General features: G+C 73.1%; 409 protein-coding genes, 1 tRNA gene and 8 pseudogenes (2 of these 418 running past the window's edge). 258 read left to right on the top strand and 160 right to left on the bottom strand.

The window, feature by feature from the left end; genetic code table 11:
* The 5 genes from MODMU_RS15165 to MODMU_RS15145 form a co-directional block, all read left to right on the top strand.
* Window positions 1-710, top strand: partial view of a hypothetical protein gene (locus MODMU_RS15165; RefSeq protein ID WP_014741186.1) — the 3' portion only. It extends 1,687 nt beyond the left edge of the window; 710 of the gene's 2,397 nt are visible here — the last part of the coding sequence; the start codon falls outside the window, past its left edge; the stop codon is at window positions 708-710.
* Window positions 685-2,406 (top strand): CTP synthase, encoded by a 1,722-nt coding sequence (pyrG, locus tag MODMU_RS15160; protein ID WP_269454026.1) that lies wholly within the window; start codon window positions 685-687, stop codon window positions 2,404-2,406. Before MODMU_RS15165 ends, pyrG begins: the two co-directional genes overlap by 26 nt.
* The gene (locus MODMU_RS15155) at window positions 2,406-2,990 is read left to right on the top strand and encodes an NUDIX domain-containing protein (RefSeq protein ID WP_014741184.1); all 585 of its coding nucleotides are present in this window, start codon (window positions 2,406-2,408) and stop codon (window positions 2,988-2,990) included. Before pyrG ends, MODMU_RS15155 begins: the two co-directional genes overlap by 1 nt.
* Before the next feature lie 128 nt (window positions 2,991-3,118).
* Window positions 3,119-4,924, top strand: coding sequence for a protein kinase domain-containing protein (locus tag MODMU_RS15150; RefSeq protein WP_014741183.1), 1,806 nt, complete (start codon window positions 3,119-3,121; stop codon window positions 4,922-4,924).
* A 44-nt stretch (window positions 4,925-4,968) separates the two neighbouring features.
* Complete coding sequence (locus tag MODMU_RS15145) at window positions 4,969-5,382, top strand: GlcG/HbpS family heme-binding protein (RefSeq protein ID WP_041796844.1); 414 nt, start codon at window positions 4,969-4,971, stop codon at window positions 5,380-5,382.
* On the opposite strand, the gene MODMU_RS15140 is transcribed toward MODMU_RS15145, so the two are convergent.
* On the bottom strand, window positions 5,375-6,013 hold the full coding sequence (locus MODMU_RS15140) for a hypothetical protein (protein ID WP_014741181.1): 639 nt from the start codon (window positions 6,011-6,013) through the stop codon (window positions 5,375-5,377). The two genes, MODMU_RS15145 and MODMU_RS15140, sit on opposite strands and share 8 nt — an antisense overlap.
* A 122-nt stretch (window positions 6,014-6,135) precedes the next feature.
* On the opposite strand from MODMU_RS15140, the gene MODMU_RS15135 reads away from it, so the two are divergent.
* The 4 genes from MODMU_RS15135 (at window position 6,136) to xerD (ending at window position 9,850) form a co-directional block, all read left to right on the top strand.
* Complete coding sequence (locus MODMU_RS15135) at window positions 6,136-7,074, top strand: helix-turn-helix domain-containing protein (protein ID WP_014741180.1); 939 nt, start codon at window positions 6,136-6,138, stop codon at window positions 7,072-7,074.
* Window positions 7,071-7,610, top strand: coding sequence for a dihydrofolate reductase family protein (locus tag MODMU_RS15130; protein ID WP_014741179.1), 540 nt, complete (start codon window positions 7,071-7,073; stop codon window positions 7,608-7,610). The genes MODMU_RS15135 and MODMU_RS15130 overlap by 4 nt, the downstream gene beginning before the upstream one ends.
* 156 nt (window positions 7,611-7,766) lie before the next feature.
* Complete coding sequence (gene ald / locus MODMU_RS15125) at window positions 7,767-8,882, top strand: alanine dehydrogenase (protein WP_014741178.1); 1,116 nt, start codon at window positions 7,767-7,769, stop codon at window positions 8,880-8,882.
* Complete coding sequence (gene xerD / locus MODMU_RS15120) at window positions 8,861-9,850, top strand: site-specific tyrosine recombinase XerD (protein ID WP_166503508.1); 990 nt, start codon at window positions 8,861-8,863, stop codon at window positions 9,848-9,850. The genes ald and xerD overlap by 22 nt, the downstream gene beginning before the upstream one ends.
* Before the next feature lie 2 nt (window positions 9,851-9,852).
* Here xerD and MODMU_RS15115 read toward each other — a convergent pair whose 3' ends face one another.
* Window positions 9,853-10,587, bottom strand: coding sequence for an arginase family protein (locus MODMU_RS15115; RefSeq protein ID WP_014741176.1), 735 nt, complete (start codon window positions 10,585-10,587; stop codon window positions 9,853-9,855).
* A 222-nt stretch (window positions 10,588-10,809) separates the two neighbouring features.
* On the opposite strand from MODMU_RS15115, the gene MODMU_RS15110 reads away from it, so the two are divergent.
* The 6 genes from MODMU_RS15110 (at window position 10,810) to MODMU_RS15085 (ending at window position 15,435) form a co-directional block, all read left to right on the top strand.
* Window positions 10,810-11,673, top strand: coding sequence for a ParA family protein (locus tag MODMU_RS15110; protein WP_014741175.1), 864 nt, complete (start codon window positions 10,810-10,812; stop codon window positions 11,671-11,673).
* A gap of 73 nt (window positions 11,674-11,746) precedes the next feature.
* The gene (locus tag MODMU_RS15105; protein WP_014741174.1) at window positions 11,747-12,262 is read left to right on the top strand and encodes a hypothetical protein; all 516 of its coding nucleotides are present in this window, start codon (window positions 11,747-11,749) and stop codon (window positions 12,260-12,262) included.
* 104 nt (window positions 12,263-12,366) lie between these two features.
* Window positions 12,367-12,720 (top strand): hypothetical protein, encoded by a 354-nt coding sequence (locus MODMU_RS15100; protein WP_014741173.1) that lies wholly within the window; start codon window positions 12,367-12,369, stop codon window positions 12,718-12,720.
* Window positions 12,717-13,547: a segregation and condensation protein A gene (locus MODMU_RS15095; RefSeq protein WP_014741172.1), complete on the top strand. Its 831-nt coding sequence runs from the start codon at window positions 12,717-12,719 to the stop codon at window positions 13,545-13,547. Before MODMU_RS15100 ends, MODMU_RS15095 begins: the two co-directional genes overlap by 4 nt.
* Window positions 13,544-14,440, top strand: coding sequence for an SMC-Scp complex subunit ScpB (gene scpB / locus MODMU_RS15090; protein ID WP_014741171.1), 897 nt, complete (start codon window positions 13,544-13,546; stop codon window positions 14,438-14,440). Before MODMU_RS15095 ends, scpB begins: the two co-directional genes overlap by 4 nt.
* 152 nt (window positions 14,441-14,592) lie before the next feature.
* The gene (locus MODMU_RS15085; RefSeq protein WP_014741170.1) at window positions 14,593-15,435 is read left to right on the top strand and encodes a pseudouridine synthase; all 843 of its coding nucleotides are present in this window, start codon (window positions 14,593-14,595) and stop codon (window positions 15,433-15,435) included.
* A 74-nt stretch (window positions 15,436-15,509) separates the two neighbouring features.
* Here the strand turns inward: MODMU_RS15085 and MODMU_RS15080 are convergent, their stop codons facing one another.
* Both MODMU_RS15080 and MODMU_RS15075 read right to left on the bottom strand, forming a co-directional pair.
* Window positions 15,510-17,867, bottom strand: coding sequence for a beta-xylosidase/alpha-l-arabinosidase (locus MODMU_RS15080; RefSeq protein ID WP_014741169.1), 2,358 nt, complete (start codon window positions 17,865-17,867; stop codon window positions 15,510-15,512).
* Window positions 17,868-17,955: 88 nt separating this feature from the next.
* Window positions 17,956-18,954 (bottom strand): LacI family DNA-binding transcriptional regulator, encoded by a 999-nt coding sequence (locus tag MODMU_RS15075; protein WP_014741168.1) that lies wholly within the window; start codon window positions 18,952-18,954, stop codon window positions 17,956-17,958.
* Window positions 18,955-19,277: 323 nt separating this feature from the next.
* Between MODMU_RS15075 and MODMU_RS15070 the strand changes: the two genes are divergently transcribed.
* The 3 genes from MODMU_RS15070 to MODMU_RS15060 are packed head-to-tail and all read left to right on the top strand — an operon-like array spanning window position 19,278 to window position 22,388.
* Window positions 19,278-20,564: an extracellular solute-binding protein gene (locus tag MODMU_RS15070; RefSeq protein WP_014741167.1), complete on the top strand. Its 1,287-nt coding sequence runs from the start codon at window positions 19,278-19,280 to the stop codon at window positions 20,562-20,564.
* Window positions 20,565-20,595: 31 nt separating this feature from the next.
* Window positions 20,596-21,474 carry a carbohydrate ABC transporter permease gene (locus MODMU_RS15065; protein WP_014741166.1) on the top strand — a complete coding sequence of 293 codons (879 nt, stop codon included), beginning with the start codon at window positions 20,596-20,598 and terminating at the stop codon, window positions 21,472-21,474.
* Window positions 21,471-22,388 carry a carbohydrate ABC transporter permease gene (locus MODMU_RS15060; protein WP_014741165.1) on the top strand — a complete coding sequence of 306 codons (918 nt, stop codon included), beginning with the start codon at window positions 21,471-21,473 and terminating at the stop codon, window positions 22,386-22,388. Before MODMU_RS15065 ends, MODMU_RS15060 begins: the two co-directional genes overlap by 4 nt.
* Window positions 22,389-22,396: 8 nt before the next feature.
* Here MODMU_RS15060 and MODMU_RS15055 read toward each other — a convergent pair whose 3' ends face one another.
* The gene (locus MODMU_RS15055) at window positions 22,397-23,599 is read right to left on the bottom strand and encodes an ROK family transcriptional regulator (protein ID WP_014741164.1); all 1,203 of its coding nucleotides are present in this window, start codon (window positions 23,597-23,599) and stop codon (window positions 22,397-22,399) included.
* Window positions 23,600-23,712: 113 nt separating this feature from the next.
* Between MODMU_RS15055 and xylA the strand changes: the two genes are divergently transcribed.
* From xylA to MODMU_RS15015, 8 genes are all read left to right on the top strand, one after another.
* Window positions 23,713-24,900 carry a xylose isomerase gene (gene xylA / locus MODMU_RS15050; protein WP_014741163.1) on the top strand — a complete coding sequence of 396 codons (1,188 nt, stop codon included), beginning with the start codon at window positions 23,713-23,715 and terminating at the stop codon, window positions 24,898-24,900.
* A 1-nt stretch (window position 24,901) separates the two neighbouring features.
* Window positions 24,902-26,302 (top strand): xylulokinase, encoded by a 1,401-nt coding sequence (gene xylB / locus MODMU_RS15045; RefSeq protein ID WP_014741162.1) that lies wholly within the window; start codon window positions 24,902-24,904, stop codon window positions 26,300-26,302.
* A gap of 59 nt (window positions 26,303-26,361) precedes the next feature.
* Complete coding sequence (locus MODMU_RS15040; protein WP_014741161.1) at window positions 26,362-27,435, top strand: ABC transporter ATP-binding protein; 1,074 nt, start codon at window positions 26,362-26,364, stop codon at window positions 27,433-27,435.
* On the top strand, window positions 27,432-28,349 hold the full coding sequence (locus MODMU_RS15035; RefSeq protein WP_014741160.1) for an aldose 1-epimerase family protein: 918 nt from the start codon (window positions 27,432-27,434) through the stop codon (window positions 28,347-28,349). Before MODMU_RS15040 ends, MODMU_RS15035 begins: the two co-directional genes overlap by 4 nt.
* A 96-nt stretch (window positions 28,350-28,445) precedes the next feature.
* Entirely contained in the window at window positions 28,446-28,814 is a 369-nt protein-coding gene (gene aroH / locus MODMU_RS29135) for a chorismate mutase (protein ID WP_331437082.1), read from the top strand.
* A complete protein-coding gene (cmk, locus tag MODMU_RS15025; RefSeq protein WP_014741158.1) occupies window positions 28,811-29,497 on the top strand; it encodes a (d)CMP kinase in 687 nt (228 codons plus the stop codon). Before aroH ends, cmk begins: the two co-directional genes overlap by 4 nt.
* On the top strand, window positions 29,494-30,861 hold the full coding sequence (gene der, locus MODMU_RS15020) for a ribosome biogenesis GTPase Der (protein WP_014741157.1): 1,368 nt from the start codon (window positions 29,494-29,496) through the stop codon (window positions 30,859-30,861). Before cmk ends, der begins: the two co-directional genes overlap by 4 nt.
* 75 nt (window positions 30,862-30,936) lie before the next feature.
* Window positions 30,937-31,010 (top strand) — tRNA-Pro (locus MODMU_RS15015).
* Between the two features lie 393 nt (window positions 31,011-31,403).
* On the opposite strand, the gene MODMU_RS15010 is transcribed toward MODMU_RS15015, so the two are convergent.
* From MODMU_RS15010 to MODMU_RS15000, 3 genes are all read right to left on the bottom strand, one after another.
* Complete coding sequence (locus tag MODMU_RS15010) at window positions 31,404-32,633, bottom strand: tyrosine-type recombinase/integrase (RefSeq protein WP_014741155.1); 1,230 nt, start codon at window positions 32,631-32,633, stop codon at window positions 31,404-31,406.
* Window positions 32,634-32,760: 127 nt separating this feature from the next.
* A complete protein-coding gene (locus tag MODMU_RS15005; protein ID WP_014741154.1) occupies window positions 32,761-33,054 on the bottom strand; it encodes a helix-turn-helix domain-containing protein in 294 nt (97 codons plus the stop codon).
* 202 nt (window positions 33,055-33,256) lie between these two features.
* A complete protein-coding gene (locus tag MODMU_RS15000) occupies window positions 33,257-33,895 on the bottom strand; it encodes an A24 family peptidase (protein WP_014741153.1) in 639 nt (212 codons plus the stop codon).
* 256 nt (window positions 33,896-34,151) lie between these two features.
* Between MODMU_RS15000 and MODMU_RS14995 the strand changes: the two genes are divergently transcribed.
* The 14 genes from MODMU_RS14995 (at window position 34,152) to MODMU_RS14930 (ending at window position 46,465) form a co-directional block, all read left to right on the top strand.
* A complete protein-coding gene (locus tag MODMU_RS14995; protein WP_085984751.1) occupies window positions 34,152-34,757 on the top strand; it encodes a hypothetical protein in 606 nt (201 codons plus the stop codon).
* Window positions 34,754-35,701 (top strand): hypothetical protein, encoded by a 948-nt coding sequence (locus tag MODMU_RS14990; RefSeq protein WP_014741150.1) that lies wholly within the window; start codon window positions 34,754-34,756, stop codon window positions 35,699-35,701. The genes MODMU_RS14995 and MODMU_RS14990 overlap by 4 nt, the downstream gene beginning before the upstream one ends.
* Window positions 35,702-35,841: 140 nt before the next feature.
* On the top strand, window positions 35,842-36,417 hold the full coding sequence (locus MODMU_RS29580) for an SAF domain-containing protein (RefSeq protein WP_269454024.1): 576 nt from the start codon (window positions 35,842-35,844) through the stop codon (window positions 36,415-36,417).
* Window positions 36,418-36,421: 4 nt separating this feature from the next.
* Complete coding sequence (locus MODMU_RS14980; RefSeq protein ID WP_014741148.1) at window positions 36,422-37,204, top strand: CpaE/TadZ family protein; 783 nt, start codon at window positions 36,422-36,424, stop codon at window positions 37,202-37,204.
* A 71-nt stretch (window positions 37,205-37,275) separates the two neighbouring features.
* Window positions 37,276-38,673 (top strand): TadA family conjugal transfer-associated ATPase, encoded by a 1,398-nt coding sequence (locus MODMU_RS14975; protein ID WP_231851643.1) that lies wholly within the window; start codon window positions 37,276-37,278, stop codon window positions 38,671-38,673.
* Complete coding sequence (locus MODMU_RS14970; protein WP_041795317.1) at window positions 38,670-38,906, top strand: hypothetical protein; 237 nt, start codon at window positions 38,670-38,672, stop codon at window positions 38,904-38,906. The genes MODMU_RS14975 and MODMU_RS14970 overlap by 4 nt, the downstream gene beginning before the upstream one ends.
* 63 nt (window positions 38,907-38,969) lie before the next feature.
* The gene (locus tag MODMU_RS14965) at window positions 38,970-39,968 is read left to right on the top strand and encodes an IS481 family transposase (RefSeq protein WP_014741146.1); all 999 of its coding nucleotides are present in this window, start codon (window positions 38,970-38,972) and stop codon (window positions 39,966-39,968) included.
* A gap of 53 nt (window positions 39,969-40,021) precedes the next feature.
* Window positions 40,022-40,654: a type II secretion system F family protein gene (locus MODMU_RS14960; RefSeq protein WP_231851642.1), complete on the top strand. Its 633-nt coding sequence runs from the start codon at window positions 40,022-40,024 to the stop codon at window positions 40,652-40,654.
* Window positions 40,651-41,562 (top strand): type II secretion system F family protein, encoded by a 912-nt coding sequence (locus MODMU_RS14955; protein ID WP_014741145.1) that lies wholly within the window; start codon window positions 40,651-40,653, stop codon window positions 41,560-41,562. The genes MODMU_RS14960 and MODMU_RS14955 overlap by 4 nt, the downstream gene beginning before the upstream one ends.
* Before the next feature lie 23 nt (window positions 41,563-41,585).
* Window positions 41,586-41,822, top strand: coding sequence for a hypothetical protein (locus tag MODMU_RS14950; RefSeq protein ID WP_014741144.1), 237 nt, complete (start codon window positions 41,586-41,588; stop codon window positions 41,820-41,822).
* Window positions 41,823-41,839: 17 nt separating this feature from the next.
* On the top strand, window positions 41,840-42,304 hold the full coding sequence (locus MODMU_RS14945) for a TadE family protein (RefSeq protein WP_083869785.1): 465 nt from the start codon (window positions 41,840-41,842) through the stop codon (window positions 42,302-42,304).
* Between the two features lie 65 nt (window positions 42,305-42,369).
* The gene (locus MODMU_RS14940) at window positions 42,370-42,762 is read left to right on the top strand and encodes a pilus assembly protein TadE (protein WP_231851640.1); all 393 of its coding nucleotides are present in this window, start codon (window positions 42,370-42,372) and stop codon (window positions 42,760-42,762) included.
* On the top strand, window positions 42,759-43,187 hold the full coding sequence (locus MODMU_RS14935) for a hypothetical protein (RefSeq protein ID WP_014741141.1): 429 nt from the start codon (window positions 42,759-42,761) through the stop codon (window positions 43,185-43,187). The genes MODMU_RS14940 and MODMU_RS14935 overlap by 4 nt, the downstream gene beginning before the upstream one ends.
* Window positions 43,184-46,465 carry a LysM peptidoglycan-binding domain-containing protein gene (locus MODMU_RS14930; protein ID WP_014741140.1) on the top strand — a complete coding sequence of 1,094 codons (3,282 nt, stop codon included), beginning with the start codon at window positions 43,184-43,186 and terminating at the stop codon, window positions 46,463-46,465. The genes MODMU_RS14935 and MODMU_RS14930 overlap by 4 nt, the downstream gene beginning before the upstream one ends.
* Window positions 46,466-46,735: 270 nt before the next feature.
* On the opposite strand, the gene MODMU_RS27130 is transcribed toward MODMU_RS14930, so the two are convergent.
* From MODMU_RS27130 to MODMU_RS29570, 4 genes and pseudogenes are all read right to left on the bottom strand, one after another.
* The gene (locus MODMU_RS27130; RefSeq protein WP_014741139.1) at window positions 46,736-47,227 is read right to left on the bottom strand and encodes an ATP-binding protein; all 492 of its coding nucleotides are present in this window, start codon (window positions 47,225-47,227) and stop codon (window positions 46,736-46,738) included.
* A 228-nt stretch (window positions 47,228-47,455) separates the two neighbouring features.
* Window positions 47,456-50,014 (bottom strand): SpoIIE family protein phosphatase, encoded by a 2,559-nt coding sequence (locus MODMU_RS14920; RefSeq protein ID WP_197537337.1) that lies wholly within the window; start codon window positions 50,012-50,014, stop codon window positions 47,456-47,458.
* A gap of 155 nt (window positions 50,015-50,169) precedes the next feature.
* On the bottom strand, window positions 50,170-50,571 hold the full coding sequence (locus MODMU_RS29575; RefSeq protein ID WP_231851883.1) for an MmyB family transcriptional regulator: 402 nt from the start codon (window positions 50,569-50,571) through the stop codon (window positions 50,170-50,172).
* Window positions 50,572-50,771: 200 nt separating this feature from the next.
* Window positions 50,772-50,969 (bottom strand): annotated as a pseudogene (locus MODMU_RS29570) (helix-turn-helix domain-containing protein); the annotation flags it as partial.
* Window positions 50,970-51,130: 161 nt separating this feature from the next.
* Here MODMU_RS29570 and MODMU_RS14910 point away from each other — a divergent pair.
* The 20 genes and pseudogenes from MODMU_RS14910 to MODMU_RS14815 all read left to right on the top strand — a co-directional run bounded on the left by MODMU_RS14910 (window position 51,131) and on the right by MODMU_RS14815 (window position 70,663).
* A complete protein-coding gene (locus tag MODMU_RS14910) occupies window positions 51,131-52,009 on the top strand; it encodes an aldo/keto reductase (protein WP_014741135.1) in 879 nt (292 codons plus the stop codon).
* Window positions 52,010-52,014: 5 nt separating this feature from the next.
* On the top strand, window positions 52,015-52,746 hold the full coding sequence (locus MODMU_RS14905) for an SDR family oxidoreductase (RefSeq protein WP_014741134.1): 732 nt from the start codon (window positions 52,015-52,017) through the stop codon (window positions 52,744-52,746).
* Between the two features lie 164 nt (window positions 52,747-52,910).
* Window positions 52,911-53,444 (top strand): flavodoxin, encoded by a 534-nt coding sequence (locus MODMU_RS14900; protein WP_197537336.1) that lies wholly within the window; start codon window positions 52,911-52,913, stop codon window positions 53,442-53,444.
* 212 nt (window positions 53,445-53,656) lie between these two features.
* Complete coding sequence (locus MODMU_RS14895) at window positions 53,657-54,919, top strand: MFS transporter (RefSeq protein WP_197537482.1); 1,263 nt, start codon at window positions 53,657-53,659, stop codon at window positions 54,917-54,919.
* A 98-nt stretch (window positions 54,920-55,017) separates the two neighbouring features.
* A pseudogene (locus MODMU_RS30355) lies at window positions 55,018-55,792 on the top strand (NAD(P)H-binding protein).
* Between the two features lie 73 nt (window positions 55,793-55,865).
* Window positions 55,866-56,759: an aldo/keto reductase gene (locus MODMU_RS14885; RefSeq protein ID WP_014741128.1), complete on the top strand. Its 894-nt coding sequence runs from the start codon at window positions 55,866-55,868 to the stop codon at window positions 56,757-56,759.
* 313 nt (window positions 56,760-57,072) lie between these two features.
* Complete coding sequence (locus MODMU_RS14880; protein WP_014741126.1) at window positions 57,073-57,846, top strand: hypothetical protein; 774 nt, start codon at window positions 57,073-57,075, stop codon at window positions 57,844-57,846.
* Window positions 57,843-58,793 carry a hypothetical protein gene (locus MODMU_RS27125; RefSeq protein ID WP_014741125.1) on the top strand — a complete coding sequence of 317 codons (951 nt, stop codon included), beginning with the start codon at window positions 57,843-57,845 and terminating at the stop codon, window positions 58,791-58,793. Before MODMU_RS14880 ends, MODMU_RS27125 begins: the two co-directional genes overlap by 4 nt.
* A complete protein-coding gene (locus tag MODMU_RS14870; RefSeq protein ID WP_014741124.1) occupies window positions 58,790-59,080 on the top strand; it encodes a hypothetical protein in 291 nt (96 codons plus the stop codon). The genes MODMU_RS27125 and MODMU_RS14870 overlap by 4 nt, the downstream gene beginning before the upstream one ends.
* A gap of 56 nt (window positions 59,081-59,136) precedes the next feature.
* Window positions 59,137-59,913: a hypothetical protein gene (locus MODMU_RS14865; RefSeq protein WP_231851639.1), complete on the top strand. Its 777-nt coding sequence runs from the start codon at window positions 59,137-59,139 to the stop codon at window positions 59,911-59,913.
* Window positions 59,906-61,354 (top strand): type IV secretion system protein, encoded by a 1,449-nt coding sequence (locus MODMU_RS14860; RefSeq protein WP_014741122.1) that lies wholly within the window; start codon window positions 59,906-59,908, stop codon window positions 61,352-61,354. The genes MODMU_RS14865 and MODMU_RS14860 overlap by 8 nt, the downstream gene beginning before the upstream one ends.
* The gene (locus MODMU_RS14855; RefSeq protein WP_014741121.1) at window positions 61,351-62,880 is read left to right on the top strand and encodes an SCO6880 family protein; all 1,530 of its coding nucleotides are present in this window, start codon (window positions 61,351-61,353) and stop codon (window positions 62,878-62,880) included. The genes MODMU_RS14860 and MODMU_RS14855 overlap by 4 nt, the downstream gene beginning before the upstream one ends.
* 64 nt (window positions 62,881-62,944) lie before the next feature.
* On the top strand, window positions 62,945-64,447 hold the full coding sequence (locus MODMU_RS14850; RefSeq protein WP_014741120.1) for an ATP-binding protein: 1,503 nt from the start codon (window positions 62,945-62,947) through the stop codon (window positions 64,445-64,447).
* A 2-nt stretch (window positions 64,448-64,449) separates the two neighbouring features.
* A complete protein-coding gene (locus tag MODMU_RS14845) occupies window positions 64,450-65,574 on the top strand; it encodes a C40 family peptidase (RefSeq protein ID WP_014741119.1) in 1,125 nt (374 codons plus the stop codon).
* Between the two features lie 22 nt (window positions 65,575-65,596).
* Entirely contained in the window at window positions 65,597-66,097 is a 501-nt protein-coding gene (locus MODMU_RS14840) for a hypothetical protein (protein WP_014741118.1), read from the top strand.
* A gap of 136 nt (window positions 66,098-66,233) precedes the next feature.
* The gene (locus MODMU_RS14835) at window positions 66,234-66,545 is read left to right on the top strand and encodes a hypothetical protein (RefSeq protein ID WP_014741117.1); all 312 of its coding nucleotides are present in this window, start codon (window positions 66,234-66,236) and stop codon (window positions 66,543-66,545) included.
* The gene (locus MODMU_RS14830; RefSeq protein ID WP_014741116.1) at window positions 66,545-67,834 is read left to right on the top strand and encodes a hypothetical protein; all 1,290 of its coding nucleotides are present in this window, start codon (window positions 66,545-66,547) and stop codon (window positions 67,832-67,834) included. Before MODMU_RS14835 ends, MODMU_RS14830 begins: the two co-directional genes overlap by 1 nt.
* A gap of 16 nt (window positions 67,835-67,850) precedes the next feature.
* Window positions 67,851-69,362 carry a type IV secretory system conjugative DNA transfer family protein gene (locus MODMU_RS14825; RefSeq protein WP_014741115.1) on the top strand — a complete coding sequence of 504 codons (1,512 nt, stop codon included), beginning with the start codon at window positions 67,851-67,853 and terminating at the stop codon, window positions 69,360-69,362.
* A complete protein-coding gene (locus MODMU_RS14820; protein WP_231851638.1) occupies window positions 69,350-69,841 on the top strand; it encodes a hypothetical protein in 492 nt (163 codons plus the stop codon). The genes MODMU_RS14825 and MODMU_RS14820 overlap by 13 nt, the downstream gene beginning before the upstream one ends.
* Before the next feature lie 117 nt (window positions 69,842-69,958).
* Window positions 69,959-70,663 (top strand): hypothetical protein, encoded by a 705-nt coding sequence (locus tag MODMU_RS14815; protein WP_051144192.1) that lies wholly within the window; start codon window positions 69,959-69,961, stop codon window positions 70,661-70,663.
* Between the two features lie 128 nt (window positions 70,664-70,791).
* On the opposite strand, the gene MODMU_RS14810 is transcribed toward MODMU_RS14815, so the two are convergent.
* Entirely contained in the window at window positions 70,792-71,121 is a 330-nt protein-coding gene (locus MODMU_RS14810; protein WP_014741112.1) for an STAS domain-containing protein, read from the bottom strand.
* A 229-nt stretch (window positions 71,122-71,350) separates the two neighbouring features.
* The gene (gene mobF, locus MODMU_RS14805; protein ID WP_166503791.1) at window positions 71,351-76,882 is read right to left on the bottom strand and encodes a MobF family relaxase; all 5,532 of its coding nucleotides are present in this window, start codon (window positions 76,880-76,882) and stop codon (window positions 71,351-71,353) included.
* 268 nt (window positions 76,883-77,150) lie between these two features.
* Between mobF and MODMU_RS14800 the strand changes: the two genes are divergently transcribed.
* The 3 genes from MODMU_RS14800 to MODMU_RS14790 all read left to right on the top strand — a co-directional run bounded on the left by MODMU_RS14800 (window position 77,151) and on the right by MODMU_RS14790 (window position 81,926).
* A complete protein-coding gene (locus MODMU_RS14800) occupies window positions 77,151-78,983 on the top strand; it encodes an SIR2 family protein (RefSeq protein WP_014741110.1) in 1,833 nt (610 codons plus the stop codon).
* Window positions 78,980-80,434: an argonaute/piwi family protein gene (locus MODMU_RS14795; protein ID WP_014741109.1), complete on the top strand. Its 1,455-nt coding sequence runs from the start codon at window positions 78,980-78,982 to the stop codon at window positions 80,432-80,434. The genes MODMU_RS14800 and MODMU_RS14795 overlap by 4 nt, the downstream gene beginning before the upstream one ends.
* A 109-nt stretch (window positions 80,435-80,543) precedes the next feature.
* Window positions 80,544-81,926, top strand: a complete 1,383-nt coding sequence (locus MODMU_RS14790; RefSeq protein WP_014741108.1) for a hypothetical protein — start codon at window positions 80,544-80,546, stop codon at window positions 81,924-81,926.
* A 399-nt stretch (window positions 81,927-82,325) separates the two neighbouring features.
* Here the strand turns inward: MODMU_RS14790 and MODMU_RS27120 are convergent, their stop codons facing one another.
* Entirely contained in the window at window positions 82,326-84,443 is a 2,118-nt protein-coding gene (locus MODMU_RS27120) for a family 16 glycosylhydrolase (protein ID WP_014741107.1), read from the bottom strand.
* Between the two features lie 45 nt (window positions 84,444-84,488).
* Window positions 84,489-85,244: a glycosyltransferase family 32 protein gene (locus MODMU_RS27115; RefSeq protein WP_269454076.1), complete on the bottom strand. Its 756-nt coding sequence runs from the start codon at window positions 85,242-85,244 to the stop codon at window positions 84,489-84,491.
* A 361-nt stretch (window positions 85,245-85,605) separates the two neighbouring features.
* Here MODMU_RS27115 and MODMU_RS28565 point away from each other — a divergent pair, with 361 nt between their 5' ends.
* Window positions 85,606-85,809 (top strand): hypothetical protein, encoded by a 204-nt coding sequence (locus MODMU_RS28565; protein ID WP_166503505.1) that lies wholly within the window; start codon window positions 85,606-85,608, stop codon window positions 85,807-85,809.
* Window positions 85,810-86,097: 288 nt separating this feature from the next.
* Here the strand turns inward: MODMU_RS28565 and MODMU_RS27110 are convergent, their stop codons facing one another.
* From MODMU_RS27110 to MODMU_RS14765, 3 genes are all read right to left on the bottom strand, one after another.
* On the bottom strand, window positions 86,098-86,874 hold the full coding sequence (locus tag MODMU_RS27110; RefSeq protein WP_014741104.1) for a TIGR02391 family protein: 777 nt from the start codon (window positions 86,872-86,874) through the stop codon (window positions 86,098-86,100).
* A 594-nt stretch (window positions 86,875-87,468) separates the two neighbouring features.
* Window positions 87,469-88,122 (bottom strand): hypothetical protein, encoded by a 654-nt coding sequence (locus MODMU_RS29560; protein ID WP_231851637.1) that lies wholly within the window; start codon window positions 88,120-88,122, stop codon window positions 87,469-87,471.
* A gap of 392 nt (window positions 88,123-88,514) precedes the next feature.
* Window positions 88,515-88,808 (bottom strand): hypothetical protein, encoded by a 294-nt coding sequence (locus MODMU_RS14765; RefSeq protein ID WP_166503504.1) that lies wholly within the window; start codon window positions 88,806-88,808, stop codon window positions 88,515-88,517.
* A 218-nt stretch (window positions 88,809-89,026) separates the two neighbouring features.
* Between MODMU_RS14765 and MODMU_RS30350 the strand changes: the two genes are divergently transcribed.
* The gene (locus MODMU_RS30350) at window positions 89,027-90,130 is read left to right on the top strand and encodes a M48 family metalloprotease (RefSeq protein WP_083869778.1); all 1,104 of its coding nucleotides are present in this window, start codon (window positions 89,027-89,029) and stop codon (window positions 90,128-90,130) included.
* A 209-nt stretch (window positions 90,131-90,339) separates the two neighbouring features.
* On the opposite strand, the pseudogene MODMU_RS30345 reads toward MODMU_RS30350, so the two are convergent.
* Window positions 90,340-90,810: pseudogene (locus tag MODMU_RS30345) on the bottom strand (PP2C family protein-serine/threonine phosphatase); the annotation flags it as partial.
* A gap of 449 nt (window positions 90,811-91,259) precedes the next feature.
* Window positions 91,260-92,012 carry a PAS domain-containing protein gene (locus MODMU_RS29130; protein WP_014741098.1) on the bottom strand — a complete coding sequence of 251 codons (753 nt, stop codon included), beginning with the start codon at window positions 92,010-92,012 and terminating at the stop codon, window positions 91,260-91,262.
* Between the two features lie 285 nt (window positions 92,013-92,297).
* Here MODMU_RS29130 and MODMU_RS14750 point away from each other — a divergent pair, with 285 nt between their 5' ends.
* A complete protein-coding gene (locus MODMU_RS14750) occupies window positions 92,298-92,861 on the top strand; it encodes a GAF domain-containing protein (protein WP_014741097.1) in 564 nt (187 codons plus the stop codon).
* Between the two features lie 70 nt (window positions 92,862-92,931).
* Here MODMU_RS14750 and pabB (MODMU_RS14745) read toward each other — a convergent pair whose 3' ends face one another.
* The 11 genes and pseudogenes from pabB (MODMU_RS14745) to glyA form a co-directional block, all read right to left on the bottom strand.
* The gene (gene pabB, locus MODMU_RS14745) at window positions 92,932-93,987 is read right to left on the bottom strand and encodes an aminodeoxychorismate synthase component I (RefSeq protein ID WP_269454023.1); all 1,056 of its coding nucleotides are present in this window, start codon (window positions 93,985-93,987) and stop codon (window positions 92,932-92,934) included.
* A 95-nt stretch (window positions 93,988-94,082) separates the two neighbouring features.
* A complete protein-coding gene (locus MODMU_RS14740; RefSeq protein ID WP_269454022.1) occupies window positions 94,083-94,700 on the bottom strand; it encodes a dihydropteroate synthase in 618 nt (205 codons plus the stop codon).
* 112 nt (window positions 94,701-94,812) lie between these two features.
* Window positions 94,813-94,914 (bottom strand): annotated as a pseudogene (locus MODMU_RS30060) (dihydropteroate synthase); the annotation flags it as partial.
* Window positions 94,915-94,973: 59 nt separating this feature from the next.
* Window positions 94,974-95,657: a biotin/lipoyl-containing protein gene (locus tag MODMU_RS30055; RefSeq protein ID WP_269454075.1), complete on the bottom strand. Its 684-nt coding sequence runs from the start codon at window positions 95,655-95,657 to the stop codon at window positions 94,974-94,976.
* A gap of 97 nt (window positions 95,658-95,754) precedes the next feature.
* Window positions 95,755-98,364, bottom strand: a pseudogene (locus tag MODMU_RS14735) (pyruvate carboxylase); the annotation flags it as partial.
* Between the two features lie 118 nt (window positions 98,365-98,482).
* The gene (locus MODMU_RS14730) at window positions 98,483-99,853 is read right to left on the bottom strand and encodes an L-serine ammonia-lyase (protein WP_014741092.1); all 1,371 of its coding nucleotides are present in this window, start codon (window positions 99,851-99,853) and stop codon (window positions 98,483-98,485) included.
* On the bottom strand, window positions 99,853-100,455 hold the full coding sequence (locus tag MODMU_RS14725) for a sarcosine oxidase subunit gamma (protein WP_014741091.1): 603 nt from the start codon (window positions 100,453-100,455) through the stop codon (window positions 99,853-99,855). Before MODMU_RS14725 ends, MODMU_RS14730 begins: the two co-directional genes overlap by 1 nt.
* Window positions 100,448-103,330, bottom strand: a complete 2,883-nt coding sequence (locus MODMU_RS14720) for a sarcosine oxidase subunit alpha family protein (RefSeq protein ID WP_014741090.1) — start codon at window positions 103,328-103,330, stop codon at window positions 100,448-100,450. The genes MODMU_RS14725 and MODMU_RS14720 overlap by 8 nt, the downstream gene beginning before the upstream one ends.
* Window positions 103,327-103,635, bottom strand: coding sequence for a sarcosine oxidase subunit delta (locus tag MODMU_RS14715; RefSeq protein ID WP_014741089.1), 309 nt, complete (start codon window positions 103,633-103,635; stop codon window positions 103,327-103,329). The genes MODMU_RS14720 and MODMU_RS14715 overlap by 4 nt, the downstream gene beginning before the upstream one ends.
* Before the next feature lie 25 nt (window positions 103,636-103,660).
* Window positions 103,661-104,881: a sarcosine oxidase subunit beta family protein gene (locus MODMU_RS14710; RefSeq protein ID WP_014741088.1), complete on the bottom strand. Its 1,221-nt coding sequence runs from the start codon at window positions 104,879-104,881 to the stop codon at window positions 103,661-103,663.
* On the bottom strand, window positions 104,878-106,164 hold the full coding sequence (gene glyA / locus MODMU_RS14705; protein ID WP_014741087.1) for a serine hydroxymethyltransferase: 1,287 nt from the start codon (window positions 106,162-106,164) through the stop codon (window positions 104,878-104,880). Before glyA ends, MODMU_RS14710 begins: the two co-directional genes overlap by 4 nt.
* A gap of 334 nt (window positions 106,165-106,498) precedes the next feature.
* On the opposite strand from glyA, the gene MODMU_RS14700 reads away from it, so the two are divergent.
* On the top strand, window positions 106,499-107,728 hold the full coding sequence (locus MODMU_RS14700) for a M24 family metallopeptidase (protein ID WP_014741086.1): 1,230 nt from the start codon (window positions 106,499-106,501) through the stop codon (window positions 107,726-107,728).
* Window positions 107,729-107,813: 85 nt separating this feature from the next.
* On the top strand, window positions 107,814-108,620 hold the full coding sequence (locus MODMU_RS14695; protein WP_014741085.1) for an IclR family transcriptional regulator: 807 nt from the start codon (window positions 107,814-107,816) through the stop codon (window positions 108,618-108,620).
* Between the two features lie 12 nt (window positions 108,621-108,632).
* On the opposite strand, the gene MODMU_RS14690 is transcribed toward MODMU_RS14695, so the two are convergent.
* Complete coding sequence (locus MODMU_RS14690) at window positions 108,633-110,159, bottom strand: PucR family transcriptional regulator (RefSeq protein WP_014741084.1); 1,527 nt, start codon at window positions 110,157-110,159, stop codon at window positions 108,633-108,635.
* 114 nt (window positions 110,160-110,273) lie between these two features.
* Here MODMU_RS14690 and MODMU_RS14685 point away from each other — a divergent pair, with 114 nt between their 5' ends.
* Genes MODMU_RS14685 through MODMU_RS14675 form a run of 3 tightly spaced genes read left to right on the top strand, consistent with a single transcriptional unit; the run spans window position 110,274 to window position 113,325 of the window.
* A complete protein-coding gene (locus tag MODMU_RS14685) occupies window positions 110,274-111,788 on the top strand; it encodes a purine-cytosine permease family protein (protein ID WP_014741083.1) in 1,515 nt (504 codons plus the stop codon).
* Window positions 111,785-112,681, top strand: a complete 897-nt coding sequence (locus MODMU_RS14680) for a polysaccharide deacetylase family protein (RefSeq protein WP_014741082.1) — start codon at window positions 111,785-111,787, stop codon at window positions 112,679-112,681. The genes MODMU_RS14685 and MODMU_RS14680 overlap by 4 nt, the downstream gene beginning before the upstream one ends.
* Window positions 112,627-113,325 (top strand): peptidase dimerization domain-containing protein, encoded by a 699-nt coding sequence (locus tag MODMU_RS14675; protein ID WP_269454021.1) that lies wholly within the window; start codon window positions 112,627-112,629, stop codon window positions 113,323-113,325. Before MODMU_RS14680 ends, MODMU_RS14675 begins: the two co-directional genes overlap by 55 nt.
* On the opposite strand, the gene MODMU_RS14670 is transcribed toward MODMU_RS14675, so the two are convergent.
* The 4 genes from MODMU_RS14670 to MODMU_RS14660 all read right to left on the bottom strand — a co-directional run bounded on the left by MODMU_RS14670 (window position 113,237) and on the right by MODMU_RS14660 (window position 116,507).
* Window positions 113,237-113,647, bottom strand: coding sequence for a trimeric intracellular cation channel family protein (locus tag MODMU_RS14670; RefSeq protein ID WP_014741080.1), 411 nt, complete (start codon window positions 113,645-113,647; stop codon window positions 113,237-113,239). The genes MODMU_RS14675 and MODMU_RS14670 overlap by 89 nt on opposite strands.
* Window positions 113,648-113,702: 55 nt before the next feature.
* Complete coding sequence (locus MODMU_RS29125; protein ID WP_014741079.1) at window positions 113,703-113,951, bottom strand: hypothetical protein; 249 nt, start codon at window positions 113,949-113,951, stop codon at window positions 113,703-113,705.
* A 246-nt stretch (window positions 113,952-114,197) separates the two neighbouring features.
* Window positions 114,198-115,811 carry a metallophosphoesterase family protein gene (locus MODMU_RS14665; protein ID WP_014741077.1) on the bottom strand — a complete coding sequence of 538 codons (1,614 nt, stop codon included), beginning with the start codon at window positions 115,809-115,811 and terminating at the stop codon, window positions 114,198-114,200.
* 189 nt (window positions 115,812-116,000) lie between these two features.
* On the bottom strand, window positions 116,001-116,507 hold the full coding sequence (locus MODMU_RS14660; protein ID WP_014741076.1) for a DUF1269 domain-containing protein: 507 nt from the start codon (window positions 116,505-116,507) through the stop codon (window positions 116,001-116,003).
* A gap of 361 nt (window positions 116,508-116,868) precedes the next feature.
* Between MODMU_RS14660 and MODMU_RS14655 the strand changes: the two genes are divergently transcribed.
* Window positions 116,869-118,569, top strand: coding sequence for a phospholipase D family protein (locus MODMU_RS14655; protein ID WP_231851636.1), 1,701 nt, complete (start codon window positions 116,869-116,871; stop codon window positions 118,567-118,569).
* 85 nt (window positions 118,570-118,654) lie between these two features.
* Here MODMU_RS14655 and MODMU_RS14650 read toward each other — a convergent pair whose 3' ends face one another.
* Entirely contained in the window at window positions 118,655-119,899 is a 1,245-nt protein-coding gene (locus MODMU_RS14650; RefSeq protein WP_166503503.1) for an AI-2E family transporter, read from the bottom strand.
* Window positions 119,900-120,042: 143 nt separating this feature from the next.
* Here MODMU_RS14650 and MODMU_RS14645 point away from each other — a divergent pair, with 143 nt between their 5' ends.
* The 4 genes from MODMU_RS14645 (at window position 120,043) to MODMU_RS14635 (ending at window position 122,251) form a co-directional block, all read left to right on the top strand.
* Window positions 120,043-120,516, top strand: a complete 474-nt coding sequence (locus MODMU_RS14645; protein ID WP_051143995.1) for a YflT domain-containing protein — start codon at window positions 120,043-120,045, stop codon at window positions 120,514-120,516.
* A gap of 105 nt (window positions 120,517-120,621) precedes the next feature.
* Window positions 120,622-120,771 (top strand): hypothetical protein, encoded by a 150-nt coding sequence (locus MODMU_RS28555; protein WP_166503502.1) that lies wholly within the window; start codon window positions 120,622-120,624, stop codon window positions 120,769-120,771.
* Between the two features lie 380 nt (window positions 120,772-121,151).
* Entirely contained in the window at window positions 121,152-121,715 is a 564-nt protein-coding gene (locus tag MODMU_RS14640; protein ID WP_014741072.1) for a DUF308 domain-containing protein, read from the top strand.
* Entirely contained in the window at window positions 121,712-122,251 is a 540-nt protein-coding gene (locus MODMU_RS14635) for a copper chaperone PCu(A)C domain-containing protein (RefSeq protein ID WP_014741071.1), read from the top strand. Before MODMU_RS14640 ends, MODMU_RS14635 begins: the two co-directional genes overlap by 4 nt.
* Window positions 122,252-122,261: 10 nt before the next feature.
* On the opposite strand, the gene MODMU_RS14630 is transcribed toward MODMU_RS14635, so the two are convergent.
* Window positions 122,262-123,797: a gluconokinase gene (locus tag MODMU_RS14630; RefSeq protein WP_197537333.1), complete on the bottom strand. Its 1,536-nt coding sequence runs from the start codon at window positions 123,795-123,797 to the stop codon at window positions 122,262-122,264.
* Entirely contained in the window at window positions 123,761-124,114 is a 354-nt protein-coding gene (locus MODMU_RS14625) for a glycoside hydrolase family 2 TIM barrel-domain containing protein (RefSeq protein WP_014741069.1), read from the bottom strand. The genes MODMU_RS14630 and MODMU_RS14625 overlap by 37 nt, the downstream gene beginning before the upstream one ends.
* A 70-nt stretch (window positions 124,115-124,184) precedes the next feature.
* On the opposite strand from MODMU_RS14625, the gene MODMU_RS28550 reads away from it, so the two are divergent.
* On the top strand, window positions 124,185-124,322 hold the full coding sequence (locus tag MODMU_RS28550) for a hypothetical protein (protein WP_166503501.1): 138 nt from the start codon (window positions 124,185-124,187) through the stop codon (window positions 124,320-124,322).
* Window positions 124,323-124,798: 476 nt separating this feature from the next.
* On the opposite strand, the gene MODMU_RS14620 is transcribed toward MODMU_RS28550, so the two are convergent.
* The gene (locus tag MODMU_RS14620) at window positions 124,799-125,692 is read right to left on the bottom strand and encodes an SDR family NAD(P)-dependent oxidoreductase (RefSeq protein WP_014741068.1); all 894 of its coding nucleotides are present in this window, start codon (window positions 125,690-125,692) and stop codon (window positions 124,799-124,801) included.
* 212 nt (window positions 125,693-125,904) lie between these two features.
* Between MODMU_RS14620 and MODMU_RS14615 the strand changes: the two genes are divergently transcribed.
* A complete protein-coding gene (locus tag MODMU_RS14615; protein WP_014741067.1) occupies window positions 125,905-127,272 on the top strand; it encodes a lactate racemase domain-containing protein in 1,368 nt (455 codons plus the stop codon).
* Between the two features lie 279 nt (window positions 127,273-127,551).
* On the opposite strand, the gene MODMU_RS14610 is transcribed toward MODMU_RS14615, so the two are convergent.
* Window positions 127,552-129,630: a cytidylate kinase family protein gene (locus MODMU_RS14610; protein ID WP_014741066.1), complete on the bottom strand. Its 2,079-nt coding sequence runs from the start codon at window positions 129,628-129,630 to the stop codon at window positions 127,552-127,554.
* A 429-nt stretch (window positions 129,631-130,059) separates the two neighbouring features.
* On the opposite strand from MODMU_RS14610, the gene MODMU_RS28120 reads away from it, so the two are divergent.
* Window positions 130,060-130,377, top strand: a complete 318-nt coding sequence (locus tag MODMU_RS28120; RefSeq protein ID WP_014741064.1) for a hypothetical protein — start codon at window positions 130,060-130,062, stop codon at window positions 130,375-130,377.
* A gap of 97 nt (window positions 130,378-130,474) precedes the next feature.
* Here the strand turns inward: MODMU_RS28120 and MODMU_RS14600 are convergent, their stop codons facing one another.
* Together MODMU_RS14600 and uxaC are read right to left on the bottom strand one after the other, a co-directional pair.
* Window positions 130,475-131,863, bottom strand: coding sequence for a mannitol dehydrogenase family protein (locus MODMU_RS14600; protein ID WP_041795308.1), 1,389 nt, complete (start codon window positions 131,861-131,863; stop codon window positions 130,475-130,477).
* A complete protein-coding gene (uxaC, locus tag MODMU_RS14595; protein WP_014741062.1) occupies window positions 131,860-133,287 on the bottom strand; it encodes a glucuronate isomerase in 1,428 nt (475 codons plus the stop codon). The genes MODMU_RS14600 and uxaC overlap by 4 nt, the downstream gene beginning before the upstream one ends.
* Window positions 133,288-133,416: 129 nt before the next feature.
* Here uxaC and MODMU_RS28545 point away from each other — a divergent pair, with 129 nt between their 5' ends.
* On the top strand, window positions 133,417-133,569 hold the full coding sequence (locus MODMU_RS28545; protein ID WP_014741061.1) for a hypothetical protein: 153 nt from the start codon (window positions 133,417-133,419) through the stop codon (window positions 133,567-133,569).
* 419 nt (window positions 133,570-133,988) lie between these two features.
* Entirely contained in the window at window positions 133,989-136,145 is a 2,157-nt protein-coding gene (locus tag MODMU_RS14590) for a beta-glucosidase (RefSeq protein WP_014741060.1), read from the top strand.
* Between the two features lie 171 nt (window positions 136,146-136,316).
* On the opposite strand, the gene MODMU_RS14585 is transcribed toward MODMU_RS14590, so the two are convergent.
* The 7 genes from MODMU_RS14585 to MODMU_RS14550 all read right to left on the bottom strand — a co-directional run bounded on the left by MODMU_RS14585 (window position 136,317) and on the right by MODMU_RS14550 (window position 143,281).
* The gene (locus MODMU_RS14585) at window positions 136,317-136,877 is read right to left on the bottom strand and encodes a DUF421 domain-containing protein (RefSeq protein ID WP_014741059.1); all 561 of its coding nucleotides are present in this window, start codon (window positions 136,875-136,877) and stop codon (window positions 136,317-136,319) included.
* Between the two features lie 684 nt (window positions 136,878-137,561).
* Window positions 137,562-138,278, bottom strand: a complete 717-nt coding sequence (locus MODMU_RS14580; RefSeq protein ID WP_014741058.1) for an STAS domain-containing protein — start codon at window positions 138,276-138,278, stop codon at window positions 137,562-137,564.
* A 554-nt stretch (window positions 138,279-138,832) separates the two neighbouring features.
* Window positions 138,833-139,498 (bottom strand): hypothetical protein, encoded by a 666-nt coding sequence (locus tag MODMU_RS14570; RefSeq protein WP_014741057.1) that lies wholly within the window; start codon window positions 139,496-139,498, stop codon window positions 138,833-138,835.
* Window positions 139,499-139,645: 147 nt separating this feature from the next.
* A complete protein-coding gene (gene ureG / locus MODMU_RS30200; protein ID WP_331437081.1) occupies window positions 139,646-140,815 on the bottom strand; it encodes an urease accessory protein UreG in 1,170 nt (389 codons plus the stop codon).
* Window positions 140,816-140,863: 48 nt separating this feature from the next.
* On the bottom strand, window positions 140,864-141,547 hold the full coding sequence (locus MODMU_RS14560) for a polysaccharide deacetylase family protein (RefSeq protein WP_051143994.1): 684 nt from the start codon (window positions 141,545-141,547) through the stop codon (window positions 140,864-140,866).
* A gap of 268 nt (window positions 141,548-141,815) precedes the next feature.
* Window positions 141,816-142,694, bottom strand: coding sequence for a 4,5-DOPA-extradiol-dioxygenase (ygiD, locus tag MODMU_RS14555; protein WP_014741054.1), 879 nt, complete (start codon window positions 142,692-142,694; stop codon window positions 141,816-141,818).
* Window positions 142,695-142,861: 167 nt separating this feature from the next.
* Window positions 142,862-143,281, bottom strand: coding sequence for a hypothetical protein (locus tag MODMU_RS14550; protein ID WP_014741053.1), 420 nt, complete (start codon window positions 143,279-143,281; stop codon window positions 142,862-142,864).
* A 301-nt stretch (window positions 143,282-143,582) separates the two neighbouring features.
* Here MODMU_RS14550 and MODMU_RS14545 point away from each other — a divergent pair, with 301 nt between their 5' ends.
* Window positions 143,583-145,019: a glucose-6-phosphate dehydrogenase gene (locus MODMU_RS14545; protein WP_014741052.1), complete on the top strand. Its 1,437-nt coding sequence runs from the start codon at window positions 143,583-143,585 to the stop codon at window positions 145,017-145,019.
* Window positions 145,020-145,207: 188 nt separating this feature from the next.
* The gene (locus MODMU_RS14540; RefSeq protein ID WP_083869773.1) at window positions 145,208-146,068 is read left to right on the top strand and encodes a mechanosensitive ion channel family protein; all 861 of its coding nucleotides are present in this window, start codon (window positions 145,208-145,210) and stop codon (window positions 146,066-146,068) included.
* Window positions 146,069-146,970: 902 nt separating this feature from the next.
* On the opposite strand, the gene MODMU_RS14535 is transcribed toward MODMU_RS14540, so the two are convergent.
* Complete coding sequence (locus MODMU_RS14535; protein WP_014741049.1) at window positions 146,971-147,369, bottom strand: DUF6325 family protein; 399 nt, start codon at window positions 147,367-147,369, stop codon at window positions 146,971-146,973.
* 419 nt (window positions 147,370-147,788) lie between these two features.
* On the opposite strand from MODMU_RS14535, the gene MODMU_RS14525 reads away from it, so the two are divergent.
* Complete coding sequence (locus MODMU_RS14525; RefSeq protein ID WP_166503499.1) at window positions 147,789-149,039, top strand: FUSC family protein; 1,251 nt, start codon at window positions 147,789-147,791, stop codon at window positions 149,037-149,039.
* A 502-nt stretch (window positions 149,040-149,541) separates the two neighbouring features.
* On the opposite strand, the gene MODMU_RS29115 is transcribed toward MODMU_RS14525, so the two are convergent.
* The 5 genes from MODMU_RS29115 to MODMU_RS14500 form a co-directional block, all read right to left on the bottom strand.
* Entirely contained in the window at window positions 149,542-149,853 is a 312-nt protein-coding gene (locus MODMU_RS29115) for an FAD-dependent oxidoreductase (RefSeq protein ID WP_231851879.1), read from the bottom strand.
* Window positions 149,854-150,089: 236 nt separating this feature from the next.
* Complete coding sequence (locus tag MODMU_RS14515) at window positions 150,090-150,671, bottom strand: NADPH-dependent FMN reductase (RefSeq protein ID WP_014741034.1); 582 nt, start codon at window positions 150,669-150,671, stop codon at window positions 150,090-150,092.
* Window positions 150,672-150,854: 183 nt separating this feature from the next.
* Window positions 150,855-151,796, bottom strand: coding sequence for a pirin family protein (locus tag MODMU_RS14510; RefSeq protein ID WP_014741046.1), 942 nt, complete (start codon window positions 151,794-151,796; stop codon window positions 150,855-150,857).
* Between the two features lie 55 nt (window positions 151,797-151,851).
* Window positions 151,852-152,445, bottom strand: coding sequence for a DUF421 domain-containing protein (locus tag MODMU_RS14505; protein ID WP_231851635.1), 594 nt, complete (start codon window positions 152,443-152,445; stop codon window positions 151,852-151,854).
* A gap of 192 nt (window positions 152,446-152,637) precedes the next feature.
* On the bottom strand, window positions 152,638-153,459 hold the full coding sequence (locus tag MODMU_RS14500) for an SDR family oxidoreductase (RefSeq protein WP_166503498.1): 822 nt from the start codon (window positions 153,457-153,459) through the stop codon (window positions 152,638-152,640).
* A gap of 132 nt (window positions 153,460-153,591) precedes the next feature.
* Here MODMU_RS14500 and MODMU_RS14495 point away from each other — a divergent pair, with 132 nt between their 5' ends.
* From MODMU_RS14495 to MODMU_RS14485, 3 genes are all read left to right on the top strand, one after another.
* The gene (locus tag MODMU_RS14495) at window positions 153,592-154,161 is read left to right on the top strand and encodes an HdeD family acid-resistance protein (protein ID WP_014741043.1); all 570 of its coding nucleotides are present in this window, start codon (window positions 153,592-153,594) and stop codon (window positions 154,159-154,161) included.
* Window positions 154,158-154,685, top strand: coding sequence for a copper chaperone PCu(A)C domain-containing protein (locus MODMU_RS14490; protein WP_014741042.1), 528 nt, complete (start codon window positions 154,158-154,160; stop codon window positions 154,683-154,685). Before MODMU_RS14495 ends, MODMU_RS14490 begins: the two co-directional genes overlap by 4 nt.
* A 137-nt stretch (window positions 154,686-154,822) precedes the next feature.
* A complete protein-coding gene (locus tag MODMU_RS14485; protein ID WP_041796785.1) occupies window positions 154,823-156,085 on the top strand; it encodes an amidohydrolase in 1,263 nt (420 codons plus the stop codon).
* An 18-nt stretch (window positions 156,086-156,103) separates the two neighbouring features.
* On the opposite strand, the gene MODMU_RS14480 is transcribed toward MODMU_RS14485, so the two are convergent.
* The 4 genes from MODMU_RS14480 to uidA form a co-directional block, all read right to left on the bottom strand.
* Window positions 156,104-156,736 carry a trimeric intracellular cation channel family protein gene (locus MODMU_RS14480; protein WP_231851634.1) on the bottom strand — a complete coding sequence of 211 codons (633 nt, stop codon included), beginning with the start codon at window positions 156,734-156,736 and terminating at the stop codon, window positions 156,104-156,106.
* 73 nt (window positions 156,737-156,809) lie between these two features.
* The gene (locus MODMU_RS14475; protein WP_083869763.1) at window positions 156,810-157,985 is read right to left on the bottom strand and encodes an AI-2E family transporter; all 1,176 of its coding nucleotides are present in this window, start codon (window positions 157,983-157,985) and stop codon (window positions 156,810-156,812) included.
* 128 nt (window positions 157,986-158,113) lie between these two features.
* Complete coding sequence (locus MODMU_RS14470; protein WP_014741038.1) at window positions 158,114-158,956, bottom strand: SMP-30/gluconolactonase/LRE family protein; 843 nt, start codon at window positions 158,954-158,956, stop codon at window positions 158,114-158,116.
* 31 nt (window positions 158,957-158,987) lie between these two features.
* Window positions 158,988-160,778, bottom strand: coding sequence for a beta-glucuronidase (gene uidA / locus MODMU_RS14465; RefSeq protein WP_041796782.1), 1,791 nt, complete (start codon window positions 160,776-160,778; stop codon window positions 158,988-158,990).
* 407 nt (window positions 160,779-161,185) lie between these two features.
* On the opposite strand from uidA, the gene MODMU_RS14460 reads away from it, so the two are divergent.
* The 3 genes from MODMU_RS14460 (at window position 161,186) to MODMU_RS14450 (ending at window position 164,547) form a co-directional block, all read left to right on the top strand.
* The gene (locus MODMU_RS14460) at window positions 161,186-162,517 is read left to right on the top strand and encodes a PTS transporter subunit EIIC (protein WP_014741035.1); all 1,332 of its coding nucleotides are present in this window, start codon (window positions 161,186-161,188) and stop codon (window positions 162,515-162,517) included.
* A 449-nt stretch (window positions 162,518-162,966) separates the two neighbouring features.
* Window positions 162,967-163,548, top strand: coding sequence for an NADPH-dependent FMN reductase (locus MODMU_RS14455; protein ID WP_014741034.1), 582 nt, complete (start codon window positions 162,967-162,969; stop codon window positions 163,546-163,548).
* Between the two features lie 30 nt (window positions 163,549-163,578).
* Window positions 163,579-164,547: a formylglycine-generating enzyme family protein gene (locus tag MODMU_RS14450; protein ID WP_041795292.1), complete on the top strand. Its 969-nt coding sequence runs from the start codon at window positions 163,579-163,581 to the stop codon at window positions 164,545-164,547.
* On the opposite strand, the gene MODMU_RS14445 is transcribed toward MODMU_RS14450, so the two are convergent.
* The 3 genes from MODMU_RS14445 to MODMU_RS14435 form a co-directional block, all read right to left on the bottom strand.
* Window positions 164,531-166,240 carry a SulP family inorganic anion transporter gene (locus MODMU_RS14445; protein WP_197537331.1) on the bottom strand — a complete coding sequence of 570 codons (1,710 nt, stop codon included), beginning with the start codon at window positions 166,238-166,240 and terminating at the stop codon, window positions 164,531-164,533. The genes MODMU_RS14450 and MODMU_RS14445 overlap by 17 nt on opposite strands.
* A 95-nt stretch (window positions 166,241-166,335) precedes the next feature.
* The gene (locus tag MODMU_RS14440) at window positions 166,336-168,069 is read right to left on the bottom strand and encodes a sulfatase-like hydrolase/transferase (RefSeq protein WP_014741031.1); all 1,734 of its coding nucleotides are present in this window, start codon (window positions 168,067-168,069) and stop codon (window positions 166,336-166,338) included.
* Window positions 168,066-168,971: a bile acid:sodium symporter family protein gene (locus tag MODMU_RS14435; RefSeq protein WP_014741030.1), complete on the bottom strand. Its 906-nt coding sequence runs from the start codon at window positions 168,969-168,971 to the stop codon at window positions 168,066-168,068. Before MODMU_RS14435 ends, MODMU_RS14440 begins: the two co-directional genes overlap by 4 nt.
* A gap of 171 nt (window positions 168,972-169,142) precedes the next feature.
* Here MODMU_RS14435 and MODMU_RS14430 point away from each other — a divergent pair, with 171 nt between their 5' ends.
* Window positions 169,143-170,840 (top strand): SulP family inorganic anion transporter, encoded by a 1,698-nt coding sequence (locus MODMU_RS14430; RefSeq protein WP_014741029.1) that lies wholly within the window; start codon window positions 169,143-169,145, stop codon window positions 170,838-170,840.
* Between the two features lie 598 nt (window positions 170,841-171,438).
* Window positions 171,439-172,488, top strand: coding sequence for a universal stress protein (locus MODMU_RS27090; protein WP_083869760.1), 1,050 nt, complete (start codon window positions 171,439-171,441; stop codon window positions 172,486-172,488).
* A gap of 70 nt (window positions 172,489-172,558) precedes the next feature.
* On the opposite strand, the gene MODMU_RS30340 is transcribed toward MODMU_RS27090, so the two are convergent.
* The 11 genes from MODMU_RS30340 to MODMU_RS14370 form a co-directional block, all read right to left on the bottom strand.
* Window positions 172,559-172,927: a universal stress protein gene (locus tag MODMU_RS30340; protein WP_430699193.1), complete on the bottom strand. Its 369-nt coding sequence runs from the start codon at window positions 172,925-172,927 to the stop codon at window positions 172,559-172,561.
* A 380-nt stretch (window positions 172,928-173,307) separates the two neighbouring features.
* The gene (locus tag MODMU_RS14415) at window positions 173,308-173,631 is read right to left on the bottom strand and encodes a cation:proton antiporter (protein ID WP_014741025.1); all 324 of its coding nucleotides are present in this window, start codon (window positions 173,629-173,631) and stop codon (window positions 173,308-173,310) included.
* Complete coding sequence (locus MODMU_RS14410) at window positions 173,628-173,897, bottom strand: MrpF/PhaF family protein (protein ID WP_014741024.1); 270 nt, start codon at window positions 173,895-173,897, stop codon at window positions 173,628-173,630. The genes MODMU_RS14415 and MODMU_RS14410 overlap by 4 nt, the downstream gene beginning before the upstream one ends.
* Complete coding sequence (locus MODMU_RS14405; protein WP_014741023.1) at window positions 173,894-174,394, bottom strand: Na+/H+ antiporter subunit E; 501 nt, start codon at window positions 174,392-174,394, stop codon at window positions 173,894-173,896. Before MODMU_RS14405 ends, MODMU_RS14410 begins: the two co-directional genes overlap by 4 nt.
* Window positions 174,391-175,773 carry a complex I subunit 5 family protein gene (locus MODMU_RS14400; RefSeq protein WP_014741022.1) on the bottom strand — a complete coding sequence of 461 codons (1,383 nt, stop codon included), beginning with the start codon at window positions 175,771-175,773 and terminating at the stop codon, window positions 174,391-174,393. Before MODMU_RS14400 ends, MODMU_RS14405 begins: the two co-directional genes overlap by 4 nt.
* Window positions 175,770-176,156, bottom strand: a complete 387-nt coding sequence (locus tag MODMU_RS14395) for a sodium:proton antiporter (protein ID WP_014741021.1) — start codon at window positions 176,154-176,156, stop codon at window positions 175,770-175,772. Before MODMU_RS14395 ends, MODMU_RS14400 begins: the two co-directional genes overlap by 4 nt.
* Window positions 176,153-176,650: an MnhB domain-containing protein gene (locus MODMU_RS14390; RefSeq protein ID WP_166503496.1), complete on the bottom strand. Its 498-nt coding sequence runs from the start codon at window positions 176,648-176,650 to the stop codon at window positions 176,153-176,155. Before MODMU_RS14390 ends, MODMU_RS14395 begins: the two co-directional genes overlap by 4 nt.
* Window positions 176,644-179,019 carry a hydrogen gas-evolving membrane-bound hydrogenase subunit E gene (gene mbhE, locus MODMU_RS14385; protein WP_430699153.1) on the bottom strand — a complete coding sequence of 792 codons (2,376 nt, stop codon included), beginning with the start codon at window positions 179,017-179,019 and terminating at the stop codon, window positions 176,644-176,646. The genes MODMU_RS14390 and mbhE overlap by 7 nt, the downstream gene beginning before the upstream one ends.
* On the bottom strand, window positions 179,010-179,243 hold the full coding sequence (locus tag MODMU_RS14380; protein WP_041795289.1) for a hypothetical protein: 234 nt from the start codon (window positions 179,241-179,243) through the stop codon (window positions 179,010-179,012). Before MODMU_RS14380 ends, mbhE begins: the two co-directional genes overlap by 10 nt.
* Before the next feature lie 764 nt (window positions 179,244-180,007).
* Entirely contained in the window at window positions 180,008-181,600 is a 1,593-nt protein-coding gene (locus MODMU_RS14375) for an MFS transporter (RefSeq protein WP_014741017.1), read from the bottom strand.
* Between the two features lie 50 nt (window positions 181,601-181,650).
* Entirely contained in the window at window positions 181,651-182,133 is a 483-nt protein-coding gene (locus MODMU_RS14370; protein ID WP_014741016.1) for a MarR family winged helix-turn-helix transcriptional regulator, read from the bottom strand.
* 215 nt (window positions 182,134-182,348) lie between these two features.
* On the opposite strand from MODMU_RS14370, the gene MODMU_RS14365 reads away from it, so the two are divergent.
* Window positions 182,349-183,977 carry a methyl-accepting chemotaxis protein gene (locus MODMU_RS14365; protein WP_014741015.1) on the top strand — a complete coding sequence of 543 codons (1,629 nt, stop codon included), beginning with the start codon at window positions 182,349-182,351 and terminating at the stop codon, window positions 183,975-183,977.
* Between the two features lie 104 nt (window positions 183,978-184,081).
* On the opposite strand, the gene MODMU_RS14360 is transcribed toward MODMU_RS14365, so the two are convergent.
* The 10 genes from MODMU_RS14360 to MODMU_RS14315 form a co-directional block, all read right to left on the bottom strand.
* Window positions 184,082-185,812: a CocE/NonD family hydrolase gene (locus MODMU_RS14360; RefSeq protein WP_014741014.1), complete on the bottom strand. Its 1,731-nt coding sequence runs from the start codon at window positions 185,810-185,812 to the stop codon at window positions 184,082-184,084.
* On the bottom strand, window positions 185,809-186,744 hold the full coding sequence (locus MODMU_RS14355) for an MBL fold metallo-hydrolase (protein ID WP_014741013.1): 936 nt from the start codon (window positions 186,742-186,744) through the stop codon (window positions 185,809-185,811). Before MODMU_RS14355 ends, MODMU_RS14360 begins: the two co-directional genes overlap by 4 nt.
* A complete protein-coding gene (locus MODMU_RS14350) occupies window positions 186,741-187,676 on the bottom strand; it encodes an alpha/beta hydrolase (protein WP_014741012.1) in 936 nt (311 codons plus the stop codon). The genes MODMU_RS14355 and MODMU_RS14350 overlap by 4 nt, the downstream gene beginning before the upstream one ends.
* Window positions 187,673-188,800, bottom strand: coding sequence for an FAD-dependent oxidoreductase (locus MODMU_RS14345; RefSeq protein WP_014741011.1), 1,128 nt, complete (start codon window positions 188,798-188,800; stop codon window positions 187,673-187,675). Before MODMU_RS14345 ends, MODMU_RS14350 begins: the two co-directional genes overlap by 4 nt.
* 17 nt (window positions 188,801-188,817) lie before the next feature.
* On the bottom strand, window positions 188,818-189,783 hold the full coding sequence (locus MODMU_RS14340) for a phosphotriesterase family protein (RefSeq protein ID WP_014741010.1): 966 nt from the start codon (window positions 189,781-189,783) through the stop codon (window positions 188,818-188,820).
* A 38-nt stretch (window positions 189,784-189,821) separates the two neighbouring features.
* Entirely contained in the window at window positions 189,822-190,778 is a 957-nt protein-coding gene (locus MODMU_RS14335; protein ID WP_014741009.1) for a phosphotriesterase family protein, read from the bottom strand.
* A gap of 59 nt (window positions 190,779-190,837) precedes the next feature.
* Complete coding sequence (locus MODMU_RS14330) at window positions 190,838-191,992, bottom strand: NAD(P)/FAD-dependent oxidoreductase (protein ID WP_014741008.1); 1,155 nt, start codon at window positions 191,990-191,992, stop codon at window positions 190,838-190,840.
* Window positions 191,989-192,180: a ferredoxin gene (locus MODMU_RS14325; RefSeq protein WP_014741007.1), complete on the bottom strand. Its 192-nt coding sequence runs from the start codon at window positions 192,178-192,180 to the stop codon at window positions 191,989-191,991. Before MODMU_RS14325 ends, MODMU_RS14330 begins: the two co-directional genes overlap by 4 nt.
* A complete protein-coding gene (locus MODMU_RS14320; protein WP_041795285.1) occupies window positions 192,177-193,346 on the bottom strand; it encodes a cytochrome P450 in 1,170 nt (389 codons plus the stop codon). Before MODMU_RS14320 ends, MODMU_RS14325 begins: the two co-directional genes overlap by 4 nt.
* A gap of 80 nt (window positions 193,347-193,426) precedes the next feature.
* Entirely contained in the window at window positions 193,427-195,070 is a 1,644-nt protein-coding gene (locus tag MODMU_RS14315) for an MFS transporter (protein ID WP_014741005.1), read from the bottom strand.
* A 240-nt stretch (window positions 195,071-195,310) separates the two neighbouring features.
* On the opposite strand from MODMU_RS14315, the gene MODMU_RS14310 reads away from it, so the two are divergent.
* Both MODMU_RS14310 and MODMU_RS14305 read left to right on the top strand, forming a co-directional pair.
* Entirely contained in the window at window positions 195,311-195,895 is a 585-nt protein-coding gene (locus tag MODMU_RS14310; protein ID WP_197537329.1) for a TetR/AcrR family transcriptional regulator, read from the top strand.
* Between the two features lie 110 nt (window positions 195,896-196,005).
* Window positions 196,006-196,278 (top strand): hypothetical protein, encoded by a 273-nt coding sequence (locus MODMU_RS14305; RefSeq protein ID WP_014741002.1) that lies wholly within the window; start codon window positions 196,006-196,008, stop codon window positions 196,276-196,278.
* A 233-nt stretch (window positions 196,279-196,511) separates the two neighbouring features.
* On the opposite strand, the gene MODMU_RS28540 is transcribed toward MODMU_RS14305, so the two are convergent.
* The gene (locus tag MODMU_RS28540; RefSeq protein ID WP_014741000.1) at window positions 196,512-196,679 is read right to left on the bottom strand and encodes a hypothetical protein; all 168 of its coding nucleotides are present in this window, start codon (window positions 196,677-196,679) and stop codon (window positions 196,512-196,514) included.
* Between the two features lie 109 nt (window positions 196,680-196,788).
* Between MODMU_RS28540 and MODMU_RS14300 the strand changes: the two genes are divergently transcribed.
* A complete protein-coding gene (locus tag MODMU_RS14300) occupies window positions 196,789-197,973 on the top strand; it encodes an MBL fold metallo-hydrolase (protein ID WP_014740999.1) in 1,185 nt (394 codons plus the stop codon).
* Window positions 197,974-198,118: 145 nt separating this feature from the next.
* Here MODMU_RS14300 and MODMU_RS14295 read toward each other — a convergent pair whose 3' ends face one another.
* The gene (locus tag MODMU_RS14295) at window positions 198,119-200,047 is read right to left on the bottom strand and encodes an FAD-binding monooxygenase (RefSeq protein ID WP_014740998.1); all 1,929 of its coding nucleotides are present in this window, start codon (window positions 200,045-200,047) and stop codon (window positions 198,119-198,121) included.
* Between the two features lie 83 nt (window positions 200,048-200,130).
* Between MODMU_RS14295 and MODMU_RS14290 the strand changes: the two genes are divergently transcribed.
* Window positions 200,131-200,886 carry an IclR family transcriptional regulator gene (locus MODMU_RS14290; protein WP_014740997.1) on the top strand — a complete coding sequence of 252 codons (756 nt, stop codon included), beginning with the start codon at window positions 200,131-200,133 and terminating at the stop codon, window positions 200,884-200,886.
* 467 nt (window positions 200,887-201,353) lie between these two features.
* Here the strand turns inward: MODMU_RS14290 and MODMU_RS14285 are convergent, their stop codons facing one another.
* The 11 genes from MODMU_RS14285 to MODMU_RS14235 form a co-directional block, all read right to left on the bottom strand.
* A complete protein-coding gene (locus MODMU_RS14285; RefSeq protein WP_014740996.1) occupies window positions 201,354-202,124 on the bottom strand; it encodes an SDR family NAD(P)-dependent oxidoreductase in 771 nt (256 codons plus the stop codon).
* Window positions 202,121-203,152, bottom strand: a complete 1,032-nt coding sequence (locus MODMU_RS14280) for a nucleoside hydrolase (RefSeq protein ID WP_231851633.1) — start codon at window positions 203,150-203,152, stop codon at window positions 202,121-202,123. The genes MODMU_RS14285 and MODMU_RS14280 overlap by 4 nt, the downstream gene beginning before the upstream one ends.
* Window positions 203,153-203,199: 47 nt before the next feature.
* Window positions 203,200-205,815 (bottom strand): alpha-L-rhamnosidase, encoded by a 2,616-nt coding sequence (locus MODMU_RS14275; RefSeq protein ID WP_014740994.1) that lies wholly within the window; start codon window positions 205,813-205,815, stop codon window positions 203,200-203,202.
* Window positions 205,812-207,656 (bottom strand): glycoside hydrolase family 3 protein, encoded by a 1,845-nt coding sequence (locus MODMU_RS14270; protein ID WP_014740993.1) that lies wholly within the window; start codon window positions 207,654-207,656, stop codon window positions 205,812-205,814. The genes MODMU_RS14275 and MODMU_RS14270 overlap by 4 nt, the downstream gene beginning before the upstream one ends.
* Window positions 207,653-210,070: a glycoside hydrolase family 2 TIM barrel-domain containing protein gene (locus MODMU_RS14265; RefSeq protein WP_014740992.1), complete on the bottom strand. Its 2,418-nt coding sequence runs from the start codon at window positions 210,068-210,070 to the stop codon at window positions 207,653-207,655. Before MODMU_RS14265 ends, MODMU_RS14270 begins: the two co-directional genes overlap by 4 nt.
* A 47-nt stretch (window positions 210,071-210,117) precedes the next feature.
* A complete protein-coding gene (locus MODMU_RS14260; RefSeq protein ID WP_014740991.1) occupies window positions 210,118-211,653 on the bottom strand; it encodes a glycoside hydrolase family 43 protein in 1,536 nt (511 codons plus the stop codon).
* Entirely contained in the window at window positions 211,650-214,103 is a 2,454-nt protein-coding gene (locus MODMU_RS14255) for a glycoside hydrolase family 3 protein (RefSeq protein ID WP_083869749.1), read from the bottom strand. Before MODMU_RS14255 ends, MODMU_RS14260 begins: the two co-directional genes overlap by 4 nt.
* 29 nt (window positions 214,104-214,132) lie before the next feature.
* Complete coding sequence (locus tag MODMU_RS14250) at window positions 214,133-214,960, bottom strand: ATP-binding cassette domain-containing protein (protein WP_014740989.1); 828 nt, start codon at window positions 214,958-214,960, stop codon at window positions 214,133-214,135.
* A complete protein-coding gene (locus MODMU_RS14245) occupies window positions 214,957-216,774 on the bottom strand; it encodes a dipeptide/oligopeptide/nickel ABC transporter permease/ATP-binding protein (protein WP_014740988.1) in 1,818 nt (605 codons plus the stop codon). The genes MODMU_RS14250 and MODMU_RS14245 overlap by 4 nt, the downstream gene beginning before the upstream one ends.
* Entirely contained in the window at window positions 216,771-217,712 is a 942-nt protein-coding gene (locus tag MODMU_RS14240) for an ABC transporter permease (protein WP_014740987.1), read from the bottom strand. Before MODMU_RS14240 ends, MODMU_RS14245 begins: the two co-directional genes overlap by 4 nt.
* A 79-nt stretch (window positions 217,713-217,791) precedes the next feature.
* A complete protein-coding gene (locus tag MODMU_RS14235) occupies window positions 217,792-219,336 on the bottom strand; it encodes an ABC transporter substrate-binding protein (protein WP_041795281.1) in 1,545 nt (514 codons plus the stop codon).
* Between the two features lie 118 nt (window positions 219,337-219,454).
* Between MODMU_RS14235 and MODMU_RS14230 the strand changes: the two genes are divergently transcribed.
* The 6 genes from MODMU_RS14230 (at window position 219,455) to MODMU_RS14205 (ending at window position 225,686) form a co-directional block, all read left to right on the top strand.
* Window positions 219,455-220,063 (top strand): TetR/AcrR family transcriptional regulator, encoded by a 609-nt coding sequence (locus MODMU_RS14230; RefSeq protein ID WP_014740985.1) that lies wholly within the window; start codon window positions 219,455-219,457, stop codon window positions 220,061-220,063.
* 3 nt (window positions 220,064-220,066) lie between these two features.
* On the top strand, window positions 220,067-221,002 hold the full coding sequence (locus tag MODMU_RS14225; protein WP_014740984.1) for a nucleoside hydrolase: 936 nt from the start codon (window positions 220,067-220,069) through the stop codon (window positions 221,000-221,002).
* A 99-nt stretch (window positions 221,003-221,101) separates the two neighbouring features.
* On the top strand, window positions 221,102-222,097 hold the full coding sequence (locus tag MODMU_RS14220; RefSeq protein WP_014740983.1) for a Gfo/Idh/MocA family protein: 996 nt from the start codon (window positions 221,102-221,104) through the stop codon (window positions 222,095-222,097).
* A 29-nt stretch (window positions 222,098-222,126) separates the two neighbouring features.
* The gene (locus tag MODMU_RS28900) at window positions 222,127-222,666 is read left to right on the top strand and encodes a carboxylesterase family protein (RefSeq protein ID WP_014740982.1); all 540 of its coding nucleotides are present in this window, start codon (window positions 222,127-222,129) and stop codon (window positions 222,664-222,666) included.
* Between the two features lie 156 nt (window positions 222,667-222,822).
* The gene (locus MODMU_RS14210; protein WP_014740981.1) at window positions 222,823-223,830 is read left to right on the top strand and encodes a ScyD/ScyE family protein; all 1,008 of its coding nucleotides are present in this window, start codon (window positions 222,823-222,825) and stop codon (window positions 223,828-223,830) included.
* 353 nt (window positions 223,831-224,183) lie between these two features.
* On the top strand, window positions 224,184-225,686 hold the full coding sequence (locus MODMU_RS14205) for a CYTH and CHAD domain-containing protein (RefSeq protein WP_014740979.1): 1,503 nt from the start codon (window positions 224,184-224,186) through the stop codon (window positions 225,684-225,686).
* Window positions 225,687-225,890: 204 nt separating this feature from the next.
* On the opposite strand, the gene MODMU_RS14200 is transcribed toward MODMU_RS14205, so the two are convergent.
* The 3 genes from MODMU_RS14200 to MODMU_RS14190 all read right to left on the bottom strand — a co-directional run bounded on the left by MODMU_RS14200 (window position 225,891) and on the right by MODMU_RS14190 (window position 232,806).
* Window positions 225,891-228,242, bottom strand: coding sequence for an arylsulfatase (locus MODMU_RS14200; protein ID WP_014740978.1), 2,352 nt, complete (start codon window positions 228,240-228,242; stop codon window positions 225,891-225,893).
* Between the two features lie 575 nt (window positions 228,243-228,817).
* The gene (locus tag MODMU_RS14195) at window positions 228,818-230,746 is read right to left on the bottom strand and encodes an FAD-binding monooxygenase (protein WP_014740976.1); all 1,929 of its coding nucleotides are present in this window, start codon (window positions 230,744-230,746) and stop codon (window positions 228,818-228,820) included.
* A gap of 470 nt (window positions 230,747-231,216) precedes the next feature.
* Window positions 231,217-232,806 (bottom strand): FAD-binding oxidoreductase, encoded by a 1,590-nt coding sequence (locus MODMU_RS14190; protein ID WP_014740975.1) that lies wholly within the window; start codon window positions 232,804-232,806, stop codon window positions 231,217-231,219.
* Between the two features lie 256 nt (window positions 232,807-233,062).
* Between MODMU_RS14190 and MODMU_RS14185 the strand changes: the two genes are divergently transcribed.
* Window positions 233,063-234,031: an AraC family transcriptional regulator gene (locus tag MODMU_RS14185; protein ID WP_014740974.1), complete on the top strand. Its 969-nt coding sequence runs from the start codon at window positions 233,063-233,065 to the stop codon at window positions 234,029-234,031.
* Between the two features lie 37 nt (window positions 234,032-234,068).
* On the opposite strand, the gene MODMU_RS14180 is transcribed toward MODMU_RS14185, so the two are convergent.
* Both MODMU_RS14180 and MODMU_RS14175 read right to left on the bottom strand, forming a co-directional pair.
* A complete protein-coding gene (locus MODMU_RS14180) occupies window positions 234,069-234,602 on the bottom strand; it encodes a PaaI family thioesterase (protein WP_014740973.1) in 534 nt (177 codons plus the stop codon).
* Entirely contained in the window at window positions 234,599-235,987 is a 1,389-nt protein-coding gene (locus MODMU_RS14175; protein ID WP_051143989.1) for an MFS transporter, read from the bottom strand. The genes MODMU_RS14180 and MODMU_RS14175 overlap by 4 nt, the downstream gene beginning before the upstream one ends.
* Before the next feature lie 175 nt (window positions 235,988-236,162).
* Here MODMU_RS14175 and MODMU_RS14170 point away from each other — a divergent pair, with 175 nt between their 5' ends.
* Entirely contained in the window at window positions 236,163-236,606 is a 444-nt protein-coding gene (locus tag MODMU_RS14170) for a winged helix-turn-helix transcriptional regulator (protein ID WP_014740971.1), read from the top strand.
* 83 nt (window positions 236,607-236,689) lie between these two features.
* Complete coding sequence (locus MODMU_RS14165) at window positions 236,690-237,685, top strand: NADP-dependent oxidoreductase (protein WP_014740970.1); 996 nt, start codon at window positions 236,690-236,692, stop codon at window positions 237,683-237,685.
* Here MODMU_RS14165 and MODMU_RS14160 read toward each other — a convergent pair.
* From MODMU_RS14160 to MODMU_RS14150, 3 genes are all read right to left on the bottom strand, one after another.
* Window positions 237,672-239,123 carry a carboxylesterase family protein gene (locus MODMU_RS14160; RefSeq protein ID WP_014740969.1) on the bottom strand — a complete coding sequence of 484 codons (1,452 nt, stop codon included), beginning with the start codon at window positions 239,121-239,123 and terminating at the stop codon, window positions 237,672-237,674. The genes MODMU_RS14165 and MODMU_RS14160 overlap by 14 nt on opposite strands.
* Window positions 239,124-239,189: 66 nt before the next feature.
* On the bottom strand, window positions 239,190-240,542 hold the full coding sequence (locus MODMU_RS14155) for an MFS transporter (RefSeq protein WP_014740968.1): 1,353 nt from the start codon (window positions 240,540-240,542) through the stop codon (window positions 239,190-239,192).
* 291 nt (window positions 240,543-240,833) lie between these two features.
* Window positions 240,834-241,517, bottom strand: coding sequence for a TetR family transcriptional regulator (locus MODMU_RS14150; protein ID WP_014740967.1), 684 nt, complete (start codon window positions 241,515-241,517; stop codon window positions 240,834-240,836).
* Window positions 241,518-241,617: 100 nt separating this feature from the next.
* On the opposite strand from MODMU_RS14150, the gene MODMU_RS14145 reads away from it, so the two are divergent.
* The 7 genes from MODMU_RS14145 to MODMU_RS14115 all read left to right on the top strand — a co-directional run bounded on the left by MODMU_RS14145 (window position 241,618) and on the right by MODMU_RS14115 (window position 249,012).
* The gene (locus MODMU_RS14145; protein WP_014740966.1) at window positions 241,618-242,406 is read left to right on the top strand and encodes a hypothetical protein; all 789 of its coding nucleotides are present in this window, start codon (window positions 241,618-241,620) and stop codon (window positions 242,404-242,406) included.
* A 103-nt stretch (window positions 242,407-242,509) separates the two neighbouring features.
* Window positions 242,510-243,400, top strand: a complete 891-nt coding sequence (locus MODMU_RS14140) for a shikimate dehydrogenase (protein WP_041795279.1) — start codon at window positions 242,510-242,512, stop codon at window positions 243,398-243,400.
* 4 nt (window positions 243,401-243,404) lie between these two features.
* Complete coding sequence (locus MODMU_RS14135) at window positions 243,405-245,231, top strand: sugar phosphate isomerase/epimerase and 4-hydroxyphenylpyruvate domain-containing protein (RefSeq protein ID WP_014740964.1); 1,827 nt, start codon at window positions 243,405-243,407, stop codon at window positions 245,229-245,231.
* A gap of 34 nt (window positions 245,232-245,265) precedes the next feature.
* Complete coding sequence (gene aroQ / locus MODMU_RS14130; protein ID WP_014740963.1) at window positions 245,266-245,724, top strand: type II 3-dehydroquinate dehydratase; 459 nt, start codon at window positions 245,266-245,268, stop codon at window positions 245,722-245,724.
* A 182-nt stretch (window positions 245,725-245,906) separates the two neighbouring features.
* Window positions 245,907-246,887 (top strand): thioredoxin-disulfide reductase, encoded by a 981-nt coding sequence (trxB, locus tag MODMU_RS14125; protein ID WP_014740962.1) that lies wholly within the window; start codon window positions 245,907-245,909, stop codon window positions 246,885-246,887.
* Between the two features lie 16 nt (window positions 246,888-246,903).
* Complete coding sequence (locus MODMU_RS14120) at window positions 246,904-248,520, top strand: AMP-binding protein (RefSeq protein ID WP_014740961.1); 1,617 nt, start codon at window positions 246,904-246,906, stop codon at window positions 248,518-248,520.
* Between the two features lie 27 nt (window positions 248,521-248,547).
* Complete coding sequence (locus MODMU_RS14115; protein ID WP_014740960.1) at window positions 248,548-249,012, top strand: MaoC family dehydratase; 465 nt, start codon at window positions 248,548-248,550, stop codon at window positions 249,010-249,012.
* 36 nt (window positions 249,013-249,048) lie between these two features.
* Here the strand turns inward: MODMU_RS14115 and MODMU_RS14110 are convergent, their stop codons facing one another.
* Entirely contained in the window at window positions 249,049-249,927 is an 879-nt protein-coding gene (locus MODMU_RS14110; protein ID WP_014740959.1) for an IclR family transcriptional regulator, read from the bottom strand.
* A 296-nt stretch (window positions 249,928-250,223) separates the two neighbouring features.
* Here MODMU_RS14110 and MODMU_RS14105 point away from each other — a divergent pair, with 296 nt between their 5' ends.
* The 10 genes from MODMU_RS14105 (at window position 250,224) to MODMU_RS14060 (ending at window position 258,843) form a co-directional block, all read left to right on the top strand.
* On the top strand, window positions 250,224-251,357 hold the full coding sequence (locus MODMU_RS14105) for an NDMA-dependent alcohol dehydrogenase (RefSeq protein WP_014740958.1): 1,134 nt from the start codon (window positions 250,224-250,226) through the stop codon (window positions 251,355-251,357).
* Window positions 251,357-251,917, top strand: a complete 561-nt coding sequence (locus MODMU_RS14100; RefSeq protein ID WP_014740957.1) for a UGSC family (seleno)protein — start codon at window positions 251,357-251,359, stop codon at window positions 251,915-251,917. Before MODMU_RS14105 ends, MODMU_RS14100 begins: the two co-directional genes overlap by 1 nt.
* On the top strand, window positions 251,914-253,023 hold the full coding sequence (locus MODMU_RS14095) for a hypothetical protein (RefSeq protein ID WP_014740956.1): 1,110 nt from the start codon (window positions 251,914-251,916) through the stop codon (window positions 253,021-253,023). Before MODMU_RS14100 ends, MODMU_RS14095 begins: the two co-directional genes overlap by 4 nt.
* Window positions 253,020-253,907: an SDR family NAD(P)-dependent oxidoreductase gene (locus MODMU_RS14090; RefSeq protein ID WP_014740955.1), complete on the top strand. Its 888-nt coding sequence runs from the start codon at window positions 253,020-253,022 to the stop codon at window positions 253,905-253,907. The genes MODMU_RS14095 and MODMU_RS14090 overlap by 4 nt, the downstream gene beginning before the upstream one ends.
* The gene (locus MODMU_RS14085) at window positions 253,904-254,797 is read left to right on the top strand and encodes an SDR family NAD(P)-dependent oxidoreductase (RefSeq protein WP_014740954.1); all 894 of its coding nucleotides are present in this window, start codon (window positions 253,904-253,906) and stop codon (window positions 254,795-254,797) included. The genes MODMU_RS14090 and MODMU_RS14085 overlap by 4 nt, the downstream gene beginning before the upstream one ends.
* A complete protein-coding gene (locus tag MODMU_RS14080) occupies window positions 254,797-255,888 on the top strand; it encodes a zinc-dependent alcohol dehydrogenase (protein WP_014740953.1) in 1,092 nt (363 codons plus the stop codon). Before MODMU_RS14085 ends, MODMU_RS14080 begins: the two co-directional genes overlap by 1 nt.
* 126 nt (window positions 255,889-256,014) lie before the next feature.
* Window positions 256,015-256,569: a UGSC family (seleno)protein gene (locus MODMU_RS14075; protein WP_014740952.1), complete on the top strand. Its 555-nt coding sequence runs from the start codon at window positions 256,015-256,017 to the stop codon at window positions 256,567-256,569.
* The gene (locus MODMU_RS14070) at window positions 256,566-257,660 is read left to right on the top strand and encodes a hypothetical protein (RefSeq protein WP_014740951.1); all 1,095 of its coding nucleotides are present in this window, start codon (window positions 256,566-256,568) and stop codon (window positions 257,658-257,660) included. The genes MODMU_RS14075 and MODMU_RS14070 overlap by 4 nt, the downstream gene beginning before the upstream one ends.
* Window positions 257,657-257,908 (top strand): hypothetical protein, encoded by a 252-nt coding sequence (locus MODMU_RS14065; RefSeq protein ID WP_014740950.1) that lies wholly within the window; start codon window positions 257,657-257,659, stop codon window positions 257,906-257,908. The genes MODMU_RS14070 and MODMU_RS14065 overlap by 4 nt, the downstream gene beginning before the upstream one ends.
* 2 nt (window positions 257,909-257,910) lie before the next feature.
* A complete protein-coding gene (locus MODMU_RS14060) occupies window positions 257,911-258,843 on the top strand; it encodes an SDR family NAD(P)-dependent oxidoreductase (protein WP_014740949.1) in 933 nt (310 codons plus the stop codon).
* A 46-nt stretch (window positions 258,844-258,889) separates the two neighbouring features.
* Here MODMU_RS14060 and MODMU_RS14055 read toward each other — a convergent pair whose 3' ends face one another.
* The 4 genes from MODMU_RS14055 to MODMU_RS14040 are packed head-to-tail and all read right to left on the bottom strand — an operon-like array spanning window position 258,890 to window position 262,114.
* Window positions 258,890-259,804, bottom strand: a complete 915-nt coding sequence (locus MODMU_RS14055) for an SDR family NAD(P)-dependent oxidoreductase (RefSeq protein WP_014740948.1) — start codon at window positions 259,802-259,804, stop codon at window positions 258,890-258,892.
* Window positions 259,804-260,706, bottom strand: a complete 903-nt coding sequence (locus MODMU_RS14050; RefSeq protein WP_014740947.1) for a 4-hydroxyphenyl-beta-ketoacyl-CoA hydrolase — start codon at window positions 260,704-260,706, stop codon at window positions 259,804-259,806. The genes MODMU_RS14055 and MODMU_RS14050 overlap by 1 nt, the downstream gene beginning before the upstream one ends.
* Window positions 260,703-261,368, bottom strand: a complete 666-nt coding sequence (locus MODMU_RS14045) for a 3-oxoacid CoA-transferase subunit B (RefSeq protein ID WP_014740946.1) — start codon at window positions 261,366-261,368, stop codon at window positions 260,703-260,705. The genes MODMU_RS14050 and MODMU_RS14045 overlap by 4 nt, the downstream gene beginning before the upstream one ends.
* On the bottom strand, window positions 261,365-262,114 hold the full coding sequence (locus MODMU_RS14040; RefSeq protein ID WP_014740945.1) for a CoA transferase subunit A: 750 nt from the start codon (window positions 262,112-262,114) through the stop codon (window positions 261,365-261,367). The genes MODMU_RS14045 and MODMU_RS14040 overlap by 4 nt, the downstream gene beginning before the upstream one ends.
* Before the next feature lie 324 nt (window positions 262,115-262,438).
* Here MODMU_RS14040 and MODMU_RS14035 point away from each other — a divergent pair, with 324 nt between their 5' ends.
* The 12 genes and pseudogenes from MODMU_RS14035 (at window position 262,439) to MODMU_RS27085 (ending at window position 275,186) form a co-directional block, all read left to right on the top strand.
* Window positions 262,439-263,542 carry an NDMA-dependent alcohol dehydrogenase gene (locus MODMU_RS14035; RefSeq protein WP_197537328.1) on the top strand — a complete coding sequence of 368 codons (1,104 nt, stop codon included), beginning with the start codon at window positions 262,439-262,441 and terminating at the stop codon, window positions 263,540-263,542.
* 12 nt (window positions 263,543-263,554) lie between these two features.
* The gene (locus MODMU_RS14030; protein ID WP_014740943.1) at window positions 263,555-265,033 is read left to right on the top strand and encodes an aldehyde dehydrogenase family protein; all 1,479 of its coding nucleotides are present in this window, start codon (window positions 263,555-263,557) and stop codon (window positions 265,031-265,033) included.
* Window positions 265,034-265,181: 148 nt separating this feature from the next.
* Window positions 265,182-266,300, top strand: a complete 1,119-nt coding sequence (locus MODMU_RS14025; protein ID WP_014740942.1) for an NDMA-dependent alcohol dehydrogenase — start codon at window positions 265,182-265,184, stop codon at window positions 266,298-266,300.
* A gap of 7 nt (window positions 266,301-266,307) precedes the next feature.
* Window positions 266,308-266,478 (top strand): annotated as a pseudogene (locus MODMU_RS30335) (zinc-dependent alcohol dehydrogenase); the annotation flags it as partial.
* 106 nt (window positions 266,479-266,584) lie between these two features.
* On the top strand, window positions 266,585-267,412 hold the full coding sequence (locus MODMU_RS14020) for a zinc-dependent alcohol dehydrogenase (RefSeq protein ID WP_430699192.1): 828 nt from the start codon (window positions 266,585-266,587) through the stop codon (window positions 267,410-267,412).
* A gap of 26 nt (window positions 267,413-267,438) precedes the next feature.
* Entirely contained in the window at window positions 267,439-268,443 is a 1,005-nt protein-coding gene (locus MODMU_RS14015; protein ID WP_014740940.1) for an amidohydrolase family protein, read from the top strand.
* A gap of 307 nt (window positions 268,444-268,750) precedes the next feature.
* The gene (locus MODMU_RS14010) at window positions 268,751-270,367 is read left to right on the top strand and encodes an ABC transporter substrate-binding protein (RefSeq protein ID WP_197537326.1); all 1,617 of its coding nucleotides are present in this window, start codon (window positions 268,751-268,753) and stop codon (window positions 270,365-270,367) included.
* Window positions 270,364-271,398: an ABC transporter permease gene (locus tag MODMU_RS14005; protein WP_014740937.1), complete on the top strand. Its 1,035-nt coding sequence runs from the start codon at window positions 270,364-270,366 to the stop codon at window positions 271,396-271,398. The genes MODMU_RS14010 and MODMU_RS14005 overlap by 4 nt, the downstream gene beginning before the upstream one ends.
* Window positions 271,385-272,272 carry an ABC transporter permease gene (locus tag MODMU_RS14000; protein WP_014740936.1) on the top strand — a complete coding sequence of 296 codons (888 nt, stop codon included), beginning with the start codon at window positions 271,385-271,387 and terminating at the stop codon, window positions 272,270-272,272. Before MODMU_RS14005 ends, MODMU_RS14000 begins: the two co-directional genes overlap by 14 nt.
* Window positions 272,269-273,432, top strand: coding sequence for an ABC transporter ATP-binding protein (locus MODMU_RS13995; protein WP_014740935.1), 1,164 nt, complete (start codon window positions 272,269-272,271; stop codon window positions 273,430-273,432). The genes MODMU_RS14000 and MODMU_RS13995 overlap by 4 nt, the downstream gene beginning before the upstream one ends.
* Window positions 273,429-274,523 carry an ABC transporter ATP-binding protein gene (locus MODMU_RS13990; protein ID WP_014740934.1) on the top strand — a complete coding sequence of 365 codons (1,095 nt, stop codon included), beginning with the start codon at window positions 273,429-273,431 and terminating at the stop codon, window positions 274,521-274,523. The genes MODMU_RS13995 and MODMU_RS13990 overlap by 4 nt, the downstream gene beginning before the upstream one ends.
* Window positions 274,524-274,655: 132 nt before the next feature.
* Window positions 274,656-275,186 carry a YceI family protein gene (locus MODMU_RS27085; protein WP_014740933.1) on the top strand — a complete coding sequence of 177 codons (531 nt, stop codon included), beginning with the start codon at window positions 274,656-274,658 and terminating at the stop codon, window positions 275,184-275,186.
* 41 nt (window positions 275,187-275,227) lie between these two features.
* On the opposite strand, the gene MODMU_RS28530 is transcribed toward MODMU_RS27085, so the two are convergent.
* The 3 genes from MODMU_RS28530 to MODMU_RS13975 form a co-directional block, all read right to left on the bottom strand.
* Window positions 275,228-275,404, bottom strand: a complete 177-nt coding sequence (locus MODMU_RS28530) for a hypothetical protein (RefSeq protein WP_014740932.1) — start codon at window positions 275,402-275,404, stop codon at window positions 275,228-275,230.
* Between the two features lie 67 nt (window positions 275,405-275,471).
* Complete coding sequence (locus MODMU_RS13980; protein WP_041795276.1) at window positions 275,472-277,316, bottom strand: phosphoenolpyruvate carboxykinase (GTP); 1,845 nt, start codon at window positions 277,314-277,316, stop codon at window positions 275,472-275,474.
* 148 nt (window positions 277,317-277,464) lie between these two features.
* Window positions 277,465-277,992 carry a MarR family winged helix-turn-helix transcriptional regulator gene (locus tag MODMU_RS13975; RefSeq protein ID WP_166503494.1) on the bottom strand — a complete coding sequence of 176 codons (528 nt, stop codon included), beginning with the start codon at window positions 277,990-277,992 and terminating at the stop codon, window positions 277,465-277,467.
* A gap of 406 nt (window positions 277,993-278,398) precedes the next feature.
* On the opposite strand from MODMU_RS13975, the gene MODMU_RS13970 reads away from it, so the two are divergent.
* The 12 genes from MODMU_RS13970 to MODMU_RS13915 all read left to right on the top strand — a co-directional run bounded on the left by MODMU_RS13970 (window position 278,399) and on the right by MODMU_RS13915 (window position 289,588).
* Window positions 278,399-279,235: a transketolase gene (locus MODMU_RS13970; RefSeq protein WP_166503493.1), complete on the top strand. Its 837-nt coding sequence runs from the start codon at window positions 278,399-278,401 to the stop codon at window positions 279,233-279,235.
* Window positions 279,235-280,215, top strand: coding sequence for a transketolase family protein (locus MODMU_RS13965; protein ID WP_014740928.1), 981 nt, complete (start codon window positions 279,235-279,237; stop codon window positions 280,213-280,215). Before MODMU_RS13970 ends, MODMU_RS13965 begins: the two co-directional genes overlap by 1 nt.
* Before the next feature lie 22 nt (window positions 280,216-280,237).
* The gene (locus MODMU_RS13960) at window positions 280,238-281,305 is read left to right on the top strand and encodes a zinc-dependent alcohol dehydrogenase (RefSeq protein WP_014740927.1); all 1,068 of its coding nucleotides are present in this window, start codon (window positions 280,238-280,240) and stop codon (window positions 281,303-281,305) included.
* Window positions 281,302-282,822 carry a sugar ABC transporter ATP-binding protein gene (locus MODMU_RS13955; protein WP_014740926.1) on the top strand — a complete coding sequence of 507 codons (1,521 nt, stop codon included), beginning with the start codon at window positions 281,302-281,304 and terminating at the stop codon, window positions 282,820-282,822. Before MODMU_RS13960 ends, MODMU_RS13955 begins: the two co-directional genes overlap by 4 nt.
* Window positions 282,819-283,808: an ABC transporter permease gene (locus tag MODMU_RS13950; RefSeq protein WP_014740925.1), complete on the top strand. Its 990-nt coding sequence runs from the start codon at window positions 282,819-282,821 to the stop codon at window positions 283,806-283,808. The genes MODMU_RS13955 and MODMU_RS13950 overlap by 4 nt, the downstream gene beginning before the upstream one ends.
* A gap of 102 nt (window positions 283,809-283,910) precedes the next feature.
* A complete protein-coding gene (locus MODMU_RS13945) occupies window positions 283,911-284,909 on the top strand; it encodes a sugar ABC transporter substrate-binding protein (protein ID WP_014740924.1) in 999 nt (332 codons plus the stop codon).
* Between the two features lie 84 nt (window positions 284,910-284,993).
* Complete coding sequence (locus MODMU_RS13940; RefSeq protein ID WP_014740923.1) at window positions 284,994-285,776, top strand: SDR family NAD(P)-dependent oxidoreductase; 783 nt, start codon at window positions 284,994-284,996, stop codon at window positions 285,774-285,776.
* A 9-nt stretch (window positions 285,777-285,785) separates the two neighbouring features.
* The gene (locus MODMU_RS13935) at window positions 285,786-286,667 is read left to right on the top strand and encodes a sugar phosphate isomerase/epimerase family protein (protein ID WP_014740922.1); all 882 of its coding nucleotides are present in this window, start codon (window positions 285,786-285,788) and stop codon (window positions 286,665-286,667) included.
* Between the two features lie 45 nt (window positions 286,668-286,712).
* Entirely contained in the window at window positions 286,713-287,567 is an 855-nt protein-coding gene (locus tag MODMU_RS13930) for a helix-turn-helix domain-containing protein (RefSeq protein WP_014740921.1), read from the top strand.
* A gap of 67 nt (window positions 287,568-287,634) precedes the next feature.
* On the top strand, window positions 287,635-288,582 hold the full coding sequence (locus MODMU_RS13925; RefSeq protein WP_014740920.1) for an NADP-dependent oxidoreductase: 948 nt from the start codon (window positions 287,635-287,637) through the stop codon (window positions 288,580-288,582).
* Entirely contained in the window at window positions 288,579-289,040 is a 462-nt protein-coding gene (locus MODMU_RS13920) for a cupin domain-containing protein (protein ID WP_014740919.1), read from the top strand. Before MODMU_RS13925 ends, MODMU_RS13920 begins: the two co-directional genes overlap by 4 nt.
* A gap of 146 nt (window positions 289,041-289,186) precedes the next feature.
* Window positions 289,187-289,588: a VOC family protein gene (locus MODMU_RS13915; RefSeq protein ID WP_014740918.1), complete on the top strand. Its 402-nt coding sequence runs from the start codon at window positions 289,187-289,189 to the stop codon at window positions 289,586-289,588.
* Between the two features lie 47 nt (window positions 289,589-289,635).
* Here the strand turns inward: MODMU_RS13915 and MODMU_RS13910 are convergent, their stop codons facing one another.
* Window positions 289,636-291,072 (bottom strand): chloride channel protein, encoded by a 1,437-nt coding sequence (locus MODMU_RS13910; protein ID WP_014740917.1) that lies wholly within the window; start codon window positions 291,070-291,072, stop codon window positions 289,636-289,638.
* A gap of 412 nt (window positions 291,073-291,484) precedes the next feature.
* Between MODMU_RS13910 and MODMU_RS13905 the strand changes: the two genes are divergently transcribed.
* Window positions 291,485-293,335, top strand: coding sequence for a BCCT family transporter (locus MODMU_RS13905; RefSeq protein ID WP_041795273.1), 1,851 nt, complete (start codon window positions 291,485-291,487; stop codon window positions 293,333-293,335).
* 228 nt (window positions 293,336-293,563) lie between these two features.
* On the opposite strand, the gene MODMU_RS13900 is transcribed toward MODMU_RS13905, so the two are convergent.
* Window positions 293,564-294,736, bottom strand: coding sequence for an NAD(P)/FAD-dependent oxidoreductase (locus MODMU_RS13900; protein ID WP_014740915.1), 1,173 nt, complete (start codon window positions 294,734-294,736; stop codon window positions 293,564-293,566).
* A complete protein-coding gene (locus tag MODMU_RS13895; protein ID WP_014740914.1) occupies window positions 294,733-295,053 on the bottom strand; it encodes a bifunctional 3-phenylpropionate/cinnamic acid dioxygenase ferredoxin subunit in 321 nt (106 codons plus the stop codon). The genes MODMU_RS13900 and MODMU_RS13895 overlap by 4 nt, the downstream gene beginning before the upstream one ends.
* 128 nt (window positions 295,054-295,181) lie before the next feature.
* On the opposite strand from MODMU_RS13895, the gene MODMU_RS13890 reads away from it, so the two are divergent.
* The 11 genes from MODMU_RS13890 to MODMU_RS13845 all read left to right on the top strand — a co-directional run bounded on the left by MODMU_RS13890 (window position 295,182) and on the right by MODMU_RS13845 (window position 308,760).
* Window positions 295,182-295,973: an IclR family transcriptional regulator gene (locus MODMU_RS13890; RefSeq protein ID WP_014740913.1), complete on the top strand. Its 792-nt coding sequence runs from the start codon at window positions 295,182-295,184 to the stop codon at window positions 295,971-295,973.
* Between the two features lie 242 nt (window positions 295,974-296,215).
* On the top strand, window positions 296,216-297,337 hold the full coding sequence (locus tag MODMU_RS13885; protein WP_014740912.1) for an aromatic ring-hydroxylating oxygenase subunit alpha: 1,122 nt from the start codon (window positions 296,216-296,218) through the stop codon (window positions 297,335-297,337).
* Window positions 297,338-297,419: 82 nt separating this feature from the next.
* Window positions 297,420-297,548 (top strand): hypothetical protein, encoded by a 129-nt coding sequence (locus MODMU_RS30050; protein ID WP_014740911.1) that lies wholly within the window; start codon window positions 297,420-297,422, stop codon window positions 297,546-297,548.
* Window positions 297,545-298,777 carry a sarcosine oxidase subunit beta family protein gene (locus MODMU_RS13880; RefSeq protein WP_014740910.1) on the top strand — a complete coding sequence of 411 codons (1,233 nt, stop codon included), beginning with the start codon at window positions 297,545-297,547 and terminating at the stop codon, window positions 298,775-298,777. Before MODMU_RS30050 ends, MODMU_RS13880 begins: the two co-directional genes overlap by 4 nt.
* A gap of 13 nt (window positions 298,778-298,790) precedes the next feature.
* Complete coding sequence (locus tag MODMU_RS13875) at window positions 298,791-299,069, top strand: sarcosine oxidase subunit delta (protein WP_014740909.1); 279 nt, start codon at window positions 298,791-298,793, stop codon at window positions 299,067-299,069.
* Entirely contained in the window at window positions 299,066-301,936 is a 2,871-nt protein-coding gene (locus MODMU_RS13870) for a 2Fe-2S iron-sulfur cluster-binding protein (RefSeq protein ID WP_014740908.1), read from the top strand. The genes MODMU_RS13875 and MODMU_RS13870 overlap by 4 nt, the downstream gene beginning before the upstream one ends.
* The gene (locus tag MODMU_RS13865; protein WP_014740907.1) at window positions 301,929-302,510 is read left to right on the top strand and encodes a sarcosine oxidase subunit gamma; all 582 of its coding nucleotides are present in this window, start codon (window positions 301,929-301,931) and stop codon (window positions 302,508-302,510) included. The genes MODMU_RS13870 and MODMU_RS13865 overlap by 8 nt, the downstream gene beginning before the upstream one ends.
* Window positions 302,511-302,551: 41 nt before the next feature.
* The gene (locus tag MODMU_RS13860; RefSeq protein ID WP_014740906.1) at window positions 302,552-305,014 is read left to right on the top strand and encodes a GcvT family protein; all 2,463 of its coding nucleotides are present in this window, start codon (window positions 302,552-302,554) and stop codon (window positions 305,012-305,014) included.
* Window positions 305,015-305,027: 13 nt separating this feature from the next.
* Complete coding sequence (locus MODMU_RS13855) at window positions 305,028-306,401, top strand: L-serine ammonia-lyase (protein WP_014740905.1); 1,374 nt, start codon at window positions 305,028-305,030, stop codon at window positions 306,399-306,401.
* A 10-nt stretch (window positions 306,402-306,411) separates the two neighbouring features.
* On the top strand, window positions 306,412-307,260 hold the full coding sequence (purU, locus tag MODMU_RS13850; protein ID WP_014740904.1) for a formyltetrahydrofolate deformylase: 849 nt from the start codon (window positions 306,412-306,414) through the stop codon (window positions 307,258-307,260).
* Window positions 307,261-307,353: 93 nt separating this feature from the next.
* Entirely contained in the window at window positions 307,354-308,760 is a 1,407-nt protein-coding gene (locus tag MODMU_RS13845; protein ID WP_231851632.1) for a threonine/serine exporter family protein, read from the top strand.
* Between the two features lie 144 nt (window positions 308,761-308,904).
* On the opposite strand, the gene MODMU_RS27080 is transcribed toward MODMU_RS13845, so the two are convergent.
* On the bottom strand, window positions 308,905-310,782 hold the full coding sequence (locus tag MODMU_RS27080; RefSeq protein ID WP_014740902.1) for a SpoIIE family protein phosphatase: 1,878 nt from the start codon (window positions 310,780-310,782) through the stop codon (window positions 308,905-308,907).
* A gap of 328 nt (window positions 310,783-311,110) precedes the next feature.
* On the opposite strand from MODMU_RS27080, the gene MODMU_RS13835 reads away from it, so the two are divergent.
* The 5 genes from MODMU_RS13835 to MODMU_RS13815 all read left to right on the top strand — a co-directional run bounded on the left by MODMU_RS13835 (window position 311,111) and on the right by MODMU_RS13815 (window position 315,320).
* A complete protein-coding gene (locus tag MODMU_RS13835; protein WP_041796723.1) occupies window positions 311,111-311,755 on the top strand; it encodes an ANTAR domain-containing protein in 645 nt (214 codons plus the stop codon).
* 123 nt (window positions 311,756-311,878) lie between these two features.
* Entirely contained in the window at window positions 311,879-312,823 is a 945-nt protein-coding gene (locus tag MODMU_RS13830; protein WP_014740900.1) for a sensor histidine kinase, read from the top strand.
* A 181-nt stretch (window positions 312,824-313,004) separates the two neighbouring features.
* Window positions 313,005-313,784 carry a LuxR C-terminal-related transcriptional regulator gene (locus tag MODMU_RS13825; protein WP_166503492.1) on the top strand — a complete coding sequence of 260 codons (780 nt, stop codon included), beginning with the start codon at window positions 313,005-313,007 and terminating at the stop codon, window positions 313,782-313,784.
* 125 nt (window positions 313,785-313,909) lie between these two features.
* The gene (locus MODMU_RS30045) at window positions 313,910-314,830 is read left to right on the top strand and encodes a diguanylate cyclase domain-containing protein (RefSeq protein ID WP_014740898.1); all 921 of its coding nucleotides are present in this window, start codon (window positions 313,910-313,912) and stop codon (window positions 314,828-314,830) included.
* Between the two features lie 70 nt (window positions 314,831-314,900).
* Complete coding sequence (locus MODMU_RS13815; RefSeq protein WP_014740897.1) at window positions 314,901-315,320, top strand: cupin domain-containing protein; 420 nt, start codon at window positions 314,901-314,903, stop codon at window positions 315,318-315,320.
* 16 nt (window positions 315,321-315,336) lie between these two features.
* Here the strand turns inward: MODMU_RS13815 and MODMU_RS13810 are convergent, their stop codons facing one another.
* Complete coding sequence (locus tag MODMU_RS13810) at window positions 315,337-315,774, bottom strand: MarR family winged helix-turn-helix transcriptional regulator (RefSeq protein ID WP_014740896.1); 438 nt, start codon at window positions 315,772-315,774, stop codon at window positions 315,337-315,339.
* A gap of 62 nt (window positions 315,775-315,836) precedes the next feature.
* Here MODMU_RS13810 and MODMU_RS13805 point away from each other — a divergent pair, with 62 nt between their 5' ends.
* Window positions 315,837-316,208: a VOC family protein gene (locus MODMU_RS13805; protein WP_014740895.1), complete on the top strand. Its 372-nt coding sequence runs from the start codon at window positions 315,837-315,839 to the stop codon at window positions 316,206-316,208.
* An 18-nt stretch (window positions 316,209-316,226) separates the two neighbouring features.
* On the opposite strand, the gene MODMU_RS13800 is transcribed toward MODMU_RS13805, so the two are convergent.
* Complete coding sequence (locus MODMU_RS13800) at window positions 316,227-316,673, bottom strand: ATP-binding protein (protein WP_014740894.1); 447 nt, start codon at window positions 316,671-316,673, stop codon at window positions 316,227-316,229.
* Between the two features lie 200 nt (window positions 316,674-316,873).
* On the opposite strand from MODMU_RS13800, the gene MODMU_RS13795 reads away from it, so the two are divergent.
* Window positions 316,874-318,334 (top strand): MFS transporter, encoded by a 1,461-nt coding sequence (locus tag MODMU_RS13795; protein WP_014740893.1) that lies wholly within the window; start codon window positions 316,874-316,876, stop codon window positions 318,332-318,334.
* Here the strand turns inward: MODMU_RS13795 and MODMU_RS13790 are convergent.
* Window positions 318,322-319,161 carry a CmcJ/NvfI family oxidoreductase gene (locus MODMU_RS13790; protein ID WP_014740892.1) on the bottom strand — a complete coding sequence of 280 codons (840 nt, stop codon included), beginning with the start codon at window positions 319,159-319,161 and terminating at the stop codon, window positions 318,322-318,324. The two genes, MODMU_RS13795 and MODMU_RS13790, sit on opposite strands and share 13 nt — an antisense overlap.
* 79 nt (window positions 319,162-319,240) lie before the next feature.
* Entirely contained in the window at window positions 319,241-320,038 is a 798-nt protein-coding gene (locus tag MODMU_RS13785) for an IclR family transcriptional regulator (RefSeq protein WP_014740891.1), read from the bottom strand.
* Between the two features lie 70 nt (window positions 320,039-320,108).
* Here MODMU_RS13785 and MODMU_RS13780 point away from each other — a divergent pair, with 70 nt between their 5' ends.
* Entirely contained in the window at window positions 320,109-320,984 is an 876-nt protein-coding gene (locus MODMU_RS13780; protein WP_014740890.1) for a hypothetical protein, read from the top strand.
* A 113-nt stretch (window positions 320,985-321,097) separates the two neighbouring features.
* Here MODMU_RS13780 and MODMU_RS13775 read toward each other — a convergent pair whose 3' ends face one another.
* On the bottom strand, window positions 321,098-321,511 hold the full coding sequence (locus tag MODMU_RS13775) for a VOC family protein (RefSeq protein WP_014740889.1): 414 nt from the start codon (window positions 321,509-321,511) through the stop codon (window positions 321,098-321,100).
* A gap of 59 nt (window positions 321,512-321,570) precedes the next feature.
* Here MODMU_RS13775 and MODMU_RS13770 point away from each other — a divergent pair, with 59 nt between their 5' ends.
* From MODMU_RS13770 to MODMU_RS30195, 4 genes and pseudogenes are all read left to right on the top strand, one after another.
* Entirely contained in the window at window positions 321,571-322,584 is a 1,014-nt protein-coding gene (locus MODMU_RS13770; RefSeq protein ID WP_014740888.1) for a helix-turn-helix transcriptional regulator, read from the top strand.
* A gap of 173 nt (window positions 322,585-322,757) precedes the next feature.
* Window positions 322,758-324,152, top strand: coding sequence for an aspartate aminotransferase family protein (locus tag MODMU_RS13765; protein WP_014740887.1), 1,395 nt, complete (start codon window positions 322,758-322,760; stop codon window positions 324,150-324,152).
* A 29-nt stretch (window positions 324,153-324,181) separates the two neighbouring features.
* Complete coding sequence (locus MODMU_RS27735; protein ID WP_014740886.1) at window positions 324,182-324,457, top strand: cytosine deaminase; 276 nt, start codon at window positions 324,182-324,184, stop codon at window positions 324,455-324,457.
* Window positions 324,458-324,504: 47 nt separating this feature from the next.
* Window positions 324,505-325,401: pseudogene (locus MODMU_RS30195) on the top strand (amidohydrolase family protein); the annotation flags it as partial.
* Window positions 325,402-325,790: 389 nt separating this feature from the next.
* On the opposite strand, the gene MODMU_RS13755 reads toward MODMU_RS30195, so the two are convergent.
* Both MODMU_RS13755 and aceA read right to left on the bottom strand, forming a co-directional pair.
* Window positions 325,791-327,437: a malate synthase gene (locus tag MODMU_RS13755; protein ID WP_014740885.1), complete on the bottom strand. Its 1,647-nt coding sequence runs from the start codon at window positions 327,435-327,437 to the stop codon at window positions 325,791-325,793.
* Window positions 327,438-327,471: 34 nt separating this feature from the next.
* Entirely contained in the window at window positions 327,472-328,779 is a 1,308-nt protein-coding gene (gene aceA / locus MODMU_RS13750; RefSeq protein ID WP_014740884.1) for an isocitrate lyase, read from the bottom strand.
* 121 nt (window positions 328,780-328,900) lie between these two features.
* Here aceA and MODMU_RS13745 point away from each other — a divergent pair, with 121 nt between their 5' ends.
* Window positions 328,901-330,388: a helix-turn-helix domain-containing protein gene (locus tag MODMU_RS13745; RefSeq protein WP_014740883.1), complete on the top strand. Its 1,488-nt coding sequence runs from the start codon at window positions 328,901-328,903 to the stop codon at window positions 330,386-330,388.
* Window positions 330,389-330,398: 10 nt separating this feature from the next.
* Here the strand turns inward: MODMU_RS13745 and menC are convergent, their stop codons facing one another.
* From menC to MODMU_RS13730, 3 genes are read right to left on the bottom strand one after another with little or no spacing between them, the layout of a single operon-like run.
* Window positions 330,399-331,505, bottom strand: coding sequence for an o-succinylbenzoate synthase (menC, locus tag MODMU_RS13740; RefSeq protein WP_014740882.1), 1,107 nt, complete (start codon window positions 331,503-331,505; stop codon window positions 330,399-330,401).
* Window positions 331,502-332,455 carry a GNAT family N-acetyltransferase gene (locus tag MODMU_RS13735; RefSeq protein WP_166503777.1) on the bottom strand — a complete coding sequence of 318 codons (954 nt, stop codon included), beginning with the start codon at window positions 332,453-332,455 and terminating at the stop codon, window positions 331,502-331,504. The genes menC and MODMU_RS13735 overlap by 4 nt, the downstream gene beginning before the upstream one ends.
* A 39-nt stretch (window positions 332,456-332,494) precedes the next feature.
* Complete coding sequence (locus tag MODMU_RS13730; protein ID WP_014740880.1) at window positions 332,495-333,709, bottom strand: M20/M25/M40 family metallo-hydrolase; 1,215 nt, start codon at window positions 333,707-333,709, stop codon at window positions 332,495-332,497.
* Between the two features lie 126 nt (window positions 333,710-333,835).
* Here MODMU_RS13730 and MODMU_RS29105 point away from each other — a divergent pair, with 126 nt between their 5' ends.
* The 6 genes from MODMU_RS29105 (at window position 333,836) to purU (MODMU_RS13705) (ending at window position 340,811) form a co-directional block, all read left to right on the top strand.
* Complete coding sequence (locus tag MODMU_RS29105; RefSeq protein ID WP_014740879.1) at window positions 333,836-334,636, top strand: aminomethyltransferase family protein; 801 nt, start codon at window positions 333,836-333,838, stop codon at window positions 334,634-334,636.
* A gap of 60 nt (window positions 334,637-334,696) precedes the next feature.
* The gene (locus tag MODMU_RS29100; protein ID WP_014740878.1) at window positions 334,697-335,119 is read left to right on the top strand and encodes a glycine cleavage T protein (Aminomethyl transferase); all 423 of its coding nucleotides are present in this window, start codon (window positions 334,697-334,699) and stop codon (window positions 335,117-335,119) included.
* An 85-nt stretch (window positions 335,120-335,204) separates the two neighbouring features.
* Window positions 335,205-336,341, top strand: a complete 1,137-nt coding sequence (locus MODMU_RS13720; protein WP_014740877.1) for an NAD(P)-dependent alcohol dehydrogenase — start codon at window positions 335,205-335,207, stop codon at window positions 336,339-336,341.
* A 140-nt stretch (window positions 336,342-336,481) separates the two neighbouring features.
* Entirely contained in the window at window positions 336,482-337,987 is a 1,506-nt protein-coding gene (locus MODMU_RS13715; protein ID WP_014740876.1) for an aldehyde dehydrogenase family protein, read from the top strand.
* 106 nt (window positions 337,988-338,093) lie between these two features.
* Window positions 338,094-339,764 (top strand): CocE/NonD family hydrolase, encoded by a 1,671-nt coding sequence (locus tag MODMU_RS13710; protein ID WP_014740875.1) that lies wholly within the window; start codon window positions 338,094-338,096, stop codon window positions 339,762-339,764.
* A gap of 174 nt (window positions 339,765-339,938) precedes the next feature.
* Window positions 339,939-340,811, top strand: coding sequence for a formyltetrahydrofolate deformylase (gene purU / locus MODMU_RS13705; protein ID WP_014740874.1), 873 nt, complete (start codon window positions 339,939-339,941; stop codon window positions 340,809-340,811).
* Between the two features lie 17 nt (window positions 340,812-340,828).
* Here purU (MODMU_RS13705) and pabB (MODMU_RS13700) read toward each other — a convergent pair whose 3' ends face one another.
* Genes pabB (MODMU_RS13700) through MODMU_RS13690 form a run of 3 tightly spaced genes read right to left on the bottom strand, consistent with a single transcriptional unit; the run spans window position 340,829 to window position 344,416 of the window.
* A complete protein-coding gene (gene pabB / locus MODMU_RS13700) occupies window positions 340,829-342,649 on the bottom strand; it encodes an aminodeoxychorismate synthase component I (RefSeq protein ID WP_014740873.1) in 1,821 nt (606 codons plus the stop codon).
* Window positions 342,649-343,509: a bifunctional methylenetetrahydrofolate dehydrogenase/methenyltetrahydrofolate cyclohydrolase FolD gene (gene folD / locus MODMU_RS13695; RefSeq protein WP_014740872.1), complete on the bottom strand. Its 861-nt coding sequence runs from the start codon at window positions 343,507-343,509 to the stop codon at window positions 342,649-342,651. Before folD ends, pabB (MODMU_RS13700) begins: the two co-directional genes overlap by 1 nt.
* A 43-nt stretch (window positions 343,510-343,552) precedes the next feature.
* Window positions 343,553-344,416 carry a methylenetetrahydrofolate reductase gene (locus MODMU_RS13690; RefSeq protein WP_051143988.1) on the bottom strand — a complete coding sequence of 288 codons (864 nt, stop codon included), beginning with the start codon at window positions 344,414-344,416 and terminating at the stop codon, window positions 343,553-343,555.
* A 325-nt stretch (window positions 344,417-344,741) separates the two neighbouring features.
* On the opposite strand from MODMU_RS13690, the gene MODMU_RS13685 reads away from it, so the two are divergent.
* The 6 genes from MODMU_RS13685 to MODMU_RS13660 all read left to right on the top strand — a co-directional run bounded on the left by MODMU_RS13685 (window position 344,742) and on the right by MODMU_RS13660 (window position 349,437).
* Window positions 344,742-346,343 carry a sensor histidine kinase gene (locus MODMU_RS13685; protein WP_014740869.1) on the top strand — a complete coding sequence of 534 codons (1,602 nt, stop codon included), beginning with the start codon at window positions 344,742-344,744 and terminating at the stop codon, window positions 346,341-346,343.
* Window positions 346,340-347,002: a response regulator gene (locus MODMU_RS13680; protein ID WP_014740868.1), complete on the top strand. Its 663-nt coding sequence runs from the start codon at window positions 346,340-346,342 to the stop codon at window positions 347,000-347,002. The genes MODMU_RS13685 and MODMU_RS13680 overlap by 4 nt, the downstream gene beginning before the upstream one ends.
* Window positions 347,003-347,162: 160 nt before the next feature.
* On the top strand, window positions 347,163-347,900 hold the full coding sequence (locus tag MODMU_RS13675) for an alpha/beta hydrolase (protein WP_014740867.1): 738 nt from the start codon (window positions 347,163-347,165) through the stop codon (window positions 347,898-347,900).
* Between the two features lies 1 nt (window position 347,901).
* A complete protein-coding gene (locus tag MODMU_RS13670) occupies window positions 347,902-348,180 on the top strand; it encodes a muconolactone Delta-isomerase family protein (protein WP_014740866.1) in 279 nt (92 codons plus the stop codon).
* Window positions 348,181-348,221: 41 nt separating this feature from the next.
* Window positions 348,222-348,587 carry a protocatechuate 4,5-dioxygenase subunit alpha gene (ligA, locus tag MODMU_RS13665; RefSeq protein ID WP_014740865.1) on the top strand — a complete coding sequence of 122 codons (366 nt, stop codon included), beginning with the start codon at window positions 348,222-348,224 and terminating at the stop codon, window positions 348,585-348,587.
* The gene (locus tag MODMU_RS13660) at window positions 348,580-349,437 is read left to right on the top strand and encodes a class III extradiol dioxygenase family protein (RefSeq protein ID WP_014740864.1); all 858 of its coding nucleotides are present in this window, start codon (window positions 348,580-348,582) and stop codon (window positions 349,435-349,437) included. Before ligA ends, MODMU_RS13660 begins: the two co-directional genes overlap by 8 nt.
* A gap of 58 nt (window positions 349,438-349,495) precedes the next feature.
* Here MODMU_RS13660 and MODMU_RS13655 read toward each other — a convergent pair whose 3' ends face one another.
* Window positions 349,496-350,857 (bottom strand): aminomethyltransferase family protein, encoded by a 1,362-nt coding sequence (locus MODMU_RS13655; RefSeq protein WP_014740863.1) that lies wholly within the window; start codon window positions 350,855-350,857, stop codon window positions 349,496-349,498.
* 137 nt (window positions 350,858-350,994) lie between these two features.
* Window positions 350,995-352,395, bottom strand: coding sequence for a vanillate/3-O-methylgallate O-demethylase (gene ligM / locus MODMU_RS13650; protein ID WP_041795270.1), 1,401 nt, complete (start codon window positions 352,393-352,395; stop codon window positions 350,995-350,997).
* A 525-nt stretch (window positions 352,396-352,920) separates the two neighbouring features.
* Between ligM and MODMU_RS13645 the strand changes: the two genes are divergently transcribed.
* From MODMU_RS13645 to MODMU_RS13610, 8 genes and pseudogenes are all read left to right on the top strand, one after another.
* Window positions 352,921-353,733 (top strand): ABC transporter ATP-binding protein, encoded by an 813-nt coding sequence (locus tag MODMU_RS13645; protein WP_014740860.1) that lies wholly within the window; start codon window positions 352,921-352,923, stop codon window positions 353,731-353,733.
* Complete coding sequence (locus tag MODMU_RS13640; protein ID WP_014740859.1) at window positions 353,720-354,430, top strand: ABC transporter ATP-binding protein; 711 nt, start codon at window positions 353,720-353,722, stop codon at window positions 354,428-354,430. Before MODMU_RS13645 ends, MODMU_RS13640 begins: the two co-directional genes overlap by 14 nt.
* Entirely contained in the window at window positions 354,431-355,312 is an 882-nt protein-coding gene (locus MODMU_RS13635) for a branched-chain amino acid ABC transporter permease (protein WP_014740858.1), read from the top strand.
* Complete coding sequence (locus MODMU_RS13630) at window positions 355,312-356,403, top strand: branched-chain amino acid ABC transporter permease (protein WP_014740857.1); 1,092 nt, start codon at window positions 355,312-355,314, stop codon at window positions 356,401-356,403. The genes MODMU_RS13635 and MODMU_RS13630 overlap by 1 nt, the downstream gene beginning before the upstream one ends.
* Window positions 356,404-356,423: 20 nt before the next feature.
* Window positions 356,424-357,686 carry an ABC transporter substrate-binding protein gene (locus tag MODMU_RS13625; RefSeq protein WP_014740856.1) on the top strand — a complete coding sequence of 421 codons (1,263 nt, stop codon included), beginning with the start codon at window positions 356,424-356,426 and terminating at the stop codon, window positions 357,684-357,686.
* A 77-nt stretch (window positions 357,687-357,763) separates the two neighbouring features.
* Window positions 357,764-358,201 (top strand): annotated as a pseudogene (locus tag MODMU_RS30330) (LLM class flavin-dependent oxidoreductase); the annotation flags it as partial.
* Between the two features lie 32 nt (window positions 358,202-358,233).
* Entirely contained in the window at window positions 358,234-358,866 is a 633-nt protein-coding gene (locus tag MODMU_RS29525; protein ID WP_014740854.1) for an LLM class flavin-dependent oxidoreductase, read from the top strand.
* A gap of 1 nt (window position 358,867) precedes the next feature.
* Entirely contained in the window at window positions 358,868-359,704 is an 837-nt protein-coding gene (locus tag MODMU_RS13610) for an alpha/beta hydrolase (protein ID WP_014740853.1), read from the top strand.
* Here MODMU_RS13610 and MODMU_RS13605 read toward each other — a convergent pair.
* Window positions 359,697-360,452 carry an SDR family NAD(P)-dependent oxidoreductase gene (locus tag MODMU_RS13605; RefSeq protein WP_197537324.1) on the bottom strand — a complete coding sequence of 252 codons (756 nt, stop codon included), beginning with the start codon at window positions 360,450-360,452 and terminating at the stop codon, window positions 359,697-359,699. The genes MODMU_RS13610 and MODMU_RS13605 overlap by 8 nt on opposite strands.
* 159 nt (window positions 360,453-360,611) lie before the next feature.
* Here MODMU_RS13605 and MODMU_RS13600 point away from each other — a divergent pair, with 159 nt between their 5' ends.
* The 6 genes from MODMU_RS13600 (at window position 360,612) to MODMU_RS13575 (ending at window position 365,933) form a co-directional block, all read left to right on the top strand.
* Window positions 360,612-361,265, top strand: a complete 654-nt coding sequence (locus tag MODMU_RS13600) for a GntR family transcriptional regulator (protein WP_014740851.1) — start codon at window positions 360,612-360,614, stop codon at window positions 361,263-361,265.
* Window positions 361,262-361,963: a 4-carboxy-4-hydroxy-2-oxoadipate aldolase/oxaloacetate decarboxylase gene (locus MODMU_RS13595; RefSeq protein ID WP_014740850.1), complete on the top strand. Its 702-nt coding sequence runs from the start codon at window positions 361,262-361,264 to the stop codon at window positions 361,961-361,963. The genes MODMU_RS13600 and MODMU_RS13595 overlap by 4 nt, the downstream gene beginning before the upstream one ends.
* Window positions 361,960-363,036 (top strand): 4-oxalomesaconate tautomerase, encoded by a 1,077-nt coding sequence (locus MODMU_RS13590; protein WP_014740849.1) that lies wholly within the window; start codon window positions 361,960-361,962, stop codon window positions 363,034-363,036. Before MODMU_RS13595 ends, MODMU_RS13590 begins: the two co-directional genes overlap by 4 nt.
* A gap of 100 nt (window positions 363,037-363,136) precedes the next feature.
* Window positions 363,137-364,141 carry a VOC family protein gene (locus MODMU_RS13585; RefSeq protein WP_014740848.1) on the top strand — a complete coding sequence of 335 codons (1,005 nt, stop codon included), beginning with the start codon at window positions 363,137-363,139 and terminating at the stop codon, window positions 364,139-364,141.
* Window positions 364,138-364,917: an NAD(P)-dependent oxidoreductase gene (locus tag MODMU_RS13580; protein ID WP_014740847.1), complete on the top strand. Its 780-nt coding sequence runs from the start codon at window positions 364,138-364,140 to the stop codon at window positions 364,915-364,917. Before MODMU_RS13585 ends, MODMU_RS13580 begins: the two co-directional genes overlap by 4 nt.
* The gene (locus tag MODMU_RS13575; protein WP_014740846.1) at window positions 364,914-365,933 is read left to right on the top strand and encodes an amidohydrolase family protein; all 1,020 of its coding nucleotides are present in this window, start codon (window positions 364,914-364,916) and stop codon (window positions 365,931-365,933) included. Before MODMU_RS13580 ends, MODMU_RS13575 begins: the two co-directional genes overlap by 4 nt.
* Here the strand turns inward: MODMU_RS13575 and MODMU_RS13570 are convergent.
* Window positions 365,891-366,793, bottom strand: coding sequence for an alpha/beta fold hydrolase (locus MODMU_RS13570; protein WP_014740845.1), 903 nt, complete (start codon window positions 366,791-366,793; stop codon window positions 365,891-365,893). The genes MODMU_RS13575 and MODMU_RS13570 overlap by 43 nt on opposite strands.
* 41 nt (window positions 366,794-366,834) lie before the next feature.
* On the opposite strand from MODMU_RS13570, the gene MODMU_RS13565 reads away from it, so the two are divergent.
* The 3 genes from MODMU_RS13565 to MODMU_RS13555 all read left to right on the top strand — a co-directional run bounded on the left by MODMU_RS13565 (window position 366,835) and on the right by MODMU_RS13555 (window position 369,665).
* On the top strand, window positions 366,835-367,428 hold the full coding sequence (locus tag MODMU_RS13565) for a 5-formyltetrahydrofolate cyclo-ligase (protein ID WP_014740844.1): 594 nt from the start codon (window positions 366,835-366,837) through the stop codon (window positions 367,426-367,428).
* A gap of 154 nt (window positions 367,429-367,582) precedes the next feature.
* Window positions 367,583-369,049, top strand: a complete 1,467-nt coding sequence (locus tag MODMU_RS13560; RefSeq protein ID WP_014740843.1) for an alkaline phosphatase — start codon at window positions 367,583-367,585, stop codon at window positions 369,047-369,049.
* A 76-nt stretch (window positions 369,050-369,125) separates the two neighbouring features.
* Window positions 369,126-369,665 carry a hypothetical protein gene (locus MODMU_RS13555; protein ID WP_014740842.1) on the top strand — a complete coding sequence of 180 codons (540 nt, stop codon included), beginning with the start codon at window positions 369,126-369,128 and terminating at the stop codon, window positions 369,663-369,665.
* 37 nt (window positions 369,666-369,702) lie between these two features.
* Here the strand turns inward: MODMU_RS13555 and MODMU_RS13550 are convergent, their stop codons facing one another.
* Window positions 369,703-370,323: a hypothetical protein gene (locus MODMU_RS13550; RefSeq protein ID WP_014740841.1), complete on the bottom strand. Its 621-nt coding sequence runs from the start codon at window positions 370,321-370,323 to the stop codon at window positions 369,703-369,705.
* 162 nt (window positions 370,324-370,485) lie between these two features.
* On the opposite strand from MODMU_RS13550, the gene MODMU_RS13545 reads away from it, so the two are divergent.
* Entirely contained in the window at window positions 370,486-370,731 is a 246-nt protein-coding gene (locus MODMU_RS13545) for a hypothetical protein (RefSeq protein ID WP_014740840.1), read from the top strand.
* A 38-nt stretch (window positions 370,732-370,769) separates the two neighbouring features.
* Here the strand turns inward: MODMU_RS13545 and MODMU_RS13540 are convergent, their stop codons facing one another.
* Window positions 370,770-370,976 (bottom strand): hypothetical protein, encoded by a 207-nt coding sequence (locus tag MODMU_RS13540; protein WP_014740839.1) that lies wholly within the window; start codon window positions 370,974-370,976, stop codon window positions 370,770-370,772.
* 219 nt (window positions 370,977-371,195) lie between these two features.
* Between MODMU_RS13540 and MODMU_RS13535 the strand changes: the two genes are divergently transcribed.
* The 4 genes from MODMU_RS13535 to MODMU_RS13520 all read left to right on the top strand — a co-directional run bounded on the left by MODMU_RS13535 (window position 371,196) and on the right by MODMU_RS13520 (window position 374,863).
* Window positions 371,196-372,401, top strand: a complete 1,206-nt coding sequence (locus MODMU_RS13535; protein WP_014740838.1) for an AI-2E family transporter — start codon at window positions 371,196-371,198, stop codon at window positions 372,399-372,401.
* 108 nt (window positions 372,402-372,509) lie between these two features.
* On the top strand, window positions 372,510-373,091 hold the full coding sequence (locus tag MODMU_RS13530) for an HdeD family acid-resistance protein (protein WP_014740837.1): 582 nt from the start codon (window positions 372,510-372,512) through the stop codon (window positions 373,089-373,091).
* A gap of 99 nt (window positions 373,092-373,190) precedes the next feature.
* The gene (locus MODMU_RS13525; RefSeq protein WP_014740836.1) at window positions 373,191-374,522 is read left to right on the top strand and encodes a hypothetical protein; all 1,332 of its coding nucleotides are present in this window, start codon (window positions 373,191-373,193) and stop codon (window positions 374,520-374,522) included.
* A 47-nt stretch (window positions 374,523-374,569) separates the two neighbouring features.
* Window positions 374,570-374,863 (top strand): lipopolysaccharide assembly protein LapA domain-containing protein, encoded by a 294-nt coding sequence (locus MODMU_RS13520; RefSeq protein ID WP_051143987.1) that lies wholly within the window; start codon window positions 374,570-374,572, stop codon window positions 374,861-374,863.
* Between the two features lie 39 nt (window positions 374,864-374,902).
* Here the strand turns inward: MODMU_RS13520 and MODMU_RS13515 are convergent, their stop codons facing one another.
* Window positions 374,903-375,835: a formylglycine-generating enzyme family protein gene (locus MODMU_RS13515; RefSeq protein WP_014740834.1), complete on the bottom strand. Its 933-nt coding sequence runs from the start codon at window positions 375,833-375,835 to the stop codon at window positions 374,903-374,905.
* A gap of 54 nt (window positions 375,836-375,889) precedes the next feature.
* Window positions 375,890-376,186, bottom strand: a complete 297-nt coding sequence (locus tag MODMU_RS13510; protein ID WP_166503490.1) for an STAS domain-containing protein — start codon at window positions 376,184-376,186, stop codon at window positions 375,890-375,892.
* Between the two features lie 401 nt (window positions 376,187-376,587).
* Here MODMU_RS13510 and MODMU_RS13505 point away from each other — a divergent pair, with 401 nt between their 5' ends.
* Window positions 376,588-378,414 (top strand): SulP family inorganic anion transporter, encoded by a 1,827-nt coding sequence (locus MODMU_RS13505; protein ID WP_014740832.1) that lies wholly within the window; start codon window positions 376,588-376,590, stop codon window positions 378,412-378,414.
* Here the strand turns inward: MODMU_RS13505 and MODMU_RS13500 are convergent.
* From MODMU_RS13500 to MODMU_RS13490, 3 genes are all read right to left on the bottom strand, one after another.
* Window positions 378,341-379,915, bottom strand: coding sequence for a diacylglycerol/lipid kinase family protein (locus MODMU_RS13500; protein WP_014740830.1), 1,575 nt, complete (start codon window positions 379,913-379,915; stop codon window positions 378,341-378,343). The two genes, MODMU_RS13505 and MODMU_RS13500, sit on opposite strands and share 74 nt — an antisense overlap.
* A 114-nt stretch (window positions 379,916-380,029) precedes the next feature.
* The gene (locus tag MODMU_RS13495; RefSeq protein WP_014740829.1) at window positions 380,030-380,563 is read right to left on the bottom strand and encodes a hypothetical protein; all 534 of its coding nucleotides are present in this window, start codon (window positions 380,561-380,563) and stop codon (window positions 380,030-380,032) included.
* A 107-nt stretch (window positions 380,564-380,670) separates the two neighbouring features.
* Window positions 380,671-381,231, bottom strand: coding sequence for a DUF6328 family protein (locus tag MODMU_RS13490; RefSeq protein WP_014740828.1), 561 nt, complete (start codon window positions 381,229-381,231; stop codon window positions 380,671-380,673).
* Window positions 381,232-381,445: 214 nt separating this feature from the next.
* On the opposite strand from MODMU_RS13490, the gene MODMU_RS13485 reads away from it, so the two are divergent.
* On the top strand, window positions 381,446-382,366 hold the full coding sequence (locus MODMU_RS13485) for a YhjD/YihY/BrkB family envelope integrity protein (RefSeq protein ID WP_014740827.1): 921 nt from the start codon (window positions 381,446-381,448) through the stop codon (window positions 382,364-382,366).
* Window positions 382,367-382,483: 117 nt separating this feature from the next.
* Window positions 382,484-383,023 (top strand): NUDIX hydrolase, encoded by a 540-nt coding sequence (locus MODMU_RS13480; protein WP_166503489.1) that lies wholly within the window; start codon window positions 382,484-382,486, stop codon window positions 383,021-383,023.
* A 10-nt stretch (window positions 383,024-383,033) separates the two neighbouring features.
* Here MODMU_RS13480 and MODMU_RS13475 read toward each other — a convergent pair whose 3' ends face one another.
* Both MODMU_RS13475 and MODMU_RS30040 read right to left on the bottom strand, forming a co-directional pair.
* Window positions 383,034-385,778 (bottom strand): winged helix-turn-helix domain-containing protein, encoded by a 2,745-nt coding sequence (locus MODMU_RS13475; RefSeq protein WP_166503488.1) that lies wholly within the window; start codon window positions 385,776-385,778, stop codon window positions 383,034-383,036.
* Window positions 385,775-388,366, bottom strand: coding sequence for a winged helix-turn-helix domain-containing protein (locus MODMU_RS30040; protein WP_014740824.1), 2,592 nt, complete (start codon window positions 388,364-388,366; stop codon window positions 385,775-385,777). Before MODMU_RS30040 ends, MODMU_RS13475 begins: the two co-directional genes overlap by 4 nt.
* Before the next feature lie 339 nt (window positions 388,367-388,705).
* Between MODMU_RS30040 and MODMU_RS13465 the strand changes: the two genes are divergently transcribed.
* Window positions 388,706-389,593 (top strand): MIP/aquaporin family protein, encoded by an 888-nt coding sequence (locus MODMU_RS13465; protein ID WP_014740823.1) that lies wholly within the window; start codon window positions 388,706-388,708, stop codon window positions 389,591-389,593.
* A 17-nt stretch (window positions 389,594-389,610) separates the two neighbouring features.
* Window positions 389,611-390,003, top strand: a complete 393-nt coding sequence (locus MODMU_RS13460; RefSeq protein WP_166503487.1) for a three-helix bundle dimerization domain-containing protein — start codon at window positions 389,611-389,613, stop codon at window positions 390,001-390,003.
* Window positions 390,004-390,112: 109 nt separating this feature from the next.
* Here the strand turns inward: MODMU_RS13460 and MODMU_RS13455 are convergent, their stop codons facing one another.
* Complete coding sequence (locus MODMU_RS13455; protein WP_014740821.1) at window positions 390,113-390,568, bottom strand: DUF7144 family membrane protein; 456 nt, start codon at window positions 390,566-390,568, stop codon at window positions 390,113-390,115.
* 277 nt (window positions 390,569-390,845) lie between these two features.
* On the opposite strand from MODMU_RS13455, the gene MODMU_RS13450 reads away from it, so the two are divergent.
* Both MODMU_RS13450 and MODMU_RS13445 read left to right on the top strand, forming a co-directional pair.
* Entirely contained in the window at window positions 390,846-391,337 is a 492-nt protein-coding gene (locus MODMU_RS13450; protein WP_014740820.1) for a DUF1269 domain-containing protein, read from the top strand.
* A 233-nt stretch (window positions 391,338-391,570) separates the two neighbouring features.
* Entirely contained in the window at window positions 391,571-393,928 is a 2,358-nt protein-coding gene (locus tag MODMU_RS13445; RefSeq protein WP_014740819.1) for an arylsulfatase, read from the top strand.
* 57 nt (window positions 393,929-393,985) lie between these two features.
* Here MODMU_RS13445 and MODMU_RS13440 read toward each other — a convergent pair whose 3' ends face one another.
* On the bottom strand, window positions 393,986-394,948 hold the full coding sequence (locus MODMU_RS13440; RefSeq protein ID WP_014740818.1) for an HAD family hydrolase: 963 nt from the start codon (window positions 394,946-394,948) through the stop codon (window positions 393,986-393,988).
* A 212-nt stretch (window positions 394,949-395,160) separates the two neighbouring features.
* On the opposite strand from MODMU_RS13440, the gene MODMU_RS13435 reads away from it, so the two are divergent.
* The 3 genes from MODMU_RS13435 (at window position 395,161) to MODMU_RS13425 (ending at window position 398,074) form a co-directional block, all read left to right on the top strand.
* Window positions 395,161-395,658, top strand: coding sequence for an NUDIX hydrolase (locus tag MODMU_RS13435; protein WP_014740817.1), 498 nt, complete (start codon window positions 395,161-395,163; stop codon window positions 395,656-395,658).
* A gap of 65 nt (window positions 395,659-395,723) precedes the next feature.
* Window positions 395,724-396,341 (top strand): hypothetical protein, encoded by a 618-nt coding sequence (locus MODMU_RS13430; RefSeq protein WP_197537412.1) that lies wholly within the window; start codon window positions 395,724-395,726, stop codon window positions 396,339-396,341.
* A gap of 152 nt (window positions 396,342-396,493) precedes the next feature.
* Entirely contained in the window at window positions 396,494-398,074 is a 1,581-nt protein-coding gene (locus MODMU_RS13425) for a DUF2252 domain-containing protein (protein WP_014740814.1), read from the top strand.
* 28 nt (window positions 398,075-398,102) lie between these two features.
* Here MODMU_RS13425 and MODMU_RS13420 read toward each other — a convergent pair whose 3' ends face one another.
* The 6 genes from MODMU_RS13420 to MODMU_RS29095 form a co-directional block, all read right to left on the bottom strand.
* Window positions 398,103-398,633, bottom strand: a complete 531-nt coding sequence (locus MODMU_RS13420) for an RDD family protein (RefSeq protein ID WP_083869730.1) — start codon at window positions 398,631-398,633, stop codon at window positions 398,103-398,105.
* Entirely contained in the window at window positions 398,620-399,612 is a 993-nt protein-coding gene (locus MODMU_RS27075; protein WP_166503486.1) for a hypothetical protein, read from the bottom strand. Before MODMU_RS27075 ends, MODMU_RS13420 begins: the two co-directional genes overlap by 14 nt.
* A gap of 122 nt (window positions 399,613-399,734) precedes the next feature.
* Window positions 399,735-400,142 (bottom strand): PLDc N-terminal domain-containing protein, encoded by a 408-nt coding sequence (locus tag MODMU_RS13410; protein ID WP_041795263.1) that lies wholly within the window; start codon window positions 400,140-400,142, stop codon window positions 399,735-399,737.
* Window positions 400,143-400,231: 89 nt separating this feature from the next.
* Entirely contained in the window at window positions 400,232-402,106 is a 1,875-nt protein-coding gene (locus MODMU_RS13405) for a glycoside hydrolase family 15 protein (protein WP_014740810.1), read from the bottom strand.
* Window positions 402,107-402,268: 162 nt separating this feature from the next.
* A complete protein-coding gene (locus tag MODMU_RS13400) occupies window positions 402,269-402,862 on the bottom strand; it encodes a potassium channel family protein (RefSeq protein ID WP_014740809.1) in 594 nt (197 codons plus the stop codon).
* Complete coding sequence (locus tag MODMU_RS29095; RefSeq protein ID WP_197537411.1) at window positions 402,856-403,008, bottom strand: hypothetical protein; 153 nt, start codon at window positions 403,006-403,008, stop codon at window positions 402,856-402,858. The genes MODMU_RS13400 and MODMU_RS29095 overlap by 7 nt, the downstream gene beginning before the upstream one ends.
* Before the next feature lie 185 nt (window positions 403,009-403,193).
* Between MODMU_RS29095 and MODMU_RS27070 the strand changes: the two genes are divergently transcribed.
* On the top strand, window positions 403,194-403,553 hold the full coding sequence (locus tag MODMU_RS27070; RefSeq protein WP_014740808.1) for a hypothetical protein: 360 nt from the start codon (window positions 403,194-403,196) through the stop codon (window positions 403,551-403,553).
* A 200-nt stretch (window positions 403,554-403,753) separates the two neighbouring features.
* Here the strand turns inward: MODMU_RS27070 and MODMU_RS13390 are convergent, their stop codons facing one another.
* Entirely contained in the window at window positions 403,754-404,287 is a 534-nt protein-coding gene (locus MODMU_RS13390) for a hypothetical protein (RefSeq protein WP_014740807.1), read from the bottom strand.
* Between the two features lie 277 nt (window positions 404,288-404,564).
* Between MODMU_RS13390 and MODMU_RS28110 the strand changes: the two genes are divergently transcribed.
* The 3 genes from MODMU_RS28110 to MODMU_RS13375 all read left to right on the top strand — a co-directional run bounded on the left by MODMU_RS28110 (window position 404,565) and on the right by MODMU_RS13375 (window position 405,882).
* Window positions 404,565-404,846, top strand: a complete 282-nt coding sequence (locus tag MODMU_RS28110; RefSeq protein WP_014740806.1) for an SHOCT domain-containing protein — start codon at window positions 404,565-404,567, stop codon at window positions 404,844-404,846.
* A gap of 45 nt (window positions 404,847-404,891) precedes the next feature.
* Window positions 404,892-405,305: a GNAT family N-acetyltransferase gene (locus tag MODMU_RS27065; RefSeq protein ID WP_051143986.1), complete on the top strand. Its 414-nt coding sequence runs from the start codon at window positions 404,892-404,894 to the stop codon at window positions 405,303-405,305.
* Between the two features lie 133 nt (window positions 405,306-405,438).
* A complete protein-coding gene (locus tag MODMU_RS13375) occupies window positions 405,439-405,882 on the top strand; it encodes a DUF7144 family membrane protein (RefSeq protein ID WP_014740804.1) in 444 nt (147 codons plus the stop codon).
* 76 nt (window positions 405,883-405,958) lie between these two features.
* Here the strand turns inward: MODMU_RS13375 and MODMU_RS13370 are convergent, their stop codons facing one another.
* The 3 genes from MODMU_RS13370 to MODMU_RS13360 form a co-directional block, all read right to left on the bottom strand.
* Complete coding sequence (locus MODMU_RS13370) at window positions 405,959-407,383, bottom strand: MFS transporter (RefSeq protein ID WP_014740803.1); 1,425 nt, start codon at window positions 407,381-407,383, stop codon at window positions 405,959-405,961.
* Window positions 407,384-407,428: 45 nt separating this feature from the next.
* Window positions 407,429-407,794 carry a carboxymuconolactone decarboxylase family protein gene (locus tag MODMU_RS13365; RefSeq protein WP_014740802.1) on the bottom strand — a complete coding sequence of 122 codons (366 nt, stop codon included), beginning with the start codon at window positions 407,792-407,794 and terminating at the stop codon, window positions 407,429-407,431.
* A 121-nt stretch (window positions 407,795-407,915) separates the two neighbouring features.
* A complete protein-coding gene (locus MODMU_RS13360) occupies window positions 407,916-409,877 on the bottom strand; it encodes an alpha/beta-hydrolase family protein (protein WP_014740801.1) in 1,962 nt (653 codons plus the stop codon).
* Between the two features lie 106 nt (window positions 409,878-409,983).
* Here MODMU_RS13360 and MODMU_RS13355 point away from each other — a divergent pair, with 106 nt between their 5' ends.
* The 5 genes from MODMU_RS13355 (at window position 409,984) to MODMU_RS13335 (ending at window position 415,726) form a co-directional block, all read left to right on the top strand.
* Window positions 409,984-411,705 carry an alpha/beta hydrolase gene (locus MODMU_RS13355; RefSeq protein WP_014740800.1) on the top strand — a complete coding sequence of 574 codons (1,722 nt, stop codon included), beginning with the start codon at window positions 409,984-409,986 and terminating at the stop codon, window positions 411,703-411,705.
* A 33-nt stretch (window positions 411,706-411,738) separates the two neighbouring features.
* Entirely contained in the window at window positions 411,739-412,455 is a 717-nt protein-coding gene (locus MODMU_RS13350; protein ID WP_014740799.1) for a CPBP family intramembrane glutamic endopeptidase, read from the top strand.
* Window positions 412,456-412,530: 75 nt separating this feature from the next.
* Complete coding sequence (locus MODMU_RS13345) at window positions 412,531-413,415, top strand: DUF1028 domain-containing protein (protein WP_014740798.1); 885 nt, start codon at window positions 412,531-412,533, stop codon at window positions 413,413-413,415.
* A 108-nt stretch (window positions 413,416-413,523) separates the two neighbouring features.
* A complete protein-coding gene (locus MODMU_RS13340) occupies window positions 413,524-414,345 on the top strand; it encodes a class II glutamine amidotransferase (protein ID WP_014740797.1) in 822 nt (273 codons plus the stop codon).
* 13 nt (window positions 414,346-414,358) lie between these two features.
* Entirely contained in the window at window positions 414,359-415,726 is a 1,368-nt protein-coding gene (locus MODMU_RS13335; protein WP_231851842.1) for a dipeptidase, read from the top strand.
* A gap of 3 nt (window positions 415,727-415,729) precedes the next feature.
* Here the strand turns inward: MODMU_RS13335 and MODMU_RS27060 are convergent, their stop codons facing one another.
* The gene (locus tag MODMU_RS27060; protein ID WP_014740795.1) at window positions 415,730-416,257 is read right to left on the bottom strand and encodes an Rv1733c family protein; all 528 of its coding nucleotides are present in this window, start codon (window positions 416,255-416,257) and stop codon (window positions 415,730-415,732) included.
* A 339-nt stretch (window positions 416,258-416,596) separates the two neighbouring features.
* Here MODMU_RS27060 and MODMU_RS28520 point away from each other — a divergent pair, with 339 nt between their 5' ends.
* The 3 genes from MODMU_RS28520 (at window position 416,597) to MODMU_RS13320 (ending at window position 418,690) form a co-directional block, all read left to right on the top strand.
* A complete protein-coding gene (locus tag MODMU_RS28520; protein ID WP_014740794.1) occupies window positions 416,597-416,758 on the top strand; it encodes a hypothetical protein in 162 nt (53 codons plus the stop codon).
* Between the two features lie 302 nt (window positions 416,759-417,060).
* On the top strand, window positions 417,061-417,405 hold the full coding sequence (locus MODMU_RS13325; protein WP_014740793.1) for a YciI family protein: 345 nt from the start codon (window positions 417,061-417,063) through the stop codon (window positions 417,403-417,405).
* Window positions 417,406-417,424: 19 nt separating this feature from the next.
* Window positions 417,425-418,690, top strand: coding sequence for an RNA polymerase sigma factor (locus tag MODMU_RS13320; RefSeq protein ID WP_014740792.1), 1,266 nt, complete (start codon window positions 417,425-417,427; stop codon window positions 418,688-418,690).
* Window positions 418,691-418,720: 30 nt separating this feature from the next.
* Here MODMU_RS13320 and MODMU_RS13315 read toward each other — a convergent pair whose 3' ends face one another.
* Window positions 418,721-419,758, bottom strand: a complete 1,038-nt coding sequence (locus MODMU_RS13315; RefSeq protein WP_014740791.1) for an S-adenosylmethionine:tRNA ribosyltransferase-isomerase — start codon at window positions 419,756-419,758, stop codon at window positions 418,721-418,723.
* A complete protein-coding gene (locus tag MODMU_RS13310; protein ID WP_014740790.1) occupies window positions 419,755-420,456 on the bottom strand; it encodes an SDR family NAD(P)-dependent oxidoreductase in 702 nt (233 codons plus the stop codon). The genes MODMU_RS13315 and MODMU_RS13310 overlap by 4 nt, the downstream gene beginning before the upstream one ends.
* A 48-nt stretch (window positions 420,457-420,504) precedes the next feature.
* Between MODMU_RS13310 and soxR the strand changes: the two genes are divergently transcribed.
* Window positions 420,505-420,969 (top strand): redox-sensitive transcriptional activator SoxR, encoded by a 465-nt coding sequence (gene soxR, locus MODMU_RS13305; RefSeq protein ID WP_014740789.1) that lies wholly within the window; start codon window positions 420,505-420,507, stop codon window positions 420,967-420,969.
* A 42-nt stretch (window positions 420,970-421,011) separates the two neighbouring features.
* On the opposite strand, the gene MODMU_RS13300 is transcribed toward soxR, so the two are convergent.
* Window positions 421,012-422,868: a glycoside hydrolase family 3 protein gene (locus MODMU_RS13300; protein ID WP_014740788.1), complete on the bottom strand. Its 1,857-nt coding sequence runs from the start codon at window positions 422,866-422,868 to the stop codon at window positions 421,012-421,014.
* Window positions 422,869-423,051: 183 nt separating this feature from the next.
* Between MODMU_RS13300 and MODMU_RS13295 the strand changes: the two genes are divergently transcribed.
* The 29 genes from MODMU_RS13295 to MODMU_RS13155 all read left to right on the top strand — a co-directional run.
* Window positions 423,052-424,314, top strand: a complete 1,263-nt coding sequence (locus MODMU_RS13295; RefSeq protein ID WP_014740787.1) for an ROK family protein — start codon at window positions 423,052-423,054, stop codon at window positions 424,312-424,314.
* Between the two features lie 161 nt (window positions 424,315-424,475).
* Complete coding sequence (locus MODMU_RS13290; RefSeq protein WP_014740786.1) at window positions 424,476-426,011, top strand: ABC transporter substrate-binding protein; 1,536 nt, start codon at window positions 424,476-424,478, stop codon at window positions 426,009-426,011.
* A gap of 72 nt (window positions 426,012-426,083) precedes the next feature.
* On the top strand, window positions 426,084-427,025 hold the full coding sequence (locus tag MODMU_RS13285) for an ABC transporter permease (protein WP_014740785.1): 942 nt from the start codon (window positions 426,084-426,086) through the stop codon (window positions 427,023-427,025).
* Window positions 427,022-428,890, top strand: a complete 1,869-nt coding sequence (locus MODMU_RS13280) for a dipeptide/oligopeptide/nickel ABC transporter permease/ATP-binding protein (RefSeq protein ID WP_014740784.1) — start codon at window positions 427,022-427,024, stop codon at window positions 428,888-428,890. The genes MODMU_RS13285 and MODMU_RS13280 overlap by 4 nt, the downstream gene beginning before the upstream one ends.
* On the top strand, window positions 428,887-429,771 hold the full coding sequence (locus MODMU_RS13275; RefSeq protein ID WP_014740783.1) for an ATP-binding cassette domain-containing protein: 885 nt from the start codon (window positions 428,887-428,889) through the stop codon (window positions 429,769-429,771). The genes MODMU_RS13280 and MODMU_RS13275 overlap by 4 nt, the downstream gene beginning before the upstream one ends.
* An 89-nt stretch (window positions 429,772-429,860) precedes the next feature.
* Window positions 429,861-430,937, top strand: a complete 1,077-nt coding sequence (locus MODMU_RS13270; RefSeq protein WP_014740782.1) for a Gfo/Idh/MocA family protein — start codon at window positions 429,861-429,863, stop codon at window positions 430,935-430,937.
* A gap of 29 nt (window positions 430,938-430,966) precedes the next feature.
* The gene (locus tag MODMU_RS13265; RefSeq protein ID WP_041795258.1) at window positions 430,967-432,511 is read left to right on the top strand and encodes a GMC oxidoreductase; all 1,545 of its coding nucleotides are present in this window, start codon (window positions 430,967-430,969) and stop codon (window positions 432,509-432,511) included.
* 2 nt (window positions 432,512-432,513) lie between these two features.
* A complete protein-coding gene (locus tag MODMU_RS13260) occupies window positions 432,514-433,809 on the top strand; it encodes a C-glycoside deglycosidase beta subunit domain-containing protein (protein WP_041796664.1) in 1,296 nt (431 codons plus the stop codon).
* A gap of 8 nt (window positions 433,810-433,817) precedes the next feature.
* Window positions 433,818-435,452 (top strand): GH35 family beta-galactosidase, encoded by a 1,635-nt coding sequence (locus MODMU_RS13255; protein ID WP_197537410.1) that lies wholly within the window; start codon window positions 433,818-433,820, stop codon window positions 435,450-435,452.
* A complete protein-coding gene (locus MODMU_RS13250) occupies window positions 435,449-436,948 on the top strand; it encodes a glycoside hydrolase family 43 protein (protein WP_014740778.1) in 1,500 nt (499 codons plus the stop codon). Before MODMU_RS13255 ends, MODMU_RS13250 begins: the two co-directional genes overlap by 4 nt.
* 19 nt (window positions 436,949-436,967) lie before the next feature.
* Window positions 436,968-437,852, top strand: coding sequence for a Gfo/Idh/MocA family protein (locus tag MODMU_RS13245; RefSeq protein WP_014740777.1), 885 nt, complete (start codon window positions 436,968-436,970; stop codon window positions 437,850-437,852).
* A complete protein-coding gene (locus tag MODMU_RS13240) occupies window positions 437,849-438,766 on the top strand; it encodes an alpha/beta hydrolase (RefSeq protein WP_014740776.1) in 918 nt (305 codons plus the stop codon). Before MODMU_RS13245 ends, MODMU_RS13240 begins: the two co-directional genes overlap by 4 nt.
* Entirely contained in the window at window positions 438,763-440,196 is a 1,434-nt protein-coding gene (locus MODMU_RS13235; RefSeq protein WP_014740775.1) for an MFS transporter, read from the top strand. Before MODMU_RS13240 ends, MODMU_RS13235 begins: the two co-directional genes overlap by 4 nt.
* Window positions 440,193-441,044, top strand: coding sequence for a nucleoside hydrolase (locus tag MODMU_RS13230; RefSeq protein WP_014740774.1), 852 nt, complete (start codon window positions 440,193-440,195; stop codon window positions 441,042-441,044). The genes MODMU_RS13235 and MODMU_RS13230 overlap by 4 nt, the downstream gene beginning before the upstream one ends.
* Window positions 441,041-444,193, top strand: coding sequence for a glycosyl hydrolase (locus MODMU_RS13225; RefSeq protein ID WP_014740773.1), 3,153 nt, complete (start codon window positions 441,041-441,043; stop codon window positions 444,191-444,193). Before MODMU_RS13230 ends, MODMU_RS13225 begins: the two co-directional genes overlap by 4 nt.
* Window positions 444,190-445,302 carry an FAD-dependent monooxygenase gene (locus MODMU_RS13220; protein WP_014740772.1) on the top strand — a complete coding sequence of 371 codons (1,113 nt, stop codon included), beginning with the start codon at window positions 444,190-444,192 and terminating at the stop codon, window positions 445,300-445,302. The genes MODMU_RS13225 and MODMU_RS13220 overlap by 4 nt, the downstream gene beginning before the upstream one ends.
* Before the next feature lie 216 nt (window positions 445,303-445,518).
* Window positions 445,519-446,673, top strand: coding sequence for a flavin reductase (locus MODMU_RS29515; protein WP_014740771.1), 1,155 nt, complete (start codon window positions 445,519-445,521; stop codon window positions 446,671-446,673).
* 45 nt (window positions 446,674-446,718) lie between these two features.
* Window positions 446,719-447,819, top strand: coding sequence for an LLM class flavin-dependent oxidoreductase (locus MODMU_RS13210; protein ID WP_014740770.1), 1,101 nt, complete (start codon window positions 446,719-446,721; stop codon window positions 447,817-447,819).
* A complete protein-coding gene (locus tag MODMU_RS13205; RefSeq protein WP_014740769.1) occupies window positions 447,816-450,272 on the top strand; it encodes a beta-glucosidase in 2,457 nt (818 codons plus the stop codon). The genes MODMU_RS13210 and MODMU_RS13205 overlap by 4 nt, the downstream gene beginning before the upstream one ends.
* 91 nt (window positions 450,273-450,363) lie before the next feature.
* The gene (locus tag MODMU_RS13200) at window positions 450,364-451,011 is read left to right on the top strand and encodes a TetR/AcrR family transcriptional regulator (protein WP_014740768.1); all 648 of its coding nucleotides are present in this window, start codon (window positions 450,364-450,366) and stop codon (window positions 451,009-451,011) included.
* Window positions 451,012-451,325: 314 nt separating this feature from the next.
* Entirely contained in the window at window positions 451,326-452,885 is a 1,560-nt protein-coding gene (locus MODMU_RS13195; RefSeq protein WP_014740767.1) for an ABC transporter substrate-binding protein, read from the top strand.
* A 73-nt stretch (window positions 452,886-452,958) separates the two neighbouring features.
* Window positions 452,959-453,903 carry an ABC transporter permease gene (locus MODMU_RS13190; RefSeq protein WP_014740766.1) on the top strand — a complete coding sequence of 315 codons (945 nt, stop codon included), beginning with the start codon at window positions 452,959-452,961 and terminating at the stop codon, window positions 453,901-453,903.
* Window positions 453,900-455,924 carry a dipeptide/oligopeptide/nickel ABC transporter permease/ATP-binding protein gene (locus tag MODMU_RS13185; RefSeq protein ID WP_014740765.1) on the top strand — a complete coding sequence of 675 codons (2,025 nt, stop codon included), beginning with the start codon at window positions 453,900-453,902 and terminating at the stop codon, window positions 455,922-455,924. Before MODMU_RS13190 ends, MODMU_RS13185 begins: the two co-directional genes overlap by 4 nt.
* Complete coding sequence (locus tag MODMU_RS13180; RefSeq protein ID WP_014740764.1) at window positions 455,921-457,012, top strand: oligopeptide/dipeptide ABC transporter ATP-binding protein; 1,092 nt, start codon at window positions 455,921-455,923, stop codon at window positions 457,010-457,012. Before MODMU_RS13185 ends, MODMU_RS13180 begins: the two co-directional genes overlap by 4 nt.
* A gap of 83 nt (window positions 457,013-457,095) precedes the next feature.
* On the top strand, window positions 457,096-458,169 hold the full coding sequence (locus MODMU_RS13175) for a sugar phosphate isomerase/epimerase family protein (RefSeq protein WP_014740763.1): 1,074 nt from the start codon (window positions 457,096-457,098) through the stop codon (window positions 458,167-458,169).
* Window positions 458,169-458,555, top strand: coding sequence for a C-glycoside deglycosidase beta subunit domain-containing protein (locus MODMU_RS13170; RefSeq protein ID WP_014740762.1), 387 nt, complete (start codon window positions 458,169-458,171; stop codon window positions 458,553-458,555). The genes MODMU_RS13175 and MODMU_RS13170 overlap by 1 nt, the downstream gene beginning before the upstream one ends.
* Before the next feature lie 3 nt (window positions 458,556-458,558).
* Window positions 458,559-458,927, top strand: coding sequence for a nuclear transport factor 2 family protein (locus MODMU_RS13165; RefSeq protein WP_014740761.1), 369 nt, complete (start codon window positions 458,559-458,561; stop codon window positions 458,925-458,927).
* A gap of 25 nt (window positions 458,928-458,952) precedes the next feature.
* On the top strand, window positions 458,953-459,948 hold the full coding sequence (locus tag MODMU_RS13160; protein ID WP_014740760.1) for an alpha/beta hydrolase: 996 nt from the start codon (window positions 458,953-458,955) through the stop codon (window positions 459,946-459,948).
* 11 nt (window positions 459,949-459,959) lie between these two features.
* Window positions 459,960-461,373, top strand: the 5' portion of a protein-coding gene (locus MODMU_RS13155) for a GMC oxidoreductase (RefSeq protein WP_041795256.1). It continues 161 nt past the right edge of the window; the window shows 1,414 of its 1,575 coding nt (coding positions 1-1,414); its start codon is at window positions 459,960-459,962; the stop codon falls past the right edge of the window.

Raw genomic sequence — 461,373 nt, 5'->3', positions numbered from 1 at the left:
CGCCGACCCGCCGCACCTGGCTGCTGCCGGTGCTGCTCGCCGGGGTGGTCTGCACCGTGCTGATCGGCGCCCCGTCGCTGGGCCGGGACTTCGGGGGCGTGCTGGCCGCCGTCCCCGGGTTCGCCGTGCTGGGCATGCTGCTGGCCCGGATCCGGGTCACCGCCACCCGGCTGGTCGCCGTGCTGGCCACCGCCGTGCTGGTCGTCGGTGTCGTCGCCGTCCTGGACTGGCTGCGCCCGGCCGACCAGCGCAGCCACCTGGGCCGGTTCGTCGGGCAGGTGCTCGACGGCCAGGCGTGGACGGTGGTCAGCCGCAAGGCGGCGGCCACCCTGGCGATCCTGCTCGGCAGTCCGCTGGCGTGGATGCTGCTGGTCGCGCTGCTGGCGGCCGGCTGGCTGCTGCGGCCCGGCGGCCTGCTGCGCAGCCGCCCTGGCCGGGCCGCGGCCGGACTGCATGCCGAGGACGTGCGCGTGCTGCGGGCCGCGCTGACCGCCCTCGCGCTCAGCCTCACCGTCGGCGCGCTGGTCAACGACAGCGGCGTCGCGCTGCCGGCCACCGCCGCCACCCTGCTGGTGCCGCTGCTGGTGCACCTGGTGGCCGGCGCCCCGGTCGGCCCCGCCGAGGTCGCCGGCGCCCCCGGTCCGGCGGCCAAGGCCGCGGACCCCCGTGTTAACGTGGGCGTCCGTGGGTCGACTGGCAGAACCTCGTGACCGCGGACCTCTTCTCCCCAACTCCCAGCCGACGAAGTTCGTCTTCGTCACCGGCGGCGTCGTGTCGTCACTGGGCAAGGGCCTGACCGCAAGTTCCCTGGGGGCCCTGCTGTCCAGCAGGGGCCTCCGGGTCACCATGCAGAAGCTGGACCCCTACCTCAACGTGGACCCGGGGACGATGAACCCCTTCCAGCACGGCGAGGTGTTCGTCACCGAGGACGGCGCCGAGACCGACCTGGACATCGGGCACTACGAGCGCTTCCTGGACACCGACCTCACCGGCCGGGCCAACGTGACCACCGGCCAGGTGTACTCCGACGTGATCGCCAAGGAGCGGCGCGGGGAGTACCTGGGTGACACCGTGCAGGTCATCCCGCACATCACCAACGAGATCAAGGCGCGGATCCTGGCCGGGGCCGAGACCGCCGAGCGGGTCGACGTCGTGATCACCGAGATCGGCGGCACCGTCGGCGACATCGAGTCGCTGCCCTTCCTCGAGGCCGCCCGCCAGGTCCGGCACGAGATCGGCCGGGACAACTGCTTCTTCCTGCACATCTCGCTGATCCCCTACATCGCCCCCTCCGGTGAGCTGAAGACCAAGCCCACCCAGCACTCGGTGGCCGCGCTGCGCAGCATCGGCATCCAGCCCGACGCGCTGGTCTGCCGGTCGGACCGGGCGATCAACGAGGGCCTCAAGCGCAAGATCAGCCTGATGTGCGACACCGAGGCCGAGGGCGTCATCTCCTGCCCCGACGCCCCCTCGATCTACGACATCCCGCGGGTGCTGCACCGCGAGGGCCTGGACGCCTTCGTCGTCCGCCGGCTGGGGCTGCCGTTCCGGGACGTCGACTGGACGGTGTGGGGCGACCTGCTCGACCGGGTGCACGACCCGAAGCAGACCGTCACCGTGGCGCTGGTCGGCAAGTACATCGACCTGCCCGACGCCTACCTGTCGGTGACCGAGGCGCTGCGGGCCGGTGGCTTCGCGCACCGCTCCCGGGTGGAGATCCGCTGGGTCCCCTCCGACGAGTGCCAGACGCCCGAGGGCGCCGCGGCCGCGCTGGCCGGCGTCGACGGGGTCTGCATCCCCGGCGGCTTCGGGGTGCGCGGCATCGAGGGCAAGCTCGGCGCCATCCGGCACGCCCGGGTCAACGGCATCCCGACGCTGGGGCTGTGCCTGGGCCTGCAGTGCATGGTCATCGAGGTGGCGCGCGACCTGGCCGGCATCGCCGACGCCAACTCCACCGAGTTCGACCCGGACACCAGCCACCCGGTGATCGCCACCATGGCCACCCAGCTCGACGTGGTCGCCGGCACCCGGGACATGGGCGGCACGATGCGGCTGGGCAGCTACCCGGCGCAGCTGCAGAAGGGGTCGGTGGCCGCGGCCGCCTACGGCGAGACCGAGATCACCGAGCGGCACCGGCACCGCTACGAGGTCGCCAACGCCTACCGCGAGCAGCTCGAGGAGGCCGGCCTGGTCTTCTCCGGCACCTCGCCGGACGGCACCCTGGTCGAGTTCGCCGAGCTGCCGGCCGAGGTCCACCCGTTCTTCGTCGGCACCCAGGCGCACCCGGAGCTGAAGAGCCGGCCGACCCGGCCGCACCCGCTGTTCGCCGCCTTCGTGCAGGCCGCGGTCGGCTACCAGGACGCCGCCCGGCTGCCGGTGCCCGAGTCCGAGCCGATCGGCATCTGATGAGTCACGACTACGAGGTGGTGGCGTCGGAGGACATCTACACCGGCCGGATCATCTCGCTGCGCAAGGACACCGTGGCGATGCCCGGCGGCGGGACCAGCGACCGGGAGGTCGTGCACCACCCCGGCGCGGTCGGCGTCGTCGCCCTCGACGACCAGGACCGGGTCGTGATGGTGCGCCAGTACCGGCACGCGATCGGCGAGCACCTGTGGGAGCTGCCCGCCGGGCTGCGGGACGTCGACGGCGAGCCGCCGGTCGACAGCGCCCGCCGGGAGCTCGCCGAGGAGACCCAGCTCGCCGCGGAGAAGTGGTCGCTGCTGGTCAGCCAGCACCCCTCGCCCGGCTTCTGCGACGAGCTGATCCAGCTCTACCTGGCCGAGGGGCTCTCCGAGGTCGCCCGGCCCGACGGGTTCGTGGTGGAGCACGAGGAGCTGGACATGACCGTCGAGCGGGTGCCGCTCGCGGAGGCCGTGCAGTGGGTGTTCGACGGCAAGGTGCGCAACGCCCTGGCCGTCATCGGCCTGCTGGCCGCCGCGCAGGTGCGGGCGACCTCGCCGCGGCTGCGCCCGCTCGACGCCGGCTGAGCCGCGCGGCACCGGAGGTGTAGCGGGGGGTCCGAGTGGGGACCCACGGAGGACGGCGGACGCAGCCGACCGGGTCACGCACCCGGTCGGCTGCGGCGTGCCGGAGGGGGAACGGGGGGACGAGCAGCGTGGACGAGCCGGGCAGGCGGGTGCTGGGCGACCGCTACGAGCTGGACTCGTTGATCGCCTCCGGCGGGATGGGCGAGGTCTGGCGTGGCCGCGACACCCTGCTCGGCCGGCCGGTCGCGGTCAAGCTGCTGCGCAGCGAGTACACCGGCGACCCGAGCTTCCTCGCCCGGTTCCGCGCCGAGGCCACCCACGCCGCGGCGCTCAGCCACCCCAACATCGCCGCCGTCTACGACTACGGCGAGCTGACGCCGGAGGACGGCGGCGAGCACCTGGCCTACCTGGTGATGGAGCTGGTCGAGGGCGCGCCGCTGTCCACGCTGCTGCGCGAGGAGGGGCCGCTCAGCCCCGAGGCGACGATGTCGGTGCTCCGGCAGACCGCCGCCGCCCTGGCCGAGGCCCACCACGTCGGGATGGTCCACCGCGACGTCAAGCCCGGCAACATCCTGGTCGGGCCGGACGAGCGGGTGAAGATCACCGACTTCGGGATCGCCTGGTCGGCGGGCAGCGTGCCGCTCACCGAGGCCGGGAAGGTGCTGGGCACGCCGCAGTACCTGTCCCCGGAGATCGCGGTGGGCCACCAGCCCTCCCCGGCCAGCGACGTGTACTCCCTCGGCCTGGTCGGCTACGAGTGCCTGACCGGCGAGCCGGCCTTCGCCGGGGACAACCCGGTGACGGTCGCGCTCAAGCAGGTCAACGAGGAGCCCGAGCCGCTGCCCGACGACCTCCCGGCCGGGCTCCGCGCGCTCGTCGACGAGGCCGTGGCCAAGGACCCTGGCGAGCGGCCCCCGGACGGCGACGCCTTCGTGGCCGCCCTCGACCGGGTCCGCGTCGGCGATCCGGCCAGGGACGGGGCCGGCACCCGGGCGGTCCCGCTGACCGAGCGCCCGGCGCTCGCGCGGCGCCGCCCGCCGGCCGGGCCGGCACGGTCCCGGCGGCGGCTGCGGACGGTGCTGCCGGTGGTCTGCGCGCTGTTCGCCGGCGTCGCCGCCGTCCTCGGGCTGGGCGTGCTCCGCGACGACGACCGGACGCCGCCGGACGCCACGGCGACCGAGCAGCCGCAGCAGCCGACCATCGAGCTCGACGGCCAGGACTACGTCGGCCGGCCGGTCGACGCCGTCGCCCTCCAGCTGACCGCGCTCGGGCTCGCCGTGGACCGGCAGCCGCAGAGCGCACCCGACGTCGCCCCGGGGCGCGTCACGCAGCTCGACCCGGTCGGCCGGGCCCTGGTCGCCGGGGACGCCGTGACCGTCTTCTTCGCCGACGGCGCGCCGGCCGACAGCGCCCCGGTCGGGGACGCCCCGGCTGCCGGGGTCACCGGGGCCGCCGCACCGCCGACCCAGGCACCGACGCAGGCCGCCACGCAGGCACCGGTGACCGACGCCGGGCCGGCGCCGGTCACCCCGGCGACGCCCGCCGCCCCCGGGACGACAGCGACGCAGAGCGACCCGGCGGCCGGCAGCCCGACCGGCACCGGGTCGACCAGCACCGGTCCCACCGACGGCACCCCGACCGGGAGCGCGCCCACCGAGAGCGCGCCCACGGACGCCACGCCGACGGACGCCACGCCGACGGACGCCGCACCGTCGGAGAGCGCCGGCGAGAGCGCCGCCCCGTCCTCCGACTCGGTCCCGGGCTCGACAGCACCGACCTCGTCTCCCGCGCCGTCCTCCTCGGAGACCGCACCGACGTCCTCGGCCGCCGCGTCGTCCGCCGCCGGGAGCTCCTCGGCCGCGCCGCCGGAGGACGGGCAGAGCTCGGCCCCGGCGGCCGGCTGGACCGGCCGCGGCGGCCGGCCCGGCGGCTGACCCCCGGGTTGCCGTCGGCGGGAGGAGCAGTGGAGGGTGGCCGGGTGCTCACACATGACCAGGCCCTGTCCCTGCTGCAGGCCGCCCGCGAGGAGTCCACCAAGCTCGGCGTGCCGATGTCCTTCGCCGTCATGGACCCCGCCGGCCACCTCCTGGCGCTGATCCGGATGGACGGCGCCCCGTGGATCTCGACCGACGTGGCCCAGGGCAAGGCGTGGACGGCGGCGGCCTACGGGGCGCCCAGCGCGGCCCAGAAGGCGAAGATGGAGCCGATGCCGAACTTCGCCACGGCGGTGACGACGATGACCCACGGCCGGTTCACCCCGCAGACCGGCGCGGTGCCGGTGTACTCCGACGGCCGGCTGGTCGGCGCGCTGGGCGGCAGCGGCGGCACCGGCCAGCAGGACGAGGACGTCTGCGCCGCCGCCGTCACCGCCAGCGGGTACACCCTCAGCTGACGCCGGCGCCGTCCGCCTCGGGCACCCGCAGGCCCAGCCGGCGGAGCTCCAGCCCGGCCAGCGCACGGAGCGCGGCCGGGTCGCCCGCCCGCCAGCCGGCCCCGGTGCCGGCCGGCAGGCGGGCCAGCTGCGGCAGCGGGGCGGTCGCCATCGCCCGGGCCGCCAGCAGCTCGAGGTCGGGCAGGCCGTCCGCCCCGTGCGCCAGCAGCCGGTCGGCGGCGGTGGCCTCCCGCAGCCAGGCCAGGCGCCAGCGCAGCCAGCGGACCAGCAGCCAGCCCACCGGGAGCACCACCAGCACGACCGCCAGCACCGCCGCCAGGGTGTGCACGGCGTCCGAGGCGCTGGTGCCCGCGCCGGTGACCGAGCCGCCCGCGTCGCTCAGCGCCCCGAACGGCGCGGACAGCTCGTCGCCGACCAGCGGGACGCCGTCGGCCGCGCCGGCTGCCGAGTCCATCGAGTCCGAGATCGACCGGCCCAGGTCGGCGACGGCCCGGCCGGGTTCGGCCAGCACCAGCACCGCCCCGTGCACCACCCGGGCGACCAGCACCCACAGCACCGCCCAGGCCAGCAGGCCCGCGTCGGCGGCCAGCTGACGGGTGCGGTGGTCGGGTCGGTCGGCGTACAGGCGCATCGGGCAGCTCCCTCGGGGGCGGTCGGGTCGTGAGGATCGTCCGGCACCGCGGCGCGGCGGGCGATCCGGACCGAGCAAGAACGGTCGGGTGCGGAGCGGGCCCGAGCCGCGAGACTCCTCCCATGACCGAGGACGTGCCCACCGGGCGGGACCGGCTGCGCGAGCTGCTCGACGCGGTCCTGGCCGAGGACAACCGGACGCTCACCGAGATGGCGGGGGACGCCTTCGCCTCGCCGTGGCACTTCAGCCGGCAGGTGACCAGGGGTGCGGGGGAGTCGCCGGTGGCGTTGCGCCGGCGGGTGGAGCTGGAGCGCGCGGCCTGGCTGCTGCAGGCCGGTCGCAGCGTCACCGAGGTGGCGTTCGCCGCCGGGTACGAGTCGGTGGAGGGCTTCAGCCGGGCGTTCGCCCGGGCCTACGGCCGCTCGCCCGGGCACCGGTCCGCCGCGCCGGGGCCGACCACCCGGGACGGGCACTGGCTGCCGGCGCCCAACGGCGTCCACTTCCACCCGCCCACCTCGCTGTGGGTGACCGGGGAGCAGGGCGCCCGCGGGGGCGACGAGGTCACCGCGCTGCTGGTGTACCACGCGCTGGAGGACACCCGGGCGCTGCTCGACCTGGCCAAGGGCGTGCCCGAGGACGAGTACCGGAGGTCCCGCGCGCCGGGCTGGGAGGTGCTCGGCTGGGACGGCCCCGAGGAGTCGCTGGCCGCCGTGCTGGAGCACCTGGTCCGGACGACGGAGGTCTGGCTGGCCTGCATCGAGGGCGCCGACCACCCGGCGCGCGGCGCGGACGACCCGGCCGCCCTGCTCGCCCGGCACGACGAGGCCGCGCCCCGCTGGCTGGCCGTCGTCCGGGACGTGTCCCGGCGCGGTGCCTGGGGCGACCGGCTGGTCGACGCGCTGTGCGACCCGCCGGAGACGTTCGTGCTGGGCAGCGTGGTCGCGCACGTGCTGACCTTCGGCGCGCACCGCCGGCAGCTGGCCCGGCACTGGCTCCGGGACGCCGGGGTGCCGGTGGACGCCGGCGACCCCATCGACTGGTCGAGGAGGAGGACCTCGTGACCCGCACCGTCTACTACACCGCCACGTCGCTGGACGGCTTCATCGCCACTCCCGACAACTCCCTGGACTGGCTGCTCAGCCGGAAGACCGACGCCGACGGGCCGATGGGCTACGACGGCTTCATCGCCGGCGTGGGCGCCCTGGCGATGGGCGCGACGACCTACCTGTGGGTCTGCGAGCACGAGCCGGGGTGGACGCCGGAGCGGCCCGCGTGGGTGTTCACCCACCGCGACCTGCCACTGCTGCCGGGCGCGGACCTCCGGCTCACCGCCGGGGACCCGGCGCAGGTGCACGCCGACATGGTGGCCGCCGCGGCCGGCCGGGACGTCTGGATCGTCGGCGGCGGGGACCTCGCCGGCCAGTTCGCCGACCGCGGGCTGCTCGACGAGGTGGTGGTCTCGATCGCCCCGGTGACGCTCGGCGCCGGTGCGCCGCTGCTGCCGCGCCGGGTGGAGCTGGCCGTGCAGGAGGTCGCCCGCAACGGGGAGCTGGTGAGCGTGCGGTACACGGTCGAGCGGACGCCGTCACCCGGCTGAGTGCCGGCGACGGGCCGAGGTGCCCGCAGGGGCACCGACGTGACCTCCGCCATGCCTAGACTCCGGCCGAGGCCGGCCCTGACCGGGCCGCCCTGCCACAGGAGCGCCGCCGGAGAACCCGGAGACGCCCGCCGAACCGGGAGCTGGGGTCTGGACATGAAGGTCGGAGTCGCTCGAGAGGTCAAGAACCGCGAGTACCGGGTCGCGCTCACCCCGTCCGGGGTGACCGAGCTGGTGGCCGCCGGGCACGACGTGCTGGTCGAGCACGACGCGGGGGTCGGGTCGTCCATCCCGGACGCGGACTTCACCGCGGCCGGGGCGAAGATCCTCGGCTCCGCCGACGACGTGTGGGGCGAGGCGGACCTGCTGCTCAAGGTCAAGGAGCCCGTCGCCGAGGAGTACGGCCGGATGCGGGCCGACCAGACGCTGTTCACCTACCTGCACCTGGCCGCGTCCCGCGCGTGCACCGACGCGCTGCTCGCCTCCGGCACGACCGCGGTCGCCTACGAGACGGTGCAGACCGACGGCGGTGCGCTGCCGCTGCTCGCCCCGATGTCGGAGGTCGCCGGGCGGATGGCGCCGCAGGTCGGTGCGCACACCCTGGAGCGGGCCTCCGGCGGGCGCGGGGTGCTGCTGGGCGGGGTGTCCGGCGTGCACGCGGCGAAGGTCGTCGTCCTGGGCGCCGGGGTGTCCGGGATGAACGCGGCCACGATCGCGCTGGGCATGCAGGCCCAGGTCACCGTGCTGGACCGCGACCTGGAGAAGCTCCGCGGCGCCGACCGGCTGTACCGCGGCCACCTGCAGACCGTCGCCTCCAACGCCCTCGAGGTCGAGCGGGCGGTGCTGGACGCCGACCTGGTGATCGGCGCCGTGCTGGTGCCCGGCGCGAAGGCACCGACGCTGGTGAGCAACGAGCTGGTCTCGCGGATGAAGCCCGGGTCGGTGCTCGTGGACATCGCCGTCGACCAGGGCGGCTGCTTCGAGGACAGCCGGCCGACCACCCACGACGACCCCACGTTCGTCGTCCACGGGTCGGTCTTCTACTGCGTGGCGAACATGCCCGGCGCGGTGCCGCACACCTCGACCTACGCGCTGACCAACGTCACGCTGCCCTACGTGCTGGCGCTGGCCAACTCCGGTACCGCGGCGGCGCTGGCAGCCGACCCGGCGCTGGCCCGCGGCGCCAACGTCGCGCGCGGGCAGCTGGTGCACGCCGGCGTCGCCGAGGCGCACGGGCTGCCCGCGGTGCCGTGGCAGGAGGTGCTGTCCTGACGGCGCTCGATCCGGCCCGCCCCACCGCCCTCGCCGGCCCGGCCGTCGACCGGGTGGTCACCGGCTACCTGGACCACCTCACCGTCGAGCGCGGTCTCGCCGGCAACACGATCGCCTCCTACCGCCGCGACCTGCGCCGGTACGCGGAGTTCCTGACCGCCGGCGGCGTCGAGGGGCTGGGCGAGGTGGGGGAGTCCGACGTGTCGGCGTTCCTGGTCGCGCTGCGCACCGGGGACGACGAGCACCCGCCGCTGTCGGCGACCTCGGCGGCCCGCGCGGTGGTCGCCGTCCGCGGCCTGCACCGGTTCGCGCTGCTCGACGGGCTGGTCGTCGACGACGTCGCCGCCCAGGTCAAGCCCCCGGCACCGGCCCGCCGGCTGCCCAAGGCGATCCCGGTCGAGCAGGTCGAGGCGCTGCTGACCGCCGCCGCGGCCGTCGAGGGGCCCCGCGGGCTGCGGGACCGGGCGCTGCTGGAGCTGCTGTACGGCACCGGCGCCCGGATCTCCGAGGCGGTCGGGCTCGCCGCCGACGACCTGGACCTCGGCTCCGCGGCGGTGCGGCTGGCCGGCAAGGGCGGCAAGGAGCGGGTCGTCCCGGTCGGCAGCTACGCCGTCCGGGCCGTCGAGGACTACCTGGTGCGGGCCCGGCCGGCGCTGGCGACCAAGGCCCGGGCCGGGGTGCGCGGGGGAGCGCTGTTCCTCAACGCCCGCGGCGGGCCGCTGTCCCGGCAGAGCGCCTGGACGATCCTCCGGGAGGCCGCCGAGCGGGCCGGCATCCCCGCCGAGCTGTCCCCGCACACGCTGCGGCACTCCTTCGCCACCCACCTGCTCGACGGCGGTGCCGACGTCCGGGTCGTGCAGGAGCTGCTCGGCCACGCCTCGGTGACCACCACCCAGGTCTACACGCTGGTCACCGTCGAGCGGCTGCGCGAGGTCTACGCGACCAGCCACCCCCGCGCGTTGCGCTGAGCTCAGGGCGCGGCGGCCAGCAGCCCGCGGACCAGCGCGGCGTGCTCGGGGCGGGCCGCGGCGGTGTGGTGCCAGGTCGCGGCCAGGCCGAGCGCGACGACCCGGCCGGTGGCGACCAGCGCCCGGACCGCGGTGAGCAGCTCGTCGACCCGCACCCCGCCGGCCGCCGGGTACAGCAGGTCCGGGACCTCGGCGGGGGTGCTGACGTCGACGTCCACGTGCACGTACAGGTCGCCGTCCGGGACGACGCCGGTCAGCTCGGCCACCGTGGTGCGGGTGACCGCCGAGCCGCTGAGCAGCTGGTGCTCGCCGGGGTCGGTGTCCCGCGCGTCGACCAGCACCACGCGGTCCTCCGCGACCGGCCGCAGGCCCAGCGCCGCCGGGAGGGCCAGGTCGCCGCGGCCGACGGCGAGGGCCAGCGGCATGCCGCCGAGGTAGCCGGAGGTGGTGGTGGCGGCGGTGTGGAAGTCGGCGTGCGCGTCGAACCAGACGACGGCCGGGTCCCGCCCGGCCCGCTGCAGCCCGGCCAGCACCCCGAGGCCGGTGGTGCAGTCCCCGGACGCGACGACGACCCCGCCGCCGCCGACGGCGTCCGCGACCTGCTCGTACAGCGCTGCCATCCGGCTCCACGGGTCGCCGGGCGGGAGCTCGGCGGTCACCTCGCGGTCGGCGGGGACGCCCAGGTCGAAGGGGTCGAGGCGCTCGTCGAGGTGGTAGGGGACGACCAGCAGCTCCATGGTCACGAGTTTCCTCCGCGTTCCGGTCACGGTCGCCGCGGACCCTGCCGAGAAGAGAGGTGGGAGAACGGGTCGGCGGCTTCCCCACCGCCGGTCGTGCGCGCTCCTGCCGCGGACCGCACCCGGTCCACGGTCCGCTCAGCACCCAGGGAAGAGGCGCAGACGATGTCGACACGAGCCGAGGCGGCGGCGTCCGCCGTCGCGCTCCCGCGCGGAGGGGCCATGGCGGGCGACGCCGAGATGGGCATCCCGACGAGCCGGGTCGACCCCGCCAAGGCGCGGCAGCGCAAGCTGCCCGACCCGAAGCCGATCACGCAGCACGGTCCGGCCCGGATCATCGCCATGTGCAACCAGAAGGGCGGCGTCGGGAAGACCACGTCGACCATCAACCTGGGCGCCGCGCTGGTCGAGCAGGGCCGCCGCGTGCTGCTGGTCGACCTGGACCCGCAGGGTGCGCTGTCGGTGGGCCTCGGCATCCCCTCCCAGCACCTGGACCGGACGATCTACAACGCCCTGATGGAGCCGCGGACGACGCTGGCCGACGTCCGGGTGGCCACCGACATCGCCGGCCTGGACCTGGTGCCCAGCAACATCGACCTGTCCGCCGCCGAGGTGCAGCTGGTCAGCGAGGTCGCCCGCGAGCAGACCCTGATGCGGGTGCTCGCCTCGGTCCGCGACGAGTACGACTACGTGCTCATCGACTGCCAACCCTCGCTCGGGCTGCTGACGGTCAACGCGCTCACCGCCGCGCAGGGCGTGATCATCCCGCTGGAGTGCGAGTTCTTCTCGCTGCGCGGGGTGGCGCTGCTCGTGGACACGATCGACAAGGTCAAGGAGCGGCTGAACCCGTCGCTGGAGATCGACGGGATCCTGGCCACCATGTACGACACGCGGACGGTGCACTGCCGCGAGGTGTTCAGCCGGGTCGTCGAGGCCTTCGGCGACACCGTGTTCCAGACCGTCATCAGCCGCACGGTGCGGTTCCCGGAGACCACGGTGGCCGGGCAGCCGATCACCCAGTGGGCCCCCACGTCGTCGGGCGCTGCGGCGTACCGCGATCTCGCCAAGGAGGTCATCGCACTGTGAGCGAGCTCGCGAGCTCACCGATGTGCACAGCTCGCCGCGTCGCGGGGATGCCGAGCGTCAGCGAGGTGGACGCGTGACGCGCCGCCCCGTGCTGCCGGGTGCCGCCGAGCTGTTCCGCCGGACCGACGTCGCGGCGCCCTCGCCCGCGCCGGTCACCGAGCTGTCGACCCTCGCGGCCGCCCAGTCCTCACCCGCGCTGCGCTCCAGCGCGTCCCGGGCCGCTGCGGACGATGACGAGCCGCAGGCCACCACCCCGCCGCTGAGCCTGGTGCCCGACGTGGCCGGCGGTGCGCCGCGGATCGTCGTCGACGAGCTGGCCGCGCACCGGTCGACGCTGCCCGCGGCAGCGCCCAAGCAGGTGACCCGGGCGACCGGCTCCCGGGGGCGCGCCAAGCACGAGGAGAAGATCACCGTCTACTGCTCGGCCGACGAGCTGCTGGCCCTGGAGACGGCGCGGCTGGCGCTGCGCGGTCAGCACGGCGTGGCCGCCGACCGTGGCCGCATCGTCCGTGAGGCGATCGCCGTGGTGCTGGCCGACCTCGAGGTGCACGGCGAGGACTCCGTCCTGGTCCGCCGCCTGCGCAAGTAGGACTCGCCTCTCCCGTTGATCATCGGCATCCGGTGGCGGCTCTCGGCGCGCCGCACCGCCGTTCGCCGATGATCAACCCGTCACGCCCGACCTAGGCTGGAGGCGTGGCCGGCCTGCCGTACGTCGAGGAGCTGATCCGTCGGCTGCGCCTCGACGGACGGCCGCTGGACGTCGAGTACGGCGCGAACCGGACGGTGACCCTCACCCAGCGGTCCGACGACGTGGACGAGCCAGTCCGACTGGTGGTCAGCGAGCCGGACCTGGCATCGGCGGTGACGTGGCTCGGCGGGGAGTGCCGCGACCTCCTGGGGCCTGACCAGAGCGTCGAGTCGGCCGGGTTCGACCTGCTGCTGGTGCACGTCGACGAGGTCGTCGCCACCCGTGACGTCAGCGAGCCGCTGCTCATCACCTCCGGAGGTCTGCAGTGGCCGCGCCGTCACCGCGGGCACCGGACGTGACGGCGGAGCCCCAGGAGGTCGGCAACGGGCGGTTCACCGTCCGGCTGGCCAACTTCGAGGGCCCGTTCGACCTGTTGCTGCAGCTGATCGGCCGGCACAAGCTCGACGTCACCGAGATCGCGCTGTCCACCGTCACCGACGAGTTCATCGCCCACCTGCACGCCCTCGGCGACCAGCTGGACCTGGACCAGGCCAGCGAGTTCCTCGTCGTCGCCTCCACGCTGCTGGACCTCAAGGCCGCCCGACTGCTGCCCGCCGCCGACGTCGAGGACGAGGACGACCTCGCCGTCCTGGAGGCGCGCGACCTGCTGTTCGCCCGGCTGCTGCAGTACCGCGCCTACAAGCGGGCCGCGGAGTTCCTGCGCCGCCGGGAGGCGGAGGCCGCCCGCCGGTTCCCCCGCGACGTGGCGCTGGAGCCGCGCTTCGCCCAGCTGCTGCCCGAGGTGCTGCTCGGCGTCACGCCGGAGCAGTTCGCCGCGCTGGCGATGGAGGCGCTGACCCCGAAGCCGCCGCCGACGGTGAGCGTCTCGCACCTGCACGCCCCGGCGGTGAGCGTCACCGAGCAGCTGGTGCTGGTCCGCGGCCGGATCGCGACGGCGGGGACGGCGACCTTCCGCTCGCTGAGCAGCGACTGCGCGCACACCCTGGAGGTGGTCGCCCGGTTCCTCGCGCTGCTGGAGCTCTACCGGCAGCAGCTGGTCACCTTCGACCAGGTGACGCCGCTGGGCGAGCTGCACGTGCGGTGGACCGGGCCGCAGCTGATCGGCGGCCGGCTGCCGGAGGAGATCGAGGCGGCCATCGCGGACGACCTGGAGGAGTACGAGTGAGCGACGAGCCGGAGCAGCCGCGTCCGTTCTCCTGGGATGCCATCGCCGCGGAGGTGGCCGCCGGGCTGGAGGACGACGAGGCGCTGCCCGCGGAGGGCTGGGACGTCGTCGCCCGCCAGCTGGCCGCCGGGCTGGGCGCCCCGGCGGACCTGCCGGCTGCTGCCGACCCCGCGGCCGCGGAGGAGGCGGCGACGGTCGAGGAGGCGCCGGCGCTGTCGTTCGGCCGGGCGCCGGCGGCCCCACCGGTGGAGCTGGAGGTGGTACCCGAGCCGGAGGCCCCGGTGGAGGAGGCTGCGCCGGACGACGCCCCGGTGCAGGAGGAGCTCGCCCTCGGCCTCGACGCGGACCCGGCGGTGCTCCGCGGCGGCCTGGAGGCGCTGCTGTTCGTGGTGGACGCGCCGGTCGACGAGGTGACCCTCGCCGACGCACTGCGCTGCCCGGTGCCGCAGGTGCGCCGCGAGCTGGCGGCGCTGGCCGCCGGCTACGACGAGCGGCGGGCCGGGATCGTGCTCCGCCGGGTGGGGGAGGGGTGGCGGCTGTACACCCGGGAGGAGCACGCCCCGGTCGTCGAGCGGCACCTGCTCGGGGGGCAGCGCAACCGGCTCACCCAGGCGGCGCTGGAGACCCTGGCCGTCATCGCGTACCGGCAGCCGGTGACCCGGGCGCGGGTGTCGGCGATCCGCGGGGTGGGGGTGGACGCGGTGGTGCGCACGCTGACCTCGCGCGGGCTGATCCGGGAGGCCGGATCGGACCCGGACACCGGCGGCGGGCTGTACGTCACGACGCCGCTGTTCCTGGAGCGGCTTGGGCTGACCGGCCTGGACGAGCTGCCCGAGCTGGCGCCGCTGATGCCGGACGCCGGTTCCCTCCTCGACGAGCACCCGGACGCCTGACCTCCGCGGACCCCGCCGTCCTCCGCCGAGAGAGCACGCACCTGGCGGTGGGGGCGTCGACCAGAGGCACGCTTCTGGTGGAGGGGGGCCACGGTGGGAGGCGGGGTGCAGCGTGGTGATCGTCGCTGCGGGGAGGTGGGAGAATGGCGGGGATGAACACCACCCCTGACGACGAGTCCACCACCGAGGGCGGCGAGGGCTGGTCCGAGGACATGGAACTCGCACCGCTGCACCCCCGCGACGCCCAGGCCGCCGAGCCCGACGACGACCGCCCGGGTGAGCGGCTGCAGAAGGTGCTGGCCCGCGCCGGCGTCGGCTCCCGCCGGGTGTGCGAGGACATGATCGACGAGGGCCGGATCAGCGTGAACGGCAAGGTCGTCACCGTCCAGGGCATGCGGGTCGACCCGGAAACCGCGGTCATCGCCATCGACGGCCGCCGGATCGACATCAAGAACGACAAGATCACCTACGCGATGAACAAGCCGTTCGGCGTCATCACCGCGATGAGCGACGACCGCGGCCGCCCCACCGTCGGCGACATGATGGGCGACCTCGCCGCCGGCCTGGTGCACGTCGGCCGGCTGGACCAGGACACCGAGGGCCTGCTGCTGCTCACCACCGACGGCGAGCTCGCCCACCGGCTGGCGCACCCCTCCTACGAGGTCAAGAAGACCTACCTCGCGCAGGTCAGCGGCTCGGTGCCGCGGGACCTCGGGCGCCGGCTGCGCAACGGCATCGAGCTGGAGGACGGCCCGGTCGCCGTCGACTCCTTCGACCTGATGGACACCCACGCCGGCCAGTCCGTGGTGGAGATCGTCCTGCACGAGGGCCGCAAGCACATCGTCCGGCGGCTGCTCGCCGAGGTCGGGCTGCCGGTCAACCGGCTCACCCGCACCGCGGTCGGTCCGATCGAGCTGGCCCGGATGCGCACCGGGACGATCCGCAAGCTCACCCGCTCGGAGGTCGGCGCCCTGCACGAGCTCGTCGGCCTGTAGCGGGGACCCACTCCAGGTCTCGGCGCCGAAACCGCATCAAGGTTCGGCGCCGAAACCTGCAGAGCTCGGCCAGCTCAGAGCGGGGTGACCTCCACCGGCGTCGTCAGCACCCGGTCCGCGCCGACGACCCGGTCGCCGCCGGTCAGCCGCAGCGGCGCCTCCAGCCGCAGGTCCTCGCTCGAGGCCCCCAGCTGCAGGACGACGTCCCCGCACTCGACCACGCGCTGCAGGTCGCGGCCGGTGAACGAGGTGCGGTCGGCGTGCACGGTGAACGTCACCCGCGCCGCGGCGCCGGCCGCCAGCGGCACCCGGGCGAACCCCACGAGCTGGCGCACCGGCCGCACCACGCTGGCCACCGGGTCGTGCAGGTACAGCTGGACGACGTCGGCACCCTCGCGCGCCCCGGTGTTGCGCACCGTGCACGAGACGGTGACCGCCCCGTCGGAGGCCCACTCGCCGTCGCCGGACACCTCGAGGTCGGACCACTCGAACGACGTGTAGGACAGCCCGTGCCCGAACGGGAAGCACGGCGTCGGGTCGGCCGCGCTGATCCCGCTCTTCCGGCCCAGCGTCGGGCTCAGGTACGTGGCGGGGGAGCCGCCCGGCGTCCGGGCGACCTGCACCGGCAGCCGGCCGGAGGGGTTCACCCGGCCGCTGAGCACGCCGGCGACCGCGCCTGCACCCTCCTCGCCCGGGAAGAAGGCCTGCACGATCGCCGCAGCGCGGTCCACCACGTCGCCCAACGCGTAGGGGCGCCCGGTGAGCAGCACGACCACCACCGGCTTGCCGGTCTCGAGCAGCTCGTCCAGCAGCTCCGCCTGGGCGCCGGGCAACCGCAGGTCGTCGGCGTCGCAGCCCTCGCCCGAGGTGCCGCGGCCGAACAGGCCCGCCCGGTCGCCGAGCACGGCCAGCACGACGTCGGCGTCCGCGGCGGCGGACACGGCCGCGGCGATGTGGCTGGTGTCCGGCTCCTGCACCGGGCAGCCGAGCGCGTAGCCGACCTGCGCGGCCGGGAACTCGGCCCGCACCCGGTCCAGCAGGGTCGGCAGCTCGATGCCCAGCGGCATGCCGGGGTGCTGCACGCCGACGTGGTTCGGGAAGGCGTAGCAGCCCATCAGCGCCAGCACGTCGTCCGCGCACGGGCCGACGACGGCGATCGACGCCGGCTCCTGCAGCGGCAGCACCCCGGCGCGGTCGTCGAGCAGCACGACCGACCGCTCGGCGAGGGTCCGGGCCAGCTCGCGCATCGCCGGCGGGTCGAGGTCCAGCTCGTCCGCGGACCGCAACGCCGCGGGCTCGGCGTCCCAGCCGGGGTCGAGCAGGCCCAGCTCGACCTTCTGCCGCAGCACCCGCTCCAGCGCCCGGTCCACCAGCTCCACCGAGGCCTCGCCGGTGCGCAGCAGCTCCAGCAGCGGCTCGCCGTAGCAGCGCACGGTCGGCAGCTCGACGTCGATGCCCGCGGTCAGCGCGGCCACTGCGGCCTCGGCGGGGGAGCCGGCCACGCCCTGCGTCGTCTCCAGGAACGAGACGGCGAAGTAGTCGGCGACCACGACGCCGTCGAAGCCCAGCCGGCCGCGCAGCAGGTCGGTCAGCAGCGCGGGGTCCGCCCCGGCGGGCACCCCGTCGACCGCGGCGTAGCTGTTCATCACCGACCGGGCACCGCCCTCGCGCAGTGCGGTCTCGAACGGCGGCAGCACGACGTCGGCGAACTCGCGCGGGCCCAGCCGGACCGGTGCGTGGTTGCGGCCGGCGCCGGAGCCGGAGTAGCCGGCGAAGTGCTTGAGCGTCGCGACGATGCCGGCGTCCTCCAGCCCGCGGGTGTAGGCCGAGCCGAGCGCGGCGACCAGGTACGGGTCCTCGCCGATGGTCTCCTCGGTGCGGCCCCAGCGGTGGTCGAAGCTGACGTCGAGCACGGGGGAGAGCCCCTGGTGGACGCCGACCGAGCGCATCACCTCACCGATCCCGGTGGCCATCGCCCGCACGGTCGCCGGGTCGAACGAGGCGCCCCAGGCCAGCGGCGTCGGGAACACCGTCGCGCCCCAGGCGGTGAAGCCGGTGAGGCACTCCTCGTGGGCGATCGCCGGGATGCCCAGCCGCGAGTTCTCCACGATGCCGCGCTGGGTCTGGGCCAGCACCTTCGCCCCGATCGCCGGCTCCACCGGCCCGGTGCCGAACACCCGGGTCAGCTGCCCGAGCCCGGGCCGGGTCAGCTCCTCCCACGGCGGCAGCGGCTCAGCGAACTCGTGCTGGTTGGGGGCGACCTCCTCGCCGTCGGAGATCGCCGTCCAGACGCCGTAGAGCTGGGCGACCTTCTCCTCCAGCGTCATGACGTCCATCAGGGCGCGCACCCGCTCGGCCACCGGACGCGCCGGGTCGCGCCAGACGGCGGCGGCGGCCGGGTCGAGGGCAGGCGGGGACTGGGCTTCGGTCACGGGGAGGGCTCCTGGGAGTCGTCGGGGCGCCGGGGCGGCGCGGTGGATCAGCGCCGGTGGGACGGCGGGGGAAGGAGCAGCAGGTCGGTCAGCGGCGCGGGGGCGCGGTCGAGGCGCGCGGGACGAGGTGGGTGGCCAGCTCGACGCGCTGGCTGGCCAGCTCGCCGCCGGTGATCAGCTCGTGCAGCATCCGGCCGGCCATCCGGCCCATGTCGGCCAGCGGCTGGCGCACCGTGGTCAGCGGCGGGGAGGACCAGCGGGCCATCGGCAGGTCGTCGAAGCCGACGACGCTCAGGTCGTGCGGCACCGACAGGCCGGCCTGCCGGGCGGCCTCCATGACGCCGAAGGCCTGCTCGTCGCTGCCGGCGAAGACGGCGGTCGGCGGGTCGGGCAGCTCGAGCAGGGCGCGGGCCTGGTCGTAGCCGCCCTCGTGGTGGAAGGTGCCGTGCCGGACCAGGGCGGGGTCGACGGCGATGCCGGCGCGCTCGAGCGCGGCCCGGTAGCCGTCGATCCGGGCGCGGCTGCACAGGTAGTCCTGCGGGCCGCCGATCACCGCGATCCGCCGGTGGCCCAGCTCGACCAGGTGCTCGGTGGCGGCGAGCCCGCCGGCCCAGTTGGTCGCCCCGACGCTCGGCACGTCCTGCCCGGGCATGTCGACCGGGTCGATGACGACGACCGGCAGCTTCGAGCGGCCCAGCCGGCGCTGGTCGACCGCGGTCAGCCGGGAGGTGACCACCAGGGCGCCGCGGCGTCCGCCGGCGATGAGCGACTGGACCCAGTCCTTGTCCGAGGAGCGCGACTGGTTGGAGACCACGACCTCCAGGCCGCTCTCGGTCACCCCGCGCAGGATCTCCACCGCCCACGGGCTGTCCAGCGCGGTGAAGACGACGTCGACCAGGACGTCGGTCGGCGCCTTGCGGGTGACCGGGACGTAGTTGTGCTCCTCCAGCAGCTGCAGCACGTGCGCGCGGGTGGACGGGGCGACGTCCAGCTTGCCGTTGACCACCTTGGACACGGTGGGCAGCGAGACGCCCGCGGCGGCGGCGATGCTCGCCAGCGTCGGTCGGCCCAGCTCGTGGGGTGGCACTGCGACGGCCCTCCGCTCCTCGATGGGTGCCGGCTGCTGCGGGTCGAGCCTGCCGCACCCGGGGAGGGTCGTCAGGCCGGCGTCACTGTCGGCGTGGGAGGACCGTATCGAAACTTTCGAAGATCCGGTAGTCCATCCGCCACCACGGTCGGCGACGACGTTGGGCGTCAGGACACAGAAAAGTGATGCTGCGGCGCGTCGTGCCGCCGCCGTTGACACCCGCTGGTGACGTGGCTTACGTTCTCGCAACTGCTCGAAACTTTCGGTTTTCAACGACGAAACAGGAAGGTGGCGGTGGGATGTCCCCCCGACGCTTGTCTCGTGTGGCCGTCTCGGCCACGACCCTCGTCCTGGCCGGTTCGCTGGCCGCCTGCGGCTCCTCCGGCCCCAGCGGAGGCGGTGGCGGCGGCGGTGACGCCGCGCAGATCTGGGCCCTCCAGGACACCACCCTGAACCCGATCGAGCAGGCCTCGATCGACCGCTTCAACGAGTCCTCGGAGGTCGGCGAGGCCGAGCTGCAGACCTTCGGCAACGACCCGTACAAGCAGCGGCTGCGCACCGCGATCAACTCGGCCAACGCCCCCGACGTGTTCTTCAACTGGGGTGGCGGCAACCTCAAGGAGTACGTCGACGCGGGCAAGATCGAGGACCTCACCCCGATGCTCGACGAGAACCCCGAGCTGCGGGACGCCTTCCTGCCCAGCGTGCTCGCCGGCGCCGAGATCGACGGCAAGCAGTACGGCCTGCCGATGCGCGGTGTCCAGCCGGTGCTGCTGTTCAACAACAAGGAGGTGCTGGCCTCGGCCGGCATCGACGGCTCCCCGGCGACCTGGGACGACCTGCTCGCCGACGTCGCCGCGCTGAAGGCCAAGGGCATCACCCCGATCGCGCTGGCCGGTTCGCAGTCGTGGACCGAGCTGATGTGGGCGGAGTACCTGCTCGACCGCGTCGGCGGCCCGGAGGTCTTCCAGAACATCCGGGACGGCAAGAACGGCGGCTGGGCGCAGCCGGAGGTCCTCGAGGCGATGACCATGCTCAAGGAGCTCATCGACGCCGGGGCCTTCGGTGACGACTTCGCCTCGGTCGGCTATGACGTCGGCGGCGCGTCGACGATCCTGGCCCAGGGCCAGGCCGGGTTCCACCTGATGGGCTCGTGGGAGTTCACCAACCAGCTCGGCCAGAGCCCGGACTTCGTCAACGCCGGCAACCTGGGCTACGGCCCCTTCCCGGCGGTCACCGGCGGCAAGGGCGACCCGTCGAACCTGGTCGGCAACGTGTCGAACTTCTACTCCATCACCAAGGACTCCGACGCCAAGGAGGCCGCCGAGGAGTACGTGAAGACGGCGCTGACCGACGAGACGTACGTGTCCGACCTGGTCAAGGCCGGCGACGTCATGCCGATCACCGGGGTCCGCGACCAGCTGGCCGCCGGCGACAACGCCGACTACACCACCACCATCTACGACCAGGTGGCGAACGCGCAGAACTTCCAGCTCTCCTGGGACCAGGACCTGCAGGCCGACGTGGCGACCAAGATGCTCACCGAGCTGCAGAACTTCTTCCTGGGCGACCAGACGCCGGAGGGCTTCGTCTCCGCCCTGGCCGGCTGAGCGACCCGCACCACGACACAGAGGACCTGACATGGCTGCCAAGGGGCGCGAACGTCCCTCCGGCTGGTACCTGGCACCGGCGCTGACCTTCTTCGGGGTCTTCGCCGTCCTGCCGATGGTGCTGGTCGTCTACCTCAGCTTCACCGACTGGGACGGCTTCGGGTTCCCGTCGCCGTCCGGGGCAGGGAACTGGTCACGCCTGTTCTCCGACCCCGAGGTGCGGCACTCGCTGGGGCTGACGCTGGTGTTCATGGTCCTCGGCTGGGTCGTCCAGACCCCGATCGCACTGGTGATCGGGGTCTGGGCGGCCGGCCGGCAGCGCAACCGCGCCGTCCTGAGCTCGATCTTCTTCCTGCCGGTGCTGCTCTCCACCGCGGCGATCGCGCTGCTGTGGAACTCGGTGCTCGACCCGAACTTCGGGCTGACCCAGCAGCTGCCGCTGCTGGACCGGTTCAACTTCCTCGGTGACCCCTCGATCGTGGTCTACACGGTGGCCTGGGTGCTGACCTGGCAGTTCGTGCCGTTCCACACGCTGCTGTACCAATCGGCGGCCCGGGGGATCCCGGTGTCGATCTACGAGGCGGCGACCATTGACGGCGCCGGCCGGTACAAGCAGTTCTTCCGGATCACCCTGCCGCTGCTGCGTTACACGGTGATCACCTCGACCGTGCTCATGCTGGTCGGCTCGGTGACCACCTTCGACACGATCCTCATCCTGACCAACGGCGGGCCCGGCACGGCCACCCGCATCGCGCCGCTGTACATGTACCAGGTCGGCTTCAGCGGTTTCGAGTTCGGCTACGCCAGCACGATCGCGGTCCTGCTGCTGGTGCTGGGCGCGGCGCTCTCGCTCGCCGTCACCCGGCTCACCGGTTTCCGGGCCATGACCAGCCAGCAGGAGGGCCTGTGAGCCTCACCCAGTCCGGCACCCCGATGGCGCGGGTGCCGGCCTCCACCGAGCCCGCCGGCCCGGTCACCACCGCGCCGGCCCGGCGCCGCCGCGTCGGCCGGGAGCGCCCGAACTGGCTGGCCGGCGTGCTGTCGGTCATCTGGCTGCTGCTGGTCCTGGTGCCGCTCTACTACATGGTCAACGGCAGCTTCCGGACCCGGCAGGACTACCTGACCGACAACCCGCTGAAGCCGCCGGGCAACCCGACGCTGGAGAACTACGAGTCGGTCTTCACCGGTGGGTTCGGCCGGTACTTCGTCAACAACATCGTGGTCACGCTGGGCACCGTCGCCATCGTGGTCGCGCTGACGGTGCCGGCGGCCTACGCCGTGGCCCGCAACGCCGGGCCGGTGGTGCAGCGGGGCTTCTCGGTCATGCTCATCGGCCTGGCGGTGCCCGCGCAGGCGACGATCATCCCGGTGTACCTGCTGATCAACCAGCTGCACCTGTACGACACCCTGCTGGCGATCATCCTGCCGACCGCGGCCTTCGCGCTGCCGGTGTCGCTGCTGGTGATGACCAACAGCCTGCGGGACATCCCGAACGAGCTGTACGAGGCGCAGACCCTCGACGGGGCCGGGGCGTTCGGCACGCTGCGCCACCTGGTGCTGCCGCTGGCCCGCCCGGCGATCACCACGGTCGCGGTGTTCACCGCGATGGGCGCCTGGAACGGCTTCCTGTTCCCGCTGGTGCTCACCCAGTCGTCGGACCAGCGCACGCTGACGGTCGGGTTGACGACCTTCCAGAGCCAGTTCGGCACCAACGTGCCGGGGCTGTTGGCCGCGGTCACCCTGTCGCTGCTGCCGATCTTCTTCGTCTACCTGTTCGGCCGCCGGTACCTGCTCAGCGGCCTCACCGCCGGCTTCGGGAAGTGACGGCCGGGTCAGCCCAGCTGGCGGGCCGGATCGGTGAGGACGTCGTCCAGCGCCTGCAGGGCGGCGCCGCTCGCGCCGGCCGCCGGCGGGCCCGGGACGCTGACCACCCGCGGTCGGCGCCACCGGGCGGACAGGACCCGGCGGGCCAGGTGCTCCTCGAGCGCCGGGCGGAGCAGGTCGGCGAGCTCCGCCAGGTGCCCGCCCAGGACGACGGTCGGGATGCCCACCACGTTGACCACGCCGGCCAGGGCCACGCCGAGGGCCCACGCGCCGGCGTCCAGCGCGGCGACCGCCGCCGGGTCGCCCTCGGCGGCCAGCCGGACCAGGTCGCCGGGCGGGGCGTCCAGCGGCAGCCCGGCGGCGCGGAGCAGCGCGTGCCGGCCGGCGTAGAGCTCCAGGCAGCCGGTGGAGCCGCAGCTGCAGGCCGGGCCGTCGGGGTCGACGCACACGTGGCCCACCTCGCCGGCCCAGCCGGAGCTGCCGGTCACCCGGCCGCCGAGGACGACGGCACCGCCGATGCCGATCTGACCCGACAGGTAGACGAAGTCGCGGTGCGGCCCGGCCCGGCCCGGTGCCTCCTCGGCGACGGTGCGGGCTGCCAGGTCGGCCTCGTTGCCGGGGACGACGTCCAGGCCGGCCGGCACGAACGGCGCCAGCAGCGGCCCCGGGCGCAGGTCGGACCAGCCGAGGTTCGGCGCGCGCAGCAGCACGCCGGCGTCGGCGTCCACCACGCCGGGCAGTGCCAGCCCGGCCCCGACCAGGCAGGCGTCGGCCGGCAGCCCGGCGAGGACGTCGGTGGCCAGCGCGCCCAGCGCTTCGAGCGCGACCGCGGGGTCGCTGCCGCGCAGGTCGCCGGGCTCGACCCGCTCGGCGACCACCCGGCCGCGGAGGTCGACCACCCGGGCGGCGAGCAGCCCGGCGTCGGCCTGCAGCCCCAGCGCGGCGAAGCGGGCGCCGGGGACCAGCGGCGTGGCCGGCCGGCCACGGCGGGGGAGCAGCTCACGCTCCACCTCGTCCAGCAGCCCGGCGGCCACCAGCTCGTCGACCAGCCGGGCCGCGGTCGCCCGGGTCACCCCGGTGACGGCGGCGACGTCGGCGCGCGACAGCGGCCCGTCGGCGGCGCAGACCGTGCGCAGCACCAGACCCAGGTTCGTCGTCCGGACGGTCGACTGCCGGGCACTGCTCGGCGCCCCGGCCAGTCGCTGTGTCACCGCTTGAGGTTAGCCGCTCCCTGCCTTATGTTTCGAGACAGAACAAAAGATCGTCCGGGTGGGCGACGCGTTCCCGCTCCCCACTCCCCGCACCCCGCGAGAGGAACTCACCGATGAGCACCCTGCAGCCGACCCCCGAGGACAAGTTCAGCTTCGGCCTGTGGACCGTGGGCTGGCAGGCCCGCGACCCGTTCGGTGACGCCACCCGTCCCGAGGTCGACGTGGTCGAGTCCATCCACAAGCTCGCCGAGATGGGCGCCTACGGGGTCACCTTCCACGACGACGACGTCATCCCCTTCGGCAGCGACACCACCGCCCGCGACGAGCGGATCAAGCGCTTCCGCGCAGCGCTGGACGAGACCGGCCTGGTCGTGCCGATGGTGACGACGAACCTGTTCACCCACCCGGTGTTCAAGGAGGGCGGGCTGACCGCCAACGACCGCGAGGTGCGCCGCTTCGCGATGCGCAAGGTCATGCGCAACATGGACCTGGCGGCCGAGCTGGGCGCGAAGACCTACGTGCTGTGGGGCGGCCGCGAGGGCGCCGAGGTCGACGTGGCCAAGGACCTCCTCGCCTCGCTGGACCGCTACGCCGAGGCGATCGACACCCTGGCGCAGTACTCGGAGGACCGCGGCTACGGCCTGCGCTTCGCCCTGGAGCCCAAGCCCAACGAGCCGCGCGGCGACATCTTCCTGCCCACCATCGGGCACGCGATCGCCTTCATCTCCCGGCTGCAGCACAAGGACCTCGTCGGGATCAACCCCGAGGTCGGCCACGAGCAGATGGCGAACCTGAACTACACCCACGGCATCGCCGAGGCGATCTGGCTGGGCAAGCTCTTCCACATCGACCTCAACGGCCAGCACGGGCCGAAGTTCGACCAGGACCTGGTGTTCGGCCACGGCGACCTGCTGCAGGCCTTCTCCACCGTCGACCTGCTGGAGAACGGCAGCCTCACAGGAGGCCCGACCTACGACGGCCCGCGGCACTTCGACTACAAGCCGCTGCGCACCGAGGACATGGACGGCGTGTGGCGCTCGGCCGCCGCGAACATGCGCACCTACCTGCTGCTCAAGGAGCGGGCTGCGGCCTTCCGCGCCGACCCCGAGGTGCAGGAGGCGCTGGCCGCCGCCAAGGTCCCGGACCTGCGCACGCCCACCGTGGGCGAGGGCGGCTACGAGGAGCTGCTGGCCGACCGCTCGGCGCTGGAGGACTTCGACGCCGAGACGGTGGCCCAGCGCGGTGCCGGCGTCACCCGGATCGACCAGCTGATGATCGAGCACCTGCTCGGCGCGCGCTGACATGACCCTGGTGGCGGGGGTCGACTCGTCGACCCAGTCGTGCAAGGTCGTCGTCCGGGACGCCGGGACCGGCGCCCTGGTCCGCGAGGGCCGGGCGTCGCACCCGGACGGCACGGAGGTCGACCCCGCCGCCTGGGCGGCAGCACTGCAGACGGCGCTCGGCGAGGCCGGTGGCCTCGCCGACGTCGCGGCGGTCGCTGTCGGCGGGCAGCAGCACGGGATGGTCTGCCTGGACGTCGATGGCGCGGTGGTGCGGCCGGCGCTGCTGTGGAACGACACCCGGTCGGCGCAGGCCGCGACCGACCTGACCGCGGAGCTGGGTGGCGGGCAGGCCTGGGCCGACGCGGTCGGCCTGGTGCCGGTCGCCTCGTTCACGGTGACCAAGCTGCGCTGGCTGGCCGAGCACGAGCCGGCCAACGCGGCCCGGACGGCGGCGGTGTGCCTGCCGCACGACTGGCTGACCTGGCAGCTGGCCGGGACCCCGGGCCTCGACGCGCTGGTCACCGACCGCGGCGACGCGAGCGGCACCGGCTACTGGTCGCCGATGACCGGGGAGTACCGGCCCGACCTGCTGGAGCGCGCCTTCGGCAGCACGCCGGTGCTGCCCCGGGTGCTCGGCCCGGCCGAGCAGGCCGGCGTGGTGGCCGGCGGGGGTGCGGTGCTCGGCCCGGGCACCGGGGACAACGCCGCGGCCGCGCTGGGCATCAACGCCGAGCCCGGTGACGTCGTCGTCTCGATCGGCACCTCGGGCGTCGTCTCCACCGTCTCGACCACCCCCAGCGCCGACCCGTCCGGCACGGTCGCCGGGTTCGCCGACGCCACCGGCAACTTCCTGCCGCTGGCGGTCACGCTCAACGCGGCCCGGGTGCTGGACGCGACCGCCCGGCTGCTCGGCGTCGACCACGACGAGCTGTCCCGGCTGGCCCTGTCCGCGCCGGCCGGGTCCGGCGGGCTGGTGCTGGTGCCCTACCTGGAGGGCGAGCGGACCCCGGACCGGCCGCGCTCCACCGGCGCGGTGCACGGCCTGACGCTCAGCACCGCCGAGCCCGCGTACCTGGCGCGCGCGGCGGTCGAGGGGCTGCTGTGCGGGCTGGCCGACGGGCTGGAGGCGATCGCCGCGCTGGGCAACCCGGTCCGCCGGGTGTTCCTGGTCGGCGGCGGCGCCCGGTCCGAGGCTGTCCGCCGGGTCGCGCCCGCCGTCCTGGGGGTGCCGGTGCTCGTGCCGCCGCCGGGGGAGTACGTCGCCGACGGCGCCGCCCGGCAGGCCGCCTGGGTGCTGGCCGGTGGGGAGACCCCGCCAGTCTGGCCGGCCACGAGCACCGAGACCTACGAGGCCGACCCGGTCCCGCACGTCCGTGAGCGGTACGCCGAGGTCCGCGACCTCACCGCCGACCGGACCTGACCCACCCCTGCACGACCTGCCCGCACTGCCGCGGGGAGGAGGCACGAGAAGGAGCCCCCATGGCCTCTGTCACCTACGACGCCGCGACCCGCCGCTACCCCGGCGCCGACCGCCCCGCGGTCGACGCGCTGGACCTGCGCATCGAGGACGGCGAGTTCCTGGTCCTGGTCGGCCCGTCCGGCTGCGGCAAGTCGACCTCGCTGCGGATGCTGGCCGGGCTGGAGGACGTCGACGACGGCGCGATCCGGATCGGCGAGCGCGACGTCACCGACGTCCCGGCCAAGCAGCGGGACATCGCGATGGTGTTCCAGAACTACGCGCTGTACCCGCACATGACGGTCGCGGACAACATGGGCTTCGCGCTCAAGATGGCCGGCGTCGGCAAGGCCGAGATCGGCACCCGGGTGCAGGAGGCGGCCAAGCTGCTCGACCTCGAGCCCTACCTGGACCGCAAGCCCAAGGCGCTGTCCGGTGGGCAGCGGCAGCGGGTCGCCATGGGCCGGGCGATCGTGCGCAGCCCGCAGGTGTTCCTGATGGACGAGCCGCTGTCGAACCTGGACGCCAAGCTGCGGGTGCAGACCCGCACCCAGATCGCCCAGCTGCAGCGCCGGCTGCAGGTCACCACCGTCTACGTCACCCACGACCAGGTCGAGGCGATGACCATGGGCGACCGGGTGGCCGTGCTCAAGGACGGGCTGCTCATGCAGGTGGGCAAGCCGCGCGAGCTCTACGACCGGCCCGCCAACGTCTTCGTCGCCGGCTTCATCGGCTCCCCGGCGATGAACCTGTTCACCCTCGACCAGGTCGACGGCGGCGTGCTGTTCGGCGGCGACGTGTACCCGGTGTCCCGCGAGGTGCTCGGCCGGGCCGCCGACAGCCAGGTGACGATCGGCGTGCGGCCGGAGGACCTGGACGTGTCGGCCAGCGGCCTGCCGATCGAGGTGGACGTCGTCGAGGAGCTCGGCGCGGACGCCTACGTCTACGGCCGGACCCGGCTCGGCGACGGCGAGCACCAGATCATCGCCCGGGTCGACGGCCGCCGTCCGCCGGGCAAGGGCGAGGTCGTGCACGTGACGCCGCGCCGCGGGCACGTGCACCTGTTCGACGTCAGCTCGGGGGAGCGGCTCGGGTGACGGTGCTGCCCACCGGCGAGCAGTTCGCGCTGCGCTCCGCCGGCGCGGAGGCCGTCGTCGTCGAGGTCGGCGGCGGCCTGCGCACCTACCGGGCCGACCGCCGGGACCTGCTCGACGGCTACGGCGAGCGGGAGATGGCGGCCGGCGCCCGCGGGCACGTGCTGGCGCCGTGGCCGAACCGGTTGCGCGACGGCCGCTACCGCTGGGACGGCGAGGAGCACGAGACCCCGCTGTCGGAGCCGGAGACGCACAACGCCATTCACGGCCTGGTCCGGTACCTGCCCTGGCGGGTGACCGGCCGGACCAGCGACACCGTCGCGCTGGAGCTGCTGCTGCACCCGCAGCCGGGCTACCCGTGGACGCTGCTGCTGCAGGTGGCGTACGCGCTCGGCCCGGCGGGGTTGCAGGTCACCACCACCGCGACCAACGCCGGTGAGGTGGCGGTGCCCTACGGGGAGGGCCACCACCCCTACCTGGCCGCCGGTGCGGGGCTGCTGGTCGACGACTGCACGCTGGTCGCACCCGGGGCGACCCGCCTGCTGACAGACGAGCGGGCGCTGCCCACCGGGGCCGAGCCGGTCGCGGGCACGGGGTACGACCTGCGCGCCGGCCGGCCGGTCGGTGACCTGGTCGTCGACCACTGCTTCACCGACCTCGACCGGGACGACGCCGGCCGGGCCTGGGTGCGGCTGACCGGCCCCGACGGCCGGGGCGCGGCGGTCTGGATGGACGGCGCGTACGGCCACCTGCAGCTGTTCACCGGCGACGTGCTGCCCGAGCCGCGCCGCCGGCGCGGGCTCGCGGTGGAGCCGATGACCTGCCCGCCGAACGCCTTCGCGACCGGCGAGCGGGTGCTGCGGCTCGAGCCGGGGGAGTCCACGACCGGCAGCTGGGGCATCGCGCCCATCGGCTGAGCGGAGGGCTCCCGGCGCTCGGCGGAGCGGGTGGCGCGGGCTCCGTAGACTCGACCGAGGTGCGCGGCGACCCGTGCACCGCGTCGATCGAGGAGAGTGGCTGTGGCCGTCCGTGCCATCCGGGGAGCGACACAGGTGGCCGCCGACGACCGCGACGAGGTGCTGGACGCCACGCGCGAGCTCGTCAGCACCGTCCTGGAGCGCAACGAGCTCGACCCGGCGGACCTGATCAGCATCCTGTTCACCGCCACCCCCGACCTGGTGTCGGAGTTCCCGGCCCTGGCCGCGCGCGAGCTCGGGCTGGGCGACGTCCCGCTGATGTGCGCCACCGAGATCGCGGTGCCGCACGCGCTGCCGCGGGTGCTGCGGCTGATGGCGCACGTGGACACCCCGCGGGCGCGCGCCGAGGTGCAGCACGTGTACCTGCGCGGTGCCGTGGCCCTGCGTCGGGACATCGCACAGTGAGCGAGTTCGTGGGGCAGGTGACGCTGGACGGGCCGTCGGGGACGGGCAAGTCCAGCGTGGCCCGAGCGGTAGCCACCCGGCTGGGTGCGGCCTACCTGGACACCGGCGCGATGTACCGCGCCGCGACCGTCGCCGTGCTGGACGCCGGGGTCGACCTCGACGACCCCGAGGGCATCAGCCGCGCGGTCAGCGCCGCCGACATCCAGGTCGGGACGACGGCCGACGCGGAGACGGTCACCGTGGACGGCGTGGACGTGGCCGAGCGGATCCGCGGCACCGAGGTCACCCGCGCGGTGTCGCCGGTGAGCGCCGTCCCGGCCGTGCGCCGGCTGCTGGTCGACCGGCAGCGCGCGCTGGTCGCCGCCGCCGACGCCGTCGTCGTCGAGGGCCGGGACATCGGCACGGTCGTGCTGCCCGACGCCACCCTCAAGATCTACCTGACTGCCGCCCCTGAGGCGCGCGCCGACCGCCGCGCCGGGCAGCTCGGGGTCACCGACCCCGCCCGGATCGCGCAGATCGCCGCCGACCTGCGCCGCCGGGACGAGTACGACAGCAGCCGGGCCGACAGCCCGCTGCGCCCTGCTGCCGACGCCGTGGTCGTCGACAGCACCGGGCTGGACCGCGAGGCCGTCGTCGAGCGCGTGCTCGACCTGGCCCGCACAGCTGTAGGAGAGCCCGCATGAGCGACATCGACCTGCCCCCCGACCTCGACGAGCCGACCGGGCCGCTGCCCGTGGTGGCGGTCGTCGGCCGGCCGAACGTCGGCAAGTCGACCCTGGTCAACCGGTTCATCGGCCGTCGCGCCGCCGTCGTGCAGGACGTCCCCGGGGTCACCCGGGACCGCATCCCGTACCAGGCGCTGTGGAACGGCAAGAACTTCACCGTCGTCGACACCGGCGGCTGGGAGCCGAAGGCGACCGGCATGGCCGCGGCGATCGCCCGGCAGGCCGAGTACGCGATGAAGACCGCGGACGTGATCGTGCTGGTCGTCGACGCCTCCGTCGGGGCGACCGAGACCGACCTGGCCGCCGCGCGGGTGCTCCGGCGCAGCGACCGGCCGGTGATCCTGGTGGCCAACAAGGTCGACGACGAGCGCAGCGAGGCCGGCGCCGCGGAGCTGTGGTCGCTGGGGCTGGGCGAGCCGTTCCCGGTCAGCGCGCTGCACGGCCGGGGGAGCGGTGACCTGCTCGACCTGGTGCTCGACGCGATGCCGGAGGCGCCGCGGGAGACCGAGGACCAGGGGGGCCCGCGCCGGGTCGCGCTGGTCGGCCGGCCGAACGTGGGCAAGTCCAGCCTGATCAACCGGCTGAGCAAGGAGGAGCGCTCGGTCGTCGACTCGGTCGCGGGCACCACCGTGGACCCGGTCGACTCGATCGTGACGATCGGCGGGGAGGAGTGGCGGTTCGTCGACACCGCCGGCCTGCGCCGCCGGGTGAACACCGCCAGCGGCACCGAGTACTACGCCAGCCTGCGCACCGAGGCGGCGATCGAGGCCGCCGAGGTGGCCGTCGTGCTGCTCGCCGCCGACGAGGTGATCAGCGAGCAGGACCAGCGGGTGATCACCCAGGTGATCGAGGCCGGCCGCTCGCTGGTGATCGCGTTCAACAAGTGGGACACCCTCGACGAGGACCGGCACGCCCAGCTGGAGAAGGAGATCGACCGCGACCTGGCCCGGGTCAAGTGGGCCAGCCGGGTCAACATCTCGGCGCTGACCGGCCGCGGGGTGAACAAGCTGGCCGGGCACCTCAAGGAGGCGCTGGCCGGCTGGGAGACCCGGGTGCCGACGGCGGAGCTGAACACGTTCATCCGGGCGTTGGTGCAGGAGACGCCGCCGCCGGCCCGCGGCGGCCGCGCCCCGAAGATCAAGTACGTGACCCAGGCGGACATCCGGCCGCCGCGGTTCGTGGTCTTCTCCACCGGGTTCCTCGAGGCCGGCTACCGGCGGTTCCTGGAGCGCCGGCTGCGCGAGCAGTTCGGCTTCCACGGCACCCCGATCGACGTGTCGGTCAAGGTGCGGGAGTCCAAGGCCCGGGACCTGAAGAAGTAGGCCCCGGCCAGGCCCCGGGAGGCCGTGCGGTAACCTTCCGGGGCAGCGTTCGAGGGCCGCGAGGCGCTCGGAGCTCGGGCTGTAGCGCAGCTTGGTAGCGCACTTGACTGGGGGTCAAGGGGTCGCAGGTTCAAATCCTGTCAGCCCGACAGATGAAAGTGCAGCTCAGAGGCCGTTTCCGGGAAACCGGGAGCGGCCTCTCTCGTTCGGTAGGCTGGTTTGACCACCATTTTGACCACCATTAGCCGACCCTAAGTTGCCCAGGACGGCGCCCAGGACGGCCACGGCACCCTGGGATCCGTCGGGGGAGCCATGGCCGTGGACGCCGGTGATCGCGATGGATAAGTGACCGAGGGCGTCGGAGACCACCTTCAGCGACGCCGTGGCTGAGCACGGCGCTGGCTGCGGAGTGTCGAGGGCCGCCTACCGACGCACCGGATCGAACAGCAGCACGGAGGTCTCGCCCCGGCGAAGAGCGCCATGGGGGAGCGGCCGGCGGACGCGCGTCAGGTGAGGGGCCGTCAGGCCGGGTCGCCGTGACGTCAGCGGGTGAAACGGGGTCCGCGAGACCGAGAGCGGCTGCTGCTGCTTCGTCGGACAGTTTGACCACTATCAGCCGGCCCCGAGTTGCTCAGCACGGCGCCGAGGGTGGCCACGGCGTCGCGGGAGACATCCGGGGAGACGTGGCCGTAAACGTCGCCGGTGATGGCGATGGAGGAGTGGCCGAGGATGTCGGAGACGACCTTCAACGGGACGCCGTGGCTGAGCATGGCGCTGGCTGCGGAGTGTCGCAGGGTGTGCAGCCCGGCGTCGGGCAGGCCGGCTCGTGCGGCCGCGACCTTGAAGGCGCGCAGCGCGTTGCGCGGGTCGCAGGGGTCGCCGGTCTCGGTGGTGAACACGTAGCCGGTCTCGTGCCAGGCCGAGCCGGCATGCAGCCGCTCGGCGGCCTGGGCGCTGCGCAAGTTCAAGAGGAGGCGCTCCGCGGAGGTGGAGATCGGCACGAACCGGTTGGACTTGGCCGTCTTGGGCTCGGTGACGACCAGGGCGCCGTCGATGCGGGCCAGGGTGCCTCGCACCCGCAGGACCCCTCGGTCGAGGTCGACGTCCGCCCACCGGAGCGCAAGTGCTTCCCCGCGGCGCAACCCGGTGTGGACAAGGAGCTCGAACAGGGGTGCGTACCGCGTACTGCCAGCTGCATCGAGCAGGTCGGCGACCTGCGTCGGGGTCAGGTGCGCGGCCTCCTTGCTCGTGACCTTCGGCCGCTTGATCGCCGCCGCAGGGTTGATGCCGATCGCGCCGTCTCGCACGGCGGTGTCCAAAATCGCCCGCAGCACCGTGTACGCCGTCCGGATGGTCGAGTCGGCGAGACCCTTGCGGCGCAGTCCGACGACCCAGCCCTCGACGTGGGACGGCCGGACCTTGTCCAGCGTGAGACGGCCAAGGGAGCTGCTGAGGACGTGCGTCCGGGCAACGCCGGCATACAAGTTCTTGGTGTTCTGCTTCCGCTCCGACGCCTGCAGGGTTGTGTCGATCCAGTGCAGCGTGAACGATTGCACGGTCTGCCGACGGTCCTTGGCCGGCTGGCCGCCGAGAATCCGGGCGCTGATCGCCGCCGCCCTGTCGCGGGACTCCTTGGGCGTGCTGCCGTAGACGGTGAAGCGCTGGCTGAGGCCGTCCTCGTCGGTGACGCGCAGGTTGATCTGGAACCTGCCGTCGGCCCGACGGCGCGGTGCCGAGCCTTCGCTGTTGCCGCGCCGCTTGGCCGGCGTCACGCGACGACTCCTGGACGTCGTGGCCGGTCCTGAGGCCCGGTAGCGGTCACGTCTCGCCCATCGCTCGAAGTTGATCTGCGATCAGCGTCGCGCCAGGGGGAGGTCGCATGTGGCGGCAGTGCACAGGTCAGTGCCCGCTCGGCAGGGTGTGGACAGAGCCACGCGCCCCGTTCTGATCCGTGCCCAACTGCAGGTGCTGTGTCTGCTCAGACCGGGAAGAGGTGAGGCTGTCGATGTAGCGGTTGAGCTCGCTTCTCGGCAGTCGACAGCTACGGCCGATGTGCACCGGACGGAGGTCCCCGGCCTTCATGAGCGCGTAGACGGTCGTGCGCCCGACCCGGAGGAGGGCTGCCGCCTCCTCGGGCGTCACCAGGAGTGCGTCGTCGGACAGCACGTCCCTCAGCACCTGCGGGTCGGCCATGTCATTTCCTCACCCAGCGTCTCTGCGACCGCCCATTCGGCCGTCTCTGTCCCCTGGAAGAAGGCGCCGTGGACGCGCACTTGGTGACACGGACACCCTGTCGATCTGAGTCAAGGAGGGATGTCGAGCGAACCGACGACGCGTACCGGTGCCCGTCGCCTACCGCTGCCCCGGTCGCTTGCCTTCGGCAATCTGGTCGAGCTCAGAGCGCTGCTGCGATGAGGAAGCCGGCTACAAGGGCAGGCCCGTACGGGATCATGGTTTTCCGGTTGCTCCCACGAGCGAGCGCGACCGCTGCAAGCACCACCGTCGTCGCGGCTACCGCAGCAAGGCCTGCTACAAGTCCTTCATAAGTTGCATGACCGAGACCCAGCCCGCCGAGCACCGCCAGGCGGACGTCGCCGAAGCCCGCCCCAGCGAAGCGCCAGCACACGGTCATCGTCAGCCCAGCAGCGATCGAGCCGACCCCGCTGAGCACGAGGCCGGTCCAGTCGCCGTGCGCCGCGAGGCCGATGGACAGCAGCACGACGGTCGCGACGGCGGCCTGCCTGACGAGCGGCGTGGGGATGCGCTGAGTCACCGCATCACAGGTGGCCGCCGCGACCAGCGCGCATCCCCAGAACAGCAGTGCAGGAGCTAGCTCCCAGACGTCCACCCGGTGCGAAGTCGCGACCGCCGCCGCTCCAGCCAGGCCGCCGGCGAGGGCGCTGATCAGTCGCAATCGCACACCGGCCTCATCGCGACGGGCCAATTGTGACAGCCCGACCGAGGTGAGCAAGAGGCTGATCGCGGCTCCGAAGATCATCCCGGCGACCGCCACGAACGACGATCCGCCGCCCATCCCGTCGCGTCCTCCTTCCGCCGCTGACCGGCTTCCCAGCCGCCTTCTCGCGCAGTTCAGGTCGTGGGCAAGCGTCGATGACTGCCGAGGTCGCCTCCTGACATTGCCTTGCGATACACCCGTGCACGTGCGTACAGCGAGAAATTGGCCGATGCCTGTCACCCGACCGAGTGAAACGGCGCCTGTTCCTGTCGCCCTGAGTAACAGACGAGGCAGTCTCGCTCAGCACACGACGGGTACAGGGAGGTTCAGCGGTATGGCGGTGCTTCGAGTGCTGACAGGCGTGGTCGCCGTACTCGTCATCTCTAGCTGCTCGTCGTCCCGTCCGGAGCCCTCCGCGACGCCGTCCTCGCCGACGTCGAGCCCGCCATCGGCGAGCACGTCCAGCGCCGCCACGGATGCCGCGCAAGAGGCGAAGGCACAGGCGGTCGCTTTGATCCCGACCTACCTCGAGACCATCGACGACCTCTACCTCGACCCGTCGCGGCCGCTCGACGACGTCTATCAGGTCGCCGTGGCACCAGACGCAGTGGTGGAGGCCACGGCGATCGGAAAGTTTCACGCCCAGCGCTACCAGCAGACAGGTCGGGTCCAGCTGGTCTCGGCGTCCGTGGACAGCATCGACCTCACAAGTGATTCCGCGGCCATGCCCTCACCGGCCGGTCCGACCGTCATCGTCACCGCATGTGTCGACGTCAGCCAGGTGGACGCGATCGACACCACCGGTCGGTCGATCGTTCCCGCCGACAGACCGCAGTACCTCGTCGAGCAGCTGACGGTGGTGAACCCGCGTTACCCCGACCAATCCTCATGGCGGGTCAGCATGGCTTCGAACGCGCAGGCGCAGTCGTGCGGCGGATGACCCTCGCGCTGGCTGCTGCGCTGCTCTGTGTCTGCGCTTCCGGAGCGGTTGCTGCGGCTCATCCGGTGTCGTGCCAGCTGTACGACGCGCACGGCGTCTGCGTCGTGGAAGCCGGATCGGATGGTTTGGGTGCGAGGCCGACGACCCAGCCTGTTTCCGAGGATCCGAATTCTGGTGGCGAGAGCACCGCGGAGCCGACCTGCACGGTCACCCCCCTTGGCACCGTCATCCCGTGCCAGAGCGACGACGGCTGGTGGTTGCAGAGCATGCAGTGCTACGCCCAGCAGGAGGCCCAGCCTCCCAAGGACGCGCTCGTCTGGAACGGACATACCGACGGCGCCATCTACGTGTGCACCTACTACACCGGCGGGCGGTCGTTCCCCGGCACGAGCGGGTTCTCGTTCTGGTCGGCGACCCCACCGGCCGGGCTGGCCGCGGTCGACCCCGCGGTGCTCGCCGAGCAGGCGCTGCGCACGCTGACGATCCCCACACCGACGACTGGGCGGTACCCGGCCGGGACACTGCAGGACGGGCAACCGTTCACGGTGGTCAACGCCTACACCTGGTTCTGGTCCGACGCTGCCGCCTTCCACACGTTGTCCGTACGGGCCGATGCCGGCGGCGTGTGGGCCCAGGTGACGGTCACGCCGACCTCCCTGTCCTTCACCCCCGGCGACGGGGCGGGGGCCGTCTCCTGCGCGGGTCCGGGCGCGGTCTGGCAGCCGGCCGACGGCGTGTGGTCGCCGTCCCCGGCGGGCTGCGACTACCGGTATCCGCACTCGTCGATCCACCAGCCCGATCGAGAGGTGACGGCCACGTACGGCATTCAGTGGTCCGTCGCCTGGACGTCGTCGACGGGAGCCAGCGGCACGCTGCCTCAGCTGACGACGACGTCCAACGCAACGTTCGCAGTCGCCGAGGCACAAGCGGTGGTCACACGATGACGGCGCGGGTCCGGACATCAGCGAGGCCGGCAGCGGGCCACCTGGCCCAGGCGCCGGATGTGCCCCCGTCGTCGCCGGCACCACAACTGCGGAGTGCTGCGGCGAGACGACGCGTCAGCCGCAAGTCCCTGGTGCTCAGCGTGTTGGTCGTGCTGCTCGGCGGTCTCGTTGCCTTCGCCGCCGGGCAGATGCTGACTGCGCACATCGAGGTGCTGGCGGTCGCGCAGGACGTGGCGGTGGGCTCGACGATCACGGCCGACGACCTGACGGTCGCCAGTGTTCCGTCGGACCCGCACCTGTCGCCGATCCCGGCAACGGAGCAGTCGCGGGTCGTCGGGATGGTCGCTCAGGTCCCGCTCGTCCGCGGCGGTCTGCTGACCCAGGCGCAGGTCGGCGCGGACAACGGCCTGGCGGCGGGGGAGCTGTTGGTGGCGCTGCCGTTGAAGGAGGGGCAGTTCCCGGCTCGCGGGCTCACCGCTGGCCAGCGGGTTCTGATCGTCCCGACGCCGGGCAGCACCGGCTCCGGCGGAACCGGCGTCGCCGAGGGAGCGACCCCGCCGTCGACCGAGGCGACGGTCGCCGAGGTGGGCCCGGCCAACCCGACCACGCAGCTGACGGTGGTCGATGTGCGACTGCCGCACGACGACGGTCCGACGGTGGCCCAGCTCGCCTCGACCGGGAACCTCGCGCTGATCCTGCTGCCGGCGGGGAGCTGATCGGGTGCTCACCGTCCTGGCCTCGGGCAAGGCAGCGCCCGGTGTGACCACGTCCGCCTGGGCGCTGGCGCTGTCCTGGCCCCGGCCGCTGCTGGTCGCCGACTGCGACCTGTGCGGCGGGGACATGGCGCCCGGGATGCTGGCCGGCCGGGTCGGCGTCGACCGCGGGTTGCTGTCCTGGTCCGCCGCCGCCCGCCACGACCTGCCGGTGGCGGCAGCTGCGGCGCTGTTCGCCGAGCACTCGGTCCACGTACCAGAGCAACCGCAGGTGTCGCTGATCTCGGGCTTCGCGACGACGACGCAGGGCAGCTCGTTCACCAACCGCTCGTGGGAGCGGCTCGCGGCAGCTCTGGAACGATCTGCGGCCTCCCTCGGCAGGGACGCCGTGGTGGACGCCGGGCGTCTGGTGACCGACCGAGGGTGCTGGCCGGTGCTGCGTGCTGCGGACCGGGTCCTGCTGACGGTGCGGCGCAGCGTGCGATCGGTGCACGCGGCTCAGGACGCCGTCCAGCGGCTGCGTCAGGAACTCGGCGATCTGGCGACGGTGTCCGCGCTGGTCGTCGGGGACGGTCCCTACTCCGCGGGCGAGGTGGCCAAAGCGCTGGAACTGCCGCTCGCCGGCGTCCTGCCGGAGGACCGGGCTGCGGCAGCAGTGCTCTCCGACGGTGCCCGGTTGAGTACGAAGGCAATGCAGCGCTCGGCGCTGATGCGCGCCGCTGCGTCCCTCGCCGGCACGTTGGCTGCCTCGACCGAGCGCTCCGCCGACTCCCCGGTGGTGGCTGGATGACCGCCAATCTCCAAGCCGCATCGGGGTCGACGGTGGAAGCCCGGGCAGCTGGCCAGGCGGGCCTGTCCGCAGTGCCCTCGGAAGGGCCACAGCTCAGCGACGCCGAGTACCGCGTCGTGGCCGAGCTGCGCGACCGGGTGTCGACGCGGCTGACGGTGGAGGACCGGAATTACGCGCCCGGGCCGCGGCGAGAGCTGACCAGAAAGCTCATCGGCGACGAGTACGAGCAGTGGCTGCTGCACGAGGCGAACCGCGGCCGATCGGCTCCGGCCGTTTCCACCGAGGACACGATCTTCGCCGCCGTCCTGGCCGAGCTCGACGGGCTGGGGCGGCTGGCTCCGCTGCTGGCTCGCAGCGACGTGGAGGACATCCACTTCGAGGGCTGCGACCCCACGGTGCTGCGCACGGTCGACGGCCGGCTGGTGCCCGGGCCGCCGATCGCCTCCAGCGACGAGGAGCTGGAGCAGCTGCTGCGGTCGATCGGGTCACGCTCGGACGGCGGGCAGACCAGCCGGGAGTTCTCCTCGGCCAGCCCCATCCTCAACGTGCGGATGCAGGGCGTCACCGAGCTGGGCGCCCGGCTCCAGGCGGCGATGGACGTGCTGCCCCGGCCGGCCGGGGTGATCCGCGTGCACCGGTTCGGCGATCCGAGCCTGGACGACCTGCACCGGATGAACATGATCGACTCCCCGCTCCGCACCTTCCTGCAGTCGGCGATCGAGGCCGGCATCTCCCCGCTGGTCACCGGCGCGCCGGGCGTTGGAAAGACCACCCTGCTGCGGGCCCTGGGCAACGCCATCCCCTGGAACAACGTCGTCATCACCGTGGAGGACGAGCGCGAGCTCGGCCTGCACCTGCCGCGGTGGGACCCGGTCCAGCAGCAGCTGGTCAAGCGGCATGCGGTGTGCCGGCCGTTCGAGTCGCGGCTGCCCAACGCCGAGGGCCGCGGCGGCTTCGACATGGGCGACGCGCTCCACCTCGCGCTCCGGGCGTCGCCGACCTGGGTGCTGGTCGGCGAGGTCCGCGGCGCCTACGTCACCTCGCTGCTGGAGGCCGCGACCAGCGGCATCGCCTCGGTGATGTGCACGATCCACTCACCGTCGGCCGAGGGCGTCTTCGACAAGGTGCTCATCAACGCGCTGAAGGCGCACCCCACCCCGTCGTCGGAGCTGGTGCTGCGCTCCCTTGCCGCGCTCGGTCTCGTCGTCCACGTGCAGCGCGACCGCAGCTACTCCCGGTTCGTATCCGGCATCTACGAGCTCGGAGCGATCGGCGACTCCGGCCGCCCGGACCTCCGGCCCATCTTCGCGCCGCGCGATGGGGATGGGCGAGCGCAGGCCACCGGTCCCGGGATGCTCAGCGAGACCTTGGCCGAGCGGCTGACCGCCGCGGGCTTTGACCTGAACTGGCTGCACCCCGACGCTTCGGACTGGCCGTCCGACCCGGGCACCCGGGAGGCCGTCTCGTGACGGCCGGGGTCCTGTTGCTGACCCTCGCCGGGTTGGTCGTCTCCGCTGGGTTGGTGGCCGTCGCTGCGGTGGCCCGAGGGGTCAGCCTCCTTCCCGCTGGCACACCGTCGACCCGGCTGCGTCACCGGCGGCAGGTCACCCCGCTGCACCTCGGCGCGCTGGCCGCCGGGGTGCTAGTTGTACTGCCCGAACAGGTTGGTGCACCGCCGCGTGAGCGGCTGATCTTGATGTGAGGAGGGACCTCCGGGTTTGGTGTGGGAGCCGCCAAGCACCCGCGCCGACCCAGGAGGTCCCTCGTGGTCCACGGTAATGCGCCCCTGACCGAGAAGGGTCGGCTTCGGCTGGCCCGCTGCATCGTCGATGACGGCTGGCCGATCGCGCGAGCAGCTGAGCGGTTCCAGGTGTCTCGGCCGACGGCGACCCGGTGGGCGCAGCGCTACCGCGAGGCGGGGCCGGCGGGGATGGCTGACCGGTCCAGCCGGCCGGCCCGGTCACCGCGGCGCACGCCGCAGCCAGTGGTCCGCAAGATCGTGCACCTGCGGTGGAAGCAGCGGCTGGGCCCGGTCGCGATCGCCGGGCGGGTCGGCGTGGCGCCCTCGACCGTGCATCGGGTGCTGACCAGCTGCCGGATCAACCGGCTCTGGCACGTCGACCGGGTCACCGGTGAGCCGGTCCGCCGCTATGAGATGACCCGCCCCGGCGAGCTGGTGCACGTCGACGTCAAGAAGCTGGGCAACATCCCCGACGGGGGCGGCTGGCGAGCGCACGGCCGCGAGCAGGGCGGCCGCAACCGGCAGGCTCACCGCGACCCAACCCGGCCGCGGAAAGTGCACGGCCGCCCGAACCTGGGCTACTGCTACGTGCACTCCGCGGTCGATGCCTACAGCCGGCTGGCCTACTCAGAGCCCCTCGATGACGAGACCGCTGCCACCGCGCTGGCCTTCTGGGCGCGGGCGCGAGCGTTCTTCGCCAGCCACGGCATCACCGTCGAACGCGTGCTCACCGACAACGGGGCTGCCTACATCAGCCACGCCTGGCGCGATGAACACACCGCCCTGGGCATCAAGCACTCCCGCACCCGGCCCCGCCGCCCACAGACCAACGGGAAAGTCGAGCGGCTGAACCGCACCCTGATGGAGGAGTGGGCCTACCGCCGACTCTTCACCTCCGAGAGAGCCCGCCGGGCGGCCCTGTCAGGCTGGCTGCACCACTACAACCATCACCGGCCCCACACCGCCCTGGGCAACCTCCCACCCATCAGCCGGTGCATCAACGTCACCGAGCAGTACAGCTAGTCCTGCTCGTCACCGGCTGGCCGGTTGCCGCGCTCGCCGCGGTCGGGGGCGTCGTGTTCATCCCCAAGGTGCTCGGCGGTGGCAAGGCAGCCAAGCAGCTGATCGCCACCTCGGAGGCGCTGGCGGACTGGACGCGGCGGCTGGCCGACCTGATCAGCTCCGGGGCGGCCGGCTCGACCCGGGAGGCGCTGCGCCGCTCGCTGACCTCCGCGCCGGCATCAATCGCCCCGGCGGTCAGCAACCTGGTGACCAGGATGGGCCCACAGGGCGTCGAGTCGGCCTTGCGGCAGTTCGCCAGCGAGGTCGGCGATCCCGCCGCCGACAAGATCGCCATGGTGCTCATCCTGCGAGAGCGCAACGGCGGCCCCGGACTCGCCGAGGTCCTCACCGCGCTGGCCACAGACCTGGACGAGCGCTCGCGCATGGTGCGCGAGGTGGAGGCCGAACGCGCCAAGCCGCGGGCCAACATGCGCACGATCGTGGTGACCACGCTGATCCTGGTCGTCGGGATGACGCTGTTCGCCCGGACCTTCCTGTCGGGCTACTCCACCGCCCTCGGGCAGGTCGCACTGCTGGTGGACGTCGTGGTCTTCGGGACGGCGTTGCGGTGGATGCGGCGCCTGTCCGACCCACCGACACGACCGCGAGTCCTCGTGGACCCAGAACCTGTGACGGTGGAACGGTGACCGGTCTGCAGGTAGTCACTCTCGCCGGCATGCTGGTGGCGCTCGGTCTCGTCCTCGTAGTGCGGGAGCTACGGCCTGCACCCCCGTCGCTATCCGCAGCCCTGGACCAGCTCTCTGCCAGCCCCGCTGGTCGCTCTGCCCTCGCGCCGGCGGCGCTGCCCCCGACCTCGACGCGGGGCTTCTGGAACGCCCTGCCGAGCTCGGTGACTCGCGCCGCCGAGGAGCACCTCGGCGTCCCCGACGCTGACCTGAACATCATCGGCCAGACCCGCACCCAGCTCGCCGCGCGCAAGCTGACCCTGGCCTCGACAGGGCTGCTCGCCCCTGCCCTGTTCGGGGTGGCCCTCGCGTTCCTCGACGTGCCCCTGCCGTTCGTGTTCCCCGGCGCCGTCGGGCTGGCGCTCGCCGCGGTCGGTTGGCTGCTGCCCTCGGCCGAGGCAAGCGAAGCCGCGAGTCACGCGCGGGCCGAGTTCCGCAGCAACCTCGAGTCCTTCCTGACCCTGGTGGCCGGTGAGCGCCGGGCACGAGGTTCGGTGGAGCAGGCACTCGAGGAGGCCGCCGAGGTGTCGGGCAGTGAGCCCTTCCTCCGCATGCACCGCGCAATCCGACGCGCCGCGCTGTCCGGCCGCAAGCCGTGGACCGACCTCCGCGATCTCGGCGACGAACTCGACGTGGCCGAGCTGCGCAGCCTGGCGGACATCGCAGCCGTGGCAGCCGACGGCGCGTCGGTCTACAACACCCTGCTGGCCAGCGCCCGGACCCTGCGGCACACCGAGCTGTCCGACGCCCGCAGCGAGGCGAACGAGATCAGCGAGCGCATGGCGCGCCCGCTGGCCTTGCTGGTCACCGGACTGACCCTGTTCGTCCTCGTTCCGTTCCTGCTCCGCATGTTCTCGGTCGCGCCGTGAACGCCCCGTCCCCTGGAGGTCCCATGTCCCCGTCCACCGTCCGCCGCCGCGCGCCCCGCCTCGTGCTGGCCGTGCAGGTTACGTTGTCCGTGCTGGTTCTCGCGGCCGTCGGCTGGCTCCGCGGTGAGGAGGTCGTCGACGACCGAGGCTCCGACTCGTCGGAGAAGGCCTTCATGGTGATCCTCGCCATCGCGCTCGGCGGCGCGGTCACTGCGGCTGCGGTGACATTCGTGAACAGCAAGATCGGGCTCTTCCAGTAGCCGGGGCCTTCGGCGCCATGCCTGTGCCTCGTACCTGGAACCGGACGGTCGCGCCGTCGTCCGGTGCTGTGGCGCGCCCAGGCACCCAGGGACCCAGCGACGCCGACCGCGGCTCATCCAGCGTCGAGTTCGCGATCTTGTTCCCCATCATCGTTGCGCTGCTGCTCGCCGGCCCACAGCTGGCCATGTGGTACTTCGCCCGGGAGGCCGCTGACGCCGCGGCCCAGGACGGGGCGCGGGCCGCGAGTGCCAGCGAGGCGACCGGGGGAGCGGGGCAGCACGCAGCGGACGTCTACCTGGCCCGGCTCGGTACCGGGACCATCACCAGTTACTCGGTGACCGAAAAGGACACGGCCACCACCGTCTCGGTGCACGTCGTCGCCGAGGTCCCCAACGTCATCCCGCTACCGGGCTTCACCCCAACCGTCGACGTCACGGTGGTGCGCGGCAAGGAACGCTTCACCACACCGGACTTACCATGAGACGCCGCACTCCGCTCCGCTGCCGGCTCGGCCAGCGCCTGCGCGACGACCGCGGCTCTGAATCGATGGAGCTGGCCATCCTGCTGCCTGTCGCCTTTCTGGTCCTGACCATGTTGGTGATCGGAGCCCGGATCGCCCTGGCCGGTGACCGCATCAGCGGGGTTGCCGGGATCGCCGCGCGGGACGCGTCACTGGCCCGGTCCAGCGCGGCTGCCGAGCAGCTGGCCACCGCCAGCGCCACCGAGGCCCTGGCGAGCCGGGACCTGCACTGCGCCGACGTCCAGGTGACCGTCGACACCGCGGGCTTTGTCAGCGCGCCGGGTGCCCTGGCGTCGGTCGTCGTCGCGGTGACGTGCACGGTCGACCTGTCCGACATCGGTGTGGCCGGACTGCCGGGCTCTCGCACCCTGCGCGATACCGCCACCAGTCCGCTCGACCCCGCCAGGGACCTGTCATGAGCCACGCTCCGTGCCGCCGAGCCCTGCTCAGTAAGGACGACCGCGGATCGGTGGCCGTGCTGTTCTGCTTCATCGTCCTGATCGCCGGAATCCTGGTGACCGCGCTCGTCGACGCCGGCACCGCCATCCAGGCCGCCAACCGTGCCGACACCTACTCTGCCGAGGCCGCCCGGGCAGCCAGCATTGCGGTCGGTCCGGTGCCCGCCGGCGGTGCCGCGGACGTCCAGCTGGCGACGAGCGCCGCGAACTCCTACCTGCAGCAGGCCGGGGCCACCGGCGCGGTCAGCGTGCTGGGCCCAGGACTCATCGAGGTCAGCGTGACCGTGACGGCCTCCACCCCGCTGCTCGGGATCCCGGTCAGCCAGACCCGCACGCACACCGCTCAACTGCAGGTCGGCGTCACCTCCGGAGAAGGGGTCTCGTGAGCACCTACGCCGTCCGGCTGCTCAGGGCCGTAGGCGCGCTGACAGTGCTCGTCGCCATCATCGTCGGCGTGCCGGTGCTGCTCACGGCCTTGCACCTAGTGCCGCATGGTGTGCCGTCCCTTGACGAAGCCGTCGCCGTGCTGACGGCTCGGGACGACGGGCGGCTGCTGCAGGTCGTGCTCGGCGCCGGCGTCTGGGTGTGCTGGGCGCTGTTCACCGCCTCGACGGTCGCGGAGGTGGCCGCCCTGGCTCGGGCACGTCCGGCAGGGACGCTGCCCGGACTGCGCTTCTTCCGGCAGCCGGTGGCGGCCCTGCTGGCTGCGGTCGTGGTCGGGTTGACGGTCGCTCCGGCAGCCATCGGCACATCGTCTTCCGGAGCCACGCCCACCCGACCTCCGCTACCGGTCGCCGCCGCCTTCGACGCCGCTCCCACGTTGGCGGGGGCGACCATCAGCGCGCCGGCCATCCAGACGGCGTCCGCCATCTCCGCGCCCGAGGAAGTCCCGCCCACACCGTCGAAGACGTACGAGGTGCGCCGGCGAGACACCTTGTGGGCGTTGGCCGAGCGCTACCTCGGGGACCCGCTGCGCTATCCGGAGATCGTCCAGCTGAACCCGGCCGGCGTCGGCCCGGACAACGAGATCGTCCCGGGCACGGTGCTCGTCCTGCCATCGGACGCGACCGGGCTGACAGCAGCTGACGCCGGTCCGACCGTTGCGTCGGCCGCGGCTCACGAGGTCACCGTCGAGCCGGGGGACACCCTGTCGGGCATTGCGGCGGAGGTCGCCGGCGACGCGCGTAGCTGGCAGACAGCATGGGAGGTGAACCGGGGGAGGCCCGAGCCCGGGGGAGCGGTCTTCAGCGATCCCGACCTGATCAGGCCGGGATGGACGCTGACCGTTCCAGCGGCCGAGGGGGCTTCGGCCGAGACCTCGACAGCCCCTGCGCCCTTGCCGGAGTCGCTGCCTGATCCGATACCTGAGCACGCACCGAAGCCCGAGCCTGAACCCGCACCGATCACGGCCGAACCGGCGGGGCCGGGCACGGCGAGCCCGCAGGCGACAGAGCCAACCGCGTCTCGTGCTGACCCGTCACCGACCCGAGCTGAGGCTCCGGTGGAGGTGGTGTCGGAGCTGCCGGCGGTCGCGTTCACCGGTGGCGGCGTGCTGGTGGCCGGGGTCTCACTCATGGCCCTGTTGCGCTACCGGCGTCGCCAGTTCCGGCACCGGCGCCCCGGGCGATTGATCAGCAGCACCCCGCCGGAGCTCCTGCACGTCGAGCGAGCACTGCAGTCGGCGGGCAGTGCGGACGTCACCTGGCTGGACCAAGCGCTGCGCAGCCTGGTGCAGGAACTGGCCTCAGTGGAGGAGGGCCGGCTGCCTGACGTCGTCGCGGTCTGCATGACCGACGACGTCCTGACTCTCATGCTCACCAGTTCGGCGTTCTGGGCACCGGAGCCATGGACGGTCGATGAGGCGGGTACCCGCTGGTCGATCCGGCGAGGCGACCCGCTGCGCTACGACGAGCGCCGGCGAGCCCACTTCTTCGCGCCGTTCCCCACGCTGGCCTCGGTCGGCTCGACCGCCGGCGGAGAGCATTGGTTGCTCGACCTCGAACGGGTCGCGGCGATCTCCTTGACCGGCAGTACTGACCGCGGTCTCGACCTCCTCCGGTTCCTGGCCGCCGAGCTCGCCCACAACACCTGGTCGGAGATGCTGCAGGTCACTGCGGTCGGCTTCGGCGCGGAGCTGGCGGAGATCAACCCCGACCGCTTCACCTACACCGAGGACGTCGACAAGCCGATCGCGACATTGACCGGCCGCCTGGAGTCGGTGACCGAAGCCATGCGGCTTGCCGACACGGACGTGCTGACCGGTCGACTGCGGGACATCGCGGCCGACGCGTGGGCGCCGCACGTGCTGCTCATCGGTCCTCACCTCCCAGAGGGCGACCCTGCGCTGGCGAACCTGCTGACTGCGCTTGAACGGCAGCCGTCGCGCAGCGGGGTAGCCGTCGTGCTGGCCACCGGTGGCGACCGGACGGACGACGTCCGGTGGCAGCTGACAATCGACGAGGCCGGGCTCCTGCGCATCCCCGCGCTGGGGCTCGAGCTGCGCGCCCAGCAGCTACCGGCTGCGGAGGCTGCCCCGCTGGCCCAGATGCTCGCGCTCGCCGCCGTCACGGAGGATCGTCCCGTCCCGCCGGCGCATGGGGAGCGGCCCTGGGAGCAGAACGCGGATGCCTGCGGCGGCTTCCCAGCTGAGGGAGCGGATGACGAGCCGGCGCCGCGCCGGGCTGATCCGCTGACCGCGAGGGTCGACTCGGTCCTGCCGCTGGCTGAGCAGGCGTACGTGGACGTGGCCGCGACGACCGGGCGCGACGTCCGAGCTCTGGCTCCCGTCACCGACGACGCTCTTCGGGATCAGGTTCAGCGCGCTGACCCTGATCTCGACCAAGACCTGGCGGACTGGGCCGACGCATCCTCGCCCCGGCCGAAGCTGACGCTGCTCGGTCCGGTTCAGGTTCGCGCCCAGGGTTCGCTGCCCGAGCGCAACAAGCGGCGGCAGTTCTACACGGAGATCGTCGCCTACCTGGCGACCCGGCCCCAGGGCGCGACCAGCGAGCGATACGCCACCGCGATCTGGCCCGACGAGCCGGACGTGATCGGCAAGACCAAGGTGCGGCAGTCGATCTCGGTCGTCCGAGCCTGGCTCGGAGCCGACCCGGTGACGGGCACTGACTACCTGCCCTCCGGACTCACCGCAGCGGCCGCTGGGCGGTACCGGATCGACGGCATCCTGATCGACGCAGAGCTCTTCCGCCGGCTCCGGGTCCGCGGGTTGGCCCGGGGAGCCGGAGGCATCGCCGACCTGCGGGCTGCGCTCGACTTGGTCACTGGCCGACCCTTCGACCTGCCGCTGCTACGCCAGGGAGCTGCCGGCGGCTACAGCTGGCTGGTCGACGGGAACTCCCGGTTGGACCACGAGTACGCCGCGATGATCGTCGACGTCGCGCACACCGTGGCCACCCACCATCTGGCGTCCGGCGAGCCGGAGCTCGCCGCCGCCGCGGCGCAGGTCGCGCTGAATGCCGGGAGCTTTGAGGACGTCCCGCTGCTCGACCTCGTTGCTGCCTGCGACGCCCAGGGCAACCGGGCGGGGGCTGACGCCTACGTCGCCCGGATCCTGGCCAACCACGATGCCGAGGTAGAAGAGGACCTGCCGCCCCGGACGGCCGACATCCTCTTTCGACGCCAGCGGATGAACCGCGCGGGTTGATCGGCGCCGGCGCGTGCGCCGTCACTCGGGTAACGGCGACCAACCGCCTGCGGGCCGACAGCTGAGCGGGTCGCTGACTGTCCGGGGGCGGCATCAACAGCTTTAAGTTGGTCACCCGGCGTGACGAGGCGGATAAAACATAACCTCCCTCATCTATGGGTCCTGTGTCGAGGTACGGCGACGACTTTGGTTGTCTCCGCGACTGTCGTGCTTGGGCCACCTTGCGGCGCAGATGAGGTTGTCGAACTCTGACTCGAGGAGTTGACCCCGTCAGGTCAGCTTGGGCAGGCAGGCCCAGACGAGCTTGCGGTCGTCCTCGTAGTGCACCCCGTGGTCGCTGGTGAGGTCGGCGACGACGTAGAGGCCGTACCCGCCCTGTCCGGCGGGCCGCTCACGCGCCGGTGTCGGGAGCCGGTCGGGTGCGGCGTCGATGACCATGACCACCCACCGGTGCTCCTCGTCGGCGACGTGCAGGCTCGAGGGCGGCGAGCCGTGCCGCAGTGCGTTGGACGTCAGTTCGTCGATCACCAGGATCGCCCGCTCCACCAGGTCCTCGACGTCCGGGGGCACCAGGTCCTCGCGCGCCAGGCCGAGGGAGGACAGCAAGAAGTCCTGTACCTGCCGGCGGACGGCGCTCAGGCCCCGCAGCGTCAGCAGCTGCAGGGCCAGCCGGGTCTCGGCGCCCTGGGGGACGGGTGTGTCCCGGTGCCACGAGGCGAAGGCCTTGGCGTACTCCTCGGGCGTCCTGGTCGAACCGGTCATCGAGTTGTGCCTTCCGCGGATCTTCGTGGTCGACCGCACATCGGATCAGCGCCCGCTCGTGTCGAGCTCCAACGCAGTGTTGCGTCGTCTGTCCGGCATGCCCCTGGCCGGGGGGACTGACACGCTCGGCCCCGACCGGGTCCGGGGGAGCGGGAACGTTCGCCTGGTCGAGCGTGCCCGCAGCGTCCCGCTCGGGAGCCACTGGCCTGGAGCCGCGAGGTGGGGAAGTCACTCGGCGGGGACGTTGGGCGGGATCCGGTTCGGCCCGGCCTCGGCCGGCCGCGGCCGGTCCTGACGGTGCAGCCGGACGGCGATCAGCGCGACATCGTCATCCGGTGTCGTGGGCAGCATGCGGGCCAGCACCTGGTCGGCTAGCTCCTCCAGGCCCGAGCCGGCGAACTCGGCCAGGGCCGCCTGCAGCCGCGCGGTGCCGGCGTCGAGGTCCTGGTCCCGCCGCTCGATCAGTCCGTCGGTGTACAGCACGAGGGTGCTGCCGCGCTCGACGGTCAGCACCGACTCCCGTCGCAACGCCGCCGGGTGCACGCCCAGCATGAGGTCGGCCCGGTCGTGGGTGAGGACGTCGACGTGCCCGTCGGGGTGGATCAGCATCGGTGGCGGATGCCCGGCGTTGGACCAGCGCAGTTGGGTCGTTCCGGCGGCGCGCTGCTCGTCGGTCTGCTCCAGGCGGGCCACCGCCGTCGTGGCCAGAATGTGGGACTCTAGGGTCCGCATGACCTGGTCGGCCTGGGTGAGGACGTCGGCCGGCCCGTCGTGGTCGAGCGCACCGAGGGTCCGCACGATGCTGCGCAACTGGCCCATCGCAGCAGCCGCGGCGGTGTCGTGGCCGACGACGTCGCCGATGACGAGCACGGTGGCCCCGGCAGGTTGCAGGAAGGCGTCGTAGAAGTCGCCGCCGACGTGCGCAGCCTGGGATGCCGGGACGTAGCGCACGACGATCTGCCCGTGGTCGGGCTGCGGGGGTTCGGTGAGCAACGACCGTTGCAGGCCCTCGGCGACGTCGCGCGGCTGCCGGTAGAGGCGGGCGTTGTCCAGCACCAGGCCGGCCCGGTCGGCGATGCTCACAGCCGTGGCCAGGTCCTCGGAGGTGAACGCGCCGCGCTCGGTGCCGTTGGCGAGGGTGAGCAGCCCGACCGGTCCGTCCCTGCCAGGAAGGGGGAGGACGGCGACCGCGTCGGGGGCCAGGGTGGCCAGCAGGTCACGGACCGGGCCGGCGGTGACCATCGGCAGTACCCGCGCGGGGGCGCCGGACTCGACCAGCTGCAGCTGCCCGGTCTTCAGTGCGCGCACGAGGATCGAGTCGTCATCCAGGGAGCTCAGCCGAGCCTCGGCGTAGGCGGCGGTGGTGCCCCGCAGATCGGGGTCGGTGTGCCAGCAGGACGCGGTGCGCAGCCCACGGCGGGAGCCGGCGGCCCGGTCGTCGTCGCTGCTGCTCACGACGCACCAGTCGGCGATCGCCGGGACGACCAGCTGAGCGAGCCGGTCCGCGGCTGTCTCGACGTCCAGGGCCGCGGACAGGTCCTCGGTGACGCGGGACAGCAGCCGTTCGCGGGCCGCCGTCTGCTCGGCCTGCTGCTGGGCGACTGCGCGGGAGGTGACGTCGATGAAGTGGAACGCCATCCCAGCTGGGCCCGGCACGATCCGGGCCTCGACCCAGGCATTCAGGGGCTCGGGGTAGTAGGCGTCCAGGGAGTCCGGCTGCCCGGTGGCGGCGGCCCGGCGGTAGCGCTCCTCGAACACGGTGCCCACGGCGGCGGGGAACACGTCCCAGAGCGTGCGACCGATCATCTGGTCGCGGGTGTAGCTGGAGATCCGTTCGGTCTCGCGGTTGACGTGCGTGATGAACCAGTCGGTGTCCACAGCGAGGAACCCGATCGCCATCGCGTCGACGATCTCCGCGGCCTGCTCCTGCGGCTCCCGGGTGGTGGTGATGTCGTGTACCACCCCGATCAGCCGCCGACCCGACTCGTCATCACCCAGCACCTCGCCGCGGGTGGTGAGCCACCGGTGTGAGCCGGCGGTGTTGCAGATGCGGTACTCCGCCGCGTAGGTGCCGCCAGTCGCGATGGCGTGGCGAACTCCAGCGATGACGTGGTCGACGTCCTCGGAGTGGACGTTGGTGTACATGTCCTCGGAGCGGCCGGAGAACGAGGCCCGGTCCATCCCCGACAACTCCAGCAGGCGGTCGTCCACCGTCAGTACCTCGGCGTTCAGGTCGAGCGCGAAGGTGCCCACCTGCCCGGCGGCCAGGGCGAGTTCCCATCGGGACCGGTCGGCGTCCTGCTCTGCCCGGAGGACGCGGGTCTCGGCGGCGGACTCGGCGGTGCGCTGCTGGGCCTGGCGCAGCTGCAGCTCCGAGCTGCACGCCCCGGCCAGGTCGGTGAGCACCGCGAAGTCCTCATCGGTCCAGGTGCGGGGCTGGTTGTCGATGGCGCACAGCGACCCGACCACGGCACCGTCGGTGTCGGTGAGCGGGATGCCGGCGTAGGCGATGACGTGGAGGTCGGGGATGGCCAGGTTGTCCGCGACGAGCGGGTTGGTGCGCGCGTCGCTAATGATCAGCGGTTCCCCTGACCGCACGACGTGCTGGCAGAACGAGTGGCTCAACGGAGTGCACCGGGTCGATTGCCACGGCTCGGGCAGCCCGATCGCCCCGGGGAACACCTGCTCGTCGGTCGACACCAACGTCACCAGTGACACCGGCACGCCCAGCTGCCGGCGGACCAGGCGGGCGAACCGCTCGAACGCCGGGTCCGGAGCCGCGGGCAACGGGGCAGCAGCAGGCAAAGAGCCGGTCACGCGTCCCCTTCGCAGACTGGGACCCCGCCGCCCGTGTCCCATGCAGTGGTCTCGAACGATACCGACGCGACCAAGCGTGCTCAGGGAGTGGAGACGGCCGGCCATCGGTCAGCCCACGAACGGGGTTAGCGGACCTGCGGCCGCTGGGTCAGCTCGTCGTCGTCTGCTGCGGTGCGACTGCTCCAGCTGGCGAGGAAGGCGAGCGCCTGTTCCGAGGGGCTGGCTGGCTCGACTGTGTAGATGACGATGCGCAGGCCAGGGTCACCGGGCAGCTCGACGGCCTCGCCGGTGACCTCGAGGTCGCCGATGGAGGAGTGATGGAGCTTCTTGGTGGAGGTGCGGTGGAACTTCACCGTGTGGGTGGCCCACCAGCCGGCGAACTCGCTGCTGCGGGTGGACAGCTCACCGACCAGGTCGGTGAAGCCCCGGTCGTAGGGGGTGCGGCCGGCGTTGATGCGCAGTGAGGCGACCGAGTCGCGGGCGACGGTGTCCCACTCGAGGTAGAAGTCCCGAGACTTAGAGTCCAGGAACAGGTACCGGGCCAGGTTGAAACCGCTGGTCGCCTGCCCGTAGGCGTCGGTGAACAGGGGGCTGAGGTCCGCCGGGTGGTGTCGGCGGTTTGGCGGCGGGCCTGACTGGTCGGGTTGGAGGTGGCGGCGAGGTCGAACAGGTGCGCCCGCTCTGCTTCGTCGAAGCGCAGCGCACGGGCCAGGGACTCCAGCACCTCGGCGGAGACGCCGGTCAGGTTCCCCCGCTCCAGGCGGGTGTAGTAGTCGGTGCTCATCCCGGCGAGCATCGCGACCTCCTCGCGGCGCAGCCCCTTGACCCGGCGGCGGCCGCCGTAGGAGGGGATCCCGGCCTGCTCCGGGGTGAGGCGCTCACGACGGGTGGTGAGGAAGTCGCACACCTCGGTCCGGTTGTCCATGTCCTGACCGTAAGGCGGGTGCCAGCTGGCAGGGAGGGTCTGGCGTTACCGGTGAAGGCATGCACTCCCACGCGCGCTGAGAAGGGCGTTCTGTGATGTCAGCGGCGAAGAAGCCACCGCGGACAGCGCGACCGCATCACCCGATCAGCGAGGAACAGGTCATGGACACCATCACACTGAACAACGGCATCGAGATCCCGGCCCTGGGCCTGGGTGTCTTCCAGACCCCGCCGGATGAGACCCGCTCCGCGGTCTCCGCGGCGCTGGCGGCCGGTTACCGGCACATCGACACCGCCGCCGCCTACGGCAACGAGCGCGAAGTCGGCGAGGCCGTGAAGGCCTCGAGCCTGGACCGGTCGGAGGTGTTCCTGGAGACCAAGATCTGGATCAGTGACTACGGCTACGACCAGACGCTGCACGGCTTCGAGAAGTCCGCGGCCAAGCTCGGGGTCGACCAGATCGACCTGCTGATCCTGCACCAGGCCCTGCCCTCGGAGTTCGAGCGGACCATCGGGGCATATAAGGCGCTAGAGAAGCTGCTGGCCGACGGCCGCGTCCGCGCCATCGGTGTCAGCAACTTCATGGTCGACCACCTCACCCAGCTGCTCGACCGCACCGACGTGGTGCCCGCGGCCAACCAGATCGAGGTGCACCCCTACTTCCAGCAGCGCGAGGTGCAGGCCTTCGGTGCCGAGCGCGGCATCGTGACCCAGGCGTGGTCCCCGATCGGTGGCATCACGTTCTACCGCGAGGGCGAGCACACCAGCACCCTGCAGGATCCGACGATCGTCGGGATCGCTCAGGCGCACGGCAAGAGCCCGGCTCAGGTGATGCTGCGCTGGGCGGTCCAGCAGGGCCGCTCGGTCATCCCGAAGTCGACCAAGGCGCACCGGATCGCGGAGAACGTCGACGTCTTCGACTTCGAGCTCACCGGCGACCAGCTGGCCGCCATCGACGGCCTGGACACCGGTAAGCGCGGTGGCCCCGAGCCTGAGGCCATCACGATGGAGGCCTTCGGCCGGGACATCCCTGAGGCCTGAGCATCATGGCCACCGACAACACTGCGAGCCGCGTCGCGGTCGTCACCGGTGCCTCCTCGGGCATCGGTGCGGCGACCGCCCGCGCGCTGGCCGCGAACGGCTACCGGGTCGCGCTGCTGGCGCGCCGCGGAGACCGCATCACCGCACTGGCCGAGGAGCTGGCCAACGGCTCGATCGCGATCGCCGCTGACGTCACCGACCGGGACAGCCTGGTAGCCGCAGCGGACCGCGTCGGTGCGGAGCTCGGCGGCACCGACGTGTTGGTCAACAACGCCGGCGTCATGCTGCTGGGCCCCTTCGGCAGCGACCAGCGCGAGGACCACCGCCGGATGGTCGAGGTCAACCTGCTCGGCGCGCTCACCGCGACCGAGGTCTTCCTCGACCAGCTCAAGGACGGCGGCGGGGACATTGTCAACATCTCCTCCGTCGCGGGGCGGAGCGCGCGGGCCGGCAACGGCGTCTACGCCGCGACCAAGTGGGGCCTCAACGGCTGGTCGGAGTCCCTGCGCCAGGAGCTGCTGCCCGACGTGCGGGTCACGCTGATCGAGCCCGGTGTCGTGGCCACCGAACTGCCCGGCCACATCACCCACGCGCAGACCCGCGAGGGCGTCCAGGCGCTCTACGACAAGGCCGAAGTCAGCGCCGGCGACATCGCCGAGATCATCGCCTTCATCCTCAGCCGGCCCCGCCACCTCGCGATCAACGAGGTGCTCATCCGGCCGGCTGGGCAGCTGTGATGCCCGCCCCGGTCACCGCGGTGGACAGGCGGTCGTTCCTGCGGGCAGCGCTCACGGTGACCGCCAGCGCGGTGGCCGGGGCAGGGCTGGCCGCCTGCAGCACGCCAACGCCGCAGTCCACCAGCACAGCTGCTTCGACACAACCAACGGAGCCGGGCTCGACTGTGGCCAGGAACAACGTGTTGCTCGCCTACTTATCCCGAGCGGGGGAGAACTACTACTACGGCGGGCGCAGGACCCTGGAGCTTGGCAACACCCAGGTGGTCGCCGAGATGATCAGCGGGCTCATCGACTGCGACGTCTACCGCATCGAGGCCACCGACCCCTACTCCGAGAACTACGACGACACCGTCGCCCGCAACGTCGCCGAGCAGGACGCCGACGCCCGCCCGGCTATCGCCGGGCCGCTGCCGGCGGTCGAGCAGTACGACACCGTCCTGCTCGGCAGCCCGATCTGGAACGTGCGCGCCCCGATGATCATGTCCACGTTCGTCGAGGGTCTGAACCTGGCGGACAAGACGGTGCTGCCGTTCACCACCGACGCCATGAGCGGCCTGGGAAACGCCCCGAGCGACTACGCGCGACTCCTTGCTACCTCGACCATCGGCGATGGGCTCGCCGTGCAGGGCGAGGAGGCCGCCGGCGCCGAGGCCGACGTGGAGCAGTGGCTGCGAGCCGCCGGACTCCTGCCCAGCTGAGACCCACACACGACCACCCAGCTCGTGCAGGGCACGCACGTGCCCCGAGCAGATCGGCGCCCCGACATGTCGAACACCCGCACCACCCAGGTGGCCCTCCCCGGCGGACCCACCGCTGACACCGCCCGGCCGGCTCACCCCGGAGCCGCCCTCGGGGTGGCCATGCTCGGCTTCTTCGTCGTCGCCCTGGACTCCCAGGTCGTCAACGTGGCCTGCCCAGCATCCGGGAGGACCTCGGTGGTGGGCTGGCCGGCCTGCAGTGGGTCGTCACCGGCTACACGCTGATGTTCTCCGCGCTGATCCTGTTCGCCGGCACCTTCTCCGAGCGGATCGGTGCCAAGCGGGCCTACGGCGCGGGCACGGTGCTCTTCGTCCTGGCCTCAGCTGCCTGCGGTCTGGCCCCCGACCTGGGCACGCTGATCGGCGCGCGCTTCGCGCAAGGTCTGGGCGCTGCGCTGGTCACCCCCACGGCCCTCGCAATCATCCGTGAGGCCTACACCGACGCCGGCGCGCGGGCCCGGGCCATCGCCTACTGGGCCATGGGCGGCTCCATCGCCGCCGCGGCCGGCCCCATCGTCGGCGGGGCGCTGACCCAGGTCGACTGGCGGATCATCTTCTTCCTCAACCTCCCCGTCGGTGCCATCGCGCTGCTGGTGCTCACCCGGGTCGGCACCTCCCCGCGGGAAGCAGCGCCGTTCGACTGGACCGGGCAGGTCACCGCCGTCCTCGGCCTAGCCGCGCTGACCTACGCGATCATCGAAGGCGGCGAGGGCGGCTACGGCCGCCCGACGATTCTCACCGCGTTCGCCGTGGCGGTGCTGGCTCTGGTGGTGTTCCTGCTCGCGCAGTCCCGCGGCCGGCACCCGATGGTCCCCCTGGAGCTGTTCCGCTCCACCCGCGTGATCGTGGCCCTAGCCGCGGCGTTCATCGGGATGTCGGCGTTCTACGGCGTCGTCTTCGTCCAGAGCCTGTACTTCCAGCAGGTGCGCGGGGAATCCGCCTTCTCCACCGGGCTGCTGTTCCTGCCCATGACCGCGCTGGTGGCCGCGATCAGCCCGGTGGTCTCACGGGTCGCGGCCCACTACGGGCTGCGCGTGCCGATCATCGGCGGGCAGATCGTGCTGGTGGCCGGCCTGATCGCGCTGGCCTGCGTGCCGGCCAGCACCCCCACCTGGGTGGTCGCCGTCCTCATGGTCCCGCTCGGCCTGGGCGGCTCGTTCACCGTGCCGCCACTGACCACCCTGGTCATCGACAGCGTCCCGGCCCGCCGGGCCGGCACCGCCAGCGGCGTGCTGAACTTGTCCCGCCAGATGGGCGGATCCCTCGGCGTCGCGGCCGTGGGATCGGTGCTGGCCGTGCAGGCCACCTTCATGACCGGCCTACGGATCGGCCTGATCGCGCTGGCTGCGCTCGTGGTTGTGACCATCGTCGCCAGCCTCACCCTCCGCGACGTCGACGGGCCGGCGGCGCACTGATCCGCCGGAGCACCACCCGTCCGCTCGGGCGGACCACCCACCCACGCCAGCACCAGCCACCCGACCGCCGCGCGGTCGATCCGCACACGGAGACCCCCATGAGCCCAACACCCATCACCGACGTCCTGGTCGTCGGCGCCACCGGCAGCATCGGCGCACTCGCCGTCGCCGCGTCGATCCGCCAAGGTCACCGCACCCGCGCGCTGGTCCGCGACCCGCGCCGGGGCGCGTCGCTGCCCGCCGAGGCTCGGGCTGTCATCGGGGATCTCACCCGCGCCGACACCCTCACCGAGGCCGTCGCGGGCGTGGACGCGGTGGTGTTCACCCACGGCTCGCACGGCGGAGCCGCCGAAGCCGAGGCCGTCGACTACGGCGCCGTGCGCAACGTGCTGGCCGCGCTCGGCGACGCCCCCGCCCGGATCGCCCTGATGACCACCATCGGGGTCACCAAGCACACCCCCGGGGCACGACTGGAAGCGCCGCGGGAAGCGGCTGGTGCGCGCCAGCGGCCGGGCGTACACGATCGTGCGGCCAGGCTGGTTCGACGCCAACGACGCCGACCAGCTGAACCTGGTCATGCTGCAGGGCGACCGCCGGTGGGCCGGCAGCCCGGCCGACGGGGTGGTGTCGCGCCGCCAGATCGCCCAAGTGCTCATCACGAGCCTCACCTCCGCCGCCGGCGACCGGAAGACCCTCGAGCTCGTTGCCGAGCACGGCCCCGCCCCGATCAACCTGGACCCGCTGTTCGCCGCGCTGCAGGCCGACCCCGTCGACGCCCTCGACGCCGTCCTGGACACCGACAACATGCCGCCGGCCGCCGAGCCCAACCGGGTGCGCGCCGAGCTCGATGCCGTACGCGCCCGCCGTGGCTGACCACCCGGCTGCGCCGCTAGGGGTGTTCTCCCAGGCACTGCCTCGGCCGTCGCGGTCGACCTACGTTCAGGGGATGGACCACACCTTCACCCTGAACAACGGGGTCCAGCTCCCAGCGGTCGGCATCGGCACCGGCCAGAGCAGCCCGGAGGACACCGCGGCGGCGATCGAGGCCGCGCTGGCCACCGGGTACCGCTACATCGACACCGCCGCCGCCTACGGCAACGAGCGGCAGGTCGGGGAGGGCATCGCCCGCTCCGCGGTGGACCGGTCGGAGGTGTTCATCCAGACGAAGGTCTGGCTGACCGACCACGGCTACGACCAGACGCTGCACGCCTTCGACAAGAGCGCCCGCAAGCTCGGCGTCGAGCAGATCGACCTGCTGATGCTGCACCAGCCCGTCCCGGAGCGCTTCGACACCACGGTGGACGCCTACCGGGCGCTGGAGACTATGCTGGCCGACGGGCGCGTGCGGGCGATCGGCGTCTGCAGCTTCATGCCCCACCGCATGGTCGACCTGCTGGCCCGCACCGAGGTGGTGCCTGCGGTGAACCAGGTCGAGCTGCACCCCTATTTCACCCAGCCCGACGTCCAGCGGGCGGATTCCGAGCACGGCGTGCACACCCAGGCCTGGTCACCGATCGGTGGAGTCACCTTCTATTCCGGCTTCGGGGAGCGACCAGGCCGGGTCAGCACCCTGGCCGACGGCACGATCGCCGCGATCGCCGAGACGCACGGCAAGTCCCCGGCCCAGGTCATGCTGCGGTGGCACCTGCAGGCCGGCCGCTCCGTCGTCCCCAAGTCGGTGACCCCGGCCCGCATCGCCGAGAACGTCGACGTCTTCGACTTCGAGCTCACCGCCGGCGAGGTGGGACGGCTCGACGGCCTCGACCGGGGCGTGCGAGGCGGCCCCGACCCCGACGTCACCAACCCCGCCCGCTTCGAGATGGCCATCCCAGAAGACTGATCCCGGCTCGCGCGCTACCGCGGCCGCTGGTCGTTGCTGCGTCAGCATTGCGGAGCCGGCGGATCCGGCGGGCTGGGTCTCGAAGGGCGTTCCCCGGTGCGGAGGGCCGGTCACTCTCACCGAGTCGTCGTGTCGACACGGCGACATGTCGGGACGTCGGCAGCCCGCCGCACGCACCGCACCTTCGAGGTCCACGAGAAGCCGTACCACCTGGTTGTCACCCCTCACGGGCAGAGCCCGCTGTCCGGTGTCACCCCCCGCGGGGGTGACGTCACCGTGAACGTCTCCCCGGAGCGTCGAGGGCATCGCACTGATGCCGGAGGGCGCCCAGATGTTCCACGACCCCACGATCGTCGGCAGTTGGCCGGCGCTCGCCGCCCAACTCGACGACGACGCCGTCCCAGTTTGCTGGGCGGAGATCGAACCCGCCCTCGCAGGGCTCCGCACCGTCGCTGACCTCGTCGCTGCTTGCTCGGAGACGAGCGAGTGCGAGCGCAGCAACGCCGTCCTCGGCGCTCTGGTTCGGCTGGCTGCCATCGACGGCGGCAGCGACGACGACGCGCTGGCACTGCTGCTGCACCTGCTGAGCGGACTGGTCTGGACGATGGCCCGGCAGTTCCGTGACCTGAGCCCGGACATCGTCGCCATGGTGGTCGGCGAGCTCGCGTGCCAGATCCGGCGCTACCCCTGGCGGCGCCGTCCCCGTGCCGTGGCCGCGAACCTGCGCGCGGACACCCGGCGTGCGGTCCTCGCCGAGCTGCGGCCACGAGAACGTCGACACCCGGAGCGGGGCGAGTTCCTCACCGCCGATGGCGACGTCGCCCGGTTGATCGTCGCCCCGCCGCACGACAGCGCTGAGGACCTCGACGTCGCTGACCTGTTGCAGTGGGCGGTCCGGTCCGGCGTGGATGTCGATGACCTGGAGCTGCTGATCGCGACCGAGTGCGGCCGGGACCTCCAGCGGGGCGGGGACTCGAAGGTCGCTGCTGAGTTCGGCATTTCGACCCGCACGCTGTACCGCCGGCGGAACCGCACCCTCGCGGCCCTGCGCGAAGTCGCGGACGACTACCTGGCCGCGGTCGCGTGAGCGCCGCGCTGATCGCTCCCGGAACGACAGGGGCAAGCGAGGACGGCCCTGCGGTCGACGCTGCCGGTGATCGCGGTCCGTTGGCGGTCGCCGAAGTCCAGCAGGCCCTGCGTGAACTGCGGGCCCGGCGGGTCACAAACCGTGGCCGCGCCGGGGGTGACACCGCGGTCCAGCACAGAAACCAGCGGGGTGACAAGACGTCAGGGGAATACCGACCTGGGGGTGACAGTGCCCTGCCGAGCGGCTGGATCACCGTCCTGGCGGCGCACGCCGGTGCGGGGGCGTCCACGGTGGCGCTGGCGATCAGTGACGCCGCTGCGGCGACCGGCCGAACCGTGCACCTGGTCGAGAACGCCCGACCTTCTCATTCGGGCCTTGTCGCGGCGGCGTCGGTGGAGCTGGGCCTCGACGACACCGGCATGTGGCGTCGCGGGCTCCGGTCCGCCGTCACCCTCGATCGCCGCGCGAGCGAGGAGGCGTCGCGCTGTTGGCCTGCGCTGGCCGGCGGTCGCACGGGGGTGACGGTCCTCGACCTCGGCTCCGGTGATGACAGCCGAGCCTGCTTGACCACCAACCGCACGAGCAGCGTGGTCGTCTGCCGGCCCACCGTCCCCGGAGTGCGGTCGGCCGAGCACCTGCTCGAACAGCTGGGGGAGCAGCAGGTGGTGGTCGCCGCCATCGGTCCGGGCCGGTGGCCCGGCGAGGTGGCTGCCAGCTCGGGTCCGCGACTGCGTGCTCTGAGCATCGCTCGAGGGGTGGTGCCCGTTCCGCTGGACCAGCGCCTCCAGGTCACCGGCCTCACCGACCGTCCATTGCCCAAGCCGGTGCTCGCCGCTGGCCGCGCGCTGCTCCAGCTGCTGGACCCCACGCGCTCGACCGACCGGTCCTCAACCGCGACCGCCTCGACCGCCTCGACCGCCTCGACCCGTGAGAGGACCTCCCGATGACCGCCGCGCTCGCGGATTCACTGATGGCGGCCGGCGTCTGCCCGGCCGCGCCACCCGGCATGCAGGTCTATGCCGACCAGATCCAGTCCTGGGTCAAGTGGGGCGTGCTCGCGGTCTTGGGGATCTGCTTTTTCGCCAGCGTCGGGATGCTCATCTGGGGTCGGGTCACCCACCACCCGCGGGGCGCCCGGCTCGGGATGGACGGCATCCTCATCTGCCTGGTCGGCGCGATCCTCTACGTCGTCGGGTACGTCATCGTCCTGTCGATCGTCGGGACCGGCTGCTGATGGCCGGCCGTCGAACCGACCGGGAGCCGTGCAGCCCGCAGTGGTCGCAGCGGAAGATGGTGACCCTCCTGGCGGGCGCCGGCCTCGCGGTCGCCGTCTTGGCAGCAGGGGCCATTCTGGCCGTGGCGCACGCCGTCCACCCGGCGTTGGAGCACTCCGCGGCCGCAGTCCCGGCGGGCAGTTCCGCGGCCGTCCCGATCGCAGGGACGGCCGACCGAACCCCGCCCGAGGATGCGTTGGCCGCCAGGCCGATGCCGGCCGTCGCGGAGTCGGCCGCCCACCCGGGGCCGGTCTCGGACCGCGACCCTGGTGCGCCCATCGTGTTACCGTCGGCAACCAGCACCGGTCCAGCCGGCGTGCCGAGCGGCTTCCCGCACACCCCGGAAGGGGCCCTGGCCCAACTCGCAGCGATCGACCAGAGCGCACTTCAGTCCGGCTCGATGGACGGCGCCCGCGCCGTCATCCAGGAGTGGGCGGTGCCCGACGGCCCAACGACCACGAGCTGGTCCGGCGCCCAGGCAGTGCGCACCCTGCTGGACGCCGCCGGGCTGTCCGGCGGCGGCTCCGCGCAGTTCGCCGTCGTCCTGACCCCGCTGATGGGGCAGATCAAGGGCAGCGTCGGGCCGGACTTCGTCGTCCCGTGCGTCGACTTCGAGCTCGACGTCACCCTGCAGCAGACCGCCCGCGGCGCCATCGCCGACTGCCAACGCATGGTCTGGCGCACCGACCGCTGGCTGATCGGACCCGGCGATGAGCCGGCAGTGCCGCCGTCGGTCTGGCCGGACACCGATCTCGCCATCAGCGTCGGCTACCGGGACCTCCGCCATGGATGAGGACGTCATGGCGATCGACCTCAACCCGATGAACTGGCTTGGGGACGCCGCCTCCGCCGCGGTCGCCGATGTCTGGAAGGCGGCGATGGTCAGCATCTGGTCGGCGGGGCTCTGGCTGCTCACCCTGGCCTTCAAGGTCATCGACGCGTTCACGACGCCCGACGTCTCGGCAGCCGGTCCGATGGGTGCGGTGCTGCCGACGACGCTGTGGCTCGGCGCCTCGGTCGCGGTAACGATGATGTTCGTCCAACTGACCGTGGCGCTGATCCGTCGTGACGGACAGTCGATGGGCCGGGTGCTCCTCGGCATCGGCCAGTTCGGCTTGGTCTGGGTCGGCTACCTAGGCGTGGCCGGCGGTCTGGTCGCGGCCGCCGCGGGCCTGTCCCGCGGGATCCTGCAGGCGATGCTGCACGTCGACAGCCTGTCGGCGTTCGATCCCGGCAGCTCGTGGCCACGCGAGGTCGTCGACGCGACGGCGGCCACCGTGCTCGGCCTCTCCTCGCTGCTCCTGCTCATCCCGGCGTCGTTCTTCTACCTGGTGATCTCGCTGGTGCGGGAGGCGGCGTTGATCATCCTGGTTGCCACCGCGCCGATCGCGGCCGCCGGCCTGGTCAGCGACAGCACGAAGACGTGGTTCTGGAAGAGCCTGCGCTGGTTCTTCTCCTGCCTGCTGATCGCGCCGACCGCGGCGCTAGTGCTGGGCATCGGCGTGCAGCTGTCCGCCGGCGTGGTCGCCGGTGACGGCGACTCCACCGCAGCCGCCGCGGGGACGGCGGTGATCGGTGCGGTCCTGGTCGCGATCGGTGCGCTGTGCCCGCTGGTGCTGTTCCGGCTGCTGGCGTTCGTGGACCCGGGCACCGCATCGGGGGCGGCGTTGCGGCAGTCGTGGGGTGAGGCCGGTGGTCTGTCCGGACTCGTGTCCGGCGGCAAGGAAGGCACGGGCAGCGGCGCTGCCGCGCAGAGCGGTGGCGATGGCCGTTCGCAGGGCGAAGCCGCTGCCGAGGCGCAGTCAGCGAGCCGGCTCGGCTCGATGTTCGGGGCGGTCGGCGGCGCGGTGGGCGCCGGCACGGGTGCGGCGGCTTCGGTGGCCCATCGGGCGGTCGACATCGCCTCGGACGTGCTTGGCTCGACCGGGGTCGGGCACCCCGGCTACAGCATGACGCCGACCGACCAGCGCAGCAGCCGACGTTCGAGCGGAGGCAGCCGGCCGTCCGGCGCTGACCCCGGCTCTGGTGGGAACGGCAGGGCTTCGGGCGGACCTGCAGCTGGCGGGAGCGGAGGCCTGCCCACTCCGTCGCCGAGCCTCGTGCCATCAGGTGGCGGGCTGGCTACGCCCGCGGCATCACCGGCCTTGAACGGCGGCCGGGTGTCCGGGGCGACGAAGGCAGGGCCGGCCGGCGCTGCCTCGGCTCCCGAGGCGGCTGCGGTGGTGGCGCTGTGACCGCATCGACTGGACCGGTCCGCTACGGGTCGTGGTCGAAGAACAAGCCGGGCTGGTTCGGTGGCCTCAGCGCTGGGGCCTGGATCGGGATCGGACTCGCCGGGCTGCCCATGCTGCTGGCGGCCGGTGCGCACCGGTGGTTGCTCGCAGTGGCGTGGGCGCCGGCCTGGGCGGTGCTGGCCGTGCTGTTGGCGGTTCCGGTGCGCGGCCGGTCCGCGTTCCGCTGGGCACTGGACTCGCTGCACCGCGGGATCGGCGGCGCTCTGGGGTGGACCGACTGGCAGTCCCGAGCTGCCGCAGGAACCGCTACGGACCTGGACGACGCCGACCTGCCCGGCGTGCTGTCGGGGGTCCAGACCCACGACGGGCCGCCGTTCGGACCGTTGCTCGCCCGCCCGGTCGTCGTCGCCGATCACCGACAGCGCACCTGGGCGGTGGTCGCCCGGATCACCCACCCCGGGATCGGGCTGTCCGAAGCTGCGGCGCGCACGCGGATGGGCACCGGGCTGGCCGAGCTGCTCGAAGGCGCGGCCAGCACCGAGCTGGTGTCGGTCATCGCGCTGCAGGTCCGGACCCTGCCTGACGACGGTGCCGAACGGTTCGCCTGGCAGCAGGCCCACCTGCGCCCTGAAGCTCCGCCGCTGGCGTGGGCGGTCACCGCGGAGCTCGCCGCGGTGATGACCCAGGCCGGGGTGCGGCACGAGGCGTTCGTGACGGTGGTCGTGCCCGAGCGGCGGATCGCGCGCCAGGCCAAGGAAGCCGGCGGCGGCGTCGACGGGCGTGCCCGAGTCCTCTACGGCGTGATGAGCGAGATCGAAGCGCGGCTGGTCGGGCCGGTCGGCTGCTCGAGCGTGACGTGGCTGGACTCGCCAGGCCTCGCCTCGGCTATCCGCACCGGTTTCGCCCCGGGGGATCGGGCCGGGTTGGCGGCCGCAGAGCTGGCGGGGCACGCCGATCCGCGGATCGCCGCGTCGCTGCCGATGGCCGCTGCGGGCCCCACCGCCGCACCTGCACCGGAGCGGCGGCACTACGTCCACGACGCCTGGCACTCGGCGACTTGCACCGTGCTACTGCCCGACAAGGGCGCGGTCATGGGTGCCCTGGCACCGGTGCTCACGCCGACGGCGGCGGGGGAGCGGCGGTGCGCCACGGTGTTCTTCGAGCCGATCGGCTCCGCCAAGGCTGACCGGATGGTCGGCAACGAGTCGATGAGCTCCGAGCTGGCGACCGAGATCCGACGTCGCGGTGGGTTCCAGGTGCGGGCGGTACATCGTCGCGACGCAGCCCGCGTCGAAGGTCAGGACGTCCGGCTCGCCCAGGGCAATGCGCTCGTCCGCGTCGCTGTCGCCGTGGCGGTGACCGTGCCGGGCACGTGGTCGATCACCGACTACGGCCGTCGGCTGGAGGCCAGCGTCACCGGCAGCGGGTTCAAGCCGCTGCGGCTCGACCTGGCCCAGGACTCCGCCTTCGCTGCTGCCTGCATCCCGCTCGGGATCGGGCTGCCGCGGCGCCGAGGTGTCCAGTGAGTCGGGGTGCCCAGTGAACGGCCGACGCATCGGCCGCGAGCGGCAGAGCAATCGGGGCAGGGGAATGGCCCAGCTGGTCTCCGACTTCGGCCACCAGCTCCCGCCGCTGCTCCCGTCACCGGTTCGCTCGGCCGACGCCGACCCGTTCGCCTCTCTGGTCGGCCGGCGGGGTCGGACCGGCCAGGCAGCCGGCTGGACGGCGGTGCCGGCACCGCTGGCCGTCTACCGGATGACGTCGGAGCAGGTGGGCGGTGTCTGGCCGCTGATCGCCGGCGACGGTCTCCCGCCGGCCGGCGCCATGCTCGGCATCGACTACCTCTCCGGCGGCGCCTTCTCCGCGGACCCCATCGGTTGGACGCTCGACAACGTCGCGGGCGTCACCAACCCCAACATGATCTTCTTCGGTGCACCGGGCCGGGGGAAGTCGGGCACGGTCAAGATGTTCGCCCTGCGGCAGATGGCCTACGGCTACCGCACGCTGGTGCTCGGCGACGTCAAGGACGAGTACGAGCCGCTCTGCCGGGCCCTCCAGGTCCAGCCGCACGCCGTCGGGCACGGCTTGCCCGCCCGGATCAACCCGCTGGACTTCGGACCACTGGGCAACGACTGGACGCGGCTGCCCCGGGCGGAAGCGCAACGCCGCGCGGCAATGGTGTTCTCCCGATGGCTGCTGCTCATCCGGGGTCTTGTCGGCTCCCAGCACGTGCCCTTCGGCCCGACCGCGGAGACCGCCGTCGGCCTGGTGCTCCGCGACCTGACCGGCTACACCGACGGTGCGGACCGGATGCGGGAGATCACCATCCCGCAGCTCTGGCAGGCCCTGCGTGCGCCCAGCGCCGAGCTCGTCGATGCCTGCCGCTACGCCGACCGGCAGCACTTCCTGGATGAGACCCGACCGGTGCGCGACGCCCTCGGCGCGCTGGTCACCGGGCACCTGGCTGGCCTGTTCGACGCACCGACCACCGTCTCGGTGGACTGGCGCGCACCGATCCAGTCGCTGTCCCTGTCCCGGCTGGACCCGCTGGGCGATGAGGCCGTGGGCGTGGCACTGACGTGCCTGAACTCCTGGGGCCGGGCGATGACCCAGCTGGCCGAGCCGGGTGACTTGCGGATCGTCATCCGGGACGAGTGCTGGAAACAGATGCGGTTGGGCACCGACGCGGTGAAGTCCCTGGACGCCGACCTGCGGCTGTCCCGCAACGACGGCTGCATCCAGGTCGTCATCGCGCACAAGCCCTCGGACATGTTGACCGTCGGCGACGCCGGCAGCCAGGCGGTGGCCATCGCCAAGGACCTGCTGCACCTCTGCGCCACCAAGGTGCTGCTCGGTCAGGACGACCAGATCGGCGACGAGCTCTCCGACCTGCTCGGTCTCAGCCCGATGGCCGAGCAGATCGTCACCGACTGGGCTGCCGCGGCGCGGGGGCGAGCGCTCTGGCTCGTCGGCAGCCACGTGGCGAAGGTGCAGACCGTCCGCACCTCGCTCGACGTCGCCCTGACCGACACAAACGACGCGATCACCGCCCCTGCGACCGGTGCGGTCCCCGCTTCCACGGAGGCGAGGTAGCCGTGACCGGATCCGACGGCGGAACCACGGCGATCAAAGCCCTGGCCGGCCTCGTCGCGCTGGTCGTGTCCACGATGACGACGGTGCTGCTGGTGCTCGCCGGCGGAGGAGCGGGTGCCGCCCCCTCCGCCACGGGGGGATGCGGGGGCGGCGGCACCGGGCAGGTTATCGGCGCTGTTGCGCTGGACGCCGAGCAGCTGGGTTCCGCCCGGACCATCGTTTCGGTCGGCGCCGGCCGACGGCTGCCGGCGCACGCGGCGGTCATCGCCGTGGCCACCGCCTACACCGAGTCGAAGCTGCGCAACTCCGCCGTCCAGACCGACCACGACTCCGAGGGGCTCTTCCAGCAGCGGGTCTCGATCTACACCGAAGCCGTTGCAATCGATCCCATCAGGTCCACCGGCGCCTTCCTGGACCGGCTCATCGCGGTGCCGAACTGGGCGACCATCCCGGTCGGCGACGCCGCTCAGATCGTGCAGGTCTCTGCCTATCCCGACCGCTACCAACCCAACGCCGCGCTGGCCCAGGAGATCGTCGGCCGGTTCTGGCCCACCGCCGTGGCCGAGGCGGAGCTCGCTACCTCGACGACGGCACCGGCCGGTGCCGCACCGGCGATCTGCCCCGGCGCTGGCGGCGAGATCCCGGTCGGTGCCATCGTCGGCCCCCGGGGCAACAACATCGCCGGGACGACGACCGTCCCCGCCGGCCTGGTCATCAACGGATCGGTGCAGGGCGCCACCGCGGTGCGGTACGCGCTCGCCCAGCTCGGGAAGCCCTACGTCTGGGCCGCCGCCGGACCGGACGCCTTCGACTGCTCAGGCCTGACCATGGCCGCCTGGGCCGCCGCGGGGGTGGCACTTCCGCACCTGGCCGCCGGCCAGACGCGCTCTGGCGTTCCCGAACCGACCAACCTGTCCCAGGCGGTCGCCGGGGACCTGGTGATGATCCCTGGCGCCGACGGCACAGCAGCCGCCCCTGGTCACGTCGGCATGGTCGCCGGCTACGTCGATGCGCCCGACGGCCGGCACCTTTACCTGGTCCAGGCACCGATGACCGGCGTTCCGGTGGAAGTGACCGAGGCCACCCGGTGGGACGGCCAGGTCGTCGCGGTCCGGCACATCGGATGACCAGCGACATGGGAGCTGACGCATGACCAGCCCGTCGCAACGCCGCCGCGACCCGCAGCCACTCAGCCGAGGCTGGGAGGTCGCGGTCGCGGGAGCCGGCGGGGTGCTGCTCGCCGTCGTGCTGGCCGCGCTCACCGGTCTCGGGCTCGCCGCGGCGCTGTGGGGCGGTGGCTGGGTGTGGCCGCACGGCACCGAGACGATCACCAAGGTGATCGCTGGGCTCCTGCACGGCGATCCCGGGCGCGGGCTGCCACCGGACCAACTGCACCGGCTCGCCGGACCGACTGCCACCTATGCCTGCGTCGCGGTCGCAGAGCTCGCCCTCTGCTCCGGCGCCGCCGTCGTCGGATTGCTCATCAGCCGGTACCTGCGGCCCGGCGACGCCCGGAGTGGCATGGCCACCCGCGGTGAGGCCGAGCAGGCCCTTGGGATCTCCCAGCTCCGCGCCGCCCGGACGGTCATCCGTCCCGACCGCTACCCGTCCAAGACCGACCGTCGACCGCGGGCAAGAGGTCGCCGTTAGCCGTCGTCCACGAGTTGTATCCCCAGCCTCGCCGGCGCCCACAGATTAAGTGACCACCAACCCTCGCCACTTGCGTCCGGAGCACCGTCGATGCCCAGCACCCGCCCACCGTTCCGACACTCGAAGGAGCCCTCTGATGGCATCCGCCACCGATGACCACCGCACCAGCGACTCTGCGACCGCTCGCACCGAAGCGGCGGCGCTGTTCGCTGCAGCGGCCCGCAACGATCGGGCCGCGACGGCGGCGCAGCTGCACTGCCTCGCGGCGTCCTCCCTCTTGGGCGCGCCCAGCGGTCCCGTGCCCGCCACCACCGACGCTCACGACCCCGACCAGCTCATCACCCGGGCGCTGCGCATCCTCGGTGAACTGGAGCCCGAGGACTTCGCGCACCCTGATGTCCTGGCCGCGGCCCGGCACGGTCGCCGTGCCCTGCGTGAGCCGCGCTGATGGCCACCTCGCTCGGGCAGCTCCTGGACGCCCTCGCTGACACCGCGCAGACCATCGAGCCCACCGCCGCGGCACGCGCCGACGCGGGTACCGCGCTGGGCCAGCTGGGCCGGGCGCTGGCCCAGCTGCGCCGCGACGGCGTGTCCTCGGCCATCGGTGATCGACGTGAGCAGCAGGTCGCCGCTCTGGCCGTTGCCTGTACCGAGCTGGCAGTTCGTGCGCCGGCGACCGAGTCGACCTTGGCCAGGCTGGCGGGCGCTGCGGCCGACACCCTCGCCGGTCTCTACGACCACACCACCGTCGCGACCCGGTGGGCTGCGGCCACGGCGGTGGCGGAGACGGTCATGCCGCTGGCCCAGGTGATCGCCGAGGGCCTGCCCGCCGGCCCGGCGGCCCAGTGGCTCGCCGAGGTCGAGCGGCAGTCGGTGCTGGTCCAGCAGACGGCGGCGCTGCAGCCCCCGTCTCGGGCGGACGCCGCCATCCTCGACCGACCGTTGTCCGGGTCTCCGGTTCTGGCAAGTCCGGACCCCGAGCTGCTCGTGCCTGACGCGGTCGCCGTGCTGCTCCGCGTCACGGGCGGCGGGGCGGAGCCACCGTCGGTGGCGGAGGTCCTCGCGTACACGCTCGCCGCCGAGACGCTCAGCGATGCCGCGCAACGGCTCCACCCGGGGACCGAACCGGGGGCCGGGCCGCCGGCGGCCCTCGCCTGGCGGGCCGTGCGCACGGCACTTCGCCCCTACGACGACGGCAGCCGGCGGCCGCACGAGGATGCACCGCCGGCCGTGCACGCGGCGCTGCGGCTGCACGCCGCGCTCAACCACCCCGGCGCGGAGCCATCAGGGCGGTCGGAGCCACTGCGGGCAGCGATCGCAGCGGCAGCCCAGCACTTGCCGACCATGGCGACCCAGCTGATGGACCGCACGGTCCGATCCTGGGCGGACACCGGCGCGTTGGTGGCCTATGCCTGGGACGTGCCGCCGCGGGAGGAGCGGGTGGCCGCCTACCTGCGGGGCTACCAGCTCGGTGGGTTGGTGCGCGTCGACGCGGTCGATCTGCTGCCGGTGGCCGGGGCGCTGCACAACGCCCGGCTGCTGTCGGTCGCGGTGGCGACCCGGGCCGCCGAGAGCGGGCGAACAACGGCCGACTTCCCGCGCCGGGCACTGGCCGCCCACCAGGCGCTGCTCGACCGGCCTCAGACGGCCGCCGCGCTGGAGGCGGCGACACGTGAGGCCGGCCGGCACCACCAGTTGGCGCACGGACGAGCGCCCGGCCCCACCCGAGGTCGCTGACATGAGGAGGACGCGCATGTCCCGGTTCGAGCCCACGGACGTCGGTTGGCGGCTCGGTCGCTCCTCGCTGCCCCGCGGCGTCGAGCTGTGGTGCCGGTACGACCGCACCACCGGCGTGTACGGCGAGCAGGGCTCCGGCAAGACGCTGGACCTGCTGGCCCCGGCGCTGCTGGCCCACCGCGGTGCCGGGCTGGCGACGTTGACCAAGGTCGATGACCTGCTGCTGACCGCTGGACGTCGCCAGCGCCCCGACCAGCCGGGTGGGCCGCCGCGTCCGATCGCGGTGCTCGACCCGTTCGGCGCGGCACCGGGGATCCCGGAACTGGTGTGGGATCCGATCGCCGGCTGCGTCGACCCGCGGATCGCCGAACGACGCGCGAAGGCGTTCGCCGCCGGCACGGTCACCGGCTCGGTCACCGGTGGTCGACAGGACAACGCCGCACGGTTCTACGCCGCCGAGACCGCCAAGGTGCTGCAGGGCTTCCTGCACGCGGCCGCGCTCACCGGCCGCACCCTGGACCACGTCCTGGAATGGGTCGCCAACCCCGTCGCCGCCGAGCAACCGGTCGAGATCCTGCAGCAGCACCCGCACGCCGCCCGCTTCTGGGACGGGCTGCTCGCCGGCGCGCTGCACGGCAGCCCGGACACCGTCGGCAACACCGTCACCACCGTGCAGCAGGCGATGGCGCTGTTCTTCCAGCCGGACATCCGCGCCCGCTGCGTGCCCTCGCCCGGCCGGCCGGCGACCGACCTGCTCGACCTGATCACCCGGCAGGGCACGGTCTACCTGCTCGGCCGCGACGACCCGTACGCCTCGGCGGCGCCGCTGATGACCGCCGTCGCCGAGCACGTCCTGGACACCGCCCTGCAGGTCGCCAACACCTCACCGCACGGGCGCATGACGCCCTGCTTCCTGGCCTGCCTCGACGAGCTGCCCTCGACCACCCCGCTGCCCACCTTGCGCGTGCGGATGGCCAACGAACGCGCGCTGGGCCTGTCGTTCATCTACGCCGCGCAGACCTGGAAGCAGATGGTCGTCTCCTACGGGGAGGACGAGGCCCGCTCCCTGCTCGGGCTCACCAACACCCTGGTCGTCTTCGGCGGGGGCAAGGACGTGCACTTCTACCGGGAGCTGTCCGACCTGCTGGACGACGTGCGGGTCAGCCGGCAGACGGTCACCGACGGTCCCGGGGGCGTCGGCACGTCCCGGTCGGGGGAGGACGTGCGAGTGCTGCGGCCCGGGGACATCCGCCGCGTGCCGGAGCGCCACGCCCTCGTCATCGCCGGCACGGCGCCGCCCATCCTCGCCAAGCTGCGGCGCTGCCTCGACGGCACGGACGGGCAGCAGCTCAAGGCCGAGCTGGAGGCCGCCCGCGCGCAGGTGTCCCGTGCCCGCGCGGACGTGGTGGACGTCGACGAGCGCACTGCCGCGGCGCTGACCTACGCCCGCGACCACCGGCTGACTGCTCGGCCGGACGACGTCCCCGGCGGGCCGGCGACCCAGTCGCTCCGGGGGTGGCCGGAGTGATCGTGCTGCCGTTCCCACCTCCGCCGGTTGCCGTACTGGCCGCACTGGCGCTGCTGCTGGACGTGCGTCGCCGGAACTCCGAGCGGTCGGCTCCGGTCGGCGTCGTGGCGGACATGGAGCGCCCGTGGGAACCGGCCGGGTGCAGCAGCGAGCTCAGCGCGGCCGTGTGGAGCTGGTGCGACGACGTCGCCGTCTGGATCAACCACGAGTACGCCTGGCGGCCCGCGCAGATGATCCCGGCTTGCTGGCGTCAGCACCCGCACATCGCTCGCGAGCTGCCGGTGCTGGTGGTGCTGCGCTGGCAGGCCGAGAACGCCGCCGCTCCCGAGCTGGTCGAGGAGTGGAACCGCTACGCGTTCCCGATGTTCTGCGACCGGATGGTCGAACGCCTCGGTGAGAGCACCTGCCGCACCGGTCGGCACCAGAGCTGGCCGGCGGAGAGCCGCTACGTCGCCTTCGTCGACGGTGCTGGTCGCTGACGAGGCCAGGGACCGTCGCGGGGAGGCGCGGAGGGCAAGACGAAGCCCCGGCGACATGGCCAGAGGCCAGCGGTCCACCGGGGCTTTCCCAGGCATCGTACGTCAGGATGGAACGTGATGACAGCGCCGACGCCGCCGAGCTCATCAGCAGGTGGGCCGCTGGCCGGCGAGTGGGTGGAGCGCTGGCTGAGCGTCCCACGCTTCTCGGTCTACCTGGCTGCCGCTGACGCCGACCGCGGCCGTGCCCTGGCGTTGTACGAGTGGAACACCCAGATCAGCGCGGCGCTGCTGCACGACCTGGCGCACGTGGAGGTGGGGCTGCGCAATGCCTACGACCGCGCGCTGTCCGATCGGTGGCCCGGCCCGCCGCACTGGACCTTGGCCGGGGACACCGTGTTCGCTCCGGTGTACCGCACCCGAGGCCGCCGCCGGGTCGACGTCAACGAACGACCGCGGGACAACCTGCGCCAGGCGATCGGGAACGCCGGGGGCCCGGCGGCCCGGCCGGGCAAGGTCGTCGCGGAGCTGATGTTCGGCTTCTGGCGCTACCTCAGCTCGGCTGCGCACGAGAAGACGCTGTGGGTGCCCGCCCTCCACCGGGCCTTCCCCCGGGGCACCGACCGCGCTGCCCACGTCGACGGACCGGTCGGTCGCCTGCACGATCTGCGCAACCGCGTGGCCCACCACGAGCCCCTGCTGACCACCGACGTCGCGGGTCGATTCGCCGACCTGCTCGGCCTTGCCAGCCGACTCGAGCCACGACTGGGGCAGCACCTGCAGGTCACCAGTAACGTCTCCAGGCTGCTGACCACCAGGCCGTGAACCCGCACGCGGACTGCACCGATGTTCGACCGCTTCCTGCTCGATTCAGCAGGCATCCGGCTGGCTCTGGTCATCGTGAGGCGCTCACGCCGGGTCAGCGTCGTCCTTCGCTGGGGAGCGCGAGCAGCTTAAGCGACTGCAGCTGTTGGCTTGCTGGAGTTCCCGTCCGGGTCGACGAGGTCCATGAACTTCCGCAGAACTCGTGGCGGATCAGGAATGACGACGTCGGTGTGTGCGCGCGCGGCCCTGGCACGAGCGGCGAGGATGGCACCCATCGCCGACAGGCTGAGATACGGGATTTCGGTGAGGTCGATGCGCAGCGAGTCGGGTGCAGCCGAGAGCGCCGCGGCCAGGGCGGCCTGCAGCTGCGGCACGGCCTCCTTGTCGACCTCTCCGCAGAGCTGGATGGTCACCCGGCCGCTGTTGGCTGTGACGTTGATCGAATAGGGGTCAGGCACGATGAGCTCCGCTGAGTGACCGGTCGGGCCCGGGTTGTTCGAGCCGCCCGTGGTTGGCCTCCGCCGTCCAAGCGCAGGGAACGTATCAGCGGACATCCATCACCGAGCACCATGTTGTTTACGTTGTAAACGGCGGGCGGCCAGTGTCACCGCACAGTGGTCACTGGATAGCTGTCTGTGGGTTGCACTACGGCCCCTGCGGTTGACCTTGCTGCTCCGGACTGCCACGTCACCGTCGTTGCTGCGGCATCGCTCGAGTCGGGCGCCGCCGGCCCACGGCGGCGCGTTGCGCTGCTCCAAGGGGGTCAGTGGACCTCTCCGCGTGCATCGCTGCTGCGGAAGGCCGCACGGCATCAGGCGAGGTCGCCCAGTCCAGGTCCACTGCCGCGTCGGCCCAGCGAATCCGCAGTGGCCCACGCCCAGCTCCGGTGCGGAGCTGGGCGGCGTCGAGCGTCTCGGACAGTGCGATGCCCGGCGCAATACCGGTGCGGGCGACCACGTGCGTCAGGTGTACCGGCCAGCTGCTGGTTGGAAGCGCGGCGATGACCTCCGCCGCGCGGCGGGTGGCAAGCACCTGGCCTTCGGCAGTGTCCAGCCGCTCGGCGTAGACGTCGATGCGAGCGTCGATGAGCTTGCGGGCGAGGCTCGGTGAGTCGGCGAGGGCTCCCAGCAGAGCGTCGGCGCCGGCCGTCTCCAGCAGCTCGGCCGGGTCCTTACCGGTCGGGACGGCGAGGTGGTGCGGGTCAGCACCCAGCTCGGTGAGCTGCCAGAAGAGGCGGTCGGCGGCGAGCTGCCCGGCGCGGTCGGCGTCGGTGGCGACGATGACCTGCGGCCGGTTGGCGCCGATCAGCGGCCGCAGCCGGTCGGCCTGCGCGTCGGTGAACGCCACACCCAGCGGAGCGATGCCGACGAACTCGTCGTCGCCGGCGAGCGTGACGGCCAGCGCGTCGAGTGGGCCTTCGACCACGACCGGCGCCGCGCCGCGAGCCAGGGCGGCGGCGCCCTCGGTGAGGCCGTAGAGCTCGTTCCCCTTGGTGAACAGGTCGGTCTCGGCGGTGTTGAGGTACTTGGGCACGGCGTGGCTGCCATCACCGTCTCGGGCGGGGTTGCGGCGGCCGATCCAGCCGTGGATCTCCTCGCCGTCCCGGATGGCGAAGACGACCCGGTCGCGGAAGCGGTCGATGACGCGACCGGTGGAGGCCTGGCTCCCGAGGCCAGCGGCCACGATCTCTTCATCGCTGGCGCCCCGGTCGCGGAGATGGTCGGTCAGGCCGGTCCAGCCGGCGGGTGCGCATCCGATGGTGAAGCGCGCGTCGTCGATGAGGTCGGTGCCGAGCCGGTCGGCCAGATAGGCCGGCGCCCACGAGCCCCGATACCCAGCGGTGAAGAAGGCCGCTGCCTGCTGGTTGAGCTCGAGGAGCCGTTCCCGGGGGACCCCTGATGGGCCGGCCCCAGTTGTCGGGGGCTTCAGCGGGTTGGTGTCGAGCGGTTCGGGTGCGGGCTCGGTGTCATCGGGTTCGGTGAGGCCGACCATCCAGTCCGCACCGGGTGCGCCGTCCGAGGCGGACGGTTGATCAAGGACGGTCGGCGCGGCTGGACCGGCACCCGCAGCGGGGATTGGCTCAGTGAGCAGGCCGATCCGCCAGAGCAGGGCGGTGGCCAGCTCGTGGGGAAGCAGCGGCTCGTCGTCCGGCTGCCCGGCGCGCAGCAGGTCATACACCGTGGACAGCAACTGCGCGGGCTGCCAGCCGTTGGCCCCGCCCTCGCCTACCGCAGCGACCAGGGCAGGCCAGTGAGGATCGGCGACCACGCGGTCGGCGGCCGCGCTGCCGAGGACCTCGGAGAGGTCGGGCGTCCAGTCCGGGCGCAGCGTCCTCGCGGCTGCGTCGTCCGCGGCCAGCACGGCGGGGGACAGGTGGCCGGTCAGCCGCCACCAGAGCGCGGCCGCTGGCTGCTCGTCGGGCAGGGCACGGCCGGCCGACGTCCGGACGAGCGCTGCGACGTCGATGCCGGCGCGCTCGGCGGTGGAGAGTCGCTCGGCCAGAACGGGCCAGTAGGGGTCGGCGGCGATCCGGGGGTCGATGCGGTCGACCAACGGCGTACACCGTGCGGTGACAGTGCCGGGATCGCTCAGCACTTGGGCGACGCGGGCGTCGAGCCTGCGCTGGGTACGGGCGTCAGCGGCCGCAGGAAGAGCCGGGCCGGTGGGACGGCGGTCGCCGGCCTCGATGCCGTGGGCGGCGCGCCAGACGGCGAGGTCGGCAACCAAGGCAGCGTCCCGGTCGAGGAGGGGGCGAGCCCACAGCGGTGCGCTGGCCGGCGTCCAGCTGCCGACGCAGGTAGCCACAGCTGAAGCGAGCGCAGTGACCTTGCCGACGCGGTCGTCGAGGTACGGCCCCCATGCGAGGTCGGCTTGCAGCGGCTCGGGGACGGTCGGGAGCCAGGGGAGCGGGCCGACGCCGATCGAGTGGTGCCCGGTGGGATCGATGCGCCAGTCCAGGACGGCCGCGACATCGCGTGCGTCGTCCAACCCGCGTGGGGAGGCCAGCGCTTCGCGCAGCACGTCCGCGGGATCGCGACCGGCGACGGCGCACAGGGCCAGGTGCGCACGGAGCACGGGGTAGGCGTCCTGCGTGGTCAGTCCGGTCACCGCGGCTTCGGCGGCCGTGTCGATGGCGGCAAGTGCCGCAGAGCCGAGTCGTTCCTCGGCGGCGACAGTGAGTGCGTGGTGGTAGCGATCGGCACTGTCCCGTAGCCGGGCCGCCGGATCGTCCAGCTCCCGGAGCGTGCTGGTGGCCGAGGTCGGGGCGTCGTCCCGAGCCAGGACCCGGCTGAGGACGTCGACGGCGGTGGGCGGCAGCAGCGCGTCGCGGGTGCTCAGACTGTGCGGGTCGCCGTCGCCGTCGCCGGCGATAGGGAGGAAGACGTGGTTGGCGTGCCGACCGCGAGTGAGGGCCACGTAAAGAAGCTGGCGGGACTCCGTGCCGGTGGCGATGGCAAAGCAGCTGTCGGCGGTGACGCCCTGGGCGCCGTGCACCGTGGAGGCGTAGCCGAGGGTGACGTGTTCGCGCACGTATCCGGCCGGGAGGGTGACGTGCCGCCCGGTGCGGCGATGGACCACCTCGAGGGCACCAGAGGCATGAACCTCAGCGACCGTCCACCGGTCGCCGTTTTTCACCCAGTCCGTGGCACCGATCGGGATGGTGCGCTCGTTGCGGCGGGTGATCACGGCATCGCCGGCGGAGGCGCGTCCTGAGTCGGCCAGTGCGACCTCGGGCCCGACGATGCCGCTCGTCCGAGCCAGCCGCTCGTCGCGGGCCCGGTTGTTCAGCTCGGCGACCAGCTCCCGGGTGGGCGCCAGCATGAGGGCGTCGCGGCCGGCGGCCCGGTCGGTGGCCCAGGCGGTGTACGCGTCGGCGGTGGCGGTGGCCAGATCACCGACGTGCACCCGCCCGTGGTCGACGTAGTACGCCAGCGCTGCCGGGTCCCCGTCGCGCAGCGCCAGCGAGGCCGCGCCCTCGGCGTGGTTCGGCGCACCGGTGTCCGGGTCGGTGAAGCGGACCACCTGGGTCAGGCTCACCGCGCCGTGGCAGGCGGCGACGTCGCGCAGCAGCCCGCCGGCGCCGATCGCGGCCAGCTGCCGGTCATCACCGACCAGCCGCACCGATCCACCGGCCTGGACGACGAACTCGACCATCCGGGCCAGGTCCGGGGTGCTGGCCATGCCGGCCTCGTCGACGACCACAAGGGTGTTCGGTCCGATCGACGTCACCCAGGTCGGGACGTCGACACCAGTGGTCACCGCGTGGACCAGCTTGGCGAGGGTGTCGGTGTGGGTGCCGAGCTGCTCGCGCAGGACCGCGCTCGCTGCAGCGGAGGGGGCCAGGCCGACGACGGTGCCGCCGCCGGCCTGCCATGCCGCGGCGAGCGCCCGTAGCGCGGTGGTCTTGCCGGTGCCCGCTGGCGCCAGCGCGAGCTGCACCCGTGCTCCGGACGTCGCCAGTTCGCGCACCAGCTGCGCCTGGCCGGGGTTGAGCTCGGTTCCGTTGGCGACCGACTCGAGCAGTGCCAGGTCGACCGATGCGATTGGGGTGACACGTCCGTCGCGCCGGCCGGCGGCCGCGAGCACGGCTTGTTCGGCGGTGAGGACGTCGTTCGAGGTGTAGCGCGCCGAGCCGGCCACGGTGAACACGGACGTGCCATCGGAGCGACGCAGCGCGGCAGGTTCTGTGATCGGTTCCTGCGTGCCCAGCCGGATCGACAGCCGGGGTGACAAGGCCGCGGCGACGACCGCGTCCACGGCCCGGTCGACGTCAGGCAGCGTGATCCCAGCGGCGCGGGTCCGCCGTTCAGCCTCGGCGCGGACGTGGTTCTCCTGCCAGGTGGCACGGACGCTGGCCATCACCGACACCAGTGCTGCGGCGGTCTCGTTGACCCACGCGTCGGTCGTTGGTTGCGCCTTGCGAGGGGACTCCCCGCGGAGGACGCCGGCCAGGTAGTGCCTCAGCCGATCATCCCCCCCGAGCACGGCCAGGGCTTCGGTCCGCCAGCTGGCCCGCTGCTGGGCATACGAGCGTGGCTCGTGCTTGGCCTGGCGTGTCTCCAAATTGGCTTGCTGGGCCAGTGACACGGACTCCTTCATCGTCGGCGGCCGGCCATGATCGGCCTGGAATTGCGCGGACAGCACTGCCCGCCGGGCGTCGATGGCGGTGCGTCGCGAGGACCAGAATCGGGGGAGTGGCCCGTCGACTCCGACGATCTCCCGCACGGGGCGCTTGCCGGCGTCGCTGCCAGGGCGGTCGGCGAAGCGCACGCCGAGGCGATCGACCAGCAGCGCCTCCAGTCGGGTGTTGTAGCGCTCCGAGGCGGCGACGACGCTCTTGTGGATCGGTCGGCCGTCCAGCGCCAGCCACCGGCCGTCGAGGGTCTGCACCTTGTTGCTGATCGCCACGTGGGTGTGGAGATCCGGGTCACCGGCGCGGGAGTCGCGATGGGTGAACGCCGCCGCGATGAGTCCGCGTACGTCCACCTGGGCCACCCCTTGGTGGCCGGTGCGCGTAAAGGCGGCGCGGTCCTCCAACCAGGTGAGGGTGTTGGCGACGGCATCGGTGTGCGCCTGCTCGATGACCGCTGCGACCTCGCGTGAGGCGATCGCCCATAGCGTCGAGACGCTCTTGACCGGGCTGAAGGTGAGGTCGTACCCGGCGACCGCCGTGGTGGCCTGCCGGGAGATCCGGGCCAGGTGGCCAGACAGCTCCCGGGCATCGAGCGGAGGACGGCCGTAGCTCTCGACGAACATCGTCCTTGCCAGCGCGGTCCGGATGTGGGCGCGCTCTTCAGCCGGCACCGGGGTGACAGCCGCCAGCCCTCGGGCGGAGTTGTACTCGCGGAACTTCATGGCGCTCTGACGGCGGAACTCGTTCGCCTGCTCGAAGACCAGGTACGGCTTGCCGAGACGGCTGGCTTGATCTATTTCCTGCGGAGCCATGCCCGCCAACTGAGCGGCCCGCTCGATCTGGTCTGCGTTGGGGTGACGTCCCTGGCCGAACAACGCCAGCATCTGCGCTTTGGTGACCGTGCTGCCGACCAGAAAGTCCGGCACACCGGCAAGGCCGTGGCCTATCCAGATCCCGGGCGCCTCGCCCTTGTCGCTGTAGTACTGCCCGAGGCTCCCGAATCCCGGCTCAGTGGCGTCGTGCGCTGCCACCTGGCGGGTCAGATACGTGTATCCGTCCCCGGCCGTGAGCTTGTGCAGACTCATCACGAACCGACGCTATGGACGCCTGTCCCGCGTCAAGATCACCCGAGGTGCAAGAGGTGTGTCGGACTCCGGTTGTCCCGTCTGAGGCGGTGACAGGACAGGTTGCCGTTGAGGACGCCGCCGCTGAGCTTCGTGAGCGCGGATGCGAGCTAGGTCTTGGGGTCCGTCGGACCCAGGTTCGCCGCGGTCAACATCGCGATGGACCGACGCCACGCCGCCGGGCCCACGTCGTGCATGAAGCGTCAGGGGTATGAGGCACGATCACGGCATGGAGGTGGTCAGTCTCGGAGAGTTCGCCCGGGCGTGGGCCGTCCACACCCGCCGCATCGGGTGGCTGCTCGGGGCCGGCGCCAGCGCCGCCGCCGGAGTCCCGACCGCGGCGCGGATCGTCGACGACCTCCTACTTCGCCTGTACGCGGCTGACTTCCAGCAGGTACGTCAGAACCTCGACCCCGGTGACCCCGCGGTAATGGCAAGGGTGCGCGCGCACTATGACGGCGCGAACGGCATCCCACCATTGGGATCGCCGGCTGATTACTCGGCTGCCTTCCAGGCCGCTATGCCTGACGCCGAGGTCCGCCGCCACTACCTCCGACAGCTGTTCGCCGGTCGGATGCCGTGCTTCGGGCAACGGTTGCTCGGTGCCGCCGTGGCCGCGGGAGCCGCCGATCTCCTCATCACCACCAACTTCGACGACCTCATCGAAAGGGCCGTGACCGAGGCACACACAGCCCGGCGGAGTGGGCCCGCCCGGCTGCTTTCTGTATCTGCACTAGAGAGTCGGCGACGGGCCTCCACCGCCGTCGCCGACGATGAGTGGCCCCTGCTGATCAAGCTGCACGGGGACTTCCGGGAGATGGCTCTCAAGAACCTAGACAGCGAGCTGCGCGACCAGGACACGACTCTGCGGAGGGTCATCGTCGACTCCAGTCGACGCTTTGGGCTGGCTGTAGCTGGATACAGCGGCCGCGACCAGAGCGTCATGAGCATGCTCGCCGATTCCCTGCAGCCCGACGCATGGCCGGCAGGGCTGTGGTGGCTCACCAGGGATCCCGGGTCGCTACAAGCCTCAGTGATCGAGCTACTGGAACGGGCGCGCGGGGCGGGAATCGCTGCCCGTGTAGTGGAGTCCGCCACATTCGACGAGGCCATGGGAGCACTGGCAGATCAGGTGCGCCTAGATGATGGGGTTCGAGCTTACGTCGATGGGCTGCGACCGCGTGCTCGAGTGGTCGACGCGCCTCTGCCCCAGGCAGACGGCGCCTTTCCCGTCCTGAGACTGAACGCCGTCCCTATCCTCAGTGCGCCGTCCCGACTCCTGCGTACGGCAGCGCCAGCCGGGGCGACCGCGGCGGAGGTCCGGGATCTGCTCCGTGCGGCCGCCTGGCGAGGGGCTGCCGTTCTAGGACCGGACGAGGTGTTGGCCTTTGGATGCCCCGGCGATCTGCAGATGGCATTGGGTAGCGGTCAGCCGCCGGCCGTCGTCGAGGTCGATCTTCTGGCTGCGGATGTCCTTACGCATCAGGTCGCCCTGATCGGCGAAGCCATCACGCGAGGGCTGGCGAGGCGGCTTCCGGTCAAGGCCCGCATCCGTGACACAGGCAACCGGCTCATCGTCGTCCCGGCGCGCCCGGATGAGCCAGCCAAGCTCGGCGGGATCCGGCAAGCGCTGCAGCAGGCCTACGGCGAGCCCATCTGCGGAGAGCTTTCCAGCCAGTACGGCAAGGGCGACGGTGGCGCGCGTCGGAGGTTCGCCGAGGGTGTGGAGTTGCGCATCGAACGTTGGCTTGACCAGCACTGGCTACTTTTCACGCCGTTCACCTGGGTCGAACCAACCGCCGAGATGGCGCAGGCGGCAAGGGAGCGCTCAGCACAGCGCCCCTTAGACCCCGCCGCCCCGTGGATTGCCGAACGGTGGACGCAGCGACGGCGCAACGAGACGTGGGCTGCCATCCTCGGCTCCTGGGCCGAAGTGATGGCACCTCGCTCCGGTAGTTGTCGGGTGCACGCACTGCCGCGGGCGGTCGGCGACCGGCCCGAGGCGGTCGGAGGTTCCTTCGAGCTGGGCAGCATCACCGCCTACAGCCGGAGGGGCAGATGACGCGCCCGGGCATGCCGCAGCCGACGCCGTCCACGCTGTCCACGGGTGCCGTCAGCAGGCTTCCAGGGCATCGCGTTCTAGCCGAACCCGACCTCGTCTTCGGCGCTGGGCCCGGCGCCCCGCGCCACGCGCACCCGCTGGTCGGCCTTACGCGGCACGGCCCGTATTCACGGCCGCCGACCGAGGCGGCAATCCGCGTCGCCACCATCACCGTGAGCGGGCAGCAGATGCTCCTCAACGGATTTCTCAGTGGCCTGCGCAAAGCCTACGAAGCCAGTGACCGTAAGTCCTACGTCCCGACGTTCCCCGGATTCGCTCAGGTGTTCGGCGTTGATCTGGTGCCGGCGCACGACCGACACTTCGACCTCGACCCCGCTGCAGTGGGAAGCGGCCCCGACGCCCACGAGCGGCTGGTTGAGGCGCTAGGCCGAGCCCTCCTCCGCCTCCAATCCAGCCGGGACGCTTGGGACGTAGTCGTCTTTCTCCTACCAACCGGCTGGGAACCTCTGCGCGAATCTCCGGATGGCAGGTACCAACTGCACGACCGCTTGAAGGCCTTTGCCGCACCGCTTGGGATACCAGTGCAATTCTTGCGCGAGTCCTCCGCCGTGCAGTTCCGTCATCACGCCAGCCTCGCGTGGAGGCTGTCGATCGCTCTGCTGACCAAGGCCGGAGGCACTCCCTGGCGGATCGCGCCGACCACACCAGAGGACACCGCCTACATCGGTTTGGCGTACGCCATCCGCGGGGGGACCAAGGACGCCTTCGTCACTTGCTGCTCGCAGGTCTTCGACGCCGAGGGCGGCGGCATGGAGTTCGTCGCTTATAACGTCGGCGCAGACCGGGACCTGCAGAATCCGCACTTGACACGCGAGGAGATGCGAGCCGTCATGTCGCGCAGTGTTCGCCTCTATCAACAGCGACATGCCGGCCGTACCCCTCGCCGGATTAGCGTTCATAAGACGACCCGTTGGCGCTCCGAGGAGGTCGACGGCGTCTTCGACGCTTGGTCGGCCACACCTGATATCGAGTGCGTCACTGTTCAGGCGCGTACGGCTTGGCGCGGCGTTGTCCTTGAACAAGGCATTGGCGGCGCACGAAGCGCGCCGGGCAGTTGGCCCGTGGAACGCGGCACCATGCAGCAGCTGTCCGGACGCGCTGCCCTGCTCTGGGTGTCAGGGACGGCGCCGACCATGTCCCTGCGCGGCCGCCCTTACAACCCCAGCGTCAAGGGCATCCCGACTCCATGTGTTATCACCCGGGACGCCGGTGCAGGGCCATTGGAGATCACCGCCGCCGACGTCCTGGCGCTATCGAAGCTCGACTGGAATAACGATGCCGCGTTCGACCCGACGCCCGTCACCATCGGCCACAGCCAGCGGCTTGCGCGCGTAATCGCTCACGTACCGGAACTGCCGGACAACGTCTACCCGTACCGCCTTTTTATGTAGGCCTGGGGGTGTGTGCTCATTGCTCCCTGATTGTCGAGCATGACCCCCACCCCACGTTCGCCGGCCTCCATCCTGGCCGGCGGATCACCCGCTGAAGCTAAGGAAGCCCGTGGCCGTTGACATCGAGCAGCAGATCAACCGCGTCTGGACCCCGGACGTCCGTCCAACGGTGGCGGAGGCTTGGCGATGCTATGGCGCAGGCGCCTACAGAGCTTGTATCGCGCTGACGTGGGCCGCCGTGTGCGCTGACTTGATCGACAAAATCATCCGCCTCGCCGACGAGGGGGAGGGGGACGCCGCGTCTTTTGCTACGAAGGTTGCGAGTGCCCGCGCGGCCGGCATCAGTGTCGATGGAGTCCGTGACATGCAGGAAGTGGAACGGATCTGCCTGGACACTGCTGTCAAGCTGGACGTCCTCGATGACGTGACCGCGCGCGAGCTAGAGCGACTGCGCGAAGACCGCCACCTTTGCGTGCATCCCTCGCTGAGAGGGTTCGGTGAGACATACGCGCCGACCGCGGAGTATGCGCGTGCCCATCTTGCCGTCGCACTGGATGAGCTGCTCACGCAACCTCCGGTCCAGGGCAGGAAGGCCGTGCAACAGCTAGTGGCCTATGTCATGGACCCACAGTTCGTCTCGAGCCCTGGTCACATAACCCATGTCTTCCACGACCGCGTGCGTCCGAACACTCGGCGTCAGCTCATTGAGCTGGCCGTCAAGCACGCCGTCCTTGAGCTGCCTGTGGAAGAGCCCCCGGGCGGGCGTGTTGTCGCCGAGCGCATGCATGAGGTCGTTCAAGCTTTCCTAGCGCGAGACCGAGATGCGGTCACCCCGGCGATCAGCAAGGTGATGGACCGCCTTGCCGCGCTAGACAGCGCCGGGCTGACCGGCGCCATTGGCCGAGTAGGCGACCTTGATGTGCTGTGGGAGCTCTTGCCGGCGCCTTTGGTCGATCGCATCGCCGACATGCTGGCCGCGGCGCAACTGCCTACCCACGCGGACTCCCTGGCAATGGAGGACCTGACGCCGGAACAGGTGGACCTGCTGTCACCGGTCGGCTCAGCGGCGGCTAGGGCCCGGATTCCGTTGCTCGTCACGCGGTTCGGCGAGCTGACCGTCGAGGGCAGGGCCAGTGTCATGGCTCGCCGGGTGAGCCGAAGTCTCGTCATGCATGTGCCTGAGATCCTGCGGGATGCATATTCATTCCGTGCCGCTGAGGGTCTCACGCAACGGGTTGTTCTCCCGTACGCTCCGCTGCTGGACTTGAGCTTGCTGGAAAAGGCCCTTATGGCTTGGGCCGAAAACAGTCAGTGCCGGACCGCCATGGCGATGCAGGAGCATGCGGCGCGGTTGTACGAGGCCACCTCGCATCTGCGTCCAGCAGATCGCGATTTGTGGAAACGCTTCGTCGAGCGCGTCCGCGAGGTGGGTCCGGGAGACAGCTACTATCGGTACGAGAACGTCGAGCGACTTTTCGCCGAAAAGTTCTAGAGGGCGGGACGCGTCGAATCCGACCGGGCCCCGCCTGACTGACTGGCTGAGAAGATCGGACCGTTCCGCGCCACCGCGGGTGTGCAGGGGATCCTGGATGGCGGGTTTGGATGTTCAGCCTCAGCGAGCGCTTTCTCGCGATAGTCACAGCGCTTACTCTTCGAAAACGTACTCAGACGAGCTCGTATAATCAACGAGGCCCAACGGTATAGCTGTTGCTCAGAGCGCCGAATCATCAGTTGTCGGCATTGATCAACTAGGTCAAGATCGAATCGCAGGATCACTCGACAGTACTCGGCAATCGACTCTCATCCGTTTGATCATTCGCCCAAGCTCACCTCGAACCGTCCGCTACCCCGACGGTCAGTTGATCGCCATCCGCCAGGGTGGCACCGACCGCTATTTGAGCGTCTCCACTTTGATAGAATTGAGCTCTGCAACCGCGGATGTCTGCTCAATAGAAAGTCGGCCCGCGAACTCCTTGGACCGGGAGTGCCAGAGATTGATGTTGAACTCAAGCGGCTGGTCGGGGATGGGCGTCGGGCCCCAGGGGGCTCGTTCGTAGACAACCTGCCCGTCAACTCGCCAGCGGATCGCGTCGGGTAGCCACTCGATCCCGTATTCGTGGAAGCTGGCCGCCGCATCGAACCTCAGATCAATCACTGTCGGAGTTCCGCGGTAGCCGTACTCCAGCTTCGTACCAGCAGGTCCTGGGTTGAAAAAGACGTTAACGAGCATCTTGGTGGGGTCCTTGCCGAGGAACTCGATGTCAATTTCCTGCCGGGGTCCGTTACGGTGGAGAAAGAGTCCCGTGATTAATCCGGATCCGCGGGCTGGTCGCAGTATCGCGGAGAAACGTCCGTAGAGGTAGGACCGGCAGCTTGCAATGGCTGCTGACGTGTATGCACGAACCGGCGTCGCCTCGGCTTGAAACCGGAGGCGGGCAGGTGACCCCGCCGCCTCCATAAAATTCTTCGGCGAAAACAGTGATAGGTTGCTCGGGAACGTGTCACCCCGCAAACTCCAGTCGCGCGGGTTCAAGGTTCGACCACTGATCCAGTCCGCGCTAGGGCCCTCGTTGAATGATGATTCCGACCTTTTGACGGATATGCCGTTTGACCGTTCCGGGGACTTGGCCAAAATCCAGGGCGACTTGTCGTATCGCAGGTCTTGTACCGTGTAACGCTCGAAAGGTGAAACATCGTCGATCTGCCGCTGGCCCAACTCCTCGGCGGCAGGATAGGGAAAGGATGGGTACGTCAGACCGAGGAAGCCACTGAGCTCGGCCCATTTTTCCGTGACGTGGCTCGCAAGCTGCAGGACCCGGTCGACGGGCAGTCCCTTGACCGGTCCGGGGTTGGATGACGTGCAGATAAAGCGGGCTTTCGGATACCGGCTGCTGATCTCATTCATGACGGCCGGGGTCAGGCCTCCGATATTTACGTAGGCGTTGAAGGCTTGTTTCCTCCGGCTCTGAAGCAGCGCGGCCTGCTCCGAGACGGGAAGGTCTGTTAGGTCACTGAGGCAGGTGTACCCGAGCATCGACAGGGCTGTGGCCAACGAGGTGAGGCCAGTACCGGCATCGCCGAACGCGACCACTGGCTGTTGTAGATGCCTGACTTCAGCGACAAGGGGCTTCTCGCGGGTCACAACACCAACCTGTGACAGCACTGGTAGTACGGAGTAGGCGTTCGTGGAAGGCTCATCGATCCGCTGTTCGATGAGTGAACGGCCGGCGGTGTAGACGGTCAGCTTCTCGAACTGAAGATTGAGCCAGAGGTCCACCGGTCCGTGCATGGGCAGGAGGTCCAGGAGCCGCTGCGCACCCTGCTTCGAGAGCACGTAGCCCGATGCCTGCCAGAGGCCAGGCAAGGGTTGGTACAACGCTGCCTTGATGCGCTGACGTGTCCCTGGGTTCGTTTCGTGAAAAGACAGGTATAGGAGATCCCAACCACGGTCTGCTTGGACGTGGCGGTGGAGCGCCGACCAGGTTCGCTCGAGGCCGCCGGCGAAGCCATATGCCAGGAAGACGTCATCCTCTAGCACTAGGGTATTGGTGGCGTCGCCGGTCGCGACATGTCTCCAGACCTCGATGTGCGATAGCGCGACCGCAATCTCTTGCCGTGTCATGCTGATCTTGAGTGCCCGCGTCTGGTCATTGATGAAGAGTTGTGGGTTCGGCGCCACGGTCAGTTGGTCGGCCAGGCTGAACTCTGTAATCAGCGTCCCATTGTCTGGGGTGGTGCGCAGGTACCGGGCATCCGTGGCTGAGAATCTCCTAGTAATCGTTGTCAGCGGCTCGCCGTGTCGCGCCTGAAAGCGGTTGAGTTCGCGCTGCAGTCGCTTCCACCGGTCTGGCTTACGATCAAGGTTGATGACGTAGATGCGGGAGATCGCATCAGGGGCGCTGGCGTGCGAGAACGTCTGAGCAGTGCGGCTGGCATCTAGGACACGTGCATGCAGCCGCAGACGATGCCGCAGACGCTCACCTAGATCGGCAAGATGGGATGCGTTCACCGGCCGAGGGCTCCTGCCACATATTGTCCGGTGCGTCTGGATCGCTCACGCATGCTGCGAACCCCAGATGCGCCAATTACGTTGATCCGCCCGGTAGTCGAGGGACCACTTGCTGACGGCAACCGACTCCCAGTCAGGTAAGAGCATGAAGTCTCTTGTCGCGGCCTCGGCGCCCGGCTCGACGCAGTGAGCGACCACGCAGGCTGTCAGGTTGCCTGGTCCGGTCAGCGCTTGGACGTCGCGGTCCTCGGGTCGGTGGCGGAGAACTAGTGTTGTTGCGCGTTCGAGGGCTCGACCGATTATCGGGTGCCGGCGGGGCGCTATAAGTGGGTTGTTGTTGACGTAGAAGATCCGGTGCTCGCCTTGCTGGCTGGCCGCGGCGTGAGGGTCACTCACCATGGAGTCGGTTCGAAGGTCGTAGCAAAGGGATTGCAACTTCAGACGACCGTCGCTGATGTAGGGGTCGAGTGATGTGCCCTGGTAAACGTCATCCGCGTCCGCGTAAAGGCCGCCGTTCTCGAGGATGAAGCACAGGCGGAAGTAGTCGGCGCGCATCGCCGGGTGCTCGCAACGCTCAAATGCCGCTACATGGCGATCGCTGTACCGAGCCGCGATGAACTGCCTCGCCGAGCGATCGTCGAAGAGTAGCCGCTGGAATCCAGAACGATCTAAAGGCTTCCAACTGTCTAGGCAAGCTCTTACGTCCGCAGGAATCTTTCTGACATCATCCCAGAACTGCACAAGTACTCGTGGAGGTCCTGGCGAGGAGTCGCTCGCCGCCAATGGCGCTTGCTCCTGCATCAAGCGCTGCACGTACCGGGATCTGAGCGCATGCTCATCCGTCGGTGACGGTTCGCCAACGGTCTCTGTCGAATGATCTGCATTCATGTGCGGACGAGTATCGTTGTCCACGAGTCCACCGTCAACCGATCGTGATAGCTCTCAGATCGTCCGGCACTGATTGCCGATCACCATCGTGCCGCGTCAAGTGGTGAGTAGGCACCCGCCGGGTGTGGCGTCCACGAAGTGCGTTCCGTTAGACGTGGACGATGACGGTCGGCGTACAGGGGCCCGGTATCCCGGTGGCGCCACCAAGGCCTGGGTTCTGGACGATCCGTGTCTGCCCAGCGCGATCACGGGTAGCGCGGGTGGCGGCAACCAGTTGGGCGTCACGCTGGGCTATACCGACGGCACCATCGCCGCGCAGACCGGTAACCCGAGCAGGTACACCGGCCTGGTCACCTCGATCCGCGACGTCGTCGAGACACGCACCACCGGCTACAGCAACGACGCGCTGACCGGCTCACCGTCCTCGTTAACAAGTTCGACGGTGGGCCACGGCGGACTGCATTCGAGGCCGCGATGAAGATCGACACGACTGTCCGCTTGGCTGCAGTGCGCGGACCGGCCGCCTAGTTTAGATTGGATGTCCGCCCGAACCGGAGGTCGCTGCAATCGGTGGGCGGAACAGGTGGGGACTCGCGGCTTGGTGACTACCATTCGAGTCCGTGCGCCCTCGTCCGGGGTAGTTCGCCGCGGACCAACCGAGCGGTTGACCAGCGGAAGCGGACTTCGGCGAACTGGTGCGGATCCCCGCCGACGACTGGGGGTCAAGGGTTGACCGTTGGCGGCGGGAAACGTGGCGCGTCGGCGCTCATCGAGTCGAGTCTGCCGTCGGGGTCTGACCGGACGGCGTTGCGTCGGGGTGGGTGGGGGAGCGGTCGACCAGTCGGTCCCCGTGCTCGAAGCGCAGCTGGGTGAGCAGCAGGCTGGCTGCACCGAGGGCGCCGAGGGCGTAACGGCGGTGGTCGGCGCGGTCCTCGATGCGGTGCGCGGCCGGGTTTCGCACCGCCATCGCGACACCCATAGCCAGCCGGTGCCAGCCTTCCCGCTCGCCGTCGATGGCCCCCATGCGGTACTGGCCGTCCTTGCCGAAGACGGCCGTCATAAGCTTTTCGCCGACCAGGTCGGCGGGCTGGCCGGTCCAGCGGCGGATACGGTCCTCGGTGAACAGCGCCGTTTGGCTGACCGTTTTGCCCCAGTGGGCGGCTTGGACGTCGGCCGCGACGAACTCCCACAGCTCGGGATCCACACCGGCGGCGTCGAAGGCGCCACTCTCGGCCGCCAGCCAGTCGAGTTCGTGTACGGCAGCGTCGAGAAGGCCGATGACCTCTCGAGCCGCCGCCTCGGAAAACTGGCCGAAGGGAAAGACGCGCCCGCCGATCGTCATCGGCTTCTCCCACTCGACGGCGAGGACTCGCTGGGTGATCGGGTGGTCCTGTCCCAGCGCGCGGGGCAGGGCGAGTTGCACCCGGGTCCACCAGGAGATGAAGGCTGACCCCCGGGTCGAGGGGGCCAGCTCCCCGGCCAGCTTGGTCAGCTCCTTCTTCAAGGTGACCAGTGTCTGGCGGGTACGGTCAATGGCGGCCACCGCCCGATCCTCCCACCAGCCTCACTCGCGGTCTGGACCGGCAGATCGACCCGCTACCCGCGGGATGCCTCCGGATTGCTGCCCATGCCATCCTCGGGACCGGTAGCCCAGAGGCCTCCGTGTGCGGCGGTAGTTGAGGTGGCGAACGAGCGGCTCTGTGAGGGGCGTAAGGCCGAGCAGGAACTGGCGCAACAGCGAGAGAAGCTCGATGGTGCTCTCGGACTCGAGCTCAAGACGGTCGGCTTTGGTCTCAGCGGGGCACACAACGGTCGGGCGCCACCAGTCTGCACATTCGTGCCAGCTCCCGGCAGGCGCGCCTGGGTCGGAGATGGCGGCCAACGGACGTAACTCGGCTCGGGGTTCACGCTGCCGCGGTATGACTCGGTTGAGGCCAGAAGACAGGGCGGCAGGCACTCTTTAGGCACCCAATATGATCGATAATCGCAATTACTCTTTCGCCGGAACAAAGATCAACAGGCCGATGAGCTGTGACGATACGTCTCGACCAACGTGAGCAAACGGATCAAGGTCAATTCGCAGGTTCCATGGCGATGCGGCCGTTAGCGCACGCCTATTCGGCCGATGCCGCCCTGGCTATCTTGGGCCGATTGCTGCGCGCTGTCGCGAGACGGTGCGCTTGGTCGTGGCGAGCTGGGCGGCGACTTCCCGGAGCGACCGGCCGCGATCGGTGAGGCGGTGGACCACCTGGGCTTGCTCAGCGGCGGTGAGGTCGGCGTAGTGGATGCCGTCGCCGGCCATGGCGCGTTCGACGGCGATCTCGTCGACATCGTCCGGCGGGGGCTTGGTGGCGGCCGGTGGAGGCGGGACGTCGGTGTCGATGTCGTCCCAGGCCAGCGGCGGCAGCCACCCGTGCGCGACGGCGTGAGCTCGGGCGGCATCGGCAGCGGCGCGCTGCACGCCGGTGTCTCGTGGTGGCGGGGTGTTCGACAGCCGCTCGTACAGCGTGGCGACGTCCTGGGCAGTCCTGGCGGTGACCGACGGGCTGGTCAGGCTGCGACGGAGACTGCCCGGGCGGCGGGCGATCTCAGCTGCCAGCAGGTCGGGGGACCAGCCGATGGCGATGAGGGCTTGCAGTCGGCGCCGGGTCCCGGTGGCGTCGACGCGACTGCGCGGGGCGCGGTTGGCGTCATCGATGCTGACGTTCAAGATCCGTATGGCGGTGGAGGGGCGGATCCGTCGGTGGGCGCGACCGGGAGCGGCCAGGTCGCGGACGTGGTTGACGGACATCTCGGCGACAGTGGCGATGCGCTCGACCCCGATTCCGGCTGCCCGGAGCGCGACGAGGTGGTCATGGATTGGGCCGGCGTCGACGAGCGGCTGCCAGCGGCCGTACGCACGCTGTCGGTTCGCGACGCGGGAGGCGGCGGTGTTCGCAGCGGTGCAGTCGGTGCAGCGGCAGCGGTCCTTGACGTAGGCAGCGCGGGTGCCGTGGACGTGCTGACTCCGTGGGTGGATGCACTCGCGAGTCACCCTCGTGCCGGCTCGCTGCGCACGCCGGGCGGCCTGCTCGACGGCCAGCCGGTGCTTGTCGCAGGAGTGTCTGGGGTGGTGGGCATCGGCCAGCGGGATGCTGGCGTAGTCGGCGGTGTAGCCGCAGCTCGAGCAGGTACGGGTCGTCCTCATCGCCGGCGTGGCTGCCCGAGCGACCGGTCGCCTCGGCCCCGCCCGGGAATGCCGGCGCGGATCACCATGTCGTCGATCCAGTCGGTGCGGACCGTGCCGACGTCCCCGATGTGCTCGTCGAAGGCCAATGCGGTGAACTGCCGGGAGATGACCGACCACTCCGTATCGGACAGCGGCCGTTCGAGGTGGGCCTCGACCGTGAGACGGTCGACGTAGGCCACGCTCGTCTCGAGCACGTTGGCCAGTTCGGTCAGCAGCCGGTAGGCGTCTCCGCCGTAGGCGCTGACCACCGCCGCGAGAGCACGGCGCCGGCCGACCGGACCTTCTGAATCCTCGCGGCCGGTCGGGGTGGCACGGGCTCGTGGCGGCTCGTTCGACTCGAGGGTGGTTGCGTCGTCGGTGACCGACTCCTCGGTGGGACGCGACATCGGTGCTCCTCCCGGCAGTGGGTGCTCGCGTGGGAGCAGGCGCCAGGGGACGTCGCGTTCTGACACCGGAGGCCTGAACCATGGTGAGAGGCGCACGGAGGGAACAGCTGATGACGCCGACGGGAGGCCCGATGTCAGTAGCGGGCGGCAAGCTGACCCGCGCGCTCACGGCGCTCGAGAAGGTCTCCATGCGGAACGGCAGAAGCGACGGCACCGGCGGTCCACGGGAGTCGGGTGGCCGGTTCGGGTTGTTGCGTGCGGTGGCTGCGGCACCGGCGATGCTGGGCAGCGTGGGGCTCGTCGTCGTCGCGACCGGTGGGCTGGGTGCGTGGGCGCTGCCGGCCTTGCTGATATGGGTGGGCTGCGGAGCGGTCGCGCTCACCCGGGGCGGGGAACGGATCGCCGTGCGGGTGGCATTCGGGTTCCGCCGGCCCAGCCCGGCGCAAGCAGCGGTGCTCCAGCCGCTCTGTGCTGCAGCCCTGACGTCGGCCGGGACGCGTGCGGACGACGTCGAGCTGTACGTGCAGCGGAACCGGCAGCTCAACGCCTACGCCACCGGCGGGCGCAGCGTCGCCGTCACCAGCCGGGTGCTGGACGAGCACCGAGCCGGTCGCCTGTCAGACGGTCAAGTGGTGGCTGTTCTCGTCCATGAGCTCGGACATCACGCCTCCAGAGCCACGCGGCCGATGCTGATCGCCATGTGGCTGGCGGCGCCGTGGCGCGTCGCGGCGCGGCTGCTGGCCAGTCTCACGAGCGGTCTGTCGCGTTGTCAGCCCGGGTGGGCGCTCGCGGTGGTGTGCGTCTGCGGCGTCGTCGTTGCCGTGGTTCGGGCGGTGCACGAGGGGCGCTGGCTGGCCGGGGGAGTGATCGCGGCAATCGCGCTCATCGCCGTGGTCTGTCCGCTGGTCGACGCGTGGGCCTGCCGGCGTGCCGAGTTTGCTGCTGATCGGTTCGCTGCCGACCATGGCCGGGCGGACGAGCTGGCAGCAGCGCTGCGCGCACTGCATGGTCGGTCGAGCACCGTCTCCGGCTTGTCTGGGCGGCTGCTGGCAACCCACCCGACAGCCGACGAGCGGATCACTGCGCTCGGGAGGGTCGCCACCGGCTGGCATGCGGCCGTGCTCCGGTCCAGGCGCTTGGTCCGGGCCTCCCGCAGGTCGCTGGAGCTGTCCCCGGCTGAGTGAGCTCGCTCGGCGTCACTCAGCCTGGGAGACGACGGCGGGAGCGCCGGGAACGTTCGGCGGCACCACGTTGGGGCCGGCTGCGACGGGGCGAAGCTCGTTCTGCGGGTGCAGCCGGACCGCGACGAGGGCGACGTCGTCGTCGCGGTCTCAGGCAGCATGCAGGCGAGCAGCTCGTCGCACAGCTCGTCGAGGTCTCGCCCGGCCAGGTCTCCGAGGGCTTCCTGCAGTCGCTGCAGGCCGTGGTCCAGGTCGGTGTCCCGGCGCTCGATGAGGCCGTCGGTGTAGAGGATGACGATGCTGTCCCGCTGCAGGACGAGTTCTTGCTCGCGGCGGCGCGTGGCGGGGTCGACTTCGAGCAACATGTCCGCCCGCAGTCCGAGCAGCGGCGCGACGTTGCCGTCGGGGTCGATGACGAAGGGCGGCGGGTGGCCGGCGTTGGACCAGCGCACCCGGGTCTCGCCGCGCGAACGCTCGTCGGGGGTCTGCTCGAGGCGGACGGCTGCGGCGGTGGCACTGCTGTGCACCCTGAGGGTCTCCATCACCGCGTCCGTGCGCCGCAGGATGTCGGCGGGACCGTCGTTCCCTTCCGCGCCGAAGGCTCGGAGGATCGTGCGGACCTGGCCCATGGCCGCTGCTGCCTTGACGTCGTGCCCGACGACGTCGCCGATGACCAGGACCATCGCGCCCTCCGGCTGGAGGAACGCGTCGTACCAGTCCCCACCCACCTGGGCTGCCTGACCTGAAGGCACATAACGTACGACGACCTGGGCGTGGTCGGGCTCCGGCGAAGGTGTCAGCAGCGACCGCTGCAGTCCCTCGGCCAGGCTGCGCTGCTGGCGGTACAGCCGCGCGTTGTCCAGCACGAGGCCGGCGCGCGCGGCGACGTGCCGCAGCGTGGTCAGGTCCTCGGGGGTGAAGCCGCCCCGTTCGGCCCCGTTGGCGACGATTAGCAACCCGACGACGGTTAGCACCCCGACGGGCCCGGTGCGGCCGGGGAGCGGCACGACTGCCACGGCCTCGGGGGCGAGCGCCGAGACGAGCTCCTGCACGGGTCCCGCGGTGACCATCCGCCGGCCGCCTTCGGTCGCCCCCGAGGGCAGCAGCTGCAGCTGTCCGCTGGACAGCGCGGTCATGGTGATCGAGTTCTCGGTGAGCGCCCGGAGCCGGCTCTGGGCGTAGGCGTCGGTGATCGCGCGCATGTGCGGGTCGGTGTGCCAGGAGCTGGCCTTCCACAGCCTGCGACAGGAACCGGCAATTCCTGGTCGTCGACGAGGGTGAGGATGCACCAGTCGGCGAGCACCGGGACCACCAGCTGCGCCAACCGGCCTACCGCCTCGTCGCCGTCCAGGCTGCCGTTGAGCTCGGAAATGATGCGGTTGAGCAGCCGTTCCCGAGCGGCGGCGTGCTCAGCCCGGTCCTGGGCGTCGCGGCGGGCGGTCACGTCCCAGGCGGCGCCCAGCACTCGGACCGTGATGCCGGCTTTGTCGCAGAGCGCTCGGCCGCGGGCGGCCACCCAGCGCAGCGAGCCGTCGGTGTGCAGCACGCGGTACTCGGCCTCGTAGTCACCGCAGGTGTCGATGGCCTTCTGCAGCAGGCGGGTGACCCGGTCGAGGTCCTCGGGGTGCAGCCGGGAGTTGAACCCCTCGATGGTCCGGTTGAACGTCGTAGCGTCCAGACCGAAGAGCTCCAGCAGCCGGTCGTCCCAGTGCAGCGTGCCGGTCGTCAGGTCCCAGTCGAACGTGCCGATGCCGGCAGCCGCTCGGGCGAGGTCGAGCAACTGGCCCGGCGCATCCGGGCCGTCGACCATCGGACCGGGACCGGGGAGGTCGGTCTGCTCCCCGACGAGTTCGACCCGGTCAGCGTCCAGCTGGCGCTCGTTCACGGCCCCCACCCATCGTGATCACAGGTGCGCGGCGTGCCACGCCGAGCAACGACCCGCCATCTTGCCTCACCGCCCGGTGCGGCTCGTCGTGGCGCTGGACACTCCGCTGACGGCCCCAAACACCCTGGTGCGATCGGAGTCCGCGGGCGCGCGGCGAGGGAGAGCGTCCTCACGGACGTGCGAGTGGTTTGCCCGGGCGGTGCAGCGGTTAGCGGCAGTGAGTCGGTGAGCAGAACCGGCCAATGCCGCGTCGCACCTGCACCGGCCTGTCCCGGCCGGAGACCCGTGACCCTCGTCGAGACCTTCCATGCTGCGCTGTCCTCCCTGGCGGTAAACCTGCCCCGTCCCGAGCTGCTGCCCGAACGGCTCGCCCGGGCGTGCGCCCAGGTCCTACCGGTGGACGGCGCCGGCATCAGCCACTTCTTCACCGCCGACCGGCGGCTGCCGCTGGGTGCCAGCGACCCGGTGTCGGCCGAGGCGGAGCGGCTGCAGTTCACGGCTGGGGAAGGGCCCTGCTTGAGCGCCCATGCCGAGGGGACGCCGATCGTGGCCGGTGAGAGCACGATCGAGGCCCGGTGGCCGGCCTTCCCCGGCACGCTGGTCACCCATACGCCGATCAGGGGCACGATCTTGCTCCCGCTGCGCCACGGACTGCAGGGCATCGGTGCGGTGGACCTATACGTGGTGCCACCCAACGACGTTGCCTCGCTGAGCGTGCAGGACGCCCTGGCCATCACGGAGGAGATCGCCGTGGTGCTGCAGGCGCAGAGCCTGCACGACCGGCAGCACAGCGACGGCCCGGCATGGTTGGACGCCCCAGCCGCACAGCAGCGGTCCACGGTCTGGTAGGCGATCGGCTTCGTTAACGCTGCCCTGCGTGTTCCGAGCCCGACGCGCTCGCGCTGCTGCGCGCCCGCGCCTACTCCACCGGGCAATTCCGTGGCTGGGCGAGGATGGCAGCCTTGGTGAGCAGCTCCGCACGCTCGGCCGAGGGGGAGGAATCCCAGGTGATACCGCCGCCGGCACCATAGACGGCAGTGCCGGCGCTGCGGTCCGCGACCACCGTTCGAATCGCCACGTTGAACCGTGCGCGGAACGGCGCACCCGGTGGCGCGACGAGACCGACAGCCCCGCAGTAGACCCCCCGCGAACAGCTCTCCAGCTCGCGGATCAACTCCATGGTGCGCCGTTTGGGGGCGCCGGTGACCGACCCGCAGGGAAATAGGGCTCGGAAGACGTCGGTCAGCGTCACGTCCGGCGCCGTCCGCGCAGTGACCTCCGAGGTCAGCTGCCACACGGTGGGATAGCGCTCCAGCGTGAACAGCTCGGGGACCTCGACGCTGCCCACTCGAGCGATCCGGGACAGGTCGTTGCGCAGCAGGTCCACGATCATCAGGTTCTCAGCCCGCTCCTTGGCGCTGGACAGCAGTAGGTGCGCCAGCGCCTCGTCCTCCCCGGTGGTTCGGCCGCGCGCCGCGGTGCCCTTCATCGGGCGGGTGCGCAGGCGGTCGCCGCACCACTCGAAGAACAGCTCCGGGCTGGCGCTGGCGACGACGTACCGGCCCAGGTCGAGGTAGGCGTTGTACGCACCGCGCTGGGACAGGATCAAGTTGGCGTACAGCTGCTCGAGGTCCCCGTCGACCTGCGCCCGGAAGCGATCGGTCAGGTTGCACTGATAGGTCTCGCCCGCGGCGATGTGCTCGTGGACGCGGAGGACCGCCTCGCGGTGCTCGTCGGCCGACCAGTCCGGGACCCACCGCATCTCGTGGGGGCTTCGGTCAGGTGCGGGTTCGACCGGGGGCACGTCGCTGGGCGACCCGCAGATTCCGAACCACGCCAGCGGTGGCTGATCAGCGGAGGACGCCCCCACCGGGAGGGCCTGATCCAATCCGGGTGCCGCCTCGTAGGACAGGTACCCGAACGCCCAGTCCCCGGCCGAGGTTGAGCGATCGACCTCGCTCAGGACCGGGACCACGTCCTCCGGCCGATGGGCGGTGAGAACCCGGTGGGGTGGTGGGCACAGCAGCGCGGTCCCCGCCTGGAGGTTGTCGAATCGGGCCCAGGCGGTCGTCACGTCGGTACGTCGTCGCGGGAGGCTTGTCTCCTGTGCCCCGAGGAGCTCGTCAGCCGCTCGCTGAGGGCAGTGGTGATCACTGACCGGTCCTGCGGCCGAGTCAGGGCGCGCTGGCCCGCCGTCGTCGGCGCCTTGCCGTGTACCGCTGATCGCTCGTCGCCCATCGCGGCCACCGTGCGCGCCGCATCTATCGAGGGGACGACATCGTGGACCCGTACTCCCCAGGCGCCGGTGTGCGCGGCCAGGACGGTGGTGGCCAGCGTGGCAGCGTCTCGCTGCTCAGCGGGGTGGACTCTACCGTCGGTGGCGGCGAGCAGCTGGCCGAGGAAGGTCCTGCGGGACGCACCCATGAGCACCGGTGGTCTGAGTGGGGCCAGCCGGTCCAGACCGGCGAGCAGGGCCCAGTTGTGGGACGCCTGCCTGGCGAACCCCAGACCCGGATCGGGGATGAGCTGCGCCGGGTCGGTGCCGGAGGAAGCGGCGTCTGCCACGCGGTGTTCCAGTCCAGTGATCACCTCGCCTGCGACATCGCGGTACTGCGCTCGCTCCCGTGTCGGCGACCAGGCCGCGGCCGTGCGGGCGTCGGCCGACCCTGGGCTGACGTCGTTGACCAAGACGGCACCTGCCGCCATCGCTGCCTCGGCGATCTCCGCACGGGTCGTGTTCCACGCTGACGGTCACTCCAGATCGGGACAGCGCGGTGAACACCGGGAGCACGCGGCGACGTTCCTCCGTGACGTCGACCCGCGTCGCGCCCGGCCGGGTTGATTCCCTGCCGATATCGACGACGTCGGCTCCGGCGGCGCGCATGATCGAGCCGTGTGCGATCGCCGCTTTGGTGCCAGCGAAGCGGCCGCCGTCGGAGAAGGAGTCGGGGGGTAGAGGTCTTAGTGCTCATGGGAACCGTCACTCGATGGGCCCAGGACGACGAGCAGGTCACCGCCCTCGACCTGCTGGACGGCGCCGATCGCCACCCGGGTCACCGAGCCCGCCCGCGGCGCGGTGATCGAGGCCTCCATCTTCATCGCCTCGATCGTGCCGACCTGGGCCCCGGCCTCCACCTGGTCGCCCTCGGACACCGCCAGGGTGACGACGCCGGCGAACGGCGCGGCCACCTGGCCGGGGTCGCTGCGGTCGGCCTTCTCCGCCGGCTGGACGTCGGCCGAGACGGACCGGTCCCGCACCGACACCGGCCGCAGCTGGCCGTTCATCGTGCACATCACCGTGCGCATGCCGCGGTCGTCGGCGTCGGAGACCGCCTCGATGCCGATGAGCAGCCGGACACCGGGCTCGAGGTCGACGGAGTGCTCGGTACCGGCGCGCAGCCCGTAGAGGAACTCCTTGCTGGGCAGCACGCTGGTGTCGCCGTAGGCGTCCCGGTGGGCGCGGAACTCCTTCGCCGGGCCCGGGAACAGCAGCCGGTTCAGCGTCTCCCGCGGCTGGTCGGCCAGGCCCTGGAGGTCGTCGTCGGTGAGCTCGGCGGGCGGCTCGGCGGGGCGCCGTCCCTCCAGGGCCCGGCTGCGGAACGGCTCGGGCCAGCCGCCGGGCGGGTCGCCGAGCTCGCCGCGCAGGAACCCGACGACGGAGTCGGGCAGGTCGTGCGCGCCGGGGTCGGCGGCGAAGTCGCCGACCGCGAACCCCGGCGCCCACCAGCTGCAGCGCCAGGTCCCCGACGACCTTCGACGACGGGGTGACCTTGACCAGCCGGCCGAGCAGCCGGTCGGCCGCCGCGTACATCGCCTCGACCTCCTCGAACCGCTGGCCCAGGCCCAGCGCGATCGCCTGCTGGCGCAGGTTGGACAGCTGCCCGCCGGGGATCTCGTGGGTGTAGACCCGCCCGGTCGGCGCGGGCAGCCCGGACTCGAAGGGTGCGTAGACCCGGCGGACGGCCTCCCAGTAGGGCTCCAGGTCGTTGACCGCGGCCAGGTCCAGCCCGGTGGCCCGGTCGGTGTGGTCGGTGGCCGCGACGATGCTGGACAGCGCCGGCTGGGACGTCGTCCCGGCCAGGGCCGCGCTGGCGCCGTCCACGGCGTCGACCCCGGCCTGCCACGCGGCCATCAGGGTGGCCAGCTGCCCGCCGGGGGTGTCGTGGGTGTGCAGGTGCACGGGCAGGTCGAACCGCTCGCGCAGCGCGGTGACCAGGGTGGCCGCGGCCGGCGGGCGGAGCAGGCCGGCCATGTCCTTGATCGCCAGCACGTGCGCGCCGGCCTCGACGATCTGCTCGGCCAGCCGCAGGTAGTAGTCGAGGGTGTACAGCTGCTCGGCGGGGTCGGACAGGTCGGCGGTGTAGCAGAGCGCGACCTCGGCGAGCGCCGTCCCGGTCTCCCGGACGGCGTCGATCGCCGGGCGCATCTGGCTGACGTCGTTGAGCGCGTCGAAGACCCGGAAGACGTCGATGCCGGTGCGGGCCGCCTCGGCCACGAACGCGCTCGTGACCTGCTCGGGGTAGGGCGTGTAGCCGACGGTGTTGCGTCCGCGCAGCAGCATCTGCAGGCAGACGTTCGGCACCGCCTCGCGGAGGGCGGCCAGCCGGTCCCAGGGGTCCTCGTGCAGGAAGCGCAGCGCGACGTCGTAGGTCGCCCCGCCCCAGGCCTCGATGCTGAGCAGCTCGGGCGTGGCCCGCGCGACGTGGCCGGCGACGGCGACCAGGTCCTTGGTGCGCACCCGGGTGGCCAGCAGCGACTGGTGGGCGTCCCGGAAGGTCGTGTCGGTGACCGCGAGTGCGGTCTGCGCGCGCAGGTCGGCGGCGAACCGCTCCGGGCCGAGCGCGCGCAGCCGGTCGCGGGAGCCCTCGGCCGGCGCCTGCCGCAGGTCCAGCCGCGGCAGCTTCTCGGTCGGGTCGACCAGGTGCGGCCGCTCGCCGTGCGGCCGGTTCACCGTGACGTCGGCCAGGTAACTGAGCATCTTGGTGCCCCGGTCGGCCGAGGAGCGGGCGGTGAGCAGCTGCGGCCGCTCCTCGATGAACGACGTCGTCACCCGGCCGGCCCGGAAGTCCGGGTCGTCCAGCACGGCCTGCAGGAACGGGATGTTGGTGCTGACCCCGCGGATGCGGAACTCGGCGACCGCCCGCCGCGCCCGGGCGACCGCGAGGTCCCAGGTGCGGCCCCGGCAGGTGAGCTTGACCAGCATCGAGTCGAAGTAGGCGCCCACCTCCGCGCCCAGGGTGGCCGCGCCGTCCAGCCGGACGCTGGCGCCGCCGGGCGAGCGGTAGGCGGTGATCCGGCCGGTGTCCGGGCGGAAGCCGTTGGCCGGGTCCTCGGTGGTGATCCGGGTCTGCAGCGCCGCGCCGCGCAGCACGATCGCGTCCTGGCTCAGCCCCAGGTCGGCCAGCGTCTCCCCCGCCGCGATCCGCAGCTGGCTCTGCACCAGGTCGACGTCGGTGACCTCCTCAGTCACCGTGTGCTCGACCCGGATGCGCGGGTTCATCTCGATGAACACGTGCCGGCCCTCGCGGTCGACGAGGAACTCCACCGTGCCCGCGCAGCTGTAGCCGATCTCCCGGGCGAACCGGACGGCGTCGGCGCACATCCGCTCCCGCAGCTCCGGGTCCAGGTTCGGGGCCGGGGCGATCTCGATGACCTTCTGGTGCCGCCGCTGCACCGAGCAGTCCCGCTCGTAGAGGTGGATGACGTTCCCCTCGCCGTCGGCGAGGACCTGCACCTCGATGTGCCGCGGGTCGAGCACCGCCTGCTCGCAGAACACGGTGGCGTCGCCGAAGGCCGACTCCGCCTCCCGCATGGCCGCCTCGATCGCGCCGCGCAGCTCGGCCCGGTCGGTGACCCGGCGCATGCCGCGCCCGCCGCCGCCGGCCACGGCCTTGACGAACACCGGGCCCTCGATCGCGTCGGCGGCCGCCAGCAGCGCGTAGACGTCGTCGCTGGGCTCGGTGCCGGCCAGCACCGGCAGCCCGGCCGCCCGGGCCGCGGCGATCGCCCGCGACTTGTCCCCGGTCAGCTCCAGCACCGCCGCCGACGGGCCGACGAAGGTGATAAAACAAGCCGCGCACGCCTCCGCGAGCTCCGGGTTCTCCGACAGGAACCCGTAGCCGGGGTAGACGGCGTCGGCGCCGGCCCGCTGGGCGGCGCGGACGATCTCGCCGACGTCCAGGTAGGCCCGCACCGGGTGCCCGGGCTCGCCGATCTCGTAGCTCTCGTCGGCCTTGAGCCGGTGCACGGAGTTGCGGTCCTCGTGCGGGAAGACCGCGACCGTCCCGGCGCCCAGCTCGTAGGCGGCCCGGAACGCGCGGACGGCGATCTCGCCGCGGTTGGCGACCAGCACCTTCTCGAACAACGTGCCTCCTCGGCGAGGTCTGCGGATGGTCCGGCGCCCGTCCGGGTCCGGTCGTTCGTGCAGGTCGGGTCAGTGGCCGGGTTCGAGGCAGGGGTCGATCCGGGAGTCAGCACTCGATGACGTTGACGGCCAGGCCGCCGCGCGAGGTCTCCTTGTACTTGACCTTCATGTCCGCACCGGTCTCGCGCATCGTCTTGATCGCCTTGTCCAGGCTGACCTTGTGGCTGCCGTTGCCGGACAGGGCGAGCCGGGCAGCGTTGATCGCCTTGACGCTGGCGATCGCGTTCCGCTCGATGCACGGGATCTGCACCAGGCCGCCGACCGGGTCGCAGGTGAGGCCCAGGTTGTGCTCGATGCCGACCTCGGCGGCGTTCTCGGCCTGCTCCGGGGTGCCGCCGAGCACCTCGCACAGGGCGCCGGCCGCCATCGAGCAGGCCGAGCCGACCTCGCCCTGGCAGCCGACTTCGGCTCCGGAGATGGACGCGTTCTCCTTGAACAGGATCCCGATCGCGGCGGCGGTGAGCAGGAACCGGACGATGCCGTCGTCGTCGGCACCGGGGACGAACCGTGCGTAGTAGTGCAGCACCGCAGGCACGATGCCGGCGGCGCCGTTGGTGGGCGCGGTGACGATCCGGCCGCCGGAGGCGTTCTCCTCGTTGACCGCGAGGGCGTACAGGTCGACCCAGTCGATCACGTGCAGCGGGTCGGCGACGTTGCCCTGGCTGAGCTCTTGGAAGAGCCCGGGGGCCCGCCGCGGCACCTTCAACCCGCCGGGGAGCACGCCCTCGCGCCGGCAACCTCGGTCCACGCAGGCCTGCATGACCGACCACAGGTGCAGCATCCCGGCGCGGATCTCGGCCACGCTGCGCCACACCTGCTCGTTGACCAGCATCACGTCGCTGATCGACATGCCCTCTCGGCGGCAGTGCTCGAGCAGCTGCCCACCGGTGGTGAAGGCCAACGGCAGCGGGGTGTCGTCCAGCACGACCCGGTCGGCTCCGCTGGCCGCCTCGTCGACGACGAAGCCGCCACCCACGGAGTAGTAGGTGCGCTCGGCGATCAGCGCGCCGTCGGCGTCGAGCGCGCGGAACACCATGCCGTTGGGGTGGGCGGGCAGGGACCGGCGGCGGTGCAGCACCAGGTCCGCGTCGCTGTCGAAGGCAATCGGCTGCTTGCCGGCGAGCAGCAGGCTCCGCTGCTCCCGCACCGCGGCCACCCGGGCGTCGGAGGACTCGGTGTCGACGGTGGCCGGTTCCTCACCCTCCAGGCCGAGCACCACCGCCTTGGCCGAGCCGTGGCCGTGACCGGTCGCGCCGAGGGAGCCGAACAGCTCCGCCTGCACCCGGGCCACCTCCGGCAGCCGGCCGGCCGAGGCAAGGCCGTCGACGAACGTCTTGGCTGCGCGCATCGGCCCCACCGTGTGCGAGGAGGAGGGGCCGATGCCGACCGAGTAGAGGTCGAATGCGGACAGCGCCATCACGGCACCTGCGCACTGGCGAACTCGGTGGTCGCGTCGAGCAGCCAGCGGGCCACGTAGTTGGCGAAGGACGCCCGGGGCAGCACCCGGTAGGTCGTGGCACCGGTCTGCCAGAGCAGCACCGGGATGCGACCCACTGTGGTGGCCACCGCGGTGCCCGGGGAGAACGACCGCGGGTGCAGGTCGACCGGGCACCCCTTCTCCAGGGTGTGCCGGGCTGCGGGACCGTTGAGCTCCAGCGTGGTCCGGTTGGCCGACACGTCGACCACCGAGCCGTGGTCCTCCGCCAGTGAGCTGCGCAGCTCGGCGACCAGCGCATCGGGATCGGCCTGGGAGATCACGAGCCACTCGTCCGGGCCGAGCCACAGCACGCTGTGCCCGCCGGCCGACGCGACCTGGCCGCAGGCGGAGGGGAGCTCGACCCGCAGCTGCCGGCCGAGCCGGCCGAAGGCGGCCGAGCCGGGGTCGACCCGGACGCTCACCATGGTGAGGAATGGCACCTCGGTCAGCGTCACTCCGCGCTCGCCAGGAACGCGCGCCGTCCGGAAGCGGTCGTGCAGGTTCTCCAACGGGCTGCGACGCAGCGTGGTCAGGTCAGCCATCTCGCTTGGTTCCCTCCGGGTCGTAGAGCACGGGTTCGGCCACCGTCACGGGGACCAGGGTGTCGCCGACCGGAGCGATCAGGGTCTGCCCGATCCGGTTCCTGCCGTCGGCGATCAGCGCCAGCGCGAACGGCCGGCCCAGGGCCTGGCTGTCGTAGCTCGAGGTGACGTGGCCCAGCATCGGGACCGGTCCCTCGGCTGCGGTGAGCGGCACGTCGGGCGCGATCACCTGCGTTCCCTCCGGAAGTCGGGTCGTCGCGTCGGCCGGCAGGAGCCCAACCATGTGCTTGCGGTCGGTGCGGGCGGCGTCCGGTCGGGTGAAGGACCGCTTGCCGACGAAGTCCTTCTGCTTGGAGACGATCCACGCCATGCCGGCGTCCTGGGGGGTGACGGTCCCGTCGGTGTCCTGCCCGACGATCGGGTAGCCCTTCTCCGCCCGCAGCACGTGCATGGTCTCGGTGCCGTACGGCGTGATGCCCAGGTCCGCGCCCGCGGCGTACACCTGCTCCCACACCGCCAGGCCGTACCACCCGGCCACGTTCACCTCGTAGGCCAGCTCACCGGAGAAGGAGATCCGGCAGATCCGGGCCGGGACGCCGGAGGCGAGGGTGGTCTCCCGGAAGGTCATGAACGGGAAGGCCTCGTTGGACACGTCCAGGTCCGGGGCGAGCCGGGCGATCACCTGCCGTGACTGCGGCCCGACCACCGCGACCGTCGTCCACTGCTCGGTCACCGAGGTGCAGAAGACCTCCAGCTCCGGCCACTCGGTCTGCAGCCACTCCTCGAGCCAGTCGAGAACGCGGGCGGCACCGCCGGTGGTGGTGGTCATGAAGTACCGGTCGTCGGCGAGGCGGAGGGTCACCCCGTCGTCGAAGATCATGCCGTCCGGCTTGCACATCACCCCGTACCGGGCGGAACCGACCGGGAGCTTCTTGAAGGCGTTGGTGTAGATCCGGTTGAGGAACTCCCCGGCATCGCGTCCCCAGATCTCGATCTTGCCCAGCGTCGTTGCGTCCATCATCGCCACGCCGGTGCGCGCCGCCCGGCACTCCCGGGCGACCGCGGCGTCCATGTCCTCGCCCTCCTCGGGGAAGTACCAGGGCCTCATCCACTGGCCGACGATCTCGAAGGCCGCCCCGTGTGCCACGTGCCACGGGTGGACTGGAGTGGTGCGCTCGGGGTCGAAGAGCTCCCCCCGCTCCCGGCCGGCCAGGGCGGCGAATGCCACCGGCGTGTAGGGCGCCCGGTAGGTCGTCGTCCCGATCTCGCCGACGTCGGCGTTCCCGAGGGCGGCGGCGATCACGCCGATCGCGTTGACCCCGGAGGTCTTGCCCTGGTCGTTGGCGGTGCCGATCGAGGTGTACCGCTTGACGTGCTCGACACTGCGCATGCCGGCGCCGGTCGCCCGCCACACGTCGGCGACCGTCTGGTCGCGCTGCAGGTCCACCAGGTGCTCGTCCCACTCCGCCGGGTCGCCGCTGCGGCCCGGGACGACCCACAGCGGGTGCACGGGGCCGGCGGACGACGAGCCGACGCCGACCGGGGCGTCCATCTCGACGGAGAACCCGGTGGCGACCGCAGCCGTGATCCCGGCGGCGGTTCCCTCCGTCAGGCAGTCGGCGAGGGAGAAGGTGCCCCGCGCCGAACCCACCACCTGCTGGTCGGGCACCGCGCCGACCGGCACGAACGCCGAGAGGGCCTCGTCCCAGCGGAGCCCGCCCCGGCGCTGGCTGTGCAGGTGCACCACCGGGCTCCATCCGCCCGAGACCGCGAGCAGGTCGGCGTCCAGCTGCTCGACCTCCCCGGCAAGCAGGCCGTCGGCATCCAGGGCGCTGATCAGGACGCCGGTGACCCGGGAGGTGCCGAGGGTCTCCACCACGGCGCTGCCGGGGACGACGCGGACGCCGGCCGCGGCGAGCTCGCCGGCCCGGGCCGAGAGCTCCGGCCGCGCGTCGACGACCGCGGCCACGTCGATGCCTGCGGCGAGCAGGTCGGCCGCGGTGTCGTAGGCGCTGTCATTGGTGGTGGCCACGACCACCCGCGACCCGGCGGCGACCGCGTACCGGTTGAGGTAGCTGCGCACCGCGGCGGCGAGCATCACCCCGGGGCGGTCGTTGCCGGCGAACACCAGCGGTCGCTCGTGCGCGCCGGTGGCCAGCACGACCTGCCGGGCGCGGACGTGCCAGACCCGTTGCCGGGAGACGCCCTCCGCGGCCGGGCCGGGCAGATGGTCGGTGCGGTGCTGCACGGCGAGCACGTAGTTGTCGTCGTAGCTGCCGAAGGCGGTGGTGCGGGGCAGCACGACGACCTCGGGTGCCGACGCCAGCTCCGCGGAGACGTGCGCCACCCAGTCGGTCGCGGGCAGCCCGTCGACGGTCTCCCGGCTGCCCGACAGCAGGGAGCCACCGAGCTCGGGCTGCTCGTCGAGGAGGATGACGCGCGCGCCGGAGCGGGCCGCCGCGGACGCGGCCGCGAGTCCGGCCGGCCCGGCGCCGACCACGAGGACGTCGGTGTGGAGGTACTTCTTGTCATAGACGGCCTCGTCCGGTGTCGGGTCGAGCCGACCCACCCCGGAGAGGGTCTGCGCGATCAGCCCCGCCACCAGCGACACGGTGGTGGCGGGCAGCATCGACTCCGCGCAGTCGCCGGCCACCCGCAGCAAGGCGTTCGGCTCCTCCACGCCGGCGGCCACGATGCCGCGCGGCCGGCCGCGGTAGATGGACGGGGCCACCTCGAGCCGGCCGTTGGCCAGCAACGCCGAGGCGACGGTGTCGCCGGGATGGCCGGTCAGGTGGACGCCGTCCACGGTGACGTGCAGCTCGGTGTCGCGGTCGATCCGGCCGCCGGTGGGCAGCCGGGAGGTCTGGGTGGTCACAGCGATGTCTCCGGGGAGGTGGTCGCCAGGGCGACAGCGGGGCGCGGGTCGGTGGGTTTGTAGACCGCCAGCACCTGGTAGGTGAGCGTGTCCCGCACGGCGTTGAACCAGCGGCGGCAGCCGATGCTGTGCACCCAGCGCTCGGCGAAGGGGCCCTGGGGGTTGTCCCGGAAGAACAGGTACTCCGCCCATTCCGCATCGGTCAGGTCCGCCGGCGTGCCGGGGTGGGCCACGTGGGCCTGGCCTCCGTAGGAGAACTCGGTCTCGTCCCGGGGTCCGCACCAGGGACAGGTCAGCAGCAGCATGCTGGGCTCCTCTCGGGCAGCCGGTTCAGTGGGCCACGGCGGCGGCGCCGTGCTCGTCGATCAGGGCGCCGGTGGTGAACCGCTCCAGCGCGAAGGGCGCGTTGAGCGGGTGCGGCTGCCCGGTGGCCATCGTGTGCGCCATCGTCCAACCGGCCGAGGGGGTGGCCTTGAAGCCGCCGGTACCCCAGCCGCAGTTGACGTACAGGTTCTCCACCGGCGTCGCGCCGATGATCGGCGAGGCGTCCGGGGAGACGTCGACGATCCCGCCCCAGGTCCGCAGCACGTGCGCCCGGGCGAAGATCGGGAACAGCTCCACCGCGGCGGCCATCTGGTTCTCGATGACGTGGAAGGAGCCGCGCTGCCCGTAGCCGTTGTAGGAGTCGACCCCGGCGCCCATCACCAGCTCGCCCTTGTGCGCCTGGGAGACGTAGACGTGCACGTGGTTGGACATGACGACGGTGGGGTGCACCGGTTCGTGCAGTTCCGAGACGAGGGCCTGCAGCGGGTGCGACTGCACCGGCAGCCGGAACCCGGCCTTCTCGGCGAGCACGCTGCTGTGCCCCGCGGCGGCGAGACCGACGACCCCGGCGGCGATCCGGCCGCGGGTGGTCTCCACGCCGACCACGCGGTCGCCGTCCTTCACGAAGTCGGTGACCTCGCAGTGCTGGATGACGTCGACGCCCAGGGCGTCGCAGGCCCGCGCGAAGGCCCAGGCCACGTGGTCGTGCTTGGCGATGCCGGCCCGCGGCTGGAACGTGCCCCCGAGCACGGGGTACCGGACGTCGGGGGAGACGTTGACGATCGGGCAGACCTTGGCGACCTCGTCGGTGTCCAGCCACTCGGCGTCGACGCCGTTGAGCTTGTTGGCATTGACCCGCCGGGAGGCCTCCCGGACGTCCTGCAGCGTGTGCGCCAGGTTCAGCACCCCGCGCTGGCTGAAGAGGAAGTCGTAGTCCAGTTCTGCGGGCAGCTGCTCCCACAGCTTCAGGGCGAACTCGTAGATGCCGGCGCTCTCGTCCCACAGGTAGTTCGAGCGGATGATCGTGGTGTTGCGGGCCATGTTGCCGCCGGCGAGCCACCCCTTCTCCAGCACCGCGATGTTGGTGATCCCGTGGTTCTTGGCCAGGTAGTAGGCGGTGGCGAGTCCGTGACCGCCGCCGCCGACGATGACCGCGTCGTAGGAGGGCTTGGGCTCCGGGTTGCGCCAGAGCCAGCTCGGGTGCTCGGGCAGTGGCTGAGTGGTCACACCGAGGCCCCGTTCAGGTGCGGGTACAGCGGGAACTTCGCGGCCAGGGCCGCCACGCGATCGCGCAGTTCGACTGCCACGTCGTCGGTGAGCTCGTCCGTCAGCGCGGTGGCGATGATGTCGGCGACCTCGCGGAACTCCGTGGTGCCGAAGCCCCGGGTGGCCAGCGCCGGTGTGCCGATGCGCAGGCCGGAGGAGACCATCGGCGGCCGCGGGTCGAAGGGGACCGCGTTGCGGTTGACGGTGATCCCGATCCGGTGCAGCCGGTCCTCGGCCTGCTGACCGTCGAGCGTGGAGTTGCGCAGGTCGACGAGGACGAGGTGGACCTGGGTCCCGCCGGTCAGGACGGAGATGCCGGCGTCACGGACGTCGTCGGCCAGCAGTCGGTCGGCGAGCACCCGGGCACCGTCGAGGGTGCGCTGCTGGCGTTCCCGGAACTCCTCCGTCGCGGCGACCTTGAAGGCGACGGCCTTGGCGGCGATGACGTGTTCCAGGGGCCCACCCTGCTGCCCCGGGAAGACAGCGCTGTTGATCTTCTTGGCCAACTCCGCCTTGCTCAGGATCACCCCACCACGGGGACCGCCGAGGGTCTTGTGCGTGGTCGTGGTGACGACGTCGGCGTAGGGCACGGGACTGGGGTGCAGGCCGGCGGCGACGAGGCCGGCGAAGTGCGCCATGTCGACCATCAGGTAGGCGCCGACCAGGTCGGCGGTCCGGCGGAACTCGGCGAAGTCCAGTTGCCGGGAGTAGGCCGACCAGCCGGCGACGATCATCTTGGGACGGTGCTGCCGGGCGAGCCGCTCGACCTCCTCCATGTCGACGCACAGGTCCGATTCGCGCACGTGGTAGGCGACGACGTCGTAGAGCTTGCCCGAGTAGTTGAGCCGCATGCCGTGGGTGAGGTGACCGCCGTGCGCCAGGTCCAGGCCGAGGATGGTGTCGCCCGGGTCGAGCAGCGCGAACATCGCCGCCGCGTTGGCCTGGGCGCCCGAGTGTGGCTGGACGTTGGCCGCCTCCGCGCCGAAGAGCGCCTTCACCCGGTCGATCGCCAGCTGCTCGACGACGTCCACGTGCTCGCAGCCGCCGTAGTAGCGGCGGCCCGGATACCCCTCGGCGTACTTGTTGGTGAGCACCGAGCCCTGGGCTTGCATCACCGCTGACGGAGCGAAGTTCTCCGACGCGATCATCTCCAGCGTCGATTGCTGGCGGTGCAGCTCGGCGGTGACGGCGGTGTGCACGTCGGGATCGAGCTCGCTGAGCTCGAGGTCAAGGATGTCGGTCACAGCCGGTCCTCCTTCTTAGAAGATGCGCAACACGGTTGCTTCTGCTGCAACATAGATGCGATCCATGTCACCGTCAAGGCATTCCCGCATGACTCAGGCGTGTCGTCTTAGAAGCTCAAAGGACGCCCACTGACTGGGGTCGCACACCGGGATTCGATCCTTGACAGTGGTGAGTCTCACTCATATGTTGCGCAACAGCGTTGCGCGATGAGCAACTGTGGCACCAGCGTGCTCGGTGTCGACCCCTCATCGACGTCGCCGTCCCGGAGGTCGGAAGCCCTCCTCGACGCCATGCACGACCGTGGCTGCCCACCCCATGAACGAGGAGAACCCCATGTCCGTCGCCGAGCTCGAACGCCTGAAGCTGATCCGCAACGGTGAGAAGGCCCAGCTGACCTTCTCCGACGAGGAAATGGAGCGCCGGCTCTCGTCGCTGCGCAAGATCATGGCCGAGGAGGGCGTCGAGGTGACCCTGCTCACCTCGTACCACAACGTGAAGTACTACTCGGACTTCCTCTACACGTCCTTCGGCCGGCCGTACGCCTACGTCGTCACCCAGGACGACCAGTTCACCGTCTCGGCCAACATCGACGCAGGCATGCCCTGGCGCCGCACCTTCGGGGACAACGTCGTCTACACCGACTGGCACCGGGACAACTACATCTGGGTGATCCGGGAGAGCCTGCGCAGCCGCGGCGTGAACCCCGGCCGGATCGGGGTGGAGGACGACAGCCTGCCGCTGGAGCAGCGGCAGAAGTTCGCCGCCGCCTTCCCCGACGCCGTGCTGTCCGACATCTCCAAGGCCGCGATGCGCCAGCGGATGGTGAAGTCGGCCGAGGAGATCGAGGTCATCACGCACGGCGCGCGGATCGGCGACCTCGGTGGCGAGGCCATCCGCGAGGCCATCACCGAGGGCGTGCCGGAGTTCGAGGTCGCCCTGGCCGGCACGAACGCCATGGTGCGCGAGATCGCCCGGACCTTCCCGCACAGCGAGATCCGGGACACCTGGGTGTGGTTCCAGTCCGGCATCAACACCGACGGTGCGCACAACTGGCCGACCACCCGCCAGGTGCAGCGCGGCGACATCCTCAGCCTCAACTGCTTCCCGATGACCTCGGGCTACTACACCGCCCTCGAGCGGACCCTCTTCTACGGGGAGCCCGACAAGCGCTCGCTGGAGCTGTGGGAGATCAACGTGGCCGTGCACCGGGCCGGCCTGGAGCTGATCAAGCCAGGCGCCCGCTGCTCGGACATCGCGCACACGCTCAACGAGATCTACATCGGCCACGGCCTGCTGCCGAACCGGACCTTCGGGTACGGGCACTCCTTCGGCGTGCTGAGCCACTACTACGGCCGGGAGGCCGGCCTTGAGCTGCGCGAGGACATCGACACCGTTCTGGAGCCGGGGATGGTCGTCTCCATGGAGCCGATGATCATGGTCCCGGAGGGGCAGCCCGGCGCCGGCGGCTACCGGGAGCACGACATCCTCGTCGTGACCGACGGCGGGGCCGAGAACATCACCCACTTCCCCTTCGGTCCCGAGCACAACATCCTCGGCGCCTGACCGCCGCTGGACGGCGATGCCATGCCGCGGGCCCGGCCCGCGGCATGGCATCGTCGCGTCCGCGACCCACTACGAGAGGAGCACGATGACGGCCAGCGGTGGCCCCGACGTCCCCGACGACACCGCGGAGAACGGCGAGGCGCGCGGCATCTCGGTGCTGCGGAACGGCATCGCCGTCCTGCGTTCCTTCGGCGTCGACGAGCCGCTGCTCGGGGTCTCCGAGATCGCCACCCGGGTCGGTCTGCACAAGAGCACGGTGTCCCGGATCCTGGCGACGCTGGAGTCCGAGGACCTGGTGGAGCGCGACCCGTCCACCCGGCGCTTCCGGCTCGGCCTCGGCGTGATCGCCATGGCTGGTCCGCTCCTCGCCGACCTTGACGTCCGGCGGGTGGCCTATCCGCTGCTGCACCAGCTCAGCCGGCAGACCGGCGAGACCGTGGCGCTCATGTTGTGGGACGGCGGGGAGGCCGTGTGCGTCGAGCAGGTGCCGAGCCTGCACCAGGTCAAGCACACGACGCCGCTGGGGACGCGCTACAACACCGCCGCCAGCTCCTCGGTGCAGGTCTTCCTCGCCCGGATGGAGCCCTTCGCCGTCCGCAGCCTGCTGCTGAAGGGTACGATCGACCTGCCCGGGCTCACCGAGGCCACGCTCGACGCCTACCTGGTCAGGCTGCAGGACGTCGCGAACCGGGGGCACGCGACCAACTACGGCGAGACCTCTCTGGAAGAGGTCGGTGTGGCTGCCCCCGTGTTCGACCACCGGGGGGAACCGGTGGCCGCGCTGTTGCTGTCCGCGCCGCGGTTCCGCGTGTCCACCGACCAGCTGGGCCTGCTGAAGGAGGCGGTCACCGGCGCCGCCGTGGCCATCACCTCGCGACTGGGCGGAGGCTGAGCCCGGGCCCGTTCAGGAGGCGTGCTCGCCGGCCAGCTGCCCGAGGCCGTGCCGCAGCCGCAGCGCCAGGTGCAGGGGGAGCGCCCGGGGCGTGCCGGTCGGGTCCCCGCCCAGCAGGCCGAAGGCCCGCTCCAGGCGCCCGTATAGCGACTGCCGCTGCAGGTGCAGCAGCGCTGCGGCGGCGGTCTTGTTGCACCCGGAGTCCAGGTAGGTCTCCAGGGTGTGCATGAGCAGTTCGGCGTCGTTGGGACGCAGGGCCAGCAGCATCGACAACTGACCCCGGACGAACCGTGCCCGCGCGGTCGGTGAGGCGTCGCCGTCCAGCAGTGTCTCCATGACGAGGGTCGCCGCGTCCACGACCGAGCCCGGACCGTAGGCGGTCCGCTGCCGCAGTGCCGCCACCGCCAACCCCATGGACGTCGACACCGCGGCCAGGTCGGCGACCACCGGTCCCACCCCGACGACCACGCCGTCCAGCTCCCGGGCCCACTCGACCAGTCCGGCCACCAGCTCGGCCCGGTGGGTACCGGCCCGCCTCCGGTCGGTCAGCGAGAGCACGACGCTCACCTCCGTGTCCGAGGTGTCCATCGCGGTGCGTCCGTGCGGGCGCAGCAGCCCGTCCAGCCCCGGCAGGCCCGCTCCGGGGACGGCGGTCAGGACCGTGAGACCCACGACCGGGTCGGCGGGGGAGAGCCCGACGACCTGCGCCAGGTGGGCGAGCCGGGCGCGGTCCTGCGTCGCCCGCCCGGCGAGACGGGCGAGCTCGCTGGCGGCCAGGTCGCGGGTGGACGGGCCCTGCGACCGCAGCAGCGCCAGCCCCAGCGCCTCCGCGGCCCGCTCGGTCACGACGCCCAGCAGGTCGAGATCGGTGTCGGCGCGCGGGTGGAACACCAGGGTCGCGGCGTGCGCACCCCGGACGGTGATCCGCGAGGTCACCCCGTGGTGCGGTCCGGTCCGCAGCCCTTCGGGTGCGTGGGCCGCGAGCACTTCGCTGAGCAGCTCGCCGGAGCTGTCGAACAGTGCCGCGGTCAGGCTGGTGCGCTGCACCAGGGTCTCCAGCAGCCCCGTCACGTCCCCTCCGTCGGCGAGGACGGCCGACAGCTCGTGCGCCAGCTGCCCGCCGTGCCGGAGCCGGGTCACCGAGGCGTCGACCAACTCGGCGTTGACCGCCTCCGCGACGTCGACGAAGGGGATCTGACGGCGCAGCTGGATCACCGGGAAGCCCAGGACGTCGGCCTGGCTCACCACCGCGGGGGGCACCGCCGGCAGGCGCGGACCGGTCTCGATCGCCACAGCCGTGACGTGCCGGTCGGCGAGTTCGGTGATGTAGCGCCGCTGGTCCGCAGCGGACGCGCCGGCGAGCACCGCCCCGCCGGTCAGCAGGAGCTCCCCGCCGCGCAGCAGGGACGCGATCTCCAGCACCTCGCTCGAGTGCACCCAGCGCACCCGGCGCTGCAGGCCAGCGGTGCCGGTGAGGAGTCGTGGCTGGCCAGGACGGAGGCTGGGGTGACGCAGCGCACCGCCGAGCGTCAACCGCATGACGAATTGTCAGGAACTTGGCAGCCCACGGACGACACTCTGCGTCTTGTCGGCAGTGAATCGCAACACCCACCATGTGACGACCCCGCTCTGCCCCGTCAACCGGAGGCCGCCATGTCCGCCCCGAACCAATCACCGCCGTCCTCGATCCACGACGTGGAGGACCAGCTCCAACCGATTCCCGAGGGCTCGCGCACCAGCAAGGTCTCCGGTCAGTTCTGGATCTGGTGCGGCGCCAACATCGCCCCGATCAACTGGGTGCTGGGTGCGCTCGGCGTCAACCTCGGCCTGGGCCTGCGCGACACGCTGATCGTCCTGGTCGTCGGCAACCTGATCGGCATGGGCGTCTTCGGGCTGTTCGTCCTGATGGGGCAGGCGACCGGCGTCACCGGGATGGTCCTCGGCCGCGGCGCGTTCGGCCGGCGCGGCAACTACCTGCCCTCGGCCATCCAGGCCGTGCTGGTCATCGGCTGGTGCGCGGTGAACACCTGGATCGTGCTGGACCTGGTCATGGCGCTGTTCGGGAAGCTGGGCATCGTCGACCCGGCGGCGGACAACTACGCGGCGAAGATCGCGGTCGCCCTCTTCATCATGGTCATCCAGGTGGTCATCTCCTGGCTCGGCTACCGCGCCATCGCCGCCTTCGAGCGCTGGACCGTCCCGCCGACGATCGCCGTCCTCGTGCTCATGTCGGTGTTCGCCTGGTTCTTCCTGGACATCGACTGGTCCTACGCCGGCCCGTCCGGCGCGGTGCTGACCGGCGGTGCCCGGCTGGCGGCGATGACCGCGATCATGACCGCGATCGGCATCGGCTGGGGGATCACCTGGTTCACCTACGCCGCCGACTACTCGCGCTTCGTCAGCGTCCGGATGCCCCGGCGCAGGTTGTACCTGGCCAGCACCCTCGGCCAGTTCATCCCGGTCGTGTGGCTCGGCGTGCTCGGCGCGACCCTGGCGACCAAGAACGGCGACGTCGACCCCGGCCAGCTGGTCGTGCAGAACTTCGGGGCGCTCGCGATCCCGGTCCTGCTGCTGGTGCTGCACGGTCCGATCGCGACGAACATCCTCAACCTCTACACCTTCTCGGTAGCGGCCCAGGCGCTCGACGTCAAGGTCTCCCGTCGCACGCTGAGCGTCCTCGTCGGCGGCCTGACCATGGTCGTCGTCGTCTTCTTCATCTTCGCGGGCGACTTCGCGTCGGTGCTGGACACCTGGCTGGTCGGCCTGGTGGCCTGGATCGCCTCGTGGGGCGGGATCATGCTCGTGCACTACTACCGGATCGAGCGTGGCCGCGTGCAGGTCGACCGGCTGTTCGACCCCGTGGGCACCCGTCGACTGCCCGACGTCAACTGGGCCGGCTACGTGGCCTTCTTCACCGGCATCTTCGCCACCTGGTTGTTCATGTACGGGCTGATCCCGATCTTCCAGGGGCCCATCGCCGTGGCCATGGGCGGCGTCGACCTGAGCTGGCTGGCCGGCGGGGTCACCAGCGCTGCGGTGTACGCCGTGCTGGGCCCGATCGTGGCGGCGAAGTACGACGCCGTGGCCCCGCACCGGATCCCGGCGCCCCGGTCCGCTGGCGCAGCCCCCACCACCAGCTCCGCCGAGGCGCCCGAGGTGGTGGCATGACCGCCACCTGGCCGGACGGCCGTCGCGCCGCGGCGGCGTTCACCTTCGACGTGGACGCGGAGTCCTGCGTGCTCGCGCACGACCCGGCGGCGTCGTCCCGGATGTCGCTGATGACCCACCAGGCCTACGGGCCCCGGGTCGGCGTCCCCCGGTTGCTGCGGTTGCTGGAACGGCAGCAGGTGCGAGCCACCTTCTTCGTGCCCGGGTTCACCGCCGACACCTACCCCGGCATGGTGCGGCAGATCATCGACGGCGGGCACGAGGTCGCCCACCACGGCTACCTCCACGAACCGATGCAGGGCATCTCCGCCGAGGCCGAGGCAGAGTACATCGACCGCGGGCTCGAGGCCCTGGACCGGCTGGGCGTCCGTCCCACCGGCTACCGAGCGCCGTGGTGGGAGATGAACTGGCACTCCGCGGACCTGCTCATCGAGCGGGGGTTCACCTACGATTCGAGCCTGCTCGACGGCGACGTCCCGTACCGGTTCTCCGGTGCGAGCGGGCGGGGCAGCCTGGTGGAGATCCCGGTCGACTGGACGCTGGACGACTGGGAGCAGTACGCGTTCTACCCCGGCTGGACCGGTAGCGGCGTGATCGAGAGCCCGGCGAAGGTGCACGAGATGTGGCTGCTGGAGGCACAGGCACACCACGCGGAGGGCGGGTGCTTCGTGCTCACGAACCACCCGTTCATCTCCGGCCGGCCGTCGAAGGCCGCGGCCCTCGAGCGGCTCATCGAGGACGTGCGGGCGCTGGACGGGATGTGGGTCGCCACGCTGGGCGAGATCGCCGAGCACGCGGCACGGACCGTGCAGGAGGTGCGGCAGATCCGGCGGGTGGAGTGCCCCGAGGGCTACTTCGACCGCACCGGCGCACGGCCGGCACCGGCACACTGAGACACCCCGCTGCGGCGGAGGCACACGGCTCGAGGCCGCAGGCTGCGGTCGATCCGGTGGTGCTGGCCGCGATGATCGTGGTGCGGCTGCAGACGGTGGTATCACGGGAGGTGGCGCCCGGGGAGACGGCGGTCCTCACGGTGGGCAGTATCCAGGCGGGCACCAAGAGCAACGTGATCCCCGACCAGGCGGTGCTGCAGCTCAACGTCCGCACCTACACCGAGGCGACCCGCACCCTCGTCCTCGACGCGATCCGCCGGATCGTCCGCGCCGAGTGTGAGGCGTCGGGGTGTGCCAAGGAGCCGGATTTCGAGCTGTTCGACCGGTTCCCGCTGACCGACAACGACGGCGCGGCCACCGAGCGGGTGGCCTCGGCGTTCACCGGCTTCTTCGGCGACCGCGCCACGCCGGTGGGGCAGCAGTCGGCCAGTGAGGACTTCAGCGACATCGCCACCTCGCTGGGCGCGCCGTACACCTACTGGTTCATCGGGGGCATCGACCCCGACAGCTATGACCGGGCGCTGCAGGCTGGGCGGGTCGCGCAGGACGTCCCGGTCAACCACTCCGCCACCTTCGCGCCGGTTGTCCAGCCGACCCTGGACACCGGCCGAAGCCCAGGCCGACCGCCTTGGTGGCGCCGGTGACGGCGAACAGGGCCAGCCCCACGGCGTCCAGCACGTTGATCGGCCTGTTGAGCCGTTCCAGGTGACGGCCGAGGAGGAAGGCGATCAGGCCGCCGGCGGCGGCCACCGCGTAGTAACGCCAGTCGGCGAACGTGGCCGGGGGCAGGCTGTCCAGCAAGACGTCGCGGATGGTCCCGCCCCCGACCGCGGTGATCATCCCCAGGGTGACGACACCGACGATGTCCAGCCGCGTCGCGCGCAGCGCAGTCAGTGCTCCGTTGAGCGCGAAGGCGAAAGTGCCGAGAAGGTCGAGGAACAGCAGCACCGTGCCCCCGGCGATCACGGGACCCATCCTTCCTGCACCGTCCCGCGCGGTGAGCGGGAGCCCCGCGAATGGGTCATTCCGGATCTGTCGCCGCCGTCGATCGAGGTGCGGCGGGCTGGCCGGGAGCGGCGTCGGACGCGGCACCGCTGATCAGCGGGATCGCCCAGCGGGTGGCGGGGTCGATGTCGATCAGCAGGGCCTTGGCGAGCAGGCCAACGGGATCGGCCTGCACGCCATCGACCTGGCAGACCAGCGGCCGAGACGAGCAGTAGGAGGAACTGGTCGACAGGACGGGCAATGTCGCGAACTCGATCGGCGACAACGAGATGCGCGACCTCGGGTGAGACGGTACTGCCGGGGCTGGTGGACGCCGTCGGGCATCAGCACCTTGACGGTCACGTACTGGCCGGGCATCGAGGTCTTGACCAGCCGATCATCGACCCGCTTGACCCGGAAGGGGACGACGTCCCCGGTCTCCTGGACCTCCCACCACCACCCGAGCCTGAATCGCACCAGCGAGACCGCCAGGACAGGCCTTGGTCAGTCGGTGAGCTGTAGCGGCGCTGGCTCACCGACGCCCAGGTCCGTCGCCGCACCGGCGGTCGGGGCCGACGTCCTGCGGGCGGAAGTAGACCGTCGAAGCGGTCACGTCCCTGCCGTAGGCCTGGGCCATGACGCCGGGGTCGGCGAGCGCGGCGGGGCGGGCGTCGCCGGATCGGATCTGGAACCGGATGACCCGGGTGAACTGGCAGTCCGCGCCGACGGACTCGATGCTGAACTCGGTCGGTGGGCGGCGGGTCCCGCGTGCGATGTTGTCCAGCCCGCCGGCACCGGTGGAGCCCTCGACGAGGTCCAGTTCGGTGCCGTCCTGGATCTCGTCGCTGGCGTTCTGCTGGTGGGTGTGCCCCGCGTCGGTCTGCCGGATCTGGCCGGGCAGCAGCTCCCGCAGGCGTTCCAAGGCCACCGGCTCGTGGGCGAGAAAGACGTCGTAGCGCGGAACGGAGGCCGCTGCGCCGCCGTCGAGGTGCCCGACGTCGGCTGTCTCCATCGCCTGGTCGACCGCGGAGCGTTGCAGCTCATCGACCACGTCGAGGTCGTCCGAGCCGTACTCGCCCGGGGCGCCGTAAACTCGCGGGTCGGCGATGCCGGCGATCCTCAGTCCGTAGGCCTGCACCTCGCTCGCACTGACCTCGTACCCGTCGTCGGTCGCGTTGCTGTCCCCGAGCACGGTGACCCCGGGGACGGTGCGCATCACGTCCTCCACGGCAGGGGAGTCGTGGTTGCCCGACACCCACAGCATGGGTGTGGTGTCGGTCAGCGCGCGCATCGCGTCGAGGTAGGTCGGCGTGAGCTCCGGCGGTGTGCCGAACTCCGCCTCGTCACCGGTGTTCAGAATCAGGTCGACGCCGTAGCTGGCCGCATAGGCGGCCACCAGCGGGTAGTTGGCCTCCAGGTGCATGTCGGAGATGGTCATGATCTGCAATGCCGTGTCAGCGAGCCGATCGGCGTCGATCTGTCGCTGCAGCTCTGCTTGGATCCCGACCACCGAGCCGAGCACGTCGGTGACCTTGTTCGACTGGGTGTAGTAGTCCGACAACTGTCCGGGCAGCAGCTGGGCCGCCGCCAGGGTGCCGGTGAGCCGAGACTGACGCACCCAGTCCGGGTTGTAGCTCAGCGCGCCGTACCCGGCGACGGCGAGGGTGACGACCAGGGCCGCGCCCAGCTGAACCGCGCGCAGCCGCAGCTCGTGCGCCCGGCGCGGCGCGTCCCGGAGGTAGCGCACCGACATGTTGATCGCCGCTGCTGCCGCGAGCCCGGCGAGCACGCCGATCAGGAAGGTGCCCACGATCCAAGCGGCGATGCGCGGCAGCTGGTCGGTGAAGTCGGCCTGCAGCCGCTGCGTGAACCCGGCCAGGTCCCCGCCGGCTGCGCGAGTGATCTCCAGGACGTCGACGTCCACCGGCGCGATGTGCACACCGAAGGGCAGCCCGGACACGTCCGGGAACCGCCAGCTGCCCAGGGTGGTGTCCGCCGACAAGCCCGGACGGGTGAGCAGGCTGCCCTCCACGCGGAACGGGATGTGCTGCACGACGGCGCGATAGGGGAACAGCTGCAGAGCCGCGGCGCCGCCCAGCACCGGCAGGGCGAGCCGCAGCACCCAGCGGAGCAGGAAGGCCACCACGCGGGCGGCACCGCGACGCAGCCGGCGGACTGCGCCGAGCCTGTAACGGTGACTGCCGGTGGACGGCTCGGACCCCGGCTGCCCACCCGCGTCAGGGTTGGATGTCATCGGTGGTCAGTATGGGCAGTCGCCGTCCACATCCGCCTGGTCAGCGACGGCCGCACGCTCGTACCAGACTCCCGACGGCGGTCAGGACTGCAGCGCTCGTACCAGGTCGGCTTCCCGATCCGCGGTGAGGCTCGTCTGCAGCACGGTCGGCGCATAGGACTTGAGCGCCTCGGTCAGCTGCACCGGTGTAGAGCCTCGGGCGAGGACGAAGACCGCGGCCTTGCCGGGCTGGAGTTGCTCTCCGACCTGACGGATCAGGTCATCGTCGATCCCGATGTCGCTGAGAGCACCCGATGCTGCCCCGATCGACCCGCCGGTCAGTCCACCGATCGCCAGCCCTGCCAGCGGATTCATGATGAGCAGGCCGAGCAGTGTGCCCCAGAGCGCACCGCTGGCGGCACCGAAGCCGGCCCCCACCGCAGTCGTGCCGATCGATTGCTGCACACGAACGCGACCTCTCTCGTCCCGCCACACCAGCGCGGCGTCGTCCAGGTCGACCAGCCCTTCTCGATCACGCTTCTGGCCGAGATCGAACACCTCCTCGGCGGCGCGTCGGTTGCTGAACCCCAGGACGACCAGATCTGCCACAGCGCTGCTCCGATGGTGGGTGGACGGGCGGCTGGCTGTCTGGTCAGTGCTCCGCCCGCGAGAGGCGCAAACCCATGCCCGGGCAGCGTCGCCGGGCTGCCCGGCGGAGCCCTTCGATCGTTCTCCCCGCCCCGCCTCGAGCCGGCAGGTAGCGCGGGCCGACTCGACTGCGTGCCGACCCGGAGGGCCGCGGTCTCGCGGCGCCTCGAAACTCGAGTGGCCAGCCGCCCGCCGCCCTCGCCCGCACGGCCCTGCCCGAGACGCCTGGCCGCTCGCTGTCCAGTCTGTGAGGCTGGCCCAGTCGGTCGACGGACGGCGGCGGGTGGATCGGGCCAGTGCCCTGACTCGAGGAGACGATGCTGTGACTCTCGGCGCGAGCGCGAACCGCTGGCGGAGAACGGTGGTGCAGCAGGCGGGTGCCGCTGCCCTGCGGCGCGAGCCGCGCTGGGCACGTACTCTCCGGGGCGGCGAGGAGCCGTGGTTGCTGTCCGCGGGGCAGCGGGGCAACGACGCCGCGGGGTTGCCCGTCTGGAGCGAGGGCAACGACGTCCAGGCTCTGGTCGACGGCCGGAGCTACCTGCCGGTCCTCGCCGACGCGCTGGCCGGGGCGACCGCAGGGGACGCCGTCCTGTTCGCCGGTTGGCGCGCCGAGCCCGATGAGTTCCTGGACGACGCTGGGCCACCGGTGGCCGCGGCGCTGGTCGGGGCAGCGACCCGCAGGGCCGTGGTCCGGGGACTGCTGTGGCGCTCGCACTCCGAGGTGCTCGGCTACACCTACCGGGCCAACCGGGACCTCGCCGTGGCGGTGAACGCGGCCGGCGGCCAGGTGCTGCTGGACCACCGGGTCCGTCCGCTGGGCAGCCTCCACCAGAAGTTCGTCGTCCGCACCCGGCTGGGCGCGCCGGACGACGCGAGCACGGACAAGGACGTCGCCTTCCTCGGCGGGATCGACACCGCGCACTCCCGTCGTGACGGCTCCACCCATCCCGGTGACCGGCAGGCCCGCCCGTTCTCCGCGGCCTACGGCCCGACGCCGGCGTGGCACGACGTCCAGCTGCAGCTGCGCGGACCGGTCGTGCGCGACGTGGAGGCGGTGTTCCGGCAGCGCTGGAAAGACCCGGCCCCGCTGACCCGGTGGCCCTGGCAGACGGTCCCGGACCGGCTGGCCGGGCTCCCGCGGACCGCCCGTCCGCTCCCGGCGCCCGCGCCACCGCCAGCGCCGGCCGGTACGTGCACCGTCCAGCTGCTGCGCACCTACCCGCCACGGCGTCCGGCGTACCCGTACGCCCCGGACGGGGAGCGGAGCGTGGCCCGGGCGTACGCGAAGGCGCTGGCCCGGGCCCGGCGTCTCGTGTACGTGGAGGACCAGTACCTGTGGTCCCGCGACGTGGCACGCGTCTTCGCCGCGGCCCTGCGCCGCGCACCGGGGCTCCAGGTGGTCGCCGTCGCACCCCGCTACACCGACAAGGAGGGGCGGGCCGACGTGCTCGCCTCGATGCTGGGGCAGAACTCGGCGTGGCGGGCGGTGCTGGCGGCCGGCGGGGACCGGGTGCACCTGTTCGACTTGGAGAGCCCCGCTGGGCGCCCGGTCTACGTGCACGCCAAGGTCTGCGTCGTCGACGACGTGTGGGCGGCGGTCGGCAGCGCCAACCTCAATCGGCGGTCGTGGACCCACGACTCCGAGCTGACCGCCGCCGTCCTGGACGAGCAGCAGGACGGCCGGGACCCGGTCGACCCGGGCGGACTCGGGGACGGCGCACGGACGTTCGCGCGTGATCTGCGGCTGACCCTGATGCGCGAGCACCTGGACCGCGCCGACGGGGACGACGCCGACCTGCTCGACCCGGACGACGCCGTGCAGGCGATCTGCGGGGCGGCCGAGGAGCTGGATGGCTGGCACGCCGCTGGGGGAGCGGGGCCGCGGCCGAACGGGCGGCTGCGGAGCCATCCCCGCCGGAGCAGCGGCGGGACCCTGCGCCGGTGGCTGGTCACCCCGCTCTACGACCTGGGCTACGACCCGGACGGTCGCCCCTGGCGGATGCGGCTGCGCGGCGGGCACTGACATCGCCGCCACGGGCCACACGTCCTCGGGCACGTGCGCATCCCGACCCCGTTCGTCGTCCGCCGGGAAGTGCCCGACCGGCAGCTCACCGCTCGTCGGGCTGCCGAGTGGCGGCATCGTCCGGGTCGGGCTCCTCGTCGTCGGCGTCGGCGGCGCTGCGGGGGTCCCGCCCGTCGAGCAGGTCGCGGACGTAGCGGTAGACGACGGCGACGACCGCCGCGATCGGCACGGCGAGCAGAGCGCCGAGGATGCCGCGCAGGCTGCCTCCCGCAGTCACGGCGAGCAGGATCATCACGGGGGGCAGGTTCAGTCCGCGGCCCTGGATGATCGGCTGCAGCACGTTGCCCTCCACCGCCTGCACCACCACGATCACTGCCAGCACCGCGACGGCGGTGGTGAATCCGTTGCTGACCAGGGCGATGAGGACCGCGACACCACCCGCCACGAACGCGCCGACGATCGGGACGAACGCACCGATGAATATCAGCACCGCCAACGGCAGGATCAGCGGCACGTCCAACAGGAACAGCCCGACCGCGATGAAGAACGCATCGACGAAGCCGATCAGGGCCTGCGAACGGATGAAGTCCGACAACGTCCGCCACGCCTGCGTCGACACCGCGGCGATGTGCGGCGCGACTGGACGGGTGGTCTGAGCGCCGAGCCAGGGGAGGAAGCGGGGCCCGTCCTTGAGGAAGAAGAAGGTGAGCACGAGGGCGAGGACGGCGTTGGTCACTCCCGAGCCGACCGCGGTGACCCCGGAGAACACGAAGCTCAGGATGTTCTGCAGGTTGTCCTGGACGGTGTTGATGGCCCGGTCGACGGCTTGTCCGACCTGGTCCTCACCGAGGTTCAGCGGTGGGCCGGTCAGCCACTGCTGGACCTGCTGCAGGCCGGCGACGATCCCGTCGACGACAGCCCCGGACTGCTGCAGGACGGGCGGGACGACCAGGAGGAAGACACCGACCAGAGCGGCGATGAAGAGCAGCACCACGGTGAGGGCGGCCAGGGCCGGTGGCCAGCGATGCCGACGCAGGAAGCGCGTGAGGGGCCACAGCACGGTGGTGACCAGGAGGCCGAACACCACCGGGAGCAGCACCGGCCACAGCACGCCGATCAGGTAGCCCAGACCGACCAGCCCGGCAGCGACGAGCAGCAGCTCGGCGAAGACCCGGGCCGTCTCGGCGAGGGCGTGCCGCAGTCGAGATCCGCGCTGTGGCGAGGGGGCCGGCGCAGCGGTGACCGGCGCGCTGGTGTCGGGCTCCTCGAGAGCGGCGGCTGAGGCGCCGCGCAAACCGTCGGATCGAGCGACCTCGTCGCCCGCGCTCATCTCGCGGCGGAACAGCAGCCGGGTGCAGTGGTCGTCATGCGAACTCCAGATCAGATCAGGTGTCCGAGGAACGTGACCGGGTAGTTCCCGAGGACGCACGTGGTATTCCTGGGACACTCCAGCACTGCGAGGGGAGTCAGGTGATGTCGACGTCGATGTCCATGCCGCTGGGCGGCGTGCAGGTGGGGTCGTACGAGAGCTATGCGCAGGCCCAGGCGGCGGTCGATCACCTGTCCGACCAGAAGTTCCCCGTGGAGAACGTCACGATCATCGGCTCGGACCTGCGCCAGGTCGAGCGGGTGCTCGGCCGGATGACCTGGGGACGGGCCATGGGTGCGGGAGCCGCCAGCGGCGCCTGGTGGGGCCTGTTCGTCGGGCTGCTGCTGGGCATCTTCGCTGTCACCGGTACCGCCTGGATCGGCTCAATCCTCACCGGGCTGCTCATCGGCCTGGTCTTCGGGGCGGTCTTCGGCGCGCTCGGCTACGCCGTCACCCGCGGACAGCGGGACTTCACCAGCACCAGCCAGGTCGTCGCCAGCCACTACGACGTGCTGTGCGAAGCCGGCCATGCCGAACGAGCTCGGGAGCTCCTCGCGCGATTCGCGTTGCGCGGCTGACCGACCCGGATCGTCATTGACTCGATTGCCGGGCCCGCTTCCGGAGGTCGACGAGGAGACTGCTGGAGAACACGCTGCGGCAGCCTCCGGAAGGAGGTCGGATCGATGACCTGGTGGCCGGCTGTGGCCGTTGTCGGGTTCTTCCTCCTCTCGGCGGCGGTGGTCGCGCTGGGCAGGATGTCGACTGCGCGCTACGAGCGGGAGCAGAGCCGGGCCGCCGAGAAGCCCGATGCGCAGGGAGAGCACTGCATGTGAGCGTCGGAGGCCCTTCTCCACTGCCCACTTGGTGTGGCTCGGGGCCCGCAAGCGCATCCGCGCAGGAGGGAAGCTGATGGACCTCCTCAGCCGGGCGCATGCCGATCCCGACCGGGCGCTCGCCGCACCTCCGGATCAACATGAAGGCCGGACGGGCGCGCACCGAGCCGTGCGGCCGTGACATTCCCCCAAGATGGGGGACGGCCCCATGGCGGGTCCGACTGCCGCGCGATCCCTGCGGGTCGTACCGAAGTGGCCGGGCCGGTACGGCCCGATCCAGAAATCCCGTCCGGTGACGGTGACCTAGGGCCGACATGGGTAGCAGTCGAAGGTCTGCGCTGTCCGTCACGCGGGGCCTGTGCTCTTCGAAGGCAGAAGGCATGACGGATGTCGTGGTCCGGCGCCGCCGCAGCGGCGTGGACATCGTGATGGGCGTCCTGCTCGTCATCGTCGGGTTGGTGGTCCTGGCGCACGTCGTCTGGTCCACCGTGGTGTCGGTGGTCTTCCTGGGGTGGCTCGCCCTGGTCGGCGGCGTCGTCGCCCTGGTCGCCGCCGTGTTCTCGATCGGCCGTGGTGGGTTCTGGGCGACCGCCCTCAGCGGCGGCCTGCTGCTGGTGCGGGGGTTGATGCTCCTGCGCCACACGGGTGCGGCGATCCTGGCACTCACCCTCCTCGCCGGGTCGCTGTTCCTGGCCGGCGGGATCGTCCGCTTGGTGATGGCCTTCGACCGCGGGGCTCCCCGGGCGGCTCTGCTGCTCAGCGGCGTGGTGTCCGCGGTCCTCGGGCTCGTCGTCCTGGTGAACTGGGTCGCGGCGAGCTTCACCCTGCTCGGCGTCCTGCTCGGGGCTCAGGCGCTGACCGATGGCATCATGCTCGTGCTGTTCGGCAGCGCCCGGGTGGACCGGCGCCCAGAGCTGGTCGGCGCTGACCGGGTCGAGCGGTGAGGACGCAGCTGGCGCGTCGTCGACGCAGCGCCCTGGTCGGCCTGCTGGTGACTGCCGTGGTCGTCCTGACCGGATGCGGGAGCGACGAGCGGCCCGTGCGGGTCGGTGGCCCCGGGGTGGAGGCGTCGGTCGGGGACATGGAGCTGCGCAACATCCGGCTGGACAACCCGCCCGAAGGGATCTACCCCATCGGATCGGCGGCCCTGCTGGGTGTCGCCATGGTCAACGAGGGCACCGAGGACGAGCAGCTGATCGGTGTCACCGGACCGGACTTCACCGGGGTGGTGGTGGACGAGAACCCGGCCTCGTCCGACCCGGCCATCACCATCCCGGCGGGGGAGACGGTGTTCACCGACGGCCCGGACGGTCCGGTGCTCGTGCTGGCGGAGATCGACGAGACGTTGCGCACCGCGGAGTACCTGTCGATCACCTTCACGTTCGACCGTGCCGGGGAGGTCACGGTGAAGGCGCCCGTCAGCGCTCCGCTGCGGCTGACGCTCGACCGCTGGCTGCGCCAGCAGGCCGGAGGAGACTGAACCGCCAGCGCTACCGCCAGGTGGGCACCGTCTCGACCGCCTCGGCCACAGCAGCGAAAGACGGGAGCAACGCGCGGTAGAGCTCAGCCCTGTCCGGGTTCGGGTGTACGACCTCGGCAACCCGCACCAGCGCGGCTGCCTCGTCGACCGATTGCAGGTGCCCGAGAGCGACGTGACCCAGCAGGGCCGCGCCGACCGCTGAACCCTGCTCGTTCGCCGGGAACCCGACGGCCGTCCCCAGGACGTCGGCCAGGAGCTGACGCCAGAAGACGCTGCGGGCGAAGCCGCCGGTTGCTCGCAGCTCGGTCAGCTCCAACCCTGACGCCCGCATGGCCTCGAGCACGAGAGCCAGCTGCAGGCACACGCCCTCCAGCGCCGCCCGGACCACGTGGGCGCGACCGTGCCGCTGGCTGAGCCCCAGCAGTGCCCCGTAAGGGTCGCCGCTCCACCGTGGGGCGCGCTCGCCGGCGAGGTACGGCAGCATCAGCAGGCCTTCGGCCCCCGGCGGCACGGTCGCCGCCAACCTGGTCAGCTCGGTGTCCGGATCGGCCAGCTCGGCACCGACTACTCGGCCCAGCCACCGCAGCATGTTCCCGCCGTTGTTGGTGGCCCCGCCGACGACCCAGCGACCGGGGACGAGCAGGTAGCAGAACACCCGCCCCCGGTCATCGACCTGCGGCTCGGGGACGACGCCCCGGATGGCGCCGCTGGTGCCGATCGAGCACGCGGCCACCCCGGAGGCCACGGCACCGACACCGAGGTTGGCCAGCACCCCGTCGCTCGCGCCGACGACCACCGGTGTACCAACGGGCAACCCCCAGGCGGTGACACCCTCGCCGAGACCAGCCACGATCTGCGTGGGAGGACACAGGTTCGGCAACTGCTCACGTCGCACACCGGCCAGGGCGAGGGCCTCGTCATCCCAGTCGCGCGCGGCCAGCCCGTACAGCCCGGTGGCTGACGCGGTCGATTCGTCGACCATCAGCTGCCCGGTCAGGCGGTGGACGACGTACTCCTTGATGCCCACCCAGTGGGCGGCGCGACCCCAGACCTCGGGTTGCTCCTCCCGGAACCACAGCAGTTTCACCAGCGGCGACATGGGGTGCACTGGCGTGCCGGTGCGGCGGTGCAGTGACAGCCAGTCGCCGGAGTCGCGCAGCCGGCGTGCCTGCGCCCGTGCCCGCTCGTCGGCCCAGGTCACCGACGGGGTGATGGGAGCACCGTCCGCGTCCAACGCGATCAGACTGTGCATCGCCGCAGAGAAGGCGACTGCCGCCACCCGATGGCCCGACCCGGTCACGGCGCCGGAGACCTCACGGACCACCGCCGCCGCGGCGTCGACCACCATGTCCGGGTCCTGCACCACCCAGCCCGGGTGGGGTGACTCGGTCGGGTACTCCCGCTCCGCGTCGGCGTGGCTGACCGCGTCGACGTCGACGGCGGCCGCCTTGACCCCGGTGGTGCCGATGTCGACTGCCACGACCAGCCCGGGATCGCGCGGACCGCCGGTCATCTCTCGCCGCGCCAGCGCCGCCGCAGCGTCCACGCTGCTCCCCTGGGCAGACGATCTCGGGTGACGACCCCCTTCTCGTCGCCCCCGACGCGCATGACGCCCGGGGTCGTCGCGACGTCGGCGACGTGCCACACCTGCTCGTCCACCACGGCGTCGATGCAGCCGGACACCCGGTGGTTCATCTCGAGGTGGGCGGTCCAGTACTCCTCGGTCCACGGAGCCGGCGATGTCGCGTGCAGTGCGGGGTAGGTGTCGGCCCCGTCCAGACCGATGACGACAGCGAGCCGGAACCGCCACAGCTCGGTGAGCGGCTGGCGCTCTCGGGTGGCCGCGTCACGAGGTCTGAGCACCTTTCCTCCTCGTCGGGGAAGTGCTTGCCGGTCGGGAACCCCGTGCCCCGGGCATCCACCGGGGGTGCCGATGACCATTCCCCGGAACCGCTTCTCGGTCAACGGGCGGTTCCAGCTCGTCGCCGAGCAACGGGTCGCCGAGAACGAGGCGCTGGACACCGCACGCCGCCTGGTCGGCGACCAGCCGCGCGAGGTGGTCAAGCCGTGAGCTCGCCCGGTGGCGAGCGGCCGCTCTCCCGCACCGACGGCGACGGTCGGCCCGGAGCGCCGGCACGCCCGGCAGCTCGTCGAGCAGGCGTACCAGTCCCAGATGTCCTCGTGAGCGGACTGCGCAGACGCGCCCGCGCACGGCCGTTCGGCGCAGGTCGTCGCCCGCGCTGCATCGACGACGGTCGTCGGGACGTCAGCGACGGCCAACTGCCGCGCGGCAGCGTCCTGCAGTCCCATGGCCAGGGACGTCACCACCATCACGCCGTACCGGACCACCTCGTCGACGTGGGCTTGCCCCCCGCTTGCGCCAGGAGGATGGTGGCCGCGGCGAGCGGCACGACCTCGAGGGCGAGGTGCTGGTTGACCCAACCCGTCGAGAGATCCCGGTCGACAGCGGCGGGCACCGCTGAGTCCTCCACGGTCCGGCACGGGATGGAGGCGACGTCCCGACGCGGGAGCCATCGATCGGTGGACTCAAGCGGTGACGTTCGCGCTGTCACCCGCAGTCGCGGCGAACGTGGCCCCGGAGACCATGCGTGCGGCATCGGAGGCCAGGAACACCACCAGCGGGGCGACGTCCTCCGGGTCGATGAACGCCACGCCCAGCGGAGAGGTGCTGGTGAGGGAGTCGTGCGCGGTTCGCTCGTCCTGTTCGACGTCACCGCTCGGGTCGCCGCCGCTGGCGGAGATCGCCTGGGCGTAGCGGTCCTCGTGCCGGGTCAGTGCCGTGTCGATGAGGCCGGGAACGAGGGTGTTGACCGTGATGCCATGCACTCCGAGCTCGAGGGCAGCAGACTTCACCAGCCCGATGAGCCCCCACTTCGACGCCGAGTAGGCCGCGCCGAACTTGGTGCCGTGCTGGCCCTGGGTCGAGGACGTCACGATGATCCGGCCGCCCCCACGGCTGACCAACGCAGGCCCGAATGCCCGCAGCACGTTCGCCGTCCCGGTCAGGTTCACGTCGATCTGGTCGTGCCAGTCCAGGTCGGTCATCTCCAGCAGCGGTGCGAACCCCTGGATGCCGGCGTTGGCGAAGACGATGTCTATGCCGCCCCACCTGCGCTCCACCGTCTCGGCCGCGGCTCTCAGCGCCGGGAGGTCCCGTTGGTCGATCACGTGGCCCTGCCATCGCGCGTCGCAGTTCTCCACCGCGCGCCCGGTCTCCTCCAAATCGGCCGGCGTGGCCGGCGAGAAGTTCAGGATGGGGCTGACCGTTGCGGCGATGTCGATCCCGACGACGTCGGCGCCGGCACGGGCGAGCGCGACCGCAGCAGCCCGACCGATCCCGCGGGCGGCACCCGTCACCACCGCCACCCGACCCGACAGCGCATTCGAGGTGAAGGTGGCGTGCGGATCCGTGCTGGACATCGATCCTCCGATCGGAACGGCTGACTCGGTGGAGATCCGGTCCCCCGTCGTCCGGCTCTGCCCGGCTACCCCAGGTGTCCCGGCATGAACCGACGGAGCCGCCGGACGCGGCGGCACCTCGAGCCGGCCGGCCGAGCAGCAGACCGGGGCGCGACGTCGGGAAGGCGAAGAGCTGCCTTGCCAAGGACCGTCCCGCCGCCCACGCTCGGGTCATGACGCTGATCGGCGACCTCCCGCCCGGACTGGCCGCCTCGGCGACCCGCGTGGGCGACGCCTCGACCGTGCTCGACGACGAGCAGGTCACCGAGTTCGTCGCCGACCAGCTCGGCGCCCACCCGTTCGACGGGCGCAGCGTGTGCGTGCTGGTGCCCGACGCGACGCGCACCTGCCCGCTGCCGCTGCTCATGCGCGCCGTGCACGGCGCGCTGCACGGCCGGGTCACCCGGCTGACGGTGCTGGTGGCGCTCGGCACCCACGCGCCCATGACCGAGGAGGCCTTGGCCGCCCACCTCGGCTACCCGCCGGGCCGGCCCGCCGACTCCTATCCCGGCACCACCGTCGTCAACCACGAGTGGTGGCAGCCGGAGACCTTCGCCGACCTCGGTACGATCCCGGCCACGCGGATCGCGGAGCTCTCCGGTGGACGGATGGACCTCGACGTGCCGGTGCTGCTCAACCGGGCGGTCGTCGACCACGACATCGCGCTGGTGGTCGGCCCGGTGCTCCCGCACGAGGTCGTCGGCATCTCGGGTGGCAACAAGTACTTCTTCCCCGGCGTGGGCGGCCAGCGGATCATCGACGTCTCGCACTGGCTGGGGGCGCTGATCACGTCGGCGGAGATCATCGGCACCACCGGCATCACGCCGGTCCGTGCGCTGATCGACGACGGTGCCGCCCTCATCCCGTCGGAGAAGCTGGCGCTGTGCGTGGTGACCGCCGAGGTCGCCGACGGCGCCGCCGACAGCGGGGTGGACTCCACTGTCCCCGCCGCTGCCGCGGGGCCGCAGGCAGGAACGGGGAGCGCACTGCACTCGGTGTCCTTCGGCGAGACCCGGGCCGCCTGGGCGTCGGCCGCCGAGGTCTGCGCGGCCACCCACGTCACCTACCTCGATGCCCCGGTCCGCCGGGTGCTCTCCGTCGTCCCGGAGATGTACGACGAGATCTGGACTGCCGCCAAGGGCTTCTACAAGCTCGAGCCGGTGGTCGCCGACGGGGGTGAGGTGGTCCTCTACGCCCCGCACGTCACCGAGATCTCCTCCACCCACCCGGAGATCCACGAGGTCGGCTACCACTGCCGGGACTACTTCGTGGCGCAGTGGGACCGGTTCTCGCACGTGCACTGGGGGGTGCTGGCGCACTCGACCCACCTGCGCGGCGCCGGTATCTACGACGCGGCGACCGGTGAGGAGCGGCTGCGGGTGCAGGTCACGCTGGCGACGGGGATCCCCGAGGACGTGTGCCGTGCGGCAAACCTCGGGTACCTCGATCCGGCGACCGTTGACCCGGCCGCCTTCGCCGCCGATCCGGACACCTTGGTCGTGCCGCGGGCCGGCGAGATGCTCTTCCGCCTGCGTCGCTGAGCTGCGGCCCGACGGTGCGACGCCATCTCGAGCACGTACCGCGTCGCTTCAGGTCCGGAACAAGGACGCAGCGCCCCAGGATCCGCCATGGCGGTGTCTGCGCGCTGGGCTCGAGGTCCGGGGCTCGGCCCACGCCATCAGTTCCGGCCCTCGTCCGCGGAGGTTCGAGCCTGTCGCGCTCGTCGATCGGCGATCGGAACGCAGACATGCGTCGGGCCTCGTCGGGTCGGGACCGCGCGCGGCACGGGCGCCATCAACAGGAGCGTCCCGCACCCGGGGTCAGCTGGCTCGCTTGGCCTCACTGGCGGCGACGATCATGTCGACGGCATCGTCGAGCGAGATCTCGCTGGTGTCGATGACGAGGTCGTAGCGGCTCGCGTCAGTGGGGTCCCAGTGCATGAGCCGATCCGACATCAGCACGCGCATGCGGTCCTCGCGTGCCTGCCGCTGTGCCGCGACCTCGGTGCTGACGCCGTAGGCCTCGGCCGCCCGGCTGACGCGCGTCCGGAGCGGGGCCTCCAGGCGGACGTGCAGCGCACCCTGCATCTCGGAGAGGATGACCGTGGCGTCACGACCGACGACCACGCCGCCGGAGTCCCTGACCATGTCGATGACGTCCGCGACGTTCTGCTGGATGAGCCTGGAGTCGGACAGCGCGTCCGCCGAGACGGAGGCGTCTCCTTCGGTCGTGGTCCGCGAGAAGGACCGCAGGAAGCCCAGCATCCCGCCGGAGCCGAAGGCCGCAGCCGAGGAGCCGGTGACCGCAGCCGAGGCCGCGGCCGGCTGGGTGGCCTCGGCCTGCTCCAATTGCTCGGAACTGAATCGCGTCCCGGCATACGGGACACCCAGACGCTCGGCGACCCGGGCAGCCACGTAGGACGCGCCGGCGCCGTACTGCTCGTTGATGGTGATGACCGGGCCGGCCACGACGAACTCGCCGTCCGCCACGGACACCGCGCCGCCCGCGGCGGTCGCCTCGCCGAAAGCGTGCCTCGCGCGACGGTCGTTCAGCTCTCGGACGATCTCGCGGTGCTCGTCGTTCGTGAGCGGGTAGAACCAGAGCGCGACCGCGGCGATGACGCACAGCGCCGCCGGAACCCACCCCGCCGCGATCTTGATGCCCTGGATCGCCTCCGGAGACTGGACCTGCGCACCCGCGGTGTACCCGAACGCGCCGATGACCGCCCCACCGAGAAAGCCGCCGACGCCCTGGCCGACCTTGCGGACGAAGGACAGGATGGAGTAGCTGCCGCCCTCGGCGCGAGTTCCCGTTCTCCACTCGCCGTAGTCGACGGTGTCGGCCTGCATCGAGAACATGAGGGCGTTCGTGCCGCCGAACCCGGCGCCGAAGACGAGGAAGGCGAGCAGCGCCACCAGCAGGTCGCCCGTGGGCGTGAGCGCGATGAGCACGAAGCCGACCACGCCGACGGCGGCCAGCGCCACGTAACCGACTCGCTTGCCGACCCTCTCCGTGATCGCCGGGATCAGCGAGGCGACGGCGATCGTGCCGATCGTCTGGCAGAGGTACAGCCAGGTGAAGGAGGTCGCGCTGCCGAGCACGTCGCGGGCGTAGTACAGCATCACCGCGTTCATCGTGAAGGACGCTCCGAGGAGGAACAGTGCACCGAGGCACAGCACCAGCAGCGGCTTGTTCCTCCGGACCATCTGCAGCGTCGTCTTCAGGGTGAGCTCCCCCGCGCCGGCCGGCACGACCTCGCGGGTGCTCCTGAAGCACAGCCAGTACAGGACCAGCGCGATGACCGCCAGGATGATCGTCGCGGTCGTGAACCGCAGCCGGATGTCGTCCGCCGTCGTGTCCTCGAACTGAGGGGACAGGACGAGGGAGAGCACGACGCCGGTCATCGAGGAGGCGATGGACCGGGCGCCGGAGAGACGAGACCGGTCTGTCCCGTTCTCCGTCATCGCGGCGGACAGCGATCCGTAGGGGATGTTGACGAAGGAGTAGCACAGCTGGAATGCGGCGTCGAACAGGAGGACCCACGCGATGGTCGCCGTGGGGCCCAGGCCGGCGGGCGTGCTGAACAGCAGGACGAGCGAGATGGCCAAGAAGGGGCTGACCCAGATCAGCCACGGGCGCAGGCGCCCCCACTTCGTCTCCCTGCGCCCGACGGTGTTGCCGGCGATCAGGTCGGTGACACCGGCCCAGATCTTCGTGACGCCGTAGATGATGCCTGCGATGGCGGCGGGGACGCCGGCGATGTCGGTCATGTACGCCATGAGGAACAGCGACGTCATCATGAACGAGACGTTGTTCGCCACGTCGCCCAGCGAGTACCCGACGACCCGGCTGCGGGGCAGTCTCTCGTCGGCGCTGGTCCGGGTGGAGTCGCTCACCATGACGGATTCTTTCTCGACGGGTCTGTCATCCGGCGCCCTTGGGAGGGTCTGAGAAGCGCGTCATCGAAGACCTCCGCATCGACATCGGCCCCGACGGGTTGGCTCACTGCCTGGCCCTCGAGCCGGACCCGGCCGAGGTGCGGGTGGTGCTGGAGACCCGGTACGGCTGCTGGTCGACGCTGGGTTCACCGCGCTGTCGGTCGACCACGACCTGGTCGCCCATCGCAGCGGCCCGGCGCGGAAGGAGGATCCGGCGAGGATGCCCGGATCGGCTACCTGCTGGCGCTGGACCGGCACGCCGGGCTCGAGCAGCTGATCCAGCACGGCTGGCTCGGTGGGGGACTGCGGGCGATCGCCGGCGACTACGAGCGCGCCACCCGCGACCGCGCGGTCGAGGACCCTGACCCGGGAAACACCTTCCCGGGCGAGGTGAGCCACCTGAGCTCCCCGGGCCTGGGGGACGTCCTCGCCGCTCGGGTCGCCGGTGAGGACGGCGAGCAGATCGACCAGTGCGAGTCCTGCGACGGGTCGCCGTACCACGCCGGCCGAGCACCGGTGACGCGGAAGTCCAGGCGGAGCCGACGCACCCGCTCTCGCCGACTGGTGCAACACCCCTACCTCGACGCCGCCCTGGGCGCCTTCGGCAACCGCTGGTTGGAGGTCCGCTGGCACTGCCTGGCCCAGGGCGTGCGTCACAGCGAGGCCGAGCACGTCGCCAACCGCAAGGCACTCGGCCGCGCCGCATGAGGGCGTGGTCGACAGGGGTGTCTCACGCCCCTCCTCGCCGGCGCTCGTCGACTTCGTCCACGGCGCTGCTGCGTCCATGCGTGAGCCGCCCGCTCGCTCATGTCCCGGCCTCCCGCTCCAAGCGCTCGGCGTCCGCCGCCACCGCGGCCACGAGCTCGCCGTCGGCGCCGACGTGCGGATCGAGGGTGTCCAGGACGCGGCGGGCCGCGTCGGGCAGCGGGCCGGCAGCGCGACGGGTCAGCTCGTCGGCGCGGGGGTCCGCCACCGGAACACCGTGGCCACGCAGGTGGCAGACCCAGGCGGCGAGCACCCGCACTGCCCCCTCCGGCATCCGCCCGGTCGAGCGCTCCTCGGCCACGACCGGCAGGATCCGCTCCGGCAGCTTCTGCGAGCCGTCGGTCGCGATCTGGGCCAGGCTGTGCCGGATCCGCGGGTTGGCGAACCGGGTCACCAGCGCCTCGCGGTAGGTCTGCAGGTCGGCGGCGGGCAGGTCCAGGTGCGCGACGGCCTCGTCCCACCACTGCTGCATCCAGCTGCGGCACGTCTCGTCGGTGACCGCCTCGGCCACGGTGGTGTGCCCGCGGATGGAGCCGGCGTAGGCCAGCAGCGAGTGGGCGCCGTTGAGCAGCCAGAGCTTGCGGTGCTCGAAGGGGACGATGTCGTCGCTGAACCTCGCTCCGGCGTCCTGCCAGCTCGGCCGGCCTGCCGGGAAGGCGCCGCTCAGCACCCACTCGGCGAACGGCTCGGTGGCCACCGGCGCCCGGTCGATCCACCCAGGGCCCTCGGCGACGATGCGTTCGTCGCCCGGGTCGGTACGAGGGGTGATCCGATCGACCATCGTGGTGACCTTCGAGACGTGCTCGGCACACCAGTCCGCCAGTTGCGGGTCGACCATCTCGGCCAGGTCGCGCACGACCCCCACGGCGATGGCGCCGTTGCCCGCGACGTTGTCACAGGGGACCAGCGCGATCGGTCCGGCATCGGACCGCCGTCGCGCCGCGAACCCGGCGAGCAGCCGGGCCGGGGTGGTGCGCACGGGCGCGGCCAGATCGCGGCGCAGGGCGTCGACGTCCTGGCGCACCTCGGGCCTGTCGCGGTCCAGCCCGCCGTCGGCGCTGCGCACGTAGCCGGCCTCGGTCACGGTCACCGTGACCGCTGCGACGTCGGAGGAGGCGAGATGGTCCAGCCAGGCCTCGTGCTCTCCGCCCGGGTACGCCGCGGAGAGGCTGCCGACGACCTCGAACCGGTCACCCTCGGCCGCCCGGGTGATCAGGGTGTACAGCCCCTCCTGGGCGGTGAGCTGGTTGGGCAGGTCGGCGCTGCGGCCGCTGAAGGCGGCGATGCCCCAGTCGCCGGCGTCGGGCGCGTGCTCGGTGTACCAGGCCTGGTGGGCGCGGAAGAAGTTGCCCAACCCCAGGTGCACCAGCCGGACAGGGGCCGCGGCCCGGCCGGCTCCTGCCCGTCGGGTCAGCTCCCGGCCGGTCACAGCTTGAACACCCGGGTCGGCTGCGTCGTCACGAGGTCGACGGCGGTGTCGACGGCCTCCTCCTCCGACAGCCGGTGCTCGGCGACCAGCCGGGCCAGCACCCCCGAGTCGATGCGCCGGGACAAGTCGTGGCGGGCCGGGATCGAGCAGAAGGCTCGGGTGTCGTCGACGAAACCGGAGGTGCGGGAGAAGCCGGCGGTCTCGGTGACCGCGTCGCGGAACCGGCGCTGGGCGTCCGGTGCGTCGAGGAACCACCACGGCACCCCGACGTAGACCGACGGGTAGAACCCCGCCATCGGCGCCAGCTCCCGCGACCACACCGTCTCGTCGAGGGTGAACGCGACCAGGTGGAAGTCCGGGTGGGTGCCGTAGCGCTCCAGCACGGGCCGCAGCGCATCGGCGAACTCCACCCGGATCGGGATGTCGCAACCGACGTCCCGCCCGAAGCGCTCGGCCGTCGGCCGGTGGTGGTCGCGGCGCACCCCCGGGTGCAGGGTCATCACCAGGCCGTCGTCGCACGACATCCGGGCCATCTCCAGCAGCATGTTCCGGCGGAAGGCCACCGCCTCCTCCGGCGTGGCCTCGCCGGCCAGCGCTGCAGCGTGGATGCGCTCGGCCTCAGCGGGCTCGAGGGGGTCGGTGCGCACGTCGGGATGGCTGTGGTCGGCCGACCGCCCCCCGTGCGCGATGAAGTGGCGGCGGCGCTCCTCCAGGGCCTGCACGTACCCGGCGAAGTCGCCGGTGTCGATGTCGGCGGCCTCGCCGAGCCGGCGCACGGCGTCGGGCCAGCCGAGCGCGCCCGCCTCGAGGTAGGCGTCGGGCCGAAACGCCGGGATCACCCGCCCCGACCAGGCGGGGTCGGCGGCCAGCGCGGCGTGGTCGGCCAGGGTGTCGCAGGGGTCGTCGGTCGTGACCAGCACCGAGATGTCGAAGCGCTCGTAGAGCGCGCGCGGCCGGTAGGCGTCCTGACCGAGACGCTCGGCGACCTGGTCGTAGATCACGTCGGCGGAGGCGGCCGACGGGCGCTGGGTGACCCCGAAGATGTCCGCGAGCTCCATCTCCAGCCAGTAGCGCACAGGCGTGCCGCGGTAGACGTGCCAGTGCTCGCAGAGGCGGCGCCACACCGCACGGGCGCGGTCCTCGTCGAGCGGACCCTCGCCGACGCCGAGCTCGTCCAGGCCCACCCCGTCGGCGTGCAGCAGCCGGGTCACGTAGTGGTCGGGCGTGATGAACAGGGTCGCCGGGTCGGGGAACGGCGCATCGTCCAGCAGCAGCCGCGGGTCCACGTGCCCGTGAGGGGAGATGATCGGCAGGTCCTGCACCGCGTCGTGGATCCGGCGTGCGATCGCGCGGACCTCGGGCTCGGCGGGCAGCAATCGGTCGGGATGCAGGACCAGTTGCGGGGAGGTCTGCGTCACACTCACTGGGTCAGCATGGGCCAGTGACGCGGCGCCCGACAACCGGTTGGGGTGCGGTCGCGTCATCGAACCGGACGGGAGGACGGCCATGACCGGAAGGGTGCTCGGAGCAGGATCGCAGGTCGGCGCGGCGAGTTGATCGAGTCGGCGCTGGCCGAGCACTTCGGCTACCCCGAGGGAGGTCTGGCCGAGCGCTGTCCGGGCCCGGTCGTGCTCGATCACGCGTGGTGGGACCCGGCCACCTTCGACGCCGACCTCACCGTCATCGTCGGGCCGGTCTTCCCGTGAGGCTCGTCGGCTCGACCGGCGGCACCGACTGCCTGCTCCCGGGGTCGGCGGACGGGAGATCTGGTGGGTGACGGCGGGATCGCGGGACCGCAGCCGGGCGGTCGCCGCCGCGTGGTGTTCGACCTCCTCGCCGATCCGCTCCTCCTCGTCCAGGGCTCGCGCCAGAGCGGGCCGGGGGTCGCGTTCCCCTGGGGGACCGCGCGGGCCACCCCGTCGCCCTTCACGTTCGTCGACGCCGGTCCAGACGGGGCAGCGCGGCAGCCCCGGCTGCCGCTCGACCGCGGTCCCGTGCCGGGTGGACCGGGTACTCGTTGCGCACGCAGGTGACAGCGCCCACGCTGGGATGTCTCAGCGGGGAGCACGCGGTCTGCACCCACCGACCGCCGGTCCCCGTCTCACAGCGACTGAAGGGCATCTCCATGGCCGGCGACACGACTGCTCCCGCTGAGCTGGACCGCCCCTGGACGAATACTTCGCTGTCCCCGCAGGAGCGGGCGCGGGAGCTCGTCGCCGCCATGACGCTGGAGCAGAAGATCGCCCAGCTGCACGGTGCGATGGACACGATCGACATCTACTCGATGAAGGCTGACACGGCCGAGGGCATGGAGCAGCTCGCCGCCCAGATCCGGGTCGAGCGCCACGTCGCCGCGATCGAGGAGCTGGGCATCCCGCGGTTCCGCATCACCAACGGCCCGGTGGGCGTCGGGATGGGTGACGGGACGCCGAGCCCGCCGGCCACGGCGCTGCCGATGACCATCGGCCTGGCCGCCGGGTTCGACCCCGCGCTGGCGCGCGAGTACGGCACGGTCATCGGCTCGGAGACGGCGACCCTCGGTCAGCACGTGCTGGAGGGCCCCGGCGTGTGTCTGCACCGCACGCCGATCTCCGGCCGCAACTTCGAGTACTTCTCCGAGGACCCCTACCTCAGCGGCGTCATGGGCGTCGAGGTCGCCCGGGCCATCCAGGAGCACGGCGTCATCGCCATGGCCAAGCACTACGTGTGCAACGACCAGGAGTACGAGCGCTTCCGGGCCGACGTCGAGGTCGACGAACGGACACTGCGCGAGCTGTACCTGCTGCCGTTCGAGATGCTGGTCAAGGACGCCGACCTCGCCGCGATCATGAGTGCCTACAACCGGGTCCGCGGCACGTACGCGACCGAGCACCGCTATCTCCTGCACACGGTCCTGCGGGAGGAATGGGGGTGGCAGGGCTACGTCCAGTCGGACTTCTGGTCCTGCCGTTCGGCGGCCCCGGCGGTCAACGCTGGCCTGGACCACGAGATGCCCGACGCCAAGTGGCTCAACGAGGACAACGTCAAGGCGGCGCTGGCCGACACCAGCCTGGAGATCGAGACGGTCGACCGGGCGCTGGTGCGCCGGTACACGCAGATGTTCCGGTTCGGCCAGTTCGACCGGCCCTACGACCCCGGCGAGATCGACGCGGAGGGGCACGGCGCGATATCCCGGCGGATCGGTGAGCAGATCGCCGTGCTGCTGAAGAACGACGGCGCGGTCCTGCCGCTGGAGCCGGGGGTGCAGAGCGTCGTCGTCATCGGTCAGGCGACGTACGTGGACGAGGCCTGCCTCGGCGGCGGCGGCAGCTCCAAGGTCGACCCGCTCTACACCGTGCGACCCATGGACGGCCTGCGGGACGTCCTGCAGACCCTGGGATCCTCGGCGGACCTGCGCGAGGTGACCGTCGCCGACGACCTGTCCAACCTGGCGGAGGCCCAGGCCGCGGCGGCAACGGCGGACGTGGTCGTGATCATGGCCGGGCTGGTGGCGACGGAGGGCGCCGATCAGCCGGACGCCCACATGCTCAACGACCAGGACCGGATGATCGCCGAGGTGGGACAGGTCAACGTCCGGACGGTCGTCGTGCTCAAGGACGGCAACCCGGTCCTCATGCCGTGGATCGACGCCGTCCCGGCCGTGCTGGAGGCGTGGAACCAGGGCGCCGAGGACGGGCACGTCGTGGCCGACCTGCTCTTCGGCGTGGTCAATCCCGCCGGCAAACTGCCCACCACCTACCCGAGGTCGTGGGCGGACACCCCGTTCGCCGGGCACCCGGAGCGCTACCCCGGCACCGACGAGGGCGCCGGCTACCCGGTGCTGCGCTACAGCGAGGGCCGGCAGATGGGCTACCGCTGGTACCAGGCGCAGGGCATCACGCCGCTGTTCCCCTTCGGACACGGGCTGTCGTACACGACCTTCGAGCTGTCCGACCTCGCCGTCAGCCCGGAGCGCACCGACGGGGCGGCACCGCTGACGGTCCAGCTCACGGTCGCCAACACCGGGGACGTCGCGGGAGCGGAGGTGGCCCAGGTCTACCTCGAGCTGCCCGAGGCGGCGCAGCAGCCACCCAAGCGCCTGGTCGGGTTCTGCAAGATCTGGCTGGAGCCGGGAGCCGCGGAGCGGATCAGCGTGACCATCGATCCCGCCGCGACCAACCACCCGCTGTCGGTGTGGGACGACGGGGCCCACGACTTCGTCGTGCTGCCGGGGGAGTACACGGTCTTCGTGGGCTCCTCGAGCGAGGACACGCCGTTGTCGGCGACGGTGACGATCGACTGACCGTCCGGCCCATCCGGGTCCGCGACGTCGTCGACGCAGCAGGCGCGGGGCGGCCTCCGGTCCCGCGCGCGAGGGAGGACACGCTCCTCGTTCCTGCCCCGCAGGAGCCCAGGCACGGTCCCGCACGAGGACGGTCCAGCAGGAACCGCGATGGAGGCGGCCCGGTCGGCGTCAGCCCCGTGCGGTCAGCAGCCGCTCGATGTGCTGGAGCCGTTCGGTCAGGGCGGCCATGTCGCCCTTCGTCGCCGACTGCTCCTCGGGCTTGAGGGTCAGGACGAGCTGACCGCTCGGGGTGAGCTCACCGTGTTCGATCTCGCTGATGTCGTCACCGTTCTGGCTGCGGACCGCGTGGTCGAGTTCCCTGGCTCGCAGCCCGAGCGCCTTCAGGCCGCGCTCGCGGACGTGGCCGTTCTCGACCACGGTCGTCGGCCTCCCTTGCAGGATCCTCGCTGCCCGGGGGCTGACGTTCGTCAGGTAGGTGAGCGCGGTGTTGAGGACGACGAGCGTGATCGCGGAGACCACGCCGCCGACAAGGCTGGTGTCATCCCCGACGATCGCGTCCTCCACGCCGCCGGCCAGCAGGAACAGGACGATGAAGTCCAGGGTGTTCGTCGAGGCCAGTCCCCGTTTGCCGAACACCCGGAGGAGCACCAGGATGACGCCGTAGACGAGCGCGGCCCGCAGGACCTTCTCCAGCACCGGGATCTCCAAGGTCACCATGGCCTGCCACATGCCGATCTCCTTCGTTGGCGGGTTGGCCGCGCATGCCGGCCACTGTGGCCGGACACTCGCGCAAGGTGCTCATGGTGGTGTGCCCGGGCACGAGGCAGCTGACCGCGCGAAGGTCCGGATGGCCGGCGCGTCCTCGCCCATGGGCCAGCGGCGAACGGCATGACCGCCCGCTCACTGGCTGCCGTTCGATTCGGTCGCTGGCCTTCCGCACCACTCCCGTGTCGGCAACGTGCTGCGCAAGCCTTGCAGGTGATTGGGGGCCTGCTCCCGTCGTCCTCTCGATCACGTCCGCGGTGCGATCGAGCCCGGCCGAGCCGGTCAGTGCCTCGGCCTCGGACCGCGGCACGGCGAGAGATGAGGAGCAGGAGCAGGAGCAGGACGGAGCATGCGCTGCGGCGTTGTGCAGGACGATGGCCAGGACGAGCACCGTGATCCCGAGCAGGCACGCCGTGACCAGGCCGCGTCTCGGTCGGAGCAGAGACTCGTCGAATCGGCTGGGTCGGGCGGCCAGGTTCGGATCCTCGCGGCCGGCCGGCCGGCCATGTTCCGCAGGACGGCGATCTCATCCTCATCAAGGGCCATGGGGCTCTCCTCGCGACGGTTGCTCGGTGCATCTGTGTGGTCCCGACCTCGGCTCCCTTGTGGCTCGAGTGGGTTTCTCGGACATCCCGTTGGCCGCGGCGCTCACGATCGGGATCGACGTCCGGACAGGGGAACGGTGAGGATCCGAGCCCCGGACTCCGGCTTGCCGATGGGAGTGCCGCTGGTGATCGGGAGGTAGCTGACATACCCGAGCTCGTCGCGCGCAGGACGGCCGGTGCGGCGTTGCCGGAGGAGGCGGTACAGGCACGAGGCCGGTCCGACGGTCAACTCGACTCGTGCCGGAGGTCCCTCGTGGCCGACCGTCCACTGCTGGCCGTGCGCGGGGCCGCAGTAGGCCCGCGCTTCGGTGGCGCCCGCTGCACCGCCACGCACGTCGTCGCGTGGCGACTCCGTCCCGCGATTGGCGAGCGTCCGAGCCAACGGGGACGGCGACTCGGCCGCCTCGTCCGGTACCTCCTCGAGCAACCCTTCCAGTCCCGCGAGGTGCAACAGGACGGCGAGGAAAGGAGCAGGGGTCACCAGCCGCAACCTGCGTCCGCGGTTGGCAGCCAGAGCTCGTGCCCCGGTCAACGCCCGCAGACCCTCGGCGTCGCAGGAGCTGATCCCTCCCACGTCGACCGTCCAGGTCGGGTGGCACGACGTGGAACTCAGCGCTGCGAGAGCGTCGGGCAGCAGCTGAGCGCAGGTGCGGTCGAGCTCACCGACCACCCGGACGAGTCCAGCGCCGGGGTCGAGCGTGACCTGAGCGGGGCGCGGCAAGCCGTGGGACGTCGGGTCGGCCGTGGCATGTGGGCGCATGGCAACTCCCCTGCGGAGTCAGCAGCCGACGCGTCCGACTGCCGAGGCGCCGCGGACCTGTGCATCAGGCCAGTGACTCGACCCAGTCTCGAAACTAGCATCGGCCTGCTGTGCGTCACCAGCCGGATTCAGACCGGTTGTGTCTCATGGTCACGTCATCAACCTCACCGGGGACGGGCGCCTCGTCCTCGACGGGTCACACGCAGCCCTCGACCGCAGGGCGCTCGCTCAGCTCGTCGTCGGTGACCAGCTCGGCAGCGCTGGCGCCAGGCGGGCCGCAACGGCCTGCAACCGAGTGCACGATCCAGAGTTCTGGTCCCTCGGCACAGGCAAGGTGCGGCACACGGGGCGCGGGCGAGCAGGCGTGGGAGCCGGTGACCTCGTGCTCCTGCCCGCAGGACGTCGGCCCGTCCACGGACCGGCCGACCATGCCGGCCCTCCTCGCGGTGTCTGCCGGCGCCCGGCATGGCCCAGGCGGTAGTGGCGGTGGAGCCATGCGCTCCAGGAGCCGTGCCCGGGCACCCCGAGGCGGAGTCGGGGTGCCCGGCGGCCGGTCAGCGGAGCGCGGCCTGCTCGCGCTCCACGTCCTTCTTGGAGGGCCACATCTTGGCCCCCAGGACGCCGCCGAGTGCGGCGGCGGCGATGGTCAGGCCCAGACCCAGGGACGCCCAGCTGGCGCTGGACTTCGCGGTCTCGGCGGCTTGGGCGGGGTCGATGTTCGGCACGTTGGCCGTACCGACGTTGGCCACATCGGTGACGACCTGGGCGACCGGGCCGAGCAGGGCGCCGCCCCCCAGCAGGGCCAGGCCCAGGATGGAGACGATACCCAGGGCCCAGACCAGGATGCCGTGCAACAACCCGTCGTTCGTCCCCCGCCACATGGAACTCGCGCCGGCGGTCAAGCCACCGAGGAAGAAGGCGATCAGCCCGTTGATCCCGCTGATCCAGCCGGCGTTCGTGCCGCCGGGTTCGGCGATGTCCCACCAGCCCAGGGCCAGGGTGATCACCTCGAGCAGCAGGAAGGTGGGCAGCGCCACGACCAGGCCGGCCCAGACCGGCCCCCAGCGCACCCGATCCCTGCGCGGCGGGATGCCGACCGCGCGATCCCGGTCCGGGTCGTGCACCATGTTGCCGCGCATCACCACGTCCGGACCCGCCGTCCGCGTCGTCCCCGCCACGTTCTCGCCGCCCACTGAGTGGGCGCCACTGCTGCTCGTCATCTCGTTGCCTCTCGTCGTTCCCTGACGTGCGGCCCCTCTGCTCAGGACGGTCGGACTACCCTTCAGTGCCCAGCCGGGCACCCGATCGACACATCCGGCCGTTCCCGGCCCGCAGATTCTCGGCGGTCGCGGACGGCCGGGCTGGGATCACGGCGGATCCGCTGCTGCCATCCGCGCTGCTCCAGGCCCCCCGGTCCGCGGTCGGTGCCGTGGACGGATGGGGCAGATCCTCGGCCGGGATGCGGTCGTCCGTTGACAGGGCGTGCTGTGCTGGCCGCCTTCGAGTCGTCGACACGGCAAGTGACTGGCTGGGCCCGCCACGTCGGGCCCGCCACGTCGGTACGCGATGCTCGACGGGCCGGACGACCACCTCGACGAGTCGCCGCGCTTGCCTCGCGGCCGCCGACCGGGGCCAGGGTCAGGGTCAGCTTGAGCAGGCCCACACCACCGGAGCGCCCGGTCGGCCGGTCCCGGTCGACCAGTGAGACGACCTCGGCGGGCAGGTCGGGTGGGGTGTACCAGGCCGGGTCGGCCCGGCGACGGGCGACCGACCCGGGAGCTACCGGTGTGGTCATCGGCCGCTCGGCGCGGGCCGGTCGAGGACGGCGGCGTAGATCCGGTCGGCGACCTCGCGCAGCCCGGTGCCGGAGAAGCAGTCGGTGAACACGATCGGCCGGCCCTCGCGGACGGTGCCCGCATCGCATTACATGACTGCCGGTCGGCCCGCACGTGAGGCGCGATGTCGATCTTGTTGATCACCAGGAGGTCGCTGTTGTTGACGCCGGGGCCGCGCTTGCGGGGGATCTTGTCACCCTCGCCGACGTCGATGACAAAGATGATGTAGCCGGCCAGGGCGGGGCTGTAGGTGAGGGTGAGGTTGTCCCCGCCGGACTCCAGCAGCACCAGGTCGGCTTCGGGGAAGCGGCCGGTGAGCTCCTCCACCGCGTCGAAGTTCATGGTGGGGTCGTCGCGAACGGCGGTGTGCGGGCAGGACCCGGTCTCCACGCCGACCACCCTGGCCGGGTCGAGCCCGTCGGCCAGGGTGGCGCGCACGTGCTGCGCGTCCTCGCTGGTGACGATGTCGTTGGTGACGACGACGGGGGAGTGGCCGTCGGTGATCACCAGCAGCACCAGCGCCTCGATCAGCGCGGTCTTGCCCGAGCCGACCGGCCCGCCGATGCCGACCCGGGGCACCGCCCCGCCCAGCCGGGGCAGCCCTGCGGCCGGCTCCTCGCGGTGCATGTGGTCGTGCGGATGGTCGTGGGTGTGGACGCACCGCCCTGCCTGGACCAGGCGGCTCGGGTTCTCTGGTGTCACGGCGAGGTCGCCGAGGCTCGATGTCCGACCTAGCGTCGAGGGAGCTGCTCAGGCCGGCAGCCGGCTGAGGAGGGCCTGTTCGTCCCAGTCCGAGGACATCAGCAGCCGACGCAGGGCGAGCAGTGGCTGCTGAGGGTCCACCGGCTGGTCGCTGAGCTGGAAGGCGGCACGGTAGCCGGCCTGCTGCACGTGCGGCAGCGCGGCGGTGTTCCAGGCCCCGTAGGGATAGGCGAACAGGTCCAAGCCGTGACCGACGATCTGCTCCAGCTCGGTCTTCGGCGCCTGCAGCTGGGTGGCCCAGTCCGCATCGCCGTAGCCGGTGACCGGGTGGTGGTCCCAGGTGTGCACCCCGATGGTCATGCCGGCGCGGTCCAGCTGGTGGACCTGGTCCCGACTGAGCCAGTCGGGCTTGTCGAGCACCACGGTCATCACGAAGAAGATGGCCGGCATCGACAGCCGCTGCAGGATCGGCAGCGCGTTGGTGAAGTGTCCTGCCGAGGCGTCGTCGAAGGAGATGACCACCGGTCGCGGCGGCAGCGTGGTGCCGAACTCGACGTGGTCGACCAGTTGGGTGCTGGACACCGGCTGCAGCCCGGCTCCGGTCAGCGTCCGCAGGTGGCGTTCGAGCAGCTCCGGTGGGCAGGTCAGCGACCGGGAGGCCGGGCCGTCCTGCTCGGTGAACTCCCGGATCCGGTGATAGCAGAGCATCGGGACGGTGGCCCGCGCCAGCATCTCCGCCGGGGTACCCGGGCTCGGTGGCGAGGTCTGTGGAGCAGCGGCCGGTGACGTCGCGGGCCCGGTGGCGCTCGTTCCGCTGGGGCTGCTCGTCGGTTGGGGCCGTGGTTGGCTGGTGCAGCCGGCCAGCGCGAGTGCACCGGCGGCCGCCGCGCCGAGGAACTCCCGACGACCCATCGCCCGCATGGAACCTCCGATGTCGACATCCCCCCATCGCAGCCGCCACGATCGCGGCGCCATCGTCATCGACCAGACCGGCCGTGCTTCAGATGTTGGACCCGTCCGGCGGGGTGTCGGCCGGGGGCAGCGGGGCTCCGCCGTCGGCCGTGGTGGGCGGGCAGGTGAGACCGAGGGTGTACGCCGTCATCGACAGCGAGCCGTAGGCGTAGCCGTCGACGAGCACGTCGGTGCGTTCGCCCCCGTCGGCACCGGCCAGACCGGCCAGGTACAAGGCCGGGATGAAGTGGTCCGGGGTGGGGGCGGCGGTGCGGTAGTCGGGGTGGGCGTCCAGCGTCGTGAACTCGGTGGGGTCGGTGAGCATGCGCTCCTTGGCGTCCTGGTCGAACCGTTGCGCCCAGTCGTAGCCGGAGTCGGTGAGCTTCCAGTCCATGCCGCGCAAGTTGTGCACGACGTTGCCGCTGGCCAGGATCAGCACGCCGCGCTCCCTCAGGGGCGCCAGCTCGCGGCCCAGCTCCAGGTGGTGGTCGAAGCCCTTGAAGGCGTTGATCGACAGCTGCACGACGGGGATGGAGGCGTCGGGGAATGCGTGCACGAGCACCGACCAGGTGCCGTGGTCGATGCCCCAGCTGTCGACGTCAGCGCCCACCCAGGTCGGGTGCACCACGTCGCTGACCTCGTCGGCGAGCTCCGGCAACCCGGGGGCGGGGTACTGCACGTCGAACAGCTCTTCGGGGAAGCCGTAGAAGTCGTGGATGGTCCGCGGCCGCGGCATCGCGGTCACGGCGGTGGCGTTGATGTACCAGTGCGCGCTGATCACCAGGATGGCGCGCGGCCGGGGCACTACCTGACCGAAGGCGCGCCACGCCGCCGTGTACCTGTTGACCTCGAGGGCGTTCATCGGGTTGCCGTGCCCGAAGAACGCGGCGGGCATCACCTGCCCCGGTGAGGTGGGAGCCTGACTCATGTCGCCTCCTGGCGCGCGGTGCCGTCGGGTCACACGTACCTGGGCGGCCGGGGATCCGCAAGCCGAGGACGCCTCTCCGGTCGCCGGTGTACGGAGGGATCACCGCGACGGTGGCTACGCTGGTCGGACCGACAGCTCGGCGACCGCAAGCGGCCTCGTCCCGGGTCTCAGATCCAGCGCTTCTCGGTCGTGAACCTTCCGAAGTAGACGAGGAGGTGCCCACCGGCTGCTCGGAGCGCCCCGGCGACCCGCTTCTTGCGGTCCTCCCCGCGGACGGGGACGTACACGACGTGCCCGCCGTTCCGCAGGGCCCGGTCATGGAGGTCCAGCGTGTCGTTCTCCGAGGAGGTCCACTGCAACAGCCGCAGCAGCTGTCCACGCAGCCCGTGCCGCTGCCCGGTGCGGTCGAGCAGGGCCGCCCCCTCGGGCCCGCTGAGCACATGGACCTCGGACACGTCGACGTCGATGCCTCTGAGCTTCTCCACCGCGTCGTCGGCGCTGGCCTGGTCGTCCAGGACCGCGACGAGCTGATGCATCGGGTAGCGGTAGAAGCCGGGTTCGTTCCGGTGCGGCTGCTGGTCGCTCATAGGTCGTCCCTCCTACGGACATCGGTCGAAGGCCATCTTCTCGCCCCTGGGGGTCCCGTTCAGCCCAGCCCTGTCGGGGCCGAACTCACACTCCTCGGTGCGGTGCCCACCAGTGGCACCATCCCTGTCCCGGTGCGAATCCGCTGGACGACGGCCCGGAGCACGCAGCCGACGACCACTACGGCCAGCCCCTCGACCGACCTCCTAGGGCTCGCCACAGCCTCGCCGGCCGATGGTCGCTCAGGCCGTGAACGCCCACCGTCCGGTTGTGACGCCCGAGAGCGTCCAGGACAGTGAGCCCATGGCGCGCGACCGAGCCGGAGAGAATGTGCCGACGCCGTCCGGATCAGGAAGCGGCGAAGGAGCAGGTCCCGGGTCCGCGGGCACGAGCACGCTGCTGGTGCTCGGGGCCTGCGGCGACCTGGCTGCGCGGCTGTTGCTGCCCGGTCTAGGCGGGCTCCTGACCCAGCGCGAGGTCGGCGACCTGTTCCTCGTGGGCAGCGACACGGCCGAGTGGAGCGACGACCAGTGGCGCCAGCGGGTCTCCGAGTCCTTTGCCACGGTGTCCGCGAACGGGAAGCAGGCCGACGAGGTGGTCCGGAGCTGTCGGTATCTCCGTGCCGACGTCACCGACGAAGACCACCTGCGTCGACTGCTCGATGCCTGCACCGGGCAGGTCACCATCTACTTCGCCCTGCCACCGGCCGTCACCGCACGAGCCTGCGGGCTGCTCGCGGACCTCGGCGTCCCGGAGGACACCCGGCTCGTCATGGAGAAGCCCTTCGGCACCGATGGGCCCAGTGCGCACGAGCTCAACGAGCTGGTGACCCGGCTGGTGCCGGAGAACCAGGTGTACCGGGTCGACCACTACCTGGGCATGTCCACCGTCCTCAACATGCTCGGGATGCGCTTCGCCAACCGCATGCTGGAGTCGGTGCTGGACGCGGAGAACGTCAGCAGCGTGGACATCGTCTTCGACGAGAGCCTCGGCCTGGAAGGCCGGGCGGGCTACTACGACGGCGCCGGCGCGCTCGTCGACATGATCCAGAGCCACGCGCTCCAGGTGCTCGCACTGCTGACCATGGAGGCGCCGAGCACGCTGGGCGCGGAAGACCTGCAGGACGCCAAGTCGCGGGTGCTCCGGGCGACCAGCCTGTGGGACGAGGACCCGGTGCGCTACAGCCGCCGGGCTCGCTACACCGCGGGCACGATCGGTGAGCGACGCCTGCCGGCCTACGTCGACGAGGAGGGGGTGGACCCCGCCCGGCGCACGGAGACCTTTGCCGAGGTGGTGGTGGCGGTCAACACGTGGCGTTGGGCCGGTGTGCCGTTCCGGCTCCGGGCGGGCAAGGCGCTGAGCGCGCTGCGCAAGGAAGCAGTGATCACGTTCAAAGGGCCGCGCTGGGTGCCGGAGGGACTCGCCGGGTACGAGCAGCCAGACCGGATGCGCATCGGCTTCGATCCCGACCTGGTGGGTCTGGACTTCAACCTCAACGGTCCGGGCGACCCCTTCACGGTCGACCGGGTGTCGCTGGAGTCGCCGTCCGGCCCGGGCGATCTCCCGCCGTACGGAGAGGTGCTCGCCGAGGTGCTGGGCGGCGATCCCACGATGTCGGTGCGCGGGGACCAGGCGGAGCAGGCATGGCGCATCGTCGCGCCCGTGCGCGCGGCCTGGCGGGACGACCGGGTGGAGCTCGAGGAGTACCCAGCCGGCAGCGATGGACCAGGCGCCCCATAGCCCGTCCGGCTGACCGCCCACCGCTCCCCGCCCGAGCCAGGCAGGACCGAGCTCCCGAGCGGCTGGGCGTCCAGCGGTCGCGGCAGTCGAGGGCCGTCGACCGGTTGCCACCACAGCACCGCGGGAAGCCGAGCGGATGCTCCAGCGCAGGAGCCGCGAGGTCGCTGGATGAGCACTAGACTTTCACGATGGTTGGTCCTGGAGTCGGCCACGTGCTGGTCGCCGCGGAGCTACCCGACATCCCGACGCCCCGGCTGCAGGGCACGGACCTGCTGATCGGTCTCGGAATCGCGGTCGGGGCCTATCTGCTGGGCAAGTTGGTCAGCCTGGTGGCGTCGAAGATCATGCGGGCGCGGGGCCGGAGCCGCAGCTTCGCCGCGATCTTCTCCACGATATTTCGCTGGGTGGCCACGGCGCTGGGCTGGTCGGTCGCGCTCGTGGTGGCCTTCCCGAGCGTCAACTTCGCCGGGATCCTCTCCGGGCTGGGCCTGACATCGCTGGTCATCGGCATCGCTGCGCAAAGCATCCTCGCCGACCTCTTCAGCGGGATCATGATGGTCGTCCGCGAGCCCTTCCGCGAGGGTGACCAGATCGAGGTCAGTGGCATCAAGGGGACCATCCGGATCATCAACCTCCGCGAGACGGTCGTCCGGACCTTCGCCGGCACCCAGGTCGTCATCCCGAACAGCAAGGTCCACGGGGCGTCGGTGCGCGTGCAGACCGGCTACGAGCAGCGCATGCTCAGGGTGGACGTCGGTGTCGCCTACGAGACCGACTTCGACCTCGTCCACCGTGTCCTCCTGGACGCGGTCCGGGAGCTGCCGCAGACCCTGGACGACCCGGCACCCGCTGTTCGGGTCAGCGCGATCAACCCCAAGAGCGTCGGCATCGCCGTGAGCGCGTGGGTCGGCTCGACCCAGCTCGACGAGGTGGACGCCCTCGACGCCCTCATCCCGGCCGTCATCGGCACGCTCCGGCAACATGACATCGAGATGCCGACCGACTACGGGCCGATCACGTTGGTCGAAGCGGCCCAGGGGAGTACCTGACCTGTCCGCCACTGGTACGGCACGGACTCCTGCCAGAACCTCTCGGATCGGGGTGGCACCCATCCCGTCGCCCTGGTGGCGCCCTGCCGGCGTCGCCTTCCTGGCCGTTCCGGTCGCCGCGCTGCCCGGCAGGCGCATCTCACCGGCGCCCGGCTGCTGCGGTGGCAGCCTGGCTCCTCCGGCCACCCCGGTCGCGATCCCGAGGCCGACACGTGAAGAACTTCGTCCAAGACGGTCCGCGACGCACTGAGCAGCACCACCCACGCGTCCTGCCCGGTCTTGGTCCTCGCCTCGCCGGCCGAGCAGGCTCGTCGTCGGGCCGCCCCGGCGTGGACGTCGCTGATCCGAAGTCGGGTGGCGCGACCCAAGTAGACAAGACGCCGGCAGCGCCAGCCTTTGCTGACCTTTGCTGACCGCGCCGCCGACGATCGCCTCCACCGGAGTGGAGGTGGCTCTCGACTGGGCTGCCGTCGGGCAGATTCCCGGTGCGGGACGGCGTCACGATCGCTCGATGCAGCCGTCGTAGTCAGGTGACGCAGCACGCGGAGCTCCGCCGGAGGGACCGAGGCCGCCGTACTGGCGTCATCTGCCCTCGCTTCTGCGTCCGCGACCGGGTCTTCGGCCACCTCGTCGACCGCGGCCTGGCGGGCAACCGCCACCCGGGCCGCCTTGGCCGCCACGTCGTCGTCGGCGGTCTGCTCGGCGGCAGCGGCGACAATGCCGGCCGTGTCGAGCGCATCCAGAGCCTCGTCGATGGCGCCCGCCTCCATCAGGCCGGTGTCGGTCGGCACCCGCAGCACGTCAGCGGCGGCCGCCGCGCGAACGTGCGCCGCTGCCGCCACGGCCTGGTCCGCCTCCTGCTCCACGGTCATCGCCCGCAGCCTGGCCTCGGCCTCGCTGGTCTACGCTGCAGCGACTGTGCGCGCCGCCTCTTCCAGCGCGGCGACCTCCGTGTCGACGAGCACGTCCAGCTCCGGAGTCAGGAACCCAACCCCGAGCAGCGCGCCGCCCTCCTGCTCGAGGGCGGTGAAGATCCCTCGGACCCACCGGTGCTCGACGAGGAGGAAGACCACTGCTGTCCCCTTCGGTACCGACTGCGCAAGCCTCCACAACTCCTGAACGCTCCCGGCGGTGGTGGCGCTGGCGTTCAGGACTGGGACCAGCCGCGAGACGAGCGCCCCGAACTCCTCGTCCTCGCCGAGCGAGAGCTCCGCCACGGCGCCGTCCTCGGTCCTGGCCACCGCGAGCAGGTCCAGCACCCGGACGGCGCCGTGGGCCTCCAACGCATCGACCTGGGCCACCACGGCACCGGGCCGAGCAGGTCCAGCCGGGAAACTCATCGCGATGATCTGAAGTGGTCTCAGCACGGCGCTTCCTCCCGGTGGCTCGATGTCGTCAACAACCTCGTCCTCGGCTGGCCCGCGGCCTCGTGACAAAGCCACTCCAGCATCTCCGGTGGCTCAACGGTCGTGGGCCGGTCCAGCTGATCGATGCGGACACGGACGGCGGCCAGGAGAGCGCCGGACGGAAGATGGAGCAGGAGCTGCCGCATCGCCTTGCCGACGCGGCACCGTTCCGGAGGACGGCGAAGTCCGTCTGAGCGGGTGGCCGCGACGTGGACGCGAATGGGGTGGGCCGGATGCGTGGCGACGAGCCAGGACGACGGCCCGTGGCTGCCGGCGAACCGAAACTCCGCAGAGCGGCCCGGGCCATCTGGCCGGTGCTGCAGCAGACTGCGGCAGCAGCGCTGGCCTGGCTCATCGCTGTGCGCCTCGTCAGCCACCACCAGCCGTTCTTCGCCCCCATCGCAGCGCTCGTGGGGCTGAACGCCAGCCTCGGGCAACGCGGCGCGAACGCCGTCCGGCTGGTCGTCGGGGTGATCGTAGGGATCGTGGCCGGTGAGCTCGCGTTCGCCACGACCGGCGGCGGCGTCGGAACTCTCGCGCTGGCCACGTTCACCGCCATGATGGTCGCGCAGCTGATCGACGGCGCCCGCATCGTGATCGCTCAGGCCGGGGTCAGCGCTGTCCTCATCGCCGCCTTGGGCGATCCTGCGCAGGGGCCACAACGGCTGGTGGACGCGCTCATCGGCACCGGGGTCGCCCTCGTGTTCAGCCAGCTGGTCTTCGCGCCGAACCCGCTCCGGCTGCTGCGTCGGTCCGAGAGCACCGTCCTGACCGGCCTGGCCGACGGACTCCGGTCGGCCGCCAACGCGCTCGAACAGGAGGACGAGCAGGAGGACGAGCAGGCGGCCGAGCAGGCCCTGAGCCAACTGCGGAGTCTGCGCGACAAGCTCGGCGACCTGAGCTCCGTGCGCAAGGCCAGCGACCGGATCGTCCGGCACTCGATCCCGTGGCGGTCGGCGAAGGCACCAGTGGTACACGAACGGGAGAGTGCCGGCCACCTGGACCTGCTCGTCGGCAGCTGCCTCATGCTGGCCCGCACCGCTCTGGCGACCACCGCGCACCAGCGCCGTTCCCTCGCGTCCATGGTGCGCCGGCTCGCTCATGCCATCGCCGAGCTGGCCGACCAGCCCGGCGACCGCGCGACGCGGCAGCACGCCACCGAACAGGCGCTCGTCCTCGGTCGTCAGGTCGTGGCCGAGGGCGCTGCCGTACCGGCGGAGTCTCCGCTCGGCGCCGCATGCGTCGCGGCGCGGCTGGCCTCGATCGACGTCATGATCTTCGCCGGAGTCGAACCCGCGCTGGCCCTCGGGGCGGTGCACACGACCGTCGACGACCTCCGCGTCGCAGATCCTCCCCGCAGCCCGCGCCGGCACTGGCACCGGCTCTCCGGCTGGCACTGGCCCTCCGGCTGGCACTGGCCCTCCGGCTGGCACTGGCCGCGCCAGTGGATCCGTCGGTGGCTTCGGCCCCGCCGGCACGCCGCGGGGCGCCGCCCGCCACCTGCTCCTGGTCCAACGGCTGTCCACGCCGATCCCGGCCCCCAGGCTCAGCCGTCATCGGAATAGCTCTCGGTGGCCTGCGCTCGAGCCATGAGTGCGTCGCTGGCGCGGATCCCGGAGAGCTGGACGGACTGGGCCGGCAACGCGGCCGCGAGCAGCCAGTCGGCCGCCACCCGGACGCGGTTCGCGCCCCCGGTAGGGCGTAGAGGTGGTATGCCCGGGTGACGGCCTTTGCCGCCGGGCCGCTCAGACGCACGCCCAGGACCTTGGCGACCGCGTCCCGTCCACCGAGATCGGCGACCAGGCCGAGGTCGTGGTGCCGGTACGGCCGTGACCGGCCTACTCCGAGGCTGGCGACCACGTTGCGAGCCAGGACCACTCCTTGTCGTTGTGCATGCTGCGCGGTCATCGCGGTCGCCCGCCGGTTTCCGCCCAGCCTGTCGCGCACTCCGCTGCCCTCCGGCGCCGACGTGGTCAGGTCGGGGACGGCGGCGGCGTCCCCGCCTGCCCACACGTCCTTCATGCCCGGTACGCGCAGCTGCTCGTCGACGACCAGTCGGCCCTTCGCCTACGGCAGCCCGAGGGTGCTCATCACGGGGTTCGCCGACACCCCGGCGCCCCAGATCACGGTGCGGGTCGGCACCACCGTCCCGTCGGTCAGGATGGCCGAGCGGTCGCTCACCTCCGAGAGGCTGAGGCCCAGGTGGATCTCGACCCCACGGTCGCGCAGCGTGGTCTTCGCCACGTGGCCGAGCTGCTCGCCGAGCTCCAGCAGCACTGTGTGCGCGACGTCGATGAGCAGCCACCGCACGTCAGCCGGCGTGATCCGGCTCCACCGCGCGGCCACCGTGTGCGTCCACCGCCGCAGCTGGGCCACCATCTCCACGCCCAGGCTCGCTAGCGCTAGGCATGTCGATCACCTCGGAATTCCGTCAACGGTGGTCAGCCTGAGCTGGCAGTCGGCTGTCCGCCGGTCGTCTGGCGCGGTGCTCTGGTGCGGTGGTCCTCCTTGGTGCTGCCGGGTCCGCGCGGGGGCCGTAGCCGGCCGGTGCCGTCGATGACCTGCACCTGGTCCTCCCACGGGAGCCAGTACCGGCCGGCGGCGAGGCTGTCGGGTCAGGACCGGGGCAGGACGGTCAGGACCCGCACGACGTGGTCCCGGAACTCGCTCATGTAGTCCCGGAGGAACGTCGTCGTGGACTCGTCGGTGACCTCTCCGTCGTCGTGGAAGAGCTCCGGCGAGTACGTGATGTAGGCCTCGGGGGCGGTCATCTGCCGGGCGTTGCAGTAGCTGAGCACAGCGCGGAGGCTCTGCTGCCCGACCGCGGTGCCGATCTGGCCGGGTGATGCGCCGATGACGCCGGCCGGGACGTGGTCGAAGGAGTTCTGCCCCCAGGGGCGCGAGGCCCAGTCGATGGCGTTCTTCAGGGGACCGGGTATGGAGCGGTTGTACTCCGGCATCAGGAACAGCACGGCATCCGACCGCGCGATCGCCTCCTTGAGCGTCCTGGCCTCGGGCGGGTAGTCGGCGTCGTGGTCGGGGTTGTAGAGCGGCAGGTCGCCGATCGGGATCTCGGTGAACCGCAGCTCCTCGGGAGCGAGGCGGATCAGCGCGCGGGACAGGACCCGGTTGATCGAGGTGGAGGAGAGGCTCCCCACGAAGTAGCCCACCTCGTAGGTCCTCGTCGGCTGGGACATCGTGGTCCTCCCTGGCTGCCGGGTCCGGCCCGGTCCTGGCCGAGCTGAGTGGGCGGTGTGTCCCTGCTCGGACACCGGAGCTCAGCAGTCATCCTGCCGGAACGGGAACAGGATCGACAGGGTCGACCTGGTCCTCCGCGCCACCCCGCACGTCGACGCCGCCATGTCGACCTGTCGACGTGTCTATCCCCAGGCACTGGGATCGCCAGGGCTGGGTGGGGACAGCCGGGGACGGAGTCGCACCGCGGGCATCGGCGGGGCCGGCAGGCGCTGCACCGACCCCCGGTATCCCCTGACCCGGCCGAAGCGCTCGGAGCCGGCCTCCCACTCCCGGAAGCCGGCGATCTCCTCGTGGCTGCGGCCCACGAAGTTCCACCACATGAGCACCGGCTCGGGGAACGGCTCGCCACCGAGCAGCATCACCCGCGTAGGCCGGCCGCTCGGGTTGGCGAGCCGCAGCCGCGGTGTGCCCGGTGCCAGGTAGCCCAGCTCCGCGCGGGCCAGCTCGACGCCTTCGAGGAGGACGGGCCCCTGGTCCACCAGCACGCCGTGCTCGAAGTCCGGAGCGACGTCCAGCGCGACGTGCGCGAACGGTTCGAGCACGAGCTCGGCTCCCAGCAGCGGGCTGTGCGCCGGCACCGGCGAGGCATGGCCGGCCAGCGAACCCAGCAGCAGCCGGACGGTGGCGCCGTCCAGGTGCAGCGCTTCGGGGACGTGGTGCACGAAGTCCCGGGGGAGGTGCCGCGCCGAATCGGGCAACGCGGTCCACAGCTGGACGCCGTGCAGCGTGCTGCAGTCTGCCGTGGAGACCTCCGAGTGCGCGACCCCGTACCCGCCGGTCATCAGGTTCAGCTCACCGGGCCGGACGAGCGCGGAGACGCCCGAGGAATCGCGGTGCTCGACCTCCCCGGTGAACAACCAGCTGACGGTCTGCAGGCCGGTGTGGGGGTGCGGCGGCACGTCCATGCCACCCGTGCCGGCGACGTCGTCCGGGCCGTAGTGATCGACGAAGCACCAGGCGCCGATCAGGGAACGGGTGCGTTGCGGCAGGGTGCGGCGCACCGTCATCGCGCGTGGGCCGCCGAGCGGCACCTCCCGGCTGGCGACCACCTGGACCTCGCTCATCCGGACCACCCTGGCACAGAACCGGCTACCGGGTGGCCCGTGCTCGGCGGCCGAGTCAGTGCCCCTGGTGGATCGTCCGAGCGTCGTGTGCCCACGCCACTGTCGGTGCCGTGACCAGGAACCCCTCGATGCGCCGGAGTTGCTGGGCCAGATCGGCCACGTCGCCCTTGGTGGCCGATTGCTCGGCTTCCTCCAGCGTCAGGACCAGTTGACCGCTCGGGGTCAGCTCACCGTGCTCGATCTCGCCGATGTTGTCGCCGTTCTGGCTGCGGACCGCGTGGTCCAAATCGCTCTGACGCATGCCGACCTTCCGCAGTCCACGCGGCGAGACGTGACCGTCCTCGATGACGGTCGTCGGCCTGCCCTGGAGTATCCGGCTCGCGAGCGGGCTGATGCTCGTCAGGTACCGCACGCACGCATTGATGCCAATGAGGACGACGGCCGAGACCGCACCACCTGTGACGCTGTTGTCCTCGGTGAGGATGGCGTTCTCGACACCGCTGGCCAGCAGGAACAGGACGACGAAGTCCATGGTGTTCGTCGCGGCCAGCGCGCGCCTGCCGGACACCCGCACCAGGACGAGGATCAACAGGTAGACCAGCGCCGCTCGCAGGACCTTCTCGAGCAACGGGACCTGCAGGGTGAACATGGCGTCCCACACACTGTCCTCCATCCACCGACCTGTTGTACGGGCATCCTCGAGCCGGATGTGCCGACGATCCTCCGCAGCTCCCGATCCGGGTCGCATCGATCCGACCCACCCCGCGCTGCAAGCCCGGGACTGCTCATCCGCAGCCGACCTGTCCACGTCGAACCGGCTGGACCGGTTGCCGCCCGGGGCTCAGGGCGCCGTCTGTCCTGCGTCCACGGGATCGACGCCACCGTTGACGATGGACGCGAGTGGCGAGGCCAGGAACATCACCATGCCCGCGATCTCCTCCGGTTCGGCGGGGCGACCCATGGGGGAGGCGCCGACGACGCTGTCATGCATCTCCGGGTCGTCCAGCCAACCTCTGGTCATCGAGGTGGCCACCAGGCCGTGGGCGAGCGCGTTGGCGCGGATGCCTGCCGTGGCGTAGCCCATGGCGGCGGCCGGGGTCAGGCCGATGACGCCGTGCTTTGGCCGCGACGCAGGTCGCAATCCCGTAGTCGGCGACGACGCCGGCGACGGAGGCGGTGTTGATGATGGCGCCGCCGCCGGCTTGTACCATGTGGCGAGTTCGGCGCGCATCGCCAGGAACACGCCCGTGAGGTCGACGGCGACGACCCGGTCGAAGTCGTCCTCGCTCTGCTTCAGCAGGGGAACGGTCGGCGGGAAGATGCCGGCGTTGTCGAAGGCCACGTGCAGGCCGCCGAAGGTCTCAACGGCGGTGCGTACCAGGTTGTCCATCTCGGCGGCGACCGTCACGGCGGTGCGGACGAACCGCCCGTCGGCACCGGCCTGCCGCACCAGTTCGGCCGTCTCGGTGGCTCGGTCGTCGACGTCACCGATCACCACCGCCGCACCTTGGCGAGCGAACGCGACGGCGGTGGCCGGGCCGATGCACGTGGCCCCACGGTGATCAGGACGACCTTGCCCCAGTAGTCCAACAACTGCTCGGGCATGACGGCCCCGGGTTGGTAGTGGTGATCCCAATCTGCCACGGGTCCCGGGGAGCGGCATCCGCGCGGTCAGGGTATGGCCCACGCGGGTCAGCGCTGTCTCCAGCGAGGAAGAAGTCGACCCCGGACGGTATCGCTGGGGATTTGCGGGTAGCGGAACGACGTCAACCTGCGCCGATGGAGGAGGACGGACATGACCGGAGCCGTACTGGAACGCCGTCACAGCATGTGGGATGTGATCCTCGGCGTCCTGCTGGTGATCGCCGGCCTAGTCATCCTGGCGCACGTGTTCCTGGCGACCGTGGTGTCGGTGCTCCTCCTCGGCTGGCTGGCGCTGGTTGCCGGCGTGGTCGCCCTGGTGGCCGCGATCTTCCAGATCGGCCGGGGCGGGTTCTGGGCCACGGCGCTGTCCGGCGGCCTGCTGCTGGTGCTGGGCCTGATGATGTTGCGCAACCCGGGCGCCGCTGCGCTGACGTTGACCCTGCTGGCCGGGGCCTTGTTCCTGGCCGGCGGGATCGTCCGGTTGATCATGGCCTTCGACCGCGGTGCACCCCGTGCGGCGCTGATCCTCAGTGGGGTGATCGGCGTCGTACTGGGCCTGATCGTCTTGTTCAACCTGTTCACCGCGACCTTCACCCTGCTCGGTGTGCTGCTGGGCGTGCAGGCGCTGTCCGACGGGATCATGCTGCTGCTGTTCGGCCGCCTCCGGGTGCGCCGGACCGACGACCTGGACCGGACGACCGGGAACGTGAGGCCGCGGTGATCCCGCGTCTGGCCTGGCGGTCGGTCGGCGCCGTGCTCGGCGGACTGCTGCTCGCCTCCGCCGTGCTGGCCGGCTGCGGGCAGGACGAGCAGCCGAGCCAGTCGTTCGGCGGTCCCGGCGTGGAGGCCTCGGTCGGGAAGATGGAATTGCGCAACATCCGGCTGGACAACCCGCCCGCGGGGATCTATGAGATCGGGTCGGCCGCGCTGCTCGGGGTGGCGATGGTGAACGAGGGCAGCGAGGACGACCAGCTGGTCGGCGTGTCCGGTCCTGACTTCACCGGCGCGGTGACGAACGAGAACCCCGCGTCGTCCGACCCGGCCATTCCTGTCCCGGCGGGAAAGACGGTGTTCACCGACGGCCCGGACGGACCGGTGCTGGTCTTGGTGGGAATCGGCGAGACCTTGACCACGGGGAAGTACCTGCGGGTCACCTTCACCTTCCAGCGGGCCGGCACGGTCACGGTGGATGCCCCGGTCAGCGCCCCGCTGCGGCTCACTCTCGACCGCTGGCTGCGCAAGTAGGCCGAGGAGGCCCGCTCGCAGACCGATGGTCGACCTGCGGTGCGGCACGTAGGACATGCGATGCGCGCGCCGAGCGCGGTCGCGGCAGACTGGCCGTGAGCGACGGCTCTCCCGTCGTCGAGTGGATGGAGTGGGCCATGGCATCGAACTCGGCTGCGTCGTCGGTCCTGGCAGGTCTGGAGGGTTCCCGGCCGTGGCAGGAAGAGCTGTACCGGGATGTCCACCGGCACCCGGAGCTGTCTCACTCCGAGCAGCGGACGGCGGGTCTGGTGGCCGACCGGCTGCGGGGTGCCGGCTACGAGGTGCACGAAGGTGTCGGTGGCACCGGCGTCGTCGGGGTGCTCGCCAACGGCGAGGGTCCGACGGTGCTGCTGCGGGCCGACATGGACGCGCTGCCGGTGCTGGAGGCGACTGGCTTGCCGTATGCGAGCGAGGTGACCGCCACCGATGCCGAGGGCAACGAGGTGCCGGTGATGCACGCCTGCGGGCACGACGTGCACGTGACCTGCCTGGCCGGCGCCGCGCAACTGCTCGCCGACGGCAGGGAGCACTGGAACGGCACGCTGGTCACGCTGTTCCAGCCGGCCGAGGAGACCGGTGACGGTGCGCGGGGGATGGTCGACGGCGGCCTCGGCGAGCTGATCCCCACACCTCAGGTGGCGCTGGGGCAGCACGTGATGCCGCTGCCCGCCGGACAGGTCGGCACCCGCACCGGGCCGGCGCTCTCGGCGGCGGACAGCATGCGGATCACCCTGCACGGACGGGGTGCGCACGGCTCGATGCCGCAGGCTGCGGTCGATCCGGTGGTGCTGGCCGCGATGATCGTGGTGCGGCTGCAGACGGTGGTATCACGGGAGGTGGCGCCCGGGGAGACGGCGGTCCTCACGGTGGGCAGCATCCAGGCGGGCACCAAGAGCAACGTGATCCCCGACCAGGCGGTGCTGCAGCTCAACGTCCGCACCTACACCGAGGCGACCCGCACCCTCGTCCTCGACGCGATCCGCCGGATCGTCCGCGCCGAGTGTGAGGCGTCAGGGTGTGCCAAGGAGCCGGATTTCGAGCTGTTCGACCGGTTCCCGCTGACCGACAACGACGGCGCGGCCACCGAGCGGGTGGCCTCGGCGTTCACCGGCTTCTTCGGCGACCGCGCCACGCCGGTGGGGCAGCAGTCAGCCAGTGAGGACTTCAGCGACATCCCCACCTCGCTGGGCGCGCCGTACACCTACTGGTTCATCGGGGGCATCGACCCCGACAGCTATGACCGGGCGCTGCAGGCTGGGCGGGTCGCGCAGGACGTCCCGGTCAACCACTCCGCCACCTTCGCGCCGGTTGTCCAGCCGACCCTGGACACCGGCACCCAGGCGCTGGTCATCGCCGCCTTGGCCTGGCTCGCCGCCTGACCCTGCTCTGGGCGCCGGTCAGTCCGCATCACCACCGTCGCGTTCTGGAGCCGCCGGGGGAGCGGGTGCGTTGAGGTCGAAACGGAGGCCGATCATGCGGATGACGAAGCACAGCACGGCGGCGCCCACCTCGGTGAACGCTCCATCCGCACCGAGCGCGCCGGCGATGACCGTGGTGGTGGCGCCGATCAGCGCGGGGATGGCGTAGAGCCCGCTGCTGAGCACCGAGGGGATACGGCCGATCAGCACGTCGCGGATCGTGCCGCCGCCGACCGCGGTGATCGCACCGACGACGATCGCCTGCTCCGGGCCGAAGCCCAGGCCGACCGCCTTGGTGGCGCCGGTGACGGCGAACAGGGCCAGCCCCACGGCGTCCAGCACGTTGATCGGCCTGTTGAGCCGTTCCAGGTGACGGCCGAGGAGGAAGGCGATCAGGCCGCCCGCGGCGGCCACCGCGTAGTAACGCCAGTCGGCGAACGTGGCCGGGGGCAGGCTGTCCAGCAAGACGTCGCGGATGGTCCCGCCCCCGACCGCGGTGATCATCCCCAGGGTGACGACACCGACGATGTCCAGCCGCGTCGCGCGCAGCGCAGTCAGTGCTCCGTTGAGCGCGAAGGCGAAAGTGCCGAGAAGGTCGAGGAACAGCAGCACCGTGCCCCCGGCGATCACGGGACCCATCCTTCCTGCACCGTCCCGCGCGGTGAGCGGGAGCCCCGCGAATGGGTCATTCCGGATCTGTCGCCGCCGTCGATCGAGGTGCGGCGGGCTGGCCGGGAGCGGCGTCGGACGCGGCACCGCTGATCAGCGGGATCGCCCAGCGGGTGGCGGGGTCGATGTCGATCAGCAGGGCCTTGGCGAGCAGCGTCAGCGGGATCGCCAGGAGCGCACCCAACGGGCCGAGGATGGCCGACCAGAACACCAGGGACAGGAAGGTCAGGGTGATCGACAGGCCGACTGCGTCGCCGACGAACTTCGGTTGGATCAGCGATTGGATGACGAAGTTGGTGATCACGTAGGCCAGGACCACCAGCACGAGCAGGCGAGGGCCGCCCTGCAGCAGCCCGAGTGCGGCAGGCGGCAGCAGGCCGAGTACGAAGCCGATGTTGGGGATGTAGTTGGTGATGAACGACAGCAGCCCCCACAGCAGAGGCAGCGGGATCGCCAGCCAGTACAACTCGGCGACGTTGAGGGCGGCGACGATCAGCCCGAACACGGTCGACACCACGATGTACCGGCGGGTGCCCGCGGCAAAGGACTGGAGCGCGACGACCACATCCGGGCGGATCCGGGCGGCGGCAGCGAGCTGGCGCGGGAAGTGCGCGGCGTCCACCGCCATGAACAGGATGAGGGCACCGAGGAACAGCAGATCGGACAGGACGGCGGCCAGCCGCGACAGTAGTACCTGCAGCAGTGCCAACAGGTTGTTGAGGTCGAAGTAGGCCAGCGCGCTCCGGATCTGCGCCGGGGTGACGCCGAGGTCGTCCAGTCGGCCCACGACCTCGTTCAGCAGATCGGTGAACTGCGGTCCGTAGGTCGGTAGCAGGGTGGCCAGGCGCGCCACGGACACCGCCAACGCCGCGACGAGGCCGAGCAAGATCGCGTAGGCCAGCGCGATCGTCGCCGTGGCAGCCAGCCAGCCGGGCACCCGGTGCCGCTGCAGCCACGCCTCCACCGGTTGCACGGTGATCACGATCATCAGCGCCAGGAACGCCGGGCCGACGACGCCGGCCAGGCTGCGCATGCCGGCGCTGACCAACACCAGGGAGGCCAGGCTCAGCACCACGATCAAACCGCGGGGCAGCGCCCAGGAGGTGCCGGTCGACACCGGGCCGGACGTTGCTGGAACGGGCGCTGCCAGGCGCTCTGGTGCGGGGTCAGAGGAGGGGGACCGTGCGGTCATGGTGCTCCGTTCCGGCGCAGTACGGCATCGCACTCGTCGCCCTGATGACGGCACGAACTGCGGTGCTGTGGCTGATCAGTCGAGCAAGCGTGCACTGAGACAGGCGCCGGAGCCGGTCGAGAAGTCTTTCAGCCGGCGAACTCACGTACGGGTACGCCGGTCACCCCGGGCACGGCGCGGAACAGCGCGCCGGCGAGCGGGTCGTCGCCCGGCTCGAGGCCCTCGCGGGAGGTGGTGATGAACAGCTCGTCGAGGCGCTCGCCGCCGAAGGTGCACGCGGTGACCTTGCGCGCAGGCACCTCGATCACCGCGTCGAGCCGGCCGTCGGCTGTGTAGCGGCGCACGGCACCGCCATCGGAGAGCGCTGTCCAGACACCTCCCTCGGCGTCCACGGTCAGCCCGTCGGGGCGGTTATCGAGCGTGGCGAGCACGCGCCGACCGGTCAGGCCGGCGTCGCGGTGGTAGTCGAAGACCGCGATCGAGTAGGTGGCCGTGTCGTTGTAGTAGACGAGTGCGCCGTCCGGGCTCCACTCGAGTCCGTTGGAGACCGTCACCCCCTCGAGGACGACGTGCACCGTCCCGTCCGGGTCCAGGCGGTACAGCGATGCGGCCCCCGGTCTCTGGTCGTAGGCCATCGAGCCGCAGTAGAAGCGCCCGTCGGGATCGCAGCCGCCCTCGTTCATCCGCACGGACTCCTCGCTCCACACCTCCTCGAGCGGTTGAAGGGTGCCGTCAGGCTCTTCCAGGGCGAAGCCGCGCTCGATCCCGATCACCGCGCCACCTCCACGTCGCGGCCGCACCGCCGCGGCGATCCCGCCGACGTGGCGACGCTCGACGCCGCCGTCGGCGCGCAGGTGCAGCACGTCGCCGGCGAGCATGTCGACCCAGCGCAGGCCGCCCCAGCGCGGCGACCACACCGGCCCTTCCCCGTGGTGGGCCACCACGTCGGTGACCTGCTCGACCCGGGTCATCCTGCCTCCTGGACTCGGTGGGCGGCGTCGCTCATTCCTGGCCGCGCCAACGCCGACGCAGGGTGTGCGCGCTGGCCTTCGGCTGCCGCTCCCTGGTGAAGACGCCCTTCTTGTTCCCGCCGACCCGGTTGATGCCACCGCGGGTGGCGAAGTCGGCGAAGTTCCAGATCTGCTCGCCGACCACCGCGTCGATCCGGTCGAAGACGCGGTGGTACATCGCCAGGAGATCGACCTGGTACTCCTCGCTCCACGTCTCGCCGATCAGGCTGTGCTGCCCGGCCTGCGTATCCGCGCCGTACTCCGTCATCACGATCGGTTTGCCGCGCTGCGCCCACTCGCGCAGCTCGGCCTCCAGCAATCGCTCGGACGCCACCAGATCGCCGGTGTTGGCATACCAGCCGTAGTAACGGTTGATCATGAGCACGTCGAAGAGGTCGGAGATCACGTCGCGCTCGGGCGTGGCCATCATGAAGTTGACGAAGCCGACCGGCCGGGTGGGATCCAGTCGCCGCGTCTCGGCGACGAGCGGCTCGAAGTAGGGCCGGGCTGCCGGTGAGACGGTGTCGGGCTCGTTGGCGATGCTCCAGATCACCACGCAGGGATGGTTCTTGTCCCGCGCAACGAGCTCGCGGATCGCCTGCCGGTGGGCCTTCTGCGTGTGCGCGCCGATCGTCGTGTCGCTGTAGGTCTCCATCGGCCCGGCCTGGTTGAGGACGCCGGCGCCGGTGTCCAGGTTCAGCCCGACCGCCGCGGTCTCGTCGATGACCACGATCCCGTGCCGATCGGCGTAGTCCAGGAACGCCTCGTCGTAGGGGTAGTGCGAGGTGCGGAAGGAGTTCGCGCCGATCCACCGCAGCAGCTCGAAGTCGTGCACCATCACCGCCGGGTCGAACCCACGCCCGTGCACCGGGAAGTCCTCGTGCTTGCCGAAACCGGTGAAGTAGAACGGCTCGCCGTTGATCAGGAAGCGGATGCCGTCCACGGCGACCGTGCGCACGCCGAAGGGCTGCGGGTAGACGTCCACGACCTCGCCGCCGGCGCCGAGCACGGTGACCTCAAGCGTGTACAGGTAGCCGGCCCCCGGGCGCCACAGCTGCACGTCCTCGATGCGCACCGTGCCCTGGGCGCCGTCCGCCCCGGCGACCTCGATGCCGCCGGCGTCGCGCACGACCACCCGGACCGGGCGCTCCGCGTCGCCGGCCACGGCGACGCGGTAGCCGATCGTCCCGACCTCCCCGTTGATCCTGGTCGTGGTCACCGTGACGTCGCTGACGTGCGTATGCGGGGTGGCGTGCAACCACACCGAACGGTGCAGCCCGGTGTAGTTGAAGAAGTCGTGGAAGTACTGCTGCAGCAGCCGGCCGTCCTCCAGCTCCTGGACGAAACCGGGCGGGATGGAGCTCCAGCGCAGCTCCGTGTTGACGACGACGGTGACGCGCGCCTCCTCGCCCGCCTGGACGTGCTCGGTGACGTCGGCCTCGAACGGCGTGTAGCCCCCCTCGTGCTCGGCGACCTGCGTGTCGCCGACCCAGACGACGGCCCGGTGGGTGGCGGCGTCCAGACGGAGGACGATCCGCTCGCCGGCCCACCCGCGGGGCACCCGGATGACGCGCTGGTACCAGACGTCGCCGACGTGGTCGTGCGCCTCGCGCCCGGGCAGCACCCCGTTGAAGCTGGCCGGCACCGGCACCTCGGCGTCGCCGGGCAGAGCGCCCGCCCACCAGTGCTCGGCGCGGCCGCGACCCCCGGGGTCCAGGACGAAGCGCCACAACCCGTCGAGCGTCACGCGCTCTCTCGTAGCGGACTCACGCGGACTGAGCATGTCGGTCACCGACTCCTCTCGGTCGGGCGAACCCGACTCCCGGCTTCGTCAGACGCGGCGGCCACGTCGGTCCGACCACGCGGGGCCCCTACCCGCCGCGGCGACCGGCCAACACTGCGAGAAGTCCGAATCGACGAGCCACGCGCCGGACCCAGTAGGCGTACCGCTCCTCCAGGCAGGCGAGTCGCGGTTGATCGGCATGCTGCTCGCGGAGCGGCCCGCGAACCGCTACGCGCCCGCCGAGACGGAGCAGGTGCAGGTGCAGGTGCTCAGTGACCGGGTAGGGAGAAGCGCAGGACGCCAAAGCGGGTTCGGCGTCCTGCGCTTCCTCTCGGCACCTTCTCGACCACGTCCACCGGGCCCTCGGCCGTGGTGAGCAGATGTTCGTCGCAGACAGGGAGAACGACGTGACCACTGGTCCGGGCAAGGACGACACGGCGGCGGACGGTGCCGGGGGCGGCGCTACGCAGGCCGACGTGGACCGGCCTTCCCGGTCCAAGCAGTTCGGCTCGGTGATGACCGAGATCTTCACCCCGATCCTGCCGCCGCTGATCGGGGCCGGCATCATCCAGGGGCTGCTGACGATCGCGACCAGCGTCGGTGTGCTGGACGAGCAGAGCACCGAGTACCACGTGCTCAACACCATCGGCAGCGCGGTCTTCTTCTTCCTGCCGTTCCTGCTGGCGGTGTCCTCGGCGCGGGCCTTCGACACCAACCCCTACGGCGCCATCGGCATCACCGCGCTGCTGCTGCACCCGAACACGACCGCGATCATGGCGTCGCCCGATCCCGTCGACTTCCTCGGCATCCCGATCACGCACACCCAGTACACCTCCAGCGTGGTGCCGGTCATCCTCATCGTCTGGGTGCAGGCGATGGTCGGGCGGTTCGCCCGGCGGAAGCTCCCGCCGATCCTGCACACCGTCCTCGTCCCGCCGCTGGTGATGCTGGTCGTCGGCGTGCTGAGCCTGCTGGTGCTCGGTCCGGCCGGCAACCTCGTCGGCACGCTGCTCGGGGCGGTCGTCGAGTGGCTCTCCGGCGTCGGGCCCTGGCTGGTGCCCACGCTCATCGGCGCCTTCGGGGCGCTGCTCATCTCGGTGGGCGCGTCGTTCACCCTCTTCCCGCTGGCTCTGTCCGCAGTCGCCGCACAGGGCTACAACACCGTCTACGGTCCGGGCTTCCTCGCCGTGAACCTCTCGCTGTGCGGGATGAGCCTGGCGGTGATGCAGAAGACGAAGAACAAGGCCTACAAGGGCTACTGCGGCTCCGCGGCGCTGACCGCGCTGCTGGGCGTGTCCCAGCCCAGCCTCTACGGCATCGCCGTGCCGTTGGGCAAGCCACTGGTCGCCACCTGCCTCGGCGGTCTGGCCGGCGGCCTGGTCGCGGGGCTCAGCGGCTTCCGGGTCTACGGGTTCCTACCGTCGGGGATCGCCGCTCTGCCCGCCTTCGTCCCGCCCGAGGGCGGCGCCAACCTGGTGTGGGGGATCGGGGTCATGGTCGTCGCGCTGGCCGGCGGCTACCTCGCCACCCGGCTGCTGGGCTTCTCGCAGCCCTCCGCCGAGACCATCGCCGGCATCCTCGGCGAGGACGCCGACCCGGTCAGCAGCGGTGACGACGGCGAGGCAGAACGCGCCGACACCGACGAGCACGACGCGCGGTCGACGACGGACGCCACCACACCGGATCCGGGGACACCGACATCGGATCGAGGGGCGCGACGGCCGGGGTCCGAACGATGAAGCGCGACATCGGCGTGCCGCCCGGCGGTGAGCGTGGCGGCGTCCGGTGCAGTCGGCATGACAGCGGCTGGCCAGCGCCCGCCCGGGGGACAGGTGCCGGCTCTCGGGGACGAGTGAACGGCTCTTCTCGGCTGACGCAGCGAGCACGGTCCTGGTCGGGTCGAGGCGACGCCGCGGCGCCGCCGAGGGTCTCTCGCTGGCGGGTGGCGTCGAGCGACTCGGCCAGCGCGTTGTCGGCACTGGAGCCGACCGCGCCCATCGAGCGGGTCCACCACTGCCTGGAGATCGACAGGTCGACGTGCGGGGTGGCGCGGAGGACCGCGTCGACCCTGTCGATCCTGTTCCCGTTCCGGCAGGATGAGTGCTGAGCTCCGGTGTCCGAGCAGGGACACACCGCCCACTCAGCTCGGCCAGGACCGGGCCGGACCCGGCAGCCAGGGAGGACCACGATGTCCCAGCCGACGAGGACCTACGAGGTGGGCTACTTCGTGGGGAGCCTCTCCTCCACCTCGATCAACCGGGTCCTGTCCCGCGCGCTGATCCGCCTCGCTCCCGAGGAGCTGCGGTTCACCGAGATCCCGATCGGCGACCTGCCGCTCTACAACCCCGACCACGACGCCGACTACCCGCCCGAGGCCAGGACGCTGAAGGAGGCGATCGCGCGGTCGGATGCCGTGCTGTTCCTGATGCCGGAGTACAACCGCTCCATACCCGGTCCCCTGAAGAACGCCATCGACTGGGCCTCGCGCCCCTGGGGGCAGAACTCCTTCGACCACGTCCCGGCCGGCGTCATCGGCGCATCGCCCGGCCAGATCGGCACCGCGGTCGGGCAGCAGAGCCTCCGCGCTGTGCTCAGCTACTGCAACGCCCGGCAGATGACCGCCCCCGAGGCCTACATCACGTACTCGCCGGAGCTCTTCCACGACGACGGAGAGGTCACCGACGAGTCCACGACGACGTTCCTCCGGGACTACATGAGCGAGTTCCGGGACCACGTCGTGCGGGTCCTGACCGTCCTGCCCCGGTCCTGACCCGGACGGCTCGTAACGGCGAGGAGCCCGATGAGCACGCATGACCTGAGGTGGGTTCCCGGCGGGACGTTCGCGATGGGCTCGGCGGACTTCTACCCCGAGGAGCGCCCGGTCCACCGGGTGGCCGTCGACGGCTTCTGGATGGACCGGCACCCGGTCACCGCCACCGCCTTCGCCCGGTTCGTGGCGGACACCGGGTACCTGACCGTGGCCGAGCGCCGCCCGGACCCGGCCGCCTACCCGGGCGTGGACCCGGCCGTGCTGGTGGCGGGATCCCTGGTCTTCACCCCGCCGGCCCGCCCGGTCCCGCTGCGGGACCCCCGGGCGTGGTGGACCTACGTGCCGGGGGCGTCCTGGCGGCACCCCGAGGGGCCGGGCAGCACCGTGGACGGGCGAGGGGACCATCCGGTGGTGCACGTGGCCCACGAGGACGCCGAGGCGTACGCGCGGTGGGCCGGCAAGGACCTGCCCACCGAGGCGGAGTGGGAGTTCGCCGCCCGCGGTGGGTTGGCGGGCGCCGTCTACACCTGGGGCGACGAGTTCGCTCCCGGAGGCCGGCTGATGGCGAATACCTGGCAGGGGGAGTTCCCGTGGGAGGACCTGGGAACCGACGGGTACAAGCGTACCTCCCCGGTCGGTGCCTTCCCTCCCAACGGCTACGGGCTGCACGACACGGCCGGCAACGTCTGGGAGTGGACCAGCGACCTGTACGCGCCCCGCCACTCCGGTGACGCACCATCGGCGTGCTGCATCCCGCGCAACCCGCGCGTGCACACAGCCGACCAGACCTGGACCACGGGTCTGCCGGACGCCGCCGTGGCCCGCCGGGTCGTCAAGGGCGGGTCGCACCTGTGCGCGCCGAACTACTGCCTGCGGTACCGCCCGGCGGCGCGCCAGGGTGAGCCGGTGGACACCTCCACCGGCCACCTCGGTTTCCGCTGCGTCCTGCGCTCGAGCGAGCGGACCGCCCCGGACGTGCCGGTCACGGTGTCCGGGTGACGCCGCGACCCGGCCGCGGGGTCCGGTGCCGCGGGGCGCGTAGCGCCCCCTCGGGCAGCACCGCGCTCTGCGGGGCACGCACCCGCGCGGTCGCGGCCGGGCCGCCCGCGCCGTCCGGACGGCTCATGGCCCGCAGCCACTCCTCCCCGTGTGCGAGTGCCCGGTAGGTGGAGGCGCCGAGGACGTTGGTGGCCTCGGCCAGGTGCACCGAGTCCCCGATGTCCAGCTTGCCGGCCCGGCGCAGCTGCTCGGCGACGTCGCGGTCGAGACCGGACAGGTACAGGTGGCCCCCGGCGTCCTCCAGCGACTCGGCGTAGTTGGCGAGGACGGCGACCAGGGTCGCGCCCACCGAGCTGTGCCCGCGCAGGCGCAGCACGACCACCGGGGCCCCGCCGGCCGGTGCGGGCAGGGCATCGGCCAGGGTGCGGGCTCCGGCGAAGAACAGCGAGCCGTGCACGTCCAGCACCACGACCTCACCGGAGGGGACGACCTCGGGCGGGTCCGTCTCGGTGAAGCCGCCACGCCCGTCGGGGACCAACCGGCGCACCCGCACGTCCGCGCTGGAGGTCACCAGGAACCACAGCGCGCTGAGGCCGACGCCGACGGCCACGGCCACCGGCACCGAGACCAGCAGCGTGGCGACGAAGGTGACCAGGATCGACGCCCGAGCGCCGGTGCTTGTGCGCCAGATCGACAGGGCTTCACGCGGCTTGATCGCCCCCGCGCCCGCGACGATCATCAGCGCTCCGAGGACGGTCATCGGCACCTGACCGATGACCCCCGGCAGGGCGACGATGATCACCAGCATCCAGACCCCGCCGGAGATGCCGGCCCACCGGCTGCGCGCGCCCACCGACACGTTGAGCGCGGTCTGCCCCACCGAGCCGCCCGCGGGGATGCCGGAGAACAGGCCCGCGGCGACGTTCGCCGCCCCCTGGGCGAGCATGTCGCCCGAGGTGGACACCGCCGAGCCGTCGGGGTTCTCCACGCTCTGGGACACCCCGGCGCCCTGGACGGCGACCACCGCGGCCAGCGCGGCGGCGGCCAGGAGGAGGTCCGCGCTGATCAGCGACAGGTCGGGCAGGCTGAGGGCGGGCAGCCCGCGCGGGATGGGGCTGACGTCCACGACCCGCTCGACGTCCAGGGAGAACACCCACACGACGAGGGCCGGGACCACGAGGGCGATAAGCGAGGACAGGGTGGCCAGCCGGGTCCGCGCCAGCGCCGCCATGATCGCCAGCGCGGTGCAGCCGACGGCGACCGCCGTCCAGTTCCACCCGCCGATGCCGGTGAGCAGGTCGACGAACTGGACCACCTCGTTGGGCCCCTGCGGCGCGTACCCGACCAGCGGCGCGAGCTGGTCCAGCACCAGCACCGCCGAGACCCCGAACAGGAACCCGGTCATCACCGCGTGGGAGACGTAGCGCACCAGGCGCCCCAGCCGCAGGACCCCGAACAGGGCCAGGAACACCCCGCTGAGCACCACGAGCAGGAACATCGCGTCGTCGCGCTCTGCGGTGGGGTAGGCGGCGACGGCCTGGCCGGCGGCCAGCGCCGAGGCCGAGGTCGTCGCGATCTGCACCAGCTGCGAGCTGGCCAGTGCGGAACCGACCACCGGTGCGGTCGCGGAGGTGTACAGCCCGTAGACGGGGTTGACGCCGGCGAGCGCGGCGGCGGCCAGACCATCGGGCACGGACACGACGGCGTTGACCAGCCCCGCCTGGAGGTCCTGGCGGGCGGTGCGCAGGGAGAAGGACCGGCGGGACAGCCCCCGGGTGCGACCTGGGCTCAGGACGTCGTCTTCCGCTGTGCCTGGGTCGCGGGGCCGGGTTCGGCCGGCTGTGCACCGGCCGGGGCGCCGGCCTCGACGTCCGCCAGCCGGTAGCGCACCTCCCGGGTCCCGAACAGGTCCAGGTCGAAGGGGCACTCGTCCTCGCCGAGCTCGGTGTCGATGAGGTGGACGAGCTTGTCCAGCATCGACCCGACCAGCTTCTCGTCGTAGTCGGGGCGGGACGGATCCCCGATGTTGTGGGTCTCCCCGGGGTCGTCGACCAGGTCGTACAGGGCCACGTCGGAGGTCGCATGCAGGTCCTCGACCGTCCGGGGGGTCTCGTACTGAGTGGGGGAGAACCACCGCACCAGCTTGTGCCGTCCGTCGGAGACCGCGCGGAAGAACGTGCGCTTGTCCATGTCCGGCGCCCCGTAGGTGCTCCCGGCCCGCCGGCAGTCCTCGAGCGTCTTGTCCGGACCGTCGCCCAGCTGGGCCAGCTCACCGAGCGCGCCCTGGATGGCCCACTCCGGGTCCAGCATGTTCAGACCGTCCCAGTTGACCAGTGCGCCGTCACCGGGCATCGAGGTCGAGCCGCGCGGCGGATCCACTCGGTCAGGGCCCTCGAACACCGGCCGCAGGTCCCGACCGCGGAGCACCGGGTAGCGCTCGCGGATCTCGTCGGCTCCGAGACCGGCCCAGGACAGGAAGGTCGTGGCCAGGTCGAGGTGGGATCCCACGGCGTCGGAGTGGACACCACCGGGCCCGGTCGGTGAGACCACGGTCATGTTGACGACCGAGGCCTCCTGGAACGGGATCGCCCCCTTCTGGGTCATCCGGTGGGCACCGTTCATCTCGCCGTGGTCGGAGGTGAACACCACCACGGTGTCGCGCCACAGGTCCTGCCGGTCCAGCTCGTCGAGGATCTTCCTGAACTCCTGGTCGACCATCCGCAGGCAGTTGATCAGGTAGTTGCGGCGGGCCTTCCACAGGTCCTCGCGACCTTCGGGGATGCAGCCGTAGTTCCACTCGACGTTGCGCTTGTAGGAGCGCACCCCGAACGGCTGCGCGTCGAGGTCGTCGGAGAAGTTGCCGGGAAGCTCGATGTCGTACTCGCGCATGAAGCCGAGGTCCTGGGCCGGGTGGGTCAGTGCGGCCACCGCCCCGTTGGCGTGCGCCTGCTCGTCCCGCCCGGCGCGCAGGAACATGATGTCGTGCGGGTTGACCATGGAGGAGACGAGGAACCAGGGCTTGTCCTGCGGGCGCTTGTGGCGCAACCAGTCGACGGTCTCGAAGGCGACGGTGCCGTCGAGCTGCGCACCGTGCAGCGGGGCGCCCCAGTTGTCGCCCCAGGCCTGGTAGTCGGAGAACCCGTAGCCCTCCAGCGCCTCCGACGAGCGCTCGGGGTGGGACAGGTGCCACTTGCCCTTGAAGGCGGTGTAGTAGCCCTGCTCCCGCAGCATCGTGCCGATCGTGGGGATCCCCTCGTCCAGCACGTCGGTCCAGGCGAAGTTGGTGTTGTCCCACAGGCCGACGTCCTTGGCGTGCTGGCCGGTCCACATCGTGGCGCGGGACGGGGTGCACTGCGGCACCGTGCAGTACTGGTTGTCCAGGGTCACCCCGGCCCCGACGAGTCGCTGGAGGGCCGGCAGGTCCACGCCCGGGGGCAGGTCCATGTGCACGTCCCACTGGTCCATGCACAGCACCAGGATGTTGGGGCGTCGCTCCGGTGCTCCTGCGGTGTCCGCGGTCATGCGCTCTGCCTCTCGGGTCGGCGGTGAGGTGGGTCGGCGGCGGCGGTCGGTGTCAGGACGGAGAAGCCGTTGTCGCTGCTCATGACCTTGGCAGCGGCGATCAGCAGCACGATGCCGAGGGTGTTGACCAGCGTGATGACCACCAGGACCCGGGCGTCGGAGAAGTTCGCCTGGGCGACGATCATGGCCGCGGCGGTGCCCCGCTGGGCGGTGGCCAGGCCGCCCACGTCCTGCAGGTGGTCGTGGCCGTCGCCCATCATGTAGCCCAGGAACAGCGCGAGCAGCAGCACGACCGTGCCGACGGCGATGGCCTTCCACAGGTCGGGGTCGGTCATGCTGGGCAGGTAGCCGATGATGATCGCGACGATGAGCACGTACAGGGCGACGTTGGAGATCCTCGCGACCCAGGGCTGGGCGACGGCCACGACGTCCTCGGCGAACTGCAGGGCGACCATGCCGATGGCGAGCGGCAGGATCATCTGCCGCAGCAGGCTGCCGACGACCGTTCCGGTGTCCACGCTCAGCCCCTCGATGACCAGCGGCAGCGCGACCGGCAGAACCACCACCGTGGCCACCATCAGCACCAGCAGCACGGTGGCAGCCAGGGCGATGTCGTTCTCCGAGGTGCTCGCCAGCTTGATCAGGAACGGAGCCCCGGCGGCCAACGAGAAGAGCAGGAGCCCCGCGGCGTAGACCGGCTCCAGCGCGACGACGCTGGTGGCCGCGATCATCAGCGCCGGGACGACCACGAGGTTGATCACCAGCATGCGGACCAGGAAGGCGCGGTTGCCCAGGTGGTCCAGGAGCCGAGACGGCTTCTGCGTCAGGCCGACGTTCAACATGGACGTGACGACGAAGACGGTGACACCCCAGGAACCGATGGTCTGGAAGGCCTCGAACACGCGGCACCCCGCTCCAGTGGGTTGTCCTGAAGCTAGGGGCAGGTCTGTGGATCGGCAACACGGCTTGGGGCGTTCGGCGCCGTCCGGGTGCCGAACGGCGCGCAGGAGCGGAGTGGCTCGTGCAGGTCCAGTCTGGGGACGCCAGCTGCGGACCTGGGTGAGGAGTGCGGCATGGACGACGAGAACGGCGAGCCGCGGACGGGAGGGAGCAGCAGCCGGCTCAAGAGCCTGCCCGGCGACGCTCTGGCCGGGGCGGTGAATGCCGTCGTCAGCGTCCCCTCGGGCATGGCGACCGCTGCCCTGGCGGGCGTCAACCCGGTGTACGGGCTCTACGCCACGGTGGTGTCGCCGCCGGTCGGCGGCCTGCTGGCCAGCTCCCAGCTGATGCAGATCGCCACCACGGGCGCCTCCGCGCTGGCGGCCGGCCAGGCCGTCTCCGGGTACCCGGCGCAGCAGCGCGGCCCGGCGCTGTTCCTGCTGGTGCTGATCGCCGGGCTCTTCCTGGTGGCGTTCGGCCTCCTGCGGGCGGGGACCCTGGTGCGGTACATCTCCTACCCGGTGATGACCGCGTTCCTCTCCGGCGTCGCCGCGGTGCTCGTCATGGACCAGTCCGCGCAGTTCGCCGGGTACGAGACGGGGGGCAGCACGAGCCTGGGATCGTTCGTCGACCTGCTGCTGCACGTCGGCGAGTTCAGCTGGCGATCGGTCGTGATCGGCGGGATCGCCCTCGCGCTCATGATCGGCCTGGGCAGGACCAGGCTGTCCAACATCTCCTCCCTGGTGGCGCTCCTGGTGCCCAGCGTCATCGCGTACCTGTGGCAGCCGGGGGACGTGCAGATCGTCAACGACGTGAGCGAGATCCCCTCGGGACTGCCGCCGTTCGCCCTGCCCGACCTCGGGCTCCTCAGCGTCGACCTGGTCGTCTCCGCCTTCGCCGTGGCCGTGGTCATCGCCGTGCAGGGCGCCGGGGTCAGCCAGAGCGTGCCCAACCCGGATGGCTCCCGCGCCGACACCTCCCGGGACATGCTCGGCCAAGGAGCGGGCAACGCAGCGGCCAGCTTCTTCTCCGGTATGCCCACCGGTGCGTCGGTCAGCCAGAGCGCGCTCAACGTCCAGGTCGGCGCCAGGAGCCGGCTCGCGGGCGTGTTCCACGGCGTCTTCATGCTGCTGGTCATCCTGGTCGCGGCCGAGCTGGTCGGGCAGGTGCCGATGCCCGTGCTCGCGGCGATCATGATGGTCGCCGGGTTCTCCGCGATCCGGTTCTCCGCGATGCGCTCCGCCTGGTCCGTCGGCGGCACGGCGCGCTGGGCCGTGGTCGTCACCTTCCTCGCCACGCTGCTGCTGTCGATCCCCGCAGCCGTCGCGACCGGCGTGGTCATGACCCTGGCGTTGTTCATCTACCAGGCGGCGCAGACCACCGAGGTGCACGAGCTCACCCAGGGGGACGACGGGGAGATCCGGGTGGGCGACGCGCCGGACACCCTCCCGGCAGGTGCCGTCACCGTCCTCGACGTCTACGGCCCGCTGTTCTTCGCCGCCGCCCGCACCCTGCGCGAGCGCCTGCCGGACGCCGGGTCCGCCGACCACTCCGCGGTCGTGCTGCGCATCCGCGGCAACAGCCAGATCGGTGCCACCTTCATCGAGGAGATCAACGACTACGCGCACGAGTTGGGAGAGCGCGGCGGGCGGCTGTACCTGTGCGGCATGACCGAGGACCTCGCCGACAAACTGCGCCGGGCCGACCGGCTCGCGCTCGGGAACGAGGTCGTCCTAGTCCCTGGCACGAACGTGCTCGGGTCCGCACTGCGCGAGGCGGTGCAGGACGCCCGGACCTGGCTCGACGGCCGCGACACCGACGGCAGGCAGTGAGGGCCGACGACGAGGACCCGGCACGGGGCTCGGCCGCCGCTGACGCCACGACCCTGGTCAAGCAGCCGTCGACCTGCCACTGTGAGGAACACCGGGCATCGGCCCCGTGTACATGGCTGCCAGTCATGCGTCCTCCCTCCCGGTGGGGCAGGTCGGACGGCCGACACCTCGGCTTGCCGCCGACCGGCAAGGGCAGCGAGCACGACGTGACCGGCGCCCGTGGTGGTGGATCACCCGGCGCCACGAGCAGAGTCGGCCTCGGAGGTGAGCTGAGTGCTCAGCGACCATGAGCAGCCAATGTGGCACGAGATCGAGCGCCGATGTCGGATTGGGGGAGACGGACCGGGGACGCCGGACGTCCGTGCAGCGCACGAGTCCGGGGCAGATCCTGGCCTGGAGGAGATGCCCTTCGTCGTGGTCGGTGCCCTGTGGGCAGCCGTGGTCTTGGTCATCAGCGGTGCGATCCGGCTCGGGCTGACGTTGGGGACAGTCGCCACGTTGAGCTGGGTGGCGTGGCGCCGTCGCAACCAGCGACTCGAGCAGCGCGTCACCGGCCGGGATCGGGCTACGACGATCACCGGCGGGGCCGCCGCGAGGGGTGGTAACGGTCCGATCCGGCGGACGGATCGGCGTTGATGCGTCACCGTCGTACGGGATCCCGCCGGGTCGGGTGCAGGAGCGGGGCGGTGAGTCACGCTCCGGCGCGACCGAAGGGGAGCGGGCGGTGGACGAGGCGGTGAGGCAGCACGACGTCGTGGTGGGAGCGGACGGTTCCGTCGGCGCCCGAGCGGCACTGGCCTGGGGGCTGCGGGAAGCGCGCTTGCGTGACCGCAGGGTCCGTCTGGTCACCGTCGTGCTGGAGGCTCGACCACCGCAGGTCCATGACGCGGTGACCGGCCGGTTCACGGGTGCCGAGTTCGAGGACGTCGTGCGGTCCAGGTTGGCCGCCGAAGCCGCGGCCGTCGCCGGGGCCGAGGGTTGCAAGAACGCTCCGGTACACCCTGACATCCGCTACGGGCAACCGGCTCAGCAGCTCGTCGACGCCGCTGGTCCGGACGGGTTGCTGGTGGTGGGCTCCCGCGGTCGGGGACCCCTGCGCGGTGCCCTGCTGGGCTCGGTCAGCCAGCAGTGTGCCCAGTACGCCCGGGCGCCGGTGGTCGTCGTGCGGGACGACGAGTCCACGCACGGCGCCGTCCTCTGGCAGGGGGCGTCCAGCCGGGTGGTGGTCGGGGTCGACGGCTCGCCGGGTTCAGCGGCTGCGCTGCGCTTCGCCACGGCCGAGGCGCGTCTGCGTCGCGGTCAGCTGCACGTCGTGCACGCCTGGATCGACACCCTCTCCGGCTACGGCGGCCCTTCCTGGGCGGTGCCGGGGACGAGGCTGCGGGAGCGAGCCGAGGCGACCCTGCGGCAGAGCATGCAGGACACGTGGCAGGGCAACGGCCCGGGGGTGCAGGTTCGCGCGGAAACCGTCGAAGGCGCTGACTGGGACATCCTGACGGAGCGGGCCGGGGCCGCCGACCTGCTCGTGGTCGGGTCTCGGGGCCGGACCGGCTGGTCGAGCCTGCTGCTGGGCTCGGTGAGCCTGCGCTGCATCACCTTCGCCCCCTGCCCGGTGGCGGTGGTCCGGCCGACCCGAGCCGATGGGTGACCGGTCGAGCAAGTCGGGCGCGACATCGACGGTCGTGCACAGTCACCCGCCGTCCTGCCCGGGACTGCGATCAGCGTCGTCCGGGAACCACCAGGACCGGCCGGTGCGCGGTGTGCAGTACGGCCCTGACCACGCTGCCCAGCAGCAGCTCGCGGCTGGCCGAGCGGCCGCGGGAGCCCACGACGAGCACGGCAGCACCACGGTCGGCGGCACACCCGGCGGGCGTTGCGGCTACCGGGCCGGCCTCCGTCGTGCAGCCGGGGACAACCAGCTCTGAGACGTTGGCCCGGGCTGCAGATCCTGGGCACCGGTTCTCCGTCGCCGACTGGGATCGGCCCTCGACCCGGTGACGTCCGCAGCCGACTACTCGCCGCGTGACGACCTCGGTGCGGCGGTGCCCGCCGCGATGGTGCTCTCGGCCGAGACGGTGCGGCTTCACCTGACCCCGCGTCCACGCGGAGCTCGGCGTCCGATCGCGTATCGGGTTCGGGAGTGCACGCCACGTCAGCTCGCGGAACGGTGAACCGCTCACGCCTGCCGGTCTCACGTGCCGGCGTTCGTGAACGGAAGTCGGCTGCCGACCTCGACCGCTGCACACACGCCGGCGGTCACGTGCTGGGACGAGGGTCTGACCAGGTTCACAGCCATGCCGTCGCCATGTCCGCCGACGCCTACCCGCCGACCTCACGGCTGCGACGCCGGCTCGGGCGGTCCCGGCCCTGCCCGTGCTCGGGACCGAGCTCACGGCTTGGTGGGTGAGGGGCCAGCAGCCTGCGGTCGTGCCAGGCCGAGCTGGCCCGGAGGTCACGGGTCCGGAGGTCACGGGTCCGGCGGCCGGTCCGCGCAGGTGGCGTCCTCCTGGCTGCGGCGGTGTGCGGCCCGGGCGATGGCGTTGCTGGCCGTGGGGGAGGTGATGGCGATGAAGGCGATCGCGAGGACGGCGAAGGTGATGATCGCAGCGTTCTCGGTGGCGATCGAGGACGCCAGGACGGCCATCACGCCAGGACCGGTGGCCAGGCCCTGGGCGTGCAGCTGGGCGTGCGTGCCGGTCATGCGCAGCAGCCCGTAGAGGCTGATGGTGATCAGGACCAGACCGACGACGAGCAGCGCCGCGCCGACCAGGTCCAGCAGTACGGGGATCACTCGAACGGCCCCCCAGATCCGAGGTACCGCGCCGCAGCGACGGTGGCGAGGAAGGAGAGCAGCGAGAGAGCGACCGCGGCGTCGAAGTAGTAGGGCTCGTCGCGCGAGTAGGACAGCAGCGCCAGCAGGCAGATCACCAGCACGGAGAGCGTGTCCAGCGCGACGATGCGCTGGAAGACGTCGCGGGCGCGCAGCAGCACGAGCCCGCCGGCCACGAGCAGACCGGTCACCCAGGCCAGGCCGACCGTCGTCACGACGCCGTTCACGGGAAGACCCGGGCCTGGCGGCGTTCGTAGGAGAGCAGCTGAGCGCGGCGCACCGCGTCGGGGTCCCGTGCGTCGGGCACGTGCAGCAGCAGCTGCCCGCGGGCGTCGTCGACCTCGACCACGACGCTGGCCGGCGCCAGCCCGACGCGGATCCCCCATGCGGCGGCGGACACCGGAGCGTCCCGCCGGATCGGCACCGTCACGAGGCCGGGTGCCGGTAGCCGGCCGCGCAGGCAGTGGCCGGCGATCTGCCAGCTCTCCCTGGCCATGTCGACGACGGTGCCGCCGATCAGGGCGGGCACGCCGGCCAGCCGGCGCCCCCAGGCGACGTCCGGCGACCGGGAGGGGATGGAGGCCGGGAACCGGACCCACCGCCCGGCGGTGACCAGGAGCGTCGCGATCACCACCCCGGTGACGATGTCGCCCGGTGCCAGGCTGGTCAGCGCGAGCAGGTAGACGGCGGTCAGGGCCGTTACGCGGATCAGGACGGCGGTCATCGGCTTCCCCCGGGGAACAGGTCGGCGGCTTGCTCGGACAGCTGCCACAGCGGCTCGGCCCACAGGCCGACGGCGAGGACGAGCACAGCGAAGACGGCGACGAGCGCCCGGCGGGGCAGCGAGCTCACCGGGGCGCCGTCCACCGGTCCGCTGCGCCAGAACTGCCGCTGGTAGTTCGTGAACAGGTACAGCAGGGACAGCGCGCTGCCCACGAGCAGCAGGACGACGAGCGCGGGGCTGCCGGCGGCAACTGCGGTGCGGAAGAGCTCCAGCTTGCCGATGAACCCCGCCGCCGGCGGGACACCGGCCACGCTGAGCGCGCCCACTGCGAACGCGCCGGCGACCATGGGACCCCGCAGCCCCGCGGCGAGGAACAGGAGTCCCTTGTTCAGCGCGTTGACCAGGCTGTAGAACACTGCTGCAGCCAGTCCGACCGGTCCACCCACGCCGACGGCGACGAGGATGTAGCCGACCTGCCCGATGGCGGAGTAGCCGAGCAGCTCGGCGGTGTCCCCGCGGGACACGGCCAGCACACCGCCGTAGATGATCGATGCGGTACCGAGCAGGACCAGGGCAGTGGCTCCCGTGCGCAGCTGGGTGGGGAACATGCCGGCACCGAAGCGGATCAGACCGTACCCGCCGATGTTGGCGACTGCTCCGCTGAGGATGGCGGCGACCGCCGGCCGGCTGCCGGAGTACACCGTCGGCAGCCAGAAGTGGAAGGGGAAGAGGCCGAGCTTGGTGCTGAAGGCGACGAAGAAGCCGGTGGCCACCAGCAGTCCGGCGTTGGCGCCGGTCCCCACCACCGCCTCGGCGACGTCGGCCATCGCCAGCGCCCCGGTGATCCGGTAGGTCCCGGCCACCGACAGCAGGAAGATGAACGACCCGAGCAGGTTGACCGCGGCGAAGACCAGCGCTGCGCGCAGCTGACGCGGCCGACCGCCGTAGGCGGCCAGCGCGTAGGAGGCGGTCATCGCCACCTCGAAGAAGACGTAGAAGTTGAACACGTCCGCGGTGAGGAACAACCCGGTCAGCCCGGCGCCGAGCAGGACAACCAGGCCGGGGAAGGTCCGGGCGCGCGGGCCGGGGATCGCCTCGTACATGGCGGCGGCGAGCAGCACCACCGACGAGACGACAGCGAAGGCCGCGCCGAGGGCGTCGGCGCGCAGCACGATGCCCACTCCGGCCGGCCAGCCACCGGTGACCATCTGCACCGGCCCGGCGGAGGCCACCCGGACGGTGAGCACGACCAGGAGCACCAGTTCCACCACCAGGACGGCCACGGCCGACCAGGCGAGCCAGCGGCGGCGCCCGTCCAGGCCGATGAGCAGCACACCGGCGGCCCAGGGGACCAGCAGGACAGTGCCGAGCAGGGTCACGTGGCCTCGTCCCGGTCCCGCTGCCGGTCCCGTTCCAGACTGCGCTGGTGCTCGGCCTCCAGCGCCGCCAGTTCCTCGTGCCGTGCCGTGCGCAGGACCACGGCCAGGCGGTGGACCAGTGCCAGCAGCAGCGCCAGCGTGGCCAGCCCGATCACCAGTGCGGTCAGCGCCAGGGCCTGCGGCACCGGGTCGCTGACCGGCCGGTCCGGATCCGGTGCGATCGGGGCCTGCCCGCGGGTCAGGGCGGAGGCGATCAGGGTCAGGGTGGCCGCCTGGGAGATCAGCGCGATGCCCCCGATGACCCGGAACAGGTCACGGTGCAGCAGCAGGTACGCCCCGCATCCGAACAGGGCCGCGGCCCCGACGGCGAAGGCGAGGATCACGGCTGCCGTCTCCCGGTCGGCTCGTCGTCCACCGGAGGGGCGGGAGGATCCCCGGCCAGACCTCGCAGACCGGCGAACTGGTGCAGCAGGACGGTCAGGACGCCGACGACGAGCAGGAAGAGGCCGAGGTCGAACAGCAGCGGGGTGAACAGCTCCAGCGCGCCGAAGGTGTGGACGTGCGCCCCGGGACCCGGCCGGTGGCTGAAGACGGGCTCCCCGGTCAGCAGCGGGAAGAAGCCCGTGCCGATGTCCAGCAGGAGGCCGGCGACCATCAGGTGCGGTGCGTACCGCAGGAAGGGCAGCGCCCGCTCGGCGGCCGTCGCCCCGAGCGCGACGTAGACCACGGCGATGGCCAGGGCGACGACCACCCCGGCGGCGAACCCGTCACCGACGTCGGTGTAGCCCTTGACGATCAGGCTGATCGCGACGACCACGCTGGGCCCCAGCAGCAGCCGGGCCACGACCCGCAGGACGACGTCGTGCGGGTTCACCACAGCTTCCCCTTCCGCACCAGCGTCGCCACCCCGGCCACGGCGATGAGCAGCACGGTGATCTCGGCGAGGGTGTCCAGTCCCCGGAAGTCGGTGATGGTGACGGTGACGACGTCCTGGCCGTGGGCCTCCGGCGTCCGGCGGATCAGCTCCTCGGCAAGCCCAGGCGTCTCCGCTGGCTCGGAGAGGAACCCCCAGATGCCGGCGAAGGAGGCCAGGCCGGCCAGCCAGGCGGCCAGCGGGGTCCGCCACCGGTGACCCCGGCGGGCCGCCTCGGCGGTGGGGTCGTCAGCGGCTGGGCCGTCGGACCCGGCGGCGGGGGAGCTACGGCCGGCCGGGGGTGCTTCGCGGGGCAGCCGGGCCAGCGCGGCCAGGAACACCAGGGTCAGCATCGTCTCGACCACGACGGAGACCAGCGCGACGTCCGGGGCGCTGACGAGTGCGTAGACGCCGGCCAGCGCGAAACCGACCACCGACAGGGCAAGCACCATGCCCAGCCGCGCGCCGGACCGGGCGGTCACCCACGCGGCGACGACGACCAGACCCAGCAGCGCCACCACGAGCCATCCGGTGCCGGCCACCGTGCCCACCGTGTAGACCCCGACGGTCGGGGTGACCGCGAACGCCAGGGCGATGAGCAGACCGGCCGGCACGAGGATCGCCGCCACGCTGCTGCGCAGGTCCCGCACCTCGCGGTCGTGCAGCGCTCCGGACAGCCGGAACGAGAAGCGCAGCAGCCGGGCGTAGCCGCGTTGCGGCCCGAACCGGTCGCCGGCTCGGGCCAGCCCCAGCGACCCCGGCTGCGTCAGGCGGGGCAGGGCCAGCAGCAGGGCGCCCAGCACCCAGGCCGACAGCGCCATCAGGTTGGCCGGCCGGGCGTCGAGGTGGTAGGCGGGGGAGACGTCGACGGGGGCGGCGTTGCTGACGCTGCCCGCGTCGGCGGCCAACGTCGCGAACAACCGCGGCACGACGCCCGCCAGCACGCTCACCACGGCCAGCACGGTGATCGGCACGGTGAGCAGCCGGGGGACCGGGGACGGTTCCGTACGCGGACGGCCGAGGAACAGCAGCACCCAGAACCGGCCGATGTAGCCCAGCGTCAGGCCCGCGGCGAGCACGGCGATCACCGTGGTCACCGCCCCGGCACCGTGCGCGGCCTGGAAGAACAGCTCGTCCTTGAAGAAGCCGGCGGTCAGGGGCAGGCCGGCGAGGTTGGCCGCGGCCACTGCTGCGGCGGCGGCGAGCAGCGTTGAGCGCCGTCCCAGGCCCCCCAGACGGGACAACCGGTCCTGGCCGGTCGCCATCGTCACCGCTCCGGCGGTCATGAACAGCGCGCTCTTGGCAACGCCGTGCGCGAGGACGTAGAAGGCGGCCGCGCCGCTGGCGGTCGGACCCCCGATCCCGTACAGCACCACCACGTACCCGTACTGGGAGATGGTCGAGTAGGCGAGCACCTGCTTCAGCACGTCCTGGCCGAGCGCCAGCACCCCGCCGACCACGATGGACGCCGTCCCGACGACCAGCAGGCCGGTCAGCACGACGTCGCTGCGGGCCAGCAGCGGGTGCACCCGGCCCAGCACGAGGACCCCGGCGGCGACCATCGCCGCGGAGTGCAGGTAGGCCGAGACCGGCGTGGGCGCGGCCATCGCCCGGGGCAGCCAGAAGTGCAGCGGGACCTGGGCGCTCTTGGCCAGGCCCGCCACCGCCAGCAGCGCGGCCGCGACGGTCATCGTCGTCCCGCTGTCGACCCGCTGGACCAGCTGCGGGATCGAGAACGTCCCGTACTCCGCGTACAGCAGCACGGCGGCGATCAGCAGCGCGACCGCGCTGACCACGGTCACCAGCAGCGCCATCAGCGCGGCCCGGTGCGCCTCCTGTCGATTCCGGTCGAAACCGATGAGGAAGTAGGAGCAGATCGCCGTCACGTCGAAGAACAGGAACACCAGGACCAGGTCCTGCGCCGTCGCCAGGCCCACCATGGCCACGGCGAACAGCGCCAGCCACGGCCAGAACCGCCACCGCTCGCTCGCCGGTCGCCGGTCATGGGCCAGGTGGAGGGGCAGGTAGGCGGTCCCGTAGGCGAAGACGAGGACCCCGATGCCGGTGGCGAGCAGGGCGTACAGCGCACCCAGCCCGTCCAGGGAGAAGCTCAGGTGCAGGTCCAGCGAGGGCATCCAGGGCCAGGACGACGACGCGCCACCGCCGAGCCAGACCAGGAGGCAGGCGACGAACCCGGCGGCCGCCAGCGCGCAGGCCGCCCACCCCGGCCAGTCCGCGGAGCGACCTCCGTGGCCCGCCGGAGCCGGCGGCGTGCTGGACGCTGCAGGGCTCACGTCCTCCTGACCCATGGTCGGTACGTCGCTCACGGCCATCTCCCGGCGCACAGAGCCTGCGGTGCGATGTCGTTGTCCGAGATGTTGGTCAGCTCGGCCAGAAGCGGGGCTCCGGTGGTCGGGAAGAAGCGCAGGAGACCGACGGTGTGGCCCGGCGTCAGCGGGAGGCCTCTGATGGCGCCGATGATCAGCGCGGAAGCAGCGACGAGGTCGATCAGGACCATGCGGACCGGGAGCGCGCGGTTGCCCAGATGCTCCAGCAACGGGACGGCTCCTGGGTCGGAACCACGTCCAAGATGGCTGTGATGGCGAAGACGGTGACGCCCCGAAGACCGATGGTCTGGAAGGCCTCGAACACGCAGCACCCCGCTTCACTCGGCCCTCCCGACGCTATGGGTTGGCCCGTAGGTCGGCAACAGCGCCCGGGTCGTCCCGCGCCACACCGCCGGCCGGGGCGGGCTCGCCGCCGGGCTCGACCTGCCGCGGGCGGTCGACGTCCGCTGTCTCGGCTCGGCCCGAAGGTGTACTCCATCCGCGTCGAGGACGAGGACTGGGCCCCCGCCGTCGCCGAGCGGTGTCTCCTGAAGCAGTGCGCCGCAGCACTGCTCAGGTGAGCCTCCCTGGTCGTTCCTGGCCCGCTCGGCCGCCGTCGGCGGCGCCTGTGGCTACGCGTGGAGGGTCGTTCGCCTCTCGCGCAGGGGGCCGCTGCGCGGTGCAGCCCGCCGGCGTCGAGCCGCGTGGGGCCGGTGCGGTCGGAGGAGGTGGAGGGGTACCGCTCGAGCGGTACCTCTTCCACCAGCGAACCCAGCCGTGGGCCGGCTGGGCCGGCGGGTGCTCCGATCTCGTCTCGTGGAAGGTCACCTGTCCGCGGCCGAGTCGATCGTCTCCAGCACCATCCCGCTCCCGAGAGCCTGGACCGCCTGCGTCAGGGTGATGACCGCTCCGGTGATCACAACGGTGAGGGACGAGGTCGACGACTGATCCGTGAGAGGTCGGGTGGCCGTGCGGCGGCCACCCGACCATCAGCTCAGTGGGCGACCGGCACGTCGACGACGGTGGTGCCGCGTCGCACCAGCCCCCAGGTGAGCGCGGCGCCCAGTAGGCACAGCGCACCGGTGACGAGCGCGGCGGTGTGCGCCCCGGAGAGGAACGCCTCGGCCGCGCCCTGCTCGACCGCCCGCTGCACCGCCGCCGGCACCCCGGCCACGATCGGGGCCACGCCCTGCGCGGTCGCGCCATCGGCGCCGGCCAGCGTGTCGGCCAGGTCGCCGGGCACGCCGGCGGTCAGGTACTCCTGGTGCAGCGTGGAGCCGATCCGGGAGCCGAGCACCGAGATCAGCACCGCGGTGCCCAGCGCCCCGCCCACCTGCAGGGCGGTGGCCTGCAGACCTCCGGCGACGCCGCCGTCCCGGATCGGGGCGTTGCCCACGATCGCCTCGGACGAGGCGGCCATGACCATGCCGACGCCCAGGCCCAGCGCCACGAACGCCGGCCACATCGACAGGTGGCCGGAGTCCGGGGACAGCGCCAGCAGTCCGAAGGAGGCGCCGGCCTGCAGCAGCATCCCGACCGTCATCGCCAGCCGGGGGCCGAACCGACCGTTGAGCGCGGCGCCCAGCGGACTGGCCACCATCGAGGTGAGGCTCAGCGGCAGGGTGAGCACGCCCGCCTCGACCGGGGAGTACCCGCGGACGTTCTGCAGGTAGAGCATCACGTAGAAGATCGAGCCGAGCAGGACGAAGAAGTTGATCGCGGTGACCGCGGTGCCCACCGACAGCGAGGCGTTGCGGAACAGCCGCATCGGCAGCAGTGGGTGGGCGACGCGGGTCTCCAGCAGCGCGAACAGGCCCAGCAGGACGACGCCCAGGGTGAGCAACCCCAGTGTCCGCAGGGAGCCCCAGCCCCACGACTCGCTCTGCACGACGGGGTAGACGATGGCCACCATCGCGGCGGCCAGCAGCAGCACGCCGACGACGTCGAAGCGGTGGTGCCCGGTGCTGTCCTTGCTCTGCGGGAGCACCAGCAGCCCGACGACCAGCCCGACCGCGCCGACCGGGGCGTTGATCAGGAAGACCGCCTCCCAGTTCACGTGCTCGACCAACAGGCCGCCGACGATGGGGCCGGCCGCGGTGGCCACGGAGTTGACCGCGGCCCAGATTCCCACGGCCATGCCGAACTTCTTCGGCGGGAAGACTGCGCGGAGCAGTCCGAGGGTGTTGGGCATCATCAGCGCGCCGAACAGGCCCTGCAGCGCCCGGAACGCGATGACCGCCTCGATGCCGCCGGCCAGCCCGATGGCCACCGAGGTGAGGGTGAAACCGACCAGGCCGACCAGGAAGAAGGTGCGCCGGCCGAACCGGTCACCGAGCTTCCCGCCCAGGATGAGCGCCACGGCCAGGGCCAGCAGGTAGGAGTTGGTCACCCACTGCAGCTCGGCGAGGGAGGCGTCCAGGTCCCGCCCGATGTAGGGGTTGGCGATGGCGACGACGCTGGCGTCGAGTCCGACCATGAACAGGCCGAAGGCGACCGCGACCAGGGTGAGCCAGGGGTTGTCCCGCCGGCTTTGGGCCGCGGGTGCGGCGTGGGTGCGGGGGGAAGGGGTGATGATCGTGTCGGGCACAGCTGTCCTCGTGCAGGGAGTGGCCCGGCCGGACGTCCCCGGCCGGGTGTTCAGGAGATGGCCCGACGCAGGGCGACGAGCCCGGGCACGGCCCGGGTGACGGCGGCGGCGGACTCCTCGTCGAGCGTGGCCAAGGCCGCCGACAAGTACCTGCCGACCTGCGCGTTGGCCCCGTCGACCCGGGTGCGGGCCTCGGCCGTCAGGTGCAGGTGCACGACCCGCCGGTCCCCGGCGTCCGGTTCGCGGCGGAGCAGGCCGCCGGCGGCCAGCGCGGAGACGATCGCGCTGGCGTTGCTCGAATGCATGCGCAGGGCGTCGGCGACCTGGCGCACCGTCATGCCGTCCTGGGCCCGCACCAGCCGGAGGACGGCGAGATGGGTCTCCGGAGGCCGCGGGTGCGGGTACTCCAGGTCCATGTGCCGGTCCAGCGACCGGCTGAGGGCGGAGAGGACGATACCCAGCCGCACCATGTCGTCGTCCTCGGGGGCGTCCACCGGGACGGTGCCGTCCGCAGGCGACGAGGGCTGACTCACGGCATCAGAATACATACATAAACATACCTACGTAAGCGTAGCGATCCTGTGCCGTGGCGCACGCAGGAATGGAGACGGTCCCCACGCCGCCGCTGAGCTGCACATTCTGGTCTGAGGAAAGCGCTGCGCGGCCACGCGGTTCACCTCGAGTCCCGGGTCGACCGGCCGATCACGGGGACAGCGGGCGCGCCGCGCCTCGGGTCGAGGGGACGGACATGGACGTCGCACAGGACGAGGTGCCGCCGGCGCACAGCGTACGAAGCCGGTTCCGCGGGATCGGGCTGCGCGGGCGCCTGCTGGCCGCCTTCGGGGTGGTCGCGCTGCTGACCGTCGGTGTGGGCGCGCTGGGGGTCACCCGGATGGCCACGCTGAGCAGCCAGGCCGACGCCGTCTACTCGGAGGGGGCGGTGCCGCTGCGCCAGCTGCTCACCCTGCAGTCGACGTGGTGGGAGTTCCAGTCCTACACGACCCGGATCAGCCTCACGAACGTGACGCCCGACGTGATCGCCGACGCCGCCCAGCGGGCTGGGGCCGCCCGGACGGTCGTGGAGGACCTGACCGACCAGCTGGGGTCGGCGCCGTTGCAAGGCGGCGCGCGGTCGGCGTTCCAGGCGTTCCGCGAGTCGGCGGGCACCTACCTCGCGGCGAGCGACCAGCTGCAGCAGGGGCTGGCCGTCGGCGACCAGTCCGTCCTGGCCACGGTGGTGCCCGTCCTGCAGCGCACCGAGCTGGAGGTGGCCGACGCGCTCAGGGCGGCGACCGACGCCCAGGCCCGAGTTGCGGCGCAGACGGCCGGGGCTGCCACCGACGCGTACACCTCCGCGCGGACGGTCACCGTCGTCGCGGTCCTGGCGGCGCTGCTGGCGTCGGTCGGGCTGGCGGTGCTGATGGCCCGCACGCTCATCCGCCCGGTCGTGCGGGTCCGCGCGGTGCTCCAGGAGGTCCGCCGCGGGAACCTGCGGGTCCGGGTCGGGGTGACCGGGGGAGCGGAGATCGGCGAGGTCGCCGCGGCACTCGACGAGACCCTGGACTCCCTCGCCGCCGTGCTCGGCCTGGTGCACGACTCGGCGGTCCAGTTGGACACCGCCTCGCAGCAGCTCAACCAGGGCGCGGTGGCCATGGCGACCGGCGCCCGGACGGCGGCCGGTCAGGCCGACGTGGTCGTCGCCTCGGCCGGGGTCGTCGCCGCGAGCGTGGACACCGTCGCGACCGGCTCGCAGCAGATGGAGGCGGCGATCCGGGAGATCAGCCAGAACGCCAGCGAGGCCTCCCGGGTGGCCGGTCAGGCGGTGAGCGTGGCGGAGAACACCACCCGCACCGTCGGCAAGCTGGGGGACTCCTCGCAGGAGATCGCGACCGTGGTCAAGCTGATCAACGGCATCGCCGAGCAGACCAACCTGCTCGCGCTCAACGCCACCATCGAGGCCGCCCGCGCCGGCGAGGCCGGCAAGGGCTTCGCCGTGGTGGCCAGCGAGGTCAAGGAGCTGGCGCAGGAGACCGCGCGGGCCACCGAGGACATCTCCCAGCGGGTCGAGGCCATCCAGGCCGACACCGCCGGCGCGGTCGCCGCCATCGGCGAGATCAGCAACGTCATCGGCCGGATCAACGACTACCAGGCCACCATCGCCGCCGCGGTGGAGGAGCAGACCGCGACGACCAACGAGATGAACCGCAACGTGGCGGAGGCGGCGGGCAGCTCACGCAGCATCGTCGAGGCGATCTCCGGGCTGGCCGCCGGCACCCAGCAGACCAACGAGCGCGTCGCGGACGCCCAGGGGTCGGCAGCACAGCTGGCGCGGATGAGCGAGCAGCTCCAGCGGGCGGTCCAGCGCTTCACCGTGTGAGCGCCGGGGCTGGGGCCCGGACGCTCGACCGGTGCTCGCGCATGGACGGCGCCGCCGGCGGGCAGGTCCTGACTGCCACGCACGGCCGGCGCGCGGGGCCAGGGCTACTCCGCGGCCGCCCGGGACGTGAAGGGCAGCACGAGGCGGGACGGGTGCGCGGCGTCCCGGTAGACCTTGTGCGTCACGGGTCGGCCCACCGGCAGGTGGAAGGCGTCGGGGGGCAGCAGCGCGTTGTGGTCGTCGGCGAGCGGCTCGTCGTTGGACAGCTCGACCTCCAGTTTGTGGCCGGGCAGGAACGTGGTGGTCATCGGGTGAAGCCGCACGACGTACTCCTCGATCCGCCCGGGCTCGACCGGCACCGCCCGGGTGTGCGGGTGCACCGGGCTGCCCTCGGTGGAGCGCTCTTCGTCGAGCTCGCGGTGCGAGGCCTTGAGGTAGCCGGTGGTCACCAGCTGGCGCTTGCCGCCCGGCGCGGAGTCCCACAGCCGGAGGATCAGGTTGGTGTCCGGCTGGTCGATCTCGACGAACAGGTGTGCCGCACCGGTCCCCATCAGCTCCGTCGGCTCCTCGAACGCACCGGTGCTCCAGCTGATCACCTGCACCTGGTCGGTCACCGTGAGCGGCGCCTGGTAGAAGCCGTCCGGCGCGGCGGCCGCCGGGCCCATCAGCTCGGGCTTCGGTGAGAGCACCCGCCGGGGGCGCAGGTACAGCGGCCGGTACTCCACGTCCCGGGGCGGCCAGGTGTCGCCGGTGACCACCTCGCGGGTGCCCTCGACGAAGACGCTCACCGCGGGCTCATCCATGATCCCGTTGTCGATGTCCTTGAGCCAGTACTCGTACCAGCGGAACATCTCGTCGTGCTCCTCGACCCAGGGGCGCGACTGCATGGGCGGGTAGGCGCCGATGACCAGCTTCTTGGGGCTCTGGAGGGTCTCGAACAGCTCGATGTGGCCGTCGACGGTCCAGCCGCGGCCCTGGTCGATCTGCAGGTACACCGGGATGTCGATGTCCTGCGCGAGGTTGATCGGGTTCCGCTCCTCGTACCACTCGCCGTCGAGCTCGTTGAGCACGATGTCGAACCAGGCCTCGTGGTGTTGGGGATAGTTCAGCACGTGCACCAGGTTCGGCCAGGCGGCGACGTCGGGGTCGGCCAGCCGCTCGGCGACCCGCTTCGCGACCTCCTCGGCGGAGTGCGTCTCCAGCATCCGGGAGGTGATCCGGTCGGTGAACGCCCAGCCGGAGTCACCGCCGCGCCCCTCGCGGGCGGCGCGCGGCATGAACCACATGATCCCGCCGTGGTAGGTGGTCTCGTAGAAGTCGAAGTGCCCACCGGAGACGAAGATCGCCTTGAGGTGCGGCGGGCGCTCGGCAGCGGCGAGCACCTGCATCGACCCGAAGTAGGAGATGCCGATCATGCCGACGTTGCCGTCGCACCAGGGCTGCGCGGCGACCCACTCGATCAGGTCGTAGGCGTCCTGGCCCAGGGACACCCCGCCGGCGTTGTAGTTGCCGATGTGCTCGCCTTCGGACGCCCCGGAGCCGCGGAGGTCGCCGATGACGTGCGCGTAGCCCTCACCCACGACGCGGGCGATGTCGCCGGCCTCGATGCAGCCGTCCCACATCGGGCTGGGTCGGCGCTGCGGCGGCATGGTCAGCGCGAGCGCCTGCAGCTCCTTGCCGTAGGGGCTGAGCGCGACCAACGCCGGCCGCGGGGTGTTCCCGGGGGCGGAGTAGACGTCCGCGGCGAGCGCCACGCCGTCGCGCATCGGGACCCGGAGGTCCTTGCGGACGGCGATCGGCCGCCCGCCGGCGTCGATCTGGTGGACGTCGCTCATGGTCGTGCAGCTCCTCGTGGCCGTGCAGCGTGGTACCCGTGCAGCGTGGTGAAGAAGGGGGAGGGCTCGAGGGTGGGGTCGCCGGTGTAGCCGAGCTCCTCGGCGACGCGGGCGTAGGGGGAGTACGGGGAGGCCGAGTCCTCGGGCTGGTGCCGGGTGGCGGCCGCAGCCACCCGGGCCTCGATGTCCAGGCTGGCCTGCAGCGCCTCCTGTGCCTGCTGACGGTCCAGCTGCACGCCGTAGGGCACGCCGGCGGCGGTGCGGTAGGGATGCCCCAGGTACAGGTGCTGCGGCCGGACGACGTCGCGCAGGTGTTGCAGGCTGGCCCGGTAGGCGCGCGGGTCGGTGTAGCCGGGGAACCCGTTGGCCGCGCCGTGCACCTGCACCGCGTCGCCGACGAAGACGTCGTCCTGACCGTCGACGACGTAGGCGACCGATCCGGGGGTGTGCCCGGGGACGGCGTGCACCGAGACGGTCACGTCCCCGCCCAGCGACAGCGTCTCCCCGCCGGTGACCAGCACCGTGGGCTCCAGCTCCCCGGAGATGACCGCCTCGCCCGCGGCGGCCACTCCCGCCTCGCCCGCGGGGTCGGGCAGGTAGCGTCCCCGTCCGGCCCGGTACTCCTCGACGTGCGCGCGGCGCGAGCGCAGCATCGGTGCGTCGGCCGCCGAGATGACCACCTGGGCGCGCCGGCCGGTGAGCTCCCACAGCGCGTGCGTGCCGCCGACGTGGTCGATGTGCCCGTGGGTGAGCAGGATCCAGCGGACGTCGGAGATCCGGCGTCCCAGCGCCGCCAGCGCCGGTGCCATGCCCTCGGCGGGGGAGGAGGCGATGCCGGTGTCGACGATGGCCGGCTCGGGGGAGTCGATGAAGAAGCTGTAGAGGCCGAACCGCCCCCAGGGGGAGACCAGCGGGTGGATGTCCACCGTCATCGCGCGGGCTCCCCGGTGGCCTCGTGCGCAGCCAGGAACTCCGCCGTCTCGGTGAACACCCGGGCGAAGTCCGGCAGCCAGGAGAAGTGCTGGACGAAGCCGTGCCCGGCGCCGGGGTACCGGCTGACCTGCACGTCCACCCCGGCCTCGGCCAGCCGTGCCGCGTACAGCTCGCCCTCGTCCCGTAGCGGGTCGTGCTCGGCGGTGACGACCAGCGCGGGCGGGAGCCCGGTGAGGTCGGCGCGCTTGATCGGGGAGACCAGCGGGTCGGCCGGGTCGGCGCCGCTGTCCAGGTAGAACGCGTTGAACGGCGCGAGCCCCGCAGTCTCCAGCCCGTAGCCCTCGGCGTTCTCCCGCAACGAGGGGTAGCGGTCGACGTCGAAGTCCAGGTCCAGCGACGGGTAGTACAGCACCTGGGCGGTGACCCGGTCGAAGCCCTCGTCGTGCGCCATCGCGGTGACGGCGGCGACGAAGTTCGCACCGGAGCTGTCGCCGGCCAGCGCCAGGGTGCCGCCGTCCCAGTCCAGCTCGGCGCCGTGCGCCACGGCCCAGCGGACCACGCCGTAGCAGTCCTGCAGGCCCGCCGGGAATGCCGACTCCGGCGCCCGCCGGTAGCCAGCGGCGATCACCTTCAGCCCGGTCGCCTGCGCCAGGGACCGGGCGACGTGGTCGTGGGTCTCCAGGCTGCCCAGGAAGAACGCGCCGCCGTGCAGGTACACCAGCAGGCCGTAGGTGTCGGCCGCCACCGGCGTGTAGACCCGCACGGGGACGCCGTCCGCGGTGGTGTCCTCGACCGCGTGCAAGGGCAGCCGCTCGGCGACCGGCGGGACCTGTGCCTCCTCACCGGCCCGCAGCGCCGCCGGGTCCAGCGGGCCGGAGGGAGGCGCGGGCAGGGTCGCCAGCACCCTGGCGACCTCGGGGTGCAGGGTCACCGGCCGGCCTGCCCGGCGGCTTGCTGGGAGACGGGCTTCTGGCCGGGGAAGACGTCGTCGAGCTCGCCCTCGGTCCAGCCGTTGCGGGAGATGCGCTGCAGCTCGTCGGTGACCGGCTTGCGCTCGGCCTGGTAAGCGGCCAGCGCTGCCGGGACCGAGTCGCCGTCGCGCAGGGCGTCCACCAGGGCACCGGCGTCCATGATCGCGGAGTTCGCGCCCTGGCCCTGGTGGTGCAGCATCGCATGCGCGGCATCGCCGAGCAGCACCACCGAGCCGGTGTGCCAGCGCTCGACCGGGTCGATGTCGTAGACGCCCCGGACGTTGACCGAGGCCACGTCCAGGTCCTCGGCGATCCGCACGATCCGCTCGTCGAAGCCCTGCACCGTCGCGACCAGCTCGTCCTTGGTGACCTTGGGTGACCAGTCGGGGTCGGCGTTGAGCGCGGTGATGTCGTAGGACAGCCCGTTGCGGTGCCGCAGCGGCAGCAGGTAGACCTTCGACCCGCGGCCGACGTACATCCGCAGGTTGTCGTCGATGACCATGCCGTGGGCGTCGTCGGCGGAGATCACCACCCGGTAGGCGCGCTCGCCGGAGAACACCGGCTGCTGCTCGCCGAACAGCTGCGCGCGCACCACGGAGCGGATGCCGTCCGCGCCGATGACCAGGTCGGCCTCGACGGTCTCGCCGTTGGTGAAGGTCAGCACCGAGCGCTCGCCCCGGTCGACCACGCTGTCCAGCTTGTGCCCCACCCGCACCATGCCCTCGGGGAGCACGCTGAGCAGGGCGTCGATAAAGTCCCCGCGGTGGATCAGGTGGGTGTGCGTCGTCACCGCGTAGTCGTCCATGCCCGGCCAGGAGTCCTTGGCGATCGGGTGCCCGTCAGCGGTGAGGATCTCGAAGTAGTCACTCGCCGAGCTGACCGCGTCGATCGCGTCGAAGACGCCCCACTGGCGGAACCGGTCCATGGTGGAGGGGCGCAGGCCGATGCCGGCGCCGACCTCCTTGATCTGGCCGGCCTGCTCGTACACGGCGACGTCGGCGCCGAGCAGGCTCAGCCCCTTGGCGACCGCGGCGCCGCCGTAGCCCGCTCCGACGACGGCGATCGTCAGGTCCTTGATGTCCATGGTCGTCCTTCTCTCGCTCAGTGCTGGAGGGTCAGGAAGTCGGCGGGGTTGGTGACGAAGATCCGGGAGATCGTGGCCTCGTCGACGCCCTCGGCCCGCAGGTCGGGGATGAGCTGCTCGAAGATGTAGTTGACGGTGTGGCCCTTGACGCCGGGCCAGCCCAGCGGGCTGCAGTTGGCGTCGGCGGAGGCGAGCACCTGGTCGAGGTAACCACCCCGGACCAGGCCCAGGAAGTGCTCGAGGCGCTCGGCGCGGTGCCGGCCCCAGAACGGCGGGTCGGGCAGCTCCAGGTCGTAGCCGAACGTGTCGAAACCGATCCGCCCGCCGCCGTCGAGGATCGCCGTCTGGTTCACCTTGCCCTGGCTGACGCCGTCATCGGCGTGCCCGAACAGCACCCGGTCCAGCGGCAGGCCCTCCTCGGCGAAGACCGCGAGGGCGGGCTCCACGTCCACCGCCAGGTGGGTGAAGATCGGCACCCCCGACAGCAGCGCGGCGCGGGCCGCGGCGCGGTAGATGCGCAGGTCCAGCTCCTTCATCTTGAAGCCCCGGCTGACGCCGACCTTGATGATCCCGGCCCTGCTCCCGGTGTCGCCGATGCCGACGGTGATCTCGTGCAGGAACTGCCGCATGAGGTAGTCGACGCTGGCGTCGGCGAAGAAGCGCAGCGCGGTGTCACCGCCCACGAAACCGGTGGCCGCGACGATGTGCACCCCGGTCTTGGCCGACAGCGACTTGTAGTAGTCGACGTCGCGGCCGTTGCAGATGCCGGTGGCGTCGACGAAGGTGGCGCCGCCGTAGGCCGCGCTGTGCTCGGCGAAGGCCCGCAGCTTCGGGACGGTTTCGGCGTAGCGCTGCTCGGGGCTCTTCCACCACTGGGTGTCCAGCTCCGAGCCGGGCATGCCGTAGCCGATGTGCTCGTGGACGGCGACGAGGCCGAGCTCCTCGGGCGCGATCGGGCCCAGGACTGTGTTGACGCGGGACATGGTGTTTCCTCTCCTGGTTCCTGGCTCGGCGTCTCGGTTCAGCGCACCGCGAGCAGGTCGCGGGGGTTGCCGACCAGGAAGCGTTGGACGTCCTCGTCGTGGACCCCGTGCGACCTCAGGAGCGGGACGAAGGACGTGAGCACGTGGCCGAAGGGAAGGTCGTAGCCCGGCTGGCCGAACGCCTGGCCGATGGCGTTGGACGAGAGCAGGACCCGGTCGGCCGCGCCGGCCTCGACCAGCTGGGTCACCAGGGCGACGCGGTCGGCGTCCCGGACGACGTCGGCGTCGTCGTCGAGCCCGACGTGGTCGATAGCGACGTAGGCGCCCCGCTCGGCCACGGCCGCGGGCCAGCCGGCGGCGACGGCCTCGGCCCGGTCGAGGCCGCCGACGACCACGCGGTCGGCGGGCAGGCCCTCGTCGAGGACGAGCTGCAGGTCGGCCAGCGCGTCCGCGCCGTGGCGCAGCGAGACCGGGAGGCCGGTGGCCAGCGCGGCGCGGGCGGCACCGCGGACGAGGCTCTGGTCGGTGGGGGTGGCGCCCGCCCGGGTGGCGGTGGTGGCCACGATGCCAGCGCTGCCGCGGCGCTCCACCCGCGGGACGACCATGCCCTCGGTGACCTCGCGGGCGAACAGGTCGGCGAACCGCTCCGCCGGCCAGGGGGTCGGCGGGTTGGTCTGCGGGGTGAGGAAGTAGCCGCCCAGGTCCTCCTCCGGACCCATGCCGGTCGAGGCGACGACGTGCACGCCGGTCGACCGGGACAGCGCCTGGTACAGCCGGACGTCGCGGCCGTGGAACATGCCCGTGCTGTCCACGACCGTGCCGCCGCCGGCCGCCCGGAAGGCGGTCAGCTTGCCGGCGAGGGTCTCGAAGACCTCGGCGCGGTCGATGGTGATGTCGTAGGCGTGCTCGGCCCCGGGGACCACGGAGAGCAGGGACTCGTGGACGGCGACGACGCCGAGGTCGGCTGCGGGGACGGGACCCAGGACGGTGTTCACTCGGCCCTGCTGCAGGGTCCCGCGGCGAGCTTGCGAGTGGTGGGGGGCAGTGGGGTCCTTCAGCACAACAGGGCTCCTTGAGCAGGCCGGAGGAGGCGCTTGAGCTTCGCCGGGGGAGTGCGGTGGTTGACCGCGATGACGGTGCGCGGGGTGCCGGCGTCCGGCCAGGCCAGCAGCGCCGAGCCGGAGTCGAGCGCCCCGTCGAGCACGGCGGGCCCGCCCTGCGCGTCGGGCTCGCCGACCATTTTGACGTCGAGACCGAATTGCTCGGTCCAGCAGTACCGGGAGGGCCGGTAGGGCGCGGCCGCGTCGCCGTGCAGCAGCGCCTGCACCGCGGTGCGGGCCTGCTCGACGGCGTTGGTCCACTGCGGGGAGCGGGTCAGCTGACCGTCACCCACCGAGGTCACGGTGACGTCACCGGCCGCGACGACGTCGGGCGCGACCCGGCAGCGGTGGTCGACGACCAGCCCGCCGCGCACCGCGACACCCGAGCCGGCCAGCCACTCGACGTTGGGGACGTCCCCGACCGCGGAGACGACCAGGTCGGCCTCCAGCCGGGTGCCGTCGACCAGCTGCACCCCGGTGGGCGTCGGGGCACCCTGCAGCCGGACGCCGCCGTCGGTGACGACGATCCGGACGCCGGCCTGCGTGGCCACCGAGCGCACGTACCCGCCCACGACCGTGCCGAGCAGCCGGTCCAGCGGCAGGGCCAGGTCGACGACGGTGACCTCCTTGCCCAGCGCGCGGGCGGTGGAGGCGACCTCCATGCCGAGGAACCCCCCGCCCACGACCAGGACGGAGGAGGCCGCGGCCAGGGCGTCCCGGAGCCGGGCGCAGTCGCCGTGCGTGCGCAGCACGCGCTCCTGCTGGTCGGGGGTGCCCAGCCGGCGGGCGCGCCCGCCGGTGGCGATGACCAGGCCGTCGTAGTGCACCGGCCCGGAGGGGGTGTGCACGGTCTTCGTGTCCAGGTCCAGCGCCGTCGCCGCCGTGCGCAGCCGCAGGTCGACGTCGTCGGCCAGCGGAGCGAGCACGATGTCGTCGATCGACTCCGTGCCGGCGAGCACGCCCTTGGACAGCGGCACCCGGGTGTAGGGCGGCACGTCCTCCTCGCTGAGCACGGTGATCCGACCGTCGAAGTCCTCCATCCGGAGCACCTCCACCGCGGTCAACGCCGCGATGGACCCGCCGACGACGACCACGTCGCGCCGGCTCACGCCTCCACCCGCAACGCGGCGACCGGGCACACCCGCGCACCCGCCTCGGCCTTCCGCTCGAGCTCGGCGGGCACGGGATCGTGCAGCAGCACCACGAGGGCCTCGTCGTCGAGGTCGTAGACCTCCGGTGCGGTGTCGGCGCACAGGCCGTGGCCCTCGCACCGGACGGTGTCCGCGACGATCCTCATGCCGGCACCACCTCCAGGACGGGGAGCTCCTCGATGCTGCGGGTGGTGTTGCTCGGCACGCGCACCGCCTCGCCGACCACCAGGCGCTGGACGCGGGTCGCCAGGGACGCGATGACCGCGTGCGCCTCGAGGCGCGCCAGGCCCTGGCCGGCGCAACCGTGCGGGCCGTACCCGAAGGACAGGTGGTCGACCGGGTTGCGCTCGACCAGGAAGGCGTCGGGGTTCTCGTAGTGGCGGTGGTCGCGGTTGCCGGCGCCGAAGAGGATCGCGACCTGCGACCCGGCCGGGATGACCGTCCCCTCGATCTCCACGTCCCGGGTGACGTGCCGCCCCCAGGCATGGATGGGCACCCAGAAGCGGAGCACCTCGGCGAAGGCCGCCGGCACGAGCGAGGGGTCCTTGCGCACCAGGTCGAACTGGTCGGGGTTCGCCGCGAAGAGGGCGACGGTGTTGCCGATCGCTGCGATCGTCGTGTCGACCCCGGCGCCGAGGTACTGGTGGATGATGTTGCCCGCCGAGCCCGGCGGGATGTCGCCGCGGGCCTCGGCGTCGAAGATGCCGCGGCCGACCGAGCCCGGCGCGAGCTCCTCGGCCGTGACGCTGGAGCACCAGCCGTACAGCTCACCGGCGATCGGGAAGTTCTCCGCGGTCCGCTGGTTCAGCGGGCCGAGGACCTGCATCGCGGCCTGGCCCCAGCGCAGCATGTTCTCGCGCACCTGGCCGGTGAAACCGATCAGGTCGGCGACGACCTCGAGCGGGAAGGCCCGGGCCAGGGCGTCGATGGCCTCGAAGGAACCCCGCCCCACCAGGTCCCCGACGAGGGCGGCGGCCTTGGCGTCGATCTGCACCTTCAGGCCGCGCAGCGCCCGCGGGGACAGGTTCTCGGTCAGCGTCGCGCGGAGCTGTGCGTGCACCGGCGGGTCCGAGGCCAGCGAGGTGCCCTGCAGGGCCTCGTTGACCATCGGGTTGAAGCCGATCGTCCTCGACGAGAAGGTCTCCGGGTCGCCGAGCGCGCCGCGGATGACGTCGTAGCGGGTCAGCGCGTAGACGTCGTTCGCCGACAGGTGGACCACGGCGCCGAGCTCGCGGAGCTCTGCGTAGGTCGGGTAGGGGTCGAGGAGGACCTCGTCGGCGAACAGATCGACATCGGAAGACGGAACGGACATGAGGCACCTCGAGATCGCGACGTGGGTGTGCGGGGACATCGCCGGGTCGGCCCGCCGTGGCGAGCCGACCCGGCCGGGACTCAGGGCCGCGCGGCGTCCTTCAGCTCGCCGGGGAGCTCCGGGTGGAGCGGGTCGTGCAGCGCCTCGGTCGTGGGCTGCTGCCCGTCGCGGCGAACGCCGGACAGGCCGACCAGCGTCAGGACGGCGGCGGCCAGCGCGGCGACGGCGCAGACGACGAACGCCGTGGAGAAGCCGCTGCCCAGCGCATCAAGGGCGAGCGGGTGTGCCGCTGCGCCCGGGAGGTTCGGCGGCAGGCCGTTGACGGCGAGCGCCCCACCGGCCTGGAAGACGCCGTTGGCCGGGCCGGCCTGATCGGCAGGCAGGTCCGCCGCCGCCAGGGCGGCGCCGAGCTTGTCACCGGCCGTGCTGAGCGCGACCGCGCCGACGATGATCGGCCCCAGCGCGAAGCCCAGGTCGCGCAGCAGGTTGGTGGCCGCGCTGGCCATGCCGGCCAGGTGCAGCGGCACGGTGTTGATCGCCACCGCGGTGAACGAGCTGACCGACAGCGCGAAGCCGACGCCGATGAGCAATGTGGGCGCCACCATCGGGACCAGGCTCATGTCGGTGACGTCGAGCCGGGAGGCGAGCCAGGCGCCGATGGCCATCAACGCGAAGCCGGCGGTGAGCAGCCACCGGGCGCTGACCCGGGACAGCAGCCGGGACACGACGGGGATCAGCACGAAGGCCGGGGCCTGGATGAGCAGCAGCGGGATGCCGACCCGGGCGGGGGACTGGTGCTGCACGGCGCCCAGCCAGATGCTGAAGGAGAAGCAGGAGCCCAGGAAGGCGAACATGCCGACCACGGTGACGATCGAGGCGACCGAGAACGCCCGGTTGCGGAAGAGCTCCAGGTGCAGCAGGGGAGTGGCCGCGCGCTGCTCGGCGACGACGAACGCGGCGAGGAAGACCACCCCCACGACGAGGGCTGTCAGGATGTGCGGCTCGGTCCACCCGTCCTCCGCGCCCTGCACCAGCCCGTAGAGCACGGCGATGAGCCCGATCGCGAAGGTGACCTGACCCGGGAGGTCCAGACCGCGGCCCTCGGGAGCGGTCGACTCCACCGACAGCAGCAGCGTCGCGACGATCGTGACCACGGCCAGGACCGCGACCACCGCGAAGGACCAGCGCCACGACGTCTGCCCGGCCAGCACCCCACCGAGCAGCGGGGAGATCGCGGCACCGGCGGAGAGAAAGCCCGCCCACAGCGCGATGCCGCGGGCCCGGGCCTGCGGGTCGTGGGTCACCGCGGCGATGAGCGCCAGCGAGGCGGGGAACAGGGCGCCGGCGCCGAGGCCGCTCAGCGCGGCACCCACCCAGAGCACCTGGACCGCCGGGGCGCTGGCGGAGACGATCGAGCCGATCACCAGGACCAGACCACCGGCCGCCTGCAGCCGGCGGCGGCCGAAGAGGTCTCCGAGCACGCCGAAGGTCAGCTCGAAGACCACCACCGCGATCATGAACGCCGCGGTGATCCAGGTCAGTTGCGACCCGGTGGTCTGCAGCTCGGTCTGGAACAGGCCGTTGAGCGACGCCGGGATGGCGTTGGCGACCTGTGCGACGAAGACGGCGACGCAGGCGGCCGCCAGGGTGCCGGCCACGCGGGCGGGTCGCGCCGTTGCCGGGGCGCCCGGTGCCTCGGGTCGTGCCGCTGAGCTGGTTGCCATGGCTCTCTCCTTCGAGAGTCGACTGCGCCGGTCGCTCGACCGGGCGCTGAGCACGCGACCCTGCTGTGGTCACGGTCACGGTTTCTCTGTGCACTATGTCACCGAATCTTACAACGTGTCAAGAAAAGTCTGCCATGGAGCCGTCGAGCTGGCGGGGCTGTCCTAGGCTGGTCGACATGATGCGGCGACCGGCCCGGACGGGGCGCTGAGATGGCTGGTCTGCGCGCAGCGCAGAAGGAGATGACGCGTCGGCTGCTGTTGTCGACGGCCCTGGAGCTGTTCGAGTCGAAGGGCTATGCCGCGACGACCGTCGACGACATCGCCGCGACGGCCGGGACGACGCGGGTGACCTTCTACGCCTACTTCCCGTCGCGCAGCGACCTGATGAGGGAGCTCATCGCCGAGCTCAACCAGCTCTTGGAGCGGATCAGCTCACCCGGTCACGGGTCCACCGCCAACGACCTGGTCGCGGCGGTGCGCGACGGGTCCCGGGAGGCCATCGGGGCGTGGCTGCTGGAACGATCGAAGCAGTGGGACACCATCCGCCCGTACACCGTCGCCGCCTTCGAGGCGGCGGCCGTCGACCCCGAGCTGCGGGGGCTGGTGGACCAGTGGATCGAGGAGGTCGCCAGCGACATCGAGGCCGGGCTGGACCAAGCCGGCCGCTTCGCCCCGGCCACCCGCCACATGCGTGGCGTGCTGGCGTTCGCCCAGCTGGACCACGTGGCCCGGAACTGGGCGCAGGACCGCGAGCGGGCGGACCTCGACCGCATGATCGACGTCCTCACCGACAGTTGGTGGCGGTTGCTCTCCGACGGTGCCTGAGGCGTGACCGACCGGGTCTCTGCCGCGCTGGCCGTGCCCGGCGAGCGGCGGTCCGTCGTCCGGGACGGCGCGTCGACCTCTCCCGGCACGGCGAGAGCGACTGGCGGGCGGTGTACGGCTTCGAGGTGTGGGCCCGCGACGTCCTGGCTGTCGCCGCGGCGGCGGACGTGGACACGCCGGCCCTCGTCGGCTCGAGCACGGGCAGCGTCGCCTGCCTCGTCGCGACGACCCTGCAGCCCGGCGTCCGGGGCCTCGCGCTGATCGACACCCCGATCGGCCTCCCGCGCCGGGACCCGGGCGGGTCGGCGCCGCGCGAGTGCGGGTACACGCCACCCGCGAGGAGGCGGTCGGCCGGTTCCGGTTGCTCCCACCGGGCCCGGTGACCTGTCCGATCGTCGAGGCGCACATCGCGCAGCCCTCGGTGCGGCCGGTCGAGGGGGGATGGGCTCCCCGGACCGACCCGGCTGCCCTGCGTCCGGTCCTGTTGCCGGTCGCGCTGGTCGCCTTCCTGCGCCTCGTGCCGGACCGCTGGTAGCGCCGGCGGGAGCCCGCGCTCAGCGCTGGGGCGCCCCGCTTTCGGGCAGCAGGTACCACCAGCTGTCGGCGAGGACATCGATCATCGCGTCGAGCTCGGCCCGGGACCGGCCCTGCGCCCAGTGCGGGCCTCATGGTCGAGCTGCGCGAACGCGAGGATGCCGCGGGCGTGCCGGGTGTCCCGGTCGAAGCGGTCGGCCTGGTCCAGGCCGTCCTGGATGTCGGCCAGGACGCGGGTCCGCCCGCCCACGTGACGGCCGGATCCCCTGCTATGCCTGTCGTACGGCGAGACAGTCTACTTGACACCGGGTAAAGCAGAAGGCCACAGTGCACACCAACCAGCGAACGGAGGCACGACGATGTGCGACGTCATCAGCGGGGTGGCTGCGGATCCCTCGATCCCTGCGGCCAACCGGCGGCAGTTCCTCCAGGTCCTGGGGGTGACCGCAGCGGCCGGCGGACTGCTCGCCGCGGGCGCCGCGCCGGCCTCGGCCGGCGGGCCGGGCGCCTCCGGAGGCAGCCGCCCGAAACGGACCCGGCTCGTCCTGCTCGGTACCGCCGGGGGCCCGGGCATCCTGGGAGCCGAGCGCGCCGGCATCTCCACCGCGATCGCCTACCGGGACCGGGTCTACGTGGTGGACCTCGGTCTCAGCTCGCTGCAGCGGCTGCGGCAGAGCAGCCTGTCCGGGCCGGCCGGGGTCGCCTCGACCCTCAGCAACGTGCGGGGCATCTTCTTCACCCACCTGCACAGCGACCACCTGATGGACTGGCCGGCGACCTATGCGACCGGGCCGATCAACACCATGGGCCGCACGGGGCCGCCCATCCAGGTCTTCGGGCCCGGTGCCCGGGGCACCCTGCCGCGGGTGTTCCCGCCCAACCGGCCGGCACCGCCGGTGTTCGCACCGCAGGACCCCACGCCGGGCATCACCGGCATGACCGAGCACCTGACCCGGGCCTGGGCCGCCGACTTCAACGACCGGGCCCGGGACAGCAACTTCGCCGGTCCGCAGAGCACGTTCGCCGTCCAGGACATCGACCTGAGCGGCATCTGGGCGCCGGACCCGCTCGGCATACCACCGCGTCTGCAGGCGCCGATCCCGGTGTGGACCGACGACGAGGTCACCGTCACCGCCACGCTGGTCGACCACCACGCAGCCGCACCGGCGTTCGGGTTCCGGTTCGACACCCCCGACGGCTCGGTCACCGTGTCCGGGGACACGGCCGTCAGCGAGAACCTCATCGACCTCGCCCGGGACACCGACTACCTGGTCCACGAGGTCATCGACCCCGGGTGGGTCGCCCGCCTCGTCGCCACGCTGCCCCCGGAGGTGGGCGGGCCCCTGGGCAACCACCTGCTGGAGTCGCACACCACGATCGAGCAGGTCGGCCGGGACGTGGCGGAGAAGGCCGGGGCGAAGAACCTGGTGCTCACGCACCTCGTGCCCGGGGACAACCCGACGAGTCGGTGGCAGCGGGCGCGGCAGGGGTACTCCGGCCGGCTCGTCGTCGGCGCGGACCTGATGGAGCTCGCCGTCCGCTGAGCTGGTGCTCGTCGGGCGGGAGACCGTCCGTCCAGGCAGATCCGTGCGGATGGCCTCCGTCGGGTGGCGCACACCACGCGCCCACGTGCGGGCGGTCCCGAAGGCCGGACCGTCCGGGCGCTGAGCCGCCACGCCTGATGCGGGACTACCGGACGTCGACCAGGACCCCGGACAGGAAGTCGGCCAGTGCCTGGTGCGCGTCCAGGGGCAGCACCGAGGCGACGTGCTGGTCCGGGCGGACGACGAGCAGGCAGCCGGCGTCCCGGTCGACCCCGCGCAGGTCGAACACGTCGTCCGCCTTCGGGTCGGGGCAGAAGACCTTCTCGTGGTCGATCAGCCCGAACCTGCCCTTCCTGGGCAGCAGCACCGGGGGCAGCGTGTCGACGGCCAGGTCGCGGTGGCCCTGCTGGAAGACCGCTCGGACGTCGATGACCGAGTCGGGGTCGGCGCCGGCCGGCGTGTGCCGCGCGATCGGGGACTTCTCCGACGCCAGGAAGTCGCACAGCCGGCGGGCCCTGGAGTCCGCACTCGCCGGATCGGTGCGGTCGGCGAGGACGTAGAGCCGCCAGGCGCCGTCCGCCCGGGCGGCGTGGCCGAGCTGGACGGGCTTGGCGTCGGCCAGCCGGACCACCGGGGCGGAGTGGAAGCGCATCCCGACCGGGAAGCCCGCCGCGAGGTGCTGGTGCGTCGGCTCGGCCGTGATCATCGACGGCGTGTACCGGGTCGCCACCCCGGCGGTGTAACGCCCCTGCGCGGCGAAGTACCGCTGGAACTCGGCGGGGTCGACGCCGTCCCCCTGGGCTCGAGCGGACTCCTTCGGCGGCGCGCTGAACATCCGCGCGAACTCCCGGTCGAAGTCGATGAGCTCCTGGGCGACCGCCTGGCGTTCGGCGGAGTAGGTGCGCAGCAGCTCCGGCCGCGCGGTGCCCCGCAGCACGGACGCCAGCTTCCAGCCGAGGTTCCAGGCGTCGGCCATGGAGACGTTCATGCCCTGGCCGGCCTTGGCGCTGTGCGTGTGGCAGGCGTCGCCGGCGATGAACACCCGGGGCAGGCGCGTGTCGACCTCGTCCGCCGGTACGTCGTCGAACCTGTCGCACAGCCGCTGGCCGATCTCGTAGACCGACCACCAGCCGACGTCCTCCACGTCGATGCGGTACGGGTGGAGAACCCGGTTGGCCACGGCGGTCAGCTTCTCGGGGGTCACGCTGCGGTCGTCCAGCATCTCCCGGTCGCTGACCTGGTCCAGCTCGATGTAGAGCCGCACGAGGTACCCGCCCTCGCGCGGGATGATCAGCAGGTTCCCCTGGTTGGCCGAGAGGATGGCGCTCTTGAGCCGGATGTCGGGGAAGTCGGTGACGGCCAGGACGTCCATGACGCCCCAGGTCTGGTTCATCGGGTCACCGACCAGCTCGCGGCCGATCGCGGTCCGGATGCTGCTGCGGGAGCCGTCGCAGCCGACGACGTACTTCGCCCGGACGGTGGAGGTCCGGCCGGTCTCCTGGCCGCCGGCCAGGTGCTGCAGGGTGACGGTGACCGGGTGCTCGGAGTCGCGCTCGGCATCGACGGTGAGCCCGCTGGCGTGCAGCCCGTAGGCCGGCACCGATCTGCTGGCCGAGCGCGCCATCGACTCACGGAGGTAGGCCAGCATCCGGGCCTGGTTGACGATGACGTGCGGGAATTCGGACAACCCGTCCTCGACGTCGTCGATCCGGCCGGTCCGGATGATGTGCGCAGGCGCCTCCGGGTCCGGCCGCCAGAAGGACACCTCGTTCACCCAGTAGCCCTCGGCCACGAGCTGGTCGGCCAGCCCGAACGCCTCGAAGATCTCCACGGTGCGGCAGGCGACGCCGTCGGCCTGGCCGATCTGGAGGGGACCCTCGCGGCGGTCGATGACCAGGGTGGTGATGTCGGGGAACGCGGCCAGCTGCGCGGCCAGCACGAGTCCCGCCGGCCCGCACCCGGCGATCAGCACGTCGACCTCGTCCGGTACGCCCTCGGGCCGGTCCGCCACGGACGGGTGTGGCGGCTCGACGAGCGGGTCCCCGGGTCGGTAGCCGTTGAGGTAGAACTGCACGTTCGCCTTCTCTCCCTGGCGTGGCGCTGGGCGGTCCTCCCGAGCGTCCCTTCGTCCCGCGCAGAGGGATAGGCTTTTCCGCTGTGAAGAACAGACCGACCTATGCGGTCGGCTCCGTCGACTCGGCGTTGCTGCTGGCCACTCTGCTCCAGCAGGAAGGGCCGATGCGGGTGACCGACGCGGCCGCCCGGGTCGGCATCTCCGTCTCGACCGCGCATCGGTTGCTGGGCACTCTGGTGTACCGGGACTTCGCCGAGCAGCTGCCGGACCGCCGGTACGGCCCCGGCCCGGTCCTGCGTCGCGGCGCGGTGCAGCAGTCGTCGGTCGCCGCCCTCCGCGAGATCGCCCTCCCGCACCTGCGGCGCCTCGTCGACGCCCTCGGCGAGACGGCCAACGTGCTGGTCCTGGCAGGACACGACGTCCGGTTCGTCGCCACGGTGGAGTGCGACCGGGTGCTGCGCGTCGGTGACCGCACGGGTCGGGCGCTGCCGGCCCACCTGGCCTCGGGTGGCAAGGCGTTGCTGGCCATGCTGGAGCCGGACGAGCTGGCGGCGGTCCTCGCCCCGCTCGAGGAGGATGAGTCAGCCGCGTTGGAGCGTGACCTCCGGACCATCCGCCGCCGGGGCTTCGCGGTCAACGACCAGGCGACCGAGGCCGGACTCACGGCCGTGGGAGTCGCCATCCCCGCTGCTGACGGGACCGCCGGGGCTGCGCTCTCGGTGGCCGCGCCCACGGCCCGGTGCTCGCGGGACCGCGTACCGATCTGGGCAGCCGCGCTGGGGGAGACCGCCGCCGCCATCGCCCACGAGCTCGCTGACACGGCCCATCCGGCCGGATAGCACCACCATCCTGGGGCACGGCGCTGGAGCGCAGGCGGTGCCCCGGGCGGGCCGATGATCAGCCGTACGGCAACCGGCCCAGGAACCCGGTACGACGACGAATCCGGCTCGTGGTGCCGCGTCAGCAGCTTTCGGCGTAATCGACCGGCTCGCGCAACGGTCAGTACCCCGGGCTCGTTTGACCACCATTTTGACCACCATTTGAGTCCGGCCGCCCCCGGCCGCCGTAGTCCGCCGCAGACCAGCCGAGCAGCTAACCTGCGGAAATGGACTTCGGCGAACTGCCCCGAATGCCTGGCCGACGACTGGGGGTCAAGGGGTCGCAGGTTCAAATCCTGTCAGCCCGACAGAGCAGGTCAGAGGGGCGTCGTCCGACCGGGCGGCGCCCCTTCGCTCGTCGGTACCGGAACGGCCGCTGCCACCGGGGATCTCGAGCGTCGTGCTCGTCGTGCCGCCGTGCAGCTGAGTCAGAGGGTGGTCATGCCGCCGTCGACCGCGACGGCGGCACCGGTGGCGAACGCCGAGTCGTCACTCGCCAGGAAGACGTAGACACCCTCGAGGTCGGCCGTGGTGCCGGCCCGCCCCATCGGGATGCGGCTCACGATCGCCGCCCGGGCCGCCGGGTCCTGTGTGATGGTGCTGACCAGCCCGGTCTCGGTGTAGGGCGGGATCACCGTGTTCACCCGGATGCCCCGGTTCGCGTAGGCGGCGGCGACCGTGCGGCCCAGGCCGTGCATGCCGGCCTTGGACGACGCGTAGGCGGTGAAGTCCGAGCCCTCCCCGCGCACGCCGGTGGGGCTGCCGGACAGCACGATCGAGCCGCCGCCGATCGTGAGCATGCCGCGGACGGCGTACTTGAGGGTAAGGAACGCCCCGGTGAGGTTGACGTCGTGGGTTCGGCGCCAGACGTCCAGGTCGAGGTCCGCGACCGCAGCATCCTCGCCGAACAGCTGGACGCCGGCGTTGACCACCACGACGTCGGGCACCCAGCCGTCGGCGGCGAGCGCAGCGAAGCCGGCTGCGACGCTCTGCTCGTCGGTGACGTCCATCGCCACCGGACGGGCGGTCGCCGCCGTGGCCGCGGTCCGTGCTCCGGCGGCGTCCCGGTCGGCGTAGGCCACCCGGGCGCCCTCGGCGACGAACCGGTCAGCGACGGCCCGGCCGATGCCGGCCGCCGCGCCGGTGACCAGTGCTGTCTTCCCACTCAGCCGACCCGAGGGGCCCGGGACGGGGCTCATCCGGCAGCGCCCGCGGCCTGACGCCAGCGCGCGAAGGCGGTGAACTTGGCGAACATGTCCTCGAACATCAGCCGGGTGTCGATCCGCGTGTAGACGCGGATGGGCCGGCCGTCGTCCCGCACGTGCATCCCGGCCCGGTCGTCGAAGGTGGGCGCCGGGACGACGACGTGGTCGCTGGAGGCGGGGTCGGGGTCGAAGCCGGACTGCAGTGCGGTCAGCAGGACCAGCGGGGAGTCGCCCATGCCGTAGGTCTCGGCCCGGTCGACGCCGAGGAAGGCAAGCTCCCGGCGGGCGGCCTGCAGTTCGCCCCACAGGTGGGCGCCGAAGTCACCGAGACCCGCGACCCGGCTGTGCAGTTCGCTGTCGGCCACCAGGCACTGCCGGTAGGCGTTGCGGGGCACCTGCCAGATCCGCAAGGGGGACTGGTTGAACACCACGGCAGCGGCGACCGGGTCGATCCCGAGGTTGTACTCCGGCTCCACCGTCCCCGCGGGCGGCTCGGCGTGCCCCGGGTACTCCGGGCCGCCGATCCACACGAGCGTCAGCCGGTCGGCGATGCGCGGCTCGAGCAGGTAGGCGCTGGCGATCTCGGTGAGCCCCCCGCCGCAGGCGACGTACAGGGGCGTCTGGACGTCCCGCATGGCCTCGGCGACGATGGCTCGCGCGGCGGGTGAGTCGATCGGCTCGGTGTCGCTGGTCAGCGCGGTCTCGGAGCCGCGCACCACCAGTTCGTCGTCGGCGTGCATCCCCATCACCGTCAGCAGCTCGTCGATCTTGCTGCAGCCGTGCCCCACGGTGTCGTCGGCGTAGGGGAACCCGGGGAAGGCGTTCAGTCGTGAGCTGACCACGGCGCGGACGTCCACCGACGGCGACAGCAGGTGGTGCGCGAGCTGCCACAGGTCGTCCGGGTCACCGGCGAAGTCGTTGTCGGCGATGACCCGGCACCGCGCCCCGCGGACCAGCTCCGCGGGCAGCCACGGGAACTCGCCGTACCTCCAGGTCCGACTCTGCTCGACGTCCTTCGTCACGTGCATGGTCCTCTCGTTCGCTGAGTCGTCGACGCCCTCAGGGCGGGTCATGCGCCCGCCCCGGTGAGCAGGAGGGTGTGCTGTCCCGACCCGAGAAGGGCGACGGGTTGCTGCGGTGACCAGCCGGCCGGGACGGCGAACCGGCCGGTCGTGCCCGGCGGGAGCGTGACGTCGACGGTGAGCGTCGCCCCGTCGGTCGACCAGCCCACCGACGCCGGCCCGTACTCCGTCTCGATCGAGGCGGCGGCGCGGGTGAGCCCGCCGCCGGGCTGGGGGGCGACGAGCACCTCGCGGTAGCCGGGCGCGGCGGGGGAGAGGCCGGCGACGGACTCGTAGAGCCAGGACGCGACGGCGCCGTAGGCGTAGTGGTTGAACGAGGACATCGTCGAGCCGTCGGCCATCTGTCCGGGGTGCACCGAGCCATCGGCCAGGATGCCGTCCCAGCGCTCCCACATCGTCGTCGCGCCGTGCCGGATCTGGTACAGCCAGCCGGGGCACTCCTCGTTGAGCAGCAGCTGGTAGGCCTCGGCGAGGTGTCCGGTGGCGGTGAGTGCGGGCAGGACGAACGGGGTGCCCAGGAAGCCGGTGCCGATCCGTCCGCCGGACGCCCGGACCAGGCCCGCGAGCGCGTCGCCGAGCGCGGGCAGTTCGGCATCGGGCGCGCTGCCGAACACGATCGCCAGCGCGCAGCCGGTCTGCGTGGTGGGCGCGAGATCGGCCCACTTCGCCCAGGCTGCCTGCGCCACCCGGTCGCCGAGGGCGGCGTACCGGTCGGCGTCAGGACCGCGGCCGAGCTCCCGGCAGGTGGCGGCGAGCAGCCGCGCGCTGTGCGCCACGAAGACGGTCGCGACGTAGTCCCGGTCGGTGACCGCCTCGAAGGGCCGCTCCGGCGGGGCGTTGGGGTCCAGCCAGTCACCCAGCTGCAGGTAGCCGCTCCAGGTGCCGTCCTCGGCCAGCAGGCCGGCGACGTAGTCGACCCAGCGCTGCATGCTCCCGACGTGCCGGCGCAGCAGGTCGCGGGAACCGTGCGCCCGGAACAGGGCGGCCGGCACGACGGTGACCGCGTCGGCCCAGCCCGCCGCTCCGTCGGCCTGGGGCAGCGGGCTGGGGAACTCCCCGGTCAGGCAGTTGGGCACCACCATCGGCACGCCGCCGCTGGGCAGCTGCTCGATGCCGACGTCGGTGAGCCAGCTGTCCAGGAAGGCGCGGCTGTCGAAGTTGGCCGCCGCGGTGGGCGCGAACGCCATGATGTCGCCGGTCCAGCCCAGCCGTTCGTCGCGCTGCGGGCAGTCGGTCGGGATGGACAGGAAGTTGTCCCGCTGCGACCAGATGACGTTCGAGAACAGCTGGTCGACCCGCGGGTTCGAGCAGCTGAACTGCCCCGTCCGACGCAGGTCGCTGGCGACGACGGCCACCCGGACCGCGTCCACCGTGACCCCTGGCGGGACCTCCACCTCGGCGTACCGGAAGCCGTGGAAGGTGAACTCCGGCTCCAGGTCGGCGGTGCCGCCGGCCAGCACGACGGTGTCGGTGGCGCGGGCCGAGCGCAGCAGCGTGGTGACCAGCCGGCCCTTCTCGTCGAGCACCTCGGCGTGCCGCACGGTCACCCGGGCGCCGCTCGGGCCGGTGACCCGCAGCCGCAGCCAGCCGGTCACGTTCTGCCCGGCGTCCACCGCCAGCGTGCCGTCGGACAGCTCGCTGACCTGCGGCTCGATCTCCTGCAGCACGCGCACCGGCGGCAGCGCCCGCTGGCTGAGCCCGGCCGGCAGCGGCAGGGTGCCCACCGGTTCCCAGCCGGCATCGTCGAAGCCGGCCTCGGCCCAGCCGACCGGCTCCTCGCGCAGGTCGATGTCGCAGCCGTCGTAGAGGTCGGCCGCTCGCACGGCCCCGTACCCGCCGCGCCAGTGCTCGTCGGTGCTGACGGTGACCGTGCTGCCGTCCGCGCAGCGCACTTCCAGCTGGGCCAGCAGCGCCGAGGCGTCGCCGTAGAAGTCGCGCAGCCGGTCCCAGCCCAGGTTGCCGCGGAACCAGCCGTCGCCGACCGAGCCGGCCAGCACGTTGCGCCCGGCCCGCAGCAGGGCGGTGACGTCGTGGGTGGCGTACAGCAGCCGGTCCCGGTAGCTGGTCCACCCCGGCTCCAACAGCTCGTCGCCGACCGGCCGGCCGTTGAGCGTGGTGCGGTGCACGCCGAGCGCGGTCAGGTACAGCCGGGCGGAGACCGGCTCGGCGGGCAGCTCGAACTCCCGGCGCAGCAGCGGGGCCGGCCCGACGCCGTCCCGGCCGCGGTCGCCGGCCAGGAAGACCGGCCGGGCGGTCCAGTCGGCGTCCTCGAGCAGCGCGGCCTCCACGCAGGCGGGCTCGCCCCACGCCGTCCACCCCTGGTCAGTGCGCACCCGGACCCGCCAGTACGCGACCTGCCGGCTGGTCAGCGGCGCGGCCGGCCAGTCGTGGTCGACGACGACGTCGGAGTCGACCTCACCGCTCGACACCGGGTCGGCGAACCCGGGATCGGGGGCGACCTGCACCTCGTAGCCGCGCTGCAGCACACCTGAGCGGTCGGCGGCGAGCGACCAGGACAGCCGTGGCGTGGCGTTCGCCGTGGCGGTCAGGCCGGAGTCGTCGTCGGTGCGCAGCCGGACGACGGTGACGGTGGGGTCGCTCACGGCTGGGGGGTCTCCGGGATCTCGAGGCCGTACCCGTACGGGTACAGCGGGTCAGCGGTGTCGGAGGGGACGTCGGGCCGGCTGGCCCGCACGGCGTCCATGGAGCGGGGCAGCTCGAACGGCAGCCGCCCCCGCGGGGGGATGCGGCCGGTCAGCGCGTCGAGCAGCGCGGCGTCGGAGGAGCCGAAGCTGACCGTGAGCGCGGCCACCGTGCCGTCGAACGGGGTGAGGACGGCGGCCCGGTCGAGGGTGACGTCGAGGACGACGGGCAGCCGGGCGGCGAGCGCGGTGACCCGGTCGACCACCTCGACGGGGAAGTCCAGGGAGCCCTGGTGGAACATCGCCTCGAGGAAGTACTCGTCGCGCGGCTCGAACGGGGCCTGCAGCCGGACGAGCGCGAGGTCGGCGTCGGCCGGGTCGTCGACGACCTCGCCGTAGCCGGCGGCGACCGCGGGGTCGACCCCCTCGACGTAGAGCCGCCGGCCGGGGGCGATCGGCAGGAGGCCGGTGCCGGCGAGCACGGTGACCGCCTCGGCCTGGGCGCGGTGCCCGGCGGCGCGGAACTCCGCGGCTCCGACCACCCGCTCGGCCGCGTCCTCGTCGACGTAGGGGTCGTCGAAGAGGCCGAGGGAGAACTTGACCAGCAGCAGGCGGCGCACCGCCTCGTCGATCCGCTTCTCCTCGACCCGACCATTGGCCACCAGCTCGAGCACCAGGTCGGTGCGGGTCTCGCCACCGAACTGGTCGGCGCCGGCGTCCAGGATCAAGGCGGTCCGCTCCAGCGGGGACAGGTGCTCCACGCCCCACGCGCGGGCCGGGAACGGTTTGCCGAAGACCTCGGCGTCGGTGACCAGGCCCCAGTCGGTGAGCACGACGCCGTCGTAGCCGAGCTCGTCGCGCAGCAGCCCGGTGATGATCCGCCGGTTGAAGCTGAATGCGACCTCCTCGACCGGCTGCCCGTCCAGCTCCAACCCGACCGGCAGGCCGTAGTACGGCATCATCGCGCTGGTCCCGGCGGCGATGGCGGCGCGGAACGGCTCGAGGTGCTCGTCGAACCGCCCGCCGGGGTAGACCTGCTCGCGGCCGTAGGGGAAGTGCGGGTCCTCGCCGTCGCGCTGGGGACCGCCGCCGGGGAAGTGCTTGGTCGTGCAGGCCACGCTGTCCGGCCCGAGCCGCTCGCCCTGCATGCCCTGCAGGAACGCGGTGACGAACGCCGAGGCCGTTGCGGCGTCCTGCCCGAAGGTCTGTGCCTGCCGGCCCCACCGGGGCTCGGTGGCCAGGTCGACCTGCGGGTGCAGCGCGGCCCGCAGCCCCAGCGCCAGGTACTCGCGCCGCACCACGTCGGCGAACTCCCGCACCCGCTCGGGGTCACCGATCGCGGCCAGTCCCAGGCTCTCGGGCCACTGGGACAGCGAGCCGGCGGCGAACGAGATGCCGCTGTTCTCGGTGAAGGAGTGCCGCGGGTCGGAGGAGAAGGTGACCGGGATCCCGTGCGGGGTCTGCTCGGCCAGCTCCTGCACCGCGTTGACCCAGCGCGCCGTCTCCCGCGGCGAGGGCAGCGTGTGCAGGTTGAGGTGGTTGACCAGCCGCTCGCCCACCAGCTCGCGGGTGGTGTGCGGACTGAACCCGGCCGGCACGTCGTGCTCACCCGGCTCGCCCACGCCGAGGATGGTGTGGAACAGCAGCCCGGCCTTCTCCTCCAGCGACAGCCGGGGCAGCAGGTCGGCCGCCCGCTCCTCGGCCGACAGCCGCGCGTCCTCGTAGGGGGCCATCACCCCGTCGCCGTCCAGGTCGCGGAAGCGGATCCCCTCGGGGGTGACGGCTGTCCGTCGCGTGCTCATCGGGCCTCCAGTCGGACGGTCACCGGGGCGCACCCGGGAGCGGTCGCGGTCACGGTGATCGGACCGGCCCCGGTGGGCCGGACGACGGCCAGCGCGTGGCCGTCGAAGGTGGTGTGCACCTCGTCGAGGTAGGACTCCTCGGTCGCCGGCGCCGCGCTGCCCAGGCCCTGCAGCACGGCCGGCCCGTCGACGGCGACGGTGACCTGGCGGTCGGCGCCGAGGACGACGGTGCCCGCGGCGTCGGTGAGGGCCAGGTCGACGTGGGCCAGGTCGGTGTCGTCGGCGCGGATCGCCGTCCGGTCGGCGACGACCGTGAGCTGCACCGGGCCGGTCGTCGACCGCAGCGTGCTGCGGCCGGTCTCCTCGCCACCGGTTCGGGCGACCGCGGTCAGCTCGCCGGGCGTGAACGTGACCTCGAACGTGGCCCGGTACCGGTGCTCCTCACCGGCCGGGGCGGTGCCCAGCGACCGGCCGTCCTGCAGCAGCTCCACCTCGTCGGCGTCGCTGTAGACCTCGACGGTCACCGGTCGCCCCTCGGCGCCGGTCCAGCTCCAGCTGCCGACCGTGTCGGTCCACGACCACGGGGTGAGCACCTGCTCGCGGCCGTGCCGCTCGGGCCGCTCGACGGCGAGGTAGGGGTCGCGGCGCAGGCCGAAGACGATCTCCCGGTAGTAGGAGGCAGGACGTCGCTGCCCGGTGAGGTCGATGTCGCCGCACCACGCGGCCAGCCACGGCCAGGGCGCGGCGAGCTGCGCGGCGGCGGGGTCCTCGGCGTCGGACACCCGCCCGATGCCGGCCTCGCCGAGGTAGTCCCAGCCGGTCCAGGTGAAGTCGCCGATCACGTGCGGGAGGTCCTGCACCTGCCGCCAGAGCCGGTCGATCTGCGCCGGGAAGGTCTCGCTGCCGACGATGACCCGGTTCGGGTACCGCTCGCGGTCGGCCGCGTAGCGGGAGTCCATGTAGTTCATGCCGGCGACGTCGAGGACGCCGAAGGTCTCGGCGGTGGCGTTGCCGACCGTCTCCGACGCCGCGATGGACGTCATCATCTCGCCCATCGTGGCCAGCATCGTGTTGATGCCGACCTCGTCCGGCGACGGCAGGGCCATCGTCGCGGGGTCGAACGGCGTGCTCAGCGTGCCGTTGACCCCGTTGGTCACCAGCCGGGTCGGGTCCAGCTGCCGCACCCGCTCGGCCAACCGCCGGGACCACAGCGCGCCGGAGGGTCTGCCGACCTCGGGGATCTCGTTGCCGATCGAGTACATGACCACGCTGGGGTGGTTCACGTCCTTGCGCACGAGCGCCGCCAGGTCGCGTTCCCACCAGTCGGGGAACGTGAGGGCGGAGTCGAAGTCGGTCTTGCCCTCGGTCCAGACGTCGGACAGCTCGTCCATCACCAGCACGCCGAGCCGGTCGCAGGCCTCGAGCACCGCCCGGCTCATCGGGTTGTGCGCGCTGCGCAGCGCGTTGAACCCGGCGGCCTGCAGCAGCTCGACCCGGCGCTCGTCGGCGCGGTCGATCGCCGCGGCGCCGAGCACGCCGTTGTCCGAGTGCACGCAGGCGCCGCGCAGCAGCACCGGCTCGCCGTTGATGCGCAGCCCGCGGTGCGGGTCGACGGTGACCGTGCGGATGCCGAAGGAGACGGTGTCCTCGTCGAGCACCTCGTCGCCGTCGGCGAGCGTGACCGCGGCGGTGTGGAGGGTGGGGGAGCCCGGCCCCCACAAGGCGGGCTCGCGCACCGGGATCCGCTGCCGCACGACCGCGGGCTCGCCCGGCCGGACGGTCACCGGCACCCGGTCGGACCCCACCACGGTGCCGGCCGCGTCGCGCAGCTCGGTGACCACGGTGACCGTGCGCAGCCCGCGCCCCTCGTGCTCCACGGTCGTCGCCACCTCGACCAGCGCGAGGTCCCGGTCGACGTCGGGGGTCGTCACCCGGACGCCGTCCAGCGCGATGTGCAGCAGCGGGCCGACGACCAGGTGCACCGGCCGGTGGATGCCGGCCCCGGCGTACCAGCGGGAGTCGGCGTGGCTGCGGCACTCGACCCGGATCTCGTTGTCCTCGCCGGGTCGCAGGTGGTCGTCGAGGGCGACGGTGAAGCCGGTGTAGCCCGCGGCCTGCTGCCCGGCCAGTGCGCCGTTCACGTACACCTGCGCCGAGCGGTACACGCCCTCGAGGTCCAGCAGCACCGTCCGGTCCCGCCACTCCGCCGGGGCCGCCAGCGTCGTCCGGTACTCGTAGGTGCCGCCCGGGGTGAAGCCCGAGGCGGCGCCGTGCTCCGGACCCCGCTCGCGGCCCAGGGTGGCGTCGTGCGGGAGCGTGACCGGCTCCCACGGCGGGGCGCCGCCGGTCAGCTCGGCGAAGGGGCTGGCCTTCGGCCGGGTCTGCCAACCGGCGGTGAACGGGGTCCGGCGCATGCGGGGGTCGAGCTCCTCGGGTCGTGGGGGTGGGGCGGGGGACCTGCTCAGTGCGGGGTGACCTCGCCGGGGCGGTGCTGCTCGCTGCTCTCCGAGCCGGTGTAGCGGTAGCCGGCGACGGCCACGGTGCCGTCGACGGCGTACGGCCCGACCACGCGACCGGTGAAGGAGGCGCAGACCTCGGCGCTCCAGAACCGCCCGTCGAGTTCGGTCACCTCGACGTCCTCGCCGCCGGCCGCGGCGACGAGCCGGATCCGGTCCCCGCCCATGGCCTCGGGGGAGAAGCCGCCGGCCGGCAGCCGGGTCTCGATCCGCAGCTCGACCTCGCCGGCGGGCAGCGTCGCGGTCCAGTCCTGGGCCAGGCCGGAGACCCGGGCCCGGGCGGTGACGGTCGTGCTGCCGCCGTCGGTGTGCGCCTCCAGGCCGTACCAGGAGTGCTCGTCGTACCGGGACGCGAGCCCGCCGGTGCCGGCGGTCACGTCGAGCCGGACGGCGACGGTGGAGATGTGGTGCCGCTGCCGGCGGCCGACGAACCGCGGGTGCCGGTCGGCCATCGTGCGGCCGTCGCCGGTCAGCACCAGCCGGCCGCCGTCCGTCGTGGCCACCTCGGTGGGCAGGGTGCGGACGGCGAGCCAGCCGGGGTCGCTGAGATCGCCGGCGGCGAAGTCGAACTCCTCGGTGGAGGTGCCCGCTCGCGGGGCGAGCTCCACCGGCTCGGGCTGCGGCCAGTCGTCGACCCAGGCGACGTCGGTCACGAAGGTCTCCCGGCCCAGTGGGGAGAACGCCACCGTCGCGCCCAGCGGCCGCATGCCGAGCAGCACCAGCGCCGACCCACCGTCGGGGGTGTCCACCAGGTCGGCGTGCCCGGTGTTCTGGATCGGCCGCGGGGTGCTGCGGGCGCTGAGCACCGGATTGGCCGGGTGCCCCTCGAACGGGCCCTCCGGCGAGCGGCCGCGGGCCACGCTCACCGAGTGCCCGCGCTCGGTGCCGCCCTCGGCGATCAGCAGGTACCACCAGTCGCCGCGGTGGTACAGGTGCGGCGCCTCGGGGAACTTCAGCCCGGTGCCCGACCACAGCGAGCGTGGCTCCTCCAACGCCTTGCCGGCCGTGAGGTCCGCGCGCACCTGCTGGACCCCCAGGTGTCCGCCGCCGTCGAAGTTGATGCCGGAGAAGGTGACGTAGGCGGCGCCCTCGTCGTCCCAGGTCAGGTCCGGGTCGATGCCGCTGACGCCCTCGATGGTCGTGCCGTCGTCCCACGGGCCGGCCGGGTCGGTGGCCGTGTAGACCACGCAGCCCTTGGGGCTCATCGGGACGGTGACGATGACGTAGAAGGTGCCCTCGCGGTACCGGATGGTCGGCGCCCACACCCCGAGCCCGGTGGGCACGTCGCCGATGAGCAGCTGCTCGGGGCGGGTGGCCACGTTGCCGATCTGGGTCCACTCGGCCAGGTCGGTGCTGCGGTACACCGGGATGCCCGGCAGGTACTCGAACGTCGAGGTGACCAGGTAGTACGCGTCGTCGGCCAGCACGATGCTGGGGTCGGGGTTGAACCCGGGGACCAGCGGGTTCGGGCCGCGGCTCACGCTGAGACCTCCAGCGTCGTCTCCAGCGGCAGCTCGACGGCGGTGGTCCCGACCCGCAGCCGGTAGACGCCCGGCTCGTACTGCCAGCCGCCGGCCCAGTGGGCGAGGTACCGGGTGGGCACGGCGACCTCGACCTGAGCGGTCTGCCCGGCCGGCACGCGCACCGGAGCGGAGCCGACCAGCCAGCGCACGGGGCGGTCGACCGTCGAGTCGGGCTTCTCCGCATAGACCTGCACGACCTGCTTGCCGTCGCGCTCGCCGCGGTTGGCCACCTCGACGCTGACCGTCACGATCTCCCCGGGCCGGGCCCGGGACGGCGCCTCGACGCCGGTGAGCTCGACACAGGTGTAGCCCTGGCCGCTGCCGAACCAGTAGGCCGGGGTGGCGCCGGACCGCAGCCACGCGCGGTAACCGATGTGGATGCCCTCGGTGTACTCCACGACCCCGTCGACCGGGGTGCAGGACAGCACCGGGACGTCCGCCTCCGCGGCCGGCCAGGTGGTGGGCAGCCGGCCGCCCGGCTCGGCGACGCCCAGCAGGACGTCGGCGACGGCGTTGCCGAACTCCTGGCCGCCGAACCAGCCCAGCAGCAGCGCGGCCACGTCGTCCCGCCACGGCAGCAGCACCGGCGCGCCGGCGTTGACCAGGACGACGGTGCGCGGGTTGGCCGCCACGACGGCGCGGACCAGGTCGTCCTGCCGGCCGGGCAAGCTCAGCGACTCCCGGTCGTAGCCCTCGGACTCGACGATCGAGTTGGTGCCGACCACGACCAGAACGACGTCGGCTGCCTCGGCTGCCTCGGCCGCCTCGGCGATCAGCGCGTCCTCGTCGACCTCGGCCGGCTCGGTGCCCAGCTGCAGGAACAGCGCGTGGGCGGCGAAGCCCTCCTTGGCGCTCAGGTCGTGCACCAGGCGGACGTCGACCGGCTTGCCGGCGACCAGCTCGACCTCGGCGGAGGCGGTCAGCGGGTTCATGAACGCCGCACCCAGGTCGGTGCCGCTGGGCTGGAGATCGGACTCGACGAGCAGCTCGCCGTCGACGTACAGCTGCGCGGCGCCGATGAGGGCGAAACCCAGCCGGACGGTCTGCGACTCGGTCGGGGTCCAGCGCGCGGTCAGCTCGTAGGTGGCTGCCGCGGCGATCGGGGCGTCGCCGCCGAAGTAGACCAGCACGCTCTTGCGGCGGTCCTCACCGAACAGTTCGGCACCGTCGGCCGTGAGGAAGCGGGCGCGCAGCCCGGGCCCGCCGGTGACCGGGTTGGTCAGCTCGGCCAACGGCAGCTCGACCAGGCCGTCCTGCACCACGGCGCCCAGGGAGTAGCTGACCTCGGCGTCCGGGAGGGCCGCGCGGACGCCGTCGAGCGGGGAGACGGTGTACTCCGGCAGCACGGTGGCGCTCCCGCCGCCCTGGGTGCGGGCCGCGGCGGCGTTGTTGCCGATGACGGCGACCTTCCGCAGCGATGTGGCGTCCCAGGGCAGCTCGTCCCGGTTCTCCAGCAGCACGGTGCCCTCGACCGCGGCCTCGCGGGCCAGGGCCACGCCGTCCTCGACCCAGACCGGGTCGATGGCCGGCGAGCCCTCCAGCGCGCCGACCCGCTGGGCGAGGGTGAGGATGCGCAGCACCTTGCGGTCGACGACCGACTCGTCGATCGCCCCGGTGCGCACCGCCTCGACCAGCGCGTCGCCCCACGGGCCGACCGGGCCGGGCATCACCAGGTCCTGTGAGGATCTCGCGGACTCCAGGCTGCGGACGGCGGTCCAGTCGCTGACGACGACGCCGTCGAAGCCCCACTCGCTGTTCAGCGGGGTCTCCAGCAGGTCGTTCTCGGTGGCGGTGGCCCCGTTGATGCCGTTGTAGGCGCTCATCACCAGCCACGCGCGGGCCTCGGTGACCGCCTTCTCGAACGCCAGCAGGTACAGCTCGCGCAGGGTGCGCTCGTCGGCGCGGACGTCGACGGTGAAGCGGTCGGTCTCGAAGTCGTTGGCCACGTAGTGCTTGGGGGTGGCACCGACGCCGTTGTCCTGCACGCCGGTGACGTAGGCGGCGGCGAGCTCGGCGGTGAGCACCGGGTCCTCGCTGAAGGCCTCGAAGTGCCGGCCGCCCAGCGGCGAGCGGTGCAGGTTGATGGTCGGGCCGAGGACGACGTCCACGCCCTTGCGGCGGGCCTCGACGGCGGCGGCCGCGCCGTACCGGCGGGCGATATCGGGGTCCCAGGCCGACGCCAGCGCGGTGGCCGAGGGCAGGTTCAGCGAGGGGTCGCGCTCGTCCCAGACCTCGCCGCGCACGCCGGAGGGGCCGTCGGAGACCAGGATCCGGCGCAGCCCGATCTCCTCGATCGGCCAGGTGTTCCAGAAGTCCCGGCCGGTGAGCAGCTGGACCTTCTGCTCCAGTGAGAGGGCGGCCAGGGCGTCGGTCAGGCGGCTGTCGGTGCGGGCCGTGGTGTCGGTCATGGTGTCCGTTCGCGTCGAGGAGGCGGGGTTCATGCAGCGGCGAGGCGGCGGCGCTCGGCGCGGCGCTGCTCCTGCTGGACCGGGTCGGGGACGGGGGCGGCCAGCAGCAGCTTCTGCGTGTAGGGGTGCTGCGGGCGGCTGGTGACCTGGTCACCGTCGCCCCACTCGACGATCTCGCCGCGGTACAGCACCGCGACCCGGTGGGACAGGTGCCGGACGACGGCGAGGTCGTGGGACACGAACAGGTAGGCGACCCCGGTGCGCTCCTGGATCTCCTTGAACAGCGCCAGCACGCGGGCCTGGGTGGACAGGTCCAGGGCCGAGACCGGCTCGTCGCAGACGATCAGCCGGGGCTCCAGCGCGAGCGCCCGGGCGATCGCGATCCGCTGCCGCTGCCCGCCGGAGAACTCCCGGGGCAGCCGGCTGCCGGCGTCGGCGGGCAGGTGCACCTGGTCGAGGAGCTGGCGCACCCGGCGGGTCGCCTCGGCGCGCTCGATCTTCTGCACGGTGAGCGGCTCGACGAGGATCTGCTCGATCGTCAGGGCTGGGTTCAGCGACGTGTAGGGGTCCTGGAAGACCACCTGGATGTCGCTGGACAGCGCCCGGCGATCGGCCCGGGACAGCCGGCTGATGTCCCGGCCGTCGTAGCGGATGCTGCCGCTGCTCACCGGCGCCAGACCGAGCACGGCCCGACCCATCGTGGTCTTGCCGGATCCCGACTCACCCACCAGCCCGACGCACTCGCCCGGGCGGATGTCCAGGGAGACCCCGTCCAGCACCCGGAAGGGAGCCGCCCGGCGGCCCTTGACCGGGTACTCGACCACCAGGTCGGAGATGTCCAGCAGCGGTCCGGTCATGACGGGGCTCCCTGAGGGGCGGCGGCGGGGGTGAGGGGGCCGCGGGGCTCGCCGTCCTCGAGGACGGCCTCGAACAGTGCGCGGGTGTACCCGTGCCGGGAGCCGGCGAAGAGGGATCGGGCCGGTCCGGTCTCGACGATCCGCCCGTCGCGCATGACCGACACCCGGTCGCAGAGGTCGGCCACCACGCCGAAGTTGTGGGTGACCAGCAGGACGCCCATGTCGAACTCCGACTGCAGGTCGCGGAGCAGGTCGAGCACCTCGGCCTGCACCGTGACGTCGAGGGCGGTGGTGGGCTCGTCGGCGATGAGCAGGTCGGGGTTGCAGGACACCGCACCGGCGATGAGCACCCGCTGGGCCATGCCGCCGGAGATCTGGTGCGGGTAGGCGGCGTAGGTGCGTCGCGGGTCGGGGATGCCGACTCGTTCCAGCAGGCCCAGAGCCCGCTCCCTCGCCTCCGCCCTGCTGATCCCCAGCTTGAGCCGCAGCGGCTCGGTGAGCTGGTGGCCGATGGTGAACGCCGGGTCGAGGTTGCTCATCGGCTCCTGCGGGACGTAGGCGATCCTCGCCCCGCGAAGCGCGGTCATCTCCTTCGCCGAGGCGGAGGCCAGGTCCGCGCCCTCGAACTCGATGACGCCGCCGACGATCCGGCCACCGGCCGGGAGCAGCCGCAGGATCGACCAGGCGGTCTGGGTCTTGCCCGAGCCTGACTCGCCGATCAGGCCGTGCACCTCCCCGCGCCGCACGGTCAGGGACACGTCGCGGACGACGGTCGTGACCGTGCCGTCGGGCTGGTCGTAGCCGACGGACAGCCCCCGCACGTCCAGCAGCACCTCGCCGCGGGGACCGGCCGGCTCCTCGTGCACGACGACCGGCTCGCCGGTCACCGAGACGGCGGCCGGGTTGCGGCGGGCCCGCCGGCTGACCTTGGGCGCTGCGCTGCGCTCGAGCTCGTCCCGGAGCGCGTTGCCGAGCAGGACCAGGGCGACACAGGTGAGGCCGATCGCCAGGCTCGGCCACAGCAGCTGCAGCGGCGCGCGGAAGATGACCGAGAAGGCGGCGTTGAGCATGCCGCCCCAGGTGGGCCGGCTGGGGTCGCCGAGGCCGAGGAAGTCCAGCCCGGCCTGGATGGCGATGGCGATGCCGGCGATCCCGGCGGCCAGGATGATCGCCGGGGCGCGGACCACGGTGAGGACGTGCTTGGCGATGATGCGTCCGTCGGAGAGCCCGGACACCCGGGCCGCGTCGACGTAGAGCTCGTGCCGCACGCCCGACACGGCCGCGGAGACGACCCGGTAGAACGCCGGGGCGATCAGCACGCCGAAGATGGCCATCGCGGTGAAGACCGAGGGCCCGGTGACCGTCCGGGCGGCCAGCAGCACCACGATGGCGTTCAGCGACATGATCAGGCTGGCCGACCAGGAGGCGACCGACTCGAACACCCGGCCGTAATAACCGGCGATCAACCCGGCGCTGATGCCCAGCACCGCGGCGACGACCACGGTGGTGGCGGCACCGGCCAGGCTCAGCCGCGAGGCGTAGAGCAGCCGGGACAGGATGTCGTGGCCGGAGGCGTCCGCGCCGAGCGGGAACGACCCGCCGGGGGTGGCGAGCACGTCGTTGGCCGAGGCGGTGTTCGGGTCGTGCGGCGCCAGCAGCGGGGCCAGCACCGCCGCGAGCACGACGAGCACCAGCCAGGTCAGTGCCAGGACGCCGGTGGGGTTGTGCAGCAGCCGGCGGGACAGCGAGACCCGGGCAGCCCGCTCGAGGGTCGCGACCGGTACGACCTGAGCGGGAGGGAGTGTGGCGGTCATGCGGTGCGCACCTTCGGGTTCAGCCAACCCTGCAGCAGGTCGACGACGAGGTTGACGATGACGACGAGCACGGTCACGGTGATCACCAGGCCCATGACCAGCGGGATGTCCCCCTGGTTGGTGGCGCCGACGGCGATCTGGCCCAAGCCGGGGATGGCGAAGATCTGCTCGACGAAGATGGCTCCGCCGATCAGCGCGATGAACTGGATCGCCAGCACCGACAGTGCCGGGCCGGCGGCGTTGCGGAGGACGTGCTCGTAGATGACCCGGGACTCCGACAGACCACGGCTGCGCAGGGTGCGCACCCAGTCCTGCCGCTGCGCGTCGAGCATCGAGCCGCGGACCTGCTGGGCCACCCCGGCGATGGCCCCGATCGAGAGTGCGATGACCGGCAGCGTGATGGCCGCCAGCCAGCCGCCGGGGGAGTCGGCGAACTGCGTGTAGCCGGTCGGCTTGAACCACCCCAGGTTGATCGCGAACACCAGGACCAGCCCGATCGCGACGAGGAAGCCCGGGATCGCGATGCCGACGACCGAGACCAGCTGCACCAGCCGGTCGACCCAGCCGCCGCGCTTGGCCGCCAGGACGCCGAGCAGCACGGCGACCACCGCGCTGACCAGGGTGGCGCCGATGACCAAGGACAGGGTGACCGCCGCCCGGCTGGTGATGGCGTCGACGACCGGCTGGCCGGTGAACCACGACGTCCCGAGGTCGCCGCGGACGGCGTGGGAGAGCCAGTCGCCGAACTGGGTGAGCAGCGGCCGGTCCAGGCCGAGCTGCTGCGCCTTCAGGTCGACGGTCTCCTGCGAGGCGGTCTGCCCGAGGATCGTGCGGGCGATGTCACCGCCGGCGGCGTAGAGGAGGAAGAAGGTGGCCACGGAGATGACGACGATCAGGACGGCACCGGCGGCCAGTCGTCGCAGCACGAATCGGAGCACGGGGATCCCTTCGACTCTGGAGGGTCGGTCATGGACCGGCTGGGCCGCCGCCGGGACGACGGCGGCCCACCCGCGGTGTTCAGGACTTCGGCTGGATGTTCTGCAGGTACGGGTAGGCGTTGTCGCTCTGGTGCGTGACCTCGAGGTCGCTCGACGCCGCGAACGTGCCCTGGTTGCGGTAGAAGGGCACAAACCAGGCCTGGTCGACCACGTACTGGTTGAGCTGCTGTGCCGCCGCGTCGGAGTCGGCCTGTGAGCCGGTCTGGATCGTCTGCAACAGGCCGGCGACGGTCGTGTCGGGCTGGTGGAAGACGTTGAACGTGGCGCCCTGGGCGATCGAGAACTGCGCGACCTGCCAGGCGGTCGGGTCCTGCTGGAGGACGAAGAAGGACGCCGGGTACTTGGCGCTCAGCAGGTCCGGGATGGCCTGGCTCAGCGGCAGCGGGGTGTACTCGACGGTGATGCCGACGTCCGCGAGGTACTGCTTGAGCAGGTCGTACACGACGGTGGTGCCGATCTGCACCTGCGGCATCTGCAGCGTGAAGCCGTCGGGGTACCCGGCCTCGGCCAGCAGCTGCTTCGCTGCGGCGGGGTCGTAGTCGTAGGTGTCGTCCAGCGACTCGTCGAAGGCCGGGTTGCCCTCACCGAACACCTGACCGGTGACCGTGCCGAGGCCGTTGTTGGCCGCCTTGAGGACGGCGTCGCGGTCGACTGCGTGGGCGATGGCCTGACGGACCTGCACGCTGCCGAGTTCGGGGGCCAGCTGGCCGGCACGGTCGAAGAGGATCAGCCCGGCCCAGTCGAGCTCGTGGGTGACCAGCTGGTAACCGGTTGACTCGACCTGGTCGTTCGCCGAGTTGTCGATCAGGTTGACGCCGTCGACCTGGCCGCCCTGGACTGCGTTGACCTGCGTCTGGATGTTGTCGTAGACGTTGATCGTCAGTTCGTCGAAGTGCTGCTCATCCGGCGCCCAGTAGTCCGGGTTCTTGGTGAAGACGTACGTGGAGCCGACGACCGTGGCGTCCGTGTCGAGCACGTAGGGGCCGGAGCCGATCGGGGTGGTCTGCTCGTCGGGGGTGCCGAAGGCCGCGGGGCTCTCCTGCGCGCCGGCGTTCTGGGCGAGGTAGTTCAGCAGGGCCGGGTCGGGCTGGGACAGCGTGATCTGCAAGTGGGTGGGGTCGACGGCGGTCGCATCGGAGACGTTGGCCAGGTACGAGGCGTTCGGTGAGGTGCCGTTCTTGAACCGCAGGATGTTCTGCGCGGCCACGTCGGCGTCGAACTCCGTGCCGTCGGTGAAGGTCACGTCGTCGCGCAGGGTCATGGTCAGCACGGTCTTCGAGTCGTCGTAGGACCACTCCGTGGCCAGCCACGGCTCCACCTCGGCGTCGGGGGACTCGCGGAGCAGGCTGTCGTAGACCGCCTGGACGTAGGGGGACTCGTTCGCCCAGGCGGCGTTGGCCGCGGCGAAGGAGGTGGGCGGCACGATCACGCCGAGCGTCAGGGCGTCGCTGCTGCCCCCGCCACCACTGCTGCCCCCGCTGTCTGCGCCGCCACAGGCAGACATCACCAGCGAGGTGGCCAGGGCCAGGGCCGCGATGCCAACAGCCCTTCTCTTACCGAGCACGGTCGTACCTCCGGGGGGGTGCGCACCCCCGAGTGGGGTGACGTGGCGCACAACGTAGCCGGAAAACCTACCGAGCACTAGGTTTGTTTTCAGACGGTTTCAGCGTTACCTTCCGGGCATGACGGCGATCACACCCAGGCCTCGCGGCGAGTACGCGAAGACCGCTGCCAGGCGGGTCGAGATCCTCACGGCGGCGGTCGAGGTCTTCTCCAGCGCGGGCTTCCACAAGGGGTCGCTGCGCGACGTCGCCGAGCGGGCCGGGCTCAGCCAGGCCGGCGTGCTGCACCACTTCCCGAGCAAGACGCACCTGATCGAGGCGGTGCTCGAGTGGCGCGACGAGCAGGCCCAGGCGCTCTTCGGCGACCAGACCGCCGGAGTGCTGAGCATCCGGGCGCTGGCCGACCTGGTCGAGTACAACCAGCGGGAGACCCCCGAGCTCGTCGAGCTCTACGCGACGTTGTCAGCCGAGGCGACCTCGCCCGAGCACCCCGTCCACGACTACTTCCGCCGGCGCTACACCTGGGTGATCGGCTACGTGCGCGAGGCACTCCAGCAGGCCGACGCGGCCGGCGAGCTCCGCGCCGGGGTCGACCATGCCGGCGCCGCCCGCACGCTGGTCGCCCTGATGGACGGACTGCAGGTCCAGTGGCTGTACGACCGCAGCTCGGTCGACATGGCCGCCGAGGTCCGCCGCTACGCCCAGTCGCTGTTCACGGTCGAGATCTGACCGGTGGGCCGACCGCGCATCCGCGTCGTCGTCGACAACGACCTCGGCGGGGACCCCGACGGCCTCGTCCAGCTGGCCCACCACGCGCTCTCACCGTCGGTGGACCTGCGGCTGGTCATCGGCTCGCACCTGCGCCCCGGTGACCCGTTCGACTCCTCGGACGCCACCGCCGACAATGCCGCAGCACTGGCCCGCGAGGTGCTGGGGCTGGCCGGCCGGGACGACGTCCCGGTGCTGGCCGGCTCCAACGTCGGGCTCACCGACCGTCGCACCCCGATCCGGTCCGCGGCGGCCGAGGCGCTGGTCGCCGAGGCGATGCGCGACGACGTCGACACCCCGCTCTACGTCTGCGCCGGCGCCGGCCTGACCGAATTGGCCAGCGCCTGGCTGATCGAACCGCGGATCGCTGAGCGGCTCACCCTGGTCTGGATCGGCGGCCCCGAGCACCCGGGCCTGGCCTCGCCGCCACCGGGCGCGATGCCGATCGAGTACAACCTGCTGATCGACGTCCTCGCCGCGTCGGTGGTGTTCGGCGACTCCGCCGTCCCGGTCTGGCAAGTGCCGCGCGACGCCTACCGGCAGACCCTGGTGTCCTTCGCCGAGCTGCAGCTGCGGATGGCCGGGCAGGGGCCGCTGGGCGCCCGGCTGTTCGCCGCGCTCGACGGGGTGCGGACGACGGCCGCCCGGCACGGGTTCGACCTGGGGCAGACCTACGCCCTCGGGGACAGCCCGCTGGTGCTGCTCACCGCGCTCCAGTCGGGGTTCGAGCCCGACGCCTCCTCCAGCCGGTACGTCCTCCGGGACACCCCGGCCATCACCGGGGCCGGCCAGTACCAGGCCGTGCCGGGCGCGCGGCCGATGCGCGTCTACACCCACCTCGACTGCCGGCTGATGGTCGAGGACCTGTTCGCCACGTTGCAGTTGCACGCCCGACGCTGAGGAGACCCCCGTGCCATCCCTGCAGTTCCCGGACCGCGAGCACCGGGCGCGTGCCGTTCAGCAGCTGGCCGGTCCGTCCGGCGCCGGGGTCAGTGCCCGATGAGCCGCCGGACGCGCTGGGGGATGGTCGGCACCGGCGGGATCAGTCGGGCCACCGCCGGCGACCTGCACCTGGCCGCGGACGTCGACCTCGTGGCGGTCGCATCGCGGGACGAGCGGACCGCGGCCGAGTTCGCAGCCGCGCACGAGGTCCCGCGCTGGTACGGCGACCACGACGCGCTGTTCGCCGCCGACGACGTCGACGTCGTGTACCTCTGCACCCCGATCGGCACCCATGCCGACCTCGCCCGCCGCGCACTGCTGGCCGGCAAGCACGTTCTCGTCGAGAATGCCTTCACCAGCACCGCCGACGAGGCACGGTCGCTGGTCGCCCTCGCCGCCGAGCAGGGCCGCTTCTTGATGGAGGCCATGTGGATGCGCTTCAACCCGGCCGTGCGACGAGTGCTCCAGGAGGTCGCCGACGGCACGATCGGGGAGGTGCGCACCGTCCGGGGGAGCTTCGGCTTCCCGCCGCCGCCCGGTACCGCCCACTGGCGGTCCGACGGTGGAGGAGCCCTGCTGGACATGGGCGTCTACCCGCTGACGTTGGCGCACCTGCTGCTCGGTGTCCCGACGGCGGTCGAGGCGACGGGAGAGGCGCGCGCGGACGGCGTCGACCTCACGGCGTCGGCGTTCCTGCGCTTCGGCGACGGCCGGTTCGCCTCCCTGCTGACCAGCATCCAGGGCTTCGTCGGTGCGGGCGCCGACATCGGCGGGACGAGCGGGTCGATCACGCTCGACGCGCCGTTCTTCGCCACCGGGTCCTACACCGTGCTGACCCCGCCGTTCGACCGCCCCGAGCGCGTCACCCTGCCCCTGGAGGGCAACGGGTACGTGCCGATGTTCCGCGCGGTCGGCGAGGCCATCGCCGACGGTCTCCTGGAGCACCCCGACCGCCCGCTCCGGGACACGATCGCGGTCCTGGACACGATCGACGAGGTGCGCGCCCAGTTGGTCTCCGCACGGGCCGCCGCCAGCGGCGTCGCAGCCCCGTGACGCCGTCCGCTGACCCGAGGAGACACCCGATGCGGCCCACGCCGACCGGCGAGCACGTGGTCGTCGATACCAGTCGACGCGCCGTCCGGGGTGCCTGGCGGGAGGGCTCGGCGGTGTTCCTCGGCATCCCGTACGCCGAGCCGCCGGTCGGGGAGCTGCGGTCCCAGGCGCCGGTGCCGCGCCGTCCCTGGGCGGGGGTCCGGGACGCGCTGGCGTACGCGCCGAAGCCTCAGCGGCAGGCGTTGATGGAGGTCACCACCATCCCGGAACCCGGCGTGTCGCCCGACCTGGCCGGCTTCGCGAGCGTGACCGAGGACCAACTGCTGGCCGCTCAGGGCGGCGGCTTCCCGCCGCTGGACGAGCCGTCGGCCGACGACCTGCTCGCGGTGATGCGGGCGGTCGGCGGCGGGCTGCCGCTCGGACCGGTCGTGGACGGCGAGCTGCACGCGCGGCCGGTGCCCGACGGCCTGCGGGCCGGGCGGGCGCCGACGTCCCGCTGCTGCATCCGGGTGACCCGATCCTGCAGGGCGCTCACAGCGGTCTCTGCGTCCCGTGCCCTGATCCGGTAGCTGGCCTTCCGCGGGCTGGCTGTCTTGCCCCCCTGGGCCTCCTCCTGGGCACCGTCGGGGACCGGCTCCACCGGCGCGTGACGCTGCGGTGACGCCGCCGTGACGGCCTCCTCCTAATCTGTGTGGCGCCTGTCGCACGCTGCCAGGGAGGTCGCCATGCGAGCTGGTCGACGGACGCCGCTGCTCCTGCTGGCCACCCTGCTCGGCGTGCTGGCGGCGCCGGCGTCGGTGCAGGCGGTCCCGCCTCCGCGGGCCGACGATCCCGAGCTCCTGGTGACCGGCCTCGCGGGCGGCTCGGGCAGCACGCTGGGGCCCGACGGGGCGCTGTACGTGCCCGAACCCGTCTCGGGCGAGGTCTCCCGGATCGACCCGAGAACCGGAGCAACGACGGTCGTCGCCTCGTGCCTGCCCCCGCGGGTGCTGGTGGGAGATGTCGGCGGTGCCATGGACGTCGCCTTCCTCGGCTCGACGATGTACGGCCTCACCTCGCTCGTCAGCGAGGACGTCGGTGGCAGCGCCGTCACCGGCATCTTCCGCGTCGAGGACGAGGACACCTGCGAGGTCGTCGCCGACATCGGTGCGTGGTCGTTGCAGAACCCGCCGCCCCCGGACATCGACTTCTCCGTGCCCACCGGTGTGCCGTACGCGATGGAGCCGTACCGGGGTGGCTTCCTCGTCACCGACGCGCACTTCAACCGTGTGCTCCAGGTCGGCTTGGATGGCGAGGTCCGCACGGTGCTGCAGTTCGGCAACGTCGTCCCGACCGGGCTCGACCGTCGGGACGGCACCGTCCTCGCCTCCCTGGCCGGCCCCGTCCCGCACCGGCCGGAGGACGGCCAGGTGCTGGCGTTCCGCGTGAGGTCGGCCGATCCCGAGCTCGTCGCCTCGGGCGGGCGCTTGCTGGTCGACGTCGAGGTCGGCCGGCACGCGCTGTACGCGCTCGCCCAGGGCGACTTCCCCGAGGGCGAGCCGGAGGGGTCACCTGCCCTGCCTGACACCGGTCAGCTGCTGCGCGCGGACGGCGAGGGCGGCTTGGATGTCATCGCCTCGGGACTCGACCGCCCGACGTCGATGGAGCTCCTCGACCGACACGCCTACGTGATCACCTACGACGGTGAGGTATGGCGAATCAACCTGGCCGCTCACCAGCACGATCGACGGTGAGGCCGGTCAGTCGACCTGCGACGTAGGCGATGGCAACTGCTGTCGGCTCGATCATGGCTTGCACCCTCTTCGCTGACGCCTTCCCGTCACGGTAGGGAGCGCGGGTCAACGCAGCCGCCGTCACTGGTGAACCCCTGGAGACAGCAGGGATCGCGCCCGATGTAGCGGGTGCGTCTCGTGGGCCGGCCAACTGCCCGGCGCGACACCGAGCTGCAGCTCTGCGGCGGGTGTCGGATGACGAGGCCGTCGTTCATCTTCGTGCGGTACATGTGTTGGGTGCTTGCTGTTCACCTGGACGTTAGAAGAAGTACCTCGCTGACGAGTCCTTCGAGCTGCCGTCCCTGCTCGACCTGGTGCTCGGGGAGGGGGAGGACCGGGCGGGAGCCGACGGCGCTGCCCCGCTGACCGAGGCGGGAGCCGAGAGGCAGAAGCTGTCGGCGACGTACTTCGACACCGCCGACCTGCGGCTGGCCACGGCCGGTCTCGTCCTGCGCCGGCGCACCGGCGGGACCGACGCCGGGTGGCAGCTGAAGATCCCGGCCGGTTCCGGTGCACGCTCGGAGGTGCGGCTCCCGCCCGGCCGTGCCGCCCGCACCGTCCCGGCGGCGCTGCAGCGGATGGTCTGGGTGCACAGCGGAGGCGCTCCGCTGCAGCCGGTCGCCCAGGTCCTCACCGAGCGCACCGTGCGCCGGGTGGTGGACACCAGTGGGCAGGTGCTCGCCGAGTTCGCTGACGACCGGGTGACCGCCCGTCGGCTGCAGGCGCTGGACGGCAGCGGTCAGGCCGCCGGGGCGGAACTGTCGTGGCGGGAGATCGAGGTGGGGCTCGTCGATGGGGACGCCGACCTGCTCGACGACGTCGATACCCGGCTGCACGCGCGAGGCCTCCAAGCGGCCGGCGCCTCCTCCGAGCTGGCGCACGTGCTGCGCCTTGACGGCCCACCGCAACGTCGGAAGCGCAAGCCGACGAAGCTCACCGCGACGTCGCGTGCCGGGGACGTCGTCCTCGCCCATGTGCGCGAGCAGGTGGCCCAGGTGCGCGCTCAGGACCTGCCGGTGCGGTTGGACGCGCCTGACGCGGTGCACAAGATGCGGGTGGCCACCCGCCGGCTGCGCAGCGCGTTGACCACCTTCCAACCGCTGTTCGCCAAGGAGGTCGTCAAGCCGCTGCGCGGCGAGCTGAAGTGGCTGGCAGGTGAGCTCGGTGCTGCCCGCGACGCCGAGGTGATGCGCGACCGGGTCGCGAAAGCAGTACGGGCCGAGAACAGGGGGTTCGGCCCGGCCGCGGCGATCGCCGACCAGGAGCTGGGGGAGGCCTACCGCAGTGCCCACGACCGCGTCCTCGCCGAGCTGGACGGTGAGCGCTACCACCAGCTCGTCGCGTCCCTGGACCAGCTCGTCAGCACGCCGCCAGTCACAGGTCGAGCGGACGCCACCGCCGCTGCTGCGCTCCCGCGGCTGGTCGCCCGCAGCTTCACCGGCGTGCGGGACCTAGTGAACCAGGCAGCCGCCCAGCCGGACGGCGCCGAGCGCGAGGAACTGCTGCACGACGCCCGCAAGGCCGCCAAGGCCGCCCGCTACGCAGGTGAGTCGGTCGACCGGGTCTTCGGCAAGGACGCGACCGCATTCGCCCAGGCGATGGAGGCTGTGCAAGAGGCACTCGGGGAGCACCAGGACTCCGTCCTCACCCGGGAGCGGCTCCGCCACCTCGCGGAGCGCACGACCTCGACAGAGACCGCCTTTCTCTACGGCCGCCTGCACGCCCTGGAGGAGGCCCGCGCCGAGCAGTCCCAGCACCACTTCGACGACGCGTGGAAGGCCGCCAGGCGCAAGTCGCTGCACCGCTGGCTGCGCTGACCGTCACACCGTTCCCGCCGAGCATTCCGAGCGACCTTGATGGACCGCCGTCAGGGGAGCTCCACCTCTCCTCTCCTCGCCCGAGGCATGGGACAGCGCACGCGATGCCGTCGACACGGATCTGCGGCGGTCTGTCCAGTCCCACGACGGAGGTGGATCGCGCGGGTGACCTCGTGGGCTCGGGCCAGCCGCTGGTCGGACGCCCTACTGGCGGGCCATCGCCATGCGCATCTCGCTCTCGCTGTCGTCGATCAGGTCTCCCGAGACGTCGACGGTGACGCTCGTCAACGTGCCGGTGAAGCGGAACGGCGAGGTGTACTCCGGGGTCACGGGTGATCCCGGGTTGGCGCCGCACGTCAGTGCACCGGGATTGATCATGAACGGCGTGGTGACCGCGGCTTCGCTCTCGGCGACGAGGGTCCCGTCGACGTAGAGCTGCATCCGACCCGGTGTGCCGCGTCCATTGGGGAAGTCCGGCTGGCCGGTCGGCTCGAACTCGAAGCGGAGTTCGTGGGCACCGGCCGGGACCGGTTCGGGGGAGGAGACCCGGGGCCTGCTCCGCCCGACGTAGTTGTGGACGTAGTGCAGTGCGCCGTCCTTCATGAAGAACGAGTAGCCGCCGGCGGCCGAGCCCTGCGAGAGGAGGACGCCCTCGGCGCCGCCCTCGGGGATCTCGACGGTCGCCGTGATGCTGTGCGGCCGGTTGAGCACGCGGGGCCCGGCGAAGAAGGGGACCGACTGGGTGTTCGGGATGTACGTGTACGCGTCCCGTGGTGCGGCCGCCTGGGGCTTGTCGGCGAGCATCCGCTCGAGGCCGCTGCCGTCGATCGGGAGGACGCCGTACCTCCCGGCCTCGCTGTACCACGTACCGATGAGCGCGATGAGCTTGTCCCGGTGCTCCGCCGCGACGTCGTCGTTCTCGGCGAAGTCCTCATCGACGTGGTAGAGCTCCCACGCCGTGGCGTCGAGCTCGGAGAGTCTGTCAGCTGAGATGGGCTGACCGAACCCGACGCCGGCCTCGGTGAACGAAGGGCCTGGCCACGGGCAGACAGCGCGCCATCCGTCGTGGTAGATCGCCCGGCTGCCGAGCATCTCGAAGTACTGCGTGCGGTGGTCGCTCGCCGCAGCCGCGTCGTCGAAGGTCTTGGCGAAGCTGACCCCCTGGAGAGGGGACTGGGCGACGCCCCTGATCGAGGCCGGCGGCTCGATGCCGAGCACGTCGAGGACGGTCGGCACCATGTCGATGATGTGCGCGTACTGCGTCCGGACCTCGCCCTTGGCGTTGATGCCCTGGGGCCAGGAGACGATGAACGGGTCGGACGCGCCGCCCCGGTAGGTCTCCCGCTTCCACCGCCGGAACGGCGTGTTGCCGGCCCAGGTCCAGCCCCACGGGTAGTGGTTGAAGGTCGTGGGGCCACCGATCTCGTCGATCCGGGCGAGGCTGTCCTCCAGGGACTCCTGGGCGTTGTTGAAGAACTGCGCCTCGTTGGTGGTGCCGGTCGGCCCACCCTCGGCGCTGGCACCGTTGTCGGAGACCACCATGACGATGGTGTTGTCCAGGTCGCCGCGGTCCCGCAGGAAGTCCAGCAGCCTGCCTAGGTGGTGGTCCGTGTGGCTGAGGAAGCCGGCGAAGACCTCCATGAAGCGGCTGAACAGCCTGCGTGCCGGCTCGGGGAGGGACTCCCACTCCGGGACGTCGGGGTCGTGCCGGGACAGTTCCGCCTCCTGGGGGACGATCCCCAGCTCCTTCTGGGCGGCGAAGACCTTCTCCCGGTACGCGTCCCACCCGTCGTCGAACTGCCCCGCGTACCTGTCCGCCCACTCCGTGGCGACGTGGTGGGGGGCGTGCATGGCGCCGAAGCAGAGGTGCAGGTAGAACGGCCGGTCGGGATCGACCTGCTTGGAGTCGGCGATGAACTGGATCGACCTGTCGACCAGGTCCTCGCTGAGGTGGTACCCCTCGTCCGGCGTCGCCGGCGGGTCCACCTGGTGGTTGTCGTGCACCAGGTCCGGATACCACTGGCTCGTGTCCCCGCCCAGGAACCCGTAGAAGCGCTCGAAGCCACGAGCCAGCGGCCAGCGGTCGTACGGGCCTGCGGCGGTCTCGTGGTGGCTCGGCGTGAGGTGCCACTTGCCGACCATGTAGGTGTTGTAGCCGTGGCCGAGCAGCATCTCGGAGAGGAAGCCGTTCTCGAACGGGATCACCCCGTTGTAGCCGGGATAGCCCGACGCCAGCTCGGTGATGCAGGCCATGCCGTTGCTGTGGTGGTTCCTCCCGGTCACGATGGCGGATCGGCTCGGTGAGCACAGGGCCGTCGTGTGCATGTTGTTGTAGCGCAGTCCGTTCTCGGCCAGGGAGTCGAGGTTCGGCGTCGCGATCGGGCTGCCGTAGCAGCCGAGTTGGCCGAAGCCGGTGTCGTCGAGCACGACGATCAGGACGTTCGGGGAACCGGGTGCCGGCCGCCCAGGTCGCGGCCACGCGGGAGTGGACTCGTCGGTCGTCCGCCCGATCACGCCGGAGAACGCGGCGCCCACCTGGTACTCGTTCAACGGCATGTCGGCTCCTGGTCGGACGGGAGGGTTGGCCCGGCCAGGACATCAGGCGACCGGGTCGCCCGCGCCGCCTGATGAGGATGAGTCCGGAGCCGAGACCGCGTCCGAGCCGGGGCCGGAGGCGGTGTGGCGGAGGGTCACCGAGGTCGACTCCTCCCACCTGGTCATGCTCGCCGAGCCGAAGGCCGTCGTGGAGGTCATCCGCGAGGCCGTCCGCTCGACCAGCGCCTGAGACGGTCGCGAGGCGGAGAGGGGCCCGTGGTCACGCGAGACCAGCCGGCCCGCCCCGACCGGTCATCCCGCCCCAGGGGTCGCCGCCGCCGTCGCGCTCTCGGACGGTCAGAGGCGGGTCGTCCGACACGGGCGACCCGCCTTCTGTGTCCGTACCGCAGCCGGCACGGCAACGCGCTCGAGGACAGCAACGCCCACCACTCGCCTTGCTCGTCGTTCCCGATGTCGCTGTGCCCTGTCCAGCTGCTCGCCCTGGTGCGGCTCGGGGCATCGAGGGGCTGGGCAGCCGGTCGCACTCATCGCCGTGCTCTGGCGCCTGCTGAGCCGCTGGTAGCCCGCCGCCCCGGTCAGTCGGCGTCGAGGAGCACACCGGCGAGGAAGTCGGCCAGCTCCTCGTGCGCGTCCAGGGGCAGCACGGCAGCCACGTACTGGTCGGGGCGGACCAGCACCATGCAGCCGGCCGCCCGGTCGATGCCGCGGTCGTCGAAGAGGTCGCCGGCCCGCGGATCGGGGCAGAAGGCCTTCTCGTGGTCGACGAGTCCGAACCGCCCCTTCCTCGGCAGCAGCGCGGACGGCAGCTGGTCGACGGCGACGTCCCGGTGCCCCTGCTGGAAGATGGCGCGGACGTCGACCACCGAGTCCGGGTCGGCACCGCTCGGGGTGTGCCGGGCGACGGGTGACCGCGCCGAGGCGAGGAAGTCGCACAGCGCCCGGGTGGGGGAGTCCGGCGAGGACGGCTCGGCAGGGTCGGCGAAGACGTAGAGGCGCCAGGCGCCGTCGGCCCGGGCGGCGTGGCCCAGCTGGACGGGCTTGGCGTCGGCCAGCCGGATCGCGGGTGCGGAGTGGAACCGCATGCCCACCGGGAAGCCCGTGGCGAGGTGCTGGGAGCTCGGCTCGGCGGTGATCATCGAGGGCGCGTACCGGGTGGCCACCCCGGCGGTGAAGCGCCCCTGGGCGGCGAAGTAGCGCTGGAACTCCGCCGGGTCCACGCCCTTCCCCTCCACGTCCGCGGCGTCCTTCGGCGGCGCGCTGAACATGGCGGCGAACTCGCGGTCGAAGTCGATGAGCTCCTGGGCGATCGCCCGGCGCTCGGCGGAGTAGGTGTGCAGCAGCTCCGGCCGAGCCGTGCCCCGCAGGACGGACGCCAGCTTCCAGCCGAGGTTCCAGGCGTCGGCCATGGACACGTTCATGCCCTGGCCGGCCTTGGCGCTGTGCGTGTGGCAGGCGTCCCCGGCGATGAACACCCGCGGCAGCCGGCCACCGACCTCCTCGGCCGGCACGTCGTCGAACCCGTCGCAGAGCCGCTGGCCGATCTCGTAGACCGACCACCAGCCGACGTCCTTCACGTCGATGCGGTACGGGTGCAGCACCCGGTTGGCCACGGCCGTGAGCTTCTCCGGGGTCACGCTGCGGCCGTCCAGCATCTCCCGGTCGCTGACCTGGTCCAGCTCGATGTAGAGCCGCACGAGGTAGCCGCCCTCGCGCGGGATGATCAGCAGGTTCCCCTGGTTGGCCGAGAGGATGGCGCTCTTGAGCCGGATGTCGGGGAAGTCGGTGACGGCGAGGACGTCCATGACGCCCCAGGTCTGGGTCATCGGGTCGCCGACCAGCTCGCGGCCGATCGCCGTCCGGATGCTGCTGCGGGAGCCGTCGCAGCCGACCACGTACTTCGCCCGGACGGTGGAGGTCCGGCCGGTCTCCTGGCCGTCGGCCAGGTGCTGCAGGGTGACGGTCACCGGGTGCTCCGGGTCGCGCTCGCCATCGACGGTGAGCCCGCTCGCGTGCAGGGCGTAGGCCGGCGCGAGCTTGCTGGCCGAGCGCGCCATCGCGTCGCGGAGGTAGGCCAGCATCCGGGCCTGGTTGACGATGACGTGCGGGAACTCGGACAACCCCTCCTCGACGTCGTCGATCCGGCCGGTCCGGATGATGCGCGCAGGCGCCTCCGGGTCCGGCCGCCAGAAGGACACCTCGTTCACCCAGTAGCCCTCGGCCACGAGCTGGTCGGCCAGCCCGAACGCCTCGAACATCTCCACGGTGCGGCAGGCGACGCCGTCGGCCTGGCCGATCTCGAGGGGGCCGTCCCGGCGGTCGATGACCAGGGTGGTGAGGTCGGGGAACGCGGCCAGCTGCGCGGCCAGCACGAGTCCGGCCGGTCCGCATCCGACGATCAGCACGTCGACCTCGTCCGGCACGCCCTCGGGCCGGTCGGCCACGGCCGGGTGTGGCGGCTCGACGAGCGGGTCCCCGGGTCGGTAGCCGTTGAGGTAGAACTGCACGTTCGCCTTCCCTCCCTGACGTGGCGCTGGGCGGGTCCTCCCGAGCGTCCTGCCGTCCCGCAGCGAGGCACAGCATCTCCCGCTGTGGAGAACAGACCGACCTACGCGGTCGGCTCCGTCGACTCGGCGCTGCTGCTGGTCACCCTGCCCCGAGGAGGGGGCGACACGGGTGACCGACGCCGCCGTTCGGGTCGGCATCTCCGTCTCGACCGCTCACCGGTTGCCCCGGCTCGACAGGGCCATCTCGCAGCGCGGTGCTGGAGTGCACTCGGTGCCCCGGGCGGAGCGACGATCGGGCGTACAGCAACCGCTGGAGAGATGCGGTGCGTACGACCACGGACGAGGACGGATGGCCACGGACGTGGCACCCCTGTGAGCTGCGGGAACAGCGTGCCAGCGGACGCCAGCCGCTGCCTGCATCCCGGTGGGCGGCGCCAGAGCACGGCGCCGCCCACCGGGCGTCAGTGCGGTCAGTGCTGCTGGTCGCGGTACTTGCGGCCCCAGATGCCGGACTTGCCCGGCGCCATGATCGAGTTGGGGTCGAGTGCGTCCTTGATGGCCTCGTGGAACTCCCGCAGCGCGCCGTCGCCCCAGTTGTAGGTGGCCATCACCTGGTCCATCAGGGCGTTGTGGGTGCGGTACTCCCCGTACCCCTCCGCGGCGGCCTCGTCGATCAGCACCCGGGCCAGGTCCAGCGCGCGCTGCCGCTGCTCCGCCTTGCTGGTGTCGAACAGCAGCAGTGCGATGTGGTGCATCTCCCGCAGGCCGACGATGAACTGGGCGGCGTAGTCCTGGCCGTACTCGTCGGCCCGCTGCCGGACCATCTGCGCCTGTCGCAGGGCGTCCGCGCCGTCGGGCGCCGAGACCGGCGAGAAGCCGAGGTGCCCGCCGTTGGGCACGAACTCCAGCAGCTTCATCTCGTCCAGCGACGGGATGCCGTTGTTGATCCGATGCCGGTCGTGCAGCACGTGCGCACCGCGGTCAGTGGCCTCGTCGCGATCGTGGTGGGTGGAGAACTGCGAGCCCGGCACCTGCAGGAACGCGTCGCGGATCATGCCGAGGTACTGCTCGACGACCGGGGGCGGGCCGTACACGGTGCCGTACAGGTTCCAGTAGCCCAGGCCCAGCTCGGACTTCATCCGCTCGATCGCCTCCGCCGGTAGCGGGCCGTCGCCGTCGTACCACTCGGTGCGCTTCGAGACGACGCCGGCGTCGAGGATGATGTTGCGCAGCACCGGCACGTTCTGCAGCGGGGCCATGTTCACCCGCAGCGGGAACATGATGTCGACGACCTGCGCCAGGTCCTCTTCCGCGTCGAACGTGATGACGAACGTGGTCGAGGCCGGGGGCCGCTGCATGAGCTGGATCCCCATCTTGGTGACGATGCCCAGGTTGGACTGGGTGAACAGCCCGTCCGGGAAGGGCCCGAACCCGTACTGGAACAGCTGCCAGGTGTTGCTGCCGGGAACGGCACCCATCCCGGTGCGCATCACCGCACCGGTGGGCAGCACGACCTCCAGGCCGGTCTGCCACATCAGGTGGTCGCCGTAGGGGGTGTAGCCGACGCCGCGGTCGAGGGTGTTGCCGACCACCGATCCCCAGCCCAGGTCGGGACAGTCCAGCATCAGCGACGGCGCGTTGGCCTGCAGGTACTCGTACAGGTCGAAGTAGGAGACGCCCGGCTCGAGCAGCGCGTAGCCGTACTTCTCGTTGACCTCGAGGATGCGGTTCATCCGCTCGCCGGTGTTGACCACCACGGCGCCGGAGAGCCGCGGCTGCCCGCCGCCGTAGCCGTTGTTCTTGCCGGTCGAGATCGGGGACAGCGGGATCCCGACCTCGTTGGCGATCCGGACGATCTCCTGCACCTGCTCGGTGGTCTCCGGCGAGATCGCCGCAGAGGCGCCGGTGGCCGGTTCGCTGCCGACCGGGTAGGGGTCGCGGTAGCGAGCCAGGTCGCCGTCCTCGGTGACCACGTACTTGTCGCCGACCACCTCGCGGAAGCGGGCGATCGCGGTGTCGAAGTCGGGCTCGGCCAGACCTGGGGGCAGCACACGGGCCACGGGGGACTCCTTCGTCGGTGGCGATCGAGGTGGCGCCCAGCCCGCCGCAGGCTCAGCTGCGTGGTCGGGCCGATCCCGGCATCTGGCCTGATCGGCCGGGGATCCGGCCGACCAGCGGCGCACTCGTAGGAGACTGCGGATGTGACCCCGACCACAACGGGATCCTGACAACCGGTCGCACACTGGCCCGCGACGTTCGTCCGGCGGACCAGCCGGTGGAGGTGCCATGCCACGTCGACATGAGGCAGCTGGTCCCATGCCCTTGCCCGAGGTGTCGGTCCGCAGTGGTGACCCGGACGAGGCGCGTGAGGTGGGTACGCGGGTCTACCACTCCCACCGGGTCACCGTGCTCGGCGACGCGAGCCGCTTCGCGATGACCCTCGATGCCGCGTCGCTGGGCCCACTCACCGTCGGCTGGCTCCGCTACGACACCGAGGTCCGCCTGGAGAGCTCCCACGACGGCCACTACCAGGTCAACGTGCCCACGGCCGGGACGCTGATCGGCACCAGGAGCGGCCAGGTGGTGGTGGCCGGTCCCGGGACGGCGCACGTCCACGTGCCCGACCGCCCCGCCGTGTTCACAGGCTGGGCGGAGCCGGACCCCGTGCTGGCGCTGCGCATCACGCACTCGGCTCTCGAGCGCGAGCTGGAACAGCTGCTCGACCGGCCGCTGCGCCATCCCATCGATCTCGACCTCGGCATGGACGTCTCCACCGGCCGCGGTGCGCAGTGGCTGGCCCTGGTCCGGTCGCTGGCCACCGACCTCGCGGACGAGAACTCCCTCCTCCGTCAGCCGATGGTGGCCGCGCCCTTCACCCACAGCGTGATGAGCGGCCTGCTGCTGTCCGCGCTGCACCAGCACCGCGACGAACTGGCAGCACCGGCGCCGGCCGCCGGCGCCTCGGTCGTGCGTCGGGCTCGTGACTACATCGAGGCCAACGCCGAGCAGCCGCTCACCGTCGCCGACATCGCCCGCGCCTGCGGGGTCGGCGTGCGTGGACTCCAGTACGGCTTCCAGCGGTCGATGCAGATCTCACCGACGGAGTACCTGCGGCACGTCCGCCTCCGGTGCGCCCACCGGGACCTGGTCATCGCCGACCCGGCGATGACCACGGTCGAGGCCGTCGCGCACCGGTGGGGGTTCACCCACCGCGGCCGGTTCGCCGCCCGGTACCGGGACCGCTATGGCGTGCATCCCGGCGAGACCCTGCGACGGCGTCCGTGAGTACCGCACAGGCTCCCGCGGCTGGCCTGTCGCCGCGTCATCCGTCCCCGAGCGGGAAGACCATACAGGTGCTGGACGCGGTGGCGATCAACCTGCCGTCGGCGTCGCGCACCTCGCCGTCGGCGAAGGCGGCCCGACGTCCTGGCTTGGTGACCCGGCCGGTCGCGGTCAGCTCACCTCCACCATGTCGGACCGGGCGCAGATAGCTGACCTTGATCTCCAGGCTCGTGTAGCCCACTCCCGCCGGCAGCGTGCTGTGCACTGCGCAACCGGCGACGGAGTCGAGGAGCGTGCAGACGAGGCCGCCGTGGACCAGGCCGATGGGGTTGTACGCCGACTCGTCCGGCTGGCACCGGAACTCCACGGTCCCCTCGCCCACCGACACCGCGGTCATGGCCATCAGTCCGCCGATGGGGGCTGGGGGCAGCCGGCCGTCGATCATCGCCTGCAGGTACTCGCGGCCACTGAGGTCGTGCATCGCCTGGGCGCCGATCATCGGGTCCCACCAGGTGACGGTCCTGGACCGGGGTTCGCCCCAGCCGTCGGGGGGTGGGTCGTCGTCTCGGCTCATGCCGTCTCCTGCGGTCGGGCGTGCGGAAGCGTCGCGGAGACCGCGGCTGCCGGTCGGAGGCGCTGGGCCAGGAGCGCGACACACACGACCCCGGCCGCGACGAAGAAGGCGATGATCAGCGCGATCCCGTGACGGAACGGGGTGAGCGGATCGGGGTCGCGGACCGTGAGCGCCGCGACGAGCGCAGCCACGCCCAGCACGGTGCCGACCTGCCGGGCCATGTTCAGGATGCCGCTGCCGGTGCCCAGGTTCGCCGCGGGCAGGCCGGTGCTGCCGGCTCCCAGCAGCGAGGGGATGGCCAACCCGACGCCGGCCCCGCCGAGCAGCTGCGCCGGCAGCAGGTGCGTCACGTAGGCCGGCTCGACCTGCAGGAGCACCAGCCACAGCACCTGCGCGGCGGCCCCGACCGAGCAGCCCAGGGCGGCGACCCTCCCGACGCCGCCCAGCACGGAGATCAGCCGAGGCGCGACCAGCCGCGCGAACGGGAGCACCATCAGCGGCCCCGGGGCGATGGCCAGCCCCGCCTCCAGCGGCGTGTAGCGCCAGACGGTGGTCAGGAACTCGACGGTGTTGAGGAGGAAGGCGCCGAAGGCCGCGTAGTAGAGCAGGGACGCCGCTCCGGCCCCGGAGAACGTCCGGGACCGGAACAGGCCCAGCTCGAGCACGGGCGCCGCATGACGGAAGGAGCGCGCCACGACAGCTCCCGCGCACAGGGCTGCCGCCAGCAGCATCCCCAGGAAGCCGGCCGAGGCCCAGCCCCAGTCCGGCGCCTCGACCAGTGCCCCGGCGACCAGGCCGACCGCCAGTGCGAGCAACGCCGCCCCGAGCAGGTCGGGGCGGTGCCCCCGCGCCCCGTCCCGGCTCTCGGGCACCAGGCGCAGGGTGAGCAGGATCGCCACGACCCCCACCGGCAGGTTGACCCAGAAGACCCAGCGCCAGCCGATCTCGACCAGGCCGCCACCGATCACCGGCCCCAGGGCCGCGCCGAGGGCACCGAGAGCCGACCAGGACCCGAGCGCGCGGGCACGCTGTTCCTGCGGGACGACGGCCAGCAGCAGCGACAGCGAGGCGGGCACCATCACGCCGGCCCCCGTTGCCTGCACCGTCCTCGCCGCCACCAGCCAGCCCACCCCCGGGGCCAGGCCGCAGAGCAACGACCCTCCGGTGAACACGGCCAGTCCGACGACCAGGGCGCGCCGCCGTCCGACCCGGTCGGCCCACCGTCCAGCGGGCACCAACACGGCCGCGAACACGATCGTGTACGCGTTGAGGATCCACGACAGCGAGCCCAGCTCCGCCCCCGCGTACTCCTCCCCGATCGAGGGGAACGCCAGGTTGACGATGAACAGGTCGAGGCTGGACATGAACACCGCGATCGCCAGCACGGCAACGACAGCCGCCGTCCCACCGCTCGGCTCGGGTGCGGTGCCGGCGGACGAGGGCGACCGCTTGCCAAGCGCCACGGGTGGCCCCCAGGAGTGAGTCCGGATCCTGGATGGACGGTATCGCCGCTGGCTCGACTGCGTCCAGATGTCGGACTCACTGCGTTATCCTCGCGGCATGGCGGCACCGGCCGAACCCCGCGTCTGCTCCGTTGCGCGCACGCTCGAGGTGGTGGGCGAGAAGTGGGCTCTGCTGGTCGTGCGCGAGGCCTTCCTGGGCAACCACCGCTTCGACGAGATGCACCGGCGCACCGGCGCACCGCGGGACACGCTGACGGCCCGGCTCCGCACGCTGGTCGACGCCGGCATCCTGCAGCGGCAGCGGTACAGCGACCACCCGCAGCGCTTCGAGTACCACCTCACGACCGCCGGCCGGGACCTCTACCCGGTCATCCTGACCCTGCTGCAATGGGGCGACGAGCACCTCGCCGGCGTCGAGGGCCCGCCGCTGGTCCTCGAGCACACCTGCGGGCACCGACTGGTCCCGGAGGTCACCTGCCAGGCCTGCGGGGAGGTCGTCGATCCGGGGGAGACGACCAGACGGTCGTCGACCCGCTCGTGATGCCGCAGGAGCGGGGATCGAGGACGTCCAGCTGCTGATCGGCGCACCCTGCCCACGCTCGAGCACTCCCGAGAGGACCCCCGATGAGGGCCTGGCAGATCGACCGCTACAAGGCCCCGCTGCACCTGGCCGACGTGCCCGAACCCACGCTCGGTCCGCGCGACGTGCTGGTCGAGGTGCACGCCGCCGGCCTCAACGTCGCCGACGTCAAGGTGCGGGACGGCGAGTTCAAGGCGTTCCTGCCGGCCGAGATGCCGCTGGTGCTGGGCAGCGACCTCGCCGGGGTGGTCACCGCTGTCGGCAGCGCGGTGACCCGCTTCGCCGCGGGGGACGAGGTGTACGGCAGCCCCTCCCCGGGCCGGACCGGGACCCTCGCCGAGCAGGTCGCCGTCGCCGAGGACGCTCTCGCCCGCAAGCCCGCCAGCCTCTCCATGACCGAGGCCGCCTCGCTGCCGCTGGTGGCCCTCACCGCCTGGCAGGTCCTGGTGGAGCGGGCCGGGGTCCGGCCGGGGCAGCGCGTGCTCGTGCACGCCGGGTCCGGGGGGCTGGGCAGCATCGCGGTACAGCTGGCCAAGCACCTGGGCGCCACCGTGGCCACGACCACCGGCACCTCCAACGTGGAGTGGGTCCGGTCGCTGGGTGCCGATCTGGTGGTCGACCACCGCACCCAGGACTTCGCCGAGCTGGTGCACGACTACGACGTCGTCCTGGACAGCCTGGGCGGGGAGGCGCAGCGGAAGTCGCTGGGGGTGCTGCGTCCCGGCGGGCAGGTCGTCGGCGTGACCGGACCGCCCGACCACGCGTTCGCCGTCCAGCTCGGCCTGAACCCCCTGCTGCGCCTGGTGATGCGGGTGCTGGCCGCGGGGGTCAACCGGCGGGCCAAGGAGCTCGGCGTCCGGTACTCCTTCCTCTTCATGCGGTGCTCCGGCGCCCAGCTCGAGCAGATCGCCGCCCTCGTGGACAGCGGCGAGCTGCGCCCGGTGATCGACCGGGTGTACCCCTTCGCCGAGACGCCGGAGGCCTTCGCGCACCTGGAGTCGGGCCGCAGCAAGGGCAAGGTCGTCGTCAGCCTCCGCTGAGCGCGGCCCACGCCCGCCGCCGCTGTGCGGCGGGGTCCGACTCGACCCGCGGGACCGCGTCGAAGACGGCAGTGCAGCGGGCGGTGGGCTCGTACGGCACCCAGTCCGCCAGCGCACCGGTCGCCGGGGTACCGGCCTGCACCATGCCGAGGACCGCGTCGTGCAGTGCGGCGGTCACCGCGAGGTCGGCGTCGGTCATGTCGCCGGCGGGCCGGGCCAGCAGCGGGCGCTCCACGAAGAATGGCGGGTGAGCCCAGAGGCAGGCGTTGTCCGCGCCGTGCGTCGGGCCCAGCCGGTCGTACGGGGGCAGGTCCGGGGCGTGGTCCCAGCGGCTCAGCCAGGCCCGGCCACCGGCTGCGCTCGTGGCCAGCGCCAGCTCCCAGGCCGGCTGGACCCACATCTCGTCGGTGAGCAGTGCCTGGACCGGGTCCTCCTCCGGTCGTGCGGTGGCTGCGTAGACCTCGCGCAGCCGGTCGAAGCGTGCGCCGCCGACCCGCGCACGGGCGACGGTGACGGCGTCGTCGCTCCCGTGCTGCAGGAACATCGTCATCTCGTCGCGGCAGGAGCCGAACCAGAGCGAGGTGTCCCGCAGCGCGCCGGCGGCGACCGCATCGGCAGGCTGGGCCGGCAGCACGGCGCCGTCCAGCACCGGGCCCCACACCACGCCACCGAGCCGCTGGCGGCGGGACTCGCGGCTGACCGTGGCCGCGGCCGTCATCACCGCCTCGGCCGGCAGCGCCCGCAGGGCGGCGAGGTCGGTGCGCGGGAGACCGAGCTGGTGCAGCGTGCGCGCCGCGACGTCCTCCGTCTCCGCGGGCTCCAGCACGGGACCGCCGACGGAGAAGGCCACCGCGGCGCGTGCCCGTTGCCCGGCCGGCGTGGCGAGCAGAGCGCAGACCAGACTCGCCCCGGCCGACTGCCCGACCAGGGTGATCCGGTCCGGATCGCCACCGAAGGCGGCGATCTCCCGATCGACCCAGGCCAGGGCGGCCAGCAGGTCCGTGATGGCCGGACTCGGCTCGGGCGCCGCGGCGGTGCCCAGCTGCAGGAAGCCGAACGGGCCGAGCCGGTAGGACACCGCCACGACGACCGCCGGTGCCGCGGCGGCGAGCACGGAACCGTCGTAGTCGGCCGCCGCCCCGGTCTGGAACGCCCCGCCGTGCACCCAGAACAGCACCGGCAGCGGCCCGGGGACGTCCACGGGCGCGTACACGTCCAGCGTGAGGCACTCCTCGGTGCCGGTGAGCGTCCCGGCGGGTGTCCACTGCACGCCGACCGGGCCCGGCGTGGTGGCGCTCCGCGGCTCCGACCAGGACGGCGCCGGTCCGGCCGGTCCGAAGCGGTCGGCGGACGCGTACGGGATGCCAGGCCAGCTGCGCACGTCCCCGGCGAGCCGGCCCGCGACCGGGCCGGAGCCGGTGGGTACGACGAGGGACACCGGGACCTCCGGAGGGTGGACGTGGCTGCGGGCCCCGGCGACGGCCGGGGCCCGCAGACGGACGGGTCAGGCGTGCGTGAGCGTGCGGTCCCGGGTGTTGCCGAGCCGGGTGCCCAGCTGCGCCGTCGGCACGTGCGCGGTCTCCCGGGCGGTCAGCGCACAGAGGCCGGCCACGGTCGCCGCACCGGCGACCAGCAGCGCCACCGGCAGCCAGCCGTCCGGGCCCTTCCCGACGATCGCGGCGGCGATGGTCGGGGAGAAGCCGCCTAGGGCGAACCCGACCTGGGTGCCGATGGCCGTGCCGGAGTACCGGACCTTGGTGTCGAACATCTCGCCGTAGAACGAGGGCCAGATGCCGTTGGCCGCCGAGTAGGTGACGCCGGACAGCAGGATGCCGAAGAGGAAGACCAGCCCGACGTTGGCGTGCTGAAGCGCCCACAGGAACGGGAAGGCGAGCACGGCCGAGCCCAGCGCCCCGAAGACGAACACCGGCCGGCGGCCGATCCGGTCGGACAGCATCGCCCACAGCGGCAGGGACAGCAGCGCGACCATGTTGGCCAGGATCACCATCCACAGCAGAGTCGTCCGCTCCAGGCCGATCTCGTCGCTCGTGCCCTGGGCCAGCGACCAGGTGCCGATGATGGTGCTGACCACGGAGACGAGGGCGCACAGGACCACCCGGAGCACCGACGCCCAGTGGTCGCGGAAGAGCACCGCGACCGGCAGCTTCGCGACCTCGTCGGCCTCCTTCTCCTTCTCGAACTCCGGGGTCTCGGGCAGCGAGCGGCGCACCCAGTAGCCCACGGCGACGACGAGGGCGGAGAGGAAGAACGGGATCCGCCAGCCCCAGCTGAGCAGTTGGTCCTCGGGCAGGGTGGCGACGGCGAGGAAGACCAGGTTGGCCAGGATCAGGCCGGCCTGGGTGCCCTGGAGGGTGAAGCTGGTGAAGAAGCCGCGTCGGCGGTCCGGCGCGTGCTCCAGCGTCATCGAGTTCGCGCCGGCCTGCTCGCCGGCCGCCGACAGCCCCTGCAAGACCCGCATCAGCACCAGCAGGATGGGCGCGGCCACCCCGATGGAGGCGTAGGACGGGATCAGCCCGATGGCGAACGTCGAGACGCCCATCAGCAGCAGGGTCAGCACCAGCATCTTCTTCCGGCCCAGCTTGTCGCCGAAGTGACCGATGATCACCGCGCCGATCGGGCGGGCGACGTAGGCGACGCCGAAGGTGGCCAGCGAGAGCAGGGTCGCGGTCGCCGGGTCGCTGTCCGGGAAGAACACGTCGGGGAACACCAGGCCTGCGGCGGCCCCGTAGATGAAGAAGTCGTAGTACTCCAGTGCGCTGCCGACGAAGCTGGCGAGCGCCGCCTTGCGCGGCACGTGCACGGGCGCGGTGCCGCCCGGATCGAGGGTCGTGCTCATGGAGGTCTCCTGGGGGTCCAGCGGCAGGGACCGGCGTCCCTGCGGGGTGGGCGACCGGGATCGCTCCCGGTGCGGTCAGCGGTGCGGCGTTGCAGAGCTGTGCGTGCGCTCCGGGGTCTCCGGCTCGGCACGCCCGCCCTCGTCGGGCTGGTGCTCCAGCGGTATGTACCAACTGGTTACGTACCAGATGGTGAGGTGATCGCCGTCACGATGTCAAGCGGGCACGGCTGAGCTCGGCCGGAGCAGCCGGGAAGGTGCAGGTCGGCGGCGGGGCGCGCCGAGCCGGTGCGGTCAGCCGGCGGTCAGGTAGGCGACCACGAGGTCGCCGAGCATCTGCCGCTGGTGCTCCCGCTGTGCCGGGTCGAGCAGGTCGCGGCCGAAGATGGCGCCGAAGGTGTGCCGGTTGGCGGTGCGGAAGACGCAGAAGGCGCTGATCACCTGGTGCACGTCGAGGGCGTCCACGTCATCCCGGAAGACCCCGGCGGCCCAGCCCCGGTCCAGGATGGCGCCGAGCACGTCGACCGCGGGGTTGGCCAACCCGGAGAGGACCTCCGAGTGCGCGATGTGCTCGGCGTGGTGGATGTTCTCGATGCTCACCAACCGGATGAAGTCCGGGTGCGACTCGTGGTGGTCGAAGGTGAGCCCGGCGAGCTCCCGGATGGCCTCCACCGGGTCGAGGTGCTCGACGTCCAGCTGCTGCTCCAGGCTGCGGATGCGGCTGTAGGCCTGCTCCAGGACGGCGACGTAGAGCTGCTCCTTGCCGCCGAAGTAGTAGTAGATCATCCGCTTCGTGGTGCTCGTCTTGTCCGCGATCTCGTTGATCCGGGCACCGGCGTAGCCCCGGTCGGCGAACTCGCTGGTCGCCACCGCCAGGATGTCGGCCCGGGTCCGCTCGGCGTCCCGGGTCCGCTCACCGGTCCCGACGGCGGCGGGGTCGCGGTGGGCTGCCTCGGCCTCGGAGGGCTGCGCGGTCACGCACGGAGCCTAGGACGGCGTCCCGGGTGGCTGGTCAGTACGCTCGCGGACCGCACCCGGGCGCCCCGCGGCGCAGAGAGGCGGCACCGACGTGAACCGCATGGTCGTACACCAGTCCGTCGTCCACCCGCTCGGTCCGCTGGAGCTGACCGAGCTGCTGCCCGGCACCGGCTGGGACTCGCTGGGCCTGCACGTCGGAGCTGCCGAGGAGGTCGAGCACTGGTGGTCCGGCGGGACGGGCGAGCAGAACCTCGCCCGCCTGGTGGACCTGCTGCTGCAGACCCGGGTGACGGTCCTCGACGTCGGGCGGGTGCTCCTGGACGGCCCGCTGCCTGCCGACGACGTCCACGCGGCGCACGGCCGGGTGCTCGACCTCGGTGCCCGGTTCGGGGCCCAGTTCGTCACCGCCCGCTTCGGCGCTCCCGACTCGCCGGCCGGGCGCAGCATCGCCGAGCGGGTCGACCTGTTCGGCCAGCTCGCCGACCAGGCGCGGCCCTACCGGTTGCGCCCGCTGCTGGCACCGGTGCCGGCGGACCGGCTCGACCTGCTCGGTGACGCGCTCGCGGTGGTGGCGCCCTCCCGCGGCGGGCTGGTGCTGGACGTCGCGGCGACCTCGGCCACGGCCGACCAGGTGGAGGAGGCCGTCGAGCTGGTCTGGGAGCACCTCGGCTACGTCCGGTTGAGCGCCCGGCTGGTGGAGGCGGCCGGGGACGCCGCCGCCGGTCTGCTGGCCACCCTCCCGCCGCACGTGCCGGTCGCGCTCGGCGGCGACGACTCCCAGGGCCTGCTGGCCGAGGACCCGGCGCCCCGGCTGCGCCGGCTGCACGCGCTCGTCGACGAGATGCTGGAGCACCCCAGGGCGCGGGCCCGCCGGACCGGCGGCTCCTGACCCGTCGGGTGTGACCCAGCGCGCGCCGGGGCTGGCGCCGGCGCGCACCCTGTGGTCCCCTGAAGCGGTAACTCACCAACTGGTACACCGGCCGGAGGCCTTCGTGACACCACCCTCCCGCAGCGTCCTCGTCGGCCTGGTCGGCAGCGGCATCGGACCGTCGCTGACCCCGCCGATGCACGAGCGGGAGGCTGACCAGCTCGGCATCCGCTACCTCTACCGGCGGTTCGACCTCGACGACCTCCAGCTGCCCGCGGAGGCGGTCGGCGACCTGCTGGCCGCCACCCGGCTGGCGGGGTTCGACGGGCTCAACGTCACCCACCCGTGCAAGCAGCTCGTGCTGCAGCACCTCGACGAGCTCACCGCGGACGCCGCGGCGCTGGGCGCGGTGAACACGGTCGTCTTCCGGGACGGGCGGGCCATCGGGCACAACACCGACTGGTCCGGCTTCGCCCGGTCCTTCGACCGCGGGCTGCCCGACGTCGCCCTCGACGACGTCGTCCTGCTCGGTGCCGGCGGGGCCGGCGCGGCCGTCGCGCACGCGCTGCTCACGCTCGGCGTCGGCCGGCTGACCATGCTGGACGTCGACGGCGAGCGCGCCCGGTCGCTGGCCGACGCGCTGTCCGTGCGTTTCGCCGCCGACCGGGCGGTCAGCGGCGACCTCGGCGACCTGGAGCCGTCGCTGGCAGCGGCGGACGGGCTGGTGCACGCCACGCCCACCGGGATGGCGGCGCACCCCGGCCTGCCCCTGCCGGCGGCTCTCCTCCGCCCACCGCTGTGGGTGGCCGACGTCGTCTACCGCCCGTTGGCGACCGAGCTGGTCCGCACCGCCCGAGCCGCCGGCTGCCGGGTGCTCGACGGCGGCGGCATGGCCGTCTACCAGGCGGTCGACGCCTTCCGGCTGTTCACCGACGTGGAGCCGGACGTCGAGCGGATGCTCGCCCACTTCACCGAGCTGGTCGGCGAACCCGTCCCCGACGCCCGGGTGAGCTGACCCGATGCCGTTCCGCCGGTCCGTCGCGACCGTCTGCCTGTCCGGCACGCTGGAGGACAAGCTCGTGGCTGCTGCCCGAGCCGGCTTCGACGGCATCGAGGTGTTCGAGCCCGACCTGATCGCCTCCCCGTGGCGCCCCCGCGAGCTGGCGGCCCGGTGCGCCGACCTCGGTCTCGGGATCGAGCTGTACCAGCCCTTCCGGGACCTGGACTCCACCGACCCCGCGGGCTTCGCCCGCAACCTCCGCCGCGCGGACCGCAAGTTCGACGTCATGGCCGAGCTGGGCGTCCCGACCGTGCTGGTCTGCTCCTCGGTGTCCGACGACGCGGTGGCCGACCTCGACCAGCTCGCCGAGCAGCTCGCGACCGTGGCCGGGCGGGCCGGCGAGCGGGGGCTGCGGATCGCCTACGAGGCGCTGGCCTGGGGCCGGCACGTCTCCACCTGGGACCGCTCCTGGGCCGCGGTCGCCCGGGCGGACCACCCGGCGCTGGGCTTGTGCCTGGACAGCTTCCACGTGCTGTCCCGCGGCGGGGACCCCGCCGGCTTCGCCGACGTCCCGGCCGAGAAGCTCTTCTTCCTGCAGCTGGCGGATGCACCGCACCTGCAGATGGACGTGCTGCAGTGGAGCCGGCACCACCGGCTCTTCCCCGGGCAGGGGGCCTTCGACCTGCCCGGCTTCCTGCGTTGCGTGCTGGACGCCGGGTACGCCGGGCCGCTGTCGCTCGAGGTGTTCAACGACGTCTTCCGGCAGTCGGACCCGGCCCGCACGGCCGTGGACGCCATCCGCTCGTTGCTGTGGCTGGAGGAGCAGCTGCCCGGTCCGGCCGCCGTCCCCGCGGCTCCCGAGCTGACCGGGCACTCCTTCGTCGAGCTCGGCGTGGACGGGGTCTCCGGACCGCAGGTCGCGCGGGCGCTGCACGGGCTCGGCTTCGCCCACACCGGTCAGCACCGGTCCAAACCGGTGCAGCTGTGGGAGCAGGGGCGGGCCCGGGTGCTCCTCAACGCCTCGGTCGTCCGGCCGGCGGCCGCCGGCATCGCCGCGGTCACCGCCCTCGGGCTGGAGAGCTCGGACCCCGCCGCCTCGGCTGCCCGCGCGGAGGCCCTCCACGCCCCCGTCCTGCCCCGGGACCGCGGCACGGCCGAGGCGCAGCTGTCCGCCATCGAGGCGCCCGACGGCACCCAGGTGTTCTTCACCCGGACCGACCCGGGCGGATGGCCGGCCGACTTCCTGCCCACCGACGAGGCAGCCCGAGCAGACGCGGGGCTGATCGGCATCGACCACGTCGGCCTCACCCAGCCCTTCGACGCCTTCGACGAGGCCGGCCTGTTCTACCGCGCCGTGCTCGGCCTGGCGCCCCAGACGGTCACCGAGTTCGCCGCTCCCTTCGGACTGGTGCGCAGTCGCGCGGTCGCCGGGCCCGGGCGCGCGGTCCGGCTCGCGCTGAGCGTCTCCGCGCTGCGCCGCGGCGGCTGGTCACCCGCGGTGCCGGACCCCCAGTACGTCGCGTTCGCCACCGACGACATCGTGACCACCGCCGGCCGGCTGCAGGCGGCCGGTGCGCCGCTGCTGCCGGTGCCGGCCAACTACGTCGACGACCTGGCGGCCCGGCTCGAGCCGGCGCCGGAGCTGCTCGCCGCGATCCGTGAGCACGGCCTGATGTACGACGAGGACGAGCACGGCGGCTACCTCCACCTCACCACCCTCGTGCTCGGTGACCGGGTGTTCTTCGAGGTGGTGCAGCGGCTGGGCGGGTACGACGGCTACGGCAACGCCGACGCACCCGTCCGGATGGCGGCGCACCGGCAGGCGCGGGCGGTCCAGGGCGACTGACCGTCCACCGGACGACCACGGAAGGAGATGCGCCATGGGCGGTCCAGAGCGGCCCCGGGTCCTCGTGCTCAACGGCCCGAACCTCAACATGCTGGGCACCCGTGAGCCGGCGGTCTACGGCACGCAGACCCTGCGCGACGTCGAGGCGTTGGTGACGGGACGAGCCCAGGAGCTGGGGCTCGACGTCGACTGCTCCCAGAGCAACCACGAGGGTGTGCTCATCGACACCCTCCATGCAGCACGCTCCACACACGCCGGCCTCGTGCTGAACGCCGGTGGTCTGACGCACACTTCGGTCGTGCTGCGCGACGCGGTGGCGGCCTCGGAACTGCCCTTCGTCGAGGTGCACATCACCAACGTGCACGCGCGCGAGCCGTTCCGGCACACCTCCCTGCTCTCGGACCTCGCGCAGGCCGTCATCGTCGGCGCGGGGGTCCGGGGCTACGTGTTCGGGCTGGAGGTGCTGCACGACCTCCTCCGGCCGCGGCCGTGAGGCCGGCTCTGCGTCGTGTGCACCCGGCCGCAGCGCTCCGGAACCGGCCCCGGGGACCACGCGTGAGGAACGACAGCGACGACAAGTCTTCCGTCAGGCGGGTGACCTCCCAGGCCCTGGACGGCCCCGCGCCTAGCGTTTCCACCGTGACCAGAGACGTTCATGCGAGTCCCGGTCCTGCCGTGACGACGGGTGGGATCGAGCACCCGGCCATCCCGCCGGCCGAGCACGACGGGGTCCGTGACCTGATCATCATCGGGTCCGGTCCGGCGGGGTACACCGCGGCGGTCTACGCCGCCCGGGCGAACCTGCACCCGCTGGTGTTCGAGGGCTCCCAGTTCGGTGGCGCGCTGATGACCACCACCGAGGTCGAGAACTTCCCCGGCTTCCCCGAGGGCATCCAGGGCCCGCAGCTGATGGACGACATGCGCACCCAGGCCGAGCGGTTCGGCGCCGAGCTGGTGGCCCGCGACGTCTCCGAGGTCGACCTCACCGCGACCCCCAAGGTGGTCAAGGTCGGCGACGAGGTCCACCTGGCGCACGCGGTGATCGTGGCCACCGGGTCGAAGTACCGGTACCTGGGGTTGGACAACGAGCAGCGGCTGCTGGGCCGCGGGGTGTCCGCGTGTGCCACCTGCGACGGGTTCTTCTTCCGCGACCAGGACATCGTGGTGGTCGGTGGCGGGGACTCGGCGATGGAGGAGGCGACCTTCCTCACCCGCTTCGCCCGGTCGGTGACGCTGGTGCACCGCCGGCCGGAGCTGCGGGCCTCGAAGATCATGCAGCAGCGCGCCCAGGACAACGAGAAGATCCGCTGGGCGCTGGGCAAGCAGGTCACCGACGTGCACGGGGACACCACCGTGGAGGCCGTCGAGCTGACCGACGTGGCCACCGGCGCCACCGAGTCCCTGCCGGTGTCCGGGCTGTTCGTCGCGATCGGCCACGACCCGCGCACCGAGCTGTTCGTCGGCCAGCTGAAGCTGGACGACGAGGGCTACGTCGTCGTCGACCACCCCACGACCCGGACCAACATCGACGGGGTCTTCGCCTGCGGTGACGTCGTCGACCACATCTACCGGCAGGCGATCACCTCGGCGGGCACCGGTGCCGCCGCCGCGATCGACGCCGAGCGCTGGCTCGCCGAGACCTTCGACGAGCGCTGACCTCGGACCCGCGGGCGTGGACGAGAACTTCGCGACGGTCCTGGAGACGGTGGGGGACCTCCGCCGGGACCGGCTGGCGGTCAGCCACGGCGGCCGGACCCGCACCTGGGCCGAGCTCGACGCACGGGCCTCCCGCCTCGCGGGACACCTCGCCGCCCAGGGGGTCGGCGCGGAGTCGCGGGTCGCGGTGGCGCTCTACAACAGCATCGAGTACCTGGAGAGCGTCTTCGCCATTCTCAAGCTGCGCGCGGTGCCGCTGAACGTCAACTACCGTTACCGCCGCGACGAGATCGTGCAGCTGCTGGAGGCCGCGCACGCCGAGGCCGTCGTCTTCGACGCCGCCCTGGCCGAGCGGCTCGGCGAGGCGCGCTCGGTCCTGCCGCGGCTGCGTGCCCTCGTCCAGGTCGGCGGCCCGGACGACGTACCGGTGTGGGCGGCGGACTACGAGCAGGCCGTGGACAGCGCCGAGCCGGCGCCGCGGATCGAGCGCGGGAACGACCACTGGCTGATGTACACCGGGGGCACCACCGGCCGGCCCAAGGGGGTGCTGTCCCGGCACTCCGGGCTCTTCGCCACCTGCAGCGCCAACGGTCTGCTGCTGCTCGGGGAGCCCCTGCCCCGGACGCTCGAGGAGCTCCGGGCCACCCTGGAGCGGCTCGGCCTCGACCGGGATCCGATGGTGTGCCTGCCGGCGCCGCCGCTCATGCACGCGACCGGGATGTACACGACGTTCGGCGCGCTGCTGGCCGGGGGCCGCGTGGTCTACCTCCCGTCGAGGTCCTACGACGCCGACGAGCTGGCGGCCACGGTGCAGCGGGAACGGGTCGACACGGTCTCGATCGTCGGCGACGTCTTCGCCCGGCCGCTGGCCGACGCGCTCGACGCCGCCGAGGCTGCCGGCCGGCCGTACGACCTGTCCAGCCTGCGCCGGGTGATCAGTGTCGGGGTGACGTGGAGCGCGGAGGTCAAACGGCGGCTGCTGCGGCACGCCGACCTGGTGTGCCGGGACCTGGTGGCGTCCTCGGAAGGCGGTCCCTACGCCGTTCAGGAGACCCGCCGCGGCGACCCCACCGAGACGGCCCGGTTCCAGCTCTTCCCGGGCGCGCAGGTCATCGACGACGCGGGCCGGCCGCTCACGCCGGGCTCCGGCGAGATCGGGCTGCTGGCGGCTCCGGTGGACGAGCACATCCGCTACCAGGACGACGCCGAGGCCACCGCCAGGACCTTCCGCGAGATCGGCGGACGGCGCTGGGTGGTGCCCGGGGACATGGCGGGCCTGGAGTCCGACGGCACGGTGGTGTTCCACGGCCGCGGCAGCCGGGTGATCAACACCGGAGGCGAGAAGGTCTTCGCCGAGGAGGTCGAGCAGGCGCTGCTCACGCACCCCGCCGTCCAGGACGCGATCGTCGTCGGCACCCCGGACGAGCGCTGGGGACAGCAGATCGTCGCCGTCGTCGCCCTGCACCCCGGGGCCGAGTTGACGCAGGCCGAGGCGAGCGCCCACGTCGGCGAGCGCCTGGCCGACCACAAGCGGCCCCGGCAGCTCGTCGTCGTCGCCCGGCTCCAGCGCAGCCCGTCCGGCAAGGCCGACCTCACCTGGGCGCACGGCGTCGCCACCGCCGGCCCGACCTGACCCACGACAGCGAAGAGGAGCAACCCCATGAGCACCCCCGTCAGCGTCGAGGGGACCGACGGCGTCACGAGCCTGGTCGGCGAGGAGCTCGGCCCGAGCGACTGGATCGAGATCACCCAGCAGATGGTGGACACCTTCGCCGAGGCCACCGGTGACCACCAGTGGATCCACGTCGACGTGGAGCGGGCGAGGGAGGAGAGCCCCTTCGGCGGCCCGATCGCGCACGGCTACCTGACGCTGTCGCTGATCCCGCTCGTGCTGCCGCGGCTGGTGCAGTTCACCGGCTTCTCGATGGGCGTGAACTACGGCACCGAGAAAGTCCGCTTCCCCTCGCCGGTGCCCGCGGGGAGCAGGCTGCGCGCCCGCGCCTTCGTCGACCGGGTGACCGACGTCCCCGGCGGCGTGGCCGTGCAGATCACGGTGACCTTCGAGGTCGAGGGGAGCACCAAGCCCGCGTGCGTGGCCACGGTCGTCGTCCGGCACTACGTCTGACCGGGTGCCGGCCCGCTCCTGCCGAGCTGACCGGGATCAGTGCAGGTCGGGCTGGGCGGTGCGGCGCACCGCCCGCCGGTCCACCGTGCCCACCGATGGGGCACCCAGCGCCCGGCTGATCCCGCGGGCGGTCGCGGCCAGCACCGGGACCAGCGCGTGGCTCTTCACGGCGGCGCGCTGCACGGTGACCCCCAGGGCGGCGATGACCTCGTCGCCGGGTCCGCGGACCGGGACGGCGAGGGCGAGCGCCTCGGCGGTCAGCTGGTTCTCGGCGATCGCCACGCCGGTGCGCCGGACCTCGGCCAGGGTGCGCCGCAGCTCCTCCACGTCGGTGATCGTGTTCGCCGTGAACCGGCGCAGTGGTGAGGCGACGACCTCCTGCTGGAGCTCCGGGCTGGCGTAGGCGAGCAGCACCTGCCCGGTACCGGTCGCGTGCAGGGGCCACCGCCCCCCGAGCCGGGACAGCACCTGCACCGCCCCCCGGGCGCGCAGCGACTCGACGTAGACGACGTCGTGCCCGTCCCGCACGGCCAGGTGCACGTTCGCCCTGGTCGCGTGGTGCAGGTCGTCGAGGTAGGGCAGGGCGAGTTCGCGCAGCTGCAGGCCGTGCGGGGCGAGAGCGCCCAGCTCGAGGAGGCGCAGCCCGATGCCGTAGCGACCGTCGGCCGCGCGCTCGAGGGCGCCCCACTCGCGCAGCTCACCGACGAGCCGGTGCGTGGTGGTCAGCGACAGCCCGGTGCGGCGGCTGATGTCCGACAGCGACAGCGAGCAGTGGTCCGGCCCGAACGCGGCCAGGACGGCCAGCGTGCGGCCGGCGGCCGTCGCCGGGCCTGCGCACGGGGTCCCGACAGCGGGCCGGGAGCCCGTCGCCGCACCGTCCCGGGCACTCGAGGAAAGCGGCGCCATTGCCGACATGTCGTCCTCCTGGCGTGTGGGTTCCCGTGGGGCCGACGCCCTCTGGTGTGGCGCGCGTCACCCTTGGTCGAGTATGCCGCCACGGCCCTCGCGCGGGAGGGTCCGGCTTCCGCCGGGAGGAAGACGCGTCGAAACCGAGATGCGGCGAGGACACGATCGTCCTCGACGCAGAGGTGACGCAGACCACTGGCCGCGGGCTGCCGCGCCGAGCCCGCGACCTCGCGACGACGCCTCGCTCCGGGCGACCGCCCTCCGTCGCCGTCCCACCCGCTCGCCACCTGAAGGAGACCGCGCCCATGCCGACGACGACCAGGGCGGCCGTGATGTACGCCGCTCACCAGCCGTGGGAGATCACGGAGCTGCAGCTCGACGACCCGAGGGAGCAGGAGGTCCTGGTCCGCTGGGAGATCTCCGGCATGTGCCACTCCGACGACCACATCCGCACCGGCGACGCGCGCAACCGCTTCCCGATCGTCGGCGGGCACGAGGGTGCCGGCGTGGTCGAGGCGGTCGGTGAGCACACCACCCGGGTGAAGGTCGGCGACCGGATCGTCGCCTCGTTCATCCCCGCCTGCGGGGTCTGCCGCTGGTGCTCCACCGGCCACCAGAACGTCTGCGACCGCGGCCTCTACGCCGGCACCGGCCAGCTGCAGGACGGCACCTTCCGGTTCCACCAGGACGGCAGCGACCTCGGCGCGTTGTGCACCCTGGGCACCTTCTCGGAGCGCTCGGTCATCTCCGAGTACTCCGCGGTGCGGTTGCCCGACGACATCCCCTTCGAGGTCGCCGCGCTGGTCGGCTGCGGGGTCCCGACCGGCTGGGGCTCGGCGGTCCACGCCGCCGGCGTCCGGGCCGGGGAGACGGTGGTCATCTACGGCTCGGGTGGGGTGGGCAGCAACGCCGTCCAGGGCGCGGCGTACGCCGGGGCCAAGAACGTCGTGGTCGTCGACCCGGTGCCCTTCAAGCTGGAGATGGCCAAGGTCTTCGGGGCCACCCACACCTTCACCGACCCGCGGGCGGCCTGGGAGTTCGTCAACGAGACGACCTGGGGGCAGTTGGCCGAGCACGCGATCATCACCGTCGGCGTGAACACCGAGCAGGTCGTCACCGACGCCATCAACATCACCGGCAAGACCGGCAAGGTGACCGTCACCGCCATCGGCAAGGCGGACGAGAAGCAGGTCCAGGTGAACGGCGGCACGCTCGTCGGCTACACGCGGCAGGTGCAGGGCGCCCTGTTCGGCAACTGCAACCCGCTGGTCGACATCCCGCGGCTGCTCGGCCTCTACCGTGCGGGCGACCTGAAGCTCGACGAGCTGATCACCAACCGGTACCGCCTCGAGGACCTCAACCAGGGGTACCAGGACATGAACGACGGCAAGAACATCCGCGGGATCATCGTCCACGACCACGCCGGGACGCGTGCCTGATGGCCACCCTGGCCGACGTCCTCGACCCCACCGGCCGCAGCTCGGCCCGGGCCGCCGACGCCACGCTGGCACCGCGGCCGGCGGACCTGACCGGCCGGCGCATCGGGCTCCTGGAGAACACCAAGCACAACGCCGCCCTGCTGCTCGAGGAGCTGGCCGGCCGGCTGGAGCGGGAGCACGGTGCGGTGGCGGTGCTGCGCCGCACGAAGACGGCGTTCGCCCTGCCGATGCCCGACGAGCTGCGCGAGGAGTTCCTCGCCGAGTGCGACGTCGTCCTCGTCGGCGTCGGTGACTGCGGGTCGTGCAGCGCCTCGGCCGTCGCCGACGGCATCGCGTTCGAGCGGTCCGGCGTCCCGGCGGCGGTCATCTGCTCGGACGCCTTCACCGTCACCGCCTCGTCCATGGCGGCGGTGCAGGGCGCGCCCGACTACGCCTTCCTCACCACGGCCCACCCCGTCGCGATCCTGAGCCCCGAGGCGGTCGCCGAGCGGGCCGAGCAGCTGCTGCCCGGGGTCCTGGCCACCGTCACCGACCCGGCCGGGCACGGGCGCTCCTCGTGAGCGCCACGATCGACCTCCCCGCCGCCGACCCGGACGCCGCCCGCGCGGCGATGGAGCACTGCTACGAGCAGGGCTGGTCCGACGGACTGCCGCTGGTGCCGGCCACCCGGCCGCTGGTGGACGAGTTCCTCGCCACCGTCGACCGCCGCCCCGACGAGGTCATCGGGGCGCTGGAGCACCTCGACCGCAGCGTGACCGTCGAGGTCGCCGCCATCAACGCGGCCATGGCCGGGTGCCGACCGGAGTACTTCCCGGTCGTCCTCGCGGCCTGGGAGGCGGTGCAGCGCGACCGCTCCGCGAAGGGCGGCGGCTGGCAGAGCACCAGCGGGCCCTCGCCGTTGCTCGTGGTCAACGGCCCGGTCCGCACCGAGCTGGGCCTCAACTCCACCGGCGGGGTGTTCGGTCCCGGCTTCCGGCCGAACATGACCATCGCCCGCAGCATCGGCCTGATCGTCCGCAACGCCCTCGGCGTCGTGCCGCACGGTTTCGAGCAGGCCACCCAGGGGCTGCCCGGTCGCTGGCAGGTGTGCGTCGCGGAGAACGAGGAGGAGAGCCCCTGGGAACCGCTGTCCGTCGAGGGCGGTGTCCCCGCCGGCACCTCGGCGGTCTCGGCCATGCTGACGCGGACGGTCGAGTACGTCGACAACCGGCACACCGCCGATCCCGAGCAGCTGCTCGCCGACTTCGCCGACACCCTCTCCCGCACCGGTGCGCTGATCTTCCGGAACGCCCCGGCCGGGATCGTGTTCTGCCCGGAGCACGCCCAGCTGCTGGCCGGGGCCGGGATGAGCAGGGCCGATGTCCGGGCCTGGCTGGTCGAGCGGTGCGGCCGGAGCAAGGTCGACCTGGCCCGCGTCGGCAAGGACGGCGTCGGTGACAACGGCGTCCGCTTCGCCCAGGGGACGCCGTCGGACGCCGTCGACCCGCTGTTCGCCGCGGACGGTCCGGAGGTGCTGCCGATCGCCGTGGCCGGCGCCCGCAACGCCGGGATCTCGATGGTGGTCCGCGTCTTCGCCGGCTGGTCGGCCAGTTCGGTGCCGGTCGTCGGCCGGACCGCCCCCTCCGGTCCGTCCCCGTCCGACCCCGCACAGAGGAGCGCCTCGTGACCGACCCCCTGCTCGACCCCTTCGGCAGCGCCACCGATCCGTGGATGTCCGGGCGCACCGCGCTGGTCACCGGCGGCGGGCAGCAGAGCGGCACCCAGCCCGGCGTCGGGTACGCGATCAGCCGGGTGTTCGCCGCGCACGGCGCCCGGGTGGCCGTCCTGGACCGCGAGGGGGACGCCGCGCAGCGCACCGTGGACCGGATCACCGCCGACGGCGGGACGGCGGTGGCCGTGGTGGCCGACGTGCTGGACGACGCCGCGTGCCGGAGGGCGGTCGACGAGGCCGTGGCCGCCCTGGGCTCGCTGGACACGCTGGTCAACAACGTGGCCGTCGGCGACCGGGCCGGGGTGTTCGAGGTGACCCCCGAGCGGTTCCACCAGCTGATGGACCTGAACCTGACCACCGCCTGGCAGATGACCCGGCACGCCGTCGAGGTGCTGCCGGCGGGCGGCGCGATCGTGAACATCAGCTCGGTCGGGGTGCGTGCCCGCGGGCCGGCGATGGTCTACAACCTCGCCAAGGCGGGCCTGGAGAACCTCACCATCGGCGCGGCCAACACGCTGGGGGAGCGCGGCGTCCGGGTGAACTGCGTGCAGGTGGGTGCCATCTGGGGGGCCTTCGCCGCGGCCAACATGTCGGAGGAGATGCGGGAGGTCCGCAAGGGCTGGTCGGCCCTGGGCACCGAGGGCAGCCCCTGGGACATCGCCCAGGCCACCCTGTTCCTGGCCAGCGACCGGGCCCGCTGGATCTCCGGGCAGATCCTGTCCGTCGACGGCGGGCCGAACACCGGGCGCGCACCCAAGCCGGCCGCCTCGGCCGCTGCGCCGGTGACGACGGTGCTGGAGACCACGACGCCCGAGGGCGCCCCGGCGGTGCACGCGTGACCGCCGCCGCGGACCGGGTCGCGCTGGTCACCGGCTGCGGCAAGCCCGACGGGATGGGGCAGGCGATCGCCCGCCGGCTCGCCGGCCAGGGCCTGGCCGTCGTGGTCACCGACCTGCAGGCCACCGGGGTGCCGAACCGGCAGCAGGAGGGCCGGTCCGCCGGCTGGGGCGGGGTCGAGGCGCTCGTCGCCGACATCACGGCCGGGGGCGGGACGGCGGTCGCCTCGCTCGGTGACGTCGCCGTCGAGGCCGACGCTGACCGGATGGTCGCCGAGGCGGTCGAGCACTTCGGCCGGCTCGACGTCCTGGTCAACAACGCGGCCGCTCCGCAGGGTCCGGACCGGGCGGACGTCGCCGACATCCCGGCCGAGGTCTTCGACCGGGTCATCGCGGTCAACCTCCGCGGGCCCTGGCTGATGTGCGTGGCCGCGGTGCCGGTCATGCGCGCGCAGCGCGCGGGCCGGATCGTGAACATCTCGTCGATGGCCGGGCTGACGGCCGCCCCGTTCTCCGGCCCGTACTCGGCGTCCAAGGCCGGTGTCATCGGCATGACCCGGGCGCTGGCCATGGACCTGGGCCCGTGGGGGATCACCGTCAACGCGCTCTGCCCCGGGCTGGTCGCCACCAGCCGGGCGTTCCTGAGCTCGGGCCCGGACGTCGACGAGGCGGCACTGATGGAGCAGCGCGGCCGCAACATCCCGGTCGGGCGGGCCGGCGCGGCCGAGGACATCGCCGCCGCGGTCGCCTTCCTCGCCTCCCCGGAGGCCGCCTACATCACGGCGCAGGCCATCCCGATCGACGGCGGTGGGCTGAGCCCGTTCCCGCTGCGTCGCCCCGAGCCACCGCCGGCCCAGGCACCGCAGCCGGCCGAGGCCGGGACCGCACGCTGATGGCCGAGATGGTGCGGGCGGTGGTCCAGACCGCGCCGCGGACGCTCGAGCTGCGGGAGTTCCCCCGTCCGGTCATCGGCCCGGAGGACGGGCTGCTGCGGATCGAGGCGAACGGGATCTGCGGCAGCGACGTCGAGCAGTACAAGGGGCACCTGTTCCGCGGCTCGGCCGTGGTGCCCGGCCACGAGCCCCTGGGCATCATCGAGGAGCTCGGCGACAAGGCCGCCGAACGCTGGGGCGTCTCGGTCGGTGACCGGGTGGCGCTGGAGATCCTGGTGCCCTGCCACCACTGCCCGGCCTGCGTCTCCGGTCGGTACCAGGCGTGCCCCCGGCGCGCGGCGAGCCACGGCTACACCCCGATCACCCAGCAGCCCTCGCTGTGGGGCGGGCTGGCCGAGTACACCTACCTGGCGCCCGGCTCGATCGTGCACCCGATCGACCGCGCCCTCCCGGTGGAGCTCGCGGTCATGTTCAACCCGCTCGCCGCCGGTGTCCGTTGGGCGGTGCACCTCGGCGGTGCCGGGATCGGCAGCACCGTCGTCGTGCTGGGGGCCGGTCAGCGCGGCCTGTCGGCGGTCATCGCGGCCAAGGCCGCCGGTGCCTCCACCGTGATCGTGACCGGGCTGGCCGCCGACGAGCACAAGCTGGCGCTGGCCCGGCAGTTCGGCGCCGACCACACGATCGTCGTCGACCAGGAGGACACCGTGGCGCGGGTCCTGGAGCTGACCGGCGGGGTGGGGGCGGACGTCGTCCTGGAGCTCACGCCGATGGCCCTCGGCCCGGTCGGGGACGCGCTGGCCTCGGCCCGGCACGGGGGGCGGGTCGTCCTCGCCGGCCTCAAGGGCGGGCGGAAGGCCGAGATCGACACGGACTTCGTCATCAACCGGGCGCTCACCCTGGTCGGGGCCTACGGGGTGGACTCACCGGCCTACGCCGAGGCGATCCGGATCATCGAGTCCGGGCGCACGCCGATCGCCCAGATGCACACCCACTCGCTGCCGCTGGAGGACACCGAGACGGCGATCCAGCTCCTCGCCGGCGAGGGCCCGGGGGAGCCCGCCGTCCACGTCTCCGTCCACCCGGGCCGGTGACGGACCCGGCGGGCGTTCTGCTGTTCCGCCGGGCGGGAGTGCCCTGGTGGGCATCGACCGGGGCGTCCTAGCGTTCTGGTCATCGAGACGGCCGTCACATCGGCGTCCGGATGCGAGGAGAGCGCCGTGTACGACAGCGTCATCGACCCCACGGTCGGTCCGGCGGGCGACGCACGTGGTCGCACCGCTCTCGCGCCCCGACCGGGCGACCTCTCCGGTCTGCGCCTGGGACTGCTGGCCAACACCAAGCGCAACGCCGAGGACTTCGTCGAGGAGGTCGCCGGGCTGCTCGAGTCGCAGCACGGGGTGCAGAAGGTGCTGATCCGGAAGAAGCCGAGCATCGTCGAACCTGCGCCGCCGGACATGCTCGAGGAGCTGCGGGCCGCGTGCGACGTCGTCGTCGTGGGCGTGGGCGACTGCGGCTCCTGCAGCGCCTCGGCCGTCGCCGACGGCCTGCAGCTGGAGGAGGCGGGCATCCCCGCCGTCGTCATCGTCAGCGACGCCTTCCGGGTCAGCGCCGACGCCATGGCCACCCTGCAGGGCACCGAGGGCTACCAGTACGTGACCACCCCGCACCCGGTGGCCAACCTGTCCCGGCAGGGCGTGCGTGACCGGGCGGCCGCGGCCGTCCCGGAGATCGTGGCGCTGCTGCGCGGACCGAACGTGGCAGCCAGGTCATGACGGCGGCCCCGCCGCAGGTCGACGGGCGCGCCGGGACCGCGGACGACCCGGTCCGCGGCGTCCGGGGCGCCATCGAGTACTGCTACGAGCGCGGCTGGAGCGACGGCCTGCCGGTCGTCCCGGCGACCGAGGACGACGTGGCCGAGTTCCTGGCCACCGTCGCCCGCGACCCCGACGAGGTCATCGGCGCCCAGTCGCACCTCAACCGCCGGGTCACCGTGGCGCAGGCCGCGGTCAACGCCGTCATGTCGGGCTGCCGGCCGGAGTACTTCCCCGTGGTGCTGGCCGCCTGGGAGGCGGTGAACGGCGAGCCGGCCTCCCGGGGCGGCGCCTGGCAGTCGACCAGCGGGCCCGCGCCGTTGCTCGTGGTCAACGGACCGGTCCGGGACCGGCTGGGCATCAACTACGCCGGCGGCGTGTTCGGCCCCGGCTTCCGGGCCAACGCCACGATCGGCCGGGCGCTCGGCCTGATCGTCCGCAACGGCTACGGCATCCGTCCGCAGGAGCTGGAACAGGCGACCCAGGGGGTCCCCGGGCGGTGGACCATGTGCATCGGTGAGCACGAGGAGCTCTCCCCGTGGGAGCCGTTCAGCGTGGCCGGAGGCGTGGCGGCCGGGGTGGACGCGGTCTCGGCGCTGCTCGTCCGCGACTGCGAGTACATCGACAACCGGCACACCGAGAGCGCGGAGGCGGTGCTCTGGGACGTCGCGGACACCCTCGCGCGCACCGGCGCCTACCTCGGCATCAAGCACTCCACCGGCGGTGTGGTGTTCGGGCCCGAGCACGCCCAGTTCCTCGCCGCCGCCGGCTACGGCCGGGCCGACGTCCAGCAGTGGCTCTTCGAGCACGCCACCCGCCGCCAGGCAGACCTGGTCGCGGCGGGGAAGGAGTCCCACGACCAGGACCCCGGCCCCGACCCGTTCCCGATGATGCCCTCGGCCGCGGAGATCCCGGTGCTCGTCGCCGGCGCCGCCAACGCCGCCATCTCGATGGTCTTCCGCCCGTTCGGTTGGTCCACGTGGTCCGGCCGCTCGGTGCCCGTCCCGCCCGCCCGCGACACCGCGACCCACCCCCAGGAGGCACCCGCATGAGCGTCGACGAGAAGCAGTTGGACCAGTTGAAGCAGACCCTGCAGGCCGACGACTACCGGATGGACGTCGACGTCCGGGGCGACTCCGCGGACGTGGCCATCGTCGCCGGCCCGGACGCCTGCGAGGAGTGCCTCGTGCCGAAGCCGCTCATGCAGTCGATGCTCGGCCCGGTGCTGGGCATCGACCCGGCCAGCATCCGGCTGGTCTACCCGACCGACGGACCCGGCGCCGACGTCACGACCTCCTGAGCGTGGAGGTCTCGCTGGAGGGCAAGGTCGCCCTCGTCACCGGGGTCGGCCCCAACATCGGCAGCGGGGTGGCCCTCGCCCTGGCGCGCTACGGCGCCAGGGTGGCCTGCAACGACGTCGACGACGCGGTCATCGAGGCGTGCATCTCCCGGATCGAACGCAACGGCGGCGAGGCGATGGCCGCCCCCGGGGACGTCACCGACGAGGCCGCGGTCCAGGGCTACGTGGACGCGGTCCTCGAGCGGTGGGGCCGGATCGACATCCTGGTCAACAACGCCGCGGTCCTCGGTGGCCGGGGGGTCCTCGACGAGACCGCGGCGGACTTCGAGCGTGCCGTGCGGGTGGCCGGGCTCGGGTACTTCCTCAACACCAAGCACGTCGGGCGGGCGATGGCGCAGCGCGGGATCCGCGGCTCGATCGTCTGCATGTCGTCGTCCAACGGCTGGAACGGCTCGGCCGGCGTGATCGCCTACGCGTTCCACAAGGGCGGGGTGAACAACTTCGTCCGCGCGGCAGCGATGGACCTCGCGCCCTACGGCATCCGGGTCAACGGCTACACCCCGACCGCGCCGACCGTCGACAACCCCGAGCTGCTGGCCCAGCTGGCGGCGCAGGGCCGACCGGCGGACCTGCTCAACGCCGGTCGCGCGGGCGGCGGCCTCGGCGGCGGCACCGGCGACGAGGAGTGGCGCCGTCCCGCCCGCTGGGCGGGGGAGCGGCCGCCGCTGGTGCCGATGGGCTCGACGGGCACCCCGACCGACATCGGCCACGCGGTCGCCTGGCTCTGCTCGGACTACGCACGCCTGATCACCGGCACCGACCTCGTCGTCGACGGGGGAGCCCGGGCCAAGAACTTCGCCTACTTCCCGGCCGCCCCCGAGGACCTCGCCGGCCCGGTCGCGCTCATCCCGCTGGACGAGACCCCGGCGCCCTGATCCCCGCACCGTCCCCGTACGGCCGGGACGGTGCGGGGCCGCCCGGTCAGTGGACGGGGTCGCCCAGCCGCGGCGACGGCAGCCGGTTCTCCGGCGCGTACACCGGGTGCGAGGTGAGGAACGGGATCGCGGCGGCGCGCTCGGCGTCCAGCGGCTCGTCCGGGAAGGCGGCCAGCGTCGTGTCGAACCGGTCGCGGACCCCCTCCCGGAACTCCGGGTGGGTCAGGATGAACAGGTCGTTGCGCCGGACGCCGGCCAGCACCCGCTCACCGGCCTCGACGTAGCTCATGTACGGCTGGTGCTTGGCGCGCTCGAGGAACTCCGCCGGCGGCGGTGCGTAGCCGCTCTCCCCGTAGGCCTCGGGCCGGGCGGACACCCCGGCGGCGATGTTGCTGTGCACGGGGCCGGGGCAGTACGCCGAGACGCCGATGCCCTCGGGCGCCAGCTCGATGGCCAGTGCCTCGGACAACGCGATGACCGCGGCCTTGGTCATGCTGTAGAGCCCGGCCACGATCGGCATCAGGCCGGCCATCGACGAGGTGTTCACCACGTGGCCGCCCTCGCCCTGGGCCTGGATGAGCGGCACGAAGGAGCGGATGCCGTTCCCGACCCCCCGGATGTTGACGTCGATCAGCCAGTCCCAGTCGCGGGCCGTGGCGCCCATCACCGGCCCGGTCAGTCCGATGCCGGCGTTGTTGACCAGCACGTCGAGCCGGCCGTGCCGCCGGACGGTCTCCGCCGCCGCCGCGTCGACGGCGGCGGCATCGGTGACGTCGAGCGTCATGCTGTCCGCGGAGACGCCGGCCGCGGCGAACTCGGCCAGCGACTCGTCGATGAACTCCTGCCTGCGGCCGCTGATGACCACCTGCATGCCCGCCTGCGCGAAGGTCAGGGCGATGCCCCGGCCGATGCCGCTGGACCCGCCGGTGACGAACGCGACCTTGCCCTCGACGTCCTTCATCAGTGCCCTGCTCCCTCGCCCGGCGCGGGGGAGAGCCCCAGCAACCGCGCGGCGTTGTCCTTCATGATCTTGGGGCGGACCTCGTCCTTGATGCCGATGGCGGCGAAGTCCTTCATCCAGCGCTCGGGCGTGATCACCGGGAAGTCGGAGCCGAAGAGGACCTTGTCGCGCAACAGCGAGTTGGCGTACTGGACGAGCTGCGGCGGGAAGTACTTCGGCGACCAGCCGGACAGGTCGATGTACACCCGTGGCTTGTGGGTGGCCACCGACAGCGCCTCGTCCTGCCAGGGGAACGACGGGTGGGCCAGGATGATGTCCATGTCCGGGAAGTCGACGGCCACGTCGTCGACGTCCATGGGGTTGGAGTACTTCAGCCGGATCCCGCCGCCGCCCCGGGTACCGGCACCGACCCCGGTCTGGCCGGTGTGGAACAGCGCGATCAGCCCGTGCTCGGCGATGACCTCGTACAGCGGGTAGGCCAGCCGGTCGTTGGGGTGGAAGCCCTGGGTGTTGGGGTGGAACTTGAACCCCCGGACGCCGTGGTCGGTGACCAGCCGGCGCGCGGCGCGCACCCCGGCCGCCCCGCGCGCGGGGTCGATGCTGGCGAACGGGATGACGACGTCGGAGTGCTCCGCGGCGAGCTCGGCGACCTCCTCGTTGGTGGGCACCATCTCCTCACCGGTCTGCGAGATGCTGTCCACCCCGAAGGCGATGCAGGCCATGCTGCGCTCGCGGTAGTACCCGGCCAGCTGCGGCAGCGTGTACTGCGGCATCGAGCCGATGCCGAAGTACGCGCCCATGTCGTCGGCGGTGCTCCCCTCGGGCGGCGGGGCGTGGACCGACCGGTGCACGTGGGTGTGCACGTCGATCGCGGTGATGCGGGACAGGTCGATCCCCGTCACGGGTGCAGGTCCTCGGTGTACGGGGCGGCGGTGCGTTCACGCACCTGGTCCGGGGTGACCCCGGGCGCGCACTCCACGAGGCGCAACGTCCCGTCCACGACGTGGAAGACGGCCAGGTCGGTGTAGATGCGGGTGACGCACGCCCGCCCGGTCAGCGGCATCGTGCACTCCGGGAGGACCTTGGGTCGCCCCTGGCGGTCGACGTGCTCCATCGTCACCCAGACCTGCGGGGTCCCGGCGACGAGGTCCATCGCCCCGCCGACGGCCGGGCTCTTGCCGGGCACGTACCAGTTCGCGAGGTCGCCGGCGGCCGAGACCTGCAGGGCACCGAGCACGGTGACGTCCAGGTGCCCGCCGCGGATCATGGCGAAGGACATCGCCGAGTCGGTGATCGCCGCGCCCGGCATCAGGGTGATCGACTGCTTGCCGGCGTCGGTCAGGTCGGGGTCGCCGTCGCCCTCGGGCGCGGGGCCCAGGCCCAGCACGCCGTTCTCCGCGTGCAGCACCACCTCGGTGTCCGCGGGGATGAAGAGGGGGACGAAGAGCGGGATGCCGACGCCGAGGTTGACGACGTAGCCGTCCTTGAGGTCCTGCGCGAGCCGCTGGGCGATGCCCTCGCGGGTCCGGCCGGTGACCTCGGCGGTGGGCAGTGTGCCGGTCATGACGCGGACCTCTCCATCAGTGGCTGGTCGGCCGCGGCCCGGGTGGCCAGCAGCACGTCGTCCACGAAGACACCGGGCAGGTGGACGTCGTCGGGGTGCAGCGCGTCGACCTCGACCAGGCGCTCCACCTCGGCGAAGGTGTGCCGTCCCGACATCGCGGCCAGCGGGTTGAAGTTCCGGGCGGAGAGCCGGAACCGCAGGTTGCCCTTGCGGTCCCCGCGGTGCGCCTTCACGAAGCCGAAGTCGGCGACGATGCCCTCCTCGAGGACGTACTGCCGGCCGTTGATCATCCGGTGCTCCTTGGCCGGCACGTGCTCGGCGACCCCGCCCTCGGGGGAGTAGCGCAGCGTGAAGGAGCCGTCGGCGAGCATGGTGCCCGCGCCCGACGGCGTGAAGAAGGCCGGGATCCCCGAGCCGCCGGCGCGCAGCCGCTCGGCCAGCGTCCCCTGCGGGACCAGCTCCAGCTCGACCTTCCCCGCGAAGTAGTCGTCGTAGAACTCCTGCAGGATCGGGAAGGAGGCCGTCACGCGGCGCAGCCGTCCCTCGTGCAGGAGGCGTCCGACGCCGGTGAAGTCGTGACCGACGTTGTTGACGTAGACGTGCAGGTCGCGGCGGTCCAGCTCGCACAGCGCATCCAGGAGGACGTCCGGGCGGCCGGAGCTGCCGAAGCCGCCGACGGCGATCGAGGCGCCGTCGTGGACGCGGTCCACCACGGAGAGCACGTCCTCACGGAACTTGTCGATCACGCCAGGTCCTCTCGCAGACGCAGCAGGGGGTCCCGGGCCGACGGCGTCGGCAGGGTGCGGCGAGTATCGGCCGGTCCGCCGAGGGGCGAGAAGGCGTACTTCCGGGACCCGGAAACAATCGCGACGCCCGTGCCTCCGCCGGGACCGCCGACGAGGTCGTCTTCCGTGGGCGGGAAAGCCCTGTGGCCCACGCCACCTCCCGACGACCATCGTGGGCTCTGCCGCGGGACGTCGCCCCGGGCACCGCCATGAGGCCCTGGTCGTCAGCCCGGCCCGTTCCCTCATGACCGGTCGTCACGTGCAGGGGAAGGGGTCCAAGTGAGCATGACCACGCGAGCCGCGGTCTGTCGCGAGCCGGGTCGGCCGTGGGAGATCACCGAGCTGGAGCTCGACGACCCGCGCGCCAACGAGGTCCGGATCAAGTTCATGGCGGCCGGTCTCTGCCACTCCGACGACCACATCCAGAAGGGCGACGCGCAGATGCGCTTCCCCGTGGTCGGCGGCCACGAGGGCGCCGGGATCGTCGACGCGGTGGGCGAGGGCGTCACCCGGGTGAAGGTGGGCGACCACGTGGTCTGCTCCTTCATCCCCGCCTGCGGCAAGTGCCGGTACTGCTCGACCGCCCGCCAGAACCTGTGCGACGAGGGCAAGAACGCCTCCACCGGTGAGTTCCCCGACGGGACGTTCCGCTTCCACCAGAACGGTGAGGACTTCGGTGGCCTCTGCGTGCTGGGCACCTTCGCCGAGCACGCCGTCGTCAGCGAGTACTCCGTCATCCCGATCCCCGACGACATCCCCTTCGAGGTGGCCTCGCTGGTCGGCTGCGGGGTACCGACCGGCTGGGGCAGCGCCGTGCACGCCGCCGGCGTCCGGGCGGGGGAGACCGTCGTGGTGTTCGGCGCCGGCGGCGTGGGGAGCAACGCGGTGCAGGGTGCCCGCCTCGCCGGAGCCCAGCGCGTGGTCGTCGTCGACCCGGTCGCCTTCAAGCGCGAGAAGGCCGTCGAGTTCGGCGCGACGGACACCTTCGCCACGGCGGCCGAGGCCGCCGCGTTCGTCGACGCGGTCACCTGGGGCGAACTCGCCGACCACGCGATCATCACCGTCGGCGTGCTGCACGACGAGGTCATCGCCGACGCCCTGAAGATCGTCGGGAAGACCGGCCAGGTGACCGTGACCGCCGTCGGGAACGGCTGGATCAACGAGCACCCCGGCATGCTGATCGGCTACCAGCGCCGCATCCAGGGCGCCATCTTCGGTGCCTGCAACCCGTTGTTCGACGTGCCCCGCCTGCTGAGCCTGTACCGCACCGGCGACCTGAAGCTCGACGAGCTGATCACCCGGACCTACAAGCTCGACGAGGTCAACCAGGGCTACCAGGACATGTTGGACGGCAAGAACATCCGCGGCGTGATCATCCACGAGCACTGAAGGGCCACACCCATGACGATCGCCCCTCCCGGCCCGCAGACCGGGTCCCCGCTCATCATCGACGACGCGCAGCTGATCGGCGGCGACTGGGTCAGGGCCGCCAACGGCCAGACCATCGACGTCCTCAACCCGGCCACCGGTGAGGTCCTGGCCCGGGTGCCCCGTGGCGACGCCGCCGACGTCGACGCGGCGGTCCGCGCCGCGGAGGCGGCCTACCCGGCGTGGCGGGACACCAACGCGACCACCCGCGGCGCGCTGGTCTTCCGCTGGGCCGCGCTGATCGACCAGCACACCGCCGAGCTGGACCAGCTGGAGTCCCAGGAGGTGGGCCGCCCGAGCTGGGGCCCGCCGCCGATGTCCCGGATCCTGAACTTCGTCGCCGGCCAGGCCGACAAGGTGCAGGGCCTGTCCCTGCCCACCTACACCCCCGACGCCATCGGGATCACCCTCCGCGAGCCCTACGGCGTGGTCGGTGCGGTCATCCCGTGGAACGCCCCGGCGCCGATGTTCGTCAACGACGTCGGCCCGGCCATCGCGGCCGGCAACACCATCGTCATCAAGCCGGCCGAGGACGCGCCGCTGACCGCGCTGGCGCTGGCGAAGCTGGCGCTGGAGGCCGGCATCCCGCCGGGCGTGGTCAACGTCGTCACCGGGTACGGCTCGGAGGCCGGCGCGGCCATCCCGGCCCACCCGGGCATCAAGCGGATGAGCTTCACCGGCTCGCCGGACACCGGCTCCCTCGTCATGGCCGCCTGCGCCAAGAACCTGACCCCGCTGCACCTCGAGCTGGGCGGGAAGTCGCCGCAGGTGGTCCTGGCCGACGCCGACCTCGACGCCGCGATCCCGGCGATCGCCATGGGCATCACCCTCAACACCGGTCAGATCTGCGCGGCCGGCTCGCGGGTCGTGGTCCACCGCTCGATCCACGCCCAGGTCGTGGAGCGGCTGGCCGAGCGGATGTCCCAGGTGAAGGTCGGCCCGTGGCACGAGCAGGTCAACATGGGGCCGCTGATCAACGCCAAGCAGCACGCCCGGGTCCTGGAGTACATGCAGCTGGGCCAGCGGGAGGGCGCCGACCTCGTGCTTGGCGGTGGCCGGCCGAGCGGCGCGCAGTTCGAGCGCGGCTTCTTCGTCGAGCCGACGCTGTTCGACAACGTGGCCCCCTCGATGCGCATCCACCAGGAGGAGATCTTCGGCCCGGTGCTCGGGGTGACCCCGGTGGACGACGACGACGAGGCGCTGCGGGTGGCCAACGGCACCGACTACGGCCTGGTCGCCTCGGTCTGGACCCGCGACGTGGGCAAGGCCGTGCGCTTCGCCCGCGGGCTGCAGGCCGGCCAGGTCGCCGTGAACGCGGCGCTGGGCGCGGGCGTCATCGGCGGGCCGTTCGGCGGCTACAAGCGCAGCGGGTTCGGCCGCACGATGGGCGCCGACGCGGTCCTGGACTACACCGTGGTCAAGACGGTGTCCCTGCGCGGCACCTCCTCCTGAGCACCAGCGCTCCTGCCGGCCGGGGCCCCGCTGCCCCGGCCGGCACCGGGCCCCACCAGGCCCGCACCACCCCGGACCGGGAGTGGGTCCGGCACACGTCTTCCCCCGCGGCGCCACCGCTGCGGGCACCCACTGGAGGGGCACACCGATGAGCATCACCACCCGCGCAGCCATCGCCCGAGGGCCGCACATCGGCTGGGAGCTGACCGACCTGCAGCTCGACGAGCCGAAGCAGCACGAGGTCCGGGTCAAGTTCAAGGCCTCCGGGCTGTGCCACTCCGACGACCACATCACCCAGGGTGACGCGCCGGTGCGCTTCCCGATGGTCGGCGGCCACGAGGGCTCCGGGATCGTCGAGTCCGTGGGCCCCGACGTCCGCCGGGTGAAGGTCGGCGACCGGGTCGTCTGCTCCTACATCCCGGCCTGCGGCGCCTGCCGCCCGTGCTCGACCGGCCACCAGAACATGTGCGTCAAGGGGCTCAACGCCGGCAGCGGCATGTTCCTCGACGGCACCTTCCGCTTCCACCTCGGCGACGAGGACCTCGGCGGCTTCTGCTCGCTGGGCACCTTCTCCCAGTACGCCGTCGTGTCCGAGTGGGCCGTCGTCCCGATCGCCGACGACATCCCCTGGGAGGTGGCCAGCCTGGTGGGCTGCGGCGTCCCGACCGGCTGGGGCTCCGCCGTGCACGTCGCCGGGGTGCGGCCCGGGGACACCGTGGTCGTCTTCGGCGCGGGCGGCGTCGGCAGCAACGCCGTCCAGGGCGCCCGGTACGCCGGGGCCAAGAACGTCGTCGTGGTCGACCCGGTGGAGTTCAAGCGGGAGATGTCCGCGGTCTTCGGCGCGACCCACGCGTTCGCCTCTGCCAAGGAGGCCCACGACTTCGTCGTGGAGACCACCTGGGGCCAGCTCGCCGACCACGTGATCCTGACCCCGGGCGTGGTCACCGAGGACATGGTCCAGGCGGCGGTTCTGATGACCGGCAAGGGCGGCAAGGTGACCATCACCGGCGTCGGCAAGATCGACGAGAAGGCCGTGCACGTCCACGCCGGGCTGCTGATCGGCTACCAGCGGCAGATCCGCGGGTCGCTGTTCGGGGACTGCAACCCGCTGTACGACATCCCGAAGCTGCTGGGCCTCTACCGGGCCGGCGACCTCAAGCTGGACGAGCTGGTGACCCGTACCTACGCCCTCGACGAGGTGAACGAGGCCTACGCCGACCTCGAGGCCGGGAAGAACATCCGCGGCGTCATCGTCCACGAGGACTGACCGGCGGATGAGCGACATGGTCCGTGCCGCCGTCCAGGTCGGGCCGCGGCAGATCGAGCTCCGGGAGTTCCCGCGACCGCAGGTCGGCCCGGACGACGGGCTGCTGCGCGTGGAGGCCAACGGCATCTGCGGCAGCGACGTGGAGACCTACAAGGGCCACATGGGCCTGGGCAGCGGGCCGTTCGTCCCGGGTCACGAGCCGATGGGCATCATCGAGGAGGTCGGCGAGCGCGCGGCGCAGCGCTGGGGGGGTCCAGCCCGGCGACCGGGTCGCGCTCGAGGTCATCGTCCCCTGCCGGGCGTGCCAGCGGTGCCTGACCGGCCGCTACCAGTCCTGCCCCAACCGGTCGATCGCGCACGGTGTCACCGGCGTGGACGTCGAGCCCAGCCTCTACGGCGGGTTCGCCGAGCACCTCTACCTCACCCCCAACGCCGTCCTGCACAAGATCGACGCGAGCATCCCGGCGGAGATCGCCGTCATGTTCAACCCGCTCGGTGCAGGCGTGCGCTGGGCGGCGCACCTCGGGGGCATCGGGCTGGGCGACACCGTGCTCGTGCTCGGGGCGGGGCAGCGGGGCATCGCGTCCGTGATCGCCGCCCGGGCCGCAGGCGCCGGGACCATCATCACGACCGGCCTGGCCGCGGACGAGCACAAGCTGGCGCTCGCCCGGGAGTTCGGCGCCGACCACACCCTCGTGGTCGACGGGGACGACGCCGTGGACACCGTGGAGCGGGTCCGCGAGATCACCGACGGCGAGATGGCCGACGTCGTCCTGGAGCTCACGCCGATGGCCGCCGCCCCGGTCACCGACGCGCTGCTGGCCGCCCGGCACGGCGGCACGGTGGTGCTGGCCGGGCTCAAGGGCAACCGCGAGATCCCGCTGCGCACCGACCTGGTCATCAACCGCGCGCTCACCGTCCGCGGTGCCTTCGGGGTCGACGCGACCGCCTACGCCGAGGCCATCGCGCTGATCGAGTCCGGCCGCCATCCGCTGGAGAAGCTGCACACGCACACGTTCGGCCTGGCGGACACCGCCCTGGCCATCGAGACCCTCGCCGGCGAGGTGCCGGGGGAGTCCGCCGTGCACGCCTCCGTGCACCCCACGTCCTGACCCGCCCCACCCACCGGAGGGCCACCGTGCTCGTCGACGCCCACGCTCACCTGCTGCCCCACGACTACCCGCCGGACGCCCCGGAGTGCTTCCCCCGGATGGAAGCGGTGGACGGCGAGACCGCGCGGACCCTGGTCTTCGGGGCGATGCGCTTCACGGCCCGGGACGTCTTCTTCGACGCCGAGCGGCGGATCGAGGAGATGGACGCCTCGGGCGTGGACGTCGAGGTGCTGAGCCCGATGCCGCCCCTGCTGCGGTACGACCTGCCGCCGGCCGACGGGCTCTCCCTGGCCCGCCACGTCAACGAGTTCAGCGCCACGCTGGCCGCGGCGGACCCCTCCCGGATCAAGGCCCTGGGCATGGTCCCGATGCAGGACCCCGACGCCGCCACGGCGGAGCTCAAGGCGGTCCAGGACCAGGGGCTGCACGGGGTGGAGATCGCCTCGAACGTGCTGGGGAGGTCGATCGGCCACGAGCAGTTCCTGCCGTTCTTCCAGGAGGCCGAACGGCTGGGCCTCGCGGTGTTCGTGCACGCGATGCCCAGCCCGTCGGAGCGGCTCCCGATGGCGGCGATGGGCACGTACACCGTCGGTGTCGAGGGCGCGTACGCCGCCGGGTCGATGGTGTCCGGCGGCACCGCCGCCGCCTGCCCCGACCTGCGCATCTCCTTCAGCCACGCGGCCGGGGGGTTCCCCCTCATGCTGCCCCGGGCGCAGTACTTCTGGGGCGGGTCGTGGAACGAGGAGCCGGTCGACCTGACCCGCGCGGTCATGCACGACGACGGCCCCTCGCCGCTCGAGCTGGCCCGCCGCTTCTGGTACGACTCGATGGTCTTCGACCGGCGGGCGATCCGGTTCCTGATCGACCTGCTCGGCGCGGACAGGCTGCTCGTCGGGTCGGACTTCCCGGCGATGCTCCGGGAGGAACCGGCCGGTCGCACCCTGCGGTCGATGGACCTCGACCCGCAGGCCTGGGCGGACATCAGCGGGGCCAACGCGTTCCGCTGGCTGGGCATCGACCCCCCCGGCTGAGCGCACTCCGCACCCCGTCCCGAGACCGGCGACGTCGCTCCGACGTCGCCGGTCCTGGCGTGCCCGCGCCCTGCTGCCGGGCAGTCCCGGCGCGGTGGCCGGACCTCGTCCCGGGTCGAACTTGTCTCCCGTCCGACGGAAGGACGAGCAGACGCCGCGCCCAGGGCACGCCACTCTTTGCTGGCGAAGAGTGAGCCCGGTCACTGCACCGTACGGGCTCTGGCCGCTGGGGCGATCGGTCCCCACGACCGCCGCGCACCCGGCCCACCGCACAGTCAACGACGCCTAACCGAGCGGGAGTACCGACGTGAGACGAAGCCTGAAGCTGGCCCCTCTGGTGGCCATCGCCATGGTGCTGACCGCCTGTGGTGGCGGTGACGACGGCGGTACCACCGACGGCGGCAGCGGGGGCGCGGCCGCCGCCGGGGAGCCGACGCCCGGCGGTGAGGTCACCGTCCTCGAGGACGCCGCCTTCGCCGGCTCCTGGCCGGCGGGTCTGGACCCGGCGACCAACACCACCGGCGGTTCCAACATCGCGATCAACCAGGCCATCTTCGGCGGCCTGTTCCTGCTCAAGGCCGACGACGACGGTTCGAACGCCGAGGTCACCCCCAACCAGGCGGAGAGCTACGAGTTCTCCGAGGACGGGCTGACCTTCACCGTGAAGCTGCGGGACGGCATCCAGTTCAGCGACGGCACGCCGCTGGACGCCGAGGCGGTCAAGTTCAACTGGGACCGCGACCTGTCCAACCCCTGCACCTGCAAGCCCACCTGGCCGCTGGCGCCCAACGGTGTCAGCGTGGTCGACCCGTTGACCGTCCAGCTGCAGTTCACCCGGCCGTACGCGGCGATCCTGGCCTCGTTCCCGGCCAGCAACGTCAACTGGATCGCCTCCCCGACGGCGCTGGAGAAGGCCGGCGAGGACGCCTTCAAGATCACCCCGGTGGGTGCCGGTCCGTTCACGGTCGTCTCCAACCAGCTGAGCTCGTCGGTGGTGCTGGAGAAGAACCCGAACTACTTCAAGGAGGGCCTGCCCTACCTGGACAAGCTCACCTTCCAGTCCATCGGTGGTGACCAGCCCGCCTACCAGGCGCTGCAGGCCGGTCAGGCGCAGGCCTACGAGGGCCTGAACACCACACCGCTGCTGGAGCAGGCGCAGGAGAACGACCAGCTGCAGGTGACGGTCCAGCCGGCGACGTCGCCGTACGTGATCCAGCTCAACACCGCGATCGCGCCGTTCGACGACGCCGAGGCCCGCGAAGCGATCTACCGCGCGACCGACTTCGAGGCGATCAACAAGGGCATCTTCGGCGGCATCTACGACGTGAGCCAGAGCTTCACCGGCCCCGGCGGGAAGTTCTACGAGCCGACGGTCGAGGGCTACCCGGAGTACGACCTGGACAAGGCCAAGCAGCTGGTGGAGGAGGTCGGTGGCATCACCATCCGGCTCGGCACCATCAGCAACTACGTGGCGACGCAGATCAACACCGCGCTCCAGACGCAGTGGCAGGAGGCCGGGATCGAGGTGGAGATCAACGACTACCAGCTGGCCGGCCTGATCCAGGAGTTCACCGGCGGGAAGTGGCAGGCCATGCTGCAGACCGCGGGGGCGTGGGACCCGGCCGCCGGTGTCGGCGTCGGCTTCCGGTTCTCCTCCGGCGTCCCCTACAGCGGGGTCAGCGACCCCGCGCTCGACAAGCTGCTGAACGACGCAGCCGCCACGCTGGACGAGGCCCAGCGTGCCGACCTCTACAAGCAGGCCGGCGAGCTCATCGCGCAGAACGTCTACGCGCCGTTCGGGCTGGCCTTCGCGCCGGCGAACCTCGCCGTCCAGGGTGTGCACGGTCCGGGTCTGACCACCAAGATCCCGCCGATCCTGGTCAACGCCGGGGTCATCTGGGACGAGGTCTGGCGGGAGCAGTGACCACTGCCACCCTCCCGCGGGTCCCGGGCAACCGGGACCCGCGGGTCTCCCCGTTCCGCCGGGCGACCGGGAGCCCGGCCCTGCGGCTGGTCGTGAAGCGGCTGCTGATGGCCATCCCGATCATGCTCGGGGTCACGATCCTCACCTTCTGGGTGCTCAGCCTGATCCCGGGCAACGCGGCCCAGCAGTTGCTGGGCGCGGAGGCCACCCCCGAGGACGTCGCCCAGCTCGAGGAGCAGCTGGGGCTGAACGAGTCGGGGGTGTCCCGGTACCTGAGCTGGCTGGGCAACGCGCTGCAGGGGGACCTCGGCAACTCCTTGGTCAGCGGCCAGCCGGTCAGCGAGATCCTGGGCGACCGGCTGGCGGTCACCGGCGAGCTGGTGTTCCTGGCCTTCGCCGTCTCGCTGCTGCTGGCCGTCCCGGTCGCGCTGCTCGCCGCCCACAAGCCGAACGGCGTGATGGACCGGATCAGCATGATGATCAGCACGCTGGGCCTGTCGGTGGCGAACTACGTGCTGGCGCTGATCCTGGTGCTCGTCTTCGCGGTGACGCTCGGCTGGCTGCCGGCCATCGGGTTCGCCCCCCTGTCCGACGGCCTGTGGGCCAACCTCAAGACGATGATCCTGCCCTCGGCGGCCATCGGCCTGCCGCTGTTCTGCTTCTACACCCGCTTCCTCCGCGGTGACCTGGTCGACCAGCTGCAGCAGGAGGAGTACGTGACCACCGCCCGGGCGAAGGGCATCGGCTCCTGGCAGGTGCTGCTGCGGCACGCCTTCCGCAACTCGTCCTTCGGCCTGATCACGGTCGTCGGCCTCAACCTGGGCGCGCTGATCGGCGGCACCGTCATCATCGAGCAGATCTTCGCCCTGCCGGGCGTCGGCCAGATGCTGCTCCAGGCCATCAACACCCGGGACTTCGTCGTGGTGCAGGCGGCCGTGGTGATCTTCGCCCTGGTGGCCGTGCTGGCGAACCTGCTGGTCGACCTCATGTACGCCGTCCTAGACCCGAGGATCCGGTATGGCTCTCGCTGAGACACCCCTCCAGGTCGCCGACAACCCCGCCGCCGACCAGGACGACGCGGTCCCGGGCAGCCGCCGGTGGCGCGGCCACTGGGGCATCTGGCTGCCCGGTGGCGCGATCGTGCTCATCGTGGGTGCCTGCTTCCTGGGCCCGGCCCTGTTCGGGCTGCCCAAGCCGGTCGGCGGCAACGTCCTGGAGAGCTACCTGCCCGCCGGGTCGCCGGGGCACCTGCTGGGCACCGACCCCAACGGCAACGACATCTTGTCGCGCCTGCTCCACGGCGGCCGGGCATCGCTGTTCATCGCCGCGACGGTCAACATCGTGGGCCTGGTCGTGGGCGGCACGCTGGGCGCGCTGTCCGGCTACGTCGGCGGCGCCGTCGACACCGTGATCATGCGGGTCCTCGACGTGCTCATCGCCTTCCCGTCCCTGGTGCTCACCCTGGCGGTGGCGCAGGCGCTCGGGCCCAGCATCCGCAACACGATCCTCGCGCTGGCGTTCTTCAGCATCCCGGCGGTCGCCCGGGTGGCCCGCTCCGCGGTGCTCCGGCTCCGCGGCCAGCCGTTCATGGCCGCCGCCGAGCTCTGCGGGACGCCGGCGTGGCGGGTGCTGTTCAAGCACCTCGCGCCCAACATCGCCCCGCAGCTGATCACCTTCGCCATGCTGGGCATGGGCATCGTGATCATCATCGAGGGAGCGTTGAGCTTCCTCGGTCTCGGCATCCCCGCCCCCGCGCCGAGCTGGGGGAACATGGTGGCAGACGGCCAGCTGAGCCTCTCGGCGACGCCGATGCTGGTGGTGTGGCCCAGCCTCGCCCTGCTGCTCACCGTGCTCTCCTTCAACCTCCTCGGTGAGAACCTGCGATCCCGCTGGAGCGGACGATGAGAGCCGACCGGACCACGTACGCCACCGGCGACGCCTCCGTCAGCACGGGCATGATCGACTCCCGCGCCCCGGCGGGGGGACACCGCGCCGAGCCCGTCCCGGGGGAGCCGTTGCTGACCGTGGAGGACCTCCGGGTCCAGTTCACCCGCGGCGGGCGGCGGATCAACGCCGTCAACGGCCTCTCCTACGAGATGGTCCCCGGCAGGCTGATGGCGATCATCGGCGAGTCCGGTTCCGGCAAGAGCGTCAGCTCCCGGGCCCTCATGGGCCTGCTGCCCGGGACGGCGACGATCACCGGGTCGATCCGGCTCGACGGCCGGGAGCTCATCGGGCTCGACGAGAAGGAGCTGCGGAAGCTGCGCGGCGGGGACATCGCCATGGTCTTCCAGGACCCGGCGCGCTCGCTGAACCCGACCATGAAGATCGGCGCCCAGATCACCGAGGCCGTGCGGGCGCACGCCGACCTGGACAAGAAGGGCGCGCAGGACCGGGCCGTCGAGCTGCTGCGGCTGGTGCGGCTGCCCGCGCCCGAGCGCCGTTTCCACGAGTACCCGCACCAGCTGTCCGGCGGCATGCGGCAGCGGGTGATGATCGCCATCGCGCTGGCCGGCGAGCCGCGACTGCTGATCGCCGACGAGGCCACCACGGCCCTGGACGTCACCACCCAGGCGCAGATCATGGAGCTGCTCGTCGAGCTCCGGGAGCGGTTGGGCATGGCGGTCATCATGATCAGCCACGACCTCGGGCTGGCGGCCAGCTACGCCGAGGACGTCGTGGTCATGTACGCCGGGCGGGCCGTCGAGCACGCCCCGGTCCAGACGTTGTTCTCCAACGTCCGGATGCCCTACACCCGCGCCCTCCTCGGGGCGATCCCCGCCCTGGAGCGCGAGCCGCACTCGATGCTGCCGGTCACCCCCGGGCAGCCGCCGGACATGAGCGCGCTGCCCCGGGGCTGCCCGTTCCGGCCGCGGTGCCCCAACGCCACCGACAAGTGCCTGGAGCACCCGCCGTTCCTGGAGCACGAGCCGGACCACTGGTACGCGTGCTGGCACCCCGCCGGCACCGAGCTCGACACCGCGCCGGCGGTCACCGCCGCCGCGGCACCGGCGACCGCGGCGGCCCACCACTCCACCGCACACGACCAGGGAGCCGCCCAGTGACCGCCACCGAGCAGCAACCGCAGGGCCGACCCGTGCCGCCGAGGACCACGCTGCTCCGCGCCCGGAACCTGGTGCAGGAGTTCCCGGTGCGCGGCGCCGGGGGCGTCAAGGGCGGTGTCGTGCACGCCGTGTCCAACGTGTCCTTCGACGTGTACGCGGGCGAGACGCTCGGTGTGGTGGGTGAGACCGGGTCCGGCAAGTCCACCCTGGCCCGGTCGGTGATCCAGGCGCCACGGCCCAAGTCGGGCGAGGTCGAGTTCCAGGGCACGGACCTGATGAAGCTGCGCCGACGGGACCTCAAGCAGGCCCGCCGGCAGATGCAGATGGTCTACCAGGACCCGTTCGGCTCGCTGAACCCGCGGTGGCGGATCTCCGAGCTCGTCGAGGAGCCGCTGATCGGGTACGGCGAGGGCAGCGCGAGCTCCCGCAAGCGCCGGGTCGACGAGCTGCTGGACCTGGTCGGCCTGGACCCGTCCCAGTACGCCCGACGGCGGCCGCACGAGATCTCCGGTGGGCAGTGCCAGCGGGTGGCCATCGCCCGGGCGATCGCCCTGGACCCCGCGCTGGTCATCTGCGACGAAGCCGTCTCCTCCCTCGACGTGCTCATCCAGGCCCAGGTGCTCAACCTGTTCGAGAAGCTCCGCCGCGACCTCAACCTGTCCTACCTGTTCATCGCCCACGACCTGGCGCTGGTCAAGCAGGTCAGCGACCGGGTCGCGGTCATGTACCTGGGCCAGCTGGCCGAGATCGGGCCGGCCGAGGGGATCTACCGGCAGCCGCTGCACCCCTACACCTCGGCGCTGCTGGACTCGATCCCGCGGATCGACCCGGCGACCGGCCGGGCCAACAAGCCGGTCTCGCTGCCGGGGGAGCCGCCTTCGCCGGTGGACCCGCCGAGCGGTTGCCGGTTCCGCACCCGGTGCCCCCGCGCCCAGCTGAAGTGCGCCGAGGAGGAGCCGCAGCTGGTCGAGCTGCTGCCCGGGCACCAGGCGGCGTGCCACTTCCCGTTGACGGTCCCGGAGAGCGAGCTCCCCCCGCGTCCGGCCGGCGCGACGCAGGCGGCCCCGGACGCGTCGGTCGCCGTCGGGTAGCCCTCAGGAGGCTGAAGGCCGTCGTGGGCCGCCCAGACCGGGCTGCTCACCTGTGGCGCGCGCGAAGCCATGGCGGCAGCACTGCGTTGGTGCTTCGCTGGTCGGACCACGGGGGAGTGAAGAGGGCGCATCATGACCGTCGCCAGCAGCCCCTCGGTGCAGGCACCCCCATCGGGCACCTACCGGGTCCTGCCTCAGGTGTCCACGGTGTCCTACTCGGGCCGGCACCTGTTCGGTCTGGGCACCGTCCACGCCACGTTCGCCGTCACCTCCGGGGAGGTGCAGGTGCGCGACCCGGTCGCCGAGTCGACGGTGGTCGTGCACATGGACCCGACGTCGTTCAGCTCGGGCAACGCCAAGCGGGACCGGGACGTCGTCGGTGCCTCGCTGCTGGACTGCGCGACGCACCCGGAGATCTCGTTCGCGTCTCGCGGGCTGCGGGAGGAGGGCGACCACTGGGTGCTCAGCGGGACGGTCACCGCCCACGGCACGGCTGTGCCGGTGGACGTCGTGATCGACCGGGTGAGCCCGGAGGTGCCCGGCATGCGGGTGCATGCCCGGGCCGGCCATCTGGACCGGCACGCCTTCGGGATCACCGGGGCGAAGGGCATGGTCGGGCGGTACCTGGACCTCGACTTCGACATGGTGGCTGAGCGGGTCTGACCGTCGACCCGCGCGGTCGGCCACCGTGAGGTCCTCGCTGCTCACCCTTCCGGCGCCGGTACCGGTTCCTCGATCCGGTCCCAGCTGTGGTGGCTGTACACGGTCTTGGTGCCACCGGCGTCGTAGACGACGAGGTGACCCGTGGCGGTGAAGCTGAAGCGGGCGTCGTCGCCGTAGCGGATCACGTCGCCATCGGCTCGGTGCAGGTCGAAGGCCATGCCCGGAGCCTGGCACGAGGAGCCGGTGGGAGCCGCGCCGGAGTGGGGTGCAGGGCGCGGCCGACGGTCACGGCGACCCGGACTCCAGGGCCTGGGTGACGCGGCGATGTGCCGCCCAGATCTCCTCCGGCAGACCGCTGAAGGCGCTCAGGTGCTCCTCCCGGTGGGTCATCTCCTGCTCCCAGCGGGCGGTGTCGATGGTGAGCAGCCGCTCGAGGTCGTGGGCGGGGAGGTCCATGCCGCGCAGGTCCAGCTCCTCCGGTGCGGGCACGATGCCGACCGGCGTCTCCGTGCCGCTGACCTCGCCGGCCTTGAGCTGCATCAGCCAGAGCAGGGCCCGCAGGTTGTCGCGGTACCCCGGCCACAGGAAGTGGCCGTCCTCGGGATCGCGCTGGAACCAGTTGACGTGGGCGAACAGCGGCTTCTCCGTCGCCGAGCCGATGATCTCCAGCCACAGTGCGGCGTAGCGGCCCTCCGGCACGGCCATGAACGGGCGCATCGACATGGGGTCGTAGCGCAGCACGCCCTCGGTGCCCTCGGCGGCGAACGTCGCCTCGGCGCCCAGCGTCAGGCCGTCGTACACGCCTTCGGCGAGGTCGGTGATCGCGCGCACGAGCGGCTCGCGGTCACGCGTGCGCCCGCCGAAGATGATCGCGTCGATCGGCACGCCCTGCGGCCTCTCGTAGTCCGGCGCGATGTTCGGCACGTTGGCCAGGGTGGTGGTGAACCGGCTGTTCGGGTGGGCCCACGGCGAGACGTCGCTGCCCTCCGGCCGCTCGGAGACCAGCGCACCGGTCCAGTCCCGCCAGCCGGTGACGTCGGCCGGCGGCTGCGGCGTCTTGCCCTCCCACCACACGTCCTGGGTGTCGGCGTTGTAGGCGACGTTGGTGAAGATCGTGCCGGTGCCGGGAGCGATCGCGGCGACCGCGGTCGGGTTGGTGTCCTCGTTGGTGTCCTTGGCGACGCCGAAGACGCCGAACTCGGGGTTGATCGCGTAGATCCGGCCGTCCTGCGGGTCGACGCGGAGCCAGGCGATGTCGTCGCCGTAGAAGTCGACGCGGTAGCGGTCACCCAGGGCGTCGGGGGCGAGCGTCATGGCCAGGTTGGTCTTGCCCGAGGCGCTCGGCATGCCGCCGCAGACGTGGTACGTGCGGCCGGTCTCCTTGTCGGTGATGCCCAGCAGCAGGAACTGCTCGGCGAGGAACCGGCCCGAGGACCAGCCGTCGTAGGCCGCCTGACGCAGGCCGTGCGCGATCTTCCCGAGCAGCGCGTTGCCGCCGTAGGAGGACCCGTAGTGCAGGATCGTCCGCTCGTCGGCGACGGTGACGAAGTAGCGCTCGTCCGCCGGCGTCCCCTGCCCCAGCTTCTCCAGGTCACCGGTGACGTGGACGCCGCGGACGAAGCTGCCCGGGTCGGCCAGGTCGTTGACGTGCTCGACGCCGACCCGCGCCATGCGGATCATGTGCAGGACCACGGTGCGGGCGTCGGTGAGCTCCACGCCGGTCGCGTAGCCGGCGAGGGGGGAGCCGGGCGGTGCCATGAGGTAGGGGACGACGTACATGGTCTTGCCGGCCGAGGCGCCCCGCATCCGCTCCTCGAGCAGCGGCTTCATCTCCGCCGCCGGGCGCCAGTTGTTGTAGACGCCGGCGTCGGCGGGGTCGCTCGTGGCGACGACGGTGCGCTCCTCCGACCGCGCGGTGTCCTTCGGGTGGCTCCGGGAGTAGTAGCGGCCCTCTCCGGCGGGGGAGAGCTCCCCTGCGGCCAGCGCCTCCTGGACGAGCCGGCCGTCGTCGGAGGCGTTGACCACCTCGAGCCGCTCGGCGCCGGTCAGCTCGAACCAGTGCCGCACGTGCTCGCGGACCCGGCTGTTGGTCAGTCCTGCTCGGTCGAGCTCGGCATCCACGGCGATCACGACCTCACCTGCTTCCATGAGGGAGATGGGACGAGTCGGGCGGTGGGCGGTGTCGCCCGTGACCCGGAACGTATCGGCACAGCGCCGACGGTGCCGCGCGGAAGGACCGCTGACCTGTGCCGCGGACGCCTGGCCGGCCGCCCACGGCTCATGCGTCCTCGGCGACCTCGCGCTGGTCGAGCGAGTCCTGGGCGTGCAGCTCGGGAGCGCGGGCGAGGAGCCGGCGCAGCAGCTGGTTGAGCTGGACGACCTCCTCGGCGGTCAGGTCGGCCAGGATGATCTCCTGCCCGCGCATCGAGACCGGGAGCATGGCGTCGTGCATCTCCACGCCCTCGGGGGTGAGGAACAGCTGCCGTGACCGGCCGGTGTCCTCGACCTGCACGATCAGCCGCCGGGCGGTGAGCACACCGACGCTCTTGGAGATGATCGCCTTGTTCATCGCCACGAAGTCGGAGATCTCGCTGGCAGTCACCCCCGGCCGGATGGCCAGGACGGACAGGACGCGCCAGTCGTTGGTGCCCAGGCCGAAACGGGCGCGGAGGATGCGCGACTCACGCCAGACGAGGCTGTTGGACAGCAGGGAGATCAGACGCGGCGTGAAGTCGTTGCTGTCGATCACGTCGGGCACGGGTTCAGAGACGGCATTCGGCGGCAGCTCCATCGTCGGGTTCCTCATCACGGTGGCGTGGCGCGCGGCCCCATCTCGCGCGATGCGGCTCCTGCCTGTCCGTAAAGCGTAGCCAGGCGCAGGCGACGGACCAGCGGGGAGTGCTCCGCCGGCCCGACGCCCAGCGCAGTGAGCGGCGTCAGCCGCGTGGGTGTCGAGCCGCGGGGCGGTCGCGTCCGGTGAGGCCCGACGACGGGTGTTTACATCTAAACCGTACCTGGCTAGTGTGGCGCCCACCACATGGTTCACAAGTAAACTGGATCTGCTACTGTGACTCAGGTCACATCCGGTGAGGCCGCACGAGTCGCTCAGGACTGCGGAGCAGGGGCCCGGCTGGACCACATCCCGACCGTCATCGATGAGGGGTCAAGAGATGAGAGACGACGTTGCCCGGCTCGAGGGTGATCGCCCCTCCGTGGCCGAGCTCGAGGACAGGGCCTTCGAGCTGCGGTCCAAACTGCTCCACCTCTGCGGCACGTACGAGGGCGCTGTCCACATCGGCGGGGACCTCTCGGCTGCGGACATCTTCACCGCGCTGTTCCACTACGGGCTGCGTGTCGACCCGCACGACATCAGCAACCCGCACCGCGACCGGTTCCTGCTGAGCAAGGGCCATGCCGCCGTCTGCATGTACATCGCCATGTCGATGCGCGGCTTCTTCTCCTACGAGGGCATCGTCGACACGTACGGGCAGCTCGACAGCGCCTACGGCATGCACCCCTGCAAGGTCCAGCTCCCCGGCGTCGAGGCGTCCACGGGCTCGCTCGGGCACGGCCTCCCGATCGCGGTGGGCATGGCGCTCTCCGGGCGGCACCGCGGTGATGCGCACCGCGTGGTGTGCCTCCTCGGCGACGGCGAGACCGGCGAGGGCTCGGTGTGGGAGGCCGCCATGGCGGCCCGCAGCAACTCACTCGGCAACCTGGTGGCCTTCGTGGACCGCAACCGGCAGCTGATGACCAGCCACGCGGAGGAGCGGATCGCCTTCGAGCCCTACCCCGACAAGTGGCGGGCCTTCGGCTGGGACGTCGTGGAGATCGACGGCCACGACATGGCCTCCCTCGTCAAGGCCATCGACGAGCTGCCCGCGCCCGACAGCGACCGCCCGACGGTGGTCATCTGCGAGACGGTCAAGGGCAAGGGCGTGGACTTCATGGAGCGCAACCTCGCCTGGCACGCCGGCTCGCTCGGCGCCGAGGACCTCCAGCGGGCACTGGCCGCCCTCGAGGCGTCGCGACAGAAGGAGACGGTCTGATGCCGGTCACGTTCACGTTCGGCGAGATGCTGTCGGCCCGGTCGGTGATCGGGACGACCCTCGCGGAGCTCGGCAAGACGCACGAGAACCTCTGGGTGCTCACCCCGGACATCGGCGCGACGCTGGTGGAGTTCCAGGAGACGTTCCCGGACCGCTTCGTCGACGTCGGCCTCGCGGAGCAGGTCTGCGTCGGCATCGCCGCCGGCCTCGCCTACGACGGCAACATCCCGGTCGTCTCCGGCATGCTGCCCTTCCTGAGCATGCGGGCGCTGGAGCAGATCCGCACGGACGTCTGCTACCCCAACCTGCCGGTCAAGATCATCGGGACGCACGGCGGGTTGGTCGGCAACGGCGGGTCGACGCACTACGCGGTCGAGGACCTGGCGCTCATGTGCGCCCTCACGAACATGACCGTCACCTCGGTCGGTGACCCGGCCATGGTCGGTGAGGTCCTGCGCCAGTCGATGACCCTGCCGGGACCGATCTACATCCGGCTCGCGGTCGGCAAGAAGGACAAGGTCCTCTACGCCGAGGGTGAGCACGACGTGCGGATCGGCAAGGGCATCATCGCCCGCGACGGCACCGACGCCACGATCTTCACGCACGGGACGACGGTGGCCCAGGCGCTCCAGGCGGCCGAGGACCTCGCCGCGGACGGCCGGTCGGTGCGGGTGGTCGACATGTTCACGCTGAAGCCGATCGACGAGGCGCTGATCGCCCAGTGCGCCGACGAGACCGGCGGTCGGTTCGTCGTCCTGGAGGACCACCTCGCCTACGGCGGCCTGGCGACGCGCATCGCCGACGTCGTCGCCGACCGGGGCATCCGGCTGAACGCCTTCGAACGGCTCGGCATCCCCCAGGTCTACGCGGGCTTCGGCGACGACGAGGAGCTGCGCGACAAGCACGGCTACGGCCTCGCGGCGACGGTCGCGGCCACCCGCCGGGTGATCGCGCAGCCGTCCTGGCCCTCGTCCCACTGACCCGCGCCGGACGGAGAGACAGATGAGAACAGTCGCGGTCACCAAGATCGGCAGCCTGCGCGACCCGGACGAGTCCACCCGGGGCCGGATCGGCGTCGTCGAGATGCCCGAGCAGCCGCTGGGCCCGGAGGACGTGCGGATCCGGGTCGCCTACTCGGCGATCTGCGGGTCGGACCCCCACCTGGCCGAGGGGTTCTTCGGCACCGACGTGCCCATCGGTCTCGGCCACGAGCTCTCCGGCGTCGTGGAGGCGGTGGGCGACGGCGTCCGCACCGGGATCGAGGTGGGGGACCGCATCGCCGGCAACTTCCTGCGCTTCTGCGGGAGCTGCGGGCCGTGCCGGGACGGACGCCAGCAGTTCTGCGAGTTCATCCAGGACTACAACCGGCCCGGGATGGCCGAGACGGTGACCTGGCACGAGTCCCAGGTGTACCGGCTGCCGGACTCCGTCAGCCTCCGGCACGGTGCGCTGCTCGAGCCCACCTCCGTCGCCGTCCGGATCGCGGACAAGACCCGTCTCCGGGTCGGTGACCGGGTGGCGATCTGCGGCGGCGGTCCGATCGGGCAACTGGCGCTGCAGGTCATGCGGCTGCACGGGGCCACCTCGCTGACCCTGATCGAGCCGATCGCCGACCGCCGGGAGATGGCGCTGGCCGCCGGCGCGGAGCACGTGATCGACCCGCTCACCGAGGACCAGGAGGCCCGGGCGGCCGAGATCACCGGGGGACGCGGCTACGACGTCGTCATCGACGCGTCGGGCTCGCCCCGTGCGGTCCGCGGACTGCTCGACCTGGCGGCGAAGGGCGGCACCGTCGTCTACGGGGCGATGTACCCGCACGACTTCGAGATGCCGCTGAACCTCTCGGACTTCCTCTACCTCAAGGAGCTCACGCTCACCGGGGTCTTCGTGTCGCCCTACGCCTTCCCGCGGGCGGTCCAGCTGCTGCCGCTGCTCGACCTCGACGCGCTGACCGGTACGGACTTCCCCCTGGACCAGGCCGTGGAGGCGTTCGCCGCGCACGTCAGCGGCCGGCACCCCAAGGTCCTGATCCGCTGCAACGACATCGCGGACGACGGGCCGGCGGCATGAGCACGGCGTTCGCGGTCGCGGAGGCGGCGCCGGCGCTGGAGGCCGTGGGGATCTCCAAGCACTTCGACGGGGTGTTCGCGCTCAACGGCGCCGAGTTGTCGGTGCGGCCCGGCGAGATCCACGCGCTCCTCGGCGAGAACGGCGCCGGCAAGTCGACGCTGGTGAAGGTGCTCACCGGCGTCCACACCCCCGACTCGGGGCGGATCCTGCGCAGCGGGGAGGAGGTGGAGTTCGCCAACGTCCGGGTGGCCAACCACGCCGGCATCGTCGCGCTGTACCAGGAGCTCTCCATCATCCCCACGATCAGCGTGGCGGAGAACATCCTGCTCGGTGACCAGACCCCCAGCCGCGGCGGCATCGTGCAGTGGTCGAGGCTGCGCCGCCGGGCGCAGGAGCAGCTGGACAGGCTCCACCAGAGGATCCCGCTGCGGCAGCTGGCCGGCGAGCTCTCGCCCGTCCAGCAGACCATGGTGTCCTTCGCCCGGGCCCTCGCCAACGACGCCCAGGTGCTCATCCTCGACGAGCCGACCGCGTCGCTGACCGACACCGAGATCACCGAGCTGTTCGCGGTGCTCCGCTCGCTGCGCGCGAGCGGTGTGGCGATCGTCTACGTGTCGCACCGGCTCGAGGAGGTCTTCGAGCTCTGCGACCGGATCACGATCATGCGCAACGGCGAGACCGTGCTCACCAAGGACGTGGTCGACTCGACCATCGACGAGGTCATCTCGACGATGGTCGGCCGGTCGCCCGGTGAGCTCTTCCCGGACCGCGGGACCGCCACCTCGACAGTGGCCCTCACCGTCGAGGGGCTCTCCGGACGCCGCGTCCAGGACGTCTCCTTCACCGCCCACCGCGGTGAGGTCGTCGGCATCGGGGGCCTCGCCGGGGCGGGGCGCAGCGAGCTGCTGCGCATCCTCGCCGGTGCCCAGAAGCACGTCTCCGGGTCGATCACGGTGGCCGGGACCCGGCTGCCGCACTCCGCCGGCGTCGCCAGGACCCTGGACGCGGGCATGGCACTGGTGCCCGAGGAGCGGCGGAGCCAGGGGGTCATCCTCAGCGCGACGATCCAGGACAACATCGCGCTGGCCAACATCGCCACGGTGAGCTCGCTCGGCATGGTCTCCGGCGGGCGCATCGCCGACATCACCCGACGCGGGATGTCCGACCTCCAGGTCAAGGCACGCAGCCCGCACCAGCCGGTCGGCGAGCTCTCCGGCGGGAACCAGCAGAAGGTCGTGCTGGCGAAGATGCTGGCCCGCAACCCCGCCGTCCTGCTGATGGACGAGCCGACACGAGGCATCGACGTGGGCACGAAGGCCGAGATCTACCGGCTGATCCGACGGCTCGCCGCCACCGGCACGACCGTCATCGCGGTCAGCTCCGAGCTGCCCGAGCTCATCGGGATGAGCGACCGCGTCCTGATCATGCACGAGGGCCGGATCTCGGGGGAGGCCCGGTCGGAGGACGCCGACGAAGAACTCCTGCTCGCCTACTGCTACGGGAAGGCAGTCTCATGACCACCACGACGACTCCACCGGCGACGGCGGAGGTCCCCGTCCAGAAGCGCACGTCCATCGGGAAGTTCCTGGTGCAGGGCGGGACGACGATCGCCCTGGTCGCGCTGGTCGTCTTCTTCTTCGCGATGCGCCCGGACGTGTTCCTGACGTTCACCAACGTGCGGAACATCCTCTTCCAGGTCTCGATCCTGGCGATCATCGCCGGGGCCCAGACGCTGGTCATGGTCGTCGGTGACTTCGACCTCTCCCTGGCCGCGACGTCCAGCCTGGCCGGGTCCGTGGCGGCCTCGCTGATGCTGGACGGGTCGTCGACCGTGCCGGCGATCCTCGTCGCGCTCGCGGTGGGCCTGGGCGTCGGTCTGGCCAACGGCTTCCTGGTCGCCTACGTGGGCCTCTCCGCGTTCGTGGCGACCCTGGCGACCATGACGTCGGTGACCGGGCTCGCCTACCTGGTCACCGACGGGACGACCCTGTTCGACCTGCCGGCGGGCTTCAACTCTCTCGGCCAGGGGAGGTTCCTGAACATCCCGGTGCCGGTGTACATCGCGATCGGCCTGAGCGTCGTCCTCTGGGCGCTGCTGCGCTTCACCACGACCGGCCGCAAGTGGTACGCCATCGGCGGCAACGTCGAGGTCTCCCGCCTCTCCGGGATCAACGTCAACCGCGGCCGGTTGCTGGCCTTCGCCGCGGCGGGACTCATCTCCGCGGTCGGCGGGATCCTGCTGGCCGCGCGGCTGGGCAGCGCGAGCGCCGTGCAGGGCAGCGACAACCTGCTGTTCTCGGTGGCCGCGGTGTTCCTCGGCATGACCGTCATCAGGTCCGGCCGGGCCAACCTCGTCGGCACGATGGTGGGCGTCGCGATCATCGGCGTGATGAGCAACGGGCTCAACATCCTCGGCGTGAACTCCTACGTGCAGCAGGTGGTCACCGGGCTGATCATCATCGCCGCCGTGACGCTCTCCTCCGTCAGGACGCGCGAGAGGTAGCAGGACCGCGCGTTCCCCCCACGGTCGGACGACGACCACACCCACCCGGTCGGCAACGGCAGACCGCACGTCCTACCAGCACGTCCTACAAGGGAGTAGATCATGCGCAGGAGAAACGGATCGGTCGCGGCCGTCGCGGCGGCCGCGGTGCTCACGACGGTGCTGGCGGGTTGCGGGTCCGGTGACGGCGGGGGCGGTGGCGGCGGCGGTGGCGACGACCCGTTCAAGGTCATCGCCTTCACCTCGGGGAACCAGACGCCGATCGGCGCGTGGTGGGTCAAGGCCGTCACGGAGAAGGCGGAGGCGAACGGCTGGGACCTGAAGATGATCCAGGGCGACTTCGACTTCCAGAAGATGAACCCGCAGGTCGAGAGCGCCATCGGGCAGGGCGCCGACGTGATCCTGGACGGCTACACCGACGTGGCCTCGATCGGGTCGATCGTCACCGCCGCCAAGGACGCGGACATCCCGATCTTCGCCATGGACAGCGCGACCAAGCCGACCGACGCCTTCGCAGTGAACATCACCACCGACCAGCAGGGCATCGCCGACGGCACGTTGGGCGAGATCGAGGCGTCGCTGGGCACGCTGCAGGGCAAGAACGTCATGGTCATCGGCCACGACCCGCACCCCGGCATCCGGCTGCGCTCGGAACTGGCGCTCGAGGAGCTGAAGGCCGCCGGCGCGAACATCGCCGGCGGTGACGTGCAGAAGGTCAAGTCCCCGGCCACCGGCCGCACCGAGGCGCTGGCCATCGTCACCGACTACCTCTCCGCCAACCCGAACGGGCTCGACGCCGTCTGGGTCGGCTGGGACGACGCGGCGCTGGGCGCCTCCCAGGCCATCACCGAGGCCGGCTCGACGGCGAAGGTGACGGGCTGCGACGCCACGAGCGAGGCCCTCGCCCAGATCCAGTCCGGTGGCGCGTTCCTGGCCACCGCCAACCAGCCGTGGCCGGAGATCCTGGACACGCTGATGGAGGACGTGACCACCTACCAGGAGTCCCAGGAGCTCCCGGAGGAGAACTTCCAGGCCGAGGACGTGACCATCGTCAACTCGTCCAACGCGTCCACCATCACGCCGTCGGACAAGTTGGGCTAGCTCGGCTCCACGGGCGGTCGGGGCCGGGGCGGTGCTCCGACCCCGACCGCTCCCCACGACCCACCTCAGCGGAAAGGCACGGCCATGCGCCTGCAAGGCAAGGTCGCTCTGATCACCGGTGGCGCCAGCGGCATCGGCCTGGCGACCGTCCACAAGTTCGTCCGGGAAGGCGCCCAGGTCGTCGTCGCCGACATCGACCGCGAGCGGGCGGAGAAGGTGGTCGCCGAGATCGAGGGCGACGGCCACCCGGGCGCCGCCGCGGCGGTCCAGGTCGACGTCTCGGTGTACAGCCAGGTCGAGGCCGCCGTGCAGCGCGCGGTCGACGTCTTCGGCAAGCTCGACGTCATCTTCAACAACGCCGGCATCGCCGGTGGCAAGGCCCTGCTCGACCACGACCCGGCGGTCGACTACGAGCCGATGATCCGGGTGGACCAGGACGGCGTGTACTACGGCATCCTCGCCGCCGGTCGGCAGTTCCGGGCCCAGGGCACCGGCGGGGTGATCATCAGCACCTCCTCCATCTACGGCGAGCAGGCGGCCGAGCTGGCCTTCACCTACAGCGCCGCGAAGGCCGCCGTCATCTCCTTCACCCGGTCGGCCGCCTACGAGCTGGCCGAGTACGGCATCCGGGCCGTCGCGATCACCCCCGGCCGGGTCGGCACGCCGATCATCAACCAGTTCAGCGAGGAGCTGCGGACGACGTTCGCCTCCGAGCAGCTGCGCGGCAAGCTCACCGAGCCGCACGAGATCGCCGACGTGGTGGCGTTCCTGGCCTCCGACGAGGCCAACGTCATCAACGGCACCGTCGTGCACGTGGACGACGGCTACTCGGTGTTCAAGAAGCGCCTCGACCTGCCGACGTTCTGAGGAGCCGACGTGCCGATCGAGGTCGCCTGCCACCTGAACGTCCTGGTCCCGGACCTCTCCGAGCCAGGGCTCAGCGGGGCACTCACCGCGCTGGCCGAGCTGGGCTACTCGCACGTGGTGCTGCCCCCGATCGACCCGGGGAGCGCTCCGCTCGCGGAGTGGGCCGCGCTGTTCCGCGACCACGGTGTCGCGCCGATCACGCTCGGGGGTCAGGCGCCGGGCGCCGACGTGTCCGCTGCCGACCCCGGGGACCAGGAGCGGGGCGCGGCCGCCCTGCGCCGGCTGGTGGACGCCACGGTGGAACTCGGCGGGGACCAGATGAACGGCGTCTCGTACGGGTTGTTCGGGCGGGCCGAGACGGTGCCGGGCCGGGAGGCGTTCGAGCGGGCGGCGCGCTCGTTGGGCGCGGTGGCCGACCACGCCCACGCCCACGGCGTCACGATGACCTTCGAGGTCCTCAACCGCTACGAGACCGCCATGCTCAACACCGCCCAGCAGGCCCTGGACTTCATCGCCACCAGTGGCTCGGCCCACCTCAGGGTGCACCTGGACACCTTCCACATGGCGGTGGAGGAGGCGGACATGCTCGGCGCCGTCCGGTCCGCCGTACCGGTGCTGGGGTACCTGGAGCTGGGCCAGTCCGGCCGCGGCCCGCTCGGGAGCGGATCTGTCGACCCGGTCGCCGTGGTGCGGGAGGCGCTCAGCGCCGGCTACCAGGGGCGGATCGGCGTGGAGGCCTTCTCGCGTTCCGTGCTGGCGGGCGATGCGAGCGACATGCTCGCGATCTGGCGCGAGCCCTTCACGGACGGGCGGAGCCTCGCGGAGGAGGCGATCGCCATCATCAGGAGGGCGGAGGCGGCCGCAGGGTCGTCGGACAGCACCGCCTCCTGACCGCGGCGAGCCCACCTGGACACGTCCGCAGGGCACACTCGCGCCGTGGACCGTTCCGACTTCGGTGCTGCAGTGCGCCATCTCCGGGAGAGCACGGACCCCGCGGCCGTCGGGCTGCCCGTGGTCAGTCGGCGGGTGTCCGGCCTGCGGCGGGAGGAGCTCGGTGAGCTCGCCGGCATGTCGGCGGACTACGTCCGCCGGCTGGAACAGGGGCGCAGCCACCCCTCGGCCGGCGTGGTGAAGGCGATCGCCCGGGCGCTGGGCGCCGGACGGGCGGACTACGAGCGGCTCTCGGCGCTGGCCGGGTACGCCGCCGCGGACGGGCAGGTGCCCACCGACCTCGGCCCGGGCGCGACGCGGCTGCTGGAGCGGTTCGCCGACACCCCGATGATCGTCACCGACGCCGCGATGAACCTCGTCGCGGTCAACAGCGCCTTCCTGGCCCTGGAGCACTGGGACCGCACCGGGGAGCGCTGGGAGTGGAACGTCGCCTGGCGCGCCTTCTGCCACCCGTTCGCCGCCTTCCAGCAGTCCGCGACCGACGCGAGGAGTCACGAGGCGGTCCTGGTGGCCCAGCTGAGGGCGGCACGGCTGCGCTACCCGGCCGACGCGTCGCTCGCCGCCCTGGTGGACGAGATGCGCAGCCGCAGCCGGCGGTTCGACACGCTGTGGCGGGCACCGCGGCCGGTGGCGGCGTACGAGAGCAGCGCGACGTTCACCCAGTCCGACGGCGACTCCCTCACGCTCGTCGGCAACCTGATCGCGCTCCCCGGTGACGACCTGGCGGCCGTCATGCTGACCGCGGCGCCGGGTTCGCGCGACGCGGCCCGGTTGGTGGAGGTGGTCGGCGCGGCCGACGGGCGGGCGGTCGTGAAGGTGGGCCAAACCGGCCCAGGTTGATCCCGCCGGGAGCTGCGACGTTGGTCGGGCAACGATCCGACGGCATCGAGCGAGGGCAGGTCCAGCGATGAAGGCAGTGCGTTTCCACGAGACAGGCGGTCCGGAGGTCCTGCGGTACGAGGACGTCGACCAGCCCACCCCCGGCACCGGTGAGGTGCGGGTGCGGGTGGCGGCCTCGGCGTTCAACGCCGCCGACGCCGGCATGCGCGGCGGCTTCCTGCCGATCCCGGTCCAGCTGCCGCACGTGCCCGGCTACGACGTCTCCGGCACGGTCGACGCGCTCGGGGACGGCGTCGGCGGGATCGTCGGCGAGGGCGGGCTGCAGATCGGGGACGCGGTGATCGGCTTCCTGCCGATGGAGCGGGACGGCGGCGCGGCGGAGTACGTCATCGCCCCGGCGGACGCCCTGGTGCTGGCGCCCACGAAGGTCCCGCTCGCCGACGCGGCGGGTCTGCCGTCGGTGGCGCTGACCGCCTGGCAGGCGCTGTTCGACCTCGGCGAGCTGACCGCCGGGCAGCGCGTCCTGGTCAACGGCGCCGGGGGAGTGGTCGGCACGTACGCCGTCGCCCTGGCCAAGCGGGCCGGCGTGCACGTCGTGGCGACCGCGAGCCCGCGCAGCAGCGCCGCCGTCCGCGCGGCCGGAGCCGACGAGGTCATCGACCACACCAGCACCGACGTGCTGGCCGCGGTCGACGAGCAGGTCGACGTCCTGCTCAACCTCGCGCCCATCGAGCCCGAGCAGTTCACCGCGCTGGTGGCCGCGGTCCGCGACGGCGGCAAGGTCGTGAGCACCACCGCGTTCATGGCCACCCCCGGTGACGAGGCCCGCGGTGTCTCTGCCGCGACCGTGTTCGTGCTGCCGAACCGGGACCGCCTCGCCGAGCTGGCGTCCCTCGTGGACAGCGGCGACCTGCAGGTCGAGGTCACCCGGCACATCCGGCTGGCCGAGCTGCCCGCGCTGCACGCCGAGGCCGCCGCCGGTCGCATCACCGGCAAGGTCGTCGTCGAGCCATGAGCACCGCGTACCTCGCACGACCCGAACAGCACCAGCAGCTGGAGTGGCTGGGTGGCAGCACCCTGTCCCTCCTGCTCGACGGCGCAGCCACCGGCGGCCGGCTCATGGTCGGGCGCTTCGACGTCAGCCGAGGCGAAGCGCCGCCGTACCACGTGCACAGCAACGAGGACGAGGTCTTCCTGCTGATCGCCGGCACCGCGCTCGTCTGGGCCGACGACGAGGAGAGCGAGCTGACCGAGGGCGGCATCGTCTTCCTGCCCCGGCAGGTGCCGCACTCCTACCGGATCACGTCGGAGACGGCCGACCTGCTGATCATCACCACGCCGGCCGGCATCGAGGGGATGTTCCGCGAGACCGGGCGCGACCGGGCCACCCCGCGACCCCCCGGCTACACGGTCACACCACGACCGGACGTGGCGGCGGAGTACGGCAACACCATCCTGGGCCCGCCCCGCTGAGCGCAGGCGCACAGCACCCGGCCTCACCCGCACCGCGCCGCCCACCTGTCCGGCCCGGTGCGGCTCGGTCGTCCGGTGGGCTTCCCGCGAGGTCCTCGTTGGAGTAGTCAGACGACCTGGACCCGCGACGACGTGAGGAGACATCCGTGGACTGGAGGCTGGAGGTCCTCGTCATCCCGGTGGGTGACGTCGACCGCGCGAAGGAGTTCTACACCGGCGGGCTCGGGTTCGCCCTGGACACCGACTTCACGCCGAACGAGCACTTCCGCGTCGTGCAGGTGACCCCGCCGGGCTCGGCGTGCTCGATCGTGTTCGGGAGGGGCCTGCCCACCGGCGCCCCGCTCAAGGGATGCCAGTTCGTCGTCGCCGACATCGCCGCGGCGGCCGACCACCTCACCGCCGCCGGGATCGATCACAGCGGGATGGTGCACTTCGCCGACGGCGTGCAGACGGCCGGGCGGGACCCGCAGGACGCCGACTTCGGCACGTTCGTGTTCTTCGACGACCCGGACGGCAACACGTGGTCGGTGCAGCAGGGCAAGCGGTGACCGACCGCGGTCGGGACGCCATGGCTGCGGGACGGTCGCCGTCCCCGTCACGGGTCGGTTGACGGTCGTGCCGGGTCGGCTCCCGCGGTCGGTTGCCGAGGGTGGGGGACCGGCTCGGGGGTCCCGGGCGTTGCCTCGCTCCCCGTGTCGCCGGCCCGCGGCGCGGCCGGTCGCGGCGTCAGCCGGGCCGAGGTGACGTAGGAGACGGTGACCGCGACGATGACCAGCGGCATGACCGTGACACCGTCGGCGCCCAGGATGACGGTCGCCAGGAGCACCGAGGTGAGCGGCAGCTGCAGCATCGCGGCGGACATGGCACCGATGCCCATCGCGATCGCCGGGACGACGGGGAGCCCGGGCAGGTGCGACAGCGCGATGCCGCCGACCGCGCCGAGGAAGATCGCGGGGAACGTGGGGCCGCCGCGGAAGGCCACCAGTGAGCCGGCGTACGCCAGCGACTTGCAGGCCAGCAGCAGCAGGAGGGCGCCCACCGTGTAGTCCGTGCTCGCCGAGACCAGCCCGGGCAGCTGGTCCTGACCGGAGAACAGGACGTCGGTCACGGGATGCCCGGTGAGCTCGGCGTAGCCGATCGCCAGTCCCGCGATGGCCAGCCCCACCAGGGGTGCGGCGACCACGATGCGCCGTTCCACGGGTGCGCGGAGTGGCCCGGCGATCCGCCGGACCACCGCCACGAGGACCGCCGCCAGGAGCCCGATGGCGAGTGCCCAGGCGAACTGGGCGACGTCCGGTCGGGCGAACGGGGGCAGGTCGGGCAGTGCGAGGGAGAAGGTGCCGTGTCCGGTCCACGAGTCCAGGCCGATGAAGACGAGGGTCCCGACGCCCGAGGCCAGCAGGCCCGGCAGCAGGACCAGCCGCAGTCTCGGGCCGCCGATGCCGACGGCCTCCATGAGCAGGAACGCGCCGCTGAGCGGGGAGCCGAAGAGGGCGCTGATGGCGGCGAAGCTGCCGGCGGCGGCGGCGACCGCGAGCACCCGATCGGGCGCGTCCCGGCGGGCGAGCCGCACCGTCGCCGCGGCCAGCCCGCCGCCGATCGCGATCAACGGGGCCTCGGGGCCGACCACGGCACCGAAGCCGATGCTGACGACGGCGGCCAGGGTGATGCCGAGCAGGGGCACGGGAGCGGGTGGTCCGCCCCCCGGGTGGAAGCCGTCGAGCGGTGACTCGCCACCGCGGCCGGGCACGAACCGGATCAGGAGACCGACCAGCAGGCCGGCCGTGCCGAGCAGCGGGAGCGGCCACCACGCCGGAACGGGGTCGAGCGCCAGGATCCGCGGGAGGTCGTCGTAGAGCCAGTCGCCGAGGGTTCCGGTGAGGACGAGGAACCAGTAGGCGATGGCGGAGATCGGCACCCCCAGCACCGCGGCGATCACCAGCAGCCGCAGGTAGGCACCGCTGCGCAGGAGAGCGGTCGGGTCGGCCGGTTCCGGCGGCGGAGCCGGGACGTCGCGGACGGGCGTCGTCATCGTGCCGTCCGCCCGCCGTCGTCTGCCACGGCCCCATCTCAGCGCTCCGTGGGCCCTGCGACCTCACCCTCGCCGGAGGACGAGGGCCACCACGGATCAGGCAGGACCGGGTCAGCGCAGGGGTTCCCGCGGCCCTGCCGCCGGGTAGGAACTGTCACACTGACGTAACGCGGAGCCATGCTGGCGTCAGGCTGTGTAAACAATCACAGCGGCCTCTTGTCCTCGGACAGGCCCTCTGGTTCCCTCATGCGAAGTTGGTCTCAAATGACGCAACAGAGATGAGAGTGTCATGGAGCAACAGCCCAGCAGGCCCGACTCGCCTCCCCGACACAGCGGCCAGGCCGGCGAGGCCGATCCGGCGTCGCCGGACCGCGCCGGCGCGGTAGGGGAGGAGCGCCCCACCGGCCATGTCGTGAACCTGGCCGGGATCGACATCCATCCGGCGATCGCTGAACCACCTGTCTGCGTCGCCGACCGGCACGCGGCCGTGGACAAGGTCCTGTTCGCCGTCGCTGCGGCCATGGCCCTCGGCTTCGTCGCCTGGGGCTTCGTCAGCCCCACCGGGCTCGGCAGCGCGAGCGGTTCGGCCCTCACCTGGATCACCGGCAACCTCGGCTGGCTGTTCGTCCTGCTCGCCTCGGCCTTCGTGCTCTTCGTGATCTGGCTGGCGGCGGGCAAGTACGGGCGGATCCCGCTGGGCCGCGACGACGAGCGGCCCCAGTTCCGCACGATCTCGTGGATCGCGATGATGTTCAGCGCCGGCATGGGCATCGGCCTCATGTTCTTCGGGGTCGCGGAGCCGCTGTCGCACTACGTCGCTCCGCCGCCGCTCACGGCCGATCCCGAGACGGCGCAGGCCATCCAGACCGCGATGGCGACCACGTTGTTCCACTGGACCCTCCACCCGTGGGCGATGTACGCCGTCGTCGGGTTGGCGATCGCGTACGGCACCTTCCGGAAGGGACGCCGGCAGCTGATCAGCTCCGCGTTCATCCCGTTGCTGGGCGAGCGGCGGGCCACCGGCCCGGCGGGCCGGGTCATCGACGTCCTGGCCATCTTCGCGACGCTGTTCGGGTCGGCGGCCTCCCTCGGACTGGGTGCGCTGCAGATCGGGAGCGGGCTCGAGATCCTCGGCTGGGCCGGGGACGTCGGCAACGGGATCCTGGTGGCGATCATCGCGGTGCTCACCGCCGCCTTCGTCGCGTCGGCCGTCTCCGGTGTCGAGAAGGGCATCCAGTGGCTGTCCAACACCAACATGGTGCTGGCCCTGGTGCTCGCGGTGTTCGTCTTCGTCGTCGGCCCGACCATCTTCATCCTGAACCTGATCCCGGACGCGGTCGGCAGCTACTTCTCCGACCTCGGCGAGATGGCCGCACGCACCGAGGCCACCGGCGGGGACGCGATGGCCACCTGGCTCCGGGGCTGGACGGTCTTCTACTGGGCCTGGTGGATCAGCTGGACGCCGTTCGTGGGGTTGTTCATCGCCCGGATCAGCCGCGGCCGGACCATCCGCCAGTTCGTCACCGGCGTGCTCCTGGTGCCCAGCCTGGTCAGCCTGATCTGGTTCGCCGTCTTCGGCGGGGCAGGGATCGCCGCGCAGCGCGACGGGATCGACGTCGCCGGGCAGGGCACCACGGAGGGTCAGCTGTTCGCCGTCCTGGACCAGTACCCGCTGGCCACCGCGGCGACCGTGCTCGTGATGGTCCTCGTGGCCATCTTCTTCGTGTCCGGCGCGGACGCGGCGTCGATCGTCATGGGGTCCCTCTCGCAGCGGGGCACCCTGGAGCCGAGTCGCGCGGTCGTCGTCTTCTGGGGCGTCGTGATGGGCTCGGTCGCGGCGATCATGCTGCTGCTGGGGGAGGACGGGGAGGCCCTCACCGGCCTGCAGAACCTCACGATCATCGCGGCACTGCCGTTCGCGCTGGTGATGGCGGCGATGGCCGTGAGCCTGGTCAAGGACCTCAGGCGGGACCCCATCGTGCTGCGCGGCACCTTCGCGGACGTGGCGATCGAGCGGGCCGTCGTCGACGGCATCAGGCGTCACGGCGACAAGTTCGTCCTGGTGGTGGAGCCGCCGGAGAGCGTCGACGGGTCCGGCGGCGCGCACGCCGCGCACACGGTTCCGGTGGGGCCGGAGCCGGGTGGCCGGCGTCCGGGTGGTCCGGCTGACGACACCGCGGTGGCGTCGGGCGGGGCGTCCATCCCGGCGCAGGGTGAGCCCGCGGCCGAGCCCGTCGGCCGCCCGCGCGATCCGCGGGACTAGCGCCCCGGCCGGCTGGTGAGCCTCCCGGCGCTGGCGCTGCACCTGCAGCACCAGCGCCGGGAGGCCTCCCGCGTCCTGGGGAAGGCCCAGTGACGAAACACCGAGCGAGCCCTCGGGTAGGCAATCCCGGCCGTTCCCGCTCGCTGATGGCGCCGACGACCCCGTAGGTCGTCGGCGGAGTCGCCCGGACTCCGGGGTCGTGCGGGGTGGGCCGTGCCGGCCCGGTGGTCAGGCCGTTGCCGGGACGGCGGACCGGAGCTGCCGGCGCCACCGCGTGAACAGGCGGGGCTGGTTCATCCCCAGCACGGCCACCGGGACACCGTCGCGCTCGTAGGTCACCAGGAAGCTGCGCTCGGCGCAACTCCCCTCGACGACCCGGACGACGTCGTCCTCGCGGCGGGAGCCCGCGAACTGGATGCGAGCGCCGTACTGGTCCGACCAGAAGTAGGGGACCGAGGCGCGCCCGGCGCCCTCGGCGCCCAGGAGGGTGGCGACGGCGGTGGCCGGCTGCTCCAGGGCGTGCGTCCAGTGCTCGACGCGGACGTGCCGCTCCGCCGAGACCGACCACGGCGCGGCGCAGTCCCCGACCGCGACCACCCCGGGGACGGTGGTGCCGCCGCGAGCGTCGGTCAGGACGCCGTTGCCCAGGGCCACGCCGGAGTCGGCCAGCCACTCGGTGTTCGGGACGGCGCCGATGCCCACGACCACCACGTCGGCGGGCAGGCGGGTACCGTCGACGAGCTCCACGGCCTCGACCCGGCCGGTGCCGACCAGCCCGGCGACGCCGGTGCCGACCAGCAGGCGGGTGCCGTGGTCGGCGTGCAACCCGGCGCACACGGCGCCCATGTCGGCTCCCAGCGGGCCGGCGAGCGGAACGGGCATGGCCTCGAGGACGGTTACGTCGAGCCCGAGCGCGCGGGCCGTGGAGGCGACCTCCGCCCCGATGAAGCCGGCCCCGATCACCACCAGAGAGCCGGCGGTGGCCAGGTCCTCCCGGAGGGCGATCGCGTCGTCCAGCGAGCGCAGCACGTGCACGCCGTCGAGGCCGTCGCTGCCGGGCAGCCGCCGGGCGCGGGCACCCGTCGCGAGGACGACGCCATCGGCCCGGACCTCGCTGCCGTCGTCCAGCAGCACCGAACGGCTGGGGCGGTCCAGCCCCACCGCGGTGGTCCCCAGGCGCCACTCGAGGCCGAGCTCCGCGTCGTCCGGCGTGCCGAGGGCGATGTCGTCCAGCGAGGCAGCACCGGCCAGGAAGTCCTTGGACAGCGGCGGGCGGTCGTAAGGGGCGTGCACCTCGTCGCCGATGACGACGATCCGCCCGTCGTAGGACTGGTCCCGGAGCGCGCGCGCCGCGGAGAGCCCGGCCAGGGAGGCTCCGACCACGGCGATGGTGGGGCTCACGCGGCGCCGTCCGCCGCGACTCCCGGCTGCACGTAGACCATGCCATCGGTCACGAGGACCCGGTGGGTGTTGACGGGTGTCTTGGCCGGCGGGCCGGACACCTTCCCGGTGCGCAGGTCGAAGCAGGAGGCGTGCAGGGGGCACTCCACGGCGCACCCGTCCAGCCAGCCGTCGGCCAGCGAGGCGTCCTGGTGGGTGCACGTGTCGTCGATCGCGTAGTAGTCGCCGTCGACGTTGAAGACCGCGATGGGCTCGTCCGCCTCGACTCGGATCGCCTCGCCGGGCGGCAACGCGGTGGTGGCGCAGACCAGGATCATGGACGCTCCAGGCTCATTACCGTTGCGTTACACGCAACACTCTGCCGATGACGCAACAGCATCGCTCCAAAGTGTGGTGGCGTCAAGCGTCCGGCCGGCACGCCTCCGGAGGGACCTACTCTGCAGGCATGGGTGGGCCACAGGGTGAGAACGGGGAGCGGGGCGCTGTCGCTGCGGTCCAGTCGGTCGACCGGGCGCTGAGCGTCCTCGAGATCCTGGCGGCCCACGGGGAGGCCGGCGTCACCGACATCGCTGCCGAGCTGGGCGTGCACAAGTCCACGGCCTTCCGGTTGGTGGCGGTGCTGGAGAGCCGGGGCTTCGTGGAGCAGCTCGTCGATCGGGGGAAGTACCGGCTGGGGTTCGGGGTCGTGCGCCTCGCCGGTGCGGCCGCCGCGCAGCTGGACATCGCCCAGGAGGGGCGGCGGATCTGCCAGGTGCTGGCCGCCGACCTCGAGGAGACGGTCAACATCGCCATCCTGGACGGCGACCGCGCGGTCAACGTGAGCCAGGTCCGCGGCCCGGCGGCGCTGAGCACGCACAACTGGGTGGGGCAGGCCACGCCGCTGCACGCGACCTCGAGCGGCAAGGTGCTCCTGGCCCACGCCGCCGACGCCGTCCGCAAGGACCTGCTGTCCCGGGAGCTGCGGAGCTACACCCCGGCCACGATCACCGACCCCGAGGTGCTCGGCGCCGACCTCGACCGGATCGTCGGGCGGGGATGGGGGTGCACCGTCGAGGAGTTCGAGGTCGGGCTCAGTGCCGTCGCCGCCCCCGTCCGGGGCGCGGACGGCGACGTCATCGCGGCACTCAGCGTCTCGGGGCCGTCCTTCCGGATGGACGAGCAGGACTTCCCGAGGCTCGCGCGTCGGGTGGCGGCGGGTGCCGACGAGCTGAGCAGGAGGCTCGGCTTCTTCGGCTAGTCCGCCCGCCGGCCCGGCGCGGGCGGTGGGGCAGGACCAGCCCGATCGCGCCGCGATGCCGACCGGCACGTGAACTATTTGTTTCGCAGGGCGCAAACTGTTGCGTAGTCCGCGACCACTTCTCTAGGGTGCAACGCACGGGTCGCCGCCGGCTGTCGCCGGACGATCACCGTGGTTCGTCGCAGACGTGCGTTGCCCACCTTCCGGCGCCCCCGGTCGCCGACGGAACCCCGAGGTGTCGTATGACCACCACCGAACAGCCCGCGAGCCTCATCTCCACGCTGCCGGGCCAGTACTACACGGACCCGGCCATCTTCGCGTTGGAGCAGTCGCACGTCTTCGAGGACATGTGGTTCTGCGCCGTGCGGTCGAGCGACCTGCCGACGCCCGGCTCCTTCAAGAAGGTCCAGGTGGGGCGGGAGAGCGTCCTGGTGGTCCGCAGCCGGGACGGGCAGCTGCGCGCGTTCCTCAACGTCTGCCGGCACCGCGGGGCCCAGATCTGCACGGAGGACTCCGGAGCGGTCAAGCGGGCCTTCCAGTGCCCGTACCACGCCTGGACCTACGACCTCGAGGGCAAGCTGATCGCGGCCCCCAACCTGACCAAGATGCCCGACATCGACCGGGTCGAGTACGGCTTGGTCCCCGTGGCGCTGCGCGAGTGGCTCGGCTACGCGTGGGTGTGCCTGGCGAAGGAGCCGCCGTCCTTCGAGGGCGACGTGGTGGCGTCCGTCGTCGAGCGCCTGGGTGACGTCGACTCGATCGAGCGCTACGACCTCGACTCGCTGTCCGTGGGGCGCCGGATCACCTACGACGTCCGGGCGAACTGGAAGCTGATCATCGAGAACTTCATGGAGTGCTACCACTGCGCGACGATCCACCCGGAGCTCACCGAGGTGCTGCCCGAGTTCGCCGACGGCTACGCGGCGCAGTACTTCGTCGGACACGGCGCCGAGTTCGGGGACGACGTCCAGGGCTTCACCGTCGACGGCAGCAAGGGCTTCCAGCGACTGCCGGGGGTCGACGAGGACCAGGACCGTCGCTACTACGCGATCACGATCAGGCCGACCGTCTTCGTCAACCTGGTGCCGGACCACGTCATCGTCCACCGCATGTTCCCCGTCTCGGCCGATCGGACGATCGTCGAGTGCGACTGGCTGTACTCGCACGACGTGGTGGAGTCGGGCAGGGACGTGTCCCGGTCGGTCGAGCTGTTCCACCGGGTCAACGAGCAGGACTTCGCCGCCTGCGAGCGGACCCAGCCGGCCATGTCGTCCCGGGCCTACGCCAACGGCGGCGTGCTCGTGCCGTCCGAGCACCACATCAGCGCCTTCCACGAGTGGCTGACGCAGCGCCTGTCGCGCTGAACGACCGCTCGACCCGGGCCGACGTCGGCCCATGACCGACATACCAGTCCTCCACGCAGGCTCAGGACAAGGAGTGCCCGGCATGGTCGTCCCACTCGACGAGGCTCGACCGGCTCCGGCCGTCGCGCACAGCGACCTCCGCCGGCAGCACACCACGCTGGAGATGATCGCCATGGAGAACACCGATCCGGCGACGGGGGACCCGCGATGACACCGCGCACCCCGGGCGCCGACCTGCCCGAGCACCCCGACTTCCTGTGGCGCAACCCGGAGCCGAAGAAGTCCTACGACGTCGTGATCGTCGGCGGTGGCGGCCACGGCCTCGCCACCGCGCACTACCTCGCGAAGAACCACGGCATCACCGACGTCGCGGTGCTGGAGAAGGGCTGGCTGGGCGGCGGCAACATGGCCCGGAACACCACGCTGATCCGGTCCAACTACCTGTGGGACGAGAGCGCGGCCATCTACGAGCACGCGCTGAAGCTGTGGGAGGGACTCGAGGACGACCTCGACTACCCGATCCTGTTCAGCCAGCGCGGCGTGCTCAACCTCGCGCACACGCTGCAGGACGTGCGCGACAGCGTCCGGCGGGTCGAGGCCAACAAGCTCAACGGCGTGGACGCCGAGTGGGTCAGCCCCGACGAGGTCGCCAAGATCTGCCCCATCGTCAACACCTCGGCCGACATCCGGTACCCGGTGCTGGGCGCCACCTACCAGCCGCGCGCCGGCATCGCCAAGCACGACTACGTCGCCTGGGGGCTGGCCCGCCGGGCCGACGAGGCCGGGATCGACCTCATCCAGGGCTGCGAGGTCACCGGCTTCACCACCGACGGCGACCGGGTCACCGGCGTGCAGACGAACCTCGGCACGATCGCCGCCGGGAAGGTCGCGCTCTGCGCCGCCGGGCACACCACGGTGCTCACCGACATGCTGGGCTTCCGGGTGCCGGTGCAGAGCCACCCGCTGCAGGCGCTGGTCTCCGAGCTGCTGGAGCCGGTGCACCCGACGATCGTCATGTCGAACGCCGTGCACGTGTACGTCTCGCAGGCGCACAAGGGCGAGCTGGTGATGGGAGCCGGCGTCGACTCCTACAACGGCTACGGCCAGCGCGGCGCGTTCCACGTCATCGAGCGGCAGATGGCCGCTGCCGTCGAGCTGTTCCCGGTCTTCGCCCGGGCGCACCTGCTGCGCACCTGGGGCGGCATCGTCGACGTCAGCCCGGACGCCTCGCCGATCGTCGGCCACACCCCGTACGAGAACGTCTACCTGAACTGCGGCTGGGGGACCGGTGGCTTCAAGGCCACCCCGGGCATCGGCTGGTGCCTGGCCGACACGATCGCCCACGACACGCCGCACCCCTACGTGGCGCCGTTCAGCCTCGACCGCTTCGTCACCGGGGCGCTCGTCGACGAGCACGGCGCCGCTGCCGTGGCCCACTGACCGGGAGACCAGCGTGCAACTCATCGAATGCCCGTGGTGCGGCCCCCGCGAGGAGGTCGAGTTCCACTACGGCGGCCAGGCCCACGTGCCGTACCCCGACGACCCCGCCGCGCTCGACGACGAGCAGTGGGCGCACTACGTGTTCTTCCGCGCCAACACCAAGGGCCGGTTCGCCGAGCGCTGGTCGCACAGCGCGGGCTGCCGCCGGTGGTTCAACGCGGTGCGCGACACCGCCACCTACCGCTTCGAGGCGGTCCACCGCCCCGACGAGCCTAAGCCGGTGACCTCGTGACCCAGCCGCTCCGCACCGCCGGAGGCGGTCGCGTCGACCGCGCCCGCACGCTGGCCTTCACCTTCGACGGGCAGCCGCACACCGGCCACCCCGGTGACACGCTCGCCTCGGCGCTGCTGGCCGCCGGCCGGCACCAGGTCGCCACCAGCGTCAAGCTGGGGCGCCCCCGCGGCATCGCGGCCGCCTGGGCCGAGGACCCCAGCAGCCTCGTGCAGATCGAGGAGCCGTTCCCGGAGCCGATGCTGCTGGCCACCACCGTCGAGCTGTACGACGGCCTGGTCGCCCACGGCCTGCCCGGGCAGGGCCGGCTCGCCGAGGTCTCCGACTCCGCCCGCTACGACGCCGTGCACCACCACGTCGACGTGCTGGTCATCGGCGCGGGCCCGGCCGGCCTGGTGGCGGCGCTGACCGCCGCTCGCGGCGGCGCCCGGGTGGCGCTGGTCGACGAGCAGGCCGAGGCCGGCGGCGCGCTGCTGGGCGGCACCGACCGGCTCGACGGTGCCCCCGCGCCGGACTGGGTCGCCGGCGCGGTCGCCGAGCTGGCCGCGCACCCGGACGTGCTGCACCTGCAGCGCACCACGGCGTTCGGCCTGTACGACGACGGGTTCGTCCTCGCCCTGGAGCGGCGCACCGACCACCTCGGCGCCGCCGCTCCGCGGCACGTGTCGCGGCAGCGGGTCTGGCGGATCCGTGCCGGCTCGGTCGTCGTGGCCGCCGGCGCGCACGAGCGCCCCGTCGTCTTCGCCGACAACGACCGGCCGGGGATCATGCTGGCCGGCGCGGCCCGCACCTTCCTGCACCGCTACGGCGTGCGGGCCGGGCACGAGGCCGTGGTCTTCACCACCAACGACAGCGCCTACGAGGCCGCGGTGGACCTGGCCGACGCCGGGGTGCGCATCGCCGCGGTGGTCGACGCACGGCCCGAGGTGCCGGCCGGCTGGGCCGCGGCCTGCGCGCAGCGGGGGATCGCGGTGCGCCCGGGCAGCGTCGTCACCGGCACCGAGGGGACCGAGCGGGTCAGCGCGGCGCTGGTGGCACCGCTCGCCGACGGCCGGACCGGGACCGCGGAGCGGATCGGCTGCGACCTGCTGCTGGTCAGCGGCGGCTGGAACCCCGCCGTCCACCTGTTCAGCCAGGCCCGCGGGACGCTGGCCTTCGACGAGGCGCTGGGTGCGTTCCTGCCGGCCGAGGAGCTCGACGGCGTCGCCGTCGCCGGCGCCGCCCGCGGGGTCCTCGACCTGGCCGGTTGCCTGGCCGACGGACGGCGGGCGGGCGAGGCGGCGCTGTCGGCGGTGTCCCTGGCCGCGCCGACCGACCCGGCCCTGCCCGTGACCCCGGCAGGGGCCGCGCCGGCCCGGTCGCTGACCCTGTGGCGGGTGCCGGACGGCTCCGCGGCCGCCGGGACGACGTCCTTCGTGGACCTGCAGCGCGACGCGACCGTCGCCGACCTGGCCCGGGCCGCGGGCGCCGGCCTGCGCTCCATGGAGCACATCAAGCGGTTCACGACGATCGGCACCGCGCACGACCAGGGCAAGACCTCCGGCGTCCTGGCCTCGGGGATCACCGCCGAGCTGCTCGGCCTGCCGCTGCAGACGACCGGGACGACGACCTTCCGCCCGCCGTACACGCCGGTGGCCTTCGCCGCACTGGCCGGCCGGGACCGCGGCCGGCTCTTCGACCCCGAGCGGACCACCGCCGTGCACGACTGGCACGTGGCCGAGGGCGCGGTGTTCGAGGACGTCGGCCAGTGGAAGCGACCGCGGTACTACCCGCGCCCGGGCGAGGACATGGAGGCCGCCGTCCTGCGCGAGTGCGCCGCCACCCGCGGGGGAGTGGGCATCCTCGACGGCTCCACCCTCGGCAAGATCGACGTCTCCGGGCCGGACGCCGCCGTGCTGCTCGACCGGCTCTACACCAACCTGCTGAGCACCCTGAAGGTCGGCTCGGTGCGCTACGGCGTGATGTGCGGCGTCGACGGCATGGTCATCGACGACGGCACGGTGCTGCGGCTGGCCGATGACCGCTTCCTGGTGCTCACCACCACGGGTGGGGCGGCCAAGGTCCTGGACTGGATGGAGGAGTGGCTGCAGACCGAGTGGCCGCAGCTGCGGGTGCACTGCACGTCGGTCACCGAGCAGTGGTCGACGTTCCCCGTGGTCGGCCCCCGCTCCCGCGACGTGGTCGGGGCGCTGTTCCCCGACGTCGACGTCACCAACGAGGCGTTCCCGTTCATGACCTGGCGGGACACCACGCTGGGGGGCGTCCCGGTGCGGCTGGCCCGGATCAGCTTCTCCGGCGAGCTGGCCTACGAGGTGTACGTCGACTCCTGGCACGCCCGCGCGGTCTGGGAACGGCTGGTCGAGGCCGGGCGGCCGTACGGCATCACCCCCTACGGCACCGAGACGATGCACGTGCTGCGGGCGGAGAAGGGCTACCCGATCATCGGGCAGGACACCGACGGCACCGTCACCCCGCAGGACCTCGGCATGGCGTGGGCGGTGTCGAGGAAGAAGCCGGACTTCGTCGGCAAGCGGTCCTTCGCCCGGGCGGCCAACGCCGACCCGCTGCGCAAGCAGCTGGTCGGGCTGCTGCCGGTCGACCGGGACACCGTGCTGCCGGAGGGCTCGCAGATCGTCGAGTCCCCCGCGGACGGCCAGCTCCCGCCACCGCCGGTGCCCATGCTCGGGCACGTCACCTCCAGCTACCGCAGCGCCGAGCTGGGCCGGCCGTTCGCCCTGGCGCTGGTCAAGGGCGGCCGGGAGCGGATCGGGGACACCGTCTCCGTCCCGGTCAACGGGACCCTCGTGACGGTCGAGGTCACCGGCTCGGTGCTGGTCGACCCGGAAGGAGCCCGCCGCGATGGCTGAGCAGCTCACCCGCACCCACCCGCTGGAGACCTGGAGCACGGCCTTCGAGGGGCTGCCCGACGGGTTGCGGATCACGCCCGAGCCGTTCGTGGCCATGGTCGACGTCCGGGTCGGGGCCGGTGGCCCCGCGGCCGTCCGCGGGACCCGGCTGCCCACGGTGCCCAACACCTGGACCCCGACCGCGGACGGCCGGCTGGTCTGGCTCGGTCCCGACGAGTGGCTGCTGACGAGCACCGGCACCGCGCCCGAGGCGCTGGAGGCCGAGGTGCGCCAGGAGCTGCGCCCGGCCGGCGGCACCGCGGTCGACGTGTCCGCCCAGCGGATCGTCGTGCGGATCAGCGGCCCCCGCGCCCGCGACGTGCTGGTCACGGGCTGCTCGGTCGACCTGCACCCGCGGTCGTTCCCGCCCGGCAGCAGCGCGCAGACGACGCTCGGCCAGGCCGGGGTCGTGCTGCTGGCGCTGGCGCCCGACGACTTCGCGGTCCTCGTCCGGTCGTCGTTCGCCGGCTACCTGGCCACCTGGCTGCTCGACGCGAGCCTCGAGCACACCGTCCCGACCGACGCCCGACCCTGACCCACCGCCCTCCGTCCGGCCCTGCAGCGAGGAGACCAGTCATGTCCACCACCCCCCGTGTGGTGATCATCGGAGCAGGCATCGTCGGGGCGAACCTCGCCGACGAGCTGACGATCCGGGGTTGGGACCGGGTGACCGTCGTCGACCAGGGGCCGCTGCCGCTGACCGGTGGGTCCACGTCGCACGCCCCCGGGCTGGTGTTCCAGACCAACGGCTCCAAGACCATGACCGAGTTCGCCACCTACACCGTGGACAAGCTGCTCGGCCTGGACGTCGACGGCGCCTGGTGCTTCAACCAGGTCGGTGGGCTGGAGGTGGCGACCACCCCCGAGCGGCTGGCCGAGCTGCACCGCCGGCAGGGCTGGGCCACCTCGTGGGGCGTCCAGGGTGAGGTGCTCAGCCCGGAGGAGTGCGTCCGGCTGCACCCGCTGGTCGACCGCGACCAGGTCCTGGGTGGCCTGCACGTGCCCAGCGACGGCCTGGCCAAGGCGTCCCGCGCGGTGGTCGCCCTCGCCCGCCGGGCCGAGGCCCGCGGCGCGGTGTTCCAGGGCTCGACCCGGGTGGTCGGCATCGAGCAGGCCAGCGGGCGGGTGACCGGGGTCCGCACGGACGGCGGCGTCATCCCGGCCGACGTGGTCGTCTCCTGCGCCGGGTTCTGGGGCCCCGCGGTGGGCGCGATGGTGGGCATGCGGGTCCCGCTGCTGCCGCTCGCCCACCAGCTGGTCTGGACCGGCCAGGTCGCCGAGCTCGTCGGCCGCAACGACGAGCTCACCGAGGCCGGCATGCCGATCCTGCGCCACCAGGACCGCGACCTGTACTACCGCGAGCGGGGCGACCGGCTCGGCATCGGCTCCTACGCGCACCGGCCGATGCCGGTCGACCTGGCCGAGCTGCCCGAGGGGGAGGTCACCGACACCGCGATGCCCTCGATGCTGCCCTTCACCGAGGAGGACTTCGCCGAGCAGTGGGAGCACAGCCAGGAGCTCCTGCCCTCCCTGCGCAGCGCCAAGATCGACAACGGGTTCAACGGCATCTTCTCGTTCACCCCCGACGGTGGGCCGCTGATCGGGGAGTCCCCGGACGTCGCCGGCTTCTGGATCGCCGAGGCGGTGTGGGTGACCCACTCCGCCGGCGTCGCCCGCTCGGTGGCCCAGCTGCTCGTCGAGGGCCGCAGCGAGCTGGACCTGCACGGCTGCGACGTGGCCCGGTTCGAGGAGGTGCAGCTCACCGACGCCTACGTGCGGGAGACCTCGCAGCAGAACTTCGTCGAGGTCTACGACATCCTGCACCCGCTGGAGCCGAAGGAGTCCCCGCGCGACCTGCGGGTCAGCCCCTTCCACACCCGGCAGCGCGAGCTCGGTGCGGTCTTCCTCGAGGCGGCGGGCTGGGAGCGCCCGCACTGGTACGAGGCCAACGCCGGCCTGGTCGACCAGCTGCCCGCCGAGTGGGTGCCACCGGCCCGCGACGACTGGTCGGCCCGGTTCTGGTCCCCGATCGCCGCGGCCGAGGCGTGGAAGACCCGCACCGCGGTCGCGATGTACGACATGACCCCGCTGAAGCGGCTCGAGGTCAGCGGCCCCGGCGCCCTCGACCTGCTGCAGCGGCTGACCACCGGACAGATGGACAAGTCGGTCGGCTCGGTCACCTACACCCTCGCCCTGGACGAGTCCGGCGGCGTGCGCAGCGACCTCACCGTCGCCCGGCTGGGGCACGACGTGTTCCAGGTCGGCGCCAACAGCAACCTCGACCTCGACCACCTCCGCCGGCAGCTGCCCGCCGACGGCTCCGTGCAGGTCCGCGACACCACCGGCGGCACGTGCTGCGTCGGACTGTGGGGCCCGCTCGCCCGCGACCTGGTGCAGCGGGTGTCCGACGACGACTTCAGCAACGAAGGCCTCAAGTACTTCCGCGCGAAGAAGGCCACCCTCGGCGGCGTCCCGGTCACCGCGATGCGGCTGTCCTACGTCGGTGAGCTCGGGTGGGAGATCTACACCAGCGCGGAGCTCGGCCAGCGGCTGTGGGACGTGCTCTGGGCGGCCGGGCAGGAGCTCGGCGTGATCGCTGCCGGGCGAGCGGCCTTCAACAGCCTGCGGCTGGAGAAGGGCTACCGCTCGTGGGGCTCGGACATGACCACCGAGCACGACCCGTACGAGGCGGGGCTGGGCTTCGCCGTCCGCACGCAGAAGGGCGACTTCGTCGGCAGCGCGGCGATCGCCGACCGCGGGGAGGACACCGTGCGCCGGCGCTTGTCCTGCCTGACGGTCGACGACGGCACCAGCGTCGTGCTGGGCCACGAGCCGGTGTACGTCGACGGCCGGCCGGCCGGCTACGTCACCAGCGCAGCCTTCGGCCACACGATCGGCAGGCCGATCGCCTACGCCTGGCTGCCGGCCACGGCCGGGGTCGGCACGGCGGTGGAGATCGGCTGGTTCGACCGCCGCATCCCGGCGACGGTCACCGCCGAGCCGCTGGTCGACCCGGGGATGACCCGCATCCGCGGGTGAGGGACGTCGTGGCATGACGATCAGCGTCTTCGACCTCTTCACCGTCGGCATCGGGCCCTCCAGCTCGCACACCGTGGGCCCGATGCGGGCGGCGGCCACGTTCGCCGCCCGGCTGCGCTCCGACGGGCTGCTGGCGAGCACCGCCGGGGTGCGCTGCGAGCTGTTCGGCTCACTCGGCGCCACCGGTCACGGGCACGGCAGCGTCAGGGCGGTCATCCTCGGGCTGGAGGGCGAGGTGCCCGACCGGGTCGACCCGGTCGCCGCCGAGCCGCGGGTCGCGGCCGTGCGCAGCGAGGGCGAGCTGCTGCTCGCCGGTGAGCACCGGGTCGCGTTCGACCCGGACGAGGACGTCGTGCTGCACCGGCGCAAGCGGCTGCCCTTCCACAGCAACGGCATGGTCTTCCGCGCCCTGGACGCCGACGGGGCCGAGCTCGTCCGTCGCGAGTACTACTCGGTCGGTGGGGGCTTCGTGCTCGACGAGGACGAGGCCGGCCGCCCGACGCTGGTGGCGGACCCGACCCCCGTCCGGTTCCCCTTCCGCACCGGCGGTGAGCTGCTGGCCCACACCGCGGGGACCGGGTTGTCGATCAGCGACGTCATGCTGGCCAACGAGCTGTCCTGGCGCAGCGAGCCGGAGGTCCGCGCCGGCCTGCTGCACATCTGGGCGGTCATGCAGGAGTGCGTCGAGCGTGGCGCCAGCACCCCCGGTGTGCTGCCCGGCGGGCTGAGGGTGCGCCGGCGCGCCGCGACGCTGCGGGCCCAGCTGGAGGCCGCCCCGGACGACACCGACCCTCTGCGGGCGATGGACTGGGTGACCCTCTACGCGCTGGCGGTGAACGAGGAGAACGCGGCCGGTGGCCGGGTGGTGACCGCCCCGACCAACGGCGCCGCCGGGATCGTGCCCGCCGTCCTGCACTACTACCGCGACTTCGTGCCCACCGCCTCGGACGACGGCGTGGTGCGCTTCCTTCTCACCGCCGGCGCGATCGGCCTGCTGTTCAAGGAGAACGCCTCGATCTCCGGAGCGGAGGTGGGCTGCCAGGGCGAGGTCGGGTCGGCCTGCTCCATGGCGGCCGGAGCGCTGGCCGAGGTGCTCGGGGGCACGCCGGAACAGGTGGAGAACGCCGCGGAGATCGGCATCGAGCACAACCTCGGCCTGACCTGCGACCCGATCGGCGGCCTGGTGCAGATCCCCTGCATCGAGCGCAACGCGGTCGGCTCGGTCAAGGCGATCACCGCCGCCCGGATGGCCGTCCGCGGCGACGGCAGCCACCACGTGTCCCTGGACAAGGCGATCAGGACCATGCGCGAGACCGGTGCGGACATGAAGGACAAGTACAAGGAGACTGCCCGCGGCGGGCTGGCCCTCAACGTCGTCGAGTGCTGAGGAGGCACCTGTGCCCCACACCCACACCCTCACGCTGAGCTGCCCCGAGCGGCCCGGCATCGTGCACGCGGTCAGCCGGTTCCTGTTCGAGCACGCCTGCGACATCGTCGAGCACCAGCAGTTCGACGACGCGGCGCGTGGTCAGCTGTTCCTGCGCACCGCCTTCGTGTGCGCGGAGGAGGGCGACGCCGAGCAGCTCGCCGCGGCCTTCCGGCCGGTGGCCGAGGAGTTCGGCATGACGTTCTCGATGACGGGGGAGCGGCCGGAGCGGATCCTGGTCATGGTCTCCAGGCTCGGACACTGCCTCAACGACCTGGTCTTCCGCTGGCGGGCCGGCAGCCTCGGCGGTGAGCTGGTGGCGGTCGTCTCCAACCACGAGGACCTCCGGCCGATGGCCGAGGCCGCCGGCCTGCCCTTCCACCACGTCCCCGTCACCCCGGGCACGAAGGCCGAGGCCGAGGCACGGCTCCTGGACCTGGTCACCGAGACCGGTGCGGACCTGGTCGTGCTCGCGCGCTACATGCAGGTGCTGTCCGACGAGGCGTGCCGTGCGCTGCGCGGCCGGGCGATCAACATCCACCACTCGTTCCTGCCGGGGTTCAAGGGCGCCAAGCCGTACCACCAGGCCTTCGACCGCGGCGTCAAGCTGGTCGGGGCGACCGCGCACTACGTCACCCCCGACCTGGACGAGGGCCCGATCATCGAGCAGGAGGTGATCCGGATCGACCACACCCACGACCCGCGGGCACTGGCGATCGTCGGCCGGGACGCCGAGGCCCTCGCCCTCTCCCGGGCCGTCCGGTGGCACAGCGAACGGCGTGTCCTGCTCAACGGGCACAGCACGGTCGTCTTCCGCTGACCGTGGTGGCGATCCACCCGGGGCAGGGCGCCTGCGGGGCCAATGCGTGTGCGGTGGCAGGTGCACCCGCCGGCTGTCCGTAACCTCGGAGGGGTGGACCCCACCCCCTCCCGTCGTGAGCGGTGGGGCCGCCTGCCGAACCGGGCACGGCGGGCGCTCTCGGGCTCGGGCCCTCCCACCGCGCCCATCGGCCTGCGGGCCCAGGCGAGCGGGGTGGACGACCTCAGCGCGCACGCGGCACTGGCGCTGGCGCTCCGGATCGGCGAGGCGCTCCTGGCTGTCGGGGCCTCGGCGGCCGACGTGACCGCCACGGTCCTCCGGGTGGCCGCCGCGTACCGGTTGCGCAGCTGCCAGGTCGACATCACGCACACGTCCCTGACCATCAGCTTCGACCGGGACGGCGCCCTGCCGATGACGCTCATGCGCATCGTGCGCCCGCGTGGGCTGGACTACTCGCGGCTCCAGGGGGTCACCGACCTGGCCAGGGCGGTCGTGGCGGAACGGCTGCCCGTCGAGGAGGCGCACCGCCGGCTCGACCGCGTCGTGACCTCCCCGAACCCCTACCACCGGCGCGTCCACGCCCTGGGCTGGGCCGGCGTGGCCGGGTTCGTCGCCGTCCAGCTCGGGGGCGACTGGCTGGCGGCGCTGACCGCGGCGTTGACCACCGCGACCATCGAGCAGGTCATCCGCACCCTCAACCGGCGCGGGCTGCCGATGTTCTTCCAGCAGGCGGCCGGGGCCGCGGTGGCGACGACGGTGGCCGTCCTGCTGCTGGCCTGGGACGTCGACGTCCGGAGCTCCCTGGTCGTCGCGGCGGGGATCGTGGTGCTCCTGGCCGGGCTCTCCCTCGTCGGCGCCGCGGAGGACGCGATCGACGGGTTCCCCGTCACCGCCGGCGCCCGGGCCTTCGAGGTGGTGACCCTGACGGCCGGCATCGTCGTCGGCATCGCGGGCGTGCTGGACCTCGCCCGGCGGGGCGGACTCCCGCTGACGGTGGCTGATCCGGCGACCGCGGGCGTGCCGTTCGCGGTCACCCTGGTCGCGGCCGCGGGGATCGCCGGGTCCTGGGCGCTGGCGTCGTACGCGCGGGTACGGGCGATCGGCCTGGCCACGGTGGCCGGCGCGCTGTCGTGGACGGCCTACTGGGTCGCCGGCGCGGTCGGCGCGGGGCCGGCGGTGGCCAGCGCGACCGCCGCCGTGGTCGTCGGCTTCTGCTCGGCGTCCCTGACCGACCGGTTGCAGATCCCCCCGCTGCTCGTCGTGGTGTGCGGGATCGTCCCGCTCCTCCCTGGCCTGGCGATCTACCGGGGCCTGTTCGCGCTGGTCGTGGAGGCTGACATCCCGGGCGGGTCGGCCGCCCTCGTGGGCGCCCTGGCCATCGGGCTCGCCCTCGCCGCCGGGGTGTCGCTGGGGGAGCACCTGGGCCGTCCACTGGGTGGCAGGCACGACAGGTTCGACCGGCGGGTGCGCCGCCGGGCCATGTCAGGCGACCGGGACTGACCTCGGTCTCCGGCTACCGGTACCGCGCCGCGGTGCGGACAGCCGGTGGTCCGCGCGAGGGGGTCGCCGGACGACCGCTGGCCGCCCCGCAGGACCGCCATGGGCCGGCCGGCGCGGGGGCCACGAGGTGGAGCCGGTGTCCGGTCAGCCGGTGTGGGCGCGGGCAGTGCTGCCGACCGCGCGTTCCCCGACGGGGAGGGCGACGTCGTCCGGTAGCCGGTCGGGGCCGGCCTCAGCGGGGCGTGGTCGGTCCTCGCGGTGGAGCCGGACGGCGACGAGGGCGACGTCGTCGGCGGGGTGTTCGCCCACCAGCTGGTCGAGGACCCGGTCGCACAGCTCCTCCAGGGGGAGGTGGGCCAGGTCGCGGACGAGGTGCTGCAGCGCGGCCACCCCGGTGTCCAGGTCGGTCCCGGGGCGTTCGACGAGGCCGTCGGTGTAGAGCAGCACGGTGGCGCCGCCCTGCAGCTCCAGGACGCTGTCCCCGCGGGTGTGCGCCGGGTCGACCCCGAGCATGAGCCGGCCGGGCGGCTCGGGGACGTCGACGAGCTCACCGTCGGCACCGACGACCACCGGCGCCAGGTGGCCGGCGCTCGCCCAGCGCAGGCGCGTGACGCGCCCCGTCTCCTCGGCGGTCCGTTCCAGCCGGGCCATCCCCACGGTGGCGTAGGTGGCCAGGTCCAGGCGGCTGATCGCGGTGTCCAGGCCGTCGAGCACCTGCGCCGGCCCGGGGTCACCGATCACGGTGATACCGCGGAGCAGGCTGCGCAGCTGCCCCATGGTCGCCGCGGCGGTGGTGTCGTGGCCGACCACGTCGCCGATGACCAGGTCGAGCGCCCCGTCGCCTTGCAGGAACGCGTCGTACCAGTCCCCGCCGACCTGCGCCGCGGCGGCGGCGGGCAGGTAGCGCACGGCGATCTGGCAGTGGTCGGGCTGGAGGGGGTCGGTGAGCATGCTGCGCTGGAGCTCCTCGGCCAGCGCCCGGCTGCGCTGGGCCTCGTGCCGTTCCCGGGTCAGCGCCCGCACCCGGTGCAGTGCCTGGGCGCACTGGACGCCGAAAGCACGCACCAGCTCGACCTCCTCCGGGGAGAAGGTGCGCTCGGTCTCCCACCCGGCGACCAGCGACCCCAGCGACCGGCCGCCGGTGCTGAGCGGGACGGTGATCCACGAGCGCTGCCCGGACTGCGCGAACGCCTCGCGCATCTCCGGCGTCCAGGCCTCCGCCTCGGCCTGGTCCCGGTGGACCACCGTCTCCCCGGTGCTTGCTGCCCAGGCCGCGGGCAGCCGGCTCCCCAGCGCGATGGAGCCGACGTGCTGGTGCGTCCCCGGCGCCAGGGACGGGGTGACAGTCAGCCGGATGACGCCGTCCTCGTCGTCGCGCAGCGCGATCGCACCGCCATCGGCACCCAGCGCGGCCAGACCGGCGCCGGCGAGGGTGTCGGTGACGTCGGCGACCGACTCGGCAGCCGCCAGCTGCAGCACCACCTGCGCCGTCGCGGCCAACCTGCTGGTGACGGCCTCGCGGGAGGCGAGCGCCGACCGCAGCTCCTGGGTGCGGGCGAACAGGTCGGCCTCGAGCCCGTCGAGCCGGGCCCAGCTGCTGCTCGGGCCGGCCTCGGCGATCCGCTCGCGTTCGGCCAGGTACTCCGACACGTCCTCCACCCGCTGCAGCACCAGCTGGGTGCGGCCGGCGTCGTCGAGGACGGGGGAGCTGATCAGCGACCAGGCCCGGGGCACCGACCGGCCGGTCACCTGGTCCAGGACCTCGTACCGGAACAGCGGCATGACGTCGGGCTCGCCGGTGTCCCGGGCCGTCTCGAACGACGTCTGCAGCGGGTTGGTGCCGTCGACGTCCAGCGCGTCCGGAGCGGGTGGGAAGGCGTCGAACACGTAGCGGCCGACCAGCTCGTCCCGGGTGCGGCCGAGCAGCTGCAGGTAGGCCGGGTTGGCCTCGACGATGACCAGGTCGGGGTCCATGACGAGGTAGGCGGTGGGCAGCGAGGAGAACATCGCAGCGAAGTCCACCCCGGGACCGTGCTGACCTGCTCGTGCCGGGTCCAGACCCAACCAGTCCTCCGCTCAGGGGCCACCCCGGCTCTGGTGTCCAGGCGGGTGGGCATCGTCGGGTCGTCGCACCGTGCCACTGGCGCAGATGCTGCCGCACGGGCTGCCGGTGCGCCCGGCGGCCCCGGCGGTCGGGGTGCCGACGCGGGCACGGGCCCGCTCCGGGCCGGCTGTGCCGGGGCCGACTGGACGGCGTGGTCGGTTGCGCGCAACATGGAACCGATCCGTACGGTCGAGTGAGGGGTGGAGCTGCGTGTCCGTGCCGGCCGACGGGTCTGGTGGCAGCCACGTGGCTGGGCCGTTCCTGACGTCGATCAGCGACCTGGCGGCCACGGTCGTCCCCGGGGTCCTCGCGGCATCGGTCACGCTGGTGGCCGAGCCTGGTCCTGTGACGCCCGGCTTCGCCGGTCAGCTGGCCTGGGAGCTCGACCAGCAGCAGTACCGGTTGGGCGGCGGGCCGTGCCTGGCGGCGGCGGTCGGGGGCGAGGACGTCGACGTGGTCGACGCCCGCACCGATCCCCGGTGGCGGGCCTACGCCGCGGCCGCCGCCGCGCGCGGGTCGCTGAGCTCGCTGTCGGTCTCCCTGACCACCGTCGGGGGTCCGCAGGCGGCGCTGAACCTCTACGCCGGGGAGGTCGGCGCCTTCACCGACCCCGGGGCGCGCCGGGTGGCCGCCCGGGTCGCCGAGACCGCGGCCGCCGGTCTGGGCGCGCTCCGCGGTGCCGAGCGGGCGACCGCACGCGCCGAGGGGCTGGAACGGGCGATGGACTCCCGGGCCGTGATCGAGCAGGCCAAGGGCATCCTCATGGAACGCCGGCGCGTGACCGCTGCCGCCGCGTTCGAGCTGCTGACGACCGTCTCGCAGCACACGAACCGGAAGCTCCGTGACGTCGCCACCCAGCTCGTCGAGACCGGCGAGCTGCCCAGCAGCTGACCAGACCCGGCCCCCGTGAGCCGGGGAGCCGGAACAGCACCGGCAGGTGCCGGGTCGGCACCGGACGGACGGCGCGCATCATCGACGGGGGACGGGTTGGGTCTGCACCACAGTGGAGGCGTCGTGACGGCTGGAGCCGGGGACCTGGGGTTCCGCCATGACGGCCTGGTGTACCGCTCCACCGAGGAGCTGGCGGCCGGGGCCGCGCCGTTCCTGCTCGACGGGCTCGCCTGCGGTGACGGTGTGGTGATCGCGGCCGGTCCCGCGGCCACCGAGGTGCTGCGGGACGCCGTCGGTGACCACCCGCTCGTGCTGGTCCTGGAGCGGCACGCGCTGTACCGGGCGCGGACGCCGACGGCGATCACCACGTTCCGCGGGCTGGCCGAGCAGGCCGGCCCCGGCCGGCGGGTGCGCGTGGTCGGCGAGACGGACTTCGGCACCACCGACGCCGACCGGTACGAGTGGCAGCGCTACGAGGCGGTCGTCAACGCCGCGTTCGCGGACCTGCCGCTGTGGGGGTTGTGCGTGTTCGACGCCGCCCTGCCCGAGCCGGTGCTGGCCACCGTCCGCGCGGCGCACCCGCACCTGGTCGGTGCATCCGGGCGGACCGCCAACCCCGACCACGTCGACCCGGCCGGCTACCTGGCCGGCCTGGTCGTCCCGGACGAGCCGCTGGAGCGCACCACCCCGACGTTCTCCGCCACCGACGTCACCCACTTCGCTGCCGTGCGCCGCACCGTCGCCGGCCACCTCACCGACGTGGCGGCCCCCGCCGACCTCGCCGAGGACTTCCTGCTCGCCGTCGACGAGATGACCTCCAACGCCGTCCGGCACGGCCGCCCGCCGGCGAGCCTGCGGCTGTGGGCGACCCCGGGCACCCTGCTGTGCACCATCGCCGACGCCGGTCCCGGACCGGCCGACCCCTTCGCCGGGTACGGGCCGGCGCACGGCACCGACCTGTCCGCCGGCGGGATGGGCCTGTGGCTCGCCCGGCAGCTCTGCGACCACGTCGCGCTGCGCCGCGACGCGCACGGCAACAGCGTCCGGCTCACCACCCACTGGTCCTGACGCCACGCCGTCGCCCCGGGCGGCGACCGGCGGCACCCGGCCGGCTGAGCACGAGCTGTCAGATCTCTGGACGCGAAACCGCACCACAACCCGGTGGTGCGCTACCGTTTCCTCGGTCGTGAGACGGGCGACCGCCGGCCACCGTTCCGCTGCACGGCTCGGCGACGGCGGCACCGGTCGCGTGACGGGGGTCCTCACGATCGAGCACAGTGCTGGAGAAGCGACGCACGGCCGCCCGCGCCCGCCGACGCCCGAGCCGGGTACGGCCGGGTCCGGTCTCCGGCCGCCCACCACCCGGCCGCCGAGGCCGTTGGTGCGGGTGCTGCTGTGCGAGGACCAGGAGGTGTTCCGCCTCGGTCTGCGGGTGGTCCTCGAGACGCAGCCGGACATGGCCGTCGTCGCCGAGACCAGCCACGTCGCGGAGGCGCTCGACGTGGTCGACGGCCCGGGGGCGCAGGTCATCGTCGTCGCTCAGGGGCTGGTGGGGCCCTCGGGCGTGCCGCTGCTCCGGAGCCTGTGCCAGCGCGGTACCGGGGTGCTGGTGCTCGCGGAGACCCGCGCCCGGGGCGACGCCGGGCTGATCGAGGTCCTGCAGGCGGGGGTGCGCGGCGTCCTGCCGCGCCGCTCGGCGGCGCAGAGCCTGGTCGACGCCGTCCGGTCGCTGGCCCGGCAGGAGACCGCGCTGGACGCGGCCGTCACCAGCCAGCTCGTGCGCCACCTGACCGGTGACGCCGAGCCGGTCGGCGCGGGCGGGCGGGCCGTGGACCAGCTCACCGAGCGGCAGCGGGACGTGGCCCTGCTGGTGGCCGAGGGGTTGAGCAACGAGGAGATCGCCGGCCGGTTGTTCCTGAGCCCGGCGACGGTCAAGAGCCACCTGACCGCCGTGCTCCGCCGGCTGGACATCCGCACCCGCACCCAGCTGGCCATCCTGGTCAACCGCGACCAGGAGCCGGCCGCCTGATCGCCCGGCGGCGGGGGTCTCACCTGTTCGGGTGGTCGGACCCCAAGCTCCGGTGCGCCGCGGCCGATGGTGTGGGTGACAGCAGACCCGACGCGATGGGACCGACGGTGCACGCAGTTCGACGCGTGGGGGAGGAGCCGGCGCCGGCGCGCCCGGCCACCGTCTCGGTGCCCGCGGTGGTGCTGGACGGGCTGGCCCGGGCGACGCTCGAGGCGACCGCCGCCCTGGTCGTCGTCTGCGACGGCCAGGGGACCATGCTGCTGGCCAACCCGGCGCTGCAGCGGTTCACCGGCTCGTCGGAGGACCAGCTGATCGGTCGTCCGTTCTGGGAGGTGGTGACCCTCCCGGAGGAGGTGGCGCTGGCCCGGACCGCGGTCGCGACCGTCCTCTCCGGGGCGCCGGCGATCCCCGGCGAGGTCGACTGGCTGAGCGGGGAGGGCGTCAAGCGGCGGATCGAGCTGCAGACCAGCGTCCTGGTGCACGAGGACGGCCGGCCCTACGCGGTCGCCTTCATCGGCATCGACGTCACCGTGCACCGCGAGCGCGAGGCGGAGGTGCAGCGGCTGGCGATGACCGACGCGCTGACCGGCGCGGCCAACCGGGGCGCGCTGTTCATGGTCCTCGGCGCGCACCTGGACCCCGGGTCGGGCACCGGCTGCGGGCTGGTGTTCTGCGACCTCGACGACTTCAAGGCCGTCAACGACCGGCACGGGCACGCGGCCGGTGACCGGGTGCTCGTCGCCGTCGCCGAGCGGTTGCGGGAGCTGGCCGGACCCGACGACGTGGTGGCGCGGCTGGGGGGCGACGAGTTCGTGCTGCTCTGCGCCGACGGCGACGAGGAGGCCCTCGCCGACCGGGTGCGCCGGTTCGACCACCTCATGGCCCAGCCGGTCGAGGTGGCCGGGACCCCGGTCCACGTCGGCGCCAGCACCGGCACGGCCGTCGGCCGGCCGGGCGACGACCCGGACGACGTCATGCTCCGGGCGGACCTGGGGATGTACGGCATGAAGACCAGGCGCCGGATCCGCCGCGCCTCGCGGGGCTGACCCACCCGCGCCAGGATGTCGTCGCCGGCTGCCCTCCCGGGCAGCCCGCACCGACGACGAGGAGAGCGCCATGCACCGGCAGCCGAAGGACCTCCCCACCATGGTCTTCGACTGGGGCGCCATCAAGTGGCTGGTCACGCCGGGCACGGTGGGCGACGCGACCTCCTCCTTCGGCGAGGTGGCCATCAACCCCGGGAAGGGCCACGAGCGCCACGAGCACCCGGACGCCGACGAGGTCCTCTACGTCGTCGAGGGCACCGGGCGCCAGACGGTCGGTGACGCCCCCGAGTTCGACGTCGTCGCGGGCGACGCGATCTGGGTCCCCCGGGGCACGCTGCACTCCACCTTCAACACCGGCTGGAAGCCGCTGCGCCTGATCGCGACCTACACCCCGGGCGGCGAGGAGAACGCGCTCCGGGGACTGCCCGGGTTCGTGGAGCTGCCGGCCGGCACCGACCCCACGTGGTCACCCGACGTGGGCCGGAGCTGAGTCCGGCTCCGGCTGGTCACGGCCGCCGCAGCGCCTCGGCGCAGCGGACCAGGTCGGCGTGCAGCCGGCGCTGGTCGTCGGCGGAGAGCCCGTCGAGCATCCGCTGCTCGACCCCGGCGACCGCCCGGCTGGCCCGGCGGAGCAGTGCCTGCCCGTCCGGGGTGAGCTCGGTCGGCAGCGCGCGCCCCTGCGGTGCCGCGGCCGGCCGGGTGAGCAGGCCGCGGGCGGCCAGCGCCTGCAGCACGCCCTGCATCGACTGCCGGGTGACGAAGGTGCGCCGGGCGAGCTCGGAGGCGGAGATCCCCGGCTGCTGGCCCAGCACCTCCAGCGAGGAGTACTGCGGCACCGACAGGTCCAGCGGTCGGAGGGCGTCGTCCATCGCCCCGCGCAGCGCGGCAGCCGTCTGCTTCAGCGCGTAGCCGATCGACGCGTCGAGGTCACCCACTTGCCTCATGTCAACATCCTGACATACGTTCGCGATGTCAGGAACCTGACATGACTCGCAGGAGGAACCCCATGACCGTCACCGGACCGGACTTCATCGCCCTGCAGGTGCGGGACGTCGAGGCCGCAGCCAGCTTCTACGAGCAGCGGCTCGGCCTGCGTCGGGCGCCGGCGTCCCCGCCCGGTGCGGTGGTGTTCGCCACCGCGCCGATCGCCTTCGCCGTCCGGGCGCCGCTGCCGGGCACCGACGTCGACGCCGTCCGCCCCCGACCCGGGGCCGGGGTGGCCCTCTGGCTGGCCGCCGACGACGCCCAGGCGCTGCACGACGACCTGGTCACCGCCGGGGTGCCGGTGCTCGCCGCGCCCTCCACGACCCCGTTCGGCACGGCCTTCACCTTCGCCGACCCCGACGGCTACGCGATCACCGTGCACGACCAGCCCTGACGAGGAGCGGCGCCGCGGTCACGGGGTGGACGAGGGCATGACCGCCCAGACCACCTTCTGGTCGCCGGGGGCGAACCACCCGCAGTCGAGGGCGAAGTCGGCGATCATGCCCAGCCCCATGCCGCCCTGGCCGGGGTCGCGGGTGGAGGTCGGGCGCGGCGGGTCCTCGGCGGCGCGGTCGGCGACGGAGAGCAGCACGCCGCCCTCGCTGGTGCAGACCTCGACCTCGACCGGTGCCCGCCCGTGCCGCAGGGCGTTCGACATCAGCTCGTCCAGGGCGAGGACGGACTCCTCGATCCCGTTCTCCCGCGGCTGCGGCGCGTCCTCGACGGCGGCGGTGACCCAGGTCCGGAACTCCCGGCGGACCTGGGGGAGGTCACGCAGGTGCTGCGGTGACCAGGACCGGCAGTCGTGCCCGCGGGGCGGTCGGGCCAGGACCCATGGTCGGGCGGTTGCTTCGGACACGTGGCGTCGCTCTCCGTCGATCAGGTCACGTCAGCCGACGCGCGGGGCAGACCTTCCCTGACCCGCGTCCGGCCACACATCGCCCACGCGCAGCCGGACCTCCGAACGCCGGTCCGCTGCGAGGGGGCGACGGGCAGTTCCGGCCGTCCTGGCAGGGTGTGGTCGGTCGGTCGGCGGCCGAAGAGCGGGGGAGGGGCAGCATGGGCGCGGACGTGGGGACCGAGCGCCCCGGCGAGCTCCGCCGTGGCCTGGCGCTGCTCGTGGCCGGCGCGTCGTTCATGGAGTTCCTCGACGGCACCGTGATCGCCCCGGCGGCGCCGCACATCGCCGACGACCTGCGCGTCCCCGCCGTCGCGGTCAACGTGGCGATCACCGCGTACGTGCTGACCCTCGCCGTGCTCATCCCGATCAGCGGCTGGCTCGCCGACCGGTTCGGCACCCGGCGGGTGTTCATGGTCGCGATCGCGGGCTTCACGATCGCCTCGGTCGGCTGCGCCGCGGCCACCAGCCTGCCGCTGCTCGTCGCCGCCCGGGTGGTGCAGGGGGCGGCCGGGGCGATGATGGTGCCGGTCGGGCGGCTGGTCGTGCTGCGCACCACGGCGAAGTCCGACCTGGTGAAGGCGATCGCCTACCTGACCTGGCCGGCGCTGGCGGCGCCGGTCGTCGCGCCGGCGCTGGGTGGGGTGCTGGCCACCTACGCCTCCTGGCGCTGGATCTTCCTCATCAACGTGCCGCTCGGCGTGGCCGCGCTGGTCCTGGCCCGCCGGCTCGTCCCCGAGGGCCGGGGTGCGGAGGCCGCCGGGCTGGACTGGCGCGGCTTCCTGCTCACCGCCGCGGGCGTCGCGGCGCTGGTGGTCGGCATGGAGGCCCTCGGGGCCACCCGGCCGGACCTCGCCGTCGTCGCCCTCGGCCTGGGCGTCGCCGCGGTGGCGCTGACCGCGGCCGTCCGCCACCTGCGGCGTGCCCGGCGGCCGCTGCTGGACCTGCAGGCCCTGCGGATCGAGACCTTTCGGGTCGCGGCGCTCGGCGGGTCCGGCTTCCGGGCGGTGATGACCGCCGTCCCGTTCCTGCTCGCGCTGTTCTTCCAGCTCGGGCTCGGCTGGACCGCCGCCCGTGCGGGTGCGGTCGTCATCGCGCTGTTCGTGGGCAACGTGGTGGTCAAGCCCGCGACGACCTGGCTCATGCGCGAGCTGGGCATCCGCGGGGTGATGCTCCTGGCGATCGCCGGCTCGGCGGTCTGCCTGCTCGCGATGGTGCTGCTGCAGGCGTCGACCCCGCTGCCGCTGCTCCTCGGCCTGCTCGTCGCCAGCGGGGTCTTCCGCTCGATCGGGCTCACCGCGTACAACACCACCGCGTTCGCCGACATCGCGCCGGACCGGATGAGCGCGGCCAACCCGCTGATGTCGACCGTGCAGGAGCTCGGCGCCGGGCTCGGCGTGGCCGTGGGTGCGCTGCTGGTCCGGGTCGGCGGCACCGTGGTCGCCGAGGACGCGCCCGACGACGCCTTCCGCGTCGCGTTCGTCCTGCTCGCCGTCCTGCTGGTGCTGCCGCTCGTCGAGGCGCTGCTGCTCTCCCGGACGGCAGCGGCCGCCGTCACCGGGCACCGGCCGCGGGCGGGCGGCCGGCGCCGGCCCCGGGCCGGGTCGGCTCAGCAGAAGTAGGCGAAGGTCCGGAACTCGATGCTGTGCCGTGGCACGCCGCCGGCGCCGGCCGGGTCGGGGAACGCGGTGTGCGGGGCGGCCCAGGCCGCGCCCCGGTCGGTGTCGCCCAGCTTGATCAGCAGCACCTCGTCCCGGGTCATCGCGGGGAAGTACCACCACGCGTGCTCCGGGCGGTGGTACGGCTTCCAGCTGCTGCCGACCGGCCGGAGGTGGTCGACCGGCCCCGACGGGTCCGCGGGCAGCTCGTCGACGAACCAGGTGGTGATGGGCGCGCCGTCGTCCGCGGGGACGGTGCGGGCGTCGCACAGCGCCAGCGGCCAGTCCTGCGGCGGCGGGCTGAACACCCGCCAGGTGCTCGTCACCACCGCCCGCCGGTACGCGGGGGCGTCGGGGAGGTGCCGGGCGTGGGCCCGCGCCACCATGCCGGCCACGTGGTCGGGGGCGTAGTCGACGTGCACCCCGGCGGCCGGCGGCTGCGCGCCGTGCTCGGCCGGCGCGACCGAGCGGCGCAGCTCCCAGCCGCGGGAGAGGACCTGGTCGGCGCCCAGCTGCTCCTGCACGAACCGGCAGACCTCGGGGACGTAGCCGGCGTCCAGCTCGGCCGGGTCGGTGAGGTCGATGACGGCGCTGCGGTGGTCGACGAGCGCGAACCCCTGGACGTCGAGGCTGAAGGAGTCCCGCACCGGCCGGCCGTCGCGGATGCGCACCGGGTGCCGCTCGACGACCTCGGTGGCGACCCGCGCGCCGGGGGCGATGAACTGCCGGCCGGCGGTGGTCCCCCGGTCCAGGTACGCCAGCTCGGCCCGCACGACGGGCTCCTCGGTCACCGGGTCCGACCTCCGTCCCTGGCGCCTCGATCGGCCACCACCGCCGCACCGTAACGCGGCGCCGGCCGGGCCGCGGCGCTCAGCGGCTGCCGGGACCGGGGGAGTCCAGCTGGCGCCCGATGCCCCGGGCGGCCACCTGCAGCACCGCGACGAGGCCCTGGCGGTGCCGACCGGCCGCCGGGACCACCACCCCGAGCGCGGCGACGACCTCGGGGGAGTCCCCGTCGTCCCGCCCGTCCGGGTCCGGGCCGCGGACCACGGGGACCGCCACGGAGGACATGCCGAGCACCATCTCCTCCGCGGTGGTCGCGTGGCCCAGCTCGCGCACCCGGCGCAGCTGCTCGCGCAGCCGGCCGGCGTGGGTCACGGTGTACGGCGTCACCCGCGGGAGGTCGGCGAGCACCCGGTCGCGCACGTCGGCAGGAGCGTGGGCCAGCAGGACCTTGCCGGCGCCGGTGGCGTGCAGGGGCAGCCGGCTGCCGGCCCTGCTGACGACCGGCAGCGACACGTGACCCGACACCCGGTCGAGGTACAGCGCCGAGGTCCCGCTGCGCACCACCAGGTGCACGATGGCCCGGGTGGCGACGTGGACGTCCTGCAGGAACGGTGCGGCGACGTCGCGGAGCCCGGTCTGGACGGGGGCGAGCAACCCCCACGACCACAGGCGGGAACCGATGCCGTAGTGGTCGGCGCGCCGGACGAGGACCTGGTGGTCGACCAGCTCCCCGAGCAGCCGGTGCGTCGTCGACAGCGGCAGCGCGGCGCGCTCGGCCACCTGGGTCGCGGTCAGCTCCCGGTGCGCCTCGTCGAACGCGCCCAGCACCGCCACCGCGCGCGACAGGACCGATCGACCCGCCTCGATGGCACGACCGGACACCGGCTCCGTCCTCCCACTGGGTGAGAGGCGAGTCTCGACGTCGCGGTCGTGAGCTGTCCAGCATCTGCACATGCCTGCGCCCGCCCAGCCCCCGGACACCACCGCCGCACCGCCGCCACGGGGCCGGCTGCGCGCCCAGCACGTGCACATCGGTGCCGTGTGGGTCAGCCTCATGGAGCCCGACGCGGGTCACGAGGCGGCGTTCAACGAGTGGTACGGCGACGACCACTTCTACGCCGGTGGGATGGCCCTGCCGTGGATCTTCGCCGGCCGCCGGTGGATCTCACCGCGCAGCCACCAGGCGGTCCGGGTCGTGGGGGAGGACCCCACGTTCCAGCCGCCGGAGGCCGGCCGCTTCCTGCACCTGAACTTCTTCAGCAGGGGGCACGTCGAGGAGGTGGGCTCGGCACTGGGCGACACCATCGCCGGACTGGCCGGGGAGGGGCGGATGTACGTCGACGACATCCCGCGCCGGCACGTCTTCAGCAGGATCCAGCCCTACGCCGAGGCGGTCTACGACGCACCGGACGACGAGGGCCCGCTCGACGTCCACGCACTGGACCACCCGTTCGGCGGGGTGGTGCTGGAGGTCCTCCGCGCGCAGCCGGGGCACGACCGGGAACAGCTCACCGCCTGGCTCGTGCACGACTTCATCCCCGCGCACCTGCCCTCGGCCCGGGCCGCGATGTGCCTGGTCAGCCTGGACGCCGACCTGCCCGACCAGCTCGCGAAGCGGACCAAGCGCATCCCCCGTGCCTACGGCGACGGCGCCGAGCAGCGCCTCAGCCTGCTGTGGTTCACCGTGGACGACCCGCTGGACGGCTGGCAGGAGCGTTTCGGCGGCCACCGCGCGGAGCTCGACCGGGCGGGCACCGCCCGGCTGGAGTTCGCGAGCCCGTTCGTCCCCACCGTGCCCGGCACGAACCGGTACATCGACACGATCTGACCTGCGCGGCCGCGGTCGTCGAGCCGGACCCGCCGCTCGCGGGTGCAGGTCAGCTCCCCGCGACGTGCTCGACGAGGACCCGGGCCGCGGTCGGCGCGTGGCCAGCCCGAGGTTCACCGCCCGAGCCTCGCCCGCGCGTCGGGCGTGACCGGGGTGAAGAGGTTGACCAGGTTGCCGTCGGGGTCGCGCAGCAGCAGGGAGCGGTTGCCCCAGGGCATCGTCGTCGGCTCGCCGACGAACTCGGTCGGCACCTGGCTGATCCTGTCGTAGGCGGCGTCGACGTCGTCGACCAGGAACTCCACGATGACCGAGCGGTTGTCCGCGGGCCGGGCGGAACCGGCTCCGAACAGCGCCACGGTGCGGGTGCTGCCGAGGGCCAGGGTGCCGGCCGGGGTCCGCAGCTCGGCGAAGTCCGGGGTCGACCATGCGACCGGGTGGCCGGTGACGCGCTCGTAGAAGGCGGCCAGCCGGGCGACGTCGTCGGTGATGATCCGGATCGAGACCAGGGTGGCGGGTGTCTGCGTCATACGGGGGACGGTAGGACGGTAACCGGACAGGTCCCGCCCGGTATCGGGAGGATGTCCGGGTGACCCGCCCCACGGCCCGTGTGCTCGCCCTGCTGGAGATCCTGCAGGCCGGCGGCACGCGGACGGTCGGCGACCTCGCGACCCGGCTGGGTGTCGACGAGCGGACCGTCCGCCGGTACGTGGCCCACCTGGCCGACCTCGACGTCCCGGTCGAATCGGTGCGCGGGCGGTACGGCGGTGTCCGGCTGGTGCCCGGTTCGCGTGTGCCGCCGCTGATGTTCACCGACGAGGAGGCGCTGGCAGTCCTGCTGGGGATGGTCGCGGCCGGGCGGGCCGGGCTGGTGACCACCTCGGCCGTGGCGGTGGAGAGCGCCGCCGCCAAGCTGCGCCGGGTCCTCCCGGCGGCCCTGGCCAGCCGGCTGGCAGCGGTGCTGGAGACCACCGGGTCCACCGCTGCGCCCCGCGCGCCGGCCGGCGCCGGGACGGCGACCCTGCTCACGGTGGCCGAGGCGGCCCGTGACCGCCGCCCCCTGGCCGTGGACTACACCGACGGCCGCGGGGTGCCCAGCGCCCGGACCGTGCTCCCCTACGGGATCGTGGCGCACGCCGGGCGCTGGTACCTGACCGGCGCCGACCCGGTCGGCGGTGGGGTGCGTGCCCTCCGGCTGGACCGCATCGAGACCGCCCGGCCGCTGCCCGGGACCTTCGACGTCCCGGCGGGGTTCGACCCGGCCGGTGCGGTGCTGGCTGCCATCGCCGGTGCGCCGCGCCGGCACGTGGTCACGCTGTTGGTCGACGGCCCGGCCGACCCGGTGCGTGCCCTGTTCCCCGTCGGTCTCGCCACCGTCGAGGAGGACGCCGCCGCGCCGCACCGGGTCCGGGTGGTCATCCGGGCCGAGGAGCTGCACTGGGTGCCAGGCGTGCTGGCCGGGATCGACCGTCCGTTCGAGATCGTGGGCCCGGAGGAGCTGCGACCGCTGGTGCGGGCCCTGTCCCAGCGGCTCCTCGCCGCCACCGACAGCACCTCGTCGCAGGTCGACGGGACCCCGCCCGGGCGAACCGCGTTCCGCTGACCGTGCCCGGACGTCACCCGGGCGGCAGCGGCACCATGGTGCGGACCGGTCGTCCGGATCGCACGACCCGCCCGGGCGACGGCCGAGGCGGCACGGGTCATCGGGTGACGCCGACGGTGGATGTCGGCAGACTCTGGGCACCGGAGTCCGACCGCAGCCCCGAGGAGCACGGCATGACCACCTCGATCGAGCAGCCGCCCGCCGGCGTACCGGACGCGACAGCAGCCCGGGCCGCGGACCACCTCTGGATGCACTTCGCCCGGCAGGGCCGCCACCCCGAGGCGCCCGTCCCGGTCATCACCCGCGGCGAGGGCGCCTACATCTGGGACAACCGCGGCCGGATAATCCTCGACGGTCTCTCCGGCCTCTTCGTCGTCCAGGTCGGGCACGGGCGCCGCGTGCTGGCCGAGGCGGCCGCGAAGCAGGCCGCCGAGCTGGCGTTCTTCCCGGTGTGGGGTTACACCACCCCGGTGCAGGCCGAGCTCGCGGAGCGGCTCGCCGACCTCGCGCCCGGCGACCTGAACCGGGTCTTCTTCACCTCCGGCGGGGGCGAGGCCGTGGAGTCGGCGTGGAAGGCCGCGAAGCAGTACTTCAAGCTGGTCGGCAAGCCGCAGAAGCACAAGGTGATCAGCCGGGCGGTGGCCTACCACGGCACTCCGCACGGCGCCCTGGCCATCACCGGGCTGCCCGCGATGAAGAAGGACTTCGAGCCGCTGGCCCCGGGCGGCTTCCGGGTCCCCAACACCAACCTGTACCGCCACCCGGAGTTCGCCGACGACCCGAAGGCCTTCGGGCTGTGGGCCGCCGACCGGATCGAGGAGGCGATCCTCTTCGAGGGTGCCGACACCGTCGCCGCGGTCTTCCTCGAGCCGGTGCAGAACTCCGGCGGGTGCCTCGTGCCGCCGCCGGGCTACTTCGAGCGGGTCCGGGAGATCTGCGACCGGCACGACGTGCTGCTCGTCTCCGACGAGGTCATCTGCGCCTTCGGCCGGCACGGGACGACGTTCGCCTGCGAGAAGTTCGGCTACACCCCCGACCTGATCACCTGCGCCAAGGGCATGAGCTCCGGGTACGGCCCGATCGGCGCGATGATCGCGTCGGAACGGGTCATGGAGCCCTTCCTCCGCCCCGGCGTGGCGTTCCCGCACGGCTACACCTTCGGCGGCCACCCGGTGTCCGCTGCCGTGTCGCTGGCCAACCTCGACCTCATGGAGGCCGAGGGGCTCAACCAGCGTGTCCTGGACAACGAGGCGGCGCTGGGCGCGACCCTGCGCCGGCTGCTGGACTTGCCGATCGTCGGCGACGTCCGCGGGGACGGCTACTTCTGGGCCGTCGAGCTGGTCAAGGACAAGGCCACCCGGGAGACCTTCGACGCAGCGGAGCGTGAGCGGCTCGTCCGCGGCTTCCTGCCCGGCGCGCTGTTCGACAACGGTCTGTACTGCCGCCCCGACGACCGCGGCGACGTCGTCGTCCAGATCGCCCCGCCGCTCATCTGCGGTCAGGCCGAGTTCGACGAGATCGAGCAGGTCCTGCGGCAGACGCTCACCGAGGCCCAGGAAGTCGTCTGACCCTCGCTCCCCGACTGGAGGAGACCCACATGAGCAGGCTCGTCGTCGGGGTGCCGAGCGAGATCAAGGACGACGAGCGGCGGGTGGCCCTCACCCCAGACGGCGTCGTGGATCTGGTGCACGGGGGTCACCACGTGGTGGTGCAGGCCGGCGCCGGTGCAGGCGCCCCCGGTTCACCGACGACGGGTACGCCTGCCCCGCGCCTCGGCCTGAGCACGCTGCAGGGGGACCTCGTCGACCAGCCGGTCGCCGAGGCGCACCAGCTGCCCTTCACCGACCCCGCCACCCTCCTCGCATCGCGGTGACACCTCGACAGAGCGGTGGCACGACGGTCTTCCGCGACGTGCGGCCGATGGGGGGCGACGCGGTGGACCTGCGCGTGGTGGGCGGCGTGTTCGCCGCTGGTGCGCCCGCGCCGGACCGGCCGGAGGAGGTCGTGGACTGCGCGGGCCTCATCGCCCTGCCGTCGCTGGTCGATGCGCACCTCCACCCGGACAAGACCTCCTGGGGCGAGCGCTGGGTCTCCCGCCGGCCGGTCGAGAACGGCATCGCGGGGTACGCGGAACAGGACGTCGAGCTGTACCGGCGGCTGGGGACGCCGGTCGCCGAGCGCGCGCACCGGCTCCTCGCGCGCGCCGTGGCATCGGGGACCCGGGCGGTGCGCGCGCACGTCGACGTGGCCCCGGCCTACGGCATGGACGGCCGGCGGGCGGGCGGCGACGCCCGCGGTCGGCTCGCGCACGCCCTCGACGTGCAGGTCGTGGGCTTCCCCCAGCACGGCGTGCGGCGGGCACCGGGCACCGCGGAGCTGCTGGCGGAGGCCGCCCGCGACGGGCTCGTCGACGTGGTCGGTGGCATCGACCCCGTGGGGTTCGACGATGCGCTGGACGACCAGCTCGACCTGGTCTTCGGGCTGGCCGAGGCACACCACCTCGAGGTGGACCTGCACCTGCACGACGTCGGGCCGGCCGGGCTCACCGTGCTGCGCGAGGTCATGGCCCGCACCCGGGCGCTGGGCATGCAGGGCGCGGTGACGGTCAGCCACGCCTTCTGCGTGCCGGCCGCACCGGACACCGACCGGTTGGCCGACGAGCTGGCCGAGGCCGGGGTCGGGCTGACCACGGTGGTCCCCGACCCGGCCCGGGTGCTGCCGGTGCGTCAGTTGCGGCGGCGCGGCGTCCGGGTGGGGCTGGGCTCCGATGGTGTCCGGGACGCCTGGAGCCCGTTCGGCAACGCCGACATGCTGCACCGTGCCCACCTCCTGGGTCTCCTCACGCAGCCCGGCTGGACGACGAGCTCTCGGACTGCTTCGTCGCCGCGGCCGATGGTGGGGCTGAGCTGCTCGGCCTGCCGCTGGTCGACTTCTCACCCGGGTCCCCGGCCGACTTCCTGCTCCTGGACGGCGAGTGCCTGCCGCAGGTCGTCGTGGACCTGCCCGCGCGCCGGATGGTCGTCCGGGCGGGACGGGTGGTGGCCCGCGACGGCGAGCTCGTCGACCTCCCGTAGGTGCGGTGCGGACCAGCGGTCGCAGCCGCCGGGGTCAGGACCCGATCACCGTGGTCATCGGCTCCGGCGTCCGGCACGGTCGGCTCTGCCGGGTCCGTCGGGAGCGGACCAGCAGAGCCGACCGGCGGCGGCTCACCGGGCCGGCAGCGTCACCAGGTGCTCGACGTACCCGGGGACGGTGAAGAACGTCGGGAAGGTCTCCTCCAGGGTGACCGACCGGACCATCGCCGCGGCGTCGTCGAACCGGTCGCCCGGGGTGCGGGGCTGCTCGGCCACCACCTCGTCCAGCAGCCGCTCGACCAGGTCGCGGGTCACCGGGGTGCCCTCGACGGTGACCGTCCGGCGGGTGGTCCACTGCCACAGCTGGGCGCGGCTGATCTCCGCGGTGGAGGCGTCCTCGACGTGGCCGTCGAGGACGACCGAGCCCACCCCGCGCAGCCAGGCCTCCATGTAGCGGACGGCGACCGACACGTTGGTGCGGACCCCGGCGTCGGTCACCGGACCGGCCAGCCCGCGGGGGTCGAGCAGCTCCGCGGCGGTCACCCGGACGTCCGCGCGCTGTCGGTGCCGCTGGTCGGTCGCCCCGCCGAGCACCTCGTCGAAGGCGTTCCGCGCGACCTCGACCAGGCCGGGATGGGCCACCCAGGTGCCGTCGAAGCCCTGCTCGGCCTCCCGCCGCTTGTCCGCCGCGACCTCGGCGAGGGCCTCCCGGGTGGCGGCCGGGTCGCGGTCGTCGGGGACCGCCGTGCTCATCGCGCCGATCGCGTGGGCCCCGCGCCGGTGGCAGGTGCTCACCAGCAGGTCGGTGCAGGCATGCATGAACGGCGTCGTCATGGTCAGCTCCGACCGGTCGGGCAGCACCCAGGCCGGCCCCCGGTCGCGGAACTTCTTGACGATGCTGAACAGGTAGTCCCACCGGCCGGCGTTGAGGCCGGCGCAGTGGTGCCGCAGCTCGTAGAGGACCTCCTCCATCTCGAAGGCGGCGGTGATCGTCTCGATGAGCACGGTCGCCCGGATCGTGCCGTGCCGCAGGCCCAGCACCCGCTCGGTCTCGGTGAAGACCTGGTCCCACAGCCGCGCCTCGGCCGCGGTCTCCAGCTTCGGCAGGTAGAAGTACGGCCCGTGCCCCCGCTCGACCAGCCGGGCGGCGTTGGCGAGGGCGAACAGGCCGAAGTCGACCAGCGAGGCCGATGCCGGCGTGCTCCGCCCGGTGGCGTCGGTGTGGCACAGGTGCTTCTCGACCAGGTGCCAGCCGCGGGGGCGGACCAGCAGCGTGGGCGCCGCGTCCGGTCCGGCGCCGGTCGGCCACTCCCGGACGACGTCGGCCAGCACGGCCTGGCTGCCGACGACGTTGGCCCAGGTGGGGCTCATCGCGTCCTCCAGGTCGGCGACCCAGGTCGAGGCGCCGGAGTGCCGTGCGGCCCGCGCGGTGGCGGCGTCGGCCGGGCCGGTGAGCTCCACCCGCCGGTCGGCCAGGCCCGGTCCGGGGCCGGCGACCCGCCAGGAGGGGTCGTAGCGCACCACCGGGGTCTGCCGGCTGAAGCGGAGCTCCTGGCCGTTGCTGAGCGACGCGCGGCGGACGGCGCGCGCGGCGAGCAGCTCGGCGCGGCCGGAGGCGAACCGGTCGTGCAGGTGGGCGAGGAAGTCCAGCGCGGCGGGGGTGAGCACCTCCTCGGCGCCCGGGACGGCGGGGCCGAGCACGTCGATCCGGCCGGACGGCGGGGGAGGGGACGCCGGTCGGTCCGACCGGTGCGGGGCGGGGGTCTGCAGGACGGTCATGTCAGCTCCTGGGCGGTGCGGCGGGGCGAGCGGGTCAGTGGAACTGCTCGGACTCGGTGGAGCCGACCAGGGCGAGGGTCGAGCTGGCCGGGTTCAGCGCGGTGGCGATCCGGTCGAAGTAGCCGGTGCCGACCTCCCGCTGGTGGCGGGTGGCGGTGTAACCGCTGGCCTCGGAGGCGAACTCGGCCTCCTGCAGCTCCACGTAGGCGCTCATCTGCCGCTCGGCGTAGCCCTGGGCCAGGGTGAACATCGAGTGGTTGAGGGAGTGGAAGCCGGCCAGGGTGATGAACTGGAAGGCGTAGCCCATGGCGGCCAGCTCCCGCTGGAATGAGGCGATCTGGTCGTCGTCGAGGTGGCTGCGCCAGTTGAACGACGGCGAGCAGTTGTAGGCCAGCCTCTGGTCGGGGAACTCCGCGTGCACCGCCTCGGCGAAGCGCCGGGCGAGCTCCAGGTCGGGGGTGGCGGACTCGACCCAGATCAGGTCGGCGTAGGGGGCGTAGGCCAGGCCGCGGGCGATGACCGGGTCCAGGCCGTTGCGGACGGTGTAGAAGCCCTCCGCCGTCCGCTCGCCGGTGAGGAACGGGCGGTCGCGCTCGTCGTGGTCGCTGGTGAGCAGCGTCGCGGCGAGGGCGTCGGTCCGGGCGATGACCATCGACGGGACCCCGGCCACGTCGGCGGCCAGCCGGGCGGCGTTCAGCGTCCGGATGTGCTGGCCGGTGGGCACCAGGACCTTCCCGCCCATGTGACCGCACTTCTTCTCCGAGGCCAGCTGGTCCTCCCAGTGCACGCCGGCCGCCCCGGCCGCGATCATCGAGCGCATCAGCTCGTAGGCGTTGAGCGGCCCGCCGAAGCCGGCCTCGGCGTCGGCGACGATCGGCACCAGCCAGTCCCGGCTGGCGCCGCCGTCGGTGGCCTCGACCTGGCCGGCCCGCAGGAGCGCGTTGTTGATCCGGCGGACGACGGAGGGCACCGAGTCGACCGGGTAGAGGCTCTGGTCGGGGTAGGTCTGCCCCGCGGTGTTCGCGTCGGCGGCGACCTGCCAGCCGGACAGGTAGATGGCCTTCAGCCCGGCCCGGACCTGCTGCACGGCCTGGTTGCCGGTGAGCGCGCCGAGCGCGGACACCCACTCCTGGCCGTCGCTGGCCTGGACCAGCTCGAACAGCCGCTCGGCGCCCCGGCGGGCCAGCGTGTGCTCCTCCACGACCGGTCCCCGCAGTGCCACGACGTCCTCGGCGGTGTGGTCGCGGCGGATGCCGGCCCAGCGCGGGTCGGTCTGCCAGGCGAACGCGAGGTCGGTGGCGGTCTCGGCGGCGTCGCCGGGGCGGGTGGGGTGCTGGCTCATCACGGGCTCCTGGTGTTCGGGAACAGCTTGCTGGGACGAGCCTGCGGGCCGCCCGACCGGCCGAGAAGGTGTTCGCCAGGAGAACTTGACCGGTTCTTCCCGATGCAGGAACATCCGCCGGATGACAGACGAGTACGACCCGCTGGTGGTCGGACGGCGCATCCGGGAGCTGCGGGCCGCCGCCGGGTTGACCCTGGGGGAGCTGGCCGGCCGGCTGGGGCGGGCTCCCTCGCACCTGTCGATGGTGGAGAACGGCAAGCGCGAGCTCCGGGTCGCCGAGCTGCACGCGCTCGCCGGGGCGCTGGGCACCGACGTCGCCGACCTGCTGTCCCAGGCGCCGCGGTCGCGCCGCGCCCAGCTGGAGATCGCGCTCGAGCGGGCGCAGCGCAGCCCGCTGTTCACCTCCCTCGGGCTGGCCCCGCTGTCGGTCCGCAAGGCGCTGCCCGACCAGGCCATCGAGACCGTCCTCGCCCTGCTCAGCGAGCTGGAGCGGGTGCACGAGCAGCGCGCGGCGACCCCCGAGCAGGCCCGCCGGGCGAACACCGCGCTGCGGGCGGAGATGCGCCGGTCGGGCAACCACCTGGCCGAGCTCGAGACGACCGCGGGCACCCTGCTCGCCGCGGTCGGCCACACCGGCGGCCCGCTGTCGCAGCGGGTCGCGGCCGACCTGGCCGGGCACCTCGGGTTCACCATCCACCACGTCGGCGACCTGCCCGCCTCCACCCGCAGCCTCACCGACCTGGAAGGGCGGCGCATCTACCTGCCGCGGCAGTCAGAGGCCGGCCGCGACCCCCGCTCGACCCTGCTGCAGGCGCTGGCGGGCGCCGTCCTGGGGCACAGCCCACCGGAAGACTACGAGTCCTTCCTCCGCCAGCGGGTGGAGAGCAACTACCTCGCCGGCGCCCTGCTCGTCCCGCAGACCAGCGCCGTCCCGTTGCTGAAGGCGGCCAAGGAGCGGCGGGAGCTGTCGGTGGAGGACCTGCGCGACGCCTACGCCGTCACCTACGAGACCGCGGCCCACCGGTTCACCAACCTGGCCACCGAGCACCTCGGCATCCCGGTGCACTTCTTGAAGGTGCACGAGTCCGGCACCATCGCCAAGGCCTACGAGAACGACGACGTGCAGTTCCCCAGCGACGCCCTCGGCACCGTCGAGGGGCAGCTGGTGTGCCGGTACTGGGCGGCCCGGCGGGTGTTCGCCGTGGAGGACCGGTTCAGCCCCTACCACCAGCTCACCGACAAGCCCGGCGGCACCTACTGGTGCACCTCGAGCATCCAGACCACCGGGCGCGGCGCGTTCTCCCTGTCGGTGGGCACGTCGTTCGCGCACGCCAAGTGGTTCCGCGGCATGGACGCCGACCAGCGGTTCAGCTCGACGTGCCCGGACGAGAGCTGCTGCCGGACGCCGCCGCCGGCGCTCGCGGAACGCTGGGCCGGCCGCGCGCTGCCGACCCCGCGGCTGAACGCCTCGCTGTTCGCCACGCTGCCCACCGCCTCCAGCCTGACCTCCACCGGGTCGTCGACCTCCCCGGGCGTGGACACCACGGAGGCCTACCGGTTCCTCGACCGGCACACCCGGGTCGACCGGGACCGGCCGCCGCCGCGCTGAGGCCGGGGGCTCAGCGCAGCCTGAGCTCCTCGACCGACGTGGTGACCTCGTCCAGGAGCTGCGAGTCCGGCTCGACCCCGAGCCCCGGGCCGGTGGGCACCGCCAGGTGGCCGTCGACGAGCTCGAACGGGGCGGTGATGTCGGTGGCGTAGTACCGGTCCGACGCGGAGGTGTCCCCGGGCAGGGTGAAGCCGGGCAGCGCCGCCAGCGCCACGTTGGCCGCGCGGCCCAGGCCGGTCTCCAGCATGCCGCCGCACCACACCGGCACCCCGTGCGCGGCGCAGACGTCGTGCACCCGCCGCGCCTCCAGGTAGCCGCCGACCCGGGCCGGCTTCACGTTGACGATCGAGCACGCCCCCAGCCGGATCGCCGCCGCCGCGGTGCGGGCCGAGGTGATCGACTCGTCCAGGCAGATCGGGGTGGCCACGGTGCGGGCCAGCTCGGCATGCCCGAGGACGTCGTCCTCGGGCAGCGGCTGCTCGATCAGCAGCAGCTCGAACGGGTCCAGCTTCGCCAGGTGGCGGGCGTCGGAGACGGCGTAGGCGGTGTTGGCGTCGACCTGCAGCGCCACGTCGCCGAACCGCTCGCGGACCGCGCGCACCGGCTCGACGTCCCAGCCCGGCTCGATCTTCAGCTTGATCCGCAGGTAACCGGCGTCCAGGTACCCGCCGACGGCGTCCAGCAGCTCCGGGATCGAGTCCATGATCCCGACCGACACCCCGCAGGGCACCCGGTCGGTGGCCGCGCCCAGGAAGGAGCCGAACGACCGCCCGGCGGCCCGCAGCTCGGCGTCCAGCACCGCCGTCTCGATCGCCGCCTTGGCCATCCAGTGCCCGGCGAACGGCGCCAGCGCGCGGCCGACGGCGTACGCGTCCAGGTCGGGGACGGCGGCCACCGCGGGGAGGAAGAAGCGGCGCAGCACGTCGGCGGCGCCGTCGACGTACTCGGCGGAGTACCGCGGGTCGGCCAGCGCCGCGCACTCGCCCCACCCCTCGCCGACGTCGGTGCGCGCCCGCACCAGCAGCACGTCCCGGCTGGTCTGGGTGCCGAACGACGTCCGGAACGGCGCCACCAGCGGCATCGCGATCCGGCGCAGTTCGACGCTCTCGAGCTTCACGGCGTGGCCCTCCCGGCCTCAGGGGCGGCCGGGATCCCGGCGCCGTCGACGACGTACCAGCCCTCGCGGGCGAAGGCGCGCACCCGGCCGCCGCCGGCCAGCGCCCCGGCCAGGGCGCCGCGGACCGCCACCCGCCACCGGGCGGCCAGCTCCGGGTCCCGGGCCCGCAGCCCCTCGACGTCCGGCGGCACGGCCACCAGCCACGGCCGGCCCGGGACGCCCGGTCGCTCCTCCGGGGCGCCGTCGGGTCCGGCGGAGACGACGGCGACGGCGCCGGCCGCCCGCAGCGCCGGCAGGTCCACGGCCACCGGCTCGCCGGCGACGGCGCGCACCACGGCGGGGGAGTCCAGCACCCAGGTGGTGAGCAGCCGGTCGGACTGGTCGGAGGCGTTGATGGTGTCCTCCATCGGACCGTAGAAGTCCGGGAGGTACTCGACCGGCACGGCGCCCAGCCGGCCCAGGTTGAACCAGGCGTTGCGGCGCACCAGCGGGTCGAAGGTCCAGGTGATCCGGGTGAGGCCGCGGTCCAGCGCCCAGGCCCGCTGGTGCAGCTTGAGCGTGCGGCCCACGCTGCGCCGCTGCGCGGTGGGCAGGACGCCGGTGACGTGGCTGTGCAGGGCGGTGCCCGCCGGGGCGGCGAAGAAGCCGACGCAGGCGCCCACCAGCTCCCCGTCGGCGTAGGCCCCGAGCAGCGGGTTGCCGGCCTTGGTCAGCGCCCGCATCATCTCCACGGTCACCGGCGGGTTGTCCGGCGCCGGGTGCCAGATGGAGCCGAAGAGGTCCTGCACGGCGCGCAGGTCGGCCAGCTCGGCGAGCTCGACCACTTGCACCCCCGAGCGGGCGGCGGCCCGGTGCGCGGCCTCGGCTGCCGCGTGCGCGACCGCCGGCCCCGCCACCGGAGGGGGCGGGGTCGCCGGCAGGCCGTCGGTCAGCTCGGTCACGATGCCCATCCTCGGGCGGGTGGGCCCGGCGGGCATGGTGCGGGGTCCTCATCCACCGCCGGTCCCTTCGTCCGGGAGGCCGAGGCCACCGACGTCCCGGCCGTGCGTGCCAGGGGCCGCGGCGAGCACGGCCCGCACCAGGCCGGCGACGAGGGCCGCGCGGCCGGGCAGCTCGGTGGTGCGCACGTGCTCGCCAGCGGCGTGCGCGCCGCCGCCGACGGCGCCGAGCCCGTCGAGCGTCGGCACCCCGATGCCCGCGGTGAAGTTCCCGTCCGACGCCCCGCCCACGGTCACCGCCTCCGGCGCGGGCAGCCCCAGCCGGGCGGACACCTGCTGCGCCAGCGCGAACAGGCCGGCGGAGGAGGCCACCTCCAGCGGCGGGCGGTTGACCCCGCCGCGCAGCTCCAGCACCGCGCCGGGCAGGTGCGGGGTCAGCGCGCGCATCCCGGCGTCCACCCGCTGCTGCTCCGCGGCGGTCAGCGCCCGGACGTCGACGCTCAGCCGACCGCTGGCCGGCACGGTGTTCGTGGTGGTGCCCGACACCAGTGCGGTCGGGGTGACCGTGGTGCCCTGCCCGGGGTCGGCCAGGGCGGCGATCGCCCCCACCTGGTGCGCGAGCTCGAGGGTGGCGCTGATGCCCTTCTCCGGCTCCAGCCCGGCGTGCGCGGCGCGGCCGGTGACCAGCAGCTCGTACATCGACGCGCCCTTGCGGCCGGTCTTCAGCCCGCCGTCGTCGGCACCGGCCTCCAGCACGAGCACCGCCGCGCAGCCCCGTGCCTCCTCCCGGATCAGGTCGGCCGACGTCGGCGAGCCGACCTCCTCGTCCCCGGTGACCAGCACGGTGACCCCGTCGAGGTCGGTCCCGGCGGCGCGCAGCTGGGCCAGGGCGGTGAGGCCCAGCACGATGCCGCCCTTCATGTCCAGGCAGCCCGGCCCGCGGACCACCCCGTCGACGACCGACCACGGGATCGCCGTGAGCGTGCCCACCGGCCACACCGTGTCCTGGTGGCAGAGCACCAGCACCCGGCGCGGGCCGCCGCCCAGCCGCCAGCGCAGGTGCGTGCAGCCCTCCCGGACCAGCACCTCCGGGTCCGCGCCGAGCGCCCGCGCGCCCTGCCGGGCGACCAGCGCGGCACCGCGGGCAAACGCCGCCCGGTCCGCGGACGGGGTCTCGCAGCCGACCAGCTCGGCCAGGTCGGCCAGCATCGCCGGCAGCAGGTCGGCGAAGACCCCGGGGGTCAGGGGCGCGGGCCGCGTGGTCACCGGTCCATCCTGTCGCGCACGACCGCCGGGCGGTCCTGCGGGAGGCCCGGCGAGGGTGTTGGCTGGCCCGGTCGGGCCCCGCGCCGTCGGAGACGCGGAGCCGGCGGGACGGGAGGCAGGAGGACCGTGGAGTTCACCGTCGAGGCGATGCGCCGGCCGCCGCAGGTCTACGCGTGGAGCCGGTTCGGGCACCCCGAGTACACCGACTGGCTGGACGAGAGCCTGTCGTGGAAGCAGACCTGCTCCCTCGGCGACTGGTCGTTCCTCTGGCAGCACCGGATCACCGGGCCCGACGCCGTCCGGCTGATCGGCGACTTCTCCGTCAACAGCGTCGACAACTGGGAGACCGGCCGGTCCAAGCACGCCATCCACACGAACCGCGACGGCAAGGTCGTCCACGAGGGCGTCGTCACCCGGTTCGGTGCCGAGGACTTCGTGGTCCACGGCCGCGGCGGCTTCTGGCTGCAGCACCAGCTGGCCCGCGGCAGCTACGACGCGGAGTGCACCCCGGAGGACTGGTTCGTGCTGCAGGTCGCCGGGCCGACCTCCCTCGCGGTCCTGGACGCGGTCACCGACACCACCCCGTTGCTGAGCACCGGGTACATGCACGTCGCCCAGGTGCAGATCGCCGGCCGGCCGGTCTGGGCGCTGCGCCAGGGGATGAGCGGGGAGGTCGGGTTCGAGCTGCAGGGCCCGCGGGAGTTCGGCCCGGAGGTGCACGACCTGCTGCTGGAGGCGGGCCGGCCGTTCGGCATCCGCCGCATCGGCGCCCGGGTCACCCCGATCAACCACCTGGAGGCCAGCTACCCGACCATCGCCACCGACTACATCCCGGGGATCTTCGAGCCGGAGACGGCCGACTACCTCGCCGAGTTCCGGGCCTCCATGCCCGACTACGCACAGCCCGCCTACATCGCCGGCAGCTAAGACGGCCGGCGGATCAGCGAGTACTACCGGAGCCCGGTCGAGCTCGGCTGGGGGCGCAACGTGCGGTTCGACCACGACTTCCTCGGCCGGGAGGCGCTGGAGGTCGAGAAGGCGGCACCGCGCCGGGTGCTCCGCACCCTGGTCTGGGACGCCGAGGACGTGGCCGACGTGTACGCCTCGCTCTTCCGGCCGGGGGAGGCCTACGAGTACATGGACATGCCGCGCGACCAGCGGGGGTTCATGTGGGCCGACCGGGTGACCCGGGCCGGGCAGACGGTGGGGGTGGCCACCTCCCGCGGGTACAGCTACTGGTTCCGGCAGATGCTCTCGCTGAGCACCCTCGACGTCGCCGCGAGCGAGCTCGGCACCGAGCTCACCGTGCACTGGGGCAGGCCCGGCGGGCGCCAGAAGGAGATCCGGGCCGTGGTCGCCGCGGCGCCGTACAAGCAGGACCGCAGCCGGGGCGACCTGCGCCCGCGCTGACGACCGCAGGACCCTTCCGACCGGCTCGTGCCGCCCCGACCGGCGTGGCACGCTCCGGTCAGCCGAGCGCAGAGGAGGAGCACCGATGCTCACCGAGGCAGCCGTCGTCCGGGAGAAGGACGGCCCGTTCGTGATCGAGGAGGTCGAGCTCGACGACCCCCGCCCCGACGAGGTCCGGGTGCGGCTGGTCGGCGCCGGGGTCTGCCACACCGACGCGGTGGTGCGCGAGCAGACCTACCCGACGCCGCTGCCGGCCGTGCTGGGCCACGAGGGCTCCGGCGTCGTCGAGGCGGTCGGCGACGCCGTGGCCGGGGTGGCGGTGGGCGACCACGTCGTCCTGTCGGTGAACACCTGCGGCCGCTGCCGGCAGTGCCTGGCGGGCGACAGCACCTACTGCGCCGACCTGTACGCCCGCAACTTCGGCGGCACCCGGCCCGACGGGTCCACCGCGCTGCGGGACCGCGACGGCGGGCAGCTCTCCTCGCACTTCTTCGGCCAGTCCTCGTTCGCCCGGCACGCGAACGTGCAGGCCCGGTCGGTGGTCCCGATCCGAGCCGACGTCCCGCTCGAGCTGATGGGCCCGCTCGGCTGCGGCATCCAGACCGGGGCGGGTGCGGTGATGAACTCGCTGCGCCCGCCGGCCGGGTCGAGCATCGCCGTGTTCGGGGCCGGGGCGGTGGGGCTGTCCGCCGTGCTGGCCGCGCGGGCGGTCGGCTGCGCCCGGATCGTCGCCGTCGACGTCGTCCCCGAGCGGCTGGCGCTGGCCACCGAGCTCGGTGCGACCGACGTCGTCGACGCCCGGGACGGCGACGTCGCCGCGCGCGTCACCGAGCTCACCGGCGGGCAGGGCGTGGACGCCGCACTCGAGACGACGGGTGTGTCGGCCGTGCTGCGCACCGCGGCGGACTCGCTGGCCATCCGCGGCACCGTCGGGGTCGTCGGAGCCCAGGCGCCGGGCGAGGAGACGGCGTTCGAGACCGGGCTGTCGATGACCCGCGGCTGGCGGCTGCAGATGATCATCGAGGGCGACGCGGTCCCGCAGACGTACATCCCGCAGCTCGTCGAGCTCTGGCGGCAGGACCGGTTCCCGTTCGACCGGCTGGTCACCTCCTACGACTTCGCCGACATCGAGCAGGCCTTCGCCGACTCCGCCGCCGGGCGGACGATCAAGCCCGTGCTGCGGCTGGGGACCCCGGACGGCGACCCGCCGCGGGGCTCCTGACCGGGACAGATGTCCCTGGTGCCCGGCCCCGCCGGGTCGGACGCTGGAGGGCACGCCCGGTGTGCGTCCGGCGCCGGCAACGGCGCCGGGCGCACCCGGTGGAGCAGGCACGCGAACGGGACCCAACGGAGGGGAACGACATGACGAGCACCCAGACGGCAGCAGGCGAGACCCAGGTCGTGCGCACCGGACTGTTCATCGGCGGCGAGGAGCGCACCACCGCCGACGTCCTGCAGGTGGCGGACCCGGGGAAGCCGGGCGTGGTCGTCGGCGAGGCCGCGGCCGCGACGGCGGACGACGTGGCGGACGCGGTGGCCGCGGCCAAGGCCGCGTTCCCCGCCTGGGCCGCGCTGTCGGCCCAGGAGCGGGCTGCCGCGATGGCCGAGGCGATCGCCGGCATCGCCGACGACCGCGACGCCGACGCCGCCGTCCTCTCGCAGGAGAACGGCAAGATCCGGATGGAGGCCTGGATCGACGCCCTGGTCTTCGAGCTGCGCTGGCAGCTGGCGCTGGGCCTGGCCGACGAGGTGGACACGGGCAAGGTCCTCGAGCCCGCCCCCGGCATCCCGGTGACCACCCAGGTCGGCTACCAGCCGCTGGGCGTGGTCACCGTCATCGTGCCGTTCAACTGGCCGATCGCCATCCTCGGCGCCGCGCTGCCGCACGCGCTGCTGGCCGGCAACACCGCCATCGTCAAGCCGCCGCCCTCGGCGCCGCTGGCCACCGCCCGCGTCGTGCAGCGCGTCGCCGAGAAGCTCCCGCCGGGCGTGCTGAACGTGGTCACCGGCCGCGACGAGGAGATGGCCGGCCTCATCCAGAACCCCGACGTCGCCAAGGTCTGCTTCACCGGCAGCGTCAACGGCGGCAAGCGGATGATGGAGATGGCGTCGCGGACGCTGACCCGGGTGACGCTCGAGCTGGGTGGCAACGACGCGGCGATCTTCACCGAGGACGCGGTCATCGACGACACCCACCTCGACCGGCTGTTCGCCGGGATCTTCGACACCACCGGGCAGATCTGCATGGCCGCCAAGCGGGTGTACGTGCACCGGTCGCGCCGCGACGAGCTGGTCGCCGGCCTCGAGCAGCGGCTGGCCGCCGTCCGGCTGGGCTACGGCCTGGACGAGGGCACCACCATGGGCCCGCTGCACCAGGCGGCGCAGAAGGCCTTCGTGGCCGAGATCGTCCAGGAGGCCAAGGACGCCGGCGCCGAGGTCCGTGAGTACGGCGAGCTGCCCGGCGGCGACCTGGCCGAGGGCAACTTCCTGCGTCCGGCCCTGGTCATCGACCCCGACCCGTCGCTGCGGGTGGTCACCCAGGAGCAGTTCGGCCCGGTCATCCCGATCATCGCCTTCGACACCGAGGAGGAGGCCGTCGCCGCCGCCAACGACACCTGGGGCGGCCTGTGCGGGTCGGTCTGGACGGCGGACCCGGCCACCGCCCAGCGCATCGGTTCCCGACTGGCGTGCGGCTACGTCTGGGTCAACGACCACGGCGCCACCCGGCTGGACCTGCGGGCCCCCTTCGGCGGCGTGCGGCAGTCCGGCATGGGCCGCGAGCAGGGCATCGAGGGCGTGCGCGCCTTCCAGGACACCCGCTCCATCGCGACCCTCGACGCCGAGGCGCTCGCCGCCATGGCGCACTGACGCAGCACCCGGCCCCACCCGCGACCGCGTGACGCACCGCCCCGACCGGGGCGGTGCGTCGACGGCGCCTGCCTCCGCACCTCCCCGACGGACGACGAGGACCCCTGTGCACGACGAGACGCCGCACCTCCTCCGGAGCCCCCGCAGCACGCCGGAGTCGCGCGGGGGCAGGCCGCCCGAGCACCGGTTCGAGAACCGGCCCGGCATGGTCGTCGAGAAGGACGTCGCCGTCCCGTTCGGGGACCAGGGGCACGTCATGTACGTCGACGTCTACCGGCCCGACTCCGACGTGCCGGCGGCGCCGCTGGTCAGCTGGTCGCCGTACGGCAAGCACAACCCGGCGCCGATCGGCCAGATCTACCCCAACAGCGGCGTGCGGCCGGAGTGGACCGGGGACCTGACCACCTTCGAGGCGCCGGACCCCGAGTACTGGGTGCCGCACGGCTACGCCATCGTCCTCGCCGACGTCCCGGGCACCTGGTACTCCGAGGGCCGGGCCACGTACCACTCGATCGAGGAGGCGCGCGCCTACGCCGACCTGGTCGAGTGGGCCGGCACCCAGCCGTGGAGCGCCGGCAAGGTCGGGCTGTCCGGTGTCTCCTACCTGACCAGCCTGCAGTGGTGGGTCGCGTCGCTGAACCCGCCGCACCTGGCCGCGATCAACCCCTGGGAGGGGTGGAACGACACCTACCGGGAGGTGGCCCGGCACGGCGGCATCCCGGAGACCTCCTTCTGGCCCTACATCTGGGAGCGCTGGGGGGCCAGCACGACCGAGATCGAGGACCTGGAGGCCGAGACCGCCGCCCACCCCTGGTTCGACGAGTTCTGGGCCGGCAAGGCCGCCGACCTCGAGGCGATCCAGGTGCCGGCGTTCGTCGTCGCCAGCTGGGCCGACCAGGGGCTGCACAGCCGCGGCACCCTGGAGGGCTTCCGCCGGATGGGGTCGGCGCAGAAGTGGCTCGACGTCCACGGCCGGAAGAAGTGGGCCTACTACTACGAGCCGGAGAACGTCGAGCGCCAGCGGGCGTTCTTCGACCACTTCCTGCTCGACCGCGGCCCCGGGGTGCAGGACTGGCCGCGGGTGCGGGCCGAGGTGCGCGACCGGTACTACGAGGGCACCTGGCGGGACGCCCGGGAGTGGCCGCTCGAGGACGTCGAGTACCGGCAGCTGCACCTGGACGCCACCGGCGGCTCGCTGGGCTGGGACCCGGTCGCCACCGAGGGCGCCGCCTCCTACGACGCGCTGGGCAGCGGGCTGGCGCCCCGCCGGGCCACCTTTACGGCGACGTTCACCGAGCCCGTCGAGCTGGTCGGGCACGTGCGCGCGGTGCTGCACATGTCCGCGGAGGAGACCGACGACCTGGACGTGTTCGTCGCGCTGTTCAAGCTCGACGCCGAGGGCAACCAGGTCGGGTTCCCGTACTACGGGCAGTTCGAGGACGGCCCGGTGGCGGTCGGCTGGCTGCGCGCCTCGCACCGGGAGCTCGACCCGGAGCGCTCCACCGACTTCCTGCCGGTGCTGGCGCACCGGCGGGCGCTGCCGCTGACGCCGCGCGAGCCGACCCGGCTGGACATCGAGGTCTGGCCGTCGGGCACCCGGTTCGAGGCGGGGGAGCAGCTGCTGCTGGTCGTCCAGGGCAGCGACGTCATGCGCTACCCGGAGCCGCTGACCTACGCCCGGCACACGGACACCGTGAACGCCGGCCGCAGCGTCGTGCACACCGGCGGCCGCTTCGACTCCCACCTCGTGGTCCCCGTGCTACCGCCGCGCGGCTGACCCGGGCGTGCCTACGTCGATTGTCGCGGGCCACCGCTCCCCGGCGCCCGGTGGGAGTGGTCATCTGCCGCTGGGAGGCGCTGGGGACCGGTGCGTACCGTCAACCCGGACGTGTGATCGGCGCCACCCCGCACGGGGTGCGCGCCCCGACGGAACGAGCCCCGTGGAGGAGACATGACCCGGCCCGCTGACGGTCAACACGGCATCCTGGTGCTGTCCTGCGTGGACGCCCCGGGCATCGTGCACGCGGTGTCCGGGCTGCTCGTGCAGGAGAAGTGCACGATCGTGGAGAGCCACCAGTTCGACAGCCTCTCCAGCGGCATGTTCTACATGCGCGTGGAGTTCAAGCACGTCGACGGCGCGCCGCTGGACCTGCCCGCCCTGCGGGAGTCCTTCGCGGAGACCGCCCAGCGGTTCGCGATGAACTGGCGGCTGGCCGACGCCGCGGAGCGCCAGCGCGTGGTGATCATGGTCAGCCAGTACGCGCACTGCCTCAACGACCTGCTGTTCCGCAACTCCGTCGGCGAGCTCAACCTCGACGTCGTCGCGGTGGTGTCCAACCACCCGACCCTGCAGAGCACCGCCGACTTCTACGGCGTCCCCTTCACGCACATCCCGGTGACCCGGGAGACCAAGGCGGAGGCCGAGGCGGCGCTGCTGGACATCGTCCGCTCGGAGGGGGTCGAGCTGGTCATCCTGGCGCGCTACATGCAGATCCTCTCCGACGACCTGTGCCGGCAGCTGGGCGGCCGGGCGATCAACATCCACCACTCGATGCTGCCGAGCTTCAAGGGCGCCCGCCCGTACCACCAGGCGCACGCCCGGGGCGTGAAGTTCATCGGCGCGACCGCGCACTACGTGACCGCGGACCTCGACGAGGGCCCGATCATCGAGCAGGAGATGCTGCGGGTCGACCACTCGTCGAGCCCGGAGCAGCTGGCCGCCCGCGGCCGGGAGGCCGAGACGCGCGCCCTCGCGCACGCTGTCCGCTGGCACACCGAGAACCGCGTGATCATCCACGAAAACCGCACCGTCGTCTTCGAGTGAGCTGACCGGCGGGGCCGTCACCCGGCGGCGCGGGAGGCCTCCCGGTCGGCCCCGTAGCGGAGCGGCCGGCGCGGCCGGGGGAGCAGCTGCGCCGGCCGCCAGCCGCGCAGCGAGCTGAGCACCGCGAGCTCCTCGGCCGCGGCGAGGTCGTCGACGTGCAGCACGCGTTCGTGCAGCCGGCCCAGGTCCAGCAGCCGGCCGCGCTCGACGCCGGGCAGGCAGCCGGAGCTGGTCGGCGGCGTCCACCACCGGCCGTCGAGCCGGACGGCCAGATTCGCGATGGTCGTCTCGGTCAGCTCGCCGCGCTGGTTGACCAGGACGACGTCGTCGGCCTCCGGGTGCCGCAGCGCCCGGAGCCGGTAGGGGTCGCGGCGGGTGGTCTTGTGCTGCAGCCACGGGCTGGCGGGGTCCACCGGCTCGTGGTCCACCACCAGCCGGACCGGCCCGGGCCCCGCCGGGAGCAGGTCCCGCACCTCGACCTCCAGCTCACCCGAGCGGTGCAGCGCCAGCCGCACCCGCGTTGGGGCGGTCCGGTCGGCGACGGCGTCCCGCAGGCGGGCGGCGGTGGCGTCGCGGTCGGACCGGAAGCCGAAGTACCGGGCGGAGTCGGCCAGCCGGGCGAGGTGGCGGTCGAGGTGGCGGAACCCCTCGGACGGCAGCCAGGCGAGGGTCTCCAGCAGCTGGTGCTCGGTGACCTCGTGGCCGAGGACGGCGGCCTTGGCGAGCAGCTCGGCCCGCTCCCGGCCGGCGTCCGAGCCCCAGGTGATGCCGCCGCCGGCCCCGTAGACGGCCGCGCCGGACGCCCGGTCGACCACGGCGGTGCGGATCGCGACGCTGAACCGGGCGCGGAACGGCGCACCCGGCGGGGCGACCAGCCCGATCGCCCCGCAGTACACGCCGCGCGGCGTCGGCTCCAGCTCGCGGATCAGCTCCATCGAGCGCTGCTTGGGTGCTCCGGTGACCGAGCCGCAGGGGAAGAGCGCGGCGAAGAGCTCCGGCAGCCCGACGTCCGGCCGGATGCGGGCGCTGACCTGCGAGGTCAGCTGCCAGACGGTCGGGTACCGCTCCAGGGCGAACAGCTCGTCGACGGTCACGCTGCCGACCTCGGCGACCCGGCCGAGGTCGTTGCGCAGCAGGTCGACGATCATCACGTTCTCGGCCTGCTCCTTGCTGCTGGCGCGCAGGGCCCGGCGCTGCACCTCGTCCTCGGCGGTCGTCCGGCCGCGGGGGGCGGTGCCCTTCATCGGGCGGGTGCGCACCCGGTCGCCCACCCACTCGAAGAACAGCTCGGGGCTGGCGCTGGCCACCACGTACCGGCCGAGGTCGAGGTGGGCGTTGTGCGCGCCGCGCTGGGCGAGCGCCAGCCGGTGGTAGAGGGCTGCCGGGTCCCCGGTCACCGTCGAGCGCAGCCGGTCGGTGAGGTTGCACTGGTAGGTCTCGCCGGCGGCGATCCGCTCGCGGACGACGCCGACGGCGCGGGCGTGCGCGGCCGCGGTCCAGTCCGGGCGCCAGGGTGCCGTCTGCAGCGGCGGCACGCCGGCCCCGGTGAGCGGGTCCACCCGCGCGGGTTCGGCGCACAGCCCGAACCACACCAGCGGGGGCTGCCCCGGGGTCCAGCCGCCGGGCAGCTGCGGGTCCAGGCCCGGCGCCGCCTCGTAGGAGACGAACCCGTAGGCCCAGCTGCCCGCCGCGGTCTCGTCGTGCACCTGCTGCAGGATCCCGGCGACCTCGTCGGTGCGGGTGGTGGTGAGCACCCGGTGCGGGGGCAGGCAGAGCAGCGCCTCGCCGCGGTCCAGGTCGTCGAACCGCGCCCACGGCCCGTCGACCGCCGGGGTCATCAGCCGCCGAGGCCCTGCTGCGCGATCGCGGCGGTCAGGGTGTTGGCCAGCAGCATGGCGATGGTCATCGGCCCCACGCCCCCGGGCACGGGGGTGATCCGCCCGGCGACCTCGGCGACGGCGGCGGTGTCGACGTCTCCGTGCAGGCCGTCCTCGCCGCGGTGGATGCCGACGTCGATCACGGTCGCACCGGGCTTGACCCCGTCGGCGCCGACCAGGCCGGGGATCCCCGCGGCGACGACCAGCACGTCGGCGCGCCGGCACACCTCGGCGAGGTCACGGGTCCGCGAGTGGCAGATGGTCACGGTGGCGTTCCGCTCCAGCAGGAGCTGGGCCATCGGCTTGCCCACCAGCACCGAGCGGCCGACGACGACGGCCTCGACCCCGGACAGCGGGACGTCGTAGCGGTCGAGCAGCTCGATGACCCCCGACGGCGTGCACGGCCGCAGCCCGGGCCGGCCCTGGGCGAGCAGGCCGGCGTTGGCGACGGTGAGCCCGTCGACGTCCTTCGCCGCCGGGATGCGGGCCAGCAGCGCCTCGGAGTCCAGGTGGGCCGGGGTCGGGAGCTGGAGCAGGATGCCGGAGACGGCGGGGTCGGCGGCGAGCTCGTCGACCAGCGCGGCGGCGGTGTCCTGGTCGACGTCGCCGGGCAGGTGGCGGTGCAGGTCGGCCATCCCGGCCGTCACGCACAGCCGGCGCTTGTTCCGGACGTAGACCTCGGAAGCGGGGTCGTCGCCGATCAGCACCGTGGCCAGCCCGGGGGGCGTGCCACCGGCGGCGACCAGCTCCGCGACGCCCTTCGCCACGTCCTCGCGGACCAGGCGGGCGACCGCCGTCCCGTCGATCAGCTCTGCGGTCATCAGGCGCTCCTGGAGGGGGTGGGGGAGGGGCCCGGGAGGCGGGTCACGCCAGCGACCGCAGCGTCTGCTCCCGCCAGGCCTCGGTGGGCCCGAGGTCGTTGAAGGTGAAGACGTGGAAGCCCTCGATGTGGTTGTCGGGCTTGCCGATGTGCGGGGCCAGGCCCTTGATGATCTTGTCCGGGCTGTAGCCGCCGGGGATGAAGAAGCGCCACAGCAGGTTCTGCTGCTTCTTCAAGAACTTCGCCGACTCGCCGACGCCCAGCCCGCCGGAGACCCGCAGCAGCTTCTGCCGGTGCACCGCCCCGGGCACGCCGACGTGCACCGGCAGGTCGATGCCGCGGTTCTTCAGCTCCCGCGCCCAGTCGAGGATCAGCTTCGGGTCGAACACGATCTGGGTCTTGATGTGCGTCGCCATCGCGGCCTTGTCCTTGAGCGCCTGGAACAGCACCTCGGGCGAGACGGACGGGTGGCCCTCGGGGTGGCCGCCGATCCCGATGTCGGCGAACCCGTGGTCGAGTTCGTGCAGCGCGGTGAGCAGCGCCAGCGCGTCCTTGAACTCGGTGGGGGTGTCGCTCGGGTCGCCGCCGACGACGAAGACGTCGGTGACCCCGGCCTCGCGGCAACGGGCGACGACGTCGGCCAGGTGCGCGCGGTCGCGGACCTGCTGGGCGGACAGGTGCGGTGCCACCGAGTAGCCGTGGCCGACCAGCTTGACGGTCAGGTCGACGGTGGCGTCCTGGCCCTTGGCGGGCGAGGCGGTGACCGTCAGCCGGACGTCCTTGGGCACGTGCTGGAGCACCTGCTCCTCGGTCTTCTTGAACGGGATGACCTCGAAGCCGAGCTCCTGGAAGACCTGCCTCAGCGAGGCCCGGGTGGCGGGGTCCCGTGCGGTCAGCGAGCGCTTCATCGGTTGGCCTTCCTCCTGTGCGGCGAGCCTGCTCTCTCCGGCGGGGGCGGTGCGCACCGGGCACCGGCACGCACCACCCGGTGCGCCCGGGCGGCGGTCGTGTCCAGCGCACCACCATCGTGACCTGTGCCACCCCGTACCGGCACGGTGACATGACGGCTCCGGTCCCACCACTTCGCCCGCGGGCCGTACGTCAATCGTCGCGGGGCGGCCACCCCGGCGGGTGGTCCGGCAGGTCCGCCGTACCCGCGACGCGCCCGGCGTGCCAGCATCAGGGCAGCAGTGGGCTGCACCACAGCAGGACGTCGACAGGGAGGAGAGGCGCGTGGGACGCACAGGACCGGCCGCCGTCAGCACGTCGGCCGCGGCACCTCCCTGCGCCGGCGAGGTGGTGGCGCACGCCCCCGACGGGCTCGCCGTCATCGACGCCGACGCGCGGTTCCTGGACGCCAACCCCGCCGCGGTCCGGCTCTGCGGCCTCCGGCCGGGCGCCGTGGCCGGTGCCCGGTCCCCGTTCCCGCCACCGGGTGACCCGGCGGTCGCCGGCCGGCCGGGCGAGCTCGTCCTGGAGTGGGAGCCCTCGCCCGGGCTCCGGCGGGACTTCGCCTACGTCGTCTCCCAGGTGCCCGGCGAGCAGCGCTGGGTCGTGTCCTTCCGGGACGTGACGCTGAGCCTGCTGCGCGAGCGCCGGCTGGCCGCGATCGCCAAGGCCGCGTCCAGCGTGGCCTCCAAGCGCTCGCTGATCGGCACGCTGGAGGTGCTCGCCCAGGAGGTGGCGCGCACCGACGCGCTCGCCGGCGTGCAGGTGCTGACGGTCAACGGGTCGGGGAACCGGCTGCACGTCATGGGCTCGGCCGGGTTCGGCCGCTCCGACGAGTTCTTCGACCGGCTGATGCAGTGCCGGGCCCTGGGCGCCCGGCTGCGGATGCTGGACGCGCTCAGCACCCGCGAGCCGGTCGTCGTCCCGGACCGGTACGACGCGGTCATGCAGGACCCGGCCTGGGGGCCGCTGCACGACTTCATGCGCCACCCCCGCTGGGACTGGTTCGTCAGCGTCCCGCTCCTGGCCCGGGGGGAGCCGGTCGGCATCCTGAACGCCTTCTTCGCCCCGGGCCGGGTCGTCGGGGACACCGAGCTGGAGTTCCTGCTGGCCATGGCCGAGCAGGCGGCGATGGCGGTGGACCAGGCCGCGCTGCTGGAGCGGGAACGGGACGTGGCCCGGCGCGAGGAGCGCCAGAAGCTGGCCCGCGACCTGCACGACTCGGTGGTGCAGCAGGTGTTCTCGATGATGATGCAGGCGAGGTCGCTGGGCGTGCTCGTCGCCCGCGGCCTGCCGCCGGCCCCGGAGAAGGTCGCCCAGGTGGCCGACGACCTGAGCACCAGCGCCGCCGACGTGCTGGCCGACCTGCGCGGCATGGTCGTGGAGCTGCGGCCGGCGGCCACCTCGGCGCAGGGCCTGGCCTCGGCCCTGCGCTCCCTGGTCGACTCCACGGCGGCTCGCACCGGCGTCGACGTCCAGCTCGAGTACGCCGATCCCGACGACGCCCTCGCCGCGGTCGACGCCGACCTGCTCGAGGACGTCTACCGCGTCGTCGCCGAGGCGCTGCACAACAGCATCAAGCACGCCGACGCCACCCGGATCCACACCCGGCTGGTGGTGGCCCCCCGCGACGGCCGGCAGCACGTGGTCGCCGAGGTCACCGACGACGGGTGCGGGTTCGACGGCCGCACCGCGGCGGAGCCCGGCGGCTCCGCGTCCAGCCGCTCCGGCTCCAGCGGCCTCGGCATGACCGTGATGCGGGAGCGGGCGGCCCGCTGGGGTGGCGGGGTCCGGGTCCGCCGGCGCGACGACGGCGGGACCAGCGTGCTGCTCAGCCTCCCGCTGCCGACCTCGGTGCCGGCGTTCGACCCGGAGCCGGGCCGGTGACGGCCCCGGACCCGATCCGGGTGCTCGTGGTCGACGACCACGCGGTCGTGCGCCGCGGTGTCGTCGCCTACCTGGAGGCGCTCGAGGACGTCGAGGTGGCGGGGGAGGCAGGTGACGGGCGGGAGGCCCTGGACCGGCTGGCCCGGGCGGCCGCCCACGGCGAGCTGCCCGACGTCGTGCTGATGGACCTGCAGATGCCCGGCATGGACGGCGTCACCGCCACCGGCGAGGTGCTGCGCCGGTTCCCGCAGCTGAAGGTGGTCATCCTCACCAGCTTCGGGGAGACCGAGCGGGTGCACGCGGCGCTGGAGAGCGGGGCGTCGGGCTACCTGCTCAAGGACGCCGGACCCGCCGAGGTCGACGCGGCGCTGCGGGCGGCGGTCCGCGACGAGGTCTTCCTCGACGCGGCGGTCACCCGCCGGCTCACCCAGGAGATGCGGGCGCCGCGCACCGGGCTCGGCGTCCTCACCGCGCGGGAGAAGGAGGTGCTGGTGCTGATCGCCGAGGGCAGGTCGAACAAGGACATCGCCGAGCACCTCGTCATCAGCGAGCGCACGGCGCGGACGCACGTCAGCCACCTGCTCACCAAGATGGGGCTCACCTCGCGCACGCAGGCCGCCCTGCTCGCGGTCAAGGAGGGGCTCGTCCTGCCCCGGTGACCAGCGGCGTCCCCGGGCCACGACGGATGACGTAGCGGGTCCGTGCGGCGGCGGTCGCCGCCCCGTGACATCGGGCGGATCCGGCGGCGCGCCGCGGGGCTTATCGTGCTCGGGACCACATCCGCGCGCGGCCGCCGCGGGTCGCCAGGACAGGGGAGCCATGACCACGTTCGTCCTCGTGCACGGTGCCTGGCACGGGGGGTGGTGCTGGGACCGGGTGGCCCCGCTGCTGCGCGCGGCCGGGCACGAGGTGCACGCCCCCACGCTGACCGGGCTGTCCGAGCGCGGGCACCTGCTCTCCCCGCTGGTGGGCCTGGACACCCACGTCGAGGACGTCGTCCGGCTGGTCGAGGTGCTCGGGCTCACCGACGTCGTCCTGGTGGGGCACAGCTACGCGGGGCAGGTGGTGACCGCGGTGGCCGACCGGCTGCCCGGGGCCATCGCCCAGCGGGTCTACCTGGACGCCTTCGTCGGCGACGACGGCGAGGCGGCGCGGGACCTGCTGCCGGCCACCGTGGAGCACCACTGGGCGGAGTCCGCGGCCGAGCAGGGCTTCGGCTGGCTGGTGCCGGTGCGCAAGCTGTCGGTGCTCGGGGTGACCGAGCAGGCCGACGTCGACTGGTTGCTGCCGAAGCTGACGCCGCACCCGTGGAAGACCTACACCGACCCGCTGCGGCTGACCGGCGCGGTCGACGCCGTCCCGGCCGGCTTCGTCGAGTGCGTCAGCTGGATGCGGGTGTTCGCCGGCCAGGCCGACCGCGCCCGCGAGCGCGGCTGGCCGGTGCGCGAGCTGGCCACCGGCCACGAGGCGATGGTCACCGCCCCCGCGGAGCTGGCCGACGCGCTGCTCGACCTGGCCGGCCGGGTGCCGGCCCTCGCCGCGGAGAAGGAGGCCTGACGTGGAGTTCCTGGTCCGGTCGGAGAACCGGTTGCCCCCCGAGACGCCCGCCGAGCGGCGGGAGGAGCTGCGGACCGCCGAGCGCGCGCGGGCGGTGGAGCTGCGCGCCGCCGGGGTGCTGAAGCGGTTGTGGCGGGTGCCCGGCCGGAACGCGACCGTCGGGCTCTACGAGGCCGCGGACCCGGCGGCGCTGCACGACGCGCTGATGTCGCTGCCGATGGCACCCTGGCTCGACGTCACGGTCGAGGCGCTGGCCACCCACCCGCAGGAGCGCACGTGACCGCGGGCACCGCCACGGGCGCCCGCCAGAGAGGAACGTCCATGAGCGACACCGCGCCCGACCGGTTCGGGCTGCCGGGCACACCGATCTTCGACGGCGAGACCAGCCGGCGCGGCCTGCGGATGAACAAGCTCTTCATGAGCCTGCGCACGGCCGAGAACCGGGAGCGCTTCCTCGCCGACGAGGCGGCCTACTGCCAGGGCTTCGGGCTCACCCCCGAGCAGCAGCAGGCGGTGCTGGACCGCGACTGGCAGGCGATGATCGACCTGGGCGGCAGCATCTTCTACGTCTACAAGCTGGCCATGATGGACGGCCGCTCGATGCAGTACCTGGGCGGTGTGTTCACCGGCATGGGCGAGGAGGACTTCCTGGCCGCGATGAGGGCTGGAGGCCGTCGCGATGGCTGACGTCATCTGGGGTCTGGCGACCTCGCACGTCCCCTCGATCGGGGCGGCGATGGACCGCGGCAAGACCGAGGACCCGAACTGGAAGGCGCTGTTCGACGGCTACGCCCCGGCGCGGGCGTGGCTGGCCGAGCACCGGCCCGACGTGGCGATCGTCGTCTACAACGACCACGCCAACGGCATCGACCTGGACTTCGTCCCGACCTTCGGGCTCGGCACGGCCGAGCAGTACGAGGTGGCCGACGAGGGCTTCGGCCGGCGTCCGGTGCCCGACGTCGTGGGGCACCCCGAGCTCGCCCTGCACCTGGTGGAGAGCCTGGTCGACGAGGAGTTCGACCTCACCGTCTTCCAGGAGCTGCACGTCGACCACGGCTTCACCGTGCCGCTGTCGGTGTGGACGCCGGACCCGGGCGACGCGTGGCCGTGCCCGGTGATCCCGCTGCTGGTCAACGTCATCCAGTACCCGCAGCCCACCGCCGCGCGCTGCTACGCGCTCGGCCAGGCCCTGGGCCGGGCCATCCGCAGCTACCCCGAGGACCTCACGGTCGGCGTGCTCGGCACCGGCGGCATGTCCCACCAGCTGGCCGGGGCCCGGGCGGGGTTCATCAACCCCGAGTTCGACGCCCGCTGGATGGAGCAGATCCAGACCGATCCCGCGGCGCTCGCCGCCCTCTCCCGCGAGGAGCTGATCCGGCAGGCCGGCGCCGAGGGGATCGAGCTGATCATGTGGCTGGTGATGCGCGGGGCGCTGGACGACGAGATCACCAAGGTCCACTCGGACTACTTCGTCCCGGCGTCCAACACCGCCGCCGGCATCGCGCTGTTCGACAACCGGGGCTCCCAGCCCGGCTGAGCACGACGCACAGCGGCCCCCGGACGACGTGTCCGGGGGCCGCTGCGCGTGCCGGGGGTCAGCGCGCCCGGTAGGTGTCCCGGGCGTCGTAGGGGCAGGGGGCCACGACGGCGCGGATCCGGACCTGCTGGTGGTCCTCGACCGCCGGCTTGGCCGAGACCGGCTGCTCGCCCCAGACGACGGTCACCTCTGTGCCGGGCTCGGCCAGCGCGGTGTCGACGGTGGCCAGCGAGACCATCTGACGCTCGTTGGCGAGGTAGCCGCAGTCCAGCGAGACGCCCACCCGCTCGCCGTCCTTGAGGACCAGGTCCTCGTGGTGGGTGGCGTAGCGGGCCTTGGGCATCTCGATGTACTTCGCGCCCGGGCCCGGCCGGTACAGCGAGCCGATCGCGGCGGTGACGTCGTCGGCGTCCCACACCAGGGTGACCTTGGTCCGCGGCGGCGGGGTCTGCGCCAGCTGCTCCAAGGCCGCGCGGCCGACGAAGTCGTGGTCGAACTTGACCGTCTTGCCGTACCCGACGTCGTAGGGGGTCAGGTACCAGTCGCGGACGTCGGAGGAGTCGAGGCTGCCGCCGATGGAGCCGACCTTCGACAGCGGCAGCCACTCGCGGTACTCGGCCATCAGCGGGTCGTCGCCGAACAGCGCGGCCATCGGCGCGGGCACCCAGCCCGACCCGAGGTTCGCCGTCGAGTACGCCTTGGCGCCGACCCGCACCAGGCCGTGGTCCGCGCCGGCCTCCAGCAGCGCGGCCAGCACCGCCTCGCCGTCCGCCCACGGGCCGAAGAGCTCGAAGCCCGGCTGGCCGGCCATCCCGTGCCGCAGCGCGCGTGCGCGCCGGCCGGCGATGGTGAACTCGGCCATGCTGAAGAACCGCGCGTCGGGCACGGGGGCGCCGGTCACCTGCTCGAGGAGCGCCAGGGCGGTGGGGCCCTGCAGTTCGTACCGGTACAGCGTCGGGGGTCCGGAGGCGCGGAGCGCGGAGTTCGGGTCCCGCTCAGCGGTCGCGTCGTAGCTGCCGCGCTCGAGGTGGAAGGTCACCCAGTCCAGCACCATCGGGTGCCCCACCAGGTCGAAGGAGCCCTCGTCCAGGTGGAAGAGGATGGCGTCGCCGATCAGGTGGCCGTCGGGGGCGACGGCGACGAACTGCTTGGCCTTGCCGGGGCCGAAGCCGGCGAAGCTGTTGACGGCGAGGTCGCTGAACAGCCGCAGCGCGTCGGGGCCGGTGACGAACAGGTCGTGCATGTGGTGCGACTGGTCGAGCAGTGCGCAGCTCTCCAGCCACGACCGCTGCTCGGTCCGCCAGTTGGTGAACTCCGGCTGCACCGGGAAGGTGCTCGGCGGGAAGGCCAGGTTGCGGAGGAGCTCGACCGGGCTGCCCGCTCGGGCGAGCGCGGCCGCGAGGCTCTCGGACGACGGCATGGGAGTCCCTTCAGGACGTGCGGGGTCGTCCGGGGACCTGCTGCCCGCAGGACGACGCGGATGGGCCGGGCTGCGGGCGTGCGGGCGGTCCGGGGTCGGGTGGCGGTGCGGCCACCCGACCCCGGACCACCGGTGGGTCAGCTGGCGGCCGCGCTGCGCCAGCCGCCGTGGTACTCGGTCCGGGCGGTCTCCGCGTACGGGGCCGGGCTCACCACGGCGCGCACGGCGAACTGCTCGTGCGGTTCGACGTTCGACTTCCCGCTGCCGCCGTCCGGCTCGCCCCAGACGACCCGGACCTCGGCGCCGACCGGCACGTTCGGGTCGACCGTGGCCAGCGACAGCCCCTTGCGCTCGTTGGCGCTGTAGCCGGTGAACAGCGACGCACCGACCACGGTGCCGTCGGCGTCGATGACCGAGTCGAAGTTCGACGACCCGTAGTTGGCGTTGGGCAGGTCGAACACCTGGTACCCCGGAGCCGGGGCCACGATCCCGCCCAGCACCTTCGTCAGGTCCTCGTCGTTCCAGGCGAGGGTGACCTTGCGCCGCTGGGTGGCCGGGTCGATGGCCTCCAGCGCCTCACGGCCGATGAAGTCGTGGTCGAACTTCACGAACGAGCCGTAGCCGAGCTCCCACGGGTTGAGGTAGTAGTCCTCGATCTTGTCGGAGACGAAGCTGCCGGCCAGCGCGTTGGTCGCCTCGTACCCGTTGGCCGGGAGCCACTCGCGGTACTCGCGCAGCTCGTCGGCGGTGTAGATCGCCGGCAGCGGCGAGGGGATCCAGCCCGACTCGAGGGTGTTGGAGGAGTAGGCGCGGGAGCCGCACGGCTCCAGCCCGAACTCCGCACCCGCCTCGAGGATGGTGTCGCGCACCTTCTCGTAGGACTCGTACGGGCCCCAGATCTCCAGGCCCGGGGCGCCGGCCATGCCGTGCCGCAGGGTGCGCACCTTCTCGCCGCCGATGTTCATCTCGGACATGCGGAAGAACTTCAGCTGCTCCAGGTCGCCGCCGTGCAGCTTCTCGATCACCGGCCAGGCGTTCGGGCCCTGGATCTGGAACCGCCACACGTCGCGGCTCACGGCCTTGCCGTACGGCCGCGAGGACGAGCGCGGGTCGTTGCGGACCTCGACGTCGTAGCCCTTCGACCCCTGGAACTCCAGCCAGTTGGCGACCGGGGCCCGGCCGACGAAGACGTACTCGTCCTCGGACAGGTGGAACAGGATCCCGTCACCGATGACCCCGCCCTCGGGCGAGACCGGGACGAACTGCTTGGCCATGTTGACCGGGAAGTTGGCCACGCTGTTGATGCCGGTGTCGGAGATCAGCTTCAGCGCGTCCGGACCGGAGATCCAGGTGTTGTACATGTGGTGTGACTGGTCGAAGAGCACGGCGGTCTCCCGCCAGGCCTTCTGCTCGCGGCGCCAGTTGGTGAACTCGGAGGGCACCACCGGGTAGATGTAGGTGCCGATCTGGGAGTTGCGCAGCATCCCGACGGTGTCACCGGTCTGGTCGAGGAGCTCCTGCAGGTTCTTCGCGGTCATGTGCATCCGTCCTCGTGTCATCTCTCGGCGCCGCCGGGTGGCGGCGTCGCACGGCAGCGGCTCGGGCGCAGCCCCGCCCCGACGCTAGGCGCGGGACGTGGCGCCGGACACATCCGGATGGCGGGTGGAGCCCGGCCGCATCCGACCCCCCGGACTACGTCAGATGTCGCATCGGCGCGGCCGGGGGCCTCGCGGTCTCCCCGCCGGCGAGGCGGGTGCGCCGGCTGGTGACGTGCGTCACGACCGCAACGTAGCAAGGAGCGCCGGTCGGCGCCCGTCGCGCGGCGGGGGACGTGCCGCCCGGCCGGGGCGACCGGCGGGCGCGGGCACGGCTCGTCACCGCCCCGACGGTCGGGGATGGGTCAAATGTCCCGAATGTGTCGCTGAGAGCCGGCTCACACCGATCGATACGTTGCCGTGACCGTCGCCACAGCTAGCCTCTCGTAGCCTCCTCCACGGCGGGGACGCACCACCCCACCCCAGCGACCCGGTGCTCCCGGTGGTCGACGACGACGGAGAGGCAGGATGACCACGACGACGGGAACCGAGGCGCCTGACGCCGCGCTCAGCGTGCGGGACGTGTCCCTGCGGTTCGGCGGCATCACCGTGCTCGACGGCGTCTCCTTCGACGCGCCGCGAGGCGGCATCCTCGGCCTCGTGGGGCCGAACGGTGCCGGGAAGACCTCGCTGTTCAACTGCATCAGCGGGCACTACCAGCCGACCGCCGGCTCGATCCTCGTCAACGGGACGGAGACGGTGCGGACCCGGGCCTGGCGGATGGCGCAGCTCGGGCTGGCCCGGACGTTCCAGCACCCGGCGCTGCGGCTCGACGCGACCGTGCTCGAGAACGTCATGCTCGGCGCCCACTCCTGGCTGCCGGGCGGGCCCGTCTCGTGGTCGCTGCGGCTGCCCGCCACCCGCCGGCAGGAGCGCGAGGCGCGCGCGACGGCGCTGGAGCTGCTCGACCGCACCGGCCTGGCCTGGGCCGCCTCGATGCCGGCCGACGAGCTCTCGCACGGGCTGCACAAGGGCGTCGAGTTGTGCCGCGCGCTGCTGTCCCGGCCCCGGCTGCTGCTGCTCGACGAGCCGGCGGCCGGCCTCTCGCACGGCGAGGTCGAGGCGCTGATCGGCACCGTCCGCGAGGTGCGCCGCGAGTTCGAGCTCACCGTCGTGGTCGTCGAGCACCACATGGGGCTGATCTCGGCGCTGACCGACCGGGTGGTCGTCCTCGACCACGGCGCCAAGTTGATGGAGGGCACGGCCGCGGAGGCGCAGTCGGACAGCCGCGTGGTCGAGGCATACCTGGGCAAGGAGGCCGCCGCAGATGAGTCTGCTTGAGCTCGAGGACGTCACCGCGTCCTACGGTCACGCGCAGGTCCTGCACGGGATCTCGTTCTCGCTGCCGGAGAACGGGGCGACCGGGCTGCTGGGCGCCAACGGTGCCGGCAAGACGACCACGCTGCGCGCGATCAGCGGGACGGTGCGCACCACCGGCCGGATCCTGTTCGAGGGCCGCGACATCAGCGGCCTGGGACCGGACCGGACGGCGCACCTGGGCATCGCGCACGTGCCGGAGGGCCGGGGCACGCTGGGCCAGCTCAGCGTGCGGGAGAACCTGCTCGTCGGCGCCTACCAGCGCAAGGACCGCAAGCAGATCGCGACCGACGTCGACTACGTCCTCGACCTGTTCCCCAACCTGCAGGAGCGGGTGAGGTCGAACGCCGCGGCGCTGTCCGGCGGCGAGCAGCAGATGCTGGCGGTCGGCCGCGCGTTCATGGCCAAGCCGCGGGTGATCCTGCTCGACGAGGCCTCGCTCGGGCTCGCCCCGAGCACGGCCCGCCGGGTGTACGACGCCGTCGTCCGGCTGCGCCGCGAGGCGCAGGTGTCGATGGTCGTCGTCGAGCAGAACGCGAACCTCGCGTTCTCGGTGGTGGACGACGCCACGGTGCTGGAGACGGGGCGGGTCGCGCTGCACGGCAGCCGGGACGAGCTCATGGGCATGGACGCCGTTCGCCGCGCGTACCTGGGGGGTTAGGTGTCGTACTTCATCCAAGTCGTGGTCGACGGGCTGTCGAACGGCGCGATCTACGCCGCGATCGCCCTCGCCATCGTGCTGGTCTACCGGGCCACCGCCCTGATCAACTTCGCCCAGGGCGGCATGGCCGTGGCGGCCACCTTCGTGGCCTACGCGCTGACCCAGGCCGGGGTGCCCGTCCTGCTCGCGCTCATCGCGGCGGTCGTCTTCGGGTTCGTCCTCGGTGCGCTGCTCGAGCGGGGGGTGATGCGGCACTTCGAGGGTGGCGACCCGGACACCGCGGTGGTGGCCACCATCGCCCTGCTGGTGATCCTGTCGGGTGCGTCGGCGTTCTTCTTCGGCTACGAGCCGCACCCGTTCCCGTCGCTGTTCCCCAACAAGACCATCGGCGTGCTCGGGGTGTTCGTGAGCCTGCGGTCGATCGGCACGATCGCGGTGCTGCTCGTGGTGATGGTGGGGCTGCAGCTGCTGTTCCAGGGGACCAAGCTCGGGCTGGCCATGCGAGCGGTCGCCGACAACCCCCGGTCGTCGGCGCTGTCCGGCCTGCCGGTCAGCCGGCTCCTGATGATCGGCTGGGGCCTGGCCGCCGCGCTCGGTGCGATCGCCGGGGTGCTGGTCGCCCCGCAGCTGTTCATCAGCCCCGGGATGCTCGACTTCGTGCTGGTCTACGCGCTGGCGTCGGCCATCCTCGGCGGCCTCGACTCGCCGATCGGCGCCGTCGTGGCGGCCGCCTTCATCGGCGTCATCGAGAACCTCGCCGGCGCCTACCTCGACTTCATCGGCGACGACCTGAAGATCGCGGTGCCGTTCATCGCGGTGATCGTGATCCTCGTCGTCCGGCCGCAGGGGCTCTTCGGACGAAAGGTCACGGTGCGCGTCTGATGGCCACCAGCACGGCGTCCCCCGCCACCACCAGCACCACCGCCCCGCGCGCGACCTCCCGCTGGAAGGGCGTCGCCCTCGTCGGGGTGCTCGCGATCGCGCTCGTCGTCGCCCCGCTGGTGTCCAGCCCCTACGTCAACTACCAGCTCTCCAGCATCGCGGTGTTCGCGGTGGCGATCCTCGGCCTCAACATCGTGATGGGCTACACCGGCCAGGTGTCGCTGGGCCAGAGCGCCTTCCTCGGGCTCGGGGCCTACATCGCGGCGTACGGGATCCTGCACGACTGGCCGGGGCCGCTGACGCTGCTGCTGTGCGCGGTGGTCCCGGCGGTGGTCGGGATGCTCGTGGCGCTCGCCGCGGCCCGGCTGCGCGGGCTCGCGCTGGCCATGATCACCCTCGCCCTGCCGATCGTCGGGGTCCCGCTGGCCCGCCGGTTCGACGAGTTCACCGGCGGCTCGCAGGGGCAGGTGGTCAGCTGGCTGCGGGCACCGGAGTCCAGCGGCCTGGCCAACGACCAGTGGCGCTACTACGTCGTCGTGCTCATCGCCGTCGTCGCGTTCGCGCTGGCCCGCAACCTGGTCCGGGGCCGCATCGGCCGCTCGTTCGCCATCGTCAAGGAGAACGAGGCGGTGGCGCTGTCCATGGGCGTCTCGCCGTACCGGACCAAGGTGCTGGCCTTCACGATCGCGTCCCTGCTGGGCGGCGTGTCCGGGTTCATGTACCTGGCCGTCGTGCAGTACACGTCGCCGGAGACCCTGGTCTTCGCCACGTCGATCAACCTGGTCGCCGCGATGGTCATCGGCGGGTCGGCGAGCATCGTCGGCACGGCGCTCGGCGCCGTGTACTACGTGCTCGTGCCGGTGCTCGCCGGTCAGGTGAACTCCTCCCGCACCGCGCTGATCTCCGGCGTGGTCCTGCTCGCGGTGCTGTTCCTGCTCCCCGCCGGCCTGGTGTCCCTGCCGCGCCGGCTGGCCCGGCTGCGGAGCTCCCGCCGGCGCCCGGCGCACCCACCGGCCCACCCCACGACCTCCGACGAGGCGGCGCAGACCGCGTCCGCCCCGACGGCAGCCACCACCGACCAGCACTCGTGAACACCGAGAGAGGCGATTCAATGACGAAGACCCGAAACGCGGCGCGTGCCAGTGGCGTGGTCGCCACTGTCAGCATCGCTGCGCTGCTCGTCTCCGGGTGCACCCGGGACAGCACCGCCGGCGGCCCCGGCGCGGACGACTCGGCCAGCCCCGGCATCACCGACGACTCGATCAGCATCGGCATCAGCAGCCCGCTCAGCGGCGCGACCGCCGGTCCCGGCTCCTGCACCATCGCCGGGCTGGACGCCTACATCGAGGCCAAGAACGCCGCCGGCGGGTTCGAGTTCGGCGACGGCAAGACCCGCACGGTCGACTTCACCTACCTCGACGACGTCTACGACCCGGCGAAGGCGGTGTCCAACTTCCGCCAGCTGCTCAACGACAACATCTTCGCCTACGTCGGGGCGCTCGGGACGCCGACCAACGCGGCCGTGATGCCGATCGCCGAGGAGGAGGAGGTGCCCCAGGTCCTGCTGACCACCGGTGCCCGCACGTTCTCCAACGACCAGGAGGCGCACCCCTGGACGACGGGCTTCGTGCCCACCTACGCCACCGAGGGCCGCGCGTTCGGCGAGCTGCTGGCCAACGCCAACCAGCCGCTGACCGTGGCCACCCTCGCCCAGAACGACGACTTCGGCGAGAGCTACCTGGACGGCCTGAACGAGGCCATCGAGGGCAGCCAGGTGCAGATCGTCGCCTCCGCCACCTACGAGCCGACCGACACGACGCTCGACGCCCAGGTGACCGAGCTCGCGGCGAGCAAGGCCGACGTGCTGCTGAGCGCGGTCTCGGTGACCCCGCTGCAGGTCGGCGTGCTCACCAAGGCGCAGTCCCTCGGCTGGCTGCCGCGGATCTTCCTGCCGTCCAACACCTCGACGCCGGGGACCATCCTGCAGCCCGGTGGCGCGGCGGCCTACCCGGCCGTGTACACGCCGTCGTTCTCCAAGAACCCGAACTCGCCGGCGTTCGCCAACGACGAGGACGTGAAGGCCTACCTCGACGCGTTCGAGAAGTACGGCTCGAAGATCGCCACGACGTACACCCCGCACTGCGCGTGGAGCTACGCCGAGGGCGCCGTGCTCGACGAGGCGTTCCAGGGCATGGAGGAGCCGACCCGCGAGGCGTTCATGACCTCGCTGAAGTCGATCAGCGGCTTCCAGGCGCCGCTGCTGCTCGACGGCATCACGGTCGACACCACCACGGACGACGACGCCGCCATCGCCGACGTCCAGCTGGTCCAGTACGACGGTCAGGCGGCCTTCAAGCCGGTCACCGCCTACTGACCACCCCGTGACCGGGGCCCGGGACACCGTCCCGGGCCCCGGTCACGCCGTTCCCCCGACACCCGCGAGGACCCACCATGCCCCTTGGTCCCGGAGCGCCGGACGCGCCGCAGGACGTCACGTTCGGCCTGTTCGACTGGATCGACGCAGCGCCCGGCAGGACGCCGGGCGAGGTGTACCAGAGCCGGTTGCGGCTGCTGACCGAGGCCGACCGGGGCGGGTTCAGCGTCTACCACCTGGCCGAGCACCACGGCACCCCGCTGGGCCTGGCCCCCTCGCCGGCGCTGTTCCTGGCCGCGGCCGCCCAGGCGACCGAGCGGATCCGGCTGGCGCCGACGACCTTCATCGTGCCGCTGTACGACCCGCTGCGGCTGGTGCAGGAGATCTGCATGCTCGACCAGCTCAGCGGCGGCCGGCTGGAGATCGGCGTCGGCAAGGGGTCCTCCCCGCACGAGGCCGCGATGTTCGGCCTGACGCCGGCGCAGGCCGCGGACCGCTTCGAGGAGCTGATGCCGGCCGTCCTCGGGCGCTGGAGACCGGGGTCTTCGTGCGCCCGGGGCCGGACGGCGACGCCGAGCCGATCCCGCTGCACGTGTCGGTGCGCCAGCGGCCGCACCCGCCGCTGTGGTACCCGACGTCCAACCCCGCCTCGATCCCGCGGCTGGGGGAGGAGGGCTACAACGTGGTCTTCGGCTTCGGGTTCTTCTCCCCGCCGCTGGCCACCGTCCGGGAGCAGAGCCGGCTCTTCTTCGACCGCTTCCGGGCCTCCCGCGAGCGCGGGACGGTGCGGTACGGCCTCCCCGGCGTGACGCCGCGGTTCGGGATGATGCGGCACGTGCTGGTCGCGCCGACCGACGAGGAGGCGCTGGACCTGCTCCGGCCGGCCTTCGCCGACCACCACACCTCCTTCACCCACCTCTGGCGGCTGCACGGCGACGCGCGGCACAGCGGACCGCTGGACGTCGACCAGCTGCTCGCCGAGGGCAAGCTGTACGCGGGGTCGCCGGAGACGGTGTCCCGGCAGGTCGCCGAGGCCGTCACGGTCGGCGAGGTCAACCACGTCGCCGGCTCCTTCGCCTGGGGGTCGCTGGACCCGGAGGCGTCGCTGCGCTCGGTCCGGCTGTTCCGCGACGAGGTGGTCCCCGCCGTGCGCGAGGTCGCCGCCGGGGTCGGGGTCTGACGTGCCCGAGGTGACGGTGCGGCGGGACGTGGTCTACCGCAGCGAGCCGGGGGTCGAGCTGCGGCTGGACCTGTACCTGCCCGCGTCCGGGCCCGCCCCGCTCTGCCTGTGGCTGCACGGGGGCGGCTGGCTGCGCGGGTCGCGCGGGGCCCGGGCCGCGGAACGGCTGCTGCCGGTGGCCGAGGCCGGTGTGGCGATCGCGGCGGTGCAGTACCGGCTGAGCGGCGAGGCGACGTTCCCGGCGCCGCTGGACGACGCCCGCGCGGCGGTCCGGTGGCTGCGCGGGAACGCGGCGGAGCTGGGGCTGGACGCCGACCGGGTCGGGGTCTGGGGCGGGTCGGCGGGCGGCCACCTCGCCGCGCTGCTGGCGCTGTGCCCCGACGAGCGGGACGCCGAGCTCGGGGACAGCTCGGTGCAGGCCGCCGTCTGCTGGTTCCCGGTCACCGACCTCACCCTGCGCGACACCGACGTGCCGGCCGGGCCGCTGCCCCCGTTCGTCACCGGTCGGCCCGACGTCCCCTCCCAGGAGGCCCGGTTGCTGGGCGCCGCGTCGGTGCGCGAGGTGCCGGACGCGGCCCGGGCGGCGAGCCCGGTCACCCGCGTGCACCCCGGCGCCCCGCCGTTCCTGCTGGCGCACGGGGACCGGGACGGGCTGGTGCCCGCCGAGCACAGCCGCGCCCTGCACCGGGCGCTGCGGGTGCAGGGGGTCCCGACGACGCTGCTCGTGCTGGCCGACGCCAACCACGAGGACCCCGCGTTCGACACCCCGCCGGTCCTGGGGGCGGTGAGCGCCTTCCTGCGCAGCACCCTGCTCGGCGACCCCGCCGGTGTCAGCTGAAGGCCACCCCGCCGTCGACGATCAGCGTCTGCCCGGTGACGAACCCGCTGCCCTCGGAGCACAGGAACGACACCACCGGCGCGAGGTCGCCGGGCTCCATCGCCCGCGGGACGGCGCGGCGCCCGGCGGACGCCGCCAGGTAGTCCGCGTCGTTCAGGGCGCGGGTGGCGTCGGTCTCGACCAGCCCGGGCGCGACGGCGTTGACCGTGATGCCGTCCGCGCCGACCTCCCGGGCCACGCTGCGGGTCAGCGCGATCACCGCGCCCTTGGAGGCGGTGTAGTGGGCGAACCACGGCACGCCCATGTGCACGGTGGACGACGCGATGTTCACCACCCGGCCCCGCCCCTGGGCCTTCATCGCCGGGTGCACGGCGCGCATCCCGAGCCACACGCTCCGGGTGTTCACCGCCAGGACCCGGTCCCACTCCTCGACCGTGATCTCGGTGAACGGCCGCTTGGTCCCCAGCCCCTGGTAGATCGCGGCGTTGTTGACCAGCGCGTCGATGCGGCCGTGCCGCTCGAGGACCGCCGCCACCAGCTCCTGCCACGACGACTCGTCGCTCACGTCGGCCCGCAGGTGCGTGATGCCGCCGTCCGCGTCGTCCGGCTCGACGACGTCGGCGGTCACCACGGCAGCGCCCTGGGCGGCCAGGTACCGGCTCAGCCCGGCGCCGATGCCGCGCGCACCGCCGGTCACGACGACGACCGTCCCGGGCGCGACGCTGCCGCGCATGTCCGGCTGGCTCATCTGCACTCCCGGTGCTCTGGTGCCCGGCGGGCGGCCGGCCGGCGGCCCGCACGGTCTTGATAGCGCACCGCGGTCCCGTCCGCCCGCGCGGGATGTCGGCGAGACTGTTGACGATCCTGTCGACGATCCCTACGGTCGGGACGTCGGGAGGAGGAGTCGATGGCAGCAGCAGCACGGGACGCGGCCGAGCAGGCCCTGCGCACCGCGATCTCCCGGGGTGACCTGCCCCCCGGCCACCGGCTGGTCGAGGAGGAGCTGGCCGGGCAGCTCGGGGTCAACCGCAGCAGCGTCCGGCTGGCCATCGACGTGCTGATCGCCGACGGCCTGGTCGAGCGGATCCCGCACCGCGGCGCGCGGGTCCGCGTCGTGTCGGTCGCCGAGGCGGTCGCCACGACCGAGTGCCGGATGGTGCTCGAGGGCCTGCTGGCGCGTAAGGCCGCCGAGCGGGTCACCGACGAGCAGGCCGGGCGCCTGCGCGCGCAGCTGGCCGCCATGGGGGAGGCGGTGGCCGGCGGCGACCTGCTCAAGTACTCGGAGCTGATCTCCCAGCTCCACGGCCTGGTGCACGACACCGCCCGCCATCCCGTCGCCGCCGGGCTCGTCGACCGGCTGCAGGCCCAGGTGGTCCGGCACCAGTTCCAGCTCTCGCTCCGCCCGGGCCGGCCGCAGGTCAGCCTCGGCGAGCTCACCGCGGTGGTCGACGCGATCGCCGCCGGCGACCCCGACGGCGCCGAGTCCGCCACCGTCGCCCACTTCCGCAGCGTCGTCGCGGCCCTGTCCGAGCCGACCAGCAACCCCGGAGGACCAGCATGAGGAACGTCGTCGTCACCGACCCACCCCGCGCCGACGCGGCCGACGCCGAGGCGCTCGGCGGCTTCGGCGTCGCCACCGTGCACGAGGCGCTCGGGCGGGTGGGCTACCTCGGCCCCACGTTCCGGCCGGCCTGGCCGGGCGCGCGGATCGGCGGCACCGCCGTGACGGTGCTGTGCTGGCCCGGGGACAACCTGATGATCCACGTGGCCGTCGAGCAGTGCCGCCCGGGCGACGTGCTCGTCGTCGCGACCAACTCCCCGTCGACCGACGGGCTGTTCGGCGAGCTCTTCGCCACGGCGCTGGCCCAGCGCGGGGTGCGCGGCGTGGTCCTCGGCAGCGGGGTCCGCGACGTCACCGAGCTCCGCGAGATGGGCTTCCCCGCGTGGTCGACCGCGGTGAGCGCGCAGGGCTCGGTGAAGGCCACCGCGGGGGCGGTCAACGTGCCGGTCGTCCTGGGCGGCCAGCAGGTGGCGCCGGGTGACGTGGTCGTCGCCGACGACGACGGCGTGATGGTGGTGCCGCGCGCTGACGTGCCGCGCGCGCTCACCGCCTCCCGGGCCCGGCTGGACAAGGAGGCGGCCAGCCGCGCGGCGTTCCAGGCCGGCGAGCTGGGGCTGGACCGCTACGGCCTGCGGGCGAAGCTGCCGGACTTCGGCATCGAGTACGTCCCCTACGAGACCTGGGTGGAGGAGCGGTGAGCTACGACGACACCGGGGTCCGCTGCACGATGCTGCGCGGCGGCACCTCACGCGGGCTGTTCTTCGAGGCGGGTGACCTGCCCGCCGACCCCGCCGAGCGCGACGACCTGCTGCTGCGGCTGATGGGCACCCCCGACCCCCGGCAGATCGACGGGCTGGGAGGCGCGACCACGCTGACCAGCAAGGTCGCGGTCCTCTCCCGCTCCGAGCACCCGGACGTCGACGTCGACTACCTGTTCCTGCAGCTCGGCGTCGACGAGGCCACGGTCAGCGACCGGCAGAACTGCGGCAACATCCTCGCCGGGGTCGGGCCGTTCGCCGTCGAGCGGGGCCTGGTGCCCGCCGGCGACGGCGAGACCAGCGTCCGGATCCGGATGGTGAACTCCGACAGCGTCGCCGTCGCCACCTTCCCGACGCCGGGGGGCCGGGTGGAGTACCACGGCGACGTCGAGATCGCCGGTGTGCCCGGCACGGCCGCGCCGGTCGTGCTCGCGTTCACCGACACCGAGGGCTCGGCCACCGGCGCGCTGCTGCCCACCGGGCACGTCCGGGACACCGTGGAGGGCATCGAGGTGACCTGCGTCGACAACGGCATGCCCGTGGTGCTGGCGCTGGCCGGGTCGTTCGGGCTCACCGGCCACGAGTCGCACGAGGAGCTCGCCGCCGACGCCGCGCTGCTGTCGCGCGTCGACGCGTTCCGCCGCAAGGCCGCCGAGCTGATGGGCATGGGCGACGTGTCCACGGCCTCGGTGCCCAAGACCGTGCTGCTCGCCGCGCCGCGGGACGGCGGGCAGGTGTGCACCCGCTCGTTCATCCCGGTGCAGCCGCACACCTCGATCGGCGTGCTGGGCGCGGTCAGCGTGGTCACCGGCATGCTGCTGCCCGGCGCCGTCGGGCACGAGCTGACCGCGGACTGGCCGGCGGGCACCTCCCAGGTCGACGTCGAGCACCCGACCGGGCACCTGCTGGTCGACGTCGTGGTCGACGCCGAGGCCACCCCGCCGCGGGCCGTCCGCTCCGGCGTCGTCCGCACCGCCCGCAAGCTGTTCGACGGCACGGCCTTCCCGCGCTAGGAGGACCCTCCTGCCCCCCACCGCTCGCAGGCTCGCGGCGGGCCCCTGCAGGAGGGCCGCACGACCCATCTGAACGACACCCGACTCGAAGGAGAGCCCCGTGCCGCCGCTCCACGACATCGCCCACCTCGCCCACGTCGAGCTGCTCACCGACAAGCCCGAGGAGTGCCTCGACTTCTACGTGCGCTACCTCGGGATGACCGAGAACGGCAGGTCCGGCGACTCGGTCTTCCTGCGCGCCTGGGACGACTACGAGAACACCACGATCAAGCTCACGGCCGCCCCGAGGCCGGGCGTCGGCCGCACCAACTTCCGGGCCGGCAGCCCCGAGGCGCTGCAGCGCCGGGTGGCCGCGATCGAGGCGACCGGCCTGGGCCGGGGCTGGCAGGACGGCGACCCCGGCTACGGCCCGGTCTACGTCTTCACCGACCCCGACGGCCACGAGATGGGCGTCTACTACGAGACCGAGTGGTACCGGCCGACCGGTGACCTCGTGCCGGCGCTGAAGAACCAGGCGCAGGCCTACCCGGGCCGCGGCGTGAGCGTCCGCCGGATCGACCACATCAACTACCTCGGCGTCGACCCGGTCGCCAACCGCGACTTCGCCCGGGACGTCCTCGGCGGGATGATCACCGAGCAGATCGTGCTGGACGACGGGGTCGCCGGCAGCTGGCTCACCTTCACCAACAAGGGCTACGACGCGGTCTGGACCCGGGACAACACCGGCACCTCGGGCCGGCTGCACCACCTGTCGTTCGCCGTCGACAGCCGGGACGACGTCCTCAAGGCCGCCGACCTGGCGCTGGAGCACGGCGTCCACATCGAGACCGGGCCGCACAAGCACACCATCCAGCAGAGCTTCTTCCTCTACGTCTGGGACCCGGCCGGCAACCGGATCGAGCTGGACAACCCCGGTGCGCGGCTGGTCCTGGCGCCGGACTGGCAGCCGGTCGACTGGTCGGCGGCCGAGCGGGCCAAGGGCCAGGCCTGGGGGCTGCAGACCATCTCCACCTTCCACACCCACGGCACGCCGCCGGTCGGGGAGGAGCAGGAGGAGTCGCCGGCGACCGACCCGGAGGGCGACGCCCACGGGGCCGCCCGGTGACCCTCCGGATCGCCCTCCTCGGGCTGGGTGAGGCCGGCTCGGCGATCGGCCGGGACCTGGTGGCCGCCGGCGCCGACGTCCGCGGCTACGACCCGCGGGTGCCGTCGGTCGCGGGGGTGGCCGCCCGCGCCGACGAGGCCGACGCGGTCCGCGACGCCGAGCTGGTGCTCAGCGCGAACAGCTCGCACGACGCGCTGACCGCGCTCACCCGTGCTCTGCCCGGGCTGCGGCCGGGCACGGTCTTCGCCGACCTGAACACCGCCGCACCGGGGGTCAAGGTCGCCCTCGCCGAGGCGGCCGGCCCCGACGTCGAGGTGGTCGACGTGGCGCTGATGTCGCCGGTTCCCGGCAAGGGCCTGCGGACGCCGATGCTGGTCTCCGGGCCGGCCGCGCAGCGGTACGCCGACCTGCTGGGGCCGCTCGGCGCCGAGGTGACCGTGCAGCCGGGTCCGGTGGGGGAGGCGATCTCCCGCAAGCTGCTGCGCAGCGTCTTCTACAAGGGGCTGGCGGCCGCCGTCGTGGAGGCGCTCGCCGCCGGCGACGCCGCCGGCTGCGGCGACTGGCTGCGCGGCAACATCTCCGCGGAGCTGGCCGGCTTCGACGACGCCACCATCGACCGGCTGGTCGACGGCACCCACCGGCACGCCCGCCGGCGGGCCGACGAGATGGCCGCGGCCACCGAGCAGCTCACCGAGCTCGGGGTCCGGCCGCGGGTCGCCGCCGCCGCCCGTGACCTGCTCACCGAGCTGCGCGACGCGCAGGAGGGAACCGCGTGATCATCGACTGCCACGGCCACTACACGACCGCACCGGCGGCGCACACCGCGTGGCGGGAGCAGCAGCTCGCCGCCTGGGAGGCGGGCACCCCGGCACCGGCCTACCCCGCGATCAGCGACGACGAGATCCGCGAGACGATCGAGGGCAGCCAGCTCAAGCTGATGGACGCCCGCGGCATCGACCTCACCGTGTTCTCCCCGCGGGCCTCGGCGATGGGCCCGCACCTGGGCGACGCGGCGGTGAGCCTGGAGTGGACCCGCCGCAGCAACGACCTGGTGCACCGGGTCACCACCCTCTACCCCGACCGCTTCATCGGCGTCTGCCAGCTCCCGCAGTCCCCGGGTGCGCCGATCGAGGGGTCGATCGCCGAGCTGCGGCGCTGCGTGGAGGAGCTCGGGTTCGTCGGGTGCAACCTCAACCCCGACCCCAGCGGCGGGTTCTGGACCTCCCCGGCGCTGACCGACCGGAGCTGGTACCCGTTCTACGAGGCGATGGTCGAGCTCGACGTCCCGGCCATGGTGCACGTCTCTGGCTCGGCGACGCCGGTCTTCCACGCGACCGGCGCCTACTACATCAACGCGGACACGACCGCGTTCATGCAGCTGCTGCAGGGCAGCCTGTTCACCGACCTGCCCGACCTCCGGTTGGTCATCCCGCACGGCGGGGGAGCGGTGCCCTACCACTGGGGGCGCTACCGCGGCCTGGCCGACATGCTGGGGCAGCCGCCGGTGGAGACCAACGTGATGGGCAACGTCTTCTTCGACACCTGCGTCTACCACCAGCCCGGCATCGACCTGCTGCTGGACGTCATCGACACCGGCAACGTCCTGTTCGGGTCGGAGATGGTGGGCGCGGTGCGCGGGATCGACCCGCGGACCGGGCACCACTTCGACGACACCCGCCGCTACGTCGAGGCGGCCGCGCTGGACGCCGACGCCCGCGCCGCGGTGTTCGAGGGCAACGTCCGGCGGGTCTACCCCCGGCTCGACGCGGCGCTGGGCGGCGCGGGGCGCTGACCGCCCAGCGCGCCGCGGACGGCGGCGGCGAAGGCCTCCGGTGCCTCGAGCGGGACGAAGTGCCCGGCGTCGGGGAGCGGGGTGACGGTGACGTCGGCGAAGAACTCCGCCAGCCGGTCGCCCCACTCCGGCGGGAACAGCGGGTCGTAGCTGGGCCAGAGCACGTGCACCGGGACGCGGAGTCGGTCCGCGGGCTCGGGTGCACGTTCGGCGAGGCTGCGCGCCAGGATGCCCGGTCCGGCGCGGTACCAGCCGATCGAGCTGGTGAAGGCACCCGGCCGCGCGTAGCTGGCGGTCAGCCGGTCCAGGTCCTCCTCGGAGGGCGCCCACGACGGCCCGGACCAGGTCGTCCAGAAGTGGCGCAGGTAGCTGCGCACCGCGTCCGGATCGCCGTCCAGCAGCTCGCGGGCGACCGGCAGCCGGTGGAAGTGCTGGTACCAGAACGCGGCCTGGGCGGCCGGCTCGAGCACACGGCGTCCCGCGCCGGGCGCCGGCGGGGCGATCACCAGCGCCCGGACCCGGTCCGGTGACGCCTGCGCCACCGACTGGGCGATCCGGCTGCCGATGTCGTAGCCGGCGAGGACCACGGGGCCGAGGTCCAGCTCGTCGAGCAGCCCGGTGATGCTGCGGGCCTGCGCGGCCCCGGAGTACCCGTCGTCCGGGTCGACGTCGTGCCGGTCGGAGCCGCCGAACCCGCGCAGGTCCGGCACGACGACGTCGGCTCCGCCGGCCAGCAGCGGCGCGACCAGCCGGAAGTCCTCCCGGCCGCCGGGCCAGCCGTGCAGCAGGACCACCGCGGGCCCGGCGCCGGAGCGGTCGTACGCGAGGGAGAACCCGTCGACGGGCTGCGTGCGGGGCACGAGCAGGAACGTAGCGGCCCGGCGGTGCCTAGGCTGCGCGGGTGGCCGCTCCGGGTGCACCCGTCCCCGCCAAGGCCGCCCTCCGCCGGCGGCTGCTGGCCCGCCGGCGCGCGCTGGGGCCCGAGGAGAGCCGCGCGGCCGCGGACGCGGTGGCCGGTGCCCTGGTGCGGGCGCTGGCGGGGGTGCGCACGCTGGCCGCGTTCGTCCCGGACCCCACCGAGCCGGGGCACGGCCGGCTCCCCGGCGCGCTCGCCACGCTCGGCGCCCGGGTGCTGCTGCCGGTCGTCCCGCCGGCGGGCCGTGAGCTGGACTGGGCGGTGGACACCGGCCGGCTGGCGCCCGGCCGCTTCGGGCTGCTCGAGCCGGTCGGCCCGCGTCTGGGCGCCGGGGCGCTGGGCGACGCCGACATCGTGGTGGTCCCCGCGCTCGCGGTGGACCGCGCGGGGATGCGGCTGGGCCGCGGCGGCGGCTACTACGACACCTCGCTGGCGCACGCCCGGCCCGACGCCGTCGTCGTCGCGCTGCTGTTCGACGGCGAGCGCGTCGACGAGCTGCCCGCCGAGCCGCACGACCGGCCGGTGACCGCGGTCGTGACGCCGTCCGGGGGGTGGCAGGACCTGCCGCGCCGGAGCTGACCCGCCCGTTCACCTCACGGGCGCCGGATCGTCATCCCGAGCCTCGCTGCGGTTGGCCGGCCGTCCTTAGCGTCCGCTGTGGGCACCGCACCGGTGCCCGACGACGCTTCGGAGGCACACGGGCATGGGAGCACGCAGGCGCAGGACCACCGCCGTGACGGTGGTGGTCGCGGCAGTGGTCGCCGGGGGGATCACCGGCAGCATGGGCACCGCCGCGGCCGGCAACGGCAACGGTGGCCGGATCACCAACGTCATCTACCTCCTCGGCGACGGCATGGGCCGCACGCACGTCACGGCCGCGGCCGAGCGTTACTACGGCGCCGAGGGCCAGCTGGCGATGGAGCAGCTGCCGGTGGTGGGCCAGGTGGCGACCTACTCCGTGGAGCGGCTGTCGGGGCAGCCGGGCGCGCCGGACTTCGCCCCCAACTACGTGACGGACTCGGCCTCGGCCGCGACCGCGTGGGCGTCCGGGGTCAAGACCTACAACGCGGCACTGGGCGTGGACGCCAAGGGCGTCGTCGTCCCCACGGTCATGGAACTGGCCCACCAGGCCGGCTACCGCACCGGCAACGTCTCCACCGCCGAGATCACCGACGCGACGCCCGCCGGGCAGATGAGCCACGCGCTGGCCCGCGGCTGCCAGGGCCCGACCTACAGCGACGCGGCCTGCCAGGACCTCGCGATCACCGGCGCCGCGCTGCCCCTCGGCGACGTCCGGGTCACGCCGATCGCCGACCAGATCGCCCGCAACGGCACGGCCGACGTGATCCTGGGCGGCGGGCTGTCCCGGTTCGACGCCGCCGACGAGAAGGCGCTGCGCGACCAGGGCTACACCGTGCTGGGCTCGCCGGCCAGCAAGACCGTGGCCACCGAGGCCGACCTGGCCGCGGCCACCGGGCAGAAGGTCTTCGCGCTGTTCAACAACGGCAACCTGACGATCGAGAAGGCCAAGCGGGAGAACCCGGCGTCGGCGCAGGCCAAGGAGCCGTCGCTGGCGGAGATGACCGCGAAGTCCATCGAGCTGCTGAAGTCCGGCGGCTCGCGGGGCAACGGCTTCTACCTGCAGGTGGAGGGCGCGCTCATCGACAAGCGCTCGCACGCGAACGACGCGGCGCAGACGCTGGAGGAGACCAAGGCCTTCGACGACGCGGTCAAGGTGGCGATGGACTTCGCTGAGCAGGACGGGCACACCCTGGTGATCGTCACCGCCGACCACGAGTGCGCCGGCTTCAACATCATCGAGAAGGGCACGTCCACCAACGCCGAGGCGACCGCCCCGCCGGTGAACGTCGACTCGGGCAACACGGCCAACAACTCGGTGCCGACCCGTCCCACCGCCGGGACCAAGGACCCGACGCGGTCCACCGGCCCGGTCAACGGGTCCGGTCAGGGTGACCCGGAGAACTTCGCCCCGGCGACGTTCCGCACCCCCGACGACCCGGCGGGCGTCGTCGACGGCTCGCCGGAGGCCAGCCTGTGGCTGACCTACCTGTCGGGCAACCACACCGGCGCCGACGTCCCGCTCTTCGCCTACGGGGCGGGGTCGGAGCAGCTGGCGGGCAGCATCGACAACACCGACCTGTTCGACGTCGTCAGCGGCGCCCTGCGCGTCGGGCGCTGAGCCACGGCCGGGGGCGGGCCGTCCAGCGCCCGCCCCCGGCCCCCTGCCCTCTCTCCACCCTCATCCAGGAGCTCCCGTGAACCGCACTCGACGCACCCTCGTGGTGGCCGGGCTGGCACTCCTCGCGTTCTGCGGCGCGCTGGTCGCCGTGCGCGTCACCACCCCGGACGCACCGGCGGACCAGCCCTCCCCGGCCGCGGCCGCCCGGACGTCGTTCCCCGGGCTGCCCGTGGCCGCCGCGGAGCCGACGATCGCCGGGCTGGACCAGCTCTCGCCGGCCGCCGGCTCGGTCGTCCATGCACCGGGCCCCTTCGACGACCGGTTCCGGCTCGAGGGCCTGACCCTCGACGCCGAGGGCGTCCACGGCTCGGCGCTGGTGGTCAGCGACGTCAGCGAGATCCTCGAGTTCGAGGCGCTGGCCGGCTTCTACGACGCCGACGGCCGGCTGATCGGCACCGGCCGGTTCGTCCACCACCTCGACGAGGAGCACGTCGACCCGGCGGCGGAGGCCGGACCGCCGAACGAGCTCGAGGAGTTCACCATCGCGCTGGCACCGGAGCTCCGGGGCAGGGCCGTGTCGGCCGCGGTCGGTGTGCCGGTGCTGGTCGACGAGTGACCTCCGCCGGCTCCGACCGGACCGGCCGGAGCCGCCCTCAGATCGTCTCGGGCACGCCCAGGTGGGCCAGCACCAGGTCGAACTCGGCGGTGTCCACGACGTCGATGCCCCGGGCCGGCGCGAACTCCTCCCGGAACTCCCGCGCCCCCTCGCCGGACGCCTCGAGGTTGGCCCAGCTGTCGTAGGAGACCGCCGACACGGCCAGGCCCTCCTCGCGGCGCACCATCACGCTCACGCTGCAGAAGCCGGGCAGGTCGTCCAGCTTGGGCATCAGGGACAACCGCACCGCGTCCACCGCCCGCTGGACGGCGCCGGGGTCGGTCCGCAGCCAGGTGACGCGGGAGCAGGCCCCGGGGCGCGCCTCGGGGACCCGGTGCATGGCGGCGATCTCCCACTCGGCCACCTCCGGCCGCCCGCCGAGCGCCGCGGCGGTCCGCTCCAGGTGCGGCCGGACGTCGTCCCGGCTGGTGCCCAGCGCCTGCTCGTCCCGCCAGGACGTGGTGACGATGGACCGGCCGGAGTCGCGGGAGGCGAGCATCGACAGGCCGACGCAGCCGGGCATCGCCCGCAGGAGCGGCATGGACTCGTCCCGGACGTAGGCGGTGCCCGTGCCCAGCTCGCGGGGGTCGCCGTCGATGGTCGTGGTCCGTGCGTACATGCCGGGCAACTCCTGTTCCGCGGGGTCTCCAGCGGCTGCCGCCGCTGGGCGACAGGGTGCTGGACCGCCGTCCCGGGGGCAACACCGTCGGGCGGGTCACGCCATCCGGGCGATGGCCGGAGCCGCGCAGGGCAGGACAGTCGGTCCCGGGAGGGAGCGGCGATGACGTGCACCACGTACGAGTTCCGGGTGGAGGGCCAGCTGACCGATCAGGCGCGGGAGGCCTTCTGCGACATGGACATCGAGGAGTCCGCCGACGGCGCAGCCCTGGTGGGGGACGTGATCGACGAGGCGCACCTGCTCGGGGTCATGGCCCAGTGCCGGACGCTGGGCCTGACGGTCGTCTCCGCGCACCAGGTCGCGGGGGGCAGCAGGCACGCAGGGCACCCGCGTGCCGGTGCCGGGTGACCGGGGCGGGGCCGCGCGGGGGACGCGGCCGCGCAGGCTCAGGGAGCCACCTGCTCCACCGAGACGACGTGCAGGCCCAGTGACTGGACGACCTCGAGGAGCTCGTGCAGCTCGTCGTCCCGGTGCACCACGCCGGAGATGACGGTCGCCTCGGTGACCTCGGCGATGTCCAGGCTGACGAAGGCGTCCCGCGCCCGGTCGGACAGCCGCCCGGCCACCCGCACCTCGTACCGGCGATCCGGCATCGTGGACCTCCCTCGCCGCAGCCGTCGGGTGTCCACGCCCTCCGCACCACCCCGTCCCCGACGAGGCTGCCCGCTTCTCCCCGTCGGCACCTCACCCCGGTCGGGTGGACCACCGTCGTGCCCTCCTGCCCGGACGGGCGGCCCGCGGCCCTCCCGGCGCGCCCCTCCCATCACCGGAGGGTGAGCCCGACCGGCGGCGGAGCTCCTAGCGTCCGGCCCATGACGACACCCGGGGCCGACGGCCACGGGGCCGCGGACGTGCCGGTGAGCACCGGCGCGGTGGTCCCGCCGGTGCCGGGTCGCCGTCCGGTGCTGCCGAGGGCGCTGGTGATGCTGCTCGGCGCGGCGTCGGCCGTCATCGTGCTGGGCGGGCTCCGGGCGACCGCGTGGCTGATCGGGCCGGCCTTCCTCGCGCTCGTGCTCGTGGTCGCGCTGCACCCCGTGCAGGGCTGGTTGCGCCGGCACGGCTGGCCGGGCTGGCTGACCACCCTCGTGCTCGTCCTGCTGGTGGTCGGGGTCCTGGCGGTCCTCGCCCTGGTGGTCGTGGTCTCGCTGGCGCAGCTCGCGGCGCTGCTGCCGCAGTACGCCGGCCGGGCCGAGGAGCTGCTCCAGGACCTCGCCGGCAGCCTGGAGGGGCTCGGCGTGCCCCCGGCCCAGCTGCAGGACGCCGCGGACGACCTCGACCCCGCGCGCCTGGTCGTCCTGATCGGGTCCCTGCTCGCCGGTCTGTCCAGCGCCGTCTCCTCGGTGGTGTTCCTGGGCTGCCTGCTGCTCTTCCTCAGCCTCGAGGCCGGCGGCATCGACCGGCGGCTGGCCGCGGTCGCCGACGACCGTCCCGGGCTGGTGACGGCGTTGCTGTCCTTCGCCCGGTCGACCCGCAGCTACCTGGTGGTCAGCACGGTCTTCGGGCTGGTCGTCGGGCTGCTGGACGCCGTCGTCCTGGCGGTCGTCGGGGTCCCCCTGCCGCTGCTGTGGGGCGTGCTCGCCTTCCTCACCAACTACGTGCCCAACGTGGGGTTCGTCATCGGGCTCGTGCCCCCGGCCCTGCTGGCCCTGCTCGCGCTGGGCGTGCCGGAGATGCTGGTCGTCATCGCCGCCTACTGCGTGCTCAACTTCGTCATCCAGTCGCTGATCCAGCCGCGCTTCGTCGGCGACTCCGTGGGGCTGGCGATGACGACGACCTTCATCGCGCTGGTCTTCTGGGCGTGGCTGCTGGGCCCGCTGGGCGCCCTGCTCGCGATCCCGTTGACGCTGCTGGCCAAGGCGCTGCTGGTCGACGTCGACCCGACCGCGCACTGGGCGACGGCGCTCGCCGGCAGCCTGGCGCCGGAGCAGCGGGCCCCCCGGCGCGGCCGCCGCGCCCGTGCCGCCCGGGGCGCGGCACCGGCCACCCCGCCCACAACCGTGGTCGTGCCCCGCTCCTGACCCGCGGGCGCCGGGGCGCTCATCCCCGCCGGATGAGGTCGGCGGGGTGGCCCAGCGGCAGGGTCCTGCGCAGAGGTGGGTGGCGCGGAGGGTCGGAGGGGAGCGGTCATGGCTGCTGAGGTGTCCAGCTCGTGGTCCGGTGCGCCGCCCGCGCGGCACTCCGGCGCGGTCCGGGCCGGCGTCGCCGTGCTGGGTGCGGCCGTGCTCGTCATCGGTCTGGTGCTGGTGTTCGACGTGGTCGCGGCCGTCCGGACGCTGGGGTGGCTCGTGGGCCTGGGCCTGGTGCTCAACGGGTGCCTGGAGCTGGCGGTGGGCTGGACCTCGGGGCAGCGGGGGCGGGCTGCGGTGCTGGGCGGCGTGCTGGTGGCCGGGGGTCTGCTGGCGGCGTTCTGGCCCGGGGTGACGGTGTGGGCGCTGGCGGTGCTGACCGGCATCAGCCTGCTGCTGCACGGGATCGGGCGGCTGGCGGTGGCCGTCGCCGACCGCGCGGAGGTCCGCGGCTGGGGGTGGATGGCGCTGGCGGGGGTGTTCGACATCGCGATCGGCCTCCTGGCGCTGGCCTGGCCGGAGGCCACCGTCCGGGTGCTGTGCCTGCTGCTGGGCGTCCAGGTCGTGGTGCTCGGCGTCGTGCTGGTGGTGTGGGCGTTGCTGGCCCCCCGCCGGCGGCCAGCGGAGGCCGGGCAGCTCTGACCGGGCGCCCCGGGGACGGCCGGTCATCTCGGCGGGGTGATGGCCTGGCGTGCGAGGGCGGCCAGGGTCGCGGCAACCGGAGTCGACGGAGGCGGAGCGATGACACAGCTGGGATCCCCCACGGTCCAGCCCGCGCCCGCAGCGGCGCTGACGGCCGACGAACGGAGCGAGCTGCTCCGGCTGCGCCGCGAGATGGCGGAGCTGCAGACCCAGCCCCGACCCCGGACGAAGCGTCGGTGGCGCTCCCTGGTGGCCGTGGTGCTGATCGTCCTGGGCTGCGTGCTGGCCCCGGTGGCCGGCGTGGCGGTCTGGGTCAACAACCAGGTGTCGGACACCGACCGCTTCGTGCGGACGATGAGCCCCCTGGTCGACGACCCGGACGTGCAGGCCGCGCTGACGAACCGGCTGACCACGACCGTGTTCCAGTACGTCGACGTGCAGGGGATCGCCGACGACGCCGTCGACGCGCTCGGCGCCCAGGGCCTGCCGCCGCAGGTGGTGACCCGGCTGGAGACGCTCACCCCCACGCTCGCCTCGGCGGTGACCGGGTTCGTCCGCGACCGGATCGCCCAGCTGGTGGCCAGCGACCGCTTCGAGCGGGTCTGGGACCAGGCGATCACCACGGCGCACCGGCAGCTGGACGCGGTCCTGTCCGGTGACAGCCAGGGCGTCGTGGTCCGCGGGGACGCCGTCTTCCTGGACCTCGCGCCCTTCATCGACCTGGCCAAGGAGCGGCTGAGCCAGGCCGGGCTGACCGCCGTCGACCTGGTGCCCGAGGTGCACCCCAGCGTGGAGATCGCGAAGGCCGACACCCTGGTGCGGGCGCAGTCGGCGTACACCGCGCTGGACAACGTGGCCCGGGTGCTGCCCTGGGTCGTGCTGCTGCTGTTCGCCGTCGGGGTCTACCTGGCCCGCAACCGGTTCCGGGCGCTCGTCGGGACCGGGCTGGGACTCGCGCTGTCCATGGTGGTGCTGGCCGCGGCCATCCTGGTGGCCCGCGGCCTGCTGGTCGGGGAGGTGCCCGCCGCGGCGGCACCGGCCACCGCGTCCGGCTTCGACATCGTGGTGACCTACCTGCGGCTGGGCCTGCGGACCCTGCTCGTCCTGGGGCTCGTGCTGGCGCTGGCCGGGTTCCTCGCCGGCCGCTCGGACACCGCGGTGCACTTCCGCCGGTCGGTCGCGCGCCGGCTGCACGAGACCCGCGGCGGCCCGGCTGCCGACGGACCGGTGGCCACCTGGGTGCGGGCGCACGTCCGGGGGCTGCGCATCGGGGCGGTGGCCGTCGCCGTGCTGGTCTTCGTCTTCCTGACCCAGCCCAGCGGGATCGCCGTCCTCGTCATCGCCACCGGGCTCCTGGTGGTGCTGGCGGTCATCGAGTTCCTGGGGCGCCCGGCGACCGCACCGCCCGTGCCGGCCGACGCCGTGCCGTGACGGGCGGCAGACGCCCACAGGTCCCCGACAGCTACCAGGAGGCGGTCATGTCCCAGCAGAGCTCCACCCCGGCGAGCGCCGGTGTGCCCGGTGCCGCCGCTGACCGAGCGCGGCTCAGCGGCGGGCTGATCGCCACGCTGAGCGGCGCGGGGCTGCTGCTGGTGTTCATGCTGCAGAACACCGAGCCGGTCACCCTCACCCTCTTCTTCTGGGAGTTCAGCTGGCCGCTGTGGCTGTTCACCCTGGTGGTGGCCTCGCTGGGGGCCGTGGTGTGGATCGGGCTCGGCATCCTGCGCCGGCACCGCCGGCGGGTCGCGCGACGCGACGCCCGCTCCGGCTGACCGGCCGGCGGGGCCGCTCCGCCCGGGCGGAGCGACCGCTCAGCGGTCGACGGCGCAGCGGAACCCGAGGTGGCTGGTGCTGCTGCGCACGTCGTGCCCCTGCCGCGCCGGCGGGCGGTACCGGTGGCAGTAGGTGGGCGCGCACAGGTGCGAGCCGCCCTTCATCACCCGCCGGTCGGTCTCGCTGACCGCCGGGGGACCGCCGCCGCAGCAGGCGTGCGCGACCTGGTCGGACTCCGGGTCCGCGCCGTGGTCCTCGGTCCACGGTGAGCTCGTCCACTCCCAGACGTTGCCGATCATGTCGACCAGGCCGTAGCCGTTGGCCGGGTACACCCCGACCGGGGAGGTGCGGGTCCGGCCGGCGGGCGAGGTGTTCTCCCAGGGGAAGCGCCCCTCCCAGGTGTTGGCCATGGCCCGGCCGCGCGGCCGGGCCTCGACCCCCCAGGCGTAGACCGTGGGCGGCGCCCCGCCGCGGGCGGCGCGCTCCCACTCGGCCTCGGTGGGCAGCCGCCGGCCCGCCCAGGCCGCGTAGGCGAGGGCGTCCTCCCACCCGACGTGCACGACGGGGTGCCGCTCCAGACCGTCCAGCGTGCTGCCCGGACCACCCGGGTGCCGCCAGTCCGCGCCGGGCACCCACCGCCACCACCGCTGCCAGTCGTCCAGCGGCACCGGGCCGGGGGGTGGGGTGAAGACGAGGGAGCCCGGCACCAGCTGGTCGGGCTCGAGGTCGGGGAAGTCGGCGGGCGCCAGCGGGGTCTCGGCGACGGTGAGGTGCCCGGTCGCGGTCACGAACCGGCGGAACTCGGCGTTGGTCACCGGGTGGGTCTCCAGCGCGAACGCCGGGACGGCGACGACGTGGGCCGGCCGCTCCTCGGGGTAGTGCTCGTCCGAGCCCATCACGAACTCGCCGCCGGGCACCTCGCGCAGCTCACCGAGCCGCCGGGGGGTCAGCAGGGCAGGGGACGTCGGCATTGCGTTCCTCCTGTGCACGAGAGCTCGCGGTGGGCCGTGGCGCCGGTCCCCGGGTCAGGCCACCACGGTGAGCAGGTGCACGGCCCCGGTCCGGTGCAGCACGGCGACCAGCCGGCGGGGCGGCCCGCTGCAGACCAGGTCGGTGCCCTGCCGGCGCGCCTGGGCCTGCAGCCGCAGCAGCAGGCCCACCCCGGCGGCGTCGAAGAGCTCCACCTCGTGCAGGCGCAGCCGGAGCACGGCGGGGTCCGTCCGCAGCGCCTCGTCCACGACCGAGTGGATCTCCGCGGCGCGCCCGGCCACCAGCTGCCGGCCGACGGTGACCTGCGACGTCCGCGGTCCGGAGGCGTCCACGGGGTCGGTCAGCAGGCGCGGTACCGGCTCCGCACCGGTGGGACGGCCCCCCGGGCCCACGGGGCAGGTGACCGCCACGTCGCGGCAACGGAGCAGCGGCGCTCCGACCCGGGTCCTCGGGCGGTGCCGCCCCGTCGATCGGAGCATCCTGGTCCCTCCGTCGCTGTGCGGACGTGCGCCAGGCTGCCGGAGGGAGCGCCGGCGCACCTCGCCCGCAGCGGGTGAACCGGGGCACCGGTCCGCTGCCGCTCGTCACCGCGGGGTGATGCGCCGACCCGGGGCCGGCGGCACGGTGCCGCAGGAGGACCAGGCACCCCGGTCGCCGGCGCGGCCCGGCCGACCACGGGCCGGCCGGCGCAGCGGACCCGGCGTCTCCTCGCCCGACGCCACGAGGGGGTGTCATGTCGCTCGTCCCGCCCGGACTGCAGTGGGTGCGGGCCTACCGCCGGGCGTGGCTGCCCCGGGACATCGGCGCCGGCGTCGTCCTGACCACCCTGCTGGTGCCGCAGGGGATGGCCTACGCCGAGCTGGCCGGTCTGCCACCGATCACCGGTCTGTACACCTCGATCATGTGCCTGCTCGGCTACGCGCTGTTCGGTCCGTCGCGGATCCTGGTCCTCGGCCCGGACTCCGCGCTCGGGCCGATGATCGCGGCGACGACGCTGCCGCTGCTCGTCGCCGACGGGGACCCGGAGCGGGCGGTCGCGCTGGCGTCGGTGCTGGCGCTGATGGTCGGCGCGATCATGGTGGTGGCGGGCCTCGGGAAGCTGGGCTTCATCGCCGACCTGCTCTCGCAGCCGACGATGACCGGCTACATGAACGGCCTCGCGGTGACCATCCTCGTCGGTCAGCTGCCCAAGCTGCTCGGCTTCTCGGTGGACGCCGACGGCCTGGTCGGTGAGGTCGTCGGTGTGGTCGAGGGGGTGGCCGACGGCGCGGTCGTACCGGCCGCGGCCGCCGTCGGGGTGGGCGGGATCGTGCTCGTGCTCGCCCTCCAGCGGTGGACGCCGAAGCTGCCGGCCGTGCTGGTGATGGTGGTGCTGGCCATCGTCGCGTCGAGCGCCCTGGACCTGGCCGAGCACGGGGTGAGCCTGGTCGGGGTGCTGCCCCAGGGCTTCCCGCCGCTGACCGTGCCGACCGTCGGGTGGTCCGACCTCGCACCGCTGGCCGCCGGGGCCGCGGCGATCGCGCTGGTCTCGCTGGCGGACACCATCTCGACCGCGTCGTCGTTCGCCCAGCGCAGCGGCCAGGACGTGCACGGCAGCCAGGAGATGGTGGGCATCGGCGCCGCGAACCTCGCTGCCGGGTTCTTCCAGGGGTTCCCGGTGAGCACCAGCGCCTCCCGCACCGCGGTCGCCGAGCGCGCGGGCTCGCGGACGCAGCTGACCGGCGTGGTGGGTGCGCTGCTCATCGTGGCGATGATCGTGCTGGTGCCGGGGCTGTTCCGGGACCTGCCGCAGGCGGCGCTGGCGGCGGTGGTCATCACCGCGGCGGTGTCGCTGGCCGACGTCCCGGCCACCGCACGGCTCTGGCGGCAGCGCAGGGTGGACTTCGGCCTGTCGATCGCCGCCTTCGCCGGCGTCGCCCTGCTGGGCGTGCTGCCCGGCATCGGCATCGCGGTCGGGTTGTCCGTCCTGGACGTGTTCCGCCGCACCTGGTGGCCCTACCAGACCTCGCTCGGCCGGGTCGACGGCCTGGCCGGCTACCACGACCTCCGCTCGTACCCCGGCGCGAGCCGGCTCCCGGGCCTGGTGCTGTACCGGTTCGACGCCCCGCTGATCTTCGCCAACGCCAAGACGTTCCGCGACGAGGTCATCCGGCTGGCCCGGTCGGACCCGCCGCCGGAGTGGATCGTGGTCGCCGCCGAGCCGATCACCGACGTGGACACCACGGCCGCCGACGTCCTGCACGCGCTGGACCACCTGCTCGACGAACGGGGGCAGTCGCTGGTGTTCGCCGAGCTCAAGGACCCGGTCCGCGCCAAGCTCGAGCGGTACGGGCTCACCGACGCCATCTCCGCGGACCACTTCTTCCCGACCGTCGGCACCGCCGTCGAGGCGTTCCGGGCGCGCACCGACGCCCGGTGGGTCGTCCCCGACCCGACCGGGGCCCTGCCGCCGCCGCACGACCCGGGCACCCCACCGGTGCCCCGGCTCAGCCCGGAGGACCGGACGGCGGCAGGCCCGGACACCGTCGCACCTCCGGGGACCCGGGAGGACGGCAGCTGACGACCACCGGCAGCTGCGCGGCGCCGGGGGTGGCGGCTCCGCTCAGCGGCGGTGGCCGCGCGGTGTCCGGCCGGCCGGTCCGGCGGGCCGGGGAGCGCCGTCCGCCGCGCCCTGCTCCGGGCTGCGACGCGGACGGGGGTGCACCCCGGCCTCCGGCGGCACCGGCGGGCGGCCGGCGACCTCGCCGCCGTCGCGGTGGGAGGTCAGCGGGCGCCCGAGCGCCAGCGCCCAGAGCGAGGCCCAGTCCAGCCGCGCAGCGGGCGGCCGGACGCCGGGCCGCTCCCGGGGCAGCCGGACCCGCAGGGCGCCGGGGCGGACGGTGCAGCGCACCGGGGCGGACAGGTGCACGGACTCCCCGTCGACGCCGACCGGCACGGTCGGGGTGTCCGCGCGGACGACGACCTCGCGGCCCTGGGCCATCAGCACGCCGCGGCGGTGGGCCCCGCGCAGCACTAAAAGGGGCCTGCCGCACGCTGCCGACCCGGACGGCGACCACCCCGAGCACCCCGCGGTCGAGCCGGGCCCGCCGCCCCATGCCGGCCAGGTCGGTGGCCTCGTAGGGGTTGTTGCTGACCAGCAGCGCCTGCGCCCCGTCGACGACGAGGCCGTCGACGTCCCCGGTCAGGTGGGCGCCGCGCCGGCCGCTGAGCAGGTCGGGCAGCGCGTCCAGCGCGGTGCCGCGCTTCTCCTCGCGGTAGGCGGGGTCGTCGACGATCTCGGCGTAGGCACCGAAGGACGCGTTGTTCACGAAGGGCCGGCCGTTGATCTCTCCGAGGTCGATGCGCGCCTCCACCCCGTCGCGGAGCGCCGCGAGGCACCCCGTCGGGTCCTCCCGGTCCAGCCCGAGGTCCAGGGCGAAGTGGTTGCGGGTGCCCGCGCTGATCACCAGGAAGGGCACGTCGTGCTCGGCGGCCACCTGCGCGACCAGCGCCTGGGTGCCGTCCCCGCCCGCCACGCCGAGCAGGTCCGCGCCGCGGGCGAGGGCGTCGCGGGCGAGCTGCTGCACGTCGGTGCCCGGCCGGTCGATGAGGGCGACCTCCGCGCCGAGGTGCTCGGCCCGTTGCTGCAGGCCGAACCGGGTGACCTTGCCGCCGCCCGAGCGCGGGTTCATCACGACGAAGGGGCGCAGGGCGTCCGGGGCGTCGACGACCGGGAGCGACCAGGCGGCGTGGTCGGGGCGCAGCGCGGCCCGGCCGGCGAGGACCGCCACCGCCCACAGCGCCAGGGCGAGCAGGGCCACCCACAGCAGCCGTTGCGCGACGAAGAGCACGAGCACGGCCAGCGGCACGCCGACGACGACGGCCAGCGCGACCCAGCGGAGCACCCCCCGCTGCTGGAGGAACCAGAAGGCGGCGGCGACCACCACGACCGCCGCCGCGGCGGTCAGCAGCAGCAGCCAGAGGCCGCGCCGCTCGGCGAACACGAGCAGGACGGCGCCGGAGAGCACGACCAGCACGAGTGCTGCCCGGGCCCACCACCGCCGGGCGGGCGAGGACTCCATGGGGCACCTCCGTGGCCGGGTCCGGTCCGGCGAGCCTGCTCCAGCGGCCCGGGCGGGGCCTCACCCCCGCAGGACGGTTCCCGCCGACCGGCCGGCGCCGGCTGCCGCTGCCGGTCAGCTGGCCGGCAGCAGCGCGTCGGACCGCGGCCGGACGAGGTCCCGGCAGAGCTCCTCCTCCAGGTCGCCCCACACCAGGTCCACCGTCGCGGTCATCGCGGCCCGGCCCAGCAGCGCGGTCACCGCCGCGGCCCGCCGGTTCACCGCGACGACCACCAGGCTCGTCGGGCTCGCGGCCAGCAGCGCCGCGGCGTCCGCGAGGGCCGAGGGGCGCGCGTTCCGCTGGACGTGCGCCACGATGGCGCCGGCCCCGGTCAGGCCGGTGCGGGTGAGCAGCTTCGCGCCGGTCGGCGGGTCCAGCACGAAGACCGCCCCACCCATCAGCGCGCCGCCCCACACCAGGTGCTTGGCGGTGCTGTCGGTCTGCGCGACCTGGAGGTCGTCGCCCCGGTCGCGGTCCAGCAGCGCCACCGACGTGTGGTGGAAGTCGCCCTCCTCCCGGGCCGCCCAGACCGCGGCCGAGTCGCGCCCCGCGTCGTCGAGGTCGGGGTAGGCGGCGACGACCAGCGAGATGGGGGCGTTGGCGTCCACGGGTGCCTCCTCGGTGCGCTGCCGGTCGGTCGACCGGGAGCGGGACGCTAGGGCGGCGGCCGGGACGCCGGCACCACCCCGCACGGGTGGGCGCCGGACCGGGGCGGTCAGTCCTCCGGTGCCACCCCTGGGCCGTTGCGGCGCACGGCCAGCGGGAGCGCGTACCAGGTCAGCAGGCCGGTCAGCGCGGTCAGCGAGCTGCCCAGCACTGCCTGCCAGCGACCGAGGGCGACGTCGAGGATCAGCAGCAGCGCGCCGCAGATGGCCGGGGCCAGGAGCCCGAGGCCGATGATCAGGAACCGGTCGCCGACGAGGACGAGCGCGGCCTTCTGCCGCCGTCGGAACACCAGGCGGTGGAACGACACCGGGGCGATCAGCAGGACGGTCGCCAGGGCCGTGGTCAGCAGCGTCACCGTGTAGACGGTCAGGCCGAAGTCGTCCAGCTCCTGGAACCGCTGGGTGAAGCTCAGGCTGAGCAGGAAGCCGAAGAGGATCTGCACCCCGGTGAAGGCGACCCGCAGCTCCTGCAGGAGTTCGTTGAGGTTGCGGTCCAGGACCTGGTCGATGGTCTCGCCCCGGGACTCGGCGCTGCGGACGGCCGGGGAGTGGCCGAACGGCCCGCTGGTGGCCGGGGGCGGTTGGGCGTCGGACGCGGCCCGCCGCCTCACCCGCGCCGCTTCCGCTGTCCGCTCACGGATCCACCCTGCCGCAGATCGGGGACGCCGTCATCCTCCGCGACGGGTGACCCCGCACGGGTCACCCGGCCCGGGGGATGCCGTGCTCAGGGCGCCCGGAGAGGGTGCCGGGACCGGCCCGCGGCGTCGAGGGTCGGTCCGGGGGCGCAGTCCGGGCCCCGGACGAGGGAGGAGCGGGACGCTGACGGTGCAGCAGCTCCGCGCGTCGGCCGGCCGGCTGGAGAGGACCTTCCCCGGCCGGTGCCTCCGCACGTTCCTCGACCTCCGCGGTCTCGACCGGGCCGTCGTGGTGTCCTCGCAGGCGTTCACCGCGCTCATCCCGCTGCTGATCCTGGTGGCCGCGGCGTCGACGTCCGGCAGCACCGACGTCATCGGCGCCGGGCTGGTCCGCCGGTTCCGGCTGGAGGGGGACGCGGCCAGCGCGGTCGACCGGCTCTTCGCCCAGCCGGCCGACAGCAGCACCGGCGCGCTGAGCGCCCTCCTGCTGGTCGTCTCGGTCCTGTCGCTGACCCGCCGGCTGCAGGCGATGTACCAGCTCGCCTGGCGCCTGCCGCCGGTGCGCAGCGTCCGTGCCCACGTGGACACCGGGCTCGGGCTGGCCGTCCTCGTGCTGGGCCTCGGCGCGGTGTACCTGACCCGGTCGCTCGTCGGGGAGCTGCCGGCCGACCGGGTGCTCGTGCCCCTCGCCTCCGCCGGTGCCGGTCTCCTCCTCTGGGTGACGCTGCCGTGGCTGCTGCTGGACCGGCGGGTCGGCTGGCGGAGGCTGCTGCCGGTGGGGGTGCTGATGGCCGTGGGCACCGGCGTCTACGGCGTCGTGTCGACCCTCACCATGCCGCGGATGATCGAGTCCTACAGCCGCCGGTACGGGCTGTTCGGGATCACGCTCGCGCTCATCGGGTGGCTGCTCGTCATCGCGCTCCTCCTCGTCGCCACCACGGTGGCCGCCGGTGAGCTGGACCGGGCGCAGGAACCGTGGGCCCGGCGTCTCCGGCGGCGGCTGGGCGTCGAGCCGCTCGCGACGGTCCCGTCCCCGGGCCCGCCGGAGCGGGCGACGGTGCCCCCGTCCGCCACGGGTGGGACGGCGGCGGACCCTCCTCCCGGGCACTGAGGTCAGGTGTTCCGGGGCCGGCCGGGGCACGGGCTGCCGGCCAGGTGAGCCGGGCGTCCCACCGGCTCCCGCGGTCACCCGGTGGGGAGGACCCCACCACCGCGCGGGGGCGGGACCGTGGCGGCAGCAGCTCAGGACGCCCGGGACGGGGGCACGGTCATGACGACGATCGAGCGGGTCGACCGGCCGCGACCGGTGCCCACCCCCCAGCCCCCGACCGGGGTGGCGACCACCGTCGCACCCGCCGTCTTCGTCGCGGTGCGGGGGTGGGGAGGTCGGCTGCTGCTCGTCCAGCGCTGCGACAGCGGGGTCTGGGAGATGCCGGGGCGCCGGGTCTCGATCGGCGAGACCGCCGTCGAGGCCGCCGTGCGGGGGACCGCCGAACGAGCGGGCATGCCGGTGCTGGTGACCGGTGTCGTGGGCCTGTTCACCGATCCCCGCGTGCTCCTGCGGGACGCCGACGGGGTGGTCTGCCAGCAGTTCGCGGTGCTGTTCCGGGCGCGCTCCCTCGGCGGCGTCCCCCGAGGCGACGGACGCGTGACGAGCCGGGCCGCCTGGGTGCCCCTGGCCGACCTCCCCGGGCTCGTGGTGGAGCCCTACGAGCGGCGGTGGATCGTGGAGGCCCTGGCCCAGGAGGAGGCTCCGCACCTCGGGTGACGGGCACCGCTCACCGGAGCACCCCGCGGTCGCGTGCCGCGGCGACCGCGTCCCGGCGCGAGGAGACACCCAGCTTCGCGTAGATCGACCGGATGTGGCTCTTCACGGTGTTCACCGAGACGGTGAACTCGTCGGCGATCTCCCGGGCGCTCAGCAGGGAGGGGAGCAGCGCGAGGACCTCCAGCTCCCGTTCGCTCAACAGCACCGTGGGCTGCTGCACCACCACGGCGCGGGCCGCTGCGACGGCGGCGGCGAAGCGGCCCCGGTCGTGGGACAGCCACGCGTCCAGCAGCTCCTGGGTCAGCGGCCCGGCGAGCGCGAGCGGCCTGACCCCGCCGATCGCCTCCGCCTCGCCGAGGGCCGTCCCGAGCGCGGCCCGCGCCGCCGCCCGCTCCCCGGCGTGCAGCGCAGCCTCCGCCTCGAGCAGGTGCGCCTCGACCCGGGTCGACGGGAGGAGGACCGGCGGGCGGGGCGAGCCCAGGGGCGCCAGCGTGACCCGGACCGCGTCGTGGCGACCCCGCGCCGCCTCGGTGCGCGCCTTGAGCAGCAGCAGCTCGCCCGTGGTCCCGACGCGCGCCTCCAGCCACCGCGCGACCTCGGAGGCAGCGGCGAGGTTGCCGTTCTCCAGCGCCACCTGGTGCTCGAGCAGCGCGAGGGAGGCGACCATGCCCGGGGTGGCCGGGTGGTCCGCGAACTCGACCCGGGCCGCGCGCAGCTCCGCCAGCCCGCCGGCCTGGTCGCCCTGGTCGGCCCGGGCGGCCCCGTGCACGGAGTGCAGGGTCCAGGCCGCCTCGGGGGGGACACCCTCGCCCAGCACCAGCACCTCCGCGGCCCGGGCCGCGGCGACGGCGGGCTCGCCGCGCAGCAGGTCGGCCTGGGCGAGGAACGCGGTCGGCCCCGCGGTCCAGGCCGACGGGTGCCGGCCGTGGCGGGTGGCCGCGGCCACCGCCTGCTCGGCCGTCGCGATCGCCCCGCCCTGGTCCCCGGAGGCGGTGGCGAGTGAGCTGAGCGCCCACAGGCCCTGCACCTCCAGGTAGCCGAGGTGGCCCTCGTGGGCCAGCCGGACCGCCCGGGCCAGCTCGTCCCGGGCCGGCTCGACGTCCACCCCGCCGGGGTCGCAGAGCAGCGCCACGCCCCGGCTGAGGTGCAGCAGGGCGACCAGCTCGGCGGGCAGCCGGTCGTGGTCGACCGGTGCGTCGTGGTCCCAGCCGGGCAGGCCGCGGCTGGTGGCCAGCAGCTCGGCGCCGGCCCGGAGGGCGGAGAGGTCGGCCTCCGGGGACGGCGGCCAGCTCCGCCGGGCGTTGGTCAGCTCGGCGAGGGCGGCGGGCAGGTCCCCGCCGTCCAGGTGGGCGACCGCGGCCAGCAACGCCAACCGCGGGTCGGTGCTGCGCGGGCCGGGGCCCGCGGCCGCGAGGGCCCGCTGCAAGGGGCCGAGCTCGCCGCGTACCAGCAGGGTCACCCCCCAGCGGTGCAGCAGGGCGGTCAGCAGCCCGGGGTCCCCGGCGCGCCCGGCGTGCCGCAGGGCGTGCACCGGCTCGACCTGCGCGGACCACCAGCCCGCAGCGGTTGCCTCGGCGTTCCGGTAGCCCTCCGGCCGGTGCCGGACGAGGTCGGCCACGAGGTAGGACCGGAGCAGCGGGTGGATCCGGTAGTGGCCGGGGGAGGTGCGCTCGACGAGTGCCGTCTCGTGGTGCAGCTGGTCGAGCACCCGGTCGGCGTCGGCGTGCCCGGTGAGCACGGCGGCCAGCTCGGCGGCCAGGTTCGAGCAGACGCTCACCAGCCGGAGGAGGTCCCGCTTCTCCGCCCCCAGGCCGCCGAGGACCTCCCCGGTCAGGTACTCCGCGATCGAGCGCTCGTCGCCGGAGAAGCTGGCGAGGAAGGCCGCGACGTCGTCGGTCCGGCGCAGCGCCAGCGCGGCGAGCCGGAGCCCGGCCACCCACCCCTCGGTGCGGGCGTGCAGGGCGGCCACCTGGTCGGGGAGGAGGTCCAGGCCGGCGGTCGACAGGAGCCTGCCGGTGTCGGCGACGGTGAAGGCCAGCGCGTCCGCCCGCACCTCGTGGACGCGGCCCTCGAGCCGGAGCCGCGGGATGGAGGTGGGCGGGTCGGACCGGCTGGCGAGCACGAGGCGCTGGCCCGCCGGGAACCGCCGGACCAGCCGGTTGAGGTCGCGCAGGACGTCCTGGCCGGTCAGCTCCTGCACGTCGTCGAGGACGAGCCGGACCGGTGGGTCGCAGGTCTCCAGCACCGCGACGACCGCGTCCACGAGGTCGCCGTCGGTCGGCGGGACGACGTCCCGGGCCCCTCCGGGCCGACCGTCCCGGGAGAGGCAGGGCAGCGCGTGCAGCGCCGTCAGCACGGCCGACCACAACCTCCGCGGGTCGTTGTCGTCGGCATCGACGGTGACCCAGGCCGTCTCGGGTCCGGCCGGGTCGCGCACCCAGTCCGCGAGCAGGAGGGTCTTCCCCGAACCCGCGGGCGCGCTGACCACGACGATCTGGCCCGGGCCGGCGGAGTCGAGCCGCAGCCGCAGCGCCGGCCGGGCGGTGAACTCGGCGGGCAGCTCGGGGACGGTGGTCTTGCTGGCGTGCACGCGCAGCAGGCCCGGCGGGACCGCGCCGGCTGCCGGGTCCTCCGTGCCCGCCCGCGGGTGCGGCACCGACCACGACGCCGGGCCGGGCGGGTCGACCGGGGCTGGGGGCGGCGGTGCGGCGGCGGCGGTGGACGCAGGGGGAGGGCTCCCGCCCGGTGAGGTCACCGCGGCACCTCGTGCTCCCACGCCGTGAGGACCGCCTCGCGGCGCGTGCTCACGCCCAGCTTGCCGTAGATCGCCCGGACGTGGCTCTTGACCGTGTTCACGGACACGTCGAGGTCGTCGGCGATCTCGCTCAGGTTGCTCAGCGAGGCCAGCTCGGCGAGGACGTCCCGCTCCCGCGCGCTGAGCGAGGCCGGCAGGGGCTCGCGTGCCCGCCGCTCGGACGCAAGGCAGCGGAACGTGAAGGCGGACCGGTCCCGGACGCCGCCGAGCTGGTCGACCAGCAGCGCCCGCAGTCCCGGGCCGGCGATGGCGAAGGGACGGACCAGGTCCATCGGCTCGGCCAGGTCGAGCGCCGCCTGCAGCGCGGACCGGCCGGCCGGCCGGTCGCCCGTCCGCTGGGCTCCCCACGCGTCCACCAGCCACGCCTCGACCGTCGTCGAGCGCAGCACCGCCGGCACACGTCCCTGCAGCAGCGGGGCCACCGCGGCCCGGGCCGAGCGCGGGGACCCGGAGGCCGCCTCGGCCCACGACCGCATGAGCAGCACCTCGGCGGCCGCATCGCCCCGTGCGGCCAGCCGGCTCAGCACCGAGGCCGCGGCGGTGGGCAGGTCGAGCAGCAGCGCCGCCCGGTGCTCCAGCAGTGCGGCCGACGCGGCCAGCGGGGCGGGGAGGTGCGCCCCACCGAGCTCGGCCTCGGCCTGCTGCAGCTCCAGCAGGCCCGCCGTCCGGTCACCGAGGTCGCACAGCGCCCCGCCCCGGGCCGCGCGGAGCGCGAACCGGAGGGCCGGCTGCGGCGTCTCCTGCATGGCCGCCAGGCCCTCGCCGGCGGCCGCCAGGGCACGCTCCGGGGCCGCCTGGGCGAGGCTCGCGTGGGCCTGCACGGCACGGGCGCTGACCACCCACGGCGAGTCGAGCCAGCCGTGCGCCGTGGCCGCGGCGACCGCGGCGCGGGCAGCCCGCTGGGCGCGGGAGTGGTCACCGCCGGTGACGGCGGCTGCCGCGATGAGCGCCTGCGACTCGACCTCGAGCAGACCGAGCTGCTGGTCGCGGGCGACGGCCAGAGCCGCCTCCAGCTGCCCCAGGACGGCAGCGAACCGGTCCGGCGCGAGGGCGCCGGCCGCGAAGAGCCCCGCCGCGCCCCGGCCGAGCGACTCCAGCGCGGCGAGGGCGGAGCCGTCCGTCCCGGGCACGTCCTCGGCCGCGGGGCAGCCGAGCCCGGCCAGCCCCGAGGTGGCGCTCCGGAAGCGCGCCAGCAGGGGGTCCTCGGGGCCGGGGGCGACCGCAGCGCGCCGGACGTCGGCCTGCGCGGCCGTCCAGTCGCCCTCCCCGATGTGGACCTGGGCGGTGATGAGCGGGAGCCAGGGGTCCGGCTCCGGCTGCCGCGGCTCCAGTGCGGCCAGGAGCCTGCGCAGTTCGCCGTGCTGGCCCGCGGCGACGAGCACCGCCGCCCACTGGTGCAGCAGGCCGATCGTGAGCTTCTCGCTCCCGCTCTGCGCCGCGTGGCGGAGGGCACGCAGCGGCGCACCCGCCGCCGACCACCACTCGGCGGCCCTCCGGTGCAGCTCGGCCACCACGACCGGACCGTCGCGCTGCAGCTCAGCGGTCAGGTAGGAGCGCATCAGCTCCTGCACCCGGAACTCCGTCCGGTGCGGCCCGGCGGCGGTCACCAGCCCCGTGGTGTGCTCCAGGCCCGCCAGCACGTCCCCGGCGTCGACCCGACCGGTGAGCTCGACGGCGAGCAGCACCGGCATGGGGTCGCTGATGCTCACCCGCCGGAGGAGGTCTCCCTCGTCCGCGGAGATGGCCGAGAAGACCTCGTCGGACAGGTAGTCGGCGACCGACCGGTCGTCGCCGGAGAACGCCGCCAGGAAGTCGTCCGCGTCGGGGTGCTGCCGCAGCGCGAGGGCGGCCAGCCGGATCCCGGCCACCCAGCCCTCCGTGCGCTCGTGCAGCAGCGCGCTCTGCCGGGACGTCAGCCGGAGCCCGCAGCGGTCGGCGAGGGAGCCGGTCTCCTCCGCCGAGAAGGCCAGCTGCCCGGTGCGCAGCTCGCAGAGCCGGCCCTCCATCCGCAGCCGGGCGAGGGGGAGGGCCGGGTCGGCGCGGCTGCCGAGCACCAGGCGCACGCTCCCCAGCTGGTGGCGCAGCAACGCCTCCACGCCGTGCAGGGTGGCCGGGCTGCGGAGGTGGTGCGCGTCGTCGAGGACCAGCCGGATCCGGGTCGGCACGGCGTCCAGCGCCTGGAACAGCTCGGTGAGGAAGTCGATGCCGACGGTCGTGCGGGGCACCACCAGGCTGCGCAACGGGCTGGACGGCGGCACGGCAGGGCAGGCCGCGAGCGCCGCGAGCACCGACGTCCAGAGCCGGCGGGGGTCGTCGTCGTCCTCGTCGAGGGCCACCCACGCGACGGGGACGCCGTCGCAGCGGACCCAGTCGGCCAGCAGCAGCGTCTTGCCGTGGCCGGGCGGCGCGCAGACCAGCGTGACCGCGCTGTCGTCACCCCGGTCGAGGGCGGTCAGGAGGTGCGGCCGGGGCAGGAACACCGGGGGCAGGCAGGGGACCGACGTCTTCGCTCGAGGAACCGAGGTCATCACTCCTCCTCTCGGAGTGGTGGCGGCGTCCCCAGGCCGGGGTCGGAGCCACCGCGGATCGGCACGCGCCGGTCGGACGGTGTCATCCGCCACCCGGCAACCGTGCCCGGTCGAGGGCCGGGACCGCGTCACCCGCTGCGGGTGAGCGGCGCCGTTCCCGCGCCGTTGTCCGGCTCCCGACCACCACGGCGGGGTGGTCCTCCGCCGGGGGGAGGGCGGGGACGGCCGCGCGGACGGGGCCCGCGGCACCACCTCCGGGCGGTCATCCCTCCCGGGTGGGGTCGGCGGCTCCCGCCGGGTGGCACGGTCGCCCCTCCGAACGCCGACCGGAGGTGGCCCGTGCGCGACGAGGGAGAGGCACCCGCCCAGGCGGGCCAGGACCGCAGGCAGCTGCCGCGCACGCTCGGCACGCCGGACTCGATGCTCGCCCAGTTCGACTTCTGGGACCGGCGGTACGAGGGACGGCGGTTGTTCTCCGAGCTGCTCGGGACCTTCTTCCTCGTCCTCGTGGCCGTGGGCGGGGGCATGGTCAACGCGCGGTTCGGCGGCTCCGCTGTGCCCTACGGCGCGCTCGTGGTGGCCCCGGCGCTGATGGTCGCCGCGATCATCCTGTTCATGGGCGCGGTCTCCGGCGCCCACCTCAACCCGGCGGTGAGCATCGCGTTCGCGCTGCGCGGTGACTTCCCCTGGAAGCGGGTGCCGGCCTACGTGGTCGCGCAGCTGGTGGGGGCCGTCCTGGCCACGCTGCTGCTGCTCGCCCTGCTGGGGGACCAGGGGAGCGCGGGCCTCACCCTGCCCGGCCCCGGGATCTCGACGTCCACGGCCATGGTCTGGGAGATCGTCCTGACGGCCGGGCTGGTGAGCACGATCCTGGGGGTGTCCTCCGGAGCGCAGCAGCTCGGACCCATCGCCGCGATCGGGGTCGGCAGCTACATCGCCCTCGCGGGGTTGTGGGGCTCACCGGTGAGCGGGGCCTCGATGAACCCCGGCCGGTCGCTCGGCCCGGCGCTGGTCCTCGGGGACTGGACGTCCTGGTGGGCCTACCTGCTCGGACCGGTCGCCGGTGCGCTGCTCGCGGTGGGCGCGGCGTACGTCCTGCGGGGTGCCGGGGGCGGCCGCAGCGGCCGGGCCGCGGCCGAGGGCACGCTGGGCAGCGAGTGGGGGCTCGGCCCCACCGACGCCGGGGGCGCCGGGCCGGTGGCCGGACAGCGCCCGCCGGCCCGGTGACCGTCACCGGGGACGGCGTGACCGCGTCCCGCTGGTCCGCGCCACCGGCCGGGTCGTCCTCGGGGGGTGGCCCGGCCGGTGCGGCCCCCGCCCGCACCCCGCTGGTGGTCCCGACCGAGGTCCCGCCGACCACCGTGCTCCCGCGGGACGAGGGAGCCGAGGGCGTCCCGCGCCCCGGCGGTCCGGTCGCCGCCCGCCGGGACCTCCTGGCCGGCGCGCACAGCGTCGACGAGCGGATCCGGCAGCTGGAGCAGCGGTTGCTGGCCGAGGCGGCGGGCGACCCGCACCGGGAGCGGGACCTGCAGGCCCACCTGGCGCACGCGCGGACCCGGTTCGCCTCGGCGACCGTGCGCCAGTTCCTGCCCATCCTGATCGAGCGCGAGGTGCGCCGGCGCATCGCCGGGCACTGACCGGCGCTGCCCTCCCGCGGGGGGAGTGCGCTCGGCGGACCGGTCACGCGCAACGGCCCGGCCCCTCGAGGGGCCGGGCCGCTCCGCCCGTGCTCGCGCGACGGGGACCTCACCTGGCGTCGTGCAGCTCCCGGCCGTGCACGACGAGCGCGTAGATGACCACCACGTCGACGGCGATGATGATCGTGCTCCACACGGGGTAGGCGGTGATGAACGCCAGGTTCAGCACCGCGCTCAGCACGGCCAGCAGGACGCCGACCGCACGGGCGACCACGTTGCCGGTCAGCACCCCGACGCCGGCGATGGCGACCAGGGCACCCAGGAACAGGTGGACCCAGCCCCAGACGCTGTAGTCGACGTTGACCACCAGGCCTGCTTCGGTGACCCCGTAGAAGCCGTCGTCGAAGATCGCGACGAGGCCCTCGATGGCCTGGAACGTGCCGAGCATGATCATCATGACGGCGGCGAACACGACCCACCCGGTCCACCGGGTCGGGTCCGGGCTGTTGCCGTAGGCGGGCCGGGTCGTGTCCACGGCGGGACGGGACGAGCCGAGATCGGTCATCGGTGCTCCTCGGAGGGGCCGACCGGGTCAGGTGCCCGGATCGCGTCCACCGTCTCCCCATCGGGTGCGCCGGGCGTCACTCGGTCGGGGTGACCGGCGACCGGGTCGTCGGCCCGCCCCGCCGCCGGCCCGCCGCCGCCCGCCGTGCGGGGCCGCGCCGATCCTCCGGATCGGGTGATGCCCGGACGACGACGCGGTTCCGAGACTGGCCGTGGTCCTCGTCGGTCCGGCGACCGCCGGGAGCCGGCAGGGAGTCCGACGACCTGAGGAGCACGGCATGGCGACCTTGACGGTGTGGAAGTTCGACACGGCGGGCGGTGCAGAAGGCGCCCTCACGGCGCTCGAGCGGATGCAGAAGGAGGAACTGCTGCAGATCAACGACGGCGCCTACGTCTACTGGCCGGAGGGCAAGAAGAAGCCGAAGACGGAGCAGCTGCACAAGCTGGCCGGGGCCGGCGCGCTCGGTGGCAGCTTCTGGGGGCTGCTCTTCGGGTTGATCTTCTTCATCCCGCTGCTCGGGATGGCCGTCGGTGCGGCCATGGGCGCGATGGCCGGGTCGATGTCGGACGTCGGGATCGACGACCAGTTCATCCGCGAGGTGCGCGCGCAGGTCACCCCGGGGACCTCGGCGCTGTTCGTGCTGACGTCGAACGTGGTCGTCGACAAGGTGGTCGAGGAGTTCCGCAACTCCGGCGCGACGCTGGTCTCGACGAACCTCACGAACGAGCAGGAGACCAAGCTGCGGGAGGCCTTCGCGGACGTCGACTGAGCTCCACCGCACCGCACCGCACCGCACCGCACCTCCCCGGGCGGACCAGGCGCCGCAGCCTGGATCCGCCCGGGGAGGTGCTGCACGTCCGGGCCCGGCCGCCCCGGTCGGGACGACGCGGCCCCGACGGGCGCAGCGCCTTCACCTCGCCGAGGTGAGGTCCCGCCCGCGGCGGCTCAGCAGGCTCGGCCCACCGCCCGTGCTGGCGCGGGCACCCCCGATGAGGAGACGTCATGTCCGAACCGTTCCGTGGTGTGGTGGGCCTCGACATCCGTGACTCGACGCCGGACTGGGCGCCGTTCTCCCAGGCCGTCGCCCCACCGGACACCCCGAACGTGGTCTATGTCGTGCTGGACGACGTCGGCTTCGGGGCGCTGGGCTGCTACGGGGGCCTGATCGACACCCCGAACATCGACCGGGTCGCCGCCGCCGGGCTGCGGTACACGCAGTGGCACACCACGGCCCTGTGCTCGCCCACCCGCTCCTGCCTGCTCACCGGCCGCAACCACACCACCAACGGGATGGCCTGCATCACCGAGGCGGCGACCGGCTTCCCGAACGGCAACGGGCACGTGCCGCCGGAGTGCGCCACCCTGCCCGAGGTGCTGGTCGAGCGCGGCGTCAGCACGGCCATGGTCGGCAAGTGGCACCTGTGCGCGCAGGACGAGATGAACCTGGCCGCCACCAAGCGGAACTGGCCGCTCGGGCGGGGCTTCGAGCGGTTCTACGGCTTCCTCGGTGCGGAGAGCAACCAGTGGTACCCGGACCTCGTGCACGACAACCACCCGGTCGACGCCCCGGCGAGCCCCGAGGACGGGTACCACCTGAGCGTCGACCTGACCGACAAGGCGATCGAGTTCATCGACGACGTCAAGACCATCGCCCCCGAGCGGCCGGTGTTCCTCTACTACGCGCTCGGTGCGGCCCACGCGCCGCACCAGGTGCCGCGCGAGTGGGCGGACCGGTACCGCGGCCGGTTCGACATGGGCTACGAGGCGGTCCGCGAGCAGATCCTGGCCAATCAGAAGCGGCTGGGCATCGTGCCCGACAGCACCGAGCTGCCGCCGATCAACCCGATCGGCACCCCGGGGGCACGGACCGGGCCGAAGGGCGAGCCCTACCCCCCGCTGGACTACACCAAGCCGTGGGACACCCTGTCGGCCGACGAGCGACGGTTGTTCGCCCGGATGGCCGAGGTCTACGCCGGGTTCCTGTCCCACGCCGACCACCAGATCGGCCGGCTGCTGGACCACCTCGAGTCGATCGGTCAGCTGGAGCACACGATCGTCGTCGTGGTGTCCGACAACGGGGCCAGCGGTGAGGGAGGTCCGGACGGCTCGGTCAACGAGAACAAGTTCTTCAACGGGGTCCCCGACGACCTGGCGGCCAACCTGGCCATGCTCGACGAGCTGGGCGGCCCGAACACCTACAACCACTACCCGACCGGCTGGGCGATGGCGTTCAACACGCCGTTCAAGATGTGGAAGCGCTACTCGTTCAACGGCGGGACCTGCGACCCGTGCATCGTGTCCTGGCCGGCCGGCATCCCCGCCCGGGGCGAGCTCCGCCACCAGTACCACCACGCCATCGACATCGTGCCCACCGTGCTGGAGTGCCTGGGGCTGGCCGAGCCCGACACCGTGCGCGGGGTGACCCAGATCCCGATCCAGGGGGTCAGCATGGTCTCCAGCTTCACCGCCCCGGACGCACCCTCGACCCGGACGACGCAGTTCTACTCGATGCTGGGCACCCGCGGCATCTGGCACGACGGGTGGAAGGCGGTCACCACCCACCCGGCGCTCGGCGGCTGGGGCGGCTACGCCCAGGACACCTGGGAGCTCTACCACGTCGAGACCGACCGGTCCGAGCTGCACGACCTCGCGGCCGAGGAACCGGAGCGGCTGGCCGAGCTGATCGGGCTCTGGTTCTACGAGGCGGGCGTCAGCCACGCCTTCCCCCTCGACGACCGGTCGGCGCTGGAGATCATCCTGACGCCGCGGCCGCAGCTGATCCCGCCGCGCGACCGCTACGTGTACCGGCCCGGCGGCGCGGAGGTCCCGGAGTTCATCGCGGTCAACGTCCGCAACCGGGACTTCAGCATCGGGGCCGAGGTCGACCTCCCGAGCCCGGGCGCGCAGGGGGTGCTGTTCGCGCACGGCAGCCGGTTCGGCGGGCACACCCTCTACGTGAAGGGGAACCGGCTGCACTACGTGAACAACTTCGTCGGCGTGACCGAGCAGCGGGTCGACGCGACCGAGGACCTGCCGGTCGGCGACGGCCTGATCCTGTCCGCCAGCTTCGCGAAGGCCGGGGAGGACCCGCCGGGCACCGCGCACGGGACGCTGTCGCTGTTCCACGGCGACCGCAAGGTCGGGGAGGGGCAGATCCGCACCCAGCCGGGCATGTTCTCCCTCGCCGGGGAGGGGCTCACCGCCGGGCGGGACAGCGGTGAGCCGGTCACCGACGACTACCCGGGCGAGGCGCCCTGGCGGTTCACCGGGGGCACCCTGCACCGGGTGGTCGTCGACGTCTCCGGGACGCCGTACGTGGACCTGGAGCGCGAGGCCGTGGCGATGATGTCCCGCGAGTGAGCCCGGTGGGCCGCCCGGCACGGGTCGTCCCCGTGCCGGGCGGCCCGGCGCGGGGGCTCAGAAGACGGTGGCCCAGTCGTCCCGCATGCTGACCAGCGTCCAGCCGTCCCGGCCGGCGCGGGCGAGCGCTGCCTCGGCCCCGGTGGTGTAGCTGAACTCCCGCTCCGCGTCGTCGTGGACGAGGAGCAGCCGCAGGCTGGGCAGCCCGGGGCGCTGCGCGAAGTCGAGCATGGCCCCGTCGCCGTCGGAGTTCCCGGCGGCCAGCAGCGGCCGGCGGCCGACCCGGCTCCAGATCCGGATCGGCTTCTGCAGGCCGTCGTCGAGGAGGTCGGGCACGGGGGTGTGCGTGAGGGCGCCGCCGGCCCCGTCCTCGGCGAAGGCCAGCGTGGCGGTGCTGCCGATCACCCGCTCCGGGGGCACGCCGTAGAGCTCCTGGCTGACCGGGCGGATGAAGTCCCGGCCTCCGCCGGAGGCGATGTAGCTGGTGAACCCGGAGGCCGCCAGGTGCGCCAGCAGCTCGACCATGGGCCGGTAGGTGCACTCCAGGTACGGCCGCCCGAGCGTGGGGTGGCCGGCCGTCCGGAGGAAGCCGCGCGAGCGCTGCTCGAAGTCCTCGACGGTCATCCCGGCGTAGCCGGCCAGGATGCCGGCCATCAGCACCTCGGCCTTGCGGTCGTCCCCGGCGTAGTGCTCGGCGACGGTGCTGGCCAGCCACCCGGCGTCGCGGTCACGTGCCGCCTTCCACGGCTGCCGGTCGCCGAGGGCGGGGTCGGCCTGCACCATCTCGACCAGCCGCCGCAGGACGAAGTCGAGCTGGACCGGCATCGGCTTCTCGCACCACAGGGTGCCGTCGTTGTCGAACACCGCCACCCGCTCCTCAACGGGGACGGGCTCGGTCCCGTCCGCGCCGCGGACGCGGTCGACGAACGCGACGACGGCGTCCCGGGCAGCGCCCGGTCGCCAGCTGGGCAGGGGATCGGTGCCGACCGCGGTCGGCCCGGCGAGGGCTGCGGAGTCCATGGGGTCGAGCGTGCTGCGGGCGCGGCGGCGGCTGCTCACCCCGGGCAGGGGAACCGGGAGGCCACCGGAGCGCGGTGTGCGGCGGCCGAGCCGGCCTCGACGGGGGCCAGTCAGCTGCGGGCCCGCGCTGCCGTTCACCCTCTGCGGGGGAGGTCCGGCCACCGGCCGGGAGGGACCTTGTGGGCACCCGTACCCGAGAGCAGGGCACCTCCATGACGACGATCAACCGCACCGCCGCCGGCCGGAAGGTCTACGTCCACGATCCCGACGCGCCACGGGCGAGCGTCGTCGTCCCCTCGGTGTTCGTCGTGGCGCGCCGCCGCGACGGCCGGCTGCTCCTCGTGCGGCGGTGCGACAGCGGCGCCTGGGAGCTGCCCGGCGGCCGGGTGGACGTCGGTGAGAGCGCCTGCGAGGCCGCCGTCCGGGAGACGGCCGAGGAGGCCGGCGTCCCGGTGGTCATCACCGGCTTCGCCGGGATGTTCACCGACCCCGGCTACGTGGTCCAGGCCACGGACGGCGAGGTCCGCCAGGTGTTCGCGCTGGTCCTCCTGGCCCGCGCGCTCGACGGCACGCCCCACGGGGACGCGTACGAGACGAGCGAGGCCGCCTGGTTCGCACCCGAGGACCTCGGCGGGCTGGTGATCGCCTCGCCGGCCCGCGCCTGGATCCAGCAGGCGCTGGACGTCGGCGCCCGGCCGTACCTGGGGTGACGCCTGCGGACCGGCCGGCGCCCCGGCCGGGAGGCCGCTCGAGCGAGAGCTACGCGTGGCCCCTGGTGGCCGTCTCGGCCGTCATCCTCCCGCAGGTGCTCGTCCCGGCCCGGAACCGTGTGGGGCCACCGCTGCTCGTCCCGCTCGTGGAGGGCGTCGCGGTGCTGGTCCTGCTGCTCATCGCCCTCCGGCCCGGGCCCGTGCCGCGCGCTGCCCGGTCGCTGGCACTCGGCCTCTTCGGGCTCCTGGCGGCGGCCAACGCGTTCGCCGCCGGCCGCCTGGTGCTGCTGGTCCTGGACGACGGCGCGGTGGACGGCGTCGCGCTGACCGCCGGGCGGCTGCTGGTGGCGGCCGGGCTGCTGCTGCTCGCCAACGTGGTCACCTTCGCCCTGCTGTACTGGCAGGTGGACGGTGGTGGTCCGGCGGGGCGTGCCGCCCAGCAGCCGCCGTACCCCGACTTCCAGTTCCCGCAGACGGTCCCGCAGGGAGTGGCGCCACCGGACTGGCGACCGCACTTCGGGGACCACCTCTACGTGGCGTTCACGAACGTCGTCGCGCTGAGCCCGACGGACACGGTGCCGCTCACGCTGCGGGTCAAGGGCCTGATGGCGCTGCAGTCGGCCATCTCGCTGAGCGTGCTCGTGGTCGTCCTGTCCCGGGTGATCAACATCCTGCCGGCGTGAGGACGGCCGGCCCGGGTGTTCACCCCGTTCGCATGACGCCGCCCGCCGCCGGGGGCGGGAGCGTGGCCTGGACGCTCGCACGTCCGTCCCGCACAGCCGCCTCGCCGGGCAGCCCCCCACCCGGCGGCGGACCCCACCCGAGGAGCACCCCGATGAGCCGGTCCACGACCCGCGGCACGAGCCGGAACGGCGCCGTCCCGACCAAGCGGACCCGGCGCCCGGCCGGCGGGGCCTCGGTGGCCCCCGCACCCCGGCGCGCGACAGACCCGGCCGTGCCGACGCCGCCCACCGCCGTCGTGGCCCCGACCGTCGAGGGCCAGCTGGAGGCGGTGGAGCGCGCGGTGCCGCACCAGACCCGCGACGAGCGGGTGGCCCGTGGGAAGGCCGCCCGCAGCGAGGTGCCGCGGGAGAGCCACGCCGGCTTCCGCCCGGCGGCCGACCGCAGCGACCCGGTCTCGCTGCTCGAGGGTCAGGGCACGACCCGGGTCCCCGAGCTGCTGCCCATCCGCTACGGCCGGATGGCCTCCTCGCCCTTCGCCTACTACCGCGGTGCCGCGCTGCCCATGGCCGCCGACCTGGCACCCACCCCCCGGTCGGGCCTTCCGGTCCAGCTCTGCGGGGACGCCCACCTGGCGAACTTCGGGGTGTTCGCCTCACCGGAGCGCAACCTGGTCTTCGACCTCAACGACTTCGACGAGACCCTGCCCGGACCCTGGGAGTGGGACGTCAAGCGGCTGGCCGCCAGCCTGGAGATCGCCGGCCGCTCCCGGGACTTCCCGGCGCGGACCCGCCGGCGCATCGTCGAGGCCGCGGTCGCCCGGTACCGGAAGGCCATGCGGGCGTTCGCCGGGATGACCGCCCTGGAGGTCTGGTACGCCCACGCCGACCTGGACACCGTCGGCGCCGTCGCCGACGTCTCGCTGGCCGCCCGCCAGCGGAAGGCCCTGGCCCGCGGCGGCGCCAAGGCGCGGACCAAGGACAACCTCGGGGCGCTGAGCCGGTTCGCCCGGATCGAGGACGGGGAGGCGCGCCTGGTGGCCGCCCCGCCGCTCATCGTGCCGCTCCGGGACCTGATCCCCGACCCGGCCGAGGTCGCCTCGACCGAGCAGATGCTCGCGGCGCTGATGCGGACCTACGCCCAGACCCTCCCGCCCGAGCGGCGCGTGCTGCTGGAGCGGCACACGATGGTCGACATGGCCCGGAAGGTCGTCGGCGTGGGCAGCGTCGGCACCCGGTCGTGGATGATCCTGCTGCTCGAGGACGGCGTCGCGCCGCTGTTCCTCCAGGCGAAGGAGGCCGGACCCTCGGTGCTGGAGGAGTACGCCGGCACCAGCGCGTTCGCCAACTGCGGGGAACGGGTCGTGGTCGGGCAGCGCCTGATGCAGGCGGCCAGCGACATCTTCCTCGGCTGGGTGCAGTCCCCGGGCTTCGACGGCCGGCCGCGGGACTTCTACATCCGGCAGCTGCGCGACTGGAAGGGCTCGGCCGAGGTGGAGCAGATGGTGCCGGCGGGCATGCGGGCCTACGGCGAGATCTGCGGGTGGACCCTGGCCCGCGCGCACGCCCGCTCCGGCGACCGGGTCGCGATCGCCGCCTACCTGGGCAAGGGCCCGGAGTTCGACGTGGCCATCGGCGAGTTCGCCGACGCCTACGCCGACCAGAACGAGCGCGACCACGCCGCGCTGGTGGCCGCCATCGCCTCCGGCCGGATCGTGGCCGAGGCGGACGTGTAGCCGTCCGCCGCCCCGCCTGCCGGGGAGCTCAGTGCGCCGGCCAGTCGTAGACCACCGACGTGCGCAGCAGGAGGTCCTGCAGCGAGCGGTTCTGCCGGCTCACCGCGACCCAGAGCACACCCAGCGGCAGCAGGACCGACAGCACGGCGCGGGCCGCCGCCACGGACCAGCGCGGGCGCCGGCCCCGCCGGTCGGTGACCCGGAGCCCGAGGAGCTGGTCGCCGTAGCTGCGCCCGGTGAGGGCCCAGGTCACCGTCAGGTAGCCGGCCAGCACGGCCAGCCCGAGCGCGATCAGCAGCGCCGACCCCGGTACCGGGAAGCGGAAGGACGTCGTCTGCGCCAGGAAGAGGACGCCCGCGGTGCCCAGGTAGCCGGCCAGCAGCAGCCCGAGGGCGACGACGATGTCCACCCCTGCGGCCAGGGTGCGGCTGACCAGCCCCGCCCGCCGGGGTCCGCCGGCGGGCGCCACCGGGCTCCGCGGTGGCCGGGCCGGCTGGGCGGAGGAGTGCCAGGGGTGCTCGGCTGCCGGGGTGCCGGGCGGTCGCTCAGCGGTGGCCATCGTCGTCCGCCGGCGGGGGAGTGGTCAGGGCGGTGCGGCGGGGCTGGCGGCGCAGCAGCAACCGGTCGACGAGCCGTTCCACCGCCCGGTCGGCGTCCGCCGTCGAGGAGCGGACGTCGTCGACCACCTGCTGGGAGATGGTCTCGGTGGAGGACCGGATGACCTGGCCGAGGTCCATGCCCTCGGCGACGTACCGGGCGAGCCCGATGAGGTCCAGCCGCTCGATCACCTGGTCCAGGTCCAGCCGGCCGGCGGCCCGGTCGACGTCGAGCCGGTCGATGACGGCGTCGAGGTCGAGGGCGGCGGCGATGCGGTCGATGTCGAGCCGGTCGACGATCGCGTCCAGGTCGACCTGCGCGACGATCGCGTCGATGTCCAGCCGGGAGACGACGGCGTCGAGGTCGGCCCGGGCGACGACGGCGTCGACGTCGACGCGCTCGATGACCTCGTCGAGGTCCAGGCGGCGGGCGGCCCGGTCGACGTCGAGCCGGTCGATGACGGCGTCGAGGTCGAGGGCGGCGGCGATCCGGTCGATGTCCAGCCGGTCGACGACAGCGTCGAGGTCGACCCGGGACACGATGGCGTCGAGGTCGACCTGCGCGACGATCGCGTCGAGGTCCAGCCGGGAGACGACGGCGCCCAGGTCGACCCGGGCGACGACGGCGTCGACGTCGACCCGTGCCACCACCGGGTCGACGTCGAGGAGCTGGGCGATCCGGTCGAGGTCCACGAACTCGGTCACCACGGCGACCACGTCGATCCGGGTGAGGACCTCCCGGACGACCTGCGGCAGGACCAGGTCGGCCAGCCGCCCCGCCCGCTCGGTCAGGTCCCCGACCTCCGCCCGGACCAGCCCGGCGGCCGTCGTCCGCGCGCGGCGCAGCGCCCAGGTGGCGACCGAGGACGTCGGCCGGAGGACGCGGCCGGCCACCGGGAGGCGCAGCGCGGCCCCGTAGGCGCTGGAGACGAGGCCGGGCACGCGGACCCGGTCCACGACGGTGGTCGACGCGGCGTGCGTGCCGGCGGGCTCCGACGCCCGTGGGGACGGGACCAGGGTCCGGGTGCTGGGCGGTCGGCGCAGGGCCACGGCCGGTGGCCGGGTCAGACCAGGGCCCGGCGCTTGATCGCGTCGAACTCGTCAGCGGTGATGGTGCCCTCGTCGAGCAGCTGCTTGCCGCGCTGGATCTCCCCGGTGCCGCCGGCGGGGGCCTGGGCGGAGATCCGTCGCATCCTGTCCTCCAGCTGCTGCTGGGCCTCCGCCGCCTCCTGGGCGCGGCGTCCGACGATGTCCCGGCCCTCGACGATGAGGTAGGTAAACACCCCGAGGTAGGGCAGCAGGATGACGACGACCGTCCAGAGGGTCTTGCCCCACCCGCCGATGTCGCGACGCTTGAAGAGGTCGTCGAACACCACGAAGAGCAACCAGAAGAACAGCAGCAGCCCGAAGAACACGATCATGGACCACATGACGTCCAGGAGCGGGTAGTCCTCGGTCGCGGCCAGTGCCATGGCGTACCTCCAGGTCGGGTCACCGTCATCGTCGGCCGCAGCGGTCGGCTGCCCCTCATCCCCCGGGGGTGAGCGCCGCCGCGGCAGGGTCACCTGAGCCCGGGCACCGGGCCGTGGTTGTCGAGCGCCGCGTCGAGCGTGACCGCGGCGTCGATGAGCGCCAGGTGGGTGAACGCCTGCGGGAAGTTGCCGATCTGCTCGCCCGTGAGGGCGATCTCCTCGGAGAAGAGGCCCACGTGGTTGCCGTAGGTGAGCATCTTCTCGAAGGCCGACCGCGCGTCGTCGACCCGGCCGGCCCGGGTCAGCGCGTCGACGTAGGCGTAGCTGCACAGCGAGAAGGTCCCCTCCGAACCCCGCAGCCCGTCCGGGGAGGCATCGGGGTCGTACCGGTAGACCAGGCTGTCGGTGACCAGCTCCTCGTCCATCGCCGCCAGCGTCGACCGCCACAGCGGGTCACGCCCGTCGACGAACCCGACGGTGGGCATCCGCAGCAGCGCGGCGTCCAGCACGTCGGTGCCGTAGTGCTGGACGAACGCCTGCCGCGACTCGTGGAAGCCCTGCTCCATGACCTGCGTGTAGACCGCGTCGCGGGCCGCCGTCCAGCGCTCCAGCGGTGCCGGGCGGCCGTGCTCGACCGACATCCGGATGCCGCGGTCGAACGCCACCCAGCACATCACCCGGCCGTAGGTGAACGACTGCCGGCCGCCGCGGGTCTCCCAGATGCCCTCCTCGGGCTGGTCCCAGTTGTCGACGAGCCAGTCCAGGACGGACCGGATCGCCGACCAGCCGCGGGCGGGGAGCGGCAGCCCGGCGCGCGCCGCGGCGTAGAGGCTGTCCATCGCCTCGCCGTAGACGTCGAGCTGCAGCTGCTCGGCCGCGCCGTTCCCGATCCGCACCGGTGCCGATCCGCGGTAGCCGGACCAGTGCTCGAGGGAGTCCTCCTTGAGGTCGGAGGAGCCGTCGATGCGGTACATGATGTTCATCGGGCCGCTGTCGCTGCCGATCCGCTCCCGGATCCGGTCGCCGAGCCAGACCAGGAAGCCCGCTGCCTCCTCGACCAGGCCCAGCCGGAGGAGGGCGTGCACGGAGAACGAGGCGTCGCGCACCCAGGTGTAGCGGTAGTCCCAGTTCCGCTCGCCGCCGACCTGCTCGGGCAGCGCCGCGGTCGGTGCGGCCACGATGCCGCCGGTCGGCGCGTAGGTCATCAGCTTCAGCGTGATCGCCGACCGCTGCACCGCCTCGCGCCAGCGGCCGGTGTAGGTCGAGCCGGCCAGCCAGGACCGCCAGAACGCCATCGTCCCGTCCAGCAGGTCGGTGATCTCGGCGACCCGGACCGCCCGCGGCGGCCCGTCCGCCGAGGACTCCAGGACGACGCCCCGGACCTCCCCGGCGACCAGGTCCAGGGTCGCGTGCACGTCCTGGTCCTCCACCTGCACCCGCGCGCGTTGCTCGTCCCCGGGCTCCCGGACGACGTGCAGCGTCAGGGACGCGCCGTCGGCCGAGAACACCACCCCGTCCGCCGACAGCTCCGCCCGGTGCGGGTGGCGGCCGTAGTCGAAGCGGGGTGCCACGTCGATCTCGAAGCTCATCCGGCCGCGCACGCACTGGATCATCCGGACCAGCCGGTGGCGGTCGGTGGCGGTGCTCCCGGCGGGCGGCATGAAGTCCTGCACCTGGCCGACCCCGGACTCGGTGAAGAACCGGGTGACCAGCACCGCGGTGTCGGGCAGGTACATCTGCTTCGTCGTGTACTCCACCCCGGCCGGCCGGATCCGGAAGTGGCCGCCCTCCGCGTCGTCGAGCAGCGCGCCGAACACGCTGGGCGAGTCGAAGCGCGGGCAGCAGAACCAGTCGACGGAGCCGTCGGTCGTGACCAGGGCGGCGGTCTGCAGGTCCCCGATCAGGCCGTGGTCGGCGATCGCGGTCTCGGTCCGGGTCGTCCCGGTCCGGGTGGTCTGGGTCATCTCGCGTCCTCAGCGGTCGGCGGAGCGGCGGCGCCGGCCGGCGGGCAGTGCCGACCGGCCCGGCTGCCGCCACCCTCCCGCTGCCGGCGACCGGGCTGCCTCACCCCTTCCGGACGAGTTCCCGGGACAGCCGGGTGGCCGCTCGCCACGGAGGGCGCGACCTCACCCCGAGGGCCCGGACGGCGGCCGGGTGCCGAGCGGGAGCCCGGTGGTGCCGACCCGCTGCCGGCTCAGCTGGACGGCGTTCACCACCACCCGCAGGACCAGGCCCAGGAGCACCAGGTCACCGACCATCTGCAGCGTGGTGATGACGCGGGCGGCCTGGCTGACCGGTGCGATGTCGCCGAACCCGACGGTGGTGAAGACCGTGACCACGAAGTACAGGACGTCCGTCCGGTCCAGCCGCTGGGTGAAGGCCGCCGGGTCACCGCCCACCAGGACGACGTAGGCGGCGGCGAAGAGCACGAGGAACAGCGTGAGGCTCAGCGCCAGGGCCTCGACCGCGCGCAGCGCCGGGTGCGGTGAGTCGAGGATCCGCAGGACCTGCCACGTCACGATCACCCCGACGACCACCAGCCCGCCCAGCAGGAACAGCGCCGTCCGCAGGCCGAAGCCGTGCTGCAGCGGCAGCAGGTAGTACAGGACCACGATGGCGACCACGGTGACCGTCGTCCGGAGGAGCGCGCCGAGCAGCGGGTGCCGCTTCCTGCCGCGGCCCGCGGCCGCCGCGGAGGGGTCGGGGTCGGCGTTCAGCACGCCGGGCCCAGGTCGTCGGTCAGGCCCTCGAGGTCGGGGACGAGCGCGTCGGCACCGGGGGAGGCGGAGCCGCCCGGGTCCCGGCAGGCGGCGACCGGGAGGACGGCGGAGCGGGCCGGCAGACCGGGGGGCAGGGTGCGCTGCATGCCCCGACCGTCCGCGCTGCGGCGCTCCGGGAGATCGCCCGAACGGGACGATCCCGCAGCGGCCCCGATGCGCTGCCCGCGACGCATGTGCCGGCGGGGCGCTGGGTAGGACCGCTCAGGCCCCGAGGGGTCCGGCGACCGCTCAGCCCGCGAGCCTGCAGCCGACCGACGTGAGGAGACACCCGGTGGGTGGATGGTGGGCTGATCCGCGGGCCGCGGTCGTGGCCGAGGCCCTGGCGCCGATGGACTGGCGGGGCCTGACGGCACGGATGCTGACCCGGCGCGCGGTCGGCGCGCTCGACAGGTACTCGGTGGCGCACTTCCTGGCCGGCGTGCCCGGCGCACGTGTCGGCGGGCTGGGACCGGTCGACCCCGCCGACCACGCCGACCCCCGGGTCGAGCCCCTGGTGCACGCGCTCGAGTCGCGTCCGTGGCGCGCCTGGTCCCTGGACCGGGTCTGCGCCGACCTGGTCTCCTCGCTCGCAGCCTGGCAGGTCGCCTGGCAGTCCGGTCGGGAGCGCGAGTGGGGGCCGGAGGGCCGGTAGGCCCCGCCCACGGACGGCGACACGGGTCCCGCCGGCCGAGGGTCAGGTCGGACGGCGGGACCCGGTCGCCCCCGTGCCCCGGTGCCTCGATCAGTGCCGGCGGTCGACCCGTCGGGCCGTCCGACGCGCGGTACGCCGCGCGACCCTGCGTGAACCGAACATGCTGTCCTCCTCCCTGGTGCCGTGGTCGCCGGAAGGTCTCAGCCGGCCATCTCCGCCTGGTGCAGCTGCGCTGCCTCGTCCGCGGAGACCAGGCCGATCGCGATCAGGTCGAGGGGGCTGATGAACCCGTCGCTGACCCGGTGGCCACCGGCGCGCGCGACCGCGTCGCGCAGGCCGACCGCCCAGTGGTGCTCGAGCAGCACGAGCGCCGCCGCGGAGCCGTTCGGGATCTCCTCCAGCACGTCCCAGGCGTCCTCGTCGGAGAAGGCCGAGATCCCGTCGGCCGCCGCCTCGGCCCCGGCCGCTGCGCCGGCCTCCGCGCCCTCCTCGCCGTCGAAGCCCAGACCGACCAGGGCCCCGACCTTGCTGCCCAGCTCCCGCGCCTCGTCCGTGGAGAGGTTGCTCAGGTGCATCGCCTCCAGGTCGCCCTCCGGGCTCTTGTAGACGGCCAGTGCGTCGATCACCCGCACCGTGTCGTTCTGCCGGAGGCGCTCGAGCTCCTCGATGATCTCCCCGTGGAAGTCGGGCTCCGGGAAGCCGAGCACGATGAGCTGTACCGGTCCGATGGTCATGGTCTCTCCGATCGACGGCGACCGGCTGCCCTCGTCGGCGCCGGTCGCCCGTGGTGGCAGGGGCGGTCAGCCCGAGCGTCCCGCCACCGCGCGGCTGCCACCTCGCCTGGTCGGGATGAGCCGGGCGCCGACGCCGCCGGTCGTGCGCCCGTGCTCGCGGTCTCGTCCTGTCCGGGTGATCCGGGGTGGCCCGGGGCCGGCGCAGGATCGGGGCGTCCCGGCCGCCGTGCGAGCCCGTCGTCACGGCGCGGCCCGGACCCGAGGTCAGGAGCAACCCATGGGGATCGTCCGTCGGAGGGCCCGGCGCCGCGCGCTGATGGTCGGGGGCGCGGCGTACGCCGCGGGCAAGCACCGCCGGAACCAGGAGGAGCAGGGCGCGGAGGACGACGGCTACGACGAGCAGCAGGCCCCGGAGGCCCCGCCCGCCCCGCCGGTGGCCGCCGTCCCGGAGCCCCGGTCCGATGCCGACCAGATCCAGCGGCTGGCCGAGCTGCACGACGCCGGCACGCTCACCGACGACGAGTTCTCGGCCGCCAAGGCCAAGATCCTCGGCATCTGACCCGGCCCTCGAGCCGACGACCACGGCTGCGCGCGGCGGTCCGCTGTGCCCAGCCCCGTCCGCCTCGTGGTGGAGGACCCGCCGGACCCTGACGACCTCGCGCTGCTCGAGGCGGCGGTCGAGGCCGCCGCCGGCGCCGGGGACGCGCGGGAGTTCGCGGTCCTCGCCCGTGACGAGCACGCCCGGATGGTCGCCGGGGTCTCCGCGCTCGTGTGGGGTCGGTGCTGCGAGCTGCAGGCCATGTGGGTCGACCCCCCGCTGCGGGGCCGGGGGACGGCCCGCGCGCTGATGGCCGCGGCGGAGGCGGAGGCGCGGCGGCGCGGGTGCGGCGTCGTGCTGCTGCAGGCCTACGACCTGGTGGCAGCGGGCCTCTACGGACGGCTGGGCTACGAGACCGTCGCCGTCGTGGAGGGCTGCCCGGACGGCAGCGCCCGGCGGTGGTTCCGCAAGGTCCTGTGAGCCGGGGTCACACCGTGCGGACGATGCCGCCTGCGCCGCGGCGGCCGAGGCTGCGAGGACACGACCGCAGGACCTCGGCCCGTCGCCCGCGCACGCGACGCCGGGACCGGGGCACGACCCAGGAGGACGGCAGATGACGGACACCTCGCACCGCAGGTCCGCAGTGACCGGCGCGCGGTACGACGACGACGCAGGGACAGCGTGGGCCGGCTGGGTGGTCTTCGGCGCGGTCATGCTGATCGTGATGGGCCTGTTCCAGGTCATCGAGGGCCTGGTGGCGCTGTTCGACGACGGCTTCTACGCCGTCAGCTCGAGCGGCCTGGTGGTCGACGTCGACTACAACACCTGGGGCTGGGTGCACATCGTCCTCGGCCTGCTCGCCGGGCTCGTGGGCATCGGGCTCCTGATGGGGAACCTGGCAGCCCGGATGGCGGGCGTGACCATCGCCTTCGTGAGCGCGGTGCTGCATCTGCTGTTCGCCTCGGCGTACCCGCTGTGGTCGGTGATCGTGATCACCCTGGACGTCCTCGTCATCTACGCGATCGTCGTCCACGGGCGCGAGCTCAAGGCCCGCTGACACCGGCCGCCAGCTCACCGGGCCCCGCGCCGCGGTCGGACTCCCGACCGCGGCGCGGGTGCACGTGCGGACCAGGTCAGCGCGCCGGCGTGGCCTCGTCCGCGGGGTGCTGCTGGTGGGGGAGGAGCAGGGCGGCGACCCAGCCGACCACCGCGAACCCGCCCACGACGACGATCGCGGTCAGGAAGGGGGCGCTGCCGCCGGCGGTCGCCGCGACGAGGACCGAGCCGGCGACGGCGACGCCGAGCGAGGACCCCAGGTTGGACACGCTGCGGGAGACCCCGGAGATGTCGCCCTGGACGTCCTCGGGCCAGGCGGACTGCACCACGTTCACCGACGCGGTCAGCATGGTCCCCACGCCGAACCCCATGAGGAACAGCCCGGGCCAGAACGTCCAGTTCGCCGAGTCCTCGCGGGCGAGCAGCAGCAGCAGGGCGATGCCGACCACGGTGGTGGTGAAGCCGGCGCGGATCAGCAGCCGCTGCGGGTGCCGGCTGGCCATCCGCTGGGCCATCGCCGAGGACAGCAGGATCCCGACGGTGGCCGGGACCAGGGTCAGCCCGGTCTGGATGGCGGAGTAGCCGCGTTCCTGCTGCAGGAACACCGAGATCACGAAGAACACGCCCTGCAGCACCAGCCACTGGACGTTCTGGGTGAGCAGGCCCAGGTTCGACGTCCGGTTGCGGAAGAGGCTCACCGAGAACAGCGGCGCCCGGCCGCCGCGCTCGCGGGCCGCGGCGTGCACGAAGTAGGCCACCAGGACCAGTACCCCGAGCGCCACGTACAGCCACACCCGGGACAGGCCCCAGCCGTAGGTGTTGGTCTGCAGGATGCCGTAGACCACGAGGAAGAGCCCGGCCGCCGAGAGCACCGCGCCCAGCAGGTCGAACGCCGGGCGCGTGCTGGGCAGCGGCGGGTCCTCGATGCGGCGGGCCAGGAACACGATGTAGAGGACGACGACCACCTGGAGCAGGAACGAGGCCCGCCAGCTGACGTAGCTGGTGATCAGGCCACCGATCAGCGGGCCCGCGGCCGACCCCAGTCCGGCGGCGCCGCTGACCACGCCGAACCACTTGGCGCGCTGCTTCAGGTCGTCGAAGTAGACGGTGATCAGGATGTAGATCGGCGGGATGAGCAGCGCCGAGCCGACCCCCTCGAGCAGCGAGTACCCGATGGTCAGCAGCGCCAGCCCCTGCGAGACCGACGCCAGCAGGGCGCCGGCCGCGTAGACGAGCAGGCCGATGACGAAGCACCTCTTGCGGCCCCAGATGTCGGTCAGCTTGCTGCCCGGGATCATCAGGGCGGCCATCGTGAGGGTGAACAGCGTGATGGTGGTCTGGATCCCGGTCACGTCGGTGCCGAGGTCGTCGGCGATCGTGCTGATCGCCACGTTCATGTTCGACGCCGCGTAGCTGGCGATGAACTGGGCGAGCGCCAACGGCAGGACGAGCGCGCCCGCCCTCGCCACCGTGGCGCCGCCCTCGGCACCGGTCCTGGTCACGACGTGACCCCCTGTCCGGGTCGGTGCCGCCGCACGAGGGGCCGGCTACGAGGAGCGCGGCTGCGGCACGACCGACTCCGCCAGCGCCTCGGCGCCCAGGACCCCGCGCAGGATGGCGCCGGCGGCCGCGGTCACCCGCGCGCTCCCGACGACGGGGGCGATCGCGACCAGGACGCCCTGGATCCGCTCCACGCTGAGGTCGGTCTCCGCGGCGGCGCCCAGGGTGATCAGGTAGGACACGGGGGCGGCGTCCATGGCGACCAGCGCGGCCAGCCGGACGAGGAGGTAGGTGTCCGCGTCGAGGCCCGAGCGCTCCGCGGCATCGAGGTTCATCGCGAGCAGCTCCTCGAGGACGGGGGCGTCCCCGGCGGCGATCCGGCCGAGGGCGTTGTCCGGGGCGGTCTGCGTCATGGCTCCTCCTGGAGGTCAGGGTGGGGCGGGTGGTCGACGCACAGCCTCGGCAGCGCGCCGGCGTCCGTCCTCACCCCATCCGGAGGAACGGGCCCGCCGGACGGCGCCGGGTGACCGGCGGTCAGCCCGGCGGCCGGTCGAACAGGCGCTGGCGCACCGTCTCCCGCAGCTGCAGCGCCTCCTCCACCCGGGCCAGCTGCGCCGGGGTCACGTCCAGCCCGTACACGTCGACGAGGAAGCGCGGCAGGTCCGGCCGGTAGTCGTGCCCGCGGGCCTGGTAGGCGCCGGGCTGCTGGGCGTTCTTCATGTCGACCAGGTTCTGCACGAACGTCGTCACCGGTCGCCAGCGCATCGCCGGGGAGATGCCCCGGGGGCTGCCGCCGTCGACGGCCGGCTCCGGGCGGGGCCGCCGCGGGCCGAGCCAGTCCGGCGGCGACCACAGCAGGTCCAGGCCGAACGTCGTCACGCCGTCGTCGTCGTGGCTGAGCAGCACGAAGCGCGGGGGCTCCGCCTGCCGTCGGGCCAGCGCGGTCAGCTGCGCGTGGTCGTTGACCACCGCGACGGTCTGCTGGTCCACGTCCAGCCGGTGGCCGCGGGTGACCTGGCGCATCCACTTGCTGCCGTGCGGCGTCCCGAGCCACAGCGCCCGGTCGATGCCCATCGCGTCGAGGCCGAGGGTGCCCCAGTGCAGGAAGACGTCCTGGCTGGTGTGCGCGCCGAGGCTCTCGCCGAACAGCACGACCCGGGGGCGCCGCCCGGGTCGCTCGCGGAGGCGCTGGAGGACGCGCAACCACAGCAGCCGGTTCTGCTCACGGGCCGTCCGGACCATGCCCAGCGACAGCGGCGACGGGCGCCGGGAGTACTGCAGCGTGACCGTCGCGACCTCGCCGAGCGTCAGGTACTGCAGGGCGGCCACCGCCACGTAGTTGACGTACCCGGTGCCGGTGGGAGAGACGAGCACCAGCAGCGGCCGGTCGAAGGCGCCGGTCCGCTCCATCTCCGCCAGCGCGAGGTCGACCCTCGCCCGGGCGCTCGGTGCGCTGTCCAGGCCGACGTACACCTGCACCGGCGCGGCCCGGGCCGGCTCGCCCATGACGGTCGCGATCGACAGGTCCGGGACGCCGTCCGGGCGGCTGACCGGCTCCGGCCGCACGGACGCGAGCGCGGAGCGGCGTCCCTCGCGACCCAGCCCGACCCAGGGCACGACGCTCCCCGGGCCGCCGCTCACCGTCCCGGGCACCCACCGGTCGGCCTCGCCCGGCTCGAGCACCGGGACGTCGGCCGACGTCCCGGCCTCGATCCGGCGCATGGCGCGGTGCCAGACCGCGGACGTGCCCAGCCCGAGCACGGTGAGGAAGCCGGCGTGCCCCGTCCCGCGCCAGAGCTCCGGGGGCCCGGGCAGCACCGCGGCCAGGCGGTGGGCGAGCACGTCGACGACCGCGTGCTCCCCGTGCGCTGCGCCGCTCAGCGCGGCCACGACAGCCGTCGCCACCGCCAGGGACCGCAGGGCCGACGGCGCCTCGGGGGCGTCCGGCACCTCCTCCTGCTCGGCCGCGCGGACCCGGTCGAGCAGGTAGGCGAGGCAGAGGCCGACGGGCACGGCGGGCGGGACGGCGACGAGCCGTCCGCCCAGCCGCAGCCGCTCGTCGAGCGCGGACGCCCCGATCCGGGCCCCGCCGAGGAGGGCGCCGCTCAGGCCGGTGGCGCCGAGCCGCCACGCCGCCTGGCGTGCGATGCCCCGCAGCGGGTCCTCGGGCCGCGCCGGGAGGGCCCGGAGGACGGCCAGCCCGAGCGGCACGGCGGCAGCGTCGACCGCCATCGCGGCGCGGCCCCGGGCGGCCGGGGACGCCGCTCCGCCGGAGAGGAACCGGGCGGTGCCCAGCAGCACGTCCTGGGCGCCCGCGGTCAGGAGGTGGTGCAGGCCGGTGGACAGCCCGGTCACCAGCCCCTGGTCGACGGCGCTGCGCGCGGACAGCGACGGCGCGAACGAGCCCGGTGCCAGTGCCGCCGCCACCACGAGACCGACGTCGGCTGCGCTGCCGGCCCCGGTCGTCCACCGGCTGCTCGGCGCTCCGCTCCCCATGGCGGGATGGTGGGCCGCCGCGGGAGGCAGCGGTTCACCCTCGCGGTAGGAGCCGGGCCGCCGCGGTCGCGCCTACCGTCGCCTGACCCGACGAGCGGAGGCCGGCATGACCGCGCGATCCGCGACGGGAGTGGCGGGTGCGGGTCCCGACGTCGATCTGCCGCCGCCCACGCCGGCCCAGGACGGCCCTCGGCGTCGGTGGCCGGCCCGGCTGCCCCGCGGCACCTGGAGCGGCACCGTCGGTGCGCTGGTGCTCGGCTGCTGCTCGTTGACGCCGTCCCTGCTGCCGCGGGGCTGGGTCGTCCAGGGCGTGGTCACCGGCATCACGGCGGCGATCGGGTACGGCGTGGGGGTCACCGTGGCCTGGTTCGTCGCAGAGTCCACCGAGGGCCGGCTGTCCGCCGGCGCCCGCCGCCGCGCCTGGCAGGTGCTGGCCGTCGCCGGCCCGCTGCTCCTGCTCGGCATGCTGGTGCTCGGTGCGCGCTGGCAGCGCGAGGTCCACGAGCTGATGGGCCTGGACCCGCCGTCGGGGTGGTCGTCGGTCGGCGTGGTCGTCCTGGCGGTGCTGCTGTCCGCGCTGCTCGTCGCCGTCGGCCGCGGCGTCCGCCGGCTGGCCCGGTGGCTCGCCCGGGTGGTCGGCCGCGTCCTGCCCCGCCGGCTGGCCCGGGCCCTCGGTGTCCTGGGCGCCGCCGTCCTGGTCGTCTTCCTGGTCAACGGGGTCCTCTTCCAGGGCCTGGTGGAGGGGATGAACTCCGCCTTCAGCGTGACGAACGGGGACACGAAGGAGGGCTCGGTCCGCCCGACCGGGCCCGAGCGGTCGGGGAGCCCGGGGTCCCTGGTGCCCTGGGAGGACCTGGGCCGCGAGGGCCGGGCCTTCGTCGGCCTGGGGCCCACGACCGCGGACCTGGCGGCCTTCTCCGGCCGGCCGGCCGTGGCACCGGTCCGCGCCTACGTCGGGCTGGACTCCGGCGGGGACGTCGGCGACCGCGCCGCGCTCGCGGTCCGCGAACTGCAGCGGGCCGGCGGCCTCGACCGCGCGGTGCTGGTGGTGGTGACCACGACCGGGACCGGGTGGGTGGACCCGGCGGCCAGCGACTCGCTGGAGTACGAGTTCAACGGCGACACCGCCATGGTCGGGCTGCAGTACTCCTACCTGCCCAGCTGGATGTCCTTCCTCGTCGACCAGGTGAAGGCGCGGGACGCGGGGCGGGCGCTGTTCGACGCGGTCTACGGCGCCTGGGCGCAGCTGCCGGCGGACGCCCGGCCGAGGCTGCTGGTGTTCGGGGAGAGCCTCGGCACCTTCGGCGGGGAGGCCGCCTTCAGCGGCCTCGCCGACATCGGGAACCGCACCGACGGGGTGCTGTGGGCGGGGCCGCCCAACTTCAACGCGCTCACCCGCGAGATCGTCGAGGACCGAGACGACGGGTCGCCGGAGTGGCTGCCGGTCGTCGACGAGGGCCGCACGGTGCGGTTCGCCGACGAGGCGCCCGACCTCACCGGGCCACCGGCGCCCTGGGGCGACCCGCGGGTCGTGTACCTGCAGAACGCCTCGGACCCCATCGTCTGGTGGTCGCCGCGGCTGGTCCTGGACCGCCCCGACTGGCTGACCGGGGACCGCGCGCCGGACGTCTCGCCGAGCATGGTCTGGCTCCCCGTCGTCAGCTTCTGGCAGGTCACCGCCGACCTGGTGTTCGCCACCGGGGTGCCCGACGGGCACGGCCACCGGTACGAGGCCGACTACGTCGACGGGTGGGCCGCCGTCGCGCAGCCACCCGGCTGGACCGCTGCCGACACCGAGCGCCTGCGGTCGCTCATCGGCGGGGACTGAACCCGTGCCGGCCGCCGCGGCGCGGGGAGCGGCGTGACGACGTCCGCCGCCCGGCTGACCCACGACCGCCGGGTCTCCGCCGCCGCCGTGGCCGTGCTCGCCGCGATCAACGTCACCGACCACACGCTGCACCCGCCGTGGTGGGTCCGGACGCTGGAGGGCGCCGGCCTGGTCGTCTGGGCCCGGTCGGACGGCCTCAGCTGGTCGCAGCTCGGGCTGGGCCGGGACCGGCTGGGAGCCGGGTGCCGGTGGGCGCTCGGTGTGATCGGCGTGGTCGCCGGCGGCTACGCCGTCGCGGTGCTGCTGCCGCTCACCCGGCCGGCGTTCCAGGACGACCGCTACCACCTCCCGCTGCCCGACGTGCTGCGCACGGCGTTCGTCGTCATCCCGCTGGGCACCGTGGTCCTCGAGGAGCTGGCGTTCCGCTCGGTCCTCTGGGGGGTGTTCTCGCGGCACCTGCGCCCGTGGCAGGTGCTGGTGGGCACCTCGGTGCTGTTCGGCTGCTGGCACGTGCTGCCGGCGGCCGGCGTCGGCACGACCAACCGCGGGGTGTCCGAGGCGGTCGGCGGGGCGGGCAGCGCGGTGCTCGTCGCCGGCACCGTCGCGCTCACCACCGTCGGGGGGCTCGTCTTCGGCGAGCTCCGCCGGCGCAGCGGCAGCGTGGTCGCCAGCGCCGGCGCGCACTGGGCGACCAACGCCCTGGGCGTGCTGTTCGGGCTGGTGGCCTGGCGGCTCGAGGGGGAGGGGTGACTCACCCGGCGGAGGTGGTCCGCCGGACGCCGGCCCGGGCGAGGCTCAGGGCTCCCCGGGACCGGGAGGACGACGATGACCTACTCCGTCCTCGGCTGCGACGCCGCCGACGGCGCGGTCGGGGTTGCCGTGCAGTCGAAGTTCCCGGGTGTCGGGAGCCTCGTCCCCCACGGGGAGGCGGACGTCGGTGTCGTCGCGACGCAGGCCTTCGGCAACCCGCGGCACGGCTCGGCCGGCCTGGCCCTGCTGCGCTCGGGTGCCACGCCCGGCCAGGCGCTGGAGGTGCTGCTCAACGACGACGAGCACCGCACGAAGCGGCAGTTCGCGCTGCTCGACCCGACGGGCACCGGGGCCGCCTACACCGGGGACGACCTGCACACCTGGGCCGGGTGGTCGGGCAGCGCCACGGGTCGCGCCTGCGTCGCCCTCGGCAACGGGCTGGCGGGTGCGGGGGTGGTCGAGGCCATGGTCACGACGTTCGAGGACACGGGTGGTCCGCTCGCCGAACGGCTCGTGGCGGCGCTCGACGCCGGTGAACGGGCCGGCGGTGACATCCGGGGTCAGCAGTCGGCCGCGCTGCTCGTGCTCCGGCGCGACGGCGGGTACGGCGGGCTGGACGACCGGCACGTGGTGATCTCCGTCTACGACCACCCGCGGCCGATCGAGGAGCTGTCCCGGTGCTACGCGCTGCACCGGCTCGCCTGGTTCCCCAGCGACCCGGCGGACCTGGTGCCCATCGGGCCCGAGCTGGCGCGCGAGCTCAAGCGGCTGATGGTGGCCAGGGGCTTCTTCGACGGTGCGGTCGACGGCAGCTGGGACCCCGCCGTCCAGCGCCGGCTGGACCTCTTCCTGGGCAGCGAGAACTACGACAACCGGATAGACAACGGCGGCCTGTTCGACCTGGAGGTCCTCGCCGACCTGCACCTCCGCTACGGCAGCACGGCGGGCTCCGGGGGCTGAGCGCGCGGCGCAGAGGGACCCGGATCGGGTGAGGTGCCGCCCGGCCCGGTGTGCGCTGATGGACGGACTGACCTGACGAGCGCACCGGAGGCGACGATGTGCAGGTGGATGGCCTACTCGGGTGACCCGATCCTGGTTGAGGAGCTGCTGTACCGGCCGGTCCACTCGCTCATCGACCAGAGCCTGCACGCCAAGCTGGGCGGGTTCACCACCAACGGTGACGGCGTCGGCATCGGCTGGTACGGCGACCGGGCGGAACCGGCGGTCTACAAGAGCACCCACCCGGCGTGGAACGACCGGGACCTGCGCGAGATCGCCTCGCAGATCCGGACGCCGCTGCTGTTCGCGCACATCCGCGCCTCCAGCGGCACGCCGGTGCAGCGCAGCAACTGCCACCCCTTCCGGCACGGCCGGTGGCTGTGGATGCACAACGGGTCGCTCGCCGAGTTCGGCACGCTCAAGCGCGACCTGGTGATGGCGGTCGACCCCGCGCTGTACCCGCAGATCGAGGGGTCGACGGACACCGAGACGCTGTTCTTCCTGGCGCTGACCTTCGGGCTCGAGGACGACCCACCCACCGCAGTCGCGCGGGCCGTCGCGCTGGTCGAGGAGGTCGGCCACCGGCACGGGGTCGCGTACCCCGTGCACATGACGGTGGCCACCACCGACGGCGAGTCGATCTGGGTGTTCCGGTACTCGAGCGAGGGGGAGACGAGCTCGCTGTACTACTCCACCGACGTGGCCCAGGTGCGGCAGCTGCACCCGGAGCTGGAGGCCCTGCAGCAGCTGGGCCCCGACACCCGCTTCGTCGTCTCCGAGCCGCTGCGCGAGCTCCCGGGGGCGTGGCACGAGGTCCCGGACGGCTCCTGGGGGCTCGTGCACCGGGACAAGGGCGAGATCCACCCCTTCCAGCCCCTGGTCAGGGTCTGACCGGGTGCCCCCCGTGCGGTCAGGCGCGGACGCGGCGGTCCTGCGTACCCGGGTCGCCGAGCTGATGCCGCAGGCCCGCCGGGAGCTCGCCGAGCTCGTCGCCATCCCGTCGGTGGCCGACCCGCGGCAGTACCCGCCGCAGGAGTGCCTCCGGGCGGCGCGGTGGGTGGCCGACCGGTTCGCCGGCGTCGGCTTCCCCGACGTGCGGCTGGCGCCGACCCCCGACGGCAGCAGCGCGGTGATCGGGACGCGGCGCTGCGGCGACCAGGACGCCCCGACCGTGCTGCTGTACGCGCACTACGACGTCCAGCCGCCGCAGCGCGAGGACGCCTGGCGCACGCCGCCGTTCTCGCTCACCGAGGTGGACGGTCGCTGGTACGGCCGGGGCGCGGCCGACTGCAAGGGCAACGTCCTGGTGCACCTCACCGCCCTGCGGGCGCTCGGCAGCGCGCTGCCGGTGCACCTCACGGTCGTCGTCGAGGGCTCCGAGGAGCAGGGCACCGGGGGGCTCGAGGCGTTCGTCCCCGAGCACGCCGACCTGCTGCGGGCCGACGCGGTCGTGGTGGCCGACACCGGCAACGCCGCCGTCGGCGAGCCCGCCCTCACGGTCAGCCTGCGGGGCACCGTCCACGTCGTCGTGACGGTCGAGGCGCTCACCTCCGCGGTGCACTCGGGGGTGTTCGGCGGAGCCGCCCCCGACGCCCTGGCCGCGCTGGTCGGCATGCTGGCGACCCTGCGCGACGAACGGGGCGCCACCACCGTCGACGGCCTGCCCGCCACCGGGGAGTGGTCCGGTGCGCCCTACCCGGACGAGCAGTTCCGGCAGGACGCCGGCGTGCTGGACGGGGTCTCGCTGCTGGGCGGGGGGACCGTCGCCGACGCGCTCTGGGCCCGCCCGGCGGTCACCGTCCTCGGCATCGACTGCCCGCCGGTGGTCGGGTCGGCCGCGGCCGTCGTCCCCCGGGCCGGTGCGCGGATCGAGCTGCGCATCCCGCCGGGCGTCGCCGCCCGGCCGGCCGGCGAGGCCCTGGTCCGCCACCTGCACCGGGCGGCCCCCTGGGGGGTCCGGGTCACCGCGCAGGTCGAGTCGGCCGGTGAGGCGTGCCGCCCGGCCACCGGCGGCCCGGCCCACCGCGCCATGACCGCGGCCCTGCACGCCGCCTACGGGGTCCCGCCGGTCGAGCTGGGGCAGGGCGGGTCCATCCCGCTCTGCGGCGTCCTCGCGGCCACCTACCCGGCGGCGGAGCTCCTCCTCATCGGCGTCGAGGAGCCGCTGTCGTCGATCCACGCCCCCAACGAGAGCGTGGCGCCGCAGGAGATCGCCGACATGGCGCTGGCCGAGGCGCTGTTCCTGCAGTCGTACGGCACGGCCCCCCGCTGAGCCTCAGGGCTGCCGGCGCGCCCAGAGGGGCTCGACGACGGCCCAGTCGGCCGCCCAGCGGCGGAGCCGGCTGCGGTCGAGGGCCGCCCGCAGGACGACGTGGACCCCGAGCGCGAGGGCCGGCACCAGCAGGAACGTCCCCACGGCCATCCCGGCGGCCTGCCCCGCGGCGCCGTCCTCGTCGAGCGGGCGGGTGGTGAGGTCGCCGGCGCGGTCCACCCAGACGGGGACGGTCGCACCGGCCGCGGTGCCGTCGGGGACGGGGACGAGGCCCGTGTGCTCGGCTCCCGAGGGCCCGCGCCACACGGCGGTCGCACGGGGGGTGCGGGGCGCGTCGGCCGGGCCGGCGACCGGCTCCCCGACGAGCACGGCGTCGACCTGGTGCCGCTCGAGCGACTGCGCTCTCCCCTCGGCGAGGGCGCGGGCGTGGGTCGTCGACGCCACGAGCAGGGTGACGGGGAACGTCAGCGCCAGGGCGCAGACCAGCAGGACGCGGGCCAGCTGCTCGATCCGGTCCGAGGCCCGCGCCATCGGCCTCCCTGCCCCCACGGCCGACCTCCTCACGGCGCGCCGGGCCGGAGCCCGGACCCCCACACCGTCGCGCTCTCCGGCACCGCGGGCACCCCTCGTCCGGGGTGAGCGGGGGCTCGGCCCGGGAGAGCCGGACCGCTGCCGGGGCCGGGTCGCACCGTTCGCCCACGACGGGTGATCCGGCGGCGGCCGGGCGCCCCGAGGATCCGCGCATGACCAGCAGCCGTCAGCCCGACGCCAGGACAGCACCCGCCGGGACGGTCGCCCCGCTCCGCTGCGCCGAGGACGGCTGAGCTCCCGGCACCTGGCCCGACCCGGTAAGGGTGGGGTGGGGACCGGATGGTGTGGGTGCTGGTCTGCGTCGTCGGTCTGGGGCTGGAGACCGGGGTGATCATCGTGCTCGGGCGTCAGGTCACCCGCCGCTACGAGGCCGAGGCGGCCGGCGGACCGGAGCGGCCGCTGCTGGCACCCCGGGACCCGGGCCGGGTCCGGGCGCCCTGACCAGCTCCTCCGTGGACCGGGCCGGCGACGGGTCCTGCCGTGGGTGACCTGAGCCGGTGCCGGACGTCGTTCCGTCGGCACGGTGCCCGACGGGTCCCCGGGGGTCGGCGACCAGGGCCGGATGCCCGGGAGCGGGGACGAGGCCGCGACCACGGCCGGGGCGCCGGTCGGTCCCCGGGCAGCTCACGACGTGGTAGGACGCCGGGACGCGACGTGGTCCGCCGTAACTGTCGATCCGGGCCGGGCACGCGTGTCGTACAGGTGCAGGCCCGAAGAGCGGGCCGGGACCCCGAGGGGACGAGATGAGCCAGTACCTGATCTTGATCTACGAGGACGAGACCCCGTACGAGGCGGCCACACCGGAGGAGCTCGCCGAGATCACGCAGGCGCACGTCGACTTCGCCGCCGCGGTGGAGCAGCACGGGGTCACCCTCGTGGGCGGCGAGGCGCTGCAGCCCACCGGCACGGCCACGAGCGTGCGCGGCGGGTCGGAGGTGACCGACGGGCCCTTCGTGGAGACCAAGGAGGCGCTCGGCGGCTACTACCTCATCGACGCCCCCGACCTGGACGCCGCCCTGGCCGTCGGCAAGCTGTGCCCGGCCCGCTTCGGCGGGGTCGAGGTCCGTCCGGTCATGACCTTCGGCTGAGCCGGGCCGGGCGCCGGGCATGACCGTCGAGGACACCCCCGCGGTGGCCGCGGCGGTCGCGGACGCGCACCGTCGCGAGTGGGCCTCCGTGCTCGCCGCGACGGTGCGCGTCACCCGCGACCTCGACGCCGCCGAGGAGTGCGCGCAGGACGCGTTCGCAGCAGCGCTCACCGACTGGCGGGTGCACGGGGTCCCCGCGCGGCCGGGGGCGTGGCTGACCACGACCGCCAAGCGGCGCGCCCTCAACGTCGTCCGCCACCGCGGCGTGGAGCGCCGGTACCTCCCGCTGCTCGTGGAGGAGGAGACCGTGGCCGGGCCCGGCGAGCTGGTCGGCGAGGACGCCGGGCTGTCCGACGACCGGCTGCGCCTGATCGTCACGTGCTGCCACCCGGCGCTGGACCGGTCGGCGCAGGTCGCGCTCACCCTGCGCCTGATGTGCGGGCTGTCCACCGCGGACGTGGCCCGCGCCTTCCTGGTGGGCGAGGCGACCATGGCCGCCCGGATCACCCGGGCCAAGAAGAAGATCGCGGTGGCCCGGATCCCGTACCGGGTGCCCTCGGCCGCCGAGCTGCCGCAGCGGGTGGACGCCGTCCTGTCCGTGGTGCACCTGCTGTTCACCACCGGGCACACCACCCCGGCAGGGGACGAGCTCGTGCGGCGCGACCTCGTGCAGCGGTCGGTCGAGCTGGGCCGGATGCTGCGCCGGCTGCTCCCCGCCGACCCGGCCGTGGCGGGGCTGCTGGCGCTGATGCTGCTGACCGACGCCCGCCGGGAGACCCGCACCGCGCCGGACGGCCGGCTGCTGCTGCTCGAGGAGCAGGACCGCGCGCGGTGGGACCGGCCGGCCATCGCCGAGGGTGCCGAGCTCGTGCGGGAGGCGTTGCGCAGCCGCCCACCGCCGCGCTACGCGCTGCAGGCGGCGATCGCCGCCGTCCACGCCGAGTCGCCGACCTGGGACGACACCGACTGGCACGAGATCGTGGCGCTCTACGGGGTGCTCACCCAGCTGTGGCCCTCGCCGGTGGTCGCGCTCAACCGCGCCGTTGCCGTCGGGTTCGCCCGGGGAGCGGCCGCCGGCCTGGCCGAGCTGGACGCCCTGGCCGGTGAACGGCAGCTGGCCGGCTACGGATACCTGCCGGCCGCGCGGGCGGACTTCCTCCGCCGGCTCGGCCGGGTCCCCGAGGCGCGGGCGGCGTACACCCAGGCGCTGTCCCTCACCGCGAACGCCGTCGAGCGGGAGTTCCTCACCGCCCGGCTGCGCGGGCTGGGCGACCCGCCCGGGTGACCCGCCGGCGGCTCGTCAGGGCAGGACTCGTCAGGGCAGGAAGAGCATCGAGTCGCCGAACTCGTGCCACAGCAGGTGCGCGGCGACCGCCGACCGGTACGCCCGGTCGACGAGGTCCACCCCGGCGACCGCGGCGAGCAGCTGCAGGTGGCTGGCCTCGGGCGCGTGCAGCCCGGTGACCAGACCGCCCACCACCCGCGCCGGCCGGTCCGCGGAGAGCACCAGGTCGGTCCAGCCCGACGCCGGCCGGGTCACGCCGTCCTCGCCGGTGGCCGACTCCAGCGCCCGGGTGACGGTGGTGCCGACCGCGACGACCCGCCCGCCCGCCGCCCGGGTGCCCGTGACGACCCGGGCGGTGGCCGCCGGGACAGCGAACCGCTCCGGGGCCGGGGGCTCGTGCAGCTCCGGGCTGGAGACGCCGGTGTGCAGCAGCAGCGGCAGCACGGTGATGCCGCGGGCCACCAGCCGCACCAGCAGCCGGTCGGTGAACGGTCGTCCGGCGCTGGCCATCTCCGCGCTGCCCATCTCCTGCGGGCCGACCGGGGTGGCGTAGACGTTCTGCAGGGCGGCGAGCGGGACGGCGCGGGCCAGGTGGCCGTAGCGGATCGGCGTCCCGTACCGGGCGAGGTGCGCGGCCGGGGTCACCGCCGGGTCGGCGGCGGCCCGCCACAGCCGGGAGCCGGGGACCGGGAACGGCGCGACCAGCCGCAGCTCCACCCCACCCGGCAGCAGCAGCACCGACCCCGGCTCCACGCCCAGGTCGGGCCCGCTGTTGTCCGGGCGGCGGACCTCCACCACCCAGCCGCCGTCGTCCAGCGGGGTGGCGACGTGCACCGGGGTGGCGGTGCCGTCGCCGCGGACCGCGTCCAGCCGGGCCGGGGCGGTCGGGGAGGTGTTGACCACGACGACGTCGCCGGGCGCCAGCAGGTCGGGCAGGTCGCGGAAGCGGTGGGGGGTGACGGCGCCGGGCCGGGCGGCGAGCAGCGTGACGCCGTCCCGGGCCAGGCCGCGGCGCTCCGGAGGAGCGGTGGCCTCCGACCCGGGCGGGAGGGTGAACGGCGCGGTCATGCCCGCGCTCCCGCGGGGGCCAGCTCCGCGGCCCGGTAGCGGCCGCTGGGCAGCTCCCCGGCGACCAGCCGGAGCAGCGCCGGGACGACGCTCGCCGGGGCGGGCCGGTCGCTGACGTCCTCGCCCGGGAACGCGGCCTGGTGCAGATCGGTGGCCATGTCGCCCGGGTCGACCGCGTACACCCGCAGCCCGGGCTCCTCGACGGCGAGCACCCCGCTGAGCTGGTCGAGGGCGGCCTTGCTCGCCCCGTAGCCGCCCCAGCCGGCGTAGGCCTCGACGGCGGCGTCCGAGCTGACCTGCAGCACCCGTCCACCGGCCCGGCGCAGCGCCGGCAGCAGCAGCTGCACCAGCGCCAGCGGCGCCACGGTGTTGACCGCGAGCACCCGCTCGAACGCGCCGAGCGGCAGGTCGGCGAGCCGGGGGAGCGGGCTGGGGCCCAGGTCGCTGGCGTTGCTGACCAGCAGGTCGAGCCGGGCGGGGACGGCGCCGGCCAGCGCGGCGCGGTGCGCGGGGTCGGCGACGTCGCCGGGGAGCGCGGTGACGAGGTCGGGGAACGGCAGGGCGGCGACGGCGGCGGCCAGCCGGTCGCCGTCCCGGGCGTCCAGGACGAGCTGCCAGCCCTGCGCGCTGAGCGCGGTGGCCAGGGCGAGACCGAGGCCGCGGGAGGCGCCGGTGACCAGTGCGGTGGGGGGTGTCATGGCGCTACCCTCAGACTTCACGTGGACTTGAGGTCAAGGGGGCCGGCGGTGGAGCTCTCGGTCGGGGAGGTCGCCGCCCGGGCCGGTCTCGCGCCGTCGGCGGTGCGCTGGTACGAGGCGCAGGGGCTGGTCAGCTCGACCCGCACGGCGGGCGGTGCCCGCCGCTACCCGCGCAGCGTGCTGCGCCGGCTGGCGTTCGTCCGGGCCGCGCAGAACGTCGGCCTGTCGCTGGCCGAGATCCGCTCCGCGCTGGGCACGCTGCCCGAGGGGCGCACCCCGACCGCCCGGGACTGGGCCCGGCTGTCGGCGGGCTGGCGGAGCCGGCTGGACGAGCAGATCGCCGCGCTCACCCAGCTGCGCGACGGGCTGGACTCCTGCATCGGCTGCGGCTGCCTGTCGCTGGACCGCTGCGCGCTCTCCAACGCCGGCGACCTGGCGGCGCAGGAGGGGCCCGGTGCGCGCTGGCTGCACCCGGCGCTGCGTGCCGGGCGGCGTCCCCCCGACATCGGGTGAGGAGATGGCTCGGTCATCGCAGCATCGGCGGCGGGGAGGGGCTCACGAGCCCACCGGACTGCCGTGAGGCGTGGGCGGCAGGTCCAGTCCGAAGCCATGGGGGTAGAGCGGGTCCGCGGTGTCGGACGGGACGTCCGGCCGGGAAGCGCGCACCGCCGCCATCGACCGAGGCAGCTCCACCGGGAGGCGACCTCGCGGAGAGACCCGTCCGGTGAGGGCGTCCAGCAGCGCGGCGTCGCTCGCGCCGAAGTCGACCACCAGGGCCCGGACCACTTCGTCGAACGGGCTGAGCACCGCCGGGCGGTCGAGGTAGACGTCGAGGACGACGGGCACCCGGGCCGCCAGCGCCACGATCCGGTCCACCACCGCGGCGGGGAAGTCGAGGGAACCCTGGTGGGTCATCGCCTCCAAGAAGTAGGTGTCCCGAGCCTCGTGGGGCGCCGCCAGCCGGACGACGGCGACGTCGGCGTCCGCCGGGTCGGTGACCACCGTCCCGAGACCCGCGGCCACCCCAGGGTCGACCCCCTCGACGTAGACCCGGCGGCCCTTGCCGAGCGGGAGGACCCCCTCGTTGCGGAGCACGGTGACCGCCTCGGCCTGGGCACGGTGGCCGGCCGCGCGGAACTCCGCGGCGCCGACGACCCGCCCGGCCGCGTCCTCGTCGACGTAGGGGTCGTCGAAGAGCCCCAGCTGGAACTTGACGAGCAGGACCCGTCGCACCGACTCGTCCAGCCGCTCATCGGTGAGCCGGCCCTGACGGAGCAGCTCCAGCACCAGGTCCGTCCGCGTCTCGCCGCCCAGCTGGTCGCAGCCTGCCTCCAGCAGGAGGGCGACGCGTTCGAGCGGGGACAGGTGCTCGACGCCCCACGCCTTGGCCGGGAAGGGCTTCCCGAAGACCTCGACGTCGGTGACCAGCCCCCAGTCGCTGAGCACCACGCCGTCGAAGCTCAGCTCCTGCCGCAGCAGGCCGGTCAGGATCCGGCGGTTGAACGCGAAACCGACCTCCTCGACCGGCTCGCCGTCCAGCGACAACCCCACCGGCATGCCGTAGTAGGGCATCAGCCCGCTGGTGCCCGCGGCGATCGCCGCCCGGAAGGGCTCGAGGTGCTCGTCGAACCGCCCCCCGGGGTAGACCTGCTCCCGGCCGTACGGGAAGTGCGGGTCCTCACCGTCGGCCTGCGGGCCGCCGCCGGGGAAGTGCTTCGTGGTGCACGCGACGCCGTCGGACCCCAGGACCTCGCCCTGCATGCCCCGCAGCCAGGCGGTGACGAACACGGAAGCGGTCGCGCGGTCCTGCCCGAACGTCTGCGCCTGCCGGGCCCAGCGCGGCTCGGTCGCCAGGTCGACCTGCGGGTGCAAGGCTGCGCGCAGGCCCAGGGCCAGGTACTCCTGGCGGGCGATGTCGGCGAACCGCTGCACCAGCTCGGGGTCGCCGATGGCGGCCAGGCCGAGCGGCTCCGGCCACTGCGACAGGGCGTCCGCGGCCAGGGCCATGCCGATGTTCTGGGTGAACCCGTGCCGCGGGTCGCTGGAGAAGGTGATCGGGATGCCGTGCGGGGTCTCCTCCGCCAGCTCCTGCATCGCGTTCTGCCAGCGGACCGTCTCACGCACCGGGGGTAGCTGGCCGACGTTGAAGTGGTTGAGGTGGAGCCCGGTCACCAGGTCCCGCGGCGTCCGCGGGCCGAAGGGCCCCGGCACGTCGTGGGCTCCGGGCTCGCCCACCCCGGTGATCATGTGGAACAGCAGGCCGGCCTTCTCCTCCGCCGACAACCGGGGGAGGAGGTCTGCGACGCGCTCCGCGGGGGACAGCCGCGGGTCCTCGTACGGGTCCAGTACGCCGTTGCCGTTGAGGTCCCGGAACGTGACGCCGTCCGGGGAGGTGGTCGTCCTGCGGGTCATGGACAGGCCTTCCGACGTAGTGGGTCGCCGCCCCTCGGCGCCGGACGGACCGGTGGCATCGGGACGTCGCGCGGGGAGACGGGATGATGAAGTCACGATCAGCACTGCCGCTGAGCCGCAGGTGCACGTAACTTAAGTGCCGACAGCGCATATCGCAATCCACCACAGCCTCGGGAGGTCGTCGTGAGCAGCTCTGCACCCTCCCCGCAGGAGTCGTTCATCCACGGCAAGCTGATCAACCTCGTGCGGACCGGGCAGGCCGTCACCCGCCCGGCCCTGGAGCAGGAGACCGGGCTCGGCCGCAAGGTGGTCACCCAGCGGGTGCAGCAGGCCATCGACGTCGGCTTGCTGGAGGACGGGGACCTTGCTCCGTCGGCAGGTGGGCGGCCCTCCCGGCTGCTGCGCTTCCGCACCGAGGCCGGGCACGTATACGCCGGCATGATCGGCGCCACCGAGATGACCGCCGCCGTGGCCACCCTCGACGGGACCCTCGTCGCCTCGCTGCACGAGGACTGGGTCGCCGCGGACCGCCCGGACCAGACGCTCGAGGTGCTCGACGCCCTCTTCGTCCGGCTGGCCCGCAGGACCCGCACCGAACCGTGGGCCTTCGGCATCGGGGTGGCCGGCCCGGTGGACTTCGGCACCGGTCGGCTCGTCGACCCGCCGATCATGCCGGGCTGGGACGGCTACAGCGTGCGGTCCTGGTTCCGGGAGCGCTATGACGCGCCGGTCTGGGTCGACAACGACGTGAACCTCATGGCGCTGGGGGAGTGGCACAAGGGGGAGCCGCAGGACGGCCGTGACCTGCTCTACGTCTTCGTCGACGAGGGCGTGGGCGCCGGTCTCGTCTCGCGGGGCAGCGTCTTCCGGGGCGACACCGGCGCGGCCGGCGACATCGGCCATCTGCAGGTGACCGAGGACCCCGCCGTGCAGTGCCGGTGCGGCCAGACGGGCTGCCTGGAGGCGGTGACCGGTGGTTGGGGGCTGGTCCGCCGCCTCACCGAACGGGCCACCGAGAGCCCGGTGCTGGCAGCCCGGCTCGCCGACCACGGCCGACTGACGGCGGAGGACGTCGGCCTCGCCGCCCGGGCGGGGGACCCGCTGGCTGCGAGCGAGGTCGACCGGGGCAGCCGCCTCATCGGCGCGACCGCCGCCAACCTGGTCAACTTCGTCAACCCGGGCACCGTCGTCCTGGGCGGTGGCGCGCTGCGCGTGGGTGAGCGGGTCTTCCGCATCTTCGAGGAGACCCTGCTGCGTCGGACGTCGAAGCTGGCCGCCCAGCGCCTGACCGTCCGTCCGGCCTCTCTCGACTTCCGGGAGGGCGTGACCGGCGCGGCGATCCTGGCGATCGAGCAGCTCTTCGGCTCCGGTGCGGTCGGCCTCTGGATCGAGGACGGGACCCCGGTCGGACATGCGGTGCCGCTTCACCGGACCGCTGTGATGTGAGGGTTGACATATGTGCCGGAGGCACTAAAGTTTCTGTCGAGGGGTGACCCGCCCCACAGCCAGACCGCGCTCAGACCGGGCGCGCAGCGACTTCCTCCTCCGCCACCGCGGCACATCGCCGCTCTGGGACCAGTGCTGGTCCCGATGCCCTTGGAGCTCACATGCGCAGGTCCATCGTCGCGACCACGGTCGCGTCCCTCCTCTTCTTCGCCACCGCCTGCGGTGGCACGGACGACGCCGGCTCGGAGGGCGGCGCGGACGCCACCCTGACGCTCGGCTCGATCGTGCCGCCGAGCTCGTTCGCCATCGGCGAGATGGCCTCCAGCGGGCCGGCTGACAACTACTACCAGGCGGTCTACGACCGGCTGATGCACCTGGACGCGGACGGCAAGCCGGTGGCCGGCCTCGCGACCGACTGGAGCTACGACGACACCGGTCTCCGGCTCGCTCTCACGCTCCGCGACGGCGTCACGTTCACCGACGGCACTGCCTTCGACGCCGAGGCCGTCAAGGCGAACCTGGAGAAGGCCAAGGCCGCCAGCGGCGAGGCCGGTTCCGCGCTGCGCGCGGTGGACCGCGTCGAGGTCGTCGACGCCACGCACGCCGACGTCGTGCTCAGCCGGCCCGACCCCGGCCTGGTCGACGCGCTGGCGCGCAGTTCGGGCTTCATGGCCAGCCCGACGGCTCTGGCCGGTCCCGACCTGGCGACCGCCCCGGTCGGCTCGGGTCCCTACGTCCTCGACGCGGACGCGACCACCGCCGGCAGCGACTACGTCTACACCCGCAACGCGGACTACTGGGACGCCGACTCGTACCCGTACGACGAGATCGAGATCAAGTTCCTGGACGACACGACGGCCCAGCTCAACGGGCTGCGGTCGGGAGAGCTCTCCGCCGTCGGCGGGGTCAGCACGGCCGACGTCGTCTCGGGCGCCAAGAGCGCCGGGCTCAACGTGGTCACCTACCTCAACGGCACGATCGAGGGGCTGTACCTGTGGGACCGGGACGGCGCCCTCGCCCCGGCCCTCGGTGACGTCCGCGTCCGGCAGGCGATCAACTACGCCATGGACCGCGACACCCTGGTCGAGGTGGTGAAGGGTGGCCTCGGCGAGCCGACCGAGCAGGTCTTCGCGCCCAGCAGCGACGGCTACGACGAGGCGCTGGCGGGCACCTACGACTTCGACCTGGACAAGGCCAAGCAGCTGATGGCCGAGGCCGGGTACGCCGACGGCTTCGCGCTCACGCTGCCGGACTTCTCGCCGGTCTTCCCCGACGAGCAGGCGGCGATGACCGAGGCGCTCAGCTCGATCGGCATCCAGGTCACCTACCAGCCGATCACGGCCGACCAAGTGGTCAGCAGCATCATGGGCGGGCAGTGGCCGCTGAACTTCTTCGGCCTCACCGCGGCGTCGCCGTTCGAGATGGCGGGGCTGACCCTCACCCCGCAGTCGCCGTTCAACCCGTTCAAGAGCGCCGACCCGGCGGTCACCGACCTGCTCACCCAGGCCAGCAGCGCGACCGGTGACGCGCAGGCGGACGCGCTGCAGAAGCTCAGCAAGCAGCTGGTCGACCAGGCCTGGTTCGCCCCCTGGGACGCGCAGGAGGCCGCCGCCATCACCGCCGCGGGCGTCGACGTGACGCCCATCCCCGGTGTGTCGTCCCCGCCGCTGTCCGGCTACGCCCCGGCCGGCAGCTGACCGCCGGCTCGTGCCCGCGGCGACGCCGCGGGCACGAGCCGCCGTCCACCCGACCACTCCCGGAGGCTGACCGTGCCCCTGTTCCTGCTGCGCCGCATCGGCGCCGGCGTGGCCCTGCTGTGGGTCACGGCCACGCTGACCTTCTTCCTCACCAACCTGACCGGCGCCGACCCCGCCCGGCGGATCCTGGGCAACAACGCCACCCTGGACCAGCTCGCGGCCAAGCGCGCGGAGCTCGGGCTGGACCGGCCGCTGCTCGTCCGCTACGGGGACTGGCTGGGCGGTGCCGTGCACGGCGACCTCGGGGCGTCCTGGTTCAACCGTCAGCCCGTGACGGACATGGTCGCCAGCGCACTGCCCGTCTCGCTGTCCCTGGTGCTCGCGGCGACCGTGCTCACGGTCGTGGTCAGCGTGACCCTCGGGGTGGTGGCCGCCGTGCGCGGCGGCTGGCTGGACACCGTCCTGCAGGCCGTGTCCATCGTGGCCTTCGCGGTGCCCAACTTCCTGATCGCCATGCTCCTGGCCCTCGTCTTCGCCGTGCAGCTGGGCATCTTCCCGGCCCTGGGCTACACGCCCTTCGCCGAGGACCCCGGCAAGTGGCTCGCCTCGATCACCCTGCCGGCGATCGCGCTGGCCATCGGCGCGATCGCGACCGTGGCCACCCAGACCCGCGGCTCGATGATCGACGTCCTGCAGCAGGACTACGTGCGCACGCTGCGCAGCCGGGGGCTGCCGACGCGCAACCTGCTGCTCAAGCACGCCCTGCGCAACGCCGCACCGGCCTCGCTGACGGTGCTGTCGCTGCAGATCATCGCGCTGCTCAGCGGTGCCGTCGTGGTCGAGAAGGTGTTCGGGATCAACGGCATCGGCGAGCGCGCCACGTCGGCGGCGAGCCAGGGCGACGTGCCCCTCGTGCTCGGCATCGTCGTGGTCACCGTGCTGGTGGTCGTCGTCGTCAACCTGCTGCTCGACCTCGCGTTGGGCTGGCTCAACCCCAAGGTGCGCATCGCATGAGCATCCTCTCCGACAGCGACCCGACCGCCGGTGCCGCCGGCGCGGCGCCGGTCGACGTGGTGGCCTCCCGGCCGCGCCCCGGCGTCGTCCGCCGCCTGCTGCGCTCGCCGATCGCCGTCGTCTCGCTGGGCTGGCTGGCCCTGGTCGCCGTCCTCGCCGCCGCGGCGCCGCTGCTCACCTCGGCCAGCCCGACCGCCTCCAAGATCACCGAGGCGCTGGCGCCGATGGGCGGGGCGCACCTGCTGGGCACCGACGGCGTCGGCCGCGACGTGCTCGCCCAGCTGCTCTACGGGGCGCGGGTCAGCCTGATAGGCGCGCTCATCGTCGTCGTGGTCTCCCTCCTGGTCGGGCTGCCGGCCGGCATCCTGGCCGGGTACCACCGCGGGCGGTTCGACGCGGCGGCCAGCTGGAGCGCCAACCTGGTCATGGCGCAGCCGGCGATCATCGTGCTGCTGGTGGTCCTGGCGTCCTTCGGCCGGAGCACCGCGCTGGCCATGCTGGTGTTCGGTCTCCTCATCGGGCCCGGCGTGTTCCGGCTGGTGCGGGCCTCGGTCATCGGCGTGCGCGAGGAGCTCTACGTCGACGCGGCCCGGGTGTCCGGCCTGGGGGAGGGACGCATCATGCGGCGGCACATCCTGCCCGTCGTCGTGGCCCCGACGGTCATCCAGATGTCGCAGATCCTGGGCATCGCGATCGTGGTCCAGGCCGGGCTGGAGTTCATCGGCCTCGGCTCGGCGAACCAGGCCAGCTGGGGCGGGATGCTCAGCGACGCGTTCCAGAACATCTACGCCCAGCCCCGGCTGGTGCTGTGGCCGGGCCTGGCCATCGTCCTGACCGTCACCGCCTGCAGCCTGCTCGGCAACGCGCTGCGCGACTCGCTGGGCATCAGCGGCCGCACGCCCCGGGTGCGCCGGCGGGCCACGGCGACCGCGCTGGGCACGGCCGGGGTGGCTGCCGTCGAGGAAGGGGCTGGCGACGGAGCCGGGCCGGCCGACCCCGACGCCCTGCTCGTGCTGGACGGCCTGCGGGTGGCCTACCCCCAGGCCGACGGCACCGAGACCGAGGTCGTCCGGGGGGTGTCCTTGACCGTGCACCGCGGGGAGGTCCTGGGGCTGGTCGGCGAGTCCGGTTCCGGCAAGACCCAGACGGCGTTCGCGGTGCTCGGCCTGCTGCCCGCCCAGGCACGGACCTCGGCCCGGCGGATGACCTTCGACGGCAGCGACCTGTGGGGGCTGTCCCCGGCCGCGATGAACCGGCTGCGCGGTCGTCGGATCGGTTACATCCCGCAGGAGCCGATGTCCAACCTGGACCCTGCCTTCCGGATCGGCTCGCAGCTCACCGAGCCGATGCGGCACCACCTGGGGATGTCGCGGGCACAGGCCCGCACCGAGGCCCTGCGGCTGCTGGCCCGGGTGGGCATCGCCGACCCGCAGCGGGTCTTCGACTCCTACCCGCACCAGATCTCCGGCGGCATGGCCCAGCGGGTCCTCATCGCGGGTGCGGTGTCCTGCGACCCCGACCTGCTCATCGCCGACGAGCCCACCACCGCCCTCGACGTCACCGTCCAGGCGGAGGTGCTCGACCTCATCCGCGAGCTGCAGGCCGAACGACGGATGGGCGTGGTCCTGGTGACCCACAACTTCGGGGTCGTGGCCGACCTGTGCGACACGGTCGCGGTGATGCAGTCCGGCCGGGTCGTCGAGACCGCTCCGGCAGAACGCCTCTTCGACGCACCCGAGCACCCCTACACCCGGATGCTGCTGGCCTCCTCGCTCGAGGACACCGCGCCCCGGCCGCCACTGACGGCCCCGGACGCCCGAGCGACCGAGCCGCAGCCCCTGCCCGTCGCTGGAGGACCCCGATGAGCCGCCCGTCCACCCCGTCGACGGACCTCACCCCGGCCACCGAGCCGCTCCTGGTGGCCGACCGCGTCGTCGTCGAGTACCCGACCAAGGGCTTCCGTCGTCCCCCTGCCCGGGTGCTGCACGGCGTCTCCCTCGACGTCCGGGCCGGCGAGACCGTCGGCCTGGTCGGGGAGTCCGGCTCGGGCAAGACCACGCTGGGCCGGGCCGTGCTCGGCCTGGCCCCGGTGACCGACGGACAGATCCGTTTCCAGGGCCGGGTGATCTCGGGCCTGGCCAAGCGGGAGCGACGGGCGCTGAGCAAGGACGTCCAGGTGGTGTTCCAGGACCCGTACACCTCGCTGAACCCGGCGATGACCGTGGAGGACATCCTCACCGAGCCGCTGCTCGTCACCGGCAGCTCGCGGACCGACGCCCGACGGCGGGTACGTGCGCTGCTCGACGAGGTCCACCTCCCGGCCGACGCCGGCCAGCGGCTCCCGCGAGAGTTCTCCGGCGGCCAGCGTCAGCGGATCGCCATCGCCCGGGCACTGACCCGCGAGCCCCAGCTCATCGTCTGCGACGAGCCGGTGAGCGCCCTGGACCTCTCCACCCAGGAGCACGTGCTCGACCTCTTCGTCGAGATCCAGCAGCAGACGGGAGTGGCGTACCTGTTCATCAGCCACGACCTGTCGGTGGTGCGGCACATCAGCCACCGCGTGGCGGTGATGTACCGGGGAGAGCTGGTCGAGACCGGCGATGCCGCCACCGTGACCACCATGCCTTCCCATCCCTACACGCAGCGGCTCCTGCTCGCCGCTCCGGTGCCGCACCCGCGCCGTCAGGCGGAGCGACGGGCGGAGCGGCACCGCGTCCTCGCCGAGCAGGCAGCCCTCGCCGGCTGAACCTCGGCACCCCCCACCACCCACCACCGACGACGGGCACCGGCCCGCCGTCGCGACCCAGCACGCCCGCGACCAGAGAGGGGACGACCGTGACCGACCGCATCCGCGCCGGCATCGTCGGCGGCGGCTTCATGGCCACCGTGCACGCCCGCGCCATCCGCCGCAGCGGCGGGATCCTGTCCGCCGTCGTCGCCTCCACCCCGCAGCGGTCGCAGGCCGCGGCCGAGCTGCTCGGGGCGGAGTCCGCCGCCGAGTCCCTCGACCAGCTGCTGGACTCCGACGTCGACGTGGTGCACGTCTGCACCCCGAACGCCACCCACGCCCCGCTGGTGCGGGCGGCGGTCGCCGCCGGCAAGCACGTGGTCTGCGAGAAGCCGCTCGGCGTCGACGCCGCGGAGGCCGCCGACCTCACCGCCCGGGCCGCGGACGCCGGCGTCACCGCCACCGTCCCCTTCGTCTACCGCTTCTACCCGGTGGTCCGGGAGGCGCGGGCCCGGGTCGCCGACGGCACCACGGGCGACGTCCGGCTGCTGCACGGCTCCTACCTGCAGGACTGGCTGGCGCTCGACACCGACGACGACTGGCGGGTCGACCCGGCGGCCGGCGGGCCGTCGCGGGCCTTCGCCGACATCGGCGTGCACTGGTGCGACCTCGTCGAGTTCGTCACCGGGCACCGGATCACCCGGCTCACCGCGCGCACCGTCGTGGCGGTGCCCGAGCGCGGCGGCCGGCGCGTCGAGACCGAGGACGCCGCCCTCGTCGTCTTCGAGACCGACCGCGGCGCGGTGGGCAACCTGACGGTCAGCCAGGTCAGCCAGGGCCGGAAGAACCGGCTGCAGCTCACCGTCGACGGTGCGGCCGAGAGCCTGGCCTTCGACCAGGAGGCCCCGGAGACGCTGTGGATCGGGGGCCGCGAGGTCAACCGGCAGCTGTTGCGCGGCACCGGCGAGCACCCGGCCGCCGCCCGGTACTCCGTCGTGCCCGCCGGTCACCCGCAGGGCTACCAGGACTGCTTCGACGCCTTCGTCGCCGACACCCACGCCGCCCTCGGCGGGCCGGCGCCCGACGGGCTCCCCACCTTCGCCGACGGCCTGCGCGCGACGCGCGTCACCGCCGCCGTCCTCGAGTCCGCCTCCCGCGGCGCCTGGGTCGACGTCGCGTCATGACCCCCGCCGACCCCCAGACAGGAGACAGCATGTCCAGGACCTTCCCCGACCGGGTCGACGTCGCCATCGTCGGCAGCGGCCCGTGCGGAGCCGCCTACGCGCGGGTCCTCAGCGAGCAGTGCCCCGGCGCCCGCATCGCCACCTTCGAGGTCGGTCCGCTGCTGGCGGACCCACCCGGGGTGCACGTGAAGAACATCGTCGACGACGAGGAGCGCGCCCGCGCCCAGCGCCGGTCGGAGGGGCCGCAGCCGCTGGCCGACGACACCCCCACCGACACGATGGAGGGCTACGCCGACGCGGCGCCCCGGCTGGTGCGGCCCGGCACGTTCCTCCTGCCGACCGGCTGGCAGCAGCCGGGGGAGGACGGGCTGCCCGGCGCGGCGATGTCGGCCAACGTCGGCGGCATGGGCGCGCACTGGACCGGGGCCTGCCCGCGGCCCGGTGACAGCGAGCGGATCGGGTTCCTGCCCGACCTCGACGAGCTGCTCGCCGAGGGGGAGCGGCTGCTCGCCGTCGACACCCACGCCTTCGACGACGCGCCGTTCGCCGCCGAGGTCCGCAAGCGGCTCGGCGACGCCCTGGACGCGACGCGGGCGGAGGACCGCCGGGTCGGCCCGATGCCGCTCGCGGTGCAGCGGCAGGCCGACGGGCGGGTCACCTGGTCCGGTGCCGACGTCGTGTTCGGCGACGTCACCCGGGCGAACCCCGACTTCTCGCTGGTGCCCGAGGCGCTGGTCACCGAGGTGCTGGTCACCGAGGGCCGGGCTACCGGGGTGCGGGTGCGCGACCTGCAGACCGGGGAGGAGCACGTCGTCTCCGCCCGCGCGGTGGTCGTGGCCGCCGACGCGCTCCGGACGCCGCAGCTGCTGTGGGCCTCCGGCGTCCGTCCGCCGGCGCTGGGCCGGTACCTCAACGACCAGCCGCAGACGGTGTTCGCCGTCCGGCTGCGCGACGTCGGCCACGCGCGCACTGAGGACGTGGACCCCCGCGACGAGCCGGAGATCGTGCCGCAGAGCGGGGTCAGCTGGGTGCCGTTCACCGACGCGGAGCCCTTCCACGGCCAGGTCATGCAGCTGGACGCCTCGCCGGTGCCGCTGGCCGCCGACGACGTCCCGACGCCGGGGACCATCGTCGGGCTCGGCTGGTTCTGCGCCAAGGACCTGCAGGAGTCCGACCGGGTCGACTTCGACGCCACCGAGGTCGACGGCTACGGGATGCCGGCGATGCGCGTCCACTACCGGCTCACCGAGCGCGACCACGCGTCCATCGCCGCCGCCCGGGAGACGGTGCAGCAGGTGGCGCGCGCGCTCGGCGACCCGCTGGGCGACGAGCCGCTGACGTTCCCGCCGGGTGCCTCGCTGCACTACCAGGGCACCACCCGGATGGGCGCCACCGACGACGGCACCTCGGTGTGCGGCCCGACCTCGCAGGTCTGGGGTGTCGACGGCCTGTACGTCGCCGGCAACGGCGTCATCCCGACCGCGACCGCCTGCAACCCGACCCTCACCTCGGTCGCGCTCGCCGTCGCCGGCGCCCGCGACATCGCCCGCACGCTCACCGAAGAGGAGAAGTGACCATGCTCGACGTCGCCGTCATCCAGGGGCGCGGTTTCCGCAACGTGGCGCAGGACGGCCGGGTCACCGGCTTCCAGTTCCAGCTGCGCAACCCCAACTACCGCGGGGTGGCCGCCAGCCTGCTCGACGGCATCGACGTCGTCATCGACGGCGAGCGGGTCCCCGAGCACGTGCCGCTGTGGACCCTGCAGGGCCGCACGTCCACCCTCGACGAGCTGCGCGCCTCCACCGACGTCCGCTGGCAGCTCGACGAGCCGGCCACCATCACCGTGCCCAGGCCCGGTGGGCTGGCGGTCGGCGTGCACACCCTCGAGGTGGTCGTGCACCTGCGGCGGTCCTACTTCCCGCCGATGGTCTCCCGGACCCCGTTCACCGCCTCGGCCAGCCCGGTGCTCGTGCCGCCGGCCCCGGACGGCGGCCTGCGCTACGGCGTCTCGACCTACAGCTACACCCAGGACGTCTACACCTCGATGACGCTGGAGGACGTGTTCGCCGACATCGCCGACCTGGGCGCCACCGGCATCGAGATCCTCGGCGAGGGCAACGTGCCGAACTACCCGTCGCCGTCCTCGGCGTGGATCGACGAGTGGCACGGGCTGCTCGAGCGGTACGGGCTCACCGCGACCAACTACGGGTCGTGGGTGGACACCACCCGCTGGCGCGACCGCGACCTGACCGTCGAGGAGGGCGCCGAGCAGCTGCAGCTGGACCTGCGGCTGGCGAAGGAGCTCGGCTTCACCTCGGTGCGCCCGAAGTTCGGCGTCACCAGCTGGGACCTGGACCCGCACCCGATCTGGCAGGGCGTGGTCGAGCGCTCGCTGGACCTCGCCACCGAGCTCGACGTCGTCATCTGCCCGGAGATCCACGCGCCGACGCCGATCCGGCACCCGGTGACCCAGGGCTACGTCGACTTCATCGAGAAGACCGGCACCGAGCACTTCAAGCTGCTCATCGACACCGGCATCTTCAACACCGCCCCGGTGCTGGAGATGTCCGAGGAGATCGAGTCCGGCGACGGCGACGAGGTGCCCGAGCACCTGCGGCCGCTGGCCGTGCCGATGGCCGACCTGGTCGAGGTCCTCCCGCACGTGCACTTCATTCAGGCCAAGTTCGCCCAGGTGGACGACGACCTGCATGACCTGCACGTCCCGTGGGGAGAGATCATCCCCACCCTGACCGACGCCGGCTGGTCGGGCTGGCTGTCCAGCGAGTACGAGGGCCGCCGCGAGCCCGGCCGCGGCCGCGACCAGGTCCGCCGCCAGCACGCCCTGCTCCGCTCCCTCGCGGCCCGGCGGTGACCCGGCCGGTGCCCTTCCTGCGGGCCACGGACGGCGGGGCGCAGCTCGTCGTGGACGGCGAGCCGACGCTGCTGCTCGGGGGCCAGCTGCACAACTCGGCGGCCTCGGACCCCGAGCACCTGCGCCGGGTGGTCGACCACGTCGCGGACCTGCACGCCGGCACGGTGATCGGCAGCGCCGGCTGGGCGCAGGTCGAACCGGTGGAGGGGACCTTCGACTTCTCCACCGTCGACGCGCAGCTCGCCGCCGCGCGGGACCGCGGCCTGCACCTGGTGCTCATCTGGTTCGGCGCGTTCAAGAACGCCGCGTCGACCTACGCCCCGCGGTGGGTGCGGGCGGATTCCCGGCGGTTCCCCCGGGCGGTGGTCGACCCTGGCATGCACCAGGTGTTCAGCTACCCCGGGGCGATGCCCAAGCCGGTGCTGTCGGTCTTCTCACCCGAGCTGCTGGCCGCCGACCGGGCGGCCTTCGTGGCCCTGGTGCGCCACCTGGCGGAGGCCGACCCCGAGCACGTGGTCGTCATGGTGCAGGTGGAGAACGAGATCGGGCTCCTCGGCGACAGCCGGGACCGCTCGCCCGCGGCCGACGAGGCCTGGGCGCAGCAGGTGCCGGCCGAGCTGCTGACCCACCTGGCCGGGCACGCCGACTCGCTGCGGCCGGAGCTCGCGGAGCTGTGGCAGCGGAACGGGCGGCGCACCGCCGGTACGTGGGCGGAGGTGTTCGGCGCCGGCTGGGAGGCCGAGGAGGTCTTCATGGCCTGGGCGTTCGCCCGGCACGTCGAGGAGCTGGCCGCGGCAGGCAAGGCCGTCACCCCGCTGCCGATGTACGTCAACGCCTGGCTCGGGCCGCAGCCGGGCCAGTCCCGGGCGGGGGAGTACCCCAGCGGCGGGCCCACCTCGCGGGTGCTCGACGTCTGGAAGGCGGCCGCCCCGTCGCTGGACCTGCTCGCGCCGGACGTCTACGTCGACGACGCGCAGGCCGCGATGGCGGACTACGACCGCCCGGACAACCCGCTGTTCATCCCGGAGACCCGGTTCCGGACCGGCAGCCTGTTCTGGGCCCTCGGGCACCACCGGGCCCTCGGCTTCTCGGTCTTCGGCATCGAGGACGGCCGCACCGGCAGCCAGCTCGCCCGCGCCTACGCCCTCCTCCGCCCGCTGGCCCCGGCCATCGCCGCGGCCCAGGCCGAGGGCCGGATCGAGGGCATCCTGCTCGACGAGGAGACCCCGGAGTCGACGTTCCGGCTCGGCGGGCTCGAGGTGACCGCCCGGGGCTCCTGGGAGCTGCTCGGGCGCATGCTGCTCGACGCCGGGGTCCAGCCGCCGCCGCCCCCGCCGCCCCCGCCGAGCGAGACCGAGGGCGCGGAGGGGCCGCCGGCGCCGGCGGACACCCGGCCGTTCGGGCTCCTGCTGGCCGAGGGGGAGGACACCTTCCTGCTCGTCGGCCAGGGCGTCTCCGTCGACTTCTCCACGCCGGGAGAGACCGTCGAGGTCGACCAGGTCCAGGAGCTCCGCTTCGACGCCGGCCGCTGGTACGACGGCCGGCTGCTCAACGGCGACGAACGGCTGCACGTCATCCCCCTCGGGGACCTCGGCGCGGCCCGGATCACCCTGCTGCGCACCCCTCTCGGAGGCCGACCATGACCCAGCGTCCCGTCCTCCCGGGGTTCCACCCCGACCCGTCGACCTGCCGGGTGGGGGAGACCTACCTGCTGGCGACGTCGAGCTTCGAGTACGCCCCGGGCGTGCCGCTGTTCTCCTCGACCGACCTGCGGTCGTGGGAGCAGATCGGCAACGTGCTGGACCGCCCGTCCCAGCTCGACGTCTCCAAGGCCGGCCCGTCCGGCGGCATCTTCGCCCCGACGCTGCGCCACCACGACGGCCGGTTCTGGATGATCACCACGAACTGGTCCGACGACGGCGGCCAGCTGCTGGTGCACGCCGAGGACCCGGCCGGCCCGTGGTCGGAGCCGGTGCGCATCCCCTCGGCGATCGGCATCGACCCCGACCTCGCCTGGGACGACGAGGGCACCTGCCTGATGACCTACGCCGGCTTCGGCCCGCACGGCGGCGAGGGCATCGTGCAGTCGGCGATCGACCCGCTCACCGGCGAGGTGCTCACCGAGCGGCGGCAGATCTGGAACGGCACCGGCGGCAAGTTCCCCGAGGGCCCGCACCTGTACCGGATCGGCGAGTGGTGGTACCTGCTCATCGCCGAGGGCGGCACCGAGCGCGGGCACGCCGTGACCATCGCCCGCAGCCGGACCCCGCACGGCCCGTTCGAGGGCGACCCGGCCAACCCGCTGCTCACCTCCCGGGGGACGGACTCGCCGGTCCAGAACACCGGCCACGCCGACCTGGTCCAGCGTCCCGACGGCAGCTGGGCGATCGTCTACCACGGCGTCCGCGCCCGCGGCTCCAGCCCGGAGTGGCACGTGCTCGGCCGGGAGACCTTCGCCGACGAGGTCACCTGGACCGACGGCTGGCCGGTGCTCACCGGGCACGTCGAGCCGGCGGCCGGCACCGGCGCCGTCGTCGAGACGGTCGAGGGCAGCGACCTGCCCGTCTCCTGGGTGGGGGCCTCCTGCCACCTCGGCGAGGTCGTCACCGGCGAGGACGGCGGCTGGCGGCTCACCGCCTCCGGCGACGGACCCGTCTTCGTCGGCCGCCGGCAGGAGCACCTGTTCGCCGTGGTCCGCGCCCGGCTGGCGGTCACCGGCACCGGCGGGCTGTCGCTGCGCATCGACCCGCGGCACGCCCTGGACCTCGAGGTCTCCGACGGCACCGTGCGGGCGGTCTGGGCCGTCGGCGACGTCCGGCACGAGCTGGGGCGGGCCGAGCTGACGGGTGAGGCCGAGCTCGAGCTGCGGGCGCTGCCCTCGCAGGGGCATGAGTTCTCCACCGCCCGCGGCCCGGACCGCGTGGTCGCCGGCGTCGTGGTCGACGGCGGGTTCACCGCGCTCGGCGAGGTCGACGGCCGGTACCTGTCCACCGAGGTCGCCGGCGGCATGACCGGCCGGATGGCCGGCGTCGTCAGCAGCTCCGGCAGCGTGCTGGTCCGGTCGTTCAGCTACCTCGGCGCCGACGACCCGGCCGTCGTCGGCGGCGGCGCGGCCGACCCGCAGCCCTGGGCATCGTGACGCCCGAGGGACGCCGGCCGTGACGCTGCGGGTCGGGCTGGTCGGCGCGGGCCCGTGGGCGGGGATGTCCACGGGCCCGATGCTGGCCGCGGGTCCCGGGACGACGCTCGCCGCGGTGTGGGCGCGCCGCCCCGCGGCCGCCGCGGACCTGGGTCAGCGGCTCGGTGCGCCCGCCGCCGCCTCCTACGAGGAGCTGCTGGGCGCCTGCGACGCCGTGGCGTTCGCCGTCCCGCCGGACGTCCAGGCGGAGCTGGCCCCGGTGGCCGCCGCCGCGGGGCGGCACCTGCTGCTGGAGAAGCCGCTGGCCGCCACCGTCGAGGGGGCGGAGCGGATCGCGGCGGCGGCGCAGGCCGCGGGCGTGGTGACCCAGCTGGTGCTGACCAACCGCTGGACCGAGGCGGTCTCGGCCTTCGCGGCCGAGCTGAGCACCGCGGTGCCCCGGGTGCTCACCGCGGAGTTCATCGGCAGCCAGGCGCTGCCGGGGTCCCCCTTCGCTGCGCCCTGGCGCCGTCCCGACCAGGCCCTGCACGACGTGGGCCCGCACGTGCTCGACCTGCTGGAGCTCGTCGCGGGACCGGCGACGGTGGTGCACGCCCACCGGGTCGGCGCCGTGACGACGGTGACCCTGGAGCACGAGTTCGGCGCCGTCAGCCACGCCACGGTGTCCATCGCGACACCCGGCGCCCGCGGGCCGCTGCGCTGCGAGGCGGTCACCGACGCCGGCCGCGTGGTCCTGGCCGACCCCGGCGCTGAGGACCCGGCCGCCGTCCGCCGCCGGATCGCCACCACCTTCGCCGAGGCCGTCGCGCGGGGCGTGCCCCCGGCCGCCGACGTGCGCCGCGGGGTGGAGCTGCAACGCCTGCTGACCGCCGCCGAACGACACCTGAGGAGCACCGACACGTGACCGGGACGGTCCCGAACGACATGGCGGCCCGCTACCTGCCACCGCCCGAGCCGACCCGCCGCGCCGACGGCGTCCGGCACCACCGGGACGCGGTGTACGCGGCGGTGCCCGGCTACCGGGTGCTGGAGCTGGACCTGTGGGTGCCCCCGGCCGCCCCGGCACCGGTCGTGGTGTGGGTGCACGGCGGGGCGTGGATGGCGGGCAACCGGCGGCTGCTGCCGCCCGGCCTGCGCCCCGGCCAGCTGTTCGAGGAGCTGCTCGCCGCCGGCCTGGCGGTGGCGACCATCGAGTACCGGCACGCCCGCGAGGCGCCGTTCCCCGCCCAGCTGCACGACGCGAAGGCGGCGGTCCGCTGGCTCCGCCAGCACGCCGACGAGCTCGGGCTGGACGCCGGCCGGGTCGGGATCGCCGGCGAGTCGGCCGGCGGTCACCTCGCCGCGCTGGTCGGGCTGACCGCCGACCGCCCGGAGCTGGAGGGCGAGGTCGGCGTGGTCGGTCCCTCCAGCGGCGTCGACGTCGTCGTCGACTGGTACGGCGTCTCGTCCGCCGAGACGATGCCGGAGTTCCGGCTGCCGCCGGAGGTGGCCGCGGTGCTCCCGGCCGAGGCGCTGGTGCCGCCGCTGGACGTGCTCCTGGACGGCGTGGACGCCGCGACACGCGCGGCGGTCAGCCCGGTGGCGCACGCGCACGCGGGCGCGCCGCCGTTCCTGCTCCAGCACGGCACCGCCGACCACGTCGTCCCCTACGCGCAGAGCGAGCAGCTCGCCGAGGCGCTGCGGGCCGTCGGCGCCGACGTCCGGCTCGAGCCGGTGCCCGGCGCGACCCACGGCTGGGACGGGTACCCCGAGGCCGACGCGGTCGTCCGCTGCGCGGTCGGCTTCCTCGCCGCCGCCCTGCACCCGAGGGTGCGGTGACCACCCGGGAGGCGGTCGGCCAGCGGACGAGGAGCCGTCAGCAGACCGCCGTGCTGGCCATCGCCTGCGCGGTGGCGCTGATGACCGTGCTCGACGTCTCGGTGGTGACGGTGGCGCTGCCCGCGATCCGGGACGACCTCGGGCTCTCGGCGAGCGGCCTGCAGTGGGTGGTGAACGCCTACACCCTCACCTTCGCCGGCTTCCTGCTGCTCGGTGGTCGCGCCGCGGACCTGCTGGGCCGCCGGCGCGTCTTCCTGTTCGGGCTGGTGGTGTTCACCGCCGCCAGCCTCGCCGGCGGGCTGGCGCAGGCCGGCTGGCAGCTGGTCGCGGCGCGGGCCGTGCAGGGCATCGGCGGCGCGGTGCTGGCGCCGGTGACCCTCAGCCTGCTGACCACCACGTTCCGCGAGCCGGCGGAGAAGGCGCGGGCGCTGGGCACCTGGAGCGCGGTCGCCGGTCTGGGCGGCGCCCTCGGCGGTGTCGTCGGGGGCGTGCTGACCGGCCTGCTCAACTGGCGCTGGGTGCTGATCGTGAACGTGCCGGTCGGGATCGTGCTGGTGGCCGCCTCGGTCTGGGCGCTGGCCCCGGGCGAGCGGCGGCCGGTCCGCGGCCAGCTCGACCTGCCCGGATCGGCCGCGGTGACGCTCGGCACCGGCGGGCTGGTCGCCGGCATCATCGCGGGCGAGGAGCACGGTTGGGGCGCCCCGCGGACGGTCACCCTGCTCGGCGCCGCGGTGCTCGCCCTCGTCGTCTTCGTGCTCGTCGAGCGGCGCGCCGCCGCGCCCCTGGTGCCGCTGTCGGTGTTCCGGGTCCGCTCGCTCGTGGTCGCCGACGCGATCTCCCTGCTGACCGGTGGGGTGCTGCCGGCGACCTTCTTCTTCCTCTCGCTGTACCTGCAGGAGGTCCGCGGGCTCGGCCCGCTGGCCGCCGGGCTGATGCTGCTGCCCCCCGGGGTGGGCATCAGCCTCGGTGCCCGGCTGGCACCGCGCCTGCTGCGCCGGCTCGCCGACAGGACGGTGTACTTCGCGGGCGTGACCCTGACCGTCGTCGGGCTGGCCTGGCTCTCCCGGCTGGACGTGACCGGCGGCTACGTGCTGCCGGTCCTGGTGCCGTCCGCCCTGGCGATGGCCGGCTTCGGCCTGTCCGGGCTGCCGCTGACGATCGCGGCGACGAGCGGGGTCGGCGACGAGCGCGCCGGTCTGGCGTCCGGGCTGCTCAACGCATCCCGGCAGATCGGCGGCGCGGTGCTGCTGGCCGCGCTGGTGGCGGTCGCCACCGCCGTGGCCGCGATCGATCCCGCGGGCGGGCACGGCGCCCAGACGCACGGGTACGGCGTCGCCCTCCTCGTCGGCGCCGGGCTCGTCGCGCTGGCCGCCGTCCTCGGCCTGGGACTGCCCCGTCGGCCCGTCGTCCTGGAGAGGACCACGTCATGAGCACACCCGCCCTCCGTGTGCACGAGCACTGCCGGGTGGTGCTGGACAACGACTGGTCCGGCGACCCGGACGGGCTCGTCGCGCTGGCCCACCACCTGCTGTCGCCGGCCAACCGGGTCGTGGCGGTCACCAGCTCGGGGCTCGACCCGCGGTTCCCGGGGCCGCTGCCCCGGGCGGCGGACGGCGCGGCGCTCGCCACCGAGCTGCTGGCCGCGGTCGGCGGCGCCGACCTGCCGCCGGTGCACGCCGGCAGCGAGGAGGTCTTCGGTGACGCGAGCGGCTCCGCGGCGGCCGACGCGATCGCCGCCGAGGCCCGGCGGGACGACGAGCTGCCGCTGTTCCTGGTCTGCGGCGGACCGCTCACCAACGTCGCCCAGGCGCTGCGGCAGGCACCGGACATCGCCGAGCGGCTGACGCTGGTCTGGATCGGCGGGTCGCTGGACGCCGGGGCCTTCGAGTACAACCGGGACACCGACCGCGAGGCCGCCGCCTTCGTGCTCGCCCAGGCAGACCTCGACGTCCAGTCGTTCCCGGTGGAGACCTACCGGCGCTGCGCGTACTCCGTCGCCGAGCTGGAGCACGACCTGGGCACCACCGGTGCGCTCGGGCGCTGGCTGTGGGAGCACTTCACCGACCCGCCGGACTGGATCCGCGTCGGCGGGAACTGGCCGCTCGGCGACAGCCCGCCGGTGCTGGTCACCGCGCTGACCGTGGAGTCCAGCCGGTGGACCAGCAGCACCGCCGAGGGGGGCCGGGGCGAGCGGCGGGTCTACACCGACGTCGACACCCGGCTGCTGTTCGGCGACCTGCTGGCGCGGCTCCGGGCGCACGAGCGGGGCCGGGCATGACGCTCGAGGACCTCTGGCGCGGCTTCTGCGACCCGCCGGACGACGCGCGGCCGCGGGCCTGGTGGCACTGGATGGACGGCAACGTCGACCCCGAGGGCATCGTGCTGGACCTGCAGTGGCTGCACCGGGTCGGCGTCCGCGGTGTGCAGCTGTTCTACGGCGGGATGGGCACCCCGCAGGTCGTGCCGGAGCTGGTGCAGCACGGCTCGGCCGCGTGGCAGGAGGCAGTGCGGCTGGCCACCACGACGGCTCGGGAGCTCGGGCTGGAGTTCGCCGTCGCCACCTCCGCGGGCTGGAGCGCGGCTGGTGGCCCCTGGGTCGAACCGGCCGACGCGATGAAGAAGCTGGTCTGGTCCGAGACGGTCGTCGACGGCGGCGGGCGCGTGGACCAGCTCCTCGCCCCGCTGCCGGACGTCGCCGGTCCGTACCAGGACTGCCCCCGCTGGGGTGCCGACCCGGGCGCGCACCGGTTCGCGCGCGACTGGGTGACCCTGGCGGTGCCGGCCGACCAGGTCGCACAGCCGCTGGCGCCGTCCACCGTCACCGCCTCGGCGCCGATCGATGACTGGTCGGCACTGCTCGACGGCCGGTTCGCCGGCACCGTGCAGCTGCCGCGCGACCCCGACGGCCGGTCGACCGCCTGGCTCGAGCAGGTGTTCGCCGAGCCGGTGACCGTCGCCGCCGTCACCGTCGGGCTGCCCGGGCCGCGCGGCTTCGGCGCCGCACCCCCGCCGACCGCCGTGCTGGAGGCCTCCGACGACGGGGTGACCTACCGGGTGGTCGCCGAGCTGGCCGCACCGGAGCAACCGGCGGCCAAGGCCGTGCCGGTGCGCACGATCGCCTTTGCGCCGGTGACCGCCCGCCGGTTCCGCCTGGTGCTGGCCGGCGAGCCCGCCGAGACGGCGCTGCCCCGGCTCGCCGAGGGCGTGCGGCTGCCGCCGGTCCTGCGCCGGGTGTGGGAGTTCGGCGTCTCCGAGTTCGCCCTCTTCCCCGGCGGGCGGGTGCACCAGGCCGAGCTCAAGGCCGGCTTCGCCGCCGCGCTGGACTACTACGCCCTGGACACCGACCCGGCGTCGGCCGGGACGGCGATCGACCCGGCCCGGGTGGTCGACCTGACCGCCCAGGTGGACGGCGACGGCGTGCTGCGCTGGGACGCCCCGCCCGGCTCGTGGCGGGTGCTGCGGCTGGGCATGTCGCTCACCGGCCAGACCAACGGCCCGGCCCCGGCCGAGGCGACCGGCCTGGAGGTCGACAAGCTCGACGGAGACGCGGTCCGCCGCTACCTGGACACCTACCTGGCGCTGTTCGACGGAGCCGACCTCGACGCGCTGCTCAGCGACAGCATCGAGTCCGGCGCGCAGAACGCCACCGGGCGGCTGCGCGAGCGGTTCACCGAGCTGCGCGGCTACGACCCGCTGCCCTGGCTGCCGGCGCTGGCCGGGCTGGTCGTCGGCGACGCCGCCCGCACCGACCGGTTCCTGCACGACCACCGGCGCACGATCGCCGACCTGGTCGCCGGGGAGTACTACGGCACGCTCGCCGCGGAGGCGCACGTCCGGGGTCTGCGCTACTACGCCGAGGCGCTGGAGGACCACCGCCCGCAGCTCGGCGACGACCTCGCGATGCGCAGCTCCGCCGACGTGCCGATGGGCGCGATGTGGGTGTTCGACGCCGGCACGGAGCAGCCGGCGCCGACCTACCTCGCCGACCTCAAGGGCGCCTCCTCGGTGGCGCACGTGCACGGCAAGCCGTTCACCGGCGCGGAGTCGATGACCGCCTTCCACCGCCCGTGGAGCTACACCCCGCGCCGGCTCAAGCACGTCGCCGACCTGGAACTGGCGCTCGGCGTCACCCGGTTCTGCCTGCACACCTCGCCGCACCAGCCGACGCAGGTGCCCCCGCCGGGGATCGGCCTGGCGCCGTTCCTCGGGCAGGCGTTCATCCGCAGCGAGCCGTGGGCGGAGCTGGCCGGTCCGTGGATCGACTACCTGGCCCGCTGCTCCTGGCTGCTCAACCAGGGCGTGCCCGCCGTCGACGTCGCCGTGTTCGTCGGTGAGGAGGCGCCGGTGACCGCGCTGTTCGGCGAGGAGCCCGACCGCACCGTCCCGGCCGGGTACGACTTCGACTACGTCGACCTCGACGGGCTCGAGCGGCGGTTCGCCGTCGAGGACGGCGACCTGGCGGCGGGGGAGACGCGGTACCGGCTGCTGCACCTCGGCGGCTCCAGCAAACGGCTGACCGTGCGCGCGCTGCGCTGCCTGGCCGCGCTGGTCGAGGCGGGCGCGACCGTGGTGGGCCGTCGACCCGTCGGCTCGCCGTCCCTGGCCGACGACGAGCAGGAGCACGCCGCGCTGTGCGACCGGCTCTGGCGGGACGGCGGCGTGCGCGACGTCGACCTGGTCACGGCGCTGCAGGACCTGGGCGCCGTCCCGCCGCTGACCGTCGAGGGCGCCGAGCTGCTGCGGATCGGCCGGCGCACCACGGCCGGTGAGGTCGTGTTCCTGGCCAACCCGCTGCCCGAGCCGGTCACGGTGACCCTGCGGTCGGCGACGGGTGCGCCGCTGTCCGGCTGGGACCCCGTGACACTGACCCGCGCGCCGCTGGGGGAGCGGGTCGACCTCCCGCCGCTCGGATCGCTGGTCGTCGTCCCCGGCGGGGCCGATCCCGGGCCGCTGGCCGGCCCGGTCGCGCGGCGGGTGCTGGACGGGGAGTGGCGGCTCACCCTGCCCGGCGTCCTGGACACCGTGCTGACCGGCGGGCCCCGGCCGTGGACCGGGCTCGGGCCCGCGACGGCCGGGTTCGCCGGGACCGGCACCTACGCGACCGAGGTCCACCTCGACGACCCGGTCGACGGACCGGCGGTGCTCGACCTCGGTGACGTCGGCGACCTGGCCCGGATCCGGGTCAACGGCACCGACCAGGGCATCGTCTGGACCGCACCCTGGCGGATCGACGTCACCGGTGCGCTGCGACCGGGGAGGAACACCGTGGAGGTCGAGGTGGCCAACGCCTGGATGAACCGGCTGATCGCCGAGGCGCAGGCGCCGACCGGGGAGCTCTTCGCCCCGGTGGCGGGGGTGTACGCCGCCGACGCGCCGGTGCAGACCGCCGGCCTGATCGGACCGGTGGTCCTGGAGGTGTCGGCATGAGGGTGCTCGTCGTCGGCGGGGGACCGGCCGGGGTGACCGCGGCCATCGCGCTGGGCCGGGCCGGCATCGACGCGCTGGTGCTGGAGCGGGAGGAGACCGACCGGCCGGTCGGCATCGGCCTGGCGTTGCAGAACTCGCCGCTGCGCGCCCTGGACACCCTCGGCCTGCTCGCGCCGGTCGTCGAGCGCGGCTTCCCGCTCGACGCGGTGCACATCTGCGCGCCCGACGGCACCGTCGTCCACCGGGTGTTCACCGAGCCGCTCGTCCCGGGCACGCCGCCGGTGGTCGCCCTCTCCCGGGTGGCGCTGGCCGGCATCCTGGGCGAGGCGCTCGCCGCGACGCCGGGCGCGGAGATCCGGTTCGGCACGTCGGTCACCGCGCTGCGCGACCTCGGGGACGGCGTCGAGGCCGACCTCACCGACGGCAGCACCGAGCGCGTCGACCTCGTCGTCGGCGCCGACGGGCTGCACTCGTCGGTGCGCGGGCTCGTGCTCCCCGACGCGCCGCCACCCACCCGGGCCGGCCAGCTCATCTGGCGGGTGTCCGCACCCCGTCCGCCCGAGGTCGACCGCTACCTGCTCACCGACCTGGGCCCGCGCGGCCGGGTCGGCATCGTCCCGATCGCCGACGACGAGCTCTACCTGTGGTTCCTGCAGCCCGACGACGGCGGCCCGCGCCCGCCGGAGGGGCAGCGGCTGGCCGCGCTGCGCGAACGGCTGGCCCCCTTCGGCGGCCTGGTCCCGCTGGTCGCCGAGCGGCTGCGGCCCGACGTCGACCACCGCGGCCTGGCCGCGATGCTGCTGCCCCCGCCCTGGCACCGCGGCCGGGTGGTGCTGATCGGCGACGCCGCGCACACCACCACGCCGCACATCGCCTACGGCGTCGGCATGGCGATCGAGGACTCGGTGGTGCTCGCCGAGGAGCTCGGCAACGCCGCCTCGGTCGAGGCGGCGCTGGCCGCGTTCAGCGCGCGCCGGTTCGAGCGCTGCCGGCTCGTCGTGGAGACCTCGCTGCAGCTCTCCCGCTGGGAGGTCGACCCGCCCGCGGACCCGACGCTGCACCACCAGCTCACCGGCCGCGCGCTCGCGGCGCTGTCCGAACCGCTCTGAGTTGCCGGCACCGCGCCGCCGGGCTCCGCCGGCGACGAGCGCCGAGCCGCTGGCCGGCCGGGTCGGCCACCGCCGACCCGGCCGCGCCGTCGTGCCCGGGGAGGAGCAGCCGTTGCGGCGCGCGAGGCCGGGCGAACCCGGGGTGTTGACCCTGTGGCCCAGGCCACCTACAGTCAGATCAGAACGCGGATTCTGAATCTGATCTGGGGAGGTCCGGTGACCGAGACGCCGCTGGCGGCGCGGGACTTCCGACGCGCGCTGGGCCAGTACCCGACCGGGGTCGCGGTGATCACCGCCCGCCAGGGCGACGGCACGCCGGTCGGCATGGTCGTCGGCACCTTCACGTCGGTGTCCCTGGACCCGCCGCTGGTCGGCTTCCTGCCCGACCGCACCAGCACCACCTGGCCGCTGATCCGGTCGGCCGGCCGCTTCTGCGTCAACGTGCTCGGCGCCGGGCAGGAGCACGTCTGCCGCGCCTTCGTCACCAAGGCCGACGACCGCTTCGACGTCCACGGAGCCGGCGACACCGCGGGCGGGAGCCCGCGGCTGGCTGGCACCGTGCTGTGGATCGACTGCGACGTCGACGCCGTGCTGCCCGCCGGTGACCACGACATGGTGCTCGGCCGGGTCCGCGACCTCGGCGTGCCCGAGGACGCCGGACTGCCGCTGCTGTTCGTGCGCGGCGGCTACGGGTCCCCGCAGCTGCCCTCAATCCAGACCGAGCGCCCTGAGTTCGCCGACCAGCTGCGGCTGGCGGACCTGGTCCGGCCCGAGGCCGAGGCCGTCTCCCGGGACCTGGGCCTGGAGTGCCTGGTCAGCGCCGTCGTCGGCAACTCGGTGGTCTCCCTCGCCGCGGCGGGCATCGGCGCCGCGTCGCGGGGCAGCGACACCCGCGTGGGCACGGCGTTCCCGCTGGCCGCACCCATCGCGCCGCTGTTCGTCGCCTGGGCCGGGACGGTCGAGCAGATGGCCTGGCTCGACCGCGGCCGGCGGCTCACCGGGACCAGCGACCCCGCCGTGGCGATGGCCGAGCTCGAGGCGGTGCGCTCCCTGGGCTACCAGGTCACGACCGGCCAGCAGGACGCCGAGCTCTTCGAGCGGTCGGTGGTCGACCACGACCGGCCCGACGGGGTGGCCGAGGTGCTGCGCCGCATGCAGCAGCGCGGTCCCGAGCCCCGGCTGGACACCCCGCTCGACCAGCTCACCGACGTCGCGTCGCTGGCCGCCCCGGTGCGCGGCGCCGACGGGTCCGTGCTGCTCAGCCTGCACCTCATCGGCTTCACCGGCGCCGAGACGCCGCAGCGGCTGCGGTCCTGCCTGGACCGCCTGCTCGCCGGCGCGGCCCGCGCCTCGCACCTGCTCACCACCTGACCGTCCCCCCACCGCCCACCCAGCCCGACCGACCCGGAGGCCGACGTGCACTTCTCCGCTTTCCTCACCACCCGATCGGCCGGCCCGGCCGAGGACCGCGCGGTCATGGACGCGATGGTCCAGAACGCCGTCGACGCGGAGCGGCTCGGCTTCGACGCCGTGTTCCTGCCCGACCACCACTTCACCGGCTACGCCCCGCCGGCCAGCGACCCGATGATGTTCGCCGCCTACCTGGCGGCCAAGCTGCCCCGGCTGCGCTTCGGCTTCTCGGTGCAGACCATCCCGCTGCACCACCCGGTGCGCTTCGCCGAGCGGCTCAACCTGATCGACCAGCTCACCGACGGCAAGGTCCTGGTGGGCATCGGCTCGGGCACCACGCCCGAGGAGATGATCGGCCTCGGCGTCAACTACAAGGACACCAAGACCCTCACCGACTCCAACATGGCCATCGTCGAGCAGCTGTGGGCCAAGCAGCCCGAGGACGAGCCGGTGGTCTTCGACAACGGGCACTACAAGGGCGCGGTCGTCTCCCGGATCGCACCGGTGGCCTGGTCGCCGGACGGGCCGCAGGTCATGTCGGTCGCGCTGCGCCCGGCCAGCGTCCAGCGGGCGGCGCAGAAGGGCCAGCCGGCGTTCATCCCGGCCTTCACCCCGCCGGTGCTCGACGACGGCGACCCGCTGCCGCACCTGCGCCGCTACTTCACCGCCTACCGGGAGGCGCTGGAGGCGGCCGGGCACCCGCAGGAGCGCGTCGACTTCGCCCTGGAGTGGACCACGCACACCTACCAGCACCTGCACGTCGCGGAGACCGACGCCCAGGCCGAGGACGAGTTCGGGCAGATCATCGACCTCTACCAGACGGCCGTGGAGCGCGAGCACGCCGCCAACAAGGCCGCCGAGCAGATCAGCGGCGTCGAGCTCGGCCCGGTGCACGACGGCCGCAGCCCCGGCTGGCAGAAGACCTGGTGCCTGTGGGGGAGCCCCGCCACGGTGGCGGACCACCTCGCCGAGGTCCGCGACGTCGGCATCGGCAACGTCCTGGGCGGTTTCCTCGGCGGGACGCTGACCCCCGAGCGGGTGGCCTGGGGAAAGAAGTCCATGGAGCTCTTCGCCACCGACGTCATGCCGAAGTTCAGCTCGCGGTGACCGCGACCCCGGACACCCGGGACGACGTCGCCGGGTCGGCCCTGGACCGGCTGACCCCCCGGCGGCGGGCGGAGCTGACCGCGGGGGAGAGCGGGTGGAGCACGCTGCCCGCACCCGAGGCGGGACTGTCGACCATGATCATGGGCGACGGCCCCCTCGGGCTGGTCAGCCACACCTTCGACGAGCGCGAGACCGCGCTGCTGCTGCCCTGCGGCACGGCTCTCGGGGCCACCTGGGACCCCGAGCAGGTCGCGGCGATCGCCCTCGCGCAGGGGTCGGAGGCGCTGCGCCGCGGCTACGCCGCGGTCTACGCGCCCAACCTGAACCTCGCGCGGACCGGGCTGTCGGGGCGGACCTTCGAGATGTACTCGGAGGACCCGGTGCTGGCCGGGGTGCTGGGCGCGGCGTTCGTCACCGGGCTGCAGAGCCAGGGCGTGGCCTCCTGCCCCAAGCACCTGGTCGCCAACGACACCGAGACCGAGCGGCAGCGGATGAGCGCGACCGTCGACGACGCCACCCTGCGCGAGGTGTACCTGCGGCCGTTCGAGCTGGCGCTGCGCGACGCGGGGGCGTGGGCGGTGATGGCCGCCTACAACCGGCTCAACGGCGTCCCGTGCACCGCGCACCGGGAGCTGCTGTCGATCCTCAAGGACGAGTGGGGCTGGGACGGGCTCGTCGTCTCGGACTACTTCGCGCTCTCGGACACCGCGGGCCCTGCGCTGGCCGGGCTCGACCTGGAGATGCCCGGCCCGGCCATCCACCTCGGGTCCCGGCTGGCCGGAGCCGTCGAGTCCGGCGCGGTGCCGCAGGAGCGGGTGGACGACTCGACCACCCGGCTGCTCCGGCTCGCCGGTCGGGTCGGCGCCCTGGCCGGCTCGGAGCGGCAGGTGACCGCGCCGGAGGCGCACGTCCCCGCCGAGCAGGCGCCGGGCGTGCTGGCCGCCGCGGCCGCTGCGTCGTTCGTCCTGTTGAGCAATGCCGACGACCTGCTGCCGCTGTCCCCGTCCGGGCTGCGCCGGCTGGCCGTCATCGGTCCCAACGCCGCGCGGCCCACCTACCAGGGCGCCACGTTCGGCCGGGTCCGCCCGGCCGGCGCCGTCGCCACCCCGGCCGAGGCGGTCCGGGCGCGGTTCGCCGGCTCCTGCGAGGTGGTCCACGAGCCAGGGGTCGCCCGGACGCGCCCGGAGCCGCTCGGCTCCTTCGCCGTCAGCACCCCGGACGGCGCCCCGGGCGTCCTGCTCGAGCACTTCCGCGGCGAGGACACGGACCCGGCGCTGGCCGAGGTCCGGGGGGACACCGCCTTCGCCTGGTTCGGCTCCGTGCCGGGCGCCGGGCCGACGTCGGAGCCCGGTCGGCTGCGCCTGACGGCCGCCTTCACGCCGGACACCACCGGCCGCCACCTCTTCGGCGGCGGCGGGTCCGGGGCGGTCACGGTCACCGTCGACGGGGCGGTGATCGCCCGCCGACCCGCGCCCGAGCCGGGTGACGTCATGGGCCAGGTGGCCCGGGCGGAGATGACCACCGGCCCGGTCGACCTGACCGCCGGCGTCCAGGTCACGGTCGTCGTCGAGATGGTCTCGGCCGGCGCCCGGGTGCAAGCACTCACCGTCGGCTGCCTGCCACCCCAGCCGGCCGGCGCACTCGAGCAGGCGGTGCTGGCCGCCTCCGCTGCAGACGCGGTCCTGCTCGTGGTCGGCGACGTGCTGGAGACCTCGCGGGAGAGCCGGGACCTGTCCTCGTCGGCCCTCCCCGACGAGCAGGTCGAGCTGATCCGCCGGGTCGCCGCGGTCAACCCGCGCACGGCCGTCGTCGTCAACGCCGGCCGGCCGGTGGACGCGCCGTGGGCCGACGACGTGGCCGCGGTGCTGTACGCGTGGCTGCCCGGGCAGGGGTTCGGCGAGGCGCTCGCCGCCGTCCTGGCCGGCGACGCCGAGCCCGCGGGCCGGATGCCGGTGACGGTGACCCGCCGGGACGAGGACCGGTCGACGTGGGGCGAGCAGCTCGACGACGACCTCGCGCTGGACTACACGGCCACCGAGCCCACCGGGTACCGGCACCTGCAGCGGACCGGGGTGACCCCGCGGTTCGCGTTCGGCTCCGGCTTGGGCTGGACCACGTGGGAGCACGGCACCGCCCGGCTGACGGTGACCGGCGACGGCGCACCACGGGTCGAGGTGACCGCTCCGGTCACCAACACCGGCCGTCGTCCCGGCCGGGAGGTCGTCCAGGTCTACGTCCGCGCGCCCGGCGAGGTCGATGCCCGGCTGGCCGGTTTCGCCGGCGTAGGGCTGGCGCCGGGGGAGTCCGCCGACGTCCCCGTCGTCCTGGACGAGCACGCCTTCGCCCGCTGGGACACCGCCGTGTCGGCCTGGCACGTGCCGGCCGGGACGCACGAGGTGCTGGTCGGCCGGTCGTCGGTCGAGCTGCCGACGGTGCTGTCCCTGGAGCTGTGACCAGGAGCGACCCGCTCGCGACCGGCTGTCGAGGAACGAGAACCCCCGTTCGGGTATCGCCAGGCGGACGGTGAGTCCGTACCGTCGAGCCGTGCAGAACACGGGGAGCCCGGTCCGGGAACCGAAGCAGGAACGCAGCCGGCAGTCCTTCGAGAAGGCGGTCGACGCGACGGTGTCCCTGCTGGCGGAGCGGCGCTCCGATGCCTTCACCCTCGCCGAGGTGGCCCAGCTGGCCGGGGTGTCGACCGGGTCGATCTACGGCCGGGTGGAGAGCAAGACCGACCTGATCCGGGCCGCCCAGGCCCGGGAGACCGCCCGGATCCGGGAGGTGCAGCGGGCCGCCTTCGCCCCGGCACCCCCGGAGGGCGAGACCTTCGAGGCCGCGGTCGCCCGGGTCATCACCACCCTCGCCCAGGTGCTCCGGGCCGAGGCGCCGGTCCTGTCGCCGTTCATGCGGATCGGCAGCGACGACCCCGTCGTCGCCGACGAGGGTCGGCTGGGCTTCCTGGACTCGGTGGACCTCTTCTCCTCGGCGCTGCTCGCCCGGCGCGAGGACATCCACCACCCCGACCCGGAGCGGGCGGTGCACTGGAGCTTCACCGTCGTCTACAGCGTGCTGGCCCGCTGGCTCGGGCTCGGCAGCGCCCCGGAGGCCGCGGGGGAGGGCGACTGGGAGCAGATCCTGGCCGACCTCGCCGAGATGGTCACCGCGTTCCTGTCCCGGCCCGCCTCCGCCTGAGGGGCGCCGCCCCGGGCGGTCGGACCACCGCCACGAGCCACCGGACACCTGTCGGGCGTCCGGTGTCCCGGTATGCCCGGACGGGGATCCGCGGCGGCGGGCCGGGTGCTGCCGGCGTCGACGTGGGTGGCTGTGCGGCGCACGACGCCGGCAGCCCGACTGTGGTGTCGGTCACAAGCCGATAAAGGCCGAATCAGAACCTTGCTTCTGATCCTGCGGGACTGCACACTGGCTCGCGACCGTGACGCAGGACACCATCCGGCAGCCGCCGAGGTGATCCGCTCAGTGCCAGCCCACGACATGCAGGAGCCCACGTGCACCTCAACAGATCGGTTCGACGCCTCCGGGCGGCCGTCGCCGCAGGCGGCGTCGCCGTCCTCGCCGTGGGTCTGGCGGCCTGCGGGTCGTCGGACGCGAGCGGCGGCAGCTCGTCCGGCTCGCCGGAGCTCACCGTCGCGACGACCGGGCCGGTTCCCGCGTTCTGGAACCCCTACGACCCGGGATCGGCCACGACCACCTTCCTGGACCCGGTGTACGACACGCTGATCCACTACGGCAAGGACGGCGAGCTCGAGCCGTGGCTGGCCACGTCCTGGGAGTTCACCGACCCGACGACGCTGCAGCTCAAGCTCCGCGACGACGTCACCTTCACCGACGGCGCGAAGTTCGACGCCGAGACGGTGAAGGCGAACTTCGAGTACGCGATCGACAAGAAGGCCAACCAGGGTGACCAGGTCTTCCTGGCCAACATCGCGAGCATGACCGTGGTCGACCCGACGACGATCGACCTCACGCTGACCCAGCCCAACCCGGCGCTGCCCTACGACTTCACCCAGCTCTCGGGCTACATGGCCAGCCCGAAGGCGCTGGCGGCTCCCGACGGGCTCCAGCAGGAGCCGGTCGGCTCGGGTCCCTACGTGCTCGACACCGAGGCGACCCGGCCCGGCGTCTCCGTCGTCTACACCCGCAACGAGGACTACTGGGCCGCCGACCAGGACGTCTTCCCCTACGACAAGGTGACGTTCTCCATCATCGCCGACCCCACGGCGGCGAAGAACGCCGCGGCCACCGGCGAGGTCGACGCGCTGGTCGTCCAGCCCGGCACCGAGATCAGCGGGTTCGAGCAGGTGACCAGCCTGTCCGGTGAGCAGGCCGGCATGACCGGTGCCTGGCTCGACACGACCGGGACCACCGCGAAGGCCCTCGGCGACGAGCGGGTCCGCCAGGCGCTGAACTACGCCATCGACCGGGAGAAGCTGGGCCAGGCCGCCTACCAGGACACCGCGATCGCGGTCCCCGGAGTGCCGGTGACGGACGGCGAGCCGGCCTACACCGACGAGCTGGGTGCCCTGTACCCGTACGACCCGGCCAAGGCCAAGCAGCTGCTCGCCGACGCCGGCTACGCCGACGGCTTCGAGATGACGATGATCAGCGTCCCGCAGGCCGACCAGTTCGCGCAGGCGATCGCCGGCCAGCTGGAGCAGGTGGGCGTCACGGTGAAGGTGGAGACCCACGCCGCCGACCTCGTGCAGGCGGTGCAGTCGGGCACCCGCTCTGCCGGGCTCGTGCTGCAGCGGCTGACCGGTGACGCCGGACAGGACCTGGCGAACGCCTTCGACCCGAACACGTTCTTCAACGTCCACCACGGCAGCGCCCCCGAGGTCACCGACCTGCTGCAGCAGGCGGCCCAGACGACCGACGAGAGCGCCCGCAACACCTTGTACCAGCAGGCCGCGGTCGCCGGGGCCGAGAGCTCCTGGTACATCGCGACCCTGGTGCTGCAGACCGTCACGGCGTACGACGGGGACGTCGTCAGCGTGGAGCCGCCGGACCGCGGCGCCATCCACCTGTACGACTACCACCTGCCCAGCTGAGCGTGTCCCGGGGGTGGGCCGACCGGCCCACCCCCGGGTCCGCGACCCCTTCCACGCCGGCATAGGAGCCCCCATGACCCGGTTCGTCCTCCGCCGGCTGGCGGTCGCCGTCCCCCTCCTGCTCATCGTCGCCGCCATCTCGTTCTTCCTCGTGCAACTGGTCCCGGGCAGCCCGGCGGCCGCGATCCTCGGCAACACCGCCACCCAGGAACAGGTCGACACCCTCGAGCAGAGCCTCGGGCTGGACAAGCCGGTGCTCAGCCAGTTCGGCGAGTGGCTGGGGCACGCGCTGCAGGGGAACCTGGGCGCCTCCTACACCACCGGCCAGTCGGTGTCCGACGCGCTCGCCCAGTCGGTGGCACCGACCCTGTCGCTGGCGATCCTGTCCACCCTGCTCACCCTGGTGGTGGGCCTGGTGCTGGGCATGGCCGCCGCGGTCCGCGGTGGCCGCACCGACCGGCTCGTCCAGTGGACCGGGAGCCTCGGCATGGCGATCCCGAACTTCTGGCTGGCGGCGCTGCTCATCTTCGTCTTCGCGATCAAGCTCTCGCTGTTCCCGGCCATCGGCTACGCCGAGCTGGGCACCGACGGGATCGGTCCCTGGATCTCCCACCTCGTGCTCCCGATCATCGCGCTCAGCGCGGTCAACCTCGGGCAGATCGCCTTCCAGGCCCGCGCCGCCTTCGCCGACGCGCTCAGCCGCGACTACGTGCGCACGCTGCACGCCACCGGCGTCCCGCGCCGCCGGGTCCTGTACAAGCACGTGCTCCGCAACGCCTCGGTGCCCGTCGTCCAGGTGACCGGGCTGACCTTCATCTTCACCCTGGGCGGCGTCGTCGTCCTGGAGCTGATCTTCACCCTGCCAGGGATGGGCAACCTCATGCTGCGATCGGTGCAGAACCACGACTTCTCCGTCGTCCAGGGCGGCGTCCTGTACTTCAGCCTCGTCGTCGTCCTGGTGAACCTCGTCATCGACGTCGCCACCGCCGCGCTCGACCCCCGGGTGCGTGTCCGGTGACCACCGCCACCGTCCCCGCGCACGGCACCCAGGGCGTCGGCGAGCCCGTCGCCCAGCCGGGCCGGCCCCGCCCCCGCGGTTCCTTCGCCACCGCCATCCGCGACGCCCTGCGCCGTCCGGCGATCCTGATCGCGCTGGGCTGGCTGGTCCTGGTCGTCGTCTCCAGCGTCTTCGCCGGGGCGCTTGCACCGCACGACCCGCTCGCCCAGGACCTGGACGCCCGGCTCGCCGGGCCGTCGGCCACCTACTGGCTGGGCACCGACGAGCTGGGCCGGGACCTGCTGTCGCGGATCCTGCACGGCGGCGGCGTCCTGCTGCTGGCCGCGCTCATCCCGGTGGTCGTGGCCTACCTGCTCGGCGTCCCGATCGGCATGTTCGTCGGGTACGTCGGTGGCCGGGCCGACGCGCTCGCGGACTTCGTGGTCAACGTGCTGTTCGCCATCCCGGCGCTGGTGGTGGTGCTGGCCGTATCGGTCGTCACGGACAACAACCTGCCGTTCATGACCGTCGTGTTCGGCGTCATCGTCAGCGGCGGCATCTTCCGGCTGGTGCGGGCCTCGACCCAGGCCTCACGCGACCTGCTCTACGTCGATGCCGCCCGGGTCAGCGGGGTGTCGCGGTGGACGATCCTGCTCCGGCACATCCTGCCCAACGTGCTGGGCCCGCTCATCGTCCAGGGCTTCCTCCTCTACAGCGGCGCGTTCCTGTTCCTCACCTCGCTGTCCTTCCTCGGCCTCGGCTTCGACCCGCAGCAGCCGAGCTGGGGGCAACTGGTCTTCGACGCCTCGGCCAACCTGGACGACGACCCCTGGATGATGGTCCCGATCGGCGCCGTGCTGATCGCCACCGTCGCCGCGCTCAACTACCTGGGCAACTCGCTGCTGGCCACCCTGCCGACGGCGAAGCGGGCCCGCCTGCTCACCCCGCCGCGCCGGCCGGTGCTGCCGGCGGAGGCCGCGGCGGGCACGGCGCCGGCGGGGCGGCGGACCCCGGCGGCGGCCGAACCGGCCGACTCGGACGTCCCGCTGGTCGTCGAGGACCTCGTCGTCTCCTTCCGGACCCCCGAGGGCGGCTGGCAGCCGGTCGTGGACGGCGTCTCCTTCGCCGTGCACCGAGGAGAGACCCTCTGCCTCGTCGGTGAGTCTGGCTGCGGCAAGACGATGACCGCGCTGGCCACGCTGGGGCTGTTGCCCGAGGGGGGCGCGGCCGCGGGCTCGGTCCGGCTGGCCGGCCGGGAGCTGCTGGACCTGTCGGAGCGTGAGATGGCCCAGGTCCGGGGCAGCCAGATCGCCCTGATCTCCCAGGAGCCGATGGGCGCGCTCGACCCGTGCTTCTCGGTGCGCTCCCAGCTCGGTGACGTGGTGAAGCTGCACCGCGGCGGCTCCCGCGCCGAGGTGCGGCGCCGCGTGCACGAGCTGCTGCGCCTGGTGGGCATCCCGAACGTGGAGTCGGTCGCGAAGAGCTTCCCGCACCAGCTGTCCGGGGGCATGGCCCAGCGCGTGTGCATCGCGCTCGCCCTGGCCGGCGAGCCCAGCGTGCTGGTGGCCGACGAGCCGACCACCGCGCTGGACCCCACCATCCAGGCCGAGATCCTCGACCTGCTGCGCTCGCTGCAGGAGACCCTCGGCCTGGCCCTGGTGCTGGTCACCCACGACCTGGGCGTGGTCGCCGACATCGGCGACGTCGCGGCGGTCATGTACGCCGGCCAGGTGGTCGAGCTGGCCCCGGTGGACGAGCTGCTCGCCGCTCCCCGCCACCCCTACTCCCAGGGCCTGCTCGACGCCATGCCCGAGGACGCCGTCCGCGGGGTGCCGCTGCCCACGGTGGCCGGGATGGTGCCGCTGCCCAGGGACTGGCCGACGCACTGCCGCTTCGCCGCGCGGTGCCCGCTGGCCGTCGACGCCTGCCGCGAGGGGCCGGTGCCGCTGCTGACGGTGCAGGCCGACCGCAGCAGCCGGTGCATCCGGACCGACGAACTCGCCCGCTCCCAGGACCTCGCCACGACCGGAGTCACGCCATGAGCAGCGCACAGAGCAGCGCCACGGGCACCGCACGGCACGCCGTCCCCGAGACGCCGCTGTTGACCGTGACCGACCTTCGGGTCGACTACAAGCTCCCCGGCTGGCGGACGCCGCCGGTCAAGGCGGTGGACGGCGTCAGCTTCACACTGGCCGAGCACGAGACCCTGGGCCTGGTGGGGGAGTCCGGCTCAGGCAAGTCGACGATCGGCCGCGCGCTGCTCGGCCTCGCCCCGATCAGCGGTGGTCAGGTCGTCCTGAACGGGCACGACATCACCGAGACGAAGGCCGGCGAACGCAAGCACGTCGCCAGCGACCTGCAGGTGGTCTTCCAGGACCCCTACGGCTCGCTGAACCCGTCCCGGACGGTCGGCAAGACCCTCGCCGAGCCGCTGGAGGCGGCGGCCGGGGTGGACGCCAGGACCGCCCTGGCGGAGATCCGGTCACTGCTGGCCAAGGTCCGGCTGCCCGAGGACGCTGCCGACCGGTACCCGAACGCCTTCAGCGGTGGACAGCGGCAGCGGATCGCCATCGCCCGTGCGCTGGCCATCAACCCGAAGCTGATCGTCTGCGACGAGGCCATCAGCGCCCTGGACGTGGTCACCCAGGCGCAGGTGCTGAACCTGCTCGGGGAGCTGCAGCGGGAGACCGGGGTGGCGTTCCTGTTCATCGCCCACAACCTGCCCGTGGTGTCCTACTTCTCCGACCGGGTGCTGGTGCTCTACCGCGGCCGGATCATGGAGTCCGGGCCGGCCGCGACCATCCACGCCCGCCCCGCGCACCCCTACAGCCAGGCGCTGCGAGCCGCGGTCCCGGTGCCGAACGCCGTCGAGCAGCGGATCCTCCGCCGACAGCGGCAGGAGGTCGTACGGGTGACCACCGCCCAGGCCAAGCCGGCCCCGGAGGAGGGGTGCCCGTTCGCGCCGCGCTGCCCGCACGTCGCCGACGTCTGCTGGACCAAGCGGCCGATCGACGCCCCCTTCGAGGACCGGACGGTCGCCTGCCACGTCTTCGACGCCGCCTCCGGGCACCCGCAGGCCGGTGGCGCCGCCGCGCTCACCGCCGGCGAGCTGGCGCCCACCCCCGGCTGACCCACCGCACCTCCCCAGCCACCGACGTCCGCCGCCGACCCCCGGTCGGCCGGCTCCCCCCTGCCCGCACGAGACGAGGACCCATGAGCACACCGGAACACCGCATCAAGCGCGGCGTGAGCCTGTACTCCTTCCAGGAGGAGTACTTCCTGCGCACGCTGACCCTCGAGGACTGCATCCGGGTCGCCGGCGACATCGGCGCCCGGGGGATCGAGATCATCCCCGAGCAGTCGATCCCCGGGTACCCGCACCTGACGGACGAGTTCGTCGACACCTGGTACGCGTGGATGGGGAAGTACGGGACGACGCCGGTCGCCACCGACCTGTTCCTGGACACCAAGCTGCACCCCGACCGCCGGCTCACCCTCGACGAGCAGATCGCCTCGGTGCACCGCGACATCGACATCGCCGTCCGGCTCGGGGCCACGATCATCCGGGCGATCATCAACACCCCGCCGGAGGTGATGGAGGGCGCGGCGCCGTACGCCGAGGAGCAGGGCGTCCGGCTGCTGTTGGAGGTGCACGCGCCGTTCCACTACGAGCACCCGTGGATCCTCGACCACCTCGAGGTGATGCACCGGACCCAGTCGCCGGCCCTGGGCCTGATGCCGGACATGGGCACCTTCGTCGAGAGGTTCCCGCGGGTGGTCAGCGACCGGGCGCTGCGCGACGGAGCCCGGCCCGAGCTCGTGGAGTACATCGTCAAGACCTACGACGACCACGGCGACACCCACGCCCTGATGGACATCATGAACTACCGCCACGGCGGCCCGGTCGAGATCGGGCTGGCCCGGCAGGCGACGCACTACATCTGGACCGACCCCCGCTCGATGCTGCCGCACATGCCGCTGATCGGGCACGTCCAGGCGAAGTTCTACGAGATGACCGACGAGGGGACCGAGTACTCGATCCCCTACGACCGGATCGTCCCGGTGCTCGTCGAGGGCGGCTTCGACGGCTACCTGTCCAGCGAGTACGAGGGAAACCGGCACGTCCAGGACGCCTTCCCGGTGGACAGCGTCGAGCAGGTCCGCCGCCAGCACGCCATGTTCGCCCGCCTGCTCGGAGAACAGAAGGACCCCGTCCTCCCCACCCCTCGCACGCTCGGGGCGGGACCCGGGACGGGGCCACACACCACCGGAACGGGGTCTCACTGATGTTCGACCAGTACATCGTCTGCGAGGAGGGCTTCCGGGCCCTGTCCGACGGCCGCACCGGCGGCGTGGTGGAGGTGCGGATGCCCTACTACCGCGGCCTGACCCTGTCCATGGTGGAGGCCGTCGACCTGACCCTGGACGGGCAGCCCGTCCCGCCCGCGCGCACGACCTTCACCGTGCACGGCAACAGCTACCGCTTCGACGAGCTGCCGACGGTGACCGACGACCGCTGGGAGATGGGGGAGCGCGCCGAGCTCGCCTTCGAGACCGACCAGCCGCTGGCGGCCGGCGAGCACGACGTCGCGGTCTCGGTGCGGCTGCGGATCTCCTACATGCCCGTGCCCGGCGGGGGCCGGGACCGCAAGCGCCTCGTGCTCGCGGCCTGACCGGTGGCCGCCCGGCGTGCCCTCGTCGAGGCGTTCGTCGACCTGATGTACCGCCGGCGGGACGTGCGGACGGCCTTCGACACCTACGTGGCGGAGGACTACGTCCAGCACAACCCGGGCCTGCCCGACGGCCGGGACGCCGCCCGGGACCCGCTGGCGCAGATGTTCGACGACCCGGGGTTCCTCCCCGAGGTGGTCCGGCTCCTGGTGGACGGCGACCTGTGCGCCGTGCACCTCCGGATCTCCCGCGACGGCAGTCCGGTCGCCGCCGTCGTCGACCTGTACCGCTGGGACGGCGAGCAGGTCGTCGAGCACTGGGACGTCATCCAGCCGTGGCCGGTGACCTCCGCCAACGACCACCCCCTCTTCTGAGCGTCCGGAAGGACACCGAGGTCCCATGCCGATCCACCCCGACATCGCCGCCCGGTTCCCCCTCCTCGACGGCCTGACCTCGCTCCGCGAGGCGTACGGCACCCCGGCCGGGAGGGAGCAGATCGCCCGGTTCGAGGCCTGGGAGCCGGCCGTCCCCCCGCCGGTGGTGGACGTCCGCGACACCACCGCGCCAGGTCCGCACGGACCGGTGCCGGTGCGGGTCTACGAGCCGTCGCCGGACGGCGACCCGGCCCGCCCCTGCCTCGTCTGGCTGCACGGCGGCGGGTTCGCCGGCGGCGACCTGGACATGCGCGAGGCCGACTGGACCGCCCGCGAGGTCGGCGCCCGGGCCGGCGCGGTCGTGGTGAGCGTCGACTACCGGCTGGCCCGGGGGGAGCTGAGCTACCCGGTGCCGCACGACGACGCGGTGGCGGCGATCGCCTGGGTGCGCGCCTCCGCCGGCGAGCTGGGCGTGGACCCGGCCCGCATCTCGGTGGGCGGCGCCAGCGCCGGCGGCAACCTGTCCGCCGGCGCCGCGCTGCGGCTGCGCGACCGCGACGGCTGGGTGCCGGCGGCCCTGCTGCTGGTCTACGCGGTGTTCCACCCCGTCGTCCCGGCGCCGTCCCGCTCGCTGGCCGCCCGGCTGGCCGAGCTGCCCGAGCTGTACCAGGAGAAGCCCGGCGAGGACACCTCCTGGGTGACGGTCAACTACCTGGGCGGCCCGCTGAGCACGGCCGACGGCTACGCCATGCCGGCGCTCGCCGTGCTGGACGGGCTGTGCCCGACCGTGCTGGTGAACGGGGAGTACGACAACCTGCGCGCCTCCGCCGAGGCCTTCGCCGCGGCGCTGGCCCTGGCCGGGGTCGACGTCCGCCAGGTCACCGTCCCCGGCATGCTGCACGCCTTCCTGAACCTCCCGGCGGAGCTCGAGCCGGTCGGCCGGTGCCTGGACCTGATGGCCGGGGTCGTCACCACCTGCGGTGCCGCCCGGCCCGCCCGCGAGACCGCGTCCGTGCGATGAGAGGCAGTGAGATGTCCCGTTCCTTCCCCCCGGCCGTCGACGTCGCGATCGTCGGCAGCGGTCCCAACGGCGCGGCCTATGCGCGGGTGCTGAGCGAACGCGCACCCGGCGCGACCATCGCCGTGTTCGAGGTCGGCCCGGCACTGACCGACCCGCCCGGCCTGCACGTGAAGAACATCGCCGACCTCGACGAGCGGCTGGTCGCCCAGCGCCGCTCGGAGGGCCTGCGGCCGCACACCGCCACCAAGGAGGAGGCGGCGTACACCGACCCGACCAAGCGCGTGGTCCGCGCGGGCACGCACCTGCTCCCCGACGGGTTCCAGCAGCCGGGGGAGGACGGGATCCCGGCGCTGGCGATGTCCAGCAACGTCGGCGGGATGGGCGCGCACTGGACCTGCGCCTGCCCGCGGCCCGGGGACGCCGAGCGACCTGACTTCCTGCCCGACCTCGACGAGCTCCTGGACGACGCGGAGCGGCTGCTCGGCGTCTCCCGCGACCCGTTCGGCAGTGCGCCGTACTCCGACGTCGTCCGGGAGCGGCTCGGCGCCGAGTTCGACCCCGGTCGCCGGGCGGAGCGCCGGGTCCGGTCGATGCCGCTGGCCGTGCACGTCCGGGACGACGGCGCGCTGGTGTGGAGCGGCGCCGACGTCGTCTTCGGCGAGGAGACCCGGGCCAACCCGGCGGCCACGCTCTTCCCCGAGGCGCAGGTGCGCCGGGTGCTGGTGGAGGACGGCCGGGCCGTCGGGGTGGTGGTCCACGACCGCCGGGACGGCAGCGACCACGAGGTGCGCGCCCGCTTCGTGGTGGTCGCCGCCGACGCGCTGCGCACCCCGCAACTGCTGTTCGCCTCCGGGGTGCGACCGCCGGCGTTGGGCCGGTACCTCAACGACCAGCCGCAGATGGTGTTCGCCGTCCGACTGCGCGACGTCGCGCGGACCCCGGAGGCTGAGCACGACCCGCGCGGGGACACCGCGATCGTCCAGCAGAGCGGCGTCTCCTGGGTGCCCTACACCGACGAGGACCCGTTCCACGGGCAGGTGATGCAGCTCGACGCCTCCCCGGTCCCGATCGTGGGCGACGACGTGCCGGCACCCGGCACGGTCGTGGGGCTCGGCTGGTTCTGCGGCAAGGACCTGCAGGCCTCCGACCGCGTCGAGTTCGACGACACGGCCACCGACGACTACGGCATGCCGAAGCCGCGCATCCACTACACGCTCACCGGGCAGGACCGGGAGACCTTCGCCCGGGCCCGCGACAGCATCCGGCGGGCCGCCGCTGCGCTCGGAGACCCGCTCGGCGACGAGCCGTTCGTGCTGCCCTCGGGTGCCTCGCTGCACTACCAGGGCACGACCCGGATGGGCGCGGTGGACGACGGGACGTCGGTCTGCGGGCCGACCAGCGAGGTCTGGGGCGTCGCGGGTCTCT

It is taken from the genome of Modestobacter italicus (assembly GCF_000306785.1).
GTDB lineage: Bacteria > Actinomycetota > Actinomycetes > Mycobacteriales > Geodermatophilaceae > Modestobacter > Modestobacter italicus.
The sequence above is the reverse complement of the archived record's forward strand: the minus strand, read 5'-3'. Positions and strand labels throughout refer to the sequence as shown.

What these genes read in the sequence shown, in the direction of transcription:
- MODMU_RS13355 (WP_014740800.1), top strand. Translation starts at nt 409,984, where the DNA reads ATGACCGCGCGATCCGCGACGGGAGTGGCGGGTGCGGGTCCCGACGTC.
- MODMU_RS29115 (WP_231851879.1), bottom strand. Translation starts at nt 149,853, where the DNA reads ATGGTGGCCCAGCTGCGGCGGTGGACGCACACGGTGGCCGCGCGGTGG.
- MODMU_RS13160 (WP_014740760.1), top strand. Translation starts at nt 458,953, where the DNA reads ATGCCGATCCACCCCGACATCGCCGCCCGGTTCCCCCTCCTCGACGGC.
- MODMU_RS13625 (WP_014740856.1), top strand. Translation starts at nt 356,424, where the DNA reads ATGACGAAGACCCGAAACGCGGCGCGTGCCAGTGGCGTGGTCGCCACT.
- MODMU_RS15110 (WP_014741175.1), top strand. Translation starts at nt 10,810, where the DNA reads ATGGCGGGCGACGCCGAGATGGGCATCCCGACGAGCCGGGTCGACCCC.
- MODMU_RS15005 (WP_014741154.1), bottom strand. Translation starts at nt 33,054, where the DNA reads ATGGCCGACCCGCAGGTGCTGAGGGACGTGCTGTCCGACGACGCACTC.
- MODMU_RS13450 (WP_014740820.1), top strand. Translation starts at nt 390,846, where the DNA reads ATGGCGACCTTGACGGTGTGGAAGTTCGACACGGCGGGCGGTGCAGAA.
- aceA (WP_014740884.1), bottom strand. Translation starts at nt 328,779, where the DNA reads ATGAGCCAGCACCCCACCCGCCCCGGCGACGCCGCCGAGACCGCCACC.
- MODMU_RS27130 (WP_014741139.1), bottom strand. Translation starts at nt 47,227, where the DNA reads ATGACCGGTTCGACCAGGACGCCCGAGGAGTACGCCAAGGCCTTCGCC.
- MODMU_RS13640 (WP_014740859.1), top strand. Translation starts at nt 353,720, where the DNA reads ATGAGTCTGCTTGAGCTCGAGGACGTCACCGCGTCCTACGGTCACGCG.
- MODMU_RS14200 (WP_014740978.1), bottom strand. Translation starts at nt 228,242, where the DNA reads ATGCCGTTGAACGAGTACCAGGTGGGCGCCGCGTTCTCCGGCGTGATC.
- MODMU_RS14545 (WP_014741052.1), top strand. Translation starts at nt 143,583, where the DNA reads ATGGCGCGCGACCGAGCCGGAGAGAATGTGCCGACGCCGTCCGGATCA.
- MODMU_RS13605 (WP_197537324.1), bottom strand. Translation starts at nt 360,452, where the DNA reads ATGAGCCAGCCGGACATGCGCGGCAGCGTCGCGCCCGGGACGGTCGTC.
- MODMU_RS14910 (WP_014741135.1), top strand. Translation starts at nt 51,131, where the DNA reads ATGGACACCATCACACTGAACAACGGCATCGAGATCCCGGCCCTGGGC.
- MODMU_RS14550 (WP_014741053.1), bottom strand. Translation starts at nt 143,281, where the DNA reads ATGAGCGACCAGCAGCCGCACCGGAACGAACCCGGCTTCTACCGCTAC.
- MODMU_RS14865 (WP_231851639.1), top strand. Translation starts at nt 59,137, where the DNA reads ATGGTGACCCTCCTGGCGGGCGCCGGCCTCGCGGTCGCCGTCTTGGCA.
- MODMU_RS13420 (WP_083869730.1), bottom strand. Translation starts at nt 398,633, where the DNA reads ATGGCCACCGCTGAGCGACCGCCCGGCACCCCGGCAGCCGAGCACCCC.
- MODMU_RS15155 (WP_014741184.1), top strand. Translation starts at nt 2,406, where the DNA reads ATGAGTCACGACTACGAGGTGGTGGCGTCGGAGGACATCTACACCGGC.
- MODMU_RS13600 (WP_014740851.1), top strand. Translation starts at nt 360,612, where the DNA reads ATGGCAGCAGCAGCACGGGACGCGGCCGAGCAGGCCCTGCGCACCGCG.
- ygiD (WP_014741054.1), bottom strand. Translation starts at nt 142,694, where the DNA reads ATGAGTCAGGCTCCCACCTCACCGGGGCAGGTGATGCCCGCCGCGTTC.
- MODMU_RS13735 (WP_166503777.1), bottom strand. Translation starts at nt 332,455, where the DNA reads ATGGGCATCGTGACCGAGCTGACCGACGGCCTGCCGGCGACCCCGCCC.
- MODMU_RS14840 (WP_014741118.1), top strand. Translation starts at nt 65,597, where the DNA reads ATGACCAGCCCGTCGCAACGCCGCCGCGACCCGCAGCCACTCAGCCGA.
- MODMU_RS13885 (WP_014740912.1), top strand. Translation starts at nt 296,216, where the DNA reads ATGACCACCACCGAACAGCCCGCGAGCCTCATCTCCACGCTGCCGGGC.
- MODMU_RS14365 (WP_014741015.1), top strand. Translation starts at nt 182,349, where the DNA reads ATGGACGTCGCACAGGACGAGGTGCCGCCGGCGCACAGCGTACGAAGC.
- MODMU_RS14230 (WP_014740985.1), top strand. Translation starts at nt 219,455, where the DNA reads ATGACGGCGATCACACCCAGGCCTCGCGGCGAGTACGCGAAGACCGCT.
- MODMU_RS14185 (WP_014740974.1), top strand. Translation starts at nt 233,063, where the DNA reads ATGCCCTTGCCCGAGGTGTCGGTCCGCAGTGGTGACCCGGACGAGGCG.
- MODMU_RS14265 (WP_014740992.1), bottom strand. Translation starts at nt 210,070, where the DNA reads ATGCGCCGGACCCCGTTCACCGCCGGTTGGCAGACCCGGCCGAAGGCC.
- MODMU_RS14695 (WP_014741085.1), top strand. Translation starts at nt 107,814, where the DNA reads ATGACGGCCAGCGGTGGCCCCGACGTCCCCGACGACACCGCGGAGAAC.
- MODMU_RS14650 (WP_166503503.1), bottom strand. Translation starts at nt 119,899, where the DNA reads ATGAGCGCGGGCGACGAGGTCGCTCGATCCGACGGTTTGCGCGGCGCC.
- MODMU_RS13910 (WP_014740917.1), bottom strand. Translation starts at nt 291,072, where the DNA reads ATGACGACGCCCGTCCGCGACGTCCCGGCTCCGCCGCCGGAACCGGCC.
- MODMU_RS13505 (WP_014740832.1), top strand. Translation starts at nt 376,588, where the DNA reads ATGTCGCTCGTCCCGCCCGGACTGCAGTGGGTGCGGGCCTACCGCCGG.
- MODMU_RS13260 (WP_041796664.1), top strand. Translation starts at nt 432,514, where the DNA reads ATGCTCGACGTCGCCGTCATCCAGGGGCGCGGTTTCCGCAACGTGGCG.
- MODMU_RS13995 (WP_014740935.1), top strand. Translation starts at nt 272,269, where the DNA reads ATGAGAGCCGACCGGACCACGTACGCCACCGGCGACGCCTCCGTCAGC.
- MODMU_RS15115 (WP_014741176.1), bottom strand. Translation starts at nt 10,587, where the DNA reads ATGGAGCTGCTGGTCGTCCCCTACCACCTCGACGAGCGCCTCGACCCC.
- MODMU_RS14815 (WP_051144192.1), top strand. Translation starts at nt 69,959, where the DNA reads ATGACAGCGCCGACGCCGCCGAGCTCATCAGCAGGTGGGCCGCTGGCC.
- MODMU_RS14945 (WP_083869785.1), top strand. Translation starts at nt 41,840, where the DNA reads ATGCCTGTGCCTCGTACCTGGAACCGGACGGTCGCGCCGTCGTCCGGT.
- MODMU_RS14430 (WP_014741029.1), top strand. Translation starts at nt 169,143, where the DNA reads ATGGACGACGAGAACGGCGAGCCGCGGACGGGAGGGAGCAGCAGCCGG.
- MODMU_RS13500 (WP_014740830.1), bottom strand. Translation starts at nt 379,915, where the DNA reads ATGGAGTCCTCGCCCGCCCGGCGGTGGTGGGCCCGGGCAGCACTCGTG.
- MODMU_RS13445 (WP_014740819.1), top strand. Translation starts at nt 391,571, where the DNA reads ATGTCCGAACCGTTCCGTGGTGTGGTGGGCCTCGACATCCGTGACTCG.
- MODMU_RS15085 (WP_014741170.1), top strand. Translation starts at nt 14,593, where the DNA reads ATGAACACCACCCCTGACGACGAGTCCACCACCGAGGGCGGCGAGGGC.
- ald (WP_014741178.1), top strand. Translation starts at nt 7,767, where the DNA reads ATGAAGGTCGGAGTCGCTCGAGAGGTCAAGAACCGCGAGTACCGGGTC.
- MODMU_RS13530 (WP_014740837.1), top strand. Translation starts at nt 372,510, where the DNA reads ATGGCTGCTGAGGTGTCCAGCTCGTGGTCCGGTGCGCCGCCCGCGCGG.
- mobF (WP_166503791.1), bottom strand. Translation starts at nt 76,882, where the DNA reads ATGAGTCTGCACAAGCTCACGGCCGGGGACGGATACACGTATCTGACC.
- MODMU_RS28900 (WP_014740982.1), top strand. Translation starts at nt 222,127, where the DNA reads ATGCGGCCCACGCCGACCGGCGAGCACGTGGTCGTCGATACCAGTCGA.
- MODMU_RS14325 (WP_014741007.1), bottom strand. Translation starts at nt 192,180, where the DNA reads ATGAGGATCGTCGCGGACACCGTCCGGTGCGAGGGCCACGGCCTGTGC.
- MODMU_RS14615 (WP_014741067.1), top strand. Translation starts at nt 125,905, where the DNA reads ATGACGCTGATCGGCGACCTCCCGCCCGGACTGGCCGCCTCGGCGACC.
- MODMU_RS13755 (WP_014740885.1), bottom strand. Translation starts at nt 327,437, where the DNA reads ATGACCGTCCTGCAGACCCCCGCCCCGCACCGGTCGGACCGACCGGCG.
- MODMU_RS14035 (WP_197537328.1), top strand. Translation starts at nt 262,439, where the DNA reads ATGACCACGCGAGCCGCGGTCTGTCGCGAGCCGGGTCGGCCGTGGGAG.
- MODMU_RS14450 (WP_041795292.1), top strand. Translation starts at nt 163,579, where the DNA reads ATGAGCACGCATGACCTGAGGTGGGTTCCCGGCGGGACGTTCGCGATG.
- MODMU_RS13630 (WP_014740857.1), top strand. Translation starts at nt 355,312, where the DNA reads ATGGCCACCAGCACGGCGTCCCCCGCCACCACCAGCACCACCGCCCCG.
- MODMU_RS13660 (WP_014740864.1), top strand. Translation starts at nt 348,580, where the DNA reads ATGGCTGACGTCATCTGGGGTCTGGCGACCTCGCACGTCCCCTCGATC.
- MODMU_RS14505 (WP_231851635.1), bottom strand. Translation starts at nt 152,445, where the DNA reads ATGTTCACCCTGCAGGTCCCGTTGCTCGAGAAGGTCCTGCGAGCGGCG.
- MODMU_RS14475 (WP_083869763.1), bottom strand. Translation starts at nt 157,985, where the DNA reads ATGACCGCACGGTCCCCCTCCTCTGACCCCGCACCAGAGCGCCTGGCA.
- MODMU_RS14715 (WP_014741089.1), bottom strand. Translation starts at nt 103,635, where the DNA reads ATGCTGCTGCTGACCTGTCCCTGGTGCGGACCCCGGGACGAGACCGAG.
- MODMU_RS13455 (WP_014740821.1), bottom strand. Translation starts at nt 390,568, where the DNA reads ATGACCGATCTCGGCTCGTCCCGTCCCGCCGTGGACACGACCCGGCCC.
- MODMU_RS14315 (WP_014741005.1), bottom strand. Translation starts at nt 195,070, where the DNA reads ATGGCAACCAGCTCAGCGGCACGACCCGAGGCACCGGGCGCCCCGGCA.
- MODMU_RS13920 (WP_014740919.1), top strand. Translation starts at nt 288,579, where the DNA reads ATGAGCACCGCGTACCTCGCACGACCCGAACAGCACCAGCAGCTGGAG.
- MODMU_RS13690 (WP_051143988.1), bottom strand. Translation starts at nt 344,416, where the DNA reads ATGAAGCGCTCGCTGACCGCACGGGACCCCGCCACCCGGGCCTCGCTG.
- MODMU_RS14645 (WP_051143995.1), top strand. Translation starts at nt 120,043, where the DNA reads ATGTCGACGTCGATGTCCATGCCGCTGGGCGGCGTGCAGGTGGGGTCG.
- MODMU_RS14245 (WP_014740988.1), bottom strand. Translation starts at nt 216,774, where the DNA reads ATGACCGCCACACTCCCTCCCGCTCAGGTCGTACCGGTCGCGACCCTC.
- MODMU_RS13655 (WP_014740863.1), bottom strand. Translation starts at nt 350,857, where the DNA reads ATGCCGTCGTCCGAGAGCCTCGCGGCCGCGCTCGCCCGAGCGGGCAGC.
- MODMU_RS13435 (WP_014740817.1), top strand. Translation starts at nt 395,161, where the DNA reads ATGACGACGATCAACCGCACCGCCGCCGGCCGGAAGGTCTACGTCCAC.
- MODMU_RS13715 (WP_014740876.1), top strand. Translation starts at nt 336,482, where the DNA reads ATGACGAGCACCCAGACGGCAGCAGGCGAGACCCAGGTCGTGCGCACC.
- MODMU_RS13890 (WP_014740913.1), top strand. Translation starts at nt 295,182, where the DNA reads ATGGGTGGGCCACAGGGTGAGAACGGGGAGCGGGGCGCTGTCGCTGCG.
- MODMU_RS13390 (WP_014740807.1), bottom strand. Translation starts at nt 404,287, where the DNA reads ATGACCATCGGACCGGTACAGCTCATCGTGCTCGGCTTCCCGGAGCCC.
- MODMU_RS13280 (WP_014740784.1), top strand. Translation starts at nt 427,022, where the DNA reads ATGAGCATCCTCTCCGACAGCGACCCGACCGCCGGTGCCGCCGGCGCG.
- MODMU_RS14065 (WP_014740950.1), top strand. Translation starts at nt 257,657, where the DNA reads ATGAGCGTCGACGAGAAGCAGTTGGACCAGTTGAAGCAGACCCTGCAG.
- MODMU_RS14360 (WP_014741014.1), bottom strand. Translation starts at nt 185,812, where the DNA reads ATGAGCGACGTCCACCAGATCGACGCCGGCGGGCGGCCGATCGCCGTC.
- MODMU_RS14580 (WP_014741058.1), bottom strand. Translation starts at nt 138,278, where the DNA reads ATGCGCCCACATGCCACGGCCGACCCGACGTCCCACGGCTTGCCGCGC.
- MODMU_RS14485 (WP_041796785.1), top strand. Translation starts at nt 154,823, where the DNA reads ATGGCATCGAACTCGGCTGCGTCGTCGGTCCTGGCAGGTCTGGAGGGT.
- MODMU_RS28530 (WP_014740932.1), bottom strand. Translation starts at nt 275,404, where the DNA reads ATGGCCTTCGACCTGCACCGAGCCGATGGCGACGTGATCCGCTACGGC.
- MODMU_RS14355 (WP_014741013.1), bottom strand. Translation starts at nt 186,744, where the DNA reads ATGACGGTGGACATCCACCCGCTGGTCTCCCCCTGGGGGCGGTTCGGC.
- ligA (WP_014740865.1), top strand. Translation starts at nt 348,222, where the DNA reads ATGAGCGACACCGCGCCCGACCGGTTCGGGCTGCCGGGCACACCGATC.
- MODMU_RS27085 (WP_014740933.1), top strand. Translation starts at nt 274,656, where the DNA reads ATGACCGTCGCCAGCAGCCCCTCGGTGCAGGCACCCCCATCGGGCACC.
- MODMU_RS13535 (WP_014740838.1), top strand. Translation starts at nt 371,196, where the DNA reads ATGACGACACCCGGGGCCGACGGCCACGGGGCCGCGGACGTGCCGGTG.
- MODMU_RS13525 (WP_014740836.1), top strand. Translation starts at nt 373,191, where the DNA reads ATGACACAGCTGGGATCCCCCACGGTCCAGCCCGCGCCCGCAGCGGCG.
- MODMU_RS30040 (WP_014740824.1), bottom strand. Translation starts at nt 388,366, where the DNA reads ATGACCTCGGTTCCTCGAGCGAAGACGTCGGTCCCCTGCCTGCCCCCG.
- MODMU_RS14345 (WP_014741011.1), bottom strand. Translation starts at nt 188,800, where the DNA reads ATGGACATCAAGGACCTGACGATCGCCGTCGTCGGAGCGGGCTACGGC.
- MODMU_RS14340 (WP_014741010.1), bottom strand. Translation starts at nt 189,783, where the DNA reads ATGTCCCGCGTCAACACAGTCCTGGGCCCGATCGCGCCCGAGGAGCTC.
- MODMU_RS14310 (WP_197537329.1), top strand. Translation starts at nt 195,311, where the DNA reads ATGACGCGTCGGCTGCTGTTGTCGACGGCCCTGGAGCTGTTCGAGTCG.
- MODMU_RS14885 (WP_014741128.1), top strand. Translation starts at nt 55,866, where the DNA reads ATGGACCACACCTTCACCCTGAACAACGGGGTCCAGCTCCCAGCGGTC.
- folD (WP_014740872.1), bottom strand. Translation starts at nt 343,509, where the DNA reads ATGACCGCAGAGCTGATCGACGGGACGGCGGTCGCCCGCCTGGTCCGC.
- MODMU_RS13860 (WP_014740906.1), top strand. Translation starts at nt 302,552, where the DNA reads ATGTCCACCACCCCCCGTGTGGTGATCATCGGAGCAGGCATCGTCGGG.
- MODMU_RS14250 (WP_014740989.1), bottom strand. Translation starts at nt 214,960, where the DNA reads ATGACCGGACCGCTGCTGGACATCTCCGACCTGGTGGTCGAGTACCCG.
- MODMU_RS15135 (WP_014741180.1), top strand. Translation starts at nt 6,136, where the DNA reads ATGACCGAGGACGTGCCCACCGGGCGGGACCGGCTGCGCGAGCTGCTC.
- MODMU_RS14730 (WP_014741092.1), bottom strand. Translation starts at nt 99,853, where the DNA reads ATGGCGCTGTCCGCATTCGACCTCTACTCGGTCGGCATCGGCCCCTCC.
- MODMU_RS13405 (WP_014740810.1), bottom strand. Translation starts at nt 402,106, where the DNA reads ATGACCCAGACCACCCGGACCGGGACGACCCGGACCGAGACCGCGATC.
- MODMU_RS13645 (WP_014740860.1), top strand. Translation starts at nt 352,921, where the DNA reads ATGACCACGACGACGGGAACCGAGGCGCCTGACGCCGCGCTCAGCGTG.
- MODMU_RS13815 (WP_014740897.1), top strand. Translation starts at nt 314,901, where the DNA reads ATGCACCGGCAGCCGAAGGACCTCCCCACCATGGTCTTCGACTGGGGC.
- MODMU_RS13965 (WP_014740928.1), top strand. Translation starts at nt 279,235, where the DNA reads ATGCCGGTCACGTTCACGTTCGGCGAGATGCTGTCGGCCCGGTCGGTG.
- MODMU_RS14905 (WP_014741134.1), top strand. Translation starts at nt 52,015, where the DNA reads ATGGCCACCGACAACACTGCGAGCCGCGTCGCGGTCGTCACCGGTGCC.
- MODMU_RS14165 (WP_014740970.1), top strand. Translation starts at nt 236,690, where the DNA reads ATGAGGGCCTGGCAGATCGACCGCTACAAGGCCCCGCTGCACCTGGCC.
- MODMU_RS14570 (WP_014741057.1), bottom strand. Translation starts at nt 139,498, where the DNA reads ATGACGAGCAGCAGTGGCGCCCACTCAGTGGGCGGCGAGAACGTGGCG.
- MODMU_RS13425 (WP_014740814.1), top strand. Translation starts at nt 396,494, where the DNA reads ATGAGCCGGTCCACGACCCGCGGCACGAGCCGGAACGGCGCCGTCCCG.
- MODMU_RS13895 (WP_014740914.1), bottom strand. Translation starts at nt 295,053, where the DNA reads ATGATCCTGGTCTGCGCCACCACCGCGTTGCCGCCCGGCGAGGCGATC.
- pabB (WP_014740873.1), bottom strand. Translation starts at nt 342,649, where the DNA reads ATGACCCCGGCGGTCGACGGGCCGTGGGCGCGGTTCGACGACCTGGAC.
- xylA (WP_014741163.1), top strand. Translation starts at nt 23,713, where the DNA reads ATGAGCACCCTGCAGCCGACCCCCGAGGACAAGTTCAGCTTCGGCCTG.
- MODMU_RS13190 (WP_014740766.1), top strand. Translation starts at nt 452,959, where the DNA reads ATGACCCGGTTCGTCCTCCGCCGGCTGGCGGTCGCCGTCCCCCTCCTG.
- MODMU_RS13265 (WP_041795258.1), top strand. Translation starts at nt 430,967, where the DNA reads ATGTCCAGGACCTTCCCCGACCGGGTCGACGTCGCCATCGTCGGCAGC.
- MODMU_RS13225 (WP_014740773.1), top strand. Translation starts at nt 441,041, where the DNA reads ATGACGCTCGAGGACCTCTGGCGCGGCTTCTGCGACCCGCCGGACGAC.
- MODMU_RS13170 (WP_014740762.1), top strand. Translation starts at nt 458,169, where the DNA reads ATGTTCGACCAGTACATCGTCTGCGAGGAGGGCTTCCGGGCCCTGTCC.
- MODMU_RS13325 (WP_014740793.1), top strand. Translation starts at nt 417,061, where the DNA reads ATGAGCCAGTACCTGATCTTGATCTACGAGGACGAGACCCCGTACGAG.
- MODMU_RS14025 (WP_014740942.1), top strand. Translation starts at nt 265,182, where the DNA reads ATGAGCATCACCACCCGCGCAGCCATCGCCCGAGGGCCGCACATCGGC.
- MODMU_RS14300 (WP_014740999.1), top strand. Translation starts at nt 196,789, where the DNA reads ATGTGCGACGTCATCAGCGGGGTGGCTGCGGATCCCTCGATCCCTGCG.
- xylB (WP_014741162.1), top strand. Translation starts at nt 24,902, where the DNA reads ATGACCCTGGTGGCGGGGGTCGACTCGTCGACCCAGTCGTGCAAGGTC.
- MODMU_RS14180 (WP_014740973.1), bottom strand. Translation starts at nt 234,602, where the DNA reads ATGAGCCGAGACGACGACCCACCCCCCGACGGCTGGGGCGAACCCCGG.
- MODMU_RS14585 (WP_014741059.1), bottom strand. Translation starts at nt 136,877, where the DNA reads ATGTGGCAGGCCATGGTGACCTTGGAGATCCCGGTGCTGGAGAAGGTC.
- MODMU_RS13365 (WP_014740802.1), bottom strand. Translation starts at nt 407,794, where the DNA reads ATGACGCAGACCGCCCCGGACAACGCCCTCGGCCGGATCGCCGCCGGG.
- MODMU_RS14135 (WP_014740964.1), top strand. Translation starts at nt 243,405, where the DNA reads ATGCCGTTCCGCCGGTCCGTCGCGACCGTCTGCCTGTCCGGCACGCTG.
- MODMU_RS14830 (WP_014741116.1), top strand. Translation starts at nt 66,545, where the DNA reads ATGGCCACCTCGCTCGGGCAGCTCCTGGACGCCCTCGCTGACACCGCG.
- MODMU_RS14860 (WP_014741122.1), top strand. Translation starts at nt 59,906, where the DNA reads ATGGATGAGGACGTCATGGCGATCGACCTCAACCCGATGAACTGGCTT.
- MODMU_RS14990 (WP_014741150.1), top strand. Translation starts at nt 34,754, where the DNA reads ATGACCCTCGCGCTGGCTGCTGCGCTGCTCTGTGTCTGCGCTTCCGGA.
- MODMU_RS30350 (WP_083869778.1), top strand. Translation starts at nt 89,027, where the DNA reads ATGGTGAGAGGCGCACGGAGGGAACAGCTGATGACGCCGACGGGAGGC.
- MODMU_RS14110 (WP_014740959.1), bottom strand. Translation starts at nt 249,927, where the DNA reads ATGTCGGCAATGGCGCCGCTTTCCTCGAGTGCCCGGGACGGTGCGGCG.
- MODMU_RS27735 (WP_014740886.1), top strand. Translation starts at nt 324,182, where the DNA reads ATGAGCAGGCTCGTCGTCGGGGTGCCGAGCGAGATCAAGGACGACGAG.
- MODMU_RS14495 (WP_014741043.1), top strand. Translation starts at nt 153,592, where the DNA reads ATGACCGGAGCCGTACTGGAACGCCGTCACAGCATGTGGGATGTGATC.
- MODMU_RS13550 (WP_014740841.1), bottom strand. Translation starts at nt 370,323, where the DNA reads ATGTACGCACGGACCACGACCATCGACGGCGACCCCCGCGAGCTGGGC.
- MODMU_RS13175 (WP_014740763.1), top strand. Translation starts at nt 457,096, where the DNA reads ATGAGCACACCGGAACACCGCATCAAGCGCGGCGTGAGCCTGTACTCC.
- MODMU_RS13360 (WP_014740801.1), bottom strand. Translation starts at nt 409,877, where the DNA reads ATGGGGAGCGGAGCGCCGAGCAGCCGGTGGACGACCGGGGCCGGCAGC.
- MODMU_RS13410 (WP_041795263.1), bottom strand. Translation starts at nt 400,142, where the DNA reads ATGGCACTGGCCGCGACCGAGGACTACCCGCTCCTGGACGTCATGTGG.
- MODMU_RS14935 (WP_014741141.1), top strand. Translation starts at nt 42,759, where the DNA reads ATGAGCCACGCTCCGTGCCGCCGAGCCCTGCTCAGTAAGGACGACCGC.
- MODMU_RS14835 (WP_014741117.1), top strand. Translation starts at nt 66,234, where the DNA reads ATGGCATCCGCCACCGATGACCACCGCACCAGCGACTCTGCGACCGCT.
- MODMU_RS14270 (WP_014740993.1), bottom strand. Translation starts at nt 207,656, where the DNA reads ATGAGCACGCGACGGACAGCCGTCACCCCCGAGGGGATCCGCTTCCGC.
- MODMU_RS13975 (WP_166503494.1), bottom strand. Translation starts at nt 277,992, where the DNA reads ATGAGGAACCCGACGATGGAGCTGCCGCCGAATGCCGTCTCTGAACCC.
- aroQ (WP_014740963.1), top strand. Translation starts at nt 245,266, where the DNA reads ATGGGCGGTCCAGAGCGGCCCCGGGTCCTCGTGCTCAACGGCCCGAAC.
- MODMU_RS14685 (WP_014741083.1), top strand. Translation starts at nt 110,274, where the DNA reads ATGTCCGCCCCGAACCAATCACCGCCGTCCTCGATCCACGACGTGGAG.
- MODMU_RS14145 (WP_014740966.1), top strand. Translation starts at nt 241,618, where the DNA reads ATGGTCGTACACCAGTCCGTCGTCCACCCGCTCGGTCCGCTGGAGCTG.
- MODMU_RS13275 (WP_014740783.1), top strand. Translation starts at nt 428,887, where the DNA reads ATGAGCCGCCCGTCCACCCCGTCGACGGACCTCACCCCGGCCACCGAG.
- MODMU_RS13340 (WP_014740797.1), top strand. Translation starts at nt 413,524, where the DNA reads ATGGCCTACTCGGGTGACCCGATCCTGGTTGAGGAGCTGCTGTACCGG.
- MODMU_RS14045 (WP_014740946.1), bottom strand. Translation starts at nt 261,368, where the DNA reads ATGACCGGCACACTGCCCACCGCCGAGGTCACCGGCCGGACCCGCGAG.
- MODMU_RS13810 (WP_014740896.1), bottom strand. Translation starts at nt 315,774, where the DNA reads ATGAGGCAAGTGGGTGACCTCGACGCGTCGATCGGCTACGCGCTGAAG.
- MODMU_RS14470 (WP_014741038.1), bottom strand. Translation starts at nt 158,956, where the DNA reads ATGACCCGGGTCGAGCAGGTCACCGACGTGGTGGCCCACCACGGGGAA.
- MODMU_RS14590 (WP_014741060.1), top strand. Translation starts at nt 133,989, where the DNA reads ATGGCCGGCGACACGACTGCTCCCGCTGAGCTGGACCGCCCCTGGACG.
- MODMU_RS13945 (WP_014740924.1), top strand. Translation starts at nt 283,911, where the DNA reads ATGCGCAGGAGAAACGGATCGGTCGCGGCCGTCGCGGCGGCCGCGGTG.
- MODMU_RS14055 (WP_014740948.1), bottom strand. Translation starts at nt 259,804, where the DNA reads ATGAAGGACGTCGAGGGCAAGGTCGCGTTCGTCACCGGCGGGTCCAGC.
- MODMU_RS14825 (WP_014741115.1), top strand. Translation starts at nt 67,851, where the DNA reads ATGTCCCGGTTCGAGCCCACGGACGTCGGTTGGCGGCTCGGTCGCTCC.
- MODMU_RS14690 (WP_014741084.1), bottom strand. Translation starts at nt 110,159, where the DNA reads ATGCGGTTGACGCTCGGCGGTGCGCTGCGTCACCCCAGCCTCCGTCCT.
- MODMU_RS15065 (WP_014741166.1), top strand. Translation starts at nt 20,596, where the DNA reads ATGGCTGCCAAGGGGCGCGAACGTCCCTCCGGCTGGTACCTGGCACCG.
- MODMU_RS13180 (WP_014740764.1), top strand. Translation starts at nt 455,921, where the DNA reads ATGAGCAGCGCACAGAGCAGCGCCACGGGCACCGCACGGCACGCCGTC.
- MODMU_RS27060 (WP_014740795.1), bottom strand. Translation starts at nt 416,257, where the DNA reads ATGGCGCGGGCCTCGGACCGGATCGAGCAGCTGGCCCGCGTCCTGCTG.
- MODMU_RS15140 (WP_014741181.1), bottom strand. Translation starts at nt 6,013, where the DNA reads ATGCGCCTGTACGCCGACCGACCCGACCACCGCACCCGTCAGCTGGCC.
- MODMU_RS15040 (WP_014741161.1), top strand. Translation starts at nt 26,362, where the DNA reads ATGGCCTCTGTCACCTACGACGCCGCGACCCGCCGCTACCCCGGCGCC.
- MODMU_RS14700 (WP_014741086.1), top strand. Translation starts at nt 106,499, where the DNA reads ATGTCCGTCGCCGAGCTCGAACGCCTGAAGCTGATCCGCAACGGTGAG.
- MODMU_RS13595 (WP_014740850.1), top strand. Translation starts at nt 361,262, where the DNA reads ATGAGGAACGTCGTCGTCACCGACCCACCCCGCGCCGACGCGGCCGAC.
- MODMU_RS14620 (WP_014741068.1), bottom strand. Translation starts at nt 125,692, where the DNA reads ATGTCCAGCACGGATCCGCACGCCACCTTCACCTCGAATGCGCTGTCG.
- MODMU_RS13290 (WP_014740786.1), top strand. Translation starts at nt 424,476, where the DNA reads ATGCGCAGGTCCATCGTCGCGACCACGGTCGCGTCCCTCCTCTTCTTC.
- MODMU_RS13320 (WP_014740792.1), top strand. Translation starts at nt 417,425, where the DNA reads ATGACCGTCGAGGACACCCCCGCGGTGGCCGCGGCGGTCGCGGACGCG.
- MODMU_RS14255 (WP_083869749.1), bottom strand. Translation starts at nt 214,103, where the DNA reads ATGACCGACACCACGGCCCGCACCGACAGCCGCCTGACCGACGCCCTG.
- MODMU_RS13220 (WP_014740772.1), top strand. Translation starts at nt 444,190, where the DNA reads ATGAGGGTGCTCGTCGTCGGCGGGGGACCGGCCGGGGTGACCGCGGCC.
- MODMU_RS13765 (WP_014740887.1), top strand. Translation starts at nt 322,758, where the DNA reads ATGACCACCTCGATCGAGCAGCCGCCCGCCGGCGTACCGGACGCGACA.
- MODMU_RS30050 (WP_014740911.1), top strand. Translation starts at nt 297,420, where the DNA reads ATGGTCGTCCCACTCGACGAGGCTCGACCGGCTCCGGCCGTCGCGCAC.
- MODMU_RS13925 (WP_014740920.1), top strand. Translation starts at nt 287,635, where the DNA reads ATGAAGGCAGTGCGTTTCCACGAGACAGGCGGTCCGGAGGTCCTGCGG.
- MODMU_RS28555 (WP_166503502.1), top strand. Translation starts at nt 120,622, where the DNA reads ATGACCTGGTGGCCGGCTGTGGCCGTTGTCGGGTTCTTCCTCCTCTCG.
- MODMU_RS13520 (WP_051143987.1), top strand. Translation starts at nt 374,570, where the DNA reads ATGTCCCAGCAGAGCTCCACCCCGGCGAGCGCCGGTGTGCCCGGTGCC.
- MODMU_RS13675 (WP_014740867.1), top strand. Translation starts at nt 347,163, where the DNA reads ATGACCACGTTCGTCCTCGTGCACGGTGCCTGGCACGGGGGGTGGTGC.
- MODMU_RS14000 (WP_014740936.1), top strand. Translation starts at nt 271,385, where the DNA reads ATGGCTCTCGCTGAGACACCCCTCCAGGTCGCCGACAACCCCGCCGCC.
- MODMU_RS14030 (WP_014740943.1), top strand. Translation starts at nt 263,555, where the DNA reads ATGACGATCGCCCCTCCCGGCCCGCAGACCGGGTCCCCGCTCATCATC.
- mbhE (WP_430699153.1), bottom strand. Translation starts at nt 179,019, where the DNA reads ATGGCCGTGAGCGACGTACCGACCATGGGTCAGGAGGACGTGAGCCCT.
- MODMU_RS13855 (WP_014740905.1), top strand. Translation starts at nt 305,028, where the DNA reads ATGACGATCAGCGTCTTCGACCTCTTCACCGTCGGCATCGGGCCCTCC.
- MODMU_RS14795 (WP_014741109.1), top strand. Translation starts at nt 78,980, where the DNA reads ATGACGCGCCCGGGCATGCCGCAGCCGACGCCGTCCACGCTGTCCACG.
- MODMU_RS14285 (WP_014740996.1), bottom strand. Translation starts at nt 202,124, where the DNA reads ATGAGCCCCGTCCCGGGCCCCTCGGGTCGGCTGAGTGGGAAGACAGCA.
- MODMU_RS13940 (WP_014740923.1), top strand. Translation starts at nt 284,994, where the DNA reads ATGCGCCTGCAAGGCAAGGTCGCTCTGATCACCGGTGGCGCCAGCGGC.
- MODMU_RS29560 (WP_231851637.1), bottom strand. Translation starts at nt 88,122, where the DNA reads ATGTCCGTCAACCACGTCCGCGACCTGGCCGCTCCCGGTCGCGCCCAC.
- MODMU_RS14210 (WP_014740981.1), top strand. Translation starts at nt 222,823, where the DNA reads ATGCGAGCTGGTCGACGGACGCCGCTGCTCCTGCTGGCCACCCTGCTC.
- MODMU_RS14155 (WP_014740968.1), bottom strand. Translation starts at nt 240,542, where the DNA reads ATGAGCACGACCCTCGATCCGGGCGGCACCGCGCCCGTGCACGTGCCG.
- MODMU_RS15000 (WP_014741153.1), bottom strand. Translation starts at nt 33,895, where the DNA reads ATGGGCGGCGGATCGTCGTTCGTGGCGGTCGCCGGGATGATCTTCGGA.
- MODMU_RS13960 (WP_014740927.1), top strand. Translation starts at nt 280,238, where the DNA reads ATGAGAACAGTCGCGGTCACCAAGATCGGCAGCCTGCGCGACCCGGAC.
- MODMU_RS13345 (WP_014740798.1), top strand. Translation starts at nt 412,531, where the DNA reads ATGACCTACTCCGTCCTCGGCTGCGACGCCGCCGACGGCGCGGTCGGG.
- MODMU_RS13775 (WP_014740889.1), bottom strand. Translation starts at nt 321,511, where the DNA reads ATGACGCAGACACCCGCCACCCTGGTCTCGATCCGGATCATCACCGAC.
- MODMU_RS14405 (WP_014741023.1), bottom strand. Translation starts at nt 174,394, where the DNA reads ATGACCGCCGTCCTGATCCGCGTAACGGCCCTGACCGCCGTCTACCTG.
- MODMU_RS13310 (WP_014740790.1), bottom strand. Translation starts at nt 420,456, where the DNA reads ATGACACCCCCCACCGCACTGGTCACCGGCGCCTCCCGCGGCCTCGGT.
- MODMU_RS28520 (WP_014740794.1), top strand. Translation starts at nt 416,597, where the DNA reads ATGGTGTGGGTGCTGGTCTGCGTCGTCGGTCTGGGGCTGGAGACCGGG.
- MODMU_RS14800 (WP_014741110.1), top strand. Translation starts at nt 77,151, where the DNA reads ATGGAGGTGGTCAGTCTCGGAGAGTTCGCCCGGGCGTGGGCCGTCCAC.
- MODMU_RS13440 (WP_014740818.1), bottom strand. Translation starts at nt 394,948, where the DNA reads ATGGACTCCGCAGCCCTCGCCGGGCCGACCGCGGTCGGCACCGATCCC.
- MODMU_RS14510 (WP_014741046.1), bottom strand. Translation starts at nt 151,796, where the DNA reads ATGAGCGAGGTCCAGGTGGTCGCCAGCCGGGAGGTGCCGCTCGGCGGC.
- MODMU_RS27115 (WP_269454076.1), bottom strand. Translation starts at nt 85,244, where the DNA reads ATGCAGGAGCAAGCGCCATTGGCGGCGAGCGACTCCTCGCCAGGACCT.
- MODMU_RS14500 (WP_166503498.1), bottom strand. Translation starts at nt 153,459, where the DNA reads ATGCCGCTCCCCGGGACCCGTGGCAGATTGGGATCACCACTACCAACC.
- MODMU_RS13720 (WP_014740877.1), top strand. Translation starts at nt 335,205, where the DNA reads ATGCTCACCGAGGCAGCCGTCGTCCGGGAGAAGGACGGCCCGTTCGTG.
- MODMU_RS13230 (WP_014740774.1), top strand. Translation starts at nt 440,193, where the DNA reads ATGAGCACACCCGCCCTCCGTGTGCACGAGCACTGCCGGGTGGTGCTG.
- MODMU_RS13250 (WP_014740778.1), top strand. Translation starts at nt 435,449, where the DNA reads ATGACCCAGCGTCCCGTCCTCCCGGGGTTCCACCCCGACCCGTCGACC.
- MODMU_RS14880 (WP_014741126.1), top strand. Translation starts at nt 57,073, where the DNA reads ATGCCGGAGGGCGCCCAGATGTTCCACGACCCCACGATCGTCGGCAGT.
- MODMU_RS13865 (WP_014740907.1), top strand. Translation starts at nt 301,929, where the DNA reads ATGGCTGAGCAGCTCACCCGCACCCACCCGCTGGAGACCTGGAGCACG.
- MODMU_RS13805 (WP_014740895.1), top strand. Translation starts at nt 315,837, where the DNA reads ATGACCGTCACCGGACCGGACTTCATCGCCCTGCAGGTGCGGGACGTC.
- MODMU_RS14100 (WP_014740957.1), top strand. Translation starts at nt 251,357, where the DNA reads ATGGCCACCCTGGCCGACGTCCTCGACCCCACCGGCCGCAGCTCGGCC.
- MODMU_RS14610 (WP_014741066.1), bottom strand. Translation starts at nt 129,630, where the DNA reads ATGGTGAGCGACTCCACCCGGACCAGCGCCGACGAGAGACTGCCCCGC.
- MODMU_RS13780 (WP_014740890.1), top strand. Translation starts at nt 320,109, where the DNA reads ATGCCTGCGCCCGCCCAGCCCCCGGACACCACCGCCGCACCGCCGCCA.
- MODMU_RS14540 (WP_083869773.1), top strand. Translation starts at nt 145,208, where the DNA reads ATGGTTGGTCCTGGAGTCGGCCACGTGCTGGTCGCCGCGGAGCTACCC.
- uidA (WP_041796782.1), bottom strand. Translation starts at nt 160,778, where the DNA reads ATGCTCAGTCCGCGTGAGTCCGCTACGAGAGAGCGCGTGACGCTCGAC.
- MODMU_RS13300 (WP_014740788.1), bottom strand. Translation starts at nt 422,868, where the DNA reads ATGACCCGCAGGACGACCACCTCCCCGGACGGCGTCACGTTCCGGGAC.
- MODMU_RS14940 (WP_231851640.1), top strand. Translation starts at nt 42,370, where the DNA reads ATGGAGCTGGCCATCCTGCTGCCTGTCGCCTTTCTGGTCCTGACCATG.
- purU (WP_014740874.1), top strand. Translation starts at nt 339,939, where the DNA reads ATGACCCGGCCCGCTGACGGTCAACACGGCATCCTGGTGCTGTCCTGC.
- MODMU_RS14725 (WP_014741091.1), bottom strand. Translation starts at nt 100,455, where the DNA reads ATGGCTGACCTGACCACGCTGCGTCGCAGCCCGTTGGAGAACCTGCAC.
- MODMU_RS14115 (WP_014740960.1), top strand. Translation starts at nt 248,548, where the DNA reads ATGAGCACCCCCGTCAGCGTCGAGGGGACCGACGGCGTCACGAGCCTG.
- MODMU_RS14170 (WP_014740971.1), top strand. Translation starts at nt 236,163, where the DNA reads ATGGCGGCACCGGCCGAACCCCGCGTCTGCTCCGTTGCGCGCACGCTC.
- MODMU_RS14640 (WP_014741072.1), top strand. Translation starts at nt 121,152, where the DNA reads ATGACGGATGTCGTGGTCCGGCGCCGCCGCAGCGGCGTGGACATCGTG.
- MODMU_RS14515 (WP_014741034.1), bottom strand. Translation starts at nt 150,671, where the DNA reads ATGTCCCAGCCGACGAGGACCTACGAGGTGGGCTACTTCGTGGGGAGC.
- MODMU_RS13315 (WP_014740791.1), bottom strand. Translation starts at nt 419,758, where the DNA reads ATGACCGCGCCGTTCACCCTCCCGCCCGGGTCGGAGGCCACCGCTCCT.
- MODMU_RS14220 (WP_014740983.1), top strand. Translation starts at nt 221,102, where the DNA reads ATGAGCCGCCGGACGCGCTGGGGGATGGTCGGCACCGGCGGGATCAGT.
- MODMU_RS28110 (WP_014740806.1), top strand. Translation starts at nt 404,565, where the DNA reads ATGGGGATCGTCCGTCGGAGGGCCCGGCGCCGCGCGCTGATGGTCGGG.
- MODMU_RS13375 (WP_014740804.1), top strand. Translation starts at nt 405,439, where the DNA reads ATGACGGACACCTCGCACCGCAGGTCCGCAGTGACCGGCGCGCGGTAC.
- MODMU_RS29095 (WP_197537411.1), bottom strand. Translation starts at nt 403,008, where the DNA reads ATGCAGCGCACCCTGCCCCCCGGTCTGCCGGCCCGCTCCGCCGTCCTC.
- MODMU_RS14850 (WP_014741120.1), top strand. Translation starts at nt 62,945, where the DNA reads ATGGCCCAGCTGGTCTCCGACTTCGGCCACCAGCTCCCGCCGCTGCTC.
- MODMU_RS14870 (WP_014741124.1), top strand. Translation starts at nt 58,790, where the DNA reads ATGACCGCCGCGCTCGCGGATTCACTGATGGCGGCCGGCGTCTGCCCG.
- MODMU_RS14440 (WP_014741031.1), bottom strand. Translation starts at nt 168,069, where the DNA reads ATGACCGCGGACACCGCAGGAGCACCGGAGCGACGCCCCAACATCCTG.
- MODMU_RS13515 (WP_014740834.1), bottom strand. Translation starts at nt 375,835, where the DNA reads ATGCCGACGTCCCCTGCCCTGCTGACCCCCCGGCGGCTCGGTGAGCTG.
- MODMU_RS14560 (WP_051143994.1), bottom strand. Translation starts at nt 141,547, where the DNA reads ATGCTGGCGCGGGCCACCGTCCCGATGCTCTGCTATCACCGGATCCGG.
- MODMU_RS14105 (WP_014740958.1), top strand. Translation starts at nt 250,224, where the DNA reads ATGCCGACGACGACCAGGGCGGCCGTGATGTACGCCGCTCACCAGCCG.
- MODMU_RS14080 (WP_014740953.1), top strand. Translation starts at nt 254,797, where the DNA reads ATGGCCGAGATGGTGCGGGCGGTGGTCCAGACCGCGCCGCGGACGCTC.
- MODMU_RS14320 (WP_041795285.1), bottom strand. Translation starts at nt 193,346, where the DNA reads ATGTCCGTTCCGTCTTCCGATGTCGATCTGTTCGCCGACGAGGTCCTC.
- MODMU_RS28550 (WP_166503501.1), top strand. Translation starts at nt 124,185, where the DNA reads ATGACCATTCCCCGGAACCGCTTCTCGGTCAACGGGCGGTTCCAGCTC.
- MODMU_RS14995 (WP_085984751.1), top strand. Translation starts at nt 34,152, where the DNA reads ATGGCGGTGCTTCGAGTGCTGACAGGCGTGGTCGCCGTACTCGTCATC.
- MODMU_RS13880 (WP_014740910.1), top strand. Translation starts at nt 297,545, where the DNA reads ATGACACCGCGCACCCCGGGCGCCGACCTGCCCGAGCACCCCGACTTC.
- MODMU_RS13540 (WP_014740839.1), bottom strand. Translation starts at nt 370,976, where the DNA reads ATGCCGGATCGCCGGTACGAGGTGCGGGTGGCCGGGCGGCTGTCCGAC.
- MODMU_RS13745 (WP_014740883.1), top strand. Translation starts at nt 328,901, where the DNA reads ATGACAGACGAGTACGACCCGCTGGTGGTCGGACGGCGCATCCGGGAG.
- MODMU_RS13955 (WP_014740926.1), top strand. Translation starts at nt 281,302, where the DNA reads ATGAGCACGGCGTTCGCGGTCGCGGAGGCGGCGCCGGCGCTGGAGGCC.
- MODMU_RS14680 (WP_014741082.1), top strand. Translation starts at nt 111,785, where the DNA reads ATGACCGCCACCTGGCCGGACGGCCGTCGCGCCGCGGCGGCGTTCACC.
- MODMU_RS13795 (WP_014740893.1), top strand. Translation starts at nt 316,874, where the DNA reads ATGGGCGCGGACGTGGGGACCGAGCGCCCCGGCGAGCTCCGCCGTGGC.
- MODMU_RS14455 (WP_014741034.1), top strand. Translation starts at nt 162,967, where the DNA reads ATGTCCCAGCCGACGAGGACCTACGAGGTGGGCTACTTCGTGGGGAGC.
- ligM (WP_041795270.1), bottom strand. Translation starts at nt 352,395, where the DNA reads ATGACCGCGAAGAACCTGCAGGAGCTCCTCGACCAGACCGGTGACACC.
- MODMU_RS13545 (WP_014740840.1), top strand. Translation starts at nt 370,486, where the DNA reads ATGACGTGCACCACGTACGAGTTCCGGGTGGAGGGCCAGCTGACCGAT.
- der (WP_014741157.1), top strand. Translation starts at nt 29,494, where the DNA reads ATGAGCGACATCGACCTGCCCCCCGACCTCGACGAGCCGACCGGGCCG.
- MODMU_RS14070 (WP_014740951.1), top strand. Translation starts at nt 256,566, where the DNA reads ATGACGGCGGCCCCGCCGCAGGTCGACGGGCGCGCCGGGACCGCGGAC.
- MODMU_RS13950 (WP_014740925.1), top strand. Translation starts at nt 282,819, where the DNA reads ATGACCACCACGACGACTCCACCGGCGACGGCGGAGGTCCCCGTCCAG.
- MODMU_RS14950 (WP_014741144.1), top strand. Translation starts at nt 41,586, where the DNA reads ATGTCCCCGTCCACCGTCCGCCGCCGCGCGCCCCGCCTCGTGCTGGCC.